Below are 461,373 nucleotides of genomic sequence, written 5' to 3'. Positions count from 1 at the left end.
AGGGCATATTGTAGACCAGCGGGAGAAAAGAAATCTGCTCGTCACCTGCATTGCCGGGTTTTCGGTAATCAGTTTGGGTCTTTTTCTTTTAAGTTGGCCAGGCTTGCAAGACACCTGGGATTCCAGGACCATACTATATTCCATTTACGCCTTGGTCTTTATGGGAGGATTGGTGCGCTCGTTTTTGGCCCCCACTATTTTTTCATTAATAGCATTGATCGTACCGAAGAAAATTTATCCCAATGCGGCCACCTGGAGCAGTTCCACATGGCAATTGGCTTCAGTTTTGGGTCCGGCCTTGGCCGGATTTTCCATTAGTTGGATAGGCGTACATTGGAGCATGTGTGTCATTTTTGGCTTCTCTTTGATGGCATTGCTGTTTCTGTTACAGATACCCAAAAAGCCCATCATGAATCCTAAACTTGGGGAACCGGTTATGAAGAGTTTAAGGGATGGGTTGCATTTTGTTTTTGGAAACAAGGCCATTTTTGGTGCTTTGACTTTGGATATGGTAGCGGTTCTCTTTGGAGGTGCCGTAGCGTTATTGCCCGTTTATGCCCAAGATATTTTACATGTAGGAGCGGAAGGATTTGGGATTTTGCGAGCGGCGCCAGCCGTTGGAGCATCGATAACCATGTTGGGCTCTACACGATTCCCATTACATAAAAATGCAGGTAAAAAACTGTTGATGGCGGTGTTTGCTTTTGGGATTTGCATTATAGTGTTTGGACTTTCGGAACTCTTCTGGTTGTCTGTGATTGCTTTGTTTCTAAGTGGTGCTGTGGACGGAGTTTCCATGATTATCAGGCAGACCATTTTACAACTGAAGACACCGGACAATATGAGGGGTCGGGTAGCCTCTGTAAACTCCATGTTTGTGGGCTCTTCCAATGAGTTGGGGGCGTTTGAGAGTGGAGTAACTGCAAAACTCATGGGAACAGTTACTGCTGTGGTTTTTGGCGGATGCATGACCTTGCTCACTGCAGGTGCAACGGCCATTGCGTCACCAACCTTTAGAAAATTAGACCTTCAAAAGGATATTGATGAGCACGAAAAGGATTAAATTTCGAGCTTTTCCAGACTTAAATTTTCACCATCAAAAACGGCATAGGTAAAATAATTGATCCAATCCCCTAAATTGGTGTAGCTGGATTTTTGGTTGAGTTTTATTTCCATCGGAAGGTGTCGGTGGCCGAAAATAAAATGGTCATAATGCTGTTGTTCCAGCTTTCGCTTTGCGTAAAGAATCAGCCACTCCTTGTCTTCACCCAAGAATTTAGCATCGGCCTCACCAGAAATAATCCGGTTGTTCACAGAAAGATGTTGTCCCAAGCGAACCCCCAAATCGGGGTGCAGCCACTTAAAGAACCATTGTGCCACAGGGTTGGTAAAGACTTTTTTCATGCGTTTAAAGCCCTTGTCGTGTGGGCCCAAACCATCACCATGACCAATAAAAAAAGAAGTATCGTTAATTAAAAACTGTTGCGGTTTGTGGTAGACTGGGATGTTGAGTTCTTCTTCAAAATAACCATTCATCCAAAGGTCATGGTTGCCCACAAAATAGGTGATTTGTATGCCCATGTCTGAAAGTTCGGCCAATTTGCCCAGCGTACGGGTAAAACCTTTGGGAACCACAGTTTTGTATTCGAACCAAAAATCGAAAAGGTCACCCATTAAAAAAATGGCATGGGCATCGTGCTTAATGCTGTCCAACCAGGCCACGAACTTCTTTTCTCGAGACAAACTGTCTTTTCTGGTGGGCGCACCAAGGTGGTTATCGCTAGCGAAATAGACTTTTTTGCTTTTTGGAAGGGTGATATTTTTCAAATTGGTCTAAGGAAAAAGTTTGTAGATATCATTTCGCTTTACAAAACGAGACAATAGCAAGGTATTGTTTTCGTAATAAAAACCTAGGCGATAAGGGCCTATTCTTATTCTGAAAGCGTTTGGATGTCCGGCCATTTTTTTGACAGATTTTAGCTCATCCAAAACGATGGCTTCTTTCATTTGGAGAATGATTTGCTTTAATTTCTGTTTTGTCTTTTTATCATTAATCTTTCTTAAATCTTTTTCAAAGGATTTATGATATTTGACTTTCATTCATCCAGAATTTTAAAGATCTCATCTTCGCTTGAAAAGTCTTCTTTGTCTGCTTGTTGCATTAAGAGGAGAAGTCCAAGATCCTCTTTTTCCTCCTCAGAAAGACTTTTAAAACGCTCCAGCTCTTTGTTCTTAACGTACTCAACAACAGCCTTTTCCATCAAGGCCTTAACGCTCAAATTTTCAAAGGCGGAAAGCATTTTTAATTTTACTACAAGTGACTTATCGACTTCGATAAGCTTTTTTACATGCTCCATAAGGCTTGACTTTTCAAAGATTACATCAGCAAATATATAAAATATATATTTTATATAATTTACTTTTTAAAACGTCGGTTGCTTCTTATCCGATTGATTACATAAACCACAATTACGAAAAGAGCCAATATGGGGAACAATAAATCAGTCATAATTTCTTTTATTTTTTAAACTTTTCCAGGGCGGCTTTGGTTTCTGGGGAAAGGGCCAACTTACCGGAAGATTCTGCTCGTTGGGCGAGCAATTCATCCCAATGGTCAGTGCCTTCCCAAAGCACACGTTTCATTTCGGCCAAGGCATTTGGGTTGTAGGAAGCCAATCGTTGCACATGGAATTCCAACTCTTTGTCCATTTTAGAAATGGAGTCAAATACTTTGGCAAACAATCCTTTTTCTTTGGCCCAATAGGCATTTTTCCATTCGGTTGGGGATAATGAGAGTTCGGCTAAAGCGGCTTTTCCCATTTTTCGTTCCACGGCCGGGGCAATGACAAAGGGACCAATACCGATTGAAATTTCTGATAATTTGATGGCAGCATCAACTGTGGCATATACGTAATCGCAAGCAGCGGCCAAGCCAACACCACCCCCAACGGCCTTGCCCTGAACACGCCCAACAATTGGTTTTTTGCATTTACGCATGGCATTGATGACATGGGCAAATCCACTGAAGAAAGCCTTTCCCTCTTCCAAGTTTGAAATGGCCACCAATTCATCAAAAGAAGCCCCGGCACAGAAAGCGCGATCTCCCTCAGATTTCAATACAATCAAGGAAACGGAATCGTTATCCGAAAGCTTGGCAAACTCATTGGCCAAACGGCCTAAAAGTTCGGACACAAAAGAATTACTGGCCGGATGACCGAATTCCACCGCAGCAACTCCGTTGTTGATTTTGGTATACAAACTTCCGTTGGCTCTATGTGTGGACATTAATTTCAGTTATCAGTTATCAGTTATCAGTTATCAGTTGTCAGTTGTCAGTTGTCAGTTGCCAGTGCTTGAACATGCTATTTTCCAGCACTAAATTAAGCGTTTTGTACCAAGGGCCTGAACTTTTGTCTAAATTTCCAAACCAGGGCAAATCCGCGAATCATCATCCAGACCACAAAGGCAATCCAAATGGCATAGAACCCCCAACCCAAAAACTTCCCTAGATATAAGACGGGGATAAAGCCCAAAAATGTCGCTGAAAGCAATACATTCCTCAAATATTTCATTTCACCCAGACCCTTAAAGAGTCCGTCAAAGATAAAGGCGATGGTGTTCATGGGAAGTCCTAGAATTACAATGTAGAAAATACTGTAAAATGTTTGGAGCACAATTGTCTCATTTGAAAAAAGTCGGCCAATGGGCCTATAGAAAATGAAACCTGAAAGCATCAAGATTAAACTTACGACCATTCCGTATTTGAATATCGTCTTGGCCAATTTCCACAGGCCGTTATAGTCTGAAGCACCCAAAAGTCTACCCCCCATACTATTCCCGGCTGCAGCATAGCCATCAATAAAAAAGGCGGCAAATAACCATAGGTTGACCGCAATGGTATGCGCTCCGATAAAACGATCCCCTAGTATGGTAGCTTCTCGAACCGCAAGCATTAAAGCGGCATTGAGGGCGGCAGTACGGACAAACAAATTCAGGCTCATCAAAATCAATCTTTTGATTTCTTTGTTGAGCGGGAAGACCAGTTTCATGCTGATTTCAGTTTTTTTCAGAAGTAGAATCAGTGCTAGAACGGCCATAGTGCCTTGTGCGATCAAGCTGGCCCATGCTGCACCTTCCAGATACATTGCAGGGATATAACCTTCCACACCGTAAACTAGAATAAAATCGAGCAGAATATTTAAGCCTGCTCCAATCATGGCAATCACCATGGGATAAAAGGTGTTCTGTAAGCCCCTGAAAATTCCAAAAATAGCAAAAGTGAACAGCGTCAACGGAAAGCCCCAAACCCGAATAGAATAATACGAAATACAATAGTCCAGTATTTTCCCTGAGGCTTCAAATAGTTTAAAGATATCTTCAACAATAAAAATAGTGGACACCAAAATGACGACACTCAACAGAATATTAAAGAAAATGGCCTGAGCGGGCAGGTTCTTTACTTCATCCAGTTTTCCAGCACCTAGATATTGGGAGATGATTGCTGAAATGGCACTTCGGGTCTGGCCCAAAACCCAAATGAGCATGGATAAAAAGGACCCTACTATACCGGCAGCAGCCAAAGACTCCAATCCATCAACCGGAATATTGCCCACAATGGCTGTATCGGTAATGGAGAGCAGGGGTTCCGCAATTCCCGAAATGGTAGCGGGAATAGCCAGTTGGTTAATGCTTCTAAAATTGACGTGTGTGCTCAAATCGGGGTCAAGTTACAGCACTAATTCATAACAATGAAAAGGATGCTCACTTTGTTTGGGAAAGAAAATATCGCCAAGCTTCTAATTGTTTAAGTAAGCAATTTTACAACTAAGTCCTTGCTTGGTATGACTTTAAAACATGATCAATTTTTTTATTGGTTTCTTGATTCACAAACATTCTGTCTTCCGACTCCTGAAACCATTCCAAAGTTCTTTTGATACCTGTTGCGAAAGGGATAGTTGCTTTAAACTCTGGCACAAAAGTTTTGATTTTGGTATTATCAAAAATGACGCTTTCGGTTTTATCTCCCAATAAATCGCCCGTAAAACCGGGCTCAAGACTACATATAAAATCGGAAGTAATATGCACTGCATTCAGCTCACAGCCTAAACTATCGGCCAAAATTTTATAAATGGAATTCCAAGTTAAAACTTCATCAGAAGTGATATGAAACGTATGCCCTATAGCTTGGGTAAGTCCCAACAAGCCAACTAATCCCACAGCAAAATCATCAGCATGTGTTGTAACCCAAACCGAAGTACCATCACCATGAATAATAATTTCCTGGCCTTTTAAAATTCGGTCTGCCGTGGTATATTCTTTCACCCCACCAATGGCAATAGGAATGATAGTATCGTAGGTAAATGAAGGTCTTACAATGGTAAATGGAAAATCCTGCTCGCGGTAGGCTTTCATCAACAATTCTTCACACTTAATTTTATTATTGGAGTATTCCCAAACATTGTTGCGAATGGGTGTAGACTCAGTAATGATGGGATAGCTCAAGGGTGTTTGGTAGCAAGAAGCCGAGCTAATAAAAATGTATTGCTTTGTTTTTCCCTTGAAAAGCTCAATATCCCTTTGCATTTCCTCCGGTGTGAACACAATCCAATTGACCACCGCGTCCCATGTATGTCTACTCAGTTCTGATAATGTTTCTGGCTTGTTGATGTCTCCAATAATAGTTTTTACCTTAGGAATTTCAACACCTGTTAAACCCCTGTTCAAATGGTATAAGTCTATCCCTTTTTCAATGGCTAAACGGCTACAAGGTGTGCTAATATTTCCTGTTCCTCCAATAAATAATACTTTCATAATGTTTTACTTTTATAACGAAACGCTTCAAACCCGAATAGAATACTATGAAATGCTTTTAAAATTTACCTGTGTGCTTAAATCGACAGTAAGTTACAGCACTAATTCATAACAATGAAAAGGATGCTCACTTTGTTTGGGAAAGAAGATGTCGCCCAATTTTTGATAACCTCGTTGCTCGTAAAAACGTTGATTTCTGTGGTTTTGAGAGAAGGTATCAAGACGAACCGATACAAATCCATGTTCCCGGGAATAGTTTTCAGCAAAATCCATTAACTTCTGGGCCAATCCTTTGCCTTGATGATCAGGATGAATGGAAAGGCGATGAATATAGGTACTGTTGCCATTGGGTGTCAACCATTCAATAGGCACATATTCCTCATCCATATAGGTTGAAATGACAATAGTTCCCAAAATAGCTCCGTTTTCTTCAATCACATAGAGTTCATTGCGCTCCACATCCCGTACAAAGGCGGTCTCAGACGGATAGTGTTCGTTCCACTGAAAAATACCATTTTCCTGCATTTTTGTGGCGCAGGCCTTGGTGATGTTTAGGATATCCTTTATTTCAGATATCTTTGCATGCCTGATCATGGTTTCATTTTAATTAAGTTGTAAATTTAGGGTTTAATCTCAATCACCAAATAATGAACAATATACTCGTACCTATTGGAACTTCACCAAATTCTTCAAGCACACTGCAATACGCCATCGACTTTGCATTTAATTTTGGTGCCAAAGTTTTTGTGATGGATGTGTTCTCGGTCACCACTGCCGTAGGGAGCTTGGCCAATGTTGAGGAGAAAGTGGCCAAAAGCAGCAAGGAACATTTGAAAGAGGTGATTGAACAAGTGGACACCAAAGGTGTTGAAATTAAAATGGCAACCTACAATGGCGATATTATTGATGGCCTTAAGGACATCAACAAAGAATTGGGGATAGATTTGATCATCATTGCCCCAAGAAGTAACGATATTCAGGAAGAACTTTATTTGGGGAACACTTCGGGCCGTATCATTAAACAGACCAATATTCCCACTTTGATTGTCCCAAAGGGAACCGAATTCAAACCCTTGAAAAAGATATTGACCGCGTTTGGTTCTGGAATCTTAAAGCGGAGCAGTATCCTGAATCCTTTGGTAAGTATAAAGAACAAATTTAGGGCTGAAGTGAGCTTGCTCTTGGTAAAAAGGCCGGGATATTCTGAAGATGATCTTAAAGTGAACACGGCCCTCATGGATTTGAGCAAACAATTGACCATCACGGAAAATGGCACCACCTATTTGGGTGTAATTGAACATTTCCAAAAAGAACACCCCGATATGTTGTGTGTTTTTAGAAGGAAACGGGGATTCTTCAAAAAGCTTTGGGAAAAAAATACGATACCAAAATCTGAGTTTTTTGTGCCCATTCCCGTTTTGGTGTTGAGCGTTAAAAAAGATTAAGGAAACAACGCAATTTTTGATACTTTCGGAAAAAAGTATTTCCTTTGCGCTCTCTTACGGGGGATTAGCTCAGTTGGCTAGAGCGCTTGCATGGCATGCAAGAGGCCACCGGTTCGAATCCGGTATTCTCCACAAAAAATGAAAGCACCTCAAATTGGGTGCTTTTTTATTTTGAGGTTATTTTAAGGGATTAGCTCAGTTGGCTAGAGCGTTCCGAAGACCTTCGGAAAGGCCACCTGCGAACAACGTTCTTCACTCAAGAGTCACAAGCATACCTCAAAAATGATGTATTTATGGAATATTTCGTCTACATCGTATACAGTGAATCTGCTGACCGATAGTATGTGGGTCATTGTCAGGATTTGGAAGACAGAATACGTCGGCACAATGGCGCCAGGTCCAAATACACAAAAATTGCAACAGATTGGAAGGTAAAGTATACTGAACATTTTACCACAAGGAGTGGCGCTATGGCCAGGGAAAGGGAAATTAAAAGAAAGAAAAGCAGGAAGTACATTGAATTTCTTATTTCAGAGGCTGAAGGCTAGAGTGTTCCGAAGGCTTTCGGAAAGGCCACCGGTTCGAATCCGGTATTCTCCACAAATTTTACCATCCTTTTAGGATGGATTTTTTGTTTTTGGCCATTTCCTTTTTGAACTTTAGGGATAAATTATATCAACATGAACTTAGAAGGAAAAGTAGCATACATTACAGGAGGAACCAAAGGCATAGGATATGGCATCGCTGAATGCCTATTAAAAGAAGGCATGAAGGTGGCCGTCAGCGGAAGAAGTCAAGAAGGGGTGGATTGGGCCGTAAAAAACCTAGGGGATGGCGAACGTGTTTTGGGTTTGGTCTCCGATGTTACCAGGCTGGCAGACGAAAAGCAGGCAGTGGATAAAATTCTAGCCACTTGGGGGCAATTGGATATGGTTATGGCCAATGCCGGAGTAGGCATTTTTGAACCCGTTGATGAAATGAGCGAGAAAACTTGGCGCCAAATGATCGACACAAATTTGAACGGAGTGTTCCATACCTTAAAAGCATCAGTGGAGGCATTGAAAGAGTCTGAAGGCTATTACATGACCTTGGCAAGTTTGGCCGGAACCAACTTTTTTGCCGGAGGGGCTGGGTATAATGCCACCAAATTTGGAGTGGTAGGCTTCACACAAGCAGCCATGCTAGACCTTAGAAAACACAATATAAAAACAACAACGATCATGCCCGGTTCGGTAGCGAGTCATTTTAACGATAATGAACCATCGGATAAAGACGCGTGGAAAATTCAGCCTGAGGATATTGGTAAATTGGTCGTTGACTTACTTACCATGCACCCACGGACATTGCCGAGCAAGATAGAGGTGCGTCCTACACGCCCTGATTTAAAATAATCAGACTGCTTTTTCGGTTAAGGGGAGCGAGGGGTTGCAGATTTCCAGGATGAGCTGCTTTAAGTAGCCCTCAAAAGTGGATAAAACCTCGGTATCAATAAGGGTGTTGTTTTTGTCCTGTGAAAAGGAAAACAACCCCTGTCCCAAATTTTTAAAGGAATAGATTCCGGCAAGAGCGGATTCCGCCCCGTGTTTTTTGTTATACAGGAGTGCGTAGCACAGCAACTGAAAAGCTTTGCTCTTATCATAGTTGGTGATGAGTTCCTCCCAGTCGGTAAGCTTTACGTTTTTCGGCTCTACCCTTCCTGTTTTGTAATCAATGATTCTTGTAATGCCGTTAAACTCATCAACACGGTCCAAGGTGCCTTTGAGTTTTACGGGAAAATCCAACTCAGGAACATGGAGTTGGACATCATATTTTTCTTCCAAGGCCAGTATTTTGATCGTATGCCGTTGGAGTTGCTTTATTTCGATGGCCATAAAGTTCTCCAAATACTTACAAATAACATTATGGACCAACAGGAACTTTCCTTTGGAAATATCAACACCGAACAAGTTTTTTTGAAAATGACCTTTTACAACAATAGGAATTTTGGGCTTTAGGGCCTCAATATTTCCTTTTGAAAGCATTGTTCCCAGAAGGGGAGTATACAACTCTTCCAAACTGTCATGTACTATGGTACCAAAAGTGTTGGCGGCTATGTTTTCCTCAACTTCATCGAGATCGTTGATTTTAAGGATATTTCGGGTGTAAAAGTCGATGGGATTCCTCACATAATTGGTCAAGGAAGTTGGTGAAAACCCACTTTTGGCAAAAGCAATGATGTCATCCAATAGCGATGCCCCTTTCTTTATTTCCAAAGGTTGGGAAGGTGTAATATTAGCTTGAGGAGCTGCAATGGTGTGTGTAATGAATGGGGCAATGTTATCATCTGCCAGCAATTGGGAGATGAGCCTGCTTTTTTCACCGCCTTCCAAAACATCGGGTTCCGTATTATAGATGATGTACACGTTTTTGGCCCGTTGTATCAGTCTGTAGAAATGATAGACGTATATGGCATCCTTTTCTTTATAGGTGGGCAGACCGTAATCCCGTTTTACATCAAAAGGGATAAAGGAATTGTTCATTTTGCCGGATGGTAGAATACCCTCGTTGACCGAGGTGAGGATGACCGTTTCAAAATCCAAGTTCCTACTTTCCAGCATTCCCATAATTTGGAGCCCGGTTAGCGGTTCCCCGATAAAATCCAGGGTTTCCATGGATGCCAGCTGTTTAAACAGGTTTTTGATGGATTTGAGTTCACTGATGAAATCTACATGGGCCAAATATTCCTTCAATTGGTTGAAGAGGGTGTAAAACCGATAGACCTGTTCCAGTTCCATGGTGTTTTTCTCTTGTTGATAGGTAATCTTCAACCGATCAATGAGCAGAAGGCAATTATCTATCCATTGCAACACTGAAATACGGTCTTTGGGAAAGATAATTTTCAGCACGTCATAAGCTTCGGCATATCTGTCCAGGACACCGCCGTTGATGTACAACCTGTTCTGTTCTTTGATTTCCTTGGCCATAATTGGGGCAAAATCGACCTTGCTGGACGTTGAAAGGGTCAAGCAATACGGATTTGAGATAAGCTCCAGAACATATTTGTAGAACCATCCTCTTTCGGAAGTATTTGCGTTAAGCTCTAAGAATGCGATAAAAAAGGAGTACAAAATGGTTTTGTTCAGGGGCAGTCCCATAGTTATGTTCACGGCATTGATGGATGGCGGTACTGCATGAAGCATGGGAGAGAGCAGGGACTCATCAGCAAGAACAACGGCTGTTTTGGAAAAATCAATAGCAGCACTGGAGTTTAACTCATGCAACAATTGCCCTACATATTTGGTTTGTGAAATGCTTTTGGGAACGCCGGTAATTGAAATTTTTTTGGGAGACAAAAAATTACTTTGTGGCGTTATCCCTCCTTTGTTTTTGTAGTAGGGCCAGTTGCGCTGGTAATTCCTGATGAAAAGTCCGGCATCGTGGATAGGGTCATTGAGAAAGTACGTATCAATATCCCAATAGATTTGTCCGTTACCTTGTTCAAGAAAATGCTGTACAATCTTTGATTCTGCCGAGGTCAAAGCATTGAACCCGACGAAAATAATGGGTGTAGTTTTATGGTTTTTGGAATATTCCTCTAAACGGGAAACCGCAACCTTGGCCATAAGCCCTTGATAACCTCTCTTCTGTTCTTTTAAAACGGTATTGAAACCATTATATATGGTCTCCAATTTATTCCAAAGCTGAAGGTAGTTTTGGACCAACTCTGTTTTTTCTTTTTTTACGGACCAATGGTCGATTTCCTTGATGGCAGAAAGGTAGTTGAGCAGGTCATGTGCTGGAATAAGGTAGCCATCCATTTCATTGAAGTCCTGCAAAAGCGTTTGTCCCCATTTCAAAAAAGAAGGAAAGTCATCGGGTTCTTCTATTTGGGTTTCTTTATAAACGTCATATAGGACCAGCAATAGGTCCAGATTGGAGGTTTGCTCCATTCCAGATATGTCTGCAATAAAGTCTTGAATGGAAATATTTTTTGGACTGAAAATGTTTTGGGGCAAGGAGGAGGCCAAATGTTTTTTCAGAAAAGTACCAGAACGTTTACTGGGAAGTACAAAAGTACATTCGGAGAAATCCGTGCCTTTTTTTTGGAGGTCGTTCAATACATGTTCTAGAAAGCTTTTATGCATGTACTAAAAATAAAAAAGGCCCCGCAACTGCGGGGCCTTTTTAAAAGAAAACTTTGTGTTTTCGATTATTTTATCAAGTTGATTTCAACTCGTCTGTTTTGAGCTCTACCAGCTCTTGTATTGTTAGTGGCGATAGGCTTGGCCTCACCATAACCAATAGCTGTCAATCTATCTGAAGCAATACCCTTGTCAATCAAGAAGGTTCTTACAGAGTTGGCTCTTTCTTCAGAAAGTTTTTGGTTCAATGACTCGCTACCTACGCTGTCAGTGTGACCTTCTACAGTAAACTTAGCGTTAGGATATTCGTTCAAGATTTGGATGATGTCAACCATTACAGAAGTAGATTCTGCTTTGATGGAAGACTTACCAGTATCGAACAAGATGGTTCTAGCGTAGTCGTTCAATTGTTTTTGAACTTCTTCAGTTACTTCTGGGCAACCGTTGTTAGCTACAGTTCCAGCTACATCAGGACACTGATCATCTTTGTCAAGAACACCGTCACCATCGCTATCTGGCCATGGGCAACCGTTATTCTCAGCAGGACCAGCTTCGTTAGGACAATCATCATCTTTATCCGCAACACCGTCACCATCAGCATCAGGACAACCAGCTAGAGCAGGAAGACCAGGAGTGCTAGGACAAGCATCATCTTTATCAGCAACACCGTCACCGTCAGAATCAGGACATCCGTTCATTTCTTTAGGACCAGCTTCGTTAGGACAGGCATCTTTGGAATCTTCGATACCATCTCCGTCAGAATCAGGACAACCATTGAAAGCTTCCAAACCAGCAACTTCTGGACAAGCATCGTCTTTGTCGTAGATACCGTCACCGTCGGTGTCAGTACCACCAAACTTAATGCTAAGACCAGCCAAGTGTTGGAAATGCTTAACCAAATAGTCTTCAAAAGCGTGCTTGTATTGAGTCTGCAAAGTAAGACCAATGTTTTCAGAAAACCAGATGTTGATACCAACACCTCCGTTTACCGTACCAGCACCAATTTCATCAACCCAAGTGTAACCACCACCAATCTCAGCAAATGGGTCAATTGTTGTGTTTTTTAGGAAGTTGTACTTAATAGTACCATCAACAGCATAGTGAGAAAGGTCATCTACAGAAGCTTCACCAATTTTCTCAATTCTGTTCAAGGAACCACGTGCACCAATGGAAAATCCGTCACCAATGTACTTGGAAACGCCTACATAGGAAACAGAAGGCAAGATGTTCCAGTGGTCTGACACATTAAAGTACTCATCGAAAAGCGTAGTACTTGAAAATGGATTATTCTCGTCATTGGTTGGATATGCATCAATTGCATTCACCCCAAAACTAATCTGCCATGGATTATTCTCGTCTTGCGCTTGTATGCTGTTGATCCCTACAAATACAAGGGCAACAACCAATAATTTGCTAAGATGTTTCATGCTCAAAATTTTAAGTTTAAGTGTTTATCAGCAGCAAATGTAAGTTGTTAAGACTTATTAACAAAATCAAACATTCTTTTTTTTTGACTCATTTGCCAGAAGAATTGTTGCATTTCAACGATTTTAGACGATTTTCAACGACTTTCCTACCTTAATAAAGGCATTTATTGCATGGTCCAAGTGTTCTTTTTCATGCGCTGCGGACAATTGAACACGAATCCGTGCTTTTCCTTTTGGAACCACAGGATAGAAGAATCCGATAACATAAATGCCCTCATCCAGCAGCATATCGGCCATTTTTTGGGAAAGTTTTGCATCGTATAGCATCACGGGAACGATGGCCGAATCGCCATCAATAATATCAAATCCAGCTTCTTTCATGCCTTTTTTAAAGTATTCCGTGTTGTTTTGGAGTTTATCCCGTAAGGATGTGTCCTTATCCAGCATGTCAAAAACCTTTATGGAAGCCCCAACAATGGCCGGTGCCAAGGAATTGGAGAAAAGATACGGCCGTGATCGCTGGCGCAATAGTTCAATGATTTCCTTTTTTCCGGTGGTATAGCCGCCCATGGCGCCACCAAGGGCCTTGCCCAAGGTTCCGGTAATGATGTCGATACGGTCCATGACCCCTTTTTCTTCCAAGGTTCCGCGACCGGTTTCCCCAATAAAACCTGCCGCATGGCATTCATCGATCATCACTAGGGCATCGTATTTATCTGCCAAATCACAAATTTTGTCCAAGGGAGCCAAAAGGCCATCCATGGAAAAGACGCCATCGGTCACAATAATTTTGAACCGGGCACCATCTTTTACGCTCTGTTTCAATTGTTCCTCCAAATCGGCCATATTACTATTCTCATAGCGATAGCGCTTTGCTTTGCAAAGACGGACCCCATCAATAATGGAGGCATGGTTCAGTGAATCGGAGATAATGGCATCCTCTGCGGTCAATAATGGCTCAAAAACCCCACCATTGGCATCAAAGGCAGCCGCATACAATATGGTATCCTCCGTGCCATAGAAATTGGCTATTTTTTGCTCCAATTCTTTATGGATGTCCTGCGTACCGCAGATGAACCGTACCGACGACATTCCAAAGCCATGGGTATCCATCACATCCTTCGCGGCCTGTATCACATCAGGATGAGAGGACAGCCCCAAATAATTATTCGCGCAAAAGTTGATGACCTCCTCTCCTGTGGAAATTTTTATGACCGCTCCCTGGGGGGAGGTTATAATGCGTTCTTTCTTAAAAAGGCCTGCTTCCTTTATTTCTTCCAGCTCTTGGGCCAAGTGTTCTTTGATTTTTCCGTACATAGTTTTTATTTAGACGAAAATGGGATTAATATTTTGGTCAATATAGACAATAATGACATTTTTAATGGTAAAATCCATCGCTTTTAGCACATCGGCATATTGGGTGATTTGCTCCTTGTGTGAAGGAGATGGTTTTCCGGTTTTGTAGTCAATGATAGTGGCTTCTTGACCTTTTATGGCAATCCTATCTGGGCGAAGCGATGCTCCTGTTACTGTTAAGATTTCCCGTTCATTAATGATTTGGTAATCTTCTGAAAAATAAGGAATTAAATTGGGATGGGTGACCACATCCATCAATTTTTGTTTGACTTCCTCCGTAGCATCTTTTTCAAAATGTCCGGCCAATTGAAGACTTTCAACAACGCGCGGAACGTCTTCGGCATAGGTGATCCTACTTAGCGCAAAATGAATCAGATTTCCGAGCGCAATGGCTTCTTTTCGTTCATCGTCCCACAGCCGTCCAGAGGTGGTGGCAATGGTAAAACCAGAATCGTTTTTGGGCCGGGTAATGTAATTTATGTAGCCATCCTCTGTGGAGGTTTGCTCCGAGCCATCTTTAACCTTAGGAAAGACACCAAAAGTATATACCTCTTTGTCATTTTTGGGAACATTCCGTTGTTGCAGATAGGCTTGAAATAAATCTGAATACGAAGCGGCACTTTCCATGGAGGCAACTTCTTTGCCCGTTTCGGTGATGACAAACAGCCCTTTAATGGGTCGGGTAAGGGCCACGTAGAGTACATTCATGGCATCCAAGACCGACTTCTCTTCTTCATCCAAATAGATTTGAGCTGTTTGATCATTGTATACCAGCATGTCTTTGTTGGTGTTGATGAGAAATTCCTCCAAGCCCAAATCCTTTTCAGTTTCGGTCGCAGGAACCCACGACTTCTTTCCCATTTTATTGAGTCGGGCATTCGCAAGCGGAAATATGACAAACGGGAACTCCAATCCTTTTGCTTTGTGGATGGTCATGATCTGTACAGCGTTTACATTATCCGGAGCAGCTATGGACAGGGAGGATTTTTTCTGCTCCCAATACTTCAAAAAAGAAAACACGCTGGGCCCTTCTCTTTTTTCAACCAGCAACACTTCGTCCATTAAAAAGGTAAGGTATGCTGCGGAATCGTTGGCGAGATCAAATTGTACAATGGCATTTTCCAATAGGGTAAAGACCGATTGCCCCTTCAGTTCTGCCATTTGAAACCCATATTCTTCGGACAGAAAAGATTCAATTTGATTTATGTTTTTGGAAATATAGCTATGCTTGTCCGTTTCATCTCGGGCCAAAAACAGTAAAATTTGGTAGGCCGCCTCACGGTCATTGGCATTTTCAAAAAGCCTCAGGAGCGCAATCAGAAATGTGATTTTGTCATTATTGTCCAGTAACAACGCATCCGAAGAAATTATGGGAACATTGTGCTGTGCCAAGAAATCGGCCAATAGCATTCCATTTTTATTGTCACGTACCAAAATGCAGATGTCTGAAAAAGGGTGTTTTTTGGAAGTGATTTCGGCAATGGTTTCCAAAACCTGTTGGCAATAGACCTCATTTTTATCCTCCACATTCTTGTCCAAAAAGGAGAGCTGGACAAACCCTCCGGGCTTGTTGTTGGTTTTTTGGTGCGAATCGTGCAAAAAGAGATTTCGGTAAGCTTCATTTTGAAGAACGGGGGCCGTGGTTGTAAAAAATGCATTGTTGAACTCCACAATCTGATCAAAGCTACGCCAGTTGGTGTCCAGCGAATGAACCACAGGTTCCACCACAAATGGATGGGATTTTCCATTGATGAGCTCTAAAAATTGTTCGGCCCTACCACCACGCCACCGATAAATGGCCTGTTTTACATCGCCCACCAAAAAGAGGGATCCCTTTTGGTGTCGTTCATCTTCACTTTCCAAAGCGTTGCCAATTAGGGGCACCAGATTTTCCCACTGCATTTGTGAGGTGTCCTGGAACTCATCAATAAAATAATGGCGGTATTTTTCGCCCATCCGTTCATAAATAAAAGGGACTGGCTGGTTCTTTATTTCTTTGGACAGAATGGCGTTCAACGCCGAGATGGGAACAATGTCGTTGTCCAGTTCAATGTTGTGGATTTCCTTGGCGATTTCATTCAATACCGTCAGTGGAACAATGTTGCCGTAAATGTTCTTCAGGTAGCTGCGCCTATATAGTTTTTGTTTGATGGATAAAAAGCCTTCCAAAACCAACTGCCCCAATAGTGTGGCATCTCTTTTATCACTGGCTTTTAGGATTTTTCCCTCTTCCAGATTTTGTCCCAGTTGGTTATTGTAGAGTGTTTTGGTGTTGAAATCCCCTCCTTCAATTTTTTTAAAGTGATTGGGAAGTGTCTGCCGTGGAAAATCGGCAACATCAAAACCTTGATTTTCTATTTCCTGCAGAACCGATTGAGCCAACTCCTTTGCATTATCCTCCAGAATATTGACTCGTGACGCTATTTTCTTCTGAATGTCCTTAAAATCTTGAATTGATTTGGAACGCAATTCATCAATATGAACGGCATGGTTTTCCTGAAACAGCAGTTTTCCAATCTCCAAGAGGTCATAGGCAATGTTCCAACTTTTATCATCATCAATTTTTTCTAAAGAGAAGTCAATGAGCACTTCCGTAAGCTCTTTCTCAGTTCCCGCCCGCTCCAAAAGTTGGCCCACAGCTTCTTCCAAAAGCAGGTCGGTGTCCAGTTCCACTTCAAAATTTTGCGAAAGACGTAGGTCCCGGGCAAAGGTTTTAATGAGTTTGTGGTTAAACTTGTCTATGGTGGAAACCTCAAAGAACGAGTAATTGTGCAGAATTCGTTTAAGGACCAATTTGGACTTTTGCCGCAATTGTTCTTCGGTCAAGGAAAGCTCTTGGCAAAGCTCTTGGAATAAGGGGTCTTGTTTTTTGGGGACAGCATCTTTTCCAAAGTTATACAGGTTGTCCAAAATCCGGGTCTTCATTTCGTCCACCGCTTTGTTGGTAAAGGTAATGGCCAAAATCTGCCTGAAAGAGATAGGGGAATCGTTGGAGAGCAACAATTTTAAGTACTCCTTGGCCAAGGCATAGGTCTTGCCCGAACCAGCCGATGCGCCATATATTTTAAAGTTTGAGTCTCCCAAGAAAACGTTTATTGCAAAATAAGAATTATCGATCTGAACTTAACATGGTTTTGGGTGCATTTGTTTGTTAAAACCCGTATTTTTACGTGAATCAAGTAATAACACAAAAACACAAAATTATGGCTTTTGAATTACCAAAATTACCGTATGCATACGATGCGCTGGAACCACATATAGATGCTAGGACCATGGAGATCCACCATACCAAACACCATAATGGCTATACCACTAAATTAAATGATGCCATTGCCGGGACTGATTTGGACGGGAAGGACATTGAGGATATTCTTTCCAATTTGGACATGTCCAACATGGCTGTTCGAAATAATGGAGGAGGGTTCTATAACCACTCACTTTTTTGGGAAGTAATGTCTCCAAACGGAGGAGGAGCACCCACTGGAATTTTGGCAGCTGCCATTGATTCAGCTTTTGGCTCTTTTGAAGGTTTCAAGGACAAATTCACAGCAGCGGCAGGATCTAGATTTGGTTCTGGTTGGGCTTGGTTGTGCGTACACAAAGGAGGGAAATTGGAAATTTGCTCCACGCCAAACCAAGATAACCCCATTATGCCAGGTGTAGGATGTGGAGGTCATCCTATTTTGGGCTTGGACGTATGGGAGCATGCCTACTATTTGAACTATCAAAATAGAAGACCCGATTATATTTCGGCGTTCTTTAATTTGATCAACTGGGCAAAAGTTGCTGAGAATTACGAAGCAGCTAAATAAGCGCTGCTATTCTAAAGATATGAAGGCCGGACACTTAGTGTTCGGCTTTTTTTATGGAGTGAATTTTTCTGAGTAGATCAGAATAGAAAAGGGCGAGGAAGCCCCCGCCCTTTTCGTCCCAAATCTTACCATAAACTTAACCTACTTATGCTATGGCGAGACTAAAATACTGGTATTGTGTAAAATAACAAAGGGTTTTAGATAAATTTTTGATTTTTCAATAAAAAAGAAAATGTGCAGTTCATCGATAAAATGGATAAAACCTTGGTAGTCAAACATAAAGAAGGCGGAGTATTCTCCGCCTTCTTTCCCCAAATCTTACCATGAACTTAACCTACTTATGCTATGGTCCTCCAAATGTACTGCAAGGCACCCTTAGCCCAACAAGCTTTTAGACGAAACTCCCTTTAATTGGTTGAACTGCCAAACTTACTGTTTGCATGGGCCGTAAATGAAGAAAAGGATTACGAAAAGAGATAAAAGAGGCAATAAACTGGGCCGAGTAGAAAATAAAAAAGGTGGAATAGCTTCCACCTTTTTTGCCCCAAATCTTACCATGAACTTAACCTACTTATGCTATGGCGATACTAAAGTAGGTTTGCTGTTTGCCCATCTTACAAAAACCCGTCAATCTACTCGTTTCATCGATAAAATGCACGCAATTGGGTTGTATGCAAATCCAGGATTAGTAAGCACGCTGGTTCTTGCCCTCAAAAAAGTTGATGAATGCCCTGTTTACAACTCTATTGCCACCTGGCGTGGGATAATTTCCTGTAAAGTACCAATCGCCCAAGTTTTTCGGACAAGCTTCATGTAAGCTCTCAATGCTTTGGTAAATGATGTCCACTTCGGCTTTTATGCCTTCGGGACTTAGAATTTCAGCAATCTTTTTGGAAATCTGTTGTGCTGTGAACGGCGCATAAAACTCTTTTACATAGTTGATCACGTCCTTGTCCTTCGTTTCTGTTTGGGTAAGGCATTTTTCGTAGATCTCCTTTATCTTATCTGTAGTGCCAGCTTCTTCATGTAATACCTTTGTTGCTTTAAAGGCCACAAAATCCTCAAGCTTGGCCATATCTATCCCATAACAGTCCGGATATCGGATTTGTGGAGCTGAAGAAACCACAATAATTTTCTTGGGAGATAATCGGTCTAAAATTTTAAGGATGCTCCTTTTAAGCGTGGTACCCCGTACAATACTGTCATCAATGATTACCAAATTGTCGTTCTGCTTCACAGAGCCATACGAAACATCGTAGACGTGGGTTACCAAATCATCCCGACTACTATCCTGTGTAATGAAAGTTCGCAGCTTTGCATCTTTAATGGCCACCTTTTCAATTCGGGGGCGTACATCCAAAATTTTGTGCAACTGTTCCCGGGTAATATTGGGACCCAGTTCAAAAATCTGCTCTTCTTTTTTGTTGTTGAGGTAATTCTGCGCCTCCTTTACCATCCCAAAAAAGGACGTTTCGGCCGTATTGGGAATATAGGAAAAGACCGTATTTTCTAAATCGTTGTCAATGGATTTCAAAATTTGAGGGAAAACCAATTTCCCCAACATTTTTCGCTCCTGATAGATTTCTTTATCGCTTCCGCGCGAAAAATAAATGCGCTCAAAGGAACAGGCTTTGCGTTCGGTGGGCTCCTGAATTTGTTTTACGGCGAAGCTTCCATCTTTTTTGATGATGACGGCATGCCCAGGATCCAATTCCTTTACATCCTCATATTTTACATTGAAAACCGTTTGGATGGCAGGTCGTTCTGAAGCTACCACAGCCACCTCATCATCCTGGTAATAATAGGCGGGTCGTATTCCTGCGGGGTCGCGAATAACAAAAGCATCCCCATGGCCCAACAGACCACCAATGGTATAGCCACCGTCCCAGTTTTTTGAGGCCTTTCTAAGTATTTTGCCTACGTTCAGTCGCTCTGCGATCAAGGGAGAGGCCGCCCTTTTATTGTACCCTTCTTTCTTTATCTGTTTATAGAGCTTGGCGACGGCATCATCCAAAAAGTGCCCAATTTTCTCCATCACGGTTACCGTATCGGCCAGTTCTTTGGGGTGCTGCCCGAGTTCCACCAAATTCCCGAAGAGCTCATCCACATTGGTCATGTTAAAGTTTCCGGCCACAATAAGGTTACGGTGCATCCAGTTGTTCTGTCTAAGGAACGGATGTACACTTTCTATGCTGTTTTTACCAAAGGTGCCGTAGCGCACGTGCCCCATCAGCAATTCGCCAATGTAGGGAATATGACGTTTTTGCATTGCCACATCATTCTCATATTCCGGGTTCTCTGCCAATACCGAATTGATTCGGGCATTGATCTGGTCAAAAATATCCTGGATGGGCTGTTGTTGTGCGGATCGTACCCGGCTCATGTAGCGTTCGCCAGGATGCATGTCCAATTTAATACTGGCAAAACCGGCTCCGTCCTGTCCCCGGTTGTGCTGTTTCTCCATCATTAGGTACATTTTGTTGACTCCGTAAAAAGCCGTACCATACTTTTCTTTGTAATACTCCAGAGGTTTAAGCAAACGGATCAGTGATATTCCGCATTCGTGCTTAATCGCATCACTCATAACAAACCAATAATAAAAAAGCCCCGAAATTTCAGGGCGCGCATTTATGTTAATTCAATATTGAACTGGGTCAAATCCCTAAACTGCATAAGGCGGGCTTCCGCCTCATGTTTTTGTAATTCCAGCATCCGTTCAGTGCCAAATCGTTCCACACAGAACGAAGCCAGATTGGATCCATGGATAATGGCATTTTTCATATTTTCAAAGGAAATATTTCCTGTTTCGGCCAAATAACCCGAAAAGCCACCCGCAAAGGTGTCTCCTGCGCCTGTGGGATCAAAAACATCTTCCAATGGAAGAGCGGGGGCAAAGAAAATGTTCTCCTTATGGAACAACAGGGCACCGTGCTCCCCTTTTTTGATGACCACGTACTTGGGCCCCATTTTCTGAATTTTGGCAGCTGCCTTTACCAAGGAATATTCCTCGGTCATTTGCCGTGCCTCCTCATCATTTATGGTAATGACATCTATTTTTTTGACGACGTCCATTAGCTCATTCCATGTATTGTCCATCCAAAAGTTCATGGTGTCCAAAACGATGAGCTTTGGTCGTTCTTCCATCTGATTAATTACACTCATCTGGGTGTTGGGGTGCAGGTTTCCCAACATGACCACATCGGCATTTTTAAAATCAGAGGGAACCACCGGAGTAAAATCACCTAGGGTGTTGAGCTCCGTTACCAAGGTATCCCGTGAATTCAGATCGTTATGATATTTTCCCTGCCAAAAGAAGGTTTTGCCACCTTTTACCACTTCAATACCGGAAATATCAATGTTTCGGTCTGTCAACAAATCCAGATATGCTTGCGGGAAATCATCCCCAACCACGGAGACTATGGCGGATTTAGTCTTGAACTGCGAAGCAGCGAGTCCTATAAAAGGTGCAGCACCTCCTAAAATTTTACCAGTCTTGCCAAACGGAGTTTCAATGGCATCAAAAGCCACACTTCCGACAATCAGCAATTTGCCCATTCAATGAATTTTGGTGCAAATATACGCTTTGATATTCCATATTGGAATCATTGGCAAAGGATTTAAGAAAAAGAAGGGAATACAAGTTCAAACTTCAAGAGCAAACCCAAGTGCAAGTTTAAAGGAGAATGTTTCTAATTCTCAAGTCTAACATCTCACATCTCTTATCTATTTCCTGCCAAAATCCGCGGGAATTTCACCCCAAGCCTTGGTCTCCCATTTTACAATGGGGGTGGTGTAGCGATTTTTTTTCAACCAATCCTCTGCCCGCTCAATCAGTTCAAAAAGCATTTCATTTTTGGGACCTTTTTTCAATTTTGTGCCACATTTTCCCTTCCGCACCCAGCCAATGGCAATTCGGGAGTCCGAATACAGAATTCGATTGCTGTTCTTTTGTTTGAGAAAAGCCAATCCATGAACCAAAGCCAAAAACTCGCCAACATTGCTGGTGCCTTGTTGAAAAGGACCCTGATGGAACAGCACTTTCTTGGTCTTGGTGTCCACACCGCGATATTCCATTGTTCCTGGGTTACCGCTCGAGGCCGCATCCACTGCAATGGAATTGTAATTGGGGTCTCCGATTTTAAGGAGTTCTTCTTGGGTCAGCTCCGATTTTCCTTTGGATTTCCCCTTGTATTCCAAATAATTGCTGTTGAAAGCTTTTTTGGCCTCATCAAAAGTGCCAAATGATTTGTATTGTGCTCCTTTGAATCCTTCTATTTGAGCCTTGCAGTCGTCCCAAGATTCAAAAATACCGGGATGCTTGCCTTTCCAGACCACATAAAACTTCTGCTTTTTCGCCATTATAAAAGGAGTTTCTCTATCACTTTTGGGAAATGCTCATATTCCAATTGGTGCACTTTTTCGGCAATCGTATCGGCATCATCCGAGGGTTCCACAGCAGTTTTAGCTTGAAAAATGATAGCGCCTTCATCGTAATGTTCATTTACATAATGTATGGTGATGCCGGTTTCGGTCTCTGCATTTTCTTTTACGGCTTGATGCACTTTGGCCCCGTACATGCCTTTTCCCCCGTATTTTGGAAGCAGGGCAGGATGGATATTGATGATTTGGTTGGGGAATGCCGCTATAATATTGAAAGGGATTTTCCATAAAAATCCGGCCAAAACAATAATATCAGGGTTGAGGCTCTTAAGCAGTTGCACAACCGTATTGGAACTGGTAAAAGCGGTTTTATTAAAGTAAAATGCGGGAATTTCCAAGCGGTCGCAGCGCTCCAACACCTTAGCTGTATTCTTGTTGGTGAGCACGGCAGACACCGCTACCTGTGGACTTTCCTTGAAATAGGTGATGATGTTTTCGGCGTTTGACCCGCTTCCCGATGCCAAGATGACAATTTGTTTCATCTGTTAGGAATTGATATGATTTTGGACTAACTTCAGGCGGCTAAAGTAAGATACTGAGCTTTAAGATGTTTAATTTGGGGTACATTTTATCGACAAATAGTGTATTTAATCCAAAGTTTTATATTTTTGCCAACAATTAAATTTTTAAAACCACTATAATTATGTCAGACATTGCATCAAGAGTAAAGGCTATCATCGTTGATAAACTAGGTGTAGATGAGAATGAAGTTGTAGCTGAAGCTAGCTTTACCAACGATTTAGGGGCGGATTCCTTGGACACTGTTGAGCTTATCATGGAGTTTGAGAAAGAATTTGACATCCAAATCCCTGATGATCAGGCAGAAAACATTGCAACTGTTGGCCAGGCCATTAGCTACATCGAAGAAGCGAAGTAATTATATGATATATTACTAAAGATTATAAATTATCCATGTGATGATCGGCACATGGATAATTTTTTTTATAATTTAGGTTCAAAAGGGTAAAAAATAGTTCAATGCAGTTAAAGCGCGTAGTAGTTACCGGAATGGGAGCATTGACCCCCATAGGTAACAATTTGGAAGCTTATTGGGAAGGACTACGGACCGGAAAGAGCGGTTCTGCGCCCATTACATACTTTGATACGGAGAAGTTCAAGACAAAATTTGCCTGTGAACTCAAAGGGTACAACCCAGAGGATTTCTTCGACAGAAAAGAGGCCAGAAAGCTGGATAGGTTCGCCCAATATGCACTTGTATCGTCAGATGAAGCCATTGCAGATTCGGGCATAGACCTGAACGTCGTGGACAAATTTCGAGTAGGTGTTGTATGGGGTGCCGGTATCGGTGGTCTGGAAACTTTTCAGAATGAGGTGATCGGGTTTGCTGAGGGAGATGGGACACCACGTTTCAACCCATTCTTCATACCAAAAATGATTGCGGACATCGCACCAGGGAACATTTCCATCAAACATGGGTTTATGGGCCCCAACTATACCACGGTATCCGCTTGTGCCTCCTCGGCCAATGCCATGATCGATGCACTCAATTACATACGATTGGGCCATTGTGATGTCATTGTTACCGGAGGAAGTGAGGCCGCCGTTACCATGGCAGGTATGGGCGGGTTCAATGCCATGCATGCCCTTTCCACACGAAACGATAGTCCAGAAACCGCTTCAAGACCATTCGATGCCACTCGAGATGGCTTTGTACTTGGAGAAGGTGGCGGTGCACTTATTTTGGAAGAATATGAGCATGCCAAGGCAAGGGGCGCAAAAATCTATGCCGAGGTTTTAGGTGGCGGATTGTCCAGTGACGCTTACCACATGACCGCTCCCCATCCAGAAGGGATTGGTGTGGTCAAGGTAATGGAAAACTGTTTGCAAAATGCCGGATTGAAACCAGAGGATGTGGATGCCATCAATACCCACGGAACTTCAACCCCGTTGGGTGATGTTGCGGAATTGAAAGCCATTTCCAAAGTCTTTGGTGACCATGCGCCCAACATCAACATCAATTCCACCAAGTCCATGACCGGACATTTGTTGGGAGCTGCAGGGGCCATTGAGGCCATTGCATCCATATTGGCCATGGAGCACAATATGGTGCCTCCTACCATAAACCACAGTGTGGTGGACGAGGAAATTGACCCCTCACTCAACCTGACCTTGAACAAGGCACAGGAAAGGGAGGTGAATGTGGCCATGAGCAACACCTTTGGGTTTGGCGGGCACAATGCCTGTATTTTGTTCAAAAAAATAGAGTAGTTTTGTAGACATGAAGCTCACCTCTAAAATATTCAATTCCCATCCGAAAACGGATGGGGATTTTTTTTTGGGGATCAAAAAAATTCTGGGCTTCAAGCCCAAGGACATTGAAATTTACAAGAAGGCCTTTCTGCATCGTTCCGTAAACAAAAAGGATTCCGAGGGAAACCCCATGAATTATGAACGACTGGAATTTTTGGGCGACTCCATGTTGGGAACCATTATCTCAAAGCATTTGTACAACGAGGTCCCTGAAGGGGATGAAGGCTACCTCACTAAAATGCGTTCCAAGGTGGTAAGTCGAAAACACCTGAACGAGTTGGGCAAAGACCTCAATCTTTTGCGTTTTGTGGAAAGTAGGATTCCCAAATCCCATTTTGGCGAGAACATTCACGGGAATGTCTTTGAAGCTTTGGTAGGTGCCATTTATCTGGATCGCGGGTATACCTATTGTGAAAAGTTCATCAATGAGCGGGTCATAGATCCCTACGTGGACATTGAACAGTTGGAAGGCAAGGTCATCAGCTACAAGAGCTTGGTCATAGAATGGTGTCAAAAACAGAAGAAACCGTTCAATTATCATGTGTACGAAGACACGGGTAATGACGAGCTAAAACACTTTGCGGTTAAACTTACCATTGGTGATCGAGTTATGGCCAAGGCCAGGGCAACTTCCAAGAAGAAAGCGGAGGAGAAGGCTTCCAAAAGAGCCTATTTTGCGCTGCAGAACAAAATTGAAAATCAGTAACTTTAAATAAAGGTAAACTCAAACGTTTTCGTTGAGTTTATAAGTGTATTGTCTTGTTTCAACTAGGCAGTCAATAGGATTAAGAGTATATTTACAGTTCGTGTTAAGGGCATGTTGACGACGCATAAGATATCGGCAGACTTTTATGATGACAGTTTTAAACTCATCGCCATACACAGTGATTTGGAGGATTATGCCATGACCTATGCCATAAATTCCAACTGTGGATTGTATTTGAAGAGGATGGCAAAAGACCTTCACCTTGATGAAAATCTATCATTTTCTGTGTTTGATTGGGATGATGAATTCAACGACATCTATTGGACATTGATTTCCAACAAATGTGCTGTTGAAGAAATTGTTCCGTCAGATGGTTTTTTTGGTGACGAAACATCCATGAGGACAAACTATCTGATAGGAGAGCGAAAAGAAGTCGACTATTTCTTAAAAGTTGATGCCGCTGAGGAATCAGCGTTTACAGAAAAGGTAAAATCCATCAACAAAATATCCAAGGTCATCACTGCATACCCCATTGACACAGAAACCTTAAAATCAAAAAGAAATTTAATCTTTTAAAAATGCCAACTAGAAAGAAGACTAAAATTGTAGCAACGTTGGGCCCTGCCACCAGTAAGAAGGAAGTTCTCAGAGAAATGATCTTGGCAGGAGTGGATGTTTTTCGAATAAACTTTTCACATGCCTCTTATGATGATGTTACAGAACGTATCAACATGATACGGGAGTTAAATGAAGAATTGGAGGTAAACACATCAATACTTGCAGATTTGCAGGGACCCAAACTTAGAGTAGGGGTCATGGGAGGTGAGGCCGTAGTGGCCCCCGGGGATGAAATCACCTTTGCCACCGGAGAACCTTTTGAAGGTACAGCACAAAGGGTATACATGAACTACAAAAACTTCCCCATAGATGTAAAACCGGGAGAGCGCATTTTGTTGGATGATGGAAAACTGATCTTTGAGGTGAAATCCACCAATGGAAAAGATGAGGTAACGGCAACCGTAATTCAGGGTGGTCCCTTAAAATCTAAAAAGGGAGTAAACCTTCCCAATACTGCGATCTCTTTGCCTGCGCTGACCAAAAAAGACATTAAGGATGCCATCTATGCCATTGAGCACAAGGTGGACTGGATTGCACTTTCCTTTGTGCGCCATAGTCAAGATTTGATGGACCTTCAGGATTTGATCAACAAGCACACCGACCACAAGATTCCTATTGTGGCCAAGATTGAAAAGCCCGAGGCAGTTGAGAATATCGACAAGATCGTTGCCTATTGTGATGGTCTTATGGTAGCCCGGGGCGATTTGGGTGTTGAGGTTCCCGCTCATGAGGTGCCTCTGATTCAGAAAAAATTGGTGCTCAGGGCCAAGAAAGCCAGGATTCCGGTAATCATCGCCACGCAGATGATGGAAACCATGATTACTAGCCTTACACCAACCCGTGCCGAGGTGAACGACGTGGCCAACTCGGTTATGGATGGTGCCGATGCCGTGATGTTATCAGGGGAGACTTCCGTTGGTAATTATCCCGTTCAGGTTATTGAGAAAATGACGAGCATTTTAACCAGTGTGGAAGGTTCCAGCTTGATCAAGGTTCCGCAAACACCGCCTCACATTAGAACCAAAAGATATATTACAAAATCGGTTTGTTACCATGCTGCTTTAATGGCCAATGAGATTCAGGCCAAGGCCATTTCCACATTGACCAATAGTGGGTATACGGCATTTCAGATTTCAGCATGGCGACCTAGCGCCCATATTTTGGTGTTTACGTCCAACAAAAGAATCTTGACCCAGTTAAACTTGCTTTGGGGAGTGAAGGCCTTTTATTATGATAAATTTGTGTCCACCGATCAGACTATAGAGGATGTGAACCAAATTGCCTGTAAAAAAGGATTCTTGGGGGTAGGCGACATGCTCATCAGTCTTGCGGCCATGCCCATAAAAGACAAAGGCATGGTGAACACCCTACGGGTGACCGAAATAGAATCCTGTAATTTTTAAGAAAAGGAACTAAGCAACTTCTTTTTCAAAGGCGATAAAGTTGACCAACTTTCCGTCTTTATTCCAAATAGGGGCTCCTTTGATTTTACATTCATAAGGAGCTCCATTTTTTTTGTAGTTCACCAACACCACCTCAAAAGGAGTTTTATTTCTGATGGCCTTTGAAATGACCTTTGTGGTTTCTTGGCAAGTATCCTTTCCTTGAAATATTTTGGGTTTTTTACCAATGATTTCCTCTGGTTTATAGCCATTCATAAAATACATGTTCTGTGTGGCATAAACAATATTTATATCAGCATCGGTCAGGACCACCGTATGGTTTTTGTCCATGATTTCGTGATGGAAAGGGAATGGCGTTTTCCATTTTCCTTCTTTGGAGAGTGCGCTTAAATTTTTGATGTCCCGCATGTTTCGGCAGATACTGTCGAAGAAAGATGTGTAAAAATCGAGGGAAGAAATAGGTGAATTTCCCAACTTCATCTTGCCGTAAAACTTTGTCAAGGCTTCTTCATAAAAAGGTGCTTTCATATTCAATACTATAAAATCGGCGAAATGTGTACAAGACATTAACACTCTTGTTTAAGATTTTGTCTGATAATGAAACGTTTGGGCACTGTAAGTATGAACAAAAAAGGCGGACTAAAAGTTGTGTAAAGGAACAATCAGCTTATGAAATACGAGTACAAAGACTCCAGATTAGGGGCCATTTTGGGCTTCACCGAAGACATTAAAAAAGACCAAGAACGATTTTCCATTACAGCAAAGACCATAAAATTTTTATGGAACCGGAATGATTGTCCATTGACCATACAGATAGATGGAATGGATTTGGAGTTGATGCCCCATCAAATTGTAACGGTCACCTATCTGCAACACGTTTCCTATTCCGAAACACAATTGCCCCTTTCAGCTATCCTTTTTAACCGGGAATTTTATTGTGTATTTGATCATGACAGTGAGGTTTCCTGTAACGGCATTCTGTTTTTTGGAACCCAAGACATTCCAATTATCACCATTCCAAAAGAGCAGTTGGGCAAGTTCAACCTGCTGCACGATATGTTCATCGAAGAGTTTTCAACCCCGGATAATATCCAGGGCGACATGCTACAGATGCTCCTTAAAAGATTGATCATTATGAGCACACGCTTGGCCAAGGAGCAGCTCATCGTTAAAACGCTTGGGAATGATCAAATAGATACCATTCGGAGGTTTAATTTTTTGGTGGACTTACATTACAAGACCAAACGAAAGGTGAGTGATTATGCCGAAATGTTATACAAGTCCCCCAAAACGCTTTCCAATCTATTTTCCATTTACAACCAAAAATCGCCGCAACAGATCATTTTGGAGCGAATAACCTTGGAGGCAAAACGACTCATCAACTACACGGACAAGCAAAATCAGGAAATAGCGTATGAATTGGGCTTTAATGACCCCGCGCATTTTAGCCGATTTTTCAAGAAAATGACCCAGATGACCCCATCGGAGTACCGCGAAAACCTAGTTGTCACAGCCTAAGGGAAAAATCGTCAAGTCAACGGGAAACCCTTCCTAACACCCACCTTCTTTTTGGACGCATCTTTGCCCTGTAATTTAAAACAGACAAAAGATGAAACCTTTGGAAAAATCCATTTTCAATCTCATTGAGATATTTAGAACACCACAAAAGGTCCAGGCAAAAAGGGTGAATGCCTCAGAACATTGTGAACAAAAATACCATCACGATTTCTACTGTGATGCGGAGAAACCCTTTGTACAGACGTATTAATCCATTTATAACAATTCATTTTAAAATTTAGAATCATGAGCACAATCAATGTTCTTAAAAGAGAAGAAGTAAGTTCGGCCAATCAGGCTATTTTTGACAATTTGGAAAAGGCTTTGGGCTTTGTTCCCAACCTATATGCTACCTATGCGCATTCAGAAAATGCACTGGGTAACTATTTAAACTTTGCCAATGCCAAAACCTCCTTGAAAGCTAAGGAAAAAGAAGTGGTAAATTTGGCCGTTAGTCAGGTCAACAACTGTTTGTATTGTTTGTCTGCGCACACCGCCATTGGCAAAATGAACGGTTTTACAGACGAGCAGATTTTGGAACTAAGGGCAGGAAAAGCCTCTTTTGACCAAAAATTGGATGCTTTGGCACGTTTGGCCAAAAACATTACCAAGAACAGGGGCGCAACAGATGCCCAAGTGTTGGATAACTTCTTTGCAGCCGGTTGGACAAAGGAAAATTTGATTGACACCATTGTTTTGGTGGGAGATAAAACCATCTCAAACTATATCAACAACACTACGGAAATTCCTGTTGATTTTCCAGTGGCGCAGCCGTTGGAAACTATGGAAGCCTAGAACACTGCGGTGACAAAAAAGGCTCTTTCTGTTTTGGAAGGGCTTTTTTTATATCGGTTCAGAATCTGCAAAAAGAGCTGGAGCGATGTTTTTGGCCATATAAATGGGCCAATCGTTTTTAAAAAGATGACTTTCTGTAATGGCACTTTCGTACAGCAAGTAGAGTCCACCGGAAATTTTCTCAGTTTCCGCCCTTGAAATATTGGGGATATTTTCTCCTACAACCTCACCTAAGTATAAAAGCAGGTCTTTTTTTTGTTTTTGGATAACCTCTAGAATTTTTTTCTGCTTTGGTGAAATCTCACCCAGGGTTTTTTGACCCCAACACCCTTGAAAATTTTCCTCACGGTACATGTCTTGGAGCAAATCAAATAGGGCCAACAGCTGGTTTTTGCCACGTTTTCGTCGTCCTACATAGCCTTTTAAGGATTCCATAAAGGCATCATGGCGTTGTTCAAGATAGGCAACACAAATATCCTCTTTGGATTTAAAATGGCTATAAAGTGTGGCCTTGGCGATGTCACACTTTTCAATAATTTCATTGATGCCCGTAGAATTGTACCCATGCGTATAGAAAAGATTGCCGGCTGTGGTTATGATATGTAGGTGCAATTCAGGACGTTGCATAGCATAAATATGTCATAAAACTTTGGGGCTGTACACACAAAGTAACAAGAAATTATCTTATGACAATGCATAACGCAATTCAAAAATCAAATTTTAGCTGAACGGATACTGATTCTTTCTTGGTTTCTTCCTCTTTTTTTTCCGTATTGAGGTTGGCCAAAGAGATACCCAACAAACGCACGGAGTTTTGCAATTCTGATTGATAAAGCAGTTCCTTGGCTGTCTCTAGGATGAGTTCTTTATTGGCAATATAGTAAGGAAGTGTCTTGCTTCGGGTTTGGAGGGTAAAATCGCTGTATTTAATTTTTAAGGTGATGGTCTTTCCAGCAATCTTGGATTTTTGAAGTCTCCGTTCCAATTCATTGGCAATGTTTTCCAGTTTTTCCAACATAAAGATCTCACTACTTAAATTCTCAAAAAAAGTACGTTCCGCCCCCACTGATTTTGGGGTGCGATGCGGCTTAACCGCACTGTTGTGGACACCTCGAACAACGTAGTAATAGTACTTGCCACTTTTCCCAAAGTGTTCGTCCAAAAACGCAATGGATTTTTGTTTTAGCTCCTTCCCGGTAAAAATACCCAAGCGGTACATTTTTTCTGCTGTTACCTTACCTACGCCATAGAACTTTCTAATATCCAAATCTTCCAAAAACTGAATCACCTCCTCTGGGTTTACCGTTTTTTGCCCGTTGGGTTTGTTGAAGTCGCTCGCCACTTTGGCAATGAATTTATTGATGGAAATCCCGGCCGAAGCGGTTAACCCGGTCTTTTCCAATATTTTTTGACGGATTTCTTTGGCAATCAAGGTAGCTGATGGATTCCCTTTTTTGTTTTCCGTTACATCCAAATAGGCCTCATCCAAAGAAAGGGGTTCTACCAAATCGGTATACTCAAAAAAGATACTACGTATTTGTAATGAGACTTCCTTGTAACGATCAAATCGGGGTTTTACAAAGATTAAATCCGGACAGTTTCTTTGGGCAATATAGCCTGCCATGGCACTTTTTACGCCAAATTTTCGGGCTTCGTAACTGGCCGCGGAGACCACACCTCGCTTAGAGCCTCCACCCACAGCAATGGGTTTTCCCTTCAGCTCCGGGTTATCGTGCTGTTCCACGGAGGCATAAAAAGCGTCCATGTCTACATGAATGATTTTTCTTAAGGGAAAATCCAAGTCCATACTCAAATTTAGGGTATATTTAGTTTGATGGAACACTTGGAAATAGAACGAAAGTTTTTGGTGGTCTCGGACGCCTACAAACAGGAAGCCATATCTCAGGTACGCATAGCACAAGGTTTTTTAAACACCGACCCGGAACGAACAGTTAGGGTCCGAATAAAGGGAAATCAAGGTTTTTTAACGGTGAAGGGCCCCAGCAATTCGTCAGGTACAACTCGTTTTGAGTGGGAAACTGAAATCAACGTAACCGAAGCTACCAATCTAATCGACCTTTGCGAAGATGTAATTTTGGAAAAGGTAAGGTTTGAAGTTCCTTTGGGAAACCACTTTTTTGAGGTGGATGAGTTTTTAGGGGAAAACAAAGGTTTGGTCATTGCTGAAGTTGAACTCAAGCATGAAGATGAGGTTTTTGAAAAGCCCAAATGGCTAGGAGATGAGGTAACAGGGCAGCCCAAGTATTACAATTCCCAACTGAGTAAAAACCCATTTTTGCAATGGTAGGGGAGCCCAAAAAATGGCAAAGAAGCATCAATTTACTCAGCGCGGTTTCGGCCTGTATCGCCATTTACTTGGATTTCACAGGACATAATCTCTATCAGCTTTTTAAGCCGTTGACCACTATCCTAATCGTATCCCTATTGTTTTTCGCTCCAAAACAGGGGCATCCAAAGTTCAAATTGATAATGATGGGAGCCTTTGGATTTTGTCTTTTGGGGGATATCCTTTTGCTGAACCCAGCGTATTTTGTTTTTGGATTGGTCGCATTTTTATTGGCGCACGTTCTCTTTATTTTGGGATTCTTACAACACAAAGGTTTTCGGTTCCATTGGGTTTCCTTTGTGCTACTTTTCGCGATTGGAGGAGCTATTTTCTTTTGGCTCAAACCGAGTTTGGGAGATTTTATGCTACCAGTTCTGGTTTATGTTCTGGTGATAACTTCCATGGCATGGCAAGGCATTGGAATGTATTTAAGAGACAAGGGAAAAGCGTATTCATGGATTGCGTTGGCCGTTATACTGTTCATGCTTTCTGATACGCTATTGGCCATAAACAAGTTTAAAGCACCTTTTGTATATGCTAGCGTGCTCATTTTGGGAACGTATTGGCTGAGTATCGGACTGCTTGCCAACGCGACCTTTAAAATTGTTTGGGATAGTAAAGTTAACTCTGGCAATCAAGCTTGAATCAATCTAATTTTTTATCCAAAGCTAGAATCGTGTTCAACAATACATTGGCGCCGTTAGCCATATCTTCTGCCGAGGTGAATTCTTTTGGTGAATGACTGATGCCGCCCTTGCTCGGGACAAAGATCATGCCCGTTGGGGCAATTCGGGCCATATCCTGGGCATCGTGCCCTGCTCCACTGGGCATATATTTATAGGTAAGCCCTATCTCCTTTACGGAATTTTCAATCTCCTTGTAGACCAGAGGGTCGGTCAGGGCGGGGTCTGCCGTGGTATCCAAAGGATGAAACTCAATGGAAACATTGGAAGCATCAGCTATTTCTTGGGCTTTGGCCTTGATAGCTTGGAATACCTTTTCAATCACTTCCGAGGAAAGATCACGGATTTCCAAACTGGTCACCACCTTGCCTGGGATTACATTAGGTGCTCCCGGTTCGGCCTTAATTCGGCCCACGGTTCCTACTTGGGCTCCTTCAAAACTATTGGTGACTTCGTTTACGGCAACAATAAACTTGGCAGCGGCCAAGAGTGCATCTTGTCTTGCGTTCATAGGGGTAGTCCCAGCATGGTTGGCGAAACCGGTAAAGACCACATCCCACCATTTTAGCCCTACAATACCTTCTACAACGCCAATGTTGAGATTTTCTTTTTCCAAAATACCGCCTTGCTCAATATGAAGCTCCACAAAGGCGGCCATACTTCCTTTTTTTCGGATGGCGTCCTTGATGTGTGTAGTATCTCCACCCAAGCGCATAATACCTTCACCCATGGAATATCCTGTGGAATTAATTACTTTAAAGGCGGCTTTGGTCAAGTTCCCGGACATAGCTCGGCTACCCATTACACCCCCTTCTTCATTGGGAAAAATGATGACCTCCAATGGATGTTTGGTCTTGATGTTATGGTCATTTAAGGTTGCGATAACTTCTAAGGCTGCCATGGAACCCACACAACCATCATAATTTCCACCATTGGGCACGCGGTCTATATGGGAGCCAAAAGAGATTGGTTTTTTGGAAGCATCGCTTCCTTTTCGTTTTCCGATAATGTTTCCAGCAGCATCGATTATAACTTCCATTCCATAGTCTTTCATGGTCTGAACCACCCAGTTTCGCGCTTCAATATCGGCATCACTAAAAGCCACCCGTTCTGTTTCGCCGTTTTCTTGTAGTCCGAATTCCGCTAGGTCAAAAATGCGTTTTTCCAGACGGTCTTGATCCACTTTAATTTCTTTTTTTTGGGCAGTAAGGGAAATTGACACCAATAAAACGAATAGCGGAATAATGCGAAAAAACATGATTGAAGGTTTAGCGTGTTCTTTTCTAAGATAATCATTTGAGGTGAAAACCACCCAAAACCCTATGCATTCTCCGCAGCGGGCCTATCCAATTTTGGACTGATGAACTTGAGGTGGGCCCACTTTGTGGTCAATCCGTTGAATAAGGGTGGAAGCAGCCCCAAGGCGAATAACAAACCAGCAATCAAAAAAATGGTATAGCCCGAAGCGAAAAAAGTGCCACTGTTGAGCACCCCTAGAATGAGCATGGTTGAAAGGGGAAAGGAAAGTGCCAATATGGCAATACCAAAATCATTATTGAACGTTTTTTTCTTGGGCTTGTTTTCCAGTTCCAAACCATCCACCGCAGCAATATGGGCATAGGGCCAAAAACTACAGGCGCTCAATCCAAAAGCCATGGTGAGCAGGATTTCATTTTGAGCTTGAATACCTGTTATCATTATAAAAGTTCCGGAAATTAGCAGGACCAGACCTGCTCTAGTACACAAAAGTGAGAAGATCTGAAAAAACTGTTTTCTTTTGATTTTAACGGCTAATCCAATAAACAGTAAAACCAATGGAGTCATGATGAGGCTTAATTTCTCCAAGGTTTCACTTAAAAAGAAGGGCAGTGAATCCATGGTAAATCCGAAAACCAATAAGAGCAGTGCCACACCAATAAAAATGTTGACGGGTTCGGAAATCATGGCCTTGAGCATAGGTCCCAATTGAGCAGAACCTTTTTTACTTTGGTTGGATTGCAGCGCATAATGCCAATTCATGGCAACGAGGTAAAGGAAGAAAAGTACGAAGACTTTATTTCCCAAATCGGCCATTGCAGCCTTGGCCAAATAGTCCTCCCCTAAAAACTCAAGCACAAAGGGAAAGCAAGACAATCCGGGAGCCAAAGAGGGAATTAAAAGCTTGGCGGTACGATATTCTGGAGTCTTTTTACTGATTCCCATGAGAGGCAAAACCATGGGCATGGCCAAAAACAAGAGTAGGTTGAGCCCAAGGGCGAGGAGGGGCAAAACCAGTAAATGTAATTCTACTTTTATGCCTAAAAGGGCAATAAAAATAGTGGCCGGCAAGGCAAGGTTAAGGATGATTTTTTTGATGCCAGAAATCTCTTCCTTGGACTTAAACTTTACTTTAAGTAGAACTCCAATGAAGATAAAAAATAGAAATACAATGGTTTTTTGTAGGCTGATATCTATTATACTATATCAATACCTTATTGATGGCGTCGGTGAACAATTTCATTTCGTCCATAGTGCCCATACTTACCCGACACCATGTTTTATCCATGAACTCAAAGGCTCGGACACCGACTTTTAATTGGGTCATTTTGTCCAAAAATGCATTACCATCCATTTCGATGGGGAAAATGAGAAAACTGGTATGGGAAGGAACATAGGAAAAGCCCATTTGATCTAGACTTTGGTAGACATATTCCCTGCATTCTGCATTCAAGGTACGGGATGAATCGATGAACTCGGTGTCATCCATTGCAGCCATTGCGGCATATACTGATGGATAGGAAATTCCCATACCGCCACGGGTTATATTTTCAAGTTTTGCCAAGGTGGATTCTTGTGCTACGATATAACCTACACGCAGGCCAGCCATACCATGAATTTTCGAAAAAGTTCTTGCAATAATAACATCCTTCCCCTCATTGATCAAGGAAACCATACTCTTTTTTGCACCTTCATCCAAGAACCAGAGATAGGCTTCATCCACAAAAACAGGAACTTTTTCTGAAACCCTGGAACAGAAATCCACAAGTTCTTCATGGTCTGTCATAGTTCCTGTAGGGTTATTGGGATTACAGATATAAACCAGTTTTGTATCTGAATCCACAGCGGCCTCCATGGCCTTAAGGTCATGTGACCAATCATCTTTCAGGGGGACGGGCTTCCAGGTAGCACCTACAGACTCAGCCACTCGAATCAGGGACATATAAGCAGGATCAGCGGAAACCACGTTTCCACCGTCCATGAACAAAACCATGGCCGTTTTTTCCAAAAGGTCAGAAGACCCTGGCCCCATCATAATATTTTTGCTTTCCACACCTTCAAAGTCGGCTATCTTGTCAACGAGCTGAAACAATTCCTTCCAGGCATATCTGTTTCCTCCAGGTGCCGCATTTTTAAATGCCTCCAAAGCCATGGGAGATGGCCCATAGGGATTTTCATTTGCATTCAATTTGGCAGCCAAATCAGGGAACATGGAATCGGGCTTTGGTAAAAACTCTTTAAAAAATGGGCTATACACCGCATTTCCATTATTATCCAATTGCAAAGGAGCCCGCGGTGTTTCCGCAAGACCAATGTATGGCAAGGCGATGGCCCCACCCGCTGTGAGCATACTTTTGCGTAACCAATCCCTTCTGTTGATGTTAGTTGTTCCCATGATAGATGATGTTTTTAGTAGTGTTCTTAAAATTATGAGATTACAGGGCAAAAAGCAATACTAAAAACATAAAAATCAACACCTTAAAATATAGAATCCAAAAAATAGAGGTTTCTATTTTCTGATATTGTAAGCGTTGGAACGGAAGGATTAAAGAAAAGTTATTTTTCCAAGGTGCAAATCTGAAGATATTCCACGGTCATAATTCCGCGTAAACTGTTCACTACAATATGATCCAACAACTCCTGAATGCTATATTCTTCAAAAAGATTGGTGTTGGCGTAGACGATGTCTTCCATCCGATACAAAAAAAGCTTGCACATTAGCGCTACATTGACTTTTGGCCGTACTTGACCCAATTTTTGGGCTTTCTCCAGAAGGGGAAACACAATACGCCAAACTATATCTGAACGAAAATTAGCATAAGCCTTGGAGGCTTTTGGATAATATTTATTGAGTCCGTAAAAAAATGATGGACTGATTACCTGCAAGTGGGTCAAGCCCAATCTATAGATAAATACAATGGTATTTAAGGGATTTTTTTCATTGGGATTTTCACCGATATAGTTATCAATGCTTTCGCGGACATTTTGTAAAAGGTATAAAAGACTTTCCGTAACCAATTCTTCCTTGCTGTCGAAGTGCTTGTAAATGGTCTTTTTTGAGATACCAATACTATGGGCCAATTCGTCCATGGAAAAGCGCTTGCTCCCAAATTTGGTAAAATTGGTTATGGCAAATGCCAGTAAGTCTTCTCTGCTATCCACATTGCCGTTTTTTATCTCCATCCACCGCCCAAAGCGCGATACAATTCGACCATCGCATTCAACTGCCCATACTGTGAATCCACATAACTCAATTCAGAATTCAGGGCATTTTGTCTAGCCGTAAGTACTTCCAAATAATTGGCAAGACCATTGTTCAGCAATTCCTCTGAATAGTCCTCTGCCGTGGAATAAGCTTCCAATTCTTTGGAACGGGCTTCCAATTTTTGAGTTTCAGCATTATAGGTGTACAAGGCGTCTGAAACTTCCCTTCCTGCTGTGAGCAAGGCTTTTTTGTACGACAAAAGTGCTTGTTCCTGTTGTGCCTTGGCCACTTCCATTTGGGTACGCAGTCTTCTTCCATTAAGAATTGGTTGGGTGAGTGAACCCACCAGTTGGGAAAAGAGGGAGCTTGCATCCAACCAATTGTCGAACTCCAAACTTTGAAACCCACCTGCAGCTGTAAGACGCAATGAAGGATATAGACTGCTTTGGGCTACATTGGTCAGTTCAAAGGCGTTGATCAATCCGTATTCAGCTTGCATCACATCTGGACGATTTGCCAAGAGTAGGTAGGGAACACCAGTTTGCAAATCACTTTTGATGGATTGATTTTCTAAACTTCCGCGTTGTACTTCATGTGGAGGTTCACTCAGCAAAATGCAAAATGCATTTTCCAACAATTTAATGTTGTTTTCCAAATCAATGAGGATAATTTCAGTGGTATGCACTTGGGCTTCGGTCTGTTTTACGGCCACTTCGGTCACCTGACCTGCATCTTTAAGGGCAATTGTGGTTTCCAAGCTGCTTTTTCTCGCTTCCAAGGCTTGCTCTGCAATTTCCCGTTGTTTGTCCAAGGCCATCAATTGATAATAAGTGTTTGCAATGGCAGCCACCAAATCCGTTTTTACCGCTTGATGGGCAGCCACACTTTGCAGGTAAGACGCCCCCGAAGCGCGCTTGTTGCTTCTAATCTTGCCCCAGACATCAGCCTCCCAAGAAAGGGCACCAGAGAGTTCGTATTGTTCCAAGGCACTGGTAAAAAAGCTACCAAATTGGCTGTTTCTTGAGTTTTTGGTACGGGTAAAACTTGCCGTTCCACTTAAGGTTGGGAAATACCCAGCCTTTCCCTGTTTTACATAAGCTTCGGCAGCTGTAACGCTCTGGAGGGCAATTCGGATGTCCAAGTTGTTTTCCAGTCCCTGCTCAATGTAGGATTTCAGCTGTTCGTCATTAAACAGGTCCCGCCACGAAACATTGGCCATGGAGACACTATCTTGGGGTAGATTGTCCGTACGGTATAAACTTTCTGTTTCCACTTCGGGCCGATCATAGTTTTTAGCCACAAAGCAGGACTGTAACAACAAAGGTGCTGAGAGCAACAAAATGAATTTATATATGGGTTGAATTTTCATGGGTAATCTACTTTGTTCGGTCAATGAATGATTAGGCATTACTTTCTTCAATGGTTACTTCCGGTTTTCCTGAAATGCGTTCTTGAAGGGCTTGAAAGACCACAAATAGCACGGGTATCACAAACACTCCAAAAATAGTTCCGATAAACATACCTCCAACGGCACTCAGCCCAATGGACTGGTTTCCAATGGCGCCGATTCCAGAGGACAGGGCCAATGGCATCAAACCAAAGATGAAGGCAAAAGAAGTCATCAAGATGGGTCGAAGCCTTGCCCGGGCACCATCCGCAGCAGCCTCAAATAATGATAATCCGGCTCTCCTTCTTTGCAAGGCAAACTCCACAATCAAAATGGCATTTTTGGCCAATAGTCCAATCAACATGATCAATGCAATCTGGAAATAGATGTTGTTCTGCAACCCTGCTAGATTTATAAAAAGAATGGCGCCTGCAAGTCCAATTGGTAATGAAAGCAGTACCGAAAGGGGCACAATGTAACTTTCATACTGCGCACTGAGCAAGAAGTACACAAAAACAAGGCTCAAAATAAAAATAAGCACGGTCTGTGAACTGGCATTGCTTTCCTCTCGGGTAAGTCCAGAATAGTCATAGCTATAGGAATTGGGCAATACTTGCGCAGCCACTTCCTCAATGGCATTTATGGCATCCCCGGTACTGTACCCAGGGTTGGGCACACCACTTATTTTTACTGAACTCAACAGGTTGAACCGTTCCACTACCTCGGGACCATAAATCTTTTTCAGATTTACGAATTGGCTTACAGCAACGGATTCATCATCCTCGTTTCGCACATAAATATGGTTCAAGGAATTTTCGTTGGCACGATCTTCTGGCTTAGCTTGGATCATGACACGGTATTGTTTTCCAAACTTGTTGAAATCCGTGGCATAAATTCCTCCATAATAGCCTTGGAGAGCATTGAACACATCGGTGGCAGAGAAACCGGCCATTTTTATTTTTTCTATATCGATTTCCAAATCGTATTGTGGAAATCCAGGATCAAATTGGGAAATGGCATATTGAATTTCGGGTCGTGCATTCAAAGCTCCCAAGAACTGATTTTTCACATCATTGATGGCCAACCAATCATCAGTCCCTTTGTTTTGCAATTGTACTTCAAACCCGGAATTGGTTCCGAAACCTTGAATACTGGGCGGCGTAAAGTAAATGATCTGAGCATCCTTAAATTGTCCTGAAGTGGCTCTTAGCCTTTGCATAGTGGCATTCACGGATAGCGAATCGGCTTCCCGTTCGCTCCAGTCCTTCAATTTCATAATGGAAAAGGCATAGGAGCCGGCACTTACCCGGTTCAGCAAACTGAACCCGGCCACACTCATTCGAGCTTCCACAATGTCCATGGATTCATAGATAGAATCTAACTGCATGATGGTTTCTTCGGTCTTTTCAATGGTGGTTCCGGGAGGCATGCTTACATTGACAAAAATGATACCCCGGTCCTCATCTGGAACAAACCCTGCAGGGGTGGTCCTAAAAAGAATAATGGCCAATACGCTAAACCCGATCAACATGGCCACCGTGACCCACTTTCGTTTCACCAAAGTTCCCACGGTATTGGTGTATTTGTTGGTGATGGCCATAAAGCCAACATTGAAGGCTCTGAAAAAGCGTTTCAACAATCCTGATTTATGGTTTTTATCGGGGTCGTGTGGTTTTAGAAATAACGCGGCCAAGGCAGGACTCAACGTTAAAGCATTTACTGCTGAAATTAGGATGGCCACGGCCAGTGTAATACCAAACTGTTGGTAAAATACCCCTGAAGACCCCTGAATAAAGGATACGGGAATAAACACGGCAGACATCACCAATGTTATGGAAATGATGGCCCCGGATATTTCGCTCATGGCCGTTTTTGTAGCCGTTTTAGCCGAATCACCACCTTGTTCCAACTTGGCATGGACAGCTTCCACCACAACAATGGCATCGTCCACCACAATACCAATGGCCAAGATCATGGCGAAAAGGGTCAACATATTGATGGAATAGCCAAACAGTTGCAGGAAGAAAAAGGTTCCGATAATGGCCACGGGTACGGCTATGGCCGGAATTAAAGTGGACCTAAAGTCCTGTAGAAATAGGAACACCACAATGAATACCAAAATAAACGCCTCAATCAGGGTTTGCACTACGTGATCAATGGAAGCATCCAAAAAATCCTTGGTGTTAAAGGGGATGACATAGTCCAGTCCTTTGGGAAAATCTGCTTTACTTTCCACCAAGATTTGTTCGACTTCATCAATGATTTCCTTCGCATTAGATCCCGCGGTCTGGTATACACCTACGGCTACACCGGGATTTCCCATCCCTGAGTTTTTTCGAACGTAACTGAAAGCACCCAATTCGATTTCTGCAACATCCTTTAGGCGAAGAAAACCTCCATTGTCTGTTGTTTTTAGAATGATGTTTTCATATTCCTCCACCTCGGAAAGTCGCCCCTTGTATTTCATCACATACTCAAAGATGCCTTCCGCATTTTCCCCGATCTTTCCGGTAGCCGCCTCACGGTTCTGCTCCCTTAAGGCAGCCTGTATATCGGCCGGTACCAAATTGTAGGCTGCCATTTTATCGGGAGAGATCCATATTCGCATGGAATAATCTTTGGCGCCAAAAACGTTCACGTTTCCAACACCTTTAATCCGCTGTAAACGGGGAACCAAATTGATTTTGGCATAGTTTTCTACAAAGGTGCCATCGTAATTCTCATTTTCGGAGAAGATGGAGAAGAAAAGGAGGGCACTGTTCTGTGCTTTTTGGGTGTTTACCCCAGTCTGGATTACTTCTTGGGGCAAAAGGCTATTGGCCCTGGCCACTCGGTTTTGTACGTTTACTGCAGCAATATCTGGGTCAACCCCAAGTTCAAAGAAGACACTGATGCTTGCCGCACCATCGTTACTTGCGGATGAGGTCATGTAGGTCATGCCTTCAACACCATTGATTTGTTCTTCCAAAGGAACCACCACACTTTTTAATACGGTTTCGGCGTTTGCCCCAGTATAGTTGGCGGTAACCTGAACGGTTGGTGGCGCAATCTCTGGGTATTGTTCTACGGGCAAAGTGGTAAGTCCCAAAATACCAAGAATCACAATGATAACTGATATCACAGTGGAAAGTACGGGACGATCTATAAATTTTTGGAACATATAGTTTTTCTAAAATGTTGGCAGTAATTTTTTATTGGACAGGGTTGATGGTCTGTCCATCCCTAAGTTTTGAAACTCCTTCAGAGACAATGGTGGTTCCTTGGTCAAAACCATCGGCCACGATAAACTCTGAATCCGTTTGGGCCACAATGTTCAAAGGCATTGTTGATACGGAATCTCCTTCTTTTAATACATAGACCATCTTGCTTCCTTGAAGGTCAACGGTGGCAAATTGGGGAATTACCCAAACGTCTTCGTAGGTCGATGGAATTTTTATTTTTCCCGTACTTCCCGAGGTCAACAGGGTATTTGGATTTTCAAAATCGGCCCTTAAAGTCACACTTCCGGTTGTACCATTGATGAGGTTGTTGATCATGGCAATTTTACCTTTCTGCGGATAGGTTTCTCCATTGATCATGACCAACTCCACCTCGGGGCTTACATCAGCAGTAACAGAGCCATTTTCCGAAACCATTTGTTTTTTCATTTCAAGAAGTTCTTTCTCGTTCATGGAAAAATAGGCACGTACTTGGCTGATATCGGAAACCATTGTTAAAGGTTTGGACATGGTGGCACTTACCAAAGCGCCTTCTTTGTAGGGAATCTCACCAATGTATCCATCTACCGGGCTCGCAATGTGGGAATATCCAATATTTGCCGTAATGCTTTGGTAATTGCTCTTGGCCTGTTGCAATTGAGCTTTGGCGGTCTCCAATTGCACATTGCTGATAATGCCTTTTTCTACCAAGGGGACCAGTTTGTCCACTTCAACTTGGGCCACGTTTACGGCAGACTTGGCCGCTTTGGCATCTTGGGTCAAGGTTTGGGTTTCCAACTTAAAAAGCAACTGACCTTTTTTGACCTTTTGACCTTCTTCTACATAAATGTGCTGCACAAAACCAGATACTTTGGGCCTTATTTCCACATTTTGCTTTCCTTCCAGGGTGGTGGGGTAGGTATTGTACACCGTGATGTCCTGTTTTTTAAGATTCAACACCTTTAAAGCGGGCGGAGGTGGTGTACTTGCTTGCTGCTGGGTCTTGTTTCCGCAAGAGAGCAATAGAAATGTGATTGTTATTGCTATAGTCGTTTTGATTGTTTTCATGTTGGTACTGAAGATGTTATAGTTGTAGGGTTTTATAAACGGTTTGGCAATCATGTTCTTGTAATCAAAGATGTTCTTGATATTTTTCTATCTGTTCTTTTAAAAGCACTTCATGTTTGGTGATGTAATCCAAGTATACGCTGGTTTTGGCCTTGCTATCTTCATATTTTTTAGGGCTGTTGTTTTTAAAATAATTCTGGACCAAGGCGAAGATTTCCTTTTCTTTTTCAATACGCTTTAGATTTTCCTCCAATTTGGAAAGAAAGAATGTCTTGCGTTCGGCAAGGGTAAAATAGCGCCTGCGGTCACCGGGTTTTGTGAAGTAGGTGACAATGCCCATGTTCAACAGCAGATTTAGTGATGTGGATATGGAACTTTTACTGGCACCTCTTTTTTCCAGACAGTCATCAAAAGTTAGCCCATCTTCATTGGTCAAGACCAAAATGGCATAAATCCGAGCTGCAAGTGGTGGCAGATTGTTCTCAACCTCAAGATGGACCCCCAAGGTTTCTATCAACTCATCTTTGGTTTTTTCCATAGTAAACCGAATTTGAAAGTGCAAAAGTAGTGTTGGTTCGGTATTTACAAAACTAAGCGAACTTAAACTTGTGTTAAAACTTAGTGCTAGTTTTTAAAAATGAAAAAATAGAAGGTCAAAAGGCCTAAAATGCGCTTTTGAATTGTTCCAAAAAGCGGACATCATTTTCGCTCAACAAGCGAATATCTGAAATTTGATTGAGGAGCAGGGCAATACGGTCTATTCCCATGCCAAAGGCAAAGCCAGAGTAGACATCGGGGTCAATTCCACAGTTCTTCAAGACATTGGGGTCTACCATTCCGCAGCCCATAATTTCCAACCAACCCGTTCCCTTGGTCATGCGGTAGTCGGTTTCGGTTTCCAGTCCCCAATACACATCAACCTCGGCGCTGGGTTCCGTAAACGGGAAATAGGACGGGCGCAATCTAATCTTTGATTTTCCGAACATTTCGGAAGTGAAATACTGCAGTGTCTGCTTCAAATCAGCGAAAGACACGTTCTTGTCCACATAAAGACCTTCCACCTGGTGGAAAAAACAGTGCGAGCGGGCAGAGATAGCTTCGTTCCGATAAACCCTTCCGGGAGAAATGGTACGGATGGGCGGTTTATGGCTTTCCATGTAGCGCACTTGTACCGATGAGGTATGTGTCCGAAGTAAAATATCCGGGTCTGTTTGAATAAAGAAAGTGTCCTGCATATCCCGTGCAGGATGGTATTCTGGAAGGTTCAGTGCCGTGAAATTATGCCAATCGTCTTCAATTTCGGGTCCTTCTGAAACATTGAACCCTATTCTTGAGAAAATATCGATGATTTGATTTTTAACAATGGATATGGGATGCCGAGCTCCCAAGGCAATGGGCTCACCGGGACGGGTAAGATCACCATATTTGCCTTTGGCCTCCACTTGGTTTTCAAGTGCGGTTTTTAGTGCATTTACTTTATCCGTTGCGGCATTTTTCAATTGATTGACTACCTGACCGAACTCTTTCTTTTCTTCATTGGGCACGTTTTTGAACTCAGCAAAAAAGCCGTTCAAAAGTCCCTTTTTTCCCAAATACTTGATTCGGAAAGCTTCAATTTCATCTTTTGAGGTTGAGGTGAATTTCTCCACTTCAGCCAAATGCTCCTTAATGGTATCAATCATGTTTGATGGCTGTATTGGCGGACAAATTTAGCAAATTGTCCTTGAATATGTAGGCAATAAGAAAATGTACTGCAACACCACCAAAAAAATGCCATAACCAATGGGTGCCCATGGGAAAGAAAGTCTGGGTAAGATCAATGCTTCTGAAGAAAATCGCAATTCCAAAAATTGCAAAGGAAAGGATGACCAAAACTAGATTTCCCCCCTGGGTTCTTACCAAATACCAAACCAAGGGAAGCAAAATGGTTATTGCTGTGATAATGTAGCCCAAAGAAATTCGCCACGAGCTGGGAATGGGAAGAATTCGTAACAAGAAAGATGCTCCCAAAAGCAGAACAATCAAAAGTGCACGCCCCCACCAAACTTGTACCAATTTAAAGGTAAAGTAGATGACCAATGCCGCACATAAAAGCATAATGGGCATCCAGTCCAGTTTAAGCCAGAATTCATGGCTACGAGTGGCATGGTAAATTGTGCCTCCAACATAGCTTATGGCAATTACAGGGAGCACCCATGCCAAGAAAAGGTGTTGTTTGGGATTTTTATAGATTTTGGTTCCCCAATACACCAAAAGGACCAAAAAAACAAGGTTACTGTAGGTATTGAAGGGCTCCACAGGCAACCTACCTTCAACCGTTTCCAAATAAATGGGTCCTGAATCGTTAGGAAATCTTAGGAAGGACATGTTAAGAATAGGTTTGTTTGGCTATGATTCGGGTTTATTATTGTCACCTATCCAGGCCATACAAGATTTGAAATTTTCAAAGATATGTTCATGGGGGATGAGATCGGGGATAATATCAATACGCTCCATCATATATTTGGGTTGGTCCAAAATATTGACCAAAAGCACAGTGATGTCTTTTCGCAAAAGATCTTGCAGTACATCTTCCATGGCATACAATCCAGATTGGTCCATATACTGCATTCTTCCCATTCGGATGACTACGGTTGAAGCGTTATGGGGAATTTGGGAGGCCAACTGCTGAAACTCATTGGTAGAGCCAAAAAACAAGGGGCCTTTAATATGTTTTATAAAAACTTCTTCCTTGATTTTGGCCGGAAGATTTTTTTCATCGGACCATGCTTCTTCGCGCAGGGGTTTAACATCGGATCTTTGTGCGGTAAGGTCCCCAATTTTTTTCATGAACATTAAGGAGGCGATCACCAAGCCAATTCCAACGGCATAAACAAGGTTCCATACTGAAGAAAGCACCATCACAACCAACATAATAATCACTTCTGAACTCAGCTTTAATGGTCCCAGTTTTATGTCTTTGGGAAGATGGGGAATCGCTTTTAATCCCCTATAATCCATTACCCCGATACCCACTGTCACCAAGATACCAGCCAAAACTGCAGCGGGAATTTGGGATGCCACCGGCCCAAGGGCCAATAAAATGATAAGGAGTAGGACACCAGCGATCATACCGGATAGTTTTGTTTTGCCTCCCGAATTAATGTTGACCACGGTTCTGATGGTGGCCCCCGCTCCGGGAAGGCCTCCAAAAACGGCAGCAATACTGTTTCCAATGCCTTGCCCCACCAATTCTTTATTGGGTTTGTGCTTGGTTTGGGTCATGTTATCGGCTACCACTGAGGTAAGCAAGGAGTCAATGGCTCCGAGCAAGGCCAAGGTAAGAGCCGTAAAAATATAGGGGGTAATTGAGCTAAGCTGAAAGCCAGTGAAGATTTCCAAATTGGGAATGGGCAATCCACTTGGAATCTGCTCAATAGGGCGATACTCCAATCCAAATCCAAAAGCGGCTCCAGAAACAACAATAAGGGCCACTAAAGTACTGGGAACAGCTGTGGTAATGCGTTTAAAACCATAAATGATAAGAATGGTGGCCAAAGCAAGTCCAAGTTCCAACCAGTTTATATTCATTAGGGCACGGGGCAGCACTCTAAATGTGCCAACAACCCCAGAAGCATCCTTGGCCGCCAAGGTACTGGCTTCCTTTTGCATGTCAGCTGAAGTAATATTTTTGGCTCTTCTAATGGTCTCCTCAAAATTCTCCAAAACCAGAATGCCTTCGCCAGCTTCTTCTTGGAGTATATTCTCTAAGATTCTTTCCTCTGCCTCGGGCATAAACTGGTCTACATATGTGTCATCTTCCTTGGGGTAATAGCCTACGGCGGGCAGTATTTGTGTGACTAAAATGATGACTCCAATGGCGGTCATGAATCCGGAGACCACGGGGTATGGAATGTACTTAATATATTTTCCCAAGCCGATGAGCCCGAGACCTATTTGCATAAGTCCAGCCAAAAGAAAAATTGTTAGGATAGCTGGTAGGGCTTGGTTGATGTCCCCATCATTTATGGCCACTATTCCCGCAATAACCACCATACTTACGGCAGTCATAGGTGCCGTGGGGCCAGAAATTTGAGTATTGGTGCCTCCAAAAAGGGCTGCAAAAAAACTTATGAAAATAGCGCCATATAAACCGGCACTGGGGCCAAGTCCGGAGCTTACCCCAAAAGCAAGTGCTAAAGGTAATGCCACGATTCCTGCGGTAATGCCTCCAAATAAATCTCCCTTTAAATGTTTAAACATTGGATTGGTTTCGGTTGTGTAGTTTGAAGATACTAATTTTACCATACAAAAGGGCCGATGATCTTAAGATCATCGGCCCTTTCAATGGATTGTTAAAAAAGAGGCTACAAAAATGTCACTTTACCATCCGAGATGTCGTACATGGCACCCACAATGGCAATTTCTCCATTGTCCTCCATCTCTTTTAGGACCTCACTTCTTTTCCGGATATCCGCTATGGCCATTTCAACGTTTTTAATGGCGACGGCATCCACAAAATCAAGGTTCTTGGATGTTCTCAAAGCTTCATCTGCTGGTTCTGGAACAGCTGCAACTGCAGGCTCAATCTTATTGATGAGTTTGGTAAGGTTGCCCAGGCGTGCATGGTCACAAGCGCCTTTTATGGCACCACAACTGGTATGGCCTAGAACAACAATTGCCTTGGTTCCGGCCAATTTACAGCCAAACTCCATACTGCCCAAAATATCCTCGTTTATAAAATTACCCGCAATCCTTACACTAAAAATGTCTCCAAGGCCTTGATCAAAAACCAATTCAGCGGAGACTCTGGAATCAATACAACTTAGAATGGTCGCAAATGGAAATTGGCCATCTTTAGTATCATTTACTTGCTCTAAAAGATTTCTGTTGGCCTTTAAATTCTGTTGAAAACGCTCATTGCCCTCCTTCAAAAACTGGAGCGCTTTTTGGGGCGTCATGGTGGCTTGTGTTTCTTTGGTGTGTGCTTTCATATCAATATTTTATGCCGATTTTTTCGGTCTTAGATTAAAAAATTCTATATAACTCGGGGGGTTTTCAACCTCCCCTCTCTCAGAAATAAGTTTTATATCAATATTCCTACTTTTGGCCTTGCTTGAAAAATCTTCCAAGATTTCTACAATATCATTGTCCAAATATCTGGTCTTTCGAACATCCAATTCAAGATAGGAGTTTTCTGGTATACGATCAAGCTCCTTCAAGATCGCTCCCTTGTTGAAGAAAGTTACTTCTTCGGCCAAGGTCATTTTTATTTTGTGTGCTCCATTGCTTTTATCTTCAATATGGAGAAAGTGGGAGTTTTGATAGCTTTTGATCAAGATGACCACAATACCAACACCCAATCCTAACCCAATTCCTATCAATAAATCAGTGAACACAATGCCCACTACAGTCACCACAAAAGGGACAAACTGTTTCCAACCAGCATCGTACATGGTCTTGAACAAACTTGGTTTGGCCAATTTAAAACCTACAATAAATAGAATCGCCGCCAAAACGGATAATGGTATCATATTAAGTAATGTTGGAATCAACATAACAGATGCCAACAAGAAAAAGCCATGGATAATGGCGGAAGCTTTGGTTTTACCTCCAGACTGTATGTTGGCTGAACTACGCACAATAACCTGGGTTACGGGCAAACCACCAACCAAACCGGAGAAGGTGTTCCCCACCCCTTGGGCCAATAACTCCCTATTGGTAGGGGTTACTCGTTTTTCGGGATCTAATTTATCAGTGGCCTCAACACACAATAGGGTTTCCAAACTGGCTACCAATGCAACGGTAAAGGCAGTGATCCAAACCTCTGGATTTGAAATGGCCGAGAAATTGGGAAAACTCAACAAGCCGGCAAAAGATTCAAGGCTATCGGGAACGGGAACACTTACCAAATGCTCTTTTGAAATAGCCCACGAAGGGTTGTCTTGGGTAATTACAAAATAAACAATTCCCAATACCACAGCTACTAAGGGACCTTGTATCAGCTGAAATATTTTTGCTTTTTTACTCAAGACCCTGTCCCATAAAATAAGGATGGCCAATGCTATCACAGCAATTATGGTGGCCCCAGGGCTAATAAAATTAATGGAATTAATAATTTCACTAAAGGTGTTTTCACCATCTACTTGAAAGAATGCAAAATCTCCTTCAGGATCGGAGTCATAGCCGAAAAAGTGGGGAATTTGTTTTAGAATGATGATAATCCCAATTCCGGTAAGCATTCCTTTGATCACCGAGGAGGGAAAGTAATAGGCAATTACCCCGGCTTTTAGCAATCCGAAGATAATTTGGATGATTCCACCCAAAACTACGGCCACCAGGAAATTTTGATAACCCCCCAGGGTGCCGATTGCTGTCAATACTATAGCGGCAAGTCCTGCGGCCGGTCCGCTTACCCCAATTTGGGAACCACTGAGTGAACCTACCACAATACCCCCTATAATACCGGCAATAAGTCCGGAAAATAGAGGAGCGCCACTGGCCAGGGCAATACCCAAACAAAGGGGAAGTGCCACAAAAAAGACCACAATACTGGCAGGCAAGTCGTTTTTAATATACTTGAACATAATAATTAGTTAGTTGTGCCTTCAAGTGTAAGATTGTTTGAAGACGGTTAGAAATTGATTCAAATGTTTGGGAAGTATTAAATCAATCTCCTGGGGGGAGGGTCAAGTATCTCAACGGTATATTCCAATACGGGGAATAAATATCCGGCCGTTGTATAATGTTTATCTTGAGCAAGAAAGTCCGAAGAAACGGCAAAGTAATTTTTGATGAAGAAATCCTTTTCATCAAATTTTTTCTCTGACTCTTCTTTTTTGCTGCTTTTTTCTTCTTCCGCGGACAAAACAAGGGTTTTACTAAATTCCTTGTCCAAAAATGGTATAAGGGGTGAGGCCAATAAGGAGAATATCAGCAACACAGAAACAAAAGGAAATGCAATTGTTCTTAACACACGGTACCGTTTTGCGTAAAAATAAGAGGGAAGACCATTACTTTTTGTTAAATAAGTTTTAAAAATCCTTTAACAACTTAATATTATCGGTCAACAACCATCCAGTTTGGCCGTCTGCTATCCTTATTTTACTCCAATCGTCCAAATGGTCCATAACGTTAACTTTGGTGCCTTCATGTAAGGTAAAAACATTTTCGCTATTGTAATTGGGTTCGGAGGAAACCTGAACTTCCTTACTAAAAACTATGGCAGGGTTATCGTTTTTAAACCCTTGGAATTGTAGGTAGGCCATTAATACACATACCACCGCCAAAGCCAGTGAAAAGATACTGGTTACAAAAGCTATTCGTTTTTGATTGGCATATCGGAGAAAAAAATATGCTAAATAGGCTAGTACGAACAAAAAGATGAGGGTAACTGCCAAATAGGCCCATTGGTCAAAAGAAAAAAGGTTCACTACCGTATTGTAGATTTGGGAGATTTCGGTTTTTGGCATTTCTTCAATGGCATCCAATCGCATATTCTGGGCATATCCTAAATTATTGATGATCTCACTGTCAGTGGGGTCCAACAACAACGCTTTTTCGTAATAGTAAATACTGGGGCCTATGGCATTCTGTTTGTAGTAGCAATTTCCAAGATTAAAATAAAGTTGTGCCGAATGTTCACCGTTTTCCAGGATTTGCTTGTAATTCTCTATGGCCTTGGAATATTCTCCTTTATTGTAATGCTCTGTGGCTTGGTCAAATAGGCTCTCGTTTTGGGAAAACCCCAAGGAAAATGAAAAGAGACCTAATACAACAATCAACTTTTTTAGATTCATAATTGCTTGTCCAAATTAGAGATTACTTCGCTGGCCTTGTCATAATCATTTTGCATTTGCACATCAGAAAATGGGCTGTAACGTGCCATTTCGCAACTTTTTAGCAAAGCAATAAAACCTTCCACATCTTTTGTGTCAATTTTTTTGTCCTGTAAAATGGATGTGATTTTCTCTTTACTGAACTCTGAGGTTTCAATTTTTAGTTTGGCCTTTAGATAATTGTGCAGACCCTTTTCCAACGCCACATAAAAGGCCTCTTTGTTGCCCAGTTCCTTTTTAGCGGTGGATAGGTATTTTTTGGCCAGTTTGTTGGCTTGTTTCACCTTGTTACCTTCCACATCACGGGCAATGGCTTCTCTTTTCTTAAAGGAAAAAATAGCGATTGGAATCAACAGTAAAGGAGCAAACAGGAGCAAATAAAAGGTGTTGGAACCAAAGAAATAATTTACACCAATGGGGCTAAGGTTAGGGCTCAGCTTTATAAAGTGGAATTGTTTTCCGGTGGGCACTACCAATTGCTGATTTGATGGCGTTCCCGTAATAGCGTTGGAAGAGGCACTGGTTGGCCCTTCCAATACCTCAATATTGATTTCCTCGGAGTTTAGGGTCACATATTTCCCGGTATTCGGATTGAAATAACTGAAGGGAATGCTGGGGATGGGATATTTCCCCCTGAATGAAGGCACAATCGTATAGTTGTTGCTCACCTTGCCCTCCATACCAGAGGTATACGTTTGAATATTTTCTTCGTATTCGGGTTCATATACCTCAAGGGAGCTGGGAAGTTCCGGTTCTGGAAGCTGGAAGAGCTTTAGGTTTCCTTTTCCCGAAACCTCAACCACAGCCTGAAGCGATTCCGAAGCATTCAATTGGGTCTTGCTGGCAGTAACAGAGAATTCAAAATCACCAACAGCACCGCCAAAATTGGCCGGTTTTCCACTCTCAGGCAGTTGTTTTACGTTGATGGTCCTTCTACCTGCAGATACCGTTTTACTGGTCTGTGTATAGATTCGACCTCCAAAAAAGTCCCGACGATTGGTGGGTACGTCCACAAAAATTTCCAGGGAAAGAGGCTCAATTTCCAACTGCCCCGCCTTTTGCGGATAAAGTACCATTCTTTTTAAGATGACATATCTGTAGGGCTTGCCTTCGTAAGTGCCATTTTGGGCCGTATGCTTGGTCACTGGAATCTCTTGGCTCCAAAAATTATTGTATTTGGGATTGTCCAACGGTCTGTAATTGGTAACACTGATGTTAGGACTCACATACAGCTTATAAATGACGGTGACTGCCTCATTGAGGTATGGATTTCCTTTGGAAACTTCCGCTACTAAATGAAGACTCTCATCCGCAACATCGTCCACCGTTTTTTGGTCACTGGGCTTGTCCACAGCGGCGGTCACCTCCACAGTTTTAGAAAGGGTTTTATAGGTTTCCCCACCAATTTCTATGGTAGCTTGATTTATGGTAAAATTACCCCTTGCCGTAGGCACCAAAATATAGGAATAGGTTTTGGAGAAGGTACGCTTTCCATTGATCCATGAGGAACTGATGGATTGTGAAGGTCCCATGACCACCTTAAATCCTTCAAAGGGAGGTGGGGTAAAATTGTCCCCGTCTTTGTTCATGGTAAATTCTACCCGGAGCCGCTCGTTAATGCCCAGTTTTTCCTTGCTGAGGTTCATCTCAAAGGAAACCTCATCATCTTGGGCATGGGAAGAGTGGGCCACAAAAAAAATCGCAGCTAAAAACAACGCTATTTTGCCCCTCAACCTGTGCATTACCAGTCTTTTTCGTTTCTAATTTTTTTGCCCTTTACTTTCATGGCCTCCATTTTTTCCTGCACCTTCTTCTCTTCGTTTTGCATGGCCTCTAGTAGATTCTGTATTTGCTGTTTGGAGAGCTGATTAGGTCGTGGTTTTTGCTCCTGTTCCTGTTCTTCAGGTTGATCTCCTTGATTGGGTTTCTTCTCCTGTTCTTTTTTCTCGTCTCCGTCTCCTTTTTGGTTTTCTTCAGGCTTATCCTCCCCATTCTCACCTTCATCACCCTTATCCTTGTTCTCGTCCTCGTTTTGTTTTCCCTCGTCCTGCTTGTCGTTGTCCCCTTCGTTGTTTTGGTCTTGGTTCTGGTCTTTGTCTTGATCTTGCTGATCCTGATTGTCCTTATTATCTTGGTTCTGGTCGTTCTTTTGCTCGTCTTGTTGCTTTTCCAGCATTTTCTTGGCCAGTGCTAGATTATACCGGGTCTCATCATCATTGGGGTTACTGCGCAAAGCCTCCTTATAGGCTTCCACAGCTTTTTCATATTCCTTGTTTTTCATGAAGACGTTGCCCATATTGTGGAAGGCCTTGTGCTTTGTAGGTTTTTCCTCTGCAGATTCACCTGCCTGTTTGTATCGCCCAAAAGCTTCTCCATAACTTTCCCGGTTGTAGTAAGCATTTCCCAGATTAAAAGGGGCGATCACATTTTCTTTGCTTTTTGATATAGCTCTTCTTAAAACGGCTTCTGCCGTTATAAAATCGTTAGCGGTAAGTTCTTCATTGGCCTCGTAAGTGAGATTTGTGGAAGTCCTTAATGCTTTTTCAGCCTCTTTGTCCACAATTTCGTCTTGTGCATAGGTAATTCCCACACAGCATAAAAGGCCGAACAGCAATCTTGTCTTATTCATCATCATGCTCATTAAAAAGATTCAGTTTTTTCAACCATTGTGTTTTTCGGTCCAAGAGGAAGATATCCAAAAATAAAAATAAAAAGCCTGCAGCGAGAAACCATTGAAATTGATCTTTGTACTCGGCAAACTGCTTGGCTTCAAATTCCGTTTTGTCCATTTGGTTCAATAAGTCTTTGATGTATTCCACTGCCTGTTCGGTATTGGAACCATCAATATACTCTCCATTTCCTCTATTGGCAACCTCTGATAAAATGGCTTCGTTCAATTTGGTGATGACCACCTCTCCTTGGTTGTCTTTCTTTAAACTTTCCACCACCCCATTTCTTTTGATGGGAATTGGGGCTCCCTTGGCTTTTCCAACGCCAATGGTGAAGACCCGGATTCCATTTTGTGTGGCATTGTCCACCGCATTCACCGTGTTATCTTCGGAATGATCTTCCCCATCCGAAACAATGAAAAGCACCCGATTGGTCTGCTCGGTATCATCATAATAGGTGCTGGCCAAGTCGATGGCAGCATCAATGGCGGTACCTTGCGAGGACAACATATCGGTGTTCATGCTCTGCAGGAACATTTTAGCCGCCCCATAATCCGTGGTGATGGGCAATTGGGGATACGCCTGCCCAGCGTAGGCAATGATCCCGATTCTATCACTTGCCAATTGGTTGATGATTTCAGAAACCAATCGTTTGGCTTTTTCCAACCGGTTTGGAGCAATGTCCTCGGCCAACATACTTTTTGAAACATCCACAGCGAAGACAATGTCGACCCCTTCGCGCTTAACGGTTTCCAGTTTCGTGCCTATTTTTGGGTTCACCAATCCCAAAATGAGAAATGAAAGTCCGGCCAAGAGGAAAATCAGCTTTAAGGCCGATTTAAAACTCGACTTGTTCGGGGCCAATCGCTTCAACAAATTGGTATCCGCAAACTGGCGCTGGGTCCTTTTTTTCCAGAGTTGAAGAAAAAAGAAGGCCAGGACCATTATCGGAATAATGCCCAAGAGGTAGAAGTATATTTTTTCGTCAAACTGAATCATTTCCTAAATAAAACTTTTGAATACGGAATTACGCAATCCCCATTCCAATAATAGCAAGATTCCCGCCAAAAAAATGAGGGGTCTAAATTTCTCTTCGTATTTGTAATATTTGAATTCCTCTATTTCTGTTTTTTCCAAACTGTTGATTTCCTCATAGATTTCCTTCAGTTTTTCATTGTCCGTGGCCCGAAAATATTTGCCGTCGGTCACCTGTGCGATTTCTTTGAGTAGCTCTTCATCAATTTCCACTTGGCGCATGCCATATCTATAGGTGCCATCCCGGTTGTAGGTCACTGGTGTAAGTGCATTTCCATTGGTTCCCAATCCAATGGTATAGGTTTTTATTCCAAATTCCACGGCAAGATCAGCGGCAGTTTTCGGCTCAATAAACCCAGAATTGTTAACGCCGTCTGTCAATAAAATGATGACTTTACTGATGGCCTTACTTTCCTTCAATCGGTTTACCGCGGTGGCCAATCCCATGCCAATGGCCGTTCCATCTTCCAGTTCACCGTAGGTGATTTGCTGCAGTGCACTGAGCACAATGGCCTTATCACTGGTGATAGGTGTTTTGGTATAGCTTTCTGCTGCATAGGCCACCAACCCAATTCGGTCATTGGGGCGCTCTTTGATAAAATTGGCAGCCACTTCCTTTAGGGCGGAAAGCCTGTTGGGTTTTAAATCGCGGGCCAACATACTGGAGGATACGTCGATGGCCATGACGATATCAATCCCTTTTGTGGTCTTGGTACGGGTTGAAATATCTTCGGTCTGAGGCCGAGCCATAGCCGTGATAATGGCAGCCAGCGCCAACAACCGTAGGATAAAAAGAGCGGGTTTTATTTGAGCGGCCCAGTTATTGACCGAAAAACCCTTTATGCTGGAAATCCGTAAGGATGCCATTTCATTCTTTCGTTTGAAAAAATACCATAGCAAAGCCAATGGAAGCAATAAGAGCAACCAGAAAAACTGTGGATTTGCAAATTCTATATTTTCAAACATCTATACCTGTGTTTTTACGTCTAAACTGTTCAATATTCGGTCTACAATTTGTTCTGCGTAGTCATCACCATCTTCCCAGGTGATGACCACTTGTTGCATAAACCCTTTTCCACCGAACGAAAGAATGTTGTACTTGGCCCTTTTGGATTCGCTGCTTCCAGGGACATCCAGAGTTCCGGTACCGTAGGTTTTTAATCCTTTTACACCAGATTGCGTCACAAACTCCTCTTGTTTGGTGATGATGTTTTTAAGCCCAAATTTTTCAAAATTGGACAAGATTAATCCAACAGCCGCATTAAAATCGGGGTCCTTTTCTTCTTTATAGGTCACCGAGCTTGTGGATACAGAAAAAATGCCCACATAACTTCCATAAGAAAAACTTTGTAGTTCTTTGATCAACTCTTCGGTTTCGGGAGGGAGCTTCACCTCTTGGCGGATAAGCACATCGGGCGTTTCCAATTCCACGGGAGGAAAACCATACGAACTGGAGACCCATTCACCTTCCAATAGTTCTTTTGTGGGATATCCAAATACGGAATCCCGCACCTGTTTGAACCCGAAGTAAGCCACGGAGATACCTCCGCCAATAATAACCAATCCAGCAAAAATGGCTGCGGCCCAATAGATACGTTTCCGTTGTTTTTTTCTGGCAAGTTCTTCCAAATATTCCTCGTTCAGCAACAATTCTTCTTCGGTGGGTTCTGGAAGGGCGTCATGGGTTTTTACCACAATTTCTTCCACCAATTTCCGATCCTGCTCGGCCACCGAAGTTGCTGGTTTTGACTTGGCAAATTTTACCAAATCCGCCGTCTCCAATATTTTTTTAAACTGAGCGAGGGTATCATCATCAATTTTGAGTTCCCCTGCATCCCGAAGCATTTCCAATTTGGTGATCAATTGACCGGTGGTACTTTCCATGGCAGAAACATGGACCTCATCTTCCAAGTACATCCGCACGATATCGGTAAGCTCGGAATAGTACTTTTTGTACTCGTCTTGGATCAGGTATCTGGAGTTTTCCAGTTTTTTGAGTTCCAACAACGCACGATCATAGGGAGGAAGAAGTGCTTCTTTTTCTTCTTCGGTGAGCGGTTTTTTTCTGAGGAAGAACCAATACACCAGTCCACCAACAATAATCAAGGCCAAAAGAATCCACAATAATGTTTTCCAAAGTTTGGCATAACTTTTTTCCACCTGCATCAAGGGCTTGATGTCGTACATCTTTTGTTTGGTGGTATCCACGGCTACATCGGCCACTTTTATGTTGAACGAATCCGTGAAAAAGGGCTGTTCGTTGATGGCAATCCGTTGCGGAGGGATGGTATAGGCGCCACTGTCGAATTGCGTAAGCGCGTAAATGCGCTGAAGCGTGACCTTATCATTGTTTTTTATCGTGTCCCCAATAATGGCCTCAACGGTTTCCAATGGAGAGAAGGTCTGTCCTTCTGGGAAATGGACCACATCGGTGGAATCGGCTTCAACGGTAATCTTGTATTGAATTTGCTCTCCAATTTTTATGGAAAGGGTGTCTAATTCCACATCAATGTTGGGATTGCGCTGTGAAAACCCGGAAAGTGGGAATAGCAAAAGGCATAGCAGCGTCATCAACACAAATTGTGTTGGGACATTTTGAATTTTCAACTTTGAATTTTCAACTTGCATTATCCTCTTCGTTTAAAATAGCCCAACAATTTTCGCACATAGCTTTCATCCACCCTGCAATTGATAACCCCACAGCCAGACTTGGTAAAGGAATCCATAAAATAATTCACTTTGTCCTTGTGGAATTGGCCATACGCATTCCGCACCTTTTTGGATTGGGTATTGACGAGCTGTAGTGTTCCGGTTTCGGCATCCTGCATTTGCACCATGCCCAAATTGGGAATTGATTCTTCACGCTCGTCATACACCCGAATGCCGGTAACATCGTGTTTGTTGCCCACAATGCGAAGCGTATTGTTGTATTTATCCGCAATAAAATCGGACAACATGAATACGATGGCCTTTTTCTTCATCACATTGGTAAGGAACTTTAAGGCTTCGGCAATGTTGGTGCGACTGCTTTTTGGGCTGAATTCCAAAAGCTCACGAATGATTCGTAAAACGTGACTTTTTCCTTTTTTAGGCGGGATAAAAAGTTCAACTTCATCCGAAAATAATATCACACCCACTTTATCATTGTTCTGTAAGGCCGAAAAAGCCAGCGTAGCTGAGATTTCGGTAATGATTTCCTTCTTGAACTGGTTGGCGGTCCCGAAGAGTTCCGAGCCACTCACATCAACCATGAGCATCATGGTGAGTTCGCGTTCTTCCTCAAAAACCTTTACAAAAGGCTCGTTGTAGCGGGCTGTAACGTTCCAATCGATGGCCCGAACATCGTCCCCAAATTGGTATTGCCGAACCTCGCTGAAGGTCATACCCCTTCCCTTAAAGGTAGAATGGTACTCCCCACCAAAAATATGGTCGGAAAGACGCCGGGTCTTAATCTCAATTTTTCGTACCTTCTTAAGTAGTTCTTTTGTATCCATTGGGTTCAAGGAATAAGCTTTCTGGTTGGTTAAAGTATGTTTTTACTTTACCGAGAAACATTGAACCGTTACGGTACCTCTACCTCGTTTACAATCTTGTTGATGATTTCTTCTGAAGTAATGTTTTCCGCCTCGGCCTCATAGGTTATTCCAATACGATGACGCAATACGTCATGGACCACCGCCCTTACATCTTCAGGGACTACATACCCCCTTCTTTTAATGAAAGCGTAGCATTTGGATGCATTGGCCAAGTTGATACTTCCCCTTGGAGAGGCACCAAAACTGATCAGGGGTTTAAGGTTTTCTAGATTGTATTTTTCTGGGTATCGGGTAGCGAATACCAAATCCAGAATGTATTTTTCTATTTTTTCATCCATGTAAACGTCCCGAACGGCCTCTTGGGCACTCAAAATCTGCTTTAAAGTCACCACGGGCTTCACAGGCTCGTGGGCACCCTTAAGGTTTTGTCTGATGATGAGCTGCTCCTCGTTGAGCTTGGGATAATCAATAACGGTCTTTAGCATAAAACGGTCCACCTGCGCTTCAGGAAGAGGGTAGGTACCTTCTTGTTCCACAGGGTTCTGGGTGGCCATCACCAAAAACGGCGGGGCCAATTTAAAAGTTTCATCCCCAATGGTCACTTGCTTTTCCTGCATTGCCTCCAGCAAAGCTGATTGCACTTTGGCGGGGGCCCTGTTGATTTCATCCGCCAAAACAAAATTGGCAAAAATGGGTCCCTTTTTAATGGAAAAGTCATTCTCCTTGATGTTGTAGATCAACGTACCAATAACATCTGCAGGCAAAAGATCGGGAGTAAACTGAATTCGGCTAAAACTCCCCTTTACCGCTTTGGCCAGTGTATTGATGGCCAGTGTTTTTGCGAGTCCGGGAACACCTTCCAAAAGAATATGGCCTTGGCCCAAAAGACCAATAAGCAATCGTTCAACCATGTGGGTCTGCCCTACAATGGCCTTGTTCATTTCAACCTTTAAAAGGTCGATAAAAGCACTTTCCTGGGCAATTTTCTCATTCACAGCACTAATATCAATAGTAGTGTTTTCTTCCATATGAAGCTTTGTTATTTGGTGTTTGTGTTGGTGTTTTAGCTAAGGGGTGCAAAATGAAAATTTATTTAAAATTCGCCTGTTAATTAATGGTTAAAAAAAATGGTAAACCCCTAGTTTTATGAAGGATTTAAGGGTTTATTTTTATACTTTCACCCTATATGCAACAGACAGATACGTATTCCAGAATTATAGCTGGAGCAATGACATGGGGAAGTTGGGGCAAAAAACTTTCCAAAAATGAAATGATCGATTTAATGCACCACTGCATTGATGTTGGATTGACCACCTTTGACCATGCTGATATTTACGGGAGCTATTCCACCGAAGCGGATTTTGGTAATGCCTTTGCTGAAAGTGGAATCAAACGTTCAGCTATTCAATTGATTTCCAAATGTGGCATCCAAATGACAAGGGGACGGGACAATCGGTTGAATCATTATCAATACAACAAGGAGTATATCATCTGGTCGGCGGAACAATCCTTGAAAAAACTCCACACGGATTATTTGGATTTACTGCTGATGCACAGACCGAGCCCATTAATGGAACCTTATGAAATGGCAGAAGCTGCCAATTCACTGCTGGAAAGTGGAAAGATCAAAGCCTTTGGTGTTTCCAATTTTACACCTTCCCAAATCACCATGTTGGAAACGGCAATTCCAGTTTCGGGGAACCAAGTGGAGTTTTCATTGACACATGATGACCCCATGTACGATGGCACTTTTGATGATTGTATCGCCAACAAAAGAATGGCGATGGCCTGGAGCCCACTGGGAAGCATGTTCCGGGAAAAAACCGAACAGACCAAGCGAATAAAAAAAACCATGAAACCTTTGATGGAAAAATATGATGCTGATGAAAGTCAGTTGCTCTTGGCTTGGATATTGAAACATCCGGCCAAGGTATTTCCTGTCATTGGGACCACAAATAAAGAACGGATAACCTTGGCCGCAAAGGCCATGGAATTGGATTTGGAACTTCAGGATTGGTTTGCGCTTTTGGTGGCAAGCCAAGGCCATGATGTCCCTTAAAAACGAATAATATGAAGGAGAAAATTGCACTTATTACAGGAGCCACCAGCGGAATTGGTAAGGCCACCGCTGAAATTTTTGCAAAGCAAGGGTTTAATCTGGTACTCTGTGGACGCCGGCAAGAGCGTTTGGATGAATTGAAAGAAACTTTGGGAAAAACGGTGAAAGTCCATTCCCTGAGTTTTGATGTACGGGACCGTAAGGCGGTTTTCGCGGCCATTCAGAGTCTGCCGGAAGCATTCACACCTATCAACATCTTAATCAACAATGCTGGAAACGCTCATGGCTTAGATCCCATTGACAAGGGAAGCTTGGACGATTGGGATGCAATGCTGGACATTAACGTGAAAGGATTACTGTATGTGACCAAGGCCATATTGCCCCAAATGGTGGAACGTAAGGCAGGGCATATCATCAACATTGGATCTATAGCCGGAAAGGAAGTGTATCCCAATGGAAATGTCTATTGTGCCAGCAAGTTTGCAGTGGATGCCCTAAACCAAGGAATGCGCATTGACCTAAACTCACACGGAATTAGAGTAGGGGCTATAAACCCGGGAATGGTGGAGACCGAATTTAGCGATGTGCGATTTAAGGGTGATACGGATAAAGCCAATAAAGTTTATGATGGATTGCAACCTTTAGTGGCTGAGGATATTGCAGATATCATTCTTTTTGTGGTTACCAGGCCTTATCATGTCAATATTGCTGATTTAATGGTCTTACCCACAGCCCAAGCAAGTTGTACTGTTGTCAATAAGAAATAGCTTTTGAGTTGTGAATTGAAAAAGGACAGAAAGAAAAAAAATGATTGAGGCTCTTTCAGCATTGAACTCGAATCCCGAATCCCGAAATCTTGTGTTATGATCAACAAACGCCTACTGGTAAAGAATCTTTTAGCACATAACGACGAGAACAGTTTTTACGACAAGAAGCGTTTTATATCCATAGGTGAAAAAGAGGGGAAGGCCAAATTTCTAAAGCACGTCTGTGCTTTGGCCAACAGCAACCCAAAGAATAATAGCTTTATTGTTATTGGAGTGGAAGATGCCGATAATGAAATTGTGGGGGTAGACTTTTTTGACGACAGTAAGATTCAGAATTTGGTTAATGCCTATTTGGATAACCCACCCATCATTTCTTATGAAAACATTCCATTCCCCCATTTACCCGAAGGGAAAGTTGTGGGTTTGGTCACCATCCGGTCAAACGGAAAGGTCTGTGCCCTTCGTAAAAATATCTGGAAATATTACGGAGGAGCTGTTTTCTTCAGGGAGGGAAGCATTAGCTTGCCCAAAGCCTTTGATATTGAGTTGAAAGATATCAACTCTCAAGCCGTGGCAACCATAGAGCAACATGCCCGAAACAATATTGAGCTTACTTTGGATGCCGTAATCAACTTTATGAACACAAGGCATCCCGATCTTACAAGTGATTATAAAGTCTTTAAAGAGCAGTTTGTGGTCTGTTGGGCGGGAAACAAGAAAAAAGTAAAGAACAAAACCTATTATTCAAGGGTTGATATAGAACTCATCAATGAGCAGGTAAAACTTTTCTACTCCGCTTTGGATGAAATCACCATTACTTACGATGATGATTCGTTCCAAACTTTGGAGTATGTGCAATTGGGATTAGGGTCTCAGCAAAAATATTACCCCCTGGAAGAATTGATGATCACATTTTCTGAAAACGGCAAGTATACCATCAACAGCAAATTGGTGTTTGAACCACCGCAATATGACAAAAAGACCTTGTACCACGTGTACAATACCAACAATGCCCTCCTCCAAAAACTGGAAAAACAAATCGCACTGACACCTTCCGAACAAGCTGACCTTACCCATCTGCCGGCCACCTATCTCATCTGCTATTTGAATGGATTTGAAGAGGCAAAAGAACAAATGGACCGCTCTAGATCTATCCTTAAGGCGTATGATGACAACGTGTATCAATCCTTAAAGGAATCGCAGCGTATTCTTAGAAAAGTGAGGTACAATTAGTCCCTTTTCAGCCAAAGCATCTGGTAGGGCAGTATTTCCAAGAGACCGCTGTTGATAATGATCTTTTGGCCAGAAACCAAATCCTTGGGGTCGCCTTGGGCAAAATACCCCAATTTTTTGATCCAACTGGTTTCAATGACCTGAGGATTTGAATCAAAATTGCAGACCACCAAAAGCCCTTTTTTATTGTGGCTCCTTTCAAAAACAAGGATGTGGTCATTTCCGGTATGGTAGAGCTGCACGTCATTGTGGTCCGCAAAAACGGGGTTTTCCTTTCGGATTTGAATCAATCTTTGTAAGGTATGGAAGATTTTGGATTGGGGTAAATTTTGACTGTCCAATAGAGCAATGACATCCCAATCTTGCTTGGGCCGGTTGAGCCATCTGCGGTCATCTTTTTTGGATTCGTCCTTAAGGAAGGAATAATCGTTCAAAGTGCCAATTTCGTCTCCGGCATATATCAATGGAATACCACCAAAGGCCAAAGTTATTCCATGTAGCATGATAATTTTTGCAATGGATTGCTCAATAACCACTTGGTCTTTTAGGGCCAGTCCTTTTTCCAATCCCAAAAGTGATGCGGCACTTCCAGCAATTCGTCCATCCCCGGTTTTTGGGTTATACATGAATACTTGTCCCGTGGCGGGTGACCACTCCAATCGTTGGCAGTAGTAGTCCAACAAAAATTTCCGGTGCATTTCTGGATTCCATCCCAGTTCGTGGATCAAGGCATTCTCATACCCGAGACCAATATCATCATGGCAACGGATATAATTGATCCAGGTACAATCTTTGGGCTTGGCAGGTACATGGGCCAAACTTTTGTAGAGGAGTTGTGTCTTTTTGGTGGCAATGGAATTCCACAAAAGTGCCATGAGAGAGGCATTGTACGCAATTTCACATTCATTGCCCTCTTTTTGTCCCTCTCCAAAATATTTAACAATGTCCGTGGGAGCCACAATAGCTTCAGCCAAAAGTATGGTCCCCGGAGCCACGACTTGCAGGCACATTCTAAAAAGGGCGATAAGATTATGTGCCTCCGGGAGATTTTGGGAAATAGTGCCCATTTTTTTCCAAAGGAAAGCCAATGCATCAAACCTAACCACATCCACGCCCATGTTGACCATTTTCACCAGATTGGCCAACATCTGCATAAAAACTTCGGGATTGGTGTAATTGAGGTCCCATTGATAGCTGTTGAAGATCGTCATGACCCATTTATCCATTTCCGGTATGTAGGTGAAGTTGCCCGGCGAGGTTTCGGGGAACACTTCTGGAAGCGATTTTTCGTACTCCTTCGGAATGGTATCATCCTCAAAAGTGTAGTAATATCCCTGATATTTCTTGTCCCCATTCATGGCTTTTTTGGCCCAGGAAAACTCGTTTGAGGTATGGTTCACCACAAAATCCAGCATTAAAAACAAGCCCTGTTTTCTAAACTCCGCTGTAAGTTCCAATAGGTCTTCTTTGGTGCCGTACTTTTTGTCGACCTCATGATAGCTGTTTACAGCATATCCTCCATCATTTTCTCCTTTCGGCCTAGTGGTAATTGGCATCATGTGCAAAAAGTTAACGCCAAGCTCTTTTAAGTAAGGAATTTTTTGCTGAAGGCCTCTTAGGTCTTTGTTGAAATGCTCCACATACAATTGCATTCCCATGAGCTTCTCGGACTGGTACCAATTGCCTGATTGCAATCGTTCAAGATCCTGTTTTTTTAATTCATCCGGTCGAGATACAAATAATTTTGGGAGTTGATTCAGCAACTTTTTAAAAGCTTCTTTGTATTGCTCCTCTGGATATAAAGAGAAGAACAATTGTTGTATGAGACTTAGGTTTGTGGCCAAGCGTAGATCAAAAAGCGCCTTGGGGTCTTTTGTTTTGAACTGTTTGGATACCAGCCGATGTAATTCTGTTTGGTTCATTTTAATTTTCCAACTGGTCTTTGGTGGGCAGGGATGGAATGGCTCCATAATTGGTGGTGGTAATGGCACCGGCCCTATTGGCCATGGCTACCATGTTTTCCAACAAAGCGTGATTCTCAAAAACGGGGTCAAAGTTGCCCAAATCGGAAATTTGGTACAACAGGCATCCAATAAAGGCATCCCCTGCGCCGGTGGTGTCCACCGGGTTGACCGAAATACTGGGAATTACTTTTTTGGAGTTATTTACGCTTAATAAAGTACCTTCTTTGCCCATGGTAACCGTAATGATTTTGGCCCCCATTTTATGAAAAAAATCGCATGCCTCATTAGTGTCGCTCTTTCCCGAAAGTAATTGTGCTTCTTCCAAACTGAACTTGCACAAATGGGATTTTTCAATAAATGGCATACATTTTTTAATGAACTGTTCTTCATTTTCTTTCCACAGGTCGCTTCTGTAGTTGGGGTCAAAACTGACGAACATGTCTTTGGTAAGGCCATCAAAAAGATACTTTCCATACGCTTTTTCCAAAGACCCTCCCAACAATGCAGTGGCAGCACCCAAATGTAGAATGTTATCCTTAAGATTTTTTCGTAAGGAGGGATCGTATACAAGCTCCTTGTCTGCACCCCTGCTGAACACAAAATCGCGTTCTCCGTCTTCAGCAAGTGAGACAAAGGCCAAAGTGGTAAAGGTCTTGGATTTTTGTGCCATGGAAATGTCAACCCCTTCGGTTTTGAGCACATTCAGCAAAAAGCGCCCAAAAGGGTCATCACCAACACAGCCCAAAAAAACACTTCTCCCACCTAGTTTGGATATGGCACAGGCCACATTGGCAGGGGCACCACCCGCTTTCTTGGTAAACTCGGTAGCTTTGGACAGGTCACTTCCTTGCTTTTCGGCAACAAAATCTATCAATAATTCACCAATGCAGAATACCTTTTTCATTTTCGCTATGCAATAACCTAATGTACATAGAAAATTCTTCGTTGACCAAAAAAGATGACAGCTTTTAGAAGAATCATGTTATTGGCGTTTGCAAAACTTTAGGTTTAATTTCGTATCAAAGGGTTGTTTTGTCCGTATTTTTGTAAAAAATTTTTCTATGCGAACATTGGTTGTGGGGGACATCCATTCTGGATTAAGGGCGTTGGAACAACTTATATCCGGAGCCAAAGTCACCCCAAAGGACCACCTTATTTTTTTGGGGGATTATGTAGATGCTTGGAGTACTGCCGTGGAAACCGTTGACTTTTTGATTGATTTAAAAAAAGAGCTTAATTGCACTTTTATTCGGGGGAACCATGATGAACTGTGCAGGGACTGGTTGTTGACCAAAAGAGAAAATCCGCAGTGGTTGGCCCATGGAGGCACGGCGACACGAGATTCTTATTTAAGGGACAACAGAGAGGATTGGAGTTCACATCTTGATTTTTATGCAAGCTTGAAAAATTACTATCTCGCCGATGACAACCGATTGTACCTTCATGCCGGGTACACCAATTTAAAGGGCATAGATTTTGAATATTTTGAGCAATCCTTTTATTGGGATAGGACCTTATGGGAGTTGGCCACGGCGATTGACTCAAATTTAAAGCCAAAAGACCCCAAATTTCCTAAAAGGCTGACCCACTACAAGGAGGTCTTCATCGGCCACACCCCTTTGTCCAAAAGCAAGGCGGTTCCTCCACAGAAAGAGGCCAATGTATGGAACGTGGATACGGGGGCTGCTTTTATGGGAGGACTTACCATGATGGATGTGGAGACCAAAGAGTTTTGGCAAAGTGATCCGGTCCATACCTTTTATCCCGGAGAGCGGGGTAGAAACTAAATATCCAACGCCAGATTTCAAAAACCTTGATTAACAACTAAAAAACACTATATGTCTATAAAGAATATCCGATTGGAAGTAATGCAAGCCATAGAACCAAAAGTAGAAGGGTTTATGGATTCGTTTTTGATTCCAACAGAAAAAATATGGCAACCCACCGATTTTTTGCCCGATTCCCAAAGCGATGATTTCTATGACCAAATAGAACAGATTAGGGGAGAGGCCAAGGAACTGGGTTATGATTTTTGGGTAACCCTTGTGGCCGATACCATTACCGAAGAAGCCTTACCCACTTACGAATCCTGGTTAATGGATGTGGAAGGAATTGATCAACACAGTGGCCGTGAGAATGGCTGGAGCAAGTGGGTGCGGGCATGGACCGCGGAAGAAAACCGTCATGGTGATGTACTGAACAAATATTTGTACTTATCAGGAAGGGTCAACATGCGCGAGGTGGAAATCACTACACAGCATTTAATTTCAGATGGGTTTGACATTGGAACCGACAGGGACCCCTATAAAAACTTTGTGTACACTACCTTTCAAGAATTGGCCACCAATATTTCACATAAGCGTGTGGGGATGATGGCAAAGAAAAAGAGCAATGGACTTTTGGGGAAGATGTGCAGTATTATTGCGGGAGATGAAATGCGCCACCATTTGGCATACCGAGAATTTGTGAAGACCATTTTGGAACACGATCCCAATGGAATGGTCATAGCCTTTGCCGAAATGATGAAGAAGAAAATTGTGATGCCCGCCCATTTCTTGAGAGAATCAGGTGAAAGTATGGGTGCTGCATTCGAGCAATTTTCCAATTGTGCACAGCGCTTGGGGGTTTATACGGCACAAGATTATATTGATATCCTCAAAAAATTGAACGAATATTGGGCCATAGGCCATTTAAGAGGACTTTCGGATCAAGCGGAAAAGGCCAGGGATTACCTGATGAAACTTCCGGACAGGTTACAGCGCATTTCCGAACGGATGCAATTTTCACAAGATCAGTATAAGTTTAAATGGGTTGAGGCCAACGGAATGCTGTAGCTAAAACTTGCCCGCCCTATGTTTTTCTTGCCATTCGTGCAGTTGTTGCCAATGACCTTCGTGGGCCATTTTGGCCTGCATGGGCCATGAGGCCGGGTCGTGTATCCTGTACCGTTTTCCCCCCGAATCGAGGACTTCTTGGCATTTGTTGGCCGATGTTTCCGAAAGGGCTTTCCAAGTTTTAATATCAAAATTGTGAAAGAGCTCCTGGATTTTGGGGCCAATGCCCTCTACGATTTTCAGGTCGTCTTTTTGAACCTTTTTTCCCAATGCTGCCTTGGCAGCTTTCGCATCAAATGAAGGGGTGGCTATGGGGGTTGCAGAAACGGACCGGGGTTTGGGTTTTTCAGCCGAAGCAACTCGTTTTTCACAAATCTCAAGATCAGCCCTGAGTTTTGCATTCTCAATTTCAAGTTTTTTGATCAGGGAAGAATCATCTGTTTCTTTGGATTTGTTTGCCTTGCCGAGAAAATACCCCACTACGCCAATTGTAATACAAACAATGGCTAAAACGACCCAAAAAAAAATGTCCATCATATCAGTATTCATTGGCTATCATTTGGAAGATACATTCAGTTGTATCCAAAAAAGCCAAAGCATTAAAATAAGGGCTTGGGAGATTTGGGAATTCAAACTTTAAAATATTAAAAAAATCTTAAAATTCCGAATTTAACTTTAAGAACTTAAGGTGGTTTCTTGAAAATTCCAAAAAATGAAACCAGAAAATCAACCAAAAAATACCAACCATACACTTTTTATGACCACTGATAAGATAGCTTCTAAAAACTCACAGAAATATTGTGAAATTTGCATCAAATATTAGGTAAGAAACCCTATTTCTCCCGACAAAGTTCCGGCATTGGAATAGGGTTTAATCAAATTAATTTTGAGTTAGTTAAGTTGGTTTTTTAAAGATCGCCCATCCAGTGTTCGTCCTAGATGGGCGACTTTATTTTAATATACCGCCATTTCTTGTTTAACAAAACGTTAACAATATGTTAATAAAGTGTTAAATAGAATTGATTTTCTGTACCTTATAGGAGAACAAACTAAAAATCCATAAGGATGAAAAGAACACTATTAACAACTATCGCATTAACACTTGCAATCTGTTCTTTTGGACAAGTAGCCTATTTGCAATATAGGGCAGTTCCAGGAGACAGGGAGGCTGAATTTGTTGAGAAAGAAACCAAGTATTGGGCTAAGGTGGCCCAAGCGGCTATTGATCAAGGTAAGATGGCCACTTGGTCGCTTTGGAGAAAAGTTGGCGTAACCGAGGAAGGTGCTCCAAACTATGTTTTTGTCAACACTTATGAAAGTTTCGAAAAAGCCAACCCAGGTGAGGTTTGGACCAGCGAAAATGTACAGACCATGGGTGTTTCGCCAGACATGGTAGAAACCAATTCGTTTGCCAAGATTACCTTTGACTATTGGCTTCAAATAGAGGACATGATACCTGGTGATTACAAGTACGCTATTGTAAACTATGCTATGCCAAAGAGCAGAGGTGGATTTATTGAGGAAAACAAAGAACTTTGGAAGCCCATGTTTGAAAAAAGCATTAAAGCAGGAAAAATGGGCATGAAATCTTGGGGACTTATGTCAGTTGTTTATCCTGGTGGAAGTCAGGCAAGATTCTCTGTTCTTACTTGGGACGGTTTCGACAAAATTTCTGATGTTATGAACTATCTAAGGTATAACCCAGATGGTATGGATCCTGATTTTCAAGAAGTAATCTCCCAATCTAAAATGGGAGAGATAATGCCAGAGGGAGGTTTTGAATACAGCATCGTCTATGAGTTGGTAAAAAGAATTGCTCCCGAAAATTAATGTAAACAAAAAGTTCAAAAAAAAGCCCGGGGAACCGGGCTTTTTATATTCCAAGTTAATTAAAGATCAAATTTTATTCCTTGTGCCAAAGGTAATTCGGTAGTGTAGTTAATGGTATTGGTCTGTCTTCGCATGTAGATTTTCCATGCGTCTGAACCACTTTCGCGACCTCCACCGGTTTCTTTTTCCCCGCCAAAGGCACCACCAATCTCCGCACCCGATGTTCCGATATTTACATTGGCAATACCACAATCCGAACCTTCTACCGAAAGAAAACGTTCAGCCTCACGTAGGTTGTTGGTCATTATGGCCGATGAAAGACCTTGTCTAACACCGTTTTGCATATCCAAAGCATTTTGTAGATCACCACTATATTTTAAGAGGTAAAGTACAGGGGCAAAGGTTTCATGTTGAACAATCTCATAATGATTTTCGGCTTCTGCAATGGCAGGTTTTACATAACAGCCACTTTCATAACCCTCACCTTCAAGCACACCGCCTTCAACCAAGATGTTTCCACCTTCAGCCTTAACTTTTTCCAGGGCACTCAAATAGTTTTTTACAGCGTCCTTATCAATCAGCGGCCCAACATGGTTGTTTTCATCCAAAGGATTTCCAATTCGTATTTGTTGATAGGCGTTGACAATGGCATTTTTTACTTTGTCGTATACATCTTCATGAACAATTAGTCTTCGGGTTGAGGTGCACCGTTGTCCACACGTACCCACCGCTCCAAAGACGGCCCCAATAACGGTGTTTTTAATATTGGCATCAGGGGTGACAATTATGGCGTTGTTTCCACCAAGCTCCAAAAGTGACTTTCCTAGGCGCTCGCCTACTGTTTTGGCCACAATTTTTCCCATTCGGGTAGATCCCGTAGCCGAAATCAACGGAATGCGCTCATCTTTGGTCATAAATTCACCTACGGTGTAATCTCCCGTAATCAAACAAGAAATTCCTTCTGGGACACCATTTTCAGTGAAAATCCTAGCTGCAATATTTTGACAAGCCACAGAGGTCATAGGGGTTTTTTCTGATCCTTTCCAAATGCAGGCATCACCGCAGACCCATGCCAGTGCAGTATTCCAAGACCAAACGGCTACTGGGAAGTTAAAGGCAGAAATGATACCCACAACACCAAGTGGGTGGTATTGTTCGTACATACGGTGGCCAGGACGTTCGCTGTGCATGGTGAGCCCGTGCAATTGACGGGATAAGCCCACGGCAAAGTCACAGATATCAATCATTTCTTGCACTTCGCCCAAACCTTCTTGGTAGCTTTTTCCCATTTCGTAAGATACCAATTTGCCCAGCGGTTCTTTTAAACGGCGGAGTTCGTCATTAAACTTTCGAACAATTTCACCGCGTTGTGGAGCCGGCATTGTTCTCCAGCTTTTAAAGCCCTTTTGTGCAGTGCTGATGACTTTTTCGTAATCTTCCCGGGTGGTAGCTTTTACTTTTCCAATAAGAGAGCCATCAACGGGTGAATAGGATTCGATGATTTCACCGTTGGAAAACCAGTCTTTTCCCGTGGATGTTCCATTATTTATTTCTGTGAGCCCAAGTTGTTTTAGGGCTTTATCCATTCCAAAATCAATAGCAGTTCCTAACATTTATAACTTTTTAAACGTGAATTGTTATATTTTTTCAAAATTACAAATAATCCTGATGGGATAATGTGTTTTAGAGGAAAAGGTGGAGGAGAAGCAATGCAATCCCGATCAAGGCAGGAAGCCCCTGTACCACAAAGATTTTTTTTGAGGCTGTAGCAGCACCATAAATGCCGGCAACGGCAACACATCCCAAAAAGAAAAGTGCTACATACATCTGCCATTTGGCATCTTGGATGAGCAATGACCATATCAATCCCGCGGACAAAAAGCCATTGTACAAGCCTTGGTTGGCGGCAAGGGTTTTTGTGGGTTCAAACAAATGCTCGGGAAATTGTCGAAACACTTTTTTGGCCTTTGTGGTCCATGCGAACATCTCCAACCAAAGAAAATAGAGGTGGAGCAAGGCCACAATGATTACTATTATTTTAGCTAGGAGAAGCATCATTCGTCTTTGGCCATAAAGCGTTCATCTACGGGCATCACTGTTCCACAATTGTCACAGGTACGTAATTCTTCAGAACCATAGAAGTGTTTAAAATGGCCCAGAAAATCCTTTTCAATATCATTCAAAGTGAAATACACTTCGTAAAGTTTATGGTTGCAATTGTCACAGAACCACAACAAGCCATCATCCACTTTCATGTCCGCTCGTTTTCGTTCCACCACTAGGCCAATGGAGCCTTCTTGGCGAGCCGGGGAGTGGGGAACTTTTGCCGGATGTAGGTACATATCACCAGGACCCAATTTCATGGTCCTTTTTTTGCCATCCTCTTGAATATGGACCTCAATATTCCCTTCCAATTGATAAAAAAGCTCTTCCGTTTCGTTGTAGTGATAGTCTTTTCGGGCATTGGGGCCGGCAACGATCATAACAATATAATCGTCGGCATCCTTGTATAAGTTTCTGTTGCCAACCGGGGGTTTTAGGGTATCCCGATTTTCCTCAATCCATTTGTTCAGGTTAAAAGGTGCCTGTATCGCCATAATCCAATCTTTTACGAAAGGTAAAAAAAACCTTTGTGGAAACATAGATTTTGCAAAAAGAATAGCCCCAGTTTGCTGGGGCTATTTCACGAATGTAAATAAATGTGTCTGGTGTGCTATTCCACTTTCAGGAATATCTGCGTGTAATAGGGTCTGCCATCTTTGTCCAATTGTACGCTGAGGGTGGTATGGGTAAAATCCCCTTCCATTGCCGCTCTGTGTGAGCTACTGTTGAGCCAGGCTTGCAATATTATTTCCGCTGAGGAATAATACCGGGCCACATTCTCCGAAACACTCACAGCATTGGTTTCTGCCGCTATTTGGGTTGCCCTGTCCTCAAAATTATCATGGCTTAATTTATTATGGGAAATCATGTATTGGTTATGCTCTTCGGCATATTTATAGGAAGACTGACTATCTTGTAGTACAATTTTTCCAATGGAAACCCTATGGTCGTTCACCAAATCCAAAAGCTCCTCCTCCATTGAAACAGGGTCAACGGTAACTTTTTCATTTCCCAACTGGGCTTCGGTATAGTCTTGTTCTTCTTCAATGGTTGTTGTACTGCACATACTAACAACCAACGCTAGGCCAACGGCCAATAATGTGCCAAATAATTTTTTCATCTTTCGGGGTACTTTCAGGGACCGGTTCTAACAATCCCAAGTGTTCTGATGGCTAATCTAGTGGAGGAGTCTACCTTGACCGCATAATGTCCATGGAAGGCAAATTCTTACGTTGAATTGCATGAGTAGGAGGTCAATACATACTTCTTAATACGGTGAGAATACGTTCATCGGAAAAAACGCACACTTTATATGACCTCCATATTTGAGGGCGGAGGATTTTGTTCTTCTTCCTCTTCGAGTGCCAGGGCAAAAACAAACGCCCCAATTTCCCTTAAGGGCTCGTAGAAGACAGACTCCTTTTTGGTCTCTTCGTTGATGAGGTTCAGAGGTGTGGCAAGTCGTTCAAAAAAAATGAGCATGGCACCTAAGATGATGGCCACCTTGAGTGCCCCAAAAATACCGCCTGCAATCTTGTTCAAAAGTCCGAGCATGGCAAAATCGGCAATTTTGGTCAAGAATTTCCCGGCAAAATTCACAAGCAGGATAATACCAAAAAAAGTGATAAGAAAAGCGGTAATTTTAATGTATTGGTCGCTCCAGTTTAATCGTTCCGAGAGATAATCTCCAGTGATATAAGAAAAATGTATGGCGCCGTAAATCCCGGCAATTAGGGCCGCCAAGGAGGCAATTTCCACAAAAAGCCCATTTTTTAGGCCTTTGTACAGTCCCCAGACCAATAGAATTCCCAAAACAATATCTAAAAAGCTCATAAACGGGTTTTAACAAATATAGAATATTGATTTGTACCTTTGGAATTCTTATCAAGAACATGGCTAGGGACGAAAAATTAAAGGAACGGTGGGAACTTTTGGTGGAAAAATTGTCCGCACAGTTTTCCGATGGTGACCCTTTGGAAATGGATGGTATCATTTATTTGGTTGGGGTCCAGGAACTGGGCAATTTTCACAGAAACTTCAAAAAGGATGAAAAAATCAATCTAATGCATATTGCCATTTGCAGGCTGTTGGAACCGTATGGCTATTACAATTTTGATTTTTTTGATGATGAAGGTTGGCCCCATTACAAGATAAAAGAGCAATTGCCTCCCTTAAAAGCGGGCGAGCAAACGGTTTTGATGAAGGAAGCCGTGGTAAATTATTTTCTGGAAAAGGAATACATTAATTAATATGGAGCTACAAAAACCGTATTATGCCGTCATTTTCACCAGTACGCGAACTGATGGCGACAATGGTTACGGCCAAATGGCCGCTGAAATGGAACAATTGGCAAGGCAACAACCGGGCTTTTTGGATTTTGAAAGCGCCAGGGACGGATTGGGGGTCACCATAAGCTACTGGGAGAACTTGGAGGCCATTGCCAACTGGAAAGCCAACATGGACCACAGAGAGGCACAAAAAAATGGCATTAAAAAATGGTATTCGTGGTATAAGGTCCGAATCTGCAAAGTGGAACGCGAATATGAATTCACCAAATAGAAAAGTATGGACGGGAACATTTCTTTTTCAAACCTAAACCGAAAAGAGACCCTTCAAAAGATTGCAAAGGAGAAATTTGACCTTGTGGTCATTGGGGGAGGAATCACCGGAGCAGGCATTGCTCTGGATGCCTCGTCGCGAGGTCTCAAGGTTTTGTTGTTGGAAAAGGGTGATTTTGCTTCGGGCACCAGTAGCAAATCCACCAAACTGATTCATGGTGGGCTCCGATACCTAAAACAGTTCGATTTTTGGTTGGTGAAGGAAGTGGGCTCCGAAAGAGCCATTGTGCACAAATTGGCACCCCATCTGGTCATTCCTGAAAAAATGTTGTTGCCCTTGATTGAAGGTGGTTCCTACGGAAAATGGCTTACCTCCATCGGACTAAAAGTGTACGATATTTTGGCCCAAGTTTCCGGGGATGATAAACGGCAGATGTTGGAGAAAAAGGAAGCTTTGAAATTGGAACCGCTGCTGCCCAAGAAAATATTGAACGGAGCGGGCTATTATGCCGAATACCGAACGGATGATGCCCGACTCACACTTGAAAACATCAAGACAAGCCTTCAGTTTGGAGCACAGGTCCTAAACTATGCCAAAGTCACCGATTTTGTGTATGGGAATGAACGAGTGGCAGGGGTGCGATTTAAGGATGAGGTGTTTGGTGATGAGTTCAACGTTTCTTCAAAATATGTGATCAATGCAGCGGGGTCATGGGTAGACGAGCTTCGATCTATCAATCATTCCAAAAGAGGTAAACGGCTGCACTTGACAAAAGGCGTCCATTTGGTCTTTCCAAAGGAAAAATTGCCCGTGCAACAATCAGTCTATTTTGATATTCCGGATGGTAGGATGATGTTTGCAATTCCCAGGGGTAAGATAACGTATATTGGTACCACGGACACCAACTTCAATTTGGATAAAGACCATGTGACCACTGATATAGCCGATGCCATTTATTTGATATCGGCCGTGAACCATATGTTCCCAGAAATTAATTTGGAATTGGACGACATTATTTCCTCTTGGGCAGGTTTACGTCCCTTGATTCACGAAGAAGGAAAATCGGCCTCAGAACTTTCCAGAAAGGATGAAATCTTTACTTCCGAAACCGGACTGGTAAGCATTGCTGGCGGAAAGTTGACAGGCTATCGAAAAATGGCGGAGCGAACCGTGAACCGAATAGCGCGAAGCATGGAAGAAGACCACGGTCTGGAATTGGAGCCCTGTACTACGGACAAGATACCCTTGTGCGGCAGTGACTTTAAAAAGTTCAAGCACGTAAAAAAATATATTGCCCAACTTTTTGATCGTATAAAGGATAGCGGTTTTATGGAATACGATGCTTGGTATTTGGTGACCACCTATGGCAAACAGACCGAGACTATTTTGGAACATTATTCAGCGATTACAGGTTCCGATGTGCATGAACGGATGATTAGGGCCGAGGCACAATTTGCCATGGCCTACGAGATGGCATTGCATCCGTTGGATTTCTTTATTAGACGCACAGGCCGACTTTATTTTGATATTGATAGCGTCAGGAAGTATAACAAACCCGTTTTTGAGGAGTTCCAAAAAGCGTACAACTATTCAGCGGAAGAAATGAAAGCCTTTTCCAAGGAATTGGATGCACAGCTGAAAGAACATTCCAATTTTTCTTTGGATAGGGGTTAATCCAATTTATCTATCAACTTTTCAAATACCTTTTTTGGATTTTTTTCTTTGTAGAGTATTTGGTACACTGCATTGATGATGGGAGTTTTGGATTTTTTCTCCAATTTGGCCATCAATAAATGGGCACTTTTGGTGGCATAATACCCTTCGGCCACCATGTTCATTTCCATCATGGCGCTTTTTACGGTATAGCCTTTGCCAATCATATTGCCAAACAAGCGGTTTCTACTAAAAGTGGAATAGCCGGTCACCAACAAATCGCCCAAATAGGCCGAAGCGTTGATGTTCCGTTTCATTTTATAGACCTTATCAATAAAACGCTTCATCTCACGTATGGCGTTGCTCATCAACACACTCTGGAAGTTGTCCCCATACCCAAGACCATGGGCAATACCGGCAGCAATGGCATAAATGTTTTTCAGCATGGCGGCATATTCGGTACCAATAATGTCATCCGAAATTTTGGTGCGGATGTAATCACTTTTCAAAGCTTGCGCCACCAATTTGGCATTGCTGGCATCGGCACAGGCAATAGTGAGATAGGATAGGCGCTCCAAAGCAACTTCCTCCGCATGACAGGGCCCGGTAATGACCCCAATATTTTTAAAGGGGATGTTGTAATGGTTATGAAAGTGTTCCCCAACAATAAGCCCAGTTTCGGGGACAATCCCTTTAATGGCCGAAAAAACAATCTTGTTCTCAAGGGAAGCGGTTAAGGTTTTGAGCTCGGCATCCAAAAAAGCGGACGGGATGGCAAAAATCAACACATCTGAAGCCTCCACAATTTCGTTGATGTCATGGCTCAAAATCAAATTTTCCACATCAAACTCCACTGAACTGATGTAGTTGGGATTGTGTCCTTCCTTTAAAATGTGCCGAATGGCAGATTCATTCCGCATGTACCATCCAACGGTATCCATGTTCTCCGACAACATTTTAACCAGAGCCGTTCCCCAGCTTCCTCCACCAAAAACACCAAACCTAAGTTTGTTTTCCATGCACATCATTTTGTCCGCAAAGCTAAAAAATATATCACTCCCTTTGTTAAATACTGATTATCAAAAAGTTATAAATTTTGGCACGGTGCTTGGATTATACAAGGTGAATATTAAAACCTCGATTATGAAAAATGGAAAACTACTTTTTGGAATTTTATTCATAGGCTTTTTGGCGAGTTCATGTTACACCGAGGTTATTGTGGATGACGATTATATAGAAGCGTCTCCCATAAATACCGCTTTGGTTTTGGAATCGTATGATCTTTGGTACATCGATATTAATGCTACCCAAGGAAATGGGGAAGTTCCCTTTTTGCAACGAGCCTTTACCATTTCTTTTGACCGAGGTGTGGTCTATGCCAACAATAACTTGGTAGGTATCGGAAAAACAGGCAACGGCACCGGTATTGATGTGGGGACCTATGGAACCTATAGTGGAACAGTGGAAGTGGACCATGATGTGGATGGACTTTGGCTGTTGGATGTATATACCGTAAACAACAATACCTTGGAGCTGTACGACCCAAACACTGATACTTCGTACTTGCTTAGAGGATACCAAAGAAGCACCTTTGATTATGATTTGGTCTTTTATGACAACATTCACTATTTCTTGCAGGAATATCAAGTTTGGGAGAAAACGTATGTGAGTGAAGAGGGGGCTATAAACGAGTTCGATGAGGAGAATTTCCTGCAGTTTTTTGATGCCAATGGAGGTACATTCAGATCTTCCATTGATCTTTCTGGAACCCCATTGGTAAATCTACAATGGGACTATGAAGGTGATTATGAAGTGTTTGATGTGGCCAATGACGCTACCCTGAAAACTTTAACACTCGATTATGACTACTTGGGCAATGATTATTTTGAAATATACGTTATAAATGACAGTACTATTGAGCTGTACCACGTGTCCAGCGGAACAGTTTACGAGTTCACTGGAATAGGGTTTCAGCAGTACTTGAAATCGGGTGATGGAACCGGCAAAAAGAGGGTGAAGACGAAGAATCCTGTCATGGATGTTGCCCGACAAAGAAAAATGTAAGGAAATAGTAGAGTCTGCGACTATACAAACAAGTTTTTTGGTTGGTTATTTAGTTAAGAACTGCCCCAAACGTTCCAGTTTGGGGCGGTTCTTTTTTAGTGTTTTCTCTTTTTGTAATCTGAAGGGTTCTCTCCACTTATTTTTTTGAAAGTCCGGTTAAAATAGGATAAACTCTCAAAACCACACTCGTAACAGGTTTCCCCAACATTTCTGCCCGTCAATAACAATCGTTTAGCCTGTGTAATGCGATACTGATTTAAAAAATGTGTAAAGGTACTTCCTGTACTTTTCTTGAAATACCTACAAAAAGCTTCCTTCCCCAAGTTGACCGATGCAGCAATGGCATCTAGTGCTATTTTTTTGGAATAATTCTTATCAATATAGGAATATACCTTTTGCAATCGTTCTTGTTGTTTGTTGGCTTTATCATTTATGATGGGGTTTTGGTGCAAAAGGGTAAATTCATCACTTTTTGCCAATAGTTTCAGCAGCTGTAAAATTTTAAGGAATTGCTCAAACCGATTCATAGCTTGCAATTGCTTCATGATGTTGCCCACAGCTTTTTTGGTGTCCCCATAAAAAGCGATTCCATGCTGCGATTTTTCCAACAGTCCATACACATCTTCCAGTTCCTCGATTTCGGTAAAAACCTTTTCCTTAAAAGAGGCACTTATGTGCAAAACCTCTTTATGGTATTCCGTTTTTATCCCATAATCAAAATTCAAATGAGGAATGTTGGAACCGATAAGAACCAAATCACTGCCCTGATAATTGGAGGTGTGCCGCCCTACATGCCGTTTCCCGTTGGCACCCTCAATATAGACCAATTCAAACTCGGGATGAAAATGCCAGAAAAAGAGATCGTTCAACTTGGGATTGTGCAATAAATGGAAAGAACTCTTGTCGCTGGGCTGTATGTTTTCAAGTTGAATTTTCATTCTATTGCCTAATTTATTTTAAAAATAACCAATAAAAATCAATATAATTCAAATATTGGTCAATGTTAGGGTAGAAACCACTTCGCAGTTCCCATAGTTTTGGAGTATCGATTGTGCAACTAAAAAAATAGAAATATGATGCAGCAAAAAGTAGAAATGGCCAATAAGGCCCATGAAACAATTCCCGGAAATCCTTCAACGGCCACCAGTAGCAAAACAAATCTTAATGATAGGTCCAATGGCAAACCACTTCGAATACTGTCTGAAGAGGACTGGGCGTTTTGGATGGAAAACGGGTACATCGTAATCAAAAATGCCGTTCCAAAAGAGCAGGCCAAGGCAACCGCCGATTTTTTATGGGAGTTTGATGAAAAAGACCCGAACAATCCAGAAACTTGGTACGCTCCTCCCCGTGCAGAAATGAAAATGAAAGAACTTACCGGAACTGGAATGGTAGAAGTGTATAACAATCAACATTTATGGAACAACAGACAAACACAAAAAGTATACGACGCATTTGTGGACATTTGGGGGACGGAAAAGCTTTGGGTGACCATAGATCGTGCCAACTTGAATATGCCCCAACGTCCGGGAGAGAACAAAAAAGGGTTCATCCATTGGGACTACGACCCGGAGACCAGACCTCAAAATGTGCAGGGGGTATTGGCCCTTGCCGATCAAACCGATGAGAATATGGGAGGCTTTCAATGCATACCTTGGTTGTACCGAAACTACGATTCATGGAAATTGACCCAACCCGAGGACCGAGACCATTTTCAGCCCGATGTAACAGGATTGGAAGACAAAATTGTGAAAGTGAAACTGGAAGCGGGTGACCTTCTTATTTTTAACAGTACCCAACCGCACGGCATCCGACCCAATAAATCTGGAAATAAAGTGCGAATTGCGCAGTACATTTCTATGATGCCCGCAGAGGAAGACAATGAGGAAATGCGAGAATGGCGCATCAATTCATGGAAAAATAAAATAGCTCCAGAAGGCTATGCCTTTCCCGGTGATCCCAGAAAATGGGAACAGACCAAATACGAAACCGCAAAATTAAGTCCACTTGGCGAAAAGCTATTGGGGCTGACTAACTGGTAGATTGTCAAATCCTTAAAAATTTCCAGTCCATTAGGGTCTTGCATTTAATAATGCTACTTTTGCCCGCTTCAAGAACGAAGCCATGAAAAAGTACCTCAACCTTTTTGATTTTTCACAAAAGGTAAACTATCGCACAGAAATTTTATCGGGCTTAACCGTAGCACTTGCCTTGGTTCCAGAGGCGATAGCCTTTGCGTTTATCGCTGGACTTTCACCCCTAACAGGATTATATGCCGCTTTTGTTATGGGGTTGGTGACTTCAATTTTGGGAGGTAGGCCCGGGATGATTTCTGGCGCCACCGGGGCAGTGGCCGTGGTCATTGTAAGTTTGGCACAGCAGTACGGGGTAGAATACGTTTTTGCCACAGTGATTTTGGCAGGACTTCTACAAATGGCCGCTGGATTGCTTCGTTTGGGAAAATTGATGCGTTTGGTACCCCATCCGGTAATATTTGGATTTGTCAATGGTTTGGCGGTGATCATCTTCATGTCGCAAATGAGTCAGTTCAAAACCGTGGATGGCGAATGGTTGAGCGGAAGTACCCTGTACATTTTCTTGGGATTGGTATTGTTGACCATGGTGGTGATTTGGGGACTTCCCAAATTAACAAAGGTGATTCCTGCCTCTTTGGCCGCCATTCTTTTGGTGTTCGGAATTGTGTTTTTCCTTGGATTGGATACGCGAACCATTGGGGATATTGCTTCCATTCAAGGAACTTTTCCTCCTTTTCATATTCCCGATCTTCCTTTTACTTGGGAAACGTTGCAGATAATTTTCCCATTTGCGGCAATTATGGCGGGTGTTGGTTTGATTGAAAGCTTATTGACCTTAAACATTGTGGATGAAATCACCGAGACTCGTGGTCGTGGAAACAAGGAAGCGGTTGCCCAGGGAACAGCGAATATTCTTTCTGGATTTTTCTCAGGGATGGGCGGTTGTGCCATGATCGGACAGAGTTTGATCAACACCTCCAATGGTGCTCGTGCCCGACTTTCAGGAATTTTTGCTGCGTTAATGCTTTTGGTGTTCATCATGTTCGGTTCCGGCCTGATTGAAAAGGTGCCCATGGCGGCACTTACAGGATTGATGATCATGGTGGCTTTGGGAACCTTCGAGTGGGCCAGCTTAAAAACCTTCCGTCGTATGCCAAAATCCGATGTTTTGGTGATGGTCTTGGTGACCTTGGTAACGGTTTTCCTTCACAATTTGGCCTTGGCCGTTTTGGTCGGTGTCATTATCTCGGCATTAGTGTTTGCGTGGGACAATGCAAAACGCATCCGGGCCAGAAAACAGATTGATGAGGATGGAGTTAAACATTACGAAATATACGGCCCGCTGTTTTTTGGAAGTACCACACTATTTGCAGAAAAATTTGATGTATTGAACGACCCGGATGAAGTAGTAATTGATTTTGCCGAGAGCCGATTGGTGGATATGTCGGCGATTGAAGCGGTGAACAAAATTACCGAACGCTACCGAAAAGTGGGCAAAAAAGTACACTTGAAGCATTTGAGCCGCGACTGTAGACGATTATTGGCGAATGCCGATGATATTATTGAGGTAAACGTTTTGGAAGATCCTACTTACAAGGTTGTAGTGGATAAGTAAATAAGTTTACTCCCTTGTCTTGCCCAACAGCACATTTACGTTGGGGTTTTGTGGGTTTCCACTGGTCCTGCGCATTAGAACAACCTGCCCGGTGTGATAAATAGCATCCGAAATCATACCATTGATCAAATTCCAAAACGGAAGCACCGTCTGTTGGTCGCCACGCTGAAAAATAATATTGAATTCTTTTAAATCATCGGAAGATTTTCCCAGCAAACTATCACTTGCCGTCTTCAAATTCCCCAAGGTCATTTGGCGGAGCTCTTCATACGAGAATGCGGTTAAATCCCTTCTTGTGTTGGGCGTACCCGTGGTGGCATTGACAATATTGATGGTTAAGCCATAAATATGTTGCAAGGTTTCCATGGTACTCCTTCCTTCTTTTGAAGGTTTATAATCCAAATCGTTTTGGGTCAACCCTTCCGATGCCCAATAATAACGATACCCCAATCCATCGATCATACGGGCTGCCATATTACCTGCGGTGTAGGTTTCGGGATAATCTGGAATTTGATGATAGGGCAATTCCATGTTCTGTGCTTGTAATTCCACAACTAAGGTAAATAAGAAAGTAAAACCGATAAGTTTTATGTAGAAAAGGTTTTTCATAATAGGGTTTTAGTCCACGATTGATTTTTTGGCAAGGGTAAGGCCAATTTCATTAACTTCCTTGAGTGCCGCAGAACCGTACCATTCTTTCAATTCCATCACCAAGCTTCCGGCTTGTATGGCAGGGTCGGTTTCCGTGAGCATTTTAGCTTCCTCAACGGAGGCCACATCAAAAATATAAATTCCTCGCAGGTCATCGTTGCCAAAAAATGGGCCAGCGAGCACCAATTTTCCTTCTTGCGCCATTTTGCCAATGTTCTGCATATGGGCAGCCTGCAATTCTGCTGCCTCTTCTTTGGAAAGGTCACGGTTTGGCCCTCTTTTTAGAAAAGCAAAGACGTACTTTTTCATGCCATAATCGTCCGCACCATATTTTTTGGCTTTTTCTGCATTGTATCCTATTTCTTTGGATGTAGTGTTTTCAGTTTCAGATTGTGCACGGGTCAAAAAACAACTGAGCAAAAAGAAAAGGAAAATAAGTCTTGGGTTCATATCGATTGTTTTAAGTGGCCTATCCATCAAAATTAACTATTTGAAAATCAAAACAGAACCGTTTTTTTGCCAAAAAACAGGGGTGAAAATGCAGTTTCCTCAATCAAAACATCCCTTATAAAAAACATTTAACGGATGCACCTCTACATTGAACAGTTTATTTTGAAGCGCTATATCCTCAAACAAGATTTTTTTGGCGGACTCCAAATCCATGGCCTCAAGGACGATCATGCCGGTATCGCTGTACCGAGCACCCATGACTATGGTATTTTCTTTTCTCAATTTGGACAAAAAAGCGGAATGTTCCTTAAAATAGGGTTGATCATTGGGTGTTTTGTCCATATCCCAAAGGGATCCTACCGTGTACAATGCCACAAAATGAGACTTTTCTTTTTCACTTTCCTGACCGTTCATAAAAAACGGCAAAAGGAGCAACAAAAAAACATATTTCATACTATCGGAAATTACAGTTCGGAGTCACAATCGGTTTTACGCAATGGCATCGAAGAACTAAAACTCAACGCACTTTTGTCCTTAAAAGCTGTTCCAGTTTCATCCAATTCGCCGTAGCCTTCAATCAGTTGGTCATCTTTTACCAAAAAAGCTACTTCGCGAGTGCTTTCCATCCCTTCGGAAGCAAATGTGTAACTGCCAATGAGCATACTGTCATGTAGCGTTCCGGCAAAGGTTCCGGTGCTGGCATCTTTTTCTTTTAGGGCATAATCCAGGTTTCCATGTACGGTGTTGGATATATCGGTTAGCTCCAAACTGATTTTGTTGCCATTCCCCTCATACATATAACAGCCTATTTCCAAAATTGGGGACTGGGTTTCCATTTTTTCCTCAGACATTTCTGTTGATGTATCCGATCTAGAACCATTGGATTCTTTTTCTTCTTTGGTTTTGCAGCTGGCAATCAACACAAATAAGAAGAAGGTAAACGCTATCTTTTTCATATCAATCTATTTTTTTAAAAACAAGCAGATTTTCCTGATTGCCATTGGAAAGGTACAGTCTGTTGTTTGAGATGGAATATGTTGTGCTGGCTTGAAGGTGCTGTAAAAACTCCGACTCTTTGTCCATACCGGGACAGGCCATTTTGGTTCCGGCCACCTGGGTGAATCGCAGTACATCCTTTTCGTAGAAAAGGCCTCCGGTCATTCGGTTGCACCCCGAAAAACCTGAAAAGCGATTGTTGTTGATATTGATTTCCATATTGGGCAAATCCTTGCCGCCGAATTCTTCTTTACTGACCATGGCACCGTTCATTTCTTCCAACACCCAGATATCGTGAAGCCTGTAATCGGTTATGTAAGATCCACAGCCTTCGTATACTACGGTTTCATCTCCACCGGTATTTTTATAAGAAACGGTTACCGTGTAAGGGGATACCTCACCAGACATGGCATTGGTACATTCTTTATGGGCTATGATAACATCCATTTGAGTGGCCTCAGTCTGGATTCGGAACATTTTTATGTTGGAGTCTTGTGCTTTAATGGCTTCCGAAGGAGGAGTGGTTATGGTGTCCTCCATGGTCTGAAGCTGCACCATGTTGTCATAGATTTTGAGTCCCCAAAAAGGTTCGGTTCCAGTGGCCTTAAAGTAACTGCCGTCAATTTTCATGGCAATTGGCTCCATTTCCCGCTTTTTCTCTTCTGTTTGAAGGGTATCTGGCGTAATTTCTTCTGTAGCTTCGGGCTCGGCTGTTTCTTCCTTCTTTTTTTCAATGCAACCGAAAAACAGCAATACGGCGCAACTTAACAGGAGTATATTTTTCATTGTTCCACTTTTTTAAAGCGCATCATGGGAACTTCGCCAGCCATAAGATTGAGTTCACCATCTTGAATGATGTACCCATCAATCTTTTGCATCATATTTAGGAATTGTCTTTCCCCTCCTCCACAAAACATCATGGTGGTAGGGCCGGGTTCTCCAAACGAGATGGAATTCTCATCCAATTCAAAGTCGGCGGAATAGCCATTGCAGCTATCAGTGCCAGTAACTTGGTGGGTTTCTTTGTTGAAAGTGATCTGTGGTTTTTTCTCAGGGAAAAGTCCATCGAAAGCAATGCGTGGACCAGACATGTATTCCAATTCCCAGGTGGTGTTGAAAACTGCTTCAGAGTTGTCCAGCTTTGGATTGCATGAACAAACCAAAATCAGGATGCTTACAAGAAGGATGATTGAAGGCTTCATTTGTGCAGAAAATTTTAGTTAATGGTACAGAAAAGTACTAAAAAATTACGATGTAATCCTCAATCAATCAGGTTAATAAATGGATAAGAAAGCCAATTATTCCAATCTTTTGCTCCAGACTTCATAAATGGGTTGGCCTTTGCTGCTCAATCCGGAATGATGCCAGTCGTTATCCACAAGCTCATAATTAAATTGCAAACTTGCCCCGACCCGTGTGTCATCTCGGGAAAAGAAATCGATATTTTCTGTGTATTTGCCATTTATGGTGGTGTAGGTTCCTCCGCCGGTACCCATAAATTGCTTTGTCTCGATGTTGTAAGCAATCCATTGAAAGCGGGTCCCGGATAAAATTTTCATGGTTTTTCGAGGTCCCGAGGTATCACGCATCACAATTTCACCATCACGCTTCCTGCCTGATATTAACCATGCTCCTGCCAAATCGCCTGGGGAGCCATCATCCAAACGGGACCAAACTTTATCATCTACATGTAGCTTGTCTCCAGTAAAGGTGTAAGGAAGACTATCTGAGGTGCCTACCAAATCAGGATCAATAGAGGTAAATTCCAGGGTATAGGTAAGTAATCCATTTTCAGCGGATAAGGCACCGCCCTTGGTGCCTATAAACTTACCGTTTTCTTTTTCAAAAATGGCCAGCGAAAAGTAACCGCCAGATACTATGGTCACATATTGGACAGAAACACCTTTGTTGTTGGTGACGGTTGACTGCCATGCTCCGTTAAGGTCTTGCCCCTTGGAAAAGGATATGGTAAGAACAAAAACGATCAGTGTTAGGACATTTTTTTTCATGATCAATACATTTTATTGGAGTGTGCAGCTGTTTTTGGTATTTGTTGAATGGCATCCCAGTGTTCACAGATTTTTCCATTGTCATCAAAGCGGAAAAAATCCATAGTTACGTATTCATCGTTTTCTGGCCAAGTTTGGTGTGTATGAAGGGCAACTAAATCGCCTTCGGCGATGCAACGTACAAAAGCAATGGATTTGTGGGGATATTCTCGTTGCATTTTCTCAAAATAAGAAATAAAACCTTCCTTTCCATCCGCGACATCTGGGTTGTGTTGGATATAGACATCCCCGACAAATTTTTCAACAGCTTCCCGGGGATTCCCTTCAAAGGCCATTTTATAGAAGGCTATTGCATTGTTTTTGTTTGCCGCTAAATCCATATTCGTAAAAATAAAAATGCTGTTGCTTTTAAGTAAAACAACAGCATTTCAAAGATGTATGTTTGGTAATTATAGTGTTCTTAAGTACTCGGCCACATCCCTTGCTTCCTCTTCGGTAAGGTTTTGGTTGAGCATGATCGCATTATTGTATTCTTTCAACAACGCCTTTGCAATGGGATCCTCTTTGAGCATACCATCGGGGTTCAAGATCATGTTCATGACCCATTCTGGACTTCTACGCTCATAGACTCCTTGCATTGCAGGACCAATCAAACGTTTGTCCACCATGTGGCAGGCAACGCAAATAGATTCGAACTTAGCCTTGCCTCGAGCGGCCATTTCTTCATCAATTTCAGCGGCGAAAGCCACATTTTCAATGGGGCCGACCCCTTTGTTGTCCAAATCCACAGGCACACCTTCGCTGGTTTGGGTCTTTGTCTCTTCAGTTTTTGTGCGGCTTACTTCAAAACCATCATCTTTCTTCTCTTCTTTTTTTCCGCCACAGCTGGCCACAAGGGCTCCCAATGCCACGAAAAGGAGTATTTTTTTCATCTTGATCAATTCTGTTGTAGTTTGTGTTAAATGCAGCTACTAATATAGGTAATTGAGGACTAATTTTATAGTAGTTTTTGTATTAGATGTTACGGTCTCCCTTTCGGAGAGATTCAACTTACAGATCATCAAAGAATTCCAAAGCTCTTTTCTCTGTATAGGTTATATTCTTCTTGCCCCAAAAACCAACATGTCCACCATATTTAGGGGTCTCCATATATAGATTTGGATTTTGTTCCACTTCGGCAAAAGGATAACATTCCGTACCCAAAAAAGAATCATCGAGTGCATTTACAATAAGGCTCGGCACTTTAATGTTCGGTAAAAATTGCAGGGAACTACATTGTTTGTAATAATCCAGGGCATCCTTGAAATTATGGGCCCTACTGGTGTATATATCGTCAAAATCCTTAAGGGTCTTGATTTTTTTGATGTCAGAATCTGTGATATACTCTGGAAACAAGACTTGTTTTTGTTTGAGCTTGCCAATCAAATTTCCCTTGAAACGGATGGCATACAATATGTTTTTAAAGGTTAGAAGTTGTTGGCACGAACTGTGCAAATTGCAGGGTACGGAAACAGCAACGGCTCCTTTTATTTCCTTCGGAAGAGCTTCTTCTTCACCTAGATATTTCAAGACTAGATTTCCGCCTAGACTAAAGCCCTTAATAAAGATCTCCGAATAGTCCTTTGTTTTTAAGATGTGGTCGATTACTTCCTTGAGGTCCTCCGTAACACCGGAATGGTACGAACGGTAGCGTTTATTGGTCTCGCCACTACACCCCCGATAATTTACAGCACAGGCATCGTAACCCTTTTGGTTGAAAAGTTTGGCACTTCCTGTGATGTAGGGTCGTTGCCCATCACCTTCCAAACCGTGGAGCAAAATGACCAATTTTTGAGTTGGGATAACGGATTCACTCCAATCCAAATCCAAAAAATCAGCATCTGACAACGTTAAACGTTCCCGCTTTTGGACAACCCCTTCGACCTTTCTAAATAGACCACAGTAAATGGTGGCCAAATGTGCATTTTTAAAAAATAGTGGTGGGGCGTAATGGGATGAAATAAGAGGCATTAATACAATATGTTATGCTGGGGTTGTACTTTTTCGGGCAGATTGGTTTCATCCAACATATCCCGAAGATCTATCTCTATAGTACGGCACAAAGCGGTCATGGGTACATCATTGATGCGCCCTTCGAAAGGGTCTTCACTATTGCTTCCAATTTTTTCCATGGTGGTAAAAATCCATGAAATCAAAACAGAAAAGAAAACCATTAGCCCAAGGTACCACCAGTTGTGCATTTCATTAAGGTTTTGAAGTTGAGTCTCAAACACATTGAGCAGCCCAAATGGGAGCAAAAGAATAAAAATCCACGTAAAAACAGTACTGAAATAAGCATATTGTCTCGGAAAGGGAGTGTTTTTTATCCGTTCGCACATACCTTGAAGATTATACATTTCCTCTAAATTATTGTGCAAGACCTGTTTGTCGAATTCTGTTATTTTTCCAGCTTTCAATAATTGCTTAAGCTGTAGACCTTGATTTTTAATGAGGTGGGTGGCCACATTTTTTCTGTTCTCCAGATTGGCTATTTCTTCTTGGGATAGCAGCAAATCCATTCCATCACAAGCAGGATTTCGTTCTCCATGTTTATCAAACAAACGCTCCACGGCGCGGTTTTCCTTTATGGAAAAACTGTTGGGCTGGCGCAGTTGAATTCGAAGTGCATTGATCCAAGCAATATGCCGGTAAATCAATGTAATTTGGGCATTACGGTCGTTCTCCACAAAACTTAGCACGTTATTGGCCCAAGTACGTGAGTAATTGACGATACCGCCCCATATTTTTCGACCTTCCCAAAAACGGTCATAGCTTTGACTGTTCTTGAAGCCAATATAGAAAGCCACGGCAATACCTATTACCGAAAGGGGCTGGAAAGGAATATCGATATGTGTCCAACCCAAAGTAGCATAGAGATAAAAAATGATGCCGGCATAAAGCACGAAAAAAATAAGATTTTTCCAGGCGTAGCGTAGAATAATGTGCCAGCTGATATTTCTTTTGATGTACATGGCAGTGTTTGTTGATTATACCTTGACAAAATACAAAAGAAAAGTTACCGCGATCAATCCTTTGGGAAGGTCTCCAAAAGTTTGGACTGCTCTTCAATGGCAGTCTTGAATTCAGTTTTAAGCTCAGCAACCAATTTTGAAACGGGCAGTACGTTATCAATGGAGGTCACCCCTTGCCCTGCAGACCAGATGGTTTTCCAAGCCTTGGCTTCGGTATCGAGTTCCTTTCCAAAATCGATTTTCCGATCTTTTTTCAAATCCTCTTCTGAAATTCCGGCAGCCTTTAAGCTGGCAGCCAAAAAGTTGGCATGTACTCCGGAAATAGCAGCGGTGTAGACCACATCGCTGGCACCGGCCTCAATGATCATTTTTCGATACTCGTCCGTGGCTTTGCTCTCTTCGGTATTTATAAAACGGGTGCCCATATAGGCCAAATCCGCACCCATTTGCATTGCCGATGCAATATCCCTTCCATTACTGATGCATCCCGAAAGAATTATCGTTTTGTCGAAAAACTTTTTCACTTCGGTCACCAAACTCATGGGATTGATGTTTCCCGCATGGCCACCTGCCCCAGCTGAAACCAGAATTAAACCATCCACTCCTGCTTCAGCGGCTTTTTCCGCATGGCGTTTTTTAATAATGTCATGAAAAACAACCCCGCCATACCTATGAATCGCATCCACCACCATGCTCACCGCTCCAAGCGAAGTGATCACCAAGGGAACCTTATGCTTTATACAGAGCTTTACATCGGCCTCCAGCCTTGGGTTTGTAGGGTGTACAATTAGATTTACCCCAAAAGGAGCGGCCTTTTTACCGGTTTCTCGCTCGAATTGCTGTAGTTCTGTCTTTATTTGGATGAGCCATTCCTCAAACCCCTCACTGGTACGTTGGTTAAGGGCGGGAAAAGTTCCAACAATACCATTTTTACAACATTCCACCACCAATTTTGGACCGGATATGAGGAACATGGGGGCGGCTATAACGGGTAATGATAGGTCTTTGATGAATTCGGCTTTTTGGTTCATGGACTTTGTGTTAAACTATGTCTAAAAATAGAATTAATAATAGGACTTCATTGGAATCAGTTTATAAAACTATGGTATTTTTGCCATCTATTATGCATGCATAACAAATAACCACTATGTTTTTTAAGGAATTTGAGATTCGATGGAGCGATTTGGATGCCAATCGCCATTTGGCCAACTCGGCCTATATCAACTTTATGAGCCATACCCGAATGGCATATTTGGGGCAATTGGGATTTAACCAAAAGAGTATGGCCGAACACAATATTGGTCCTGTAGTTTTTTATGAACACATGTATTATTTTAAGGAAGTGTTTGCTGGAAAGCCCGTGAAGGTTTCCTTGGGATTTAAGGGAATGAGCGAAGATGGGATGTTCTTTGAATTTGTGCACGATTTTTATGATAGCAAAGGCAAAAATTTTGCCCGTTGCCAAATGATGGGCGCTTGGATTGATTTAAAAGAACGAAAATTGATTGGGTTGCCCGAAGAATTCCTAGCAGCTTTTGGGCGCATGGAAAAGGCTGAGGATTTTAAGGTTTTGACCAAGGCAGATACCCGTAAGTTTGTGCAAATTCCGAAGGATCTCTAAGATTTTGTCCTATTTGGAATACCCAAACCAACTTGACGACCTTTTAATTAATTTTCCGGAAATAATTTCATCCAGCCAACGCTCGTACCAATCCAAAAAGTTGTTGCCTGGCGCAAACTTTGGTTTACTTTCAGCGGCCATTTCTAGATTTACAACTTTGCCTTTGTGCGGGCCATTGAGAAGAAGTCCATGAACATAGGTACACCCTTGTGACCCCAAAGGCAAGATTCCTCCGAAGATTTTGGCAAACTCTTCATAATAGACTTTGTCAGAAAGACCATCTTCATCCAAGATTTTGGTCAGATTTTTCCATTGTGCATCTGTCATATTGGGGTAAAGCCGACAGTCATTTTTAAGGAATATTTTTGGGTCTCCGTAGACCAATGCATCCAAGTGATCTCCAAGCGTGTAGATTCCGTAGTAGGGGCCTGCCCCGGAATTTTGGTATGATGTCCCCCCATTTCCAATATGGAGTACAAAAGCACGGTAGCACTCAGGGAGGGAAATTCTGTAAGTTGATTCAAAGGCTTTGATTTGGGAAATGGGAGCCGGAGGGTGTATTTGGTACTTGTGTGCACTTGCTCCAAAGACCAAGCAATCTTTATCAATCTGTTTAGCCCCCATCAGCTTTTTTTTGATTCTACCAATTTGATGGAAATTAGGAGTATTGGTCATAAGGTATCCTTGTTCTCTTTATTGCCCAGCTTTCCCCACATAGCTTTTTTACCGCCAATTACGTAAACGAAGCGAACTAATATGCATAATATAAAAACAGCAAATGCAACATCTACCATAGACATTGTGGGCTTGTTTAAACGCAGGAGAAAACCTAGCGAACCCTCAAGTTGAAAGGGTGTGTCAATTTGCTTTATACCCCAAGAAGCTGGAAGAAAATCATTTGCCAAATCTGGGAGCAAATGAAAACCAAGGTATAGTAATCCTAATTCCAACAGTGGATTTATTTCAAAAGCTTTCATCAGTTTTTTTTCAAACCAAAGAAGGGCAAGGAATAGGAGAAATCCAATGGCAATTCCACAAAGTAGCAATAGATTCATACTGTTGTTGTTCGGCACTATGGTGGCCAATTACAGATGCAATCTATGGTCCAAACACGAAAACTCTGTGGATGGATTGATAAATGCCCAAAACAAGTTGACGAATAACGGACTAAGGGAAAATTACTGGATCAAGTTTTTGGCTTGGGTCGTTTTCCGGCCAGGTATACCCCCAACAATACCAGTAATGTGGCCAAAATTTTGACCAAAGTTAAGTGATCCTTACCCGAAAATAAGGCGAAAAGAATACCAATAAGCGGCTGCACATAGATAAAAGCTCCCACTGTGGATGCCTTGAGTTCTCTAAGGGCGAACACATTGAACAGATAGGTCATAAAGGTTGTGCCGATAACCACAAAAGCCACGGAACCATACACCCAAAGGGGCATAGTTGCCCATTGTATTTCCAAAAACTCTGGCAAGGTTATGGGGAAATTTATAATAAAGGCAAGGCCAAACAACCATTTCATCAGATTGAAAGGATGGTACTTTTCCAACAGCTTTTTTACCAAGATTAGATAAGAGCCATAGCAGGTGGCATTAAGAATGAACAGAAAATTACCCAAGGGAATGTTGGGGGCATCTTGCCGTATTTCGGCGCCAAAAAGGATAAGCCCCAAAGCTCCAACAAATCCTAAGAAGATGCCGAGACCCTTATTTAAGGTAATGCGTTCGCTAAGAAATAAAGCGGATAGAATTACCACAATAATTGGGGTAATGGTCACCAAAACTGCACTGTTGATGGGCGTGGAAAGCTGAAGGCCTTTAAAGAAGGCCAACATATTTATGACCATACCCAGAAAAGAACAGGCCAGTATCCGTCCCCAATCCTTTTTCTCAATTTTCTCTTTGGGTCCAAAAAAGGAAATCAAGGTAAATAAGATGGTGGCCCCACCCACCCGCAACATAATAAATGCAAAAGGCCCCACATAATCAGGCATGGCGCCTTTGGCAATAGTATGGTTAAGACCATAGATAATAGTGGCCCCAATGGCGGCTAAAATGGCGAGTGTTCTTTTGCTCATGGGTGCAAGGCCTCTTTAGCGGCCTGGACCACTTTTTTGGAGTTACCGATAAAAATCTGTCCATCCACCAAGGCAACGGGTCGTTTTAAAAAGGTGTAATGATCAAGAATGAGATTCTTATAATCGTTTTCGGAAAGTTGTTTTTCGTGCAATCCTTTTTGACGGTACAGCATGGCCCTTTTGCTGAACAAAGGCTCGTACCCTCCGGCAAGGGAGGCCATTTCTTCCAATTGCCTGGTAGTTATGGATTCGGTCTTGATTTCTTGTAGTTGAACATCGTCCAGAGGTTCCAATTCTTTTAAAATGCGTTGGCAGGTAGAGCAGCTGCCCAAGTGGTAAATCTTTTTCATAATCACGTTCTAAGGCACAAAGGAAGTCAAAAATGAATCAATTCATGTTATGAAAGTGCAAATTCAACTGCCTTTTGGGCATGGATTTTTGTAGTGTCAAAGGTGTGGATTGAAGCTTCTTCTGCTGGAATGAGCAACGGAAGTTCCGTACAACCTAATATGGCTCCTTCAGCACCCTGCAACTCCATTCTTCTAATAATTTCCAAACAGATTGCTTTAGATTCTTTTGTAAAAATTCCTTTAACCAACTGATTGTAAATAATGGAGTGAAGATTTTCTCTGTCTTTTTCATCTGGAACGATGACCTCCAGACCAAAATCCTCAGTCAGAATTTTGGTGTAAAAATCATTTTCCATAGTGAACTTGGTCCCCAGAAGGGCCACTTTTCCCATTCTTTTTTCTTTGATTGCTTGTCCAGTGGCATGGGCAATGTGCAGAAAAGGAATGTGTAGGGCATCCGTAATGAAGTTGCTCACTAGGTGGATGGTATTGGTACATAGGAGAACGACATCAGAACCCGCAACTTCCAATTTTTTGGCCTGCAGGGCCATAAGGTTCCCAATCTGGTCCCAATCGTCCGAGAAGGAAAGACGTTCAATTTCATCAAAATCAACTGAGGTGAGAATAGTTTTTGCAGAGTGTGAGCCTCCCAATTGATCCCGCACCATTTCATTGAGGTGCTGATAATAAACTTTTGAGGACTCCCAACTCATACCACCGATCATTCCAATTGTTTTCATCTTTTGCCTGTTTGGATTTTACTTAATTTTTGACATTTCTTCAGCTCCCTCTATGGAAATCGAAGCTAAAAAATGAGACACTTTCTGGGCCATGACTCTAAGTGGATTTAGGGCTGTTTGTCTTTGAGGTGTGCAGATTGTACAGTTTTCCATAATATTTATATTTCGCTAAATATCAATATGTTCATCAAAAAAATTACAGTTCATTACGTATGGCCTCCATGTAGGCGGTAATGACTTTCTCATTTCTTTTATAATAGGTCCATTTGCCATGTCGGGTTGGGATGACCAATTTGGCATTTTGCATGGAATTTAAATAGGTTGAGATAGTGGATTGCGATAGGCCGGCCTTATCTTGAATGTAACCTACACAAACACCATCATTGAAATGATCAATATCCTGATGGGGCGGAAAATTTAATTCCGGGTTTTTTAACCATTTCAAAATATTAACCCTAGTTTTATTGGATAAAACCTTATTGATTTCTACAATATTCATATTACAAATATAATTTAAATATTTACATATCTAAAAAAATAGATATGTTTTAACATAATGATGGCTTTTTGCACCTAAAAATGGAAAAGATATTTGACATTCTCCTTAAAAACAGGAAAATACTGCACGATACTTTGCAGCATACCCCAAAAGAAGAGCTGTATAGAATTCCAGAAGGATTCAGCAATAATATTTGGTGGAACATTGCCCACGTGGTGGTTACCCCCCAGCTATTGGTGTACGGTTTAAGTGGGCTGGACTATACCATTGAGGAAGAATTGATCAATAAGTACCGAAAGGGAACCTTCCCTGATGGGGAACCTTCAGATCAAGAAGTGGAAAAGATTTCTGCCTATCTGTTCAGCACGGTTAAGCATATTCAGTTGGATTACCAACATGGCAGATTAAATGTCAAGAACTACAAAGAACTCACCACCTCGGTCAATGTAACCCTTATCAGTGCCAAAGATGCCATTGCTTTTAGCACTTACCATGAGGGAATCCATCTAGGTGCCATACGCGGCTTGCAGAAAGCGCTGGAAAAAAACCGTTAGGCATTCGCATTTATTTTAAGAGAGCCCTTCCCTTGATGAGGGAATTATAAGTCTGTTTTCCTCCATTTTGTATCTTTAGCGTTATAAATGGCAATTGCGCAGTACCCCAAAATTACAGATACGAAGTAATGTCTGGTCCAAATCTTAACCATAATGAGAAAAACCTACTTTACCTACTGGGTATACTGCGCCCTAGTGTTGGTTACCGTTCAGCAAATCCATTCCCAAAGAAGTAATTATTCCGTTGGAGTGGTGCCCACCTACAAGACTGATGGGTATGGTATGCAGTTCAATTTAAACCATTATCACAGCACAACAGATTATCTCCAAGCCTCTTTGGCAGCTACTTTTTCCAAAGAGCAACCCAATTCCGGTGTTGAATTTCCCTACCACGACTACCTATTCAATCTTGGGTATTTTACCACAATTTTGACTGCTCCAAAACGGGGATTCTTCATTTTTTTTGGTGGAGGGCCTTCGGTTGGGTACAAGTACATCAACAATGGTGAAACGGAATTTCCGTTTGATGCATCAACAGCTGAGAGCAGTTTTATCTTTGGAGGTTTTGCCTCTTTTGAAATGGATTTCTTTCTTTCGGATGCTTTTTCATTATTTGTCCCAACAAGTGGTTTTTACCATTTTAACAGTGACCTTAATGACACCATGCTACTGTTGGGAGTTGGTATTCGGTATTATTTGAAGTGAAGTTTTTTGTGGAATTATTCAAGACTTCACCTTGCGCTTTAAAAAAAGATTTACTTCGGAATAGGGCAGGGTCAAGATGATGGGCCCATCGGCATAAGAAGCCACCTCATATTGGTTGTAGATTAATTGTACCCCATCTTGGGTATAACCCACATTGTTGGGTAAATGAAACGAGTCACCCTCGAACATAAAACCTGTGGCGTTGATGTTGCTATCTTGGGGAATTTTCTCCTGAACCCTAAACTTGGTCTCCGCAAATTTTTCAAAACCTTCAGGATCATCAAAAAGCTGCCAGTTTTCCAGTTCAGTGCCTTTTGCCTTATCAAAATTGAGATAGCTCGTGGAGCCATATCCGTGTGCCCCTCCGGTAAAGGTATAGGAGTTCACCACAATGGTCACCATATTGGCATCCTCATAAATGATTTCGCCATTTATTTTGGCCTCCCAGCCTATTTCATCGGGGAATTTGGTCTTTAATTCTTTATAACTTTCGGTAAACGATGCCATGGCCTGATCCACATTCTCAATGTCTTCATTTTCACTGAAAGATAAAAGCGCGATCACCTCTTCCCGCAAACTGCGGTTAATGGCAGTGGCCACGCCCGACTCATCCAAGGCATGTGGAATGTTTATTGTAATTTCAGGACAATTCTTGCAGGACTCCCCCTGTAATTTCAGTGGTTCAAACGTAAGTTTGTGTTCGGTTTCGCAACCAATAGGAATCCAGAGGATTAAAAGTAGGCGGAAATACTTTTTCATAAGTGAGGTTTTTGGGTTTCCAAAAATAAGACTTCATTGAAAACTCCGAAAGATAGCAATACATTTGTAGGAAGATCATAAGAAAATGAGCAAAAAAAAGTTACGATTTAACAGCAAGACCATTCATGGGGGGCAACATCCAGACAAAGCTTATGGAGCCGTAATGCCACCCATTTACCAAACCTCAACCTATGCCCAGACCACCCCGGGCGGACATAAGGGATTTGAATACTCTAGAAGTGCCAACCCCACCCGGACCGCTTTGGAGAATGCTTTGGCCAGCATTGAAAATGGAACTTATGGATTGGCCTTTGCCAGTGGTTTATCGGCCATTGATGCCGTTATAAAATTGTTGCAACCTGGTGATGAGGTAGTTTCCACCAACGATTTGTACGGGGGGAGCTATCGGCTTTTCAAACAGATATTTGAAAAATTTGGCATAAAATTCCATTTTATAGGGATGCAAGATGTAGCTTCCATTGAAGCGAACATCAACATAAAAACCAAATTGATATGGGTAGAGACACCAACCAATCCAATGATGAACGTTATAGATATTGAGGCGGTTTCTGCTCTGGCCAAAAAACACAACTTATTGTTGGCCGTAGACAATACTTTTGCCACCCCCTATTTACAAAGACCATTGGATTTGGGAGCGGATATTGTGATGCACTCAGCCACCAAATATTTGGGCGGTCACAGTGATCTTGTGGTAGGAGCTTTGGTGGTGAAGGATAAGGAACTGGCGGACAAGCTCTATTTCATTCAAAATGCCAGTGGTGCGGTGTGTGGTCCCATGGACAGTTTTTTAACGCTTCGCGGCATAAAAACCCTCCACGTTCGTATGCAACGCCATTGTGAAAACGGGAAAGCCATAGCTCACTATTTAGCCAACCACCCCAAAATTGAAAAAGTGTACTGGCCCGGATTTGAGTCGCACCCCAATCATGACATTGCCAAAAGCCAAATGAGCGGTTTTGGTGGAATGATATCTTTTGTGCCCAAAGGGAGCAGCTATGAAGAAGCCATAAAAATTGTGGAAAAACTGGAGGTTTTCACTTTGGCTGAGTCGCTGGGAGGCGTGGAGAGTTTGGCGGGCCATCCGGCAAGCATGACCCATGCCAGTATTCCTAAAGAAGAACGAGAAAAAAGTGGCGTGGTGGATGCTTTGATTCGTTTAAGCGTAGGTATTGAGGACGCAGACGATTTAATTGCGGATTTGAAACAGGCCATAGGGTAGTGGATTGAAAAATTTTTAAAAAAAGCCACTTCAAATTATGTAAATAATATAATTTTGCCATCAAATTATAAATTCAATAAAACTGCCGCTTATTAAAGTTGCAGCAACAACAAAATAGCAATCCGTTATATGGAACAGAAAATTAAAGCATTTATGGATGAGGTCATTGCTAGAAACGGCCATGAACCAGAATTCATCCAAGCGGTTCAAGAGGTAGCAGAAACCGTAATTCCTTACATCGCACAAAACGACATTTATTACGGAAAAAATATCCTTTTGCGCATGGTGGAGCCGGAACGATTGATTTCGTTCCGAGTGGCATGGATTGATGATGATGGTGAAATCCATGTTAATCGTGGTTATCGCGTTCAAATGAACTCGGCCATTGGACCTTACAAAGGAGGACTTCGTTTTCATCCCACAGTGAACGCCAGTGTATTGAAATTCTTGGCCTTTGAACAAGTTTTTAAAAATAGCTTGACCACCCTGCCCATGGGTGGTGGTAAAGGAGGTTCCGATTTTGACCCAAAGGGTAAATCGGATGACGAAATCATGCGTTTTTGCCATGCTTTTATGACCGAACTGTGCAGGCATATTGGCCCAAACACCGATATTCCAGCCGGGGATATTGGCGTAGGCGCCCGTGAAATTGGTTTCCTCTTTGGGATGTACAAAAAAATACGCAACGAGTTCACTGGAGTGTTGACCGGGAAAGGACTTTCATGGGGCGGTTCCTTGATTCGCCCTGAAGCCACAGGATATGGAACCGTTTACTTTGCCGATAGCATGCTGAAGACCAAAAACGAAACCTGTAAAGACAAAAAAGTGGTCATTTCAGGTTCGGGTAACGTGGCGCAATATGCCGCAGAAAAGGTATTGCATTTGGGAGGGAAGGTATTGACGCTTTCCGATTCCGGAGGATTCATTTATGACAAAGACGGTATTGATGAAGGAAAACTCGCCTTTGTTATGGATTTGAAGAACAACAAGAGAGGCAGAATTTCGGAGTATGTGGATAAATATCCATCAGCCGAATTCCATAAGGGAGAAACCCCTTGGAAAGTGGCTTGTGATATTGCATTGCCCTGTGCCACCCAAAACGAATTGAATGGTGATGATGCCGCAACATTGATCAAAAACGGATGTATTGCCGTGGCCGAAGGAGCAAATATGCCTTCAACCCCGGAAGCCATTCATGCATTCCATGATGCCAAAATTTTATTCGCTCCTGGGAAAGCCTCAAATGCAGGAGGTGTGGCCACTTCAGGATTGGAAATGTCGCAAAACTCATTGCGTATCAGCTGGACCCGAAAAGAAGTTGATGAGCGGCTTAAAGGTATTATGGCCGATATTCACGATTCCTGTATTGAATATGGGAAAGAGGAGGACGGCTACTGCAACTATGTAAAAGGAGCCAATATTGCTGGCTTTGTAAAGGTGGCGGATGCCATGTTGGCCCAAGGTGTGATTTAATTCCTATAATCAACCAGAGTTTTTGGTTGGCAGTTACCGGAAGGAGTGCTTATTTTTACTCCTTTCTGTAACTGCCTTTTTTTTAACCCTATGCAAGTAACCACCAAGGCCATTGTACTTTCTTCCCTAAAATATGGCGATACCAGTCTTATTGTTAGGGCATTTACGGCTTCGGATGGACTCAAGACCTATTTGTTGAAAGGGGTTATGGGCTCCAAAAAAGGAAAACTGAAACCGGGCTATTTTCTCCCGTTGATGCAGTTGGAAATTGTGGCTAACCACAAAAACAAAGGTACTTTAGAAAGTATACGGGAGGTAAAGGTGTCCATGCCCTACAAGTCGCTCCATACCGATATTGTAAAAAACAGCATCGTTCTTTTTTTGGCCGAAATGTTGGGTAACAGTATTCATGAAGAGGAGCGGGATGAAGGCCTTTTCAATTATTTGGAATATGCATTGCTTTGGTTGGATGAGCATCCTGCAAACCCCAATTTTCACCTCCTTTTTTTGTTGGATCTCACCAAGTATTTGGGCTTCTATCCGGACACTTCTTTTAAAAACTCGCCTTTTTTTGATCTTCAAGAAGGAAGATTTTCTAAAACACAATCACTTAACCCATTGATTCAAAGTGAAATACTGGAAAATTTTAAACGTTTTTTGGGCACGAATTTTGAGGCATTACATGCAATACAACTAACTAAGTCTAACAGGCGGGAACTCTTAAAAATGGTTATTCTCTATTTCCGGTTGCACGTGCACGGATTTAGGGAACCAAAGTCCCTTGCCGTATTAAATGCCGTTTTTAACTAACATGTTTAAACCAGCCTTAACCCTAACTTTATTTTTAATACTGGTTTCCATTTCGCTTTATGCACAAGAAGTAACCGTTCTGGATGCCGATTCGGGAATACCCATTTCCAACTTGGCCATTTTTAATAGGGACAAATCCAAAACCACAATCACGGATTATAATGGAAAAACCGATTTGGGAATTTTCAATCCCAATGAGCGGATTACCTTTCAACATCTCAGTTATGAGATTTATGCCACCACAAAATCACAGATTGCCAAAAATGATCACCGAGTTTACCTTTATTTAAGGTCTGAAGAATTGGAAGAAGTGGTTCTGTCCGTTTCCAAATGGGAGCAACAAAAAAAGAATGTTCCCCAAAAAATAGAAACCATTGATGCGCGAAGTATTTCTTTTACCGCGCCACAAACCTCGGCAGACCTACTACAGAACAGCGGAAAGGTCTTTGTCCAAAAAAGTCAATTGGGAGGAGGGAGCCCCATGATCCGGGGTTTTGCCACCAATAGGTTATTGTTGTCCGTGGATGGCGTTCGGATGAACAATGCCATATTCCGCGGAGGAAACCTTCAAAATGTAATTTCAATTGATCCCTTTACGGTGAACAAGACCGAAGTTATCTTTGGACCCGGTTCTGTAATCTACGGCAGCGATGCCATCGGTGGGGTAATGAACTTCTACACGAAAAAACCCCATTTTTCATTTACGGATAGCTTGGCGTTTTCGGGCAAGGCAGATTATAGATTTGCTTCGGCCAACACCGAAAGCACCAGTCATGTGGAGTTTAATTTTGGTCGGCAAAAATGGGCATCCTACACCAGTTTTACCTACAATAATTTTGATGATTTGAAAATGGGTGAGCACGGTCCGGATTCCTATCTCAGAAACAATTATGTCATCCAACAAAATGGCATGGATGTGTTGGTTTCCAACGATGACCCGAAAAAACAGGTTTCAACCGGATACGATCAGGTAAATTTTCTTCAAAAATTTGCGTATCGACCCAATGATACATGGAACTATAACTTGGGGCTCTACTATTCTGAAACTTCGGATTACCCCAGATATGATAGATTGATTCGTCCAACTGGTAATGGGCAAGGACTTCGATCTGCTGAATGGTATTATGGCCCCCAAAAGTGGTTTATGGGGAATTTTCAGGTCACTAAAAAGGGGGAAAGCAAATTTTACGACCGCTTAAAACTTACTACGGCCTATCAATTTTTTGAGGAGAGTCGGTATGACCGTGGTTTTGGCGATGTGGAGCTGTTTTCCACAAAGGAAGAAGTGGATGCCCTTTCCATGAACTTGGATTTTGAGAACAAAAAATTGGGAGGACTGCATTTGTATTATGGTGCTGAGTATGTCTTCAACAAGGTAAATTCCAAAGGAAGCGTGCGAAACATTGAAACCGGTGCGGTGGAACGTACTGCATCCCGTTATCCTGATGGGGCCACTTGGCAGACTTTCGCTGGATATATCAATGGCGAATATCAAATAGAACCCAATTTCACCTTGCTTTCCGGAATTCGGTATAGCCAAGTTTGGGTGGATGCCGAATTTGAAAAGACCTTTTATCCCTTCCCTTTTGATGAGGCCGATATCGTAACCGGAGCCCTTACCGGAAGTTTGGGATTTAGTTGGTTTCCCAGGGAGGATTTGCAGATAACATTGAACGGATCCACTGGGTTTAGAGCACCCAATATTGATGACATTGGAAAAATATTCGACTCCGAACCGGGCTCTGTGGTGGTTCCCAATCCAGATTTGGAACCTGAGTATGCCTACAACGGGGAACTTGGAATCCGAAAAAATTTTGGTGACAGATTTGTTTTTAAAGGAGCCGCCTATTACACCTATTTGGTGGATGCTTTGGTACGAAGGGATTTCAACTTTAATGGGGAAACCGAGATTGAATACAACGGAGAGCTAAGCAATGTTCAGGCGATTCAAAATGCTGCCAAGGCCTATGTGTATGGTTTTGAATTTGGGATGGAAGCCTTTTTTGATGAGCATTGGTCATTTTCATCGAACCTTACCCTTACCGAAGGGATTGAAGAGGACGATGATGGCACCGATAGTCCGGCTCGCCATGCCGCGCCCACCTTTGGTGACGCCCATTTGGTTTGGCAGAATCAAAAATTGAAAGCAGATGTTTTTGTCAACTACAATGGAGAGGTCAGTAATGATGATTTGGCCCTTTCGGAGCAAGGCAAGGATTATATCTATGCCAGTGACGCCAATGGCAACCCTTATGCACCTTCTTGGTACACCTTAAATTTTAGGTCGCAATATCAAATCTCCAATGCCCTAAAGGCCACAGTTGGTTTGGAAAATATGACCAACCAACGCTATCGGATGTATTCTTCGGGCATTGTGGCTCCTGGAACCAATTTAATTTTAGGATTGGGCTACGTTTTTTAAAAACAAAAAGGGTCTCTATAAAGCAAGAAAAGTTTGAATTTGTCAGGTTGAGCGAAGTCGAAACCTGTTTATGGTATTTTTGGGTTCTCGACTGCGCTCGAACTGACAATTGGGAAGGTTTTGAGCGGCTTACTTTTGTGCTGTTTTTGTTACATTTTAAGGCTGTCAATGGCCTTTTTGGTGATTTCTTTTGCATCTTCACCCATTTCTTCGGCCTTATCCATGGCCTCTTCACCCGCCTTTTTAATGCTGTCTGCCGCCCGTTCACCCATTTCCATGGCTTCGTCACCTGCCTTTTTTACGGCATCAACGGCATCGCTTGTGGCATCTTTTAAATCCTCACCCGCTTCTTCAAGGGTTTCGCTGGCTTCTTCAGAAGCATCTTTGGCTTTGTCTGCAGCCTCTTTGCAGGAGGTTAAAACGGACATTGATAAAGTAAGGGCCATTACGGCTACTAAAACTTTTCTCATCTTATAAATGGTTTAGTGTTATTAAAATTCAAGGTAGTGAAATTAATGTAAATGCTAATGAGGAACATATCATATTTAGGTTAAGGCTATTAAGGAAATACTAATACCCAAAAGGGAGGGGTATTATTCCATCTAAATTTATAATTTTGCAAACTTGGAATTCGAGAAGAAGTAGCAATATATATGAAGTTTGCAGAATATAAGGGATTGGACTTGCCCAAGGTATCAGAAGAGGTTCTGAACTTTTGGAAAGACAAACAGATTTTTGAAAAGAGTGTTTCCACACGGGAGGGCAAGGAGAGCTACGTGTTCTATGAAGGCCCACCATCTGCAAACGGAATGCCGGGGATTCACCACGTAATGGCACGCACCATCAAGGATATCTTTCCGCGCTACAAGACCATGAAAGGATTTCAGGTAAAGAGAAAGGCCGGATGGGATACCCACGGTTTGCCCGTGGAAATTGGTGTGGAAAAAGAACTGGGCATCACCAAAGAGGATATCGGGAAAAAAATATCGGTTGAGGAATACAATGCGGCCTGCAAAAAAGCGGTAATGCGTTACACGGACGTTTGGAACGAAATGACCGAAAAAGTCGGGTACTGGGTAGATATGGATGATCCCTACATCACCTACAAGCCCAAGTATATGGAATCGGTTTGGTGGCTGCTGAAACAGATTTACAACAAAGGACTCATATACAAGGGGTACACCATTCAGCCTTATTCGCCAAAAGCGGGGACTGGATTGAGTTCCCACGAGCTGAACCAACCCGGAACCTATCAAGATGTTACGGATACCACGGTTACGGCCCAGTTCAAGGCCAAAACCGGTTCGCTTCCAGAATTTTTGAAGAAAGTTGATGGGGACATTTATTTTTTGGCTTGGACGACCACACCGTGGACGCTTCCATCGAACACGGCATTGACGGTAGGACCAAAGATTGAGTATGTGCTCGTAAAATCATACAACCAATACACGTTTGAACCGATCAATGTGGTAGTGGCCAAAAATTTGGTGAACTATAATTTCTCAGGAAAATTCACCAAGGTTGAAACGGTGGAAGAACTGAAATCATTCCAAGAAGGCGACAAAAAAATTCCATTTTTGGTAGGTGAAACTTTTTTGGGCAAGGACTTGGTTGGTATTCAGTATGAACAGTTGATTGATTATGTTCAGCCCTACCAAAATCCTGAAAATGCATTCCGCGTCATTGCTGGGGATTTTGTGACCACCGAAGACGGTACGGGAATTGTACATACTGCACCCACCTTTGGTGCGGACGATGCCTTGGTGGCAAAACAGGCCACCCCAGAAGTTCCGCCCATGTTGGTTTTGGACGAAAATGACAATCCTGTTCCATTGGTAGATCTTCAAGGGAAGTTTAGGCCAGAAATGAAGGAATTTGGCGGCAAGTATGTAAAGAACGAATATTATGATGAGGGTAAAGCCCCCGAAAAATCGGTCGATGTTGAACTAGCCATCAAGTTAAAAATTGAGAACAAGGCCTTTAAGGTCGAGAAATACGTGCACAGCTACCCGAACTGCTGGCGGACGGACAAACCCATCCTGTATTATCCTTTGAATTCTTGGTTCATTAAGGTCACCGATGTGAAAGATCGCATGTTCGAACTGAACCAAACCATCAACTGGAAACCAAAATCCACTGGTGAGGGTCGTTTTGGCAATTGGTTGGCCAATGCAAATGACTGGAACCTCTCCCGGTCAAGATACTGGGGAATTCCATTGCCTATTTGGCGTACCGAAGATGGCAAGGAAGAATTGATCATCGGTTCCGTGGAAGAATTGAAGTCTGAAATGGCAAAAGCTGTTGAGGCAGGTGTATTGGAGAAGGATGTTTTTGAAGATTTTGTGGTGGGCGATATGAGCGAGGAGAACTACGATAAAATTGATCTTCACAAAAATATAGTGGACGGCATCACTTTGGTATCGCCATCTGGTCAACCCATGAAGCGCGAGGCCGACCTTATCGATGTTTGGTTTGATAGTGGTTCCATGCCCTATGCCCAATGGCACTACCCTTTTGAAAACAAAGAGCTGATTGATGACGGAGTGGCATTTCCAGCCAACTTTATCGCCGAAGGGGTGGATCAGACCCGTGGATGGTTTTATACGCTGCACGCTATAGCCACCATGGTTTTTGATAGTATCGCCTACAAAAATGTGGTTTCCAACGGACTTGTTCTGGACAAGGAGGGCAAAAAAATGTCCAAACGTTTGGGCAATGCCGTTGATCCGTTCGAGGTTTTGCCAGAGCACGGACCCGATGCCACGCGCTGGTATATGATTTCTAATGCCAATCCTTGGGACAACCTTAAGTTTGATATTGAAGGCGTTGTTGAGGTGAAGCGAAAATTCTTCGGGACGCTCTACAACACCTACTCCTTTATGGCGCTTTATGCCAATATTGATGAGTTTGATTATTCCGAAACTGATATCGCGCTGAAGGATAGGCCCGAGATAGATCAGTGGATATTGTCCGAACTTCACACTTTGGTCAAAAACGTGGATGAAGCCTACGGCGATTACGAAGCTACCCGTGCGGCACGGATGATTTCCGATTACGTTCAGGAAAACTTGAGCAACTGGTACGTTCGCTTGAGCAGGAGACGTTTCTGGAAGGGGGATTACCAACAGGATAAGATTTCCGCATATCAAACGCTGTACACCTGCTTGTCTACTGTGGCCAAATTATCCGCACCAATAGCGCCCTTCTTCATGGATCAATTGTACCGGGATTTGGACGCAACGACCCAAAAAGAAGGTTTTGAAAGTGTACATTTGGCCGAGTTCCCTGTTTTTGATGCCAATATGGTAAACAAGGATTTGGAGCGCAAGATGCAATTGGCCCAGAAAATTTCTTCTTTAGTGCTTTCCATCCGTCAGAAGGAAAAAATAAAAGTGCGCCAACCGCTTCAAAAAATTATGATCCCAATTTTGGATGATGAACAGCGAAGGGATATTGAAGCTGTTTCCAATTTGGTGAAATCCGAGGTTAATGTAAAGGAAATTGAACTTTTGGACGATGCATCTGGAATCCTGGTAAAACAAATAAAACCTAACTTTAAGGTTTTGGGGCCAAGATTTGGTAAGGACATGAAGGCGATTGCAGCGGAGGTATCAAAATTGGGCCAAGAGGACATTCAAAAAATGGAAAGAGAAGGGGAATTAATGCTACAATTGGAAAATAAAACCGTTAATTTACAGTTAACCGATGTAGACATCAGTTCCCAAGACATTGAGGGTTGGTTGGTGGCCAGTTCAGGCGCTTTGACCGTTGCCTTGGATGTGACCATAGACGAGACCTTGAAGAAAGAAGGTATAGCAAGAGAACTGGTAAACCGAATCCAGAACCTGAGAAAGGAATCAGGATTTGAGGTAACGGATAAGATTGACATTAAAATATTGAAGGACGGCCTAGTGGAGAATGCGGTGTCCAGTAACGAGGATTACATTAAAACGGAAACCTTGACCGCCGAGCTGAACTTTGAAGAAAAACTAGAAGAAGGTATAGCAATTGCCTTTGATGACGTGAATACAAAATTGTTTATTCAAAAACATTAAGAAAATGGCAGAAGAACTAAAAGTTAGATATTCGGATAAAGACCTTGATGAGTTCAGGGCCTTGATCGAAGAGAAAATAGAAAAGGCAAAGAGCCATTTGGAACTTTTAAAGAGTGCCTATATGAACGATGGAAATAATGGTACAGATGATACTTCGCCCACGTTCAAGGCCTTTGAGGAAGGGTCCGAGACCATGAGCAAGGAAGCCAATACCCAATTGGCCATCCGACAGGAGAAATTTATCCGGGATCTTAAGAATGCACTTTTGCGCATTGAGAACAAGACATACGGTATTTGCCGTGTTACCGGAAAGCTCATTAACAAGGAACGATTGAAGCTTGTGCCGCATGCCACACTGAGCATTGAGGCGAAGAACATGCAGAAATGATAAAAACGCCTTTGGGCGTTTTTTGTTTATGAAAACCTTTTTCTTCGCTGTCTTTGGGCTTTTATTTCTTGTACAGGTACAGGGGCAAAAACTGGTAAAGAAAGCTTTTATCGGGCCCCGAACACAATCCATTCAGATTGACTCGCGGTACTGTTATCAGATTGATGTGCAAACCGCCAAGACCAAAGAGGTTCTGGTTGAGGCCAGTATTGAGGGAGAATATTCCGAGGATTTGCTGGTTTCCTTGGAAGAAAAAGGAACAACGGTACGCATCAGTGCGGGTTTCCAACCCAACTTCATCAACCCCAATGACAAGCTAAGTGCCCATAAAGTAGTTTCCATAGCACTACATATTACGGTGCCACAATACAAGAACGTGTCCATTTTTGGCACCAATAGCAATGTACAGGTAAAGGGCAGCTATCAGAATTTGAATGTAAAGCTCTCCGATGGACGGTGTGAGTTGGACAATGTATCAGAAACAGTTGAAGTCACTACCCAAAAGGGCGATATATGGTTGAATGCCAAAAACGGGAGTATTCTCGCCGAAAGCGCCTATGGACAAGTGGAAAACAACCAAATCCCAACCGGGCACAACCAATATATCTTAAAGACGGTAGAAGGCAACATCCATCTTAGGAAAACAAAATAATATACCTATTTTTGCAACCACTTTTTAACGGCATGAATCTAAAGAAATCCCTCATAATCATTGTATTGATACTCCTAGTGGACCAAATAAGCAAGGTCTACATCAAGACCCATTTTATTTTGGGGGAATCCCACGATGTTTTGGGGTGGTTCAAAATACTTTTTATTGAAAATGAGGGTGCTGCTTGGGGAACCAAACTAAGCGATTTACTGCCCATTTCAGAATCGATTGGAAAGCTTGTACTGACCATATTCCGGATTTTTGCCGTTTTTGGCATAGGTTATTGGTTGTGGGACATCGTTAAAAAGCAATCCCCCAGGACCCTTATCTTGGCGGTATCGCTCATTTTTGCAGGGGCTTTGGGAAATATTATTGATTCCGTTTTTTATGGGATTATTTTTGACCACAGCAACGGACAAGTGGCTACGCTCTTTTCCAATGAACCTTATGGAAGTCTGTTTCATGGAAAGGTAGTGGACATGCTCTATTTTCCGTTGATTGATACTACATGGCCCGATTGGGTTCCTTCAGTTGGCGGACAACGGTTCCGATTTTTTGAGCCCGTTTTTAACATTGCAGATACGGCCATCAGTACCGGAGTGGGCATATTGATTGTCTTCAACAAGAAGGCTTTTCCAAAAAAAGCGGAACAACCAAAGGAAGTGGTAGATCAAAATTTATAGGTCTTTTCTGGAGTAATGCAGTAATCCAGCCTTACGTCATTTTCATGGACATCGGTAATGTCATTTTCTTCGGGTTCAAATAAAGAAAGTCCAATTTTAAGGGTCTCTTTTCTGCATTTCCGTAAAAAAGTATCGTAAAAGCCTTTTCCATAACCCACGCGGTTTCCGTGAAGATCAAATGCCAAGAGCGGAATAAAGACAACATCAATTTTGTTTTCTGGGACCAGAATTCCGTCTACAGGCTCTGGAATGCCCCAATTGTTTTTTTTGATTACCGTACTATCGGTCAACAAATAATTTTCCAAAGCGTTTGCACCAAGCGTTTTTGGAATGACCACATGTTTGTCTTTTCCCTGGAGTAGGGTAATGAGGGGGAGTGTGTCCACTTCTTTGTTTTCCTCGATGCTCAAGAAGATATGGAAATAAAAAAAATCCCAAACAGGGATTTGAAGTACATGATTTGCTAAATCCATACTCAAATCTGAAATTTCGGAATGAGTAAGTCCCGCTCTCAGATTTTTGTATTTTTTTCTTAGTTCATGTTTCAACATCTAGGTGAAATGTTGAAGATTTTGGGGTAGTGTTTTGGGGAAATACAGTACTATTCTCCTCGGGTAGATACCGAAAAAAAGATTTTGAAGAAAAGCATCAAAATCAAATACATTCCCAAAACGATAACATAGTTTTCCATTGCATTGTATTTATAGCGTTAAAAATAGGTAAAACAATTTTAAAATTCACCACGAAATGCACTTTTTATCGATGAAATGCACAGTTTTTATTAATAGTTTAACAATTTAGACATGCCCAAAGTGCCAAATTGTGGATTTTACATAGGTTTTTTAAGGAAAAAACACAGTTTTCGTAAAACTCCTATAGAGAATTTTTTGAAAGTGAACCATTTTCATGAAAGCAAACCGCACTGTGGTTAAACCAAACCAAGAAAGCATCAAGTTTAACAGAAAACACTCCAATTAAAATATAACTTTGTTAAAAGTCCATTTAAGGAAAACTTCCTGAAGCATCTATGTCCAACCCATCCATCAATGTCCAAATCAGTGTACTGCCCAATGATCCGGGTGTGTACCAATTTTATGATGCCGATGGTAAAATTCTATATGTGGGCAAGGCCAAGAACCTTAAAAAGCGAGTGTCTTCGTATTTCAACAAAAAGCAGGAGTATGGAAAAACCCGGGTCTTGGTCAAAAAAATACACAGTATTAAGCACATTGTGGTTCCCACGGAGTCCGATGCCCTGCTGTTGGAGAACAACCTGATCAAAAAGCTGAAGCCCAGGTATAATGTAATGCTCAGGGACGATAAATCCTACCCTTGGATCTGCATTAAAAATGAGCGCTTTCCCCGAGTCTTTCCAACCCGGAAACTCATCAAGGATGGATCGGAATATTATGGCCCCTACACCAGCATGAAAACGGTAAGGACCCTATTGGATTTGGTAAAAAGCCTCTATCCATTGAGAACATGCAACTATGACCTGTCCGAAGAAAAAATTACAGCAGGAAAGTACAAGGTATGTCTAGAATACCACTTGGGCAACTGTTTGGGGCCCTGTGAAGGACTGCAAAGCGAGGGTGAATATCACGGACATATTGAAGACATTAGACAGATCATAAAAGGAAATTTAAAAAACTCCATACAGACCTTTAAACAACAAATGAAGGCTTTTGCGGAGCAAATGGAGTTTGAAAAGGCACAGCGTATCAAGGAAAAAATAGATGTGCTGGAAAACTATCAGGCCAAATCTACGGTGGTCAACCCCAAGATCAACAATGTGGATGTGTTCAGTATTGTATCCGACGAGACCCATGGTTACGTTAACTTTTTACAACTTTCACATGGTTCCATTGTTCGGTCACATACCCTGGAAATCAAGAAAAAACTGGATGAGACCGATGAGGAATTGTTGCAATTGGCCATTACGGAGATCCGGCAGCGGTTCAACTCGCAATCCAAAGAGATTTATCTGCCTTTTCCGGTTGCTGTGGAAGACAGTATAAAAGTAAGCTTCCCAAAATTGGGAGATAAGCGCAGGATTTTGGAACTTTCTGAACGCAATGCCCGTTTTTATCGCCAGGACCGACTTAAACAAATCAAAATAACGGATCCGGACAGGCATACCAAAAGAATTATGGCCCAGATGAAAGCGGACCTTAGGCTTTCCAAGGAGCCCACCCATATTGAATGTTTTGACAATTCCAACATTCAAGGAAGCAACCCTGTGGCCGCTTGTGTTGTCTTTAAGAATGGAAAGCCCTCCAAAAAGGACTATCGGCATTTCAATATAAAAACAGTGGAGGGCCCAGATGATTTTGCAAGTATGGAAGAAGTGGTCTTTAGGCGGTACAAAAGATTGCTCAATGAAGAGGAACCTCTGCCCCAGCTTATTGTTATTGATGGGGGAAAAGGGCAACTGTCATCTGCGCTAAAAAGTTTGGAAGCACTTGGGCTTCGGGGCAAGATAGCCATCATTGGCATTGCCAAACGGTTGGAAGAGATTTATTTTCCAGATGACCCGGTCCCGTTGTATTTGGACAAAAGGTCGGAAACCTTAAAAATAATACAGCAACTCAGAAATGAGGCGCACCGTTTTGGGATTACCCATCACAGGAACAAAAGAAGCAAAGGGGCCATTGGTTCGGAACTGGAGAGCATTGAGGGCATTGGCAAAAAGACGGCCGAACAATTGTTGAAGAACTTTAAATCGGTAAAAAGAATAAAAGAGGCCACCATTGAGAGTCTAGCCGAATCGGTAGGAATGGCAAAGGCAAAAAAAATCTATAAATCCTTTCACTGAAACTATGGGCATTAAACGTATTTTTTATGTTGTAACCTTTATTTTCTTTGGGGTTTTGGGCATGGCCCAGACGCCGAATGGCGAGGCACCCCCAAAGATAGGTCTGGTTCTCAGTGGTGGTGGTGCCAAGGGGCTTGCCCATATTGGAGCACTAAAAGTAATTGAAGAAGCAGGGGTAAAGGTAGACTATATTGGGGGTACCAGTATGGGCGCCATAGTGGGGGCCTTGTATGCTTCGGGCTATTCTGCGCATGAGCTTGATTCTATTTTTAAGGTCACCGATTTCACCGAGCTCATTCAAGATAATGTACCTAGGGGTGCCAAAACATTTTATGAAAAAGAAGATTCTGAACGATATGCCCTAACACTACCCTTTACAGATTTCAGTGTTTCCTTTCCGCAAGCGATTTCAGGGGGGCAAAACATCTATAACGAGCTGGTTCGATTGCTGTTCCATGTCAAGGACGTGCACGATTTTAAAAAATTGCCCATTCCTTTTTTGTGCGTGGCCACTAATGTGGAAACAGGAGAAGAGGTGTTGCTGGATCAGGGGTACTTGCCCGAAGCCATCATGGCAAGCGGAACATTTCCATCGCTTTTTGAACCCTCCGAAATTGACGGGGATATCTTGGTTGACGGAGGGGTGGTCAACAACTATCCCATAGATAAAATTAAGGATATGGGCGCCGATGTCATCATAGGGGTGGATGTACAGCATAATTTGTCCACACGGGAATCCCTTATGTCAGCTACGGAAATTTTACTGCAGATCAATAACTACAGGACCGTTAATGATATGAAAAGGAAATCCGAAGAAACAGATGTCTACATAAGGCCCGACATTGATGAATTTTCGGTAATTGATTTTGGAAGAAGCAAAGAAATTGTAAAAAGCGGGGAAGAGGCAGCGCGAGCCAAATTTCAAGAGCTACAAGTGTTGGCCCAAAGCCAAAATCATGAAGGGATGGACAAGAAGAATATTCAGGTAATGGACAGTCTTACCATTAATAGAATGATCATTAGGGGGAACGATCAATATACCCGCGGGTTTATCAAGGGAAAACTTAGGTTTAATCTGGCTGAAAAAATTTCATTCGAAGATCTAAAACAAGGAATCAATAACCTATCCGCAACAGGGAACTTTAAGGCTATCCGCTATGAGCTGGTTTCCAATGGACTTGGTACTGACCTGATTCTAAAGCTAAAGGAAAACCCAACCAAAATGTTCCTTAAACTGTCCGCCCATTACGATGACCTCTACAAAAGTGCAGCCCTGATAAATCTCACCAAGAAAAATTTTCTGATGAAGGATGATGTAGCTTCCTTTGATTTTATTCTGGGAGACCACCTGAGGTACAATATGCAGTATTATTTGGATAAGGGCTATTATTGGAGTCTTGGCATTAATTCCAAATTCACGGATTTTGACGAAGAAATTGATTTTGGTTTGATTCAGTCCAATTTTGATGTGGCCAATGACCCCAACATTCGGCAAATAAACTTGGATGTTACCGATTTGACCAATCAAATTTACCTACAGACCGTTTTGCAAGAGGAATTTGCCTTTACCATAGGGGCAGAGCATAAACTTTTGCGTTACAGTACACGAACCCTGAACCAGTTGGAGGGTGAGGTTACGGAGGAATCCCTCATAGATCCTCCCGAAAGAACATTTTTTGAAAACTCCAATTACTTCAGTGCCTTTGGAAAAATTACTTTGGATACATACGACGATAAATATTTCCCCACCAAAGGGTTGTTTTTTGAAAGTGATTTTCATTTGTATCTCTTCTCATCGGATTTCAATGAGAATTTTAAGGAATTTTCCATAGCAAAAGCAAGATTGGGAACCGTAATCCCTTTGTTTCACAACCTAAGTTTTAATTTAGAGGCGAATGGAGGGGTTAAATTGGGAACCTCTGGCGTAACCTCTTTTGATTTTGTGCTCGGTGGTTTTGGGAACGATTTTGTGAACAATTTTGTTCCATTTTTTGGCTACGATTTTCTGAGTCTTCCCGGAAACAGTTTTGTAAAGACATACGGAAGGTTGGATTACAGATTTGCCCCAAAGAACCACGTGCTCCTATCGGCAAATTTTGCCAATGTGGATGACGATCTTTTTAGGACAGGAGAATGGTTCACCGAACCCACTTTTTCCGGTTATGGAATAGGGTACGGTTTTGAATCGTTCATTGGCCCCATCCAAGTATATTATTCTTGGACTCCAGAGATTAAAAATGACAGTATTTTCTTTAGTATTGGTTACTGGTTCTAATTAAGGAAATGTTCACCTAACCCCTAGTTTTTCTTAAGAAATTGCCAAAAATTAGTAGTAAAACCATCAATATTGGACAACTATAGTTAAAGTCCGTTAAAAACTTATTTTCCTACAAAGGCTTAATGTATCTTTACACCACATAAGGGGTGGTTCCCTTATAACTTTAAGTATTGGTTTTTCATAATTTAAAGTTTGGTTGGTTATTTAGGAAAAGCCCAGTTTTAAGACTGGGCTTTTTTTTATATACTATTTTGGAATAACTTTTGTTTAAGTAAGTGTAAAGCGCATAGCCCCAAAAGCGATTTTATTAATTTTACTCAATAAAAAGGGTCATGAAAAAGACACTGATCGTACTTATCCTACTTATTGCTACATCTGTATTTGGGCAAAAGTCCCAACCAGCGTACAAATCGGGGGAATGGCTAAAATTCCGAATCCATTACGGGTTCCTTAATGCCAGTTATGCCACATTGCACTTAACCTCGGACACCTTGGATAGCATTCCCGTATATCATGTGGTGGGAGAAGGAAAAACCACGGGTTTTGCCAGTATCTTTTTTAAGGTTGATGACACCTATGAAAGCTATTTTGGCCGGAACAATGGAAAACCGTATCGGTTTATAAGAAGAATAGACGAAGGCGGTTATACCAAAGACATTGAGATCGATTTCAATTACAAAGAAGAAATGGCAGTTCTCAGGGATAATAAGAATGGCACCCAAAAAAGAATCCCGGTACACAATAAAATCCAGGACCTCATCTCGGCTTCCTATTTTATGAGGAACAACTACAACTTGGAAAAGTTTGAGGAAGGTCAATCCATTAATCTCGACATGTTGTTCGACGATGACGGGGTTTTTCAATTTAAATTGAAATATTTGGGAAAAGAAGTGCTCCGAACCAAGTTTGGAAAGGTGGAATGTCTTAAATTTAGACCTTTGGTTCAATCGGGCCGTGTTTTTAAGGAAAAAGAGAGCCTTACCCTTTGGGTTTCAAATGATTTGAATAAAATCCCTGTCAGAATCAAGGCAGATTTGGCCGTAGGATCCTTAAAAGCAGATTTGGAAGCCTACAACGGACTAAGAAACCAGTTTAAAATAATAATGGATTAGTATTAGTTTGGATGAAGAATGATGAGCGAATTGAGTCCCAAATCAATAAGCTAGAAGAAAAATACAAAAACTCTGGACAAGACCTAAGCTCTTATCTTGATGGATTGCTCTACCAGAGATACCTTACCTATTGGGACTACATACATTTGGATACACTGTTGAGCCTTCAAGTGCCGCGCACCCATTTCCCGGACGAGGAAATCTTCATCATGTACCATCAGATTACGGAACTTTATTTTAAGCTGATCATCCACGAACAAAAGCAGATTGTGGAGGATCGGTCCCAAGACCTTCGGTTCTTTATTGAAAAAGTAAACCGCATCAACAACTACTTTAAGGCCCTCATCTCTTCGTTCAGCATTATGATCAAGGGCATGGAGCGGGAACAGTTTCTTCGATATCGAATGGCGTTGCTGCCCGCCAGTGGATTTCAATCGGTACAATATAGAATGATAGAGATCTATGCCACCCCTTTGGAGAACTTGGTGCACCATACAGAACGTGACGGTTTTTCATCAAAAGACAACATAGAGGAACTTTTTGAGCATATCTATTGGAAGAAAGGCGCAACGGACAAGGCCACTGGAGAAAAAACCTTGACCTTAAAGCAATTTGAGATTCGGTATACCCCACGGCTCTTGCGTATTTCCAACCAAGTCAAGAACAGTACCATATACCATAAATATCTTCAGCTGCCCGAAGCATCCAGAAATAATAACGAGCTTGTAAAAGCGTTAAAAGAGTTGGACATGAATGCCAACGTAAATTGGCCGTTGATGCACATGGGCTCCGCTTACAGGTATCTGGCCAAGGAAAATCAGGAAATTGATGCCACGGGAGGCACCAATTGGAAACAGTTTTTACCACCCAGTTTTCAGAAAATAATATTTTTCCCAACTTTGTACTCAGAAAATGAGTTGGATACGTGGGGGAAACAGTGGGTAGATCATATTTTTAACCCGGCAAACAAGCAATACAAGGAAAAGGAACAAAAGTAGAATGCGAAAATTTATTGGGGCAATTTTGGCACTGGTGGTTCTGGTGTCGTGCAAAGAAGAAAAGGTTGTAGTAAATGATGAGTTGGTCAAGGTGGAAACCATAGAAAAACCACCCATCACCCATTTTGGGTTCAACCTAGATCACTTTAATGTGGTCCATGATACGGTTCGTCGGGGCGATAGCTTTGGGGAGCTTATGTTGAAAAACAAGGTGGACTATCCCAAAATTGCGACCATTTCTGAAAAATTCAGGGATACCTTTGATGTGCGAAAGATCAAAGTGGGCAAGCCCTATGTCATTCTTAAATCCAAGGACACTTCTGAAGTAGCCGAAATCTTTATCTATCAAAATGACAAGATCAATTACACTGTGGTTGATTTAAGGGATAGTGTAAAAGCTTACAAGAGCAAGAAAAAGGTAAAACTGGTCGAACGTGAGATAGGTGGTGTTATAGATCATAGTTTGTCCATGTCAATTGACACATTGGGAGTGGACTACAACCTAACCTTCGCACTTTCCGATATTTATGCCTGGACCATTGATTTTGGACGGTTGGACAAAGGCGACAAATTCAAAGTGGTTTTTGAAGAGCGTTATATCAATGATACCATTTATGCTGGGATTGGCGCCGTAAAGGCGGCCTATTTTGAGCACAAGGGAAAAACCATTTATGCTTTCCCATATATTTCAGATGCAACCAACAATATCTTAGAGTATTTTGATCAAGATGCAAATAATCTAAGAAGCACCTTTTTGCGGGCACCGGTTAAATTCCAATATCGATTATCGTCCCGGTACAATCTGAAAAGAAGGATTGCTTACTACGGGTATAAAGTAAGGCCCCATAAAGGAACTGATTTTGCTGCCCCGATTGGAACTCCCATTGTGGCCACTGCTGATGGAACAGTAACCGAATCGACCCGAAGAGGTGGAAATGGCAAATACGTAAAAATTAGGCACAACGATACGTACAGCACCCAATACCTTCACATGAAGGCCCAAAACGTAAAACGAGGCGACTTTGTACGCCAAGGTGATGTCATTGGTTGGATCGGAATGACAGGAAACACTGGCGGACCACACGTTTGCTATCGTTTTTGGAAGTATGGTAGACAGGTAGACCCTTTTAAAGAAGAACTTCCCGCTGCAGAACCCATCGCAGATTCGTTACGTACTGACTATTTATCGTACATTCAGCCGCTACGCGATCAATTGGATTGTATTGAATTGATAGAACCAACCCCAGAACTCGAAGAAACGCTCATAACCTATAACCCATAATGGCCCTACCCAGAATTAACCCCACTACAACCAACGCTTGGAAAAAACTTTCGGAACATTATAAAGAAAACAAGGACACTCACCTAAGACATTTATTCGCAGAAGATACTGAGAGAGGTAAAAAGTTCAATATCCTGTGGGATGACTTCTTGGTAGATTACTCCAAGAACCGAATTACGGAAGAAACCCTTTCCCTTTTGCTGGATTTGGCCGAGGAAGTAAAGCTTAAAGAGGCCATGGCCGGTTATTTTGGTGGAGACCTCATCAACCAAACCGAAGGAAGGGCCGTACTCCATACCGCACTTAGGGCAAATAAAGGAGACACCATTTTGGTTGACGGTGAAAATGTTGTAGAGGAAGTTTACGAAGTAAAAGAGAAGATAAAATCCTTTTCGGAAGCCGTAATTTCTGGTGAGAAAAAAGGATTCACCGGAAAAGCCTTCACCGATGTGGTCAATATTGGCATTGGGGGGTCCGATTTGGGTCCAGCGATGGTCACCGAAGCCTTAAAATTCTACAAGAACCACTTGAAAATGCACTTTGTGAGCAATGTGGATGGCGATCATGTGCATGAAGTGTTAAAGGAACTCGATCCAGAAACTACCTTGTTCATCATCGTTTCAAAATCCTTCACCACCCAAGAAACATTGAGCAATGCCCTCACCATTAAAAAATGGTTTTTGGAGCACGCTTCGCAAAACGATGTAGCCGAGCATTTTGTGGCCGTTTCCACCAATCTTGAAAAAATAGAGGAATTTGGAATTGCCGATGATAACGTGTTTCCCATGTGGGATTGGGTCGGGGGACGATTTTCACTTTGGAGTGCCGTTGGGCTTTCCATTGCCCTTTCGGTAGGTTATAAAAATTTTGATGAGCTGTTGTCTGGAGCCCATGCCATGGACAACCATTTTAAGGAAGCCCCATTTTCTGAAAATATACCCGTTGTTTTGGCCTTGTTGAGTATCTGGTACAATAATTTTTATGGTGCAGAGACCGAGGCCATTATTCCATATACCCAATATTTGCATCGCTTTTCGGCCTATTTGCAGCAAGGGATTATGGAAAGTAATGGGAAAAGCGTGGACCGTGCCGGCAATAGGGTGGGGCACGAAACCGGGACCATTATATGGGGAGAGCCCGGGACCAATTCGCAGCACGCTTTTTTTCAATTGATCCATCAAGGCACAAAACTGATTCCAACAGATTTTATCGGTTTTAAGGAATCATTACATGGCGATGTGGACCACCACAATAAGTTAATGGCCAATTTCTTCGCACAGACCGAAGCATTGATGAACGGAAAAACTGCTGATGAGGTCAAAAAAGAATTGAAGGCACAGGGCATATCGGAAGAAGAATTAAAATCCTTGCTTCCATTCAAAGTGTTTGAAGGCAACAAACCCACCAATACCATATTGATACAAAAACTCACTCCAAAAACCCTTGGGGCATTGATTGCCCTTTATGAGCACAAGATCTTCGTTCAAGGGGTTGTTTGGAACATTTTCAGTTATGATCAATGGGGTGTGGAATTGGGCAAACAATTGGCCAAGACCATTCTCTCAGACATAGAAAATTCAGAAATTGGCAAACATGACGCCTCCACATTGAATCTTTTGCAATTTTTTAAGCGTTGATCAAGTAGGTTTTTATTTGTTAAGAAAAACCATAAGCAATTGTTTGTCAACTATTTTTCTTTGTTAATTTTGTGTTAACTGTAACAAGCTCATTTAACTTTGGCTTAATCGCTGAAAGTCAAAAATGAAGCACATTTGCAGGGCAAATTAAACACTTAAACACTGAAAAATGAGAAAAATTTACTTGGCTGTTGTGGCAATTTTTGTGTCCGCAATGGCATTTTCACAAGGAACAATTACTGGTACTGTGGTGGACGCCGAGCTTGGCGGCCCGCTTCCTGGGGCCAGCGTGGTGGTTAGGGGTACTTCAATTGGTACTTCTACCGATTTTGATGGAAACTTTACTCTGGAAGTTGACCAAGCTTCCGGAACCCTAGTGGTTTCTTATATTGGATTTGTTAAGCAGAATGTTTCTTTTAGCTCTGCTGGGAACGTGGGAACCATTTCTTTGCAACCCGATGCAGAAGAATTGGAAGGCGTAGTGGTTGTAGGTACAGGGATTATTGACCTTGCTGCGGATAGACAAACACCAATCGCGGTTTCTTCGGTACCAATAAAAACTATCCAGGAAAAAATAGGAACACAAGATGTAACCATGACATTGGTGAACACTCCCTCTGTATACGTCTCTGGACAAGCAGGTGGATTCGGAGATACCAACATGAGGGTTCGTGGTTTTGATCAAGATAACACCGCTTTCCTTTTGAATGGTCAGCCTATCAACGGTATGGAAGATGGTTTGATGTACTGGTCAAACTGGTCTGGACTGAACGATATTGCTACTGGAGTTCAAATTCAAAGAGGACTTGGATCTTCTAAACTGGCCATTTCTTCTGTAGGGGGTACGGTTAACTTTGTAACCCAGGCAACCGAGATGAATGAAGGTGGTTTTGGATATGCCACTGTGGCCAATAACAATTATATAAAAACCTCTGCTGGTTACAATACTGGAATTTCTGATAAAGGATGGGGTTTAAGTGTAATGCTTTCACACTGGCAAGGTGATGGTTACAACGAAGGAATGTTTGGTGAAGGACAGACCTATTTTATCTCTGTAGGTTATAGGCCCAATGACAGCCATAACTTCAACTTTTTGATTACTGGGGCGCCTCAGTTCCACGATCAAAACTTTACCAAACCAATATCTGACTATTTGGAATATGGTTTACGTTACAACAACAACTGGGGAACTTACAATGGTCAATATTTGACTGAAAGAAGAAACTTTTACCACAAACCAGTGGCTAACTTAAACTGGGACTGGAATATTGATGATACGTCCACTCTATCAACCGTATTATATGCCTCTTGGGGTAACGGTGGTGGTACTGGGGATCGCGGAAACCGTATTAGAACAGATGAAGGACGTATTGATTATAACGCAATTTATGCATTCAATAATAGTGTTCCCAATGGTGCTGGAGGATATTTTGCCGCTGGTGGAGGGTATGTCACCAGAGCATCCATGAACCTGCATAACTGGTATGGGTTGATCTCAAACTTTGAAAAGCAATTGTCGGATAATTTGACTTGGAACGTAGGTTTCGATTTAAGAACGTATTACGGGAAGCACTTTAGGGTGGTTTCTAACTTTCATGGACTTAATTCGTGGCAAGAGAATATTCGGTTGATCGATCAAAACAATAACCATGAGCCTTATGGTACTTTTGGAACCTATAAGCAAGTAATTGCAACAGAATCGTTTAGGCCATCCGGATGGGCCGCAGCGTTCAACAGCTATCCAGAAGATCAAAAAATTGCCTATAGCAATGATGAGAGAATCTCTTACGGTGGATTGTTTACCCAATTGGAGTATGCTACTGATCAATTTTCTGCTTTCTTCCAAGGATCTATTTCAAATCAATACCACCAAAGGTTTGATCCCTATCAGTACGCAGACCAGTCTTTGATTAATGGGACCTCTTCCCAATGGACAGGAGAGCCTCTTCCTGCTGGAATAGAGCCTGGGGTGGATTCTGAAAAGGTGAATAATTTTGGTTACAATGCCAAAGGTGGTTTTAGCTACAGCCCTACAGATCAGCACAGTTTTTATTTTAACACAGGATACTATAACCGTCAACCATATCATGACAACATTTATTTGAACTTTACGAACCAAATAAATCCGTTAACAGAAAATGAAAAGATTTTTGGTTTGGAAGCGGGATATAAATATTCTAGTGCTGTGTTTTCAGGAAGTATAAATGCTTACCGTACCTCATGGAAGGATCGTGTAGAAACCACTTCTGATGTTGTTGACGACGTGGTAACCTATACTTCTAATTTTGGAACAGAGCAATTGCACACTGGTGTTGAGCTGGATGCTAAAATAAGACCGATGAGCGGACTTACTTTTAATGCATTTGCCTCAATCGGAGATTGGCAGTACAAAGGTGAAGTGGTTACCCAAGTTACTGATGAGGAACGTAATGTAATCAGTACCGAGACTGAAGATGTTGATGGTGGTAAAGTAGGTGGCGCCGCGCAACTTTCTGGTGGACTTGGATTTGCTTACAGAATTTCCAATATGTTCTCTATTGATTCTGATTTTAGATACTATGACAATCTTTATGCTGATGTAGGGGCCATTAAGGAAAATCTTGAATTGCCATCATTCGGTCTGTTGGATGCTGGGGTAACATTTAATCTTCCTTTAGGAATAGACAAGACCAAAAACTTAAAGATCAGAGCCAATATGAACAACGTATTGGACAAGGAGTACATTTCTACCTTGAGCACTGCGAACTTTGCTGAAGCTGGCGATGAGACTTATGATGGTCTTGCAGTATCTAACCGAGGATATTTTGGTTTGGGAAGAACTTGGAACGTTACTTTACGTTACGATTTCTAAGTATAACTGAAAGAATATGTAAAACCCTGCCCGTCGGCAGGGTTTTTTTATTTTCAAATTCGTTATTTTTAGAGTCAAAACTATACTCAAAATGGAAATTATCAAGAACCTACACTCGTATCTTGCCTATATTGTATTGGCTGTACTCATCATTGCGGTGGTCAATGCCCTATTGGGGTGGCTGGGTAAAAAGGATTTTACCCTTCACAAAGACCTTCGAATCAGTCTGTTTGCACTCATTTTAAGCCATATCCAGCTTTTGGTGGGGCTTATTCTGTACTTCGTTTCCGCGAACGGACTTAAAGCCATCCAAAGCTTGGGCATGGGTGGATTGAACGCTCCTGCACGCCTATTGGCCGTAGAACATCCTTTTATCAACATCATAGCTTTGGTGTCGATCACCATGGGGTGGTCTCGTCACAAGAAGTTTATGGAGAGTGATAAAAAGTTCAAGACCATTACTATTTTTTATGGTTTGGGGCTACTATTGATTCTGAGCCGTATTCCCTGGGGGCAGTGGTTCAGTTAATGCGCTAAGGTATCATTCCCGCGTTCACCTGCAATAGGCAGGAAGGCGGGAATCTCATTTTTTCTCTTTTATCAAAAACAAATAAACGGGAAAGTGGTCGCTGTACCCTGCCGTATAGCTTCCACCAGCATACGTCCTTAGCGGATACCCTTTATACTTTCCCTCTGTGGTTCGGATAAAGGAAGGAGAAAAGATGCCCGCTTTCCAATAGGATAAAGTCTCTTTCCCATCATTCACTAAATTGGCCGTTATAAAAAATTGGTCAAAAAGATTCCATTTATCGCGATACGCTAAAGAACCCAAGCCTTTTTTGTATAACTGTTCCATAGGGTTGAAAAGACTTAGACTGTCCAATTGATTTATTTTGCCTTTGGTCTTCAAGATGCTCTTCAAACTATCGTCACGCGGGTCGTCATTCAAATCGCCCATACAAATGATTTTGGCCTTCCAGTTCAAATTTTGGATGGAATCAATGATACGTTTGTTCAACAATGCGGCCCGTACCCGTTTGGGATTGCTTTTGGCGGCCCCACCTCTTCGAGAGGGCCAGTGGTTCACCAGAAAGTATACATCTTCACCATCCATAAGTCCACCCACTACCAATTGATCACGCGTATAGACACGCTCACCAAGGTCATCAAAAAGTAAAAGGCGATGACTCTTAAAGGAAGTGGGCAAATAAGAGGATTTTTTAAAAAGTAAGGCAACATCTATCCCCCGTGCATCCGGGGAATCAAAATGCACAATGCCATAATCTTTGTCCCTCAAATTCGGGTGAAGGATAAGATCTTCTACCACTTTTCGGTTCTCCACTTCACACAAGCCAATAACATCTGGTGAAGTTTTGGACGTATCCTCCCCTATTTTGGAAAGTACCTTAGAAATGTGGTCGATCTTTTGGAGATACCGTTCTTGCGTCCAATGATAGCTTCCTTCGGGAGTACGATCATCATCAAAAGTGAGAGAATCGTTCTCCGTATCAAACAGGTTTTCAACATTGTAGAACGCAATGGTTCTTAGGGTATATGTTTTGGACGTTTGTCCATAAAGTGAGGTCGATATTAATACAAGTAGGCATATTAATAATCGCATTTTATTTTGATTTTGCCACTAAAATAAGTAAGATTGCGAAATTATCGCGCAGCCTGTAAGGCAATTACAACCCCTTTTTTATTAATTAACCTACTCATAAGCTATGAGAACAGCTATGTTCTTGGCTGTATTTTGTTGGACTACTATGCAATATGGACAACAGAGTACTACCATTTCAGGGCGTGTGCACGAAAGGGGAACCAATACGCCTATTTACAAAGCCAGTATTACTATTAAAGGCTTTTCAGAAAAATTTTTCACCGATGAGAATGGGAATTTTGAGTTGTCAATTCAGGACTCTGGGGATGTTCTATTGACCATTTCCTCTCCAGATTTTATTTCAAAACGATTTTCAATATACCTGTCTGACGAGACCGTTGAATTAGGTGAAATTCTATTGGAAAGAGACATTGAACGGGAAAAGACAGACAACCTGATAACCCTTACTGATGGTGATCTTTTGGATGATGGGGAAACCATTTCGGGGACTTTGGGATTACTCCAGTCCACAAAAGATATATTCCTCAATAGGGCCGCTTTTGATTTTGGCCAAGCCTTTTTTAAGGTCCGAGGGTACGATTCCCGTAACGGTAACGTCTTGATCAATGGCATTCCCATGAACAAATTTTTTGATGGTCGACCTCAGTGGAACAATTGGGGCGGGCTCAATGATGTGGTCCGAAATCAGGAGTACACCTATGGGTTAACCGAGAACCGGTATGCCTTTGGAGGGATTCTGGGCACAACAAATATTGACACGAGTCCATCTGGGATGCGCCCGGGCATCCGCTTGTCCAGTTCTGCATCCAACCGAACGTACAGAGGTAGGTTGATGGCCACCTATAATTCTGGGTTGGGGAAAAATGGTTTGGCCTATACTTTTTCAGCTTCAAGGCGATGGGCCAAAGAAGGTTATGTAGAGGGCACTCTGTATGATGCATATTCCTTTTTCGGAGCATTGGAATATCAATTCAACCCGCAGAACAGCATTGTGTTCACATCCATTCTGGCACGTAATCGAAGGGGACGTTCCTCCGCACTTACGGAAGAGGCCTTTGCACTTTTGGGAAATCAGTATAACCCATATTGGGGCACTCAAGATGGACGAATTCGAAATTCTAGGGAGCGCGACATTTTTGAACCCCTATTTCTATTGAACTACAAACTGAAACTGGACAAATTGGATTGGAATTTGGGTGTTGCCTATCAATTTGGTTCCAATGCAAGAAGCCGATTAGGCTATTTTAATGCACCAAATCCAGACCCTACCTACTACCGATATTTGCCCAGTTACCACATCAATAGTTCCATTGGCGCGGATTTCATCAATGCAAATCTGGCCAAGGAGGCTCTTTTGGACAACCCCCAAATGGATTGGAATCAGCTCTATACCGCCAATACCAACCCCAATACCAATGGCAAAGCCGCCTATGTACTTTACAATGATGTGGCCAGGGATGATCTAATGACCTTTTCTACTAGTTTGGACTACAATTTTAATGACATGATCAATATGGGTCTGGGTGGGAATTTTAGAAAGATGTCTTCAGACAATTATGCTGAAATTCAAGACCTGCTGGGTGCCAGTTTTCATGAAGATATTGATGCGTTTTCCAATACCTTGAACGATAGCAATGGAAACTTGGAGAAAACCGAGGGAGACATCTTCAATTATCACTACACCTTGGATGCTTCCCAATTTGAGGTTTTTGGGCAGGCTTCTTTATCAGCCAAAAAGTGGAGTGGATTTGCTTCGGCCTCCATGACCAGCTTTGCTGTGCAACGCAATGGCTTGTTTGCCAATGAGCGTTTCCCGGAAAGTTCGTTTGGGTCGAGTGAAAAAGTGTCTTTTTCCAACATTGGATTAAAGGGCGGCCTAACCTACTTTTTATCAGGTAGGCATTGGTTTTCGGCAAACGGGGCTAAAATTGAGCGAGCACCCACACTTCAGAACACCTTTATCAACCCAAGGGAAAACAATGCAGTTGTGCCCGATATTCAAAAAGAGACCATTACTACTGTAGATTTGAATTACTTCATCAGACTGCCTGACCTAACCGGGCGTATAAGCGCTTTCTACACCCGTTTTCAAAACTTGACAGACATCAATTTCTTTTTTGTGGATTCAGGTCTGGGTTCGGACTTTGTTCAGGAGGTCATCACTGGTTTGGACCAGTTGCATAAGGGGATAGAATTTGGATTGGAGTACGAGGCATCATCCAGCGTAAAAATATCCGCGGTTGGAAACTTTGGTCGTTACGTATATGCCAGTGACCCCTTTGTTCAGATAAATTTTGATACCGCCGGAGCAGAAGAGGAACTCATTGACCCGGAAGGCACTATAGATTTGGGCATTGCCAAACTCAAGGAATTGAAATTGGCCCAAGGTCCCCAAACTGCATTGGCCTTGGGAGTGCAATACAGGGCACCAAAATATTGGTGGGTAGGAGCCACTGCAAATTACCTCACCAATAACTACATTAATATTTCTACCATTACCCGCACGCCAAGCTTTGTTTTGAATCCAGATACAGGGGAACGCTTCCCAAATGCCACCGATGAAAATATTGATGAGCTTTTAAGGCAAAAAGCCCTGGATAATATTTATCTGCTCAATCTTATAGGAGGGAAATCTTGGTTGTGGGGCAAAAAATATATCAGCGCTTTTGTGAGCGTCAATAATCTTTTTGATTCGGTTTTTAGGACTGGTGGCTATGAACAAAGCCGTAACGGCAATTTTGGACAATTGCAAAAAGACAATTTGAGTGGTACCCCGTCCTTCGCCCCAAAATATTGGTACAGCTACGGAAGAACCTATTTTTTGAATCTGGCAGTCAGTTTTTAAACAGTGAAATTATGAGAAAACAAATATGCATTTATACATCCCTTTTTAGTTCGATTTTAGTGGCATCTTGTGTGGGCAATGTGGATTTTGACATGCCCAAAACACAATGTGATGCAAACTTGGAATCCAACCTAAGTTTTTCTGAATTAGATGCAATGGTTGAGGATGAGGTAATACAAATTCATGATGATTTGGTGTTGGAGGGGTATGTAATTTCTTCGGACAAAGCAGGGAACTTTTTTAATGTACTATATCTACAAAATGCTCCGGAAAACCCTACTATGGGCATCCAAATTGAAATTGATTATAGAGAATCCCATTTGTTTTACCCTGTAGGCAGCAAAGTTTTGGTAAAGTTGAATGGTTTGTACCTTGGGAAAAGTAGCGATATCATAAAGTTGGGCGGTACATTTACTTCTTTTGGCACTATTTCCGTTGGTCGATTACCGGGCTTGAAAGTGCCAGAGCATATATTTTTGGCTTGTGATGAAAACCGTGGTTTGGAACCAATTCAAACCACTATTTCGGAAATAGAAAATATGCCTTGGAACACCTTGGTCAAATTAGATAGCTTGGAGTTTTTGGAAGATGAGTTGGGACAGCCTTTCGCGATAGCCGAAGAGGAAACAGAGCGGGTTTTGAAAGACTGTACCGAAAATGAAATAGTGATGTTGAACAGTGGGTATGCCGATTTCCAGCCAGAATTGCTTCCTGAAAATAATGGATCGGTGATCGGGGTTTTGATTAAGGATGGAAAAAATCGGCAATTGGTGATTCGGGGTTTGGAAGACCTTGATTTTTCCAATGATCGATGCCCCGAAATCATCACCGAGTTCACATCGACCCAAATTTTCATTTCAGAATTGGCAGATCCAGACAACAATTCAGGTGCCCGTTTTGTGGAACTATACAATTCAGCACCCGAGCCCCTTGATTTGAACTTGTGGACACTTCGACGGTATACCAACGATAATACCGAGGTGAGCTCTTCCATTGATTTATCAGGATTGATTATTGGGGCTGAAAGCACCTTGATCATATCGCCCAATGCCGAAGAATTTGAGTTGGTCTACGGATTTCCTCCAGATTTGGGCGTTTCCACCAACAGTCCAGCCGATTCCAACGGGGATGATAACTTAGAGCTGGTTGACCCCTTCGGAGAGGTAGTCGATGTATTTGGCGTAATTGGAGAAGATGGTTCTGGCACAAACCACGAATTTGAAGATGGTCGTGCTATTCGCAACGCGGCTGTTGTTGAGGGCAACCCGATTTACACCTTTTCCGAATGGATTATTTACAACGATACGGGTGATGCTGGAACCATAAAACAACCCCAAAATGCCCCCGAGGATTTTTCCCCAGGGGTTAGGGATTAAATTTTAAAAGGGCTTATATCCAAATTTTTGCCCACCAACAGAAGCATCGGCCATTAAGCCAGCCTTTGGAAGGGCAAAAACAGCTACGCCATCTTTGTATTTGGCCTCAAAGGCAATACCAGATTTAAGCGCAACGGCAGAAGTTTCGGCAGCAAATTGGAACTTTTCTTCCTTAAATCGCTGTAGGTCCACTGGGGTTTCAAAAAAAATGACCTCTATAATGGCCTGCCCACCAGCTTGTAAACCAATGTTCAATTTTTTAAGGTCGGCCATGCCTACGGCTTCCCCGCCTTCATAAACAACGCCATTTCCAGAAGCTCCTCCAATGATAAAACCACCTTTTCCCACGTTGGGGAAAATTACATAGCCTGCAGAATTTTCAAAGAAACGCTCTAAACCATAATGGTTCTCCACGAGGGTTTGTTTTGCCTTCTTGGCATCATTCATTATTCTTTTATCCTTCACATTTTGCGCCATTGCAGTAGAGGTAAAAACAACCAAAACTGCCAGCATTATTGATTTTGGAATTTTCATAGTGTTCCTGTTTTATAGTGTATATCAAAGTTAAAAAACAAACCCCTTCCAAAATGGAAAGGGTTTGCCAATTAATGTTAAGGAAATTGTATTCTTGTCTTATTCGGGAAAATCGGAATGGGCCATTACCTCTTCCATTTGTAATACATGACGTTCGGTATGTGCGGCGGTAAAAACAATTAATTGTACTCCATCAACAGCACCAAAAGGAAGGTCGTTGTTATACCTGTTCCTAAGGTCATCATCGGTGGTTTTTACATAGTCAATAAGTTCGCTTCTTTTATCCAAAAAAGCTTGCAATGTTTCCTCATGGGATCCAAACTTCCCACTGGGCTCAAAAGGTTCCGAAGTTTTTACTTTGTTGCTCCGATCTGAAATCATGGGCATAATTTGTTCATCTTTAAAAACTAAGGAGTCTTTCAGTGCTGGATTGGCGCCATCGGCAACGGTTTTATGGACCAAGCCCCCAAAGGTGTTTTCTATGATGGCCAGGTGCTCCACCACTTCGGCAATGGACCAAGTGTTAACATCAGGCTTAAAGTTCAGTTGGTCATCACTTAAACCGTCCAGAACACTCAACATGTGATCTCGTGTTTCGGTCAAGTGGTTGTTCACCATTTGGCGCTCTTCTTCGGTAAGCTTGGTTGTATCCGTACTAAAACTAAAAAGTACCAAGGTTACCACGGGTAGCATAAATTTTTTCATTTGTTGTGGGTTTTAAGTTGTTTGATAGTGTTTTCGGATTGAAAAAATAATCCAACATAAAGATAATGTAAAAAAACACCCTTTTAGGGGGTGAATGCGCCATTTTAAGGGTGCGGTTATGCAAAAGAAAATATCTATGCCTTTGTAAATCATAATAAATTAAATCTATAATTTTATAGTATTTTAATATCAATTATCTATGCTTTGGATGGGCAATTTTGTAATTTTATGAAGGCTTAAAATTTAATTAAAACAACATACAATCATGAGTAAAGAAATGGCAAACGGGGCAGATGCAAGTCAATGCCCATTTTTGAGTGAAGTGGCCGGTGGAGGTACACAAAATGAAGATTGGTGGCCCAATCGACTTAAGTTGGAACTTTTAAGCCAGCATTCTGAAAAATCGAACCCACTTGGTGAGGACTTCAATTATGCCGAAGAGTTCAAGAAGCTGGATTACGCAGTGCTTAAAAAAGACCTTTTGGATGTTATGACCGATTCACAAGACTGGTGGCCAGCTGACTTTGGCAGCTATGCCGGTTTGTTTATCCGTATGGCATGGCACAGTGCGGGAACCTATCGTGTTCAAGATGGTCGCGGTGGCGGTGGCCGTGGTCAACAACGTTTTGCGCCCCTTAACTCGTGGCCAGATAACGTGAGTTTAGACAAAGCCCGTCGCTTGTTATGGCCTATCAAACAAAAATACGGACAGAAAATATCTTGGGCAGACCTTATGATATTGGCTGGAAATGTAGCTTTGGAATCAACAGGGTTCCGCACTTTTGGTTTTGCAGGTGGTCGAGAGGACGTATGGGAGCCGGATCAAGATGTATATTGGGGAAGCGAAACCGAATGGTTGGCAACGAGTGATACACCAAACAGTCGTTATTCGCACAACAAAGAAAAACGCGATTTGGAAAATCCCTTGGCAGCCGTTCAAATGGGATTGATTTATGTAAACCCAGAAGGCCCAGATGGCAATCCCGACCCAGTGGCTGCTGCACATGACATTCGTGAAACTTTTGAGCGTATGGCGATGAACGATGAAGAAACCGTTGCATTGATTGCTGGTGGTCACACCATTGGTAAAACACACGGGAATGGAGATGGCGAAAAAGTAATGATGGATGCAGATCCAGAAGCAGCAGATTTGGCATCACAAGGCTTTGGATGGGAAAATAAAAATGGTACAGGAAAAGGTTCAGATGCCTTTACTTCTGGATTGGAGGTAATTTGGACATCAACACCAGTAAAATGGAGTAATGATTTCTTTAAGTTTTTGTTCGAATATGAGTGGGAATTGACCAAATCTCCAGCTGGTGCGCACCAATGGGTAGCTTCAAATGCGGAGGCCATTATCCCAGATCCTTTTGGCGGACCTAACAGAAAACCAACGATGTTGACTACGGATCTTTCGTTGCGTTTTGATCCTGCATACGAGAAAATTTCACGTAAGTTTTATAAAGACCCAGAGGCTTTTGCCGATGCTTACGCCCGCGCTTGGTTTAAGTTAACGCACCGTGATATGGGACCGCTTTCCCGTTACTTGGGACCTGAGGTGCCTAAAGAAGAATTTATCTGGCAAGATCCAATTCCTGCGGTAGATTATACTTTGGTAGGTGCTTCAGATGTAAAAGCATTAAAGGCAAAAGTATTGGATTCTGGTCTTTCAGTTTCTGATTTGGTGTATACCGCCTGGTCATCTGCAGCTACTTTCCGTGGTGGGGACAAGCGTGGTGGAGCAAACGGCGCTCGTATCAACTTGGAGCCCATGAAAAGTTGGGAAGTAAACAAAGGAACCGACAAAACTATCGCTGTTCTTGAAGGAATTAAAGATGAATTCAATAGCAATGCTAGTGGAGGTAAAAAAATCTCCTTGGCCGATATGATTGTTTTGGCGGGTAGTGCAGCGGTTGAAAAAGCAGCTAGCGATGCTGGTGTGCCAACTGAAGTACCCTTTACGCCTGGTCGTAACGATGCCACTCAAGAACAAACTGAGGTTGATTCAGTGGATTATTTGAACACTCCTTATGATGGATTTAGAAATTATGTGGTGGAAGGGGTAAAAGTACCTGCGGAGCATTTGTTGGTGGATAAAGCTCAATTATTGACGCTTACTACTCCTGAAATGACCGCTCTTGTAGGTGGTTTACGTGTACTTGGTGCCAATTTTGATGGTTCAAGACATGGGGTGTTTACAGATAACATCGGTGTATTGAGCAACGATTTCTTTGCCAACTTACTCGATATGTCTACCGAATGGAAAGCTGCCAATGAAGAAAAATCCCTATATGAAGGTGTTGATCGGAAAACAGGTGATTTTAAATGGAGCGGTACTCGAGTGGACTTGGTATTTGGTTCAAATTCCATTTTGAGGGCCTTGGCTGAAGTATATGCTTCTGAAGATGGTAAGCAAAAGTTTGTTGCGGACTTTGTTGCTGCATGGACGAAGGTCATGAACTTAGATCGCTTTGACCTGAATTAGAAAAAAGCATTTCTATAGTATATTAAGAAAAAGAAAATTAATTTGACAAGCTGCCGCATCCCCCCAAGGTTGTGGCAGTTTTTTTATAACTTCCACAAATAAGATGAGCAATACGGATAATTTATTCAACCACATTCGTAATGGTGATTCAGAGCAGGTTGAAATGCTTTTGGACACCGATCATAAATTATTGGAATCCAAAGACCAAAGAGGGTCTACACCCTTGTTGTTGGCTGCGTATTACGGTCATGAGAAATTGGTTGACCTTTTGTTGGAAAAAGGGGCAGATGTGGATGCCAAGGATGGTTCTGGCAATACAGCCTTGATGGGGGTTTGCTTTAAAGGATATACCAAGATAGCGGAACAGCTGATAAATGCCGGGGCCAATGTAAACCACATTAATGCCATGGGGGCCACCAGCCTTATTTATGCCGTCACCTTCAACCGGCAAGAAATTGCCCAATTATTAATGGAGCATGGTGCAGATGTTTCCATAAAGGATGCAAGAGGCAATTCTGCTTTGGATTATGCTCAAGAACAAGGGATGCACCCCTTGGTGGAACTATTTAAAAAAGCCAGATGAAATCAATACTCAAAATAGCACTTATTCAATCTCCGTTACACTGGGAAGATCCTTTGGGCAATAGGGAAATGTTCCAAGAAAAGATAGTAGCCATCCCTGATGAAGTGGATTTGATTGTTCTGCCGGAAATGTTTACCACGGGCTTTACCATGGAGCCCCAGAACATTGCACACCCTGAGGGAAATGCAACGATAGCCTGGATGCAAAAATTGGCCAAACAAAAACAAGCAGCCTTAACAGGAAGTATTGTTTATCATGAAGATAACAGATATTTCAATCGTCTGTTTTTTGTGTTGCCCAATGGGGATGTAAAAGCCTATGATAAAAAGCATACTTTTAGCTTGGCTGGAGAGGATTTGGTGTACGAAGCTGGTACCCAAAAGCTGTTTGTGGAGTATAAGGGATTTAAAATTTGCCCTATGATTTGCTATGACCTCAGATTTCCAGTTTGGTCCAGAAATGTGGATGACTACGATGCCTTGATTTATGTGGCCAATTGGCCAAAGCCCAGAATTTCTGCTTGGGATACCCTGCTCCAAGCCAGGGCCATTGAAAATATGGCCTATACCATTGGAGTCAACAGAATAGGATTGGACGGTTTGAACTATGAATATTCCGGACATTCAGCAGTGTACGATACTTTGGGTAAAAAATTAGCATACTCAGAAGAGGAAGAGATTTTGTATGCCACTTTGGAGAAGAAGCATATTGAAACTACTCGAAACAAGTTACGGTTTTTGGAGGACAGGGATCAGTTTACTCTGTTAGGATAAAACGCTGTTCCATTTCCCAATTGGCACGTACTTCAATTACATCGGGATAATAACTGATTTTTTCGGGCTGTATTTTTTTGAGGTAATTACCCGTATCCCATTTTCCGTTACCATTCTCGTCAAAAATTACTCGAACGATATAATTGCCCGGATCAAGATTGTTGAATTCAAAGCTTTTGGGTTCGTTCGCAATAATTTCCCTTTGTATCACAGCTTTCTCGTTCAAGAGTTGCAATATAAGAGGGTATTGGACTGCTCCACCAAGGTTAAAGCGTAAATTTCCATAATCCGCATAACTGCTGGTTGAGATATTGTAGTCCAACGTATCATTTTGAATCCCAAAAAAATCGGTAACAGCTCCAGGAAGGAAGGCAAACCGATACTTTTGATTGGGCTCAACATCAAAGTCAAAATAGATTTTGTTTTCCAATGAATCAATGGAATACTTATAGGAAGCCAGTACGGAATCGTTGACCACAAGTCCAATTCTGGTTGTATCCACTGAGGCTATCGGTGTATTGGCCAACACACTGAAAGTATCCTCAAAACCAAATCTACCCTGAAGACCATTGCTCAATGTGAGTGAGTCCAAAGGCAGTTTGCGGGTTTTAACCGTAAAGGTATCGATCATCTCCATTTTTGTATTGGTCACGGTAAAAATAATGGAGTCCAAATCTGTGGGAGTGATCCAGTAGTTCAAGGTATCTTTCTCCCGATCTTTTCGGATAACGGTTTTTACTGAATCTGGAAGCTCTGTTAAAGTTTCAATAGCAATGTCTTTGTAATCTCCTTGATATCCAAAAATTATACGGTTTTTGGCAACATAGCTGGGCACTGAAATACTATAATCTGGCAATTCCTTGAACAAATTAAGTAGATAAATGGAGTCCGTGGGCAATGTTATGGTGTCTTCAAGAAATCCAATCTTGTCGGACCTTTGATCAAATTTATTGTTTTTGTTCTCATCCTTTATGGCAAACAAGGCATACTTTCCGGCCTTAAGGTTCCTCAGCTCAAAAAGAGGCAGACTGTCTCCCGTATTGGCAATATAATTGGGAAGGTTTTTATAGACTGTGGAATCGGTATACGCTGTGTCCATTTCATAGAGCATCACACTCACAAACTCATCTGCTTTTCTGTTATAAGCATCCTTTACCGCTCCACTTAAGGTCAAAGAATCTATATAGTCGCCCGTTGAAAATACATAGGTTAAAAAACTATTTGGATTCCCTTCATTGTTGTCCACAAGACTTTGTCCAAAATTTAGGGTATAGGTGGTATTTTCCTTTAAGGTATCTTTCAGGGTAATCTCAATAAACTTTCTGGGGCCACCCTGCGGGGTTATTTCAGGTTGATTTTTTAAAGGAGGCGAGACGACCAATTGCTGTTGTACATCTTCCAATTTGATGAGTTCATCAAAATAGAGCCGAATTTTTTCAGCTTTAAAATTGGTTGAGAAATTTTCGGGCTCGGCACGTATGAGTTCCGGAGGAGTCAAGTCTTTCGGGCCACCTGAAGGAGAACCAGATCTTTTGGCACATTGCCAAAGGGCGAGGACCACAAAGGCGAAAAATAGTAAACCCAGTATTTTTTTGATGTACGCCATGCTCAAAACCAATGGGACAAAGAAACAACTAATTTGAAAACTTGACCTAAGGATTCACAAATTTTAACCCTAGGGCACAACGGCCATACTCAGTACGGAAACACGGACATTTTTAAGCTGCAAGAGCACTTTGGCACAGGACTCTATGGTAGCTCCGGTAGTAATGACATCATCCACCAAAAGCACATGTTCAAAGGACGTTTTGGCTTTGTAATTGAGTTGAAAGGCTTCTTTGGAGTTCTCCCAACGCAATTGCCGATCTTTTTTGGTCTGTGTCTTTGTGTTAAGGGTCTTTACAAGCAGATCGTCCCGATATTCCGCCCCAATGGAGGAGGCAATTTTTTGGGCAAATAAAGCTACTTGGTTATAGCCTCTTTTTTTCAGTTTTTTCCGATGCAAGGGAACGGGCACCACAACATCGACTTTTTTAAGACTCCCGTCTCTTTCCAAAAGACTTCCACACCAATCCCCAAAAAAGGCTCCAATTTGCTCTTGATTTTTGTATTTTAACCAGTGCAGCAAGTTTTTTACTATCCCATTTTTGGAGAAAAAAACAAACGAAGCTGCCTTTTTTATAGGAATTCTCCCATAAAATATACGGTCTACCGCGTTTTCTTCCAGAAAGTTATGATCGGTGAGTGGCATTTCATGTCGACAAACGGCACACAAAACGCGTTCTCCCCTGAATAATTGGGCATTACATCCAAAACATACCTGTGGCAATAGGATGTTGTTAATCTCGTTTATTATCTTAGCCAACCTTTTTGGTGTCAAATCGTATATGCGTTAGAGTAGTCTGTTAGTCCATGAACCCCCAAGATAACAATTTCAACTACAAAATTATCTTTGCTGCACTTGTTGCGGTCATAGTGGGTATTCTCATAGCTTTTTATTACAGCTATGCACAGTCTCAGAACCAAATGTCGTTTTTGGAAGATGAGAAATCCATTTTGGTAAAGGACCTTACTTTGATGAAAGCCGAAGTAGATCGTTTGTCCGGGCTCAATGAGGTCAACGAAATAGAATTGCAGACGTCCAGGTTCAGGGTGCAACAATTATTGGATTCTGTGGGGAGGCTTAACTTCAGTATCACTAAACTAAAGGAAACCCGAAAAGAGCTCCGCAAACTGGAAATCCGGTTTGATAGTTTAAAACTCAAAAACAATTTCCTTCGATATAACAACAGCCTTATGGCAAGTCGTTATGAAGAGACCCGCAAACAGCTCGAAGAACTCAGGGGCAAGGCCAGTTCCATGGAACAATCAGAGTCGCTGCTCAGGGAAACCAACAGGGAATTGACCAGGGAACTTCGCATAAAAAGCTACCTAAAACTACAGGACGCCGAAGGTAGTGGATTCCGATTGCGTGCTGGACGCCCCATCAAGACCAACAAAGCCTCGACCATTGAAAAACTTAGGGGCTGCGTCACTGTTTTAAGTGACCCCAATGAAAGAGGGGATGTAAAAGTGCTCTACCTCCAATTTTTGGATCCCAATATGGCCGTTATAGAGGATAATGCCAATACGGTTTCTGTAAGCGGCAACACCTACAGTAAAAAAGTGGAGATTGTGTACACCGGAAAGGAAATCAGTATTTGTGATGCCATTACGGTTCCCGAAGGTTCCTTGCCGGAAGGAATTTACACCCTTAATGTTTTTGAGGACGAAAGATTGTTGGCTTCCACAGAATTTCAGCTGAAATAACATACTTCTTTTTGGGTAAAATTCTATTTTTGCCCAATGGCAAATCAGGAAGACATTTTTAAGAAGGTTATCTCCCATGCAAAGGAATACGGGTACGTGTTTCAATCCAGTGAGATTTATGACGGACTCAGTGCGGTTTATGACTACGGACAGAACGGCGCAGAGCTAAAGAAAAACATTCGCGAATATTGGTGGAAAGCCATGGTGCAGCTCAATGAGAACATTGTGGGCATTGATGCTGCCATTTTCATGCACCCGACCACCTGGAAGGCCTCCGGCCACGTGGATGCCTTCAACGACCCGTTGATAGACAACAAGGATTCCAAAAAAAGATACCGAGCCGATGTCTTGATAGAGGATTATGTGGCCAAAATCGAAGCTAAAATAGAAAAAGAGGTTGCTAAGGCCGAAAAGCGTTTTGGGGATAATTTTGATAAGGAACAGTTCCTGTCTACCAACCAGCGTGTCATGGATTATCAAGCTAAGGCTGATGAAATCCTAAAACGTATGGGGAAATCCTTGGAAAAAGAGGATTTGGCAGATGTTAAGGCCTTAATAGAGGAATTGGAGATTGTTTGCCCTGTTTCAGGATCCAAAAACTGGACCGATGTAAAGCAGTTCAACCTGATGTTTGGCACCAAATTGGGTGCTTCAGCTGATAGCGCCATGGACCTCTACCTTCGCCCTGAAACCGCACAAGGGATATTTGTCAATTTTTTGAATGTTCAGAAAACGGGACGCATGAAGATTCCGTTTGGAATTGCCCAAACCGGAAAAGCCTTCCGTAATGAGATTGTGGCTCGCCAGTTCATCTTCCGTATGCGAGAATTTGAACAAATGGAAATGCAATTTTTCATCAAGCCCGGCACCCAAATGGAGTGGTACGAGGCTTGGAAAGAAAAACGAATGAAATGGCACCTATCTTTGGGAATGGGCGAAGACAATTATCGTTTCCACGACCACGAAAAATTGGCTCACTACGCGGATGCCGCGGCTGATATCGAATTTAAATTTCCATTTGGATTTAAGGAATTGGAAGGAATCCATTCCCGAACTGATTTTGATTTGGGCAACCATGAAAAATATTCGGGCAAAAAACTGCAATACTTCGACCCAGAGTTGAACGAAAGCTATGTTCCTTATGTGTTGGAAACTTCCATTGGTCTAGACCGTATGTTTTTGGCCGTCTTCTCCAATGCATTGCAAGAGGAAGAGTTGGATAATGGTACCACACGAACCGTATTAAAAATCCCAGCCGTTTTGGCCCCCAACAAAGTGGCTGTTTTGCCTTTGTTGAAACGAGACGGTCTTCCCGAAGTGGCCCAAAAGTTGGTTGATGAGTTGAAATGGGATTTCAATGTGGATTACGATGAGAAGGATGCCGTTGGGCGCCGTTACCGTCGTCAAGATGCGGCAGGAACGCCATTCTGTGTTACCGTGGACCACCAAACCTTGGAAGATGACACGGTTACCATTCGCCATAGGGATACCATGGACCAAAAACGCGTGAAATTATCCGAGGTAAAGGACATCATCTCAAAAGAAGTGGACATGCGCTACTGGTTGCAGAAGATTTAGATTTTTTGATTTAGAAAGTGTAAATAGTAATATACTTTTCCGACCTAATTTAACGTTGGGTACCTGTATTTAACTCGAATTTGGTACAATTGTAACTTTTTTTATCTACATTGTGAGGGCAGTTATTTACCTCTATATTAATCTTAATAGAACGGTCTAATATGTCTGAATATCTTTTTGAAGGCGATTATAGTAACAAATCGGGCAATGTTAAGGTGAAACTTTTTTTAGTTCATTTTATTGATGAGGATGGAGTTCATTTTATTTACTCTCCCCACCTTGATTTATCAGGTTATGGCAAAACAGAGGAAGATGCAAAAGAGTCTTTTAAAATAGTGTTTGAAGATTTTGTGGATTATACTTTAAAGAAAAAAACCATAGGAAAGGTTTTAAAAAATTTAGGTTGGAAATTAAAAGGAACTTTAAAAAGACCTAGAAACATTGTCGCGCCAAGCATCACTTCTGTTATTGGTAAAAACGACTATGTTTCTGAAATTTTCGACAAATATCCTGTTAATACTTATCATGAAGAGGTAGGCATCCCTACTTATGCTTAAAATCAATTGTTAGATGTCTACCAAGAAATTATCCAATATCCCACTAAAGGATTTTAGGAAATTTCTTAAATATGAAGGACTCAATATTATAAAAGACACAAAGGGCAGAGGAGGGCATGAAAAATGGTCAAAAAAAGGGATGGATAGACCAATTACAATTCAAACCCACATAGACCCTGTTCCAGAATTTATTGTCAAACAAGTACTGAGACATTTAAAAATGGACAGAAAAACATTTTTCAAATGGTTTGAGAATATGTAATTTCTAAACAACTTTTTCAAAACTATATCCAAGGAAGTGGACATGCGCTATTGGTTACAGAAAATCCAGTAGATTTTTTCATTCATTTTTTACAATTGCTTCCATGCATTCAATGAAAGTTCTATGGCTATCACCTAGTTGAAAATTGCTGGGAAGGTCAAACAAAAACTCCTTTTGGTCATTATATAATATATAAATGCTGTGATACACCACTTTTTGACCAAACTTGTTTATGGTCTTGGATTTTGGCTCGGAAGTTAGCTTTTTGAAATCTCGGAACTGTATCTTAATTGGTTTGGAAATAGGCGTTCTAAAAATGTTGTTCCTTTCCATATTAATGGTTTTCTCAACAGTATCTATTGTGATGCTTCTTGAGGCAACAAAATACTTAAAAACAATCCAGGCAATCCCGATTAGCAATAGCCCAGTCACCCAAAAGCGGGAATTTTTAAGATTGGAGAGAATCATCCCTAAAAATGGAATGATACATAGTAGCATAAACAAACCCGCGTAGAGGTAGGCATAACCATGCACTTTTTTTAGTGTAAAATGGGTATGGTCTCCTTTAATATCAAAGCGTAAGGTTGGGAAAATGGGGATATATCCTTCAAAAAGGTTCGCCAATTTTAGATAATGAATTTTGATATTTGCCATGAGCCAAACTTTCTTGGCCAGCAAAATATCCCTAAAGGAGAAAATGTTCGAAGTCAAATTTATAGATGGTAGTTATGGGTTGACCAATCCAAAAATCTGGTAGAGAGCTTAGAACAGGCCAGTGATTTCTCCATCATCATTAATGTCGATATTCTCTGAAGCAGGATGTGCAGGTAGTCCTGGCATCCGCATAATGTCACCGGTAATTGGAATTAAAAAACCGGCACCAACGGCAATTTCAATCTCCCGGACCGTAATGATAAAATCCTTGGGTCTTCCCAATAATGCAGGATTGTCCGATAAAGACTTTTGCGTCTTGGCAATACAGACCGGCAGCTGTTCCAAACCCATGTCAGCAATTTTCCGAAGATTGGACTTGGCCTTAGCCGTGTAATCCACGTATTCGGCACCATAGATTTCGGTAGCTATGGTGGCAATTTTATCTTTGACACTGGAATTCCAATTGTACAAAGGTTTAAAGTTGGAGGCGTTGGATTCCACCACATCAATCACTTTTTGGGCCAAATCCAAAGCACCTTCCCCTCCTTTTGCCCAAACATCAGCGATTGCTACGCGAATCCCTTTGGAGGCTGCTAAATCTTTGATGACTTGAATTTCCTCTTCCGTATCTGAGGTAAACTTGTTTATGGAAATTACCGGAACCACCTGAAACTTGGCAATGTTTTCCAAGTGTTTTTCCAGATTGGGCAACCCTTTTTTAAGGGCCTCCACATTAGGCTCGGTTAACGATTTTAAATCTACGCCCCCATGGTATTTTAAAGCCCGGATAGTAGTAGTGAGTACCACGGCCTTGGGTTTTAATCCAGCACTTTGGCACTTGATGTCGAAGAATTTTTCGGCGCCAAGGTCAAATCCAAATCCCGCTTCGGTAACCGTATATTCAGAATGGGACATACCCATCATAGTGGCGATGACCGTATTGGTACCTTGCGCAATATTCGCAAACGGACCTCCATGGATGATGGCCGGATTCCCCTCAATGGTCTGCACCAAATTGGGCTTTATGGCATCTTTCAGCAAAGCGGCTATGGCTCCTTCCGCCTTAAGGTCTTTGGCATAAACGGGTTTTTTGTCAAAAGTGTAGCCCACGAAAATGTTTCCCAAACGCTGCTTTAAATCGCTGAGGTTTTCGGCCAGGCAGAGAATGGCCATGATTTCAGATGCTGCCGTAATATCAAATCCCGTTTCCCGTGGGACACCCGAAGTGGTTCCTCCCAACCCCACAATCACATGCCGCAAGGAACGATCATTCATGTCCATCACCCGTTTCCAACCAATGGTGCGAGGGTCCAAAAGCAAAGAGTTGGTTTTGCTTTGGATGTTATTGTCTATAATGGCGGCCAAAAGGTTGTGCGCTTTTTCAATGGCCGCAAAATCCCCTGTAAAATGCAAGTTGATGTCCTCCATGGGCAGCACTTGGGAATAGCCACCTCCGGTAGCCCCTCCTTTTATCCCAAAAACGGGTCCCAGTGAAGGTTCACGAAGCACCACCGTGGTCTTTTTCTTCAACCGATTCAAACCTTCGGACAACCCAATGGACATGGTGGTCTTTCCTTCACCAGCGGGAGTTGGGGAAATGGCCGAAACCAAAATAAGATAGCTCTTTTTTGCCTTTTCCTTGTCAATGGCTTTTAAAGGGAGTTTGGCCTTGTACTTCCCGTACATTTCAATCGCATCGGCGGGAATGCCGAATTTTTCGGAAATAGCGGAAATGGGTTGAAGTTCAACCTCCTTCGCAATTTGCAAATCGGTCATAAGTGGTATGTTGAGTTAGTTCTGGAAACCCGAAACGGATTCGGTTTCCATCCTACAATATACCATAATCGCACAAGAATTTCCTAGTAAATGTTCAAATCCAGATAGTCGTTCTTGAATTTCCCTTCGGGGTCGTATTTTTTGGCCAAGGCCAAGAAATCGCCAAATTTCTCGTACCGCTCATGCAGCGTGTTTGGATTTACCGTGAACAATTTTCCCCAATGTGGTTTTACGTTGAACGGTGCCAAAGTGGCTTCAATTTTTGGAAGCAATGCCATGACTTCCTTTGGTTTTTGCTTCCAGGTAAAGTGAATGGCCACAGAGTCCTGATGATAACAGGGACTCATCCAAAATTCATCCGCAGCAATAGTTCTCACTTCAGTGATCATCAAATGCGGATTGATCTCATTCTTCATTTTTTCCAATGCCAAGACAGCTTCCACTGCATTTTCACGAGGGATAAAGAATTCGGACTGGAGTTCCTCACCCGCACTTGGGGTAAAGCCCATTTTAAAATGAGGCAAACGGTCATACCACGGTCCAGGAATGCCCATTTGTTCTGAACAAGCTTCCGCGGAAAGAGCGGCAATGGGATGTACATTTTCCGTGGCGGCGGTAGCCCCATGAAAATCATCACTAAAGGCTTCATGCTCTGCATCTACCCGACGTTTTATCCAAACCTCACTGATTTTGTCATCCATCCAATCCGTAAATAGGCTCACACTGTACCCAGCGGACATGATTTCATCAAAATTTTCGACCATGGCGCTTAAAGGCAAGTCCAAAAAAATGTTTTGGGTAACATCATAAGCTTCTTCAATTTCCAGGGTGATTTTGGTAACGATGCCAAAAGCACCCAAGCCCACCACAATACCGTAAAAGTCGGGATGGTTGCGGTTTATAGTCACCAGCTCACCACTCGGGGTGACCAGTTCCAAAGCCACTACCGGAGTGGCCAAATTGCCATTGGCGACCCCAGAGCCATGTGTTCCTGTGGAACAGGCGCCTGCCACCGTAATATGGGGCAAGGAGGCCAGATTATGAAGTGCATAACCCTTTTTATAAAGCTCTTCACTAAAATCCCCGTACCGAGCACCACTTTCCACAGTGATGGTCTTGTTTTCAGTATCCAGACTGACCACTCTGTTCAGGTTTTTGGTGGAAATCTGGTTTTTTGGACTATCCGCAATGTTGTTAAAACAGTGTCGAGAGCCCAAGGCCTTTTGCTGCCCGAATTCTTTTACCAGTTGTTGTACCTCTTCGGCGGAAGTAGGCTCATATAATTTTTCGGCTTGGTAGGTATAGTTTCCAGCCCAATTTGTTCGAGGAGGAGTAGCTTGTGCGGTCACGGTTTCTTTTTTCTTGTCCAAACAGGCGAGATTGGGCAGTAACATTCCGCCCGCCACAGCCATGGAGGATGATTTAATGAATTGCTTACGTTTCATAAAGGAAAGGTTTGTTCAGTTGTACAGGCCACCCCGCATGTGCTCTGAAGGGAACCTTTACTAAGATACGGAATTAGGGGCTAACATTTATCGCGAAGATTGTGAGCCGAATCCATTGGTGAGGTCATTCCACCCGAATGCCCTTGGTAGTGAAGGACAGTCCTTGTTGCCCGGATGTTGAGATCATCACCCCCTCAAAATAAGGTTCGTGTGTATTGGGTTTTATGGACCATTGGAACAAGAAATTGGCCCCTGTTCCACCAGATTGGTCTTTTTCATCGATCACAATTTCCACGGTTTCCATGGGTTGGATGTAGATGGGTTTGTTGAAATAGGTACGGATGGAATTGCCACGGGTATCAAAATATTCCGCTTTGTTAATGTAGATGGTATCCCTGAGGTTGGTGTTCCGCATGCTGATGGTCCCCGTAAGGTTATGGGTGCGGTGCTCCGTTTCGCTGTAGATTTGGGAATAGACGGAAAGGTAACTGATCCCCTGCACCAAGGAATCACTGGCCGAAAGCGTTACCGTGCGGTTGTTCCAGTTTACCGGATGCATGGAACTCACCTCTTTTTGCGCTTTTTCGGCGCAGGAAAGGATAAAGAGCGACAAAACGATCAAGACCAACTTTTGCATAGGGCAGGGTTAGGTCTGACTAAGATACGGAATAGCGCAATAAGTCTTTTTAGAAATAACCCGGTCTCTTGCAATCAATTACATAAACCATTGGCAATGTCTATCTGGGAAGGGTTGTAGAAATTGCCATCAACGGTGTAAACTCCTGTAAAGCCATTATTAATTAAGGTCTGTAGGTCGCAAAAGTCACTTAGATTTCCATTGTTCGTAATGACCAAATCACCACCAATTGTTTCGAGATTTTGCAAGCCATTCAATTCTACCAGAATATCATTTGAAGATATTTCCAAATTACCCCCCGTTGTTGTCAACCCAATCAACCCACTTAAATCAACTAAATTGGAATTTCCGATTGTAATATCTCCTTCAATATTGGAAATACTGCCGAAGGCCCCAATATTGCTCAGAGCAAAGTTTCCAAAGAGGTTGAATTCTCCTTGTACAGATACCAAGCTGTCAAAGCCGGTTATACTTGCAAGTACATCATTGTTATCAATTTGGACTCCTCCTAATGATTCAACTAAGGTAAACCCATTAACTTCAACCAAGGCGTCGTTGCCCCTCAGAAATAATCGGCCCCCAATATGGGTTAGGTTATCAAAACCTGTGATTTCCGTTAAAGCATAGCTTTGGAAAACATAAAAATCACCGCCGATAGTTTCTAAGTTGCTCAGTGCACTTATGTCTGACAGTTCAGAATTAAAATATAGATTAAGATCACCATTTACCACAGTGACAGAACCAAGTCCCTGTAAACTGGTTAGCGCAAAGTTTCTTGCGATGTCCAATATGCCATTGACCACTGTAATTTTTTCCAAACCTTGCAAGTTGAGCAAGGCATCATTTTGAATTATCTCAATGTTACCACCAATAGATGCCACGTTGGCAAGTCCTGTAATATTGGCCAACAGATTATTACCCGAAATAAACAATTTACCCCCAATACTGGTCAAGTTGCTAAGACCATTAAGATTAGCGAGGGAATTATTGAACTGCACGGAGAGGTCTCCACCAATTGATGTTAAACCGCTTAGGCCATCAATTTGGGTGAGGGGTGCATTGTTTGCAAAAATGGTCAAAAAGGAGGCCACGGTTTCTATGGTGCTCAATCCATCCAAATTGGTGATGTCTGTTTGCCCATTTACGAAATTGCCAATGGTAATACTTCCGTTAACCCCAATATAGCCTTCTTCTCCAAAATCATCAATCTGTTGTTGACTGGTGAATACAAGGTCACCTTCGTAGATGCCGCCAAGCACCTCTAGAGTGGTAAAAGTAAGTTGTTCTCCATACGCTGTTCCTTCGCTGTTGGTGGCATACGCCCTTACATAATATTCGGTATTGGCATCCAGTTCGGTCAAATTGCTGATAAAACTATCGTTCCCAGTTCCATCAGAAGTACTATTGTCATTTATGGTAGGGTCAGGATTAACGCTCCAGCAAATTCCTTTGGAAATGATTTCACTGCCGCCATTGGTTACAATACTTCCTCCGCTTACAGCTGTGGTCACACCTATTTCGGTGATGGATGTAGTTGACACCGTAGGAGTGGTCAGGGATACTTCTTCCAGCGTAGTAAAGCTAACCTGTTCTCCATACGCTGTTCCTTCACTGTTGGTGGCATATGCCCGTACATAATATTCGGTATTGGCATCCAGGCCCGTAAGATTGCTGGTAAAGCTATCGTCTCCTGTTCCTTCAGAAGTACTATTGTCATTTATGGTAGGATCAGGATTAACGCTCCAGCAAATTCCTTTGGAAATGATTTCGCTCCCGCCATTGGTTACAATACTTCCTCCGCTTACAGCTGTGGTCACATCTATTTCGGTGATAGACGTAGTGGAAACCGTAGGAGCGGACAGGGATTCTTCTTCCAAAGTCGTGAAACTGACTTGCTCCCCATATGCTGTTCCTTCACTATTGGTGGCATATGCCCTTACGTGATATTCGGTATTGGCATCCAGACCCGTAAGATTACTGGTAAAGCTTCCGGTTCCGGTTCCGTCGGAAGTTTTGGTGTCCGCAGTTGTTGGGTTGGCGCTGGTGCTCCAACAGATTCCTCGTGAAATGATATTGGCTCCTCCGTCATCGGTGACATTACCTCCACTTACTGCCGAAGTTTCTTCAATTGCGGTCACCGCTGTTGTGGAAACCGAAGGTGCTGAAAGTGTTTCTTCCGGGGGTGCGGGGTCATCAGAGCTAGAGCTACATGCATAAATAACAAGGCAAAGAAGTAGGACAGGGACAAATTTTTTCATTTAAGGTTGATTGAATTGAACAAATCAAAAAATAGGATTTTTCTGATAATAATCCTGATTTGACAAACCTATTAAAAAAATTAGGAAGCATATAAAAAGAGGTGGACCTCACAGCTAATTTTTAGACCGTTAATCGAAACCTTCACTGAAAAATTCCTCAAGGGTCATGTCAAAAGCTTGGGCAACTTTGAGAAGACTGGTGTATTGCATATCCGTTCCAGTTTCATAACGACCAAATTGTGCACGATGGATACCATGGTCATTGGCAAAACCTTCATAGCTTGAATATCCTTTTTGAAGTCGTAAGGATTTGATACGCTCAGCTAATTTCTTAATCTCCTTGGATTTGTCCATGAAGTAAAGAAATCAAGAGTGCTGTTAATAAGTAACTACTAATTAGTAGTTATTTGAAATTCTTTTTATATCTTTAGATATAAATGTCCCAAACATGAATGAAACCAAAATTGCACAGCTCCAAGAATGGATTACCGATACCTACGGCACCCCTGAAGAACTGGCCCATTACCTAGATTTGGCAATAGAAATGTTGTTTTACTTGGAAAAGGATGCCTTTGAGCAGATAGAAGTGCAGGATGTGGTTACGGCTTTGAGGGGAATAAAACGGGTTTTGGGGTGAAATTATGGAGTTGTCTCTAGAATTTATTTTCTCTCAATTGTAACCCATGATTTATCAAATCCAATTGCTCTAAGCACCTTTTCTTTATCCAGAGTTTCAGGCTGCTTAATTTTAAGAATCAATGTATGCTCTGGAACTTTTTCTATGATTGTAAATTGGGAACCATGAGGCTGCCAAACAAACCGCTTTTCTTTGGTTCCTTTTATAAAGCCTTCTAAATTTCCTCTTTGATTCCAGAAAAAATCAAAAAGCTCAGTATCATAGCGGATGGTTTCAAACTCAAATACGGCAACTTGGGAAAGGTTATCTGATTTAACCAAAACAACTGTGCGTAGGTGTTTGTATTTCTCACGAATCGCAGAAACACGTTCATTCCAAATCTCCAAAACTTGTTCTCCTATTAGATTTGGTTCGATGGTCGTGTCAATGGTCGCACCATAAGAATAAATAGGTGAATTTCTTCCAGAAATCAATCTGACTTGTTTTAAATCTCTAAAATCCTTCACCCCAGATTTAACTGTTTTTGCACCCCAAGCCGTATTACCCATTACAACATCATCAAGACCAACATTTGAGGGTTTCCATTCAGCAGCAATGCAATGGGCGAATATTTGCTCCCACTCATTTCCCTGTAAATCGGCACGGCCTTTACTAGCAAGTAGGTATACAATTTCTTGACCTAAAATGTATGGAAAGTCTTTATTAAATTCATTTAATGGATATGCAGCAATTGATTTATTGACTGTTCTCAGTTTTGGTGATTGCTTTTTTCCCATTTTAACTAGCGTTGAAGCGTAAATCATACTCCCTTAAAACAGCGGTTTGATCCATTCCAATAGCGATGTATGGCAATAACTTTAAGGCAACAGCTTTAATCATGTTTACAGGAACAGCATTACCAGCCTGTTTTCTTGCTTGGCCATCACTAACTACAATTCTATAAGTGTCAGGGAACCCTTGTAATCTAAACATTTCTCTTGGTGTGAGCCTTCTTTCTCCATTAACCAAAAGATAATTGTATGATGCTCCTGCTCTTAGAGCACACGAGTATGGGTAAGAGCAAATGTTGCCAGATTTATTTTCATGCCATATTGATGGATAGTAGGAGGATTTATGGCTATTCTTCCTCTTTTCTTGGATGTAATCGGATGCGTAATGTTTCTTATTTACATTTTTTTCTAATATTTCAGAAAGAGGTTTATAGGGTTTTTCAGGATTTGGAAAAGTGAACATTATTGGTTCTCTATGGCCTACAATCACAACTCTTTCTCTTTTTTGGGGTAATCCATAATCCAATGCATTTAATACACTGTAATTAACATGATACCCTAATTCTTTCAGCGATTTGAGGATAACTTTTAAAGTCTTTCCTTTGTCATGTCCTACTAGCTGTTTGACATTTTCTAATATGAATGCTTTTGGCTGTTTTGCCTTAAGAATTCTTGCTATATCAAAAAAAAGAGTTCCTCTTGTATCGGTAAGACCTTTCATTTGACCAATTATGCTAAAAGGCTGACAAGGAAATCCTGCAAATAAAATATCATGGTCAGGAATATCCTCCTCATTTATTTTAGTAATATCTCCATATGGCCTTTCACCAAAGTTTTCTTCATATGAATCTTGGGCAAATTTGTCTATGTCAGAAGAGAATACACATTTTGGGACAATGTCATTTTCAAAACAAGCCTCTTCGAATGCAACTCTAAAACCCCCAACGCCACAAAAGAGGTCAATAAATGTCAGTTTTTCTTGATACATAATTCAAAGATACATATCTAAACTAATGTTTTTTACTTCTATGTAATTTTACTACTCCCCAATCATCTTGATAAACTTGGCGGGTACTCCGCCCACAATGCTATTGGTAGGTACATCTTTAGTTACCACCGCTCCAGCGGCCACCACCGCATTTTCACCTACGGTGACTCCAGGCAAAATAGTGGCCCCAGCCCCAATCCACGCATTTCGTTTAATGACCACCCGGTGTAGGGACAAGGATTTTCGGTTGGCGGGCGCAATGGGATGGTTTTCCGAAATAAGGCTCACCTTCGGGCCAATAAGTACATCGTCCTCAACGGTAATACCACCAAGGTCCAAAAAGGTACAATCGTGGTTAATGAATACATTTTTACCTATGGTAATATGTTGCCCAAAATTGGTATGGAAAGGCACAAAGATGCGGGTACTGACATCAATTTTCTTACCGATGATTTCACTGAGCCGTTCTCGAATCTGCTCCACACTTGTGGAGGTGTTCAGTGTAGCTTTCAGCTCCATGGTCTTGGCCACCACTTTCCAAAGTTTGGGCATTTGGGGGTCGTCATGCGGAATGGTTCCCCCTTCAAGCATCCGTTCAAACAGGTCTCGGTTATCGTGGCTCATAAGTACAAGGGTCTAGGTTGTCCTTAAAGATAACTCATTTGCCTTATAATTGAGAATGACAATATCCCTAAAAAAGATAGCCCAAACGCACTCCCACAAAGTAATTTCTACCATTTCCGGGGTAAAAGAAGCGCGGTTGTGCACCGCCAAACCCTGTGGCATTAATCAAAACGGATTGTGCATAGTTGGTATCAAATACATTATTGATGCCCGCATGCACTCCAAGAGAAATATGGTTGGAGAGTTGCGTTTTGTAACCCAATCGGGCGTTGAACACATTAAAGGAATCGCTGCTTAACGTATTGGCATCGTTCAATGGAATTTGGTCAACAAATTGATGGGTAAGGTTCAGCTGCAAACCGTTGGAATGTTGCAGGTCTATCCCCGTGTTCAATCGGTGTTTGGGCACTCCGGTCAACGGATTACCGGAGTAGTCGTTGTCCTCATCCACAAAATCAACAAACACATGGTCGTTGAACGTGTAGCTAAAATAAGGCGCCAAGGAAAGTTGATTGGAGAGTCGAGCAATGTATTTCACATCCATTTCCACCCCTTGGTGACGGGTTTCCCCGGCGTTGGTGCCAATGTATTGGTCCTCACCCACGCGTTGGGCCACCAACAGGTTGTTGATGTCCATGCGGTATAGTGCCACATTGGCTGAAAATCGATTTTGCAATAAGGTCCATTGTGCCCCAATTTCGTAATTGGTGCCGGTTTCTTGGGCAATATCGGGGTTGATCACGCCTTCTGGGGTTAAGGTTTCCTCCAAACCGGGATTGGAAAACCCACGACTGATGTTGGCGTAGAGGTTACCATTTTTCAGGGCATATTGTAACCCAAAACTGGGCAGGAGGATGGCATCAAAATTTCGAGTGGCCGAAGTGTTTGCCGCACCTTGGTTGAACAAATCTTTAAAATTGTAATGCGTCTTGTTGAGGTTGAGCCCCACTTGTGCCGATAGGTCGGTGGTCAAGGCATACGTAAAAGTTGCAAAGGCATTGAACTGCCTACGGAATTCAGTGTTCTGACTCAAGCGGTCACCTTCAAGGCTGCCATTACCGTTGTTGTCCTCGTACAGGTTCTCAATGGTGCTCCAATGGTACTCGTCTTTATAGAGTTCGGCACCAAAGGTATATTCGGCCTTGTCAAAACTGCCCTCAAATTGACTTCGGAAACCAAAGCCGTTGGTAAACTCATCCAAAATATTGAACGGACGTGGCTCATAGTGGTCCGTGTAGGTATAAAAAATACTGCTGGTGTTCATGAACGCTTCTGAAAATTTATAGGTATGCGACAAACCCGTAAGCACATATTTGTTGGCTTCGTAACCTTGGGCTGCCAACCAGTTTCCGGCTGCACGGGTGGGGTCTTCCTCAAAATCGGTCTGGTTGATGGAACTGGCGATACCTGCGGTATAGTCGATATAGTTCATCAAGATGCCCACACTACTTTTTGTGCTTAGATTGACGTTGCTTGTCAATAAGAATCCATCTCGTTCAAAGCGACTGTTCTGCCGAAAGCCATCTGTTTCCAAATGGTTGTAGCTAAAGGTGAGGTTGAAGGTTTTTTCAGCATGGGTAAAGGAAAGGTTGTCCTTCAACATATTATAAGACCCCACATTTGTAGTATTGATGAGCTGGGTCTCATCTGTTTGTGCTGATTTGGTATCCAGAATAATGGCCCCACCCAAATTAGTGCCATATACGGTTCCTTTTGGACCTTTGATGACCTCAAGAGAGCCTAAATTTTCCAAATCAAAAGCCTCGATATCGGAGAAGTTGGTGCCGTTGGTCACAGGAATGCCATTAAAATACATTCGGAGTTTGTCCGTTCCGTACAACGTTCTTGCACCCACACCACGAATGGTGATTCGGTTGGTATTGATGGCACCGGAAAGAATATATACCCCTGAAATTTGGTTTACCGCCGAAGGAATATCCGTTGGATTGAAGCGTTCAAAGGTTTTGGTGCTGATGGTGGATGAAGCGGTAATACCAGTTGCCTTTTTAGGGGCGAGATCTTCGGTAAGGATAATCTCATCCAACTGGGTTATGGAATCTTTTTGAACGTTCTGTGCCAGAATTTGGGCAGTACAGAACAAAGTCAAACTGTAAAAAAGAAATTTCATTTTGTTTGTGAGGGAATTATGTGCTAACAAGTGCTATTATTTTTTTAGGTTGATGGTTTCGCCATTTTGGGCGCTCTTTCGGGCGGCATCCAAAATTTCCACGACTATCATATTGTTCTCCAAGGAAGAAAGGTCGTTAGGCGAAAGTGTTATTTTATCTCGGACGACAGCAGCAAGCAATGAAAAAGGGTCGTTATAGGGAGATGGTCTTTCCTCCAGAACCATTTTTTCTTCTTCATAGCCATCGTATCCTTCTGCCATTCGGATTCGTAAGGTGTTGCGATTATCAGCATAAATGGCCCCGGTAAGGCCATAGAGTTCCATGTCCTTTCTGCCAATAGGCCAGTTCCAGGAGGGTTCTAAAATGGCTTGGGACTCATCATAGGTGAGTATGATGGTAGCATCGTCGTCCACTTTGGGATTGTTCTCGGATTGAAACTGTTGGGTCACCGCTGTAACCGTGTTCGGCCTTGCCCCTTCTTTTAGCCAGGTCATAAGATTGGCCCCGTAACAACCAAAATCTGTAATGGCCCCACCGCCGTTGAGGACAGGGTCTTGAAGCCACTCCAAAAATTCTTGGTTAACACCTATTTTTACAGGTCCTCGGTGCCCATCTCGGACAATGACCTTACGTAGGTCTCCAATTTTGCCTTGGTCCAGTAACTCTTTGGCCCTGTGATTGGTGGGGTACCAAGTAGTTTCATAGTTGGTGAGGAGATGTATATTGTGTTTTTCGGCCAAGGCCTTCATTTGCTGTGCATGCTCCATATTAACAGCCAAGGGTTTTTCCACCATGACATGAATGCCTTTTGGGGCACAGGTCTGTACAACTTCCAGATGATCGTAAATGGTACCAAAGGCCGTTACCGCCTCAGGTTTTGTCTCGGATATCATTTCTTCCAATGAATCGTAGACCAAATCCATAGAAAACCCATGTTGGTCAGCATAGCGTTGTGCCAACTCCCGATTGGATTCAGCTATCCCAACAATTTCAATATCGCCAATGTCTTCACGCCCCAAAATCCAATGCACATGGGTATGGGTAAGTCCGGCCACACCAATTTTTAAGGGCTTTTCTTGGGATAGACCAACCGATAAGTTAATCGTGCAAAAAATGAGGGCAATGAAATTGCGAAGCATGTGTTTGTTTAATTGGACATAAAAATAACAACTAATCTACAAGTTCTTTTAGCAAAGTTGTTGTATTCATCACATGGGCAAATTCGCCCTTGAGATTGGCAAGGGCTGCACTGTGAATGATATCGGCACCCAGCCGTTTCCCATCCACGCCAATTTTATCAAAAGCGGCAGTGGCATCCGAAATTAGAGTTACGTTAAAACCTAAATTACTGGCCATCCGCACCGAAGTGGAGATACAGTGTTCAACAGTTAGTCCAACGATCACCAAATCGGAGATGTTTTGGGATTTTAAACTTATTTCCAAATCTGTTCCAATAAAGGCGCTATTTACATTTTTTTGGATGATGGGTTCACTTTCCAAAGGTCTTACCAATGGATGAAAGGCATTTCCTTCTTTGCTGGGATGGAGCGGTGATGTTGGATTGGTGGAGCAGTGCTGCACATGAAAGATGGGCCATTTTTTTGCCCGAAAAAAATTCAGGATTTTTTGGCAATTGGCCTCGGCATCCGGATTGCTGCGTTCCGTACCGTAAAACTCCATTTCTTGAAGCCCTTGTTGTATATCGATAAGGAGTAAAGCGGTCATTCGATTACAATTTGTACCTAAAAGTAGGGATTAAAACCTGAAACCAATCGATAATCCGCCGCGGTACATAAAGTCATCTTGAAAATCCTCTGGATTGATATTTCGGCCCAGACCCCCAAAAATCTCCACCGTGAACCGTTGATCTCGGGTCGACCATTTATTGCCCAATCCCAACCCCAAAGCCGTAGTACTGTAATCCCTATTTCGCTGCAGGTCATTTTCAATTTCATCCTCACCGGTGTAGTAGAGTCCAAAAGCTTCAGCAAAAAATCCGCTTCTGGGTTGATACCCAAAATAAGCCCTAAAATTGGGCCCGATGCCAAAATTCCCATTGTAATCGGTGGCATCATTATCAAAATAAACCGTTGCACCAATACTGGCGTCTTCACTAAAGTAGTATTCATAAGATCCTTCAACCGAGGAGGTGACCAAGAACAATCCAATGTTAAGCTTTATCTCATTGTTATTATAAAGAGGGGGATAGGCTTGGGCGGATAGTAAGAAGCCGGAAAACAGGAACCCAAGAAGAAAAAGTTTTTTCATGATGCATATTTTAATTCCAAGTAGAATAATCAATTAGCGTTCCAAAAACAAAGGTACAGCATGATTGGGAACCATATTAATTTTAACAGAAGGGCAGCAATGGCTATTTTTAGGCAAAATTTTAGCATGAAGATCGTCTCCTATAATGTAAATGGAATTCGGGCCGCCATGAACAAAGGCTTAGTGGAATGGTTGCAGGCCGTAAATCCCGATGTGGTATGTCTGCAGGAAACCAAGGCCATGAAAGAACAGGTGGATACTTCGGTTTTGGAGGAAGCCGGATACCCATACCATTATTGGTTCAGCGCCCAGAAAAAAGGATACAGTGGGGTGGCATTGCTCTGCAAGGAGCAACCAGATCATGTGGAATATGGCACAGGCATCGATTATATGGATTTTGAGGGTCGTAACCTTCGTGCAGATTATGGCGACCTGTCCATTATGAGCATGTATTTGCCCTCTGGCACCAATCTGGATCGTTTGGACCTAAAACTGACGTATATGGCCGATTTTCAAAACTATGCGGATGAACTTCGGAAAGAACGCCCCAACCTTGTGGTTTGTGGAGATTATAATATATGCCATGAAGCTATTGACATTCATGACCCGGTGCGGAATAAAAATGTATCTGGATTTTTGCCGGTGGAACGCGAATGGATAGGCAATTTTATAAAAAGCGGCTTTATTGACAGTTTCAGACATTTCAACAAAGAACCTCACAATTATACATGGTGGAGTTATCGGGCCAATGCCAGAAACAATAATAAGGGCTGGCGTTTGGATTACGGGATGGTGAATGAATCTTTGGCAGACCGTTTAAAACGTTCCGTGATTCTTTCGGAAGCCAAACACAGTGATCATTGCCCCATTTTGTTGGAGTTGGAAAAATAACAATTGCTTTAAAACCCAAAAAATAGGATTGACTACCTTAGTCGCTTTAAAAAATTTAGTTTGATGAAATACACTCGAATTCCACATACCGATATCAGAATAAGTAAAATCTGTTTGGGAACCATGACCTGGGGTCGCCAAAATACCCAAGATGAAGGTTTTGAGCAGATGGATTATGCTTTGGATCAAGGCATCAACTTTTTTGATACGGCAGAACTGTATCCTATTCCAGCCAAAAAGGAACTTTATGCAGTTACTGAAGAAATCATTGGAAATTGGTTCAAAAAGACAGGGAATCGAGATAAGGTTGTTTTGGCCACAAAAATGGCTGGTCCGGGCGGACCAGCCTCATTCATCAGGGATGAGGGATTTAACAAAAAAGAAATTGTTGAATCTGTGGAAAAGAGTTTAAAACGACTCCAAACCGATTATCTTGATTTGTACCAACTGCACTGGCCGGAGCGGAACACCAACTATTTTGGTCAACGTGGGTACAATGCCCATGCCGTGGATTCGTGGGACGACAATATTCATCAAGTATTGGAAACTTTTCGTGATTTGATTGCTTCAGGAAAGATTCGTCATTTGGGGCTTTCCAACGAAACACCTTGGGGCACCATGCGCTTTTTGGAGGAGAGCAAGGTGCACCAGACGCTTCCAAGAGTTAAGACCATTCAAAACCCCTATAGCTTATTGAACCGTTTATATGAGGTTGGGCTTTCTGAAATTTCGATGCGGGAGCAAATCGGTCTTTTGGCGTATTCACCACTGGGATTTGGGGTCTTGAGCGGAAAATATTTGGATGAAATACCACCCCGAAAAGGAAGGATCACCCTTTTCCCCAATTATAACCGATATAGCAGTGATACTGCGGTGGAAGCCACCAAAAAATATGTGGAATTGGCCCAAAAGCATGGGTTGAGCGTGGCCCAAATGGCTTTGGCCTTTGTGAATACCCGTCCGTTTGTGACGAGCAACATCATTGGGGCCACCACCATGGAACAGCTCAAAGAAAATATTGGTAGTATTGAGGTGAATCTTTCGGATGAAGTGTTGAAGGGTATTGAGGAAATCCACAATGCTATCCCTAATCCTGCGCCGTAATTTAACCGAAGAGTAGGCTGACCACATCTTCAATCTTGGAGACTTTCTGAATCTGGATTGCGGTATTTTTCAGCCCAATTTTGTTGCTCTTGGAAACATAAATGGTGGTGAAGCCCAATTTTTCAGCTTCCAAAATCCGTTGGTCCACCCGCTGTACGGGACGAATTTCTCCCGCGAGACCTACTTCGGCGGCAAAACAGACTCCTTTTTCAATGGGAATATCCGCATTGCTGGAGAGAATGGCGGCCATTACGGCCAAATCTATGGCGGGGTCATCCACGGAAATACCTCCGGTGATGTTCAAAAAGACATCTTTGGCGGCCAATTTAAAACCGGCCCGTTTTTCCAGTACAGCCAAGAGCATATTTAAACGCTTGGCGTTGAATCCCGTAGCGGAACGTTGCGGTGTTCCATAAACGGCAGTGCTGACCAAGGCTTGTATTTCAATCAGTAAGGGACGCATACCTTCCACAGTGGCGGCAATCGCGGTTCCGCTGAGGTCTTCCTCGTTTTTGGAAATGAGCACTTCCGAAGGGTTGTTCACTTCCCGCAATCCACTGCCCTGCATTTCGTAAATGCCCAATTCTGCGGTGGAACCAAAACGGTTTTTAAGCGAACGAAGGATGCGGTAGACATAGTTTCGGTCACCTTCAAATTGAAGCACGGTATCCACCATGTGCTCTAAGATTTTAGGTCCAGCAATGGTACCGTCTTTGGTGATGTGTCCGACCAAAATAACCGGTGTATGACTTTCCTTGGCAAATTTGATGAGTTCCGCAGCACATTCCCTGATCTGCGAAATACTCCCTGCTGCAGATTCAATATAATCCGTGTGCAGGGTTTGGATGGAATCGATGACCACTAAATCGGGTTCCAGTGAAGCAATTTGCTGAAAAATATTCTGGGTCTTGGTTTCGGTTAGGATGAAACAGTTCTCACTATTGGGTTGAATGCGGTCCGCCCGCATTTTAATCTGTCGTTGGCTTTCCTCTCCCGAAACATATAGGGTTTTAAAAGGCAATTTTAAGGCAATCTGAAGCAAAAGGGTACTTTTTCCGATGCCTGGTTCACCACCCAACAAGGTTAAGGAACCAGGGACAAGTCCACCGCCCAGCACCCGGTTGAATTCTTGGTCTTTCGTGTCCAGACGAAGTTCACTTTCATGGGTAATCTCTGAAACACGGAGTGGTTTGTTCGCCTTTTTGTCCGATACACTACTGGTCTTCCAGCTTCTTTTGTCCTCTTTTTGGACCACCTCCTCCACAACGGTGTTCCATTCCTTACAGGCGGAACATTGTCCGACCCATTTGGCATATTGGGTGCCACAGTTTTGGCAAAAAAAAGCGGTTTTGGTCTTGGCCATTCTAAATTAATGAGGGCCCTAAAGATATGGATTTAGATGGATGGATTCCTAGATATTTCGATTATTGGATTGAGCCATCCAATCATCTAAAAGGCCAACCTTCCAACAATCTAATATCCAAAATCTGCTTTGAGTGCATCAATTTTTTCCAGGGCCATATCCTTGGTCAAAAAGTCGATTTCTTCCATTTGGAATGCTTTTTCAAAGGTTTTGAACGCTTTTTTGGGCTCACCCAGTTCTTCATAGTATTCGCCTTCAAAATAAAAGCCCATCATGGTCTCGGGATATTGTTCTTTGCAGAGGTCCGCTAAGGGTTTTAGGGATTCAAAATCGTCCTTTTTTCTACAGGCCGCGTAAATGGCCATAATGTCATTGAGTTCCACGGGCTTTTCAAAACCAAAAAGTTTTTCAATCAGTGCATATCGATCCTCCAAATATTTAAAAGCTGGTTCGTCTGAAGTGATAATTTCTGTTTTATACTCTTTTGGGGTAATAGGCCTGAACATTTTAAAGACGTTGTCAAACGCCTTGCCAATACCATAGGCCACAATGGAAACGTGGTCGGCGTTTTCGTATTCATCAAAGAAATAATGAAGGGATTCCTTGGTAATGGAATTGATGTTGTGGTTCATCTGAAGGATAAGCTGCCTATCGTCCGAGGCCTCTTTTTCAACAATAACATTGTAAAAAATCTCTTGGTCCAAAGCGGATAGGCGTGCAGGCACTCTATTTTCCATTTCGGGAGCCAAAATAGGGGAAATACTCACATACGAATTGAACAAAGACCGGTCCTTGAACAAATAGTAATTGCCAAAATTGGCGGTAATATCATAACCGATGAACATTTTAAAAGGGGCAATGTTGTAGCTTGTTTCGAGATAAGGAATGATTTCTGTTCCCAAAAACTCGTAGAACATTTTTCCTTTATCGGATGGGAGCCCCGAATCTTCCTCATAAGCGCAATCTTCCCAACGGATATCATTTTTGCCTTGATCAACACCCACTACAATAGCTTGAGGCATGCGACCCAATCTGCTTTGAAATTTCACATTGGCCACTACAAGGTCAAATAGATATTCCGCATCCATAACAACGATCAAGGGATATTTTTTTTCTTCGGTCAAGTCTTCTGGGAAATAATAGGAAACATCCCTTCGCTCTTGGAGCTTAAAGGATTCAAAGATTTCCTTTTTTACCTGTGCGCCAAGATTAAGGCACACAAGGCCCATCAAAAAAAACAATAGGCAGTTTTTCATAGGTCAAGATTTTGATGGCTGGGGTTTACCGATTTCTATTCAATAACGGTAGGACAATGAAGGATATTGTACCGAAAACCACAACCATTAGGGTCTGTGCGATCCACATGATCCAGCCAAAAGCATCTCCAGAAACGGAGCTAATGCCATAAATGCCCAAAGCAGCACTAACGGCTATGGGATACAGCCCTATGCCGCCGTTTGTGGTGGACATGGCAAAGGCACCTCCCACAAAGGCAACCAACAATTCACTTAGGGAGAGCGACATGGTTTCGGCCACGGTGTGCTTTATGACCCAAAACATGCCAATATAGGCGGCCCAAATAAAGAAGGTATGAAAAATAAAAGGCCATTTTTTCTTCATTTTGAAGACACTCAATACCCCATCCAATAATCCATTTAAAAAGGATTTGAGCTTTTGGGCCAAAGCCGATTTTGATTTTCGGATAATCGCTGTGGAAATAAATAGTCCGGCAATCCCAACGAGCAGAATTCCAAAAGCACCAATAAGATTGACCCCTTTTTCTTCCAGGAAAGTTAAAATGATATCAGTTTGAAGCAAAAGGGTGATGATGATGACCAATAAAAGCATCAAGAGGTCGATGACCCTTTCGGTGACGATGGTTCCAAATCCTTTTTCAAAGGGAACTTTTTCGTAGGTGGTCAATGCCGTAGCCCTTAAAATTTCACCTGATCTAGGAATCCCCAGATTGGCAAAGTAGGAAATGAGTACAATGAAGATATTGTTGATGACCTTGGGTCGATATCCCATGGGTTCCAAAAGGTAGTTCCAACGGATGGCCCTTGAAATGTGACTCAAAACCCCAAGAATAACGGACATTGTGACCCAAAAAGGACTGGCATTTGAAATATAATGGATAATCTGTTTGCGTTCCTCCGGAGTGGTGGAGTTATAGGAGTACCACACCAAAAACAGCCCAACGGCTATGGGAACAAAAATCTTCAGGAATTTTTTCAGGGATTTGCCCAAAATCAGTTCAAAAGATTGGTGGCTTCGTTGGGGAAGACCAAAGCTGGATTGAATGACTTGGCCTCTTCAATGCTCATCCAGGCATAGGTGATTAGGATCAATACGTCGCCAACCGCCACTTTTCGGGCGGCGGCACCGTTAAGGGTAAGCTCTCCTGAGCCACGTGGGCCAGGAATGGCATAGGTTTCCAGCCGTTCGCCGTTGTTGTTGTTCACAATCTGCACTTTTTCGCCCCTAATAATATTGGCGGCATCCATGATGTCCTCATCAATGGTAATGCTACCGATATAATTAAGATCGGCCCCGGTTACCTTTACTCTGTGAACTTTCGATTTTACAACTTCTACTTGCATGGTGCAAATGTATCAATTCAATCTTAGATTATCTATTAGGCGAACACCATCGGCATAAACGGCAATGAACGCCCTATATTTTCTATTTTCTTGTTTTTTGAGCATTGGGGTGAGCGTATCCTCATCGGCAATCTGAAAATATTCCAACTCAAACAACGGATTATTTTTAAATTCCTCCTTTACCCAATCCATTATATTTCTCGCACTTTCCGTGCCAAATTTTGCCTTGGCAGATTGGAGGGTTTCATAAATGAAACTCGCTTCTTGTCTAGTCGTTTTGGAGAGCCTTTCATTACGCGAACTCATGGCCAATCCATGCGGCTCGCGCTCTATGGGGCACCCTGTAATTTCACATGGCAGTTTCTTGGACGCCGCCATTTTTCGGATGATTTGGAGCTGTTGGAAATCCTTTTCACCAAAATAGGCTTTGTCTGGAGAAACGGTTCTAAGGAACAGTTCCACTATGGTGCCCACACCATCAAAATGACCTTCCCTGAACTCACCTTCCATGACTTTGTCCAGACCATCAAACTCATAGTTTTGCGATTTTATGTTTTCTCCATAAATTTCATCTATGGAAGGGGCAAACACAATGATGTTTTCCGAAACGTCCTTCAAAAGTTTTAAATCCCTTTCAAAGGTTCTGGGATATTTTTCAAGATCATCCTTTTTGTCAAATTGGGTAGGGTTCACAAAAATACTGACCACAACCCTATCATTTTCCAAAAGTGCTTTTTTAACCAAGGAGATATGACCTTTATGAAGGGCGCCCATAGTGGGCACAAGCCCAATGGTACGGTTCTTGTTGCGCTCTTCTTCAAGGAAGGACATGAGTTCTTTTTTACGGTCAAATATGTGCATTACATGGTTTAAAAGCGTGCAAAAATACTATAAATACTGGTAATCAGCATAATTTTTGTACTTTTGCAGCTACGTTTTTCGGATAAACAAAAGAAAGTGTTTATGAATGGTAAAAAGATATTGTTTGTATCTTCTGAATTAGTTCCTTACCTCCCAGAGAATCCGGTTTCCTTAATGTCGTATGAAGCGCCCCGCATGGTCAATAGCAACGGCGGCCAAATCCGCATTTTTATGCCAAGATATGGAAACATCAATGAAAGGAGGCATCAATTGCACGAAGTTATTCGTTTATCGGGGATGAACTTGGTCATCAATGACATGGATATGCCATTGATCATTAAAGTGGCATCCATTCCCAAGGAACGTATTCAGGTGTATTTTATAGACAACGAAGAATACTTTAAAAGAAAGGCGACCTTTACGGATAGTGAAGGGAACCTGTTCCCGGATAACGACGAGCGCGCTATTTTCTTTGCCAAAGGCGTGGTGGAAACGGTTAAAAAATTGAATTGGTCCCCAGATATTATCCATGTTCATGGTTGGATGGCCTCTTTGCTGCCCTTATATCTTAGGGAGTATTATGCGGATGAACCGCTATTTGCCGATAGTAAGATTATCACCTCTATCTACAACAAAAGTTTTGAAGGAGAGCTGGATGCTGAAATGATCAATAAAATTGCCTTTGATGGTATTGATAAGGAACAGATTTCATCACTTTCCCACCCTGACTATAATAATTTGTTAAAGGTTGCGGCAGATTATTCCGATGCCATTATTTTAGCCGCAGAAGAGGTGTCGGAAGATTTAAAGGACCACATAGACAATCTTTCCAAACCTGTGTTGCCCTATGTTTCACTTCAAGAAGCCGAGGAAGCGTACACAAATTTCTATAAAACAGAGGTTTTAAAATAAATTGCATGAAATTTTCCAGGATGATAAAAGTTTCGGCCTTGGTTGGAACTTTATTTTTAATGACCGTTTCTTGTGAAGATGAACTGGACACCATAGGAGAAGGTGTTGTAGGTGGAGAACCCTTTACTACAGGTACGGTAGAATATGATGTTTTTGCCTTTAACAAGAGCATTGTTGCCGTGCAGACCAATCGGCTGCCTTTGTACCAATTGGGAACTTTTAACGACCCTGTTTATGGAAAACGGAAGGCAAGCATCATGACCCAGGTTACCCTCTCCAGTTCGGAACCGGTTTTTGGGGATTATTCCCAAGCTACAGAGAACAATGCCGATTCTGATGATAACGACGCTACTGTTCCAGAAGAAGAAACCGTAAAAGAAGTCTACCTATATATCCCGTTCCAAGTGCCTCCAACAGTTACAAGGGACAGCGATGGGGATGGCGTGGAGAATGAGTTGGACAGTGATCCATTTGATGCTACATCAGATACCGATGGTGATGGGGTTACCGATATTGAGGAAAGGAACATTGGCTCCAATCCCCTTGACGCGGATCAAGATGGCACTGGAGATAATTTTGTGCCCAACATTTACCCTCGAACGTATGATTTGGACAGTATTTATGGTGATAGAACAAAGTCTTTTGATATAAAAGTGTCAAGGTCAAACTACTTTCTTCGGGATTTGGACCCCAATACCAATTTTGAGGAACGGCAACGTTATTTCTCCAATCAGGATTTTTCCAGTTTTATTGGCGAAGAGCTTACCCTTGAAGGTCAAAAAACAGTGGTTATTGACAATCAGGAAATGTTGACTTTTGCCGAGGATGACCCTGATACTGATGTTGACGAATCAGAAACTGTTGTAGAATCGCGATTGGCCCCGGGCATACGTGTACCTTTGAACCCAGAATTTTTTCAGCAAAATATTTTGGACAAAGAAGGTGGATCAGAATTGCTGAGCCAGTTCAATTTTGCCGATTTTTTCAGGGGTATACATATTACCGCAGGGGATGCTGATTCGGAAGAATTAATGTTCCTATTGGACTTGACGGATGCCAATATTACCATAACCTATGAATACCAAGATTACAATTCCACAGATGAGGATGTGGAGACAGCTGAAAAGGATTTTGTCCTCAATTTATTGAGCGTAAATAGCAACACAAATAGCTTCATCGGAAATGCGGTCAATATATTTGAAGAAGAACCGCTTTCTCCGGATATTGCAAGTGAATTGGACAATGGTGAAAATGCCTCCCAGATTTATGTCAAGGGCGCAAAGACCCTTGCCGAAATACGTTTGTTTGAGGAAACCTTGAATGGTGGCGGGGACATTATAAATCAGATTAGGGCAAATAATTGGATCATTAATGAAGCCAATCTGGTCTTTCATGTAAATCAGAGTGCTCTGGGCGGAGGTGATGTTGTGGAACCGCCTAGACTTTATTTATACAATGCCGAAACAAACTTGCCTTTGTACAATATTGCAACAGAAAACAACCGTAATGAGGGTCCATTGGGAATCTACCTTAACTATGACGGGATCATTGATAAAGAAAATAATACTACAAAATATACCATTAGAATAACCGAACACCTTAATAACATTATTGTTAGGGACTCCACAAATGCCAGTTTGGCACTTACCTTGACATCGAACATCGATTTTATAGGGACACAAGAGGGGATGGATGGGAGTGATCAAGGAATTGATGCTCCCGTCATGTCATCCATAAGTCCTTTGGGCACTATTCTTTACGGCAGTAATGTTGACCCTGCCAATGAGGACAAGAAACTAAAACTTGAAATTCACTATACCGAAGCGAACTAATATCGCTTCTTATGGCTAATTTTACGTTGTTCATCGTTTTCAACGTGTCGTTTTGTTGGTTTTTAAGCAATAGATTATAATTTTAAGGAGCTTAACCCAACAACAACCGTTCAACAAAAATCTATCTTATGTGTGGAATAGTAGGGTATATTGGTCACAGAGACGCATATCCCATAATCATAAAAGGTCTTCAAAGACTGGAATATAGAGGATACGATAGTGCAGGGATTGTACTTTTTGATGGTGAAAACACCAGTTTATCCAAAACAAAAGGCAAGGTTGAGGACCTAAAGCACAAAGCCGAAACTTCAATATCCACAACCGGGAAATTGGGGCTTGGCCATACAAGATGGGCCACCCATGGGGTCCCCAACGATGTAAATTCACATCCCCATTATTCAAATTCCGGTGACTTGGTGATTATCCACAATGGAATCATCGAAAATTATGAGTCCATAAAAACGGCACTGATCAAGAGGGGCTATTCCTTTCAATCTGATACAGATACTGAAGTATTGGTCAACCTTATCGAAGAGGTAAAGAACAAAGAAGGCGTAAAATTGGGAAAAGCAGTTCAAATTGCGCTCAACCAGGTAGTGGGTGCCTATGCCATTGCCGTTTTTGATAAAAATAAGCCCGATGAGATTGTTGTGGCCAAACTGGGAAGCCCGTTGGCTATTGGAATAGGGGAAAACGAATACTTTATTGCCTCAGATGCTTCCCCGTTTATTGAATTTACCAATAATGCAGTCTATTTGGAGGATGAGGAAATGGCCATTGTGCGCATCGGAAAGGAAATCAAGTTGAGGAAAATCAAGGACGATGCCATCGCCTATCCCAATATCCATGAACTTCAATTGAATCTTGAGGAGATTGAAAAAGGAGGATACGAGCATTTCATGCTCAAAGAAATCTATGAACAACCCAGGGCCATATTGGATACCTATAGAGGACGTTTGCTCGCAGATAAAGGCCTTATAAAAATGGCGGGCATTGATCAAAATTTAGAAAAATTCCTCAACGCCAACAGAATTATTATTGTGGCTTGTGGAACATCATGGCACGCTGGATTGGTGGCCGAGTACATTTTTGAAGATTTGGCCCGGATTCCTGTAGAAGTTGAATACGCCTCGGAGTTTAGATATAGAAACCCGGTAATTACGGAAAATGACGTGTTGATTGCCATTTCGCAATCTGGGGAAACTGCAGATACCTTGGCGGCCATAAAATTGGCCAAGGAAAGAGGTGCCTTTGTTTTTGGGGTTTGCAATGTGGTCGGCTCATCAATAGCCAGGGAAACCCATGCGGGAGCTTATACCCATGCCGGTCCTGAGATCGGTGTGGCCTCAACAAAAGCATTTACCACACAGATTACGGTACTCACCCTAATTGCTCTAAAACTGGCACAAGAAAAAGGGACGTTGTCACAATCCAAGTACCATGAATATTTAGCGGAGTTGGAAGGTATTCCTGCAAAAGTGGAGAAGACCTTGGAGTCGAATGCAGCTGTGAAAAAAATTTCAGAAATATACCAAGGTTCCACCAACTGTCTCTATTTGGGCAGGGGATATAATTTCCCTGTGGCCTTGGAAGGTGCCTTAAAGTTGAAGGAAATCAGTTATATCCACGCGGAGGGTTATCCGGCAGCCGAGATGAAGCACGGGCCCATTGCCTTGATTGATGAACAGATGCCAGTAATTGTCATTGCGACCAAGAAAGGGCATTATGAGAAGGTTGTCAGCAATATTCAGGAAATTAAGTCCAGAAATGGACGGATCATTGCCATTGTTACTGAAGGTGACAAAACTGTAAAAGAGCTAGCGGATCACGTCATTGAGGTTCCAGAAACCTCGGAAGGGCTTTCGCCACTATTGACAACAATACCACTACAATTGTTATCATATCACATTGCCGTAATGCGGGGATGTAATGTGGATCAGCCCAGAAATTTGGCAAAATCGGTTACGGTGGAATAGAAAAAAGTGTTTATTATCCTTACCCCGCAATAACAATCATAAGGTTCACGGTATCAGTAGTTACCACAAAATTGTGGGAATCAAATTATAGTGAATACCAACAACAACTTTTTGACAAAATAAGAGGATTTAAGGAAAATATTCTTACTCCGATGGGGTATAGAAAGATTTCCAAAATCCTTAACGAGGAAGGTTTGAAATCACCCCGTGGGGGGTCTTTTACACCCCAAATTGTTTTCTCTATTTACAAAAAGGGATTGAAACGTGAGGAAAGGGTGAAAAGGGAGGATATAGTAGAATTAAAAGATGTATCCGTTGAATTGGTTGAGAACCCCACAAGGGAGTTTATAGAATCAATTTGGGATAAGATTTTGGTTCTTTGATTTTACCATCTTTCTCATTTCCTCACTTTTGAGTTGTTCGTATTCAATCACCCTTTTCTCCAGCAGGAAACCGATTACCGAAACAGAATCCACCAACCTTCGGTTTTTCCATTTCACACCCCTAATCTTTCCTTCTTTGAGGTATTTGAAAATTGTTCTTTTACTCACATTCAATTTTTCTGAACAATCATCTACCGATATCCATCGATAGAACTCCAGACCTTCAATCTGTTCTTCAAACGGATTCTCCATAATCAAATCCAATTTGTCTTTTTCAAACGTGAGATTTCATCCAATATATATCTCTGTTGAGGTACTGTAAGATTCATTGTATTTTTCCAATTTACTTCCCAATTCCCCTTTTTTATCTCACATACCCTCACCAAGAAATCCCCACTACCATCATAGACATTGATACCACGTTCCTCGTTTACAAAACCAAGTAGTTTCCGATTATCACTTTCACCTATCCATTGGAACGGTACAATTGAATTATACCTCTTGTTTATTGAATCGAGTTTGGAGTTGAGTTTTAAACTGTATGATGGGAGAAGTTCTTTCCAATCCTTGAACCTATTCAGTAACGAGGTAATTTCCCCATAACTCATATCGGTGTTCTCACGTAGGTATCTAATCATTCCATCCCTTGAACTATCTTCACACCAACCTCTTTCCAATATGTGATTCCACACAATCAGATCGGAGTGTTTGAGTATTCCTTTGATTCCTGTTTCTCTAAGGATTCCTATCAATCCTTCAATTTCATATTCATTTATTTTATCCATAATTCTTTTCTTATTGGTTCTTTGGAAGTGTTGTTGGTTCACACTTCATCTATAAGTATCATGGATTTTTATTTTTGAAAAAGTTCCCATAGGGAAAAAAATTGACCTCGATATAAAAACGGGTCCTTTAAGGTTTTTAATGAAGGGGGGTGGGGGTACTTTCACGAAAAGTTTTTAAGAAACATGAAGTTAAAAAAATGAGATTACTCCAAATCAAATTTGTCATAATTCAAAACTTGAAAATCATTTATTTCCTCTCTTTTATAAACTTTTGACAGTTTCATTTCTTTATCATATAAGAATAGATATTTGTTGGTTTGTCCAATAAGTATAATGTCTTTATCGGTAGTAATTACTTTTTTCTTGTGGGTAAAAATTGTTACGTTCTTATGATGGTAACGTAGTACCATTCTTGACTCGAATAAACCCGAAAGAATACTCAATATTGTTAAAGTTATTGTAGAAATTAAAATGAATAGGTAGTCTAATCGTGGATATTTTTTGAAGATTTTAAAATATTTGTATATGGATTCTTGACCAAGAATCAAAAAAAGAAACATGGTCAACACTAACCACAGAAGATATTTGATAACAAAAAAATCATGGTTTACCCAAAGAAATATAATAAACCCTAAAACTATAATCAACGATATTAGACCTAATATTGAAAACCAACTTGCGATATAAGATTTAATTCTTGTTTTCCAATTAGAAGACAATAATGTGTCCTCAATGTTGGAAGATTTATTTTTTTTCGGTAATAAGAACACAAAAAATATAATGACAATGTACGTAAGTAGATAGTTTAAAAAATCTGGTAGAAATTGGGTGAGTAATTCGGAAAGTTCTAGGTAATTCAAAATATTCAATCCAAAATACGAATAATAAACTTTTAACTTTAAGTAACCTATTATTATCAAAATTGTTCCAGAATATGGTAATAATAATTTTAAGTTATCTCGTTCCATGATTTATGAATTCTAAGAGTAAGTTAATATACTCAATCCGTCCCACTTTAATTCACGATGACTTTTAATTCACTTCCCTTTTAATCTTAATAAAAAAGGTAACATTAAAACCTGATTTTTACTTCCGGGTCAATCAGGAATGTTGTATATTTAATATTGAAATAAAAAGGGTAACACTTTTAATTAATTCTATCATGAGAGTCAAGTACAACAGAACCTCAACCATCCAACAAGAGGGAGAAAGATTTAAACTCGATAAAGAGAACTATGATTTAACCCTTTTCGATAAAGGTGTAAGTGGTAAAGTTCCATTTTCTAAACGGGAAAAAGGTAGGAAACTAACTGAATTGATAAATGAAAGTAAAGTTTCAGAGGTGGTTGTGGAAGATTTATCGAGATTGGGTAGAAATACTTTAGATACCCTTACAACTCTAAACTTCTTTGAAAAGAATGGGGTTAATGTTGTGGTAAGGGGAATGGGTAATCTTCAATCCCAAGTAAATGGTAAGAAAAATCCAATTTGGAACTTGATTACCTCTGTTATGAGTTCACTTTATGAACTTGAAAGGGATAACATTCGTGAAAGAACTGAAATGGGTAGAAAAGTATATGTAAATAAAGGAGGGAAGTTGGGTAGAAAAGTTGGTTCTGTTGAGAGTAGGAGTACATTTTTAGAGAAAAATTCTACTAAGAAAATCATCTCACTTCTTGAAAAGGGTAAATCGGTAAGAGATATTAGTTCTAGGTTGGGAGTATCACCAAAAACAGTTGTCAAGGTTCGTAAATATGTTGAGGTTTGAGAAATATATCAAAGAAACGGAAGAAGGAACTCCGTAAGGAATATGAAAGGATAAATGGGTTGAGGTATGTGAGAGGGTTGGAAAAAGAACCCTATGTAAGTTGGTTTGAATGGGTTGGATGTATGGTTAGGGATTTATGAATACGAAAATCAATTCTTGAAAATTCTTTCAGAGTATTTGGATTAAAAATTGAGAGTTTTACCTCTATTTTTTAGTTCATACTTCATAATTTGAAATTTTTGGACCATCTGAAATTTTTGGTTCAACCCCAGAATACTATCCTTCTGTTTTTCTTTGTAAGAAGTAAGGGAAATGTAATCGTCATTCTTCAAAATATTTTCACTAATGTATTCACGTCTATAACCTATAACAGAGGAACTTTCACCTTCATTTATTGATTTATTGTACCTCATGATTTCAAAGGGTGGTTCAAAATCCCCGTGGAACATATAAATCCCGTTAAATGTTAGTGACTGGACCTCGTAGACTATTTCATAATTCTTTAATAAATCATCAATTTTTTTATCCCTAAGAACTCTAAACCATTTGTCATTATTTACGTCAACAATAAAACCAAAAACATTTACAACATTCGAAAAAGGAGTAAAATGAAAAACATCTATTTCATCCATTAAACCAAAATTCTCTAATGATCTATTGTTCGGTTTTATCGGTTTTAAATTGAAAGAAAACGAAACTTTATCTAATTTTCCTTTTATGGGTGTGAGTTTAAATTCAAAACGATATCCATCAATTAAAATGGAGTCTATGTCTTTATAGTATGGATAGTATTGAATGGGTTCTATTTTAACATAATTCTCTAATTTTTCCTTCTCGTATTTTATGTTGTAATATTCTATTAAAGAATCTATTTTCTTATCAATTAAACCATACTCATTATTCCATTGTTCCTCAAATTTTTGAAGTTCCTCTCCCCAATATGTAGAATCATTAACCAATTCATGATAATCTATGAAGTCTTCATAGGTGAGTTCAGAAAAATCAACTCGTTCCTGTGTATTCAACTTCGGGGAATTTCTAATCTCCATTATTTCCTCATACATCATGGGAAACTCTTGGATTCTTTTAGAAATAGTTTTGATTTCCTCTATACTAAGATTATCAAAAATTGTTTTTTTTGAAGGATTGTTACATCCAAATAATACCACTAAAAGAACAAAAAGAAAAGATATTCGAGAGAAAGTCATGTGAGTAGATTCTTTAATAATTAAAACTATATATAATTTATATGATGAAAAGATATAATTTTTTCATTTTATAGTGACAATCGATGAACCATCTTCAACATATCTTGTAGGGTGGTCATGAATCGATTCCAAACAGAGTATATCAATCTTTCACTCCTTTTCATTTTTGTTCTTACATACTCCCTAAAAGGAAAAACCCCACTACCGATAGTGAGGGTCCTCTTGGGTATTTAACTGAATCCAATCATCCAATAATATTTTAATGAGTTCAATTGGTTTTCAAACACCTAACAAACCTTTGATTTTATTCATTTTCAATTTCATTATCTCCTTTTCGATATTACTAACCCTTGATTTTAATTCTTCAAACTCACTTGACTGTTTGAAACCATGGTTTTTGAACTCTTTAATTTTGGTTTCCTCCCATTTTTCCTTGAACTCTGACATCAAGTAACCAAATTCCTCATATATTGGATTCCACATCCCCAGGAGTTCGTAGTCTGACAGGTTGGGATCCAGTTCTTTCACCAATCCAGTGGAATTGATGAAATTTTCGGTAAGATTTAGTCCTTCAAACACCTCACCCAAATGAATCTCCGAATCCAACAGTAATTTCTCTCTATTCTTTTTTGAAAGTCTTTCATTACTTTGAATGTAGAAACCAAATCCCAAGAACTTTCGTTTTGATGGTTTACCTGTGTACCTCGGAGTCTTATACTTCATAGTACTTTCAACAACTTTGATTAGGATACCATTTTTAATTCTACCTTCTGTGAATAATAGTGGAGGTAAGGGGTCTTGTTGTAAATTTTTGATGTAAATCCAAAGGAACGATACCACTCTCTCAACCTATTCAGATATCCTCCGAACTCATTACACTTGAAATCAACTGGGAGTACTTTGATGTTAATCCCTGTTTTATCTGATACATCAAGTATTTCATTCATTAAATCTGAACCTAAACCATTTCCATTATCAAATACTTCAATCCATTGAAGTTCCACAGTATTAGAACTCACTGGGGTAAATTGGATTTTGAATTTTTCATTGGAATATCTACTAAGAAGACGTAAATCAGAACCATGAAAGGGTTTCTTGTTGTGGACAACGTGATAATTACACCACGTATAATCAATTTCGAAATCGTCTATGGAAATGTTAAGTGATTTAGAGAGTTCATCAATAAAAACCCTTAGAGTTTCTTCTTTTTCTTGACTTTTTGGATTCAACGAAATCACTTTTACACTTTTTAAAACATCATTTTTCTTCATGATTTTAAATTTTAGAGTTTAACTATTTAATTTTTGTTAGAGACTGACAACCAATGTTATAACCTTATCAATCAATTACATATACAAGATAGTCAACACTTTACTCTGTTAATATTTTTAAAAAAGTGTAGAGTTATTTTTTGATATTTTTTTACCTTGTCATTTAAAATCCATCAAACGATGAGTAGGAATTATCAATTGAAATATGTGGAGGATGAGGTATGGGAGAAAACCCCCGAGGATATCCAAGACAAAAAGAAGAGATTTGGAACACTTCAACATTGGATCAAAATAAGAAAGAAGAGAATTGAAAGGTTGAAAAGTAAATTAGGGGAACTGAAAGAAGAAAGAAGGGAATGGGAAAAGGAAAGAACCCAACTCTATAAAGAACTTCATTCATTTCAAACCAATTACATACCTTCCGTATCACCGACTCAACAATCAAGTAACAATTATCAATGGAGTTTGAATGTGGATTTGGGTAATATTAAAAGGAAAGTATACTTGGGGAGTGATGAAAATGTACGGTACAAGGTGGATGAGATTCTTCAGGTTGCAAAATATGGACCTCGTGTGAATGATTGGAAAGACAATCTATCTGATGAGTGTAGAGAAGATATTCGTAGAATTATTACAAACAATCTAATGAAGGAGATGGAGAAGGATAATGATATGGTTATAAAGAAATGGAGGGACAATAAGTTGAAATTTTGGGATTTCCTCAAATAATGAAATCACATTTGTTCCATTTTCAAGAACAGTCCTCATCGGAAATTTATTTCAACATGAACACCATAGTCCACATAGGTGATATATTAAAAAGGTAATACATTCTACCGAATAGTGTGTCATTTTCAAACTTTGACATAGTTTGAAATTTAAACCTCTCTTAATATATTTTCCATCTTCGATTCTTCCCATTCCATCAAATCACTCTTTCTGATGTACTTCTTGTTGGGAGATACCCTAATGAGGGGTAAATCATATTTCTTTACCCAATTCTCAATGGTCTTTCTACCCACACCGTACATTTTTTCAAGTTCTTGTTTTGTAATTCTTTTTTCCATTTCCTTTAAATAAACGAGTTCATATCCACCTCAACACCATATCCTTGACCGTCATAATCAAATGATGGGTTGAAATCCAATCCTTTGAATTTCTTCTTCAAATGGGTGATGATATTTTTGATGGTATCCATTTCATCCCATCCCTTATCCTCGATTCCCATGATATCCTTTATGGTGGATGGTATGAATGATAAAACATTATCTGAGGTAATAACGGAAATGAACTTTATACCATCCACGTTCACCTTTCCCTCATTGAGTTCCAAACTGGAAAGTTTCTTGTAAACATCTTCCTCTGAATCCTCTATATCAAATTCATCTTCATCATCATATCCCATTTCCCTGAGGATTTCATCCAAATCAAAGAGTTCATCTTCATCCTCTGAAGGGATTTCCACTTCTTTTTTTTCCCATTCATACAATGGGACACCACTAAGTTCCTTTAATCGGATTTTCATTTGTTGAGGTGTAATACCCTCAGTTGTCAGTTTTATTCCATCTATCATAATCAGTTCCTCTTTTTGTATAAATACTCTTGTTCTTAAATCAATGGTTTTTCAATCATTTCTTTTTTGTCCATGTACCTCATAAACTCAACTTCATCATGGATAGGGTGTACATCCACCTCACCAAACGTTCCCTTGCAAGTTTTAAGGGTGTCCAATCCCCAATCTTTTTCTTCCCATATTGTTCCACCTACGAATCGAGATAACCCGTTGTAGAGGTTCTCCTGATTGTTGTACTTGATTAGGAGGTGGGTGTGGTACTTACCACCTTTGTTGGTGTCACTTTCAATGACGTAGTAAGTGGTTATATCATCCTTCTTCTTTAGTTTTCTGTGCAGGGTTTTTACTTGTTTTTTCAATAGTTCCCTGTTTGGATTGGTGATTCTGTTGTTAGCAGTTTTATCAATCTTTCTGAACATTACTCCCATTGATTTCATAATTGTTATTTGAATTATTGGTAATGGAATACCATTTACCCATTACCGGTATTGATGTTCGTTAAACTTAGAAATCGATAGTACTCTTTCAACCATTCTCATGGTACTGTATTACAGTATTTACCTCTTTCTTACAATAAGTATTGGGGAGAAGGGGAAAACGTAAAGGTTTTCGGTAAAAAGTGGAAACTTTGATGGTTTTAAGAAAAACGAAGTAAAACCAGTTGACATTGGTAAGAAAAAGTATAAATTAGACAGATACTATATTTTGACGTGTTTATAAATCTTACTCAGATGAAGAAAAAAATTGGATTGTTATACCGTGTTTCCTCAAAACCACAAGAAGTAGATGGGAGTTCTTTGGATACTCAGAAAGAAATGGGTAGGAAAATGAGTAAAGTTTTGGGATACGATTATGTTGAATTCAATGAAGGTGTTCAAAGTTCCTATAATGTTGAAATCAATTTTCGTCCAAAACTGGTGGAATTATTGAATGAAATCCAAAAACCCAAGGGAATTAGGAAGGTGTGGGTTTTTAATACTGATAGGTTGGGGAGATACTCAAACAGTTGGTATTCCATTCTGAAGGTGTTTTTGGATTATGGGGTTGAGGTATATGTAGGTGAAAGTGATAAACCGTATGATTTGAAAAATCTAACTGACAAACTCACTATTGGGTTGTTATCCTTGATTTCTCAATACGATAATGAATTGAGAAGAATGAGAAGTGTCATGGGAAAAAGAAATTCTCTCAAAAGTGGGAACACCTATTTAGGTTCTACAATTCCTTTTGGATATTCCGTAAAGAATAAAAATCTGATTATAGATAATACAGAAGGGAAGTACGTCAAGAAGATATTCAAAATGTATGATGAAGGTCAATCCACGATGGATATCAAGATGTTTTTGGATAAACAGGTGGAAATACAACCAAGAAAATCCAAGTATGGATGGAATTTGGGAACAATTCAAAAGATGTTGAGAAATACCCTTTATATAGGGAAACAAGTATGGAGGTGGGAAGAAAATTTACCCAACGGAGAAAAGAAACTTATCGAAGAAATTGAAATTGAAACTCCAAAAATCATTGATAAAAAGGTATTTGATAGAGTTCAAAAAAGGATGGATTCCTCCACAAGGAACAATACACCCAAAGAAAGTCAGTCCTTGTTGAGAGGATTGTTGGAGTGTAGTGTATGTGGGTTAATGTTACCAGAAAGAAACCAACAGAATTCAATGTACTATGGTAGGTGTAAGGAATATAAATGGAAATACAATGGGGAGAAGTTTGATTACAACAACTGTGGACTTAAAAAGGGGTTGAGAACAGAGTTGACCGATACCTTGGTACTTGATAAAGTTTTGGAATCATTGACGGAATCCAAGAGAGTAAGGGAGGAATTCAAGAAGAAAAACTTAGAACCGAAATGGGAAAATGAGAATGAGAATAAAAAGAAACTGAACAAGATAAAAGGTTATATAAACAAAAAGGAGAAAGAAAAAGAGAGAATAGAAAGAGAGTTGGTACAAATTGATTTTGAAATTAGATTGGGAAAATTAACCAGTAGGTATGGGGAACAATTGAAAGATAAGTTCTCTGAAAGGTTGACGGTAATCGATGAAGAATTGCAAAAACTAAAGAAAGAAGAAAAACTTTATTCTGATACTAAAGGATGGGTCAATTGGATTGAGAAGATGTATGAGATTTTAGATGATGTACCCAATTTTGATAATTCCAAAAAGAGAACGTTCCTCAAAGATTATGTAGAATCCATTAAAGTGAACTACAATCCAAATATTCAATCACATGAATTGGATATTTCTTTTCTTAAACCAATTATTGGTGATACCATAATATATAAGGAAGGAAAAGACGAAAAAGGATTTAAACGGTACGATATTGAAGAAGGAGAGAATAATCTGGAAGTGATTATTCCAACCTCAACAAAGAGAAATAGAATAAGTAAGAAAGATAGAGAGAAGTTGAACAACCACATTTATGAATTAAAAATCAAAAATGGATTGTCTCATTCCGAGGTTTGTGAAGAACTCAACAATTTGGGTTTGAGAACCCCAACTAATAAAATCTGGGATAAACCAAAGTTTTCATCATATTACAACTATATCAAAAAGGAATTATTGGGAAAGGAATAAGGGGTAAGAATAACATACACAGAATAATAAACAGTTACCGTGGAGTAACTTTTCAGATTATTGAATTACTATAGAAAGGCACCCAATTGGGTGCTTTTTTTATGAAATAGACATATTTGCTCTATATTTTTTGTGAAAAAAGTATTATGCATGCATAATTTTTTTCATATTTGTGGAAATCAAATGAAAAAAAATGTATCTTCCACGACCATTGCTTAACAGATACTTAATTCTAATTTAATTCTAATTCAAAGCTGATGAGAAGACTTTTATTCATTTCCCTAATGATGTTTGGAGTTGTATCCTATGCTCAAACAACCGTACAGGGAAAGGTAGTTGATGATAACAATGAGCCCATACCAGGGGCCAATGTAGTTTTGGTGGGAAAAGCAGAAGGAACCACCACTGACTTTGATGGAAATTTCACCTTCAATACTTCGGAAGAACCCCCATTCCAACTTCGATTTACCAGTATTGGATTTTCAGATTTTGTGGCCAATGTCACTTCTAACAACCAAACACTTTCCATAACCCTATCGGAAGCCAACACCCTGTTGGACGAGATTGTGATCTCTGCTTCAAGAACCCCAGAGCGTATTTTTGAGTCTCCTGTTTCCGTAGAAAGATTTGGATTAAGGGAAATTAAGAACACTACGGCTGAGTCATTTTATGGCGGCCTACAGAATTTAAAAGGTGTTGACATCAACACCAACAGTTTAACCTTTCAATCCATTAACACTAGGGGTTTTGCCACTTTTGCCAATAACCGATTTTTACAGTTGGTGGATGGTATGGACAATACTGCACCCGGTCTTAACTTCGTATTGGGTAACCTTGTGGGTATGTCCGAATTGGATGTGCAAAGTGTGGAAATTCTACCAGGAGCATCTTCGGCCCTGTATGGTGCAGGTGCCTTTAACGGGATACTGTTTATGACCAGTAAGAACCCTTTTGATTTTCAAGGGATAAGCGCCTATGCCAAGGGAGGTGTTACCATACAAGATGCCGCAGGAAGCAATTTTTATAAGGATTTTGGCATACGTGCAGCTCACGCCTTTAGCGATAAAGTGGCTGTTAAGGCAAACTTATCGGTACTAAATGGTGAAGACTGGCATGCCAACCGTACTGTGGATTTAAACAATCCCGGTGCTGACCGTTCCAATCCAGCCTATGATGGATTAAATGTTTATGGGGATGAGGTTTCAACGACATTAAACTTCGATGCCGCTGCCGGATTGCCAACAGGTACCGTTGGGTCTGCTGTTATTTCAAGAACTGGATATGACGAAGCTGACTTGGCCAATTATAATGCTGAAAGTGTTAAAGCAGATTTTGCATTGCACTACAGACCCTTTGGCAATGACCTAGAGGTTATCTTTAACAGTAGGATCGGTAGAGGTACAACTATTTATCAAGGGGCCAACCGATATGCAGTTGCAGGTTTTACCATGCAGCAACACAAGTTGGAGATAAAAAACGATAATTTTTTCCTTAGAGGATATATCGTTTCAGAAAACTCTGGAGATGCTTATGATACACGCTTTGCGGCAATTAACATTAATAGATCTTGGAAGTCAGATACGCAATGGTTCACAGACTATGCAACGGCATATATCCCAACATACCTAGGAGGAATTCAACAGGGTGGGCTTACACCCGAACAAGCTTCTGAACAAGCGCATATTGTTGGTAGACAAGCTGCCGATACAGGAAGGTTGGTGCCTGGAACACCTGGATTCCAAAGCGCTTTCAACAAAGTAACCAATGATGGTAACCTCACCACTGGGGCTAAGTTTGTGGATAAAACAAAATTCCGGCATGTGAATGGAAACTACAATTTGGCCCATTTGATTGATAATTGGGCCGATATCCAGATAGGAGGTTCTTTTAGGGAGTATGAATTGAATTCCAACGGAACCATTTTCACCGATATTGATGGGCCAATTACCTATAATGAATATGGAGCTTATGCCCAGATTCAGAAGAAATTTTTGGATGACCGCTTAAAATTCACTGGTTCGGCTCGGTACGATAAAAACGAATTCTTTGATGGGTTTTTATCGCCAAGGGTCTCCGTGGCCTACACCTTAGGTGAAAAGCGAAATCATAACCTAAGAGTTTCGGTTCAACAAGGTTTTAGAAATCCAACTACACAGGATTTATTTATTGGGTTAAATGCTGGTCGTGCTATTCTAGTAGGTTCTGCCCCGGCAAACTTGGATAGGGATGTGCGAACATTCAATGTGAGTCAAGCCGCCCAAGACAATTTGGGTCAACCCGCTACGGTAGAAATTGTTGGCCGTGCTGCCTATGAAAACGCCTATTCCACCAGTTCGTTGCAAGCTGGGGCACCTGAAGCAGTGGAGACACCTTTGGTACAACCTGAAGAAATCACGGCGTATGAAGCAGGATATAGGGCTCAGGTTGGCAAGTTCACCATTGATTTAAGCGGGTACTATAATAAGTACAAGAATTTCTTGGCCAATACGACCACCGCAGTTCCATTTTATGGAGAGGCGGGAGACGGAGGGTTATCTTTGTTGGCGCTTCAAAATGGGGATTATCAGGTGTACCAAACCTATACCAATTCAAATGAGGATGTCAACTCCTATGGTGCAACGGTAGGAGTAGATACCAAATTGGGTAACTTTGACTTAGGGGTTAACTATACCTTCGCCGATTTGGATATTGATGAAGGAAGATTATCGGATTTTAGAACAAACTTCAACACACCAAAGCATAAGGTGAAAGCCCACTTTGGAAACACCGCCCTTTTCGAGAACTTTGGTTTCAATGTAAACTATAGATGGAGCGATAGCTATTTCTGGGAAGCTTCCTTTGCCGACGGACAAATTCCTGCGTTTACTGTATTGGACGCGCAGATCAACTATGCTGTTCCAAGCATAAAATCCATATTTAAGGTAGGGGGATCCAACATTTTGGGCGATGAATACTACACTGCAATCGGTACGGGGAACATCGGCTCCATTTATTATCTGTCTTGGACCATAAACCCCTAAATGGGAGTAAATTAAAAAAAGAATAGGCGTTGGATTTTCCAACGCCTTTTTTCTTTTAAAAAAAAGCTAAAATCGGTTTCTCAATAATGAGGGAAAAACATATCTTTGCAGCCGAAAAAATAGCGGTTATTTTCCGTGTATTCAATTAAAAATAAACACACTAATGTCTAAAGTAACAGGTAAGGTTGCCCAAATTATAGGCCCGGTCATTGATGTTGAGTTTGAATCAGGGGTAGAAATTCCTAGAATTTACGATTCCCTTGAGATCGCAAAAGCAGATGGTTCAAAATTGGTATTGGAAGTACAATCACATATTGGTGAGAATACGGTAAGAACCATTTCCATGGACTCCACCGACGGTTTAAGTAGAGGTGTAGAAGTGGTTGCTACAGGAAACCCAATTCAAATGCCAATCGGTGAGGATGTGTACGGACGTCTATTCAACGTAATCGGTGATGCTATCGATGGGATGGAAAACCTACCTAAAACTGGAGACAATGGACTTCCAATTCACAGGGAAGCACCAAAGTTTGAAGACCTTTCCACTTCAACAGAAGTACTTTTTACCGGCATTAAAGTAATCGACCTTATCGAACCTTACGCAAAAGGGGGTAAAATTGGATTGTTTGGTGGAGCAGGTGTAGGTAAAACTGTATTGATTCAGGAGTTGATCAACAACATTGCAAAAGGTCACGGTGGTCTCTCCGTATTCGCAGGTGTTGGTGAACGTACCCGTGAAGGAAACGATTTGCTTCGTGAGATGTTGGAGTCCGGTATTATAAAATATGGAGACGATTTCTTGCACTCCATGGAAGAAGGAGGATGGGATTTGTCCAAAGTAGATAAAAAAGCCTTGAAGGAATCCAAGGCAACCTTCGTGTTCGGTCAGATGAACGAACCTCCAGGAGCCCGAGCCCGTGTGGCATTGTCTGGATTGACCATTGCAGAATATTTCCGTGATGGATCAGGAGAGGGACAAGGAAAAGACGTTCTTTTCTTTGTGGATAATATTTTCCGTTTTACACAAGCAGGTTCCGAGGTATCGGCACTTTTAGGTCGTATGCCTTCCGCGGTGGGTTACCAACCTACCTTGGCCACTGAGATGGGTGCCATGCAGGAACGAATTACATCAACAAAGAGAGGTTCCATTACATCGGTACAGGCGGTTTACGTACCTGCGGATGACTTGACGGATCCTGCACCAGCGACAACATTTGCCCACTTGGATGCCACTACCGTACTTTCACGTAAAATTGCAGAGTTGGGTATCTATCCTGCGGTGGATCCATTGGATTCAACTTCTAGGATTTTGACCCCTGAAATTTTGGGTAAAGAACATTATGACTGTGCGCAACGCGTAAAAGAGTTGTTGCAACGTTATAAAGAGCTTCAGGATATTATTGCCATCTTGGGTATGGAGGAACTTTCTGAAGAAGATAAATTAGCGGTTGGTAGAGCAAGACGTGTACAACGTTTCTTGTCACAACCTTTCCACGTGGCCGAGCAGTTTACGGGAATACCCGGAGTTTTGGTAGACATTAAGGATACCATTAAAGGATTCAACATGATTATGGACGGTGAATTGGATCACCTCCCAGAATCTGCCTTCAACCTTAAGGGAACCATAGACGAAGCCATTGAGGCCGGAGAGAAAATGTTGGCGGAAGCGTAGAACAGAATTGAGAATCTGGTATTGAGTAGTTAGATTTAGCTCAATACTTATATCTCACTTCTCAATACTAAGAAATATGTATTTAGAAATAGTATCACCAGAAGCCACTTTGTTTGCCGGAGAAGTAACCTCAGTTACTGTACCTGGTGTTAACGGGGAGTTTCAAATGTTGGAAAATCATGCCCCCATAGTTTCATTACTGCAAGAGGGAAAAGTAAAGGTCAAGGGTAACATTACCATTGATGAGGCCTTTGAAAACAAATTTTCCAAAGGAAATGATGGGGAGACCATACTTCCCATTGCCAGTGGTACCGTGGAAATGAAGGACAATAAAATAATTGTCCTAGCCGATTAAAATAAATGAATTCATACGCAGAAAAGCCGCTCAATTGAGCGGCTTTTTTATTCCAAAATAATAAGGTGCCACTCTTTTTCTCCAGAAGGATAAATTTTTAAGGTTTTAAACCCCACAGCTGCATGTGCTGCAAGTGACCTTTTATTTTTTCCATCCACCTCAGTGATGATCTTATCAAATCCCTCTGGCAGTCTATTTTTCATGGTAAGATAGAGATTTCTGAAAACGCCCTTGCCCCTATGGCTTTTGGCCACACAAATTTGCCCCATGACCATATAATTGTTCGCATGTTGTATTACTTTGTTTATTTCGATGAACATGGGCCGTAACACATCAATGGAATCGGCAAAAACAGGATGCATGCACAACGCATACCCTATCACACCGCCATTTTCAACAGCAATAATGTGCCCGCATTTATCATTCATGGCCTTTAGAATTTCCATGGAATGCTCAACCGTTAAAAAACCCTCTTTTTCCCAATCTTCAGAAGATAGACTTTTGATGAGGTTCTCTTGTTGTAGCTCAAGAATCTGTTCCAATTCTTGCTCGCTGGAGGCTTGTTTGTAGTAAATCATTTATTCGCTTTTGAGCCAAGCCTTACGTTGCTCCAACATTTGGGCTGCTGGGGTTTGCTCTACATCTTCCATCAAATGCATGGAGTAATCTGGATTGAGGCCAAGGGTCAAGGTCGTGGTCATTGGTTTTTCGTAACGGGTAAAATCGATTTTTAAATTATCCCCAACCTCGAACTGTTTCAGATATTCGTCAAATTCCTGCTGCTTTGAAAAGGAAAGACCATTGATGGTTGTAATCACATCGCCCTTATCCAATCCGGCCACATAAGCCGGGCTTTCCATAGTGGGATTGCCCAAAATGGTTGCTGTACCACCTGTATTGATTTCAACATAAGGACCGAAATAAGGAATTTCGTTGCTCTGGGAAAGCACCACACCCACAGATTCAAACAGTGGCCCATAATCCGGCATTTCACTTTTGTAGATATAGGAATTGAAAAAAGTATCACCGAATTTTTCGCCTGCGTATTGGTTTAAGGTCTGGTGTAAGCCCTCAACCGCATATGGATGTTCTGTTTCCCCGAATTTCTCATAGGCCATTTTCATAAAATCATCCAAGTTGAGCCCATTTTGGCGTAAGGAAAGATCCAAGGCCAATCCCAAGACACTTCCGTAGGAGTAATACGATATAAATGTGTTTTCCCGATTCACGGGATCTACCGAAGTGGCGGCATCCACAAAGGGAGCCTGATAGCTCATTTCAATAGGGTTGAAAAACTGACGGGCCGGCGAATTCCAAACATAATTGAAGGTGCCTGCAAGTCCTTCCACATATTCCTTGGGCGAAATGAGACCAGCCCGGCATAGAATGAGGTTGGTATAGTAGCTTGTGAACCCCTCCGCAAACCAAAGTTCTCCACTCATATTGGCAGCTTCAAAATCAAAAGGTTCCAAAGATTTGGGCCGCATGCGCTCCACATTCCATGAATGGAAAAATTCATGGGAAACCGTACCAATGTTCCGCTCCATTCCACCATCTGCCAAACTTCGTGTGCTAGTCAGAATGGTGGAATTTCTGTGTTCCATCCCATCCCCTGAAGCATTCGGAATATAACAGGCCAAAAAGGTATAGGTGTCATAATCAAAATCGGGGAAATCCCCATACACCTCTTTTTCGGCCAACACCACTTTTTTTACTTTTTCAAAATAGATGTCAGCTTCTTCATCTGTACCATTGTGGTGCAACACCAATTGAATGGTTTTACCATCAACCTGAAAAGACCGTAGCGTATAATCACTGATTTCCGTAGGGCTGTCCATAAAATAATACAAGTTTGGAGCCGAATAGGTGGTTCCAGAAACCAATGGCAATTGGGTGGCCACCTTCCAGTTGAGATCTTCTCGAACATCAAAGGTCACTTCAATCTTACGCTGGCTCAGCTCAGGTGAAAACATAAAGGTTGCAGGAATGTTAAGGTGGGCATGGGTTTCATCAACCTGAGAATACGTTCCGCCTCCTCTATTGGCAAACAAAATATATTGAATCTCGATGGCACCATCATGTCCGGTTACCTGCCATTCATATGGATTTGGACGATGTATTTTTAAGGGATTCCCTTTACTGTCCATTGCTTTAAAACCGTATACATTTTTGGCAAACTCGTGTAGGGCATATCTTCCTGGAGAGGTTCTGCTCATCCGAAAAGAAACCGTATCCATTTTCAGATCTAGAAAAGTAGCCTCAATCATGGCTTCATGATGTACGGCATTGTCAAATGAGATCGTATAAGTATTCGTTTGCGCTGTTAAAAAGAAAGTTGAAAACAGTGCAAATACAGAGAGTGTAAATTTCATTTTAAGCAAGGTTTATCAACCACTAAGATACTGTTTAAAAACAGTAAGTGCTACATTTGTAATATGGAGAAATTACCCAAAAAGTTGTCACATAAGCTGTCTGAACGACTGGTGAACGACGCCATGCGAAGCTTATCTTCCGTAGATGGACTGGTAGATTTTTCCTCAAATGATTATTTGGGCTTTGCCCGAAATGAAAATCTGTCCGAAGAGACCTCCAATTTTCTCAAAATAAAACCTCAAAGAAACGGAGCTACAGGGTCCAGGTTACTCACGGGAAACCATCCTTTATATACAGAATTAGAAAATTTTTTGAAAAGTTACCACAAAGCCGAAGCAGCTTTGGTGTTCAATTCTGGGTATGATGCGAATGTTGGTTTTTTTTCTTCGGTACCACAACGCGGGGACATCATTTTTTATGATGAATTGGTCCATGCCAGTATTCGGGATGGCCTCCAAATGAGCCATGCCAAGAGCTATAAGTTCACGCATAACAATTTGGAAAGCTTAGAAGAAAAGCTGGTGTCACATCGAGCGCAGTCGAGAAGTGATTTGGAATTGTATGTAGTTACCGAATCCATTTTTTCCATGGATGGCGATTCACCCGATTTAGTGGCTTTGGCCAATTTTTGTATTGAGAATGGCTGTCATTTAATTGTGGACGAGGCCCATGCCACTGGAATTTATGGAAAAGGAAAGGATTTAACGTGCCAACTGGGATTGGAAGAGCAGGTTTTTGCTCGTATCATAACATTCGGAAAAGCTTTGGGATATCACGGAGCGGCCATTTTAGGGAGCGAAGCACTTAAAAACTACTTGGTCAATTTTGCCCGAAGCTTAATCTATACCACGGCATTACCGCCCCATTCCGTTGCGGCCCTATTGGTTTCGTACCATTACCTAAGGGATTTTGGCTTGGAACCATGTAAATTACTTCAGCAGAATATCGACTATTTTAAAACGAATGTGGAGCAGTTGGGGATGGTTGATGTATTTATTGAAAGCAATTCAGCCATTCAATGTGCTATTATTTCCGGTAATGCAAAGGTAAAGTCAATAGCTGCCCAATTACAGCACGAGGGTTTTGATGTAAGGCCCATTCTATCCCCAACCGTTAAAGAAGGAGAAGAGCGCTTGCGATTTTGTGTACACGCCTTCAATACAAAAGAGGAAATATCACGAGTTTTGTTGTTATTAAAAAATGTAATGGAATGAAAGAACCTAAATTCTATACCTTGGCTACTTTTGAGTTTCCCGCCGATGTACAGATCATCAAGGGAAAACTGGAATCTGAAGGAATTAGTGTTTTTCTTAGGGATGAAGCCACCATTAATACCGATCCGTTGATCAGTTCTGCCATTGGAGGAGTAAAACTTCAGGTCTATTCTTCAGACAAGGAAAGAGCCAAGGAAATCTACGATGAGGTAAGAAACTATGCCACCGACCACCAAGGCAAACCCATAGTGTGTCCCAATTGCAAGGCGACCAAGTCCGAAATCTATTATTCCAGGAACAATATTTTTCATAAGCTATTTCCATTTTTTGAGCCAACCAAGTACAAATGTATGCAGTGCAACTTCATATCTCGACCAGCTAAATGAAGCAACTATTTATTACGGGAATTTCAACGGAAGTAGGTAAAACGGTGGCGTCCGCCATTGTGGTGGAAGCTCTAGAAGCGGATTATTGGAAACCCATTCAGGCAGGCGATTTGGACAATTCGGACAGTCACAAAATAGAGTCCCTTATTTCCAACGATAAAACCATTATTCATCCTAACAGCTACGCTTTAAAAACGCCAATGAGCCCTCATGCCGCTGCGGATATTGATGGGATTACGATTGATATGGACAAGATTATACCTCCAAAAACCGAAAACCATTTGGTTATTGAAGGAGCGGGCGGGTTGTTGGTGCCCTTGAACGATACAGATACCATTTTTGACCTTATCCAACCCAATTACAAAGTAATTGTGGTGTCCCGTCATTATTTGGGAAGCATCAACCATACGCTTTTGACCTTGGAAAAATTGCAGGAAAAGAAAGTGAAAGTAGGTATAATTTTTAGTGGCTATGAGCACCCGACAACCGAGGACATTATTTTGAAAAAATCTGAAGTGACCTTTTTGGGTAGAATCAATGAAGAACCAAAATTTGACAAGGAAGTCATCAGAAAATACGCCAAGCAATTAAAACCCGCTTTGGAATCATTTTAACCGTTGGTAAATAAGACCGCGATCTACTTTTTCAACCAAAGTGTAATGTTCCGCCAGATATGAATCGATATAGGCATTGTATTCTACCAGCTTTTTGTCAAAGATTTTTTTTCCATCGCGTGCCACCAAAGTTTTGGGTTGAAGAACTTCCATGATATACCGCAACTCCTCCATTCCTGTTTTTCTTGGATTTTCCATATAGGGGAAGATTTCTTCCCGTACTACATTGCTGGGATGCGTGGCAGCTTTTGTGGGCGGACTCTCATTTAGCAACCAATATCCAATATGGTACTCCGTAAAAAAGATGTTTTCGGTTTCCAGGTTATGGGAGGCGATATATTTGGGCACATCAATGCCTTCCCCATTAAAAAAGGAACCCTTTTCCATTTTGTTGGAAATAATATTGGCGTATTCCAGATACGACTCCATGGGAATTAAAATGAGCAATAGAATGATGAATGGTCTCCACTTTTTCTTTAAAGTGGGAAGTTTGGCAACACCCATCCCAAGGGGAATCAAAATAAAGGGATAGAGCTGAATCAGATAATGGCCATTTACCTTTCCGGCCTGCATGAATGACAACAAAACACCGATTATAATGATGGTCAAGATTTGTAGCCTCCTATTTTTCCGATCTATTATTTTGGTTGCATATCCAACCGCGAGCAAGCCCACAATCACGATTAAAAAAGGCAATGTTTTTAAAGGAGAATGGAATTTTCCCTTGGAGTAAGCCATAGGAGCCTCAAAAATGGATTCCCACCAAAGAAGTGTCTTTCCATCCATATAGTACGGAAGAGCGGTTAGCACAACGGTCAGTAGTACGCCAAAACCCATATAAGTTAAGTTTTTAAAGGTGGATCCTATTAGCTTTTTGTGGAATCCCTCCCATAAAAAATAGAAGCCTAAACACAATACAGGATATGCCATGTTCAATTTGGTCATGAACGAAAGCCCAAAAAGAAGGCCAGAAGTAAAAAACCATTTGGCATCTGTTTTCCATAACAAAATAAAGAGTCCTGCCGTAAAAAAGAGAGTACAAATATGTTCGGACATTACGCCCTGCAAACTTCCAAAGAGGCTTAAGAAGAAAACACAAAATATCGCACACCAAAAGGCTATTTTTTTTGTGGCGATTTTTGTGGCGATTCCGTAGGTGAACAAAGCGGTCAATGCCACAACCAAGGTTCCGCACAATCGAATGGCAATGAAACTTTTTCCAAATAGTTTAATGACAACGGCAAAGAACAAAAAAGTAATGGGAGGTTTTAGGTCCCAAAGTTGGGTGTAGGGTAGATGACCATCCACCCAAGATTGCCCCATGATGATGAACGTGCTTTCATCTCGATCTATATAATCCCGGAAGAAAAATGGGAACCGAATAAAAAAAGCCACCAAAAACAAAATCAATAAAACCGTCTTCCAGTCAAAGTCTTCATATCTGGGCGAAGTAAGGGAACTGATTTTAGTAAACACGGTCCGGATTAAGTTTTTTGGCTATTAATTGTCATCTTTGCAATATAGATAAATTAAGGGGTTTGCGTAAGACAACAGCATTGGAAAAATTATCAGATAGGGACAAAAAACACCTTTGGCACCCATTGACCCAGCACAAGGTAAGTCCGGACATGCTAGGCATAGCTAAAGCTGAAGGAGCCTTACTTTTTGATGAGGATGGAAAGGATTATGTGGACGGCATTTCGTCATGGTACACCTGTATGTACGGACACTGCAATCCTTATATTCTAAAAAAAGTTTCGGAACAGATGCAGCGTTTGGACCAAGTTGTTTTCAGCGGATTCACGCATGAGCCGGCGGTGAGGTTGTCGGAGGAGCTCATCAAGGTCCTTCCCAAGAATCAGGAGAAACTTTTCTTTTCGGATAATGGTTCCACGGCCACTGAAGTTGGGATAAAAATGGCCTTACAATACCATCATAACCAAGGTGAAAAACGCAATGTGTTGTTGGCGTTTGAAGAAGGCTTTCACGGCGATACCTTCGGGGCGATGTCCGTCTCTGGTTTGTCGGTTTACAATGGTCCCTTTGAAGATTTTTTCATTGAAGTGGAACGTATACCCGTGCCCTCAGAAACCAATATCAACCAGATTCTTACTTTTTTGGAAAGGCGATTGGAGCAGAACAACATTGCCGGATTCATTTATGAACCTTTGGTTCAGGGAGCGGCAGCCATGAAAATGCACAATGCTGAGGGTCTCGATGCCATTCTTGCACTTTTGAAGGAACATGGTGTGCTTTTGATAGCCGATGAGGTGATGACCGGATTTGGCAAAACAGGGAAACATTTTGCATCGGAATATATGCAGACCAAGCCAGATATTATGTGCCTTTCCAAAGCGTTGACCGCTGGTCTGGTTCCCATGGGCCTTACCACTTGCACGGAAGAGGTCTACATGGCCTTTTACAGCGATGACATAGCCAAGGGTTTATTTCACGGGCATACGTATACGGCCAATCCATTGGCATGTGCAGCGGCTTTGGCGGCATTGGAGTTGCTCCAAACCGACGAAATTCAAACAGGAATACAAAATTGTATTGAATGGCACCAAGAGTTTGATCAGGAAATAAAAAACCACCCAAAAGTGGCCAACACGCGTCAGTTGGGGATCATTTATGCATTGGATTTAAATGTGCAAATGGAGCGTTATGGCAATTTGCGAAACAAACTCTTCAAGCACTTTATGGATCAAGGGGTATTCCTGAGACCGTTGGGTCATACCATTTATATTTTAGCGCCTTTCATCACAACCAAAGAGCAAATGCAACGGATTTATGGGGCCATTAAATCGGCCTTGGAATTGGTATAAGTTGAAAATATGTTGAAAGAACCCATTTCCATAACTGCATTGTCGTCCATTTCTTCGCTGGGAGATGGTTCTGAAGCAGTTTGGAATTCCTACTTGGATAAAAACCACCGTTTTTCAAAAATTGAAATTGGCAGACAATGGGTTTGGGCCGCTTCACTGGGAGGTGAGGTGAAGAAATCGATAGAAGAACTACGGCAATCCGATCATAAATACAAGGAATTGGACGACTCCGTTTTGTTTGCCATCTACACGGCCCGAAAAGTCATTGAAAAGTCAGGTTGGAAATCAGAATCCAATTTTGGGGTGAACATCGGGTCATCCCGGGGGGCCACTTCCCTTTTTGAGAAATACCACCAAGAATTTTTGGAACAGGGAAAATCATCCACCCTTACCTCACCTACCACTACCTTGGGCAATATTTCGTCTTGGGTGGCGCACGACTTAAAATCAAAAGGACCAGAAATATCACACTCCATTACCTGCTCAACCGCATTGCATGGATTGTTGAATGCTGTGGCATGGATTCAAAGCGGGTTGACCGATAAATTTTTGGTAGGCGGAAGCGAAGCGCCGTTGACCCCGTTTACCATTGCGCAAATGCAAGCTTTGAAGATTTATTCTAGGGAGGAGGACGCCCATCCCTGTAAAGCCATGGATTTGGAAAAGAATCAAAACACCATGGTATTGGGAGAAGCTGCGGCTTTGGCCTGTTTGGAAAAGGGTAAAAAATCCAATGCATTGGCCTTGGTAACCGGAATTGGTTATGCCACAGAACCTTTGGAACACAGTGTTTCCATCTCCACGGATGCCCAATGCTTTCAAGACTCCATGAAAATGGCTTTAAAAAGTGCTGGGATGAACCAGGTGGATGCCATCGTCATGCATGCCCCCGGAACTATCAAGGGGGATTTGACCGAATACAACGCCATCAAAAAAGTATTTGGCGATCACATGCCTTTTTTGACCACCAACAAATGGAAAATGGGGCACACTTTTGGTGCTTCCGGATTATTGAGTTTGGAACTGGGAGTTTTGATGCTGCAGCACCAGCAGTATGTTCCAACGCCCTTTTATAAAAATAATGATGGGCCAAAAAAGATTGAAACTGTTATGGTGAATGCCGTCGGTTTTGGCGGGAATGCCGTAAGTATTTTGCTGAAATCTCCGAAGTAATAAAAAATAGACGATTTCTTAAATAGCGGTTTTCTTGGTTTTAATACTAAAGAATGCCTTATTTTTGAATCTCATTCCAACTAATATGAGCAGTACAAAGCACAACTGGACCAAGGAAGAAATCCTGGAAATTTACAACAAGCCACTAATGGAATTGCTGTATGAAGCGGCTACCATTCACCGGGAACACCATGACCCGAACACGGTTCAGGTTTCCACACTGCTTTCCATTAAAACAGGAGGTTGCCCCGAAGATTGTGGGTATTGTCCGCAAGCTGCTCGCTATCATACCGATATTGAAGGCAACGATTTAATGACGGTTCAACAGGTGAAGGCACAGGCACTGCGTGCCAAGGCCTCTGGGAGTTCTAGGGTCTGTATGGGTGCTGCATGGCGAAATGTAAAGGACGGTCCCGAATTTGATCAGGTGTTGGATATGGTCCGTACCATCAACAAATTGGATATGGAAGTGTGCTGTACCTTGGGCATGGTTACCGAAAATCAGGCCAAGCGTTTGGCCGAAGCAGGGCTGTATGCCTATAACCATAACTTGGACACTTCGGAAGAATATTACAAAGAAGTTATTTCTACCCGTGGGTACGAAGACCGGTTACAGACTATTGAAAATGTTCGTAAAACCAATGTGACCGTGTGTAGTGGGGGTATTATTGGTATGGGAGAATCTGTTGAAGACCGTGCCGGAATGTTGGTGGCGCTTTCAACTTTAAACCCTCAACCTGAATCGGTGCCAATCAACGCGTTGGTTGCGGTTGATGGTACACCTATGGAAGACCAAAAACCTGTTGAAATTTGGGAAATGATCCGCATGGTGGCCACCACCCGAATTGTTATGCCAAAAACACAAGTTCGACTTTCTGCGGGAAGGACCGAAATGAGCCGTGAAGGTCAGGCGATGTGCTTTTTTGCAGGTGCCAACTCCATTTTTGCCGGAGATAAATTGTTGACGACTCCAAATCCTGATGTAAACGAGGATATGGCCATGTTTCAACAATTGGGCTTGAATCCACAAAAAGCCTTTGTAAAAGCGCCTCAGCCTAAAACAGTTGAAGCCGCTGAATCACAATTCCAACCTTTGGGCGAGAAGCCTAAATGGTCCAGACCAGGACATGTGATCGATCGCAATGAGGCAGCCAAACAAAAATCAGGATTGGTTTCCAAGGACTAGGTCTTCCTATTTTATATTAAGCTTTTTACTAATTTAGCAGTTTCAAACTCATTGAAATCTTGAAACTGAACCTTGACCAAATTCCCAGGGAGGAGACCCTTTCCAAAAAGGAGTTTATCCAAAAATATTTTAAACCTCAGAAGCCAGTTGTTATTGAACGCTTTATTGAGGATTGGCCCGCTTATTCCAAATGGAGTTTGGACTATATGAAGGATGTGGCGGGTGAAAAGGAAGTGCCACTCTATGATGATCGACCCGTAAAACATGATGAGGGATTCAATGAGCCCCATGCCAAAATGAAGATGCGGGAGTACATCGAACTGCTCAAAAGCAAGCCTACCAAATACCGGATTTTTCTTTGGAACGTCTTGAAGGAAGTGCCCCAACTCCAAAAAGATTTTTCGTACCCTGATTTTGGGCTCCCTTTGATGAAAGGTTTGCCCATGTTGTTTTTTGGCGGAAGCAATTCGCACACCTTTATGCACTATGATATTGACTTGGCCAATATTTTCCATTTTCATTTTGAAGGAAAAAAGCAATGTATCCTGTTTTCCCAATCGGAAACAAAGTTTCTGTATAAAATTCCACATTCCCTGATCACTCGGGAAGACATCGATTTTGATGCCCCGGATTTGGACAAATGGCCGGCCCTTAAACATGCCAAAGGGCACGTGGCGCAATTGGAACACGGTAATGTCCTTTATATACCCGAAGGGTATTGGCACCATATGAAATATGTTACACCAGGATTTTCCATGAGTCTTCGAGCCATAGCCCGAAAACCAAAAAATTTTGGTAAGGCCGTCTACAATATTTTCTTTATGCGCCATTTTGATAATTTGATGCGTAGGCTAAAAGGGCAAGAGTGGATTGATTGGAAAAATGAAGAAGCTGTTGTTCGTACCGAAAGACTTTTGGCTCAGAAATAGTCAGATCAATTCTTGCAGTTTTTCGTAGACCAAATGGCTTTCCCACCCTCTGTATAGAAGGTAATCTGCTAATTTTTTCTTTCTTTTTTGAATGTTTTGCTCCTTGATTTGACCCAATCTTTTTTGGGCGAGTTCAGTTAGGGCATCGTGGTAATCTTCGTCCCCTATTTCTGAGAGTGCACTTTTAATGTTGAAGGCTGAAATTTCTCGTTTTTTTAATTCCAGGACAATACGTTTCCTCCCCCATTTTTTGATTTTAAATTTTCCGCGGGCAAAACTTCTGGCGAAGCGCTCCTCGTTCAAATAATTTTCTTGGATCAAATGGCCCACAATTTGATCAATGGCTTCGGGAATCATGCGCATGCCTTTCAATTTTTCAATAACCTCATAATGGCAGCGCTCTTGGTAGGCACAGTAGTGCTCCATTTTTTTGGTGGCTTCAGATAAGGTATAGCTTTTGGTATACGCCATGCTCAAATGTACATAAAACAAAAAAGCGACCCCATTTCTGGAGTCGCTTCTTATTGTGGTCGTATTGTTTTACCGTCTTTATCCTTAAAACGGTATTCAAGATATTTGTAAGCATCCCTTGGTTGTACCTTGATCCATTTTTTATAGGTTTTGAACCATTTGGAACGGATTGAGGGAAATCCTTTGGTAAGGTAGGCCGCAATGAACGGATGTATATTTAATACAATTCCGTTGTTCTTGTGGTCCCCTTTTAGGATTCGCTCTAAATCGGATTGAATGTGATCTATCAAGACGATTGGAGCCTCCACTTCGGCTCCTGTGCCGTTGGGATTTTCCTCGCTGGTCTTAATGTTCATTTCAGGACGCACCCGCTGTCTTGTAATCTGTACAAGTCCAAATTTACTGGGTGGCAAAATCTTGTGTTTTGCCCTATCGTCCTTCATTTCGTTCCTTAGGTGATCAAACAGTTTTCTTCTGTGTTCACCTCGGGTCATATCTATAAAATCTATTACAATGATTCCGCCCATGTCTCGTAAACGCAATTGCCGTGCAATTTCTGTTGCGGCGAGCAGGTTTACCTCCAAGGCGGTATCTTCTTGGTTCTTGGCCTTGTTGGAACGATTGCCACTGTTCACATCAATGACGTGAAGTGCTTCGGTATGTTCAATAACAAGATATGCCCCACGGCTCATTGAAGCCGTACGTCCGAACGAGGTCTTAATTTGACGCTCAATCCCGAACTTTTCAAAAATCGGGGCCGAACCGGTGTATAATTTTACAATGGATTCTTTTTCGGGTGCTATTTCGTGCAAATAATCTTTGATTTGATTGTAGAGCGTTTCCTCATCAACATGAATTCCTGTAAAGGAATCGTTGAAAACATCCCTTAAAATGGAGGAAGCTCTATTGAGTTCCACCAATACTTTGGACGGATGCGGTGCTCTTTGTAATTTCTTGCACATTGCTATCCATTTGGATAACAAGTTCTGAAGATCTTTGTCTAGTTCTGCAACTTTTTTGCCTTCTGCTACGGTACGGATAATTACGCCAAATCCTTTGGGTTTTATGCTCTTTACAAGTCGTATGAGCCTGTCTTTTTCCTCTTTGCTCGCTATCTTTTGGGATACCGAGACCCTGTCAGAAAAAGGCACCATTACCAAGTATCGCCCAGCAATGGAAAGTTCTGAGCTGATTCTTGGACCCTTTGTGGAAATGGGTTCCTTTACAATTTGTACCAATAATGACTGATTGGCTTTGATAACATCGTTGATGCTGCCATTCTTGTCTATATCTTTTTCAAATGGAAAATCTTTAAGGGTAAAGTCTTTTAACCTCCCTGTTCTAACTTTTTTAATGAATTTAAGCATAGAGGACAGTTGCGGACCAAGGTCATGATAGTGCAGGAACGCATCTTTTTCATAACCTACGTTGACAAATGCCGCGTTTAGGCCTGTAACGGGTTTACGTATCTTGGCTAGGAAGATATCCCCTACGGAAAAGTTGTTGTTGTCCTCTTCTTTGTGTAATTCTATTAGTTTTCCATCTTTGAGTAAGGCAAAATCGACTGCTTCAGGACTAGATCTAACAATTAATTCTCTATTCACCTGAATCGATTTTGTATCTATCCCATATCAATTTTTGGGATAAATGATTAAACAATATATGGTATCGGTTATTTTTCGAACCGACTGAAATTCGTTTCTTGAATCTCTATGTCAAAGAACGTGTAAATACAAAATGAAAAAGTAGTTGGCTGCCAACTACTTTTTCTTGTGTCGGTTAGCTCTCCTGCGCTTTTTACGCTTGTGGGTAGCTACCTTATGTCTTTTTCTTTTTTTACCACTCGGCATAGGGCTCTCCTTTTGTGTTAGTTATATTATTTTACTTGTACGTTGCTCTTAACGCCCTCAACAAACACTTTTGCTGGTTTAAAGGCAGGAATATTGTGCGCGGGGATTTTGATGGTAGTGTTCTTTGAAATGTTCCTACCTGTTTTTTCGGCTCTTGTCTTAATGATAAAGCTTCCAAAACCTCTTAAATAAACGTTGTCTCCGTTTTCCAAGGAAGACTTAACCTCCTCCATAAAAGATTCCACTGTTGCTTGTACGTCTCCTTTTTCAATTCCTAGTTTTTCTGAGATTCTAGTTACGATATCTGCTTTCGTCATTTCTCTTGATTATTTTTCTTATTTTTTCGGCTTGCAAATATAAAAATTAAAATTAATCTTTCGTTTAAAGCCTTTAATTTTAAGTATATAAACTCATTCATTTTGGCAATAGTATTTTTCTAGATGTCTTTTTCTGAGAAAATTTTAGCGTGGTACCATAGTAATAAGCGTGAACTTCCTTGGCGTTCTACCCGTGATCCCTATAAGATTTGGCTGTCTGAAATCATTCTTCAACAGACAAGGGTTGTGCAGGGAATGCCCTACTATCACAGGTTCTTGGAAGCTTTTCCGTGTGTTCGTGATTTGGCAAATGCTCCCGAGGAACAGGTGTTGAAGCTATGGCAAGGACTGGGCTATTATTCCCGGGCAAGGAATCTTCACGCCACTGCAAAAATGGTTGTAGAAGATTTCGATGGAAATTTTCCAACTACCTATAATGGACTAAAATCTCTAAAAGGCGTTGGCGATTATACGGCAAGTGCCATTGCGTCCATTTGCTTTGATGTGCCGGAACCTGTGGTAGATGGCAACGTGTATCGCGTACTCTCAAGATATTTTGGGGTGGAACTTCCCATCAACAGTACAGAGGGCATCAAATATTTCAAGGAATTGGCCAGAGAGGTGATGGAAACCAAAAATGTACGGGACTATAATCAAGGAATCATGGAATTTGGTGCCATACAATGCGCACCCAAAAAGCCGTATTGTCTTTTGTGCCCATTGCAGGAAAGTTGTGTTGCACTAAAGGAAAACAAAGTTGATGTCCTTCCCGTAAAACTGAACAAGACGAAAATCAAAGAACGGCATTTTAATTATTTGGTATTTCTGGATGAGGATGAAAACACCTTGATGGAACAACGAAAAGGGCGGGGAATATGGCAAAACCTGTATCAATTTCCTTTATTGGAATCGGAAAAAGAGCTTCAGGCTAATGAAATGAAAAAAAAATTGACCATAAAAAACGACCTTCCTGAAACAAAATCATTTTCACTATATAATACAGAGCCCATCACGCACAAACTTTCCCATCAGCATTTGCATACCAAGTTTTGGATCCTGAAAACGGACGGTTTATTGGCCAATGGGATTTCATGGCAGAAAATAACGGCTTTTCCTGTTCCGGTTTTGATTGCAGATTTCATTGAAAAATTTAAAATTTAGTACTTTTGATTAATTAAAGAGATATGAGCGGAACATTGAACAAAGTAATGCTGATTGGGCATTTGGGAGACGAAGTGAAAATTCACTATTTTGAAGGAGGCAATTGCATTGCTCGATTTCCTTTGGCCACCAATGAAACCTATACCAATAGGCAGACCGGGGAAAAGGTTACCAATACGGATTGGCACAATATTGTTGTGAGGAACAAGGCCGCGGAAATTTGTGAAAAGTATCTGAGCAAAGGGGATAAGGTCTATGTGGAAGGAAGATTGAAAAATAGGCAATGGCAAGGTGAGGATGGCAATATGAGGTACACTACGGAGGTGCATGTGCAAGACTTTACCTTTTTAACCACCAAAAATGAAAGCCAGTCTACCGGGCAGGCAGGTATGGCCAATGCCCAGCAGTCATCAGGCCCCCCGCCCCAGGATAATCCGACTAAATCCGCTGTGCCAGAGGTGCCGGTTGACGATACTGAAGAGGATGACGATCTACCCTTTTAAATACAAGTTTAAAGCAATACAATTTGGATCCTGAGCCCCATTGTTTGGTGTTTTTCTTCGCAGCGGTTAATGGTATCTTCACCATAAAAATAGTTGTGCTTTTGCTTCTTTTAGGTGGATCTGCCCTAATCTCGGCCGCCGAAGTGGCCCTGTTTGGTCTCTCTCAGACCGATTTGAACGAAATGCAGGAAAAGGATACCTCTCGTGGAAAACTGATTGTTCATTTATTGGAGAAACCTAAGAAACTCCTTGCTACCATTCTTATTACCAATAACGCCATCAACATTGGAATTGTGCTGCTGTTCAGTTCCATTGGAAATACCATTTTTGCAAACATTGATGGGACATGGCGTTTTTTGTTGGAAGTGGTGGTTGCCACATTCCTTATTCTGATGTTTGGGGAAATTCTACCAAAAATCTATGCCAATAGAAACCGGGTGCAATTTTCCCATTTTATGGCCCTGCCCTTAAAAGGGTTGAACACCCTGTTTACGCCGTTGAGTGCTCCCATGCGCTCTGCCACTTTATTTCTGGAAGATAAATTGGGAAAACAGAAATCCAGTTTTAGTGTCAACCATTTGTCACAAGCCTTGGAATTGGCTTCAGAAGGGGACACCACAAGGGAGGAACAGCGAATATTGGAAGGGATCGTTACCTTCGGCAATACGGACACCAAGCAGGTCATGCGTCCCCGTATCGATATTTTTGCCCTTAATGAAAAGATGAAATTCCCGGAGGTGCTTCAGGAAATCAAAAAAAATGGATATTCCCGTATTCCCGTATTCTCGGAAAATATGGACAACGTGCTAGGTGTTCTGTACGTGAAGGACCTTTTGCCCTACATAGACCGGAAGGCCTTTAATTGGATGTCCTTGATCCGTGAACCTTATTTTGTTCCGGAGAATAAAAAACTGGATGATCTCTTGTTGGAATTTCAGGATAAAAAGAACCACTTGGCGGTGGTGGTGGATGAATACGGAGGAACATCGGGTATTGTGACTTTGGAGGACATCATTGAGGAAATTGTGGGCGATATCAGCGATGAATTTGATGATGAGGACCTTGTTTTCTCAAAATTGGACGATTATAACTATGTTTTTGATGGAAAAACTACACTAAAGGACTTCTACAGAGTGGTGAAGATTGAAAATGAGGAGGAATTTGAGTCGAAAAAGGGAGAATCTGAAACCATAGCCGGGTTTGTATTGGAGATTTTCGGAGGGTTTCCCAAACGCGGGGAAAAAGTGTTCTTCAACAACTATCAGTTCATTGTAGAGAATCTGGACAAAAAAAGATTGAAACGCATAAAAGTAACACTGCCCCATGAAGCATAACCCTTTTTTTTATTTGTTAGTGGCCATTTTTATGGTTGGCTGTAAGGATGACGTGCAGCCTAAACCTAAGGGCATGCTCCGTTTGGACTATCCAAGGGCCCGTTACGCTGAATCCGATATTGATTGCCCCTATTCCTTTGATCAAAATACACTCTCCAATATAAAAGAGAACACGGATTGTTCCTTGGTTTTGGATTATCCCATGATGAAGGGCTCCATCTACCTTACCTACAAACCCGTGAAAGGCAATTTGGACACTTTGTTGATTGATGCCCAAAAATTATCCTATGAGCATGTTCGTAAGGCAGATAATATCATAGACCAACCTTTTGTGAACCCAGAAGATAAAGTATATGGTATGTTTTATGAGGTCAGTGGAAATGCAGCCTCCCAATCCCAATTTTATGTGACCGATAGCACCAAACATTTTGTTACCGGATCGCTCTATTTTTATGCCAAGCCCAACTATGATTCCATTCTCCCTGCAGCTATGTATCTACAAAACGATATTCGCAGGATAATGGAAACCTTGCGATGGGATAATTAGTTGTTCAGCAACTAGGTGCCAGAATAAATATCTACAATTTGATTGTTTATGTCCTTGGAAATGTCCAATGTGCCAGCTTTTAGAAAAAAGTTTATGTTGCCCTCGGCATATTCAACACATAAAAGGGGTTTGTATGATGGATTCTCATCATAGAAAGTTTCATCTTGCCAAAAAAGAGGTTCCCCAAATACAAAACTAAAAGGTAACCCTGCTTGATCAAAACTATCTTGAATTTTTACCTTTTCCCCCAACTCTTTTTTCAGTTTTGTGGCGAGTTCTTCAAACGTATTTCCTAAGATTTCTTCAAATAATAACTTTCTCAATACAATAAACCCGTTATTCTCAAAATCCATTGTTTCTGACCATTCCATGAGCTCTTCTAGTTGATAAGGCAGGTTTTCAGGTTCGGAATATTGGCGTGCCTTCAATAGATCAACGGAGCCATTAAAGTAAGCATACCTAACATCTCCGGGATCTGCCATAAAAAAGTACAGAATGCCTTTTTCAGGTAGGATATCCAGAATATCATAAGGTTTAATTTCTGCACAATTAAGCTGAGCAACAAAAAATTCTTCAGGTAAAAGCTCAATATGATCTGGTAAATGGGGGAGTCCCCAAATTTTGGATTTACCCAAAGGAACCCTTCCCTCATCCTCTATGCTATTTGCAGAATAGTCAAGATAATAATGGAGGTCATATTTTAATTCATCCCAATTATCTTCCAGATTGTGCTCTTTCAGAAAAGAATGAACAATTTCCAAGGCTTTTTCGTGAAGATTCATACGTCCTATTTTAGGAATTATTTTGACCTAAAATAGAAGTCTAGCCGAGAAAAGAAGGACATGGGTTGGTAAATAGGTAGTTTGAGTTGACCAAAATTTGGAAAAATGTTATTTGTTGAGGAGTTTTTCGGCCCTTTCAATGCTACCGTTTATTTTTTCCTTGACCACTTTTACTTTTTCTTCCTCTTCATCCAGCCATTGTTGTTTTTCTTCGGTAAGCTCTTTGCCGTTTAATATCTCATCGGAATCAAATCGGTCTCCAAAGCCCTTCATCCAGTCCATCATAGCGGTATTGGCCTCTTGAAGGTCCTTCATGGCGACTTCGTACTTTTGGCCCATTTCGGTGGTGTCCACCTTAGCTTTGAGTTCTCCCACTAATTTTCCCAATTTTCCCATTTTTGGCATTACTTCATCATGAATGGCCATTACTTTTTCCATTTGTGTAGGGCTTTCAGGGGCTTTTTTTTCTTGTTTGCAGGAAAGGAATAAAACAATTGTTATTGCGCTTAGGTAGAAAAGTGTTCTCATCTTGATGTATTTAAACACAAAACTAGTTAAGAAGTATGAAATATTTGAAGTACGGTCATAAAAAAAGGCACCTCCAATGGTGCCTTTTTATTTGATTTTTTGTTAATCAAAATCTGAAGCACTTACTCCTTCATTCACCTTGAGTTCCATCACGGTAAATTCAAAGTTTTGCGGTCCCATACTTTGGGTCAACTTAAAAGGAAATTTGATTCCAGAGACCTCTTGGTAATCATCAAACCCCACAATATTCTGCATTTGCTGGCCTTGTATTTCTTCAACCGATACTTCTTGTACCTTTAAACCGGATTCGGTATCGTAAAAGGCTGTTTTTTTATCGGTAATCTTCAGTTTATAGGCCTTTTTGTCTCCGACAGGCTCAATACCTTCCAGAGAAACTTCGCCCGCTGTTAAGTAGTTCAACTCTGGAAAAGCGGCTGATTCTTCTTTGATTTTTGCAATTTCTTCAGGGGAAAGATCTTTGCGTTGCCCTTGCACTACCATATAGCCTGTATCTCCGTCCAAAACTTGTTTTTGCATGGAGTTGCCCTGTACTTTTATATCTTGCATAAATTGGTCTTGGGAGGTCTTTTTCAGTTCCAGCTCCAAGGTTGTGCCCTGCACTTCGGCCTCAGCCACCATGGCGTAGGATTCAACCGCTTCCAGTTTGGCCTTCCCTCCAATGGCCTCAATGTACTTTTCCAAAACAGCGTTGGCGCTCATGCCTTCCGGAATTGCTGCATTGTACTTTGGTTTTTCGGTTTTGTTCGCATATTTGTCAAAATAAAATACAGGAACTTCCTTGCCTTTAAAAGTGACTTTTTCAAGATTTTTCAGGACATCACTTCCTTTGCCTACGACCACGACCCTGGCATTTGAGGTAGTAAGGTGCTTTTGTGCCGCCTTTTGAACATCGGCAATAGAAACTGCTTCAAGTCGTTCCAAATAAGTTTTGTAAAAATCGCTTGGCAAATCCTCGGTTTCAATATTAAGGGCATATGCGGCAATGGTTGTTGGATTTTCCAAGGCCATGACAAAGTTTCCGGCATACTCCGCTTTTACATTGGAGAGTTCTTCCTCGGTTACAGGCTCGCTGATAATCTTGTCGATTTCCTTTAAAATTTCAACCACGGCACTATCGGTTACGACATTTCGTACTTGTGCTTCAGCATCAAAACGTATGGGGCTGTACTTGTTGTCCCTGATGGCAGAGAAGGCCCCATACGTATAGCCTTTACCCTCCCTAAGATTAAGGTACAACCTGCCTTGTGAACCGCCTCCTAAAATCCTGTTGGCAAGTAGGGCATGCAAGTAGTCATCATCTTTCATTTTAAGTTCTGTGATGTTCTCCACGGCCACTTCAGATTGTACCGCATTGGGTGCATCCACAAAATTGATTTGGGTATATTGTACATCCGTAGGTTTTGAATAACTGAACGATGGCGGCACAGCTTTGGACCATGGTGTAAAATTCGTGGTAACGAGTTCTTTGGTGTTTTCAAAATCAACATCGCCAATGATCACCAAATAGGCGTTGGCGGGCACAAAATAGTTTCTGTAGAATTGTTCTACATCGGCCAAGGATACCTTGTTTACGGTTTCTTCCGAAGTGATTTCTCCATACGGATGGTTTTTGCCGTAAGCCAAGGCCAGTTGTACCCGGGTTGCAATGGCGGAAACATCCTTTTCCTCGTTTTTGAGTCCGGCGAGGAGTTGCTCTTTTTCCTTTTCAAATTCTTCTTGGGTAAAATGGGGATTAAGGGCTGCGTCGGCCATGAGTTCCAATATTCTTGGAAAGTATTTGGACAGGCAATTGGCTGATGCGCTTTGACTGCCAATATTTATGGAAGCCCCCAAAAAATCCACTTCTTCATAAAAATCATCCTTGGGGATGGAGGTGGACCCTTTTCCCAGCATACCAGAGGTCAAATCGGAAACCCCGGCTTTATCGCCCTGCAAAATAGGGGGGTTATCTATGGTCAAATACATATTGACCCGTGGCAATTTATGGTTTTCCACCACCATTACCTTAAGCCCATTGTGCAATTCAAAACGCATAGGTTCTTTAAGGTTTATTTCCGGAGCGGGACCTTTTTTGGGCGGTGTGGTGCGGTCTATCTGTGCGTTTGTTACTGCCCAAAAAAGCGACAGTACGGAAAATAGGATATACTTTTTCATCTTAATTGGCATCATTTTGTTCAGGTAAATATTCCAGTTCCAAACGTTGGTTCACTTTTAGGTACTTTTTGGCTACCTCACGGATTTCTTCCCGGGTTATGGAACGATAAATATCAATCTCGGTATTGATGAGGTTGGTATCATCGCGGAGCAAATAATTTTCAGCGAGCGAGTTGGCAATTCCTTCTACACTGCTATTGGCATTCACATAACGGTTTTCGAACTTGTTCTGAAGTTTTTGATAGTCCTTTTCAGAAATAAGGTCGGTCTGGAGCTTTAATATTTCCGCATCAATTTCATCCTTGAGGTCTTGGATCGTATTTTCTCCAAGCGGAAGTCCACCCAAAATATAGGCACTGTAATCCTCACCATCCAAGGGGAAGGCAAAGACTTGTAGTGCCATTTTTTTATCATCCACCAGTTTTTTGTAAAGTTTGGAACTTTCACCATCACTTAAATAGGCAGAAATCATATTGATGATGTAAGCATCCCTTTCGGCTTGCCCTGGAGTTCTATATGCCAAGAATATGGCAGGAATCTGAATATTGGGGTCATGGTAGGTGGCAAATAAGGTTGAGGTAATAGGGTCTTCCTTTAATGTGGGTCTATCGATAGGTGCACCCTTTGGAATGGGGCCAAAATAATCGGAGATCATTTTCTTGGTCTTTTCGGTTTCAAAGTCACCAGCTACAACCAAAACTGCATTGTTGGGTACGTAATAGGTCTTGTTGAAGTTCTTAAAATCATCCAAAGTGGCACTGGCCAAATGCTCCAAAGAACCAACTACAGCCCATCGGTAAGGATGTTTAATGAAAAGGTTCTTGCAGATCTGTTCAAAATAAGCACCGTAGGGCGAATTGTCCACGCGAAGTCGTCGTTCTTCTTGAACGACTTCCTTTTGGGTATCCACACCGACTTGGCCAATGATGGGATGCATTAAACGCTCGGACTCCAACCAAAGGCCCGTTTCCAAACTGTTGGAGGGGAAAGTTTCATAATAATAGGTGCGGTCCAAATACGTATTGGCATTGCCCCTTCCACCATTGGAAGTAACGATCTTATCCCATTCGCCACGTTCAATGTTCTTGGTGCCTTCAAACAATAAATGTTCAAAAAAATGGGCAAATCCTGTCTTTTGTGGATCTTCGTCCTTGGATCCCACATGGTACATAACGGCAGTGGTGACCACAGGGGCCGTATTGTCCTGATGCAAAATTACATGCAGGCCATTTTCCAGATCATACTCTTCAAAGGTAACTTCCTGCGCCGCAATGAAGTTACCCATGGCAAGTATGAAAAGCACCAAAAGTAAATGTCTTTTCATGATATGTTATTTTAATGTTGGTGTACGATGTACTACTGAGGTTGGTATTGATTTGATGATTGATGTTACGCTAAATATAGGATAAAATTTACAAGCGGAATGAATAGGGCGCAAGTCTTTAAAAGAATCTATGGGATAATTCGTAAACATTCAGTAAATTAAACATCATATCAAAAATAAAATGAGATGAAAAATTTAACCCTGCCTATTCGCTTTGGAATAGTTACAAGTGCCGTTCTTATAGCGTATTTTTTAATCTTGTCCCTAATGGGAAAACACACCAATGTTTTCTATAGCCTGTTCAATGGGGTCATTACCGGTTTTGGTATTTATGAGACCATAAAATACACCAAGCTTAGACAAGGTAAGGGATTTAGCTACGGAAATGGATTTACGGCGGGAATCACCACTGGGTTTATAGCTACGCTATTGTTCACCATTTTCTTTGCTTTTTATAGCACGGAGCTGGACAGTACATATCTGGATGAACTCTCTAAGGTATGGTCCAAAGACTATAAAAACTTTCAAGGTATTGTTTTCTTTACAGTGGCCATTATGGGGTTTGCCACCACCTTGATTTTAACGCTTTCCTTTATGCAACTCTTTAAATCCACAAACAATCAAAAAAAATAATGCCCCAAAGAGGCATATAATACTTGTAGATTAAGGATTTAGCAGTATATTTGCACCCGCTAATTTGATAAAGCGACCATAAATTAATCTAAGTTAACGCATTATGTACGCAATTGTAGAGATGGCAGGGCAGCAATTTAAAGTTGCAAAAGACCAAAAAGTGTACGTTCACCGTTTGCAGACAGAAGAAGGTAAAAAAGTTACTTTTGACAAAGTGCTTCTTTTGGATGACAACGGAAACGTTACCATTGGCGCCCCGGTCATAGAAGGTGCGGCTGTTGAGGCCAAAGTTGTAAAACACCTTAAAGGAGATAAGGTAATTGTCTTCAAAAAGAAAAGACGTAAAGGATACCAAAAGAAAAACGGTCACAGACAATATTTGACTGAGATCGTTGTTGAAAGTATCCTAGCTAAAGGAGCCAAGAAAGCCGCTCCTGCAGCAAAAGCCAAAACTGAGGAAAAACCTGCTGCCGAGCCAAAAAAGGCAGAAGCTAAAAAAGCAGCAGCTCCTAAAAAAGAGGCTCCAAAAGCAAAGGCAACTGAAGACTTGAGCTCCAAAACTGTAGCAGAGTTGAAGGAAATGGCCAAGGCTAAGGATATTACCGGTTATTCTTCCATGAAGAAAGCTGAGTTGATTGAAGCGTTAAGTAAATAAGACACGAACTAAAATTTATATATCATGGCTCACAAGAAAGGTGTAGGTAGTTCAAAAAACGGTAGAGAATCAGAATCGAAACGCTTAGGTGTTAAGATTTTTGGTGGTCAGGCAGCAGTTGCTGGTAACATCATTGTAAGACAACGTGGTACCAAGCACAATCCTGGCGAAAATGTTTACGCTGGTAAAGACCATACTTTGCATGCCAAGGTGGATGGTTTAGTTAAGTTTGAAAAGAAAGCGGGTGGAAAATCCTATGTTTCCATCGAGCCTTTCCAAGCATAATTACAAAACTATATCATATTCAAGGCCTCGCAGTAGCGGGGCCTTTCTTTTTTCTGCCTAACCGATTGGTAAAGGTTTATTAACCTAACGGTGATATTTGGGCCAACGTAATTGTGTTTCTTGAATCCTCTTTTGCCAATTACGTTGAATGAGAGCATGTGTTAAATCTTTATCTCTCTTGTTTGCCATCTTGGTCCTTTTCCCTAGCAAGGGTTGGGGCCAACAAAAACCTATTGACTTTTCTGCTGTAGAAACTTCTGACCCTACCTATTTGGATCTTCAAAAAAAATTGGATCATTCCAAAAACAATCCTGAATTTCCAAAACAAATTGCTCAAAGCCACTTAAAGCTGGGTGAATATTACCGCTCTTTGGGATTGTATTCCGAAGCCATGGAACAATACAACAAAGCTTTGGAGCAAATCGGGATTGATTTCAATGATACCCTTTACACTACCCTGAACAACAATATCGGCAAAGTATACCTTTCCCAAAATAATTTTAAACTGGCCGAGCAACATTTCACCGAAACCATGAACACTGTGGTGAATTTGGATGATAGCAAAGGACAGGCAGAATCCATGGGGCTGCTTGGAGCTTGTTACGAAAAACAAGGCGAGTACGACAAGGCATTGGCCTACCAAAAAGAAAGCTTATTTCTGTTTGAACAGTTGAATGACAGGCATGGGGTGGCCATGACCAACGAGAACATCGGCAGTATTTATGAGGACTTGGAGGAGTTTGACTTAGCCCATGAATATTTTCGTAAAGCTTATCAGTATTTGCAAGGCAGTGGAACTGCGGAAGAGATCAACGTGCTCAATAATTTGGGAGATAGTTTCAGGAAAACTGGAAAGTATGAGTCCGCTCTTGATTATACGAACCAAGCCCTAAAGATTGCAAAAAAGTTGAATGATTTCCACCAGTTGGAAAGTGCTCATAAAGACTTGTCCAAAACTTATGCCCTCATAGGCGATTTTGAAAAGGCCCATGCCCAGTTGATGCAAGCCGAGGAATACAAAAGTGCCATGCTAAAGGCTCAGAACAATAATCAGCTCCATGTGCTTCAGGCCATCTATGAGACCAATAAAAAGGAGGCTGAAATTCAATTGTTGAAGGAACAGAACAAGGTAAGTGCAGCCAATCAGAACCTGTTATGGGTGGCTTTGTTCGCTTTGGCGGCTATTCTTACCATTTTATATAGCTATTTGGGTAGAAAACGGAAGGCGAAGCTAAAAATCCAAGAATACAAACAGCGGATGCTCAAGGCAGAACTTGATAAAAAAGCCATTGAGGAAAAGAATTTACAGAATGAGGTGCAACTTAAAACGGCTTCACTATCGCGATATAGCCTCCATCTTTCACAGAAAAATAAAATCTTGCTCGATTTAGCAAATACCCTTCGAAATATTGCTTCCCGAAGAAATATGGATACCTCGGAAAAAATCAAGGCCTTGGTAAAAGAGATTGACTTTAACCTTCAGCAAGAAGATGAATGGGACGAGTTCATGAATTTCTTTAAAGAAATACATCCGGAGTTCATCAAAAAATTATCCACTCTTTCAGACGCCAGTCTTTCACCCGCGGAACTTCGTTTGGGGATGTTGCTACGATTAAACCTCTCTTCCAAAGAGATTGCGTCAATCCTTCGGGTGACTCCAGATAGTGTTCGTGTGGCGCGGCACCGACTTCGCAAAAAACTCCCCATAGATCAAAAATCCGAGTTGGTAAATTTTATGATAGAACTTTGACCCATTTTCACTCCAATTTTTGGAAAAGGTTAGCCCCATGTAAAACTAACGTAATTGTTGCCCTCTTGTTTCTGCTGTATAACCGATTTGTTTCCTTTTTGTTTCCCTTTAGTTTAAATCATAATGGGCTGATATACATAGTTTTGGATTGCATTCTAACAAGAACCAAAATGAAACCAATGAACCTAAAGAAACTACTTTTTGTAACGCTTTTTTTGATGTTTGGACTGTTAAAAGCTCAAGCTCAGACAGGGAATATCCAAGGAACAATTACTGACGAGAACGGGATTTATGTTCCAGGTGCCAACGTATTCATTGAATCGCTTTCCAAAGGAGCCATTACCGATTTTGATGGTAGATTTACCTTGGTCAGTATTCCTGAAGGGAGCTATACTTTAAAAATAACCTACATGGGCTATGCCGATGTTGACCAAGAAGTCTCTGTAACGGGAGGTCGCACAGCCGCGGTGAGTATTGTATTGAACCCAAGCAATGTTGAACTGGATGAAGTTCAAGTGAGTGCCTACGGACTTAGTGGTCAAGCCAAGGCCTTGAATACCCAACGCACCAATTTGAATATCACTAATGTGGTTTCCACGGACCAGATCGGGAAATTCCCCGATGCCAATATCGGGGATGCCGTAAAACGTATTCCTGGCATCACCATGCAGGTGGATCAAGGTGAAGCAAGAAACATTATCGTTCGAGGTTTGTCTCCACAATTAAACTCCGTTACCTTGAACGGGAGCCGTATTCCTTCCGCAGAATCCGATAACCGGAACATTCAGATGGATTTGATTCCTTCCGATATGATTCAGACCATTGAGGTGAACAAGGCAGTAACGCCAGATATGGATGCCGATGCTTTGGGGGGATCTGTAAATTTGGTTACCCGTACCGCTCCGCAAGGATTTAGGATTTCCGCAACCGCAGGATCGGGAGTTAATTTTATTACTGATAAAAGAATATGGAACGGTTCCCTTTTGATAGGTGATCGAACCAATGACGGCAAATTCGGATACATGTTTTCCGCAACCATCAATGACAATGATTTTGGTTCGGATGATGTTGAAGCCGAATGGGCCGATGAATTTGAATACTACACAGGAGAGGATGATGACGAAGGGGAGCCTATCTTGGAAGAAGTGGATGTGGATCCATATACCAATGTTACCGAGCAGAGAACCTATTTGGTACAACGGGTAAGAAGAAGTTTTTCAGCCAATTTCGACTACCAAATCAATGCCAACAACAACATTTTCTTAAAAACGATGTACAATTGGAGAGATGACCGTGAGAACAGATTTCGATTGGAGTATGAGATTTTGGATGGAGAAGATATTGAAGTGGGAGATTTTTCAGTAAACAATGGAAAATTGACTCGCTTTCCTGCTGAGGTTAAAAGACAGAGTAAAGGTGGTATTGCAGGTGGCCGAAACAAAAACCGTCGTTTGGAAGATCAGCGCATGCAGAACTACACCTTGGGAGGCAACCACTTGTTTGGGTCTTTAAAAATGGATTGGATGGCAGCTTATGCCAAAGCTTCCGAAGAACGCTTGAATGAGCGTTATGCCGAATACGAGTCAGAGTACATTGTGAGAAATGATAACAGTAACCCTAGGTATCCTATAATGACTGCTGCAGATCCTGCCGATTTTGATGATTTGGGCAGTTTTGAGTTTGGAGAAATCACCAATGAGAACCAATACACGGAAGAAGAGGATATGAACTTCTTTGTGAATTTTGAACTGCCAGCGGATATTTTTGCTCGGGGTGATGGTTCTGTGAAATTTGGGGCAAGAGGTAGATTCAAGACGAAGGAAAGAAACAATGATTTCTTCGAATACGATTTGGAGGACGATTTTCCAACCTTGGGTGATGTTCCCATCAAAAATTACACAGACCCAGATTACTTGGCAGGACCCAAATACCAAGCGGGCAATTTTGCCAGTGAGGAGTGGTTGGGTTCGTTGAATTTGAACAGTTCCAATGGAGAGGCTTTACTTGACGAATTTTTACCGGGCAATTTTGAGGTAAAAGAAAATGTTCTAGGTGCCTACGCCATGATCAACCAAAAGCTTTCCAGTAATTTAAGTGTCTTGGCGGGTGTCCGTGTGGAGAACACCAAACTGGAATCTGATGGGAACAGGGTCATTTACATTGAAGAAGATGAGGACAACGGTATTGAGGAAGGTATTGAAGTAGAGCGCGTTTCAGATGAAAACTCCTATACCAATGTCATGCCGGGCCTTCACTTTAAATACGATGTGGACACCAACACCATCCTTCGATTTGCTTGGACCAACACCTTGGCCCGTCCCAATTATGTGGATTTAATTCCTAGGTCAGAGATTGTCAATGAAGATGCCGAGGTCATCGTGGGTAACCCAGAATTGGATCCAACCACTTCCATGAATTTCGATTTGAATGCAGAACATTATTTTCAGAGTGTGGGTATTGTTTCCGGTGGTCTTTTCTATAAAAGAATCAATGATTTTATATACACGTTCATTACAGAAGCCGAAAACGATTCTTTTGGAGCAGGGACCACAGGCTACGATGTTTTTCAACCATTGAATGGCGACTCCGCTTCCATTTTTGGAGCTGAGGTATCCTTCCAACGTCAACTGGACTTCTTGCCTGGCTTCGCTAGAAACTTCAGTATTTATTTAAACTATACCTACTTATCTTCCAGTGCCGATGGTATCCGCAATGAGGATGGTGACGAGCGTACCGATTTGGATCTCCCCAACACCGCGCCCAATATGTTCAACGGGTCTTTGGGCTATGCCGATAAAAGGTTCAGTGCTCGACTTTCAGCCAACTTTTCCGATTCCTATATCGATGAAATTGGGGGTAACGCTTTTGAAGATCGGTACTATGATACCCAGTTCTTCTTGGATTTCAATGCCAGCTATGCCATTACCAATAACTTGAGGATCTATACCGATGTGAACAACATCACCAATCAACCCCTACGGTATTTCCAAAGTGTAAAAGAAAGGACCCAACAAGCCGAATTTTACGATATCCGCTTTACATTCGGGTTGAAATACGATTTGTTCAGAAAATAATTCAGGTAGTATTTTATATACTAAGTCATGATGAGTGCCCGCCCACAATGGGTGGGTACTTGGAGTGACGACCTATATCCATAGAATTTCTATTATGAAAAAATTATATATTCCATTTGTTTTGGTACTGGGGATCATCTCGTGCAAGCAAGGCAATAAATTACCGGCCATCGCCCCGGATATCATTACGGAAAGAACACCGAACGATACCGATGACCCTGCCATTTGGATTAATCCCCAAGACTCATCAAAAAGTATTGTTTTTGGGACGGATAAGGAAACTAACGGAGGGGTCTATGCCTTTGATCTCGATGGAAAGATCATCAAAGAGAAATCAATCACCAACATTCAACGCCCCAATAATGTGGATTTGGAATATGGTTTTCAATTAAATGATTCCGTTGCTGTAGATGTGATTGCCTTCACGGAACGGGAGAAACAACAAATTCGGTTGTTCTCCGTCCCTGATATGAAACCCTTGGACGGTGGCGGCTTTCCCGTTTTTGAAGATGAAACCGATGTGGAACAGCGTTTGGCCATGGGCATCAGCCTGTACAAATCACCAAAAGATTCCTCGGTCTATGCCATTGTAGGTCGAAAAATTGGACCAAGCGGTTCCTATTTGTATCAATATAAATTGGAATCGGATAGCACGGGGGTGTCGACCAATTTGGTCCGGAAATTTGGAAGTTTTACCGGCGGAAAAGAAATTGAGGCCATTGCTGTGGACAATGAACTCGGTTTTGTATACTATTCCGATGAGGGCGAATGTGTAAAAAAATACCATGCCGAGCCTGAAATGGGAAATCAGGAATTGGCTTGTTTTGGAGGAGAATACTTTTTGGAGGACATCGAAGGAATTGCCATTGCCACATACCCCAATGGCGAAGGCTATATTATCGTTTCCGATCAACAACGGGGCCAGTTCAATATTTTTTCCAGAAAGGACAACAGCTTCATCAAGGCGGTAAACCTATCCACCATGGAAACCGATGGGTGTGACGTGGTCACAGTTCCGTTGAACGACACTTTTCCAAACGGACTTTTCGCTGCAATGAACGATGAAAAGAACTTCTACTTTTATGATTTGAACAAAGCTTTGGATTTAAACCGATGATTAAAACCGAAGTTTTCGTTTTCGGGCGGTAATTTCCCAAGTATCGACCTTTTTACCGTTTTCAATAACGGAAACTTCATCATGAAGATTAATAGTGGGACAAATATGGTACGGAACACCGTACAGGACATCCCCGACTTTGTATTTGTCCCAATCTTTTACCTTGATTACACCGTGCTCTTCGCTTTGTGAAAGCAACTCATAATTGTCCAGATTCAGGAATTTAACACGTTTGTCAATCGGATTTTCCCCGGCAACGGATTTATGCCCCAAATCCACGGTAATAATTTCTTCTGTAGGCTTGGAGATAATTCGTGTGACCAAAAGAGCGGCATATTTAAAGTGCTGTTCGGTTAATTTTTCACCGTAGCCCCAGTCCCAAAGCACACAGGTTCCAGGACTGGTTATTCTTTTTTCTTTTTGCAAATGCGAAGTGAAAGAAGGTGTCCCTCCGCAGATCAATTCGGCTAGGGGATAATCGTCTCGCAACGCTTCAAAATAGACTTCAACATCTTTCACCCCTTTTTCTATTTTTTGGTTTCGAACTTCAAAATCAGGATCCCTTAAGTGACCATCATAGGCATGAAGTCCTTTAAAAACCAAAGACTTACATATTTTTAAATAAGCCATAAGCTCATCCAGTCCCGGGCCAATTTCAATTCCGGAACGGTCCATTCCATTGTTTATGTCAATATAAACAGCAACGGAAAGCTCTTGCTCCAACGCTTTTTGGTTCAAAAGTTCTGCGCTATCCTCATTGTCCAAAATAGTGGAAAACTGGGTTTCGGGATAGTGTTGAATTAAATGTAAAAATCGGTCTATTTTAGGTCCTACCAACTGATGGGCAATTAATACAGATTTGGCACCAGCCTCGGCAGCAATTTCTGCTTCAGAAATGGTGGAAGCTTTAAAATTGGTAATTCCCGACTCCAATAAAACTTCCATTACCTCGGGCATTTTATTGGTTTTAATGTGCGGCATCAATCTTTTGGTTTGGCCATCCACCAAGGTGATCATCTCATTGATATTGTACTTGAGATGTTCGGGGTACAATGCTATGGAAGGCGAATCTACCGTTTCCACATTTTCAATTTCATACCAATCTTTGGACATTTTCCCTACTGTTTGTTTCAAACTTGATTTGAAAAACAATGTAATCATTTGTATGGAAACTAGTTTGAATTTTTCGCCAAAAAAGGGATGTGACCTAATTCATTAAATATTAAATGCTTTTCGTAGCTTTAAGAACATTAACTATAAATCTTAATATCATGAAAAAATTCACCACTTGCTTGTTGTTGTCCTCAGCAATTTTGTTCTCCAGTTGTTTGGGGTCTTTTAAAGCATTCAACAACCTTAAGGATTGGAACCAAGGTGCTACCGACAGCAAATTTTTGGACAACCTTATTTTTTGGGGATTGAACATCGTTCCTGTTTATGGATTGTTTTTTCTTGGCGACGTATTGATTTTCAACGTCATCGAATTTTGGTCTGGATCTAACCCCATTGCCATGAAACCGGGCGAATCCGAGACCCAAATGGTAGAACACGATGGGAACACCTTTAAAATGGTGGCCACACAAAACCGCATACAGGTTACTGTGGTTGAAGGACCTAAGAAGGGCAAGAAATTGGAATTATTTTATAAGCCTGATGAAAAATCTTGGAATGCCATCAGACCCAATGGAGAAATTATCAAACTATCTTCTTTTGAGGAAGGATTCTATATTGTGTACATGCCCAATGGTGAAAAAGTTAAAATAGACCCAATGAGCACGCGTGAAGAAGGGTTGGCCATTCTACAAGAAAACAAGACCTGTTATTATTCCGAAAGCCTTTTAGCGGATTAAAACCTAAAAGCTACTAAAAAACCCATGGTGTTAGCCATGGGTTTTTCTTTATAAAAAAAGAGTTGGTCTTCTAGTACCTGTAATAATCCGGCTTAAAGGGGCCTTTTACCTCCACACCAATGTATTCCGCTTGGTCTTCCTTAAGCTCGGTCAGTTCTGCACCCAAACGGGCCAAATGCAGTTGGGCTACTTTTTCATCCAAATGCTTGGGAAGCATGTACACTTCGTTTTCGTATTTGTCGCTGTGGTTCCAAAGCTCAATTTGCGCCAGCGTTTGGTTGGTGAACGAATTGCTCATCACAAAACTGGGGTGTCCCGTGGCACAGCCCAAATTTACCAGTCGGCCTTCGGCCAAGATCACCAAATCTTTGCCATCAATGGTATACTTGTCCACTTGTGGTTTTATTTCATCTTTGGTATTGCCGTAGTTTTTGTTCAACCAGGCCATATCGATTTCATTGTCAAAATGTCCAATATTGCAGACAATGGCCTTGTCTTTCAAAGCACGGAAATGCTCTTCACGGATAATATCCTTGTTCCCGGTAGCAGTAATCACCACATCGGCATTTGAGATAACGGTCTCCAATTTTTTTACTTCGTAACCATCCATACAGGCCTGAAGCGCACAGATAGGGTCAATTTCAGTGACAGTAACAATAGCTCCTGCCCCACGGAAAGAAGCGGCCGTTCCTTTTCCAACATCACCATATCCGGCAACCACAACTCGTTTTCCGGCCAACATGGTATCGGTAGCCCTTCGGATGGCATCCACGGCACTTTCACGACATCCATATTTATTATCGAACTTGGACTTGGTCACAGAGTCGTTCACGTTGATGGCGGGCATGGGCAATGTGCCCTTTTTCATTCGCTCGTACAAACGGTGAACTCCGGTTGTGGTCTCTTCAGAGAGCCCTCTGATTCCTGCTGCCAATTCTGGGTATTTGTCAAAAACCATGTTGGTAAGGTCTCCCCCATCATCCAAGATCATATTTAAAGGCTGTCTTTCCTCTCCAAAAAACAAGGTTTGTTCAATACACCAATCGAATTCTTCTTCGTTCATGCCCTTCCAAGCATACACAGGAATCCCAGCCGCGGCTATGGCGGCAGCAGCGTGGTCTTGGGTAGAGAAAATGTTGCAGGAACTCCAAGTCACTTCGGCACCTAGAGCCACCAAGGTCTCTATCAAGACGGCTGTTTGTATGGTCATGTGCAGGCAACCGGCAATTCGCGCTCCCTTTAAGGGCTGTTCCTTACCGTATTCTTCCCGCAATGCCATAAGTCCGGGCATTTCGGCCTCGGCAAGCTCAATCTCTTTTCTACCCCATTGTGCCAGGGAAATGTCCTTTACCTTATAAGGTACATACGGAATTGTCTTTGTGCTCATAACTTTATATAAATTTACTTTTGTAGCTTCGCTTTATAGTGCGACAAAGATACGAATTCGCTTAACTTTTGGTCATGCCTATTTACAAAACCATAACAGTTTCTCCAACAACATCTGTCTACATTTGGAAGGTCGAGGAGGCGGAACAGGATTTAGCAGATGGAATTGTGCTGACCCCGCATTGCCAAAACCGCATGGATGGCATGAAATCCGAAGCACACCGGAGGGCTTTTTTGAGTATCAGGCATTTAATGGCCCAAGCAGGCTACGTGGACCAAGATTTGTTTTATGACGATTTCGGGAAACCACACCTAAAGGATGGGAACCATATTTCCATCACCCATTCGCACAATTTTACGGGGATTATTGTGAGTGAATCCGATGAAGTGGGCATTGATATAGAGATGCAGCGGGGCAAAATTCTTCGGATTGCCCATAAATTCACCCCCATTGAAGAGTATAAAACCTTGGCCAATACCGATGCGCTCATCAGAAAGCTCACCATTGTTTGGGGAGCCAAGGAATCGCTCTACAAAATATATGCGCAGCAGGGATTGAGTTTTTTGAGGCATATAAATGTAATGGATTTTACCTTTGAGGATTCCCGAACTTTGGCCGAAATTTTATACAAGGGCAAGAAATCCCATTATGAGATTGAATTTTTGGAATTTGAAGGCTTCACCTGCGTATATGCCCTAAAAATGATGGGGGGATGACGATTCCTTTTTGTAGTTTTGCCCCTGAAAATTCTGCATAGCCCATGAAAATTTCTGTTGAACTTACCCTTACGCCACTTCAAGATAATTTTGAACCCCCGATCATTGATTTTATCAAAAAATTGCGCGCTTCTGGACTTACGGTCTTGGAAAATCCGTTAAGTACCCAAGTGTTTGGGGAGTACGAAAAGGTCATGGAATTGCTTCAAACCGAAATCAAGGAAGCTTTTGAGAATTTGGAACATGTGGTGTTGACCATGAAAATGGTAAAATCGGACCGAAGCGACTATGAACCCCATTTTTGATTTTTTTATTGGACCTTATGAAGATCGGGAGCTCTCCTTGATCATTTTAGAGGCCACCGCTTTTTTCTTTGGAATAGCCAGTGTGGTATATGCCAAGCGGGAGGATATTATGGTCTACCCTACCGGGCTGGTGGCTACGGCCATTACCACCTATATCTTTTTTGTGGATCGTTTGTTGGGGGATATGATGATGAACTTCTACTTTTCCATCATGAGTATATATGGATGGTGGAACTGGGCCCGAAGAAAACAGAACAGGGAATTTGTAGTAAAGATTTCAAGGACCAATACTAGGGAAAAATGGATTGGTTTTGGTCTTTTCCTACTCACCCTATTGATAACCTTTGGGGTGTATCAGGCCTTTGGTGCAGAAATAAAGGCTACCAACTATGTTGACATTCTTACTTCGGGAATCTTTTTTACCGGAATGTGGTACATGGCCAACAAGAAATTGGAAAACTGGACCCTTTGGATCATAGGGGATATAATAACGGTGCCTTTGTATGCGTATAGGGGATGGGGCATGTTTTCATTGCAATACCTTATCTTCACCGTACTGGCCATTCAGGGATATTTAGCATGGAAGAAAGACTTGGACAAGACCCTACAGACCTCATCAAAATAGTCCTTTTTGGGCCTGAATCCACTGGAAAGACCACTCTGGCCAGAGCATTGGCCCATCATTACAACACAGAATGGGTAGCTGAGTATGCGCGGGAATATCTTCAGGACAAATGGGATAGGGAACAAAAGACCTGTGAGCCCAAAGATTTAGTGCCCATTGCTCATGGACAAATGCGATTGGAAAACCAATTAGCCAAAAAAGCTGATAAAGTTCTTATTTGTGATACGGATCTTTTGGAGACCAAAGTATATTCAGAGGCATATTATCTGGGTTCTTGTGACCCCGTTTTGGAGAAGTATGCGTTAGAGAATTCGTATGACTTATATCTACTGACTTATATTGATACGCCTTGGGAAGCGGACGACCTTCGGGACAAACCTGATGAACGAGAACGAATGTTTGCGTATTTCCAGGAAACTTTAGAAAAATATAACAGGAATTTTATTATTTTAAAGGGAGATAAAGCATCTCGGCTTTCAACAGCAATAAAACACATTGATAAACTCCTTCATAACATGATCGATTTAAGTCCAAAAGACTTGCAACAATTGGAAAGCAAAGGCATTTCCAAAGAAAAAGTAGCCCGCCAAATAGAAACTTTTAAAGAGGGAATCCCTTTTGTGGATTTGGTAAAGGCCGCCGTTGTGTCCAATGGCATCCTCCGGTTTTCAGAAAAGGAACAAGAAGAACTCATCCAATATTTTGAAAATGCCCGCGGTAATCTTGATTTATTGAAATTTGTTCCTGCCTCTGGAGCAGCATCCCGAATGTTCAAGGCCATGTTCAATTTTGTGGACGCTTATGACCCTTCCAAAGAATCACTTTCGGCCTATATAGAACGAACGGGCGATACTGATGCCAAAAAGTTTACGGAGCAAATGCCCAAGTTCCCTTTTTATGATTTGATCATGGGACGAATTAAGGGTAAGGCAGCCAACAAAGATGAGGAAGCTTATCTTTTTGTAAAGGAAATGCTTATGGAAGATGGCTTGAACTACGGCTTCTATCCAAAAGGGTTATTGCCGTTTCATGAGTATGATTCCGGAAGCGCCACTCCTTTTGAGGAGCATTTAAAGGAAGCTGCCCTCTATGCAAAAACTGACGGGAAGGCCAATCTTCACTTTACCGTTTCGGAACAGCATGATGATATGTTCGCTGCCGAAGAAGCTAAGGTGGCTCCCAAAATTTCGAAGTCCACTAAAACCGAATTCGATATTTCCTATTCTAATCAGAAACCATCTACCGATACCATAGCCGTGGATATGGACAACAAACCCTTTAAAAATGGTGATGGGTCCATTTTATTTAGGCCTGGGGGTCACGGAGCTCTTATTGAAAACCTTAACGATCAAGAAGCCGATATCATTTTCATCAAAAACATTGACAATGTGGTCATCGACAAAAATTTGAAAGCCGTGGCCAATAGTAAAAAAATGTTGGCAGGGGTACTTAAAAAAGTTCAGGATAAGGCATTTGCCTATGCCAAGCAATTGGATGCGGGTGATGTTTCACCAGAAACTGCCGATCAAATCAAGGCATTTTTGGAAAAGGACCTCAATGTGCGTATGCCCAAAAATTATGACGAACTGTCCGTTGATGAGCAACTCTCAATTTTGAAGGACAGGATAAACAGACCCATACGGATTTGTGGAATGGTCAAAAATGAAGGAGAGCCCGGTGGCGGACCATTTTGGATTAAGGATGGCGAAGGAAATATTTCACTACAGATCATCGAGTCCGCACAGATAGACATGTCCAATGACGAGCAAGCAGCCATTTTAAAAAACTCAACCCACTTCAATCCCGTTGATTTGGTCTGCGGTGTTCGCAATCATAAAGGCGAAAAATACAACCTCTTGGATTTTGTGGATGAAAAACAAGGATTTATTACGGGAAAAACCCAAGAAGGAAAAGAATTAAAAGCTTTGGAACTTCCCGGACTTTGGAACGGAGCCATGGCCTTTTGGAATACCATTTTTGTGGAGGTCCCTCTGGTTACTTTTAACCCGGTGAAAACGGTCAATGACCTTTTGAAGCCTACGCACCAAGCCTAAAATACTTAAAAACAATTAGTTAAAATCCGCTCTTTAAAAAGGCGGATTTTTTTGTTCCCCATGTGACCTTTCCAAAAAATTAGTGTCAAAAGAAGTAACAGACCATCCTATTGCAACTTGCAATAGGACAAGCGATGGATAATCCTTGTGATTATTCAGATTAGGTTGGTTGATTTGGTTAGGAGGCCGTGCACCATGTACGGCTTTCTTTTACCAATAGGGCTTAAACGATAATGGCACCAAAGCACCATGATATATAAAGTAATTCTATTCCTTAATTTAATTGCAATGGCTATGGTAATCTACCTTTTGGCATCTTATGCGAAAAATAAATTCAACAAGAATAAGGATCAACAAAAAAACCAGGATGATGCTATGCAATAAACACTGACCATGCATTTTCCACTATGCCAATCTCGTTCATAGTCTTTTCCTTGGGATTATGATGTTGGCATTGAAAGGCTGCTTCGGCAGCCTTTCCTGTGTAAAAAATATACAGTTTAAAGATTTTCTATACAGTTTTACACAGTCTGTAAAAATCACTTTACTTCCTAATAGACATGTTTTTAGGAGGTTAAATTATTCTTAGCCTTATGGAAAATCTTGGCACTGGTTTTTCATGTAGATAGTCAAGTTTAACAATTAAAATCATATACCATGAAAAATCTAGTTTTAGCAACCGTACTATCTTTTGTTGGATTCACAGCCTTTGCCAATGTAGACACTCCAGAGTTGGATGAAGATAAAGCAACCGTAATCACCGTTGGAGATTTTGAGGAAATCAGTGTTTCTGACCTTCCTGAGGCCGTGACATCAGCCGTGGCACAAAATTACCCCACTGCCACAGTTGACAAAGCATACAAAAACGATCAAGACCAGTACAAATTGGAATTGTCCTTGGAGGATGGCACCAAAGGTACCGTATATGCTGATGCCGAAGGAAACTGGATTGAAATGTAATAGTTTTCGATACCGTGTTAGGTTAGTTAGTTTGGTTTAGAAAGGGCTGCTTTTGCAGCCCTTTCTTTTGTGATAATTTTATCAAATTATGGGAGTCTCAAAATGTGTTGGCATCGTATATTAGATACTGACACGATTATGCCCAAAATCTTAATCATTGAAGACGACACTTCCTTTTGTCAAATGCTGCAAAAGTTTTTGACCAGGCATAATTATGAGGTCTCCACAAGCTATTCCATAAAAGAGGCCGAGGAAAAATTGAACGATTCAGTCTTTGATGTCATCCTTTCCGATGTTAGGCTTCCCAAAGGAAATGGTGTCACACTATTATCCCAAATTAAGGCAGAATCTTCCAAAACTCAAGTGATTTTAATGACGGGCTATGCTGAAGTGAAAACGGCTGTCAACGCCATGAAAAAAGGTGCGTTTGATTATATTTCCAAGCCCTTCACCCCAGAGGAAATTTTATCGGTCATTGAAAACGCCCTTGAGACCAAACCAACGTCCAAACCAAAAGAGAAGAAGGAGATTCAAAAAGAGGAGCGACAAACCCATTTTTTGGTCGGGAAGAGTGAGAAATCAAAAAAATTACAACAATACATACAACTGGTGGCCCCCACCAATATGTCGGTTTTATTGACCGGGGAAAGCGGAACAGGTAAAGAAGTCACGGCCAAGGCCATTCATACGGCCAGTAAACGGGAGGGTCAAAAATTTGTTGCCGTGGATTGTGGTGCCATTCCCAAAGAAATTGCCACCAGTGAGTTTTTCGGTCATGTTAAAGGCAGTTTTACTGGGGCTATTGAGGACAAAATTGGGCATTTTGAAGCCGCAAATGGAGGAACCCTTTTTTTGGATGAGGTGGGAAATCTTTCGTATGAACATCAAATTCAACTGCTCCGTGCCATTCAGGAGCGCAAAATAAAGCGGGTAGGGAGCACCAAGGAAATCCATTTAGACCTTCGAATTATAGCAGCCACCAATGAAAATTTACTAAAAGCTTCAGAGAAAGGTGATTTTAGGGAGGATCTCTACCACCGGCTGAACGAGTTTTCAATTGAGGTACCTTCCTTAAAAGAGCGGGCAGAGGATATTATGCTATTTGCCAATTATTTTTTGGACAAATCCAATGTGGAGTTGGAGAAAGAAGTCATGGGATTTTCAGAGGAGGTAAAACAGCTGTTTCAAAAATATACATGGCCGGGGAATCTCCGGGAAATGAAAAACATGATAAAACGTGCGGTTTTGTTTACGGAAGGCGATACGGTTATGGTACAGTCAGTTCCTGATGTGGTGGTCAATGGAACCGGAGAATCATCAGCATCAAATTTTTCAAAATCGGAATATGAAAAAGAACGGATTCTGAATGCACTGAAACAAACCAACTTTAACAAGACCAAGGCGGCCAAACTGCTTGAAATGACCCGTAAGACCCTCTACAATAAAATCAGCCAATACGAGCTGGAAGTATAGCCAGATATTCCATTATGGCATTTTCTAGTTTGGAAATGACTTTTTTCAGTTGGCCTAAATCTGAGAAAACCGATTTACTTTGCGCATCCCCGTTCAATTGTTCCAATCGTTGTAGGATGGGAATGATTTCATGAATTTCCAACTGTCGGAACATCGGGAGCATTTTATGGGATATGGATCGTAGTTCATCCGCATCATTTTGCTCCACCGCCAAAGTTAGGAGCTCCATGTTTTTAAGGGTATTTTCCATAAAAACCTCTAGGACTTCCCTAACCGCGTGGTTGCTTTCCAAAAAAGCGGCAATGCCTTCAGTATTGAATAGGTTCGTATTTGGTTTTGGGATCGTTTCTTGTAAGGGGTTGGCATTAGTGTTGGAAACCATATATCCATAAATTTTGGAAAGTATGTCCAATAAGGATTCGCTGGAAAATGGCTTTTGGAGAACTCCCATAAAACCGGCTTCAATATAGGGGGTCTTGTCCTTGACTTTTTGGCCCGTCATGGCTATCACGGGCTGACCTTTATAATTGGGAACATTATTTTGTTTTAATTTTTCCAAAACCCCAAACCCGTCTATTTCGGGCATTTGAATATCGGTTAAGATGGCATCATACCCTTTTGGGGACATTTCTATAAGCTTGGAATAATGGGAGAAACTCTGAACTTCAATTTGATTGACATGGCAAATTTCTTCCAATAACCCCAACATGTTTTCATCATCGTCCAGAATGAGCAATGATAATCGATTTTGAAAGGACGGTTTTTTAGTGTCTTGTTTTTTGATGGTCTTGGATGAAAATTCAAGAGGGAGCGAAATGGTAAATGTACTCCCTACGTTCTTTTCACTTTCCAATGTCAAATTCCCATGTAAAAGCGCCGTCAATTTTTTGGAAATGGTAAGTCCCAGTCCATAACCGCCATATTTTTTCTCTGTAGTGTTGTTTTCAGCTTGTGTAAATTCTTTGAAAATGAATTCCTGTTTTTTCTTTTCAATTCCAATGCCGGTGTCTTCAACTTTTATTGTCACCCATGGACCTTGCTTGTTTTCCTCCACGGAAGCTAGGATTTTTATGAAGCCTTCATGAGTAAATTTAAAGGCATTGCCAATAATATTGGTAAGGATTTGACGGATTCGAAAGGGGTCACTGATGATGGGTCTTTCCAATTCCTCCGCAATTTCCAGTTGCAGCTCGACTTCTTTTTTTGAGTGGACTTCCTTAAAATGAAGCGCTGTCTCCTCAATTAGATTTGAAAGCACAAATGGGATCCTTTCCAGATGTATTTTGCCTGCTTCCAATTTTGAGAAATCCAATAGGTCGTTCACCAAATTCTCCACATAACCCGAAGCAGATTTGACATTTTTGAGATATTTCTGCTGTTTTTCATTAAGGCCGCTATGTTCCATTAAATCGGAATAACCGCTAATGGTGTTCAGGGGGGTTCGTAAATCATGGCTCACGGTGGTAATCAGCTGCTCCCGGCTTTTAAGAATGGACTCAGAATTTTTCTTTTCCTGTTCCAGTTGGTCCCGATACCGTTGTATTTTCCAAAAATCCTGGGAAATGAGAAACGTAAAAAGAATTACAATCAATAGTCCCAAAATAATAGCACCTCCGGCCAAACGGGTACTTCGCCTTAGAATTTGTTGTTGATTTAGGTTGTCTCGAAATGCCTTTTGTACAATATCCCGCTCAAATGTGGAAATAATACTTCGCATTTTCTGGGAGAGTTCCAAATCGGTTCTGTAAATCTGTAATTCTTTTTGAAACATGGAACGCTCAATAGCCGCATTTTCTACCTTAGCTTTGTTTAAAATGGATTTTGAGACCTGAAGAATGGAATCAATGTTTTTGGCATTGGTGGTGCCATTGTGGTCTGGTATATTTTTGTTGAGAATGGCGACATATTCTCGGATGAACTTTTGTTTTTCTGGAGAGAGCACGTCAAAATTGGGCACAAAGGTCTCGGGGGTAATCCGACCCATATCCACTTCCATTTTGTGAAACGCTTGGAGAATGGAATCGATGGAAGCTGAATTTTCATTCTCCACTTTTAGTTTACGAAGTTCCGCGCTGTTATATACTTTTTGCTGCAGCAATTTCTGAACGCTGTCCAACTTGGCAACTTGAGTGCCTGTTACATTATCAATCAAGGGTTTTAAGGAATCAATAAGGGCATCAATGGAGTCCACTTTTTGTGCATAAGCCTTAAGATCTCCTGGCTTCTTGGTTTGAAGTGCCAACTTGGATAAATTTTCTGCCTCATACAGATTGGTCAATAGAACGTTGGTCTTTACCAGTTTAAGGCTATCGTCTTCCTTGTTTTGCGAAGCAGCGTAATTCTTGAATTCAGAATAGATAAAACCAGCGGCCAAAAGGGCCAATACCCCTAATACCACATAGCTGCTTATAATCTTTAACGTAAACTTGCCTTTGGATTTATGGTCCATTGTCATCAGTTTATAAGATATATACGCTTTGAGGTATGCCACATAGTTGTTATCAAAAGTTAATTTCTAAGGTTTCTTATGAAAAAAGAGCGCCGCTCCTTACATTTGCCCTATCTCAAAGGGGTGCTTTTTTAAAAGGCTGAGATTATACCCAATGAACCTGGGCGGGTAATGCTGCCAAGGGATTGCGCTAAGCAGCGCATCTTGGAATTTCTATGTTTCCTTAGAAACAAAAATCAATTAGCAACAAGAATAATGACCCCTTTTATTCGTAAAATTTTTACGGATGAAACCGCTTTATTCAATTATTCAGTGCAAGACCGCGGCACTAAAATGCGGCACGGTGCGACCGACGCAAAAATGTAAACGTCGTCGCAAAACTTTACTCACAACATTGGCCCTGTCAGGGTTGTCACTTGGAGTTAGCGCTCAAGAACAAGAAACCGATTCTTTAGAAGGAAAAAAAGTGGTACTGGACGAAGTTCTGGTCCAAGCCATTAGGGTTACCAAAGAGTTTCCCATTACCTTTTCCAACTTGGATCAGGAGGAAATCACGCCTAGAAATCTGGGGCAAGATGTTCCCATTTTAATGAACTTTTTACCAGCCGTGGTCACCACCTCCGATGCAGGTGCCGGAGTGGGCTATACCAGTATTCGGGTTCGTGGTAGCGATGCCACCCGGGTCAATGTTACCATCAACGGGGTTCCTTACAATGATGCGGAATCGCAGGGAACTTTTTGGGTGAACATGCCCGATTTTGCCTCCTCCACCCAAAGTTTGCAATTGCAACGGGGTGTGGGAACTTCCACCAACGGAGCTGCCGCTTTTGGTGCGAGCTTAAATCTATTGACCGATGCCTTTTCTGAAGAAGCCTATGCCAGAATTTCATCTTCCGTTGGGAGTTTTAAAACCCTTAGGAACAACATAAAGTTCAGCACGGGAATCCTAAATGACCATTTTGAGATTTCTGGGCGATTGTCCAGAATCACTTCAGATGGATACATCGATAGGGCACGATCCGAATTGGATGCGTATTTCCTTCAGGGGGTGTATAAAGATGAAAATACCTTGGTGAAGGCCTTGCTTTTTGGCGGACATGAAATCACCTATCAAGCTTGGAACGGAGTAACGCCGGAAGAGTTGGAAGAAGAAGGCCGTACATACAATTCGGCGGGGATTTACTTTGATGAGAATGGAAACAGACAGTTCCATGATAATGAGGTCGACAATTACAAGCAAGATCATTTTCAATTGCATTGGAATGAAACCTTAAGTCCAGAATGGAGCACCAACTTAGCCTTGCATTATACACGAGGGCGAGGATTTTTTGAGCAGTACAAGGAAGATGAGGATTTTTCGGATTATGGCTTGGAGCCCATCGATATAGGAGGGGAAACCGTAAACACTACCGACTTGATCCGCAGAAGGTGGCTGGATAATGATTTCTACGGTACTGTTTTTTCGGCCACGTACAATAACGACAACCTAAAACTGATTCTTGGCGGAGGTTACAATGAATATAAAGGAGACCATTTTGGCGAAATTATTTGGGCCCGCTATGCCAGTGATAGTGAAATTGGAGATCGCTATTACGATGACAACTCCACAAAGACAGACCTTAATGTGTATGCCAAGGCCAACTATCAATTGAACAACAAATGGTCTGTTTTCGGTGATGTGCAATATCGTGGTGTAGGATATGAAGCCAATGGTGATGACACCGGATTGGTGGACGACAGCTTCAATTTTTTTAACCCAAAAGCAGGGGTTACGTTCGATTTGAACCAGAACAACAATTTCTACCTGTCCTATGCCAGGGCCAATAGGGAACCTAATCGTAACGACTATGAAAACGGCAACCCGAAACCCGAAAAATTAAATGATTTTGAGTTGGGCTGGCGTTACATTTCCCCAGATTTTCAGTTGAACACCAACGTGTACTACATGCGTTACAAGGACCAATTGGTGCTAACGGGAGAGCTCAACGATGTTGGTGCACCTTTACGTGCCAATGTAGGTGATAGTTACCGTTTGGGATTGGAAGTGGATGCCAATCTACGATTGGGGAACAAGTTTAGGCTTCGTCCCAACATTGCCCTGAGCGATAACCGGAACATCGATTTCTTTTTTCAGCGGGATGGTGAGCTTCAGGATTTGGGGAACACCCATATCGCCTATTCACCCCAAGTGGTTGCGGGCAACGTGCTTGCGTTTCAACCCAATGAAAACCTACAAGTGTCCCTATTGTCAAAATTTGTGGGAAAACAGTACATGGGCAACATCGATTCAGAAAATTCAACCTTGGACCGCTACACCCAAACAGACTTTAATGTACAATACGTGATTGAAACCGGCTCGTTTGTAAAAAGTATTGTCCTATCCGGTTTGGTGAACAATATTTTTGATGCCGATATTATTTCCAACGGCTATTTTTACACCTACGATGATGATTTTTCCAGTCCTGGAACCATCACCACCATTGAAGGTGCAGGCTATTACCCACAGGCGGGAATCAATTTCTTGATTGGTGCCACGGTTAATTTTTAAAGCTTGTGAAAAAGAAAAACTGTCAGCTCATTTAAAATTCTGAATGAATTTTGTGTTGAGAACTGTGTTGACCAGACTATTTTTAATGGGATTCTGTACATTTATAGGCTATGACAGAATCCCATTTTGTTTTTACTGAAGATAAACCCTTACGATGGGGTGTGATCGGCTGCGGAAGTGTGGCCGAAAAAAAAAGCGTACCCGCCTACCAAAAAACGCCAGGTTTTTTGGTGCATTCCGTCATGCGACGCGATGCCCAAAAGGTAGAAGACTATGCCAAAAGGCACCGTGTTGCACATTGGACCACAGATGCCAAAGCGGTCATTGATAACCCTGATGTTGATGCCATTTATATTGCCACGCCACCCGATACCCATAAATTGTATGCACTTCAGACGGCGGCGGCTGGAAAACCTTGTTGTATAGAAAAACCCATGGCGCCCAATTATCAGGATAGTTTGGCAATTTATGAGGCCTTTACATCCAAAGGCATTCCACTTTTTGTTGCCTATTACCGAAGGTCATTGCCCCGTTTTCTTCAAATTAAACAATGGCTGGACGAAAAACAGATAGGTGAAGTACGGCATATCCATTGGCAAAAAACCCAACCGCCCAACGAATTGGATTTGAGCGGGAAATACAATTGGCGAACGGATAAAACCGTGGCGCCTGGAGGCTATTTTGATGATTTGGCCAGTCACGGTCTCGACTTGTTCACCTTCTTATTAGGTGAGATCCAAAAAGTCCACGGCGTTGCCACCAACCAACAAGGCTTGTATTCCGCCTATGATGCAGTTTCTGGTTCTTGGATACACACTAACGACATTACCGGTGAAGGTGTTTGGAATTTTGGCACCCAAGATCGTGTAGATAAGGTTGAAATTTTAGGTTCTCAAGGAACCATAACCTTTGCCGTACTCGATGAGGCCCCGATTGAATTAAAAAATGCGGCTGGACATCAGGTTTTGGAGATACCACATCCAGAACACGTGCAACAATATCACGTGGAAAATATCAAAAACCACTTTCTGGGCAATGGTGAGCATCCTTCTTTGGGAAAATCAGCATTGCACACCAGTTGGATTATGGACCGAATTTTGGGAGTGATTTAAACCCTACCAAAGTTGGTGCACCTGCTTTTTGATGTATTTCTCGTAAATAGCTTTGACTCCTTTAGCCTGCTCTTCGGTTAGTGAAGGAATGGTTGTAGCTTCCAAATTGGAATGCAAATGTTCCGCTTTTGAGGCACCAGGAATAATGCAACTCACCTCGGGAAAATCCAAAATCCATCGTAAGGCAATTGGCGCCAAATTTTTATGATTTGGGAAAAGCCTTTTAAGCTCTTCCACAGCGTCCAAACCTAATTCAAATGGAATTCCGGAAAAGGTTTCACCTTTGTCAAAAGCGGCACCTTCACGGTTAAAAAAGCGGTGGTCGTCTTTTTCAAAAGTAGAGTCCGATGAAAATTTTCCGGTAAGCAAGCCACTCGCCAAAGGCACTCGGACAATGATGCCTACATCCTTTTTCTTGGCCTGTTCAAAAAACAACTCCGAAGGGCGTTGCCGAAACATATTGAAGATGATCTGTACGGTGGTCACATTCGGGTATTCCATTCCTTTTAGGGCTTCTTCGACCTTTTCAACGCTCACCCCCAAGTTTTTTATTTTTCCTTCGTCCTTCAAGCGGTCAAAAAGCTCAAAGATTTCAGGTCTGTAGTAGACTTCAGTGGGTGGGCAGTGCAATTGGATAAGGTCCAAACACTCCAAGCCTGAATTTTTAAGGCTATTCTCCACATAATTCCGCAAAGCTTTTACCGTATAGCCCTCATTAACATGGGGATTGATTTGCCGTCCACACTTGGTGGCCACATAAATTTCTTCGGACCTGGATTTCACCACTCTGCCTACGGCGGCCTCGCTGGCGCCGGCCTCATATACGTCGGCGGTGTCTATAAAATTAATGCCTGCATCAATGGCTTCGTTGATAATGCGTTCTGCAAGGGAATCATCAAAACCCGAACCCCATTTGCCTCCCACTTGCCATGTTCCCAAAGAGATTTCAGAGACGCTGAGTCCGGTTTTTCCAAGTTTTCTGTATTGCATGCTATTATTTTAGTTGGATATGGTTACTGTATTTCCGCTTTGTGTGGCCCGGTAAAAAAGAAGGTCGTAGTATCTTTTGCCATCATCGGGTCGGTCCAGTTGTTGGCCTGTAAAAAGGTTGTAGGTGTAGCCTTCGCAGTCGCAAACCACATTTTGCCCATCAATGGTCATGGTAGAGCAATTGTTGGGGGTGTGATTGGGACAACTGGCTTCCCATGCAACAAACTGGGAGCCGCTCAATCCTGCCCTCATAACAAAGGCTCCTCGTGTACCTACACCATTATTTCCGACATAAACTGGATTTCCAATGTTGTTCAACCCATTATAGAGTGGAAGGTTTAAGTTTAAATCAAACCTAAAACCCACTTCTTGGAGATAGGGATTTCTGTTGGTACTGTCTGAACTACAGGAAATTATAAGAACAAGTAGGACACTGGTCCAAAAGTGTTTCATAGTTTGGATTTCAATTCATCGCTCTACAAAGTTGAACAAAAATTACCTATATTTGCGTTAAATCCTCGCTAAAAACCATGCAGGTCATGGCAATCGTAGAGGATTTTTTGTATTTGTAGAGAACAAGATCATTGGGGAAATTTTTTGATTTTCTTCGATGTTCTTTTGCATAAAAATATGACGATATGAGCAAAGTATCTTATTATACTTCGGAGGGATTAAAAAAATTGAGGGAGGAGCTGAACCACCTTAAGGATGTGGAACGTCCCAAAGCCTCCCAGGCCATAGCAGAGGCACGGGACAAAGGCGATTTATCCGAGAATGCGGAATATGATGCGGCCAAGGAGGCCCAAGGTCTTTTGGAAATGAAGATTTCCAAGATGGAAGAAACCTTGTCCAATGCCAGATTGATTGATGAATCCCAATTGGACAATTCAAAAATATTGGTGCTGTCCACAGTGAAGCTAAAGAACCAAGCGAACGGTATGGAAATGAAATATACCTTGGTAGCAGAAAGTGAGGCTGACCTTAAAACGGGTAAAATTTCTGTAACCTCTCCCATTGGAAAAGGCTTATTGGGAAAATCCGTGGGGGATGTAGCTGAAATCAAAGTCCCCAACGGAACGTTAAAGTTGGAGATTTTAGAGATCACACGTAATTAAAAGCTTGTAGAATTCCTATATTTAATCCTGTCACCTGACAGGATTTTTTATTTTAAACCAAACCAAACCGACATGCCCAGTATTTTCACCAAGATTATCAACGGAGATATCCCGTGCTACAAAATAGCTGAGGACGACCATAATTTTGCTTTTTTGGATATTAACCCAAATGCCAAGGGCCATACGCTTTGTGTTCCCAGAAAAGAAGTGGACAAGATCTTGGATTTGGATGAGGACTCCTACATGAAACTAATGGCTTTTTCCAGAAAAGTGGGCAGGGCCATTGAGGCGGCAATTGATTGCAAACGTGTGGGAATGTCTGTGATTGGGTTGGAAGTACCCCATGTGCATGTACACCTTATTCCACTCCACAGTATGAAAAATGCAACCTTTCAGCACAAAGAAAACTTGGATGCCAGGGAATTTGAAGCAATAGCGAGTAAAATTAAAGAGCAACTTAAATAAGGCCTTCCAAATAAAAATAAACAGCCGCTCCAACAAGGCACAAAATCAATATGAGAAGGATAAAGAACAGGGTGGTAAACCGCACAGAAGGTCGGTCTGGCCGTACCAGTTTGTTATAATAGTCGAAGACGCGCTCAATGTCTGGGGTCCAGTTTACCGGATAAATAATGGAATGGCATTTTTTGCACTTTATCTCATGCGTCACCTCACCGGTGGTCCTGTGATAAAATGGATTTAAAGTGTGTTTTTGGTAAAAGGTAAGCTTCAATTCTTGGTTATAACATTCGGGGCAGTTATTGGTAATGTCAGCGTCCTTTATTACAATTCTTTTTTCCTTAGACATGGTTCACTGTTCATTTTACTCTTAGCGAAATTTGCATGATTGTTCCTTCTTTGCTGGACGAAAGTACTTTAATTTTTCCTTTATGGTACTCTTCCACAATTCTTTTTACCAACGAAAGACCCAATCCCCAGCCTCTTTTTTTGGAGGTTACCCCCGGGCTGAAAATGTTCTGAAAATCACTTTTTGGGATACCGTGCCCCGTATCCGAAACTAAGATATTAACATTTTGGCCTTTTTTATCAATTTGAATGGCAATATTTCCCTTCCCTTTCATGGCATCAATGCCATTTTTCACCAAATTTTCTATGCTCCAATTATACAAGGGTGGATTTAAAAGCACGTATAGTTCTTCAACATTGGAGCTAAAGGAAAAGTGTATCAACTTGGAGCTACGCTTCTTTAAATACTCATAAGCTTTTTTAGTCTCTTCCACAATATCATGCACCTCCAAATCGGGCGTGGAACCTATTTTGGAGAACCGTTCGGTTATGGTCTGCAGGCGATCAATATCCTTGGCAATCTCAACGGTGATATCAGGATTAATGTCCTCTGATTTCAACAACTCATTCCAGCCCAAAAGTGAAGTCAAGGGAGTACCAATTTGATGTGCCGTCTCTTTGGCCATACCTGCCCAAAGTTTGTTTTGTTCCGAAGCTTTGTTGGTCCTGAAGAAAAAGAAAATGACCGCTCCAAACAAAAAAATGATCAACAAGAGGGCTAGGGGATAATACTTTAATTTGTTCAATACTTCTGAATTTCCGTAGTAGAGCGTCTCCAAAAGTTCACCGTCTTGAATGATTTCAATGGGCTCATTTTCACTACGGAACTGTTTTATTTTTTTTTGGATATAGCTGCTATCGGCAATCTTGTCTTCAGGAATGTTATGGGTTTTGTAAGACCCCTCTTCATTTACCAAGATCATAGGGGTGGAGGTATTGTTGCCCATCACCTTCAGCGTCAGGTTTCCCAGTTCTTGATCCACGGAAGATTGAATGAGCTCCGATTGAGCCGTGGCCCAAATCTCCATTTTTAATCGTTCTTCCTCCTTGAACTTCTTAAAAAAGCTATTGGTGTTCCACAAAATCAAGCTAACAATAATAAAAGCCGAAATCAGCAAGGTAATATTGGAAGCTTTCCGTCTAGGGCTAAAGTTCATTTTTCTGGTAGAATTGTGATTAAAGATAGCGGAAAATGAAAAATATGTTGATACTTCGTGATAAACTTGGGTTTCCATTGGGCATCATTTTATGTACATTTGAAATTCATTGAAAATTAGCATACATGGAAGTTCAGGGAAGAATAAAAATGATAGATGAAACCAAAACGTATGGGAACAATGGTTTCCGCAAGCGAGAAGTGGTCGTTACCACGGAAGAACAATATCCACAGCATATTTTGGTGGAGTTTGTACAGGATAAATGCGATTTGCTGAACAACTACAGTGTGGGACAAATGGTGAAAATCAGCATCAACTTGAGAGGAAGGGAGTGGGTGAATCCGCAAGGAGAGACCAAATATTTCAATTCCATTCAAGGGTGGCGCATTGAAAGCCTCCAGCCTGAAGCCGGCTCTGACGATATGCCTCCGGTTCCACCAATGGAAGCCTTTGAACCTGCTGATGACCTCAATGAGGAAGATCACGACGACCTTCCATTCTAATCCATAGCATTGGACCTTACCAAGGTCATAGAACGTATTTTTAGGAGGTATTTACCCTCCCCATTTACCATTGCGGTATTGCTCACCGTTCTTACCATAATTTTGGCCTTGATTTTTACGGAAAATACTTCCGATGAAAATCATTTTGTTGCTATTCTTTCCCATTGGGAGGATGGTATTTGGAACAACGGACTTTTGGTATTTGCCTACCAAATGATGCTCATTTTGGTGTTGGGCCATGTGTTGGTACTGAGCAAACCCATGGAACGGTTGATTTTGAAAATCACCGGTTTGGTAAAAAACACCTCCAGTGCCACAGTATTGGTGGTAGTGCCCACACTGTTGGTTTCCTTCTTCAATTGGGGGCTTGGACTCATTTTTGGTGCGATTTTGGCCCGAAAAGTTGGCGAATATGCCCAAACCAACAACATTTCAATCAATTATCCACTAATCGGTGCCTGTGGCTACTCCGGGTTAATGGTCTGGCATGGCGGAATCAGTGGTTCTGCTCCCATAAAAGTTGCTGAGTCGGGGCATTTAAAAGGGTTGCTGGAAACTAATGCCAGTAATGAGGTGTTGGCTCGATTACCTGACAGCATTTCCACAGCACTTACCGTTTTCAGCTATTGGAATCTGATCCTTTTTGTATTGGTGGCCCTTTCCATTACCGTTTTGGCGTATTACCTGAGCAAAAGGACCAACACCACAGCCACTGATTTAAAAGGGTATCAGTTCAAAACTAGTGAACGGAAACAACTCGAGGGGGCAGAGCGATTGGATTATTCCACATGGGTCTCAACCGCATTTGGAATTTTAATTTTGCTTGCCTTTTTGATTCAGTACTTGCCAGCACTCAGAACTTTGAACATCACTCCGAATATGCTCAATTTTTTTATGTTGGGCTTGGCTATTATCCTGCATGGTAGTTTTAAAAGTTTTTTGACCGCAGTGGAGCAGGCCATTGGTGATACGGCTGGAATTTTGATTCAGTTTCCACTGTATTTTGGCATCATGGGCATCATGTCAGGTAGCGGAATGATTCAGAGCATTTCAGATTTTTTTGTGTCCATCAGTACAGCAACCACATTGCCGATCTTCACTTTTATGAGTGCTGGTCTTGTTAATATTTTTGTGCCCAGTGGGGGTGGCCAATGGGCCGTTCAAGGACCATTGGTTTTGCAATCTGCCCTACAGCTTGGGGTTCCACTGCCCAAAGCTGTCATGGCCCTGGCCTACGGAGATCAAGTAACGAATATGTTACAGCCCTTTTGGGCCTTACCTTTGTTGGGAATTACAAAGTTACAGGCGAGGGAGATTCTTCCTTACACCCTGATGTTTATGGTTGTGGGCAGTATCATATATATAGTTGGTCTGCTTATTTTTTAGCCCCAAAGCGTTTCGTATTTTAGTAAAAATTGCATTTTGGAAAATAACAGGAATAACTTCCCGCTACACTTTTTAGGGGATCGATTGGAGTTTCCTCCCGTTGAAACGGCTAATGGAGATGGATTGTTGGCCGTTGGGGGTGATTTGTCGCCTGAAAGACTGTTGTTGGCCTATAAAAGTGGCATTTTTCCTTGGTTTAATGATGACACCTTGATTTTGTGGTGGAGCCCAGACCCGCGAATGGTGCTTTTCCCGAAAAAGGTAAAAGTATCCAAAAGTATGCGTAAGGTCTTACGTGATAGTAAGTTCAAGCTGACCCAAAATACTTGTTTTGATGAAGTTATGGAACAGTGTGCTTTGGTGGCACGTAAAGGACAAGACGGTACGTGGATCACTTCAAAAATGAAAGCGGCCTATGCCGAACTTCACAAAAAAGGTTTTGCCCGTTCCTATGAAGTATGGGAAGATGAAAAATTAGTCGGAGGGTTGTATGGTGTGGATTTGGGGCATGTGTTTTGTGGTGAAAGTATGTTCAGTTTGCAGCCCAATGCTTCCAAATTTGCTTTTATAAAAATGGCGAAAGAATTGGACACAAAAGGATATCGACTTATTGATTGTCAGGTCCATACCGAGCATTTGGAAAGCTTGGGCGCGGAATTGATTCCCCGGAAAAAATTTATGGAATTGTTGTAGGTTTGAGGTCACAATAATTTGTGGACATCTACCAAATTTCCTTTGGCGTTAAACAACGCCCCATACGATTGTCGCTTCCCCTCTTTTTTTGCTGAAAAAATGATTTTATAGTTGATATGGGGCAACATCAAGTTTTGGAAAGCTTCATGTACCGTTCTTTCTGGGTCTCCTCCTGAGGGGTGCAGTTGCTGTATTTTTTTGATGCGCAACTTGGGATAATTTGAACTGAAATAGGCGGTAATGGCGTCCCAACTATCCTCAGGAACATCAAATTCCTTGATATCAAACGCTACGTCTTTCAAACTCCCATTTCCATCAAAATTTACATTATAATGCAGTCGACCTTTTTTGAACTTGGCATTAAAACCTTTCTTGCTATTGTCCTCCCTTTGGTAAAAGCGCACCCGCTTCGCATCTTCCAAATGATCTTCAATCAGGGCAAGTGCTTCTTCAGGAAACGCCACCTTTTTAATTTTATACTCTTTCCCATACTTGTTTTGGCCTAAAACCACTTGGAAAACAGACAAGAGGGAAATAAACAAAAGACTAGACCTCATCATACCTAAAACAATGAATTTCGTGATCATTTACCATGCCTGTGGCCTGCATGTGGGCATAGATGACCGTGCTGCCCACAAATTTGAACCCTCGTTTTTTTAGATCTTTGCTAATGGCATCCGATATTTCACTGGTGGCCGGAGCGTGCTTGTAGTTTTCCCAAGCATTTTTAACAGGGCTACCATCTACAAAATCCCAGATGTACTTGCTGAAACTTCCAAATTCCTCTTGGATTTCCATAAAAGCCTTGGCATTGGACACTGTGGCGTTTACTTTTAATTTGTTCCGAATGATACCTGGGTTTTGTAGCAGCTCTTCAATTTTATCCTGATTGTATTCTGCAATCTTCTTGTAATCGAAACGGTCAAACGCCTCCCTGAAGTTTTCCCGTTTTCGGAGAATAGTGATCCAACTGAGTCCCGCTTGAAACGTCTCCAGTATCAAAAACTCAAAAAGTGTATCATCATCCTTTACGGGAACACCCCATTCCAAATCGTGATAAGCTTCATAAAGCGGGTCGCCCACACACCAACCGCATCGATGTTTATCCATGGTAAAAATTTTAGCTAAAGTTAGCGGAACTTCTTAAGACCGTAAAGAACCAAGTTGAGAATCTTGTAAGGTTTTTTAGTGTAATACAACCAATGATAAAAGTCAGAAAATAGGCTGTTTTTGAAGAATAAATTTGCAGAAAGGATTTTTATGGACTTATTGGAAAAGCACGTACAGCATGATAAACCCACTTTGGTGCAGCAAGGCATCTCCATGGGAATGGATTACCAGAAATACAGGAATTTAGTGCACCATTTGGTTGAAATTGAACAAACCACTGGTCATATTCAAACCGAAGCGAACATCCATTATACCCAACTCAATGACCGCAGAATGAAACGTTGGGACAAAACCTTTGTGATTCCCGAAGAGATTCAACAGAAGGTTATCAACTTAAAATCAAGGTTGGCATTCTTGGTGATTACCGAAAGTTGGTGCGGGGATGCGGCGCATAGCTTGCCTATCATCAATAAGATTGCAGGACTCAACCCCAATATCGATTTTAAAATAGTTCTTAGAGATGAGGTCCCTGAGATTATGGATGCCTTTTTGACCAACAAAGCCCGTTCCATCCCCAAAGTGGTTCTGTGGGATAAGGAGAAAAAGACAATTTTGGGTGAATGGGGACCAAGACCGCGTGCGGCCACTAAAATGGTGGAGGCCTATAAACAGGAACATGGAAAACTTACCCCAGATTTTAAACAGGACCTTCAGGTTTGGTACAATAAGGATAAAGGAGAGGGTATTTTACAAGATATTTTGGATTTACTTCCCTTGGAATAGGTAGGTAATGGTGCCAATTTGTGTTGCTTTGGAATCGGGACTGAACCGTGCTTTAAGGGCGTAGGTAATGGCATTGTCCACCAAACAACCGTTGCTGGTTCCAGAGCTTTTATCGTTAAACGAAGCTTCCGTAACATACCCGTTGTCATCCACTTTTATATTGACGACCACTTTGCCCCCTTCAATACAGGTATAAATAGGAGGGGGAAGGTAATAGGCATTACGCTCCACTAGTGAAAACGAAATGGAGGTTCGTCTGTCCTTTAAATAATTGGTGAATTCTTCTTTTTGCGCTTCACGTTCGCCCAGTTTTTCTTTATTCTCGTCACGCTTTGCCTTAAGTTGCTTCAACTGCTCCTCAAAACCGGAATTGTCTGCATATTCACCAGTTTCGCTACTTAATGCTTTTTCTTCCAAGAGTTCCTCTAAAGTTTTCAGGGGTTCGGGATTTCCTATGGTAGGTTTGGCGGTCTCGTTAAAAGCCATATGGCTTTTAATGGGGTCGTTGTTGGCCAATTCTTCCAATCGCTCTTCCTCTTGTTCCAACAATTCCTCAATATCTTCATCGGCCAAGCTCATTTCAATAACATATTCTTCTTCCTTCATACCCCCCAAGTGAATGTTGAACAACAACAAGACCACGATGGACATGGAGAAGAATGTGATCAATAGTGATAACTGACTTCTGTTAAGATTAAGGTTCATGGTTTTACTATAACCGCTTTTTTTCAAAAATATTTTACCCCGTGATCTTATACAACCTACTGCTTCAGCACTTTTTGGACATAAAATCACAGATTTTCTTTGAAAACCTTGGGGCTTGTAGCATTATTTACGTTGAAATCCCCTATTTTGGTTCTTCTAAGGGCCGATAAATAAGCTCCAGAACCTACAGCTTTGCCAAAATCGTGCGCCAAAGAACGAATATAGGTGCCCTTGCTGCACACGACCCTAAAATCCACTTCCGGCAATGAAATTCGGGTAATTTCAAATTCCAATATCTCTATTTTTCTTGATTTTATTTGAACATCCTTGCCTTCCCGGGCAAATTCATATAACCGTTTTCCGTCTTTTTTTAAGGCCGAAAAGATGGGAGGAACCTGGTCAATTTCACCCAAAAATTGGTTCGTAGCTTTTTTAATGGATGCTTGCGTTAAATGTGCTGTGGGATAAGTTTGGTCTACTTCAGTTTCCATATCGTAAGAAGGGGTGGTTGCACCTAGTGTGAATGTGCCAATATATTCTTTGACTTGCCCCTGAAGCTCTGGAATTTTCTTGGTGAACTTGCCCGTACAGATAATCAAAAGACCCGTGGCCAAAGGGTCAAGTGTACCCGCATGGCCGATTTTTATCTTTTTAAGGTCAAATTTTTTCCGTATGGCCCACTTAAGGGCATTCACCGCTTGAAAGGAACTCCATTCCAACGGCTTGTCGATCAATAGAATTTGACCATTCAAAAAATCATCTTTGGTTTTCAAAAGCTTCGGGGTTTGCAACAAAAATACTGATCTATCCCCAAATGCTCCAAGCAAGGGCAATGAGCCCCACAATTAAACAATAAATAGCGAAATAGGTCAACTTACTTTGGCGCACCAGCTTGATCATCCAGGTACAGGCAGCAAGTCCGGCGATAAAGGCGGCAATAAACCCTGCTCCCATGGCCACGGCCTGGTCTCCATGGAAATTGATGTCACCGCTCATTAAATCTTTTGCAACCTTTCCCAAAATCAAAGGAACAACCATCAAGAAAGAGAATCGAGCTGATTTACCCTTGTCCACCCCTAAAAGAACAGCGGCGGATATAGTGGCGCCACTTCGGGAAATTCCGGGCAATATGGCCACAGCTTGAGCCATGCCGATGGCAAAAGCGCTTCGGAACGAAACCCCTTTATCCGTGGTTTTGGCCAAATCCGCCAAATACAACAAAAAAGCGGTGATGATGAGCATGATGCCCACAATGACAATGGCACCATCGAAAAATACTTCAATAAAATCATTCAAAAAGAGGCCTACTAAAGCAGCAGGAATCATGGAGATGATGATTTTTATGGAAAATTGGGTCTCTTCATTCCATTTGAATTGAAAAAGCCCTTTAAATATTTCTATGATGTCTTTTCGAAAAACGACAATGGTACTCAAGGCTGTGGCAAAGTGCAAGATTACGGTAAACAACAGGCTTTCCTCAGGGACAGCGTGCGCGCCCAAAATGGCTTTCCCCAACTCCAAATGTCCACTGGAGGATACAGGTAAAAACTCGGTCAATCCTTGGATAATACCAAGAATAATAGCATCAATGAGCTCCAAATCAGTCGTTCTTTTTGTTAGGGTTCAACAAAATGGCATATATCTGGATGCCCAGACCGATCAGCACCAAAGTGGGGGCCAAACGGATTCTTCTAAAGTTGTAGATGTCTGGATTGAAGACCTCGGGGTCATCACTGCCACCACCGCTCATCAAAATAAAGCCTAAAGCGATAAAAGCAATGCCGATGAAAAGGAACAGATAATTTTTCTTTTGGAAAATGAATACCTTGGTAGGTTTTTGGTCGTTCTTTTTTTTCTTGCTCATGCCGCAAATTTAATGAAAAGTTTCCCAGAAAATTTTCAAAACCAATTATATGGGAAGTATGCGCCTCAATTCTATCACCGGAGCGGTCTAATATCTATAATCTAATAGTATAGATCGTCTGTTCTTAAATTCAGAAAGCGTTGCGTAGCAAAATGCGTGCTGGCCCATGAAATGACCACACCAAGACCAAAAACACCAACAAACAAAAAGATAAGCACCATATAATCCTGAAGCAAATTCAGTTCCGGGAAATTTTTGTTGATGTAATATATAAGGATGCTCAATGAAATCAATGCCACGGCGGCCCCCACCATACCCAATTTAATATTTGTCCAAATAAAAGGGCGTCTAATAAAAGTCTTTGTGGCCCCCACCATCTGCATAGTCTTTATAATGAATCGCTTGGAATAAATGGACAGCCGGATAGAGCTGTTGATAAGCAGCACCGCAATTACGGTAAACACCGCGCTGGCCACCAAAATCCACAAACTGATTTTCCGGGCATTGTCGTTGAGCAGCGAAATCAAGGGTTTGTCATAGCTGACCTCATCCACATACGTTTTTGTGGAGATTTCCTCGGCAATCTCGGCAATTTGCTCAGGAGAGACAAAATCGGCCTTTAAATGCACATCAATAGAGTTCTTTAAAGGATTGTAGCCCAAAAATTCCACAAAATTCTCCCCAATGTCCTCGCTGTATTGCTCCGCAGCGTCTTCTTTGGAGATATAATCTGCCGACTTGGTATATTCTGCCAAGGTTAGGCTCTTCTGCAATTGATCGATCTCCACAGGTTTGGCATTGTCCTTCAAAAACACCGAAATGGTAATTTGCTCCTTAAAGTGATCGGCCAGTTTTTTGGTGTTCAACACCAAAAGACCAAGGGTTCCCAAAAGGAACAGCACCAAAGCGATGCTCAAAACCACGGAAAAATAAGAGGAAATCAGTTTTCTTCGCTGATATCTTTCAATATATTGGCTCATATAGTGGAATCAATACGTAAAAATAGAAAAGTAAATTGTATTTAGGGGATTAAACCTATTTTTGCAACTCGAAAATGAAAGCGAATAGCATGAATTACGATTTCCGTCAGATAGAAGACAAATGGCAGAAGTATTGGGCAAAAAACAAAACGTTTAAAGCGTCCAACGACTCCAACAAACCCAAATTTTATGCATTGTCCATGTTTCCTTATCCCTCTGGGGCTGGATTGCATGTGGGGCATCCACTGGGGTATATCGCTACGGACATCTATTCGCGCTACAAAAGACATAAAGGTTTCAATGTGCTGCATCCGATGGGGTATGATTCTTTTGGATTGCCTGCGGAACAGTATGCCATCCAAACTGGACAACATCCGGCCATAACGACGGAAAACAACATTAAAAGGTACCGGGAGCAGTTGGATGAACTTGGCTTTTCGTTCGATTGGGACCGTGAAGTGCGTACTTCCAACCCAGGATATTACAAATGGACACAGTGGATTTTCATCCAGCTGTTCAATTCGTGGTACAATAAAGTTTCCGATAAGGCTGAGGACATCTCAACCTTGGTTTCCCTATTCCAAAAAGAAGGAAATGCAAAAGTAGAAGCCGCATGCGATGAGGATACTCCTGTTTTTTCTGCTGAAGAATGGGTCAATTTTTCGGAAAAGGAAAAGCAAGAAATCCTCTTAAAATATAGATTGACCTATTTGGCCGATACCGAAGTCAACTGGTGCCCTGCTTTGGGAACCGTTTTGGCGAATGATGAGATTGTGAATGGCGTTTCCGAACGTGGGGGTCACCCCGTAATACGCAAAAAAATGACGCAATGGAGCATGCGAATTACGGCTTATGCCCAGCGTTTATTGGATGGATTGAACAGAATTGACTGGCCACAGCCGCTCAAGGATTCCCAAACCAACTGGATTGGACGTTCCGTAGGAGCATCGGTGACTTTTGATGTAAAAGGATTTGATGACACTATTGAAGTTTTCACCACCCGCCCAGACACCATTTTTGGGGTAAGTTTTATGACCTTGGCCCCGGAACACGATTTGGTGGCCAAAATCACAACTCAAGAACAAAAAGCGGAAGTGGACGCCTATGTGGAAGCTACTGCCAAACGTTCCGAGCGGGATCGGATGGCCGATGTGAAAACAGTTTCAGGAGTGTTTACCGGAGGATATGCGGAGCATCCCTTTACCAAAGAGCCCATTCCCATTTGGATTGGCGACTATGTGTTGGCCAGTTACGGAACCGGTGCGGTCATGGCGGTTCCTTGTGGTGACCAACGTGATCATGACTTTGCCATACACTACAAGATCCCTATTCCAAATATCTTTGAGGGGGTCGATGTTTCGAAAGAAGCATTTGCCGATAAGGAAACTACGGTAATTGCCAATTCCGATTTTCTCAACGGGCTTTCCTATAAGGATGCCATGAAGAAAATCATAGCCGAATTGGAAAAGATTGGGCATGGTGTAGGAAAAGTGAACTATCGCCTTCGGGATGCCGTATTTAGCCGTCAACGCTATTGGGGGGAGCCCTTTCCGGTGTATTATGTGGATGGGATGCCGCAGATGATTGACTTGGAACATTTGCCTTTGGAACTCCCCGAAGTGGAAAAATACCTCCCCACCGAAACAGGCGAGCCGCCTTTGGGCAATGCTACGCATTGGGCATGGGACACCGATAAAAATAAAGTCGTTTCCAACGATTTGATTGATCATAAGATCGTTTTTCCATTGGAGTTGAACACCATGCCCGGTTGGGCAGGGAGTTCCCAATACTTTAATAGGTATATGGACCCGCGTAATGACGAGGCTATTTTCTCCAAGGAAGCCATTGACTATTGGCAGGATGTGGACTTATATATAGGAGGTAGTGAGCATGCCACAGGCCACCTCTTGTATTCCCGTTTTTGGCAAAAGTTTATGTTTGATAGAGGCTATGTGCCCAAAGACGAGTATGCCCAAAAGTTGATTAACCAAGGGATGATTACCGGGGAAAGTGCATTTTTCAATATTATTGAAGGAAGATTAATAAAAGGAGAAGAAGATGTACCTGCCTATTGTCAAGTCATAATAAGTAAAGAAGTTTATGAGGGTTTGGATTTATATAACGGAACTATAGATAAGTTGCCGAAACCACTTTTTGATTTTTTAAATGAACGAATTGAGCTTCATCTAGATTTTAACAAATCTTATAGGGATTACAATAAATCATTTATAGCCTTTAAATCAACCAATATTCCCGTTGATGACATAAAAAATAATAAAGTAAGAATACTGCCATTCAAGGATGACCCTCGTCTAAAACATATTGGTAATGCACATTTTTTTGATGGAGAAAAAGTTATTCCCAACGAGGATATGACCAAAGATACTTTGGTTGATGTTTTTAGGGAAATTGAAAAAATGTCCAAATCCAAATACAATGTCGTCAACCCAGATGCCATTTGTGAGGAGTATGGCGCAGATTCCCTTCGGTTGTATGAAATGTTCCTCGGCCCGTTGGAGCAATCCAAGCCTTGGAACACGGCAGGAATTACCGGGGTACATTCCTTCTTAAAGAAATTATGGAAACTCTATTCCCCATATATGGACGGGTCGCTGAGCGGAGTCGAAGCGGAACCCACCCCAGAAAATCTAAAAACCCTCCACAAGACCATCAAAAAAGTGGAAGAGGATATTGAGAACTTCTCGTTCAATACGTCGGTTTCCACTTTTATGATCTGTGTCAATGAGTTGACCGCCCAAAAATGCACCAGCAAGGCCATTTTGGAACCACTGGCTATTTTGGTATCACCCTATGCACCACACATTGCTGAGGAACTTTGGGAACGTTTGGGTCATACCGAGTCCATCGCCGAAGCCCCATTCCCCAAGTTTGAAGAGAAATACTTGGTGGAGAGCAGCAAAGAGTATCCTATTTCCTTTAATGGAAAAATGCGCTTTAAATTGGAACTTCCGTTAGATATGGGTAAGGATGAAATTGAGGCAGCTGTCTTGGCTCACGAAAAAACCCAAGAACAACTGCAAGGGCGTGCCCCTAAAAAGGTTATTGTGGTTCCCGGCAAGATTGTGAATATCGTAGGGTAAATTTTGAATTTATAGGCTAAAGCCATTTTTCATTGACATTTGCTCATTAAACCCATTAAAATGCATGCCAAACAGCATGCATTTTTATTTTTAAAGTATTTAACCCCTAAAAAATATAGGGTATAACTAAATAAAATATTTTAAAATGACTATAACCCCTGATAAAATAGGGGTATAAATGTTAAAAAACATGTTTTTCAGCTTCACACCCCTACTTTTTGTCGATTTTGTTTCTCAGTTCAGTTTTTTTATAACACCTTTGAGAGTGTAATCATAAAACACAACAAAATGATTGTAGGGGTACCAAAAGAAATCAAGAACAATGAAAGCCGGGTTGGAATGACTCCAGCTGGGGTTTTTGAACTGGTAAAGAACAACCATAATGTCTATGTACAATCAGGTGCAGGTGAGGGCAGCGGTTTTTTCAATCATGATTATCAACGGGCCGGGGCCACAATTTTGGATACTATCGGTCAGGTGTATGCCATGAGTGATATGATCGTTAAGGTAAAAGAGCCCGTTGCACAGGAATATAATTTGATCCAAAAAGGTCAGATCGTGTTCACCTACTTTCATTTCGCTTCTAGCGAGGCATTGACCCAAGCTATGATCAAGAGCAAATCCATCTGTATTGCCTATGAAACGGTTGAGGATCCAGACGGAAGCCTCCCACTCCTAACCCCAATGTCTGAAGTAGCCGGACGAATGGCGATTCAACAAGGCGCCAAATATTTGGAAAAGCCCGTAAAAGGAAAAGGGGTGCTTTTGGGAGGTGTGCCCGGAGTGTCCCCGGGCCGTGTTTTGGTCTTGGGTGCTGGAACGGTGGGCATTCAGGCTGCAAAAATGGCAGCAGGCCTGGGAGCCCAAGTCACCATTTTGGATGTTAATATGAAACGGCTTCGGTATGTGAACGACATTATGCCGAGCCACGTAGTCACAGAATTTTCCAACGAGTTCAATATCAGAAAACATATAAAAAACCATGATCTAATAATAGGCGGCGTTCTTTTAAAAGGCGCAAAAGCACCAAACTTGATTACAAGGGACATGCTCAAGGACATGCATCCCGGTACGGTTATCGTTGATGTCGCCGTAGATCAGGGAGGGTGCGTGGAAACCACCAAACCCACAACCCATGAAGACCCCATTTATATCATAGATGATGTGGTCCATTATTGTGTAGCCAATATGCCAGGGGCAGTGCCTTATACTTCTACAGTTGCCTTGACGAATGTAACACTGCCCTATGTGCTAAAATTGGCCAATATGGGATGGCGGAGCGCATGTAATTTGGATAAATCACTGGCCAAAGGATTGAACATTGTGGAAGGTGAAGTAGTTTACAAAGAAATTATTGAAGCCTTTCATTGGGAGCCAGCATTGGCATAACATACATTTTGTCAGTAAAAAAGCCCTGCCAACATTTGGCGGGGTTTTTGCTTTAATGTGGTATATTTAATAGACCAAAAACAGAAAATGCTATGATGACATATTATATTTTGATTGGTGGAATTGCTCTGATCAGTTGGTTGGTGAGCAGCCAGTTGAAAAGCAAATTCAAGAAATATTCCAAAGTGCACCTTCGGAATGGGATGAGTGGGGCCGAAATTGCCCAAAAAATGTTGGATGACCATGGAATTAGGGATGTAAAGGTAATCTCCACGCCCGGTATGTTGACAGACCATTACAATCCAAAAAACAAAACCGTGAATTTAAGTGAGAGCGTATACAATCAGCGCAATGCAGCCGCAGCAGCCGTGGCCGCACATGAATGTGGTCACGCCGTGCAACATGCGCAGGCTTACGAATGGTTAACCATGCGTTCCAAGTTGGTGCCCGTTGTCAGTGTTACCTCGGGAATGTCCACTTGGATTGTCTTTGGAGGTATTATTTTGATGGCTGCTACGGGTGTAGCAGGAGGCATTGGGTTTTACATAGCCGTGGCCGGATTGATCATGATGGGATTGGCCACTGTGTTCAGTTTTATCACGCTTCCCGTGGAATATGATGCCAGTAGACGGGCTTTGGTGTGGTTAAAGCAAAAGAACATGGTAAGCCAAGAAGAGTATGCCGGTTCCGAGGATGCCTTAAAATGGGCGGCCAGAACCTATTTGGTAGCCGCATTGGGTGCCTTGGCTTCCTTGATTTATTGGGGCTTCCAAGTCTTTGGAGGAAGGGATTAGGAATCCATTTGCAGAATATATTTAAGCCTACTTGATTTGATTCAAGTGGGCTTTTTTTATTAAAGGATACTCTTTGTAATCCTATTTGCTATTATTTTTGTAGCTTTGCTATTAAAGACGTAGCAATATGACTGTTCCTAAACCTGGATTTCCCGTTCGCGGGTCAAAAAGTGGACAGCCCATTATGGCTTTGCTCGATCTGTTGGGCAGAAGTTGGGCGATGGGCATTGTTTGGCATTTGTATACTGGGCCGAATACGTTTCGGGGCATACAGGACTATTGTGAGTCCATTTCACCCACAACGTTGAACACTCGGTTGAAAGAACTACGGGACTGTAACCTCATTGAAAGGACATTGGAAGGCTATACGCTTACCGAATATGGCAAAGAACTGTACGAGCTTTTGGAGCCGATGGGGAGTTGGGCCCGACACCGATGGGCGCTCAGTTTTACCGAAAAAGACAACAAATCATAAGACTATGAGGTACATCAAAAAACCAACTGAGGGAGAATATCCAGCCTATTCCCATATTTATATGGACCTGTTGGAAGATGATGGTAAGGTTTTAGAACATTTACAGGAAAATTTCCTCAAAATCAAAGATTTTGTATACTCCCTTCCCAAGGAAAAGTTGGAGTATCGGTATGCAAAAAACAAATGGACCATTAAGGAAATACTGGTGCACCTAATTGATGACGAGCGCATCTTTGCTTACAGGGCACTGCGGTATGCTAGAAATGATGACACACCGGTCCATGGATTTGACCAAGATGTTTATGCGCAGTATTCAGACGCCAACGAACGGAGCTTGGACAGTATTTTTGATGAATATGAATCGGTAAGAAGGGCTACACTAACCCTTTTTACTTATTTACCGGAAGAAAGCTTTATAAGGGGTGGTAAAGGAGTGGATTTTGATGGCAGCATTATAAACCATAGAACGGTGCGGGGATTGGCGTATCACATTGCAGGTCATGAACTACGCCATTTCAATACAATTAAGGAAAAGTACGTAAACTAAAAGCGGGGCCAAAGGCCCCGCTTTTAATCGATATAATTTTTGGATTTACTTAATCCAATTGGCAACTTGGTTATCGATCATTTGCAGTCCTACACCTTCGGTGCCGGTAACAGCGATCATATCCAAAATATCACGAATAGTGTTTTCTTCTTCAACTTGTTCCAAAACAAACCAATCCAAGAATCGCTCTGTGGCGATATCGCCCAACTCACGGGCCTTTTTCACAATATTGTGAATGGACTTGGTCACTTTTACTTCGTGTTCCAAGGTGTTTTCAAACACATCCACAATGGATGAATAATCGTGGTTGATACCAGTTACCTCCGGGGAAACAGGATTACCACCCGTATCCACCAAAAATTCAAAGATCTTCATCATGTGCCCACGTTCTTCTTCAGTTTGCTTATAGAAAAATTTGGCACTGGTAAAAAAACCATTCTGCTCACACCAAGACGCCATGGCCAAATAGGTGGCAGAAGCATGGGCTTCCATTTTAATCTGTCCGTTGAGCAAATCCATGGATTCCACTTTAATGCTCATACTTTGTCTTGCTATATCTTTCATATCAATAGGTTTATATCGTAAAATCAACTTTAACAAAAATACGAAATTTAACTGCGATTCGGAAGTAACTCCTTTGTTTTAAGGCAGTTTAAGATTGAATAAAAATAAGGGGAGGAAAGTGGGGATTAAACACTTTCGGTTTCCTTTTCAACCGAAAGTCCCAAGGCTATAAAGCAGTGCTCCACAAAATGTTTCAAGTCCAAAATTTCGTAAGTGTTCAAGACAAAGAGGTGTTCTTTGTTGCAGAGCAATAAAACCTCAAATCCGTGCTTGTTCAAATCGCCGTCAAAATGGTTTTCAATAGGGATTGACATCACTTTGTACCGCAGTGCCAACAATTGGCAAAGCGACATACGGACCATTTTTTGGCCAAAATCCACATAGAAGCTACGCTCTTTTGCAGATTGGTATAAGGTGTAATATGAAGTTTGAACTATTACATTCATGGGACAAATGTAAAGTTTATTTAGATTGAATACAAATATCAGATCTGAATTTGTCGATCAATTTGCTGGTTCAGGGAAATAAAGGTTTCAGTGCGGGAAACCCCCTCAATCTGTTGTATTTTTTTGTTCAGCACTTGCATAAGATGCTCATTATCCCTGCACAACACTTTTATGAGTATGGACCAGTTTCCTGTGGTGTAATGACATTCCAAAACTTCGGGAATTTTTTCCAGTTCCTTTACAGCCCTTGGGTTGGCCATGGCCTTGTCCAAAAAAATTCCAATGTAAGCCATTGTGGTATAGCCCAATACACGTGGGTTGATGATAAACTTGGACCCCGCGAGCAAACCGGAACTTTCCAATTTGCGAAGCCGTTGATGGATGGCCGCCCCGGAAATACCTATGTTTCGGGCAATCTCCAAAATAGGTTTTCGGGCATCTTCCATCAAATACCTTAGAATCTTTTTGTCTATGCCATCAATTTTGACCGAACTGTTATGGTTTTTCACGGAAACTGTTTAGAATTGAAGCTAAATATAGAAAATCTTCATTTAGCTTGCTACAGAATCTGGATTGTAGCCTAAATAAGGTACCTCGAATTCGTTAAAAATAATGCCGTGTGTTTTTAGTTCGGTAAGTATAGGAGCGTAAACTTCTTTGTTAATTGGAATTTGCACCCCGGGCGTGGTTATTTTCCCATTCAAAATTTGAAGGGTTGCAATAGCAACAGGCAGCCCAACCGTTTTGGACATGGCGGTATAGGTTCTGTTTTCGCCAATGACCACCATATTGGCATCAATCTGTTTCTTTTCACCGTTCAGTTCATAGCCAAATTTATGGTACATGACGATCATGTCCTTTTCATCTTCCTTTAAGGTCCAGCTATCTTCCAAAATGTGCTGTAATATTTGTGCTGGAGAAGCATTTTTTAGGGGGATTTTTTTGGTAGGGTCAAAAATGTTCAGCTCCAATAGTTTTCCCCAGCGAATATCATCTTGATCAATTTTAAGATAGTGCCGCAATTTGAGTTCCACAGAATCGGTTGGGGAATAAGGCAAAAATAAATTTACAAACTCCCTGTAGGACATTCCTTCGGAATTTTCAATCGTGTAGCTATCATCCGTCATGCCCAAAATCACGAACATTTGCCATGCTTTGGAAAACCCAATCCTACGCATAGTACCCCTATAAAGGGTAAGGGCATTTTGTAGGCCATAGGCTTCTCGATAGTTCAGGGAATCCCGGTTGGCATAGACCTCAAAAGTGCCATAACCCTCAATCTCCAAAAATTCTGTCCGTCTGAACAATTTTTGGTAAGGAATGTATTTATAGGTGCCCTCCTGAATGAATTTGGCCACACCGCCTTGGCCGGCCAAAACAACATTTCTGGGGTTCCAGGTAAATTTATAGTTCCAAAGGTTGGAGTCGCTTTCGGGGGCAACCAACCCTCCCGTAAATGACTCAAAAAGTAACATTTTGCCACCCTTATCCCGAATACGGTCAATGACCTCCATGGCACTCATGTGGTCAATACCAGGGTCGAGGCCAATTTCGTTCATAAACACCAAGCCATTTTTTTTGACCTCGTCATCCAGTGCCTTCATTTCTTTGCTGACATAAGATGCGGTGACCAAATTTTTGTTGAAATGAATGCAATCTTCTGCAATTTTAATGTGCATGCTAGCTGGAAGCATGGATATGACAATGGAGGCTGAATCAATGGCTTTTCTACGGTCCGCATCGTTGAAAATATCAAGCTTCATCACACTGCAATTGGGATGTGATGAAAATTGCTCTGGGATATGCTCAGGTTGAAGATCTCCGATGACCAATTTTAGGTTTTCGGCGTCGGATTTTTTTAAAATGTAATCTAAAAGATATGAGGTTGATTTTCCAGCCCCAACGACCAAAATAGTGCGGACCATAGGTTTTGTGTAATTTTGAATAAAACGGATACTAAGGTATCAAATTGTTATATCTATAAAAAAACAAGCATTAAAAGTTATGAACAGAACAATAATTCTGACCGGGGTGGTATTTGGCTTATTGGCCATTGTTTTGGGTGCTTTTGGGGCACACGGATTGGAAAAATTGGTAAATGCTGATGCTGTCAGTACTTTTGAAACTGGGGTGCGTTACCAGATGTACCATGCACTGTTCCTGCTTTTTTTGGGAATTTGGGATGGCCTTAAAAATCGGAGCAAAAAAATGATTTTTGTGATGATAGTGATCGGTGTGATATTGTTTTCGTTCTCCATTTACCTGTTGGCCTTGAACAGTTTAACAGCTTTTGATTTTAGGATTATAGGTTTTTTAACGCCAATGGGAGGGGTTTTTTTAATTCTGGGATGGTTTCTTTTAGGATACTACATTTTGACCCAAAAAGGGTTCAATTAAGCTAGAAATAGAAGGCGGAAAGCGTATAATTTTCTAGTTTTGTGTTACAACTAAAACAAAAAAATGAAGGATTCTGACTCAATTACGAAAACGATTTCGTTAAAGCCCTACGGAATTACACATGACAATTTTCAGTATCAACTTTCGCCTGATGAACTTCATGACCTAACCTTGGAAAAAGGTATGGGAAAAGAAGCTTCCTCTGGAGCCTTGGCGGTGAACACAGGTGAGTTTACCGGAAGATCGCCCATGGATCGTTTCATTGTAAAGGATGCTGTCACCGAAGAAAAGATTTGGTGGGGAAATATCAACATCCCTTTTGAACCTGAAAAGTTTGACAAACTATACGATAAGGTCATCGACTACCTGAATTCAAAAGAGCTGTACGTTCGGGATTGCTATGCTTGTGCAGACCCAGCCTATAAATTGAACATAAGGGTGGTCAATGAGTATCCTTGGTCCAACATGTTTGCCTATAATATGTTTTTACGACCTACTGCTGAGGAGTTGGATGATTTTGAACCGGAATGGACCGTAATCAATGCTCCAGGGTTTATGGCCGATGCCGACGTTGATGGAACCCGTCAACACAATTTTGCCATCCTTAACTTCACCAGAAAGATTGCGTTGATTGGGGGTACAGGTTATACCGGAGAGATTAAAAAAGGAATTTTTTCAGCATTGAACTTTATTCTTCCCGTTTATAAAAATACGCTGCCCATGCATTGCTCGGCCAATTTGGGAGAAGAAGGTGATACTGCTATTTTCTTTGGACTTTCAGGTACCGGAAAAACCACACTTTCCACAGATCCCGATAGAAAATTGATTGGGGACGATGAGCACGGGTGGACCCCGGACAATACCGTTTTTAACTTTGAAGGGGGATGCTATGCCAAGGTCATAGACCTATCTGAAGAGAACGAACCTGAAATTTATGGAGCCATTAAAAAGGGAGCTATCTTGGAGAATGTGGTCTTGGATAAAGATGGTGTGGTCGATTTTTCCAACACCTCCATCACCCAAAACACCAGGGTAAGCTACCCTATTTATCATATTGAGAACATTCAGGAACCTTCCATCGGGAAAAATGTAAAGAATATCTTTTTTCTAACGGCGGACGCCTTTGGGGTGCTGCCCCCCATTTCCAAGCTTACCCCAGCACAGGCGGCCTATCATTTTATCTCTGGATATACGGCTAAAGTAGCTGGGACAGAAGCCGGTGTGGTTGAGCCACAACCTTCATTTTCGGCCTGTTTTGGCGCTCCTTTTATGCCGTTGCACCCTGCAAAATATGCTGAAATGCTGAGCCGAAAGATGAAAGAATCCGGTGTGGACGTTTGGCTGATCAATACGGGATGGACCGGTGGGCCTTACGGTGTGGGTACTCGTATGAAGTTAAAATACACCCGTGCTATGATCAGTGCTGCCCTTAGCGGAGAATTGGGTCTTTACAGCTATGACAAGTACCATATTCATTCCGTTTTTGGTGTGGCACAGCCCAGGGAATGTCCAGGAGTGCCAACCAGTGTGTTAAGCCCAAGGGCTACTTGGAACAATGATGAGGCCTATTATACAACGGCATTTAAATTGACCAATGCGTTTCGGGAGAATTTTAAGAAGTTCGAGGCCTACGCCAGTGAAGAAATCCGAAGGGGAGGGCCACAACGGTATGCCTTTTAAAACAAAACGCCCTCGTATGTCGAGGGCGTTGATTTTTTCCAATGAAATAAATAATTTACTTGTTCACACTGGTAATGTACTTCTGTAGGGCCATTGTCATGGATGGTGTTTCCGGTGTTGGCGCCTGAATGTCTATGCGAAGTCCGGCTTCCGTAGCTGCTTTTACGGTGCTGTTGCCAAAAACGGCAATTCTAGTGTTGTTCTGTTCAAAATCCGGGAAATTCTTCAATAGCGATTCAATTCCAGAAGGACTAAAGAAAACCAATATGTCATAATAAACGTTCCTAAGGTCCGATAGGTCACTGATGACCGTTTTGTAAAAAACACCGCGTTTCCAGTCCACGTTGATTTCATCCAAAGCTTGGGGCACGGTAGCCTTCAATGCATCGGATGAAGGTAAAAGGAATTTCTCGTCCTTGTACTTTTTGATCAAGGGAATCAACTCGTTAAAAGTCCTTTTTCCCACATAGATCTTACGTTTTCTGTACACTACATATTTTTGCAAGTAGTAGGCAACGGCCTCAGACTGGCAAAAGTACTTCATGGTGTCCGGAACCTTAAAGCGCATCTCCTCGGCAATTCTAAAAAAATGATCCACAGAATTCCTGCTGGTCAAGATAATCGCCGTAAAATTGTTCAAGTCGATTTTTTGCTGCCTTACACTTTTGGCCTCAACCCCCTCAACATGGATAAAAGGTCTAAAATCCACTTTAACCTTTTCTTTCTCAATCAATCTTGAATAGGGGGAGTTTTCGACTTTAGGTTCTGGTTGGGAAACCAAAATTGTTTTTACTTTCATAAGTTTTTAAACTTTTAGATAGCTTCCAATTATCACCAAGGGCGCAATTTCGAGTGCGCAAAGGTACAAAATAAAATACACAAAATACGGAAACATAGCTTTTTGATAGTTCTTCAACAGCTTTATCACACCTATGCCATTTACCAATAAAATTAAGATGATGGTGGCATAAATTATCATTTTTGAGTCCCTAAAAATGTAAACCAAGATCACGTTGCCAATAAAGAGAAGGATACTGCTATGGTTCAGATAAGATGTTTTGCTGAACACCAATTCCGATATCAGTCCTTGGGTATTAAAAACAAACCCTTTGATAAACTGCAAAATCAATTTTGCAATTTGGAAAAGAACCAAAAGAGCCAAAATCAAAAAAAACACATTTTGATGATTTTCGCTTGGCAACACATCAAAAGCTTTTAATGACAGAAAAATGAAAAAGGCGAGGTTTATGGCTTGGAAAACGGTGAGTAAGATGTGGAACCAATTGAACAGTTGCCCTTTTTTATTGTGCAAGAGCACATATTTATCATTAAAGGGCAATATTATAAAGTTCAAGAATTTAGTGTGATAAAAGTATTTCCCCAAGGCAAAGATTATGAGGCTTATAAACAGTACCAGAGTCATCCAGTCCAGCGAATAAGCAGCTTTTTCTATTGGGTTCATTCTGTTATCTTGATTGGTTTTCCATTGAGTCCGGGCCCTAAGCCATTTTCCGAAATTCCAATTCTAAAATACCCCGGATTTTCCATCTTTGGCAATGGTAGTTCAAAGGTATAAAAAACAGTATCCTTGGCCTTCAAAATACGGTTTTCTGGATAAATATTTTTAACCTTGAGGGATCTCATTTCCTTTACTTGTTTGTGTTCATTGGAATATGATATCATATATTTCAGGTTTTCCAATGGAATGTTGAACTCATACGGATTATATACCTTCAACGAATGTTCAATCCCCGTTTTCGGTTTCTCTACAATGCATTGCAGTTTTCGATACGATTGAAAATCGTCTATAAAATTTCCGTAAAAGACCGTACTGTCCAAGTGCATGTATTTAATGTCGCCACTTTTGGCAGCTACCGGAACATACAGTACTTTTTTGCCCCGCACACGTTCTTCGGAATCATCTATGGAATATTGATTTTTCCGATACCAAAGATTGTTCAAAGAGATTGCCGGAATACCGGAATAAAACTGATACATGGAAGCACGACGGTACGAGTTTTCAAAAACAATGGGAACTCCACCTGCTTTTTGGGTGAGATCAGCCACCCACTCCTTATTGCCATGGGTTTCGTAAACCATGGGGAATAAGGGTTTGTAAACTAACCAAATTCGCGCATATAATAGTAATACCAAGCTCACTAGACCAATACGGTATATCCATTTTCTGCTCTTGGCATTTTCCAAAATATAGTTAAAAGCAATTATGGCCAAGGGAATGGAAATGGCAATGGTCCATTGTGCTTGCACCCTTCGGTTAAAACTGGAGATAAAAAAGAAAATCAATATTCCGTAAACCAAATAAATTAAGGCTTTTGAAAATGTATCGGTTGTTTTAAATTTGAAGAAGGCACTATAAACCCAGTAAAACAAGAGGCCAATGATCACAATATTGTTCAAGAAAAAACCAAGGGTAAACTCATGAAATTTGTAAGCTTGGTTTGGGCGTTCGTACAAATGGAAGGTAATCGAAACAAAATCATTTTGGTACAGCCAAACAAAATGGGGGATATAGCAAACCAACGCCAAACCTACCGCAAGCCACGCTTTTTTGTTGGTAATGAGCTTTACATTGGATAGAAAAACAAAGAGAATCACCAAGACAGCGTGGTACTTGCTGTACATCAATGCGGCCATGGTCAGCCCCAAAAGAATGGTGGTCCCAACCGAAGGATCATTCAAAAACCGTTTGTACAGCCAAAGAAACAGTGCCGTGAAAAAGAGCAATGCCGTGTCGGGCAAGGTTAAAAAGCCATAGGCGTTCATCAAGGTAAAGGAGAACACCAATAGAAAAAAATGGACTACATAATCCTTTTTCTTGGGATTTTCCACCAGCAGCCATAGTATAATATAGGTGCCCGCAGAGAGCACACAGCTCATAAAACGCACTCCAAGTTCCCCATTAAACAAAAAACTACTGATTTTGATCAAAAAAGCCACCATGGAAGGATGGTCAAAATACCCCCAAGCCATATCTTGGGCATAGTACCAGTAGTAGGCTTCATCATAGATAAGTTCCGTAAAATAACTTTGAACAAGGTTCAGGGCAAAAATGAACGCTAGTAGAAAAAGAAAAAGTTTGGGAAACTTTTGGGTCATCAAATGGGTTTTAGTTGGCGCAAAGTTACAAATATTGCCCAAGTGCACTCGGGTGTTCCGGATAAGCTATTTAGGCTAAATAGAAAACCGTATTTTTGCCTTCTAATCCAGTACGAATGGCAGACGGCTTGGTCATTATCCCTACTTTCAATGAAATTGAGAACATTGAGGCCATAACCAAAACGGTTTTCGATCTTAAGAAAGACTTTCATGTTCTTGTGGTAGATGACAATTCTCCCGATGGTACGGCCGATGCTGTGCGGTCATTGCAAGAAGAATTTCCGGACAGGTTGTTCCTTGAAGTTCGGAAAGAAAAATCTGGTTTGGGGACCGCCTACATTCATGGGTTTAAATGGGCCTTGGAGAAGGGCTATGAGTACATTTTTGAAATGGACGCCGACTTTTCCCATCGCCCAGCGGATTTATCCCGATTACACCGGGCCTGTCTCAATGGTGCCGATGTGGCCATAGGTTCCCGATACAAAAAGGGCGTGAATGTGGTCAATTGGCCGCTATTTCGGATTTTGTTGTCTTATGGAGCATCTTTTTATGTGAAGATCATTACCGGAATGAAGGTGCACGACCCAACGGCTGGGTTTGTCTGTTACAAGCGAAAGGTCCTGGAGACCATAAAGCTGGACAATGTTCGGTTTATCGGATATGCCTTCCAGATAGAAATGAAATACAGGGCTTATCTTAAAAAATTCAAGATAGAGGAAGTATCCATCATTTTTACCGATAGGGTCAATGGAAAATCTAAAATGAACTCCGCGATCATTCGGGAAGCCATTTTTGGGGTCATTGCCATGAAGTTTAGAAGTATATTTTTCAAAAAGAGTTTTTAGAAATGTCAAGAACACTATTAAAAAATGCCAAAGTGGTCAACGAGAACAACATTGTTGAGACCGATGTGCTGTTGGATGGGGAATTTATTGCCCGAATAGATGCTGACATTTCCGATGCCAATGTCCAGATCATTGATTTAAAGGGAGACCTGCTACTTCCCGGAATCATTGATGACCAAGTACATTTTAGGGAACCTGGTCTTACCCATAAGGGAACCATTGCCACTGAAAGTAGGGCGGCCATAGCGGGTGGAATTACCACCTTTATGGAACAACCCAACACCGTTCCACAGACCACTACCATAGAAAAGTTGGAAGAGAAATTCGCCATAGCAGCAAGGGATGCCTCAGCCAATTATTCCTTTCTTTTTGGGGGCACCAACGACAATTTGGAAGAATTGAAACGTTTGGACAAAAATGCATGCTCTGGGGTGAAGTTGTTTCTGGGGTCGTCCACAGGAAATATGCTGGTGGATGATGAAGCTGTCTTGGAAAAGATTTTCAGCAATACCGAAATGGTGATTTCGGCCCATTGCGAGGACGAGGGCACCATCCGTGCCAATATGTTCAAATACCAAGAAATGTACGGGGATGATATTCCCATTGAACTTCATCCGATAATTCGGAGTGAACAGGCCTGTTATTTGTCCTCTTCCAAGGCCATTGCGCTGGCCAAAAGAACAGGGGCCAGATTACATGTGTTCCATGTGTCCACAGGAATTGAAACGGATTTGTTCACCAATGAAATTCCGTTGGAGGAAAAGAAAATTACCGCTGAGGTCTGTATTCACCATTTGTGGTTTTCGGATGAAGACTATGCCGAAAAAGGGACATTGATCAAATGGAATCCGGCGGTAAAAACCAAAACAGATCGTAAAAAGTTGTGGAAAGCGCTTTTGGACGACCGCATTGATGTGGTGGCCACCGATCATGCGCCACATACCTTGGAAGAAAAGAAAAATCCCTACACCACAGCGCCGTCTGGCGGACCATTGGTACAGCATGCGTTGTTGGCCATGCTTCAGAAGGAAAAAGAGGGTGTGATCACTTTGGAAAAGATGGTAGAGAAAATGTGCCACAATCCAGCAAAGTTGTTTGATATTGACCGAAGGGGCTATATCCGAGAGGGCTATTATGCAGACTTGGTCCAAGTGAACCGAAATTCCAAAGAAGAGGTTAAAAAAGCCAATATTTTCTATAAATGCGGATGGTCTCCTTTTGAAGGTGTTACTTTTGATTCCAAAGTAATGCGAACCTTTGTCAACGGACATTTGGCGTATGATAACGGTATTTTTTCGGAAAAGAAGAATGCAAAACGACTTACATTCAATCGTTGAACTATGAAAAAAACTGTTCTTTTCTTTTTTGGAATGTTGTTCCTTTCTTGTGGAGAAAAAGTGGTGGAAGAACCCGAAAACCTTATCCCAAAAGATAAAATGACCAATATTCTTTGTGACCTGGCCCTATTGAACTCCACCCAATCGGCATTCTCCAGTGCTTTTGATAAAACGGGAATCGACATTATGGAATTTCTTTATGAGAAGTATGATATAGACAGCACCCAGTTTGCCCAAAGTGATTTGTATTATGCCTCTATCCCCTTGGAATACCAATCCATCTATGAAGATGTGGATGCCAGGATTGAAAAAAGAAAAAATGCGATTGAGGCAACTACAAAAAGACGAAATGATAGTATTCGGGATGCGCAGTCCCATAGAAGGGATTCCATTAAAGCTTTGAGAAAAGAGAAGGATTCCGTCACTCCTTAAATTTGGCGCAGCAAAAGGCGATAGCTACATCCAAATCTTCGAATGTAAAATCAAGGGCCTTCCTCAATTTTTCACTGCTGTATATTTCTTGTTTGTAGAGTCCTTTGGCCATTGTTTTGGTCAATCTTCTTCTTTTACTACGTAGGTTGCTTCGCAACCAATCCAATCGCCAAAATAATTCCAGCATCCAGAACGGTACTTTTTTGGTTGGTGGTGCAACACCCAGTTTTGGTGCTATTTTTTGGAACAGTTCACCATACGAAAGGTTTTGATTGACCATTATAAATCGCTCTTGCACAATATTTGATTCCATTAGTTTCGTCATGGCGGTGACCACGTCAGTTATGGTCACAAAACCTGTCCCGCCTGGGATAAAGGATTTTTTGTCCTTTGCGGCATACGTAAAAAATGAACCACTTCCAGATTTCCAGAACCCGGGGCCAATGACTACTCCAGGATTAGCGATAACTACATTTAACCCCTCCTGCGAACCTCGCCAAACTTCCAGTTCCGCATCATGTTTTGTAATTCCGTATACCGAGGCATTGGAGTCGCTCCATTCATTTTCTTCGGTGACCACATCACCCTTAACACTTGGACCAATGGCCGCAATGGAACTCACATGGCATAATTTCTTTATACCCTGTTTTAAGCAGAGGTTCACCACATTAGCCGTTCCTTCCACATTGATTTTGGCCAAGGTCTTGTACATTTTTGGGTCAAAGGAAATGAGGGCAGCACAATGGTAAACGTAGTTTACATCCTTAAAGGAGGCTTCGAGCTCCCCAATGTTGGTGATATCGGCTTGAACCCAATCAATGCGTTCCATTAGGTTGGACGGGTTATCGCTGTAATACCCAAAAACCTTGGTCACTTTTTCAATGGAGACTATATCTCTATAGGTTGCCCGTACTGTTTCGCCATTTTTTACCAAATGGAACAGTAGGTGCGAACCAATCAATCCAGTGCCTCCAGTGACCAATATCATGCGATAAAAGTACCTATTTGTAACGGATTTATTCAGGGAAGTGCCAACTTCATTTTATATTTGCAGCTATTCTAAAAGACAACCATGACAAAGAATTTTGTTCAAGAACTGCAATGGAGGGGAATGGTGCATGATGTAATGCCCGGGGCGGAAGAACATCTTATGGAAGGGATGCGGGCCGCTTATGTGGGGATTGACCCAACGGCAGATTCGCTACATATTGGGCACTTGGTAAGTGTAATGATGTTGAAACACTTTCAATTGGCCGGACATAAGCCATTTGCTTTAGTGGGGGGTGCCACGGGAATGATCGGAGATCCCTCCGGAAAATCTGCCGAGCGCAATCTTTTGGATGAAAAGACCCTTCGTCATAACCAAGAGGCCATTAAAAGTCAGTTGAGCCGTTTTTTGGATTTTGAAAGTAGCGCAGATAATGCAGCGGTTTTGGTGAACAACTACGATTGGATGAAGAATTTTACCTTCTTGGAATTCATTCGGGATGTGGGGAAACACATCACCGTAAACTATATGATGGCCAAGGATTCTGTAAAAAAACGACTGTCTTCCGATGCAAAGGAAGGGATGTCCTTTACCGAATTCACCTATCAATTGGTACAGGGTTATGATTTTCTGTACCTCTATCAAAACCACGATTGTACCTTGCAAATGGGGGGTAGTGATCAATGGGGGAATATTACCACAGGCACCGAACTTATCCGTAGGATAGGCGGGGGAAAGGGCTTTGCATTGACCTGCCCATTGATCACCAAGGCCGATGGTACCAAATTCGGCAAGACCGAAGGCGGAAACGTATGGTTGGATGCGGAACGTACCTCGCCGTATAAATTTTACCAGTATTGGTTGAATACTTCGGATGAGGATGCCGAAAAATACATTAAGATTTTTACTTTTCTTGATAAAGAAGAAATTGAAAGTTTGGCGGTTGAACATAAAGAAGCTCCACATTTACGGACACTTCAGAAGAAATTGGCCGAAGAAATCACCACTATGGTACATTCCAAGGAAGACTTGGAAAATGCCATAAAAGCCAGTGAAATCCTTTTTGGTAAATCCACTTCCGCCGATTTAAAACAATTGAACGAAAAGACGTTTTTGGATGTGTTTGAGGGAGTGCCACAAGCCCAGATTTCTAAAAATGAGCTGACTCCAGGATTGGATATGATCGGTGCTTTGGCGGCCAAAACCAATTTTTTGGGATCCAATGGTGAGGCCCGTAGGGAATTAAAGCAGAATTCGATTTCGGTGAACAAGGAAAAAGTAAAAGAGGATTACCTGATCACCGAAGCTGATTTGATCAACAACAAGTTTGTGTTGCTGCAACGGGGCAAGAAGAACTATTTTGTTTTGGTTGTGGAATAGCACTAAATAGCCATCAAATTACAGCCTCTTATATCCGAGTTGTCAAATCGGCCTAAAACTTCAAATGAACCATTGGAATGGGTTTTCCCCAAATCTTGTGTGGCAATAAAGGAACAAGAATACACATTGGCCAGATCAATGATATTGATCCCACCGGTTCTGCCATGGGATTGTAGGGACAAAGGGTCTTCAGTATCACGGGTGATTATCTTCAGCCAAGGTGGAGTCCTAAAAATTCCATCTCCTTGGGAATAGGCTTGGGACAACAATTCGGTCATCCCATATTCCGAATGTATTTTGGGCACGTTGAACGCTTTTTTCAGAATACGGTGCAATTCTTTTCTGATGAGCTCTTTTCGTCGGCCTTTCATCCCCCCAGTTTCCATGATGATGGTGTTTTTTAGTGACATGGGTGCTTGTTCAGCCAAATCCAACAAGGCAAAAGAAACTCCGATCAATAGTGTTTTGGTTTGTTTTTTTTCCAAAGCAATGAGCTTTTGGTGCAATTCCTTCAAATTGTAGAGATAGAAACCACTATCTGGGTGGTTGGAACGGGAAACCAGTTCGTTCACCATATAGACCAAAGAGGAACCTTTGCGTTCCAAATAGGAGGGCAGTAGGGCCAGGATACAATAGTCCTTAATAGGACCATAAAACTTGGCAAAGCCCTTTAGAAAGCTTTGCTCATATATTTCGAGGTCGGGAACAAAATGTTTGCTTACTGATGCTTGGGTAGTACCACTGCTCTCAAAAATGGCTTGGGGCTGTTCTTGGGTGGAGGTTATCTGTTGTGTTTTAAAAAATTCAATGGGGAGGAATGGAATTTCCGTAGTGTTGGCCACATTTGATGGTGATTTTTTCAGGTACTCGCAATAGGCTTTGTAGACGGGATTGTTTTTGTATTGGAACTGGAACACTTGCAGGGCAACCCCTTCAAATTCCTTGAGATTTGAAATGGAAAAAATCCGTTGAATATCCATGCTGTCCATTGGGGTATAAAAGTACCCAAAAAAAAAGTCCTTCTGCAGAAGGACTTTCTAAAACATCATGGTTATTATTTGACGACCAGTTTTCGGGTCATGGTCTTTTTTTGTTCGGTGACCTGAAGCACATAAACTCCAGGGACCAATCTGGATATATCCAAAGTATTGGTTGAAATCCTATCGGTTAGGACCACTTCTCCAAACACATCGTAGACTTTGATTTCCTTATTGCCATTGGTTTCGGTGGTAATATAGATTTCCTCACCATAGGCAGGATTGGGGTACATTTTAAAACCCTTCAGCTCTTGCACGGGTTCAGTGTTTACACTGACCAACTCTTGACCGTAGGAAATAAGAGGTAAAGCCATAATAAGAACAAAGTAGATTTTCTTCATATACGCTGATTTGGGATCATGTGCAATGTAAAAGTAGCTAAACCTGTGGTCTAGGGCTATAAAATGTTGTGAAACAGAAAAATATGTAGGTAAAAGTGGAAAAAGTGTGGTTTAGGGCTGGGGAAGAAAGGTTTAATAGGGTAAACTACTTGACAATAAGCTTTCTAGTGGCCATTTTATTACCTTCCATGACCCTAAGAATGTAGACTCCTTTGCTGAGTCGGGAAAGGTTGAGTTCCTTGCCCAAAATTGTGGTTTGAAGGACTTGGGTGCCCAAAACATCAAAAATCAGGATTTGTTTGGGGGCATTTTCGGAGGTCTCGATGAACACCTTGCCCTGGGTCACGGGGTTTGGATAGAGCTTAAACCCGTCAATATCCGAACTTGAGGTACTTTCTTGCGAAAAACCAAGGGCACAGACAAAAAAGAAAATGACGAGGTAAAGGTGCTTCATAAAATATTGATTATAAACGCTATGCCACAAAGATATAAAAATATGAAAGTGATGGCGTGCCGTTTGACGAAAAGGCCTTTTAATTTGACGAATAACAAAAAAAGCCCCCAATAATTTGGAGGCTTTTAATTTATGTTGGTTAACTATTTCTTAATTGGTTGCCCAATCAAATAGAGTAATATCAACCGTAGCAGCACCCTCATAGGTTAAAAGAGGATCCGCATCAGCACCGTTTACCTGAGCGTTAGCAGGATCTCCGGCATTTGGGAAATCAACAGAAGTGTCGTATCCACTCAAGGAAAGCCCAGTGATAGTTGCACCGGATTGGTTCTTGAACTGAAGTGCGGTTCCACCCACAGTTGAAGCAGCGGTAAGGTTCTCTATAGTAGGGTTGTTGTTCTGTCCATCTCCCTCCACTACGGTAGAGAATGCTGCGGTGTGCACAACATAGGCATTGGTCAATGTACCGTTCCATCCCTCTGTCCAGTCGATGGCATCGTCCTCGTTGTTCTCCAAGTAGAAATTGGAAGCAGATACTGTACCACCAAAGAACTCGACACCGTCATCGGTACCGTTCAAGATGGCCACATTGCTGATGCTGGTCTCAGAACCAACAGCGTACAATGTAAGACCATTATACTGGGACTCAGAGTCAATCTGGGCACCAGCATAGTTGATGATCAAATAATCGATACTACCAGAATCATCGGCATCGTCGGTTCCACCGTAGATGATACCACCCACTTCAGCGGTAGCATCCACACCCTCTGTTGTTGTTGCGTTACCAGCGATTACCAATCCACCCCAATCACCTGGAGTTTCATTGGAAGAGGTCATTACAACAGGGTTACCGGCAGTACCTTGGATATCGATCATACCACCTTTTTGTACCACGATATAAGTGCTTGTCTCATCACCTTCCTCAACATCGGCAACTATTTTGGTGCCAGCAGGAATGGTCAAAGTAACCCCATCTTCAACACTAAGAGACTGTTGTAAGAAATAGGTAATGCTTGGATTCAAAGCTAAATCAGACATTACAGAACCAGTAAGTGTAGCAGATTGAGCCTCAGCATTTCCAGTTGCCCAAGTGAAATCATTTACATCAACTGTTGCAGGGCCTTCATAGGTTAATAGAGGATCTGCATCTGCACCGTTTACCTGAGCGTTAGCAGGATCTCCGGCATTTGGGAAATCCACAGAAGTGTCGTATCCGCTCAAGGAAAGGCCAGTAATAGTTGCACCGGATTGGTTCTTGAACTGAAGTGCAGTTCCGCCCACGGTAGAAATTGCGGTAAGGTTCGCTATGGTAGGGTTGTTGTTCGCCCCATCACCTTCAACAACTGTTGAGAAGGCAGCGGTATGGACCACATAGGCGTTGGTCAATGTACCGTTCCATCCCTCAGTCCAGTCGATAGCATCGTCCTCGTTGTTCTCCAAGTAGAAATTGGAAGCAGAGACTGTACCACCAAAGAACTCGACACCGTCGTCGGTACCGTTCAAGATGGCCACATTGCTGATGCTGGTCTCAGAACCAACAGCGTATAGGGTAAGACCGTTGTATTGTGATTCAGAATCTATCTGGGCACCGGCATAGTTAAGAATCAAGTACTCGATACTACCGGAATTGTCCATGTCATCGGTTCCACCATAGATGATACCACCCACTTCAGCGGTAGCATCAACACCCTCTGTTGTTGTTGCGTTACCAGCAATCACCAATCCACCCCAATCACCGGGCTCTTCGTTGACGGAGGTCATTACCACAGGATTACCGGCAGTACCTTGGATATCGATCATACCACCTTTTTGCACCACAATATAGGTATTGGTCTCATCACCTTCCTCAACATCGGCAACAATTCTAGTACCGGCGGGAATGGTCAATGTTGCACCAGATTCTACACTAAACGATCCTTGTAAGAAATAGTCAATGGCTGGATCCAATTCCAAGTCTGAAGCTATGCTACCGGTAAGGATGTTGCTTTCAACTGATAAAGCAGAACCTACCCAATCGAACATGGATACATCAACCGTTGCAGGACCTACATAAGAAAGTGATGGATTTGCATCTGCACCGTTTACTTGGGCATTTGCAGGATCTCCGGCATTTGGGAAATCAACAGAAGTGTCGTATCCGCTCAAGGAAAGCCCAGTGATAGTTGCACCGGATTGGTTCTTGAACTGAAGTGCGGTTCCACCCACAGTTGAAGCAGCGGTAAGGTTTACAATGGAAGGGTTATTATTGGCACCATCGCCTTCAACCACAGTTGAGAAGTCTGCAGTGTGCAATACATAGGCATTGGTCAATGTACCGTTCCATCCTTCAGTCCAGTCGATAGCATCGTCCTCGTTGTTCTCCAAGTAGAAGTTAGAAGCAGAGACTGTACCTCCAAAGAACTCGACACCATCATCGGTACCGTTCAAGATGGCCACATTGCTGATGCTGGTCTCAGAACCAACAGCGTATAGGGTAAGACCGTTGTATTGTGATTCAGAATCTATCTGGGCACCGGCATAGTTGATGATCAAATAATCGATACTACCAGAATCATCGGCATCGTCGGTTCCACCGTAGATGATACCACCTACCTCAGCCGTAGCATCCACACCTTCTGTGGTTGTTGCTTCACCAGCTATCACCAATCCACCCCAGTCACCGGGCTCTTCATTGGCAGAGGTAAGAACTACTGGATTACCTTCTTCACCTTGAATATCGATTTCAGCACCTTGCTGGATTACGATATAGGTGTTGGTCTCGTCACCAGTTTCCACTTCAGCAGTAATAGTAGTACCAGCAGGAATGGTCAATTTAGCACCCGCCTCAACGCTAAAGGTGTTTTTAAGGATATAGGTTTCTGCTGGATCCAAAGTCAAGTCTTCAGTTTGTGATCCAGTCAACTCAATGGCAGGAGTAGGACATGCGTTACAAGATGAACCACCACAATCCACGCCAGTTTCATCACCGTTTTGAATGTTATCATCACAGGTAGCTACTGGAGTGTCATCTGGAACATCTGGTCCGCCATCATCGCTGCTACAGCCAACCAGCACAAGGGCGGAAGCCATCATCGATAATAGTGAAAATTTAAAGATTTTCGTTTTCATAATTAAGGATTTAAAATTAATTTTTGATTATTAGTGTTTGACATAAGTAATTAAAAGCGGTAGGTAAGTCCCAAACGGAATAGTCTACCTATTTTATAGTTTCGAACCACTTCGGTCTCGATCTGTCTTTTGGGTGCATCAGGGCCTAGGCGTTCCTCACGGTCATCTGAGAAGGCCTCTAGCTCATTTCTGCTATCCAGAGTAAGAACATCAATGGTTTGTTTTATGTTTGGATTAAACAGGTTCTGGCCTGTAAGGGAAATTTCAAAATGCTCCCCTACTTCCTTGCTAACCCGTGAATTCAGGACAACAAAACCTTTCTCCAAAATGGCATCGTTATATCTAACATCCCAATCTTGCTGGCTGCGGGCAAAACCAAGAGCAAAAATTTTATCAGAAGCGTAACTGGCAGAAAGGTTGGCAATGAATTTATTGGGTCCTGAAGTTTCAAAATTCAAGCTTGAATTGGTAATCCAGTCGGAAGCGCCTTGTAATGGCGCTTTTCTATTGGTGCCATATCTAAACGTTTCAGCGATGGTCACACCATCATCCGCCAACGTTTCAAATAGTTCCTGTTCATGCCACATTCTGCTGGCATTCAAAACCAAACTTAGGGTAGGTCCAACTGGATTTCCGTCCTCGTCATTTGTTTTGGGTTGAATCAAATCTATTTTGGATTCAAACTCGATACCATATATAGTCGCTTCATCTCCAGTGTTCCTGAAGGTAAAAAGCGCACCATCTGACCCACGGTTACGAACCTTATTGATAGGATCTTCTATAGATTTATAGAAGAGGGATGTTGAAATTAACTGGCCCCTTGTTGGAAAGAATTCCCATTTTAAGTCAAAATTGTTTGAGAAGGAAGCTTCCAAGGCATTTTCACCGACAGTACCAAAAACTTGCTGTCCTGTTGGAGAGATATAACGAAAGGGAGCAATTTCCTTAAACTCTGGGAGTGTAATACTTCGGCTGGCAGCAAATCGTACGGCATGCTCATCATTAATGGAATATTTAATGTTTAAGCTAGGGTATACATTGGAATACTCCCTTGAAACATTTCCCACGTCACCGCCAGGAGCATTATTCACATCATAATCCACTACTATTTCATCTTTTTGAAATCGTAGTCCAGCATTGAAATTCCATTTTCCAAAGCCAGCGTTGAAAAGAGCAAAGCCAGCAGCTGAAGTGTATTCACCTGTGTACTCATCCTTGACCTCCCCATCCTCATTGGATTGAAAGGATAATATTTCCAAAATATTGTTTTGAAAATTAGAGGAAGTAAAAATTTGATCCAATTCGTCCAATGAGTCGGAACTGGGTCTATTATCATCTACGTTTGAAACCCCATAAAATGTAGATTCAAAGTCACGGGTTTTCCTTCTATAATTTACACCAAGGTCAATGTAGAAGTTTCTATTATCATCGTCTATAATTTTAAATCTATCTTTTATAAGACCATTGTATTCCTCGTCATCGATTAGCTGAGAAAGTTTTCTTGATTCAAAGCCACTATTTTCATATAGGATTACTTCTCCCGTTTCTGGGGTAAAGTTTACAACGTTTCTTATTCGGTTAGGCTCGTCCGCCGCCAATTTGTTGTAGCTTACTGCCCAGTCCAAAACATTGTTTTCACCAAGCTTGTGATTACCAATTAGTTGAGTAACAAACAGGCGGGTCTGTTTGGTATTCTGATCTCTTACGAAATCTGAAAAATTACCTAAGGTCTCCTCTTGTAGATTACCCAACCCGTTTCTACCAGCTTCCGCAACAATATCTTTGAGGGTGTTGACAAAAAGAGTTACTGACTTTACGATGTTCTTATTGTCTTGGTAGGTCAAATCCAACATTGCGTTATTGACATATTCTGTTTCCCATTGATTAAAATCGGTGACGGAATCGGTAACATTAACTTGGTCATAGACTTTGAAAACACCAGGAGAATAGTATCTATGTGATTTGGAGTTGGATGCGGTGGCAAAAATCTTGAATTTGTTATTAAAAAATGATTTACCACCGCTAATATTGAATCTTAAATCCATTGGGGAGTCTATAGTTCCAGCATCCCAAGATTGATCAGTAACTTGATCCAATATATCAATGTCGGTATCATAAAACCCCAAAGAGGTGTCTTCATAGTTAGCAGATACTTTAAAGCCATCTCCATCAGAGCCATCTCCTACAGCATTGGTATTAGCTCCAACAGCTACACCAACCTCCAACTCTCCGGTTCCCGTGAGTTCGCGTGAGGCAATGTTTATATTGCCTGAAGCTTGATCTGCTGATGTGGCAGCGGAGTATGTTTTACTGATACTCACATTCTGGATGACGCGGGTGGGAAAAAGCCCTAAATCAATGTTCTTTTTTTCAATATCATCAGAAGGAATTGGCAAACCATTGAAAGTTGTGGTCAGGTACCTGTCCCCCAGTCCTCGAACAAAAACATCTCCAGAAGCTTCACTTTCGGTGACACCAGAGATTTTTGTAGCCGCAGATTTTACATCAGAAATACCAAGGTTGCCAAGCTCAATGGCCCCAATACTTTCTTTGATTTCAATAGCTCTCTTTTGATCCAGTAATAAGGCAGTTTCAGAATCCTTTCGTGCTACTGTTACTACAACAACTTCTTCTAGCGCAAAACCAGATGAAGCGCTCATGGGCACGTTTACACTGGTTACCTTTCCGGCTTCTACAGCCACATTGGGTATTTCAACAGTTTCATAGCCCAAATAGCTAAATACAACGGTGTAGGTACCTGGTTCCAAACCAGAGATTTCATATAACCCGTCAAAGTCCGAAGTTGTTCCGGTTGTTGTTCCTTTTATAAGGACATTTGCAAAAGCTAAAGGCTCGTCATTTAGCTCTCTGTCAGTCAGTTTACCTACGATGCTTCCCGTGGTATCCTGTGCTACCGCTTGCATTGTTGTTGCAAGGGTCATAATCAGTAAAAAATATTTCATTATCAGGTAAGTATTTGGCGCAAAGAACGCCACGGCCTGTAAAAGCGATGTTAGCTGTGTGTTAAGTGTTTATTTGGGAACCGTTACAATAATGTTATGAGATTAAATGAATGTTAAGCATTTATCCCGTTATAGTATTATCTTTACATTTGGGCGTTTAACTTAGAAATACCATCCCATGAAAACCAAGGATATTAAGATTTTACTTGTTGATGATGAACCTGATATTCTGGAGATTGTAAGCTATAATCTATCTGCAGAAGGGTATGAGGTCTTTACCGCCAAAAATGGTGCAGAAGGTGTAGCCAAAGCCAAGAAAAAAAGTCCACATTTGATCATCCTTGATGTTATGATGCCCGAGATGGATGGTATTGAAGCCTGTGAACAGATTAGAAATACGCCTGGACTTGAAAACACAATCATTACCTTTTTAACCGCACGTGGAGAGGATTATTCGCAAGTGGCCGGGTTTGATGCCGGCGCCGATGACTATATCACCAAGCCCATTAAACCAAAAGTTTTGGTCAGTAAAGTGAAAGCTTTGTTGAGACGATTGAAGGAGGAAAAGAAGGAAGTTGAAGATATCGTTAAAGTGGGTAACATAGTCATCAATAGGGAAGAATACAAAATCATCAATGATGGAGAAGAAATTGTGCTCCCTAGAAAAGAATTTGAACTTCTATCCTTACTTACCTCAAAACCCAGCAAAGTGTTCAAAAGAGAGGTGATTCTGGACAAGGTTTGGGGGAATGAAGTAGTGGTCGGTGGCCGTACTATCGATGTTCATATCAGAAAACTACGTGAAAAAATAGGAGACCATCACTTTAAAACCGTTAAGGGCGTAGGCTATAAGTTTGTTCTGTAATGGCCATTAAACTAAGGAAATCCTACAAATTTGCCTTAAGGTCATCCCTTCTTCTCACGGTATTTTTAACCGGATTGTTTGCTGCATTTCTTTTGAACAAGGATCAAATGGATTGGCCTTATACCATCCTTTTTGCGCTGACATGTTTTGCCATTTGCTTTATCATTCTCCAGATTCGGGTGGAGCGCTTCATTTACCGACGTATCAAAAAAATATATGACGATGTCTCCCTATTGGAGTCTTCAACCTTTTCTTCCAAACCGGTAACAACGGATATGAAGACCCTTACCGAAGAGATTGAAAAATTTGCCGAGGGCAAGAAAATCGAAATCGATACCCTAAAAATTCGGGAGGAATACCGAAAAGACTTTCTAGGCAATGTGTCCCACGAACTCAAAACCCCACTTTTCACGGTTCAAGGCTATATTTTAACATTGTTGGATGGCGCCATGAAAGACAAAAAACTTAGGAAAAAGTATTTGGAGCGGGCCAGTAAAGGGGTAGAACGGTTGATCTACATCGTAAAAGACTTGGATTTGATTACCAAATTGGAAGTGGGTGGCCTAAAACTGGAGCGTGAGGATTTTGATATCATTGAGCTGATAAAAAACGTGTTCGACCTCTTGGAGATGAAGGCAGCCGAAAAAGATATCACCCTTACTTTTGATATGGAATACACGCAACCCATTTACGTGAATGCAGATCGTGAAAAAATACAGCAAGTAATCAGTAACCTACTTGTAAACTCCATTAAGTATGGACACGCCAACGGAACCACAGAAGTAAGCGTGGAAAATCTGATTAAAAATAAGGTGATTGTTCGGGTGACGGATAATGGGGAGGGCATCCCAAAACAGCACATTCCTCGACTCTTTGAGCGTTTTTATCGCGTGGATCAAAGTGGGAGTCGCAATGAAGGCGGTTCAGGTCTGGGACTGGCCATCGTTAAACATATTATTGAAGTGCATGGCGAAAAAATCTATGTGGAAAGTGAGGAAGATGTAGGCTCCGAGTTTTCATTTACTTTGGAAAAGGCGGTAAATAAATCGGCGAAGTCAATTTCCGAATCAAACTGAGCCAAACCTTCAAAATTATCCATACGGGATAGCTCGCCTAAAGTGAAATCATCCTGTCCACAGTAAGGGACCAAATTTTGTTTTTCCATCCGTTTGGCCAAATATTCCTGTTCATACTGTCCGGGAGTCGGAATAAAAAAGGCCTTTTTTTCCAACTTTGCCAAATCCATCACCGTGGTATAGCCGGAACGACACAATACTTTGGTACTTTGGTTCAATGCAGTTTGCAATTCACCGGATTGCATAAAATTGATGTGAAATAGGGATCCCTTTTCCGTTTTTATGTCCTTTTTTGTCTGTGAAGCCTCGATTTTACCCCCCACAAAAAGAATATTGCCCTCAAATTCCCGAAGTTCTTTCAAAAGTTTTTCTTCCAAAAAAGTGCGCTGTGGTTCGGGCCCAGAAAGCAAGACCATAAGATCATAGATTACAGGAACATCCATTTTTTCAAACCGACTCAAAGGCCCCAAATATTTGATGTTGAGTTTGGATTTCTTCAAGTGCCCTAATTTTCCCGTTAAATTGGGTTTGCCTTCAACATCGGGAACCCAACAGGCATTGAATTTTTTGATGATCTTTTGGTGCGCTTGTGAACTCATCCACGTAGTGTTCCCCGAAAGCACATTGAGCTGGTGGGTGATAAAAACACAAGGTACTTTCTTGGAATACACCCCCAGCCTATTGTCCGAAATGATTCCGTCCAATTGATGCTCTTTGACCAATTTTTTAACCGCTTTTTTCTCTTTGGCCATTGCTTTGAGCACCTTGGGTGAATCCCATATCATTTTGATCTTAAAGTTTTTCCCCTTCTCGGCATAGGTAATCTTGTATGAAGGCAACTCAAAAGAGGGTAACTCCGGAAATTCTTTTTGCAAAAGAGTCAAAGCAACCCCATCCGAAGCAATAAAAGGTTGGTGGCCGTGTTCCAAAAGGGCATTGATAATGGGAATACAGCGTGTGGCGTGTCCCAGCCCCCAGTTAAGTGGCGCTACCAGAATGCGTTTCGAATTTTGCATAACGACAAAAAAACAAAATCAAATTTGCTTGTAGATTTCCTTAGTTTTGCCAAAACATTAAATTTTTGCTCAAAAACGCAGACAGTGGGAAGCAAGAACAAGCTGAAACGGTTTAAAGAGAACGAAACCTTTGCCAATGTGGTACAGCCCACGCGGAAGGAAGTTTTGGAAGGATTCAAGTTAAAGAATAACTGGGCGTCTTTTTTTAAGAACAACAACCCCATTGTCTTGGAATTGGGGTGCGGCAAGGGCGAATATACGATTGGCTTGGCCCAAAGAAATCCTGACAAAAATTATATCGGGGTCGATATTAAAGGCGCACGTTTTTGGCGAGGAGCCAAATCGGCATTGGAGCAAAAGCTGGAAAATGTGGCATTCCTTCGGACCCAAATAGAATTGATAGATCATTTATTTGGAGAAAATGAGGTCGATGAAATCTGGATCACCTTTCCAGACCCGCAGATCAAGTACAAACGCACCAAACATAGGATGACAAACCCCATATTTTTGGAGCGATACAAAAAAATACTCAAGCCTAAGGGGATTGTGAACTTAAAGACTGATAGCGAGTTCATGCATGGCTATACACTGGGGCTTTTACAGGGGCTTGGGCATGAAATTTTGTATGCCAATCACGATGTATACAAGAATGAAGGAAGCCCTTCCGAAGTTTTGGAGATCCAGACTTTCTATGAAAATCAGTATCTTGAGGCTGGAAAACCAATCACCTTCATCCAGTTTAGGATCAACTAGCCAATGACCCACATTCTCATACTCTTCTTCGCCACATTTTCGGCGGCCTTTATGGCTACCGTGCCGCCAGGTCTGCTTAACATGAATGCGGCCAAAACAAGTGTGGAAAAAGGAAAGATGAACGGTATCATCTTCAGTTTGGGAGTGTCCTCCATGATTATGGTACAGGCGTATATTGCCGTTTTTATTTCAAAATTTCTGTATAAAAACCCCGAGGTAATTGACCTTTTGTTAAAAATTGCAATAGCGGTTTTCGCCTTTTTCGCCATTTATTTTTTTATTACCGCCAAGCGGAAAAAAGCCCAAAAACTAAAAGAGGTAAAAGTCAGCAAAAAGAACAGTTTTTATAAAGGGGTACTGTTGGCGGCGTTAAATTTATTGACCATTCCCTACTACAGTGGACTAAATGCCATGTGGAACGAGGCCGGTTGGATAAAATTTGAAGCCAAGGACATTACCACTTTTGTAGTGGCCGCAGGAGCAGGAACTTTTTCCGTTCTGTATCTGTATACATTTTATTTCGATAAATTGGAGACGAAAACCAATCGATTTTCAAAGAATTCCAACTACATTTTGAGTGCATTGATGCTTGTACTCTTGGTAATTACCCTTATCCGAATCTTTTACCGATAACATGGAAGAGCAAAATTTCTTTGATAAAGTTTATGAGGTAGCAAAACTGATCCCGTATGGCAGGGTTACCTCCTACGGAGCCATTGCCAAACATTTGGGTGCTGCCCGAAGTGCTCGAATGGTCGGCTGGGCCATGAATAATTCCTTGGCCAAGGATGTGCCGGCTCATCGCGTGGTAAACCGAGTTGGGATTCTTACCGGAAAGCATCATTTTAGTGGGACTAACCTTATGCAACAGCTACTCGAAAATGAGGGTATAAAAGTCAAAGACAACCAAATCGTAGATTTTCAAAAGCATTTTTGGGACCCTGCAAAAGAGCTTTAAAATCCTGGAGGGTGCATTTCATCAAATACGGTTTTCTCCTGAAAGGCTTTGGCCAATAACAAAATACTGGCTTCATCATACAATTTGCCTACAAAAGTCATGCTGGTGGGGTGATTTTCTTTGTCCAATCCGGTAGGGATGGCAATGACCGGATGCCCCGTTAAATTAGTGGCCAGCAATTGGTCGTTGCCAAACGTAGGGGAAATGAGCACATCGTAGTCCTTCATCAAATCCTGCATCTTTTGGATTAACACCTGCCGCTGGCGATTGGCCTGGAGGTATTCCACCGCTGGGATGAATCGGCTTTGCCTTAGGGAATTGGCTCGGGAACTAAAATCCTGTTCAACCATTAAGTCCACTTCTCCAGATCGTACCAATTCATCAAAAAAGGCTCCTGCTTCAGCCCTTAAAATAATATCAAACCCTCTGTACGGAATCTCCTCCGGCATTTCCACAGCGGTAGGATGTACGCCCATTTCTTCCAATGTTTTTAGAGCAGCGCGAAGATTATCGCCACTTTCCGTAGTGTCCTTTTCTATATCTTTTTTGAGGTAGGCAACCTTAAGATTGGCAATATCCTTTTCCCAATCCACACCAAAGGGTAAGTCCACGGTGGTCAGGTCATTTTTGTCTTTTCCTTGGATGACACTGAAGACAATGGCACAATCCTCGGCATTTCTTCCCATGGGTCCTACCTTGTCCATGGACCAGCTCAAACTCATAACACCATGTCGACTTACCCGTCCATAAGTAGGACGTAGTCCTGTTATTCCATTTCGGGTGCTGGGAGAAGTGATGGAGCCCAATGTCTCGGTTCCCAATGCAAAAGGCACCAATCCAGCTGAAGTGGCCGAACCCGACCCTGCTGATGATCCACTGGCTCCCTGCGTAGTATCCCAAGGATTTTTGGTCTTTCCCCCAAACCATACATCGCCCCGCGCCAATGCCCCTGAAACCAATTTAGCCACCAAAACAGCCCCTGCTTCTTCCAATTTTTGCACCACCGTTGCGGTTTCATTCAAAACTTGATTTTTATACGGTCCCGCACCCCAAGTGGTGGTATATCCGGGAACGGACATCAAATCCTTTGTGCCATAGGGGATGCCATGTAAAATACCGCGGTAGTGGCCGTTTTGTATCTCATCATCGGCATGTTTGGCCTGGGCCAACGCCAAACTATCCGTAATGCTGATGCTGCACTGCAACATGGGCTGATATTTTTTTAATCGATCCAAAAAGAATTGGGTTAACTCGGTAGCGGTGATTTTTTGATTTTTGATCAATGAGGCCAACTGCGGGATGGTATAGAATGCCAGTGCATCATAAGGTTCTGGGACTTCCACATTTTCTGGAATCTCCCAAGTTTGATTTTCCAACTGTTCGGGCATCTCAAACCCAAAGGGTACCGGGTCAAAGCGAACCGCTGGAAAAATATCGTTGGCCAACGGGTATTTTCGGAGGGAGTCGAACCCTTCGCGGTTTCTTTGTAAATACGGATACAGGGTATCCCTGCCCTGTTTTGCAAAATGGACACCAATCAGGCGCTCCGATTTTTTGACATCCCTTTTGGTGAATTCCTGTTTAGAAGCACAAGAAAACAGGATTATCAAGCTAAAAAAGCAAACAAATTGAGAGGTTTTGGGTTTGAACTGCATTTTGGTCAGTCATTGGTGGGTTGAAACACCTAAGCTACATTTTTTTCAAAAAAAAGTGGGGTGACGGCTCTTTTTTATGTTAATATAGCATCATTATTTTCAGATTGGGACAAGGGAAAGCACTCAAAAGCAGTTAAAAATCGAATGAATTTTCATAATATAGATGTAAGTTGTTCTACTATATTGAAATTCAATCAACCAACTTCTTAATCTAAGCGCAACACCGTATCTTTGTAATTTAGAATCAATACAAACGACTGCATATAAAATTAGGATTACATGAAGCTGAAAAAGGCAGATATTCTTAAGGCATTGGAAAAAATTTCTGCGCCGGGAGATGGACAGAACATTGTGGAAAGCGGAGCCATTACCAACATACAGGTATTTGGAGATCAAGTGGAAGTGGATGTTACCATAAAAAACCCAAGTCTTCAAGCCAAAAAGAAGACAGAGGTGGAAATCTTAAAGTGTATCCACAGGGAAGTCTATGAAAAAGCAAAGATCAAGGTCAACCTAAAGGTTGATGCTCCAGAAAAACCCAAGGTCAACCAGATTAAAGGAAACCCAATTCCCGGAATTCAAAATATCATCGCCGTAGCCTCCGGCAAAGGAGGCGTGGGTAAATCTACGGTTACCGCAAATTTGGCGGTCACCTTGGCCAAAATGGGATTTAAAGTCGGACTTTTGGACACGGATATCTACGGACCTTCCATGCCCATTATGTTTGATGTTGCTTCGGAAAAACCATTGTCCATCAACGTGGATGGCAAGGCCAAGATGAAGCCCATTGAAAACTATGGGGTGAAACTGTTGTCCATTGGATTTTTCACCCAGCCCAACCAAGCCGTAATTTGGCGTGGCCCCATGGCTGCTAAGGCACTCAATCAAATGATTTTTGATGCCCATTGGGGTGAATTGGACTTTTTATTGTTGGATTTGCCTCCGGGAACTGGGGATATTCATTTAAGTATCATGCAATCCCTACCTGTAACGGGAGCGGTGGTAGTGAGTACCCCCCAGGAAATAGCATTGGCCGATGCCCGAAAAGGGGTTGCCATGTTCCAGCAAGAAGCCATAAATGTACCAGTGCTCGGCATTGTGGAAAACATGGCCTATTTTACACCAAAAGAGCTGCCTAACAACAAATACCATATCTTTGGGGAAAATGGTGCCAAAAACTTGGCTGAAGACTTGGATGTGCCCTTTTTAGGAGAAATTCCATTGGTGCAGAGTATACGGGAAGCAGGCGATGTAGGTAGACCTGCTGCATTGCAGACCGCCACCCCAACAGAGGAGGCATTTGAGGAATTGACAAAAAATGTGGTCAGTGAGTTGGTAAAACGAAACACCGATTTGCCCCCCACTGAAGCAATAAAGATTACAACAATGGCTGGTTGTGCCGCCGTTAAAAAGAAATGAGCATGACATCAGAGGAAATAAAAACAAATGTTGAGAAGGCTTTGGAGGAAATACGACCTTTTCTTCAAAGCGATGGAGGAGACATCACATTGATTTCAATAGACAACGATAATTCGGTAAAAGTCAAATTGGAAGGCAACTGTATTGGATGCAGTGTCAACCAAATGACCCTAAAGAGCGGTGTGGAAATGACCATTAAAAAATACGCCCCGCAGATCGAGGAAGTCATTAATGTGAGCTAACTGATGAAAATCAGAAATCTTTCCGTGAGCATGCAGTAAGTTGCACACCCAAAACCTTTGTTACATGATCAAGACCGACATACTCATTATTGGAGCGGGACCTACGGGTCTCTTTGCTGTTTTTGAAGCAGGCCTGTTGCAACTTAAATGCCATTTAATAGACGCTTTGCCCCAGCCCGGAGGACAATGTGCCGAAATATATCCCAAAAAACCCATTTACGATATTCCCGGATATCCAGAAGTTTTGGCTGGTGAATTGGTGGACAAACTTATGGAACAGATCAAGCCGTTTCAACCCGGATTTACCTTGGGCGAACGAGCCGAGACCATCGAAAAATTGGAGGATGGGTCCTTTGTGGTCACCACCAATAAAGGCACAAAACATCAAGCACCTGTAATTGCCATTGCGGGAGGATTGGGAAGTTTTGAACCTAGGAAACCGTTGTTGGACAACCTTTCAGATTATGAGGATAATGGGGTTGCCTATATGATCAAAGAGCCGGAAATCTATCGCGGCAAAAAAGTATTGATCGCAGGAGGTGGAGATTCCGCTTTGGACTGGTCCATTTTCTTGGCCGATGTGGCCGATGAGGTCACCTTGGTGCACCGACGCAATGAGTTTCGGGGAGCTTTGGATTCGGTTGAGAAAGTGCAGCAGCTCAAAAATGAGGGTAAAATCAATTTGATCACCCCCGCCGAGGTGGTTGGGCTTCAAGGGGAAGGAAAGTTGGAAAAAGTCACAGTGCAGCATACAGACACTTCGAAAGAAACCGATGTAATGGTGGATAATTTTATTCCACTTTTTGGACTTTCCCCAAAATTGGGTCCCATTGCCGATTGGGGTTTGGAAATTGAAAAAAATGCCATTAAAGTGGACAATTCCTTGGACTATCAGACCAATATTCCCGGAATTTATGCCATTGGTGACGTCAATACCTATCCAGGAAAGTTAAAGTTGATTCTCTGCGGCTTCCATGAAGCCACTTTGATGTGCCAAAGTGCCTATCAGCGTATCCATCCTGATAAAAAATATGTGATGAAATATACCACGGTAGGTGGTGTCACAGGATTTGATGGCAGTAAGAAAGAGGCTCCCAAGGCCGTAGTCAAAGCAATAGATTAATAAGTGGTTAGTAATTAGTACACAGGAGTTGGGTATGGCGGTTCAGAGGTTCGAAGATTTGATTGTCTGGCAAAAAGCTCAAGAACTTGCTATTATTATTTATAATGATTTCCATGGATGTAAAGATTTTGGTTTCAGGGATCAAATAAGAAGAGCTTCTGTTTCAGTATCCAATAATATCGCCGAAGGCTTTGAAAGAAGTTCCAATGCTGACTTTTCCAAGTTTTTATTCTACGCTTTTGGTTCCAATAGTGAAGTAAGATCTATGATTTATCTTTCTGTTAAATTAAATTTGTTGGCAAAAGGAAGAGCAGACGAAATAATTCAGGTTACCAATGAAGTCTCGAAATTACTGTATGGATTGATAAAATCTATGAAGACTAATTCCTAACCCCTAATTCCTATACCCTACGAAATAGAATGAGTGATATCAAACTAAAGATTACTGACCGAGAAGGTGTTTCCCACGAAGTGGATGCCCCAACCGATATGAACATGAACCTGATGGAGGTGGTACGCTCCTACGAATTGGCTCCTGAGGGGACCATTGGAATCTGTGGAGGCATGGCCATGTGCGCCTCATGCCAGTGCTACATACAATCCGATCATCAACTTCCGGAAAAATCGGATGATGAAGAAGCCATGTTGGCCGAAGCTTTTTTTGTGAAGGACAATAGCCGATTGGGCTGCCAACTCCATATTACCGAAGATTTGGATGGGCTGGAAGTGGAACTGGCACCGGAAGAAGCTTAAATTCTTGCTTGGTAGGTAAATAAATTGAAATACCTTCCTTCGGAAGCTATCAGTGTTTCGTGTGTTCCCTGTTCCAGGATATGGCCGTTTTCAATCACCAATATTTGGTCAGCTTTGCGAATGGTGCTCAATCGGTGTGCTATTACAAAAGTTGTTCTTCCCTTGGTCAATTCGCCTAAACTTTTTTGAATAAGCGCTTCGGATTCGGTGTCCAAACTTGAAGTGGCCTCGTCCAAAATCAGGATTTTAGGGTTGGCCAAGATAGCTCTGGCAATGGCAATCCGTTGACGTTGACCTCCCGAAAGTTTTACGCCCCGCTCTCCGATAAGGGTGTCCAGACCTTTGTCAAATCGGTCCGTGAATTCATCAACATAGGCCGCTTTCACCGCCTCCAGTAATTTTTCTTCGCTGGCATTGGGTCTAGGGAAAAGTATATTTTCGCGAATCGTACCCTCAAACAAAAAATCATCTTGCAGCACCACACCCAAATGTTGTCTAAAACTGTTCAGGTTCACTTTGGATAAATCGTGTCCATCGATGGTGATGGTTCCTGAATCGGGGTTTAAAAAACTGGCAGCCAAACCCGCAATGGTGGATTTTCCCGATCCAGAACTTCCTACCAGGGCGATGACCTGCCCAGGGTCCACATCAAAACTGATGTTGTGCAATACTTCCTTATCCTCTTCATAGGAAAAGGAAACATCGGTAAAGGACATACGCCCAACTACCCTCTCCAATAAAATGGTACGGTTTTCCTCATCTGACTCCTCGTCCAAATTCATTAATTCTTCGGTGCGGTCCAAACCTGCCAAAGCTTCGGTCAATTGACTCCCTACACTGCTCATTTGCACAATAGGGGCAATCATGAGTCCCAACAATACCGTAAACTCCACAAACTCTCCAATAGTTAAGGTGTCCTGAATTATCTTATAACCTCCAAACCCCATGACACTGGTGGTTGCAACCCCTAGTAAAAAGGTGGAAGAACTTGTCATAAATGCGGTGGTGGTCAAACTCTTTTTTACATTTTCATACAAGCGTTCCACACCAACCTCAAAAACTTCCTCTTCCTGTTTTTCCGCATTAAAACCTTTGATGACACGTATGCCGCCCAAAGTTTCGGTCAACCTACCTTTTACTTCGGCATTAATTTTCCCTCTATTTCTGAAAATGGGTCGAATTATTTTAAAGGCTTTGAGTGCGATTATGGCAAATATCGTTAAGGGAATAAAGGTAAAAAGGGTCATAAAAACACTGATTTCCATGAGTAAGGTCAAGGAAACTACGGCCGTAATGATACCGCCAACCAATTGAACCAAACCTGTGCCAATTAAGTTTCGGACGCCCTCAACATCGGACATAATTCGGGATACCAAAGCGCCTGACTTTGCATTGTCAAAAAATCGAACGGGAAGGGCCAGCACTTTTTTCTGCACTTGTGCCCTAAGCTCAGAAATTAAATACTGGGCCTGTACACTTAAAATCTTGGTCAATAAAAAGGAGGTGACCGCCTGCACAAAAATGGCCAACATGACCCCTGCAACCAAATATTTAAGCATGTTGACATCTTTCTTTACAATAACGTCATCAATAAGGTATTTGGAAGCAATAGGTGCAACAAAACTGGCCGCTTTGCTGATAGCAATCAAAAAAAGACCAATAAAAACGAGCTTGCGTTTTGGCCAAATTATGGTTTTAAAAGCGGTTAAGATGCTTACTTTTTTTTCGGGCATAACAATTTTGAGAAAGAGGTTGCAAGTTACGGCTAATTAAAAAGATGCCGAAGGGGTCGGTTTTTAAGTTTGGAAAGATTACAAATGGTATATTTAACTGCTTGAATAACAAAAAGATTATGCTAAAAGCAGAATGGTTCAGTTTTCTATTTTTGGTTTTCGCTTTGTGTGCTGCACAGGAAGAATACCCAAAACTGACCGAGATTGTCACCGACAACGCCCAGATTTTTACCCAACCGCAGCTTGAAGGTTTACGGGCAAAGCTCACCCAATTTGAAACGGAGACCACCAACCAATTGGTCATTCTTACCATAAACGAATTGGGTTCTGAAACTATTGAGCAGTATGCCCACGGTGCGTTCAACCAAAATAAATTGGGACAAGACGAAAAGGATAATGGTATTTTGATTCTTTTCTCCAAACTTGACAGGGAAGTGCGAATTGAGGTGGGCTATGGATTGGAACCCTATATCACCGATGCGGTTGCTTCGCGCATCATCAGAAATACCATGATTCCCAAATTTAAGGAGGAGGATTATTTTGGAGGACTGGACTTGGCCACAGACCAAATCATTACATTTCTTAATGATCCAGAGGCCCTTGAGGAATTTAGACAAGAGATAGAAAGCGAAGGTGAATTTCCATGGTGGGCTATACTGCTCATGACACTTTTCCTATCCGTGTTCATAGCGGCTGGAGGTTTCGTTTTTTATAAGGGGTATTCCAATCTCGTGGAGATGTTCAGGGGAATATTTATTGGAAAACTCGGGCTTGTTCCAGGAATATTCATGTTTATCCCTACCATTATGATAGTTGCTTTTGGATTGGTTTTTATGCTTATGCCACTGTTTTTTCTTGTTCTGGTCTTTGGATTCGATTTTGACCCAGATAACATAAGCTTGAATACCACTTTGGTGTATCTTGTGCCTATTGGGTTCTTTGTGGTTGCCATAACCTTGGCAATCCTGAAGATTTTGATCAAGGGCAAGGAAGATTTCAAACTTTCATTAGTCAAGTCGGATAGTACCTATATGAGCAAGACCTTTTCTTCTGGAGGGAGTCATTCTTTTGGTTCCAGCTCCTCTTCTGGGGGAAGTTCCAGCAGTTTTTCAGGAGGTGGCGGAAGCTCTGGAGGCGGTGGTGCCAGCGGAAGTTGGTAATTGTTTTTCATTTGACGTATTTTCACGTTGCTAACGAAACAAAACCCCGAGATGAGAATTGCAATCCTGACCGTCCTATTCATATTTCTTTCCTGTTCCAAACAACCACAGACCCAAGTTGACAAATGGAAAGCACAAGCTGAGAATATTACCATTATTCGGGATGATTTTGGGGTGCCCCACATTTATGGCAAAACTGATGCCGATGCCGTATTCGGATTGTTGTACGCCCAATGTGAGGATGATTTTAATCGGGTGGAACAAAATTACATTTGGGCCACAGGCCGATTGGCCGAAGTTGAGGGTGAGGAAGCTATCTACAGTGACCTGCGTGCCAATCTGTTCATGACCGAAGAAGAGGCCATCGCCAAATATGAGAGCAGCCCCGAATGGCTGAAAAAGCTTTGTGATGCCTTTGCAGATGGCATCAACTATTATCTGCACACCCATCCCGAGGTAAAACCCAAACTACTCACCCATTTTGAACCTTGGATGCCCATGTATTTCAGTGAGGGATCCATTGGAGGGGACATCGAGCGCATTTCCACAGAAAAAATCAAAAGGTTTTATGAAAGTGGTATGGAACTTCCTGAAATGGAAGAACTAGAACTCCAAAAAGAAGCTGAAATGGCCGAACCCCAAGGCTCCAACGGGATTGCTATCTCGGGAAAACTGACGCAATCGGGGAATGCCATGCTCTTGATCAATCCACATACTTCATTTTATTTTCGGGGTGAGGTGCATGTGGTCAGTGAAGAAGGGTTGAATGCCTACGGCGCGGTAACTTGGGGTCAATTTTTTGTCTATCAGGGCTTCAATGAGAAAACGGGGTGGATGCACACTTCAACCTATACCGATGTGATGGATGAATTCAAGGAAACTTTGGTCAAGAATGATGGCCAACTTTTCTATCAATATGGTGAGGAATTACGTCCAGTGGATTCTTTGGAAGTCACTTTAAAGTACAAGGATGGAGACTTTTTAAAAGAAAAGACCTTTCCCGTTTATCGCACTCATCATGGACCCATCACCCATTTGGTGGATGGCCAGTGGACGGCTTCGGCCATGATGTGGGAACCGGTGAAGGCTTTGGAACAATCCTACATCCGAACCAAACAGGATGGATATGAAGGTTTCAGGGAGATGATGGACATCCGAACCAACTCCTCAAACAATACGGTTTATGCTGATGCTGAAGGTAATATTGCTTATTTCCACGGCAATTTTGTGCCAAAACGTGATACCATTTTTGATTACACCCAGCCTGTCGATGGACACAATCCCAAAACCGATTGGCAAGGATTACATACGGTCGACGAGAATATTTTGGTATTGAACCCAGAAAATGGGTGGATTCAGAACTGTAATTCTACCCCTTACACTTCGGCGTTGGAATACAGTCCAAAACGGGAAGATTATCCAAATTATATGTCGCGCGATCAAGAAAATTTTAGGGGTATACATGCCATTGAACTACTGACGGGACGTAGTGGCTATACCTTGGACAGTTTAATTGAATTGGCGCACGACCCGTATTTACCTGCTTTTGAGGCTTTGATTCCAGGCTTGGTGAAAGCTTATGATACAAATCCAATTCCAGCTTTAAAAGAACCGATTCAAGTATTGCGGGAATGGAATTTTACCACATCTAAAGCATCTGTGGCGATGACTTTGGCACATTATTATGGAACCCATTGCTACGCAAAAGCGGAAAGGACAGAGGGCATGTATCCGATGCAGTGGGTCAACTATTGGGGAAGTGATTGGCCCAATTCCAGAAAATTGGAAATGTTCGAAGAAGTTGTTCATCAATTGGAGAACGATTTTGGCACGTGGGAAATGCCTTGGGGCGAGGTCAATCGCTATCAACGTTTGAACGGGGATATTCGTCAACCTTTTGATGATGCCAAACCCAGTATCCCTATTGGTTTTGCCAGTGGTCGTTGGGGGGCTTTGGCCGCGTATGGTGCGCGATATGACAATGGTACCAAGAAAATCTACGGAACCCGTGGCAACAGCTTTGTAGCCGTGGTAGAGTTTGGAGATAAGGTAAAAGCAAAGACCATGTTAGCCGGTGGTCAGAGTGGCGACCCAGATTCTCCCCATTTTAATGATCAGGCGCAACGCTATGCGGACAAGCAATTCAAGGATGCCGCTTATTACAAGGAAGATGTGTTGAAAAGAGCTGAGCGGACGTACAAGCCGGGGGAATGATTACTCTTCTTCTTTAACAATGATGAGACTGGCTTTGGAGCCTGTGGAGAGATTCCAACGATTGTTATGGATTACTTGACCTTTTTCATCAGCTACCACAACTTGAGCCGTATTGGGACCGGATGATCCTTGGTTCAAAGCTTCAAACTCAATTCGGTTGAAGCCTTGGGTCAAATCAAGATTAACCCCTCTAAAGGAACCTGAAAGTAACAAATTGTATTCCACCACTTCGCCGTTGAGGTAGATTTTTATTCGGTCGCCATCCACATACTCATGGTCTCGGCACACAATACCCACAAATTTTGAGGTGGTTTTTAAATCACCCAAATATTGATCCCCAAAATGTTCATTGGAGCCTTTCTTCTCTTTTTCACCCACTTTAGGGTCAATTACCATATCGTGTCCCGCCTGGAGGAGCTCCCTGTCGGGTAGCATTTGAACACCGGGCTTTTCATTGTCGGAGGTTAAACTCTCATCAAGTACGGAAGGCATACGTAGGGAAGTTCCTTGGTTGCTGGCCTTGACATCCAAATTGTTGTTGTCGCCAATTTGTAGGGGACGGGTTGTAGGGATATCAGATTGTGCGTGAAGGGAAATAATTCCCACCGCAAAACCCATTAAAAACAATACAAGCTTTTTCATAGCAACTTGGTCGATAGATAATTATAAAGTTAGCAAATACCTTGCCATGAAGATGATAAAGTGGCGTTAAATCGTTAAGCTGTAACTATTTCTTTTTGCCTTGGTTTTAGTCCAAACAAAGGGTGTAAAAGCGGAATCCGAAGAATGATCAAATCATAGATGAGCCAACTAATGCCAAAAGTGCCCACGACCAAAATGATTGCTTTTGGGAAAAAACCCCAATCCAAATCCATTAGATAGTACCCAATGGTAATCGTTGTGGTTTGATGCAAAATGTAAAACGGGTAGACCGCACGGTTGGCATAGGCCAATGTCTTGCTAGGACGATTTAAATATTGGGCCGCGTAGGCAAATAGAACTAGAATCCAACTCCAAAGATTGGCTACTTTTAAAAATGCCTCTGTGAAATGTCTGGCATATCCATCCTCAAATTGCCAAGAAATGATGAGCCCCGTAAAGCATATCAATCCCATAATCAAGGCTTTTTTCTTTATTTTTTTAACACTTAGCCAAAAAGTATCGCCCAGCGAGATCAATACGAACCCGAAAAAGAAAAGCGTACTGTAGTTGATGATGGCAAACCAATCGTGGATGAGATCATGGGTAATGTCAAAAAAAGGTTCCACCAAAGCTTCCCAAAGATATAGTGGCAGAATAAACCAGTATAACCCCAACGGTTTGGCTACAAGGCGTTTTGTCCATTGCACAAACTTCCCCGGTCTTTTTCGAATTCGGATGAAAATAGGGGATAAAGCCCAAGAAAAAACGAGTAGGTAAGGCAAAAACCAAAGGTGGTGCCATGAGAAATTCCCCTCGGGATAAATACCATCTCGGGCCGCTGTTGTGAAAAATTCCCAGTATGAACCTGTGAACTGAGCATTGGCCACACGTTCAAAGTAAATCTGTGGAGGTACAATGAACAACATGCCAAAAATGAGGGGAATGCCCAAGCGTTTGAACCGCTCCCAATTAAACTGTCGAACCGTTCGCTTTCCAAATGCATAATAAGTACCCATCCCTGAAATAACAAAAAGAATGGGCAAACGCCATTGGTTTAAAAACAGCATGGGCCATTGCAACCAGTCATATATATTATTGTTTTTAATGTGCCACCCCCAGGGTACAAAGAACATACCCACATGGTAAAAAATAAGGAGTCCAAAAACGATGACCCGTAGCCAATCTAAATCGTAGCGTCTGATTTTTGCCTGCATACTAGATGAATTTTAACCAAAGTTGCGGTAACACGGCAAAATGATACAGTTTTTGGGCTCTCAAAACGTGCAGAATTACAATTTGGGAGAAATTAGGAAGCTTTTTGCTCCTTTTTTTGCTTCATAAAGCTGGAGGGAGAGCTTCCCACATGCTTTTTAAAAGCGGTATAAAATGCAGATTTGGACCGAAAACCCACAGAGTGACCGATAGCTTCAACGGTTAAGTGGGCGAATTCTTCATCCAACAACCGGGTTTTAGCAAGTAGGATTCTTTTACTGTTGATAAAGTCATTAAAGTTCATCCCGGTTTTAGAGTTGATCAATTTGGAAACGGTGTTGGCATTGGTATTGAGTTCCAGGGCCAGGTTTTTGAGGGACACATCTTGCTTGCAATAATAATCCGTATCGATCAAAAATTGTTCAACGGCTTCAAATTGAAGCGAGTTGGTGGAAAGGGTTTCGTACTTATCTGCAATCCAAGATTTTTCAAAAAAACGGGATTCGGAAAAAATAAAGAAGGAGGTGATAAAGATGATCACTGTTCCAAAAATCGCAATATAGTGATCACCACCATCATCATTATAGTTTAGGAAAATCATAAAGATAAACACAAGTAGAATCAAGAAAAATAGTACGGCACTTCTGGAGAAGGCATACTTGTCCACCTTAATGTTTTTTGCTGAAACTTCTTTTTTCCGCCAGGTTTGGGCCACCAACCTTGAGGATAAGACAAGGTAGAATGTAAAACTGAAAAGCAAAATCCACCGGAACTTATCTTTAATGATATGGTAGGAATAATTTATGGATTCAGGCACCTCCACAAAACCCAATTCGCGATGATAAGCCCCTAAATAAGCATTGAGCTTCACCTCCAGTGGACTCAAAGTATAATTAAGTTGTGACAATCCATACGCAACAGGCAGTATAAAATGATACCATTGTTTTTTTAGCGAAAAGGGCTCTCGTTTCAACAACGAATGCAAGAAAAAATATAATGTAGGCGCTATGAGCAGGACAAAAATTTCCGTGGAATCATTTAGGAACAGCACCTTTTTCATAAGTCCCGTATAACAAAGGTAAATGTCCGCAAACACCAAACATTGCACCAACAAAGCCCACCCAAACAGTCGAATTTCAGAGCCTTTTTTCGTTCTAAGAAAAATAACCAGGACCAGGAACAGCCCTTGAACAATACCAACTAACATGATGTGTGATGCCAGATTGTGCCGAATGGGAATTTGCTCCAATATGGTCTTAATGTCTTCCATGCTAAGAACTTAAATCGTATCTTGATACACCATCAAAAGTGGAAATTACCATTCTTTTTTTAATCAACTGTTGACCAAAAATGAAAAAAAGACAATTCTTGCGATATATGGGCAGCGCGGTCATGGCGGCTCCCTTTTTCCCGCTTTCAGCCAATGCAAAGGAATCCTTTGAAAACTTATCGTACCCAGATACGAATGAAGAGGCTTTTTGGGAGCGGATTAGAATGGATTACCGACTTAAGCCGGATTACATTAATTTGGAGAATGGGTATTACAATTTTGTGCCGACTCCCATTTTGAACAAATTCATGGAACATGTTCGGGAGGTGAATTATCAAGGTTCCTATTACATGAGAACCGAACAATGGGAGAACAAAAACAAAGCGGCGGTACGGGTAGCGCAATTGGTGAACTGCTCTGAAAAGGAATTGGTCATTACCCGAAACACTACCGAATCTTTGGATTTGATCATTGGGGGATATCCCTGGAAAAAAGGAGATGAAGCGGTTTTTGCCGTACAGGACTATGGGGCCATGCAGCTACATTTTGAACAAATGCAGAAACGATATGGCATAGTTTGTAAAAAAGTGTCCTTGCCCAATCATCCTAAATCCGATGAGGAAATTGTGGAATTGTACGAGTCCCAAATCACACCGAAGACCAAGTTGTTAATGGTTTGCCATATGGTCAATGTAACTGGACAGATTTTGCCCATCCGGAAGATTTGCGATATGGCCCATTCCCATGGTGTTGAGGTGATGGTGGATGGTGCCCATTGTGTGGGCCATATTAAAGTTGATTTGGCGGAGCTGAATTGCGATTATTATGGGTCAAGTCTCCATAAATGGGTGAGTACGCCGCTTGGAGTTGGAATGCTGTATGTAGCTGAAAAACATATTCCCAAAATTTGGCCCTTGTTGGCTGAACATGAAGATGACGAGACCAAAATCAGGCGTTTAAACCATACGGGAACCCATCCCGTGCATACGGACCTTACCATTTCCGATAGTTTGGATTATCTGGAACTGATTGGCATGGAGCGCAAGGAGGAACGGTTGCGGCAACTGCAGCGTTATTGGAGCGATCAATTGCGTTCTGTGGACAACGTAATGATCAATACACCCGTGGAGCCCTATAGAAGTTGTGGTATTGCCAATGTGGGTTTGAAGAACATGAAGCCCCACGACCTGGCAAAAACGCTTTTGAAGGAATTTGATATTTGGACGGTTGCCATAGATTTTGAAAATGTTCATGGATGCAGAATTACACCCAATGTGTATACCACTTTTAACGAACTGGACCGTTTTGTGGCAGCCATCAAAACCTTGGCCAAACGCACCTAAGATTCCATATAATCTGATAATTTTTCAGGCCCTTCAAGTAACACCCGAACAATTTGCAGCGTGCCATCTGCTTTGGTGGCAATGTGCCATTTGATCAATGCTATTTTGCCACCTTCAATTTCAATACCGGTTATGCTTCGGGGGTGTACACAGCTTCCATCATTGAAAAAGGGAATTTGGCCCGGTTCTGGAAATCGGGGTCTATGGGTATGCCCGGCAATGGTAATCAGCAGTTTGTTCCTTAAGATCCAACGTTTGATACGTTTTTCTATTCGGATGAGTTCCTTGTAATTTTTCGCCGGACTGGTAGGGTCGGCAATGCCCACTACTTGAAGCGGTTTCCACAACACCCGAACCAGAAAGCGGCCAATCCGCCAGCAGACATAGTTCCACCAATCGGCTTGGTGCCCATGGGTGCAGAAAAGCTCTTGCCCCGTTTTTGAATGTTTTAAAATTAGGGCTTCATGATAGGTAATACCCTCAAAAAGTTCCTTGTCCGAACCATCTATGGGCTCAAAATAGCTAGAAAGGTGTTTGTCCACGTAGCCCTTGTCCTTATACACCATATCGTGGTTGCCCCAAAGCATGTGCAACCTTTTTTCCAAATGAAACTGTCGCAACAATTGGTACACATTTTTGTGTGCTTCAAAAATTTCATCAAAACTTATGTTTTCCCAAAGCTCATCACCATCACCAAGTTCACAATATTGGAAACCTTGTCGGTAGTAATGGTTTAGGGCATGAAAATAAATGTTTCTGTTATTGGCAAAGTCATCGGCAAAACTGTTGTCCCCTCTGTGACAATCACTGAAGAAAATGAATTTGGAATCATCATCAAAAGGAATAATCTTGGCGTTCTTGTAGGCCCGATCTAACCTAAAAGTAGAGGACATGGCGTATTTTTCACTAAATATCTTTAAAAATGGCGATTAATCTATTAAGATTTCCATTATAAGACGGGCATTCTTTCTTTTTGTAACTTTACGTGCTAATCTACGACCTATATTGGTATGAAACAGAACTGTGATGCCGAAAGCCCAATGGTGCAGTTGGTAAGTTTCAACAAATTGTTGGAACACTACGACCAACAACTTAAGAGCAAGGACAAATTCTTTGCTGATTGGGCAAAGTATGTCTTGGATACACAGGCACCTTATCCTGAGCTTAGGGATGGGTTTACAGACCTTAGTTTATTGGAAAAGCACAAGGATGTCATCAGCATTATTTTAAAGGAAAGCTTTGCTCCCGCTTTGACCAATAATGAGATTAAAACTGCATCCACAGCTTTTGAAAGTGCGGTGTTCAATTCATCGGAACGCTTTCAGAAAATATTGAAGGAGGCCGGGGAGGACTTTGAACTGGAAATTCAGAACATACCCACAGAGCTCAGCTACATCATGAAATGTACTGTGATCTTGAACTTCCATTATGGGTTTAATTTAGATTTTAAGCGACCCATCTTTTACGATATTCCAGATGCCAATGGGGTAATGCGCCATTATCGCATTCTTTATAATGCGGATTTCATGGAAATCCTGCCAACGGAAAAATCCAAGAAGTTGACCCAGGAGGATGTAGATGAATTATTGGATAATTTTGAGAATTTAGAGCTTTGGAAAGAAAAAATACCGCCGAACAGTTTTATTGCCAAAGGCTTTGTTATTTCCAACATGTTCGATGTGACCACGGAACATTCCATTTCGGAGATAAAATCCACCCTAATTGGCAAAAAGAAGAGTGAGAGCGAAAACTATATGGAAAGTTTTCAGGATACCTTCCGTTCGCTCTTTAAACTCAAGAAGATCAATGTGGGCTTTGCGGGCTATGATTCCAATGCCAATAGCTTTTTCAAAATCTATGGAAGGGGTATGGAAAGTTACATCCTAAACGGAAAGGAAACAGAAGCCTGTGATGTAATGCTCTGTGACTATTCCCATGGAAAACTATTCCGGGAGAGCAAGTATTTTGCCATTTCCAATGTGGAAAAATATTATAAAAAGGAAGGGTCCCAACCGTATAAGAACCTTTACGAACAGGGGATACGGAGTGCCATATTGGCCCCTATTTCCAATAATGGGGAACTTTTGGGGGTCTTGGAGCTGGTTTCGGATACCGTTAACGAACTGAACAGCGTCAATGCCAATAAGCTGGATGATGTTATGCCGTACATTATATCATCCGTGTTGCGATCCATTGAGGAAGAAGAAAATTTAGTGGATGCCATTATCCAACATGAGTGTACCACAGTGCACCCATCGGTGTATTGGAAATTTCAGGAAGAGGCCAAACGGTTTATGGCCGATGAATTATCCGGAAATCAGCCCGTGTTCAAGGAAATTGTGTTCAAGGATGTATATCCGCTCTATGGCCAAATCGATATAAAGGATTCTTCCAAGGAACGAAACCTTTCCATCCAACGGGATTTAATGATTCAGCTCTCTGAAATCAACGATGTTCTACAAATTGCCGTTGAAAAATATGGACTGCTCATTTATGAGGAGTTGATGTTTCGGGTGAGCACCTATCTCAATGAGGTTAAAGAGACCCTGTATACCCATACAGAACAGGCCGTGTTCGATTTTGTGAAGGAAGAAATCAATCCTGTTTTCAAGCATTTGAAAAAAGAGGATAGTACCATTAAGGCACTTATTAAAGCATACGAGTCCAAAATAGATGAAACTACGGAATCCTACTATGACCACCGACGCAATTATGATGAAAGTGTGATGGAATCCAATATGCAATTGGCCGCACTTTTGGACAAGAAACAATTGGCTGCGCAAGAAATGTTCCCGCATTATTTTGAGCGCTATAAGACCGATGGTGTTGAGCACAATATGTACATTGGCAGTTCCATTGCCCGGGACAGGAAGTTCAATGAACTGTATTTGAGCAATTTGAGGTTGTGGCAGCTTCAGGTAATGTGCGACATGGAGAACAAGTATTACTCCCTTAAACCACACTTGCCTGTAAAGCTGGATGTGGCCTCGCTTATTTTGGTTTATAGCACCTCCTTGTCCATCCGTTTTCGAATGGATGAAAAACGTTTTGATGTGGATGGCACCTACAATGCGCGATATGAAGTGATTAAAAAGCGCATTGATAAATCCTATATTAAGGGCACCAACGAACGGTTGACCCAAAAGGGCAAGTTGGCCATTGTGTATTCCCAACGAAAGGATGAGCGGGAGTACATGCGTTACATTCGCTTCCTAAAAAATAAGGGGTACTTTACGGACAATATTGAAATTGTAGAGTTGGAAGGTCTGCAAGGGGTAACGGGCCTTAAGGCCATCCGTGCTGAGATTTTGTACAAAAAAGACAAAAAATCTGAAGAGACCTACACGTACGATGATTTAATGGAAGAGTTAAAAGCTTAGCCTAAAATATCAGTCTGTCAGGTCCAAAAAACCGGAAAGCAATACCAAATGAAAGAACGGAGATAATCATTCCTATCATAAAAATGTTATAGGTGAGCCTTAATATCCGGTACTTTTTGTTCAATACCAGCCCCAAATAGTATAGATCTTTGGTGAGGGAGGAATAAACGTAGTCCTTGTCCTTCACCAATTCCTTCAAGGCCCACTCATATTCATTTAGCTCCATTTGATGAAAATTGCCAAAGAATAAAAGGTTCACCCGTTTTTGTTCCACATCTTCCTTGGTGAACTTACCGGTGGTAACATTGGGTCTGGTGGCCAAAACGGATAATACCATGGAGATGACACTGAAAAGGATTAGGATCATCGTGGGATAAATCAGGTAGGTGTTGGTGGGGTTATCCAGTTTGGTGAGCAAATTGGCCAGTACCAAAGAAATGATAATGGCATTTACAGACAACAAAATGTTGGCTTTGGTATCGGCAATGTCACTCAGCTTCAAGTGGTTTTTCAGCGTCACTCTATAGAGGGTCTGTACACTTCTATCAGGGCTTTCCTCTTTGTATTTGGCCTTAAGAGCTTCCTTTTTGGCGATGTTCTTTTCCGTTTTTTTCTCTTTGAGCAACTGTTTCAAATTACGTTCTTTTCCTTTTTGCCAATTTTCATTGGCATAGTCGGTATAGAACCTATGTTCATTTCGGAACATTTGAATGTTTTTTTCCCTCCATTCTTTGCTCGAATAGTCCGCAATGCCCAGATCTTTCAGTTCTTTCTTTAAAAAGTCCGTGGTTTCCCAATAACTTTTCTTGGCAAAGTGGGACATATCTGCATCCCTAATGATTTCCTCCAATAAATTTTGTGGCTCGTGCCTTTTTTTTGTGGCCAAGATGAGATCACAGACTTCCTTGATATCCTGTGTTTTATAGCCATTATCCATAAGAAAGTCAGCAGCAACCTTACAACTAGCTTCTTCATGGTTCAGAGGGTCCTCAATATAACCCGTATCATGCAGCCAAGCGGTCAAAAGCAACTTTTCATTTTCCTCTTCCTTTAGGTCATAGAAATTGATCAATTCTTTAGTACTTTTAACTACACGCTGGGTATGTCGTAAATTGTGGTATAAAAACCTCGGGTCGAGCTTTTTATCAAAAAGTTCACAGACAAATTGTTCAGTTTTTTCAACAATATCCGACATAACTGCATGTTTGAATTATCCAAAGTACAAAATTTTGGATTCAACCTCATGTGCTTATGAAGAAACATTACCTGTTCATCCTCTTGTTGGCAATGGTATACGGTTGTGCAACCTATGAGGCAAAATATGCAGACACCTCTGGTACTCCCATCCCTTTTGATACCAAGGAAGTTGAGCATACCTTTTATCTCATCGGAGATGCGGGTTTATCGCCAGAGGGGGACCTAAATCCTACACTAAAAAAGTTTAAATCTGTTTTAGCCAAGGCCGATGAAAACAGTACCGCCCTTTTTTTGGGAGACAACATTTACCCTGCTGGTTTCCCCGATAAAGATGATGATCCCAAAGGACATGAACTTTCAAAGCACTACTTAGATGCCCAATTGAGTACAGTGGAATCCTTTAAAGGAAAAACGGTTTTTATTCCTGGCAACCATGATTGGTACAGCAATGGGCTGGAAGGATTGGAACGCGAAGAAAAATACATTCAAAAAGCACTGGACAGTAAGGATGTATTTCTTCCGGACAATGGTTGCCCTATTGAAGAAATTGAAATTGGCAATAACATTTTGGTGTTGGCCATAGATACGGAGTGGTACCTGACCGATTGGGACAAGCATCCCACCATGAACGACAAATGCGAGATCAAAGATCGGGGACGCTTTTTTGAAGAGCTGGAAAGCGAAATCAAAAAAAATCTGGACAAGACCATTATCATTGCTCTGCATCACCCTATGTTCACGTATGGCTCCCACGGAGGACAGTTTTCTTTTAAACAGCATATATATCCAAGCGGTGATGGCTTTCCACTTCCCATTTTGGGAACAGTGGCCAATATGTTGAGACGAACTTCGGGGGTTAGTATTGAGGATTTGTCCAACAAAAAGTACAACGAGCTTCGAAAGCGCATTCTGACCCTTTCACAATATTCAGATAAGGTGATTTTTGTCTCAGGGCATGAGCATACCCTTCAATATATTGTGGAATCCGGGAAACCACAGATCGTAAGTGGAGCCGGTGCCAAAACCGGTGCCACCCGACTTTTGAACGGAAGTAAATTTTCTACAGGGGAAATGGGTTTTGCAGTGCTAAAAGTGTACAAGGATGGGTCATCCAGTGTTAGTTTCCATGGAATTGAAGAAGATGGAAATAAAGCATTGTTTGCCACCGAGGTGCTGCCACCTGATAGATCAACACTAAAAACGCCGCTACCGGATGATTTTCCGCTCTATAAGGAGGCCTCTGTGTATACTGCGGAAGAAATCGATAAAAGTGGCTTCCATAAATGGTTATGGGGGGAACGCTACAGAAAATATTACGCCACAAAAGTAAAGGCGCCAACGGTCCGTTTGGATACCCTTTTCGGCGGACTTACCGTGGTGCGAAAAGGAGGAGGGAACCAATCAAACTCTTTACGATTGGCGGACAAGGAAGGAAGGGAATATGTAATGCGCGACCTTCGGAAAAGTGCTGAACGCTACCTGCAGGCCATTGCATTTCAAGATCAATATATTATTGGGCAGTTTGAAGATACCTACACAGAAGATTTACTTTTGGATCTCTACACCGGGGCCCATCCGTATGCACCGTTTACCATAGCCAAATTATCTGATGCTGTGGACATCTATCATACCAATCCTAAATTGTATTATGTTCCCAAACAATCCGTTTTAGGCGATTTCAATTCTGATTTTGGTGATGGTCTTTACATGATTGAGGAACACGTATCTGATGGGCATGATGAATTGGAAAGCTTCGGGAAAACCAAAAAAATTGAAAGCACCTATGACCTTATCAATAAACTAAGGGAAGATGAGGAATACAAAATTGACCAAAAGGAATATGTGAAGGCCCGTTTGTTCGATATGCTGCTGGGAGACTGGGACCGTCATGTAGATCAATGGCGATGGGCCGAGTTTAAAACGGAAGATGGCAACAAAATTTTTAAACCTATTCCAAGAGATAGGGATCAGGTGTTTTCTCGTTGGGGCGATGGCCTTATAATGGAATTTGGTTCAAAATCAGTTCCTGCTTTGCGCATTTTTGAAGGATTCCATGATGAAATCAGGAGTGTGAAAGGGTTTACCTCCTCACCACGGACCTTTGCATTGGATATGGCCCTGCTTTCTGAAACCGACATGCAAATGTGGGTTGATGAGGCCAAGTTCATTCAGCAGCATATTAATGAAGAGGTCATAGACGAAGCATTCATGGCCTTTCCCGAAGAAGTAAGGGATGAAACGGTTATTAATATCAAAAATACTTTATTGGCTAGAAAGGAGAATTTGGTAGAAACCGCAAGAGAGTACTTTGCCATTCTCAACAAGTACAGTGTGATCACCGGAACGGACAAGGATGATTATTTCAGCATCAATTCACTGCAGGATGGAAGTGTTGAGGTGATAGGCTACCGCATTAAAGGAGGGGAAAATGCCGATATTTTCTTTCAAAAAGTCTACCAGCCAAAGTTTACCAAGGAAATTTGGGTATATGGCTTGGACGACGACGATGTTTTTGATGTCACTGCAAAAAATTCCCGGATAAAAATCAGGATTGTGGGCGGGCAGAACAACGATGTGTACAAGATTGGAGAGCGCTCGGAAAAAGTGCACGTTTATGATTTTAAGCGCAAAAAGAACACCTATGATGAAGCCTTTGGAGGGAAAATCCACCGTTTGAACGATTACGAGACCAACACCTATGAGTTTATGAAAATCAAGGCAAGCAATAATCAATTATTGCCCAGCCTGGGGTTTAATCCGGATGATGGTTTTAGACTTGGATTTACCGACACGTATACGCTGAATGCTTTTCGGCAGAATCCTTTTACCCAGCAGCATACTTTCAACGCGGCATTTTATTTTGCCACAAATGGATTTAATTTGGGATACAGGGGAGAGTTTGCCAATGTGATAAATGAAGTAAACCTAGAGGTTCAAGCTCAGTTCACCAGCCCTAATTTTACCCTGAACTTCTTCGGGTTTGGTAATGAAACGGTCAATAATGATGATGACGAACCCCTTGGATTGGATTATAACAGGGTCAAGTTGCGAACATTTAGGGTTGCTCCCTCACTGGTTTGGCGTGGGTATTTGGAATCTAAAGTTCGGGTTGGTGTTTCTTATGAAGACATTGAGGTTGAAGCCACAGAAGATAGATTCATTAATGAATTTTATATTGGAAATGGGGAAGAACAACACCAGAGATTCTTGGGTGTAGATGCAGAATACTCCTATTCAAATACGGATAATGAAGCCTTTCCCACTTTGGGGATGAGCTTTTCTTTGCATGGTGGGTATAAGACCAATGTTCAAGAATCGGGTAGGTCTTTTGGGTATGTGGTGCCCAGTTTGTCCATAGATCATAGATTGTGCTCCAATGGCAAGTTGGTCCTTGCCACAAAAGTAAAAGGACACATAAATATTGGGGACGATTTTGAGTTTTATCAAGCTGCCAGTATAGGAGGGAATGATGGGTTGCGCGGTTTCCGGTTTCAGCGTTTTACGGGAAAGACCTCGTTTTATCATAGTACAGACCTCCGCTACAGTTTTAGGAGTCGGCAAACGGGATTGTTGCCCGTAACGCCTGGAATTTATGGAGGATTTGATTATGGCCGTGTTTGGCTACCCGGTGAGGACTCGGATAAATGGCACAATTCGTATGGTGGAGGGTTTTTTGTGAACGGGGCCGATATGCTTACCGCCAATTTTGGGTTGTTCAATAGTACCGATGGGCTTCGGTTTGCCTTTGGAATGGGCTTCGGGTTTTAGTTAATGGAAAAGGAATACAGACTGCCCCCTCCTGTTATTATATTTTTTTCGTCGGCGATCAAGAGTGTTTTTCCATCCAAAAACCCAATGGATTCTGTTTGGGTATTGCTATTAAAGTCAATGATTTGTATAGAGGCCGTTTCAAAATTGGGAAGTTCAAAGTCCCTTACCAAAAAAATCAGGCCATATCCCAACAAAGCAATGGTTTTGCCATCGGGTGAAATATCGGCTCCCGTGACCGAACAGCGATTTTGACTTTGGCATAATAGCATTGAGCCCAAGAATTCGGCCTCGTATTCGCCCTCAATATCAGGAACCCTGTAGATGAGGGTTTCTCCAGTATAAGGTCGTGTACGATTTTTGGTAAAAATGTAGAGATGTCCTTCTCTATGAAAAAAACCCTCGGTGTCAAAAAGCAAACTGTCTTTTTTGGGCGGAAATTCCTTTTGTTGGGGGTAATGGAACTCAATTTTTTCTGCATTGGGTTCTTTTTTCTCCAACTGGGAACTTGAAACACGATAAATGGTCAAGTTCTTTCTGTCGTTGTTATTATTTCCAAAATCGCCTATGTAGAGATTACCCTGTTTGTCCATGGCCAAGTCTTCCCAATCCTCATTTTTGGCATGGTCAATTTTAAGATCTTTGATGACATTGGCCTTCTTGTCGACTTTGTAAATTTTATCCTTGTTGCCACTATCCTGAATAACCCAAATGTCTCCCTGGCCAATCCCAATCCCCGATACTTCTTTGAGCTTTGATGGAAAACTCCCCAAATGTTTCAATTTCCCGTAATAGGTTTTTTGGGCACATCCTTGGGCAAAAACCAAAATCAAAATAAGGGCAAGTCGGCTCATTTGGACTCCTTTATGGGCAGATATATCTCAGCTCTCCATTTTATTTCGTTACCTTCACTTTTTGGGTCATTATAAAACACTTCTATTGGAGTTTTTTCAACGTCAATGTTATTCTTTTTGGCGTAGTCCAGTAAGGCATACCAAGCTCTGTCTGATGTAATATAATTGCCAAAATATTCCGCTTTCAAAGCTTTTTTCCTAAAAATTCTTTTATACTGAATATCTGTTCCAATGGGAAGTTTTTCCGAGCGTATTATGGGACGACCAAAATTGAAATGGATACTGTCAGTTTCTTGATCCCATTGCGTTATTTCAATCATTGGAAAACCATCAAACTCAACACCACTTTCCACAAGTGACCCAAAAAGATAACTGAAGTTTTTCATCATTTCATCGGCCTTTTGCAGTTGGGTGCACTTAATAGGGAGATAGGCAATGTACTTGGTTGGCATTTCCTCCTCCCCAATAATACGGACTTTAAATTTCTCTTTATGGTTTTTAAGGACTTCCATAAAATCCATCACAGTTTTCCTGCTGCGCTTTTCAAAATCTGTATCAAAAAATGGTACCTGTAACTTGTTCATAAGACTGTGATCCTCATCCTTGATATTCACTTTGACGCGGGATGTGGAGTCTGTAAGTGGCTCAATTGTCCACTTATAGCTATGTATGGAATCACCAAACTTTACTTTATGGATAAGGTGGTACAGGTCGTTTTCTTGATGAATTTTTTCCACGGGATCCAAATTTCTATCCCAAAGTTTAAGGCTTTGGTTGATTGCTCCAGGGAAGGTGTCTGCTTTAAAACGGACAGTATAGTCTGAAGGTTTTAAAAAAAGATACCATAAAATTACACCTACTACAAGCGTTAGGGCTGCTAAAATAATTTTTCTCATAAACAACAAGCAAAAATAGAAAATTACCCTCTAGTCATGTCAAGTTTATCTACGATGAATTTTCCAAGGTCGCGCCCTTGCTTTACACCCACCTCTATTGCAGCACGATAGTGGATGCCACCATACATTCTACTTATGGCTGCTTCATCGGCAGCTTGCTTGAATGATGTGAAGGAACGAACGGGCAAGCCATAAGGCACCTCGGTATCATCATCAAAAGAGAAGTTATCACCAAAAATATCCGTAAGGGCTGTGGATGCAGCACCGGAAACCACGCTGTGCCCACTCGTATATTCTGGAAAGGGAGGGGTTTGCAACACAGGTTCCCAACTATCATCAATGTACTCATTGATCAGGGTTTCCGGGCGAATAAGGTTACTTCTATATTTTTCATCCCAACAGCTAATAAATGCATCGGCAATGGCAATGGAGGTCTTGGTATAGGCATAAACGGTCTTGGCAAAATCGGCATTATCTTTTCTACTGGCTATTTTGGTAATTCCTATCCAATGGGCTCCCGGTGTGATTTTTTTTGTGGCGAACATTAAGTGTCCCCTAGTTACAGAAACATAGGGGTTACAGTCCCAGAATTGTGCTATGGCGATTTCCTCTGACTTATCACCTTTGCCTATCATGCTTTTTCTTACCTCATATACTTCCATCAACTCTTTGTAAAATGGTGAATCTTCTTCCATGGAGAAAGCAGGTGGAGGGATGGGTTTAAACTGTTCCGCCGAATCAATGGCAAACGGGCGTATTTTGCTCCAATGCGGTTCCAGACCGCTCATATAAGCAGGTGGAGTGGGCTGCCAACGTGAAGGATCTTCTGTGTTCACGGTAAACTTTGGCATGGTCCGTGTCTGTTTGTAATTGTCCTTGTCCATCCAAGCTCCAATAAAATCGGCCACTTCCAGGCCATAAGCTTTGGATGCATTGAAAACAGGCTCATTTTTATCGGCCCAGAGGGTATATAGGCTATCCCGAAAACTTTTGACTCGTTCTTCGGAGAAAATCAATCTTCTGCTCAAATCCATGTGGGCCACCAAGGCGGCCATTTCATAATTGATGTTATCTTCTTTGGGACTTGGAATGTTCTTTAGGTCGTGCACTTGTCCTGCCAGTGACTTATAACCGTCCTCTTTTTGGGCGATTATTTCATAAGCCGCAATGTTGGGATACGCAAAAATTCGGCTTGCAACAGGGGGAGAGAAGATATCATGAATCATGACCTCAACAACCTTGTCCACAGATTTATGATAGTCTTCGGGGGTTATGGTAATGGGTTCCTGCTTTTTTTGGCAGGAAACAAAAACCAACAGTAGTGCTACCAGTAAACTAATTCTTTCTTTCATGGCCTTTATTAATTATTGATTCTATATACTTGTGCTTTGTCGTTATTGAAAATGGCGAGTACGTACTTTTCGCCGTTTAGGGTCAATGTGTTTAAATGCCTCAAGGACTTTTTTGTAAAGTCCAGGCCCAGTTCATTGCCCAAAATTACCTCATTTTCACTTTTTAGGAGTGCCCCGGGAAAGGAATCAAGGCGGCCATGGTAGGGCTTGACCCCAAAAAAGTTGCCACCCATCAATACTTCTTGGGTCCCATCACCATCAAAATCTTCCACCAAAAATTCCATAATGGGCGAAACTTGGAGTTCACTTTTAAAAGGGACAAAAGTAAAATTGCCGTTATCATTTTTTAAATACCCAGACTCAAGCGTGTTTACCTCCAAAAGGGTCGATTTTTTCAAGATTTCTTTACCAAATAGCTCTTCCATGGTCTTACCGGCAAAAGATTTATAGGTGGTGAACTCCTTTCTCAAATAGACCAATTGCGAGGAAAGCCCATCCAAGGATTCCAATGGATAATATTCACCATTTTTTTCCAAGGCTGTTACGGTTTCGGTTTGACCGTTGGCATCAAAGTCATTGAAAAACAACTTCATGGGATACTTTTTAGAGGCCCTAAATTTTGAGTTCGTACCCCAATTACCCAAGAGGTAGTCTTTATCACCATCGCCATCAATATCAAATGAAGCTACGCTTTGCCATAGCCCCTTTACATCCAGGGATTTGGCTTCGGTAAAAGTACCGTTGTTGTATTCGAGAAATTTGGGTGACATCCATTCACCCACCAAAATCAAATCTTGGGCTCCATCCCCATTAAAATCTTCCCAAATGGCATCGGTCACCATTCCTTTGGAATAGGCTTCAAATCCTTTAAAAACAGAAAAATTCCCATTGTTGTTTTCCAAAATATAAGAAGTTGCAGGAGCTCCAAATTTGGCGGTAATGGTATGTCCTCCCACGAAAACATCCAAATCACCGTCCCCATCAAAATCATGGGGTTTGACCACTGAGGCATTTTGAAAAAACTTGGGCAATTCCATTGTTGAAAAGCTGGAATCTTTGCTGACATAATAGGTTTCCAATAATACATCGGACTCACCAAAAAAGTCACCGCCACCTGCTGTTACAAACAAATCATTTTTTTTATCGTTATTGAAGTCGGCAATGGTTGCCGAAATGTCTTCTTTGATGGAATCGGTGGCTATGGTTTCAAAACGTTGCTCCACAAAAGTTGAGTCTTGTTGTAGATAGATTTGTGAAGGAACGAATTTTGATCCTCCAACGAAAACATCTTCCTTTCCGTCGCCATTAAGGTCGCCCAGAGCGAGTGCCGGACCTCTATCCGAAACTTGGTACGGAATCAGTTTTTCGCGGTTAAAATCGGTGTAGTTGTCTTCTACATGGGTAAAATCTATGCCTAGACTATTGGGGACAGGCTCAAAGAGGCTTTGGGGTTTCTTGTGCAGTGATTTGTAGTCAAAAGGTTTTGTGTCTTTGGGTTGAATGGTCAAAGTTTGGTTTGTGACAACATCTTTTAGGGTTTGATAGGTTTTGTTTGGCCAAATGATTCTGATGGAATCCACTTTTTGAATGTTGCCGTACCCAAAATGGATTATGGGTTCTGACGATGCCTGAAATCCACGTGTGGGGAACAATTCTTTGAATTGAAGTTCTCCATTTTGATAGGAGTACACTTTTGTTCCGATACCAAACACGTTTTTTTGGGTAAACTGGAACTTTAATTTGAGATAATTTCCTTTTTTGGCGGCTTTGTTAATGTAAAGGGAAGCAGGTTGGTTGATGTTATTTGTTACCAGATCAAGGTCGCCGTCATTGTCAAAATCCCCCATAGCCGTAGCTCCTGAAATTAAAGTGTCTTTGGTAATCCAGTCCCCAGACCTGTCCTTGAACTTCAAATCCTTGCTTCCTTGGAATACGTAGTTGTGTACATTTCCTGACGGCATTAGATTCAATGCTTTTTGATCTACAAGTTTGGTGTTGTCTATTTTTTTCTGGATTTCGTCACTGGAAACAAATTTCACAAAATCAAGGTCGTTGGGCCGTTTTGGAATCCCATTTGAAATAAAGAGATCCTGTGTGCCGTCCAGGTCATAGTCCCCGAACAACGCACTCCAGCTCCAATCGGTTGCAGCAATACCGCTCATCAGGGCAGTTTCTATATAATTTCCATCGGGCTGGTTTACAAAAAGCATATTTCGGGTAAACTGGTAGTGGTACCCAAAACGATCAACCCGTAGCTTTTGTGTTTGAATGTTGTCATCGCCTTCAGAAGATTTTAAGGTTACCTCGTCCTCGGGCAACATGTCCAACGAAATAATATCGGGACGCCCGTCATTGTTAATATCGGTGACATCATTTCCCATGGAAAACCGGCTAGTGTGGCCAAAATATTTTTTGAGACTTTCCGTAAAAGTGCCATCACCGTTGTTTAAGTAATAGTAATCGTCCTCATGGAAATCGTTCCCCACATAAATATCCGGGTACCCATCCTGATTGAAGTCGGCTATGGCCAAACCAAGGCCGTACCCATTGATGCCGCCATAAATGCCGGCTTCTTCGCTCACATCCACAAACCGACCGTCATCATTGCGAAGCAATTTGTCTCCTGTTTCGTATCGGCGCTCAAACCGCAGGTCGAACCTGCCAAATGAATTTTGGGTGTGCACGGCATGGTTTAGAAGATACAAATCCAAGTCTCCATCAAGATCATAGTCAAAAAATGCGGCGTTGGAACTGTAGGAATCGAAATCGAGGCCGTATTCTGCTGCACTTTCCGCAAAGGTGTTGTCGCCGTTGTTTATGTAGAGTTCATTGAATCCGTTAAACCCATTGATGCCCACAACGGCACAGACATAAATGTCCAAAAGACCGTCTCCATTCACATCAGCCATGGTTGTTCCGGTGTTCCAGCTGCTATTTCCCTCAATTCCAGCTGAACTGGAAATATCTTCAAAACTTAGATTGCCTTTGTTGAGGTATAACTTGTTTTTCACCTGGTTTCCGGTGAAGAAAATATCTGGGAGCCCATCGTTGTTAATGTCCCCAATGGATACCCCTCCGCCGTTATAAAAATAGAGGTAGTCCAAAATGCTCAGATCTTCGGTTGTGGTCAACGTATTGGTAAACTCCACACCAGTCTTTTCTGGGGTAGGATTTTCAAAAAGACTACCTTCCTTCTTACAGCCCACAAAAAGGATTAAAATCAAAACGGCTATTTTGAGCTTATTCATCAATGGCAAAAATCTTTGGTTTATTGTTATTGATGGCCACTATAACGAATGTTTTTCCGTTTTTGTCCTTGAATTGCTCCATATACTTTACCTCGTCCTTTACCTTAAACCCACTCACGTTATACTCCTGCCATTCAAATCCAAGCTTGCCGTCGCCCAATAAAAGATTTCCATAGCTGGCGTCCAGTCTGGAGAATTGCGGTTTGTATTCAAAATTGTTCCCTGCCATGATCAGGTCCAGATTGCCGTCTTTGTTCACATCGGCACAGGTAATATCACAAACGCAGGATAGTTGCACCCGAGGATGAAGATTTTTAATGGTAAACTTACCACCACCTTCGTTAATGGCTATCACCGAAGCGGAAGTTTCCACTTTTTTTACGATGGAATTCTTAACCACTTGCTCTGGAAAAAGTTCGTGGATGGTCCTGTGGGCATAGTCCGACGCTTTCAGGTTTTGCTTTTTTAGGCCCGGCAACTGCTGGGTGAGCTCCCTTTTTTGGTGGATTGGGTAATCACCGCCATCTTGACCCATGGTTGCAATTTGTTCAATGGTACCATTGTTGTCGTAATCGTTGATCCATAATTTCATGGGGTGCTCCATGGAAGGTTTATAGTGCAGGTTTAATCCTTGATTCCCAAGAATCAAATCCATGTCCCCGTCATTGTCCAAATCTGCACTTTCCACAGTATTCCACCATCCGTAAAGGCTATCCAATGAAGAAGGCATTTTGGTGAGCCTTCTGCCCGTATTTTTGTAGATTTTTGGAGTGTCCCATTCCGCTGTAACAATGAGGTCTTTTTTGGAATCCCCATCAATGTCCACCCATTTGGAATCGGTTACCATTCCGGCATCCTTAAGGTCGTAGCCCAATCGCTCGGTAACATTGGCAAAGGTACCATCTCCCATATTTTCCAGGAAAAGATGGTCTGGTGATATGCCATAAACGCCCACCACGCTACGCGAACCTATAAATACATCCATATCACCATCATCGTCAAAATCAAAAGGGGATATGGTCGAAACATTTTTAAAGGTTGATGGCAGCTGACTTTCAGAACGGGTGAAATTCCCTTTGCCGTCATTTAAGTATAATCGAGGGACGTAACTGCGTTGTTCACTAACATTATTACCGCCCGAACCTACCATGAGGTCTAGGTCATTATCACCATCGGCATCAAAAAAGGCCGCGGCAACATCTTCTAGCATTTGGTCTTCCTCAAATGCCCTTGATGGTTTTTGGGTGATTTTTCCATTTCCGTTGTGCAGATAGATGGTTCCAGGCTGGTTCCGGGCTCCACCAATAAAGAAATCCTCATTTCCATCTCCATTGATATCGGCCACCGCCAAAGAAGGGCCTTCTTGCGAGAGTTTTTGATAGATAAGACCTTCGTAGTCAAAATCGTTGTAGTTGTCCTCTTGGTGAGCCATTATGGTTCCAGTTTCCAACTCTGTCAAGAAAGGTTTTTTGTTTTCTTTTTTGATGGGATCATAGATTTCGGTTGCATCGGCATAGTTTAAAGTGATGCGCTGGTTGGCTTCTACATTTGTGATTTTCTGGGTTTGTTGATCGGGCCAAACAATGCGTATTGAATCCAAGGTTTCTGATTTGCCCAGGCCGATGGTCATGCCATATTCCATGGAGGATTGAAACCCTCTGGAAGGGATAAGCTCTTGGTTAATGATGTGGCCATCAAAATAAAACTTGGCCAGGGTGCCCACACCAAATAGGTTGGTTTTGGACCCTTTGAACTTCAATTGAATATAGTTGTTGTCCAATTGGGTGTCAGTGTTATTTCTGTAAATAAAGGCAGGAGTGTTTACATTGTTGATGACCAAATCCAAGTCGCCATCATTGTCCAAATCCCCATAGGCGGCGCCATTGGAGCGGGACGGCAGTTCAAACCCCCATTCTTTATTGGCATTCTTAAATGAAAAGTCCCCATTATTTTTATAAGCGTAATTGGGTTGGGGTTTAACCGGCATTTTATTGATTATGGAGTCAATGGATTCCTTTTTACCTGTAAGGGCCATTTTTTGAACGATTTCGTTGGCGAAAAAATCGACAAAATCCAAGTCTGTAAGATCGTGATTGATACCATTGGTGATAAAGATGTCCTTGAAACCGTCATTGTCCATATCAAACATAAGTCCGGCCCAACTCCAGTCTGTGGCATCAACACCGCTATAATAGGCTATTTCCGAAAATGTTCCATTTCCATTGTTGAGTTGCAGTGTATTCTGAATGTATTGTTGGCCAAAATCCTTGCTCTGTTTTAGGTCAAAAATTGTATATCCCTCAAATTCCATCACAGATTTTACCCGATGTTCTTTTTCGGGCAACATGTCGGTGATGAAAATATCGTTATGCCCATCATTATTGATGTCTGCAATATCAATTCCCATAGCAGATAGGCTCAAATGCGAGGTCCACTTCATTATTTCTTCATTGAAGGTGCCATCTTTTTGGTTGATGTAGAGATAATCCCTTTCATAAAAATCATTGGATACATATATATCAGGAAAAAGGTCGCCGTTAAAATCCGTAATCAACACTCCTAGTCCGAAACCAATGAGACTGCCATATATACCTGCTTCTTCGCTTACTTCTACAAACTTGCCATTATCATTTCGTAACAGCATATCACCCACCCCTTTAAAGATATGTGGCACACCTTCCCAATCTTGGGCACGGACTGTACGTTGTTCAGCATAACCAAGACTACTTACAGGTATGTTGCTGTTGTTAAGAATATAAACATCCAAATCACCATCCTTGTCATAATCAAAGAAAGAGGCATGGGTGGTAAAGCCTGTTTTGGCCAAGTTGTATTCACTGGCCTTTTCGGTAAAAGTTAGATCTCCATTGTTAATGTAGAGGTCGTTATCGTGGTTGTTGCCCTCCATGTTTCCCGCGTTGCAGACATAGATGTCCAATAGTCCATCTTGGTTTATATCAACCATGGACACTCCGGTGGACCATGGTTTGTTGCCCAAGACCCCGGCACTTTCCGATATATCTTCAAATTGCATATTGCCTTTGTTTAGATAAAGCCTATTGGGTTCCATGTTGCCGGTGAAATAGATATCCAGCAAGCCATCATTATTTATATCTCCAAGAGCTACACCGCCGCCGTTGTAGAAGTTACGATACTTAAAGATGTTAAAATCTTTTTTGTTTTTTACTGTGTTGACAAAAGTTACCCCTGTTTTATCTGGGGGTAATAAGGTGAAGAGTGTCTCAACATCTGGTTTATCCACCCTTTCTGATTCCTTTTCCGTACAGGACAAAAAAAGAATTATAAAAGGACATATGATTAGATATGTAAGTTTCATGCTAAGTTGCGTTTTTTGATTAAAAAAGGGAGAATTTCTATTTATAAGGACGAATTCTTCTCAATCTAGTCCATCTTTTAATCTTTTCAATGAATTCAGAAATATCCAAGGGCAAATTTTAGGTCAAATCACTGGACTCATAAATTCTTTGATTTAAGTCAATGCTAAACATCTAAACTACCACGTTGGATACTTATCTCAAAATTATTTCCACCCATTAATATTTCATTAATCATTTCTTTGTCAAAATTTTCATAAAAGTATACTGACTTCAGGGGATTAGAAAAGAAGGAATAAATTTTGGGTAGCAAATGATTTAAAATCCAGTGCGTTGTATAATAATAGTTTAATTCAAAAGCCCGCCATTTGGCGGGCTTTTATATAAAAATAATCAATTGATCATTTTTTAGTATCCAGGATTCTGCTGAAGGTTTGGATTCGCCAGAACATCCGAAATCGGAATTGGGAAAATCAATCTAGTGTCATCACTAGCTTCCTTAAGATTCCAAGCGCGTGAATATTCACCAAATCGTATTAAATCCTGTCTTCTTACCATTTCCTGATAAAGTTCACGACCTCTTTCGGCGAGCATATCTGCTGCTGTAACAGATAACAATGGAGAAGCATCTCTAGTAGTTCTCAATTCGTTTATCATTGCTGTTGGATCTCCTCCCATACGCCACATGGCTTCGGCTTTCATCAAGAAGGCATCGGCATATCTGTAACGTACAATGTGTCGTCTTCTATCTCCACCTTCTTCATTAGGGTGGTATTTGAACATCCTAATTCCGGAGGTTTCTAAAACTGCATTGTCTGCAGGTGCCGAATATTCTGCTTTTTCGGCTTCTCTTGTAAATACTAAGGGAACTCCTCCCACATTTTCTCTGGCATCTAGGGGTGTTCCATCTTGCTCATATTGTTGATTGATCAAGAAACCAAGGCCAATCCCTAAATTTTCTGCGTTGGCCGTACTTGGGTCGTGTACAACTCCTCTTCGTTCTTCTTGTCCGTCCCCAGGGTAATTTGTATCCGCGGGTCCTTCGAAAAGATCATAGAATTCTGCAAGTGTTGTAAATCCATTCCAACCTCCTCCGTCATTGAATCCTGGGAAGTCTTGGTTGTAGTGAAGTGTGTGCCAAATCCTTGGGCCGGCATCAGCAGCTGACCACCAAATGGTTTCCACGTCGTTACTTGGTTTGAATATGTCAAAATATTTTCCAGGTTCAGCCAAGGTATAACCACTTGCGGTTATTGCATCCACAGCATCAACAACGACCTGCATATCCGAAGCTTGGGGTTCTGTTCCCAAGTAGACATGTTTGTTCAGGTGAAGCCTTGCCATTAAGAGGTGGGCGGCAGCTTTTGAAGGGGTTGCTTTGGCGCTGATCGGGTCTCCAACGGATACTTCCGGAAGGTCAGCAATGGCAATATTCAAATCAGCAACAATACTATCAATGGCAACTTGGCCTGTTAAAACCTCAGGAATTGCACTGTTTGGGAGATCCAAATCTCTATACGGAATCTGCCGCCACATATCCAATATCCAATGGTATGCCCAAGCACGGTAAAAATGTGCTTGTGCTTTTAAAGTAGTAAGGTCTCCTCCAGAAGTGTTGACACTTTTAGGGCTGATTACCCGACTGGCATTAAAACTTACGGCGTTCAATTGCTGCCATGGCTGAATGATGTCAAATAATTCAGCATTCCAGGTATGACGATGAATGGAAAGCCAACGACCATTGTCTCCCCAGTCACTACCTCTTGTAGGCACTACATATTCGTCCGTGGTAACTTCGTTCAAAGCAAATAAACTCTCCTGATTGGCAAGTGCTCCACCAGCGATACTGTTTGCTAGGTTGGTAACTTCACTTTGTACGTCTTGAACCCCTGCAAATCCGTCGGTTATAAGGGAATCTGTTTCTTCTATTTCCAAATCTGTACATGAGAACATTAAAGGAACTAGAAGCGATATACTTAAATAATTAGCGATTCTTTTCATAAAAACAATTTTTTAAAATGTAACATTTATACCTAAACTAAAAGTTCGAGGTCTAGGATAGGATAAATAATCTATAGATGCAGAAGGAACTCCTCCGATTGCCTGAGGTACGTCTGAAGTACTTACCTCAGGGTCTGGACCGCTGTAATCGGTAATCAACAATAAGTTTTGACCGGTTAGATTCAATCGCATGCTTTTTAGAGTTCCATCTCCACTTAAGGGCACATTATATCCGATAGAAGCAGTTTGGAGCCGCACAAAATCTCCTTTTTCCAAGAAAAAGGTGCTTGGATTTTGGCTTGATGGGCCAACGCCACTATCAATAACACTTTTTAAGTTGTTTCTACTTCCAACTTGAGGTAGCGCAAAAAGTGCATTGGCAGTATTGTTGTAGACATAATGTCCAAACTGACCTGAGAAGAATAGGGAAGCATCCCAGTTTTTATAACTAGCGCTTGTTGAGAAACCAGCTGTTACCGTAGGCAGACCTGATTTATCTTGTATGCTGGGATCGGTGTCTACGTTAAGATCAGCATCTACATTTCTTAAATTGTAAGTAAAAAGTGATCTTCCTTCTGTCAATATTTGCACAAATGCATTGGACAAACCTTGTCCGTAAACCTGGCCAGCTTGAATGTCTGGTCCGTCATAGTCGGTTAATTCGTTGTCGTTGTATGCAATATTGAAATTAGCGTTCCAGCTAACATCTTCCGATCTAATAATGTCATAATCCAAACCAAATTCAACTCCTTGGTTCACAATTACTCCATCTACATTTTGAAATGAAAATGGTTCATTGGAAGGCTGTACCGCTGGAAGGTTTAGAAGGATGTCTGAGGTTTCCTTTCGATAAAAATCTAAGTTACCCGTCAATCGATCGTTGGAAAAACCAAAATCAAGACCCACAGCGTATTGTGTTGTTTCTTCCCATTTCAAATCTGGGTTCTCAAACGCAAGCGCACGTGTAGCGGGAGCTGTAATTTGCGAGTTGGAGGAGATATCAAGTGTTGGAGCATTGAATCTTCCCCATCTGGTTCTGTTCAAATAGTTACCGTAACCAATACCTTCTTGATTACCTGTAATACCCCAGCTCAAACGAAGTTTAAGTGTGGAAAAGGCATCACCAACAAAGTCTTCTTCGTTTAACTTCCAGGCAAACGCCGCCGAGGGGAAATAACCGTATTTGTTGTTTCCACCAAATCTTGAGGAACCGTCTGCCCTAAAAGTGGCAGTGAACAAATACTTGTTGTATAAGGTATAGTTAACCCTTCCAAAGAAAGACTGCAATTCGTCCGTGGTATCAAAGGTATCCACTGTAAATGCAGTGACCGGTAGTAATGGTACCGGACCCGTTGTGATATTAGGACTCGGGAATAAATTTAAAATTCTGAATTGATTGCCAGCATCAGGCTCATCTTCGAATGTACCCACCCCGTAAGCCTGATAACCGGAGGCCAAATTTTTTGTAGCATTAAAAGCTTGGTTTGTAGCTGCGAGGATTTGATTCAAATTACCGCCTCCGTATCCTTGCCCCAGGATATTTTGTCCATTTCTGTTAAAATCTTGAAATGAATAACCTACTAACGCATCCAAGTTTGAGTTCTCAAACTCTTTTGTATAGTTAACGGTAACTTCCATTAACTTGTTTTCAGTATCCAAATTACTCACTGCGGCACGTCCATTATTTTGTGCGCCGTTTTGCAAACCAAGAATTTGAGGGCCAACTACCTGTCCCCTGGATGAGTCAGAAGCGTCGTATCCCAAATTCAGTTTGGCAGTAAATTCATCAGTAATATCATATTCCAATGAAAGGTTTCCTAAAAACCTGTTGGTATTAGTGATATCTTGATAATAGGCAAGCAGGTTAGCGGGATTTCTATCGGGCTCTGCGCTTGTGTCTGGGTTTGAAGACAAGGTAGGGTTACCGTAGTATGCAGAGGCTAGCAAGTCACCTGTACTCCCGGAAGTTCTACTTACAAAAGGTCTTTGGTCATTGATTCTAGAAATTGTGGCCTGTAGTCCAACCCTAAGTTTATCATCAAGGAATCTGTGGTTGGCGTTGATGCGACCGGTAATACGTTCTAAATTCGTATCCTCAATTACACCGAATTGCTTTGCATATCCAAAAGTCGCGCGAACGTTCCCTTTACCATAATTACGCGCATATGAAAGTGTATTGTCTGTTGACGCAGTAGTTCTGAACACAAAATCTTGCCAATCTGTCTTAGAACCCAAATTTGCACCACCTGCTTCAATAAACTCTTCGGCGGTCAACAAATCATAGGTTTCCCTAACTTCAGAAATATTCAAGCTGGTATTAAAACTCCATTGACCTTCTGAACCTGCCCCTTTACCGGACTTGGTGGTGATGATAACAACACCGTTCGCGCCACGTGAACCATAGATTGCTGTTGCAGAAGCATCTTTTAAGATACTCATACTTTCTATGTCGTTTGGGTTAAGAAAGTTAAGAGGGTTACGATTCCCACTTGTACCTGTACCCAAATCGGCACCACCAGCAGAGACTCCTTCATTGGTAACAGGAACACCGTCAATTACAAATAGCGGACTGTTGTTGGCCCTAACGGAACCTGTTCCCCTGATACGCAGAGCAATGCCTGCACCGGGCTCACCACTACTTTGCGTGATTTGAACACCTGCAGTTTTACCTTGTATCAACTGCTCTGGTGAAGAAATGACACCTTGGTTGAAATCTTCCGAGGTTACGGCTGCCACCGCACCCGTTGCGTCTTTAACCGTTGTTTGACCATAACCAATGATAACAACCTCATCCAATGCCTGGGCATCTTCCTCCATGGTTATGTTAATGGTAGATCGGCCGTTAACAGCGGTTTCTACAGTTTTGTATCCAATATAACTGAACACAAGAGTTGCCGATTCGCCGATACCGTCCAATGTGTAATTACCGTCAAAATCGGTTTGCGTACCATTGGTTGTTCCTTTAACCAATACGCTTGCTCCCGGCAATGGTCCGTTTGCATCCGAAACAGTACCAGATACTGTTTGAGCTTTCACCATACTGAAGCATAAAAAAGCTCCAAGCAGCAAAAGGCTTCTAAGTAGCGTAATCTTCATAAATAGTTAATTTTAAGTTTAGTTAATTTTAATTCAAGTGTTAAACATATATAAAAAAAAGGTTAATCAAAATTTAAGCATATTACAATATAAAGCGAAAACGGTTTCGTGTTGATAACTTTGTATCTGTAGAAGGTTGATAAAATTAATGTGCAAATAACACTTATATCATAATATAATAGCAAATAATTAAGAAATGCGCAATTTTACCACTAATATAGTATTTTTATTTTTTAGCACCTATTAACATTTTGATAAGAGTTTTTTTTGACCACATCGTGTTTTTGTTAAAATGCATATTTTGGTCAAGCCTGTTTTCTTTATTACGTAATTTCCCGAACCCAAATCTTAAGAATTAAATTAGTAACACCATAAAGTGAAAATCACATTAAAAGATATTGCAAGAGAACTTGAAGTATCCATCTCAACAGTTTCAAAGGCGTTGAAGAACAGTGAAGAAATCAGTAGGGATACCAAGGAAAAGGTACAGGCATTTGCCAAACTCTATAATTATAAGCCCAACAACATTGCCATTAGCCTCAAAAATAAGAGGACCAAGAACATCGGAGTGGTTATTCCGGATATTGTGCATCATTTTTTTACCACTGTTATCCGGGGCATCGAGAAATATGCAAATGCCAAGGGCTATAATGTAATTGTCTGTCTTTCAGAGGAATCTTTTGATAAAGAAGTGATAAACATGGAAATGTTGGCCAACGGAAGCATTGATGGGTTCATCATGTCCTTGTCCTCGGAGACCCAACAAAAAGGGGACTATAACCACCTTAAGGAAGTTACCGAACAGGGAATCCCAGTGGTGCTATTTGACAGAATCACCAACGAAATAGACTGTGATAAGGTTGTTATTGACGATGAGTTTGGTGCCTACATGGCCACCCAAAAACTTATTGAGCAAGGCAGAAAAAAAATAGCCTTGATCAGTACAGATGACTACCTCAGTGTGAGTAAAGCCCGTACCATAGGGTATAAAAAAGCATTGATTGACAGTGGTTTGGGTGTGAACGAATCCAGAATACTGAAACTTCCCACCATGGAAATGGATGAAAAAGGCATCAAGGATTTTTTCGAGGACCACCCAGATGTGGATGCCGTTTTATGTGTCAATGAGATTTTTGCAGTCTATAGTATGCGCTTGGCTCAAGAAAAGGGGCTTAAGATTCCCGAGGATATCTCATTTATTGGATTTACTGATGGTTTTCTGTCTAAATATGCCTACCCCAGTTTAACAGTAGTGGCCCAACATGGTGAAAAAATGGGAGAGATTTCCGCCCAAATGTTAATAGATAAGGTTGAAGGTGAAAAAGAGGAAGAGGAAACCTTCCAGACCAAAACTTTGGAGCCTACCTTGGTCATCAGGGATTCTATATTTCATTAAGTTTATTCTGTCCTTATCGTAAAGCTACCTACATTTGTTGCACAATTTTGGTAAGCAATGAATCAGGATTATATAAAAGCAAACCCTTGGTCAATTGTTGAGGAGGGGTTTAGTAAAGAGCAGGTAGAATCTTCCGAAAGCCTTTTCAGCTTGGGTAACGGGGCCATGGGACAACGTGCCAATTTTGAAGAACACTACTCAGGAGAAACTTTTCAAGGAAGCTATATTGCGGGCGTCTATTACCCGGACAAAACTCGCGTAGGGTGGTGGAAGAACGGGTACCCCGAATATTTTGCCAAAGTGCTCAATGCCCCCAATTGGATTGGGATTGATGTCATTATCAATGATGCTCCTTTGGATTTGAACACTTGCAAAAAAGTAGAGCATTTCCATCGCGAGCTTAATATGCAGGAAGGTTGGTACAAGCGCAGCTTTGTGGCCACAATGCCCAATGACATAGAGGTAGCTGTTGAGGTAGTTCGGTTCTTGAGTTTGGACCTGGATGAAACCGGAGCCATTCAATACAATCTTCAAGTACTGAATTCAGATGTGGAAGTAAGCATAATTCCGTATTTGGATGGAGGAATCAAAAACAAGGACACCAATTGGGACGATAAGTTCTGGAACATTACCAATATTACTTCGGAAGGAAAGAGAGCGTTTGTTCAATCCCATACCATGAAGACTAACTTTTCGGTCTGTACCTTTATGCAAAGTGAATTGTATGTTGATGGGACCAAATTTGAAGAAGAACCTACAGTAAAAAAGAATGATACCTCTGTTGGTCACTCCTATATAATTAAGCTTGGAAAAGATGAAACCCTTACGTTGATAAAATTTGGAGGTTACACCGTAGATAGAAACCATCCAAAAGATGAACTGCAACAAGCCGCCCATGCCGTTTTGGACGAAGCTTCTCAATTGGGGTTTGATGAACTCCTGCAAAAACAAAAAGAAGCTTGGGCGCAGATTTGGGAGATGAGCGACATTACCATTGAGGGCGATGTACAAGCGCAACAAGGTATCCGGTTCAATATTTTTCAGTTGAATCAGACCTATCTGGGCAAGGATTCCCGTTTGAATATCGGACCCAAGGGTTTCACAGGAGAAAAATACGGAGGAAGTACTTACTGGGACACCGAGGCCTATTGCTTACCTTTTTACATGGCCACAAAGAACCAAGAAGTAGCCTGGAACTTGCTTAAATATCGCTATAACCATCTGGAAAAAGCTATGGAAAATGCAGGAAAGTTAGGCTTTTCCAACGGGGCCGCACTCTATCCTATGGTGACCATGAATGGGGAGGAATGCCATAACGAATGGGAAATCACTTTTGAGGAAATCCACAGAAATGGTGCCATTGCCTTCGCCATTTTCAATTATTATCGATTCACCGGAGATTACAGCTATATCCCAAAAATGGGGTTGGAAGTGTTAATCGGGATAGCCCGGTTCTGGCACCAACGTGTCAATTTTTCTGAAGAGAAACAGAAATATGTAATGTTGGGGGTTACCGGACCCAATGAGTACGAAAACAACGTCAACAATAACTGGTACACCAACTACTTGGCAAAATGGTGCATTGAATATGCCTTGGAACAACTAAAAAATGTTAAGGAATCCTATCCCGATGACTACAAAAGAATCATAGATAAAGTAGAACTGACCGAAGCCGAAACTAACGATTGGGAAAAAGTTGCGGGCAATATCTACTTTCCCTATTCAGAAAAGCATAAAGTTTTTTTACAACAAGATGGTTTTTTGGACAAGAAAATGGTCAAAGTTCAGGATTTGGACAAGTCCGAACGGCCCATCAACCAGAAATGGAGCTGGGACCGCATTTTGCGCTCACCCTACATTAAACAGGCCGATGTGCTCCAAGGGTTCTATTTCTTCGAAGACCATTTCAGCCCAGAAGAATTGGAACGCCATTTTGATTTCTACGAACCCTTCACCGTTCATGAATCTTCATTGTCACCTTGCGTGCACAGTATCCAAGCGGCTAAATTGGGACGAATGGAACAGGCCTATACCTTTTATTTGCGCACCTCAAGACTAGATTTGGACGATTACAACAAAGAGGTAAAAGAAGGCCTTCACATCACCTCCATGGCCGGAACGTGGATGAGCATCGTGGAAGGTTTTGGGGGTATGCGCATTTTGAACGACCAACTCTGCTTTGCACCCAAGATTCCAGATCAATGGGATTCCTATTCCTTCAAGATCAATTTTAGGAACCAGATCATTACCATTCATGTTTCAGCAAAAGGAAGTTCTTTTGAAATCACTGGAAATGAATCATTGACCATTCAGGTTGACGGAAAATCGGTCAAATTGATTCCTGGAGAAACCACGCAGGCATGAAAACTTATCGCCTCATCACTTTTTTGATTGTGTTGGGTGCAGTATATTCATGTAAAGAGAACAGCAACCCAAAGCCCACCGAGCCACCTATGAAGAAAAAAGCGGTAGTCTATCAAGTTTTTACCCGACTTTTTGGAAATACCAATACCACCAACAAACCGTGGGGGACGATAGCGGAAAATGGTGTGGGGAAATTTGCGGATTTCACCGATAAGGCGCTGGAAGAAATCAAGGATTTGGGCATTACCCATATTTGGTACACTGGAGTGCCACATCATGCCTTGATTAACGATTATACCGACTATGGTATTTCCAATGATGACCCCGATGTGGTTAAAGGTAGAGCTGGGTCTCCCTATGCCGTAAAGGACTACTATAATGTAAACCCAGATTTGGCGATTGACCCCGCAAATAGGTTGGAGGAGTTCAGAGCACTTATTAAAAGAACACACAAAGCTGGAATGAAGGTCATCATCGATATTGTCCCCAATCATGTGGCCCGAAATTATCAAGGGACTACCAATCCCAAAGGGATTGAGGATTTTGGGGCGAGCGATGATACGAGTAAGGAATACGATGTCAACAACAATTTCTACTACATTCCCGGGGAAGCTTTCAAAGTTCCAGAGTGGGATAACGGGTATTTGCCCTTGGGAGGTGAAAAGAATGAGTTGGCTGATGACAAGTTTGAAGAAAATCCTGCCAAATGGACCGGTAACGGCTCGCGGTTGGCCCAACCCCATTTCAATGATTGGTATGAGACCGTGAAGGTCAACTATGGCATTCGGCTCGATGGGACCAAAGATTTTGACGAACTTCCAGAAGGTTTCGCATTGAAGGACCACAAAGCCCATTTTGAATTTTGGCAAGACAAAACCCTTCCCGATTCGTGGCACAAGTTTAGAGATATTGCCTTGTATTGGCTGGAATTTGGTGTGGATGGTTTCAGGTTTGATATGGCCGAAATGGTACCAGTGGAATTTTGGAGTTATCTAAATTCCAACATCAAAACGAAAAACCCCGATGCTTTTTTGTTGGCTGAGGTATATAATCCGGATTTATACCGGGCCTACATCCATTTAGGGAAAATGGACTACCTATATGACAAGGTCGACCTTTATGACAGTATCAAACATATTATGAAGGGCTATGGCTGGACGGACCATATTCCTGTGGTTCAGCAAAAAGTGGCGGATATTGAACACCACTTGCTCCATTTTTTGGAAAATCATGATGAGCAGCGGATTGCCAGTCCAGATTTTGTGGGGGATGCACAATTGGCCAAACCGGCGATGGTAGTTTCGGCCACAATAAGCACTTCGCCCACAATGATTTATTTCGGACAGGAAGTTGGGGAACCCGGTGCGGAGGATGCCGGTTTTGGCAAACCTACCCGTACTTCCATTTTCGATTATATTGGAGTGCCCCATCACCAGCGATGGATGAACAACAAAAAATTTGATGGGGGTCAACTTTCAGAAGAGGAAAAAGATTTACGCGATTTCTACCAACGCCTTTTGAATTTTACCATTGAGAGTGATGCTTTAATGGGGGACTATGAAGAAATCCATTATTACAATAAGGAGCACACCGAAGGATACGACCATCGCGTATTTTCCTTTGTACGATGGTCGTCCAACGAAAAACTTATCATTGTCTCCAATTTTGATGCACATAAAAACTATAGCTTCCAACTAAAAATTCCCGAGGAGGTCATCAGTAAGTGGCAATTGGAAAATAAAGTATATCAGCTCGGCGAAAAGCTGTACGGACAGGTCGACAAGACGCTTGCCGTCAGCAACGGGAGAGGGGAAATACAACTAGAGCTCCAACCCCTACAATCTTTTGTTTTTAGTTTGGAGCAATAAAAAAAACGGATTGCAAAGCAATCCGCCCAAGTTCAAGGTGGCTATTGATTTTATTCCTTTTTGGCTGTTTTTTGGTAGGCCAAGGCAATGGAAATACCCACAATCCCGTAAAAGATGACATCCAAAATGGCTTCTACCACGTGAGCTGTCAAGTCCATCATATTTGCTGTGGCATACCAAAGCAATCCCATGGATAAACCTACAAAAGCACCGATTAAGGCTCCAAATTCAAATCCTTGACCAAGAGAGTGATGCCCTCTGGCCCATTTGCTGTACAATGTGCTCAAAATAAAAGCCCCAATCAGATTGGAGACGGCAATAAGAGCCAAATCAGGGGTTTCCTTCATCGTGTTCACGATGGTGTGCTCTGTAAAAAAATCTACTGTGGCGAGACCCCAAATGAGGTATCCCAAAAAAAACATAACAATAGCGCCGACCAAGGTGGCCAGCAAGTTAGATTTTGAAAACATGTTGGTTATTTAATTGGTTGTTAATGTGATAAATATATTAAATAAAAATTATCAAATACATAAAATTATACTTATAATATTATCAATATTATTTTTTGAAGGTGATTTGCACATGCTTTTGGATTTCTAAAAAAGGATTCCCCGTTTCGGTTTCAAATTGTATTTTTAGCATTCTTAAACTAAAACAGGATGAAAAAAAGTTTGCTGTTGGCCTCCTTGGTCATTTTGCTTTTAAATAGTTGTGGTATGAAAGATTCAAAACCTTTGGTTATTGGCCACAGAGGGGCCATGGGCCACGAGACCGAGAACACATTGGCTTCCGTACAAAAAGCATTGGATTTGAGGGTGGATATGATTGAAATTGATGTATTTCGAATAGAAAGTGGAGAAATTGTGGTCTTTCACGACAGAACGGTGGATAGGTTGTCCAATGGTTCGGGTATGATTGAGGATTACAATGTGTTTACCATGAAACAGCTTACCTTGGAGGGTGGCCATAAGATCCCACTGCTCCAAGATGTTTTAAAACTTATCAATAATCAGATGGCCCTTAACATTGAATTGAAGGGATACAAAACGGCAGATAAAGTCAACCATATCATAAACTACTATATTGCTGATAGAGGTTGGTCTCCCGATAATATCATCATTTCAAGCTTTATTTGGGATGAATTAAGGGAAATGAGAAAGCTCAATCCAGAGGTTAAAATCGCAGTGCTTACTGAAGAAGATCCAGTACAGGCCATTGAAGTGGCCAAAGAGCTCAATGCCGTGGCCATAAATCCAAATTATCAAACCTTGACCCAAGAAAATACGGCCAAAATCCATGATGAAAACCTAAAAATCTACACATGGACCGTTAATGAACCCGAAGACATTCAGAGAATGAAGGATTTTGGTGTGGATGGCATCATCACGAATTACCCTGAGCGTGCACACTGATGTTTGATGTCATAATTGTGGGAGGTGGCGCCGCCGGATTCTATGCGGCAATCCATATTGTGGAACAGGCACCGCACCTCAACGTGGCTATTTTTGAACGGGGCAAGACCGTACTTTCCAAAGTAAAGGTCTCTGGCGGAGGTCGCTGCAATGTTACCCATGGTGAGTTTGATCCCAGGGAGCTGATCACCAATTACCCACGGGGCGAAAAGGAACTTTTAGGACCATTCCACTCCCACGCTCCTATGGATGTTATGGCATTTTTTGAGGAACGGGGCGTTTCGCTCAAAATTGAGGATGATGGCCGGGTCTTCCCACAAAGTGATTCTTCCCAAACCATTATCGATTGTTTTGAAGATGAAGCCAAACGACTTGGTATCAAAGTATTGAAGAACAGCTCCGTAAAACAGTTCAAAAAGCATGGTGATGGATGGCAGGTCACTACCATGAACAAGCACTACCAAGCCAAAAAATTACTGCTGGCCACGGGAAGCAATACCAAAATATGGAATCAGTTGAAAGATTTGGGCCATACCGTTGTTCCTCCGGTTCCTTCCCTGTTTACGTTCAATATAAGAGATGAAAGATTAAATGGAATCCAAGGTATCAGTGCCGATGTCTCGGTGGAAATCCCTCCAAAACGTATTTTTTCCACGGATAGGAGCGACTTGGGATTGAAAAGTGTCGTCAAGGAAGAACCGGTATTATGTTCCGAAGGACCAGTGTTGATCACCCACTGGGGATTGAGCGGTCCGGCCATTTTGAAACTTTCCGCGTGGGGAGCCAACATTCTCCATGATTACAATTATGTGTTTCGGGTGAATGTTAATTGGACCCCAGAATATACCACTGGATCTATGGAAGGTTTTCTAAAAAAAGTTAAGGAAGTAGAACCCAAAAAAACCGTAGCCCGTACCCAAGCGGTGCATCTTCCTAGACGTTTATGGACGAAATTGGTAGAGGCAGCTGGCATCCAAAAGGATGAAAAATGGGCCGATATCACCAAAGAAAAGCTTCAAAAGCTGGCCAAACAGCTTACCGCCTGTTCCTTTCGGGTAGAAGGGAAAAGTACCTTCAAAGAAGAATTTGTCACAGCGGGCGGGGTGGATTTAAAGGAAATCAATTTTAAGACCTTCGAGAGCAAATTGCATCCCAATCTTTATTTTGCCGGGGAGATTCTTAATGTAGATGCCATTACGGGTGGATTCAATTTTCAAAATGCTTGGACTGGGGGCTATTTAGCCGCTAATGCCATTGCTTCCCAAAAATAAATCAATTCAATAGCAGCGCAATTCCTGCTGCTATTGAAGCCCCTACAATGGGCCCCACTACGGGAATCCATGAATACGCCCAACCATGGGAGCCTTTATTTTTTATGGGCAGTAAAGCGTGCACAATTCTTGGCCCCAAATCCCTTGCGGGATTTATGGCATATCCTGTAAGACCGCCTAATGACAAGCCAATGCTCCACACAATCAAGGCCACTGGAAGAGCACCCAAGGACCCAAGTCCAATAATGGTATTATCCGAAGAAATTGTGGCATCAGTAAAATATAGCACGGCAAACATGAGCACAAAAGTTCCCAAGATTTCAGTAAGAAGGTTCAAAAATGTGTTTGGGATGGCAGGTGCAGTACAAAAAACGGCTCTTTTGATGTCACCATCTGAAGTGGCATTAAAATGATCCTTGTTGATCAGCCAAACCGAAAAAGCGGCCAACATAGCACCGATAAATTGAGCGATGATATACGGAACAATATCATTTACGGGAAATTCACCGGCAACCGCTAGGCCAATGGTCACGGCGGGATTAATGTGTGCCCCACTGTAAGGCCCAGCCACAACAACCCCGGTATAGACCGCAAAGGCCCAACCTGTGGTAATGACAATCCAACCTGAACCTGAACCGTAGGTTTTCTGTAACACAACATTGGCGTTTACACCGCACCCCAAGAGCATAAGTAAAAAGGTGCCAACAATCTCAGCAATAAAAGGAGTCATAAGGTTCTATGATAAAAGTTAATGGTTTGGTTTTTTTATTTGTTCGATCATTTGGGATTTTCTGTCCAATATTCCAAAGCTTTTATGGCCCTGTACCAACCTTGAATGCCTTTTTCAATGGTTTCCCGGTCAGATGAAGGATTAAAATGCACATCGGCTTGCCATATATCTTGGATTTCATCCGTACTCTTCCAATATCCCACAGCCAATCCGGCTAAATAAGCAGCACCCATAACGGTGGTCTCCACAATTTTTGGTCGTACCGTTATCGTATTCAATACATCGGCCTGAAATTGCATGAGCATATCATTCACCGTTGCGCCACCATCTACCCGAAGCTCCTTGATGGAGATTCCAGAATCGGCTTCCATGGCTTTTAAAATATCCATGGTTTGGTAAGCTATGGATTCCAAAGCGGCTCTCGCAATATGGGCATCGGTGCTACCCCGTGTCAACCCAAAAATGGTTCCTTGGGCCCGTTGGTTCCAATGCGGGGCACCCAATCCAGCAAATGCCGGAACAAAATAAACCCCTTCGGAACTATCCACCGAGCCAGCCAGTTTTTCCACATCAGAAGATTTTTTAATGATGCCGAGACTGTCGCGAAGCCATTGCACCACCGCTCCGGCAATAAAAATGCTTCCCTCAAGGGCGTATTGGGTTTTCCCGTTGATTTTCCAAGCCACTGTGGTCAAGAGTCTATTTTCGGAAACAATGGGCTTGTCGCCAATGTTCATCAGCATAAAACAACCTGTGCCGTAGGTGTTTTTTACCATCCCCTTTTTGGTGCACATCTGCCCGAACAGGGCTGCTTGTTGATCTCCGGCAATGCCGGCAATCGGAATTTTGGAGGCAAAGAAGTTGGGGCTGGTATGGCCGTAGACCTCGCTGGATTGCTTTACTATGGGTAGCATACTCTTGGGAATCGTCAATAGCTCCAAAAGATCATCGTCCCAATCCATGGTATTAATGTTGAACAACATGGAACGGCAGGCATTGGTAACGTCTGTAATATGAAGTTGGCCCTCCGTCATTTTCCAAATGAGCCAGGTGTCGATGGTGCCGAGAACCAAATCACCAGCCTCGGCTTTCTCTCTAGCACCTTCCACATGGTCCAAAATCCATTTGACTTTGGTTCCTGAAAAATAGGAATCAATGACCAGCCCAGTCTTTTCCCGAATCATTTGGGATTTTCCTTGACTTTTTAATTCATCACAATAATCCGCTGTGCGCTTATCCTGCCAAACGATAGCATTGTAAATGGGTTCTCCGGTATTTCGGTCCCAAACCACCACGGTTTCCCGTTGGTTGGTAATGCCAATGGCGGCCATCTGTTCTCCTTTTAAGCCTTTCTTACTAACGGCTTCAGCGGCCATTCCGGCTTGGGTGGCCCAAATTTCACTGGGGTCGTGCTCTACCCATCCCGGTTGGGGGAAGATTTGGGTGAATTCTTTTTGTGCAACAGAAATTATGGCCCCTTTTTGATCAAAGACCACAGCACGGGAACTTGTGGTGCCTTGATCCAGGGCAAGAATATATTGATTCATTTTAGTTAATTTAATGCGTTTGAATTTACTAAAATTAATCTGAGTAATTTCCTTGACACTAATGAAGAAGACTTTTATAGCACTTTTACGTGGCATCAATGTGAGTGGCCAAAAGAAAATTAAAATGGCCGAATTACGGGAAACCTTGACCCAAAGTGGACTGGAAAATGTGCAGACCTATATTCAGAGTGGCAATATTATTTTTGAAAGTGGGATTACGGAAGTAAGCACTCTTGAACATACGATTCATGAAGTTATAGCCAAAGATTTTGGGTTTAACGTGCCCACTTTGGTGGTTAGCGGAAATGACATAAAAAGGGTTTTGGAAGACAATCCATTTACGGAAAAAGAGGAGGAGAACAGATTGTATTATGTACTGCTCAAACAAGCTCCGGAGAAGGATTTGGTGGCGCAATTTGAAGAACTCCGCTTTGTCAACGAAGATTTTCATGTCACGGAAAAGTGTGTCTACCTAATGTGCAAAAAAAGATATGGAAATGCCAAGCTCAACAATAACCTCATTGAACGAAAATTAAAAGTGGAAGCCACCACCCGTAACCAAAAAACCATGCAGAAGTTATTGGATATGACAAAGAATGATTAAACTCCAAATCCCACAAAATAAAAAACAATATTTGGACTTGATTCTTGCTCTTGAACTTGAGCCTGACCCCTTGCTCTTGAACTTGATTCTTGCTCTTGAACTTAAATGCTTGCCCTTGAACTTTCCCTAAGGATTAAGCTCCCAAATTCTGTAGTTGAGCACCGCCGCAAAACCGACCCAAAGTAAATAGGGAATCATCAAAAAAGCTGCAGGTTTGCTTACCACGTTGAACCATTTTATGGTCAGTATGATCAACGTTAGTAACACCAAAATCACCAAAAGGGCCCCAAAAGGATTTTTCAACCCAAAAAAAACAATGCTCCACAAAGCATTTACGAGGAGTTGAAATACAAAATGGTACAGCGCAGTCTTCACCCAAACATGGTGGTAACCTTTGGACCAGACAATTCCGGCTGCTATTCCCATAAGAATGTACAACACGGTCCAAACCGGAGCAAAAAGAGCATTTGGAGGCGTAAAATCAGGTTTGTTTAGCGTAACATACCAATCATTTACAGAGCTTTGTGTGGCCATTCCAGCCAAGAACCCTATCAAAAGGCACACAGCAACACTTATGGCAATGTAAATGATTCTTTTTTTCATGGTTGGCGCAACTCCGTCTAAAATAAGAATTTATTTCAATCCAATTTCCAATACGTGTGTTGCAACCGTATATTTGCCCAAATAGCTTTCCCATGACGGAAAAAGATTTTTTGCCAGCACCATACCAGCATTTTTCCGATGGGGGAAAAGTGACATGGAAGGCCCCCAGCAATATTGCCTTGGTGAAGTATTGGGGCAAATTGGCCGATCAGATTCCAGCAAACCCCTCCATTAGCTTTACCTTGGATGCTTGTGCTACCACCACCACAGTTTCCTATCAAAAGAAAGAAAGTAATACGGATGGACTCTCTTTTGATTTGCTTTTTGAGGGAAAGCCCAAAGAAGATTTTAAACCTAAGATTGAAACTTTTTTCAATAGAATTGTGGGTTATGTTCCTTTTTTAAAGGAGTATGACTTTACCATTGAAACCTCCAATTCTTTTCCCCACAGCAGTGGAATTGCTTCATCGGCGAGCGGAATGGCAGCATTGTCGCTTTGCTTGATGGATATTGAAAAGCAGTTGACCCCAAATATGGATGACCAGTTTTTTAAAAAGAAGGCCTCTTTTTTGGCTCGATTGGGTTCTGGAAGTGCCTGCAGGAGCATTGAAGGCGATTTGATCCAATGGGGCGAGCATTCCAAAATTCCCAATAGCTCAAACTTCTATGGCATTAAGTATCCGTTTGAAGTGAACCCGGTCTTCAAAAATTATCACGATACCATTTTGTTGGTGCACAAAGGCCAGAAACAAGTGAGCAGCACCGTGGGGCATGATTTGATGCATGGACATCCCTATGCCGAAAACCGTTTTCAACAAGCTCATGAAAATCTGCACAAATTGAAATCCATTTTAGCGGAAGGTGATTTGGAAAATTTCATCAAAATAGTGGAAAGTGAGGCACTTACCCTCCATACCATGATGATGACCAGCATGCCCTATTTTATCTTGATGAAGCCCGATACCCTGGAAATCATCAACAAAATTTGGGAGTATAGAAAAGAGAGCAAGGTTCCTATTTGTTTTACGTTGGATGCTGGGGCCAATGTACATGTGCTCTATCCAGAATCGGTAAAAGAAAAGGCTATTCAATTTATTCAGAATGAATTGGTTGTGCACTGCGAGAAAGGGCATTATATTTGCGACAGAATTGGGATTGGAGCCAAAAAAATAATGGACAAGAAGTAACAGCATAGCTGTTTTTTTGCGTTATTTGTTCCGTATTTTACAAAAATTGATATTTTCAAAGAAGAAACAGTTTTGTTTATCGGAATGTTTTGAAAATTGAACAGAATTGTTTGTATCTTGGTCATAGTATATGAAAGGTCCACTATTTTATTCTAAGATTCTGCTTTTTGGCGAGTATGGTATCATCAAAGACTCCAAAGGCCTTTCAATTCCCTATAACTTTTTTAAGGGTGCCTTAAAGAAGGACAAGAACCCATCCGAGATGGCCAAAAAGTCCAATGAAAGCCTTAAGGGGTTTGCAAAATACCTGAAAAATATTGAAAAGCAGGAAAAGGGTTTGGTCTCTTTTGATATGGAAACCTTGGAAAAGGATATTGCCAACGGCATGTATTTTGACAGTTCCATTCCGCAAGGTTATGGTATTGGAAGTAGTGGGGCCCTTGTAGCTGCCATTTACGATAGGTATGCCAATGATAAAATTACCATTCTTGAAAATCTTACCCGGGACAAGCTCTTGACCTTGAAGAAGATTTTTGGAAAAATGGAATCCTTTTTCCACGGAAAATCCTCTGGATTGGATCCTTTGAACAGTTATCTCAGTTTGCCCATTCTCATCAATTCACAGGACAATATCGAATCCACCAGTATTCCATCCCAAAACACGAACGGCAAAGGAGCGGTGTTTTTGTTGGATAGTGGAGTCACAGGGGAGACGGCACCCATGGTTCAGATTTTTATGGAGAAGATGAAGCAGGAAGGTTTCAGGAACATGATTAAAAACCAGTTCGTGAAGCACACCGATGCCTGTGTGGAGGATTTCTTGAACGGCAATGTAAAATCCCTTTTCGGAAACCTAAAACAGCTTTCCCATGTGGTTTTGGATCATTTTAAACCTATGATTCCAGCCAAATTCCACCAGTTGTGGCAGCAGGGCATTGAAACCAATGATTATTACCTAAAACTTTGTGGTTCAGGCGGCGGCGGATATATTTTGGGCTTTACCGAAGATTTGGAGAAAGCCAAAAAAGCGCTCAAAGACTACAATTTGGAAGTCGTGTACAACTTCTAAAAGCAATCCCATGCTTAGTAGAAAAAACAAACTCTTGCTTTTTAAGCTATTGAGTCTATTCTCTGTGGTGCGCGGCTACAATATTTTGGTCATTACCCTTGCCCAATATTTGGCATCCATCTACATTTTATCCCCAAATATTCCACTTCGGCAAGTGGTTTTCGACCTCAATCTATTTTTGATCGTAACCGCTTCGGCCCTCGTGATAGCCAGTGGGTATATCATCAACAATTTTTATGATGCCGAAAAGGATTTGATCAACAAACCCACCAAAAGCATGTTGGACCGCTTGGTGAGTCAACGCTTTAAATTGACCACCTATTTTATTCTCAATTTTGTGGCCGTTTTGGCCGCTAGTTATATTTCGTTTCGGGCGGTTTTGTTTTTTTCGGCCTATATTTTTGGGATTTGGTTCTATTCGCACAAACTTAAACGGATACCCTTTATTGGGAACTTGGTGTCGGCCACTTTGGCCATAGCCCCCTTCTTTGTGGTGTTTGTGTACTACAGAAACTTTCAAACGGTGATTTTTGTGCACGCCCTCTTTTTGTTTTTGTTGATTTTGGCCCGGGAAATGATCAAGGATCTGGAAAACATGGCGGGCGATATGGCCCAAAACTACCGGACCATTCCCATAATTTATGGTCCAAAAGTGTCCAAGTTCATCATTGCGCTGCTGATTGTTCTCACCTTGATTCCCGCACTCTTGCTCATCAAAACTTTTGATGTGGGCTATATGTACCTCTATTTCATCGCTTGCATTGCCCTACTTATTTTGTTTTTGGTGCTCTTATGGAAATCCAGTGACAAAAGACACTATGTGCGGCTTCACAACATATTGAAATTCATTATAGTAGCAGGTGTTTTTAGTATTCTTTTGATTGATGTGGATTTGGTGTTGAATCGTATTTTATGAGTCGAAAACAAATTGTCCCCTTGAGGGGACTTTAGGGGTGTAAAAAGACTACATTTGCAAAAAATTGATGACTGATGGCGAAATCAGACAATAACCGTAACCGGAAACCTTTTCGAAACACCAAAGGGGGCGATCAACGAAAGCCCTATTCCAAAAATTTTAAACCCAAGGACAAGCAAAATGCCCCAGTAAAAAAATCGAATCCGGATGAGATTCGGTTGAACCGCTATATTGCCAATGCTGGTATTTGTTCCCGAAGGGAGGCTGATACGTACATCGCCGCAGGCAATGTAACCGTGAATGGGAAAGTTATTACCGAAATGGGCTTTAAGGTTAAGCGCTCTGATGATGTCCGTTTTGATGGCAAACGCCTTAACCCTGAAAAAAAGGAATATATCCTTTTGAACAAACCCAAGAACTTTATCACCACCACTAGCGATGAAAAAGGTAGGCGCACGGTCATGGAACTCATCTCAAGTGCCACCAAGGCCCGTTTGTTGCCCGTTGGCCGTTTGGATAGAAATACTACCGGTCTACTACTCTTTACCAATGATGGTGATTTGACAAAAAAGTTGACCCATCCCAAACACGGTGTTCGCAAGATTTACCACGTGCATTTGGACAAAAGTTTAAGTTTGGCCGATTTGCATAAAATTGAAGCAGGGTTGGAACTGGAAGACGGTTCCATTGACGTGGACAGCATCAGTTTTATCCAAGGGGCGCCCAAACGCGAAGTGGGTGTGGAAATTCACAGCGGCCGAAACCGAATTGTACGGCGCATTTTTGAACATTTGGGCTACGAGGTCACCAAGTTGGACCGGGTAATCTTTGCCGGACTCACCAAAAAGGACTTGCCTCGGGGCCATTGGCGCCACCTCACTGAGCAGGAAGTCATCAATTTAAGGATGATTAAATAAGACAGTACAACCATAGCCGATGGATGAATTTCCCAAAAACAAAATCCCCTGCACTTTGGCAAGGGGAATTCAATTTTTGGATGATGTTTTTTAATTAAAGCTGCTCATTTTCTTCTTTGTCGGGATTAGGTGCGTATTGTTCCAAAAACTTCCGTTGCATGGCTTCCATCCGTTTTTGGATTTTATCCAAATCCATAAAGTCCTTGCCTAGCGGGCTTTCAAAAAAATCATCTTCGAAAAAATGTTTAGTGAACAGCGAATCTTCTTCAAAAAAATTGGGAAATCCATTGTGATTAAAATGCGAAAAACTTCTGGAAAACCTCGATCTAAAGGATTCAAGTAAGCTATCCCGGTCCATTTGGGCCAAATCGTCCATATACTCTGAAGAGGACCAGGAATAAATAGAATCGTAACGAATAAGGTTTCCATTTTCATCAAATTCCCGGTTTACTTTCCAGCTGCCTTTGGGCTGTTCGGCAAGACTTTGATCTTCCTTTTTTTCCTCGCTCTCTTTTTCTTGGCCATTACAACCAAAACACACCAACGAAAGCAAGGAAAGTAGCACAAACTTTTTCATGGGATTACATTTTAAGATTAAACAAAAAATTAGGAGAGACCTATTTTGGCCTCTCCTGCATAACCCGTATTAAGAAATTTTGATACTACGGGCAGGTTTTTGGATGGCCTCTTCTTTTTTAGGCAAATGAATGCTTAAAATACCATCTCTATATTCTGCCTTGATCTTGTCCTCGTTCACAGTCTCTGGCAAGGAGAAGGAACGTTTAAATGAGGCATATCCAAATTCCCTTCGGATATGGTTGTCCTCATTGTCAAGATTGTTTTCATTGGTCTCGGCGGTAATGGAAAGTACTTGATTGTCCAAATCTACCGTAAAGTCCGATTTTTGTAACCCTGGTACCGCCATGTCAACATAATAGGAATCCTTGGTCTCCCTAATGTTCACCTTGGGTAGGGTTAGGCCCGTATTAAAATTTGATGTAAATACTGAAGGGAGCTCCCTGTTAAACAATTCATCGATCCAGGAAGACCACATGGGGAAGGTTAGGCCATTCGAATTTGATTTTGCCACACTTCCATTTTTTGTTGCAACTAAATTACTCATAACTGCTAAATTTTAAGTTAGACAATAATTCAAATGTTCGCAGTGATATGGGCAAAATAAATGCCAAACCGATTGTTTTGGGCCTAAAGAAACTTGACTTTAAAAATTTTTAAGAATACAACCAGTGTTATGTAAAAAAAATTAACACACTGGGTGTCAGTATGTCACAATCTGTCAATGTCAGTTTTTTGATTTTCCCATGTCTTCAAAAAGGGTCCATTGGTTGGGGTCGAGGATGACATTGTCTGGGTGTGTACTTGACCTCAGTTCAAAATTTTGGGACTGCTCATTTACTTGAATGGTTTCCATAACTGTTTTACCATCTTTTACCAAACCAATTTCCATCGGAAACTGGAACACATGATGCGATTGTAGTTGTTCCAAATGGAGTATTACTTTCCCTTTTTTGTATTCCCAGTTCCATTTTAGCTGGGGGTGTCCTTTGGTAAAGAGCCACTGCTGAAAAAAATCGTCCAGCTTTTCACCAGAAACATCTTCCATCACCTTCCGAAAATCATCGGTAAGGACATTGCTGTTCCGATAGGTGGTGTAGTATTTTCGAATTCCGTTCCAAAAGGTTTTGTCACCCAATTTATGGCGGAGCATGTTCAATACCCAACCCCCTTTTTGGTAGGTATTTGTACTAAGTACCCGCATGGGGTCGGATATGGTCAAATCAACAATGGGTGATGGGTTGGTTTTGTAATAGTCAATAATTTCTCTACGATCAATGGCCAATTCTTCTTTTCTACGTTCGTTTCCATACACATCTTCCAGATAAAGGATGCAGAAATAGGTAGCGAAACCCTCACTTAGCCAAACGTGGTTCCAACTCTTCTCGGTGGCGGAATTGCCAAACCATTGGTGGGCGATTTCATGCGCAATCAAAGGTTCTACGGTATTGTTTCCGGTGACTGAATTTTCAAAATAGGCGATGGTTCCGGCATTTTCAAGTCCACCCCACTGCGTCTTGGCCTGCATGTTGGCCAGTTTGGCATAGGAATACGGCTCCAGCACTTTTCCGGCCACGGTGTAATCGTGAAACCCCTCTAATCTGTTTTGTGGATAGACCCAAGCGGTAACGGAGATGTTTTGCACTTCATCTACCAAGCGACTTGCAAATTCGGTAACGCCGATGGTCATGACCTTGGTAGCCACGGGAGCAGGTTCTCGGTATATGGTGAGTTTGTAGCCGTTCTCCAAATTGCTTTCTTCAATTTTTTCACCGGTGGCCACTACATCGTAGTGGTCTGGAGCCGTAATTTGGAATTCCACAATCGCTTTATCATACGGATGATCTACCGAGGCAAGCCAATGCCGCGCCAAGTTGGGCCAGTTGTCCCCAAAAAAGGAGCGTTTTCCATATTTGGTGGTATCAATGACAAGACCTCTTTCAGGAATGCCGTGGTATTTTATGGTGAACTTTTGTGTTTTGGCCTCGGTTTTTGGAAGAATATTGATTCTGTTTTCAGAATAGGAATAGTCTGCTTGGAGACTATCCTCCAAAACCTCCGTGACTTCCATGCCAAATTCTCCTGACTTTCCAACCAAATCCAAAGCAAATGGAACAGCCTTTTCTTTAAAGGAGACGGTTACTTGGGTTTCGCCCTGTATTTTGTTGGAGGCATCAGTTAAGGAAAGGCCGAACACGTAGTGTTGTACATCTACGTTTTCGTTTTTTGGATAGGCATCTTGGGCATTTCCCAGAAGACAAACCATGGCGAAAGCCACAATAGAGGTTACAATTTTTTGCTGCATAAATGGACCACTAACAGTTTTCTGGCCCAATTTACCCAATTTATGGCAATGGCCTTGGAAATTTAATAGAACTAAAAAGAACAAAAAAGGGAGGTGTTTTATAATAGACTTTGTCAAATAAATTGATTCTAGTCTTCGTACAATCGCAATCTATTTTTTACGGTATTCAATTCTGTCTGCAGGGCATTTATTTTTTCCAGTAGATTTAAGACTGTATCTACCCCTTCCAAATTAACATTAAGGTCCCTGTGTATCCGGATAACTTTTTCCACAACACCGATTTTGTCCTCATGAATAAAATGCGAATCGTCAATAGTTTTGAGTTCTATTATGCCAAGTTCCTGAAGATGGTGAAATAACACCATTTCTACCTCATAGTGTGTGCACAACTTGTTGACCAGGATTAAATTTTCTTTGCTCATTTGTTCCGCAATTTTGCCAGTTCCTTAATTAATTCCTTCTCTTTATCCGTCAATTTAGTGGGAAGTACAATATTATAGGTGATAAATAAATCACCGAATTCACCTTCTTTTTTATATATCGGAAACCCTTTCCCTTTTAATTTTACTTTGGTGCCATTTTGAGTTTCTGGCTTGACCTTCAACTTCACTTTGCCATCAAAAGTATCTACAACAATTTCATCTCCAAGTAGAGCTTGGTACAAGTCGATATCCACTGTTTTGTACAGATTGTCCTTGTCACGTTTAAAATCGGTATTATTTAGAATGGAGAAAGTAATGAAAAGATCTCCATTTGGACCACCATTGATGCCTTGGCCACCATGTCCTTTGATTTTGATTGTTTGGCCGTTTTTGACTCCCGAGGGAATGGTAATTCGAATGTTGTTACCGTTCACCGTGAGAACACGTTTGTGTGTTTTGTAGACGTCCTTTAGGTTCAGGTTGAGCTCCGCATTATAGTCCTGCCCTTTAAACTTTATACTTCCGCCTCTGGCTCTTCCTCCTCCAAACATGGATTCAAAGAAGTCGGAATAATCGCCCTCTGAAAAATGTTCAGATGACCTTCCTGTGTAGGCTCGTTGCGAACGCTGTTGTTGCTGCGCTTTTTCAAATTCTTCAGCATGCATCCAATCTTTTCCATACTTGTCATACTTCTTACGATTTTCCTCATTGCTGAGCACCTCATTGGCTTCATTGATTTCTTTGAACTTTTTCTCAGCCTCTTTGTCGTTTGGATTTAAATCAGGATGAAATTTACGCGCCAGCTTTCGGTACGCTTTTCTAATTTCGTCTTGGGTTGCATTTTTTTGGATCCCAAGGATTTTATAGTAGTCTATAAACGCCATTCAAAGTATACTTTAATGATCGAATGAAGTTAGCGTTTTCCACAATTAAAATCCAGTGTGAATTTAGAGCGTAACCTTCTGGATTTTTACTTTCCCTAAAATATGAAGCGTGATTTAAGGGTTAAGTGCCTTTTCCATTTTCTGTTTGATTTCCTCCAAACACAAATTGCCCAAGCTCCCCTCATGGGTATGTTCAATGTCCCGTTTGGGTTTAAAATTGCCATTTTCAATGGCCTTGCCCATGGTTTTGTAGGCATCCCTAAAGGGCATTCCGCTTTTTACGAGCTCGTTCAAAGTGTCTACGCTAAAGAGGTAATCGTATTTGGGGTCTTCCAAAATGTTTGGGTTCACCTTGATTTCCTTTAAACTGAAAGTCATCAATTCCAGACAAGCCTGCATGTCCTGCAAAGCAGGAACAATAACTTCCTTCACCAATTGCAAATCTCGATGATATCCACTGGGCAGGTTGTTGGTAATCAACGTCAATTGGTTGGGAACCGTTTGAATTTTATTACACTTGGCCCGAATCAGTTCAAAGACATCCGGATTCTTTTTGTGGGGCATAATGCTGCTTCCCGTGGTCAGTTCATTGGGAAAAGAGATAAAATCAAAATTCTGGCTCATGTACAGGCAAATGTCCATGGCCATTTTGGATAGCGTAGCAGCAACGCTGGAAATCCCGAAAGCGGCAGCTTTTTCCACTTTCCCACGACCCATTTGGGCAGCAACCACGTTATATTTTAGGGTGTCAAAACCCATTTCGGCGGTGGTAAAGCTTCGGTCAATGGGGAAAGAGCTACCATAACCTGCAGCGCTCCCCAACGGGTTTTGGTCCGCCACTTTATGGGCCACCTGCACAAAGTACAGGTCATCTACCAAACTTTCGGCATAGGCCGAAAACCAAAGTCCAAATGAGGAAGGCATGGCAATCTGCAAATGCGTGTAACCAGGCAGCAATACGTTTTTGTGTTTTTCCGCTAAATCCAGCAACAAATCAAACAAAGACTTTACTTGTGAAGTGATTTCAGTCAATTCGTCCTTCAGGTACAACTGCATGGCCACCAATACCTGGTCGTTTCGGGAACGGGCTGAATGGATTTTTTTGCCGGTATCACCCAGCTTTTCGGTAAGGAGAAATTCAATTTTGGAGTGCATGTCCTCAAAATCGTCCTCAATGGTAAATTTTCCATTGTCAATATCCTTGCCGATTTGGCCCAAAGCCTTCACCAAGTCACCGGACTCCTCTTCAGTGATCAATCCTACTTTGCCCAACATTTTGGCGTGGGTGGTGGATGCAATGACATCATATTTTGCTAAGACCAAATCCAGTTCGCGGTCATTTCCAACGGTAAAATGGTCTATTTTTTTATCGGTACTAAAACCTTTGTCCCAGAGTTTCATAGTATGTAGTTGTCATTCCCGCACTTCGCTTTGCTCAGCATAAACTCCGGCGGGAATCTGTTTATCGAGTTCTCGACTCCGCTCGAACTCCTTTTAATTCTTTTTTAAAAAACCTTGTAATATTTTAATATAAAGGTCGATGCCTTCTTCAATTTCGTTTACATAAATAAATTCATTGGCCGAATGTGAACGGGTACTATCCCCAGGACCCAATTTCACGGATTGGCAACTCAGCGCAGCTTGATCGGATAAGGTAGGGGAACCATAGGTTTTTCGTCCCAAGGCCAAACCACTTTTTACCAGATCATGGTTGGGATTAATGCAGGATGAATTCAATCGCAAAGAACGTGGTGTCATTTTGCAAGGGGCTTCCTTTTGCAACATATCCGAAATCTCCTTATTGGAATAACAGTCGTTTACCCGAACATCCACCACCAAATCCACCTGGGCAGGAACCACATTGTGTTGTTTTCCCGCATTGATCTGGGTAACGGTCAATTTTACCTCACCCAAAGCATCGGAAACTTTATCGAACGTGTAATCTTTGAACCACCGCAAGACATCAATGGTGTTGTAAATGGAATTGTTATCGTTTGGGTGTGCAGCATGTGAAGGCGTTCCTTCCACAACAGCATCAAAGACCACAAGACCTTTTTCGGCAATGGCGAGGTCCATTAAAGTAGGTTCGCCCACAACAGCAAGGTTTATTTCAGGAAGGATGGGTAACAACGCCCGAATACTTTTTTCGCCCGCATCTTCTTCCTCACCTGTTGCGGCCATAATTATATTATGGCTCAATCCTTCCATCTCATAAAAATGAACAAAAGTGGCCAAAAGTGATACCAAGCAACCGCCAGCATCATTACTACCAAGTCCATAGAGTTTTCCATCTTCAATATGGGGATGAAAGGGGTCTTTGGTATAAGCGCTGTTAGGTTTTACGGTATCGTGATGGGAATTCAGCAACAATGTTGGCTTGGAAGCATCAAAATGTTTGTTAAAGGCATAAATATTATTGTATTGCCGTTCGGTCTTTATACCAAACCCCTCTAAAAAAGTGGCAATGGCATCTCCCGTTTTATCCTCTTCACCGGAAAAGGAAGGAATGGCAATCAATTCCTTTAATAGTTCAATAGCCTTTTCGGTCAATGTTTCTTGATTGGTTTTCATAGTGTTACTGTGGTAAAATTTGGGTTGCCTTTTTCCAGCATGTCAATATCTCCTATACATACCTTCTTAACTTGGTTTCTGAGGGCATAAAAACAATTGTGCATTTTGGGAAGCATCCCATTTGAAATAATGCCGTAGGCCAGAAGTTCTTCATACGTTTTGGAATTGATATGGGTAATGACTGAATTTTCATTGTCCACGTCCTCTAGCACACCTTTCTTTTCAAAACAATAATATAAAGTAGTGTCGAATTGATCGGACATGGCGATGGCCACTTCTGCTGCAATGGTATCGGCATTGGTATTGAGCAATTGTCCTTTTCCATCATGTGTCAATGCGCAAAGTATTGGGGTAAAACCTGCCTGCAATAGTTTGAAAATACCATAGGCATTCACTTTGTCCACATCGCCCACATAGCCGAAATCCACTTTTGTAACAGGTCTTTTGTGTGCCAGAATGGCGTTGGCATCTGCCCCGCTCATTCCAATGGCATTGGTTCCGAAAGCTTGCAATTGGGCCACAATCTGTTTACTTACCAATCCACCGTACACCATAATGGCGATTTCCAAACTTTTTTCATCGGTGATTCTTCGGCCATTGATCATTTTGGCCTCAATGCCCAGTTTCTTGCCAATCTGTGTTGCTTTTTTACCTCCCCCGTGTACCATGATTTTGTTTCCTGGCATTTTGGAAAAAAGCTCTAAAATCCGGGTGAACTCCTTATCATCTTCAATAAGGTTGCTCCCTACTTTTACGATGGATAGTGCTTGTTTCATAAGGCTTCCAATATTTTTTTCAGGACTATTTGTGCTGAAAAGGTTCTATTCTGTGCTTGGTTGATTACCAATGATTGATTTCCATCCAAAACCGCATCTTCCACAACAATGTTTCTCCGCACGGGAAGACAGTGCATAAATTTGGCCTGTCCCAATTTTTGTTGTGTCATGGTCCAGTTCAGATCTTGGTGCAGCACTTTTCCGTAATTGGTATAGCTGCTCCAGTTTTTCACATAGACAAAATCGGCTTCCTTCAGTGCTTTTTCTTGATCATACTCAATTTGGCAGCCTTGGGTGATGTTGGGGTTGAGTTCATACCCTTTGGGGTGGGTGATGATAAATTCCGCATCTTGCAACTTCATCATTTGCGTAAATGAATTGGCCACAGCATGGGGCAAAGCCTTTGGATGGGGCGCCCAGGATAAAACCACCTTGGGTCTTGGTTTTAGGCTATATTCCGCTAAAGTTATGGCATCTGCCAAAGCCTGCAAAGGATGACCCGTAGAACTTTCCATATTTACCACAGGAACGGAAGCATGTTTGGCAAAACCGGTTAGCACTTCCTCGGCTTCATCCTTTTCCCTATCCTTTAAATCGGGAAAAGCACGTATGGCAACAATATCGCAATATTGGGATACCACTTGGGCGGCTTCCTTGATGTGTTCAGAGGTGCCTTGGTCCATCACGGAACCATCTTGGTATTCCAAAACCCAACTTTCGCTGCCAAAATTCATGATCATGACTTCCATGCCCAAGTTCATGGCGGCTTTTTGCGTGCTCAAACGTGTTCGCAAACTATTGTTGAAGAACAACAGGCATACGGTCTTATGTTTCCCCAAATCTTCAAATTGATAGGGATTTTGTTTTAGGGTAATTGCTTCGTCCACCCAATCGGGCAGGGATTCAATATCGTTAACAGATAAAAAATGCTTCATTTCAATGCTTTTTTGAGTGCTTCAAAAAATAGGTCCACATGTTCCTTGGTGATGTTCAATGCGGGTAAAAACCGCAATAACTTCTTGTTTTTGGCACTACCTGTAAAAATATGTTGGTCATAGATCAGTTTTTTTCGGAGGTCGGCCACTTCAAAATCAAATTCTAGGCCTATCATCAACCCCCGACCCTTTACGTTCTTGATTTCTGGAATTTCTTGGGCCTTTTTCCTAAAATAGGTTCCCAATTCATCCGCATTTTTAGTGAGTCCCTCACTTTCCAACACTTCCAGAACAGCCAAACTCGCCGCGCAGGCCAAATGGTTTCCACCAAAAGTGGTCCCCAAAAGGCCGTATGAGGGTTTGAAAGATTCGTGGATCAGTATACCTCCAACTGGAAAACCATTACCCATTCCTTTTGCGATGGAAATAATATCAGGCTGAATCCCATGATGTTGAAAGGCAAAGAACTTACCACTTCTTCCATAGCCAGATTGGACTTCATCCGCAATCAAAACAACATGATGCGTCTTACATTTTTCTGCGATGAATTGATAAAACTCTGTGGTGGGTTCGTCCAATCCACCCACACCTTGAATCGCTTCCAAAATCACCGCACAATACTCATCCGAAGCAATTGCTTTTTCAAAGGCATCAAAATCATTCAATGGGAGAAAAGTAACCGCCTGTTGTTTGTTGATGGGTGCATTAATGCTTGGGTTGTCCGTAACGGCAACTGCAGCAGATGTCCTTCCATGAAAACTATTGGTAAACGCAATGACTTTGGATTTTCCCGTGTGGAACGATGCCATTTTCAGCGCATTTTCATTGGCTTCCGCCCCAGAATTGCACATAAACAGATCATACGCCTCACAATCGGATAGCTCTCCCAGTTTTTCGGCTAATTCCTCTTGAATGGGGTTTTGGATGGAATTGCTGTAAAATGCAATCTTGTCCAATTGGTCTTTGATTCGCTTTACATAATGCGGGTGAGTATGCCCAATTGAAATCACGGCATGACCTCCATAAAAATCCCAATATTTTTGTCCTGTATCATCCCAAACCTCAATGCCTTTTGCGGACACCGGGGTGACATCATACAATGGATATACGTCAAATAATTTCATGCTTTACCCCTTTTTAATTTGGCTGATTTTTTCAAAGGAACTCACAATACCTCTTATGAGCGAGGAGCTCAATCCTTGGTGTTCCATTTCGTTCAATCCTTCTATGGTACAGCCCTTGGGCGTGGTTACCCTATCAATTTCCTCTTCGGGATGGCTACCGGATTCAATCAAAAGACTGGCCGCTCCATTACAGGTATGCATAGCCAATTCCTGTGCTTCCTTGGCATCAAATCCCAATTGAATGGCCCCTTGGGTTGTAGCGCGAATCAATCGCATCCAGAAGGCGATTCCACTTGCACAGATAACGGTGGCCGCTTGCATTTGTACCTCTGGAATCTCCATGGTATGTCCCATCCGATTAAAAATGGCCTTGGCCAAATCGATTCGTTTTTTGCCGAGTTCATTGCTACAGATACAGGTCATGGATTTCCCCACCGAAATGGCGGTATTGGGCATACTTCGGATGATGTATTTATCGGAACCGATAATGCCTTCGATTCTGGGTATGCCAAAACCGGTGATGGTACTGATGATCACATGTTTTTCGGTGAGCAGGTCTTTGGTTTGCTCCAAAATGGAGGTAAAATGACCCGGTTGTACCGCAAAAATGAGAATATCGGAGTTTTTGACAGCTTCTTCATTATCCGAAGTGACCGTAACGTTCCCGTATTTTTCAAAATCCTGGATGGATTTGGTATTTCGTTTGGTGAGGTACATGGTGGTGGCGCCGTTGGTATGCAAAATCCCTTTGGCAATGGCCAATCCCAAGTTTCCCGCTCCTATGATTGCTATTTTCATGGTTGATTTTTTTAAAAAACTCCTGCTTTTAATAACAGACCTTCGGTTTCAGGGAAACCAAACATCAGGTTCATATTTTGTACGGCTTGCCCAGAAGCGCCCTTCAGTAAATTATCAATGGCTGAAGTCACCAATAGCAAGTCTTCATGTTTGTGCAAATGAATATGACATTGGTTGGTGTTCACTACTTGTTTTAGATGGATTTCCTCTTCAGAAACATGGGTAAACGCTGCATCGGTATAAAAATCGTTGTATAGCTTTTTGGCTTCTTCCAAAGTACCTTCAAAAGAGGTGTAGGCCGTTGCCAAAATTCCTCTGGTGAAATTCCCCCGTGTGGGCAAAAACAATAATTTTCCCACTTGATTTCCGTAGGAATCCAAACTTTCGCCTATTTCTCCCAAATGTTGGTGGGTAAAAGGTTTGTACCACGAAATGTTGTTGTTCCGCCAGCTAAAATGTGAGGTTGATGACAATCCAACACCAGCACCGGTACTTCCAGTGACAGCGTTAATGTGGACATCATTATTCAACAAATTGGCCTTAGCCAAGGGCAACAATGCCAGCTGAATGGCCGTAGCAAAACAACCGGGATTGGCAATGGCAATGGCTGATTGAATCTCTTCTTTGTAGAGTTCTGGCAATCCGTAAACAAAATCTTTTCCATCAAATTTGGCATCGGCCTTTAGCCTAAAATCATTGCTCAAATCAATGATTTTGGTCTCCTTGGAAAAGGTGTACTCCTTTAGAAACGAGGTGGAATTACCATGCCCCAAGCAAAGAAAGACAACATCCACGTTTGGGTTGATATCTCCTGAAAATGCCAAATCGGTCAATCCTAAGAGATCTTGATGAGCCGAGGTGATGGGTTTTCCTGCTCGTGTTGTGCTGTACACAAAATCGATTTCGGTTTCACGGTGGTTCAATAACAATCGAATGAGTTCCCCACCTGTATACCCAGAACCGCCTATGATTCCCGCTTTAATCATGTTTTTGGTTTACGTGGTTTGCAATTTTCCCTGAATTGGACAGAATTTTGATAAAACCTTTGGCGTCATCGGCGGTCCAACCTTTGTTCATTTCCCCGTAACTTCCGAAGGAAGCATTCATTAGATCATGGTCTGAAGCGATGCCGTTCAATTCAAATCTGTAAGGATGAAGGGTAACAAATACATCTCCTGAAACGTTCTTTTGGGTATCCGTCAAAAAGGCCTCAATGTTTCGCATTACTTCGTCCAAATAGTTGCCTTCGTGCAACAGCATTCCATAAAAGTTGGCCATTTGCTCTTTTTGATACTGCTGCCACTTGCTCAACGTATGCTTTTCCAAGAGATGGTGCGCTTTAATAATTATTAAAGGGGCAGCAGCCTCAAAACCAACCCGACCTTTGATTCCGATGATGGTATCACCTACATGGATGTCTCGTCCAATGGCGTATTTGGAAGCAATGGCCTCTAACTTTTCAATATTGGCAACAGGATTATCTTCCTCACCATCCAGGGCTACGAGCTCCCCTTTTTTAAACGTCAATTTTAATTCTTTGGGCAATTCTTTTTCCAATTGACTTGGGTACGCGGTTTCCGGTAAGGAAAGGTGCGATGTCAGGGTTTCCTCACCACCTACGGATGTGCCCCACAATCCTCTGTTAATGGAATATTTCGCCTTTTCCCAAGAATAATCAATACCATTTTGTTGTAAGTAATTGATTTCTTCCTCTCGGGCCAATTTTTTGTCCCTGATTGGGGTGATGATTTCAATTTCTGGTGCCAAGATTTGGAATATCATATCAAATCGCACTTGATCGTTTCCAGCTCCGGTACTGCCATGGGCGATATACTGGGCGCCAATTTTCTTGGCGTGGTTTACAATTTCAATAGCTTGTACAATCCGTTCTGCGCTTACTGAAAGGGGGTATGTGTTGTTTCTTAGCACATTTCCAAAAATGAGGTATTTCACTACTTTCTCATAAAAATTGGAAATGGCGTTGATAGAGGTGTAAGTAGTTGCACCCAAGGCCAGTGCCTTTTGTTCAATTTCCTCAATCTCAGCTTTGCTGAATCCACCGGTGTTTACGCTAACGGCATGTACTTCAAATCCTTCTTCTTGGGATAAATATTTGGCACAATAGGAGGTATCCAGTCCGCCACTATAGGCTAATACTAATTTTTTCATTTTGGTTCTTCAATTTTAAATTGCGGTTCACAACTGCCTTCCTGCGGCAGGTGGGCGATCAGGATAACAGCTTGAACAGACATTTTACTTTTCTTTCTTCTTAAGGAAAAGGGTTTCTTTTATATTTTTCAATCTTTGAAAAGCCTTTCCATTTAATTTTTTTGATGTGGTATTTTTTCCGCTCTTTTTTTCATTGGGGTCGTACAGCATTCCGGTGCACAGGCACATTTTTTGTTCGGTGCGTGTTAGAATGTCAAAATTCTTACAGGTTTGGCAGCCTTTCCAAAAATCAGGGTCATCGGTAAGTTCTGAAAATGTTACGGGCCTATAGCCCAGCTCGTAGTTCATTTTCATGACAGCAAGTCCCGTGGTGATCCCGAAAATTTTGGCATCCGGAAATTTCTTTCGTGACAGGTCAAAGACAGCCTTTTTTATTTTTTTGGCCAGTCCCTGGTTTCTATAATCGGGGTGTACAATAAGTCCTGAATTGGCCACAAAATCCTTGTTCCCCCAAACTTCAATATAACAGAAGCCAGCAAACTTATCACCATCCAAAGCAATGACGGCGTTTCCGTTCTGTAAACGTTTCATGATATATTCAGGGGTACGTTTGGCAATTCCGGTGCCACGCACCTTAGCGGATTCCGCTATGGTATTGCAGATAATTTGTGCGTATTTAAAATGTGATTCGTTAGCAATTACAATATCCATTGCAAGCGATTAAACAGATAAAATTAAAAAAGATGTTTTGTTGGTTTTGCGGAAATGGACTCACCTATTTCCATAGATAATAGTGCACCCTTACGGGCGACGACGTGGAGAAAATGGACGTACGGGAGCGGGAATGCTCAATGTTGTAAATATGTATTCTTGTCCTTTCATTGTGGGATAAAAGTACAAATTAATTCTAATTGGCCTAGAGATTGACTTGTTTTTTGAAGAAATATAACTTTTTTGAACCTCTACCTATCATTTCATAAATGAAAAAGCCAAAGACCAAAATATATTCAATGGCCAATAACCAAAGATTCTCCTTATAATCTGGGTTGGAATACGCCTGATAACTAAGCACAATGGCCAGAGACCAGACCAACGGAAACCGATATTTTGTAAAGAGGGACAGTCCCATGAGAAAAACAACATACCAGGGATGAACCGTACTGGAGAGAAAATAGTAACAGGACAATACCAGGACCATTGAGGTAATCACACTTTCAAGGCTGTTGTTTTTCCGGAGAAAAGCAATCAACACTGTAATGACCAATATTACTTTGGTGATGATTTTCCCGTAGGATTCAATTAGCTCCCAAGGCTTGGCTTCGTAGTGGATCACCGCAATTTTTTTTACGATGTTGTAAATACTCGCGTTGAACTCAAAGTTGGAGAACCATAATTTTAAGGTTTCTGAGTAATTGTCGATAAAGGCTGGAGAATATAATGGGAGGAGCAACACAAGGCAGCCAAATCCTACAAGACCGTAGAAGATTGCACTTTTTTTAAATCGGAAATATTTGAGAAATATGGGCAAAAAAATAAGGGGCACCAACTTTACCATGATGGAAAGGGAATAGACGGGTGCGGCAAGAACCCATTTCTTTTTTGAAATGAGGTACAATGCCCAAACCATGAAGAACAGCATAACACCTTCAAAATGAAGATTTCCTGTCAGTTCAATAATCACTAGAGGATTCAGGAAGTACCAAAAGACCATATGGGTGGACTGGTTAAGGTTTTGGAGCAATTTCCTGCCAAAATAGAGGACACCTATATCCGCCAGGATCAAGGTCAACCGCATGGCAATGATGGACCCCAGTATGCTACCACCGCCCAAAATAGCACCCAAAACGAACAATACTTGATTGATCGGGGGATAATTGCTGAAATGTTTGGCATGGAGTGCTCCCATTTTGGTGTGTAGCTCTTGGGCATTGGCAATTCCCAAATCGGACTGACCAATGAGGTCGTTGGGTGCATGAAGATAGGGGTTGAGGCCATTTTTTATGAGTTCTCCATCCCAAATAAATCGATAAAAATCTTGGGAAAGATTGGGTTCGGCAAATAAAAAAACAAGTCGAAATAGAATTCCCGCCACCAGAAGGAACTTAAAGTTCCATTTCTCAAACTGCATGAGTTTGACCAAAAAAAAGAACAGCCCCGCAAAAAGCGTGAGCAGTTTTATGAAGTCGGTACGGGCCAAATCGTACCCAAAACTAGCATAGAACAATATACTTCCGACAACAAAGAGTATCGGGTATTTGTGCAAGCGCCAGTAAGAGAGCATGTGTTTTAAGCCTTGGAGGTCAGCGATTTAAAGAAAACAAAGCCAAAACCTAGGAATAACATCAAATGGAAAGGAAACAATCCATAGTCATTCAATGGGATGGCACTGTACATTCCAAAAAGGAAGTAGATCATCAAGGCAAATTCCAAAATCATGTTGGGCGAAAGTTTCTTTGCCAAATATTTATTGCCCTTCCAAGTGTCCTTGATACTGTTGATGTTGAACTTGGGGGTTCGAACAAATTCGCTTCGTTTGCCCAAATGGCCCTCCAAAACAGCCACAGTGTTGTGCAAGGAAAATCCGAGTGCCACTGAAAAGAAGGTGAAGAAGAGTTTGATGTAGTCCACAAAGTTGTCAAAACTGCTTCCCTGAATACTTTTGTAGGTAAACCAATAGCAAATGAACAAGATAATGGTACTAATGATGAAGAAGCTGGTTACTTCAAATACCCAACCCAAATGGCCATAGGTGTTTTTAATGTAGAGCATGGGAATGCTCAACAAGGCCACAATGAACACACAAAGGAACATGGAACTGTTCAACAAGTGCATTACCCCATGGAATTTGGTCTTCAGGGGAATGTTCTTGGCTGTGATAACGCTCCAGACTGTCTTTCTGAAGTTTTCGGCGCCCCCCTTGTTCCATCGGAACTGTTGCGAACGTGCCGCACTGATGACCACAGGCAATTCGGCAGGGGTTTCAACATCCTCCAAATATTTGAACTTCCAGTTTTTTAATTGGGCACGATAGCTGAGATCCAAATCCTCGGTCAAGGTATCGCCTTCCCAGTTCCCGGCATCCAGGATACATTCTTTTCTCCAGATACCAGCGGTACCGTTGAAGTTGATGAAATGCCCTTTTGAGTTTCGGCCTACTTGCTCCAATGTAAAGTGGGCATCCAAGGCAAAGGCCTGTATACGGGTAAGTGTGGAATAATCTCGGTTAATGTGTCCCCAGCGGGTCTGTACCACACCAATTTCCTCATCTTTAAAATAGGGAACGGTTTTTTTAAGCCAATCGCTTTCCGGAAGGAAGTCGGCATCAAAAATGGCAATGAACTCCCCTTTGGCAATGGCAAGACCTTCTTTTAGAGCCCCAGCTTTGTACCCTTTTCGGTTCTCTCTCCGGATATGTTGAATGTCAAGTCCGTCCTTTTGGAGTTCTTCAATTCGTCTGGCGGTCTCTATGACGGAATCATCGGTGGAGTCGTCCAAAACCTGAATTTCCAACTTACTTTTTGGGTATTCAATTTTGGCGATGTTATCCAACAAACGCTCCATAACATACTCTTCGTTGTAGATGGGAAGCTGTATGGTGATAACCGGTATTTCCTTGGGATCTAAGAGGTTGAACTTGGGAGCTTCATCAATTCGCTTTTTATAACCCAAGTAATTGATCAACAGATTTAATTGGGCAAGACTGTAAAAGAAGATCAAAATTAAGGCTGTACTATAAATAGCGATGATGATAATAGCAATTGTGAGTCCCATATTATTTTAAACTGTATTTAAAAATCCAACCCATAATTTTTATGCCAGCAAATATAGTACCTTTTACCGTACCTGACACTTTTGAAACACCAATTCTTCGTTTATAACGCACTGGTATTTCGGTATATGACATGTTTTTTCTCAGAACTTTGAGCTGCATTTCCACTGTCCATCCATAAGTCTGGTCCTGCATCTCCAATTTTTTGAGCTTTTCATATTTTATGGCCCTAAAAGGTCCCAAATCCGTAAATCTTGCTCCAAACAGGACTTTCATTAAAAAAGTGGCCAATTTGTTGCCAAAAACCTGCTGTGGAGTCATGGAACCGGGTTCCCTGAGCGACTTTTTTCGCGCTCCAACCACAAAATCTATGTCACTTTCCAAAATGGGGGCGACTACCTTATCCAGTTCCTCTGGATAATCTGAGTAATCTCCGTCAATAAATACGATTATGTCTGGCTCTTTGGATTGTTGCTCTATATAATTAATTCCACACAGGCATGCGGACCCATACCCCCTGCGGGTTTCGGTGAGTACAGTGGCACCCTCTTTTTTGGCATTTTCCATGGTATTGTCAGTGGAACCATTGTCCACTACAATAATTTCGGAGACATGCTTTGGAATTTCGGAGACCACTTTTCCTATGGAGTCTCCTTCATTGATTGCAGGGATGATGACCTTAATATCCGCCATGGGCTGCCGTTGGAATTTATTTTGTGTTCAAGTTGCCAAAACTAAGGTATTCCATGCGTTTTTGCCCTTTAATCTTACAGTTTGATGGCAAAGAGCAATGGTTATTTTTGGTTTACCAATGTCATAAGGTCCACATCGTTGCCCAATAAAACTTGGTTGCTGTCAATTCTTCCTTCCAACGGACCATTCTCCAGTTTCAGCACCCCTCTTGGGCAAACCGCGGAGCAGATACCGCAACCAACACAGCTGGCACGGACAATATTTTCACCTTTTTGGGCATAGGCACGTACATCGATGCCCATCTCGCAATAGGTGGAACAGTTTCCGCAGGAAATACACTGACCGCCATTGGTGGTAATTCGAAATCTAGAGAACAAGCGCTGCTGAAAACCAAGGATGGCCGCCATAGGACAACCGAACCTGCACCAGACCCTGCTCCCAAAAATGGGATAAAAACCTGTTCCGATGACCCCAGAGAAAATGCTTCCGATCAAAAAGGAATAAGACTTTCGCAGCGTTTCGGATTTAAAGAGGAATACGTTTCCATCACCACTGAAAAAGTGCATGCCAAGGAGTGCCATAATAATTACAAAATAGCCGATTGCCCCGTATTGCGCATCTTTTTGAAGTTGTTCCCGTTTAAAAAGCATCACCCAGCCAAAAACAAGGGTCAGCAATACCGCAACCCCAATTAAAAATGAGCTTTTGGTCAGCCAGTACTTGCTGGTATCCGTTCCCAAATACGAGTACACCACTGCAGTGGTCATCAAGGTGACGAAAACCACAACGCTGTGCACCACCCAGCGTTCCACTTTCCAGGCGAATGTGGACTTATCGCTCAAGTGTCGGAAGGAATCCCCGGCAGTTTCGGCCAATCCGCCACAGCCACAGACCCAGGAACAATACCATCGTTTTCCATATTTATAGGTAAGGATCGGAGTGATCACAAAAATGGAGAGAATTCCAAAAATCAGCAGTGCAAACCCAATATCCCCGGAACTCAAAAATCCTTTAATGCGGTAGCTCTCAAAATTGTAGTAGTTAAGGGGCCAAACATTTTTAAGGTCGTAGTAGGGTAAACTACCACCGTTTAAAATTTTATCGCCGTTCAAACGGGCCATTAATTCAGGAATGATGAACGCGAAGGCGGTTTGAAATAACATGACGCTAATTGTACGTAATCGCTCATAACGGTTATGGCGATACTTCCAAAGAAACTTAATCCCAAAGGCCAAAATGGCCACTGTATACAGCGTTCCATATACAAACCATTGGCTCGCAGGATTTCCACTCAATGCTTTGCTCAAGGGGTCAAAAAGGGCAATTATACCTTTGTTGTCCCCATCACTAACCAATCCTAAATATTCTGGATAGAAATACAGGACAATGTAAAATCCCGTCAAGGCGATCCCAGCTATCCAAGCCCAAAACCCACGACTGGATATGGACTTAAACCATACTCCATCATTTTTTATACCAGGAAGCTTTTGGGAATAGGCGTTCCACGAAAACCAGAGTATGCCCGCAAAAACGGACGAAAGTGAGATAGAAAGCCATAATGTCTTATTGGGAAAGGAAACATTAAAAATGGCCAATAGCATGATGATTAATCCAGTTACTCCTAAGAAAGTGGCAAACTTTTGGTTTGTGCTCAAGCTTTTTGGTGGTTGCCCGGTGAGGGCCATGCTTCTGTCGTACGTGCTCATTGTTGTTGAATTAGGCAATTTGGAAGATTTGCTTTAAACTTTTCTTCTTGGATTTGACGGTTTTCCCAAAATCGGAATTGAATTGGTCCACGATGTCCTTTTCATAAGTCCGGTAGAATTCGGGATCGAAATTGGCATCGGCCATATGCTCCATTACGTACGCGATGGTTCTTTTCTCGGTGAGCCATCGGTCAAAAATTTCATGTCGTAGACGGATACCAAAGGTATTGATGCCTAAAAGTTCTTCCGAATCCTTATGGAAGGCAATGGTGATGCAAATTTTTTCTTTGGGGTGTCTCCAGTGAAAATGCATTTCCTCGGCTTTCTTTCTTTGTTCAGGAAACACCCAACCGTAGGTTTGGTATTCAATGTCCAAGAACTTGGCAGAATTGAACCAATGCCCCGGATTGTATGGGATTTTATTTCCACAAACGGTCTGTGCCAGGGTTTCGCCCATCATACGGCCTGTGTACCAAACGGCTTCAATAGGTCTTCTGTTTCCAATGGCCTCGTGCTGTTCTGCACAATCACCAATGGCATAAATGTCCTTGATGTTGGTTTCCAAAAATCGGTTTACCTTAACCCCGCGGCCCAGTTCAATTCCAGAATCTTTTAAGAAATCAATGTTTGGCGTAACGCCGGCCGTTAGTCCGACCAAATCACAGGGAATTTCTTCCCCGGTTTCCTCCACAATGATGGATTTTACCCTACCCCTCTCATCAGAAACAATTTCTTTTAGGGAGGAGCTTAACCTTAAATCGATATGGTGTTCCAAAATATGCTCATTGATCATTTGGGATTCGCCATTGGGCAGGATTCCGTTCCAAAAACTATCCTCACGCACCAAGAAGGTAACCGGGATGTCTCGGGTTCGTAACATTTCGGCCAGTTCAATGCCAATCAATCCGCCACCAACGATCACGGCCCGTTTGCAGACCTTTTTGTTGGGCGCATTTACTTCCAACATATTCAAATCTTGTTTGGAATAGAGCCCTTGAACCCCGTCCAAATCTTGACCGGGCCATCCAAATTTATTGGGTTTGGATCCCGTGGCTATGATCAGTTTATCGTAGAAGATGGACTCTGTACTGGCAAGAACCAGCTTTTTCTCATCCGGGATGACCTGGGTTACATGTCCTTTGACCAGTTCAATGCGGTTTTTCTTCCAAAAGCCTTTCTCATAGGGTTGGGTATGTTCAAATTTCATGTGTCCCATGTAAACATACATCAATGCTGTACGGGAAAAGAAATATTCGGTTTCCGAAGAAATGATGGTAATCTTTTTGTCCGAAAGTTTTCGGATGTGGCGAGCTGCCGTAACCCCGGCAATTCCATTTCCAATGATGACAATGTTCTCCATGCGGCCAAATCTATTGTTGCTAATGTGTCGAACTAAATCCAAGGAACTTAACCCGATCCGTTAATTTAGAAAGAATATAATTTAAGACAGATGCTATTTTTTGAAATGAGTTAAACTTTAATGAATTATTTTTAGGGATATGGATTTAAGGGTATGAGATTAGTTAGCTTTTTTTGGTGTTTAGTATTGGTTTCTTGTGGCAGTGAGCATCTTGATAAAATCAATGGTGTCAGTTTTGTTGGGTCTCGGGAAGAAGTGACCCAAGTACATGTAGACCCCGTATTGAAAATTCATGCGAACTATGCGGCGGTCATGCCTTTTGGTTTTATGAGGGAAGCCAATTCTCCTGAACTTGTCTTTAATACAGATCACCAATGGTATGGAGAAACTGCACGTGGTGCCAAGCAGTACATTGAAGTGTTGCACAAAAATGGCGTACAGGTAATGTTGAAGCCCCAAATTTGGATTCGGAGGGGTTCATTTACTGGAGATATGGTCATGTCATCCGAAGAAGATTGGAGGGCGTTTGAAAAATCGTATGCCGAATTTATTTTGACGTATGCAAAATTGGCCGAAGAAACCCAATGCAGTGTGTATTGCATCGGTACGGAATGGGATGAGTTTATTAAGCATAGACCTGAATTCTGGACTGAACTTATAGGGAAGGTAAGGCAAGTCTACCACGGAAAGGTAACCTATGCTGCCAATTGGGACGAATATGCCCGTACTCCATTTTGGGACCAGTTGGATTATATTGGCGTGAATGCCTATTTTCCGTTGTGCGAAAAGCAAACACCCACTGTGGAGACCTTAACGGAAGGATGGCAGCCGTGGAAAGCTAAATTGAAAAACCTTTCGGAAGAACTCAACAAGCCCATGTTGTTTACTGAATTTGGGTACAGAAGCATGGATTACACCGGCAAAAAACCATGGTTGATAGACCGTAACCAAGAAAAAGTCAATTTAAAGGCCCAAGCAGATGCCACCCAAGTCATTTTTGATGAGTTTTGGGGTGAAGATTGGTTTGCCGGTGGCTTTGTTTGGAAATGGTTCATACATCATGATCGGGCCGGGGGATATGCTGATAACAGGTTTACCCCTCAAAACAAACCGGCAGAATCCGTGATTCGGGAACACTATGCCCAAGTTAAGAAATCAAAACTTTAAGGTTATCAATACCAATTGTTAAAACTTTTTGACCCTGTCAGGTTTTGGTATGGGTGATTTTTGCCATATTTGTAATGCACCTCCCAATTATAAACTGAACCTGATGAAATTTATTCCATCCCTTTTGTTTTGGGTATGCGCCTGCTCATTTTTATTCGCTCAAGACACTCCCAATGTGGTCATTGCAGAACAGGGCGATGGTATTTTTTCCCTCCTTCGAAAACAGGGTCTAGACCCTGTGAAACACTATGAAGAGTTCATCAAGCTAAATGGAGAAAAAATTAAGGATGGAAGCTTTTTGCAGATTGGAGTGGCCTACCAAATTCCTAAAGCAACCGATTCTTTCAAGAAAACAGGAGTGCAAATACTTGGAGAAAACGGAACAGAAAAGCCCATTTTTGACAAAGAATTGGCTGGCATGTCCCTAAAAAGCGAGAAACTCAAAGACGCGGTCTATTACTTGATCGTGGAGAATGATGCCCATCAAGATAATGGATTTGTAATGGAAACCGTCCAAAACTTGGCATCAGAACTCATGGTGCACGGGGCAAAAGTTTATATTATGGGCAATGATAATCCTGAAATTGAAGAAGAAGGTGGAGCCGAGATGGCCCAAACTCAAAGACTGGACAAGTTTATTGATGCCATAAACAAACGCTATCTTCAAAACAGCGGGAAATACCAACGCGTTTTGATGATACGGGCCAATACCGTTACAGGAACGGGCAACATGAATGTGGCTGTTTATCATTACAATAAAAGTGAAGAAGGGCAGCGATTGGCGGAGAACATCCAAAATGTGTTCAAAAAGAACAGTGTGTCCAACCCCCAGGATAACAACAACATGATATTTAAGGATAAGAATAGCCTGTACTTGGCCAAAAATACCCTTCCGGCAGTAAGCTTGCTTACTTTGGAAAATGAATCTTCCAAGTCAACTGAAGAAAAATTTTCAGTTCGGCCCAACAAAAAACAGTTGGCCAATTTACTTACCAGTGGTATCATGAACGATTTTGCCGATTTAGACATTATTGAGGAATAAGCTTTTCAGGTAGAAACAAACTTTTTATAATAGCGATACAGTTCTTCGGGACCTGCTCCCAAATACTTTTTTAGATGGATAATGGCAAAATGGAATTGAAGTTTCAAAGTGCCGATTTCCTGATATTTCCGTGCCGAAGTAACAACATGGGCCGATAAGACCTTAAACTTTGTTTGTCTGTATAATCGATCTATAAATTCCGTATCCTCATAAATACGATACGCCTCGTTGAAACCATGGGCCGTTTTAAAAAGTTCCCGTTCCACAAACAAGGACTGGTCGCCCCCTCTGCAAAGGAGTAGATTAAACCTGGAAAACCAGGCAAAAAAGCGCAGAAAAAGGTTTTTCGTGTCAAATTGCATTCGAAAACAGCCCGCTAAAAAGCCATTGTTGACTGCTTTCAAAATAAATTGATCAAAATGGTTGGGAGGGAAGGTATCTGCGTGTAAAAAGTAAAGGATGTCACCTGTGGCATGTTCGGCACCAAGGTTCATTTGTTTGGCCCTGCCTTTTTGGGACAGAACCACTTTGGCCCCATGTTGCGTAGCAATTTTCGGCGTTTTGTCGGTACTTCCACCATCCACACAAATAATTTCTATGCTATTGGAAGGCATTGAGTTCTGATTGAGGTGGTTGAGCAACTCTCCTATACAAAGCTCCTCATTCAGCACTGGGACAATAATACTTATTGAATGATTTTTACTTGGCATCATTTAAGCTCCAATCATAATCTAAATATTCGACATCGGCATCATTGCCAATGGAATTTTTTAAATATTGATTGATATACCCCAAAAGTGATAAATCTTCTGTAAAATCACTTCTGTACCATTTAAATATTTTTGAAAGTTGGGCCTCACCATTTTCAAAGCGATTTTTTGTGGAATCGTTCACAAAATCACTGGTCACTTTGGTGAGTTGTTGCTCCATGTTTTCAGCAACAAAGGCCTCATTCAATAATTTGGGACAGGAATATGAAGCACAATTGATGGCAAAATGGATTCGTGGTTCGTTCATTTTGCGCAGTATTTTGTGTTCAATGTAATCCAAGGACAGGATGGTGTTTCCAACGTTTATCCATTTTTTGCCCCATCTGTTAGGAATGTCCTTGATGCTTGCAACGGGGTAGTGGTCCACAATCAGTTTAACGGTGGCCGCATTGTATAGGTTGATATAGTACGCCAATGAATCTTCCTTGGACCATGTTTGGGAAGGGGGGTGTTGTGCCAAATGGCTTAAATAATTGTCAAGTCGTGCCCCATTCTGCTTGAAATCTGTATAGTTCACATTCCCATTCTCATCCACATGGTTTTTCAAAAGCGTGTTCCAAATCGCATGGTCAGGTTTGGAAGTACTAATTTGATAGTGAACCTCCATTTTTTCCTTCTTGCCATTACAGGAAAGAAGAAATACGCCAAGTAGTAGATGCAGGATTACATTCATGCCTCTTTTTTAGAAATGGTTCCCGTATTAGCAGCAACCACCACCATTATAGTGCCAAGTGCTTTCACTAACGTGAATTTGGTCAGAAGCCTTTGCCAAAGCTGCTGCGGTTTTATCGCACACGGCCAAGGGTTGGTTTTGGAACAGGACATGGCCTTTGCCATCATCAAAGTATTCCTCGTCCCCATAATAGATGGCTGTTTTTCCCGTGAACATGCAAGGTCCATCTTCGGGCATTGGGTCTTTTATGGCTGCAATTTCAATGGATTCAATATAAACCAGTTCGTCGGTTGGGTAATGGTTGGGCGACAAAACCCTATATGACCTTCTGCCCCTTATTTCAATAGTCCCAAAACCGGCATCGGTCAGAACCTTTACATAATCTTTTAATGGAATACTTCCACTAAGGCATTGTGCCCTAAGTCGGTCATCGTTGCGAAGTGCTTCATTCATGGGCTGTTCGCAGATGGGATCGCTCATCACCAACCTGCCATGAGGCTTTAACACCCGATACATTTCAGAGACGGCTTTTTTCAAATCGTCCATTTTAAAAATATTGAAGAGGCAGTTTTGGGCAGCTACGTCAATACTTTCATTGGCAACGGGAAGGTTAAGGGCATCACCCTTTACCAAATTCACATATTCACTTTTGAACCAATCATTCTCTTCCTCGGCTACTTTGAAGTTTTTTCGGGAAGCTTCCAGCATTTCGTCAACGGAATCCACCCCGGTGACACCACCTTGTTGCCTAGAGAAATAAGAAAACTGCAACAACTCCATGCCACCACCCACACCTACATAGAGAATTTTTGGGTTGTTCACCAAATCCTGTGCTGAGACTGTGCTTCCGCAGCCGTAATTCATTTCCTGCATGATCTTGGGAATGGATAGCCCAGGGAATTGCCAAATGGGATTGGTGGTACAGCAGAGTCCCACATCTGGGGTCAGGGCAGCCTCTTTATAAAGGTCTTGGGTTGCATTTAAATAGCTCATAGTTGTTTAATTAGTTCTTTGAACAATTGTATCATTTTTGGCTCGGTCTTATTGGCAATTTCCAATATTTCTTCAATATTCACCGGGTCCAAGTTATCAGGGTCGCATTCATCGGTTAAAACGGACACGGCCACAATGGGTAGTCGTAAATGATTGGCAACAATTACTTCGGGGACGGTACTCATTCCAACTGCATCAGCACCAAGGGTTTTGAGCATGCGATATTCTGCCTTGGTCTCCAATTGTGGACCAACAACAGAGGCATAAACGCCTTTTTGAAGTGAAATGCCTTCTTTTTGCGCTATGGACTCTATTTTGTTGCGCATATCAAGGTCGTACGGTTCGCTCATGTCCACAAACCGATCTCCAAATTCAGACACATTTTTAAAGGCCAATGGAGAACCTCCTTGTAGATTGATATGGTCCTCAATAAGCATAATGTCCCCTTTTTTGAAGCTGAGGTTGATGGCGCCGGCGGCATTGGACACAAATAGCTTTTTTATACCCAATTGGTTCATTACCCTAATGGGATAGGTGATGTCCAAGAAGTCGTACCCTTCATATAAATGAAAACGACCTTGCATGACCACGGCTTTTTTGCCTGCGATGGTTCCATAGATCAATTTTCCGGTATGAAACTCCACTGTGGCCAATGGAAAATAGGGAATATGGTTATAGTGTGCCTCGATGGGGTCTTCAATATCATCCACCAATTGGCCTAACCCGGTGCCAAGGACGATGCCAATTTCGGGAGCATCAAACCCTCTCTTTTTTAAATGATCAACAGATTCGTCAAGTTGTGCTTGCGTCATTCTTTTATAGGTTTTAAAAACGGCTGAAAAGCCGCAATATCTTTTATGTCTTCGTAATAATCCACATCGTTCTTTACGGGGAGCATAAAAATACTTCCAGACTCCAAATCCTTCAAAGTGTCAGACAATACAGTATCAGAGCCCCAAGATTTGTTGTGGAAAACTTCCTTTTTGAGGGATTTCATACCCAATAGATAATACCCGCCATCTTCGGCCGGACCTACCACATAATCATGTTTCTCCAATTGTATAAAAGCCTCTTCCAAATTGGCTTGGGAGAGATGGTACATGTCACTGCCAATAATAATGATTTTTTCAAAACCGGAATTGAACCCTTCTTGAAAGGTATTCAACATCCGTTCCCCTAAATTGGCCCCCAATTGGAGCTTTTTTTGATAGCTATTCTGGTCCCAAATATCGTTTTCCCAGATAGATTCCGAATAGTACACCCATTTTTCCACATCAAGGTCTTTGGTGAAGGAAACGGTGTGGTCAAGTAAAAATTTATAAATGTTCAATGCCGCTTTGTCACCCACTTTGGCAGCTAATCGGGTCTTGCACTTACCCAGTTCGGGATTTCTCGTTAGAATCAAAAGTAGGCTATTGTTCAAACGGTTATTTTTTTTGAAGGAGGTACTTTCTTCAGTTGGTCAGGAATCATTTCCAATACTTACCCAAAGGTCTGTATTTTTTCTATTTCACCGTAAAGGAATACCAACAAATCAGCAAAAATTCTCTTTCTTAAATAGATTATTTTGAAATACCTGTTGCGGGCCTATGACATTTTTACCAGATAATTTGGTAAGTGGTTGCGAAGCTTGTCAAAGGAAATGGGTTTGGTAAGGTAGTCGTTCATGCCAACAATTTTGGCCTCATCAATGGCCTCTTTGGTCACGTCAGCGGAGAGGCCGATGATGGCTATTTCCCGGTTAATTTTTCTGATTTCCTCGGTAGCTTGGAACCCATCCATATTGGGCATGTGTATGTCCATAAAGACAAGATCATAGTCGTTTTGTGCCACAGCTTCCACGGCCTGTAATCCATTACATACCGATTCGGCCTGTATGCCCAATTTTTCCAGGCTCATTTTAAGTACAATCACATTCACCCGGTTGTCATCCACGATCAAAACTTTACAACCGCTAAGGTCTATTTGTTCAGCAGAGGGCAAACAGGAATCCTGTTTTACTTCTGCAATGGGGAACTCCAGGTTCAGGCAAAATTCGGTGCCAATATTTATCTCGCTGTCCACAGTGATTTTTCCGCCCAAAAGTTCCACCAATCTGCGGGTAATATAAAGCCCAAGACCACTACCTTCGTGCCTTTTTGCTTTGCCCGCATCTATTTGGGTAAACCTGTCAAAAATGGTTTTCAGTTTGTTTTTTGGAATCCCTATTCCTGAGTCCTTGACAACAATTTCAATGGCCAAGGTTTCTTTCCTCACTTCTTCACGATAGAAAACCTTTATTTCTCCATTTTCTGTGAACTTGAGGGAATTTCTAATAATATTGGTAATGATCTGGCCATATTTTCCAACATCACTTTTTACACTGTGTTCATTTTCATGGGACGAACCAAGTAAAATATGGAGTCCCTTCTCTTCGGCATTGGGTCTATAAATACTGATGACATTTTTTAATTCTTCCAACGGGGAAAAAATGTCTTCCCTAAAGCTGACCTTTCCAGATTCTATTTTATCAATTTCCAGAATATCGTTTACCAACAAGAGCAATTTTTTTGAGGAGATATCCATCAATGAAAGATATTCTTGCAAGGAACTATGTAGCTTGGAAAGCTTTAAAACTTCAATAAAACCGATAATGGCATTTAAAGGGGTCCGAATCTCGTGGCTCATGTTGGAGATGAACTCGGTTTTGGCCAAGGATGATTTTTCGGCTTTCAACCTCTCTTTTTTCAGGGATTTATTGAGGTCTTTGAGTTTGTTATTGGCATAGCTTAGGCGTATGTTCTTTTTTCGTGAGGACTGATAGAAATAAATGAGCAAGCTGGTAAGCAATGCCACCAAGGTGGCAAAAATCAGCAGAATATAGGTGTCCTGTTGTCTTGCCACCATAAAATCAGTATCTGAGGGTGTCAATTTAAATGTCCATTTCCGGTTATCCAATGGATCTATTACCAAAGATGTGGTGAAGATGTATTCATCCGCAATGTCTTCGGTGGAGGGATTGTTCTTGGAGTAAAAAATTGTACCATTCTCATCCTGCATTTCAATGGCATACAGGTCCAAGCTTGATGTGAGCTCATTAAAGGGGTTGGTGAAATCCATTCCTGCCGAGATAGACCCCTGGAACCTTCCTTTAAAGAAAACGGGTACATCTACCAAAAAAGCATTTCCACCTTGGTATAACTTTGTCCATGAGGAAATATTGGTGGAAGCATGCGCCATATGTCTCATCCATTCTGCACTCCTTGGGTGTGTGGACAAATCCAGGCCCATGGCAGCCTCGTTTCCTTTTAAAGGAGTCACTACCCTTATGACCATAAGGCTATCCACCCATTCCACAAATTTAAAGGAGGGATTTTGTTCCAAAATAAGGCGGGCATCCTGTTCCCAATATTGAAAATAGGACCCATCGGTCATTTCAATACGTTGCTTCAGGTTTTCAAGTGACTTAATATTGTATTTAACTGAAGAGAAGAATTCTTGGGCTCGAAGATTGCCCGTGTTATGAATTTCCTGAATGAATGATGACTTTTGTGTTTTTAAGGAATTGTTCCATAAAATGGACACCGTGGTCATAAAAATAACAAAGACCGCAAAGGGAAGTATCAACTCTCTTTTTGAAGACATTAACGACATACCAATACCAATTCTTGGAATAGAAATCAATTATTCATTCTACAATTCATTCAAAATCTAAACTCGCAAGAAGCATTGTAGGAAAAAACAACAACATTGCAAACACTTAACACATATTTTGCGAAAAAATTGTATTCAAATACTAATATTCGATGTTCATTCCAGGAGTTTTGGAATCTATTTGTCGTAGACCTTTTCTGCATTGGTTAAAAAACGTCCCCAATAATTGCTAAAGGCATGTACCTTTTCGGTTTCTTGCTGATTTTCATCATAAACGGGATATCCTTTGTTTTTCCATTCAAAAATGCCACCGTACAGGTTTTTGACATTGGCATACCCAGCATTTTTTAATTGTTCCCCAATATCCTCGGAGCGAACCCCAATGGAGCAGTAGACCACAATTGGTTTTTCCTTGTTGGGGAACTGTTGAACCACTTTATTGATATCAAACCCATCATATCCTACCCAAACAGCGTTTTCCAGATGACTTACCCCAAACTCTTCTTTTTCCCGTGCATCTAAAAGGAGGGGGGCTTCTATTTCATGAAGGTCTTCCACGGAAATATAGTCGACCGTATCATCATTGAGCTGTTGCAAAACTTTTGGGATGGACTGCTGTGCGCATGAAGTGATACCCAATGTCATGAGAAATAAAAGTAACTGAAATCGCATGGGATATGAATCTAAATCAAAGATAAATCAATAAAATTTGATTTCTTAAATTGACCAACTTATACGGATAAACAGCAAAAATATCATGAAAATAAGAGCCGCTCTTTTTATTTTGGGAATATGGTTGATGGGGTGCAAGGAACAAAACAGGGAAAAACCCGTCAAAGCATTGCAGGACAAGGGATATACAGAGGAGTATCGTCCCCAATTTCATTTTTCCCCTCCTGAAAAATGGATGAACGATCCCAATGGATTGGTCTACAACGAAGGAATCTACCATCTCTTTTACCAGTACTATCCCGGTGACATTGTTTGGGGTCCCATGCATTGGGGGCATGCCACAAGCAAAGATTTGGTGCATTGGGAGCATAAGCCCATTGCGCTCTATCCGGATGAACATGGACTGATTTTCTCTGGAAGTGCGGTTGTGGATAAGCATAACACCTCCGGCTTTGGTAAAAATGGGATAGCCCCCTTGGTGGCCATTTTCACCTATCATTCCATGGAGGGAGAAAAAGCCGGGCGGGATGATTTTCAAACACAGGGTATTGCCTATAGTTTGGACAATGGGGCAACTTGGACCAAGTATGAGGGCAATCCCGTGATCGGGAACAACGGCATTAGGGATTTTAGGGACCCTAAGGTATTTTGGCACGAGGAATCCCAAAAATGGATTTTGACCTTGGTGGCCGGAGACCATGCTCAATTTTATGCCTCCAAAAATTTGAAAGAGTGGGAACATTTGAGCGATTTTGGAAAAACGCAGGGGGCCCATGGAGGTGTTTGGGAGTGCCCGGACCTTTTTCCAATACAGGTAGCCGATACGGATGAAGAAAAATGGATATTGATCATCAGCATAAACCCTGGAGCTCCCAACGGAGGTAGTGGCACCCAATATTTTATTGGAGATTTTAATGGACAGAAATTCACATCGGACCAACAAAAGCCCAAATGGATTGATTATGGTACAGATAATTATGCAGGTGTTACCTACAATAATACACCCGAAGACAAACGAATTTTTATTGGGTGGATGAGCAACTGGGATTATGCGAACAAAACGCCGACTCAAAAATGGCGAAGTGCCATGACGGTGCCGCGCGAGCTTGCCCTTAAAAAAGTGGATGATGATTTCGTGCTGACCAGCTATCCGGTAGAACAATTGGATAAACTGGCATCTCAAATTTTGGCGGAAAATGTGCTGATTAGTTCCAGAACCTCGGATACGTTATTGGTTGATGGACTGAATCAATCCCAGATTGAGCTGAAAACAGCTTCAAAGGATTTTAGTTTGATTTTTAAAAATGATCTGAAGGAAACCTTAATGCTTGAGATGGATTCGCAAAGCAACACTTTTGTAGTAGACCGTATGAAATCTGGAAAGGTGGCTTTTGATTCTGAGTTTGGGGATAAAAAGCATCTTTCACCCATTAGTATGTTAAATGACTCCATTTATGAGGTGAAAATTTTATTGGATTGGTCTTCCATTGAGATTTTTATGGACGGGGGCGTATATGTCATGACGGAACAACTTTTTTCCACGGAACCCTATAATACCCTGATTATCCAAAATGGAAGTGAAGAATCGGAAATCCGTCTGGAATCCATAAAATACATGGAATCTGTTTGGTGAAAAACCTCTCCCAGATTTTTGGAGAATAAAAAAGGCACCCAGAAGGTGCCTTTAAGAGACTTATTTAACTGAAGGGTTTTGATTGATGATGGATGTGTTTATATAGCTTAATTGATATACAGGTAGAGGCTGTTGATAAGGGAGTAAACGGAGAGGGCAATTACAAAGTACCAAAAAAGGTAGCCCAACTTTGTTTCTACAGTGTTCATTTTGCTTAAGTGTTTATTTTTGGTTGAGATTATTTCTTCACACCGAAATTACTTAAAACACTGGGTCAACAATCCACAATTTTATTCGTTGCAGGAATTGGGATATAATTGGTAGGAATTGCTTCGTAAATGGAAAAACGATTTAGGGGAACTAAAGAAAAGGGTGTAGGGAGATAAGATGAAAAACAGACAAGAATAGTACTCTATCTGTTAATCAAACAATTGTGCAATTTGGGGCAAGAAAGGTATTGGAAAACGATTTTGGTCCTATTTAAAAATTTGAAAATACCGGTTCTATTAAACCAATGGTCTTCCTTTAAGACGCTTTTCTATCTTTTGCTTCTTTTTGGTAAGACTCTTCATGGTCTCCATTAATTTGGAATCTTTGGTCTTTTTATAAATTTCATTGATGGAAAGGATAAGCTTTTTGGCTTCTCTCGACGCTTCAACCCTATCGCTGGTGGACATATGGCTCAGTGACCTGTTCTCGAACTCTTCGGCTTTGGACAATAGATCTTGTGTCATTTTTGATTTAAAGTTAATCTGAATTGGCTAAATATAAGAGTTCAAATTATACTTTATGTCTATGGAACGATTCATTTTTCATATTTATGAAAACATTAAGAATGTGGGTGTTAAAAACTACGGCTGGGTACTATTTAATGAAAAAATGTTTCATCTAAAATTGGAAATCTTATCAGAGGTCAATTTTAAAAACTGAAAGTTTACATTCTTTTGTTGCAACCGAAGGACTTTTATGGTTTCTGTTCCGTCCAAGTTGTTTTTTAGGGTTGTTTTTATGAACGAGGGTATGTTGGTCTGGTTTCCCAAATATTTTACGTTCAATAGCCATTCGCCTTGTTCCAGGTCATTAATCTGGAAACTGTTGGAGGAATAGCCCTTAAAAATTTCATCGGAAATTAAACTTGGACTGGACTCTTTGGTATGCTTCCACGTAAAATAATGGCCGGTTGGCCCCACAAACTGCAGTTCAAATTGGGTGTTGGGATTGTTCCATTCAACCAAAATATCCATGTCATTGATTTCATCTTCAGTTGAAGAGGAAGGAAGGTCCAGATCAATTTCCGAACGATATCGATTGGCCAAGGCTATGGCCTCTTCCCGTATGATCTTGTCAATACCTTCTACCTCCAGTTCACCACTTAAGCCGAGCAAGTACTTTTTATACAGCGACCAACCTTCTTGTACTTCCCCCAGAGTAACATGGCTGTGGGCCAAGTCTCTTAAACTTTGGGCTTGTGAAGGATACAGACCATATATTTTGGCGTAGATGTTATGGGCTTCTTCAAACAAACCATCTTCATCAAGGTGAAAGGCCAGCAACCGCAAAGCACTGGCATCTTCGGAAAAAATTTCTTCTATGTTGGAAAGAATTTTTCCAGCTACCTCAGTACTGCCCCATTTTTGAAGAAAAAATGCATGAACATCAGCATAAAAATGGGGTAGATGTCCATATAATTTTCTTTGTTCCAAGTATGTCGCGTAAGCTTCATTCAACGATTTGGCTCCCGATAGCCATTGGATATATCTAGGGAGACTACCTTGGGTTTGCTCCAAAAGAACTGCATCGTTCTTGTAGATGTCATTAGACCGCAAAGAATCCCAGTTGGAACCCCCGTTTGCAGTTTCTTGCTCAAAAGATTGATTAATCGTTTTTACGATGATAATTCCACCCCATGCAATGCGGCCGTATCTTGCAGCAGCCCAACTGCCCGGCATAATGGTGACGCTCTTGACATTCAAAACATTAATGTGTAAAGGCGGGTTGTTCGGGGGATATACAAGACCGTCAACATCCCAAGCGGCATATGATTTTATAATTTCACCACCCCTCAATGCTACTCGGGCATTTTCTCCGTCCCCAAAAACACGAATCCCAGGAAATTTCCCTTTTAAGGCGTCCGAGATGTCCCTGTGGATGGAGCTGATTTTGTCATTCTGAATCTGTTTTATGGCAAAACCGGTTCGTTCAATATCAATGGTTCCAAAATTTGTTGCAATATCGGTCTTTCTGGGATCTGCACCCTTGATGGTTTGGACTTTACGATATTCTTCCAAGACCACTTCATCCAACACTTTTACCCCCATGGGCATGGCAATGCTAAGTCGGTCTGTGTTGGTGTTCACTATAGATTCTGTACTTTCTCTTCCGGGATAGATAAATTCCAGAATGTCACCGTTTTTTGCTGAAATGGAAAAGTTCCCATTAGCATTTGTCCTTACCGTCCTTTCCACTCCCTTAACCTTGACGGTTACATTGGGAAGCGGATCATCAAAATCGGTAACTGTCCCTTTTATTTCCCGTAGGGCGTTGACATTTGAAATTGAAGGGGTGTACTCCAAATTATCGACAATATGTTTTTTGGTGTAGTCCAACGCCAGCTCTTGATCATCAATTTTGTCCAGATTTATGTAATTGGCCTCTGAACCTTCGGCAATGGATTTCAACAATTCGTGATTGGCATCTGGCTTACTGTTGATGGTAAAAACAGTGACCCTCCAATTCTCATCAATGGCCTCGGGAAACCCTTTTCCATCGGTAAAAAGCAACGCGTATTTATCGGGTTGTAGAGCATTGAATACTTCCAGCTTTCCTGCACCATCATAAGGGATTTCAAGCAATCGCTTTTTAAGGGCTTGCCAATTGCCATTTTCTATGGTAAATCTTTCTGTGGAAAGCGTATGTCCAAACAATTTCAGTTCCACAGCAACATAGTTGAGGTACTCAAAATAGTGGTCCAAAAAGCCCAGTTCCTTTTCAAGATTTTTACCTTTCATGGAGTAGGAGGTGTCCCACAATAGGGTAATTTGTTCAGGTTTGTCGCGTGACTTGTTTTGGGAACCAACAAAATCATTGTATTGGCCATCTTCCAAAAGCGAAGTGTTTAAACTGAACCCAATGGTAGTGCCTTTGCGGATTCTTTTCCAGCTGTCTTGACTGATCAGTCTGGAAAATGATCGTGCGCCGTCATCAAAAGATGAAATAAGAATACCCACTTTTCCTCCGTAAATTTTAAGAAGCTCTAAACTGGCAATGAAATGGTCTTTTACCACAATGTTGTAAGGGGAAAGGTCTATGGTTACCCTTCCTCGTTTTCTTTTAATGATGTGGAGAATGTTATGGTTGGATATGTTCTTGCCGGGCAGCCCTCCTCTTCCTATTTCGTAAATGTTTACCCGCACCAATATACTGTCTGAAATGCTTGCAATTACGTTGAAAGACATGTCCTCCAATTTTAAAGGCCCATCTTTGATGCGGATTTTTGATGCGTGTTCCCCGCCCAGTGCAAGACTATCGTTCCAGAAGGCAAAGTTTTCCTTGTCGTTGCTCACATAACCTACCCTGTTTTTTTTCGCATTTTTTAGATGAAGCGTAACGCCCTCCAACTCAAAAAATGATTCCTTCATAAGAACATAGGGATTTTCCTGAAGGCGTTGGTGAAGCTCTTTGGAGTTAAATGTGAGGGTCTCGTATCCTATTCTTGAAAATTGGACCGTATTTATGGGGTTGATGTCGCCATCTTCCAGCTTAAGCATAAAGGTTCCATCGTCCGATGATACGGTACCCTTGGCCTGATCCACAATACCGATGTTTACATAGTCAACAGGTTCTTGCGTATCGGCATCCAATATCTTTCCCGAAAGAAAATTTTGGGCATGCAGAAACTGGAGGGAAGCAATAAAGATGGAAAGTAAGGCACCATATTTTTTCATGTACAATGAGTTTGTATATGGTGGTTGATTGTTTGCTGCTAACTCTAAATGTAGAAAAAATTTCTGACAAGATGTAAGCTAATGATTTAAGATGCACGGTTATTGAATCCAGTCAATTAAAAAATGAATTGAGTAAAGCCCGGAAGCCCCTTGGTTGTAGTTTTGTAATGTTAAGCTAAAAACATTGAATTGAAATGGCAATCATAGGAAACATTGTAAAAGGTTTTATAGAGGCAAGGGATTCACTGAGTTTGGATAGAAACCCTCTGGAAGAACAAAAAAAAGAGCTGCAGAACTTGCTCTCCCAGGCCAAGGACACTCAGTTTGGAAAACACTATGACTTTGAAGGGATTTTGTCCTCCAATGATGTGGCCAAGACCTTCGCCCAATCGGTTCCGTATTTCGTTTACAAAAAAATATCCAAAGAATGGTGGAACAAGACCATTGAAGGAGAACCTGACGTGGCCTGGCCGGGGCACCCAGATTTTTTTGCGCTCAGTTCGGGAACAACAGGGAAAAAATCCAAACGGATACCTGTAACTAAGGACATGTTGAAATCCATAAAAAAAGCTGGAATCAAACAAATCTATGCCCTTAGTAATTTTGACTTGCCCGCGGAATTTTTTGAAAAGGAAATTATGATGTTGGGCAGTTCCACCGATTTGGAAGAACACAATGGCCGCAAAGAGGGTGAAATCAGTGGAATTAGCGCGAGCCACATTCCTTTTTGGTTTAAAAAATATTATAAACCCGGGGATGAGATCGCCCAAATTGATGACTGGGACCATCGCGTCCTTCAAATTGCCAAGGAAGCCAAAAATTGGGATATCGGTGCCTTGAGCGGGATTCCTTCTTGGATGGAACTGATGCTCAAAAAAGTAATAGAATACCATAAATTGGAACATATCCATGAAATCTGGCCCAATTTACAGGTCTATACTTCAGGGGGTGTAGCTTTTGATCCTTACGAGAAGAGTTTTAATGCCCTGTTGGGTAAGCCTATTCAGATTATAGACACCTATTTGGCATCAGAGGGGTTTTTGGCCTTTCAGGACAGGGCGGACACTACCGCTATGCGATTGATCACTGACAATGGGATCTATTTTGAGTTTGTTCCGTTTAAACCGGAATACATCAATCAAGATGGTTCCCTCACCGATGATGCTCCTTCTCTCACCTTAGATCAAGTGGAGGAAGGCGAGGATTATGTACTGATCATATCGACCGTTGCGGGAGCTTGGCGCTATATTATTGGGGACACCATTGAATTTATCAATGTAAAACGAGCTGAAATTAAGATTACCGGTAGAACAAAATTCTTTTTGAACACTGTTGGATCTCAGCTTTCGGTGAACAAACTGAACGATGCTGTAAAACATTTGGAGGAGGAACTGGATGTTAAAATTCCTGAATACACGCTGTGTGCAAAACGTTTTGATGATGGCTTCTACCACACTTGGTATTTGGGGTCGGACAGTGTGGTGGATTCGGACAAAACGGCAAAAGTTTTGGATGATTACCTCAAAAGCGCCAATAAGAACTATAAAGTGGCCCGTAGCAAAGCTTTGGAAGGGATAAAAATACATTTTGTGCCCCAGAACATCTTTGCCGAATGGAGCGGAGCCAATAAAAAGAAGGGTGGACAGGTAAAAATGGAGCGCGTGATGGGTGAAGAAAAATTTGCTGAATGGGAAGATTTTGTATCGGAAAAGACAGGGTAGTATCTATTTTTTACTTGCTTTTTCTTTTTCTTTTACCATTTCCATGATTTCGTCTGGCGAGAGGTAATATTCTTTGATTCGTTCTTTGTAAAGTGGGTCAATTTTGGCATTGTCCAGGATAAATCGTTTGGTTTTTATGATGTAATCTGCCATGCCGCGTAAAACCGCAAAAGAATCGGCAGCTCTTTCCGCTTTTTTTACATATTCCTTTAAAAAGGCATACCTGAATCCGAATGCAACCAGATTGAGACTGCTCCGGTTTTGGTAATCCATCACATGACCAAGTTCGTGGCCTATCCATCCAATTAGCACATCTTTGGGAACGTTGGTGGTTCTGTATTCTTCGCCAGTAATTTTAAATTTTTCACTGATCAATATTTTATAGCTTCTGTTCTCTTTAGCCTTAAAGATGTCTTTAAAGGTGGGTTGGGCCTGCATCACAGATTTTTTAATGTTCTTTTTAAACTTGAACTCTATGGGAATGTGCTTGAGTTCGGGGAAGTGCTCCAAGGCCACTTCAACCTCGGGTTTTATGTTTTCTGGAATGACTTTTTTGGGTTCGGACAAAACAATATCAATAATTAATAAGAACAATAGAAGTACTGCAACTCGTTTGATTATCTTCTTCAAGATGAAAAGGGATAAAAAAAGGGCAAACGTACATCTGCCCTTTTATGTGATTTAGTGTTTATTAGAACTGGTATCGGAGACCTAGGGCAATATCCAAATCCAGGTCATCTGAATAACTATCGTTAAATCCAAGTTCGGGACGCATATCCAAAGAAATGAGTAGTGGTATCTCAAAGTCGTATTCAATACCTATATCTCCAGCAATAAGTGCAAATACACCATCATTGTCTCCAGCATCAAAAGAACCAAGACCTCCACCGGCACCAACATACCAATTAAAACCACCATCAATCGGCATCACCCATTGATACAGGCCAACCAATTTAAAGGCATCAACATTGTTTGAGTCTCTCCAACCGAGGTCAAATTCCAATCGGTTGTTCTCATGCAAATAGCGTTGGTAGGAAATTTCACCTCCAAAACCGTCATTGTCACCTAGACGTAAACCCAAAGCATTTTTGGAAATACGCTGTGCGCTTAGGCTAACTGTTGCTAGCACAAAAAGAATGCTTAAAATAGTTCTCATAATTAAATTATTTAAGCACAAAGTTAAGGGTATTGTCCTTTTGGGTTATCGCAAAAAAATTAATGTTTGCCGTAAAAAGATTGGCATAAACACTACAAAAGCGGCTTAAAAAACTTGGAAAGCCCTTCCATAAATTTCTTCCATCGAGGTCGGTTTTTAAATTCTTCCAAGGATAACTGCTCAGCCTTTTCGCAAAGGGCGTTGAACTCACTTTTCATTTCCTGGGCAATACCTAGATTATAGATCAGGATGTTGGCCTCATAATTCAACTCAAAGCTTCGGATATCGAAATTACCAGAGCCTATAGAGACCAGGTCATCATCAACAAGCAGTATTTTGGCATGGGAGAAATCGTCTCGTAGGTAAATTTTTATGCCAACGTTCAAAAGTTCCTCAAATTGGGAGAACATAGCAAACATGGCTGCCAGTGAATCCGATTTTTTAGGTACCAATAACCGGATTTCAATACCTTGGAGTGCAATTACCTTTAGCGCCTGAAAAAAAGCCTCTCCCGGCAAAAAATAGGGATTTGCAATACAAATGGACTTTTGGGCTTGGTTTGCCATTCCAATATATTGCTGCATAATGGTAGGATGGTTGGAATCTGGCCCTCCGGCCACCACTTGTGCATCCACCGTACCACATTTTAACTGTTCGGAAAGGTAATCCTCTATTCTGAACTCCTCCTTTTTACTGGCAAAAAAGTAATCCTTGAGAAAAACTTGGTGAAGATCGTTTACAATGGGGCCTTCCAGTTTTAAATGAGTATCCTTCCATTTGCCCAGTTCACCATGGTGTTTAATGTATTTGTCTGAAATGTTTACTCCGCCCGTAAAGGCCACCTTGTTATCGATTACCACAATCTTTCTATGGTTCCTAAAGTTGAGGTAAAACAATAAATTCTTGAGCCTTATGGGCATTATGGGGTGAATTTTCACTCCAATTTCCTGAAACCGCTTTTTGGGTCGGCCCCTGAGACTGTAACTCCCGAAGGAATCATAGATGATTCGGATTTCCACTCCTTCGGATATTTTCTTTTGAAAGAGCTCCAGCATTTTTTCAAAAAGGGTACCTCGTTCCAAAATGTAATACTGCACATGGATGAATTTTTGGGCTTCTTCCATGGCCTTGAACAAGGTGTTGAAGGTTTCACCACCATCTTGCAGCACCGTTATGGCATTCCCACCAGTGGCAAAGGTGTTGGAATTGGCATTGATGAGTTGGTTCAATCGCTTTTTGCGTATATCTGAATCAAAATTGACCTTGAATTTATCCGAAGTTGGGGCATTTCCGTAGGAAAACTGTTTGCGTTTATAAAATTCCCTGGTGTTGAAAAATTTAAACTTGCGCCGATTTACGCCAAAAAGATAGTAGAGCACAGCTCCAAGAATGGGCAGGACCACAATGGCAAAAACCCAACCTATAGATCGGGAGGGCCGCCTTCCATGATAAATTATTGAGCCAATGGACCAAAGCCCAAGAACAATATGAACAATAATCAGAAAGGTCTTCAATACGATAGTTTTGTTAAGGAAAAGGACTCTAAGCTACAGCACAAAATCTAAAATGGCACATTTTACACATAAAAAACTCTGGACATTTAACTGCCCAGAGTTCAGATTTGGTTCTTCACAAAAGGATGTTATTGGTCATCCGTGGCATCTTCAATTTCATCTTCAACATCGTCTGCGGCATCTTCAATTCCATCTCCAACATCATCAGCGGCGTCTTCTATATCATCGCCAACTTCCTCCATACCTTCTTTAACATCTTCTACGGCTTCCTCGGCCTTACTTTCCTTGGTTTCCCTGCAACTGTTCAAGCTTGCACTGGCGGCAAAAGCAAGTAGCAATAGTAGTATACTTATTGATCGTTTCATCTGTTTCTATTTTTAATTAATAATTCAGTAAAATTTATAGTCTTTTTCTTCCGGTTATTAGTGATATAATGAATAACACAATAAAAATGAAGAATAATATTTTGGCAATACTCGCCGCACCTGCGGCTATTCCACCAAAACCAAATATTCCAGCAATGATGGCCAAAATTATAAAGGTGACTGTCCAACGTAACATATCTATAGTTTTTGGTTGCTGCCTGACTAACTCTTAATCAGTACATTACAAAATTGGACCATTTTCGAGTAAAAGCTTGCTTCTATCGGGTTTTATGTTAACCCATTAGCATCTGAATGTGTATAAATGAGGGACTTACATTTCCGTATAGGTTATTTCTCGAAAAAATCCGGTGATAGAATGGAATCTTGGGGTATGGTGTCCTTGAAAAATTCATCGGCCATTAGATGGGCCTTTAGTTTGACTTCAGGGGGATTATTGATAATATCCTTAAGGTTGTCGATGTCAAACTCATCCACCAACCATAAGTCTGCCTGAGCTTTTGGAATTATAATGGGAGCCAGATTGCTAATGTCATGATAACTGGAAATTAAGGTATTGGTCTTTGTGGTAATCAAGGCACAACATTGAAATCCATCTTCCAAAACATTGTACACCCCCGCCAAATAAAAAGGTCTTCCGTTTTGAAGTGTAACATAATACGTATAGGTTTTTCCATTTTTAAGGAGATGGGTGTAAAAACCCGAGACAATGACCAGGCATCTTCGTTTTACAAAGGATTCCTTCATCCACTTCACTTTTTCCAAATCTTCAAGTTGCACATTCAAGGTGTTGGCATTGTTCTGAAAAATGTGCCAGTCTTCTTTAAAGTTTTGGGGCATTAAACCCCAAATGGCAAAAGAAATTTTACGCTTGTTCTGCATGGTGACAATGCAAACATTGGTTTCTCTAAAGCCATCAATAAGGGCACTGGGAGTATATAAATGTGGATATTTGAAATGTACGCCAAACTCCTCCTCAATCTGTTTCCGTTCTACCGCATTGGAAAGTTTGTAAATCATAATCTTCTAGTCTTCATATTCAACAACATAGCGAAAAAACCAAATTTTAACCGTAAAACTTAACTCATTAGCTATTATTCGTAATGGTAATGATATGTGAAAGTTTTGTGAAGGGACATCTTTTTGTCCATTTTTTTTCGTAAATAATTAAACAAGGCAGTCTTCTAGTGCGGCCTTTAAAAATTTACAACCTATGATAACAATACAAATAAACGCCAAGAATACAACTGAAACCATTGAACAAATCAAGAATGTTATTGGAGGGAAGGTTGTTGAAAAATGGGGGCAGCTAGTGCTTGCAGTGGACAATGAAAACGCCAAAGGAGAAATAAGGGTATTGAATTTTGACTGGGGGGCTTGCCTAATGGAATATGATATTACTTTTTTTGATGAGGTCACCCTAATTTCAGATTCTTCAAATTACAACCCTATAAGTTTTATATATTGTTTGGAGGGCTATTGCGGGCATAAGTTCGGACACCAGGAAATGACCGATCTCAAGATCATGAAACAATACCAATCCGTAATCATTTCAAGTAGAGCCAATGGATTCAACCATGGCTATCTTCCTGCTAATATACAACTGAAAATCAACGTAATACGAGTACAGAGAAATCAGTTCATGAGCAAGCGACTGAATAAGGGAGAGGTGTTGAACAAACAGCTGTATGAGGTGTTTTTGGATACCGACCATAAAAATGTATTCTCCTATTACGGGTCGTACAATTTAAAAATGGCGGACCTTGTGTCATCAATAAGGAATACGACTACTGAAGGAATGATCCGCATTCTACAAATAGAGGGATTGGTGTATCAAATTCTTTCCATGCACATTGTGCAACACAACAATGAAGTGCTCAACAAAGGGCCTGAAACATCCTTGCTGAAACGGGAACTGAACACCATTAGGAAATGTGCCAAGAAAATAGAAAAGAACATCGCCAAAGATTTCTCTCTTGATGAAATAGCTGCCGAAACTGGCCTTACACAGGCCAAATTGCAAGAAGGGTTTAAATTGCTCTACAACAAAACCGTGACGGAATATATTAGAAATGCCCGACTGGAAGTAGCAAGGGATTTGATAAACACCACCGAAATGAACATCTCAGAAGTGGTCTATTCCATTGGGTTTACCAGCAGAAGTTATTTTTCCAAAATATTCAAGGAAAAATATGGCATCAGCCCAAGTGAGTTTAAAAGCAGCAAAAAGGAGGTTGGGCTTACCGCTTGAACTCCATCCGATCTTAATCCAAAAAAATAAATTTCTTCGTTCATCAGCGAGCTTTAACACACCGTAATTGCATCTTTTGGTCTCTTTTTGGGAAAAATACCCTCTTAATAATAGAGAAGGCTCATTTTATAACCTAAAGTACCAACCATGCGCTTACGTTTTTCGGGAATTTTTTTGATGATTGCATCGTGTACCATCCTTATGGTCACTTCATGTACCGAGGATGTACAGCCGATGTTCGTCTTAAAACCTTCTTCCGAAACAGGAATCACCTTCAACAATTTTATTCAAGAAACAGACACCTTCAACATCCTCACCGAAGAACTTATCTATAATGGTGCTGGGGTCGCCGTAGGCGATTTCAATGCTGATGGCAAACAAGACGTTTTTTTCTCGGGTTCAAAGGTGGCCAACAAGCTATACCTGAACCAGGGGGACTTCAAGTTTAAGGATGTTTCCGCCGAGGCGGGAGTGGAAGCTGTGGATAAATGGAGCACCGGGGCCGTTATTGTGGACATCAACAATGATGGACTACTGGACCTCTATGTGTGCGCCTCCGTAAAACCCAATGAAAAAGAGCGGGAGAATATGCTCTTTGTCAACCAGGGGATAAATGCGGATGGCGTGCCAACTTTTAAGGAAATGGCCAAAGCCTATGGCATTGCCGACACAGGAAACTGTACTGCCGCAACCTTTTTTGATTATGATTTGGATGGCGATTTGGACCTCTACATCCTCAACAACGTTATTATTGATGAAATGGGAAATGCCATTCCCACCAATTATCGACCTAGGGTTTTGGATGGGAGCGCCTTGAGCAATGACCGATTCTATCGGAACAATGGCGATGGTTCTTTTTCCGATATTACTATGGAGGCGGGCATCACTATTGAAGGCTTTGGATTGGGTGTGGCCGTGAGCGATATCAACATGGACGGATGGCCCGATGTTTACATCAGCAATGATTACATGACCAACGATATTCTCTACATCAACCAAAAAGATGGCACTTTCCGCAATGATATTGAAAAACACGTAAAGCATCAGAGTAGGTTTTCCATGGGTTCGGATATATCAGACTTCAACAATGATGGGTTTCTCGACATTTTTACCTTGGATATGCTCGGGGACAGCAATCTCAGGATGAAGACCACCATCGGCGAGCACAATTACATTTATTATGTGCTCAACAAGCGTTGGGATTACGAGTACCAATACATACGCAACATGCTGCATTTGGGCAATGGCCCAGACGCGCCGTACAGTGAAATTGGCCTCATGGCCGGCATCTATAAGACCGATTGGAGTTGGTCACCTTTGGTGGTGGATATGGACAATGATGGAAATCGGGATTTATTGATCACCAACGGTTTCCCCCGGGACATTACCGATCGTGACTTTGGAGATTTCCGACTCAAAGTTGGACCGTTTACCAGTCCCTCACAGATTTTGGATTCCATCCCAGTGGTGAAGATTGCCAATTATGCCTACCGAAATAATGGCGATTTAACTTTTGAAGATGTCAGTGAAAAATGGGGCCTCAGTATTCCCTCATTTTCCAATGGCGCGGCCTATGCCGATTTGGATAACGATGGCGATTTGGATTATGTGGTGAACAACATCAACGAAGAAGCCTTTGTTTTTGAAAATACCTTAGAACCGCAACCAGACAAGCATTTTCTCAGGCTTCAATTGCAAGGGCCCAAAAACAATCCGTTGGGAATTGGCGCCAAAGTGGTGCTTCGGTTTCCCGACAATAGCATACAATACGCTGAAAATTATATCACTCGGGGGTACATGTCTTCGGTGGAACCAATCCTGCATTTTGGACTGGGCAGTCAAGATAAAGTGGCATCCGTTGAGGTGCTTTGGCCGGATGGAAAGCTGGAAAAACTGTCAAAAGTAAAGGTTGACGAAGTACAGACCATCGATTATAAAAACGCCAAAGTTTCGGAAGACGGACACCTTGCGTTTCCATTTTCGCCACCGAAAACAAAAACATTGCTCACCAAAAAAACGGATATAGACGGACTTGACTTTGCACATGAAGAACAAGATGTCATCGATTATAATTTGCAGCGGACGCTTCCCCATAAACTGACCCAGAATGGGCCCTGTTTGGCCATTGGGGATTTAGATGGCAATGGAACCGAGGATTTTGTGGTGGGAAGTTCCTCAGGCTACTCGCCCATGGCATTTTTTCAAAACCCCGATGGCACTTTTGAGCAACGAAAGCTTTTCAGCGAAGCGCAAGATTGGGCCTACGAAGAGGAGGGGATTGCCCTTTTTGACTTGGAAAATGATGGGGATTTGGACCTGTATATGGTTTCCGGGAGCAATGAGTTTATGCCCGTGGGCAACAAGCATACCGATAGGCTTTTTGTAAATGATGGCAACGGAAATTTCGGCTTGGCTTCAAATCTCATCCCCACTATTGATGCCAGTGGCTCCACAGTGGTGACCGCAGATTTTGACGGGGATGGCTATACCGACCTTTTTGTGGGCGGACGAAGTCCCATGGGATCCTATCCCTATCCCGATAAAAGCTTTTTATTGAAAAATGACCGAGGGAAATTGATGGATGTGACCCAACAACTGGCTCCTGATTTGTCCAAAGCGGGCATGGTGACCGATGCCATGTGGAACGATGTGGATATGGACGGGCGCTTGGATTTGATCGTGGTTGGTGAATATATGCCCGTTACCATTTTCAAGAACCATGAAAGTGGCTTTAAACCGCTTTTGGAAACCGGATTGGAAGACGAACTGGGTTGGTGGGAAAGTATTTCCGGGGCCGATTTTGATGGCGATGGCGATACCGATTTTATCGTGGGGAACATTGGCGCCAACAATTTTTACAAACCCAGCAAGGAAAATCCGGTCACCGTTTTGGGGAAAGATTTTGATGGGAATGGCAGCATGGACCCCATCGTTTTCGCTTATTTTAAGAACAATGATGGGGTGTTGGAGTCCTTTCCAGTGAATTTTTGGGGTGATATGTTCCAACAGAGTCCTATTTTTCGTGGGAAGTTCAACCTTTATAAAGAATATGGGCTCGCCACCCAAGCCGATATCTTTACCGAAGCCGAACGGGAAGGCGCACTAAAACTCATCGGGAATCAGGATAAGAGCAGCTATATTGAGAATTTGGGAAATGGAAAGTTTAAATTGGTGCCATTGCCCAATGAGGCCCAACTGGCGCCCATCAACGATATGCTCATTACCGATGTGGACCACGATAACCATCTGGATGTGCTATTGATCGGCAACGATTACGGAAACGAAACCTTTATTGGCCGTTTGGATGCCCTGAACGGGCTGCTGCTCAAAGGTGATGGCAAAGGGAGTTTTACCGCCATCCCCAGCCGTAAAAGTGGGTTTACCGCCAGTGGCGATGCCAAGGCCATGGGACAAGTGAAGACTACGAACGGCAAAACTCGGTACGTGGTGACCCAAAACCGGGATTCTTTATTGGTCTTTGGAGAGTAACAAAGAAACTGGAAAAATGTACCGGTTTTTTTAGGATACCCCAGGATATTACTTCGGCAAGAACAGGAATTTTAGATTGGTTTTTAAGTATTTGGAGCTTTTGATGATCCGTTGGATTTTTTGTACCTTATAGGTGTGCTTTCAATCGGTAAAATTCTCCGAATTCTTGCCCCAGGATTTCCTGATTGAATATCACTCCCACTTTAGTGGGGGTTTGAACATAAGAATTTCTTGAATCCGAAATGTCTTATTGAGTCGGTACCAGTATTAAAATAAAGAATTATGAATCCAGCGGTCTTATTTATAGTAATTGTTGGTCTAATAGCATTGGCCGGAATACGAATCATTTTTGAGTATAAAAGAGCCCTCAAATTCCGTTTTGGAAAATATATCAGTACACTCCAGCCCGGTTTTCGATGGATAATCCCCCTTGTTGAGACCATCCAGATAGTGGATATTCGGGTCATTACCATTAACGTTGTTTCCCAAGAGGTCATGACCGAGGACAATGTGCCCTGTAGCATTGATGGGGTCGTTTTTTTTAAGATTACAGACCCAGAGAAAGCTGTTTTGGAGGTTGAGGAGTATAGTTTTGCCATTACCCAGCTTTCGCAGGCCGCATTACGGGACGTTTGTGGTAAAGTTGAACTGGACACCATTTTGTCCAAAAGGGAAGAAATGGGCAAGAACATCAAAAACATTGTGGAGGTAGAGACCCAACATTGGGGCATTGAAATTATTGATGTAAAGATAAAGGACATCCAACTGCCCGAGAACATGAAACGGATGATGGCCAACCAGGCCGAGGCTGAAAGGTCCAGAAGGGCCCGAGTCATCTTGGCGGAGGCGGAGGAACAGGCCGCTGGCAAACTGCTCGAGGCAGGGGTGCAGATAGACAAATCACCGTCGGCCATAAAATTAAGGCTATACCAAACGCTATCGAACATTGCGGCCGAGAAGAACTCTACCATCCTCTTCCCTTTCCCAGAGGAAATGCTGCCAAGGAATCCAAAAAAGACCGATTCGGACTGATTTTACCAATTTTTGACCTTTTCCACGTCACCCTGAACTTGTTTCAGGGTCTTATGTTGTGGGGGTGGGATGCCGAAACGGGGTTCGGCATGACGTTGGTTGGCTTTGGTCATTTCGAGCGGATGCGAGAAATCTGAAGCTTGATGGGAGATTTCTCAATGGATGCACTGCATCTCATTTCGAAATGACATTTTACGTGTTCTTGTGCCTTGGTAGAACTTCATTGCATTTGCCCACAAAGCGGCGTGCAAGGGTGTTCCAATTTAAGGATGCCTTGGTACACATGGGTCACTTCCACCCGTAGGGTGGGGTCTGGGGCATCTATCCGAAAAGAGAGCTGCAATTTTTCTTCATCTAAATAAAGTCTGCCTTGGTCCAAGGGGCGGGGCAGGGCCAGCATTTCCACATCATGGAATTTTAGGGCTTTGGGTATCTGGAATTGAAAGGAAAAACTAAAGACCAGATTATCCAGCAAAGTTAGCTCCGCAAGCCCCTTTTGTGGCATTTTTTGGAGGATGATACGGCTCTGCAGCTGGTGCACTTGGTGCAGCAATTGCCCGTTTTGGTGGTTGCGGATGTTAAGGGAGGCAAAGGTGATCTGCAGTTGGGTTTGGGAACTTTGGTGGAGGAAGTTGGTAATTGTTTGAGGGGGACTTGGATTTGACTTCCTCCAGTTGTTAGATAAAAATTCTAAATATTCCATGACCAAAAGTTGACATATATGTTTACTGTATCAACGAATATAGAAACTAATATTGACATAGATGTCAATAAACAACAAAATATTAGTCGCCTACCAAAAAAAATTGGGCCAACGCATTAAAGAGATTAGAGAGGATAAGGAATTATCTCAACTGGATGTGGCTTCTGTTTGTGATTATGATAAAACCACCATATCAAGAATCGAGAATGGAAGAACCAATATTACTTTGAAAACATTGCTGAATTTGGCTCGGGCAATGGAAGTAGATATTTCTCAGCTTTTTGAGTTTCGGGATTGATTTTGAATCATAAATCCGCTGATAATCAGAGTATTTATTGCTATTTTTTAGTTGTATATAGATGTAGTAATATCCATAGAAATAAGAAAATTAATGAGTTCAATTCAAAAATGGGGGAAAAAGGTAAATTGGGAAGAGCGAGTTAAAGCTGTTTGCAAACCTTGTTGGGAATTGAAGTATTGCCCATACGGACCATTAGTTGAGGATTTCCCGTTGAAAACTGAAAATGATGAAAAAAGCTGTCGAATATTTGGACATGATTGTCCTGTTTTCTATGTAGCTGAACCTTTAACGGAGACAAAAGAGTTAAGGAAAATCACTAGACACATCCCAAGGGTTACCCAATTTAGGGTTATGAAAAGGGAAAATCAAATTTGTCAAGTTTGCAAGAAATCAGTAATTGATGAAGATATTGAATTTGATCATATAATTCCTTGGTCAAAAGGGGGGTCATCTGATGAGTCAAACATTAGACTTCTTTGCTCTGAGTGTAATAGACAAAGAGGTAATAATTTTGAAGGTGATTATTTAATAACAAGCGTTGTTGATCACTTATCAGAACCGTTCAAAGTCAGTATTATAGACTTTATCAAAGAAATAAGCAGTTTTGGACACGAATTTTTTGAAAATGAAGGCTTCTATCCAACGGAAGATGACTTCGCAGAATGCTTGAATGATGGAGAGAAAACAATCGCCGAGGTAAAAGGAGCTGAATATTTTAAAGATTTAATAGATTTTTTTACAACAGATAGACCTTCCGAAATATCAGAATCTGACTTTGATACTTTAAAATATCGATGGGGATTTATAGATGGGAAAGTTCATAGGATTAAACATTCTGCGAAAAAATATAATTCTGACCCAAAACATATTGTTCAACTAGAAAACGATTTGACAAAAAAAATGGGATTAAGAATTAAACAAGATAAAAAGACGTTTAATGGATGGCTTAAAAAGTAACTAACCCCTCTCCCGAAAGATTATATCTTGTGGTTTTGTACCACCAAAATTATAGTTGAGACTGTTAGCAGTAACTTGAATAATGAAAAAAGTAGTATTACTATCCGTTGTGATTTTAATTTTAGGATGTGCATCTCATAAGAAAACTAATAAACTGGCTTCCGAAATTAATTGTGATAGAAGCTTTTATTTTGCGTATGATGAACGAAGCGATTTTGAAGACTTCCAATACGAAGGGCTTCCAACTTATGGAGACTCAAAATTCCCAGATTTCAAACGATCATTCATAAAATCAATTGACGAATTGGACGAAGACACTGAAATGTCGCTACAATTTGTGGAATCGAATATGTTACCCTCGATTTCTTCAACCTTTGTGCGAGTGAGAATTGAGGATATACGTATTATAGCAGGCATTTCAAGTGGAGTACTTGAAGTAGATTTATTGTATCAAATGGAAGGTGAAAAAATATATTTAACAGGAAAAAGCAAAATGCATTTGGCTTTTACAAAAAAAGGAAGTCTTTATAAGGCTTTAAAAAATGGACATTACCTTTTTATTTCATCAATATGCTCTCGCTAAAATTAAGTCAGAACAAAAAAGAACCACACAAAAAACCCAGCAAATTTGCCGGGTTTTTTGTGTGGTACCTCCAGAATATTGCTTCGGCAAAAAACAACCCTCTCATTGGTTTTATTCTTATTTTAGGGTGTGGGGATGTGTTTTACTTTTCTATAAACAAGTTACCTGCAAGCTGAACCCAGTTAAAACTTGAAATAGCCTTTAGATCATAACCTATGTTTACCCTTGAAAAAATTCACGAAGCATTTGCTAAAGTCAAAAGTGGTGCCGACTTTCCCAAATTTGTCCAAGACCTAAAGGGAATTGGGGTAACCCACTACGACAATTTCGTTTCGGATGGCCGGACAACCTATTATGGAAAAAATGATTTTGCGCTTTACGGAGCGCCAAAATATCCTGAAATGCAGGTGCATGATAGTAGCTCTTCGGGCCGTTTAAAACACGCTATCTCAATTCATCAACAAGGACAAACGGATTATCCAACATTTTGCAAACAAGCAGCAGAGGCGGGAGTTGAAAAATGGACCACCCATATGATTGAAATGACAGTGACCTATCTCGATAAAAAGGGACATATATTGGCTGTTGAACCAATCCCGAAACTTTAACGAATGAATAAATGCCAGCAGCTACCAATGGAAATAAGTAATGTTTGCCTTTCGGCAGACAGTTTCTCTTCGCAACCGGTGGTAATATCTTGAGGTGTTAAAAGAGAAAGTTTCTAAACAAAAAACCCGGCAAAGTTGCCGGGTTTTTTGTGGTACCTCTAGAGTACTCATATCATTAAATTGTAGTATAACAATTTTGTTATATAACATTTTTGTTATAATTTTGTTTGGTGAAATCAAGTCAATTGATTAAGATAGTGGAAAGTGATGGTTGGGAATTGGTCAGGACCAAAGGAAGCCACCATCATTTTAAACACCCAAGGAAAAAAGGGCTAGTGACCATACCGCATCCCAAAAAGGATGTTCCCATGGGCACAGTAAAATCTATCTTAAAACAAGCCGGGATCGAATAAGAAATCCCAGAGTTGATTTCTAAGGCATCAAAAAACAGGAGGAATGGGATCAGTAAAAGTGTTTGTAGAAAAAGCAGACGATGGAACGTATTGGGGCACCACCCAAAATCTTCCAGGCGTTGTATCTGCCTATGGCGATACTCTAGAAGAATTGAAAAAGAACATTAAAGTTGCGGTTGATGATTATATTGAAACTGCCGTGGAGTTGGAAGAGGATTGGGTCGATGAGGTTTTGCCGATCCAAGGATATGAGTTTAAAATGAACATTGAATCTTTCTTTTACCTTGTTCCGCAGGTCAAAATCACCGCAATTGCAAGGAGGGCAAAGATAAACCCTTCTTTAATGCGTCAATATGCCACGGGTAGGGCCACCGTATCCGAGGAGCGTCTAAAATTAATTCAGGGAACCATTCATGATTTGGGAAAGGAGCTCCAGTCAGTTACTTTTTAATTCCCCCGCTCCCGCAAGATTGCATCTTTTGGTTTAGCAGATAAAAAGTCCTTAAACAAAAAACCCGGCAAATTTACCGGGTTTTTTGTGGTACCTCCAGGAATCGAACCAGGGACACACGGATTTTCAGTCCGTTGCTCTACCAACTGAGCTAAGGTACCATGCCTGTTAAGCGGGTGCAAATATAATTTCAAAATTAGGATATACAAACAAAAACCTCAAAAAAGGCATTCCTTTTTTTGCAATTCTCGATCTTTGCAGCATGAATCTGGTCATAGACATTGGCAACACCTTAATTAAATATGCCGTTTTTGAAAATGGCAACATCGTTTATGACCAAAGTTCAGAGTCGGGCCTGTTTCTCTCCAAGGTCAAGGGACTCTTTGAGCAGTACCCTAAAATTAACCATGCCCTTATTTCTTCCGTAGGCAAATTGGACCGAAAGGAACGTGATATTGTGGCCCTGTTCTGTAAGGTGCATGTGCTTACCCACGATTCCAAAGTCCCATTTAAGAACAGCTACGCCACGCCCCAGACCTTGGGCATGGACCGTGTGGCCTTGGCCACGGCTGCATTTTATCACAACCCGCGCGGAAACACCTTGGTCATTGATGCCGGCACTTGCATTACCTATGATATGGTCAATAATTTTGGGGAATACATTGGCGGGGCCATTTCACCCGGCATACGAATGCGATATAAGGCCATGCACAACCAGACTGCGGCGCTCCCGCTACTGGAACCGGAGGAAATATGGGACTTTATTGGAAATTCAACCGCAGCCAGCATGCACAGTGGGGTGATCAATGGGGTTACGCAAGAAGTGGATGGGGTAATCGAGCAGTATCGCAATCGTTTTCAACATTTAACAGTTATTTTAACAGGCGGCGACGCCCAATTTTTTGCGAAAAGGCTAAAAAACACCATATTTGCGAATTCTAAATTTCTCCTGGAGGGGCTCAATTGCTTGCTGGAATACAACAAACGTTAGATGGTTAAGAAATTTTTGATTGCTTTTGTTTGCGTGGCCGCACAAGGCCTTTTTGCGCAAAACGGTACCATATCGCCATATTCATATTTTGGGATAGGAGATCTTAGAAATTCCGGAACGGTGGATAACCAAATGATGGGCGGGATGGCTATGTATGCCGATAGTATCCACATTAACCTGCAAAACCCCGCTGCGTACTCCAAGTTAAGGTTGACCACCTATACCGCGGGGATCGGCCATACAGAATATAGATTGAAGGATTGGACCGAGGAGCAACGTATTTCCAACACCAATTTGGATTATTTGTCCATTGGTTTTCCTATAGCCAACAAAGTTGGGGTGGGCTTTGGCCTGATGCCGCTCTCATCTGTGGGGTATAGCCTTAGGGATGAGACCACAACCGGTTCTGGAGCCAACGTGACCAATGTTTTTACTGGAGAAGGCGGCTTAAACCGAATTTATTTGTCCCTTGGTTTTGAACCCATCAAAAACCTTAGTTTGGGAGCAACCGTAAATTACAACTTTGGCACATTGGAGTACCAACGGATTCAAAGTGTGGAGAATGTGCAATTTGGAACCTTGGACAATCGGGAGTCCCGTGTAAATGGATACGACTTTAATTACGCTTTAAATTATACCCCTACCATAAAGGATAAGTACACCCTGTTCACCTCGGTTCGGGTAAACACCCAAGCCAATCTCGTGTCCAAAAATTCACAGCGATTGGGGTCTTTCTCATTGGTCACCGGGGATGATATTGAGGTCATAGATGTAAATCTGGATGCTACCAATCGTAGAAATACGGAATTGAAGATGCCCACACGAACCACGGTGGGGTTGGGATTTGGTGAAGATAAAAAGTGGTTTTTGGGAGCTGAGTACAGTTTTCAGCAGTTCAGTGATTTTGATAATAGCTTTTTGGCATTGGATAATGTTACCTATAATGATGCCACCACCTATGCCTTTGGAGGATATTGGGTGCCGGACCACCGTTCGCTGTCAAGCTACTTTAATAGAATCACCTACAGGGCTGGTTTGCGGTATGATGTAAGTGGTTTGGAGGTGAACAACAAGGAAATAAATAATTTTGGCATAACTTTTGGATTAGGATTACCCATAGGAGGCATATCCTATGAGTCCGCCTTTTCAAACTTGAACCTTGGATTTGAGCTGGGAAGAAGGGGAACCAGCGATGCCGCCTTGATTGAAGAAAGTTATTTAAAAATCAATGTAGGATTATCATTAAATGCAAGGTGGTTTCAAAAAAGAAAAATAAATTGATGGGGCCATTTTTTAAAAAAATCATAATTAACCGACCATAAGGATCCGTATAAGAGGATTTTTTAATGAAAATTTGTACTTTAACCACTTTAATACTAGTAAGATGAAAAAGAAACACTACTTAACGATGATAGCGGTCTCTATGACGATGGGATTAAGTATGGCTCAAGCTCAGAACCCAGAGTGTATGACCAATCTTTCCATTTACGCAGAGCACGCTAAAGTAAAAAATTACGATGCTGCCTACGAACCTTGGAAAATGGTCTACGAAAGTTGTCCAGACATCAACAAGGCCAATTTTTCCTATGGGGAAAGAATCTTATCACACAAAATAGAAAATTCCTCCGGTGCTGATAAAGATGGGTATATCCAAGAATTATTGTCATTGTATGACAATAGCATAAAGTATTTCCCCAAGAATTATGCTGTTGCCAATGTAATGATTGATAAGGCCCTATTGCTGTATGACAATAAGATGGCCTCTGATGAAGAAATTTTTAAAATGTTGGATGAAGCCTTCAAAAAGGACAGGGAGAATTTTACAAATCCTAAAGCATTATACCTGTACTTCTCCAGTTTGGTTGATTTGCACGATGCAGGTAAAAAAGATCTTCAAGATGTATTTGACACCTATGATGATGTAACTGAAAAGGTTGAGGCAGAGAATCAAAAATTGACTGATGTCATCTCTAAATTGCTTCCAAAAGATTCAGCAAATACAATTACATCCAAAGAAAAAAGAATGCTAAGGGTTGCTAGTACCAACTCCGAATCGTACGGTAAAGTAGGTGCAAGTATCGATTCCAAATTGGGAGCCTTGGCAGATTGTGATAACCTTATTCCTCTATATGAAAAAAGTTATGAGGAGAAAAAAGGAGACGTTGCATGGGTAAAAAGAGCTGTGGGTAGAATGTTCTCAAAAGAATGTACCGATGACCCCATGTTCCGAAAATTGTTCGAAGCCCAATTGGCTTTGGAACCTTCTGCAAGTGCTTACCTATACGGTGGTGCCCTAAAACAAAAATCCGGTGACACCAACGGAGCTATTGCCGATTTTAACAAAGCAGTGGAACTGGAAACAAATTCCTATAAAAAATCTGATATCCTATACAAAATTGCCACAACCGTTCGTAGAACCAGCAAATCCCAAGCTAGAAGCTACGCACTTAAGGCCATTGATGCCAATCCTGCAAACGGAAAAGCATATTTGTTGATCGCCAATCTTTATGCAAGCAGTGCCAACGATTGTGGTAGTACCCCATTTGAAAAGAGGGCCATTTATTGGAAAGCCGAGGATATGGCCAGAAAAGCCGGTCGTGTAGATCCATCTTTGGGAGGCCATGCCAGCCAAACAGCGGCTAGCTATGCAGAAAGAGCCCCTAGCAAAGAAATGATTTTTAATTCTGGAATGGCCGGAAAAACAATATCGTTCAGCTGTTGGGTAGGTGGTAGCGTTAAGGTGCCGAATCTATAAGGTGAAACAAACATCCGAAAATATTTTTAAGTGTTTTGCCACGGTGTTTACCGTGGCAATCCTTTTTATGTCCTGTGGAGATCAGTATGAAAGGGTGGGCGAAGAAGCCGTTAAACCTATTTTTCCCCAAGGTGTGGCCCAAAATTTTACCCTTACCTATACCGAGAGCAAAGAGGAATTAAGTTCGCAGGACTCATCACAATCAAGGGTCATTGCGGTGCTCAAAAGTCCCATATCCGAAGATTTTGACAACCAAAGCTTTAAATTCCGTACCTTTCCAGAAGGACTCACGGTTGATTTCTTCGATGAGAAAAATCAAAAAAGTGTGATTTCTGCAGACTACGGTATTGTATACTCCCAGACCAATTTGATTGATTTGCGGGGCAATGTGGTGATAGAGACCCATGATGGGAAAAAGTTGGAGACACCCCAACTGTTTTTCGATAGAAAAAACAACTGGATTTTTACGGAAGAGACCTTTACCTATACCAATCCAGAGGATGGAACCGTAATGGACGGCGAAGGAATGGATTTCAACAAGGATTTCAGTTTTTTTAAGGCCCACAAAACCTATGGCCTTATGACCATAAAAGAAGAAGAATAATATGATCAAGTTTTTACGATATACAGAATACCTATACTTGGCCGTTGCAGCCATTTCCATTTACAAGATCATTACCCTTTGGAGCATAGAACCCAAGGAAACCTACATCTTTATTTTCTTTGCGGTGGTTTCAATTGCTATGTTCATCTTTAGAAGAAGGTACCGCAAACGTTTCGAACAACACAAAAAGGATAATCAGCAATAGCGTTGAACACCTCTATAGTCATCATAATCCTATCGTTACTGTTTTCAGCGTTCTTCTCGGGAATGGAAATCGCTTTTATTTCCGCCAACAGGATCCACATAGAGATTGAAAAGAAACAGGAAGGGCTTTTGGCCAAATTGCTCACGTGGCTTACTGATAAACCTTCAAAGTTTATCGCTACTATGCTCATTGGCAACAATATAGCCTTGGTCATATACGGTCTGTTCATGGGAGATGTGCTCATGGAATGGTTTCAAAGCCTGCTCCCCATGCAGTACGAGTTTTTAAATGTTTTGCTTACGGATTTCAGCCTGTTGTCCCAAACCATAATTTCCACACTGATCATTTTGCTCACGGCAGAATTTTTGCCCAAAGTGCTCTTTCAGATCTATTCCAATACCCTATTGAAGTTTTTTGCCGTTCCCGCCTATTTCTTTTACATACTGTTCTCCTTTATCTCTTGGTTTGTGATCAAGGTTTCTGATTTTATACTAAAAATCTTTTTTAAGATCGATGGCGATGAGGTACAATTGTCCTTCACTAAACTGGAACTTGGCGATTACATTACGGAACAGATGGAAACCGTTGAAGAAGAGGATGTGGTCGATTCAGAAATACAGATTTTCCAGAATGCCCTACAATTCTCTACCGTAAAGGCGCGAGAGGTCATGGTGCCGCGAACGGAAATTACGGCCGTGGAGTTGGATGAGACCCCAAAGAACCTCACCAAATTATTCACCGAAACGGGCTACTCCAAAATACTGGTGTTCAAGGATAGCATTGATGAAATCATTGGCTATGTGCATTCCTACGAACTCTTCAAAAAACCAAAGACCATAAAAAGTATCCTACTTCCCGTGGAATTTGTTCCAGAGACCATGCTCATCCAAGATATTTTGAATGTGCTCACCAAAAAACGCAAAAGTGTGGCCGTGGTTTTGGATGAATATGGGGGCACCTCCGGACTCCTGACCGTAGAGGACATTATTGAGGAGCTTTTTGGTGAAATTGAGGATGAGCACGATAGCACCGATCTCCATGAAGAACAGCTCAGTGAAAATGTGTATAAGTTTTCTGCACGCTTGGAGGTGGATTATATCAACGAAACCTATAAACTGGAACTGCCCGAAGGCGAAGAGTATGAAACCTTGGGAGGGTTGATCATGAACGAGACCGGGGAAATTCCCGAACAAGATTCAGAAGTGAGGATTGAAAATTTTACCTTCCATATTTTGGAAGTGTCCAATACCAAAATTGATTTGGTGACGGTACGTGTTCACGCTGAGGATTAACAATTTCCAGCATTTTTTACCCTTTCCTATTTGAAAAGAAAGTGGTATTTTCGCCCACTGAAATTAAAGTAAACAAGCAGTAAAATGGCAATATTAGAGAATATTAGAAAACGGACAACCATATTGATTCTGATCATAGGTCTGGCGTTGTTCGCATTTGTAATATCAGGGGTCTTTACCAGCAATAATTTTGCAGGTGGCAAAATGGGCTCCGAAGTGGCAGAGATTAATGGGGAGAGTATTTCCATTGACGAGTTTAGAAGAGAGGTGGAAACTGCATCCAGAAGATATGGCCCCAATTTCTCCTCTACCCAATTGGTGAACACCGTTTATGATCAAGAAGTGAGAAAAGCCATCCTTAACCAACAGTTTGAGGACTTGGGGATTGATGTGGAGAGCGATCAGATCATCGAGTTTGTAAAAACATCCGGCTATGCACAGATTCCAGACTTTTTGGATGAAAACGGAATCTTCAACGAAGAAGTCTTTAAAAGTGCCATTGCCGATTGGAGGGCCAACGACCCGCTAAGGTATGATGCTTGGTTGCAAGATGAAAAGGCCATCATTCAAGCCGCAAAGGAGCGTATGTACTTTAATTTGATCAAAGGTGGAGTAGGTGCTACCTTGGCCGAAGGGGAGTTTGATTATCAATTGGCCAACGAGAAAGTGGACATCCAATACGTTCGGGTGCCCTATAGTTCCATTCCAGATAGCACCATTCAAGTGTCCAAAGACGAGATTCAGTCCTACATCAGCAAACATCAAGATCAATTTCAACAAGAGAAGGCAAGGGACATTCGCTTTGTATATTTTGAAGAAAAAGCGTCTGCCGAAGACGAAGCGGCTGTGAAAGACGCCATCACTGCCTTGTTAAGCGATACGGTTGAATATTCTGAAGAAAGAGATGCTACCGATACCATTCCTGGTTTTAAGAATACCACTGATATGGCCGCATTCTTGGATCGTAATTCAGATACCAAATTCGATACCATTTACAAAGCCAAGAACGATTTGCCAGCTGTTGCCTCAGATACTCTAATGAGCTTGGGCGTTGGTGAAGTCTATGGCCCGTACAAGGATGGTGATTTTTACCGCGTTTCCAAAATCATGGATAAGAAAGAAGATGGAACGGTAAAAGCAAGCCACATTTTGATTACTTGGGAGGGAGCCGAGCGAGCCAATCCAAGTATTACAAGAACCAAGGAAGAAGCTGAGGCAAGAGCCAAGGAGCTTTTGGCCGAGGCCAAACAAGAAGATGCCATCTTTACAACCTTGGCCCGTGAAAATTCTGATGGACCCTCTGCACCACGTGGTGGGGATCTGGGTTATTTCCAAGAAGGTGTTATGGCCGATGAATTCAATGATTTTTGCTTTAACAACCCTGTAGGAACCATTGATTTGGTGGAGACCCAATTTGGATACCATGTCATTAAAATAGATGACAAACAAGATGTGGTTCAAGTAGCCACACTTTCCCGTGAAATTGAACCTTCCGAAGAGACCATCAACACGCTTTTTACGGATGCCACCAAATTTGAAATGGCCACTTTGGATGATGAGCCTGAGAATTTTGGAGATATAGCCAGAGAGAGCAACTACACCGTAAGACCTGTAAACAAAATTAGGGAAATGGAAGAGAACCTTCCTGGTTTGGGGTCGCAGCGTAGTATTGTACAATGGGCCTTTAATGATGAAACCAGTGTAGGCGATATAAGACGGTTCAACGTGAACAACGGATATGCCATCGTACAATTGACCAAGAAGTACAAGAAAGGTCTCATGACCCCAGAGGATGCTTCGGCAACGGCATTGCCAGAAATAAGAAAAGAACGTAAGGCAGAGCAGATCATAGCAGCAAATCAAGGAAAAGACATGAATACCATTGCTTCCGATAACAATGTTAGTTTGAACAGTGCCACGGCACTGACCATTAAAGCTCCAACAATCCCAGGAGCAGGAAGGGAACCCCTTGTGGTTGGAACAGCGTTTAGCCTTGACCAAGATCAAACTTCCGGCCTGATCAAGGGCGTAACCGGAGTCTTTATGGTAAAAGTGACCAATAAACAAGATGCCCCAAGTATGGAAAACTTCAGTACCTATGCCAACAACCTGCGTAGTAGTGCGGCCAACCGTGTAAACGGGGCGGTGTACAATGCACTTAAAGAAAAGTCTGAAATTGAAGATAAACGCGCAACCTTTTATTAGGAAATAACATAACTATTTAAAAAAGGGCCGTTCTTAAGAACGGCCCTTTTTTGTGGTTAAGTTTATGGTGTAATTTTATAATCTATCGGGTTCATCCCACTTCATTTTATAGCGAATGGAAGTGATTTTCCCATCAGGATCTATGGTTACTTCAAAACCCTGTTTGGTACGGAAATAGGCATCACGCAGAAAATACCAGCTGCCATTTTTGTGAAAAAATTCCCTTTTGTCCACCTTCCAGGCGGCCACAGGGTAAATAATATCTAACAAGTCCTCAAAAAGAGGGGCCGTTTGTGGATCTAGAACAAAGTCATCTTTTATGACATTCAAAAAATCATCAAGGGATGTATTGCTGTTGATTTGCTCAAAATGCATAATTTCTTCCCCTGTGTCCAAAACAATGAATTTGTCTTCGCGGGTTCTATCGTTTTGGTAAGTGTTCTTTGTATATCGATTGATGAAGTAAACCTTGTGTTTTAAAATACACCCAATGGCCTCGGACTGGACCTCCTTAAATGTGACTAGGGAGCTTTCTTCCAAAAACGTTTTTAACCGAGCATCAGTCTGTTCATTGATTTGCGAATAGGCTGGGAAATAAAAGAGCAGGGAGCAGAGTAAGGCAGCCAATATGTTATACATGGAAGACATATCTCCAAAGCTATAAGAAGAGGATAAGAAATTGGAACCTCAATTGACGAAACCCGTGTTTGGGTTTATGGAAAAAAGGGAGTTATGTTTTTTTGGATGCTTAGAGTACCATTTTTGAGAATGGGATTACCGTATTGTACCCCTTGTTGTTAAAATAATACAAACTATCTTCATTTCCCGCGGCCAAAACAAAGTCACCACCCCAGGCACCCAGACTTTTGATGGCACCTGAGTAATCCAAAAAAAGTTCCGATTTTACCGTAGGAATTTGGAGAACGTTGGACATGATAACTTCATGTTGTTCCATAAGCGATTGAAACTCCTGTAATGTTGCGGCATTGACCATTTTTTCGGTGAGGGAAGATATGTCACGGATAAGGTCCTTCTTGTCGAATTCTTGCTTTCGATAAGCAGCGATGGCCTCTTTGCTATTCTGTTTTTGATTGAGGTGCACAAAATAAAGCGATTCCTTAAAAGGAGGGTCAAAAACAACCTCAGTGACTTTTGGGGAATCATCTTGCAATTGATAGGTAATTGGGGAATTATGTTGCGCACAAGCAATGTCGTATCCGCTGCCGCCAAAGGCATTCCAAAGCAACTGGTAGGCATCCACTTGGGCCCAATTGGCCATGTTGTTTATTAAGGTTGATGAAGTACCCAGTCCCCATGAGCGCGGAAAACCCAAATGTGTTTCAATGGCAACCCCACTGCTTTTGGAAAGAAAATCAGGATTTTGCAGTCGCGCTTCTGAAAACAGTTGAACCAAGGTTTGGCCTACGTTCTCGTCCGAAGCAGTTTTTATTTCCAAGCTTTCCAAGTCAAATTCGGCTTGAAACCACATTTCCCTTTTCTCATCAAAACTTGTCCATTGTATGGTTCCTGAATCTAAATCGGAAACTTTTAATGATTGACCATGTTTAGTGGGAATGGCAAGACCGAGAGCCCCATCCAAGATGGCATACTCCCCAGAGAGCAGCAGTTTTCCGTTGCTGTAAAACTTCTTTGGCATTATTGGGATTGAATCTTTTCCAAGGCTTCCTTTACCGAAGCATTTGTCACCACATGATATTTAAAATGCTCCACAAGTTGTTGCTTTTCGGTTTCTGTGGCCCCCAGTTGGTTGAGCATGTTCAGCAAGTGCATTTTCATGTGCCCTTTTTGGATTCCTGTCGTGACCAAAGACCGAACGGCGGCAAAATTCTGGGCCAGTCCAGCCACAGCAACTAGTTCCATAAGTTCTTTTGCAGATGGATTCTGAAGAATCTCCAAAGCAAGCTTTACCAAAGGATGCAAGGTGGTCAATCCGCCAACGGTTCCCAAGGCTAAAGGCACTTCAATCCAAAACTTGAAGGTGTCTCCTTCAACGGCGGCATGGGTCAAACTTGTATAGCGACCATCCTTGGCGGCATAGGCATGTACGCCGGCCTCCACGGCCCTAAAATCGTTCCCAGTGGCCAAGACCACCGCGTCAATGCCGTTCATAATGCCTTTGTTGTGGGTTACGGCACGGTAAGGCTCTAATTTGGCAATGGTTACGGCCTGCACAAACTTGGAGGCAAATTCCTCAGCGGCTACAGGATCCTTATCAAGTTGGGAGACTTGGCAACTTACCTCGGCCCTAACCAAACAATTGGGGACATAATTGGACAGAATGCTCATCACCACTTCCAAGTTCTTATCCTCTTCAGAAAAGGCCTCATACTTTTGGGCTTCGTCTTTTAACGTCTTGGCGAACTGTTCCAAACACGAATTGATAAAATTGGCACCCATGGCATCCAAGGTCTCAAAGGTGCAATGGAGTTGGTAGTAACCTTCCATTTGGTCGTTGAGATCCCTCAATTGAATTTCTTTGATACCGCCGCCTCGTTTTTCCATATTTCCAGTGATATCAGAGACGCTTTTTCTGAGTTCGGGTTTAAGTTCCTCAAAAAAGGTATGAAGCGTTTGGATATTGCCCCTATACATAAAATGTACCTGTCCCACCTTTTCGGTCCCCAAGATTTTAGTTTTGAACCCACCCCGACCCAACCAAAATTTGGCTGCTTTGCTTGCAGCCGCCACAACCGAACTCTCTTCAATGGCCATGGGTATGGCATAGAGTGTATCATTGATCAAAAAGTTTGGGGCAACGGCAAAAGGGAGATAATAATTGGAAATGGTGTTTTCTATGAACTCATCATGCAGTTTCTGCACCTTCGGGTCAGTGTTCCAGTATTGTTCCAAGATGCGTTTGGCAGCCTCGGGGTCTTTGGTATAGTGCTGGGCAATCCAATCTATCTTTTCGGCTTTGGAGCGTTTCGAGAATCCTTCAACAGGAGTGTTCATAGTGCTGGGTTAAAGGCATCAAATATAAATATAATAGAACTTTGGTTTATACTATGTATGCCATTGAGCGGATAAACCATGTTTGGAACTGCAATTATTGTTGTAAATGCAACACCAAAATTTATTTTTTGGATAAATATTAGTAAACTTGGGAGTTTTTAATCAATTCTTACGTATGAGAAAACAGTTCCTCCTGTTCGTTTCTGTTTTAGGGTTTCTTACCATTTCAACCGCACAGAAGAAAAAAATCACCCTCGAGGAAATTTGGGGCGGTGAATTCCAGACAGAACGAATGGATGTACTTCGGTCCATGAAAAATGGAAATCAATACACAATTCTTAATTTTTCCCGTTCCCCTGAGACCAGCAGTTTGGATAAATATAATTATGAAACTTTGGAAAAGGTAGAAACCATTGTTTCATCTACGGGCAATGTGCCTTATTTTACGTCTTATTCATTCAGTGAGGATGAATCCAAAGTATTGTTGGCCACAGAAGTGGAACCCATATTCAGACGCTCCCGATTGGGCATATACTACGTATATGACACTGCTTCAAAAAGCCTGACCCAAATTTCCGAGATCAAGATTCAGGAGCCTATGCTATCACCGGATGGCACAAAAGTGGCGTATGTGCTGGACAACAATCTTTATATGTTTGATGTGGCCTCCAGATCCACCAAAAAAATGACCGTGGATGGCAAAAAAGGAACCATCATCAATGGCGTAACCGATTGGGTGTATGAAGAGGAATTTGCCTTTGTCCGTGCTTTTGAATGGAACAGTGATGGAACCAAAATAGCCTTCCTTCGATTTGATGAGACTGATGTTCCCTTGTATACCATGGACGTGTACGGGACCAATCTTTACCCATACGCCTATGAGTTTAAATACCCCAAGGCAGGCGAGGCCAATTCCAAGGTTACATTACATCTGTTAGATGTATCCTCGGGCGCCATAACTCCGGTTGATTTGGGAGAACCTTACTACATTCCAAGAATCAAATGGATGAACAGTCCAGATCATTTGAGTGTCCAGACCTTGAATCGCCACCAAAATGATTTAAAGTTGTTGGATGTAAATGCTGCCAATAATACGGTATCTGTTCTGTTGGAAGAAACAGATAAAGCCTACGTGGATATCGATGACGACCTTACCTTTTTGGCCGATGACAGTTTTATTTGGACCAGTGAAAAGGATGGGTTCAACCATTTATATCTATATGCAAAGGATGGAAAGCTGAAAAACCAGATTACCGAAGGGCCTTGGGAGGTTACGAGGTATTATGGCTATGATGCTTCGCATGACCGGATTTACTACCAATCCGTGGAGAATGGGTCCATCAATCGGGATGTGTATAGCATTTCAACAAAAGGAAAAAAGAAAAAGCGACTTTCTACGAAAGAGGGTACCAATACTGCTGATTTTAGTGCCGATTACACCTATTACATCAATACGTTTTCAAGTGCAGGAACTCCATTTGAGTTTACCTTGCATAAAGCTTCGGATGGTAAATTGGTAAAAGCCATTAAGGACAATTCTGCTTTAATGCACAAATTACAAGAGTACGAACTTGTCCCGAAAGAATTTTCCACCATCAACATTAATGGGTATGACCTGAACATGTGGATGATCAAACCTGCCAATTTCGACCCTAATAAAAAATATCCACTGCTTATGTTCCAGTACAGCGGCCCGGGCTCGCAACAAGTCGCAAACACTTGGTTGGGCAGCAACGACTATTGGCATCAACTTTTGGCTTCCGAAGGGTACATTGTGGCCTGTGTGGATGGAAGAGGTACCGGTTTAAAAGGACGTGATTTTAAAAAACTCACCCAAAAGGAATTGGGCAAGTACGAAGTGGAAGACCAGATTGCAGCTGCCAAAAAATTAAGTGAACTCTCTTATATCGATGAAAACCGTACCGGTATTTGGGGCTGGAGCTATGGTGGATTTATGTCCACTAACTGTATTTTAAAAGGCAATAATGTTTTTGAAATGGCCATTGCTGTGGCACCGGTCACTTCATGGCGATTTTATGATACCATTTATACCGAACGATACATGCAGACCCCACAGGAAAATCCCAGTGGATATGATGATAACTCTCCTTTTAACTATCCAGAACTGTTGAAGGGCAAGTATTTGTTGGTACATGGATCGGGGGATGACAATGTACATGTGCAGAACACCATGCGTATGATAGAAGCCTTGGTGCAGGCCAACAAACAATTTGATTGGGCCATCTATCCCGATAAGAATCATGGAATTTATGGCGGCAACACACGACTGCACTTGTTCACCAAAATGACCAATTTCGTTAAAGAGAATTTATAACCAAACAGAAGATATATGTCGGAAATTATGAAACCAGCCAATGAAAAGACCCTTTTTGGACATCCCGTAGGGCTTTTTTATCTCTTTTTTGCTGAACTGTGGGAGCGTTTCAGTTTTTATGGAATGCGCGCCCTGCTCACATTATATATGGTCAATGTCATTTTCGAGGCATTGTCCACGCGGGATTATGCGGCAGCGGCAGTTTACGCCTCCTACGGGTCCTTGGTGTACGCCTCTACCGTTATTGGTGGTAAAATTTCGGATTCCATTCTGGGAATGCGGGCATCCATTTTTTTAGGAGGTGTTTTAATGGCTTTGGGGCATTTTGTGCTGGCGATAGAAAACGATGTGGCCTTCTTTTTGGCCCTGGCCTTTATTATTGTGGGAAATGGTTTCTTTAAACCGAACATCTCAACTTTTGTTGGAACGTTGTATGAAGATGGTGATGCCAAAAAAGATTCTGGTTTCACCATTTTTTATATGGGGATAAATATTGGAGGGGCTATTGCACCTTTACTGTGTGGATGGTTGGGAGCCACTTACGGCTGGCATTATGGTTTTGGTTTGGCCGGAATTGGAATGTTGACAGGATTGCTGTTTTTCTGGAGCGGAATCAAAAAGAATGTATTTGGGGAAGGCGGAAAACCGCCAAGTATGGAAGTCTATGAAAGAAGAGTTTTTGGGATTCCCCAAAAGCATTTTATTCCGGCTGTAGCATTTCTATCGGCACCTTTAATTGCTTTTTTGCTCTATTCCTATAAATCTTTGGGTGGGGAAGGTTCTTTTTTTGAAGATCAGAATATTGTAAATGTATTGTTCAAATTGATTGGAATAGCCATTTTGGTCTATATGGCCACTATAATGGTAAAGGCTACGGCAGATGAACGTAAAAAACTCTTTATGGCCTTATTGATTACATTTTTCATGACCATTTTCTGGGGGTTTCATGAACTTCACGGCAGCGTAATTACGCTTTTCGCTGCTCGAAATGTAAACCTTTCCATTATCAATGCCAGTCAGACCAATGCCTTAAATTCAATTTTCATTGTATTGCTGTCCATTCCAATTTCCGTGATGTGGACCTATTTGGCAAAGAAAAAACTCAATCCAAGAACACCTTATAAATTTGGAATGGGTCTTGTGCTTGCGGGATTGGCATTTTATGTGGTTTCCTTGAGTGGAGGCAGTGCCGATGAAAACGGAATGGTTCCTTTTTCATACTTGTTGGCGTTGTATTTCTTGATTTCCGTTGGGGAATTGTTCATGTCGCCCGTAGGACTTTCCAAAATAACGGACCTCTCACCAAAACGAATCGTGGCCTTTATGATGGGGGTATGGTTCCTGTCATCCTCCTATGCATTTCAGATTGTAGGATTTATTTCCAAGCAATTGGCTATAGAAAGTACGGACAAAAACGTGGGAGGCTTGGAAACACTTTCTGTTTATCTGGATGGTTTTGCACTTATTGCCAAATATTCCTTGGTGGCCGGTGTTGTCGTCTTGATTTTTGCTCCTTTGATGAAGCGCCTCATGGGCAACGTTCATTAAGGTTTTTCTAAATCAAAAACATAGTATCCCTTTTCGCCGGTGTAGTGGAAAGGGATTTCTTTTTGGGCACAAGTTTCTTTCCAACGCTCTGCGTAACTCCTATAATTGCTTCCATCCGCCAACACCATTTTGGGTTGAATGGAATCCAACAACCTTTCCAAATTAATTTTTGGCGATTGGGTGAGCAGCAGAAAATCTAAATCTTTACTCATAGGATATAGCACCATGCTGTCCATGACATACAATCTTTTTTGATTGAGCAAATAACTGTTCTGAATTAGGTTTTTGGATAGGTGTTGGATGCGTTCCGAAACAGCATAATCCTTTATAGTATTACCAAGATTTGTGGTGTCTTGTGCGAATACCTGCAATACATTTCCAGTTTGATGCAACAAAATGGTGTTTCGCGTTCTGTGGACCAAGATGAGACTTTCTTTTTGTTGGAGTTGAAACTGGTTCCAAATGGCCCAACCTTGTAGTGTAATGATTCCAGCGAATAATACCAAGGCAATTTTTCGTTTGGGTCGGGATAGAAACAACACTAAAGAAATAATCGCGAAGTACCCCAAAATCAACTGAACGGAATCAAAAGGAATGTCCTTGATGATAAACCCTTCTTGCTTCGCTACCCAGTTTACCACTGCATTCATTATTCCAATGATCCAATCATAAGCCGTGACCAGAAATGCGGGTAGTTGGTTTGCCAATGATAGAACAATAATCAAAATACCCATGCCCAAAATCAACCCCAAAAAAGGAATGATCACTAGGTTGGAGATAAAAAACAAGGCGGGAAACTGATGGAAATAGAACAGACTGATGGGCAAAACACCTAACTGCGCTGCGATGCTCACGGAAAGTAATTGCCAAGTTTTCCGAACAACCACATTTTCAGGAAACCAAAACTTCTGCAATTTCGGGTAGATCCAAACAATGGTAAATACTGCGGCATAACTCATTTGAAACCCAACCTGAAACAAAAACAAGGGCTTTATCAGCAGAATAAATAGTATGGACAATGCAATAATGTTGAAGGAATTGGTAGGTCGATTCAAGTGCATGGCATAGGCTAAAAACGAGAACATGGTCACCGCCCGAACAATGGATGGGGACAGTCCGGCCACAAAAGCATACGTCCAAAGCAATAATACCACCAACACCAGTTTTGCGGTTTTTCCCTTCGGGAAACGCTCTAAGGGTAATAGCAAAAATTGCAAAAGCAAGAGCAAAATGCCCACATGGAGCCCAGATACAGCCAAAATATGGACTGCACCCGCATTTTTATAATCATTATAGGTGCTTTCCGAAATGTCATCCCGCTGGCCCAACAGCAGTGCTTGAATCACACTGAGTTCATCTGGGCCAAAGGGTTCTTTTTTCAATTTTGAAATGATATGTTCCCGGGCATTTGATGCCAATCCCAAAAGCGTTGTTGAGGGATTATCGGCAATTAGAATAGTGTTATATGTTGCTCTAACCTGATAATGGATGGCCTGCTTCCGTAGATAATCTTTATAGTCAAACTGATGCGGATTCAGTGGTGGACGGATAGCTTCAGCGGAGGAAAGCACAAAAAATTCATCATCCACCTTCAACTTTGTGTGAGTTGAATGAACAGGAAGATTCAACAGTACCTTTCCAACTACCTCTTGATCATCCAAAGAAATGACTTGGGCAACATAACGTTGGGAATAGGGGTTTGGTTTTAATACTTCCCGCACCTTTAGGTGCCACAAGCTTTCTTTTTCAAAATCATGCTGGGAATAATGATTTTCCAAGCTTGTACCCATGCCCATGGCAACCACAAATATGCCTAGTGAGACAGCGGTAAAGGCTGTTGCGATTTCAAAATAAGGCAGCCCTTCTCGAGACTGCTTTTTGCGCAGCCAATAAAGTACAGGGAAAAATAGGAGCATCGCCAGCAACGGGAAAAGTGGAGCGACCTCAAGATAGAAACCTAAAATTATGCCCACAATCAAGCACAAGCATAGCTTGACGGACACAAAACTGAACAAACGCACTACAAAATACGCATGGCCTTCACAAAGGCATAGTTCCAATATCCTTCCCGTAGCGAGGATACCAAAACACCCCTGGAGGTTGTGGCGTGTATAAATTTAATGTCATCACCTTCCACTTCCACGACCAAGCCCACATGGTTGACACGTTTTCCGCTTTTGCCGGTCTTAAAATAAAGGAGATCCCCTTTTTGTACTTCATCCACCTGGATTCGCTGACCTTCTTGGGCCATTTGGTGAGAGACCCTGGGAAAAAGAATGTCGTTTTCCCTTAGGGAAACATAGACCAATCCTGAACAATCCATGCCTTTTTTGGTGGTGCCCCCATATTTGTAACGTGTTCCAGAATAGCCCATAGCGGTGGAAATAATGGCCTCTGCCTTGGCATTCAGCTTTTCTTCTTTTCTGGATTTTTTTGGGGATGTGTCTTCGGTTGACCCCTCTACCGTAACGGTTCGGGTCTTGCTGTAGGTTCGTTTTCTCTTGCCCGGACCGCAGGCAACCACGGCAAGAAAAAGCAGTAAGAAAATGGTTTTACGTAACATCCAAGAAATAGTATTACTTTCTTGGACGCTAAATCTAAGCATTTTCAACGATAAATTGGGCCGCCAATTGACTGGCGCCTTTTCCACCCAATTTTTTCTTTAGGATTTTGTAGTCTTCCAAAATGCGTTCGCGCTCCTTGCCAGCAACAATTTTAAAAAGTTCTTTTTTAAGTTTTTTTGAAGTTAATTCATTTTGAATCAGTTCTTTGACAACTTCTTTTCCCATGATGAGATTTACAAGGGAAATAAAATCCAGGGTGATGATTCGCTTGGCGATTTGGTAGGAAATCCAATTGCCCTTATAGCATACCACTTGAGGGATTTCAAAAAGAGCTGTCTCCAAAGTAGCCGTTCCACTGGTGACCAAAGCGGCGTGGGAATGTTTTAAAAGTGAATAGGTTTTGTTGGAAACGTAACCGACTTTATCCCCTTTTAAAAAAGGGAAATAGAATTCATCGGGAAGGCTGGGAGCCCCGGCAATGACAAATTGGTATGCCGGAAAATCGCCTTTAATGGAGAGCATAACGTCCAACATTTTTTGGACTTCCTGTCTACGACTTCCAGGAAGCAATGCGATAATGGGTTTTTCCGCGTCCAAATCGTTTTCCTTTCTAAAAGTAGCTTCATCAACAATGGGGGTGTTTTCAATGGCATCGATTAACGGATGACCCACAAATTGAACGGGAAAACCATGTTTTTTTTCGTAAAATTCCTTTTCAAAGGGAAGGATGACATACATGGCATCAATGTCCCGTTTAATTTTTTTGATTCTACCTTCCCGTGAGGCCCAAATCTGGGGAGAAATGTAATAGTTGGTCTTGAACCCATTTTTCTTGGCCCATTTGGCAATCCGCAAATTGAAACCAGAAAAATCGATAAAAATCACCGCATCTGGATTAAACTTTTTAATGTCCTGCTTGCAAAAGGAAATGTTTTTAAAAATGGTGGGAATGTTTGCAATCACCTCCAAGAATCCCATGAATGCCATATCCTTGTAGTGTTTGGCCAATTGCCCACCAGCTTGCTGCATAAGGTCGCCACCCCAGCAACGTATTATTGCCGAAGGATCCTCTTTTTTGAGGCCCTTGATGAGGTTGGAACCGTGTAAGTCCCCAGAAGCTTCGCCAGCGATGATGTAGTATTTCATATGGAAATCTCAAGTTCAAGTTTCAAGTTCAAGTTCAAGTTCAAGTTCAATTTGGAGTACCTTGTTGTACCTGCATTTTGAATTTGAACTTGTACTTATTTACGCAAACACTTTATAAAACAAAATGACCAACGCGGTCACCAAAGTGGCAATCATGACCCCTCTGGCCCTGTGGTCTCTTTTTATCCGAAGAAAACCAAAAAAGGCCACCAAGTTTAAAATAGCCCCCAAAGCCAATAAACTGCCCATGTGTCCCTGATCCATAGCAGCTTTAAAAGTTTCCACAATGCCCAAATCGGAAAACAACAACATATAGATGAGTGTACCAAAGACGTTTGCAATGATTCCTACGGCAAAACCGATTAAAATTTCTTTTTTAGTGTTCATTTAAGTTCCAGTTGTTTATTTGTGGGATGGCATGGTGTGCTGTAAGGTCAAATTGTGTTGGCACCACCGAGATATAGCCCTGTGCCAAGGCCCACTCATCGGTGTCCTGGCCCTTGTCCAACAGTTCAAATTCCCCGGTCAACCAATAGTAGTCCTTGCCCGAAGGGCTGGTTCGTTCGTCAAATTTTTCTTTCCAATTGCCGCGGGCCTGTCTGCAAATTTTTATGCCTTTTGGTGCATCATCACTTTTGGGAATATTCACATTGAGTACGGTCCCTTTGGGAATTCCATTAACCAAGGCTTCAGCAACTATTTTTTTGATGCACTCCAACGAAGGTTCAAAATTGGCATCCCAGGAATAATCGCAAAGCGAAAAACCAATGGCGGGAATGCCCTCGATACCTGCCTCAATGGCAGCACTCATGGTGCCCGAATAAATTACATTTATGGATGAATTGGAGCCATGGTTGATTCCGCTCACACAAATATCCGGGGTGCGGTCCAATAACACTCTTAGGGCCAATTTTACACAATCGGCAGGGGTTCCGCTACAGCTATACTCGCTTGGAGCTCCTTCATTATGGTCCACCACCACCTTTTTGGAAAACAAGGTACTGTCCACGGTAATGGCATGTCCCATCCCTGATTGGGGACTGTCTGGGGCCACGACCACCACGTCGCCCAATTGCTTCATGGTCCGTATAAGTGCGCGTAATCCAGGGGCGGTAATTCCATCATCATTGGTGACCAGTATGAGTGGTTTTTTCATTTTGGATAATTAATGGCATAAAAATACGTTTTTCATAAGGATATGAAGTCCCGACTGTTTAACAAAAAATTAAATGACAATGCCCTAAGTGGCATGGTTTTTTCAGTATCTTAGGGAATTCATACAAGTAGAAATGACGGATAAAGCGATGGAAAAATCAAATTCCATCACCCCGAAAAAAATAGATTTATGAAGAAGAATTTTATTTTGGCACTTCTGGTAATTCTTGTTGCAGTGGCCTCCTGCAGTTTCACAAACAAGTCTTTTGACAATGATGACAAGGATAAACTGCTACTGGATTTGATTACCTACGTGCTGGAAAGAGGACACTACGAGCCTAAAAATCTGGATGATACTTTCAGTTCCAGCGTTTTTGATGATTTTATCGATATTCTAGATCCCACCAAGCGTTATTTTTTGGAAAGCGATGTTAGGGAATTTGAAAAATATCGGTTCATGATCGATGATGAGATCAAGAATACGGACATCACATTTTTCAATGTTGTGTACCAACGATTAATGGTCCGTATGAACGATGCCAAGGAAATTTACAAAGAGGTACTTTCCGAACCCTTCGACTTTACCTTGGATGAAACCATTGACATTGATTACAGTGAGCAGGAATTTGCGGCCAACAAAAAGCAACTTCGCGAGCGTTGGAGAAAGCAATTAAAGTACAATGCCCTGGCCATCTTTGGGAACAAGGTGGAAAACAGGATTTCTGAAATGATTCAAAATGGGGATGGAGAGGTGTCCACAGATGTTATTGCTTTTAATGAATTTCCAAGTTCCATCGATAAAGCAGTTACGGAGCAAGAAGCCCGTGAGAATGTGAAGGAAAACTTGGATGAATATTTCGATTTCATTGATGACTTGGAGCGCAAGGATTGGTTTGTACAGTACATCAATACCATTGTGGACGAGTTTGATCCCCACACATTTTATTTTGCACCAGAAGAAAAGGAGCGATTTGACATTGGTATGTCCGGTAAGTTTGAAGGCATTGGGGCCCGATTGCAAAAAAGACCGGAAGGTGCCAAAATCGTTGAGATAATTTCCGGTGGTCCTGTTTGGCGAGATCAAAGTTTGGAAGTTGGTGATGAAATTTTAAAAGTAGGACAAGAAGGTGAAGAGCCTATTGATATTGTTGGGATGCGCCTTGATGACGCCATTAAACTCATCAAGGGCCCAAAAGGTACTGTAGTGGACCTCACTGTTAGAAAAGTTGACGGAACCATAGAAAAGGTGTCAATCACCCGTGATGTGGTGGAATTGGAAGAATCCTATGCAAAATCCGCAACCATAAAAAGTGATGATCACGAATATGGAATTATAAATCTTCCTAAATTCTATGTGGATTTTGAGGATTACACCGAACGAAATGCTGCCACCGATGTGGCCAAAGAAGTGGAACGTCTTAAAAATGATGGAGTCGAAGGCATTATCCTTGATCTTCGAGATAATGGAGGAGGTTCTTTAAAGACCGTTGTTGAAATGGCCGGATTGTTCATCAAGGATGGCCCCATAGTTCAGGTTCGTTCTTCTGGACAACGAAAAGAAGTGCATGAAGATAAGGATGAACGCATTCAATGGGATGGACCATTGGTAATTTTGGTGAATGAGCTTTCAGCCTCCGCTTCTGAAATTTTGGCAGCGGCCATGCAAGATTATAAAAGAGCCGTAGTCATTGGAAGCAAGCAAACTTTTGGTAAAGGAACCGTTCAAAATGTAATTCCATTGGACAATATTGTCCGAAGCAATGAACATGGCGATTTGGGAGCCATTAAGTTGACTACACAAAAATTCTACAGAATCAATGGTGGTTCCACACAGTTGGAAGGTGTTAAAAGTGATATCGTTGTTCCAGATAGATATAGCTATATCGATTTGGGTGAGCGTGACCAGGAAAATCCATTGGGTTGGGACAAAATTACGCCAGCTGATTACAAAGTTTGGGATGGCTATATAGATCTTGAGGCAACTGTGGAAAACAGTAAAAAACGTATGGCCAACAATCCACAGATCAAATTGATTGAGGAAAATGCCAGATGGATAAAGGAACAGCAGGACGAAACCGTTGTTTCACTCAACTACGACAAATTTGTAACCAAAGAGGATGAGGCCAAAAAACGGTCAGATAAGTTCAAGAGTCTAAGGGATTACGATTCCAAGTTGACGTTCGGTTCTCTCCGCTATGAGACCGAATTGTTCACCCAAGATTCTGTGCTACGTGAAAAAAGGGACAGATGGCACAAAGATTTGGCCAAAGACGTTTATGTGGAAGAGGCCGTGAATGTGCTCAAAGATTTGCAGTTGAACAACATCAAGAGTACAGAAGGAAAATTGGCCAGCGCCAACAAGGATTAAAAATTAGAATCCATAGTAATAGAAAAATCCGCCCTTTTAAAGGGCGGATTTTTTGTTTTAGGTACTTATTCTGTTGTTAATTCTATAATGTAATCCATAGCAACATTCCAATTATCTGGAAGTTGAATCAAAGTGCCATAAGAAGTGGTTTCATACACCAAAGGTTTTTTGGTAGTAAAGTCCACTACGCCCTCTATATCTTTTGAAATTTTTGGCAATAAAAAGGAATTGGATTGCCAATTGAGGATATGAACAAAAACGGTATTGTCTTTTTGGGTAGTTACCCCCCAAGATTGAACCGGAACAGGCCCTCCTCGGGTACCATAGATACTTTCCCCATTTTTGGTTGTCCATTCCCCAATAACTTTCAAAGTGTCCACAAACTCTGGTTGAATCTTACCATTGGGCATTGGCCCCACATTCAGCAGGAAATTGCTGTTGTAGCCTGCAGCTTTGACCAAATAGTGGATTAGTTCTTTTGAGGACTTATAGTCCTTGTCCTGTAATGAAAACCCCCAGCGATGCGCCATGGTTTCGGCGGTTTCCAACGGTAACTTCCCGATTTTAGCATCTTTACTGAACCCACCCTTGTTCTCACCGGGAAGATCTTTTTCAAACATTTGAAAATCCTCGCCTTCCATGGGAGCCTGATGGTGGTTGCTGCCAATAAGGGCCTGTGGTTGAAGGCCATGAATAAGGCCATAGGTCTTCTTGAGTTGCCAATCAGCTTCCTTTTTATCCCACCAACCATCGAACCAAATTCCGGCCACATCACCATAATTGGTCAACAATTCGGTAAGTTGTCCATTCATAAAATTGAGGTAATCTTCCCAGTTCCCCCCATTTGGCCTACCTGTTTTATTTCCGGTTTCCCCTCGTGGATAGTAATCGGGATGGTTCCAATCCAATTGCGAATAATAAAAGAAAAGCTTCAATCCGTGTTTTCTACAGGCCTCGGCCATTTGTTTCATGATGTCTTTTTGGTACACCGTTCGGTCCATGATGTCCCAATCTGTCAATTTACTGTCGAACATCGCAAACCCGTCATGGTGTTTAGAGGTGATGGTGATGTACTTCATCCCTGAAGATTTGGCCAAGAGCACCCAGGCCTCGGCATCAAATTCTGTCGGATTAAAAAATGGAGCTACCTTTTCATAGGTTTTTTTGTCGATGGATTGTGTTTCCATGACCCATTCGTGCACACCCAATACAGAGTAAATGCCCCAATGGATGAACATGCCAAATTTTGCATCTTGGAACCATTCCCTGTTCTGAAGATTCTCTTTGGTGGGAACATAACTTTGAGCCTGAACTTTGCTGGTGAGGGAAGCCACTAAAAGTAGCGCAACATAAATGCTTTTCTTTACCATGAAAATTAAATTGTTTTTGGTTGGTGGACTTCCAATATAGTCATAACCAAGGAATGATTGTGTTTTTGGGAAAGACATATTTTGATGAACTTTACTTTTTGTTGACGGAATTTTTGGGATAAAATGAAAAATAGAACGATATATACTTTACTTTTTTTGGCTTGTATAGTAGGTTTTTGGCTGTTCGAGAGTTTTTATACCCCTGCCACCTATTCCAACCCAGAAAGTTTGGATAATGAAATTGTTTCCGAGGTGTTTCTGCCCACCTCCACCACGGGCGACATTGTATGGCATGAGCATTATATGCTATCCTATAATGAACCATTCGAGCAGGCTGAATGGGTATTGTATGAACTCAAAAAAAGCCATCTTACCTATGATGATAGAAAGCGACCCTATTTTATTGAGGACCCCAAGGTGAAAACCAAATCGGCCGATTGGCGAAATTATAGAGGTTCCGGCTATGACCGGGGACATTTATGCCCGGCAGGGGATCGTCGTTTTTCGGAGTATGCCTACAACGAAACATTTTACACCAGCAACATAAGTCCACAGGATAGGGATTTCAATGCTGGTTTGTGGAACCGTCTCGAACAGCAAGTGCGTTACTGGTGCAAAGCCTACGGAGATTTGGTGGTGATTACGGGCGGAATCTTGGAGGATGATCTGGAAGAGATTGGAGATGAAGATGTGGATGTCCCCCGGACATTTTATAAAATTATTCTGAGGAAGGATTCTAAAATGGCCCTCGCTTTTTTAATGCCCAACAAAGAAAGTCAACAGCCATTAAACGACTTTTTGGTACCCATAGATACCGTTGAGAAACAAACGGGCATCAATTTTTTTGAAAAACAGACCAAAACTTGGCAGGATGAGGTTGAAAGTGGGGTGAACGCTTCGGGCTGGAAGTTTTAAATGCCGTCCTTTAATCGGTTGGAGTCCAATTTTAGGAAGATAAAGAGCAGCATGGTAAAAAAGATAAGCCCGGAACCCCCATAGCTAAAAAAGGGCAGGGGCACCCCAATGGTGGGCAAGAGACCTATCACCATACCAATATTGATGAAGTAATGGAACACCAAAATGGAAATGACGCCATAACCGTACATTCGACTAAAATCACTTTTTTGCCGCTCTGCAATATGGATCAAGCGTAAAAAGAAAACGGAAAATAGCAGGATAACGGTCACCGTTCCCAAAAACCCCCATTCCTCCCCCACTGAACTGAAGATATAATCTGTGTGTTGTTCAGGAACAAAGTCTCCTTTGGTACGGGTACCTTCCAAAAAGCCCTTTCCAAAAAAACCGCCGGATTCAATGGCTTTTTCAGATTGATAGGTATTGTAGCCAATGGTCTTTCTGATTTCTTCCAGTTTATTTTCATCCTTTTCCAAACGCAACCAAAGTGCAATTCTATCGCGATGGCGTTGCTCAAAGACGTTTTCATAAACAAAATCCACGGACAAGGAGAACAAAATGGAAAGCACAATTACCCCAGTTACGGGAAGTACGGGAATTTTAACGGATGCTTTTTTAAAGGTGTAGATCAATATGGTCAATATGATCAGGCCAATTGCAACCCATACGGTGCCGAACATTAAAGTAGTGGCAAAAAGTATGACCATGAATATCAATATTCCCAAATAATACAGTGGAAAGCCTTCCCTGAACAGCACAAAAAAGAAGGAAAAATAGATTAAAGCACTTCCGGGGTCTGGCTGTGGGAGGATGAGCAAAGCGGGAAGCAGAACAATGGCAAGGGCAAATAATTGGTGTTTACCAGTTCTTATATCGGTTTGTATGTCACTTAAAAACTTGGCCAGAGCTAGTGCGGTGGCTACCTTGGCAAGCTCGGAGGGCTGTAGGTTGAAAAATCCCAGATTATACCACGAAGTGGCTCCTGCAATGGTTTTTCCAAATACAAAAAGGCCCAGCAATAAAAGAATGGATATAATATAAAAGATGGAGGCAAAGCGCTCAAAGAAATTGGATTCTACAAACAGCACCAAAATAATGCCCAAAGCGGCCAGCCCAATAAAAAAAAGCTGCTTTCCATAAAGGGTGGAGAAATCAAAAATGGAAAGATTTGGGTCAACCAAGGATGTGGAATAGATATTGATCCATCCTATAAAAACCAGAAGGGCATAGAGAAAAATAGTGATCCAATCTATCCTTCCAAAAAGCCCTCTACCAGACATATTCATTTATCTTGAAAGGTTCACCGCTATAAGGTTTGGCATACTCATGCTCCAATGTTTTCTCCAACATACGCTTCTCCAAATCTTTTCGTGTGATTTCACCCTTAATGTATTTTTCAATTAAAAGAGAAGCAATATGTCCCGCATACCGAGACCCGTAATAGCCATTTTCAATATATACGGCCAATGCGATTTGTGGGTTTTCCACAGGAGCAAAGGCAACAAAGACCGAATGGTCGGTAAGTTGCATTCGTTCACCATCAACCCGAATAAAATTTTCTACGGTACCGGTCTTCCCTGCAATTTCAATATCTGGAATCTGAACCCATCTGGCCGTACCATATTTGTACACATTGGCCATTCCTTTGATTACTGGTTCAAAATGCTTACGATCAATGGTGGTATAATGGGGTTCCGTATACTTGGGGTCTATAGATCCCGAACTCCCCATACTTTTTATGATATGGGGGGTATAGAAATAGCCTCGGTTGGCTATGGCGGCGGTCATATTTGCCAATTGTAGTGGGGTGGCGGCAATTTCCCCTTGTCCAATAGCATTGGATATGATGGTTGAAGCGGCCCATCTTCCATCTCCATACCATTTGTCGTAAAAGTTTTTATCCGGAATTCTTCCAGGTCTTCCCGTAGGCAAATCGGTGCCCAAATAATTGCCCAAACCAAAACTTTTCATGTGTTTTTCCCAAACATCCATGGCTTCATCCGTAGTGGAATATTTGTCAAATAACCTTCTAAACGTCCCGGCAAAATAGGCATTGCAGGATTGATAGATACCCGAATTCATATCCCGTACTCCGCCCCCGCAATGGCACCCCCTTAGGGTATTGCCCACGTAGAAACCGTGGTAACATCTAAATTTGGTGCTGGGCTCAATCACACCTTCCTGAAGGGCCGCCAATGCATTCAAGGTTTTAAAAGGTGACCCAGGCGAGGGTTCCGCCAAAATAGAACGGTCCCATGTGGGTTTGGAAATCGTATCGTAATGAAGTTTGCTGTAATTCTTGGAACGTTCCCTGCCCACCAATAGAGCTGGATCGTAGGTAGGGCCAGAAATCATGGCCAGAATTTCTCCGGATTTTGGCTCAATGGCCACGATGCCCCCTCTTTTTCCGTGCATCAATTTTTCACCGTATTCTTGGAGTTTTTTGTCCAGAGTGATATGTATTTCCGTACCCTGTTCCGGCAAGGTATCCAACTTACCGTCCTTATATGGACCTATATCGCGATTGAAACGGTCTTTTTGGATGTGTTTTACCCCTTTTCGTCCTCGCAAAACTTCTTCATACTGTTTTTCAATGCCGGTTCGTCCTTTTAATTCCCCGGCTACATAGTAGGGATTGTTCTGCAGATCCCATTCATTCACCTCACTAATGTACCCCAGCACATTGGCTGCACTGTTGGTGGTGTAGTAGCGCAAAGACCTTTTTTGAATATAGAACCCAACAAAGTGGCGCATTTTTTCCTGCAGTGTGGCATAATCCTCTTTGGAAAGTTGGGGCACTAAAACGGATGGGAGCCTAGGAGAATATACCCTGGCTTTTTCCATTTTGGAGATAAAAGTGTTCTTGTCGATTCCCAAAAGGGCACAAAATTCCAAGGTGTCCAATGGCTGTACCTCCCGTGGAATGACCATGACGTCATAAGCGGGCTGATTTCCCACCATTAGCTCACCGTTTCTGTCGTAGATATAGCCACGCTCGGGGTAATCATATATTTTCTTGATGGCGGGGTCTTCCAAAATCTGGTCGGGAGAAAAACGAAACAACTGCAGATAGGACAATCTACCAATAAAGGTAAATCCTATGATAACAATTATGGAAGATAACAGCAGCTTTTTCATATAAGACCAATTTGTAACCCCAGAGCCCTACAGTACTTCAACGAAACAATAGCTTAATTATTCGCTTTGTGGGCTAAAAAGTGAACTAAAGAGTATACAAAGTACCAAAGTTACAACACCTGTGGTAAAAACCTTTTTCAAAATTAAAAGGAAGTGGGAAATACTTAAAATTTCCAAGGAAAAGAATACCATTTGATGTATAAAAATGAGCAACCCCAAAAAGGTGATACGCTGCACTTTTGTAGTATTCTTAAAACTGAAATTTTGAAACTCATAGTTCACACCAAAACAAAAACGCATGATAACCGGTCTTGCGTAGGCAATGGTCAAAGATGCCATGGAGTGGAGTGCCAAGGTGTCTGAAAACACATCAATACAGAACCCCAACAAAAAAGAAATAACCATAAACAAGGCCCTATTGCCTTTTATGGGGTACCAATAGAAAAAAATCACATAGACCATCGGATTAATGTATCCCATAAAGTGGAGGTTGTTAAAGATCAACACCTGGGTGAGGACCAGTAACATAAACCGTATGGTATTTAGGAATACTGTGTTATTCATTTGTGGTGGTTGACTCCAATGCTTTTATTTCTTCCCGATTTTTGTTTTCTATAAGGTATACGTTCTTTATGTTGACCATGTCGTTGAACAGTTCAACATCAATATTGTAAAAACTTTTGGATGCGTTGAGGTCATATCTTTTAATGATCCCGATGGGGACATTCTCTGGAAAGATACTTGACATTCCCCCAGTAACAATGGTATCCCCGACTACCAAGGGCACCAATCTTGGTATGTCTACCAACTGCACCACCGTGTAATCTTTTGCATCCCAAACCAGCGATCCAAAATAATTGGAATGCTTGATTTTGGCGTTGATGTTGGATTTGGTGTTGAGTACGCTTTGTACCGTGGCAAAATTGTTGGAAACATTTTCAACGATTCCCAAGATGCCTTTTGTGGTGATGACGCCCATATCTTGGCCAACTCCTTGGTTTTTTCCCTTATCGATTGTAACGTAGTTACGAGGAGAAGTAAAACTGTTTTTTATGAGTCGTGCACTTAAAACCTCATAGTCCACAAGGGATGAGTCCAAAGGTTCAATCACGGAATTTTCAGCATTGAAAAGCATTCTGCGCAATCGCTCATTTTCATTGACCAACCTATTGTTTTCTTCCCTAAGGTTAAAATAAGAGGATATGTCCGAAGCGGTACCGTACACATTTCCGGTCAACCATTTGGAGGAATTGAAGAATTTGGATTGATGATAGGAATGGGAACGAACAGTGATCACCAACGAAATAAGCGCAAGAAAGCTGTAAAGGAACGCATTTCTGTACCGTAGGATAAAGTTGATGATCCGTTGCATGCAATCGTATCGTTATGAAAGTTTGAACGCATCAAGCGACGTGGAACAACCTGGCTCCAACTTTACTTGATTAAGATGCTCTTGTAGCGTTCCAGATTTTTAAGCGCAATCCCTGTTCCGCGCACCACTGCTCGTAGAGGATCTTCTGCAATATAAACCGGTAAATCAGTCTTTTGCGACAGTCTTCTGTCCAATCCTCTTAGCATGGAACCACCTCCGGCCAAATAAATTCCGGTGTTGTAAATATCAGCGGCCAATTCTGGAGGGGTTTGTGATAAGGTTTCCATTACTGCATCCTCGACCCTTAAAATACTTTTATCAAGAGCTTTGGCAATTTCACGGTAAGAGACCTGAACTTGTTTTGGTTTTCCTGTTAAAAGATCGCGCCCTTGAATCGATTTATCATCTGGAGGGGATTTTAAATCCTCGGTAGCGGAACCAATCTCAATTTTAATCGCTTCAGCGGTACTTTCACCCACATACAAGTTATGCTGGGTACGCATATAATAAATAATGTCGTTGGTGAACACGTCACCCGCAATTTTCACCGATTTGTCACAAACAATACCGCCCAAGGCAATTACCGCAATCTCGGTGGTACCCCCACCAATGTCCACGATCATGTTTCCTTTGGGCTGCATAATGTCGAGTCCAATACCAATAGCAGCAGCCATGGGCTCATGGATCAGATAAACTTCTTTGCCGTTTACACGTTCGGCGGATTCACGAACCGCACGCATCTCCACTTCCGTAATTCCCGAAGGGATACAGATAACCATTCGAAGTGCAGGTGGAAACCATTTTTTCTTTAGTGCTGGAATGTTCTTGATGAACATGTTGATCATCTTTTCCGAAGCATCAAAGTCCGCGATTACCCCATCCTTTAACGGTCGTATGGTCTTGATGTTTTCATGGGTCTTTCCCTGCATCATATTGGCTTCGCGGCCCACCGCGATAATTTTTCCTGACACGCGGTCCCTGGCCACAATGGAGGGACTGTCAACCACCACTTTGTCCAGATGGATGATCAGGGTATTTGCAGTACCAAGGTCTATAGCGATTTCCTCGGTCATGAAATCAAAAAATCCCATAAATAGCGTTTATTTTCGGATTAACGGTAAAAATTATCGGCTAATGTACTAAAATTAATGTTTAAAATGCCGTGTTCCTGTCATCACCATGGCCAATCCATTTTCGTTGCAATAATCAATGCTCAATTGGTCTTTGATGGAGCCTCCGGGTTGTATCACACTTTTAATCCCGGCCTTATCTGCAATCTCAACACAATCAGGGAATGGAAAAAAGGCATCACTGGCCATTACGGCACCTTCTAAATCAAAATTGAAGGACTGCGCTTTATGGATGGCTTGGTTCAAGGCATCAACTCGTGAGGTTTGCCCTGTGCCACTGGCGCACAATTGCTTGTTTTTGGCCAGAACAATGGTGTTGCTCTTGGTGTGCTTGCACAATTTGGAAGCGAAAATCAAATCTTCGATCTCGGTTGCAGTGGGCTGTTTTTCCGTGACCGGGGTCAAGTCTTCTTTGGAGTCGGTTTTGGAATCTTTATCCTGAACCAAAACGCCGTTCAAGCATGTTCTGACCAAGGTTTCTGGTAATTCAATTTCATTTTGAATCAGGATGATTCGGTTCTTTTTGCCTTTTAGGATTTCCAAGGCCTCCTTGGAATAACTTGGGGCGATGACCACTTCGCAGAACAGATTATGGATTTCTTCAGCGGTTGGCGCATCGATTTCTTTGTTTGAAATCAAAATTCCGCCAAAAGCGGAAACTGGGTCACCGGCCAAAGCGTCAACGTAAGCTTGCTTAATGGTACTTCGCGTCGCCAATCCACAGGCATTGTTGTGTTTTAGGATGGCAAAGGTGGGGTCGTCATTTTTGAATTCTTGCATCAAATTAACCGCAGCATCCACATCCAGCAAGTTGTTATAGGATAGCTCTTTACCGTGCAATTTGGTGAACATGGCCTCAAAGTCCCCAAAGAAATAGCCTTTTTGATGTGGATTCTCTCCATAACGGAGTATTTGACCTTGAGTTTCGCTGATTTTCAAAACAGTCTCTTCCTTTTCTTTGTTGAAGTAGTTGAAAATGGCTGTATCGTAATGCGATGAAACGTTAAAGGCCTTAGTGGCAAAACGCTTGCGGTCTTCCAAAGTTGTGGTTCCATTTCCTTCGGTAATCACATTCAAAAAGTCGGCATAATCTTCCATGGAGGAAACACAAAGCACATCCTTGAAGTTTTTGGCAGCCGCTCGGATCAGCGAAATTCCGCCAATGTCAATTTTTTCAATAATATCTTGTTCCGATGCCCCACTGGCAACGGTTTTTTCAAACGGATACAAGTCAACAATAACAATATCCAACTGCGGAATATCAAATTCTTCCATTTGGGCCACATCACTTTCGTTGTCCTGACGGTTCAAAATGCCTCCAAATACTTTGGGGTGCAACGTCTTAACGCGACCTCCCAAAATGGAAGGGTAACTGGTAACGTCTTCTACAGGCACTACATTGATGCCCAAATCGCGGATAAATTTTTCGGTTCCTCCTGTGGAATAGAGGGTTACACCGAGTTTGTCCAATTTTTTTACGATGGGTTCCAAACCATCTTTATGAAATACGGAAATTAATGCAGCTGAGGCTTTTTTGGCAGTCTTCATTGGTGTCTTAAAAATCAATTTCTTAAGCTCACAAAAGTACTTGATCTAGCCTTAAAAATCAGAACGGTTTATCAACAAAATGGCAATAGTTTTACAGAATTTTGGCTACTTCTTCGTTGATGAACTCCAAAAAGCGTTCATCCTCGGCTGTAAATGGGTCGGGAGTGTTGGAATCAATGTCGATTTGCCCCACATTTTCTCCATTCACAAATAAGGGAACAACAATTTCAGCCTTTACTGTTATGCTGCAGGCAATGTAGTTGTCCTGAGCGCTAACATCGGGCACCACAAAGTTTTGGTTGCTCACCGCCACCTGTCCACAAATACCTTTTCCAAAAGGAATAATGGTATGGTCGGTGGGAGCTCCCGCGTAGGGCCCTAATTTTAATTCTTCCTTGTCACCATTTTTAAAGTAAAACCCAACCCAGTCGTAATGATCAACATTGCTGCGTAAAAGTTTGCAGATTTCGCCCAATCGGGTAGCAACTGATTTGGCTTCGTCTTTTACGATTTCAAGCACCTTGGGTTCCAATGATTTTAGCATGAAATATTTTTTTTGCAAATGTATTGAATACTGGATTTGTACGACAAAGGAACCGGTACTTACAGCAAGATTGGGCTTAATCTTCTGTTAAACAAAGCAATAAATTGATATATTTTGTAGTTTTGTAGTCAAATGAAGCAGATTCTACATCAAATACTATCCGCAACGATGGCCCTTTTGGTCTTGGCCTCCACGGTTTCGTGGACGGTGGACAAACATATTTGTATGGGTCGGGTAATGGATATTTCCCTCTTTGCCCATGCCGATGATTGCGGTATGGACATGGATAAGGATATGGAAAAATCATGTTGTGATGATGAATCGTTCACTGTACAAGGTCAGGACGACTTAAAAATCTCTTTTGAGAAGTTTGATTTGGACCAGCAAGTCTTTTTGGTAAGCTTTGTCCAAACCTATTTTCAACTTTTCGAAATTGATTCTGAAGAACCTCACTCTTTCAACGAGTATAACCCACCTCCATTAATACGGGATGTGCAGGTTCTAGACCAGACTTTCCTTATTTGATTTAACATAGATTGAATGTACCTGACCAATTTGGTTGGGCTGTTGCGTTTACGCACGTTTTGTGTCGATCTAATGTTTAAATCAAACTCTCATGCTAAACAAAAGCATCAAATTTTTAATAGATAACAAGTTAGTGGCCATCCTGCTCCTGCTATTTTTTGTAGCATGGGGTATCGTGAGCACTCCGTTCAATTGGGATACAGGCGGCATTTTACCGAGTAACCCTGTTGCTGTGGATGCCATTCCCGATATTGGGGAAAATCAACAGATTGTTTTCACGAAATGGCCAGGCCGATCTCCGCAGGATATCGAGGATCAAATCACCTACCCATTGACCACCTCTTTGCTGGGCATTCCGGGGGTAAAGACCATTCGAAGTTCCTCCATGTTCGGGTTTTCCAGCATCTATATCATTTTTGAGGAAGATGTGGAATTCTACTGGAGCCGAAGTCGAATCTTGGAAAAACTCAATTCGCTTCCCAACAACCTATTGCCCGATGGCGTAAATCCTGCTCTGGGCCCGGATGCCACAGCTTTGGGACAGATTTTTTGGTATACACTGGAAGGTCGTGATGCAGATGGAAATGTCACAGGTGGATGGGACTTACAGGAACTACGAAGTGTGCAGGATTACTACGTAAAATATGCCCTATCCTCGGCATCGGGGGTGTCCGAAGTGGCCTCTATCGGTGGATTTGTACAAGAATACCAGGTAGATGTGGATCCCGAGCTGATGAAACAGTATAATGTGGGCTTAGATCAGGTCGTAAAAGCGGTTAAGCAAAGTAACCGGGATATTGGTGCACAGACCCTGGAAATCAACAAAGCCGAATATTTGGTCAGGGGATTGGGCTATATCAAATCCTTGGAGGACATTAAAAATGCCGTAGTAGCATCAACCGATTACACCGCCATCAGAATTAAGGATGTGGCCCACGTGTCCTTGGGTCCTGCTGTCCGCCGTGGAATTTTGGACAAAGAAGGAGCCGAAGTGGTCGGTGGGGTCGTCGTGGCCCGATATGGCGCCAATCCATTGGAGGTCATCAACAATGTAAAGGAGCAAATAACCGAGCTGAGCGCTGGGCTTCCATCGAAACAATTGAAAGATGGAACCACTTCGCAATTGACCATAGTTCCCTTTTATGACAGAACAGAACTCATCCAGGAAACCTTGGGAACCCTTAACGAAGCGTTGACCCTCGAAATTCTCATCACCATTTTGGTGATTGTGGTCATGGTGTTCAATCTTAGAGCCTCCATTCTTATTTCGGGGCTGTTGCCAGTTGCCGTGCTCATGGTGTTCATCTCCATGAAACTATTTGGTGTAGACGCCAACATCGTGGCACTTTCCGGTATCGCCATTGCCATTGGGACCATGGTGGATGTTGGAGTGATTCTCTCCGAAAACATCATCCGTCACATGGATGAAAATGAACAAAATTTGTCCATTAATGAGGTAGTGTATAATGCCACCGCTGAGGTTTCGGGTGCGATTTTAACTGCCGTGTTGACCACCATCATCAGCTTTATCCCAGTTTTTACGATGGTAGGTGCTGAAGGAAAATTGTTCCGACCACTTGCTTTTACAAAAACCATGGCACTTACGGCATCCATTATTGTGGCACTGTTCCTCATTCCACCATTTGCGGCCATCATATTTAAAAAGAAAAATCGAACGCCCATTTTCGCCTATGTTTGGAATGGTATTTTGATTGCCCTAGGATTGGTGGCCATTGGTTTTGGCTATTGGTTGGGCTTGGCCTTGATTGCCTTTGGTGTTTCCGGAATCTTAAAAGTACGTCAAACGCTGGACGGAAAACAGGTCAGTATGCTCAATGTGGGTATCTGTGTAGGCACTATTGCCTTCTTGTTGGCGACCTACTGGAGGCCTCTTGGTTTTGATCGTAGCATTGCCATCAACCTGATTTTTGTAGGATTGATTTGTAGTGTTTTATTGGGAGGGTTTTATCTGTTCAGACAATACTACAGCCGTATTTTGATGTGGGCCATGGAACATAAATTGCTGTTCCTTTCCGTTCCCACGGTGATTGTGGTCTTCGGATTCATGATCATGCGGAACACGGGGCAGGAATTTATGCCATCGCTCAATGAAGGTTCATTTCTGTTGATGCCCACTTCCTTGCCGCATGCTGGGGTTGAGGAGAACAAAAGGGTGGTGCAGCAGTTGGACATGGCCGTTGCCACCATCCCCGAGATACAAACTGTGGTGGGTAAGGCCGGAAGAACGGAATCTGCTTTGGACCCTGCTCCGCTTTCCATGTATGAGAACATCATTCAATATCGGTCCGAGTACCAAAAAAATGAAACCAGAAGTCCACAACGGTTCAAGATCAATTCGGATGGCTATTTTGAGTTGAGCAATGGAAAAGTATTGGCCAACCCAAATTTGGAAGTAACCAATGAACAAAATTATAAGAATAGCCATGTCAGCGAACCTTTGCGCATTGATAGAAATCTTTTGATTCCGGATAGTGATGGGGAATATTTCCGAAACTGGCGTCCCGAAATTGAAAGTCCGGATGATATTTGGAATGAAATTGTGAAGGTCTCCAAATTGCCCGGAGTCACTTCGGCTCCTAAACTACAGCCCATTGAAACCCGTTTGGTGATGCTTCAAACCGGGATGCGGGCACCGATGGGGATTAAAGTGAAAGGTCAGGATTTAAAGGAAATTGAAAACTTTGGACTTCAATTGGAGCCTATTTTAAAAGAAGCGGCCGGGGTCAAGGATGAAGCGGTTTTTGCAGACCGAATTGTTGGGAAACCCTATCTCCTTATCGATATAGACCGGGAAAAATTGGTCCGTTACGGATTGGTCATTGAGGATGTGCAGCAAGTATTGGAAGTGGCCATTGGTGGGATGACACTGACTCAAACCGTTGAAGGAAGGGAGCGGTATGGTATCAGGGTACGCTATCCCAGAGAGCTTCGGGAAAACCCCTCCGATTTGGAGAATATTTATGTTCCCGTGCAAAAAGGAAGTCCCATTCCCTTAAGTGAATTGGTGAGCATTCGCTACGAACAAGGTCCCCAGGCCATTAAAAGTGAGGATACGTTTTTGGTGGGCTATGTACTTTTTGATAAGCTTGATGGCTATGCCGAAGTGGACGTGGTGGAAAATGCCCAAGCCAAGATTCAGGAAAAAATAGACAGCGGGGAATTGGTGGTGCCCAAGGGTATCAGCTACCGATTCACTGGCACCTATGAGAACCAGTTGCGGGCCAAGAAGACCTTATCCGTGGTGGTTCCACTGGCGTTATTGATCATTTTCTTGATTTTGTATTTCCAATTTAGGTCAGTTGCCACTTCCTTTATGGTGTTTTCTGGAATATTGGTGGCTTTTGCTGGTGGCTTTTTAATGATTTGGTTCTACGGTCAGGACTGGTTTCTCAATTTTAGTTTTATGGGCGAAAACCTTCGGGACCTTTTCCAAATGCATACCATTAATTTGAGTGTGGCCGTTTGGGTCGGATTTATCGCCCTTTTCGGTATTGCCACGGATGATGGTGTGGTGATGGCCACCTATCTCACCCAAACTTTTGACAAGAACAAACCAGACAACCTGAAACAAATTCGTGCTTCGGTGTTGGAAGCAGGTGAAAAACGAATTCGACCTTGTTTAATGACAACGGCGACCACCATTTTGGCATTGTTACCCGTGTTAACCAGCACAGGAAGAGGAAGTGACATTATGATTCCGATGGCCATTCCAAGTTTTGGAGGCATGCTCATCGCTTTGATTACGCTTTTTGTTGTCCCGGTGCTATACAGTTGGAAAGCGGAATTAAGAGTGAAAAACGAGAAGTGAACAATTAAAGTTATGACTAAAAGTGTTTTAAGAGAAAAGAGCTATGGTTTTGCAATAAAAATTGTAAACCTATCACAGCTTTTATTTACTGAAAAAAAAGAGTTTGTGTTAAGCAAGCAACTTTTAAGAAGTGGGTCTGCCATTGGCGCATTAATTCGAGAAGCCGAATTTGCTCAAAGCAAAAAGGATTTCATCAATAAAATGAGTATTGCTCTCAAAGAAGCAAACGAAACCTTGTACTGGTTAGACTTATTAAAAGACACACATTTTTTAGAAATTGACAGCCACCAAAAATTGCATTTCACTTGTAAAGAATTAGTAGCTATGTTGGCAAGTTCAGTAAAGACTTCAAAATCTAACCTCTAATGGAAAAACAAAATAACATAAAAATTATTTTTCACTTTTCATCTTTCACTTTCAATTTAAGGAGAGCAAGTATTCTGATCTTTTCACTTTTCACTTTTCACTTTTTAAGTGCCCAATCGTTGGAGTTTTATCTGCAAGAAGCTGAGCAGAACAGTCCCATGATTCAAGCTTTGGAGCTGCGGTACAATATTGCAAAAGAAAAGGTGAGTGAAATGAATACCTTGCCCAACACCACCGTTGCTGCGGGATATTTTGTGAGTGAACCAGAGACCAGAACGGGAGCGCAACGGGCACGGTTTTCGGTTTCGCAGATGTTGCCATGGTTTGGCACTATCACGGCCCGGGAAAACTATGCCAGTTCCATGGCGGAGACGGAGTATACCGAAATTGTCATCGCCAAACGAAAATTGGCATTGTCATTGGCACAATCCTACTACAATTTATACGGGATTCAGGCGAAACAAAAAGTACTTCAGGAAAATATTGAACTGCTCAAAACCTATGAAACCCTGGCATTAACTTCGGTTGAGGTGGGAAAAGCTTCGGCGGTGGATATTTTGAAACTTCAAATTCGCCAAAATGAATTGCAACAACAAAAAGAAGTATTGGAACAATCCTACCTGGCGGAGCAGGCGGTTTTCAATAATTTGTTGAATCGTGAGGAAAGTATCGCCGTGGAGGTTGTGGAGGAAATGGAAATTCCGGAGGATGACTCTATCCTCAACAAGGACGATTTAAGTTTAAATCCGGAGTTGCTCAAATACGACCAATTGTACGAATCGGTTACGCAATCGGAATTACTGAATCAAAAGGAGAACGCCCCTAGCTTTGGGATTGGGTTGGACTACATCCCTGTTTCGGAACGGGAGGATATGGTGTTCAGTGATAATGGAAAGGATATTGTGATGCCCATGGTCACGTTTTCCATTCCCGTTTTCAACAACAGGTTTAAATCAGTCACGAAGCAGAATGAGCTTCGTCAAAAGGAGATTGAACTGCAAAAAGCAGAGCGATTAAACGTATTGGAGAATGCCTATGCCTATGCCATTTCGCAGCGGAATCAAGCACGTATTGCCCATCAAACTCAAGCAAAGAACCTAGATCAGGCAAAGGATGCTGAAGAAATCCTGATCAAGAACTATGAGACTGGAACCATCGACTTCAACGATGTGTTGGATATTCAAGAATTACAATTAAAGTTTCAAACGAATCAAATACAATCTGTGCAGCTGTATTATTTACAATCTGCCATCATCAATTATTTAATCAACAAGTAAATTTAATTTTATCAAAATGAGAACAAACATCAGAACAATTATCGGAATTGCATTTGCATCTGCGTTGGTACTTACCGTATCGTGCAAAGGAAAAACGGAGGAAGCAAAGGAAACATCCACGGAAGCCACCATGGAGCACGAAGGCCATGATATGGATAACATGAACCATGAAGATCATGATATGGATGGTATGGAGACTGCTAAAATGGAAGGTAAGGAATATACCTCTAAATATGTTTGTCCAATGCATTGTGAGGGCAGTGGAAGTGATGAAGAGGGGAAATGCCCTGTTTGCGGTATGACCTATGTGTTGAATGAGGAGCACATGGCAGATGGGCACACCCATAATTAAGTAGAATCGTCACAATCAAATTGTACCACTATGCGTATTAAAGTCAAAAATATGGTATGCGAAAGATGCAAAGGTGTCCTGAAAAACGAATTTCGGGATATGGGCATTGAAGTGGTGCAAATTGACTTGGGCGAAGTTGAATTTAAAGATTCGGCCATGGGCCAAATAGAGCATATTCGGGAGATTTTGACCAAAAATGGTTTTGAATTGATTGAGGATGTCAATCAGACGTATATCGTCGATATCAAGAAACACTTGATCAATGCGTTAGAAAATCGTTCCGATCAAAATCTCTCAGAATACTTGGCCCAAAAACTGAACAGAGACTATTCGGCACTTAGTAAAATGTTCAGTGCCAAAGAGGGGTTGACCATTGAAAAGTATTTTATCCTCCTCAAAATGGAGAAGGTAAAGGAAGAGATACAAATGGGAACCAAAACCTTCTCCGAAATAGCCTACGATTTAAACTACAAGAGCAGTAGCCATTTGGCCAAACAATTTAAATCAGTAACTGGAATGTCGATGACTGACTATAAAAAGGTACAGGAGTGGAACAGGAGGCCGTTGGACCAAATTGTATAAAAGAAACCCAGAATTATAAAAAGCTTCCGACTGGTATTCAGCTAGTTTTGAATAAAAAACAAAAAAGATGAAACATACCTATCACATACACGGAATGAGCTGTAATGGCTGTAGAAATCATGTAGAGCAAACCCTTTCAAAAGTTGATGGGGTTACCGGGGTTGAAGTCAGTTTGGAGAAGGCCGAGGCTGCAATCGAGATGAAGGAACATATTCCCATTGAAACCTTCGAGGAAGCTTTGGAAAAAGATGGGGGCGGATACAGCATTCATACGCACGGTCACCACCATCATCCCCCCAAGAAAGAGGAAAAAAAAACGGTTTCGAACGGGAATGGCACCTTTTATTGCCCCATGCGATGCGAAGGGGACAAAACCTACGAAGAACCAGGAGACTGCCCGGTTTGTGGTATGGATTTGGTAGAGGAACAGAACACAGATACAAGTTCCAAACAACAATGGACCTGCCCCATGCACCCCGAAGTGGTGGAAGATGGTCCCGGTTCTTGCCCCATTTGCGGAATGGATTTGGTGCCGATGAAGCCGGAAGCCAGTGCTGAGGAAAAGACCTATAAAAAACTGCTCAAGAAGTTTTGGATAGCGGTGGGGTTTACGCTCCCTATTTTCCTGATTGCCATGAGTGAGATGATACCCGATAACCCATTGTACCAACTAATGGCGCCCAGATACTGGAACTGGGTGCAGTTTGGGTTATCACTTCCTGTGGTCTTTTACGCCACATGGATGTTTTTTGAACGGGCCTACCGAAGTATAAAAACATGGAACCTGAATATGTTCACCTTAATTGGAATCGGTGCCGGTGTGGCATTTGTGTTCAGTATACTTGGACTGTTGTTTCCTGGGTTTTTTCCAGACCAATTCAAGACCGAATCTGGGGCGGTTCATGTATATTTTGAAGCAGCAACTGTTATCCTTACGCTGGTGCTTTTAGGACAATTGTTGGAAGCCAGAGCGCATAGCAAAACCAATAATGCTGTAAAGGAATTGTTGAAATTGGCCCCTAACAAAGCCGTCAAAGTTGTGGATGGCGAGGAGGTTGAAGTCAGTATCGATGACATTGAAAAAGGTGATATCCTTCGGGTAAAACCGGGAGAAAAAATTCCTGTGGATGGCATTATCACTGAAGGGGAAACCTCTGTGGACGAATCCATGGTAACTGGTGAACCCATTCCCGTTGAAAAAGGAGTGGATGACAAGGTCAGCAGTGGCACCATTAATGGAAATCAATCTTTTTTGATGAAAGCTGAAAAAGTGGGTAGCGATACGCTTTTATCACAAATCATCGATATGGTGAACCAAGCCAGCCGAAGCCGGGCACCCATTCAGAATTTGGCGGATAAGGTATCGGCTTATTTTGTGCCTGCAGTGGTCATTATTTCCGTGATCACATTTGCAGTTTGGGCCATTTGGGGGCCACAGCCCGCCTATGTCTACGCATTGATCAATGCCATTGCGGTCTTGATCATTGCCTGTCCGTGTGCACTGGGTCTCGCGACCCCAATGTCCGTGATGGTCGGGGTGGGTAAGGGTGCCCAAAATGGGGTGCTTATTAAAAATGCAGAAGCCTTGGAAAAAATGGCTGATGTGGACACCTTGATTATCGACAAAACAGGAACCATAACCGAAGGCAAACCCACGTTTGATCATTTGGAGGTATTTTCAGATGATTATTCGGAAAAAGATTTGTTGCAATATATGGTCTCGGTTAATGCCAATAGTGAACACCCTTTAGCGCAGGCTACGGTAAATTATGGTAAGGAACAAGACATCAAGATTCTAAAAACAGAGTCCTTCAATGCGGTTACGGGTATGGGGGTTGAAGGTAAAATCAAGGATGCCGAAGTTCATTTGGGTAACCTTAAATTGATGGAAAAGGCCCAAGCGGAAATATCTGACGAGATGCAAGTCAAGGTCAAAAAAGCACAGGACAAAGGCATGACCGTTTCGTACATTGCCATTGACGGAAAATGCCATGGCTTTGTGGCCATCGGCGATAAATTAAAAGAAACCAGTGCCAAAGCTATAAAGGCTATTCAAGAGAAGGGAATTTCTGTGATCATGCTCACCGGGGATAATGCCAACACGGCCAAGGCGGTTGCCAGTGAATTGCATTTGAATGATTTTAAGGCAGAAACCCTGCCAGAGGATAAAATGAAAGAAGTGGAGCGTTTGCAAGGCCAAGGAAAAGTGGTTGCCATGGCCGGGGATGGCATCAACGATGCTCCAGCACTGGCCAAGAGCGACTTGGGCATTGCTATGGGTACGGGTACCGATGTGGCCATAGAAAGTGCCATGATCACTTTGGTAAAAGGCGACCTGCACGGCATTGTAAAAGCACGGAACCTTAGTGAGGCCGTGATGAAAAACATAAAACAAAACCTATTTTTTGCATTGATCTACAACACCATCGGTGTGCCGGTTGCGGCAGGGGTGCTCTATCCCTTCTTTGGGATTTTGCTCTCACCCATGATTGCAGCCCTCGCCATGAGCTTTAGCTCGGTATCGGTGATAGCCAATGCATTGCGACTACGAACTAAATCAATCGACTAAAACTAAAATGGTAAAACGAACAACAGCGGTTAAGATTAGAAAGGCCCACCGATATTTGGGGCTGTTTTTGGGAATTCAATTCATCATGTGGACGGCCAGCGGCCTTTACTTCAGTTGGACTGATATTGATGAAATCCATGGGGATCACTTCAGGAATATGGATTATGAACCTGCAGCTTTTGATGGTCTCATTGGACTTTCGCAAATCAATCTACCTGCTAAAATAAGTTCGTTGCACCTAAAGGACATAGGAGGGGAACCTTACTATTGGATCAATAATGAATTTTTGGTCAATGCTAGGGATGGAAGTCTAAAAAAGGGTATTTCGGAACAAGAAGCCTTGGCGGTTGCCCAAAAACAGATGTCACCTGAGCTAAAGGTAAAGGCTGTTGAGGTGATTCAAGAAACCGATAAGCACCACGAGTACCGGGAACGAAAATTACCGGCTTATGTGATTTCGTATGAGTCCCCTGAAGACATCAAGGTCTATGTATCGGTGGAGGATGGTTCTTTTCAGACTGTTCGGCACCGGAATTGGCGTTGGTTCGATTTTCTGTGGATGACCCATACAATGGATTATGAAAGTAGGGACGATTTTAATACAACCGTCCTTCGAGCCTTTTCCCTTATGGGATTGATTACTGTACTGAGCGGATTTTTGCTCTGGTTTACCTCATCGCCAACGATGCGAAAGGTTGTAAAAAGAAAAAAATAACACATGAAAAAAGAAAATATCATTTATATCGGGATTGCGGTTGTAGTGGGACTACTGGCCGGATACCTCATTTTTGGAGGTAGCTCCGAAACAACAAATGAAGAGCAGGTACATGACCATAGTGCGGAGATGGCTTCCGGCGAAATGTGGACATGTTCCATGCATCCGCAGATCATGCAGCCAGAACCGGGATCTTGCCCTATTTGCGGCATGGATTTAATTCCTGCCGATTCAGCAGGTGAAGGGCTATCGCATTCGCAAATTAGCATGACGGCAAATGCCATGACCTTGGCAGGTGTGGAGACCGTGACCGTTGGAGCTGGAAACACCAGTGAGGGGAATGTAAAACTTTCGGGAAAGGTTGCTGTTAACCAAGAATCCGATGCCGTACAATCCGCTTACTTTAATGGCAGAATAGAACGCTTGAACATTAATTATGAGGGTGAAGAAGTAAAAAGAGGGCAGCAACTGGCCACTATCTATTCTCCGGAACTGGTATCGGCACAACAAGAATTGATTACCGCACTGAAACTAAAATCCACCCAACCCGCTTTGTATACCGCGGTACGGAACAAATTAAAATTATGGAAGCTGTCCGATGCACAAATCAATCAAATTGAGACTTCGGGGAAGGTGGTTGAAAATTTTCCGGTGTATGCCAATGTTTCGGGGGTTGTTTCTTCCATTATGGTGGAGGAAGGCGATTATGTGAAAACCGGTTCACCTCTGGTGAAAGTGGCCAATTTAAATTCGGTATGGGCCATTTTTGATGCCTATGAAAACCAGTTGGAGCTCTTCAAAAAAGGGCAAACGCTAGAAGTGTCAACCAGGTCATATCCCAATGAAACATTTCAGGCGACCATTTCCTTTGTGGATCCCTTGCTGAACAATTCCAGTAGAACCTTGGAAGTTCGAGCAGAATTGGACAACAAAAAAGGCCTATTGAAACCGGGAATGTTTGTGGTTGGGGAAATAAAAACGTCAGAAAACATGATGGCAGACGTGGTCACCGTTCCTGAAAGTGCAGTGCTATGGACGGGGGAACGTTCGGTGGTTTATGTACAACCAAACCCCGGTGAATCCGTTTTTGAAATGCGGGAAGTAGCCTTGGGAAATTTGAGCAATGGCAGCTACCCCGTGGTCTCCGGTCTTGAAGTTGGGGAAGAGGTTGTGGCCAAAGGTACCTTTACCGTGGATGCCGCAGCCCAATTGCAAGGTAAAAAATCCATGATGAACAAGAGTGGTGGTGCGACCATGACCGGGCATGAAGGCCATGGGATGAGGATGGACTTTTCAAATGACTTTGAAACTGCATTCAATGAAGTGTTGGACTCCTACTTAAAGCTGAAAAATGCCTTGGTAGATTCGGATACCGACAAGGCAAAAAAATGGGCGAGCGAGACAGCACAAACAATACAAAATCTAAAATCCATGGAAATGGATGATATGGGGACGACCCATGTAAAAAAAATTGAAGAATACCTTTCCAATATCGCTGAAGAAAGCTCCATTGAGTCCCAACGAAAGGATTTTGTGCTGTTGTCGGAAAACATGATTCTAATTGGAAACCAATTGAAGGGCTTGGACCAAAAACTGTATGTACAGCATTGTCCTATGGCGGATAATAATAAAGGAGCCAATTGGATAAGTGCCGAAAAGGAAATTAGAAACCCCTATTATGGAGAGGCCATGCTAACCTGTGGCAGTGTGGTCCATACGTGGTAATTTAATCCTTGGTGGCGGCATCAAACATTGATTTTAGGAGACTGTTTTTTTCCTTGGTATCATTGCCCAATTGCCAAAACATGATCCCGCCCAATTTCTTTTTTAGGGCATATTCGGTTTTCATTCGTACCGAAACGGTATCGTCATAACTGATGAAAATACTGTCTTTGGCGTTGTAGAGGTAGGGTGCTTTGGCAATGGAGTCCCAATAGCGTTTAAAATTGGGGTTTTGTTCAAAATCACTTCGGATATTGTAATAGGCGGCCCATCCAATATACGGACCGGCGTTGGTCTGGTAAAGCCCATTGTTATGGGGAGGAACGCCCTTCCAGGCGCGTCCATAAAAAGCGGAACCAATTACCATTTGTTCAGGTTTTACCCCTTGTTCCAGACAGTATTCCACTATTTTTTCGGCAGATCTTGGGCCGTAATCCCGGTCATCACCACGTTCTTTTTTCCAATTATTGATGAATTCTGCTGCTGGAGTACCTTCAAGGTCTTTTTCTTTGATATAGCCCAGAGGTGTATGGTGTCCGGTATAAGGAGAGTTTGAACCGACTTGATCGTAGGTCATAATGTTCATGTAGTCCACATAATCCATTACCTTATTCAGTTCGATGTTGTCGTAGTAGGGTTTCCAACCTGCTGAAGCAAAGGTCAAGGTCTGTTTGCGTTCCAGTGTATCCAAGGATTCCCGTAATTCTTTCATCAAAAGGGTGAAATTTTGTTTGTCTTCAGGTCGTGCACCAGTATCCGCAGCGGGAATGGCTGGGTATTCCCAATCAATGTCAATTCCATCCAAATCGTATTTTTTATTGAATTCAATCACACTTTCCACAAATTTTTTCCTGTTTTCCGTAGTCTGGGACATATCGGAAAACCCATCAGCACCCCATCCGCCACAGGCAATCATTATTTTGAGATTTGGATGATTTTTTCGCTGTTCTACCAATTGTTCCAATTTTTTGCCATCTTCTTCATTTCTGAATTGCATTTTTCCATCAATCACATGGGTAAAGGAAAAAATGATATGGGTGAGTTGATGCAAAGGAAGTTCCTCAGGTTTATACTCCTTCTCTGGAACGTAATAGGCCATTACGGCCACTGAGGGGTCATCGGAATCGGGTTGATTTTTAAAAACGGTAAATGCCGTAATCAATCCGAAAAGAAGTAGAAGTGTAATGGAACGCAGCTGTTTCATTTTGTGTGATTTTGATTCTTAGAAAGTAATCCAAAAGAGATGGAATGCCGAAAGTTTTAGACCAAGAGCAGCCTGAACAATACCGACGGCATTTTTTGAGTAAAAAAGCATGTGGTTTTTTAGTTAATATTTAGCCAAATAAAATCTATGGATTCAAATCTGAAATACATTTACTTCAGTTTTAAATTTATTTGACTCATGAAACAAGCGAAGTCAACTGGAAAGTCATCTCCTGCTAAGGCCGTTAAGCCAAATGCAAAGAAGACTACCCAAGCTACTGGTAAGAAGAAGTAACTTGGTTTTTGGGTTCTCCGGAATCCTACAACGAGATAAAAAGAAAACGCCCCGATGCAAATCGGGGCGTTCCTATTTTTAATCCGAATATAATGGATATTACATCATGCCAGGCATTCCACCGCCACCCATTGGAGGTCCGGCCGGAGCATCTTCTTTGATGTCGGTCAATGCACATTCTGTGGTCAAGATCATACCTGCTACCGAAGCGGCATTTTCCAAAGCAATTCGGGTTACTTTCTTGGGATCGATGATACCCGCTTGAAGCATGTCAACATACTTGTCTGACTTGGCATCATATCCATAATCCTTTTTACCTTCAAGTACCTTTGAAATTACTACAGAACCTTCACCACCTGCGTTTTCAACAATGGTACGCAAAGGAGACTCAATGGCCTTGGCCACGATTTGTACACCTGTGGTTTCATCCAAGGAATCGGTTGCCAATTTCTCAAGAACTTTTTTGGCTCTTACCAAGGCGACACCACCACCGGCAACAATGCCTTCTTCAACAGCGGCACGTGTAGCGTGTAGGGCATCATCAACTCGGTCTTTTTTCTCCTTCATTTCAACTTCTGAAGCTGCTCCTACGTACAAAACGGCCACCCCGCCGGCCAATTTTGCCAAGCGCTCTTGCAATTTTTCCTTGTCGTAGTCAGAAGTGGTAGTTTCAATCTGGGATTTGATTTGATTCACTCTTGCTTTGATATCGGAAGGCTTACCAGAACCATTTACGATGGTTGTATTGTCCTTATCGATGGTCACTGTTTCAGCTGTACCCAACATGTCCAAAGAAGCGTTTTCCAAAGAGAACCCTCTTTCTTCAGAAATAACGGTGCCCCCGGTCAGGATAGCGATGTCTTCCAACATGGCTTTTCTTCTGTCCCCGAATCCAGGTGCTTTTACCGCGGCAATTTTAAGGCCACCTCTCAATTTGTTCACGACCAAAGTAGCCAAGGCTTGACCCTCAACATCTTCAGCAATGATCAAAAGAGGTCTTCCAGATTGTGCAACGGGCTCAAGAATAGGAAGGATTTCCTGTAGGTTGGAAATTTTCTTGTCGAAAAGAAGGATGTACGGGTTCTCCAAATCGGCAACCATTTTGTCTGTATCGGTCACGAAGTAAGGAGAAAGGTATCCCCTGTCAAACTGCATACCTTCAACCACGTCAACATAGGTATCGGTACCTTTGGCTTCCTCAACGGTGATTACACCCTCTTTTCCAACTTTATCAAATGCTTTTGCGATAAGGTCGCCAATAGTTTCGTCATTATTTGAAGAAATTGAGGCAACTTGTTTGATTTTGTCTGAGTCATTGCCCACTTTTTTGGCTTGCTTTTCAAGATCTGCAACCAAGGCCTCAACTGCTTTGTCGATACCTCTTTTCAAATCCATGGGGTTGGCGCCAGCGGCAACGTTTTTAAGACCTTCCTTAACAATGGCCTGTGCCAAAACGGTTGCAGTAGTGGTACCATCACCAGCTTGGTCATTGGTTCTGGAAGCAACTTCCTTTACCATTTGAGCCCCCATGTCTTCAAGGGGATCTTCCAATTCTATTTCTTTTGCTACGGACACACCATCTTTGGTAACCTGTGGTGCTCCAAATGATTTGCTGATGATCACGTTTCTACCCTTGGGTCCCAAGGTTACTTTAACAGCTTCGGCCAATTTGTCGACGCCCTTTTTAAGGCCGTCACGTGCATCTATGTCAAACTTAATATCTTTTGCCATTTTTAAATTTTTTAGTTGAAAAAATTAATTTCCAAAACTCAATTCCCAAATTCCATGTTGGAAGCATTAAAGGGGATTGCTTTGGATTTTGATTATTGGTTTTTTTGGAATTTTCCGTTATACTATTGCCAAAATATCGCTTTCGCGCATCATCAAATAGTCGGTCCCGTCCAATTTTAGTTCGGTGCCGGCATATTTTCCATAAAGAACAGTATCACCAACTTTAACGGTCACTTTTTCATCTTTGGTTCCGGGTCCAACGGCTACAACGTTGCCTTTTTGAGGTTTTTCCTTTGCGTTGTCCGGGATGATGATACCGGAGGCAGTTTTGGTCTCGGCCTGTAGTGGCTCAATAAGAACCCTGTCTGCCAATGGTTTGATATTAACTTTAGCCATATTTATAATTTTTAGGTATTTGTTTTAAAAATTCTCGAAACAAGTGGCAGAAATTGTGCCAATGCCCAAAAACTGACATTCTGGAAAACAAAAATGCCAGCTTGTCATTCAAGCTGGCATTTTTGTTTGCTTTGTCATTATTAATTGATGGTGTCCGTTGGATCGGAACTGTCAGCAGGTGGAAGTTGCTCGGGAACTTCCTCGGGCACTGTTTCCGGAACTGTGGCTTCCGTATCATCGCCCTGTAACAATTTTGAATCTGCTTGACTGTAACTTCCCTTGAGGGAAACGTTGGACAAAAGAATCAATACAATTAATAGGGTGGCCAGGGTCCAGGTACTTTTGTCCAAAAAGTCGCCGGTCTTTTTTACACCTCCCACAACTTGGTTTCCACCGCCTCCGAAAGACGAGGACAATCCACCTCCTTTAGGGTTTTGGACCATAATGACCAAGACCAACAAAAGGCACACGATAATGATCAATATCAAAAAAATTGTAAACGTGCTCATTTTTTATCTTATTCTTTTTCTTTCTGCAGCTTCTTCACCGCCCGAATTTGGTCTGCAAAGAAACCACTTTTTTCTGGATATTTCAAACTCAATATTTTAAAGGCTTGGATGGCCTTTTTGTACTTTTTTTGTTCTAGGTAAACCTTGGCCAACGTTTCGGTCATCAGCTCGTTTTTATCGAACTTCGTTGATGCCTTTATGTCCACATTTGCTTTTGTGTTTTCGGCCGGCACAATCTTTGGATTCTTTTCGAGAAACTTGTCCAAAAGGTCAAATTTTTTCTTCTTTTCCAGTTCCTCCATTACATCCTCCTCGGGTTCTTGCTCTGAAGTTTTGGAGGTCAGTTGCAACCATTCCGTAAAGGAGTGTTTTTCCTTTTTGGTAAAGGGAATGGGCTTGCCCAATTTTAAATCGGTTTCAGGAGTGGTTTCTTCCTTGGCCTTGATAGGTGCAGGTTCTTCTTTTTTATTTTCTTTTTCCGCATTGGGTTTTTCAGGAGTTTTGGATTTGAACAATGTAGGGTTCAATATCTGCTCCGCATCCTGAATGTTTTGGGGAAGTGCCACTTCTTCGGCCTCAACCAACATGGCCTTTATTGTTTCACTGGGTTCAATTTCTTCGGAAATGGCATCTTGCTCTTCCAGTTTTGACCGTCGCCCGGCAATGGTGTCGGCAATATTGTTTTGAACGAATTCCTGTGATGTGATGTAATCAAAAAGTACATCCCTGTCCGCAGTATGGGCGGCTGTAACTTTTAAGGCGTTGTTGTATTTATAGCTATCGAGATTTTTCAGCCCCTTTAAATGCAATGCGCGTGCTGCTTGAAAATAGGGATACTCCTCAATCATATCTTCCAGTTCCCGCGTTTGTTTTGGGGATAGGATGGTGTTCGAGTTTTGAAGAATCTGTATAAAATCCGATACGTTCATAAAATCTACCAATTTCCCAAGGAGGCATTAAAAATATCTTGGGTGAGCCGTTCAAAAATCTCTTCGTGCGCCACCGCCTGAATCGATGTTAATGAAGCCGCCGCATCAAAATCATAGAAAAAGGAAAAACGACGTTCAAAATCCGCATCTTCCTTGGTGTTGTTAAAAAACCGAACATTGACGCTCATGGTAAGTCGGTTTTGTGCAGTCCGCTGATCCGCCGTTGCTGTCATGGGCACCACTTTGTATTCCACAATTTCCCCTTCGTACAACAAATCTCCGTTGCTTCCCGTGAGGGATAGACTGGTAAGATTATTGATCATATCCTGCAAAGCCAAGGTAAAGTCACGGTCCAAACCAGGAACAATAACCGATCTTGGAGTCTGATCCGCATAATTCTGGAAGAAATTTACCTGAAACGTCGTGGCGGTTCCAATATCGGCTCCAGAAAAATTATAGGCACCGCAACCGTACAAACTCAGGACCAATGTAAGCAGTCCAACCTTAAAACCATTTTTTCTTTTCATTTTCATTTCGTGCACTAAAGTTGGCAATTTACAAATCGTATTGTTTTATTTTTCGATACAAAGTCCGTTCGGAAATCCCCAATTCGGCAGCTGCGGCTTTTCGTTTTCCACGATTGCGCTCCAGCGATTTTTTTATGAGTTCTATTTCCTTTTCTTGTAAAGATAGGGTTTCTTCTTCTTCAATTTCCTCGGCAAAATGATAGCGGTCTTCTTGTGGCTGGGGAATGCTCACTGGCTTTTCCACCACAGGTTCGGGTAAATGGAGAACTTCGGCCATACTGCTTTCTTCAGCTTCTATGTCCTCTTCTTCCTTATTTCCGTAAATTTTTCGGATCAAGGTTTCATTTTCTTCCTGCACCTTTTCAGAATTGTCGTGCTTTAATAGTTCCAAGGTGAGTTTTTTCAAATCGTTGAGGTCACCTTTCATGTCGAACAACACCTTATACAAAATCTCCCTTTCGTTGCTAAAGTCCCCTTCCTTTTTGGTCTGCCCGACCACCGCGGGTAGATTGGAAGTACTTGCATTGGGCAAATAGCTGTTCAAGGTGGTGGCCGAGATGATTCTGTTTTCCTCTAGCACCGAAATTTGCTCGGCAATGTTCCGGAGTTGTCTAATGTTTCCAGGCCAACGATATTTTGTAAGTAAATGGACGGCATCATCTTCCAAGCGGATGGTGGGCATTTTATATTTCTGGCCAAAATCCGAAGCGAATTTTCGGAACAGCAAATGAATATCGTCCTGCCGCTCGCGAAGTGGTGGGATATTGATTTCCACTGTGCTCAATCGGTAGTACAAATCTTCCCTGAATTTTTCATTTTTAATGGCCTCGAACATATTGATGTTGGTAGCGGCCACAATGCGTACATCGGTTTTCTGCACTTGGGAAGAGCCTACTTTAAGAAATTCGCCATTTTCCAAAACTCTGAGCAATCGCACTTGGGTCGTTAATGGAAGTTCCCCTACTTCATCCAAGAATATGGTTCCGCCGTCGGCTACCTCAAAATACCCACTACGGGTCTGTGTGGCTCCAGTAAAAGCTCCTTTTTCGTGACCAAACAGTTCACTGTCTATGGTTCCCTCGGGGATAGCGCCGCAGTTTACGGCAATATATTTGGCGTGTTTGCGGTGCGATAGGGAATGGATGATTTTAGGAATTGCTTCTTTACCAACCCCACTTTCCCCGGTCACCAACACCGAAATGTCCGTAGGGGCCACCTGCATGGCCTTTTCTATGGCACGGTTGAGCTTTACGTCGTTACCAATTAGCTCGAACCGCTGTTTTATTGATTGAATACTTTCCATTTATGTTATTCCTGCGGAGGCAGGAATCTTTATGTTTTAATTTGGATTCCGCATGAATGCTGACCATAGTCGTAGCACGGTGCGGAATGACAAACGATTATTAATTATTTTTTGAATGCCCCACTGCTTCGCCAATCAAAGTGGCGGAGGTGCATTCATTGATTTTTACATTGACAAAATCACCCACTTTATAGTGTTCTTTTGGGAAGACCACTACAGTGTTTTGCGAATTACGACCCATCCAATGGGCATCGGATTTTTTGGAAGTGCCCTCGATCAGGACTTCTTCGGTTTTGCCCAAATGTTGTTGGGTGCGATAATGGCTATGCTTTTGCTGTATTTCGATGATTTCCTGCAAACGTCTTTTTTTGGTCGCCTCGGGAATGTCATCTTCCAATTTTCGTTCGGCGAGCGTTCCGGGACGTTCCGAATAGGCGAACATGAAACCGAAGTCGTACTTCACATATTCCATCAAACTCAAGGTGTCTTGATGGTCCTCTTCGGTTTCGGTGGGGAAGCCCGAAATCATATCCTGACTTATGGCACAATCGGGAATGATTTTTCGGATGTTGTCAATGAGCTCAAAATATTCCTCACGGGTATGCAGGCGGTTCATCGCCTTTAAAATTCGATTACTTCCACTTTGCACGGGCAAATGGATGTAGTTGCAGATATTTTCATATTTGGCCATGGACTCGATGACATCCAAGGTCATGTCCTGTGGATTGGATGTGGAAAACCGGATACGCATTTTGGGCTGCGCCTCGGCCACCAGTTCCAAAAGTTTGGCAAAATTCACCGAAGTGGCCTTCTGTATATCAGAAGCCTTTTCAAAATCCTTTTTCAATCCACCGCCGTACCAGAGGTAACTATCCACATTTTGCCCCAAAAGGGTCACTTCTTTAAAGCCTCGTTCCCAAAGATCGTTCACTTCCTGTAAAATGGACTGGGGGTCACGGCTACGCTCCCGTCCCCGGGTAAAGGGCACCACACAGAAGGTACACATATTATCACAACCACGAGTAATGGACACAAAAGCCGTTACGCCATTGGAATTCAAACGCACTGGAGCAACATCACCATAAGTTTCGTCCTTGGAAAGGATAACGTTCACGGCATTGCGACCTTCATCAATTTCTTGGATAAGGTTGGGCAGGTCTTTATAAGCATCGGGCCCCACGACCATGTCCACTATTTTTTCCTCTTCCAGGAATTTGCTTTTCAACCGTTCTGCCATACAACCCAACACGCCCACCTTCATTCCAGGGTTGGTTTTTTTGACCGCATTGAATTTTTCCAAGCGCTTGCGAACGGTCTGCTCCGCCTTTTCACGGATGGAACAGGTGTTCACCAGAACCAAGTCGGCCTCATCCAAGATTTGGGTGGTGTTGAATCCTTCCTTGGCCAAAATGGAGGCGACGATTTCACTATCGGAAAAATTCATCTGGCACCCATAACTTTCAATATAGAGCTTACGGGTGTTCTTGTCGTTATTCTCCAGAGCCAAAGTGCTTCCTTGCTGGCTTTCGTCTATTATTTTTTCTACGCTTTCGTCCTTTATCATATTCGTGCAATGGGCTGCAAAGATAGTGCTTATTCCATTTTAGTGACAATTTGGCAGTAAATTTATTGATAATTGAAAGGCTTAGTCTTTATGGGCGGGAATGCTGATTTGAAATCAACTTAGCGGTAAAAATCACGTTATTGAAGTCACCATCGCCTCCAAGTTCTTCTAGAAATTCATGAAAATCTGTTACGGAATATTGGACAAAACCTGTCTTTCGCCTTACCCAAAAATAAGTCCATTGAGCTGAGACAATGTCACAAAATTGTTGCTGAGACATCCCTGATCGTTCTATTCCATAGGGCCAGATTTCTGAAACAACTGGAATACCGTAGGAAAGGATTTTTTGAGCACCTTGAAAAACATAACCCTCGTGTCCTTGAACATCAACCCATACTAAAGAAATGTTGTTAGGGTCAATATCCTTGAGAAGATTATCCAGTGTGTCGCTTTTAACATCTACTACTTTTCTTTTGGATTCCTTGAACAGTTCCCTTGTAGATGTTGGTTTCTGAATTCGGTGATCCCCCAAATTGGATTTGCTTATTTCCAATTGCAGAATAGATGCATTATCCGATACTGCATAATTCAAGGTCTTGAAAGCATGCTCAAGATTATTTTGTTTAATATTATGGGTAAGCACAGAAAAATTGTTGATATCGGGTTCAATGGCAATAGCATTAGACACCTCCCCATTTGTCAATGCACCTATAGAGATTACGCCATTGTTTGCTCCAACATCTACTATTGTGCCTTCCCCTTTATTGAAATATTTAGCATCCTGTAAAAACTTCATAACATCGTTGACAAAGCCAAACTCATAACCTTTATTTATGTAAAGAGATTTTGATATTGGATCTTTTGAACCGGGAGGTAAGGTGAAAACACCTTGATGGGTAGAAATGGTTATCGATTTTCTAAAGAACGTAAGACTTCTCCAAATCGTTTTTTTGTACCTCCTTGTAATTTTTCTAAAAATGTTCAACCTCAAAAATTTTAGTGGAGGCTGAACATTGTCAAAAATACTTAAATTTTAAGTAAACAGAAATATTTGTTTTGTAGGAAGGATAAAACATCTCCCCAAGTGCATTCAGAAAATAAAAATGATGTAAGTTGCTAAATAGGAGTAATTTGAAGCAGTGATATTTTTTCAATTTTATAATCTTCAGTGGTCTTCTGACGCAACTTAGTTTAAAATCATCTATCTAAAAGGAAAGATTTATCCAAAAAACAAACGCACATGAAAAAGAAAATTCTATTCCTGTTTTCCCTGACCACACTTTTTTTTATCTCCTGCGACAACAATGATGAGCCTGATGGTGAATATGCCGATTACATCGTTGCACGCCCGCTGATAATTGACAAGGCGGAATTTGCCACTAGTGTGGATATTATCGCTCCACGACCTATTCACGAATCTGGAAAGGTCTATACCTACCAAGACTACATTTTCATCAATGACATGTATCAAGGTATTCATGTAATTGACAATAGCAATCCTGAGCAACCTGTTAAGATAGCCTTTATCACTATTCCTGGAAACGTGGATATTTCAGTGAAGGACGATTATCTCTACGCAGATAGTCTTATGGATTTGGTGGTAATTGATATTTCTGACATTAACAATATTTCCTTGGTCAATCGACTGGAAAATGTGCTCTACGGAAATATTTTCTTTCCGTTTGAAGCCGATTTAGTGGAAAATGGAGATGTTAATTATGATACGGAGATGATCATCGGTTGGGAGACCAGTACAGAGCGCAGACTTAAATCTGAAGTTGAGCAACAAAATGGCGGTGTTATTTTTATGGAAGACTTTGCGCTTGCCAATGATGCTTCAGGTGGTACCGGGCAAGGGGGTTCTTTGGCCCGTTTTAAGATTGTAGAGGATTATCTCTACGCTGTGGACAGCCATAATATTAATGTGTTCAATATTTCCGATTTGGAAAACCCACAGAATTTGGACGATGTTTATGCTGGATTCGACATTGAGACCATTTTTTACAACGGTACCTATTTGTTTTTGGGCAGTATGCGTGGGATGTACATTTATGACATAACAGACCCAGCAGTGCCCTCCTTGATTTCGGAATTTCAGCACGGCACAGCCTGCGATCCCGTTGTGGTGGATGGCGACTACGCGTATGTAACTCTAAGAGGGGGCAACTGGTGCGGTGCCACCGAAAGCGGGTTGTTCATTGTGGATATTTCAGACATTGAAAATCCAGAATTGGCGGTCCAATATCCCATGGATGGTCCCTACGGTTTGGGAATCAAGGACGAGAAGCTGTTTGTTTGCGATGGTGATTCTGGGCTCAAGGTCTATGATAAAACCGATATCAATGACTTGATCGAGTTAAATCATTTTGAAAATATTGTTACGTTTGATGTGATTCCTCTGGAAAATCATCTGATCATGGTAGGGGATGGCGTGCTGTATCAATATGAGTATTTGGACAACGACATTAAGCTCATCAGCCAGATAGGGCTGGACTAAAAGCACTGTATCAATAATAAATATCCCGTTTTTTGCGGGATATTTTTTTGATTGCGATTTGGCAAAAAATCCAAAATCGAATTTTTGATATACTTTTGTTACCACAAAACCCAGTGCATGCCAAAGAATTTAGTTATTGTTGAGTCCCCCGCAAAGGCAAAGACCATAGAACGTTTTCTCGGAAAAGAATACCAAGTTGAATCTAGTTTCGGACATATCGTAGACCTTCCGTCCAAAGAACTTGGGGTTGATGTAGAAAACGACTTTAAGCCAAAATATACGGTAGACAAGGAGAAAAAAGCCTTGGTTAAAAAACTTAAGGACCTCGCCGAAAAAGCAGACACCATCTGGTTGGCCAGTGATGAGGACCGGGAGGGAGAGGCCATTTCTTGGCACTTGGCCGAAGAGCTGAAGTTGGACAAGAGTAAGGTAAAACGAATTGTTTTCAACTCCATTACCAAGTCAGCGATCCAAAAGGCCATAGAAAATCCGAGGGAAATCAATTATAATTTGGTGAATGCGCAACAGGCCCGAAGGGTCTTGGACCGATTGGTGGGCTATGAACTTTCACCGGTATTGTGGAAAAAAATAAAACCTGGGCTTTCGGCAGGCCGGGTACAGTCGGTAGCGGTGCGATTGATCGTGGAGCGCGAACGTGAGATTGATGCCTTTACACCAGAAGCGTCATTCCGAATCAAAGCTGAGTTTAAAACTGCGGACGGGAACGTGTTTTCAGCACGACTCAACAAAACCTTTTCAGACAAGGAAGCAGCAGAGGCTTTCTTGAAACAAAATATGGGGGCTGATTTTTCGGTGGCCAACTTGGACAAAAAACCGGCCAAAAAATCGCCCGCACCACCTTTTACCACATCCACTTTACAGCAAGAGGCGTCCCGTAAGCTGTATTTTTCGGTGAGCAGAACCATGCAAGTGGCCCAGCGATTGTACGAAGCCGGTCTCATTACCTATATGCGAACGGATAGCGTAAACCTATCCAATGAGGCATTGGGCGCGGCGAAAGATGCCATTATTGAGAATTATGGGGATTCGTACAGCCAAGTGCGGAATTACACGGGTAAATCCAAAGGGGCCCAAGAGGCGCACGAGGCCATTCGCCCCACAGATATGAAATTACAATCCCCCTCGTTGGAGCGGGACCAATCAAAATTATATGAACTGATTTGGAAACGAACCCTGGCCTCGCAAATGAGCGATGCCCAGTTGGAACGTACCAATGTCAAGATTCAGGCCAACAAGCACCAAGAGGAATTTACCGCCAACGGAGAGGTGGTAAAGTTTGATGGTTTCCTGAAAGTGTATTTGGAAGGAACTGACGAAGAGGACAGTGCCGAGGAACAAGAAGGAATGCTTCCGGCCATGCAGGTAGGTGAGGCGTTGCAAAATGTTTTCATTTCTGCAACGGAACGATTTACAAGACCACCGTATCGCTATACGGAAGCCTCCTTGGTGAAAAAATTGGAAGAGTTGGGCATTGGAAGACCATCAACCTATGCTCCCACCATTTCCACTATTCAAAATCGAGGATATGTGGAGAAAGGAAGTGTGGAAGGTACGGAACGCAATTATCTTCAATTGGTTTTGGAGGAAGGAAAACTTTCGGAGAAGAAATTATCCGAAATGGTCGGTTCAGATAAGGGCAAGTTGGTGCCCACCGATATAGGAATGATCGTGAACGATTTTTTGGTGAGCCACTTTACCAAAATCCTCGATTATAATTTTACCGCCCAGGTAGAAGAAGATTTTGATGAAATTGCTGCCGGGGATGAGGATTGGCAACATATGATGAAATCCTTTTACAAGGAATTCCACCCCAACGTATTGGAGGTTGAGGAAAACGCCGAACGTGCCAGTGGAGAGCGTGTTTTGGGTGTTGATCCAAAATCGGGTCGACAAGTAGCCGCCAGATTGGGCCGATTTGGTCCCATGGTTCAGATTGGAACCGTGGATGAAGAAGAAAAACCTTTGTTCGCAAGCCTGTTGCCCGATCAGTCCATCAATACCATCACCTTTGAAGAGGCCATGGAGCTTTTTCAACTCCCCAGAAAATTGGGCGAATATAAAGGAGAAGAGATTGAGGCGAACGTGGGGCGATATGGCCCCTATGTTCGATTTGGAAAAAAATTCATTTCACTGGGTCAGGGCGAAAGTGCTTTTGATGTAGATTTGGATAGGGCCATTGAATTGATCAAGGAAAAGGAAAAAGCGGATGCACCCATTGCCAGTTACGAGGGCAAAGAGGTTACCAAAGGTAAAGGACGGTTTGGGCCTTTCATTAAATGGGATGGAATGTTCATCAACGTGAACAAAAAATACGATTTTGACAACCTTTCCCAGTCCGACATTGAGGAACTTATTGAAGATAAAAAGAAAAAAGAGGCCGAAAAGGTAGTGCAGGAATGGCCCGAGGAGAAAATCCGTATAGAAAAAGCTCGTTGGGGAAGGCACAATATCATAAAAGGTAGGGTAAAGGTGGAACTGTCCAAAGATGTGGATGCCTCCAAAGTCTCGCTGGAAGAAGCCAAGGCCCTTTTGGAAAAGAAAACCCCTAAGAAAAAAGCCAAGTCAAAAGCTAAGAAATAATATGGCATTCGATTTTTTGGTTCCTGTGAAGGACAAAGTGTTGGCACATTCCGAGTTGCTGCCACAACAGTCATTGGGCAAGAACATTCATGTGCACACCGAAAAGGACGGACTTCCCGTCTTTGCCCATGCCGATGTTGCCATTTTTGGGGTGCTGGAATCCAGAAACGCATTTGAGAAAAAGACTGAACTATTGGATGTGGATGAAATCCGTATCCAACTCTATCGCCTTATGATGGGTAACTGGAACTCCACCATCATCGATATAGGCGATGTGGAAGAGGGTGATACGGTCGAGGACACCTACTTTGTGGTCAAAGAGATTGTGGCAGGCCTTCTGGAAGAAAATATCATACCTATTATAATAGGATGTACCCAGGATATAACCTTTCCCACCTATCGGGCTTTTGACAAGATCAAGGAAATGGTGAACTTGGTCTCCATTGACAGCCGGTTTGATTTTGGTGAGGACGACGAATTGATTTCCTCACACTCTTACATGAGTAGAATCATTACCGATAAGCCCAATAATCTTTTCAACTTTTCCAATATTGGCTACCAAAGCTATTTTAATGCCCAAGAAGAAATAGACCTTATGGAGCGCCTTTTCTTTGATGCCTACCGGTTGGGAGAAATAGCTGCGGATATAGAGTTGACCGAACCGGTCTTGCGGAGCAGCGATATTGTGAGCCTGGACCTTCGTGCCATTCGTGCCAGCGAAATGGGACTGTCCAAAAACTTTTCGCCCAACGGTTTTACCGGGAGGGAAATCTGCACCATTGCCCGATATGCCGGTATCAGTGACCGGGTATCGTTATTTGGCATCTACGAGGGGGAGAACTCCCATCAGGCCTTTCAAATGATTGCACAGATCATCTGGTACTTTATAGAGGGGTTGAGCTTTAGGGTCAAGGAAACCCCAACTTCACAAAGTGAGGATTTTACCAAATTCACCGTGCCCACGGATACTGAGGAGCTGGTCTTCTATAAAAGCCATGTTACCGAACGCTGGTGGGTGGAAGTCCCATCAATTTTACCTGAACATACTAAAACAAATTCGGTTGCGTTATTACCTTGCACCGAGGGGGACTATTTGGATGCTTGCAACCAAAACATTCCAGAAAGGTGGTTCAAGGCCTACAGAAAGGGCTTTAACTAAATAAATTAATTTTTGGCATTAATTGATTTTACACAATAATTCATTCAAAAAGTAGTTTTGAGAGTAATGAATTTGTGTAGAGCAGTTTATAATCTTGAATCGAATAATTTAACCTAAAGTATGAGAAAGCTATTCTTATCATCTATAGCACTTGTTTTTTTGCTTAGCAGTTGTGGCTCAAAATCAAGGTCAAAAGGTGAGTTGGTTGGGGCCCCTGGAAAAAAATGGCATCCGGAGAAACCGTATGGAATGGAACTTATTCCTCGTGGCGCCTTCGTAATGGGAAAAGCCGAAGAGGATCAAGCAAAAGTTTTGAACGCACCCACAAGAACGGTTACCGTACGTTCTTTTTATATGGATGACACGGAAATCACAAATAGTGAGTACCGTCAGTTTGTAGAGTGGGTGAAAGATTCCATTGTAAGGACCAAATTGGCCATTTTGGCCGACGAACTGGGCATAAGCTCAGAAGACGAAGGTATTGGTGAGTATGCTTTTAAAGATACAGATACCACCGAACTTTCCGTGTACGACAAGTATATGCTCGACAATTATGCCGGACTTGGAGAGACCGGATATGAAGGAAGAGCATTGAACAAGGATGTAGACTTGGTATGGGACACTTCGGAGTATCCGGACGAGTACTATGCTGAGGTTATGGATTCCATTTATCTTCCTGAAGAGGAAAGTTATAATGGGTTGAGGTCCATTGACGTGACCCAGTTAAAATACAAATACAACTGGATGGACATTGAGGCTGCGGCCCGTGCCAGAACCGGTAGTAGAAAAGACTTTATTAAACAAGAGGAATTGGAGATTTATCCAGATACCACTGTGTGGATCAGGGATTTTGAATATTCCTACAACGAACCCATGCACAATGATTATTTTTGGCACGATGCATACAGTGATTACCCTGTTGTAGGGGTCAACTGGATGCAGGCCAAAGCATTTTGCAATTGGAGGACCAAGTTTAAGAACGACGACCAAAAAAGCCGAGGTAAGCAATTCGTGAACCAATTTAGATTGCCTACCGAAGCTGAATGGGAGTATGCCGCTAGAGGTGGTATTGAAGGAGGATCGTACCCTTGGGGTGGTCCGTATGTGATCAGTGATACCGGTTGCTTTATGGCCAACTTTAAGCCACAAAGAGGTGATTACGCCGCAGATGCTGCCTTATACACTGTAGAGGCAAAATCTTTTGAGCCAAACGATTACAACCTGTACAACATGGCCGGTAACGTTTCTGAATGGACCAACTCAAGCTTTGATCCAGGTGCTTACGAATATTTGTCCACCATGAACCCAAACATTGGTTCCCAAGACAATAAACGTAAGGTGATCCGAGGTGGTTCTTGGAAAGATGTTGCCTACTTCCTTCAGGTAAGTACCCGGGATTATGAATACCAAGATTCCGCAAGAAGCTATATCGGATTCAGAACGGTACAGGATTATATGGGAGAGGAAGATTCCACCAACGGAGCTAGAAGCGGATTATAGAAATTAAAAAGAGAGAGAACATTATATAAATAAACCAGTAACCAAATACTTATTTATATAACTTAATTAAAACTAGAATTATGGCACAGTCAAAATCAACAAAAAAGCTGTTTAATATGGCCTACGGGCTTGGAGCATCGGTAGTAATTATTGGTGCATTGTTCAAGATCCTTCACTGGGAGTTTGGACCACTTACAGGTGGACTTCTTCTTGCAGTTGGACTTATTACTGAAGCATTGATCTTCGCTATCAGTGCATTTGAACCAGTAGACGACGAATACGATTGGTCTTTGGTATACCCAGAATTGTCTGGTGGCCAAGCAGATTCCAAAAGAAAGCAGGATGCTAAAGATGCTAAAGAAGCTGAAGGTATCCTTTCCAGAAAATTGGATGAGCTTCTTAAGGAAGCCAATATTGATTCTGAGCTTTTCTCAAGCTTGGGTGAAAGTATCAAGAGTTTTGAAGGTGCCGCTAAAAATATCGCTCCAACTACGGATGCGATCCAGCACACCAAGAAATACTCTGAGGAATTGTCCCATGCCGCTGCTCAGATGGAATCTTTGAACAGCTTGTACAAAGTTCAGTTGGAAAGCGCTAGCCGTCAAGCCTCCATTAACGAGGAAGTGGTACAAAATGCAGGTGCATTGAAAGACCAAATGGAATCTTTGGCAACCAACCTTTCTTCGTTGAACGGAGTTTACGGTGGTATGCTTACCGCCATGGGTGGAAGAAACTAATTAGGATATCAAATTAAGCGATATCAACAAAAACCCAAATCAAATTAATTTATAATTCTAATTAGATAAACATGGCATCAGGAAAACAAACGCCACGTCAGAAGATGATCAACCTTATGTATTTGATCTTCATCGCGATGTTGGCCCTTAATATGAGCAAGGAAGTACTTGCCGCTTTCGGACTTATGAACGAAAAGCTGGAAACTTCCAACAGTAACATGGATGAAAACAACTCTAGTTTTTTTGCAAGCTTGGAAACCAAAGCTTCTGAAAACGAAGAGGAGTATGGCGAACTGTACAAAGACGCTCAAGAGATCAAACAACTTTCAGATAACTACTATAGCTATCTGGAAGGGTTGAAAAAGGAAATGACCGCAGATTTGGAAGACCCAAAAGACTATGTGGTTATGGACAAGTCTGATTACTTGGACCAAAAATTCTTCCAGGGCGACAATTTGGGCCCAGAAGGAAAAAAGTTCATGGATCAAATCAATACCTACCGTGAAGGTGTGATCAACGCATTGCCGGAAGGCGAGTTTGAAGCATTGAAATCAGCGGTTAAAACACGTTTTGCAACAGGTGATGAAGATGGTAAGGTTGAAAAGAGAGACGGTACACGTCAAGATTGGATCAACTATCACTACGAAGGGTTCCCATTGGTAGCCTCTTTGACCAAGATGACCCAGTTGCAGGCCGATATTAAAACCACTGAACAAGAGGTATTGAAAACCCTTTTGGAAGGTGAGTTGACGGAAGCTGTATCCTTGACCAATTTCGCTAGTGCATTGTCCGCTCCAAAAACGGCTTACTATGCAGGTGAGAAGTACGATGGTAAGATCATTGTTAGCAAAACTGACAAGACTTCCACGCCTGTAAAAGCTGAATTGACTTTGGACGGAAGACCATTGACAGAAGGTAAAGATTACGAATTGGAAGCTGGTGGTATCAAGATGTTGATCAGTGCCGGTACCCCAGGGGATCACACCATCAAAGGAACCATGACCTATATGCAGGATGGCGTTGAAGTGCCAGTGGAGATAGATAATACCTTCGCTACTATTTCTATGCCTAATGCCGCTGTTATCTCTGCAGATAAAATGAACGTAGTTTACCGTGGTGTGGCCAACCCAATGACCATCTCCATTCCTGGTATTCCAGATAATAAGGTTAGTGCCAACGCTCCTGGTCTGACCAGAAGAAGTGGAAGCAATTATGTGATGAACCCAGGTACAGGTAGATCAGTTACTATTACCGCTTCAGGTACATTGCCAGATGGTAAAGGTATCTCCACCAAGTCTGAGTTCCGTATCAAGGATATTCCAAGACCAGCTGGTACTGTGCGTGGTGAGTCTGGTAGCATTCAAATGCCAAGAAGAAACTTGGAGATTTCTACCATCGGAGCCATGTTGGAAGACTTTGATTTTGATTTGAACCTAGCAGTTGGTCAGTTCAAGTTCAAGGTGCCAGGTCAGCCTACGGTTGTTGTTAATGGTAACAAATTGGACAACAGAGCCAAGTCTGCCTTGAGTAGGGCTGGTAGAGGTGACGCTGTTCAAATTTTTGACATACAAGCGTACATCACCAACAACAAGACCTACAAATTGAAAAAGGTATCTCCTGTTGTTGTTGAGATTACAAACTAATAAAGTATATAAGTGATCATGAATTGGAAAAATGCATTAGTAATCGGATTGTTGGGTGTATTGCCCGTATCAATGATGGGACAGGCAAACATTTTAAACGCCAAGTTACCAGAGGAGATCGGTAAAAAGACCCAAGCTCAAATAGAGCAAGATGCCGATGAGCCATTGGAATATGGTTACGTGGATGATAGGGATATCCTATGGTCCAAGACCATATGGGAAATCATCGATCTTGACGAGAGAGTTAACTTTCCGCTATATTATCCAACCGATACCATAGGTATTGGAAAGGATAGAAGGTCACTATACCATGTTTTGATGAAAAACATCCGAAACGGTAAATTGACCGAGGTCTACACCGACTCTTACTTTACGGAAAAGAGAAAGTTGGAAGACCTTTCGGCAACCTTGAGCAAAGTGGATACCACAGACCTAGGGTACGAACAATACAATGCGGGCGAACAAATTTCTCCAGAGTTCATCAACAAAAGAGATCTTACCGCAGCAGATATTGAAGAGTACCGAATTAAAGGAATCTGGTATTTCGACAAGCGACAAGGAGAGCTTAAGTATCGTTTGTTGGGAATTGCACCTGTTGCACCGGACGTTAACTTCATCGATGATGAGTCCGTTGATCCAGGACAGAACAAAGTTGAATTGTTCTGGGTGTGGTACCCTGCAGCAAGACAAATTCTGCACGAAGCCAAAGTTTACAATCAGCAGAATTCGGCAAGACCCATTTCCTTTGATATGTTGTTGAACGCACGCCGTTTTAACGCGGTCATCTACAAAGAGGAAAACGTTCACGAAGACCGTGAAATAGACGATTATATTTTTGACAATGCATTGTTCCAACTCTTGGAAGCTCAACGAATCAAAGAGCAGATAAGAGACAGGGAGCAAGATATGTGGGCGTATTAATGACGCTCAACTTTGAAAGCCCTTTGGCGTATCAAAGTTGTAAGCGGAATTAATCCCGATGGATATCGGGACACCCCAAACAAATATTTCCAATTCAATACAGCTAACGCCGCACTTTTGTGCGGCGTTTTTTGTTTCAAGAAAAACCAACTAGCCCACAAAAACCCGATCAAGATGGCTAATTTTGCCCTATGTTGGATTACATTGTAGTAGGTCTCGGTTTGGCGGGAATCTCTTTTTGTGAAGTTTTGGAAAAAGAAGGTAAATCCTTTAAAGTGAATACGGATAATTCCCAGCAAGCTTCGCAGGTGGCCGGAGGACTGTACAACCCAGTGATTCTAAAACGCTTTACCCTAGCTTGGAAGGCCAAGGAGCAAATGGAACTGGCCCAACCCTTCTATGCTGATTTGGAGCAAAAATTGGGGAAGAAATTGGACTACAAAGTTCCAGTACTTCGACGATTTGCTTCCGTAGAAGAACAAAATGCGTGGTTTGAAGCTTCCGATAAGCTCGGGTTAAACCATTTCTTGTCCACAACACTCATTCAAAATAAAAACCCCAGTATTGATGGCTCTTTTGGTTTTGGTGAAGTAAAATATACGGGAAGGATAGACACGGCCACTTTGGTGGAATCCTATTCGGATTATTTGCAGAAAAAAGGACTTTTGGAGCGAGAATCTTTTGATTTCTCTTGCTTTGAGCATCAGGAGGGACATATTTCGTATAAATCAATACAAGCCAAGCAAATTGTTTTTTCATGCGGTTATGGGCTTAAAAACAACCCTTATTTCAATTATTTGCCGCTAAATGGTACCAAAGGAGAGCTTTTAACCATTAAGGCACCGGATTATAAAGAAGAAAATGTGATAAAATCATCAGTTTTCACGATTCCATTGGGCAGTGACCTTTATCGAATTGGTGCTACCTACAAATGGAAGGACAAGACCAACGAACCTACCGAAGCGGCCAAAAAGGAACTTTTGGACAAACTAAAGACCTTTTTAAAGTGTGATTTTGAGATCGTGGACCATGTGGCAGGTATTCGTCCCACAGTGGTGGACCGGAGACCTTTGGTTGGTCAGCATCCAGAGTACAAAAACCTGTATGTGTTGAATGGATTTGGGTCTAGAGGAGTGCTTATCGCTCCTTATGCCTCCGCCCAGTTATTCAATTATCTTGAACGCCAAATTCCACTTGATCCGGTAATCAATATCCAAAGATTTACAAAGAAATATTACAAAAATTAACCTTCAACTGCAGGGTGATGTTTTTTTGCGGCAGTTGGATCATATTTGATGAAAAAATTGATCCAAATATTTCGTGAAAACCGGATAATCACAGGCATAAAAACAACCAAAGTGCCCACAATGGCAATAAAAGTAACTGGAAGTGACGCTCCCAAGAACAAAAAGGCAATTACAAAAGCAGCCACGGCAAAGGCAATCCCAACGCCATAGCTTACATACATGGAGCCATAGAAAAACGAAGGCTCAATCTTATATTTTGTGCCACAGTGCGAACAACGTTCGTGCATTTTAAACAGTTGCGAAAGCGCATAAGGATTGGTGTTTTCATACATACTCTCCTCATGGCATTTGGGACAACTTCCTGTTAAAATACTGTACAGTTTGGTTCCTTTTTTTAACATTTGCAGCGATTTTGATGCAAAAATACGGATTCACCGAATTTTGCTGTGTAATTCAAGTCACATTTAAATGCTAAATATTCATAATCTTTCAGTAGCCTTTGGAGGCGAATATCTTTTTGAGGAAATCGCGTTTCGATTAAACGGGGGGGACCGGGTAGGTCTTATCGGAAAAAATGGAGCCGGGAAATCCACGCTGCTTAAATTACTGGCCAAGGAAATGGCTCCAGATGAAGGGACCATCGCTACTGAAAAAGATGTAAAAATTGGATTTTTAAAGCAGGACATTGATTTTGAACAGGGTAGGACGGTTTTGGAAGAATCCTACCAAGCTTTTTCTGAAATCCAATCCTTGGAGGCCCAATTGGAGAAAATCAACACTGCTTTGGCGGAACGCACCGATTATGAAAGTGATTCGTACCATCAACTGATGGTGGATTTGAACGATGTGACCCATCACTACGAGATTTTAGGCGGCTACAATTATCAGGGAGATACGGAAAAAGTATTGTTGGGACTCGGGTTTAAACGCGAGGATTTTAACAAATTAACCGATACGTTTTCCGGCGGATGGCGTATGCGGATTGAATTGGCCAAATTGTTGCTTCAAAACAACGATGTATTGCTGTTGGATGAGCCCACCAACCACTTGGATATTGAATCCATCATTTGGTTGGAACAGTTTCTGAAAAGCTATCCTGGAGCAGTGGTGATCGTTTCCCACGATAAAATGTTCCTGGATAATGTCACCAACCGCACCATTGAAATTTCCTTGGGCCGAATTTATGATTACCCAAAACCGTATACCAAATTTTTGGAATTGCGGAAGGAAATGAAGGAGCAACAACTCAGTGCTCAAAAAAACCAAGAAAAACAGATTGCACAGACCGAAAGGCTCATTGAAAAATTCAGGGCGAAGTCCAGCAAGGCCAGTATGGCGCAATCACTCATTAAAAAGTTGGACAAAATGGAGCGGATTGAAGTGGATGAAGAGGACAACAGCGTCATGAACGTTCGCTTTCCAGTCTCTGTTAATCCAGGTAAAGTAGTGGTAGAGTTGGAAAACCTTTCCAAGAGCTACGGCAAAAATGAAGTCCTCCGAGATATTGATTTACTGGTTGAACGAGGTAGCAAAACCGCTTTTGTCGGTCAGAATGGGCAAGGAAAAACTACTTTGGCCAAGATTATTGTGGGTGAATTGGACCATACCGGTGATATGAAAATCGGACACAATGTACAATTGGGCTATTTTGCACAAAACCAAGCGGAGTATCTGGACGGAAGTAAAACTATTTTGGACACCATGACAGATGCCGCCAATGAGGGCAACCGAAGTAAGGTCAGGGACATTTTAGGTTCTTTTCTCTTCCGGGGAGATGAGGTGGATAAGTACGTAAAAGTCTTGTCTGGTGGGGAGCGAAACCGGTTGGCTTTGGCCAAAATGTTGTTACAGCCCTTTAATGTGCTAATCATGGATGAGCCTACCAACCACTTGGACATCAAATCCAAGAATGTACTAAAACAGGCCCTCCAAAATTTTGAAGGCACCTTGATCTTGGTCTCTCACGATCGGGATTTCCTACAAGGGCTTACGGACAGGGTGTATGAGTTTAAAGAGGGCAATATCAAGGAGTATTTGGGGGATATCGATTTTTATCTGGAACAACGCAAGGCAGAGGATTTCAGAAAGATTGAGAAAGGAGAAAAGAAGGTGGAAGAAAAAGTTCAGGTAGAGGAGAAAGAAAGCGATTACCATACCCAGAAAAAGCAAAAATCATTAAAAAATAGGCTGAGCGGAGTAGAAAAGAAGATTTCGCAGTTGGAAAAAGAGATTGGAGATATAGACCATGAGTTACTCATGGATTATGACAAAACCATAGCCAAACCCAATTTTTTTGACAATTACCAAAGAAAAAAGAAGAATTTGGAGATCCTGATGGAAGATTGGGAGAAGCTTTCCCACGAATTGGAATCGTTAAATTGACCCTAAACCGGAAATTTAGACCACATTTTTACTCTTGTTCACAACAATTTACGGACTTTTCGCCGATTATATTTGTAATCTTTTACGTATTCTTCTTACTTTGTAGGTAAATTCTTTATCATCAAATAAGTATTCAATGATTCGATTGGCCATTTTTTTCATATTCTTGATGTCCCCCTTTAGTCAAGTCTCAGCCAATGCGGAAATTTCCCAAAAGGAAAAGAATGCTCTTATTGATTTGTACAACAGTACCAATGGGAGTAAATGGAAAACTACATGGGATTTGGAAGCACCAGTAGATAGCTGGAAAGGCGTTGAGGTTAAAGATGGACATGTTGTGGGGCTTAAATTGTTCATGAACAATTTAGAAGGTGTGCTTCCCGAAAGTATCGGAAAGCTAAAATACCTTACTAACCTGAACTTGGCGTTCAATAGTATTACTGGGGTATTGCCCAAAGACATTGTTAAGCTGGAGAACCTAAAAGTGCTCCAATTGGAGATGAACCGAATCAAAGGCTCCATTCCTGATGGAATTGGACAACTTGAAGAGCTGCAGGTCTTTTCCATGTTCAATAACTTTTTGAGCGGTCCCATACCAGAATCCTTGGGTGAACTTAAAAATTTGCGGGAACTCAATCTGTCCAGTAACAACTTAAAGGGCATTATTCCAAAGAGTATCGGAAATCTCACAAAATTGGAAACCCTGGGTCTCTTTGAAAATAGTTTGGAGGGAAGCATCCCACAAGAAATTGGGAATTTGGGCAAGCTTAAGGAATTGGTATTGGCCAACAACCAATTGGGAGGAGAGATTCCTGCCGAATTTGGACAATTGGCAAGCTTGCAGATACTACAGATCCAGAATAATAGATTCGATTCATATACGGGGCTCAAATCCATGAATGCCAATCAATTTTTGGTGTTCGATTCAGACGATAAGTCCCTAGAGCCAAGATTCAATGAAATTCACTTTGAACGTACACGCATGGCGGATACAAAATTCGAAGATGAAAACGAAAACGAGTAGTTAGTTAATACTTTAGTTTGTTTGGTTTGGGGATACAGGCGTGTATCCCCTTTTTTTTTTGGGTAACAATTATGAAATATTTAACCATTCAAGAAGGCTCTAGGGAATAGTTTTGTACCACTAATTCAAAATCTACGCATGCGCAAGCTGATCATCTCTGCCGTAGTGGGCGGCATAATCATATTTGGGTCCTTGTATTTTGCCGGGCTTATTGCCAATAGCAAGGATACGGGGCGGCCAGAATCACAAAGAGTGGTAAAAACCGTTTTTGTGGATACCGTACAAAATACTACCGTTCCCATTATGGTGCCCGCCAATGGTAATTTAAGAGCCAAGAAAAGGGTAGAACTTTACTCAGAAGTACAAGGCGTTTTCAGGCAAGGCAGTAAATTGTTCAGAACGGGCCAAGAATACAGCGCAGGACAAACCTTGATTCGCATTGATGCCAATGAATACTATGCCAGTGTACAATCGGCCAAAAGTAGTCTGTACAACTTGCTTACCTCCATTATGCCCGACCTTCGGTTGGACTATCCGGAGATTTATCCCAAATGGCAAGAATATCTGAACAGTTTTGACCTGGCCAAGACCACTCCCGAACTACCCGAAATGTCTACCGAAAAAGAAAAGTTCTTCATTACGGGGAGAGGGGTCATTTCCAATTATTACAACGTAAAGAACATGGAACAGCGATTGGTAAAATACACCATAACGGCTCCGTTCCATGGCGTTTTAACCGAAGCGTTGGTCACCGAGGGTACACTGATCCGTTCGGGCCAAAAATTAGGGGAATTCATCAATACCGAGGCATATGAACTGGAAGTTTCAGTGGGAAAGACCTATGGCGACTTTTTGCGTGTAGGAAAAAAAGTGGAGCTTTTCAATTTGAACAAAACCCAAACCTATACAGGAGAAGTAATCCGGGTGAATGGCCGTGTTGACCAAAATTCCCAGACCATAACCGTTTTTATTGAGGTACGCGGAGACAACCTTAAAGAAGGTCAATATCTAGAAGCCAATCTTGAAGCAAAGGAAGAAACCGATGCCATTGAGATAAATCGTTCCCTATTGCTGGATAACAATCAAATTTTTGTGGTTCGGGATTCCATTTTGGATATCATAGACGTTAACCCAGTTTATTTTACCGACAAAAGAGTAGTGCTTAAGAATGTTCCCAATGGCGAAGTTATTGTGGCAAAACCAATATCTGGCGCCTATGCCGGAATGTTGGTAAAGGTGTTTGACGAGAAGGAATCCAAAAGCGCACAATTGTGAAAAAGGTAATCTCTTATTTTATTAAATACCATGTGGCCGTCAACGTTATCGTTGTAGCATTTTTGGTTTTTGGTATTGTGGGTGCCCTGACCCTAAAATCTTCCTTTTTCCCGCTGTCGGAATCCAGAAATATTATGATCAACATTACCTATCCCGGAGCATCACCCCAGGAAATCGAGGAAGGTATCACTTTAAAGATCGAGGATAACCTAAAAGGATTGCAAGGTGTGGAGCGGGTCACCTCCACTTCTAGGGAAAACAGTGGTTCCATCAATGTTGAGATTGAAAAAGGAAGGGATATTGATTTTATGCTCTTGGAGGTCAAAAATGCCGTGGATCGGGTCCCAACTTTCCCTACGGGAATGGAACCATTGATTGTTTCCAAGCAAGAACCGGTACGCCCAACCATTAGTTTTGCGATAAATGGGAACGGTGTTCCTTTGGCCACCTTAAAACAGATTGGTCGCCAGATTGAAAATGATCTTAGGGCCATTGATGGTATTTCCCAGATTCAACCCTCGGGTTATCCCGACGAGGAAATTGAAATCGCTGTTGACGAAAATAGTCTGTTGGCCTATAACCTGTCCTTTACCGAAGTGGCTCAAGCCGTGGCCAATGCCAATATTTTGGTGACAGGAGGTAATATTAAAACGGTTACGGAAGAATATCTGATTCGGGCAAAGAACCGATCCTATTACGGAGACGAACTTTCAAACATTGTGGTGCGGGCAGACGCTGCTGGTCGTACAGTCCGGTTAAAGGATGTGGCCATAATTCGGGATCGTTTCTCAGAAACCCCAAATGCGTCCTATTTCAATGAAAATCTGGCGGTGAATATTACCGTTACCAGTACCAATACCGAGGATTTGATCGGCTCTGCCGAGAAAATCAAGGAATACATGAAGGATTTCAATGAGAAACACGCCAACGTGCAATTGGAAATCATTGATGACCGTTCCAAAATATTGACACAACGTACCCAATTGCTCACGGAAAATGCCATTGTGGGAATGATTTTGGTACTGATTTTCCTCTCGCTATTTTTAAATACACGTCTGGCGTTTTGGGTTGCATTCGGATTGCCCATTGCTTTTTTGGGAATGTTCGTATTTGCACCCTTGTTCAACGTTACCATAAACGTACTGTCCCTTTTTGGGATGATCATCGTCATTGGTATTTTGGTGGATGATGGAATTGTGATAGCCGAGAATATCTATCAGCATTATGAAAAAGGAAAACCCCCCGTTCGTGCTGCTATAGATGGAACCATGGAGGTGATACCTCCCATTATTTCAGCGATCATTACCACAGTTTTGGCTTTTTCGGTTATCCTGTTTTTGGATGGCCGTATTGGTGAATTTTTTGGTGAGGTTTCTGTAATTGTGATTTTAACCTTGGTGGTTTCATTGATAGAGGCGTTGATCATTCTCCCAGCCCACTTGGCACACTCCAAGGCACTTCATCCACAGAAAGAGGGTCCAAAAAGTGGAATAGCCAAAGTTTTTGCGAAGTTGCGGGTAATCAATAAAATGGGGGACAGATTCATGGCTTGGATGCGTGATAAATTGTACAGTCCAGCACTAAAATTTGCGTTGGAGTACAAATTTTTAACGTTCGCTCTCTTTTTTATGGCATTGGTGTTGACATTGGGCTCCATTGGTGGTGGAGTCATTAGAACATCATTTTTCCCAAGGATCGCCAGTGATCAAATTTCAATTGAATTGCTAATGCCAAATGGCACCAACGAAAAAGTTACCGATTCCATTATTAGTCTTATTCAGGAGAAAGCCCATATCGTTAACCAAGAACTTACGGATAAGTATTTACAAGAGACCGATAAAGAGCTTTTTGAAAACATGATCAAAAATTTGGGACCCGGATCATCGGCAGCCACATTGGAAATCAATTTGTTGCCTGGTGAGGAACGCCCGGATGCAATAAGGGCAGATATGGTGACCACACGACTTAGGGAATTGGTGGGGCCTGTGGTAGGTGTGGAAAGCTTGATTTATGGTTCAGGGGGTAATTTTGGCGGATCTCCCGTATCGGTGTCGTTGCTGGGTAATAATATAACCGAGCTAAAGGCAGCAAAGCAGGAATTAAAAAATGCCATGCTCAACAATGGGAACTTAAAAGACGTTACGGACAATGACCCGGCAGGAATCAAGGAAATACGTTTGCAGTTAAAGGAAAATGCCTACTTGTTGGGATTGGACCTTCGTTCTGTGATGAACCAGGTGCGGGCAGGATTTTTTGGCGCACAAGCACAGCGTTTTCAACGTGGTCAGGATGAGATCAGGGTTTGGGTGCGTTATGATCGTGAAAACCGTTCCTCCATTACAGATTTGGATGAAATGCGGATTTTGGCCCCCACTGGGGAGCGAATTCCATTAAAGGAAATCGCCACCTATTCCATTGAACGGGGCGATGTGGCCATAAACCACTTGGATGGCCAACGTGAAATTCAGGTGTCCGCTGATTTGACCGACCCGGAGACCACCAGCGGAACAGATGCCATGGGCTGGATACGGAGTGAGGTAATGCCCGATATTTTATCAAAATATCCTACCATTACCCCATCTTATGAAGGTCAGAATAGGGAAGCGAACAAATTCATAAACTCCCTGAGATTTGTGGGATTGACCGTGCTGTTCCTTATTTTCATCACCATTGCTTTTACCTTTAGAAGTTTTAGTCAGCCATTGCTGCTCCTACTTTTGGTGCCATTTAGTTTAACGGCAGTGGCCTGGGGACATTGGATACACGGATTCCCCATCAATATTCTTTCCATGCTGGGTATTATAGCCCTCATAGGGATTATGGTAAATGACGGTCTGGTTTTAATAGGGAAATTCAATATCAATTTACGTAATGGGCTAAAGTTTGATGAAGCACTCTACGAAGCCGGAAAATCCCGATTTAGAGCGATATTTTTAACATCCATTACAACCATAGCGGGCTTGGCGCCCCTCTTACTGGAGAAAAGTAGACAGGCGCAATTCTTAAAGCCCATGGCCATTTCCATTGCTTATGGAATAGGATTTGCCACTATACTTACCCTTTTAATGCTGCCGCTCTTTCTTTCTTTTGGGAACAATGTTAAAGTGTGGGCCAAAAGATTATGGACCGGAGAAAAAGTATCCCATGAAGAAGTGGAACGCGCCATCAGGGAACAGCACGAAGAACAACAGATGCTCGAGGAAAGTGGAAACAGCCTTAATGGGCACATAAGCCATGAAGAATCTGAGGAAGAAACTTCAAAAGTTTTAGAAGAGACGACATAATGAGAAGCATTTTTTATACGCTACCCCTTTTTTTATTGTTTTTTGGTTATTCGGCAACAGCCCAAGAGGAAACCCTTTCAAAGGAGGAAGCCATACAATTGGTATTGGAGAACAATTTGGGCATTCAAGTGGCGAGAAATACCAAAAGAATTGATGAAAACAATGCCAGTATCCTTAATTCTGGGTATTTGCCCACAGTTACAGCGAACGGAGCAGGAACCATAGATCGCCAGAATACAGAGGGTGTATTGGCCAATGGCGAGACACGTACTGCGGATGGGGCTGAAACCCGCAGGTATAATGCTTCCCTAAACGTAAATTACACCTTGTTTGATGGACTAGGGCGCCTTTACAACTATAAAAGCTTTAAGGAGCGGTCCCAACAATCGGAATTGGAAGTAAAACAGACTATTGAGACCACCATTTTGCAGCTTTTTTCTGTGTATTATGAAGTGGCTCGCCTAACCGAGAACACAGCCAACTTGGAGGAGGCGCTTGAAATTTCAAAAGATAGGCTTACAAGGGCACGTTATCAATTTGAATATGGACAAAATACAGGTTTGGATGTGCTCAATGCCGAGGTGGACATCAATACGGACAGCATCAATCTACTCAACTCCCGGCAACAATTGCGCAATACCATGCGGGATTTGAACCTTATTCTCAATAGGGAACTTTCCACCCGATTTGAAATTGATACCACGGTGAATTTTATACCGGGCCTACAGATGGAGAGTATGCACAACGAGGCCAAAATGAACAATGTTCGGTTGCAAATAGTGGAAAAAGACATCAGCATAAGCAATTACAATATAAAAGTGGCCCGAAGCAACTTTTTGCCGACCATTGGTCTTACCGGTACTTATGGCTGGAACGAGTCCACCAACAATAGCCCGCTTGCATTTTCCCTTCAAAATACCTCCACAGGGGTTACGGGAGCCATTAATCTCAGCTGGAACTTATTTGATGGAGGTAGAGCGATTACAGGTGCAAAAAATGCCAAAATAACCTATGAGAACCAAGAACTGATCAAAAAGCAGATAGAGTTGGAGGTGGAGCGGGATATACGCAATGCATGGGACAGCTACACCAATGCCCTTTACATATTGGAAGTTCAGGAAAAAAACCTACAGACCAACCAAAATAACTTTAACCGAACCGATGAACGGTATCAATTGGGGCAGGTTACTTCAATTGAATTCAGACAGGCACAATTGAACCTGTTGAATGCTGAATTGGCCAAAAGTCAGGCCAAGTACAATGCCAAGCTTGCCGAACTGCAGATGTTGCAGATCAGCGGGCAGCTCCTCAATATAGATTTTTAAGGGATAACCACTTATGTACGAGCATTTTTTTCAATGCCCTTATTGCTGGGAAGAAATATCCTTTCTTTTGGATAGTTCCGTATCGGACCAAACCTATGTGGAAGATTGTGAGGTCTGTTGTAATCCCATTGAAATTCGGGCCCATTTTAAAAATCAAGAATTAATGGCTTTTGAAGCTCGGGAATTGGGTCAATAAGATTGTCTGCCAAGATTGTCAACTCTACAAGTACATCAGTACTATTTTTATGGCAATGGCATCAATGTAATTCTAGGCAGATTTAGAGTATCTGTCTCTCCATTTTTCTATGGTAAATTTCCTGTAATGGGTTGGGGTGACACCCTTAAGTTCCTTGAACTTTCGATTAAAATTGGCAATGTTCAAAAAGCCGCACTGTTCAGAGACTTCCGAGATGGGCAGGTCATTGTCTTTAAATAGCAAACGGCATGCATGCTCAATCCTGATTTCAATCAAAAATTGGAAAAAAGTCTTATTGGTACGCTTTTTAAAGTAGCGACAAAAAGCATTTTTACTCATATTGGCCTTTTCAGCCACCATTTCCAAAGAAAAGGGTTCATGGAAATTGCTCAGGGCATAATCTATGACATTGTTCATGCGATTGCCCTCATCTTCCGTATATTTTTTCCGATAGACAAATGTGGACAAGGGCTGTTTGTCCGAAGAAATCATAATATCCAGTATATTCAACAGCGTGGCTATGCGCTGGATGCGACTTTGGTTTTTTAAGTTTTCAAAAAGTAAACTGAGTCGTTCATTTTCAGATAATATTTTCATTCCATATCCGGATTCTTCAAAAAAGTTTTGAAGCCGGGTCATATCAGAAAGCGTAAAAAATTCTTTTCCAAATGATTCCTTGGTAAAGAATAAGGTGTACATGACAGATTTTGATGACGCTTTTGAGTCGCTTCTGAAAACGTGGGGGACATTTTCGCCTATCACAAGTATGTCGTTGGCTTTAAAATCACTTATGGTGTCACCTACTACAATAGACCCCTCACCAGAGACAATATAGCTTATTTGTATCTCTTCATGTTGATGCAGTTTGTCGTAGAAAAGTAGGCCAGAATCTTCTTGGTAGACCAAAGCCTCTTGCTCTGGTTTGGGGATTTTAAAAGGTAGAATTTTCATGTTTGGAATACTTTTACCATTTCTTTGTAAAAAAGTACTAACATTTTTCAATTCATGCAATTTTGAGGATAATATAGTATCAGTATTGGGTAATAAACTAATGGCTAAGCTGCAATTAGTCCATTTTTTTGGAAAAATCACTCAAATACCCCTCAAACGGATATTATTTTAAGTCTGGGTAATTGTACCCTTTTCTAAAACAATTGTCACTTTTTGTTGGATATGGAAAAGGAAAAAGATGGGGCTTTGGACAAACACCCAGAGTTGTGACAAAATGCTTAATTTCACAGGTGTAGTTAAAAATCAAAATCAGAATACAATGAAAAGCTTATTTGTAAGGAATTTGCATGTTTTGTTGGTGCCGTTGACTGCACTGACCATCTTTTCTGCATGTAAAAATTCGAATGAACCAGCGTGGTTCAAAGAGAACCAAGAATTGATTGCAAAACATCAATTGGAGGTAAAAAATTTATCCAATTTACCTGAAAACGGTATCGAACCTAACCTTAGGGTAGGTGAGGCCGTAAATCTTGGGGATTTGGACCTTACCGAAATTCAACCTGGTGTCAATGGAAAAGTATTTTGGTCTAAGGGAACCATGACAAGTGTCCTAAATCTTGAACCAAATGCGGTGGTGGAAGAGGAAGAATTGCCTGCAGATCGTTTTCTTTTTGTATTGGAAGGTTCCATTGAACAATTGATCAATGGAGGGTTTGTACCAATGCTTTCCAGAGAAAGGGAAGAACCCGATGGAACCCATAGCGGTACTCCAAGAACTGATTTTGTGTATTTGGAAAAAGGCAGTTCCAATGCCATCAAAGCGGGTCCAGATGGTGCCAAAATCATGGAAATTTATAGTCCCTATCGTTTGGATTATCTGGAAAAAGCTGGTGTGGAAAATTTGCCTTCAGCCTTGGAAGATCTGAATGAAATATATCCGCCAAACATTGAGCCCGGCAAAGTGTATGATTTTTATGATATCCAGTTCACCAAAATTGGGGAAGGGGCACATGCCCGGATTATTTCTGGGAGAAACATACAGCTCAGCTTTGTTTCCATGGATCCACTAACCAATTCTCCGGCGCATATTCATCCGCAAGAGCAGATTACTTATGTATTGCGTGGCAATTTATCAGAAAAAGCCATGGACACGCCCGTTGCCATGGATGCCATGGATGCTCTTCTTGTACCGGGCAATATGGTGCACAGTGCTTCGGTTGGCGATGTTGGTTCTGATGTTTTGGATATTTTCTGGCCCGCTCGAAACGATTATTTGGAAAAGAACAAGGATGCTTTAGAGGCGTATCATAAAATCATTCCAAAGGATGCTGAACCCGAATTATTGGTGGATGGCTCCAAGACCGAACCCCGCTTAACCTTTAGCGAAGGGCCAAAATGGTTAAATGGGAAGATCTATTTTTCCAATATGTACTTTGACCAAAATTGGAATGGAGACCCAGCCCAAAGCTCCATTGTTGAATTGGACCCAGATGGTTCATACCGCAATATTACCGAAGGTAAAATGCAAGCAAATGGTTTATACCCCTACAAAAATGGGAATCTAATTGTTTGTGACATGCTTGGACATCGTGTAGTAGAAATGACCACCGAAGGCAAAGTTGTGCGTGTTATAGCCGATTCGTATAACGGAAAACCCATCGATGGACCCAATGACATCATCACGGATGCCAAAGGAGGGATTTACTTTACCGATCCACAATTTACCATGGAGGCAGAAAAGTTTCAACCAGGGAGGGCTGTGTATTACATCACTCCAAAAGGTGAGGTAAAGCGATTGGTGGAGCCCAACGAATTTGCCATGCCCAATGGCATCCTTTTATCTCCAGATGGAAAGACCTTATACATTAACAATTGCTACGATGATGAATCGTGGTATCCCGTGAACAGTGAAAAGGAGAATTTCATCTGGGCGTATGATGTAAATGAAGATGGAACCATTGCCAATGGCCGCAAATTCGCCAAATTGTTCCTTACCGGACAAGTGTTGGACCGCAAAGGAAAATCGTCAAGTGCGGATGGTATGGCCATTGACACCATGGGCAATATTTATGTAGCCACATATTATGGTGTACAAATCTTTAATGCCGAAGGAAATTATGTGGGGATGATCAACTTGCCAAGTTTTCCTGTCAGTCTTTGCTTTGGGGGAGAGGATATGAAGACTCTCTACATGGTGAGTTATGACAAAGTGTATAAGATACGCACCAATATGAAAGGCTTCGTAAATTATTTATAATTGACCTTAAAAATTGGGTGTACCCTATACCTTAATTTGGTAGGTTTTATTGGTCATCATCGCCCATAACAAAATAGCCACGCCATTTGAATTCTTTGGCCAAGGAAGTTGCAGCCGGCCACGCAATTTGATGCTGGTCGCTTGCTACCCATTTACGTCGTTTTTGCTCTGTTTCAAAAGAAATGAGGATTTGGTAATTGTAGGTAGTGGGTTCTGCTTCGATTTCCTTGGCTTGGTCTGGAGAGTACAGGCGCAATAATTTTGAGCTTAAGTACCCATCCTGAACAATCATGGCGGGCACATAGATGGAATAGTACATTTCCTCAAAGGCTTGGGCATTTTTCTTTTCAACCACAAAATCCATTTCCAAAACCATGGCCTTTGGCTCTTTTAATGGCTTTTTAATATCCCATTTTTTGGATGCGGAAATTCCAATGATCAACAATTCCACAGTGTCATTACCAGTGTTGTTCAGTGTAATATGCTCTCCAACCCTTCCGAAGAAAGCATCGTCCTTTCCAAATGTTCCGGATTTGCCATCCGCAGTTATTGTTCCTGAGCCGTTGATGACATAATAAACGGCCTCCATACCTTCAAGCTGATGAGAGTCTGTCTTGGTTCCAGCGGGAATGGTCAAATGGTCTACAGCGTTCCAGTTGGTAGAAAAGACATCAGACCCAAATACCCGTCTGTAGGATACACCTTTACCCGAGTAAGGCGTTCTCTCGGATTTTAGCAGCTCCTTATCCAATTTACCTGAAACAAAAACAGGTATTGGGTCCAGGGTTGCTCCTACCCGGTCATCTCCTAGATCAAAAGCACCTCCCCGCCCTTTAACTGTGCTTACCGCAAAATTGAGCCACTGTACCGGTTGGTCTGTTGCATTGTAAATGGCATGCGAATCGCCCATTTTACAAGGAACGAGAGCAGGAGCCTTAATGGTTGAGGTTCTGCCGTTAATGGTGAATTCCGCTTCTCCGGAAAGAAGCACATACATTTCTTCAATATCATGATGAAAATGATGGCCAATTCCAGACTTGCCGGCAATGGTCCCCGTGTGCAGATACAGAAAATTGGTGGAAAGGTCATTTCGGCCTATAAGCTGAGTGAACCCCATACTTCCTGCACCGGCATGTACCGATGTCAAATCTCTGTAAGTTGATGGGTCGTTGTGGATGATACGGTTCTGTATCGATTGGGCAGATAGACTGCCTGTTACTATAATCAAAATGATGGCAAAAAGTGCTCTCATGCTATTGAAATTTTTTGGTTTAAAATTCAAAACTGTATTGATCGATGATTACTGTTTTTGGTTACATCCCTGAACTATTTTTCAGGTAAAGCATAAACTACATACCCCCTTGGTAAAGCGCCAGGCTTTTTGGACTGGTCGTAAGTGCCTCTAAAAAAATTGGAATTGGCGTTCACCACCAAGTATTGCTTCCCATTTAGAGTGTACATACTGGGTTGCGCATTGGATTCGTGACTCATTGTGGTTTCCCAAAGCGTTTCTCCAGTATCTTGATCAAAAGCATACAATTTTGCACCTTTTGCTGTGGCAAAAACCAAACCAGTGGAGGTAATTACCATTCCCTTTCGTTGGATTCCTTGTGGTGCCCCTTTGCTTGGGTCGCCTTTGGCATACAATGAATCTATTCCTACGGGCTTTTTCCACTTTATTGTTCCCTCGTTTAGGTCATAGGCTAATACAGAAGACCAAGGTGGGTCAATAAGTGCAGGCCAATCCAATCCATATTCTGTGGTATATTGTGCATCAGGATGCTCCGCGCCTTCCGGGTATTCCCGCATGGGAGCGCCTCTTTTTGCATCAGGTTTTATGGGAGCTCCACCAGAAGCTACCACTGGTCCTTCCGGGATGCTTTCCTCAGCAGCCACCCTTCTGAAGGGGTTGCTTACAGGGTTCCCACCCAAAAATTTGAACAAGGCCTTTAGAGATTCTTCATCCACATGAACCAGCCCGGGCATTTGCCCACGACCATTTAGTACAACCTCCTTAAAATTGTCATAGCCCATGTGGTGCCCAATATTCAGCAGTGAAGGTCCGGCACCACCTTCCATATTTTGTCCATGGCAGGCAATACATGTGGAACTATATAGATTTTGTACCCTGTCCACATCATTTTGGGAAAGGTCCTCTTTTGGAGGCTCCACCTTGTTCAACCGATAGGTTGAAGCATATTCCTGGGTCATGATGTACATGATTCCTTTGGATGGGTTACCAGCAGTGTTGCCAAAATTAGCCCCGCCAAGTGCCCCTGGCATGGCTATGATCTCATATTGGTCAGATGGGGGGAGGTATAGCTGGGATTTTGAAGAATCCAATCGTTTTACCCAGGCCTGTTTAATGCTATCAGGAAAATGGGGATTAAGATTTTCCAGATTAACTTCATGTCTGGTAAAACTGGGAAGTGAGGGTATGGGCTGTGTTGGCCATGCTTCTTCACCGGGCATGTTACTGGGAGGAAACGATTTTTCCTCAATAGGGAAAATAGGTTCCCCGGTCACACGATCAAAAACAAAGACAAAACCCTGTTTGGTGGCAATGGAAACTGCATCGATGGATTTCCCTTCGCGTTGCACCGTAACCAACTGTGGAGCACTAGCCAGATCATAATCCCAAAGATCGTGGTGCAAGGTTTGATAATGCCAGAGGCGTTCCCCGGTTCGAGCATCTACCGCGACCAATGAGTTGGCAAAAAGATTACTGCCCAAACGGTCTGCCCCATAATAATCGTATGTGGGTGATCCAAGGGGTAAATAGGCAATGCCCCGTTCCACATCTACCGATATTTCACTCCAAGCATTGGTGCCCCCAGCGTATTTATAGGCATCTTTGGGCCAGGTGTCATACCCAAACTCTCCCGGCTGTGGAATGGTATGGAAAGTCCATTCCAAATCCCCGGTTACCACATTATAAGCTCTTATATGCCCGGGTGGGGAGAAATACGTTTCGCCAGTTGAGGAACCTAGAATGAGCAAATCCTGATAGAGTACGCCGGGCATCATGGACTGAATCCGAACGATGGTTGATGGGTCTCGGCCCAGCCCTTTCCGAAGATCTACATACCCATCTTCTCCAAAATCCATTATGGATTTTCCTGTGGTGGCATCAATAGCTTGAAGGGAATTGTTCAAGGTGAAGATCAGGCGTTTATCTTTTTTATCGGGACTTTCCCAATAATTGATACCTCTTCGGGTGATGCCCTTGAGATTGGCATGAATCCAGATTTCCTCACCTGTTTTGGCATTTAAAGCGATTAGGGAACTGCTTTTTCCAAGGACGTACATGGTGGAATCAACAATGATAGGACTGAAGAAATTGAATTCATCCCCCGTGGGGTAGACCCATGCAACTTCCAACTCATCAACATTTTCTTTGGTGATTTCGGAGGCATTAAAATATCTGGACTGGTCGGGAGAACCGCCATAATGTGTCCAAGTGGTATGTGGATTTTCTGGTTTTTCGGAACTGCATCCGATTAAAAAAAGAATTGTGAAAAGTAAAAATAAAGGGTAATAAGCCCCAGAGTAACGTGCATACATTGTTTGTAAGAATTATTAATTCTTATGACATTGGCCCTTTCTATCGTTGCTCTGGAATAAAATACTTAAGGGCGTCCAAGTATTTTACGGGGCGAAAAATACAATTTATTTGGGAAATCTTAGTCAAACTTGATACAGATGGTGTTTTTTTAATGACACTGCTTTCAAAATGAAGAAGATAAAGAAACCATAACGTTAAAACATCAAAAAATGGATAGCTTGCAGCTATTTATAGGTTGACTTAATAAGAAGTCAAAAACCGAAGATATAGAACCAAAGGAAAACTATAGAAATGAAAAGAAGTATACTAATCGCATTTGTTTTGGGCATTGTACTCAATGTCAATGGTCAGAACTTGGAAGTTATTTCCTATAATATTAGATATGATAACCCCAATGACAAACCGAACCATTGGGACAATCGGAAGGAATTTCTAATAGCGCAATTAAATTTTTATGCACCCGATGTCTTTGGGACGCAAGAAGGACTTGTCCATCAATTAAAAGCCATTGATGATGGATTGGATAAGTACACCTATTTTGGTGTGGGCCGCGATCATGGTGACGATAGGGGCGAGTTTACCGCTATTTTTTATAATAAAGACAAACTCAAAGTATTGGATGAAAGTACTTTTTGGCTTTCTGAAACACCAAAAGTTCCATCCAAAGGATGGGATGCAGCTTTACCACGAATCTGTACCTACGGACTTTTTGAAAACAAGGAAGATGGGAGTAAATTCATGGTTTTCAATACCCATTTTGATCATGTTGGGGTAAAGGCCAGGGAAGAAAGTTCCAAACTGATTCTCGAAAAAATAAAGGAATTCAATCCATCTAACCTACCTGTTATTTTAACGGGCGACTTCAATTTGGAGAGTGAAAGCCCAGGGGTACAGGTGATTTTAACTGAAATGGAAGATGCCCATATTGCAGCTGGGGAAAATGCTTTTGGTCCTATTGGAACCTTTAATGGTTTTGATTTTGCCAAACCTGTGGAGCGAAGAATAGATTACATTTTTGTTTCTCCGGATAGCATTGAGGTCATTAAAAGTGCCATTTTGAGCGATTCCAAAGACCTGAGATACCCTTCGGATCACTTACCGGTTTTTGCCCAGTTGAGATTTAAAAACCAATAGGTCTGACCTATTGGTTCTGTCAAGATCTAACATAACCCTCTGAAAATAAAAGGCTTTCTTCAACGTTCAAGGATATGGGAACTAAGGTGACATGTTTTTTGGCATGTTTGTTGGTTTATACTTATTCCCAAATTCTTACTGTAGCCTTACCCCTTTTAGGACATCGCTAAATTCATAAAATTATCATTAATGTTGTCTGTTTCGGGGAAGAATTCTTCCCCGAAACGTTTCTTGTATTCCCTGGGCGGCATATCCCCGATGGATGAATGGGGATGCCTTGTATTGTAATCCTCCATCCATTTTTGGGTCAGTGCCCTTACTTGGTGGAGGTCGTTGAACCAATAGGCATCGAGCACATCCTCCCTGTAAAACCTGTTCAGGCGTTCCATATATCCGTTCTGCATGGGCTTGCCGGGCTGGATGAACTGCAGCTCGACACGTTTGGCCTTGCACCATTGTGATAGGGCCTTGGATATGAACTCCGGACCGTTGTCGCAGCGTATGGTCTTTGGCAGGCCTATTTCCTCCTCCAGTTGTGATAAGGTCTCCACTACCCTTATCGCCGGATAGTTCAGCCCCACGTCCATGGCCAGTGCCTCCCGGTTGCAGTCGTCCATCACATTGAACACCCTTATCTTCCTTCCATCGGACAGCACATCGGCCATAAAGTCCATGCTCCAGACCTCGTTGAGCTCCATCGGGGCCCCCAGTGGGTTCTTTGTCCTTGCAGGAAGCCTCTTCTTGTGCTTCCTCCTGAGTTTTAGGTTCATGGACCTGTAGACCCTCAACACCCGTTTCCTGTTCCAGTTGCGGCCTTCGCGACGCAAACGCTTGTAATACACCTCGAATCCCCTTGTCGGCAGCTCTTCGGCCAGCCTGGAAAGGGCATCGACGACCTCGGTGTCGTCCCTCCTGCTATGGTAGTACCACATCGACCGGGCAAGGTCCAGTACCCCACAGGAACGCGATACACATACAGAATAGGCCTCCTGGAGATATTTGGCGCGCTGCTTCTTGTCGGAAGGCCCTAGAACTTTTTTGACAGTACGTCCTTGAGCATACGGATGTCAAGACTGGCATCGGCGTACATCTGCTTGAGTTTGCGGTTCTCCTCCTCGAGTTCCTTCAAGCGCTTCATATGCGCAACTTCCATGCCCCCGTACTTCTTCCTCCAATAATAAAAAGTGCTGGTGTCAATCCCCATCTCACGGGATATGTCACCCACCTTGCGGCCCTGTTCGTTCTCTTTCAGTGCCTTGATGATCTGGCTCTCGGTAAACTTGCTTTTTTTCATGTGACAGTTAAAATTTAAAGTTAGAAAATCTGAATTTTAAACTGTCCTATTTTTAGGGAAGGCTACATTTTTAGGGAAGGCTACACCCACTTTTCCTTTCTTCACTTCTCTCCTTTGGACAGGATTTGTCATGTGATGATTTTAAAGAAGGAGAGTTTATTTCAAGCATGACCGAACCTGTGAAAATAGAATGGAAAATTGTCAGAGAGGGAATTTCCCAAATAGAAATCCCTGGGGAATTGCCAGATGAATTAAAAGGAACTGACTTCCCAATGGATCCACGATATGGAATTATAGAATGGATAGATGATTTGTAAGCTTCCCTTAGATAGAACTGCTTTCTTTTCCAATTTCACCAAGGTTATTGTCTTTAATTTATTGCACCATAATTCATAATGCACCAAAAAACATCAAATTTTTTGTACCAAAATAAAAAAGTTTGGATTCTGTACCTATTCTGTACCCATGGTAAAAAATGAAGGCCCCCGATTTCTCGGAGGCCTTGCCTGTTCTAGTAGCGGGGACTGGACTCGAACCAGCGACCTTCGGGTTATGAGCCCGACGAGCTACCTACTGCTCTACCCCGCGGTTTATATTTTAATGTTGCCTACGGTTGCAACTGTACTTCAATTTTTCAAAGCGAGGAGCCCGGCGAGCGGACCCTGTGCTGAGCGTTGCCGAAGCATACTGCTCTACCCCGCGATGTGGACGGCAAATATACAACGCTTTTCGGGTCATTTCCAAACTAAATTCAATATTCCTAAAATCATTGCGGCCAATCCAACCTAAAATCCATAAATTCGACTTTTTGACTTTATGGAAGCCATCAATAAATTCATATCCTCCATGCTGCCCTACACGGAGTGGCCCATGTTCATCTTGCTCATTGGGGGCGGACTTTTTCTTGCATTTTACTCTAAGTTTATTCCTTTTCGGTATTTCGGCCATGCCATTGCCGTGGTTTCTGGTAAATATGACGACAAAAATGCCAAGGGAGACGTAAGTTCTTTTCAAGCCCTTTCCGCAGCAGTTGCCGCAACAGTCGGATTGGGAAATATTTCTGGCGTAGCGATTGCCATTCATGACGGTGGGCCCGGTGTGGTATTTTGGATTTGGATGACGGCGCTTCTAGGGATGGGCATCAAGTTTTATTCGGGAAGTCTGGCCATTATGTTTCGTGCAACCGACTCAGATGGAAAACTGCAAGGAGGGCCAATGTTCTATATCACCCAAGGCATGGGAAAATGGGCCAAGCCCATGGCCATATTTTTTAGTATTTGTGGTCTTTTCGGATTTTTAGGCGTCTTCACCGCCAACCAATTTACAGAAGCCTTTATGGGTGTTGTGGAACCGCATGAAACACTTTTGGTGACCAGTGAATTCAACTGGAAATTGGGCATTGGTTTCTTTTTGGCCATTGTTACCTCCATTGTAATTTTTGGTGGACTCTCAAAAATAGCCAAGGTGGCATCGGCAATAGTGCCATTTATGGTCGGAGTTTATTTGCTGGCAGTATTGTTTGTGATGATAAACAATGCCTCCGAAGTGCTTCCGGCCTTAAAAATGATTTTGGTCGAGGCTTGGAATTTTGATACCGTAGTTACTGGCGGATTTTGGGGTCTTGTGATCATTGGGGTGCGAAGGGCCATGTTCTCCAACGAAGCTGGTCTGGGTAGTGCACCCATGTACCATGGTCAATCCCGGAATGATGAACCAACCAAGGAAGGATTGGTGGCCATGTTGGGGCCTTTTATCGACACCATAATGGTATGCACTTTTACCGCTGTGGTCATTATTTTGAGCGGTGCTTATCTTGAAGACGGTAGCGGTATTACCATGACCATGTCCGCTTTTGAGAAAACCCTCTTTGGCTTTGGCGATACCCTTTTAATGGTTATTGTTACGGCTTTTGCCCTGTCCACCCTGTTTACCTATTCGTATTATGGGGTAAAGAGTCTTTCCTTCTTGACCACACCAAAAATTGGCAAATGGTACAATGTTTTCTTCGTAATCATGATTATTTTTGCAGCGGTAGCTTCACTACAGTTGGTGAAGAATCTTATTGACCTTTCATATGCCCTTATGGTGATTCCCAATATGATAGCAGTATTATATTTATCACCAAAAGTAAACGAAGCTTCAAAAAAATATCTTCAAAAAATAAAAAAAGGTGGCACATAAAGCAGGTTTTGTAAATATTATTGGAAATCCCAACGTGGGTAAATCCACCTTGATGAACGCCTTTGTGGGTGAAAAACTTTCCATTATCACATCCAAGGCACAGACCACCCGTCACCGAATTTTGGGAATTGTCAACGGGGATGATTTTCAGGTGATTCTTTCTGATACACCAGGCATTATAAAACCGGCCTATGAGCTTCAGACGTCCATGATGGATTTTGTAAAATCCGCTTTTGAGGATGCCGATGTGTTGCTTTATATGGTTGAAATTGGTGAGAAGGCATTGAAGGACGAAGCTTTTTTTAAAAAAATTCAGAACAGCAAAATTCCTGTTTTACTCCTATTGAATAAGATTGATACTTCGGACCAAGAAACCTTGGAAGCACAAATGCAACACTGGCAAAGCTTGTTGCCCAAGGCAGAAATCCATCCCATTTCAGCATTGGAAAATTTCAATGTAAAGGAAGTTTTTGAACGAATTTTGGAATTGCTTCCAGAGGCTCCTCCGTACTATCCCAAGGATCAACTCACCGATAAACCCGAACGCTTTTTTGTCAATGAGACCATCCGCGAGAAAATATTACTGCACTATAAAAAGGAAATCCCATATTCCGTTGAGGTGGAGACCGAAGAATTTTTGGAAGATGACGACATCATCCGAATCCGGTCCGTGATCATGGTGGAACGTGATACCCAAAAAGGCATCATCATCGGGCATAAAGGGAGTGCGTTAAAAAGAGTAGGGGTTGAATCCAGAAAAGACTTGGAAAAATTCTTTGACAAACAGGTCCACATCGAATTGTATGTGAAGGTCAATAAAAACTGGCGGAGCAATTCGCAACAACTTCGGAGATTTGGGTACAACGGTTAAATGTTACCCCCGTTGAAATCCTGAAATTTTTTGTCGGATAAACGTTTTTAACTGTTCCATTTGAGGTTTCCCCTTGGCCCTTCCCATACGACCAAAGGCGTAAAGAGCGAACCAAATCACGGTTAAAAAGAACATGCCCACCAACCAGAAGGTCACATCTTTGCCCAAAGAATGGTTGGAATAGGCAAAAATGCCCAAAATAACAAAAAGGGTGCCCACCCCAAAATGCAAGAACATAAAAAAGGTCCAAAGCGTTGGGTTGGGACCAAAAACTCCATGGATTTTGGTAATACCTTCTTCAAACGAGGTAAGTTCTAAATGCAGTTGAGGTGACCAAAAGGTAATTTCAGAGTTTCTGAACTTAATATAAATGTGTTCATCCAACCGTTTGACCACAAAAGATTCTTCCTCCGTTTGGTCAAAAATTGTTTTTAAATGGTCAATATCGGTTTTTAGGGCAACCTGAAATCGGGGCCGCAATACAATTTCGTTGGTGAAATCGCTCATAACATATTGAAATAGATGAAAAAAGGTATCATTTTTTCTTCATAATAAATGGTACTTTTGCCAAAAAATAAGGCAGATGGGAGCTATTGTGGCCATTGTGGGGAGACCCAATGTAGGAAAGTCTACGTTTTTTAATCGATTGATTCAGCGCCGAGAGGCCATCGTGGACGCCGTGAGCGGTGTTACCCGTGATCGTCACTATGGAAAAAGCGACTGGAACGGCAAGGAATTTTCTTTGATTGATACCGGTGGCTATGTCTTGGGGAGCGATGACGTTTTTGAAAAAGAAATCGATAAGCAGGTAGAATTGGCCATTGATGAGGCGGATGCCATCATTTTTATGGTAGATGTGGAATCTGGGGTCACCGGAATGGACGAGGACGTGGCCAAGCTGCTCAGAAAGGTGGACAAGCCCGTTTTTTTGGCCGTGAACAAAGTGGATAACGCCCAGCGAATGGCAGATGCCGTTGAATTTTATGCTTTGGGGCTGGGCGAATACTTCACATTATCCAGTATCAATGGAAGCGGAACTGGGGAACTGCTGGATGCCTTGGTCAAAGTGCTTCCAGAAAAAACCGAAGAAGAGAGTGAACTCCCACGCTTTGCTGTAGTGGGTCGACCCAACGCTGGAAAATCGTCCTTTATCAATGCCTTGATTGGGAAGGACCGATACATTGTCACCGATATTGCTGGAACCACCCGTGACAGTATCGATACCAAATACAATCAATTTGGATTTGAATTCAATTTGGTGGATACGGCAGGAATCCGACGGAAATCCAAGGTCAAGGAAGATTTGGAATTTTACTCCGTAATGCGTTCCGTGCGTGCCATTGAGCATTGCGATGTCTGTATTTTGATGTTAGATGCGACCCGTGGTTTTGATGGACAGGTGGAAAATATTTTTTGGTTGGCCCAGCGCAACAATAAAGGTATTGTGATTCTGGTGAACAAATGGGATTTGGTGGAAAAGGAAACCAATTCGGTAAAAGAGTATACGACCAAGATAAAAGAAGCCATTTCGCCTTTTGAGGATGTCCCCATTCTTTTTATTTCGGTATTGAACAAGCAACGTATTTTCAAGGCGATAGAAACTGCTGTGGAGGTCTATAAAAACCGTTCAAAGAAAATCGTGACCCGAAAATTGAACGATGTCATGTTGCCCATTATTGAGCATACCCCACCTCCGGCGTATAAGGGAAAATATGTGAAAATCAAGTTTTGCACCCAACTGCCAACGCCTTATCCGCAGTTTGCCTTTTTCTGCAATTTGCCCCAATACGTCCGTGACCCGTACAAGCGTTTCTTGGAAAACAAACTCCGGGAGCATTTTGATTTTACTGGAGTGCCCATCACTATTTTTATGCGGAAGAAGTAACATTAATTTGATTGCAAAAAGTCAAATACAAAAGCAATGAAAAATAAGCTTCCCGGACTATTTCTTCTGGTTTTATTGGTTGGATGCAATAACAAAAAAATATCTCATCAAGAAACCGTAACTAGATATTATGATGCTTTTGATTCATCCAATTACAATGAAATAAAAGCTCTAATAAATGATAGTATTACGATGCTCTCTGGAGATTATGCTACATCCTATAACCACGAAAGTTTCTATGAATTTTTTAAATGGGATTCAATATTTAAACCAACTTATGAGGTACTTGAATTAGAAGAAAAGAACAATGATATTATTGTGACTGTTGCCCAAGATAATATTCGTAATGAGTATTTGAAGAACAACCCTTTGGTCTATAAGGTCAAAGTATCCTTTGATTCAGGAAAAATCTCAAAGACGGAGGATTTGGATTACATTGATGTTGATTGGGAGGCTTGGAGCCAAGAAAGAGACTCCTTGGTTAGTTGGATAAGGGATAATTATCCTGATCTGGACGGCTTTGTAGATGATATGACAATGGATGGCTCAATAAATTATATAAAAGCCATTGAAAAATACACCACATATAAAAGCTCTTTAGAAAGAGTTAAATTAAACGATTAATCCCCCGAAGCCTGTCTTACCTCCATCTGTTGCTGCATACGGTTTCCTTCACTATCCACCACCGTCAAAGTATATTCCCCGGGTTGAATGTCCAACAAGAGTTCATGGAAATTTTCGGTTTTGCCGACATAAGTTTCATCCAAATACCAATACACCACGACGTCTGATTGTTGATGGGCCAATTTTAAAATGACATCTGAGGTGGTGGTGCCCAAATCCTTGGGAAGGAGCACGGCTTGATTTTTTTTCGGATAGAGAAACTCCATACGCTGGTTTTCCAAGGAGGAACATCCTTGCAAATAGGGTGGTAATGGTTTGTAATTGGGATTGGAAGTAGCATAATAGTATTCCAAAACGGGAGGTAGCATAAACCAGTTTTTGGCCACCATATTTTCCAACGGATAGCAATCAGAATTCACCCTGAATTTTTCCGAAGCATCCAAAAACATTTGGTGATGATAGGGGCAAGGCCCGCCTCGGGTGCCGTGGGTGGGGACAAGCTCTTTTTTCGTTTCATCACAATATACGGAAGCTCGATAGCCGCTTTCAGTACAAACCTCCACTTCCACCAAATCATCAAAAGGTTCTTGGAACCATCCGCTGTGGGGCAGCGCATCCAACACATCAAAAAGCAGGGGAGCGGCGGCGGTAATTCCCGTTAGTCCTGGTCTTCCTTCACCATCCGCATTTCCAGCCCAGACGCCAATGGCGTATTTTGGGGTGACCCCTACGGCCCAAGCATCCTTAAACCCAAAACTGGTCCCTGTTTTCCAAGCAATGGGCTGGGAGGAATCAAAAAAGTGCCAATTCTCATCCCCTTCAGGGCGGTTGACCTCGTACATGGCTTGAAACGTGCTGTAAATGGCCCCAGCTCCCAAAACAGTGGGGTTAAACTGTTGCTCGCCAAAATCAATAGTTTGGTTAGCGAGATAGGCGGGTGTGACAAACTCATTTGGGTAATAGGTGCTGGAATTTTCCGCAAAATGGTTCAAGGTCGAAGCAAGCGAAGCATAGGTCTGCGTCATTTCCCAAAGGGAACTTTCCGCTCCTCCAAGAATGAGGGAGAGACCATAGTAGGAAGAAGGTTTGTTCAAAGATTCCAAATTCATTTTGTGCAGCTTGTTGTAGAATTTTTGGAGGCCGTATTCCCGTAGTAATCGTACCGCAGGAACATTCAACGAACGGGAGAGCGCTCTGCTCACAGGTACGGCACCCACATGTTTTTTGTCAAAATTTTGTGGATTGTACCCATTGATGACGGTGGGGACGTCTTCCACCAAACTATGAGGTAATACTTGGCCTTCATCCAACAAGGAGGCAAACAAAAAAGGCTTCAGCGTGCTCCCTGTACTTCGATTTTTGGTGATGATATCCACATAATTGCCATGTGCTTTCCCCGAAGGGGAATTTCCCACATAACCCAACACTTTTCGAGATTCCACATCCAAGACCAAAATGGCCAAGTTGTGGATTTCATTGCTTTTCAACTGTTGATAATGGCGTTCCGCCAACAGATTGAGTTGTTGCTGCAACGGTCTTTGAATAGAAGTGGTGATACGCTCACCCGGATGTTCAATTCGAATACGTTCCGTAAGGTGCGGGGCAACATCGGGCAGTGGGAAGGGCTTTTGGGGAAGCGGTTCGGCCACCGCCAATTCATACGCAGTTTGGTCCAGGGTACCCTTATCCCATAATTTTTTTAGTAGCCGATTTCGTTTTTCCAAGAATTCTTGTTCGTTACGTCCGGGGAAAATCAATGCAGGGGCATTGGGCAAAACGGCCAATGCGGCGGATTGCCCCCAACTTAGTTCGTGGGCGGGAATCCCAAAATAGCGCCAAGCAGCGGTTTCCAGCCCCACTACATTACCACCGTAGGGCGTATGGGACGCATACAGATTCAGAATTTCTTCTTTGGAATGACGTAATTCGAGACGAGTGGCCATAAAAATCTCGATACACTTTTCCCAATAGGTGCGACTTTGATTTTTTCGGCTAAGACGAATAACCTGTTGGGTGATGGTGCTCCCACCTCTTCGAGTCTCTTTGGTAAGATTATGCCCAATGGCCTTGATGATGGAGACAGGGTTGAAGCCGGGATGTTGATAAAAATATTCATCCTCAAACAACAAAATGCATTGCTCAAATCGGTGTGGGATTGAATCCAGTTGTGGAAATCGCCATTGCCCATCATTGGCAATCCGTGCTCCAATCAAGCTACCGTCGGACGCATTCACTACGGTCGACTTAGGGTCTTCAAACAGATTTTTGGGCAGACAGAACAACCACAAAACCAAAACAAGGGTTAACACGCCCAACTTGATTTTGTGCTTGGCGACTATCTTTTTTACTGGCGACCAAAAATCTTTCATTCACACCCTATCACATCACTGTACTACTTTAATCCAATTTCCTTTGTTCCGCGCTTGATAGTTGTTGTCATACATGGCTTCAACCTGTGCTCCGGGCAAATAGTAATCGCCCAAGAAGGAGGCATTCAACTTAATGGTGAAGGTCTTGGATTTTCTCGCACCAAGGTCAAAATACAGATGGGTACGGTCATCCCGAGTATCTACATAATCGGCCTTGGACGCATTGGGATTATCGCCATCTGTATACGAAGTATCCACAATCTCCCATCCACTGGGAACAATATGGGTCAAAGCCAAGTTATCCACATAATCATTGGAACTGTT

The 461,373-nt window shown here is 42.0% G+C and carries 415 protein-coding genes, 3 tRNA genes and 1 riboswitch (2 of these 419 cut by a window edge); of the genes, 190 read left to right on the top strand and 228 right to left on the bottom strand.

The window, feature by feature from the left end; translation table 11 throughout:
- A protein-coding gene (locus tag FG28_RS05775; RefSeq protein ID WP_036380694.1) for an MFS transporter crosses the window boundary here: on the top strand, positions 1 to 1,063 show its 3' portion. 194 nt of this gene lie to the left of the window's left edge; only the last 1,063 of its 1,257 coding nucleotides appear in the window; the start codon falls outside the window, past its left edge; its stop codon occupies positions 1,061 to 1,063.
- Here FG28_RS05775 and FG28_RS05770 read toward each other — a convergent pair.
- The 7 genes from FG28_RS05770 to FG28_RS05740 form a co-directional block, all read right to left on the bottom strand.
- The gene (locus FG28_RS05770) at positions 1,060 to 1,827 is read right to left on the bottom strand and encodes a UDP-2,3-diacylglucosamine diphosphatase (protein WP_036380692.1); all 768 of its coding nucleotides are present in this window, start codon (positions 1,825 to 1,827) and stop codon (positions 1,060 to 1,062) included. The two genes, FG28_RS05775 and FG28_RS05770, sit on opposite strands and share 4 nt — an antisense overlap.
- 6 nt (positions 1,828 to 1,833) lie before the next feature.
- Positions 1,834 to 2,100 carry a type II toxin-antitoxin system RelE/ParE family toxin gene (locus FG28_RS05765; RefSeq protein WP_036380690.1) on the bottom strand — a complete coding sequence of 89 codons (267 nt, stop codon included), beginning with the start codon at positions 2,098 to 2,100 and terminating at the stop codon, positions 1,834 to 1,836.
- A complete protein-coding gene (locus tag FG28_RS05760; RefSeq protein WP_036380688.1) occupies positions 2,097 to 2,357 on the bottom strand; it encodes a hypothetical protein in 261 nt (86 codons plus the stop codon). Before FG28_RS05760 ends, FG28_RS05765 begins: the two co-directional genes overlap by 4 nt.
- Before the next feature lie 160 nt (positions 2,358 to 2,517).
- A complete protein-coding gene (locus tag FG28_RS05755) occupies positions 2,518 to 3,285 on the bottom strand; it encodes an enoyl-CoA hydratase/isomerase family protein (RefSeq protein WP_036380685.1) in 768 nt (255 codons plus the stop codon).
- Between the two features lie 95 nt (positions 3,286 to 3,380).
- Positions 3,381 to 4,715: an MATE family efflux transporter gene (locus FG28_RS05750; RefSeq protein ID WP_036380683.1), complete on the bottom strand. Its 1,335-nt coding sequence runs from the start codon at positions 4,713 to 4,715 to the stop codon at positions 3,381 to 3,383.
- A gap of 109 nt (positions 4,716 to 4,824) precedes the next feature.
- Positions 4,825 to 5,811 (bottom strand): NAD-dependent epimerase/dehydratase family protein, encoded by a 987-nt coding sequence (locus tag FG28_RS05745; protein ID WP_036380681.1) that lies wholly within the window; start codon positions 5,809 to 5,811, stop codon positions 4,825 to 4,827.
- A 93-nt stretch (positions 5,812 to 5,904) separates the two neighbouring features.
- Entirely contained in the window at positions 5,905 to 6,405 is a 501-nt protein-coding gene (locus tag FG28_RS05740) for a GNAT family N-acetyltransferase (RefSeq protein ID WP_036380679.1), read from the bottom strand.
- A 53-nt stretch (positions 6,406 to 6,458) separates the two neighbouring features.
- Here FG28_RS05740 and FG28_RS05735 point away from each other — a divergent pair, with 53 nt between their 5' ends.
- The 4 genes from FG28_RS05735 to FG28_RS05720 all read left to right on the top strand — a co-directional run bounded on the left by FG28_RS05735 (position 6,459) and on the right by FG28_RS05720 (position 8,647).
- Positions 6,459 to 7,256 carry a universal stress protein gene (locus FG28_RS05735; RefSeq protein ID WP_036380678.1) on the top strand — a complete coding sequence of 266 codons (798 nt, stop codon included), beginning with the start codon at positions 6,459 to 6,461 and terminating at the stop codon, positions 7,254 to 7,256.
- Between the two features lie 58 nt (positions 7,257 to 7,314).
- A tRNA-Ala gene (locus tag FG28_RS05730) sits at positions 7,315 to 7,388 on the top strand.
- 212 nt (positions 7,389 to 7,600) lie between these two features.
- On the top strand, positions 7,601 to 7,804 hold the full coding sequence (locus FG28_RS21115) for a GIY-YIG nuclease family protein (protein WP_394297327.1): 204 nt from the start codon (positions 7,601 to 7,603) through the stop codon (positions 7,802 to 7,804).
- 132 nt (positions 7,805 to 7,936) lie between these two features.
- A complete protein-coding gene (locus tag FG28_RS05720) occupies positions 7,937 to 8,647 on the top strand; it encodes an SDR family oxidoreductase (RefSeq protein WP_036380676.1) in 711 nt (236 codons plus the stop codon).
- Here the strand turns inward: FG28_RS05720 and FG28_RS05715 are convergent, their stop codons facing one another.
- From FG28_RS05715 to FG28_RS05700, 4 genes are all read right to left on the bottom strand, one after another.
- Positions 8,648 to 11,380 carry a PD-(D/E)XK nuclease family protein gene (locus FG28_RS05715; protein ID WP_036380674.1) on the bottom strand — a complete coding sequence of 911 codons (2,733 nt, stop codon included), beginning with the start codon at positions 11,378 to 11,380 and terminating at the stop codon, positions 8,648 to 8,650.
- A 65-nt stretch (positions 11,381 to 11,445) separates the two neighbouring features.
- On the bottom strand, positions 11,446 to 12,804 hold the full coding sequence (locus FG28_RS05710) for an OmpA family protein (RefSeq protein WP_036380672.1): 1,359 nt from the start codon (positions 12,802 to 12,804) through the stop codon (positions 11,446 to 11,448).
- 123 nt (positions 12,805 to 12,927) lie between these two features.
- Positions 12,928 to 14,121, bottom strand: a complete 1,194-nt coding sequence (gene kbl / locus FG28_RS05705) for a glycine C-acetyltransferase (RefSeq protein ID WP_036380670.1) — start codon at positions 14,119 to 14,121, stop codon at positions 12,928 to 12,930.
- A gap of 9 nt (positions 14,122 to 14,130) precedes the next feature.
- Positions 14,131 to 17,244 (bottom strand): exodeoxyribonuclease V subunit beta, encoded by a 3,114-nt coding sequence (locus FG28_RS05700; protein WP_036380669.1) that lies wholly within the window; start codon positions 17,242 to 17,244, stop codon positions 14,131 to 14,133.
- A gap of 119 nt (positions 17,245 to 17,363) precedes the next feature.
- Between FG28_RS05700 and FG28_RS05695 the strand changes: the two genes are divergently transcribed.
- A complete protein-coding gene (locus tag FG28_RS05695; protein ID WP_036386203.1) occupies positions 17,364 to 17,972 on the top strand; it encodes a superoxide dismutase in 609 nt (202 codons plus the stop codon).
- A 685-nt stretch (positions 17,973 to 18,657) separates the two neighbouring features.
- Here FG28_RS05695 and FG28_RS05690 read toward each other — a convergent pair.
- The 4 genes from FG28_RS05690 to purN all read right to left on the bottom strand — a co-directional run bounded on the left by FG28_RS05690 (position 18,658) and on the right by purN (position 22,894).
- The gene (locus tag FG28_RS05690; protein ID WP_036380667.1) at positions 18,658 to 20,556 is read right to left on the bottom strand and encodes an amidophosphoribosyltransferase; all 1,899 of its coding nucleotides are present in this window, start codon (positions 20,554 to 20,556) and stop codon (positions 18,658 to 18,660) included.
- A 44-nt stretch (positions 20,557 to 20,600) separates the two neighbouring features.
- A complete protein-coding gene (locus FG28_RS05685; RefSeq protein ID WP_036380666.1) occupies positions 20,601 to 21,527 on the bottom strand; it encodes a PfkB family carbohydrate kinase in 927 nt (308 codons plus the stop codon).
- 168 nt (positions 21,528 to 21,695) lie between these two features.
- Positions 21,696 to 22,331: a viroplasmin family protein gene (locus tag FG28_RS05680; RefSeq protein WP_036380665.1), complete on the bottom strand. Its 636-nt coding sequence runs from the start codon at positions 22,329 to 22,331 to the stop codon at positions 21,696 to 21,698.
- Positions 22,331 to 22,894 (bottom strand): phosphoribosylglycinamide formyltransferase, encoded by a 564-nt coding sequence (purN, locus tag FG28_RS05675; protein WP_036380664.1) that lies wholly within the window; start codon positions 22,892 to 22,894, stop codon positions 22,331 to 22,333. The genes FG28_RS05680 and purN overlap by 1 nt, the downstream gene beginning before the upstream one ends.
- A 161-nt stretch (positions 22,895 to 23,055) precedes the next feature.
- Between purN and FG28_RS05670 the strand changes: the two genes are divergently transcribed.
- From FG28_RS05670 to pyk, 5 genes are all read left to right on the top strand, one after another.
- Positions 23,056 to 23,289, top strand: a complete 234-nt coding sequence (locus FG28_RS05670; RefSeq protein WP_009778413.1) for an acyl carrier protein — start codon at positions 23,056 to 23,058, stop codon at positions 23,287 to 23,289.
- A gap of 101 nt (positions 23,290 to 23,390) precedes the next feature.
- On the top strand, positions 23,391 to 24,641 hold the full coding sequence (gene fabF / locus FG28_RS05665; RefSeq protein WP_036380656.1) for a beta-ketoacyl-ACP synthase II: 1,251 nt from the start codon (positions 23,391 to 23,393) through the stop codon (positions 24,639 to 24,641).
- 10 nt (positions 24,642 to 24,651) lie between these two features.
- Positions 24,652 to 25,389 (top strand): ribonuclease III, encoded by a 738-nt coding sequence (gene rnc / locus FG28_RS05660; RefSeq protein WP_036380654.1) that lies wholly within the window; start codon positions 24,652 to 24,654, stop codon positions 25,387 to 25,389.
- Positions 25,390 to 25,500: 111 nt separating this feature from the next.
- Positions 25,501 to 25,965: an IPExxxVDY family protein gene (locus FG28_RS05655; RefSeq protein WP_036380652.1), complete on the top strand. Its 465-nt coding sequence runs from the start codon at positions 25,501 to 25,503 to the stop codon at positions 25,963 to 25,965.
- Between the two features lie 2 nt (positions 25,966 to 25,967).
- Positions 25,968 to 27,410: a pyruvate kinase gene (gene pyk / locus FG28_RS05650; RefSeq protein ID WP_036380651.1), complete on the top strand. Its 1,443-nt coding sequence runs from the start codon at positions 25,968 to 25,970 to the stop codon at positions 27,408 to 27,410.
- 9 nt (positions 27,411 to 27,419) lie between these two features.
- On the opposite strand, the gene FG28_RS05645 is transcribed toward pyk, so the two are convergent.
- Entirely contained in the window at positions 27,420 to 27,977 is a 558-nt protein-coding gene (locus FG28_RS05645; RefSeq protein WP_081894231.1) for a PAS domain-containing protein, read from the bottom strand.
- A 102-nt stretch (positions 27,978 to 28,079) separates the two neighbouring features.
- Here FG28_RS05645 and FG28_RS05640 point away from each other — a divergent pair, with 102 nt between their 5' ends.
- The 3 genes from FG28_RS05640 to FG28_RS05635 all read left to right on the top strand — a co-directional run bounded on the left by FG28_RS05640 (position 28,080) and on the right by FG28_RS05635 (position 29,762).
- Positions 28,080 to 28,928, top strand: a complete 849-nt coding sequence (locus FG28_RS05640; RefSeq protein ID WP_036380648.1) for a helix-turn-helix domain-containing protein — start codon at positions 28,080 to 28,082, stop codon at positions 28,926 to 28,928.
- 91 nt (positions 28,929 to 29,019) lie between these two features.
- The gene (locus tag FG28_RS20575; RefSeq protein ID WP_156102214.1) at positions 29,020 to 29,178 is read left to right on the top strand and encodes a hypothetical protein; all 159 of its coding nucleotides are present in this window, start codon (positions 29,020 to 29,022) and stop codon (positions 29,176 to 29,178) included.
- A 35-nt stretch (positions 29,179 to 29,213) separates the two neighbouring features.
- A complete protein-coding gene (locus tag FG28_RS05635) occupies positions 29,214 to 29,762 on the top strand; it encodes a carboxymuconolactone decarboxylase family protein (RefSeq protein WP_036380646.1) in 549 nt (182 codons plus the stop codon).
- Between the two features lie 48 nt (positions 29,763 to 29,810).
- On the opposite strand, the gene FG28_RS05630 is transcribed toward FG28_RS05635, so the two are convergent.
- Entirely contained in the window at positions 29,811 to 30,389 is a 579-nt protein-coding gene (locus tag FG28_RS05630; RefSeq protein ID WP_036380644.1) for a TetR/AcrR family transcriptional regulator, read from the bottom strand.
- A gap of 79 nt (positions 30,390 to 30,468) precedes the next feature.
- Positions 30,469 to 31,569, bottom strand: a complete 1,101-nt coding sequence (gene dinB, locus FG28_RS05625; RefSeq protein ID WP_036380642.1) for a DNA polymerase IV — start codon at positions 31,567 to 31,569, stop codon at positions 30,469 to 30,471.
- 27 nt (positions 31,570 to 31,596) lie between these two features.
- On the opposite strand from dinB, the gene FG28_RS05620 reads away from it, so the two are divergent.
- Complete coding sequence (locus tag FG28_RS05620; RefSeq protein ID WP_036380640.1) at positions 31,597 to 32,070, top strand: CYTH domain-containing protein; 474 nt, start codon at positions 31,597 to 31,599, stop codon at positions 32,068 to 32,070.
- On the top strand, positions 32,064 to 32,753 hold the full coding sequence (locus tag FG28_RS05615; protein ID WP_036380639.1) for a lysoplasmalogenase: 690 nt from the start codon (positions 32,064 to 32,066) through the stop codon (positions 32,751 to 32,753). Before FG28_RS05620 ends, FG28_RS05615 begins: the two co-directional genes overlap by 7 nt.
- 1 nt (position 32,754) lies before the next feature.
- Here FG28_RS05615 and FG28_RS05610 read toward each other — a convergent pair whose 3' ends face one another.
- The 22 genes from FG28_RS05610 to FG28_RS05505 all read right to left on the bottom strand — a co-directional run bounded on the left by FG28_RS05610 (position 32,755) and on the right by FG28_RS05505 (position 58,991).
- Positions 32,755 to 34,050 (bottom strand): Zn-dependent hydrolase, encoded by a 1,296-nt coding sequence (locus FG28_RS05610; RefSeq protein WP_036380637.1) that lies wholly within the window; start codon positions 34,048 to 34,050, stop codon positions 32,755 to 32,757.
- Positions 34,051 to 34,112: 62 nt separating this feature from the next.
- A complete protein-coding gene (locus FG28_RS05605; protein WP_156102213.1) occupies positions 34,113 to 35,120 on the bottom strand; it encodes a permease in 1,008 nt (335 codons plus the stop codon).
- A gap of 130 nt (positions 35,121 to 35,250) precedes the next feature.
- Positions 35,251 to 36,444: a histidinol-phosphate transaminase gene (locus FG28_RS05600; RefSeq protein ID WP_036380633.1), complete on the bottom strand. Its 1,194-nt coding sequence runs from the start codon at positions 36,442 to 36,444 to the stop codon at positions 35,251 to 35,253.
- Between the two features lie 161 nt (positions 36,445 to 36,605).
- Positions 36,606 to 37,211 carry a TetR/AcrR family transcriptional regulator gene (locus FG28_RS05595; protein WP_036386202.1) on the bottom strand — a complete coding sequence of 202 codons (606 nt, stop codon included), beginning with the start codon at positions 37,209 to 37,211 and terminating at the stop codon, positions 36,606 to 36,608.
- Between the two features lie 11 nt (positions 37,212 to 37,222).
- Positions 37,223 to 38,623 (bottom strand): efflux transporter outer membrane subunit, encoded by a 1,401-nt coding sequence (locus FG28_RS05590; RefSeq protein WP_036380631.1) that lies wholly within the window; start codon positions 38,621 to 38,623, stop codon positions 37,223 to 37,225.
- A 31-nt stretch (positions 38,624 to 38,654) separates the two neighbouring features.
- Entirely contained in the window at positions 38,655 to 41,801 is a 3,147-nt protein-coding gene (locus FG28_RS05585; RefSeq protein WP_036380629.1) for an efflux RND transporter permease subunit, read from the bottom strand.
- Between the two features lie 31 nt (positions 41,802 to 41,832).
- On the bottom strand, positions 41,833 to 42,906 hold the full coding sequence (locus FG28_RS05580) for an efflux RND transporter periplasmic adaptor subunit (protein WP_036386201.1): 1,074 nt from the start codon (positions 42,904 to 42,906) through the stop codon (positions 41,833 to 41,835).
- A 64-nt stretch (positions 42,907 to 42,970) separates the two neighbouring features.
- The gene (locus FG28_RS05575) at positions 42,971 to 43,444 is read right to left on the bottom strand and encodes a GbsR/MarR family transcriptional regulator (RefSeq protein WP_036380627.1); all 474 of its coding nucleotides are present in this window, start codon (positions 43,442 to 43,444) and stop codon (positions 42,971 to 42,973) included.
- 124 nt (positions 43,445 to 43,568) lie between these two features.
- Entirely contained in the window at positions 43,569 to 44,588 is a 1,020-nt protein-coding gene (gene pheS, locus FG28_RS05570) for a phenylalanine--tRNA ligase subunit alpha (protein ID WP_036380625.1), read from the bottom strand.
- Positions 44,581 to 45,273, bottom strand: coding sequence for a membrane protein (locus FG28_RS05565; protein WP_036380623.1), 693 nt, complete (start codon positions 45,271 to 45,273; stop codon positions 44,581 to 44,583). Before FG28_RS05565 ends, pheS begins: the two co-directional genes overlap by 8 nt.
- Before the next feature lie 21 nt (positions 45,274 to 45,294).
- Positions 45,295 to 47,148 carry a SulP family inorganic anion transporter gene (locus tag FG28_RS05560; protein ID WP_036386200.1) on the bottom strand — a complete coding sequence of 618 codons (1,854 nt, stop codon included), beginning with the start codon at positions 47,146 to 47,148 and terminating at the stop codon, positions 45,295 to 45,297.
- A 104-nt stretch (positions 47,149 to 47,252) separates the two neighbouring features.
- Entirely contained in the window at positions 47,253 to 47,879 is a 627-nt protein-coding gene (locus FG28_RS05555; RefSeq protein WP_036380621.1) for a carbonic anhydrase family protein, read from the bottom strand.
- A gap of 9 nt (positions 47,880 to 47,888) precedes the next feature.
- Positions 47,889 to 49,472 carry a SulP family inorganic anion transporter gene (locus FG28_RS05550; protein WP_036380619.1) on the bottom strand — a complete coding sequence of 528 codons (1,584 nt, stop codon included), beginning with the start codon at positions 49,470 to 49,472 and terminating at the stop codon, positions 47,889 to 47,891.
- Between the two features lie 77 nt (positions 49,473 to 49,549).
- The gene (locus FG28_RS05545) at positions 49,550 to 49,861 is read right to left on the bottom strand and encodes a hypothetical protein (RefSeq protein WP_156102212.1); all 312 of its coding nucleotides are present in this window, start codon (positions 49,859 to 49,861) and stop codon (positions 49,550 to 49,552) included.
- Positions 49,862 to 49,919: 58 nt separating this feature from the next.
- The gene (locus FG28_RS05540; RefSeq protein WP_036380615.1) at positions 49,920 to 50,684 is read right to left on the bottom strand and encodes a tetratricopeptide repeat protein; all 765 of its coding nucleotides are present in this window, start codon (positions 50,682 to 50,684) and stop codon (positions 49,920 to 49,922) included.
- Positions 50,681 to 52,465, bottom strand: a complete 1,785-nt coding sequence (locus FG28_RS05535) for a BatD family protein (protein ID WP_036380613.1) — start codon at positions 52,463 to 52,465, stop codon at positions 50,681 to 50,683. The genes FG28_RS05540 and FG28_RS05535 overlap by 4 nt, the downstream gene beginning before the upstream one ends.
- Positions 52,465 to 53,352, bottom strand: a complete 888-nt coding sequence (locus tag FG28_RS05530) for a tetratricopeptide repeat protein (RefSeq protein WP_036380611.1) — start codon at positions 53,350 to 53,352, stop codon at positions 52,465 to 52,467. Before FG28_RS05530 ends, FG28_RS05535 begins: the two co-directional genes overlap by 1 nt.
- Entirely contained in the window at positions 53,345 to 54,391 is a 1,047-nt protein-coding gene (locus tag FG28_RS05525; protein WP_036380609.1) for a VWA domain-containing protein, read from the bottom strand. Before FG28_RS05525 ends, FG28_RS05530 begins: the two co-directional genes overlap by 8 nt.
- 3 nt (positions 54,392 to 54,394) lie before the next feature.
- The gene (locus tag FG28_RS05520; protein WP_036380608.1) at positions 54,395 to 55,393 is read right to left on the bottom strand and encodes a VWA domain-containing protein; all 999 of its coding nucleotides are present in this window, start codon (positions 55,391 to 55,393) and stop codon (positions 54,395 to 54,397) included.
- Positions 55,394 to 56,998 carry a BatD family protein gene (locus tag FG28_RS05515; protein ID WP_231562600.1) on the bottom strand — a complete coding sequence of 535 codons (1,605 nt, stop codon included), beginning with the start codon at positions 56,996 to 56,998 and terminating at the stop codon, positions 55,394 to 55,396. It lies immediately after the preceding gene.
- Positions 56,999 to 57,054: 56 nt separating this feature from the next.
- On the bottom strand, positions 57,055 to 57,921 hold the full coding sequence (locus FG28_RS05510; protein WP_036380604.1) for a DUF58 domain-containing protein: 867 nt from the start codon (positions 57,919 to 57,921) through the stop codon (positions 57,055 to 57,057).
- Positions 57,922 to 57,989: 68 nt separating this feature from the next.
- Positions 57,990 to 58,991 (bottom strand): MoxR family ATPase, encoded by a 1,002-nt coding sequence (locus tag FG28_RS05505; RefSeq protein WP_036380602.1) that lies wholly within the window; start codon positions 58,989 to 58,991, stop codon positions 57,990 to 57,992.
- Between the two features lie 158 nt (positions 58,992 to 59,149).
- Here FG28_RS05505 and FG28_RS05500 point away from each other — a divergent pair, with 158 nt between their 5' ends.
- From FG28_RS05500 to FG28_RS05490, 3 genes are all read left to right on the top strand, one after another.
- Positions 59,150 to 60,022, top strand: coding sequence for an aldo/keto reductase family oxidoreductase (locus FG28_RS05500; RefSeq protein WP_036380600.1), 873 nt, complete (start codon positions 59,150 to 59,152; stop codon positions 60,020 to 60,022).
- Between the two features lie 11 nt (positions 60,023 to 60,033).
- The gene (locus FG28_RS05495) at positions 60,034 to 60,789 is read left to right on the top strand and encodes an SDR family NAD(P)-dependent oxidoreductase (RefSeq protein WP_036380599.1); all 756 of its coding nucleotides are present in this window, start codon (positions 60,034 to 60,036) and stop codon (positions 60,787 to 60,789) included.
- Between the two features lie 96 nt (positions 60,790 to 60,885).
- On the top strand, positions 60,886 to 62,022 hold the full coding sequence (locus tag FG28_RS05490; RefSeq protein WP_036380597.1) for an ATP-binding protein: 1,137 nt from the start codon (positions 60,886 to 60,888) through the stop codon (positions 62,020 to 62,022).
- On the opposite strand, the gene FG28_RS05485 is transcribed toward FG28_RS05490, so the two are convergent.
- Both FG28_RS05485 and FG28_RS05480 read right to left on the bottom strand, forming a co-directional pair.
- The gene (locus FG28_RS05485; protein ID WP_036380595.1) at positions 62,019 to 63,944 is read right to left on the bottom strand and encodes an alpha-amylase family glycosyl hydrolase; all 1,926 of its coding nucleotides are present in this window, start codon (positions 63,942 to 63,944) and stop codon (positions 62,019 to 62,021) included. The genes FG28_RS05490 and FG28_RS05485 overlap by 4 nt on opposite strands.
- 1 nt (position 63,945) lies before the next feature.
- On the bottom strand, positions 63,946 to 64,890 hold the full coding sequence (locus FG28_RS05480; RefSeq protein WP_036380593.1) for a carbohydrate kinase: 945 nt from the start codon (positions 64,888 to 64,890) through the stop codon (positions 63,946 to 63,948).
- Between the two features lie 157 nt (positions 64,891 to 65,047).
- Between FG28_RS05480 and FG28_RS05475 the strand changes: the two genes are divergently transcribed.
- Together FG28_RS05475 and FG28_RS05470 are read left to right on the top strand one after the other, a co-directional pair.
- Positions 65,048 to 65,773: a metallophosphoesterase family protein gene (locus tag FG28_RS05475; protein WP_036380592.1), complete on the top strand. Its 726-nt coding sequence runs from the start codon at positions 65,048 to 65,050 to the stop codon at positions 65,771 to 65,773.
- Between the two features lie 51 nt (positions 65,774 to 65,824).
- Positions 65,825 to 66,820: an acyl-ACP desaturase gene (locus FG28_RS05470; RefSeq protein WP_036380591.1), complete on the top strand. Its 996-nt coding sequence runs from the start codon at positions 65,825 to 65,827 to the stop codon at positions 66,818 to 66,820.
- Here FG28_RS05470 and FG28_RS05465 read toward each other — a convergent pair whose 3' ends face one another.
- Positions 66,821 to 67,369, bottom strand: a complete 549-nt coding sequence (locus FG28_RS05465) for a hypothetical protein (RefSeq protein WP_036380589.1) — start codon at positions 67,367 to 67,369, stop codon at positions 66,821 to 66,823.
- 516 nt (positions 67,370 to 67,885) lie between these two features.
- Between FG28_RS05465 and FG28_RS05460 the strand changes: the two genes are divergently transcribed.
- Positions 67,886 to 68,650 carry a hypothetical protein gene (locus tag FG28_RS05460; RefSeq protein ID WP_156102211.1) on the top strand — a complete coding sequence of 255 codons (765 nt, stop codon included), beginning with the start codon at positions 67,886 to 67,888 and terminating at the stop codon, positions 68,648 to 68,650.
- A gap of 59 nt (positions 68,651 to 68,709) precedes the next feature.
- Here FG28_RS05460 and FG28_RS05455 read toward each other — a convergent pair whose 3' ends face one another.
- The 5 genes from FG28_RS05455 to FG28_RS05435 form a co-directional block, all read right to left on the bottom strand.
- Positions 68,710 to 70,263 carry an aldehyde dehydrogenase family protein gene (locus FG28_RS05455; protein WP_036380586.1) on the bottom strand — a complete coding sequence of 518 codons (1,554 nt, stop codon included), beginning with the start codon at positions 70,261 to 70,263 and terminating at the stop codon, positions 68,710 to 68,712.
- A gap of 70 nt (positions 70,264 to 70,333) precedes the next feature.
- Positions 70,334 to 70,705: a DUF1304 domain-containing protein gene (locus FG28_RS05450; RefSeq protein WP_036380584.1), complete on the bottom strand. Its 372-nt coding sequence runs from the start codon at positions 70,703 to 70,705 to the stop codon at positions 70,334 to 70,336.
- Positions 70,705 to 71,247 (bottom strand): 3-hydroxyanthranilate 3,4-dioxygenase, encoded by a 543-nt coding sequence (locus FG28_RS05445; protein WP_036386199.1) that lies wholly within the window; start codon positions 71,245 to 71,247, stop codon positions 70,705 to 70,707. The genes FG28_RS05450 and FG28_RS05445 overlap by 1 nt, the downstream gene beginning before the upstream one ends.
- A gap of 116 nt (positions 71,248 to 71,363) precedes the next feature.
- Entirely contained in the window at positions 71,364 to 71,873 is a 510-nt protein-coding gene (locus tag FG28_RS05440; protein ID WP_156102210.1) for a CAP domain-containing protein, read from the bottom strand.
- A gap of 188 nt (positions 71,874 to 72,061) precedes the next feature.
- Positions 72,062 to 72,586 carry a CvpA family protein gene (locus tag FG28_RS05435; RefSeq protein ID WP_036380583.1) on the bottom strand — a complete coding sequence of 175 codons (525 nt, stop codon included), beginning with the start codon at positions 72,584 to 72,586 and terminating at the stop codon, positions 72,062 to 72,064.
- A 59-nt stretch (positions 72,587 to 72,645) separates the two neighbouring features.
- Here FG28_RS05435 and FG28_RS05430 point away from each other — a divergent pair, with 59 nt between their 5' ends.
- From FG28_RS05430 to FG28_RS05420, 3 genes are read left to right on the top strand one after another with little or no spacing between them, the layout of a single operon-like run.
- On the top strand, positions 72,646 to 73,002 hold the full coding sequence (locus FG28_RS05430; protein ID WP_036380582.1) for a hypothetical protein: 357 nt from the start codon (positions 72,646 to 72,648) through the stop codon (positions 73,000 to 73,002).
- 1 nt (position 73,003) lies between these two features.
- Positions 73,004 to 73,312, top strand: a complete 309-nt coding sequence (locus tag FG28_RS05425) for an antibiotic biosynthesis monooxygenase (protein ID WP_036380581.1) — start codon at positions 73,004 to 73,006, stop codon at positions 73,310 to 73,312.
- Positions 73,313 to 73,318: 6 nt separating this feature from the next.
- The gene (locus tag FG28_RS05420) at positions 73,319 to 74,986 is read left to right on the top strand and encodes a glycerol-3-phosphate dehydrogenase/oxidase (protein ID WP_036380580.1); all 1,668 of its coding nucleotides are present in this window, start codon (positions 73,319 to 73,321) and stop codon (positions 74,984 to 74,986) included.
- Here FG28_RS05420 and FG28_RS05415 read toward each other — a convergent pair.
- The gene (locus tag FG28_RS05415; RefSeq protein ID WP_036380579.1) at positions 74,983 to 75,984 is read right to left on the bottom strand and encodes an NAD(P)H-dependent glycerol-3-phosphate dehydrogenase; all 1,002 of its coding nucleotides are present in this window, start codon (positions 75,982 to 75,984) and stop codon (positions 74,983 to 74,985) included. The genes FG28_RS05420 and FG28_RS05415 overlap by 4 nt on opposite strands.
- 124 nt (positions 75,985 to 76,108) lie before the next feature.
- Here FG28_RS05415 and FG28_RS05410 point away from each other — a divergent pair, with 124 nt between their 5' ends.
- Positions 76,109 to 77,029 carry a hypothetical protein gene (locus tag FG28_RS05410; RefSeq protein WP_036386197.1) on the top strand — a complete coding sequence of 307 codons (921 nt, stop codon included), beginning with the start codon at positions 76,109 to 76,111 and terminating at the stop codon, positions 77,027 to 77,029.
- Positions 77,030 to 77,124: 95 nt separating this feature from the next.
- On the opposite strand, the gene FG28_RS05405 is transcribed toward FG28_RS05410, so the two are convergent.
- Positions 77,125 to 77,967 carry an AraC family transcriptional regulator gene (locus FG28_RS05405; RefSeq protein WP_036380578.1) on the bottom strand — a complete coding sequence of 281 codons (843 nt, stop codon included), beginning with the start codon at positions 77,965 to 77,967 and terminating at the stop codon, positions 77,125 to 77,127.
- Between the two features lie 138 nt (positions 77,968 to 78,105).
- Between FG28_RS05405 and FG28_RS05400 the strand changes: the two genes are divergently transcribed.
- A complete protein-coding gene (locus tag FG28_RS05400; protein WP_036386196.1) occupies positions 78,106 to 79,071 on the top strand; it encodes a phytanoyl-CoA dioxygenase family protein in 966 nt (321 codons plus the stop codon).
- Positions 79,072 to 79,153: 82 nt separating this feature from the next.
- Positions 79,154 to 80,680, top strand: a complete 1,527-nt coding sequence (locus FG28_RS05395) for a SulP family inorganic anion transporter (protein WP_036380576.1) — start codon at positions 79,154 to 79,156, stop codon at positions 80,678 to 80,680.
- Positions 80,681 to 80,686: 6 nt separating this feature from the next.
- Here FG28_RS05395 and FG28_RS05390 read toward each other — a convergent pair whose 3' ends face one another.
- The 12 genes from FG28_RS05390 to FG28_RS05335 form a co-directional block, all read right to left on the bottom strand.
- On the bottom strand, positions 80,687 to 81,289 hold the full coding sequence (locus FG28_RS05390; RefSeq protein ID WP_156102209.1) for a DinB family protein: 603 nt from the start codon (positions 81,287 to 81,289) through the stop codon (positions 80,687 to 80,689).
- Between the two features lie 9 nt (positions 81,290 to 81,298).
- The gene (locus FG28_RS05385) at positions 81,299 to 81,781 is read right to left on the bottom strand and encodes a YciI family protein (protein WP_036380574.1); all 483 of its coding nucleotides are present in this window, start codon (positions 81,779 to 81,781) and stop codon (positions 81,299 to 81,301) included.
- Positions 81,782 to 81,880: 99 nt separating this feature from the next.
- Positions 81,881 to 82,234: a YciI family protein gene (locus FG28_RS05380; RefSeq protein WP_036380572.1), complete on the bottom strand. Its 354-nt coding sequence runs from the start codon at positions 82,232 to 82,234 to the stop codon at positions 81,881 to 81,883.
- Positions 82,235 to 82,245: 11 nt separating this feature from the next.
- The gene (locus FG28_RS05375) at positions 82,246 to 82,737 is read right to left on the bottom strand and encodes a hypothetical protein (protein WP_051947189.1); all 492 of its coding nucleotides are present in this window, start codon (positions 82,735 to 82,737) and stop codon (positions 82,246 to 82,248) included.
- 1 nt (position 82,738) lies between these two features.
- Positions 82,739 to 83,563, bottom strand: a complete 825-nt coding sequence (locus FG28_RS05370; protein ID WP_051947188.1) for an META domain-containing protein — start codon at positions 83,561 to 83,563, stop codon at positions 82,739 to 82,741.
- Complete coding sequence (locus tag FG28_RS05365; protein WP_036380570.1) at positions 83,560 to 83,979, bottom strand: META domain-containing protein; 420 nt, start codon at positions 83,977 to 83,979, stop codon at positions 83,560 to 83,562. The genes FG28_RS05370 and FG28_RS05365 overlap by 4 nt, the downstream gene beginning before the upstream one ends.
- 96 nt (positions 83,980 to 84,075) lie before the next feature.
- Positions 84,076 to 84,786: a hypothetical protein gene (locus FG28_RS05360; protein ID WP_036380568.1), complete on the bottom strand. Its 711-nt coding sequence runs from the start codon at positions 84,784 to 84,786 to the stop codon at positions 84,076 to 84,078.
- Between the two features lie 2 nt (positions 84,787 to 84,788).
- Complete coding sequence (locus FG28_RS05355; protein ID WP_036380566.1) at positions 84,789 to 85,166, bottom strand: ester cyclase; 378 nt, start codon at positions 85,164 to 85,166, stop codon at positions 84,789 to 84,791.
- A 69-nt stretch (positions 85,167 to 85,235) separates the two neighbouring features.
- Complete coding sequence (locus FG28_RS05350; RefSeq protein ID WP_036380564.1) at positions 85,236 to 85,718, bottom strand: cytochrome c; 483 nt, start codon at positions 85,716 to 85,718, stop codon at positions 85,236 to 85,238.
- A gap of 118 nt (positions 85,719 to 85,836) precedes the next feature.
- Positions 85,837 to 86,796: a YheT family hydrolase gene (locus FG28_RS05345; protein WP_036380563.1), complete on the bottom strand. Its 960-nt coding sequence runs from the start codon at positions 86,794 to 86,796 to the stop codon at positions 85,837 to 85,839.
- Positions 86,796 to 87,797, bottom strand: a complete 1,002-nt coding sequence (locus FG28_RS05340; RefSeq protein ID WP_036380561.1) for a bestrophin family protein — start codon at positions 87,795 to 87,797, stop codon at positions 86,796 to 86,798. Before FG28_RS05340 ends, FG28_RS05345 begins: the two co-directional genes overlap by 1 nt.
- 53 nt (positions 87,798 to 87,850) lie before the next feature.
- Positions 87,851 to 88,828 carry a nitronate monooxygenase family protein gene (locus FG28_RS05335; RefSeq protein ID WP_036380559.1) on the bottom strand — a complete coding sequence of 326 codons (978 nt, stop codon included), beginning with the start codon at positions 88,826 to 88,828 and terminating at the stop codon, positions 87,851 to 87,853.
- 116 nt (positions 88,829 to 88,944) lie between these two features.
- On the opposite strand from FG28_RS05335, the gene FG28_RS05330 reads away from it, so the two are divergent.
- Complete coding sequence (locus FG28_RS05330; RefSeq protein ID WP_036380557.1) at positions 88,945 to 89,418, top strand: thioesterase family protein; 474 nt, start codon at positions 88,945 to 88,947, stop codon at positions 89,416 to 89,418.
- A gap of 9 nt (positions 89,419 to 89,427) precedes the next feature.
- Here FG28_RS05330 and FG28_RS05325 read toward each other — a convergent pair whose 3' ends face one another.
- From FG28_RS05325 to FG28_RS05300, 6 genes are all read right to left on the bottom strand, one after another.
- Positions 89,428 to 90,042 carry an SMI1/KNR4 family protein gene (locus tag FG28_RS05325; protein WP_051947187.1) on the bottom strand — a complete coding sequence of 205 codons (615 nt, stop codon included), beginning with the start codon at positions 90,040 to 90,042 and terminating at the stop codon, positions 89,428 to 89,430.
- Positions 90,043 to 90,089: 47 nt separating this feature from the next.
- Entirely contained in the window at positions 90,090 to 90,473 is a 384-nt protein-coding gene (locus tag FG28_RS05320) for a hypothetical protein (protein WP_036380555.1), read from the bottom strand.
- A gap of 131 nt (positions 90,474 to 90,604) precedes the next feature.
- Complete coding sequence (locus FG28_RS05315) at positions 90,605 to 91,498, bottom strand: DMT family transporter (RefSeq protein ID WP_036380553.1); 894 nt, start codon at positions 91,496 to 91,498, stop codon at positions 90,605 to 90,607.
- Positions 91,495 to 91,848 (bottom strand): arsenate reductase family protein, encoded by a 354-nt coding sequence (locus FG28_RS05310; protein WP_036380551.1) that lies wholly within the window; start codon positions 91,846 to 91,848, stop codon positions 91,495 to 91,497. The genes FG28_RS05315 and FG28_RS05310 overlap by 4 nt, the downstream gene beginning before the upstream one ends.
- A gap of 47 nt (positions 91,849 to 91,895) precedes the next feature.
- Entirely contained in the window at positions 91,896 to 92,588 is a 693-nt protein-coding gene (locus FG28_RS05305; RefSeq protein ID WP_036380549.1) for an aspartate/glutamate racemase family protein, read from the bottom strand.
- Positions 92,589 to 92,784: 196 nt separating this feature from the next.
- Positions 92,785 to 93,033: an ArsR/SmtB family transcription factor gene (locus FG28_RS05300; RefSeq protein ID WP_394297325.1), complete on the bottom strand. Its 249-nt coding sequence runs from the start codon at positions 93,031 to 93,033 to the stop codon at positions 92,785 to 92,787.
- Between the two features lie 134 nt (positions 93,034 to 93,167).
- Between FG28_RS05300 and FG28_RS05295 the strand changes: the two genes are divergently transcribed.
- Positions 93,168 to 93,641, top strand: coding sequence for a DinB family protein (locus tag FG28_RS05295; RefSeq protein WP_036380546.1), 474 nt, complete (start codon positions 93,168 to 93,170; stop codon positions 93,639 to 93,641).
- Between the two features lie 153 nt (positions 93,642 to 93,794).
- Entirely contained in the window at positions 93,795 to 94,346 is a 552-nt protein-coding gene (locus tag FG28_RS05290) for a conjugal transfer protein TraO (protein WP_036380544.1), read from the top strand.
- An 18-nt stretch (positions 94,347 to 94,364) separates the two neighbouring features.
- Here FG28_RS05290 and FG28_RS05285 read toward each other — a convergent pair whose 3' ends face one another.
- Positions 94,365 to 95,105, bottom strand: a complete 741-nt coding sequence (locus FG28_RS05285) for a DUF3298 and DUF4163 domain-containing protein (protein ID WP_036380541.1) — start codon at positions 95,103 to 95,105, stop codon at positions 94,365 to 94,367.
- 85 nt (positions 95,106 to 95,190) lie between these two features.
- Here FG28_RS05285 and FG28_RS05280 point away from each other — a divergent pair, with 85 nt between their 5' ends.
- From FG28_RS05280 to FG28_RS05265, 4 genes are all read left to right on the top strand, one after another.
- Positions 95,191 to 96,345, top strand: coding sequence for a cystathionine gamma-synthase (locus FG28_RS05280; RefSeq protein WP_036380539.1), 1,155 nt, complete (start codon positions 95,191 to 95,193; stop codon positions 96,343 to 96,345).
- Positions 96,346 to 96,474: 129 nt separating this feature from the next.
- Complete coding sequence (gdhA, locus tag FG28_RS05275; RefSeq protein ID WP_036380537.1) at positions 96,475 to 97,818, top strand: NADP-specific glutamate dehydrogenase; 1,344 nt, start codon at positions 96,475 to 96,477, stop codon at positions 97,816 to 97,818.
- Positions 97,819 to 97,908: 90 nt separating this feature from the next.
- Positions 97,909 to 98,628 (top strand): DNA repair protein RecO, encoded by a 720-nt coding sequence (gene recO / locus FG28_RS05270; protein ID WP_036380535.1) that lies wholly within the window; start codon positions 97,909 to 97,911, stop codon positions 98,626 to 98,628.
- A 1-nt stretch (position 98,629) separates the two neighbouring features.
- Entirely contained in the window at positions 98,630 to 101,050 is a 2,421-nt protein-coding gene (locus tag FG28_RS05265) for a TonB-dependent receptor (protein ID WP_036380533.1), read from the top strand.
- A 149-nt stretch (positions 101,051 to 101,199) separates the two neighbouring features.
- On the opposite strand, the gene FG28_RS05260 is transcribed toward FG28_RS05265, so the two are convergent.
- Entirely contained in the window at positions 101,200 to 101,520 is a 321-nt protein-coding gene (locus FG28_RS05260) for a hypothetical protein (RefSeq protein ID WP_036380531.1), read from the bottom strand.
- Between the two features lie 183 nt (positions 101,521 to 101,703).
- Between FG28_RS05260 and ileS the strand changes: the two genes are divergently transcribed.
- The 4 genes from ileS to FG28_RS05240 are packed head-to-tail and all read left to right on the top strand — an operon-like array spanning position 101,704 to position 106,828.
- Positions 101,704 to 105,105, top strand: a complete 3,402-nt coding sequence (gene ileS / locus FG28_RS05255) for an isoleucine--tRNA ligase (protein ID WP_036380529.1) — start codon at positions 101,704 to 101,706, stop codon at positions 105,103 to 105,105.
- Between the two features lie 4 nt (positions 105,106 to 105,109).
- Complete coding sequence (locus FG28_RS05250) at positions 105,110 to 105,493, top strand: TraR/DksA C4-type zinc finger protein (RefSeq protein WP_036380527.1); 384 nt, start codon at positions 105,110 to 105,112, stop codon at positions 105,491 to 105,493.
- A 28-nt stretch (positions 105,494 to 105,521) separates the two neighbouring features.
- Positions 105,522 to 106,145 carry a hypothetical protein gene (locus FG28_RS05245; RefSeq protein WP_036380525.1) on the top strand — a complete coding sequence of 208 codons (624 nt, stop codon included), beginning with the start codon at positions 105,522 to 105,524 and terminating at the stop codon, positions 106,143 to 106,145.
- A 32-nt stretch (positions 106,146 to 106,177) separates the two neighbouring features.
- Positions 106,178 to 106,828 carry a lipoprotein signal peptidase gene (locus FG28_RS05240; protein WP_036380523.1) on the top strand — a complete coding sequence of 217 codons (651 nt, stop codon included), beginning with the start codon at positions 106,178 to 106,180 and terminating at the stop codon, positions 106,826 to 106,828.
- On the opposite strand, the gene FG28_RS05235 is transcribed toward FG28_RS05240, so the two are convergent.
- Positions 106,816 to 107,379 (bottom strand): 5-formyltetrahydrofolate cyclo-ligase, encoded by a 564-nt coding sequence (locus FG28_RS05235; RefSeq protein ID WP_036380521.1) that lies wholly within the window; start codon positions 107,377 to 107,379, stop codon positions 106,816 to 106,818. The genes FG28_RS05240 and FG28_RS05235 overlap by 13 nt on opposite strands.
- A 476-nt stretch (positions 107,380 to 107,855) precedes the next feature.
- Between FG28_RS05235 and uvrC the strand changes: the two genes are divergently transcribed.
- From uvrC to FG28_RS05195, 8 genes are all read left to right on the top strand, one after another.
- Positions 107,856 to 109,643 (top strand): excinuclease ABC subunit UvrC, encoded by a 1,788-nt coding sequence (uvrC, locus tag FG28_RS05230; RefSeq protein ID WP_036380519.1) that lies wholly within the window; start codon positions 107,856 to 107,858, stop codon positions 109,641 to 109,643.
- 4 nt (positions 109,644 to 109,647) lie between these two features.
- The gene (locus FG28_RS05225) at positions 109,648 to 111,918 is read left to right on the top strand and encodes a patatin-like phospholipase family protein (protein ID WP_156102208.1); all 2,271 of its coding nucleotides are present in this window, start codon (positions 109,648 to 109,650) and stop codon (positions 111,916 to 111,918) included.
- Positions 111,919 to 112,253: 335 nt separating this feature from the next.
- A complete protein-coding gene (locus FG28_RS05220; RefSeq protein ID WP_036380518.1) occupies positions 112,254 to 113,033 on the top strand; it encodes a DUF3108 domain-containing protein in 780 nt (259 codons plus the stop codon).
- A gap of 11 nt (positions 113,034 to 113,044) precedes the next feature.
- Positions 113,045 to 114,031, top strand: a complete 987-nt coding sequence (locus FG28_RS05215) for a tryptophan 2,3-dioxygenase family protein (RefSeq protein WP_036380516.1) — start codon at positions 113,045 to 113,047, stop codon at positions 114,029 to 114,031.
- Position 114,032: 1 nt separating this feature from the next.
- Positions 114,033 to 115,313 (top strand): peptidoglycan DD-metalloendopeptidase family protein, encoded by a 1,281-nt coding sequence (locus FG28_RS05210; RefSeq protein WP_036380514.1) that lies wholly within the window; start codon positions 114,033 to 114,035, stop codon positions 115,311 to 115,313.
- Entirely contained in the window at positions 115,313 to 116,950 is a 1,638-nt protein-coding gene (pgi, locus tag FG28_RS05205) for a glucose-6-phosphate isomerase (protein WP_036380513.1), read from the top strand. The genes FG28_RS05210 and pgi overlap by 1 nt, the downstream gene beginning before the upstream one ends.
- Positions 116,951 to 117,119: 169 nt before the next feature.
- Positions 117,120 to 119,801, top strand: a complete 2,682-nt coding sequence (locus FG28_RS05200; RefSeq protein ID WP_036380511.1) for a TonB-dependent receptor domain-containing protein — start codon at positions 117,120 to 117,122, stop codon at positions 119,799 to 119,801.
- Positions 119,802 to 119,892: 91 nt separating this feature from the next.
- Entirely contained in the window at positions 119,893 to 120,330 is a 438-nt protein-coding gene (locus tag FG28_RS05195; protein WP_036380509.1) for a hypothetical protein, read from the top strand.
- A 54-nt stretch (positions 120,331 to 120,384) separates the two neighbouring features.
- On the opposite strand, the gene FG28_RS05190 is transcribed toward FG28_RS05195, so the two are convergent.
- Positions 120,385 to 121,422 (bottom strand): endonuclease, encoded by a 1,038-nt coding sequence (locus tag FG28_RS05190; protein WP_036380507.1) that lies wholly within the window; start codon positions 121,420 to 121,422, stop codon positions 120,385 to 120,387.
- A 103-nt stretch (positions 121,423 to 121,525) separates the two neighbouring features.
- Between FG28_RS05190 and FG28_RS05185 the strand changes: the two genes are divergently transcribed.
- Together FG28_RS05185 and FG28_RS05180 are read left to right on the top strand one after the other, a co-directional pair.
- Complete coding sequence (locus FG28_RS05185) at positions 121,526 to 124,267, top strand: carboxypeptidase-like regulatory domain-containing protein (RefSeq protein WP_036380505.1); 2,742 nt, start codon at positions 121,526 to 121,528, stop codon at positions 124,265 to 124,267.
- Between the two features lie 11 nt (positions 124,268 to 124,278).
- Complete coding sequence (locus tag FG28_RS05180; protein WP_036380503.1) at positions 124,279 to 125,643, top strand: DUF5689 domain-containing protein; 1,365 nt, start codon at positions 124,279 to 124,281, stop codon at positions 125,641 to 125,643.
- Between the two features lie 3 nt (positions 125,644 to 125,646).
- On the opposite strand, the gene FG28_RS05175 is transcribed toward FG28_RS05180, so the two are convergent.
- Both FG28_RS05175 and FG28_RS05170 read right to left on the bottom strand, forming a co-directional pair.
- Positions 125,647 to 126,177, bottom strand: coding sequence for a lipid-binding SYLF domain-containing protein (locus tag FG28_RS05175; RefSeq protein ID WP_036380501.1), 531 nt, complete (start codon positions 126,175 to 126,177; stop codon positions 125,647 to 125,649).
- 99 nt (positions 126,178 to 126,276) lie between these two features.
- The gene (locus tag FG28_RS05170; protein WP_036380499.1) at positions 126,277 to 126,882 is read right to left on the bottom strand and encodes a DinB family protein; all 606 of its coding nucleotides are present in this window, start codon (positions 126,880 to 126,882) and stop codon (positions 126,277 to 126,279) included.
- Positions 126,883 to 127,147: 265 nt separating this feature from the next.
- Between FG28_RS05170 and katG the strand changes: the two genes are divergently transcribed.
- From katG to FG28_RS05155, 3 genes are all read left to right on the top strand, one after another.
- Positions 127,148 to 129,367, top strand: a complete 2,220-nt coding sequence (gene katG / locus FG28_RS05165; RefSeq protein ID WP_394297324.1) for a catalase/peroxidase HPI — start codon at positions 127,148 to 127,150, stop codon at positions 129,365 to 129,367.
- A 103-nt stretch (positions 129,368 to 129,470) separates the two neighbouring features.
- Positions 129,471 to 129,950: an ankyrin repeat domain-containing protein gene (locus FG28_RS05160; protein WP_036380497.1), complete on the top strand. Its 480-nt coding sequence runs from the start codon at positions 129,471 to 129,473 to the stop codon at positions 129,948 to 129,950.
- The gene (locus tag FG28_RS05155; protein ID WP_036380495.1) at positions 129,947 to 130,723 is read left to right on the top strand and encodes an amidohydrolase; all 777 of its coding nucleotides are present in this window, start codon (positions 129,947 to 129,949) and stop codon (positions 130,721 to 130,723) included. The genes FG28_RS05160 and FG28_RS05155 overlap by 4 nt, the downstream gene beginning before the upstream one ends.
- On the opposite strand, the gene FG28_RS05150 is transcribed toward FG28_RS05155, so the two are convergent.
- Positions 130,707 to 132,329 (bottom strand): Ig-like domain-containing protein, encoded by a 1,623-nt coding sequence (locus tag FG28_RS05150; protein ID WP_036380493.1) that lies wholly within the window; start codon positions 132,327 to 132,329, stop codon positions 130,707 to 130,709. The genes FG28_RS05155 and FG28_RS05150 overlap by 17 nt on opposite strands.
- A gap of 69 nt (positions 132,330 to 132,398) precedes the next feature.
- The gene (locus FG28_RS05145; RefSeq protein WP_231562599.1) at positions 132,399 to 133,088 is read right to left on the bottom strand and encodes a ComF family protein; all 690 of its coding nucleotides are present in this window, start codon (positions 133,086 to 133,088) and stop codon (positions 132,399 to 132,401) included.
- Positions 133,089 to 133,135: 47 nt separating this feature from the next.
- On the opposite strand from FG28_RS05145, the gene FG28_RS05140 reads away from it, so the two are divergent.
- The 3 genes from FG28_RS05140 (at position 133,136) to FG28_RS05130 (ending at position 136,167) form a co-directional block, all read left to right on the top strand.
- Positions 133,136 to 134,032 carry a hypothetical protein gene (locus FG28_RS05140; protein ID WP_036380491.1) on the top strand — a complete coding sequence of 299 codons (897 nt, stop codon included), beginning with the start codon at positions 133,136 to 133,138 and terminating at the stop codon, positions 134,030 to 134,032.
- A gap of 36 nt (positions 134,033 to 134,068) precedes the next feature.
- Positions 134,069 to 135,610, top strand: a complete 1,542-nt coding sequence (locus tag FG28_RS05135; RefSeq protein WP_036380489.1) for a glycine--tRNA ligase — start codon at positions 134,069 to 134,071, stop codon at positions 135,608 to 135,610.
- Between the two features lie 161 nt (positions 135,611 to 135,771).
- Positions 135,772 to 136,167: a hypothetical protein gene (locus FG28_RS05130; protein WP_036380487.1), complete on the top strand. Its 396-nt coding sequence runs from the start codon at positions 135,772 to 135,774 to the stop codon at positions 136,165 to 136,167.
- 340 nt (positions 136,168 to 136,507) lie between these two features.
- Here FG28_RS05130 and FG28_RS05120 read toward each other — a convergent pair whose 3' ends face one another.
- From FG28_RS05120 to FG28_RS05095, 6 genes are all read right to left on the bottom strand, one after another.
- Positions 136,508 to 137,083 carry a hypothetical protein gene (locus FG28_RS05120; protein WP_036380484.1) on the bottom strand — a complete coding sequence of 192 codons (576 nt, stop codon included), beginning with the start codon at positions 137,081 to 137,083 and terminating at the stop codon, positions 136,508 to 136,510.
- A 108-nt stretch (positions 137,084 to 137,191) separates the two neighbouring features.
- Positions 137,192 to 138,859 carry a formate--tetrahydrofolate ligase gene (locus FG28_RS05115; protein ID WP_036380482.1) on the bottom strand — a complete coding sequence of 556 codons (1,668 nt, stop codon included), beginning with the start codon at positions 138,857 to 138,859 and terminating at the stop codon, positions 137,192 to 137,194.
- A gap of 83 nt (positions 138,860 to 138,942) precedes the next feature.
- Positions 138,943 to 140,304 (bottom strand): D-arabinono-1,4-lactone oxidase, encoded by a 1,362-nt coding sequence (locus FG28_RS05110; protein WP_036380480.1) that lies wholly within the window; start codon positions 140,302 to 140,304, stop codon positions 138,943 to 138,945.
- A 124-nt stretch (positions 140,305 to 140,428) separates the two neighbouring features.
- Complete coding sequence (locus tag FG28_RS05105) at positions 140,429 to 140,941, bottom strand: DUF3124 domain-containing protein (RefSeq protein ID WP_036380478.1); 513 nt, start codon at positions 140,939 to 140,941, stop codon at positions 140,429 to 140,431.
- Positions 140,942 to 141,015: 74 nt separating this feature from the next.
- Entirely contained in the window at positions 141,016 to 143,199 is a 2,184-nt protein-coding gene (locus tag FG28_RS05100; protein WP_036380476.1) for a leucine-rich repeat protein, read from the bottom strand.
- Between the two features lie 129 nt (positions 143,200 to 143,328).
- A complete protein-coding gene (locus FG28_RS05095; RefSeq protein ID WP_036380474.1) occupies positions 143,329 to 143,553 on the bottom strand; it encodes a helix-turn-helix domain-containing protein in 225 nt (74 codons plus the stop codon).
- 94 nt (positions 143,554 to 143,647) lie between these two features.
- On the opposite strand from FG28_RS05095, the gene FG28_RS05090 reads away from it, so the two are divergent.
- Positions 143,648 to 143,836, top strand: coding sequence for a hypothetical protein (locus FG28_RS05090; RefSeq protein WP_036380472.1), 189 nt, complete (start codon positions 143,648 to 143,650; stop codon positions 143,834 to 143,836).
- A gap of 23 nt (positions 143,837 to 143,859) precedes the next feature.
- Here FG28_RS05090 and FG28_RS05085 read toward each other — a convergent pair whose 3' ends face one another.
- From FG28_RS05085 to FG28_RS05055, 7 genes are all read right to left on the bottom strand, one after another.
- Positions 143,860 to 144,612: a hypothetical protein gene (locus FG28_RS05085; RefSeq protein ID WP_036380470.1), complete on the bottom strand. Its 753-nt coding sequence runs from the start codon at positions 144,610 to 144,612 to the stop codon at positions 143,860 to 143,862.
- Between the two features lies 1 nt (position 144,613).
- Positions 144,614 to 145,594 (bottom strand): DNA cytosine methyltransferase, encoded by a 981-nt coding sequence (locus FG28_RS05080; RefSeq protein WP_036380468.1) that lies wholly within the window; start codon positions 145,592 to 145,594, stop codon positions 144,614 to 144,616.
- A gap of 51 nt (positions 145,595 to 145,645) precedes the next feature.
- The gene (locus tag FG28_RS05075; RefSeq protein ID WP_036380466.1) at positions 145,646 to 146,218 is read right to left on the bottom strand and encodes a DapH/DapD/GlmU-related protein; all 573 of its coding nucleotides are present in this window, start codon (positions 146,216 to 146,218) and stop codon (positions 145,646 to 145,648) included.
- A 67-nt stretch (positions 146,219 to 146,285) separates the two neighbouring features.
- The gene (locus tag FG28_RS05070) at positions 146,286 to 148,346 is read right to left on the bottom strand and encodes a TonB-dependent receptor (protein WP_036380464.1); all 2,061 of its coding nucleotides are present in this window, start codon (positions 148,344 to 148,346) and stop codon (positions 146,286 to 146,288) included.
- A gap of 36 nt (positions 148,347 to 148,382) precedes the next feature.
- The gene (locus FG28_RS05065) at positions 148,383 to 149,486 is read right to left on the bottom strand and encodes a Gfo/Idh/MocA family protein (protein WP_036380462.1); all 1,104 of its coding nucleotides are present in this window, start codon (positions 149,484 to 149,486) and stop codon (positions 148,383 to 148,385) included.
- Positions 149,487 to 149,517: 31 nt separating this feature from the next.
- A complete protein-coding gene (locus FG28_RS05060; protein ID WP_036380460.1) occupies positions 149,518 to 150,072 on the bottom strand; it encodes a cysteine hydrolase family protein in 555 nt (184 codons plus the stop codon).
- A 30-nt stretch (positions 150,073 to 150,102) separates the two neighbouring features.
- Complete coding sequence (locus tag FG28_RS05055; protein WP_036380458.1) at positions 150,103 to 150,615, bottom strand: hypothetical protein; 513 nt, start codon at positions 150,613 to 150,615, stop codon at positions 150,103 to 150,105.
- 126 nt (positions 150,616 to 150,741) lie between these two features.
- Between FG28_RS05055 and FG28_RS05050 the strand changes: the two genes are divergently transcribed.
- Positions 150,742 to 151,506 carry an exodeoxyribonuclease III gene (locus FG28_RS05050; RefSeq protein ID WP_036386180.1) on the top strand — a complete coding sequence of 255 codons (765 nt, stop codon included), beginning with the start codon at positions 150,742 to 150,744 and terminating at the stop codon, positions 151,504 to 151,506.
- A gap of 63 nt (positions 151,507 to 151,569) precedes the next feature.
- Positions 151,570 to 152,610: an aldo/keto reductase gene (locus FG28_RS05045; RefSeq protein WP_036380456.1), complete on the top strand. Its 1,041-nt coding sequence runs from the start codon at positions 151,570 to 151,572 to the stop codon at positions 152,608 to 152,610.
- A 1-nt stretch (position 152,611) separates the two neighbouring features.
- Here FG28_RS05045 and radA read toward each other — a convergent pair whose 3' ends face one another.
- The 5 genes from radA to panC all read right to left on the bottom strand — a co-directional run bounded on the left by radA (position 152,612) and on the right by panC (position 157,434).
- Positions 152,612 to 153,973: a DNA repair protein RadA gene (gene radA / locus FG28_RS05040; protein ID WP_036380454.1), complete on the bottom strand. Its 1,362-nt coding sequence runs from the start codon at positions 153,971 to 153,973 to the stop codon at positions 152,612 to 152,614.
- A 110-nt stretch (positions 153,974 to 154,083) separates the two neighbouring features.
- Complete coding sequence (locus FG28_RS05035) at positions 154,084 to 155,229, bottom strand: alpha/beta hydrolase (protein WP_036380453.1); 1,146 nt, start codon at positions 155,227 to 155,229, stop codon at positions 154,084 to 154,086.
- A 25-nt stretch (positions 155,230 to 155,254) separates the two neighbouring features.
- The gene (locus tag FG28_RS05030; RefSeq protein WP_036380452.1) at positions 155,255 to 156,220 is read right to left on the bottom strand and encodes a lysylphosphatidylglycerol synthase transmembrane domain-containing protein; all 966 of its coding nucleotides are present in this window, start codon (positions 156,218 to 156,220) and stop codon (positions 155,255 to 155,257) included.
- 2 nt (positions 156,221 to 156,222) lie between these two features.
- Complete coding sequence (panD, locus tag FG28_RS05025; protein ID WP_036380451.1) at positions 156,223 to 156,573, bottom strand: aspartate 1-decarboxylase; 351 nt, start codon at positions 156,571 to 156,573, stop codon at positions 156,223 to 156,225.
- 12 nt (positions 156,574 to 156,585) lie between these two features.
- Entirely contained in the window at positions 156,586 to 157,434 is an 849-nt protein-coding gene (gene panC, locus FG28_RS05020) for a pantoate--beta-alanine ligase (RefSeq protein WP_036380448.1), read from the bottom strand.
- 102 nt (positions 157,435 to 157,536) lie between these two features.
- Here panC and FG28_RS05015 point away from each other — a divergent pair, with 102 nt between their 5' ends.
- The 3 genes from FG28_RS05015 (at position 157,537) to glmS (ending at position 162,154) form a co-directional block, all read left to right on the top strand.
- Positions 157,537 to 158,346: a glycogen/starch synthase gene (locus FG28_RS05015; protein ID WP_036386178.1), complete on the top strand. Its 810-nt coding sequence runs from the start codon at positions 157,537 to 157,539 to the stop codon at positions 158,344 to 158,346.
- A 5-nt stretch (positions 158,347 to 158,351) separates the two neighbouring features.
- Positions 158,352 to 160,178, top strand: a complete 1,827-nt coding sequence (locus tag FG28_RS05010) for a DUF4270 domain-containing protein (protein ID WP_036380447.1) — start codon at positions 158,352 to 158,354, stop codon at positions 160,176 to 160,178.
- A gap of 128 nt (positions 160,179 to 160,306) precedes the next feature.
- Positions 160,307 to 162,154, top strand: a complete 1,848-nt coding sequence (gene glmS / locus FG28_RS05005; protein ID WP_036380445.1) for a glutamine--fructose-6-phosphate transaminase (isomerizing) — start codon at positions 160,307 to 160,309, stop codon at positions 162,152 to 162,154.
- A gap of 353 nt (positions 162,155 to 162,507) precedes the next feature.
- Here the strand turns inward: glmS and FG28_RS04995 are convergent, their stop codons facing one another.
- Positions 162,508 to 162,789 (bottom strand): helix-turn-helix domain-containing protein, encoded by a 282-nt coding sequence (locus FG28_RS04995; RefSeq protein ID WP_036380441.1) that lies wholly within the window; start codon positions 162,787 to 162,789, stop codon positions 162,508 to 162,510.
- 2 nt (positions 162,790 to 162,791) lie between these two features.
- On the bottom strand, positions 162,792 to 163,322 hold the full coding sequence (locus tag FG28_RS04990) for a hypothetical protein (RefSeq protein ID WP_156102207.1): 531 nt from the start codon (positions 163,320 to 163,322) through the stop codon (positions 162,792 to 162,794).
- Positions 163,323 to 164,484: 1,162 nt separating this feature from the next.
- Between FG28_RS04990 and FG28_RS04980 the strand changes: the two genes are divergently transcribed.
- On the top strand, positions 164,485 to 165,090 hold the full coding sequence (locus tag FG28_RS04980; RefSeq protein ID WP_036380435.1) for a recombinase family protein: 606 nt from the start codon (positions 164,485 to 164,487) through the stop codon (positions 165,088 to 165,090).
- A 182-nt stretch (positions 165,091 to 165,272) separates the two neighbouring features.
- Here the strand turns inward: FG28_RS04980 and FG28_RS04975 are convergent, their stop codons facing one another.
- From FG28_RS04975 to FG28_RS04965, 3 genes are all read right to left on the bottom strand, one after another.
- On the bottom strand, positions 165,273 to 166,157 hold the full coding sequence (locus FG28_RS04975; protein WP_156102206.1) for a hypothetical protein: 885 nt from the start codon (positions 166,155 to 166,157) through the stop codon (positions 165,273 to 165,275).
- A gap of 420 nt (positions 166,158 to 166,577) precedes the next feature.
- Positions 166,578 to 167,021 carry a hypothetical protein gene (locus tag FG28_RS04970; protein WP_036380431.1) on the bottom strand — a complete coding sequence of 148 codons (444 nt, stop codon included), beginning with the start codon at positions 167,019 to 167,021 and terminating at the stop codon, positions 166,578 to 166,580.
- A gap of 20 nt (positions 167,022 to 167,041) precedes the next feature.
- Entirely contained in the window at positions 167,042 to 167,569 is a 528-nt protein-coding gene (locus FG28_RS04965; protein WP_036380430.1) for a hypothetical protein, read from the bottom strand.
- 207 nt (positions 167,570 to 167,776) lie between these two features.
- Between FG28_RS04965 and FG28_RS04960 the strand changes: the two genes are divergently transcribed.
- Positions 167,777 to 168,298, top strand: coding sequence for a hypothetical protein (locus FG28_RS04960; RefSeq protein ID WP_156102205.1), 522 nt, complete (start codon positions 167,777 to 167,779; stop codon positions 168,296 to 168,298).
- Positions 168,299 to 168,447: 149 nt separating this feature from the next.
- Here the strand turns inward: FG28_RS04960 and FG28_RS04955 are convergent, their stop codons facing one another.
- From FG28_RS04955 to FG28_RS04945, 3 genes are read right to left on the bottom strand one after another with little or no spacing between them, the layout of a single operon-like run.
- The gene (locus tag FG28_RS04955; RefSeq protein ID WP_036380428.1) at positions 168,448 to 168,636 is read right to left on the bottom strand and encodes an AlpA family transcriptional regulator; all 189 of its coding nucleotides are present in this window, start codon (positions 168,634 to 168,636) and stop codon (positions 168,448 to 168,450) included.
- Between the two features lie 5 nt (positions 168,637 to 168,641).
- Positions 168,642 to 169,142: a hypothetical protein gene (locus tag FG28_RS04950; RefSeq protein ID WP_036380426.1), complete on the bottom strand. Its 501-nt coding sequence runs from the start codon at positions 169,140 to 169,142 to the stop codon at positions 168,642 to 168,644.
- Between the two features lie 35 nt (positions 169,143 to 169,177).
- Positions 169,178 to 169,579 carry a hypothetical protein gene (locus FG28_RS04945; protein ID WP_036380424.1) on the bottom strand — a complete coding sequence of 134 codons (402 nt, stop codon included), beginning with the start codon at positions 169,577 to 169,579 and terminating at the stop codon, positions 169,178 to 169,180.
- Between the two features lie 294 nt (positions 169,580 to 169,873).
- On the opposite strand from FG28_RS04945, the gene FG28_RS04940 reads away from it, so the two are divergent.
- The 4 genes from FG28_RS04940 to FG28_RS04925 all read left to right on the top strand — a co-directional run bounded on the left by FG28_RS04940 (position 169,874) and on the right by FG28_RS04925 (position 176,780).
- Positions 169,874 to 171,733, top strand: a complete 1,860-nt coding sequence (locus tag FG28_RS04940) for a recombinase family protein (RefSeq protein ID WP_036380422.1) — start codon at positions 169,874 to 169,876, stop codon at positions 171,731 to 171,733.
- 257 nt (positions 171,734 to 171,990) lie between these two features.
- Positions 171,991 to 174,753: a TonB-dependent receptor domain-containing protein gene (locus FG28_RS04935; protein WP_036380420.1), complete on the top strand. Its 2,763-nt coding sequence runs from the start codon at positions 171,991 to 171,993 to the stop codon at positions 174,751 to 174,753.
- 163 nt (positions 174,754 to 174,916) lie between these two features.
- A complete protein-coding gene (atpD, locus tag FG28_RS04930; protein ID WP_036380418.1) occupies positions 174,917 to 176,425 on the top strand; it encodes a F0F1 ATP synthase subunit beta in 1,509 nt (502 codons plus the stop codon).
- A gap of 76 nt (positions 176,426 to 176,501) precedes the next feature.
- Positions 176,502 to 176,780: a F0F1 ATP synthase subunit epsilon gene (locus FG28_RS04925; protein ID WP_036380416.1), complete on the top strand. Its 279-nt coding sequence runs from the start codon at positions 176,502 to 176,504 to the stop codon at positions 176,778 to 176,780.
- A 47-nt stretch (positions 176,781 to 176,827) separates the two neighbouring features.
- On the opposite strand, the gene FG28_RS04920 is transcribed toward FG28_RS04925, so the two are convergent.
- Together FG28_RS04920 and FG28_RS04915 are read right to left on the bottom strand one after the other, a co-directional pair.
- Positions 176,828 to 177,358, bottom strand: a complete 531-nt coding sequence (locus tag FG28_RS04920) for a GNAT family N-acetyltransferase (RefSeq protein WP_036380414.1) — start codon at positions 177,356 to 177,358, stop codon at positions 176,828 to 176,830.
- Entirely contained in the window at positions 177,359 to 179,152 is a 1,794-nt protein-coding gene (locus FG28_RS04915) for a M61 family metallopeptidase (RefSeq protein ID WP_036380412.1), read from the bottom strand.
- Between the two features lie 63 nt (positions 179,153 to 179,215).
- Here FG28_RS04915 and FG28_RS04910 point away from each other — a divergent pair, with 63 nt between their 5' ends.
- Genes FG28_RS04910 through bioD form a run of 3 tightly spaced genes read left to right on the top strand, consistent with a single transcriptional unit; the run spans position 179,216 to position 181,367 of the window.
- The gene (locus FG28_RS04910; protein WP_036380410.1) at positions 179,216 to 180,367 is read left to right on the top strand and encodes a pyridoxal phosphate-dependent aminotransferase family protein; all 1,152 of its coding nucleotides are present in this window, start codon (positions 179,216 to 179,218) and stop codon (positions 180,365 to 180,367) included.
- The gene (locus FG28_RS04905) at positions 180,364 to 180,753 is read left to right on the top strand and encodes a DUF2007 domain-containing protein (RefSeq protein WP_036380408.1); all 390 of its coding nucleotides are present in this window, start codon (positions 180,364 to 180,366) and stop codon (positions 180,751 to 180,753) included. Before FG28_RS04910 ends, FG28_RS04905 begins: the two co-directional genes overlap by 4 nt.
- Positions 180,750 to 181,367 carry a dethiobiotin synthase gene (gene bioD / locus FG28_RS04900; protein ID WP_036380406.1) on the top strand — a complete coding sequence of 206 codons (618 nt, stop codon included), beginning with the start codon at positions 180,750 to 180,752 and terminating at the stop codon, positions 181,365 to 181,367. The genes FG28_RS04905 and bioD overlap by 4 nt, the downstream gene beginning before the upstream one ends.
- Here the strand turns inward: bioD and FG28_RS04895 are convergent.
- Entirely contained in the window at positions 181,359 to 182,843 is a 1,485-nt protein-coding gene (locus tag FG28_RS04895; RefSeq protein ID WP_051947184.1) for a glycosyltransferase family 39 protein, read from the bottom strand. The genes bioD and FG28_RS04895 overlap by 9 nt on opposite strands.
- Before the next feature lie 62 nt (positions 182,844 to 182,905).
- On the opposite strand from FG28_RS04895, the gene bioA reads away from it, so the two are divergent.
- The 4 genes from bioA (at position 182,906) to FG28_RS04875 (ending at position 187,480) form a co-directional block, all read left to right on the top strand.
- A complete protein-coding gene (gene bioA, locus FG28_RS04890; RefSeq protein WP_231562598.1) occupies positions 182,906 to 184,192 on the top strand; it encodes an adenosylmethionine--8-amino-7-oxononanoate transaminase in 1,287 nt (428 codons plus the stop codon).
- 12 nt (positions 184,193 to 184,204) lie between these two features.
- Positions 184,205 to 185,365 carry a beta-ketoacyl synthase N-terminal-like domain-containing protein gene (locus FG28_RS04885; protein ID WP_156102344.1) on the top strand — a complete coding sequence of 387 codons (1,161 nt, stop codon included), beginning with the start codon at positions 184,205 to 184,207 and terminating at the stop codon, positions 185,363 to 185,365.
- Positions 185,366 to 185,450: 85 nt separating this feature from the next.
- The gene (bioB, locus tag FG28_RS04880) at positions 185,451 to 186,551 is read left to right on the top strand and encodes a biotin synthase BioB (RefSeq protein ID WP_036380402.1); all 1,101 of its coding nucleotides are present in this window, start codon (positions 185,451 to 185,453) and stop codon (positions 186,549 to 186,551) included.
- A gap of 59 nt (positions 186,552 to 186,610) precedes the next feature.
- The gene (locus FG28_RS04875; protein ID WP_036380400.1) at positions 186,611 to 187,480 is read left to right on the top strand and encodes a cupin-like domain-containing protein; all 870 of its coding nucleotides are present in this window, start codon (positions 186,611 to 186,613) and stop codon (positions 187,478 to 187,480) included.
- Here the strand turns inward: FG28_RS04875 and FG28_RS04870 are convergent, their stop codons facing one another.
- The 3 genes from FG28_RS04870 to FG28_RS04860 form a co-directional block, all read right to left on the bottom strand.
- Positions 187,481 to 187,951 (bottom strand): regulatory protein RecX, encoded by a 471-nt coding sequence (locus tag FG28_RS04870; RefSeq protein ID WP_036380398.1) that lies wholly within the window; start codon positions 187,949 to 187,951, stop codon positions 187,481 to 187,483. It abuts the gene before it with no gap.
- A gap of 50 nt (positions 187,952 to 188,001) precedes the next feature.
- A complete protein-coding gene (locus FG28_RS04865; protein WP_036380396.1) occupies positions 188,002 to 189,555 on the bottom strand; it encodes a ribonuclease E/G in 1,554 nt (517 codons plus the stop codon).
- Positions 189,556 to 189,827: 272 nt separating this feature from the next.
- Positions 189,828 to 190,118 (bottom strand): HU family DNA-binding protein, encoded by a 291-nt coding sequence (locus FG28_RS04860; protein WP_036380395.1) that lies wholly within the window; start codon positions 190,116 to 190,118, stop codon positions 189,828 to 189,830.
- A 123-nt stretch (positions 190,119 to 190,241) separates the two neighbouring features.
- Here FG28_RS04860 and mutY point away from each other — a divergent pair, with 123 nt between their 5' ends.
- From mutY to gldD, 4 genes are read left to right on the top strand one after another with little or no spacing between them, the layout of a single operon-like run.
- Positions 190,242 to 191,279 (top strand): A/G-specific adenine glycosylase, encoded by a 1,038-nt coding sequence (gene mutY / locus FG28_RS04855; RefSeq protein ID WP_036380393.1) that lies wholly within the window; start codon positions 190,242 to 190,244, stop codon positions 191,277 to 191,279.
- A 23-nt stretch (positions 191,280 to 191,302) separates the two neighbouring features.
- The gene (locus FG28_RS04850; protein WP_036380391.1) at positions 191,303 to 191,782 is read left to right on the top strand and encodes a single-stranded DNA-binding protein; all 480 of its coding nucleotides are present in this window, start codon (positions 191,303 to 191,305) and stop codon (positions 191,780 to 191,782) included.
- Between the two features lie 23 nt (positions 191,783 to 191,805).
- Positions 191,806 to 193,116 (top strand): gliding motility-associated protein GldE, encoded by a 1,311-nt coding sequence (locus tag FG28_RS04845; protein ID WP_036380389.1) that lies wholly within the window; start codon positions 191,806 to 191,808, stop codon positions 193,114 to 193,116.
- A complete protein-coding gene (gene gldD, locus FG28_RS04840) occupies positions 193,106 to 193,663 on the top strand; it encodes a gliding motility lipoprotein GldD (RefSeq protein ID WP_036380383.1) in 558 nt (185 codons plus the stop codon). Before FG28_RS04845 ends, gldD begins: the two co-directional genes overlap by 11 nt.
- An 11-nt stretch (positions 193,664 to 193,674) precedes the next feature.
- On the opposite strand, the gene FG28_RS04835 is transcribed toward gldD, so the two are convergent.
- The 4 genes from FG28_RS04835 to FG28_RS04820 form a co-directional block, all read right to left on the bottom strand.
- Complete coding sequence (locus FG28_RS04835) at positions 193,675 to 194,445, bottom strand: DUF1963 domain-containing protein (protein WP_036380377.1); 771 nt, start codon at positions 194,443 to 194,445, stop codon at positions 193,675 to 193,677.
- A gap of 108 nt (positions 194,446 to 194,553) precedes the next feature.
- Positions 194,554 to 194,973 (bottom strand): hypothetical protein, encoded by a 420-nt coding sequence (locus FG28_RS04830; RefSeq protein WP_036380376.1) that lies wholly within the window; start codon positions 194,971 to 194,973, stop codon positions 194,554 to 194,556.
- Between the two features lie 102 nt (positions 194,974 to 195,075).
- Positions 195,076 to 197,148, bottom strand: coding sequence for a pitrilysin family protein (locus tag FG28_RS04825; protein WP_036380375.1), 2,073 nt, complete (start codon positions 197,146 to 197,148; stop codon positions 195,076 to 195,078).
- A 1-nt stretch (position 197,149) separates the two neighbouring features.
- Positions 197,150 to 198,472 (bottom strand): pitrilysin family protein, encoded by a 1,323-nt coding sequence (locus FG28_RS04820; RefSeq protein ID WP_036380374.1) that lies wholly within the window; start codon positions 198,470 to 198,472, stop codon positions 197,150 to 197,152.
- A 186-nt stretch (positions 198,473 to 198,658) separates the two neighbouring features.
- Here FG28_RS04820 and FG28_RS04815 point away from each other — a divergent pair, with 186 nt between their 5' ends.
- The 6 genes from FG28_RS04815 (at position 198,659) to FG28_RS04790 (ending at position 205,986) form a co-directional block, all read left to right on the top strand.
- Positions 198,659 to 199,105 (top strand): DUF4199 domain-containing protein, encoded by a 447-nt coding sequence (locus FG28_RS04815; protein ID WP_036380373.1) that lies wholly within the window; start codon positions 198,659 to 198,661, stop codon positions 199,103 to 199,105.
- A gap of 103 nt (positions 199,106 to 199,208) precedes the next feature.
- Positions 199,209 to 199,760 carry a 50S ribosomal protein L21 gene (gene rplU / locus FG28_RS04810; protein WP_036380372.1) on the top strand — a complete coding sequence of 184 codons (552 nt, stop codon included), beginning with the start codon at positions 199,209 to 199,211 and terminating at the stop codon, positions 199,758 to 199,760.
- 24 nt (positions 199,761 to 199,784) lie between these two features.
- The gene (rpmA, locus tag FG28_RS04805) at positions 199,785 to 200,045 is read left to right on the top strand and encodes a 50S ribosomal protein L27 (protein ID WP_036380371.1); all 261 of its coding nucleotides are present in this window, start codon (positions 199,785 to 199,787) and stop codon (positions 200,043 to 200,045) included.
- A gap of 148 nt (positions 200,046 to 200,193) precedes the next feature.
- Entirely contained in the window at positions 200,194 to 201,795 is a 1,602-nt protein-coding gene (locus FG28_RS04800; RefSeq protein ID WP_036380370.1) for a tetratricopeptide repeat protein, read from the top strand.
- 170 nt (positions 201,796 to 201,965) lie between these two features.
- Complete coding sequence (locus tag FG28_RS04795) at positions 201,966 to 204,869, top strand: TonB-dependent receptor (RefSeq protein WP_081894488.1); 2,904 nt, start codon at positions 201,966 to 201,968, stop codon at positions 204,867 to 204,869.
- Between the two features lie 94 nt (positions 204,870 to 204,963).
- Positions 204,964 to 205,986: a phytase gene (locus FG28_RS04790; protein WP_036380369.1), complete on the top strand. Its 1,023-nt coding sequence runs from the start codon at positions 204,964 to 204,966 to the stop codon at positions 205,984 to 205,986.
- On the opposite strand, the gene FG28_RS04785 is transcribed toward FG28_RS04790, so the two are convergent.
- Positions 205,987 to 207,099: a D-TA family PLP-dependent enzyme gene (locus FG28_RS04785; RefSeq protein WP_036386170.1), complete on the bottom strand. Its 1,113-nt coding sequence runs from the start codon at positions 207,097 to 207,099 to the stop codon at positions 205,987 to 205,989.
- A gap of 158 nt (positions 207,100 to 207,257) precedes the next feature.
- Between FG28_RS04785 and FG28_RS04780 the strand changes: the two genes are divergently transcribed.
- Positions 207,258 to 207,836: a DUF3332 domain-containing protein gene (locus FG28_RS04780; protein WP_036380368.1), complete on the top strand. Its 579-nt coding sequence runs from the start codon at positions 207,258 to 207,260 to the stop codon at positions 207,834 to 207,836.
- 70 nt (positions 207,837 to 207,906) lie between these two features.
- Here FG28_RS04780 and ahcY read toward each other — a convergent pair whose 3' ends face one another.
- A complete protein-coding gene (ahcY, locus tag FG28_RS04775; RefSeq protein ID WP_036380367.1) occupies positions 207,907 to 209,223 on the bottom strand; it encodes an adenosylhomocysteinase in 1,317 nt (438 codons plus the stop codon).
- 74 nt (positions 209,224 to 209,297) lie between these two features.
- Between ahcY and FG28_RS04770 the strand changes: the two genes are divergently transcribed.
- The 6 genes from FG28_RS04770 (at position 209,298) to FG28_RS04745 (ending at position 215,356) form a co-directional block, all read left to right on the top strand.
- Positions 209,298 to 209,939 (top strand): 4'-phosphopantetheinyl transferase superfamily protein, encoded by a 642-nt coding sequence (locus FG28_RS04770; RefSeq protein WP_036380366.1) that lies wholly within the window; start codon positions 209,298 to 209,300, stop codon positions 209,937 to 209,939.
- A gap of 44 nt (positions 209,940 to 209,983) precedes the next feature.
- Entirely contained in the window at positions 209,984 to 210,244 is a 261-nt protein-coding gene (locus tag FG28_RS04765) for a YkoF family thiamine/hydroxymethylpyrimidine-binding protein (RefSeq protein WP_036380365.1), read from the top strand.
- Positions 210,228 to 210,869 carry a nicotinamide riboside transporter PnuC gene (gene pnuC / locus FG28_RS04760; RefSeq protein WP_081894223.1) on the top strand — a complete coding sequence of 214 codons (642 nt, stop codon included), beginning with the start codon at positions 210,228 to 210,230 and terminating at the stop codon, positions 210,867 to 210,869. Before FG28_RS04765 ends, pnuC begins: the two co-directional genes overlap by 17 nt.
- Positions 210,824 to 212,923, top strand: a complete 2,100-nt coding sequence (locus tag FG28_RS04755; RefSeq protein ID WP_036380364.1) for a DUF4301 family protein — start codon at positions 210,824 to 210,826, stop codon at positions 212,921 to 212,923. Before pnuC ends, FG28_RS04755 begins: the two co-directional genes overlap by 46 nt.
- 657 nt (positions 212,924 to 213,580) lie before the next feature.
- Positions 213,581 to 213,883 (top strand): hypothetical protein, encoded by a 303-nt coding sequence (locus tag FG28_RS04750; RefSeq protein ID WP_036380363.1) that lies wholly within the window; start codon positions 213,581 to 213,583, stop codon positions 213,881 to 213,883.
- Between the two features lie 138 nt (positions 213,884 to 214,021).
- Entirely contained in the window at positions 214,022 to 215,356 is a 1,335-nt protein-coding gene (locus FG28_RS04745) for a sigma-54 dependent transcriptional regulator (protein WP_036380362.1), read from the top strand.
- Here the strand turns inward: FG28_RS04745 and FG28_RS04740 are convergent.
- Entirely contained in the window at positions 215,331 to 217,805 is a 2,475-nt protein-coding gene (locus FG28_RS04740; RefSeq protein WP_051947183.1) for a hybrid sensor histidine kinase/response regulator, read from the bottom strand. The two genes, FG28_RS04745 and FG28_RS04740, sit on opposite strands and share 26 nt — an antisense overlap.
- 109 nt (positions 217,806 to 217,914) lie before the next feature.
- Positions 217,915 to 218,007, top strand: a riboswitch (TPP riboswitch).
- 84 nt (positions 218,008 to 218,091) lie between these two features.
- Between FG28_RS04740 and FG28_RS04735 the strand changes: the two genes are divergently transcribed.
- Positions 218,092 to 220,353, top strand: a complete 2,262-nt coding sequence (locus FG28_RS04735; RefSeq protein WP_081894219.1) for a TonB-dependent receptor — start codon at positions 218,092 to 218,094, stop codon at positions 220,351 to 220,353.
- A gap of 110 nt (positions 220,354 to 220,463) precedes the next feature.
- A complete protein-coding gene (locus FG28_RS04730) occupies positions 220,464 to 221,465 on the top strand; it encodes a Gfo/Idh/MocA family protein (RefSeq protein ID WP_036380361.1) in 1,002 nt (333 codons plus the stop codon).
- Positions 221,466 to 221,468: 3 nt separating this feature from the next.
- On the opposite strand, the gene FG28_RS04725 is transcribed toward FG28_RS04730, so the two are convergent.
- Both FG28_RS04725 and FG28_RS04720 read right to left on the bottom strand, forming a co-directional pair.
- Complete coding sequence (locus FG28_RS04725) at positions 221,469 to 222,455, bottom strand: aldo/keto reductase (protein ID WP_036380360.1); 987 nt, start codon at positions 222,453 to 222,455, stop codon at positions 221,469 to 221,471.
- 9 nt (positions 222,456 to 222,464) lie between these two features.
- Positions 222,465 to 222,908 (bottom strand): hypothetical protein, encoded by a 444-nt coding sequence (locus FG28_RS04720; RefSeq protein WP_036380359.1) that lies wholly within the window; start codon positions 222,906 to 222,908, stop codon positions 222,465 to 222,467.
- Between the two features lie 185 nt (positions 222,909 to 223,093).
- Between FG28_RS04720 and greA the strand changes: the two genes are divergently transcribed.
- Both greA and FG28_RS04710 read left to right on the top strand, forming a co-directional pair.
- Positions 223,094 to 223,570, top strand: coding sequence for a transcription elongation factor GreA (gene greA / locus FG28_RS04715; protein ID WP_036380358.1), 477 nt, complete (start codon positions 223,094 to 223,096; stop codon positions 223,568 to 223,570).
- 72 nt (positions 223,571 to 223,642) lie between these two features.
- Positions 223,643 to 224,035 (top strand): HIT family protein, encoded by a 393-nt coding sequence (locus FG28_RS04710; protein ID WP_036380357.1) that lies wholly within the window; start codon positions 223,643 to 223,645, stop codon positions 224,033 to 224,035.
- Here FG28_RS04710 and FG28_RS04705 read toward each other — a convergent pair.
- Together FG28_RS04705 and FG28_RS04700 are read right to left on the bottom strand one after the other, a co-directional pair.
- Positions 224,028 to 224,378 (bottom strand): hypothetical protein, encoded by a 351-nt coding sequence (locus FG28_RS04705; RefSeq protein ID WP_036380356.1) that lies wholly within the window; start codon positions 224,376 to 224,378, stop codon positions 224,028 to 224,030. The two genes, FG28_RS04710 and FG28_RS04705, sit on opposite strands and share 8 nt — an antisense overlap.
- Positions 224,379 to 224,388: 10 nt before the next feature.
- Positions 224,389 to 225,534, bottom strand: a complete 1,146-nt coding sequence (locus FG28_RS04700) for a PAS domain-containing sensor histidine kinase (protein ID WP_036386162.1) — start codon at positions 225,532 to 225,534, stop codon at positions 224,389 to 224,391.
- 125 nt (positions 225,535 to 225,659) lie between these two features.
- On the opposite strand from FG28_RS04700, the gene FG28_RS04695 reads away from it, so the two are divergent.
- Genes FG28_RS04695 through aat form a run of 3 tightly spaced genes read left to right on the top strand, consistent with a single transcriptional unit; the run spans position 225,660 to position 228,116 of the window.
- Positions 225,660 to 226,037: a DUF3127 domain-containing protein gene (locus FG28_RS04695; RefSeq protein ID WP_036380355.1), complete on the top strand. Its 378-nt coding sequence runs from the start codon at positions 225,660 to 225,662 to the stop codon at positions 226,035 to 226,037.
- Between the two features lie 9 nt (positions 226,038 to 226,046).
- Positions 226,047 to 227,423, top strand: coding sequence for a short-chain fatty acid transporter (locus tag FG28_RS04690; RefSeq protein ID WP_051947182.1), 1,377 nt, complete (start codon positions 226,047 to 226,049; stop codon positions 227,421 to 227,423).
- 36 nt (positions 227,424 to 227,459) lie between these two features.
- Positions 227,460 to 228,116 (top strand): leucyl/phenylalanyl-tRNA--protein transferase, encoded by a 657-nt coding sequence (aat, locus tag FG28_RS04685; protein WP_036380354.1) that lies wholly within the window; start codon positions 227,460 to 227,462, stop codon positions 228,114 to 228,116.
- 8 nt (positions 228,117 to 228,124) lie between these two features.
- Here aat and FG28_RS04680 read toward each other — a convergent pair whose 3' ends face one another.
- Together FG28_RS04680 and FG28_RS04675 are read right to left on the bottom strand one after the other, a co-directional pair.
- Positions 228,125 to 228,580 carry a hypothetical protein gene (locus FG28_RS04680; RefSeq protein WP_156102203.1) on the bottom strand — a complete coding sequence of 152 codons (456 nt, stop codon included), beginning with the start codon at positions 228,578 to 228,580 and terminating at the stop codon, positions 228,125 to 228,127.
- Positions 228,581 to 228,662: 82 nt separating this feature from the next.
- Positions 228,663 to 229,226: a DNA-3-methyladenine glycosylase I gene (locus FG28_RS04675; protein WP_036380353.1), complete on the bottom strand. Its 564-nt coding sequence runs from the start codon at positions 229,224 to 229,226 to the stop codon at positions 228,663 to 228,665.
- Positions 229,227 to 229,376: 150 nt separating this feature from the next.
- Here FG28_RS04675 and FG28_RS04670 point away from each other — a divergent pair, with 150 nt between their 5' ends.
- Complete coding sequence (locus tag FG28_RS04670) at positions 229,377 to 230,009, top strand: thioredoxin family protein (RefSeq protein WP_051947180.1); 633 nt, start codon at positions 229,377 to 229,379, stop codon at positions 230,007 to 230,009.
- On the opposite strand, the gene FG28_RS04665 is transcribed toward FG28_RS04670, so the two are convergent.
- The 5 genes from FG28_RS04665 to FG28_RS04645 form a co-directional block, all read right to left on the bottom strand.
- Entirely contained in the window at positions 229,992 to 230,714 is a 723-nt protein-coding gene (locus tag FG28_RS04665; protein WP_036380352.1) for an energy transducer TonB, read from the bottom strand. The genes FG28_RS04670 and FG28_RS04665 overlap by 18 nt on opposite strands.
- Before the next feature lie 86 nt (positions 230,715 to 230,800).
- Positions 230,801 to 231,487, bottom strand: coding sequence for a tRNA pseudouridine(55) synthase TruB (gene truB / locus FG28_RS04660; RefSeq protein WP_036386154.1), 687 nt, complete (start codon positions 231,485 to 231,487; stop codon positions 230,801 to 230,803).
- Positions 231,488 to 231,518: 31 nt separating this feature from the next.
- Complete coding sequence (locus FG28_RS04655; protein WP_036380351.1) at positions 231,519 to 232,313, bottom strand: undecaprenyl-diphosphate phosphatase; 795 nt, start codon at positions 232,311 to 232,313, stop codon at positions 231,519 to 231,521.
- Between the two features lies 1 nt (position 232,314).
- The gene (locus FG28_RS04650) at positions 232,315 to 232,578 is read right to left on the bottom strand and encodes a DUF3098 domain-containing protein (RefSeq protein ID WP_036380350.1); all 264 of its coding nucleotides are present in this window, start codon (positions 232,576 to 232,578) and stop codon (positions 232,315 to 232,317) included.
- Positions 232,579 to 232,679: 101 nt separating this feature from the next.
- Positions 232,680 to 233,558, bottom strand: coding sequence for an ABC transporter permease (locus tag FG28_RS04645; protein ID WP_036380349.1), 879 nt, complete (start codon positions 233,556 to 233,558; stop codon positions 232,680 to 232,682).
- Positions 233,559 to 233,647: 89 nt separating this feature from the next.
- On the opposite strand from FG28_RS04645, the gene FG28_RS04640 reads away from it, so the two are divergent.
- From FG28_RS04640 to FG28_RS04620, 5 genes are all read left to right on the top strand, one after another.
- On the top strand, positions 233,648 to 236,659 hold the full coding sequence (locus tag FG28_RS04640) for a leucine--tRNA ligase (RefSeq protein ID WP_036380348.1): 3,012 nt from the start codon (positions 233,648 to 233,650) through the stop codon (positions 236,657 to 236,659).
- A 288-nt stretch (positions 236,660 to 236,947) separates the two neighbouring features.
- Complete coding sequence (gene ald / locus FG28_RS04635) at positions 236,948 to 238,048, top strand: alanine dehydrogenase (protein WP_036380347.1); 1,101 nt, start codon at positions 236,948 to 236,950, stop codon at positions 238,046 to 238,048.
- Between the two features lie 92 nt (positions 238,049 to 238,140).
- Complete coding sequence (locus FG28_RS04630; RefSeq protein ID WP_036380346.1) at positions 238,141 to 238,842, top strand: zinc metallopeptidase; 702 nt, start codon at positions 238,141 to 238,143, stop codon at positions 238,840 to 238,842.
- A gap of 127 nt (positions 238,843 to 238,969) precedes the next feature.
- Positions 238,970 to 239,317 (top strand): helix-turn-helix domain-containing protein, encoded by a 348-nt coding sequence (locus tag FG28_RS04625; RefSeq protein ID WP_036380345.1) that lies wholly within the window; start codon positions 238,970 to 238,972, stop codon positions 239,315 to 239,317.
- Between the two features lie 4 nt (positions 239,318 to 239,321).
- Complete coding sequence (locus FG28_RS04620; RefSeq protein ID WP_036380344.1) at positions 239,322 to 239,864, top strand: DinB family protein; 543 nt, start codon at positions 239,322 to 239,324, stop codon at positions 239,862 to 239,864.
- Between the two features lie 45 nt (positions 239,865 to 239,909).
- Here the strand turns inward: FG28_RS04620 and FG28_RS04615 are convergent, their stop codons facing one another.
- The 4 genes from FG28_RS04615 to FG28_RS04600 form a co-directional block, all read right to left on the bottom strand.
- Entirely contained in the window at positions 239,910 to 240,428 is a 519-nt protein-coding gene (locus FG28_RS04615) for a ferritin (RefSeq protein WP_036380343.1), read from the bottom strand.
- A gap of 125 nt (positions 240,429 to 240,553) precedes the next feature.
- The gene (locus tag FG28_RS04610; protein ID WP_036380342.1) at positions 240,554 to 240,874 is read right to left on the bottom strand and encodes a hypothetical protein; all 321 of its coding nucleotides are present in this window, start codon (positions 240,872 to 240,874) and stop codon (positions 240,554 to 240,556) included.
- A 38-nt stretch (positions 240,875 to 240,912) separates the two neighbouring features.
- Positions 240,913 to 241,383 carry an Lrp/AsnC ligand binding domain-containing protein gene (locus tag FG28_RS04605; RefSeq protein ID WP_036380341.1) on the bottom strand — a complete coding sequence of 157 codons (471 nt, stop codon included), beginning with the start codon at positions 241,381 to 241,383 and terminating at the stop codon, positions 240,913 to 240,915.
- A 42-nt stretch (positions 241,384 to 241,425) separates the two neighbouring features.
- A complete protein-coding gene (locus FG28_RS04600) occupies positions 241,426 to 242,799 on the bottom strand; it encodes a saccharopine dehydrogenase family protein (protein WP_036380340.1) in 1,374 nt (457 codons plus the stop codon).
- A 79-nt stretch (positions 242,800 to 242,878) separates the two neighbouring features.
- Here FG28_RS04600 and FG28_RS04595 point away from each other — a divergent pair, with 79 nt between their 5' ends.
- Together FG28_RS04595 and pckA are read left to right on the top strand one after the other, a co-directional pair.
- Positions 242,879 to 243,271: a DUF423 domain-containing protein gene (locus FG28_RS04595; protein WP_036380339.1), complete on the top strand. Its 393-nt coding sequence runs from the start codon at positions 242,879 to 242,881 to the stop codon at positions 243,269 to 243,271.
- Positions 243,272 to 243,334: 63 nt separating this feature from the next.
- Entirely contained in the window at positions 243,335 to 244,951 is a 1,617-nt protein-coding gene (pckA, locus tag FG28_RS04590) for a phosphoenolpyruvate carboxykinase (ATP) (RefSeq protein WP_036380338.1), read from the top strand.
- Positions 244,952 to 245,006: 55 nt separating this feature from the next.
- Here pckA and FG28_RS04585 read toward each other — a convergent pair whose 3' ends face one another.
- From FG28_RS04585 to FG28_RS04575, 3 genes are read right to left on the bottom strand one after another with little or no spacing between them, the layout of a single operon-like run.
- Entirely contained in the window at positions 245,007 to 245,750 is a 744-nt protein-coding gene (locus FG28_RS04585; RefSeq protein ID WP_036380337.1) for a uroporphyrinogen-III synthase, read from the bottom strand.
- 6 nt (positions 245,751 to 245,756) lie between these two features.
- On the bottom strand, positions 245,757 to 246,413 hold the full coding sequence (locus FG28_RS04580; RefSeq protein WP_036380336.1) for a DUF4271 domain-containing protein: 657 nt from the start codon (positions 246,411 to 246,413) through the stop codon (positions 245,757 to 245,759).
- Positions 246,410 to 248,068 carry a glycosyltransferase family 39 protein gene (locus FG28_RS04575; RefSeq protein WP_036380335.1) on the bottom strand — a complete coding sequence of 553 codons (1,659 nt, stop codon included), beginning with the start codon at positions 248,066 to 248,068 and terminating at the stop codon, positions 246,410 to 246,412. Before FG28_RS04575 ends, FG28_RS04580 begins: the two co-directional genes overlap by 4 nt.
- A gap of 116 nt (positions 248,069 to 248,184) precedes the next feature.
- On the opposite strand from FG28_RS04575, the gene FG28_RS04570 reads away from it, so the two are divergent.
- Genes FG28_RS04570 through FG28_RS04560 form a run of 3 tightly spaced genes read left to right on the top strand, consistent with a single transcriptional unit; the run spans position 248,185 to position 250,682 of the window.
- Positions 248,185 to 248,913: a polyprenol monophosphomannose synthase gene (locus tag FG28_RS04570; RefSeq protein WP_036380334.1), complete on the top strand. Its 729-nt coding sequence runs from the start codon at positions 248,185 to 248,187 to the stop codon at positions 248,911 to 248,913.
- Between the two features lie 2 nt (positions 248,914 to 248,915).
- On the top strand, positions 248,916 to 250,250 hold the full coding sequence (locus FG28_RS04565) for a dihydroorotase (RefSeq protein WP_036380333.1): 1,335 nt from the start codon (positions 248,916 to 248,918) through the stop codon (positions 250,248 to 250,250).
- Between the two features lie 3 nt (positions 250,251 to 250,253).
- Positions 250,254 to 250,682, top strand: coding sequence for a DUF4296 domain-containing protein (locus FG28_RS04560; protein WP_036380332.1), 429 nt, complete (start codon positions 250,254 to 250,256; stop codon positions 250,680 to 250,682).
- Here FG28_RS04560 and FG28_RS04555 read toward each other — a convergent pair.
- On the bottom strand, positions 250,672 to 251,670 hold the full coding sequence (locus FG28_RS04555) for an NAD-dependent epimerase/dehydratase family protein (protein WP_036380331.1): 999 nt from the start codon (positions 251,668 to 251,670) through the stop codon (positions 250,672 to 250,674). The two genes, FG28_RS04560 and FG28_RS04555, sit on opposite strands and share 11 nt — an antisense overlap.
- Before the next feature lie 84 nt (positions 251,671 to 251,754).
- Between FG28_RS04555 and tyrS the strand changes: the two genes are divergently transcribed.
- On the top strand, positions 251,755 to 253,050 hold the full coding sequence (gene tyrS, locus FG28_RS04550; protein ID WP_036380330.1) for a tyrosine--tRNA ligase: 1,296 nt from the start codon (positions 251,755 to 251,757) through the stop codon (positions 253,048 to 253,050).
- Positions 253,051 to 253,052: 2 nt separating this feature from the next.
- Here the strand turns inward: tyrS and FG28_RS04545 are convergent, their stop codons facing one another.
- The 5 genes from FG28_RS04545 to FG28_RS04525 all read right to left on the bottom strand — a co-directional run bounded on the left by FG28_RS04545 (position 253,053) and on the right by FG28_RS04525 (position 260,953).
- The gene (locus FG28_RS04545; RefSeq protein ID WP_197062551.1) at positions 253,053 to 254,030 is read right to left on the bottom strand and encodes an acyl transferase; all 978 of its coding nucleotides are present in this window, start codon (positions 254,028 to 254,030) and stop codon (positions 253,053 to 253,055) included.
- Between the two features lie 74 nt (positions 254,031 to 254,104).
- Positions 254,105 to 254,428 carry a T9SS type A sorting domain-containing protein gene (locus FG28_RS04540; protein ID WP_036380329.1) on the bottom strand — a complete coding sequence of 108 codons (324 nt, stop codon included), beginning with the start codon at positions 254,426 to 254,428 and terminating at the stop codon, positions 254,105 to 254,107.
- A gap of 145 nt (positions 254,429 to 254,573) precedes the next feature.
- Entirely contained in the window at positions 254,574 to 254,882 is a 309-nt protein-coding gene (locus FG28_RS04535) for a T9SS type A sorting domain-containing protein (protein WP_036380328.1), read from the bottom strand.
- Between the two features lie 150 nt (positions 254,883 to 255,032).
- Complete coding sequence (locus FG28_RS20760; RefSeq protein ID WP_197062550.1) at positions 255,033 to 257,990, bottom strand: hypothetical protein; 2,958 nt, start codon at positions 257,988 to 257,990, stop codon at positions 255,033 to 255,035.
- Positions 257,991 to 258,040: 50 nt separating this feature from the next.
- Positions 258,041 to 260,953 carry a TonB-dependent receptor gene (locus FG28_RS04525; RefSeq protein ID WP_036380327.1) on the bottom strand — a complete coding sequence of 971 codons (2,913 nt, stop codon included), beginning with the start codon at positions 260,951 to 260,953 and terminating at the stop codon, positions 258,041 to 258,043.
- Between the two features lie 178 nt (positions 260,954 to 261,131).
- Between FG28_RS04525 and FG28_RS04520 the strand changes: the two genes are divergently transcribed.
- Positions 261,132 to 261,818 (top strand): response regulator transcription factor, encoded by a 687-nt coding sequence (locus FG28_RS04520; protein WP_036380326.1) that lies wholly within the window; start codon positions 261,132 to 261,134, stop codon positions 261,816 to 261,818.
- Positions 261,818 to 262,894 (top strand): cell wall metabolism sensor histidine kinase WalK, encoded by a 1,077-nt coding sequence (locus FG28_RS04515; RefSeq protein ID WP_036380325.1) that lies wholly within the window; start codon positions 261,818 to 261,820, stop codon positions 262,892 to 262,894. Before FG28_RS04520 ends, FG28_RS04515 begins: the two co-directional genes overlap by 1 nt.
- On the opposite strand, the gene FG28_RS04510 is transcribed toward FG28_RS04515, so the two are convergent.
- Positions 262,798 to 263,910, bottom strand: coding sequence for a glycosyltransferase (locus tag FG28_RS04510; RefSeq protein WP_036380324.1), 1,113 nt, complete (start codon positions 263,908 to 263,910; stop codon positions 262,798 to 262,800). The two genes, FG28_RS04515 and FG28_RS04510, sit on opposite strands and share 97 nt — an antisense overlap.
- Positions 263,911 to 263,994: 84 nt before the next feature.
- Here FG28_RS04510 and trmB point away from each other — a divergent pair, with 84 nt between their 5' ends.
- Genes trmB through FG28_RS04495 form a run of 3 tightly spaced genes read left to right on the top strand, consistent with a single transcriptional unit; the run spans position 263,995 to position 265,621 of the window.
- On the top strand, positions 263,995 to 264,663 hold the full coding sequence (gene trmB / locus FG28_RS04505; RefSeq protein ID WP_036386146.1) for a tRNA (guanosine(46)-N7)-methyltransferase TrmB: 669 nt from the start codon (positions 263,995 to 263,997) through the stop codon (positions 264,661 to 264,663).
- 3 nt (positions 264,664 to 264,666) lie between these two features.
- On the top strand, positions 264,667 to 265,296 hold the full coding sequence (locus FG28_RS04500; RefSeq protein WP_036380323.1) for a LysE family transporter: 630 nt from the start codon (positions 264,667 to 264,669) through the stop codon (positions 265,294 to 265,296).
- A gap of 1 nt (position 265,297) precedes the next feature.
- Entirely contained in the window at positions 265,298 to 265,621 is a 324-nt protein-coding gene (locus tag FG28_RS04495) for an MGMT family protein (RefSeq protein WP_036380322.1), read from the top strand.
- Here the strand turns inward: FG28_RS04495 and FG28_RS04490 are convergent.
- Entirely contained in the window at positions 265,618 to 267,276 is a 1,659-nt protein-coding gene (locus FG28_RS04490; RefSeq protein ID WP_036380321.1) for an amidase, read from the bottom strand. The two genes, FG28_RS04495 and FG28_RS04490, sit on opposite strands and share 4 nt — an antisense overlap.
- Positions 267,277 to 267,555: 279 nt before the next feature.
- Here FG28_RS04490 and FG28_RS04485 point away from each other — a divergent pair, with 279 nt between their 5' ends.
- The 5 genes from FG28_RS04485 (at position 267,556) to FG28_RS04465 (ending at position 270,813) form a co-directional block, all read left to right on the top strand.
- Entirely contained in the window at positions 267,556 to 268,695 is a 1,140-nt protein-coding gene (locus tag FG28_RS04485; RefSeq protein WP_036380320.1) for an Mrp/NBP35 family ATP-binding protein, read from the top strand.
- 2 nt (positions 268,696 to 268,697) lie between these two features.
- The gene (locus FG28_RS04480) at positions 268,698 to 268,937 is read left to right on the top strand and encodes a NifU family protein (protein ID WP_036380319.1); all 240 of its coding nucleotides are present in this window, start codon (positions 268,698 to 268,700) and stop codon (positions 268,935 to 268,937) included.
- Between the two features lie 64 nt (positions 268,938 to 269,001).
- Positions 269,002 to 270,060, top strand: coding sequence for an NAD(P)/FAD-dependent oxidoreductase (locus tag FG28_RS04475; RefSeq protein ID WP_036380318.1), 1,059 nt, complete (start codon positions 269,002 to 269,004; stop codon positions 270,058 to 270,060).
- Between the two features lie 34 nt (positions 270,061 to 270,094).
- On the top strand, positions 270,095 to 270,451 hold the full coding sequence (locus tag FG28_RS04470) for a four helix bundle protein (protein ID WP_036380317.1): 357 nt from the start codon (positions 270,095 to 270,097) through the stop codon (positions 270,449 to 270,451).
- A 29-nt stretch (positions 270,452 to 270,480) separates the two neighbouring features.
- On the top strand, positions 270,481 to 270,813 hold the full coding sequence (locus FG28_RS04465; protein WP_036380316.1) for a 2Fe-2S iron-sulfur cluster-binding protein: 333 nt from the start codon (positions 270,481 to 270,483) through the stop codon (positions 270,811 to 270,813).
- Here FG28_RS04465 and FG28_RS04460 read toward each other — a convergent pair.
- Positions 270,810 to 272,546, bottom strand: a complete 1,737-nt coding sequence (locus tag FG28_RS04460; protein WP_036380315.1) for an ABC transporter ATP-binding protein — start codon at positions 272,544 to 272,546, stop codon at positions 270,810 to 270,812. The genes FG28_RS04465 and FG28_RS04460 overlap by 4 nt on opposite strands.
- 119 nt (positions 272,547 to 272,665) lie before the next feature.
- Between FG28_RS04460 and FG28_RS04455 the strand changes: the two genes are divergently transcribed.
- Both FG28_RS04455 and FG28_RS04450 read left to right on the top strand, forming a co-directional pair.
- Positions 272,666 to 273,706 carry a YgcG family protein gene (locus FG28_RS04455; RefSeq protein ID WP_036386145.1) on the top strand — a complete coding sequence of 347 codons (1,041 nt, stop codon included), beginning with the start codon at positions 272,666 to 272,668 and terminating at the stop codon, positions 273,704 to 273,706.
- 51 nt (positions 273,707 to 273,757) lie between these two features.
- On the top strand, positions 273,758 to 275,920 hold the full coding sequence (locus tag FG28_RS04450; RefSeq protein ID WP_036380314.1) for an acylase: 2,163 nt from the start codon (positions 273,758 to 273,760) through the stop codon (positions 275,918 to 275,920).
- Here the strand turns inward: FG28_RS04450 and FG28_RS04445 are convergent, their stop codons facing one another.
- The 3 genes from FG28_RS04445 to FG28_RS04435 form a co-directional block, all read right to left on the bottom strand.
- Positions 275,921 to 276,562, bottom strand: coding sequence for a hypothetical protein (locus tag FG28_RS04445; RefSeq protein WP_036380313.1), 642 nt, complete (start codon positions 276,560 to 276,562; stop codon positions 275,921 to 275,923). It lies immediately after the preceding gene.
- Between the two features lie 74 nt (positions 276,563 to 276,636).
- A complete protein-coding gene (locus tag FG28_RS04440) occupies positions 276,637 to 277,776 on the bottom strand; it encodes an acyltransferase family protein (protein WP_197062549.1) in 1,140 nt (379 codons plus the stop codon).
- 92 nt (positions 277,777 to 277,868) lie between these two features.
- Positions 277,869 to 279,044, bottom strand: a complete 1,176-nt coding sequence (locus FG28_RS04435; protein ID WP_036380312.1) for an AraC family transcriptional regulator — start codon at positions 279,042 to 279,044, stop codon at positions 277,869 to 277,871.
- A gap of 80 nt (positions 279,045 to 279,124) precedes the next feature.
- Between FG28_RS04435 and FG28_RS04430 the strand changes: the two genes are divergently transcribed.
- The gene (locus FG28_RS04430; protein WP_036380311.1) at positions 279,125 to 280,387 is read left to right on the top strand and encodes an aminotransferase class V-fold PLP-dependent enzyme; all 1,263 of its coding nucleotides are present in this window, start codon (positions 279,125 to 279,127) and stop codon (positions 280,385 to 280,387) included.
- Here the strand turns inward: FG28_RS04430 and FG28_RS04425 are convergent.
- A complete protein-coding gene (locus tag FG28_RS04425; protein WP_036380310.1) occupies positions 280,384 to 281,280 on the bottom strand; it encodes a metallophosphoesterase family protein in 897 nt (298 codons plus the stop codon). The two genes, FG28_RS04430 and FG28_RS04425, sit on opposite strands and share 4 nt — an antisense overlap.
- A gap of 117 nt (positions 281,281 to 281,397) precedes the next feature.
- Between FG28_RS04425 and FG28_RS04420 the strand changes: the two genes are divergently transcribed.
- Positions 281,398 to 283,767, top strand: coding sequence for a GAF domain-containing protein (locus tag FG28_RS04420; RefSeq protein WP_036380309.1), 2,370 nt, complete (start codon positions 281,398 to 281,400; stop codon positions 283,765 to 283,767).
- Between the two features lies 1 nt (position 283,768).
- On the opposite strand, the gene FG28_RS04415 is transcribed toward FG28_RS04420, so the two are convergent.
- Positions 283,769 to 284,962, bottom strand: a complete 1,194-nt coding sequence (locus FG28_RS04415; RefSeq protein WP_036380308.1) for a Pycsar system effector family protein — start codon at positions 284,960 to 284,962, stop codon at positions 283,769 to 283,771.
- Positions 284,963 to 285,018: 56 nt separating this feature from the next.
- On the opposite strand from FG28_RS04415, the gene FG28_RS04410 reads away from it, so the two are divergent.
- Complete coding sequence (locus tag FG28_RS04410; protein WP_036380307.1) at positions 285,019 to 288,732, top strand: metallophosphoesterase; 3,714 nt, start codon at positions 285,019 to 285,021, stop codon at positions 288,730 to 288,732.
- Here FG28_RS04410 and FG28_RS04405 read toward each other — a convergent pair.
- The 7 genes from FG28_RS04405 to FG28_RS04375 form a co-directional block, all read right to left on the bottom strand.
- Positions 288,729 to 289,586, bottom strand: coding sequence for a hypothetical protein (locus FG28_RS04405; protein WP_036380306.1), 858 nt, complete (start codon positions 289,584 to 289,586; stop codon positions 288,729 to 288,731). The two genes, FG28_RS04410 and FG28_RS04405, sit on opposite strands and share 4 nt — an antisense overlap.
- Positions 289,583 to 290,482 (bottom strand): transcriptional regulator, encoded by a 900-nt coding sequence (locus FG28_RS04400; protein WP_036380305.1) that lies wholly within the window; start codon positions 290,480 to 290,482, stop codon positions 289,583 to 289,585. Before FG28_RS04400 ends, FG28_RS04405 begins: the two co-directional genes overlap by 4 nt.
- 23 nt (positions 290,483 to 290,505) lie before the next feature.
- The gene (locus tag FG28_RS04395; RefSeq protein ID WP_036380304.1) at positions 290,506 to 291,834 is read right to left on the bottom strand and encodes a vanadium-dependent haloperoxidase; all 1,329 of its coding nucleotides are present in this window, start codon (positions 291,832 to 291,834) and stop codon (positions 290,506 to 290,508) included.
- Between the two features lie 8 nt (positions 291,835 to 291,842).
- Positions 291,843 to 295,082 (bottom strand): VCBS repeat-containing protein, encoded by a 3,240-nt coding sequence (locus FG28_RS04390; protein WP_036380303.1) that lies wholly within the window; start codon positions 295,080 to 295,082, stop codon positions 291,843 to 291,845.
- Positions 295,075 to 298,419 (bottom strand): VCBS repeat-containing protein, encoded by a 3,345-nt coding sequence (locus FG28_RS04385; RefSeq protein ID WP_036380302.1) that lies wholly within the window; start codon positions 298,417 to 298,419, stop codon positions 295,075 to 295,077. The genes FG28_RS04390 and FG28_RS04385 overlap by 8 nt, the downstream gene beginning before the upstream one ends.
- A 406-nt stretch (positions 298,420 to 298,825) precedes the next feature.
- Entirely contained in the window at positions 298,826 to 300,418 is a 1,593-nt protein-coding gene (locus FG28_RS04380) for a RagB/SusD family nutrient uptake outer membrane protein (protein ID WP_036380301.1), read from the bottom strand.
- Positions 300,419 to 300,430: 12 nt separating this feature from the next.
- Complete coding sequence (locus FG28_RS04375) at positions 300,431 to 303,514, bottom strand: SusC/RagA family TonB-linked outer membrane protein (protein WP_036380300.1); 3,084 nt, start codon at positions 303,512 to 303,514, stop codon at positions 300,431 to 300,433.
- A gap of 376 nt (positions 303,515 to 303,890) precedes the next feature.
- Between FG28_RS04375 and FG28_RS04370 the strand changes: the two genes are divergently transcribed.
- From FG28_RS04370 to FG28_RS04360, 3 genes are read left to right on the top strand one after another with little or no spacing between them, the layout of a single operon-like run.
- On the top strand, positions 303,891 to 304,910 hold the full coding sequence (locus FG28_RS04370) for a LacI family DNA-binding transcriptional regulator (protein WP_036380299.1): 1,020 nt from the start codon (positions 303,891 to 303,893) through the stop codon (positions 304,908 to 304,910).
- 57 nt (positions 304,911 to 304,967) lie between these two features.
- Entirely contained in the window at positions 304,968 to 307,274 is a 2,307-nt protein-coding gene (locus FG28_RS04365; RefSeq protein WP_036380298.1) for a glycoside hydrolase family 65 protein, read from the top strand.
- Complete coding sequence (locus FG28_RS04360; protein WP_036380297.1) at positions 307,271 to 309,142, top strand: alpha-amylase family protein; 1,872 nt, start codon at positions 307,271 to 307,273, stop codon at positions 309,140 to 309,142. The genes FG28_RS04365 and FG28_RS04360 overlap by 4 nt, the downstream gene beginning before the upstream one ends.
- A 50-nt stretch (positions 309,143 to 309,192) precedes the next feature.
- Here FG28_RS04360 and FG28_RS04355 read toward each other — a convergent pair whose 3' ends face one another.
- A complete protein-coding gene (locus FG28_RS04355; protein ID WP_036380295.1) occupies positions 309,193 to 309,612 on the bottom strand; it encodes a hypothetical protein in 420 nt (139 codons plus the stop codon).
- Between the two features lie 246 nt (positions 309,613 to 309,858).
- Between FG28_RS04355 and FG28_RS04350 the strand changes: the two genes are divergently transcribed.
- Positions 309,859 to 310,554, top strand: coding sequence for a glycerophosphodiester phosphodiesterase family protein (locus FG28_RS04350; RefSeq protein ID WP_081894486.1), 696 nt, complete (start codon positions 309,859 to 309,861; stop codon positions 310,552 to 310,554).
- Positions 310,554 to 311,825 carry an NAD(P)/FAD-dependent oxidoreductase gene (locus FG28_RS04345; protein ID WP_036380293.1) on the top strand — a complete coding sequence of 424 codons (1,272 nt, stop codon included), beginning with the start codon at positions 310,554 to 310,556 and terminating at the stop codon, positions 311,823 to 311,825. Before FG28_RS04350 ends, FG28_RS04345 begins: the two co-directional genes overlap by 1 nt.
- A 1-nt stretch (position 311,826) precedes the next feature.
- On the opposite strand, the gene FG28_RS04340 is transcribed toward FG28_RS04345, so the two are convergent.
- Positions 311,827 to 312,555, bottom strand: coding sequence for an MIP/aquaporin family protein (locus FG28_RS04340; protein WP_036380291.1), 729 nt, complete (start codon positions 312,553 to 312,555; stop codon positions 311,827 to 311,829).
- 47 nt (positions 312,556 to 312,602) lie between these two features.
- The gene (gene glpK / locus FG28_RS04335) at positions 312,603 to 314,102 is read right to left on the bottom strand and encodes a glycerol kinase GlpK (RefSeq protein ID WP_036380289.1); all 1,500 of its coding nucleotides are present in this window, start codon (positions 314,100 to 314,102) and stop codon (positions 312,603 to 312,605) included.
- Between the two features lie 61 nt (positions 314,103 to 314,163).
- On the opposite strand from glpK, the gene FG28_RS04330 reads away from it, so the two are divergent.
- Positions 314,164 to 314,706: a DUF1697 domain-containing protein gene (locus FG28_RS04330; protein ID WP_036380288.1), complete on the top strand. Its 543-nt coding sequence runs from the start codon at positions 314,164 to 314,166 to the stop codon at positions 314,704 to 314,706.
- A 126-nt stretch (positions 314,707 to 314,832) separates the two neighbouring features.
- On the opposite strand, the gene FG28_RS04325 is transcribed toward FG28_RS04330, so the two are convergent.
- The gene (locus tag FG28_RS04325; RefSeq protein ID WP_036380287.1) at positions 314,833 to 315,309 is read right to left on the bottom strand and encodes a TspO/MBR family protein; all 477 of its coding nucleotides are present in this window, start codon (positions 315,307 to 315,309) and stop codon (positions 314,833 to 314,835) included.
- A 92-nt stretch (positions 315,310 to 315,401) separates the two neighbouring features.
- Between FG28_RS04325 and FG28_RS04320 the strand changes: the two genes are divergently transcribed.
- The 4 genes from FG28_RS04320 (at position 315,402) to FG28_RS04305 (ending at position 319,398) form a co-directional block, all read left to right on the top strand.
- A complete protein-coding gene (locus tag FG28_RS04320) occupies positions 315,402 to 316,496 on the top strand; it encodes a diphosphomevalonate/mevalonate 3,5-bisphosphate decarboxylase family protein (protein WP_036380286.1) in 1,095 nt (364 codons plus the stop codon).
- A 130-nt stretch (positions 316,497 to 316,626) separates the two neighbouring features.
- Positions 316,627 to 317,565 carry a mevalonate kinase gene (locus FG28_RS04315; protein WP_036380285.1) on the top strand — a complete coding sequence of 313 codons (939 nt, stop codon included), beginning with the start codon at positions 316,627 to 316,629 and terminating at the stop codon, positions 317,563 to 317,565.
- 10 nt (positions 317,566 to 317,575) lie between these two features.
- Positions 317,576 to 318,481, top strand: a complete 906-nt coding sequence (locus FG28_RS04310; protein WP_036380284.1) for a geranylgeranylglycerol-phosphate geranylgeranyltransferase — start codon at positions 317,576 to 317,578, stop codon at positions 318,479 to 318,481.
- Positions 318,482 to 318,555: 74 nt separating this feature from the next.
- Positions 318,556 to 319,398, top strand: coding sequence for a pseudouridine synthase (locus tag FG28_RS04305; protein WP_036380282.1), 843 nt, complete (start codon positions 318,556 to 318,558; stop codon positions 319,396 to 319,398).
- 94 nt (positions 319,399 to 319,492) lie between these two features.
- Here FG28_RS04305 and FG28_RS04300 read toward each other — a convergent pair whose 3' ends face one another.
- The 19 genes from FG28_RS04300 to FG28_RS04210 form a co-directional block, all read right to left on the bottom strand.
- Positions 319,493 to 319,975 (bottom strand): hypothetical protein, encoded by a 483-nt coding sequence (locus tag FG28_RS04300; RefSeq protein WP_036380281.1) that lies wholly within the window; start codon positions 319,973 to 319,975, stop codon positions 319,493 to 319,495.
- Positions 319,976 to 320,044: 69 nt separating this feature from the next.
- Positions 320,045 to 320,521: an Hsp20/alpha crystallin family protein gene (locus FG28_RS04295; RefSeq protein ID WP_036380280.1), complete on the bottom strand. Its 477-nt coding sequence runs from the start codon at positions 320,519 to 320,521 to the stop codon at positions 320,045 to 320,047.
- Positions 320,522 to 320,701: 180 nt separating this feature from the next.
- Entirely contained in the window at positions 320,702 to 322,309 is a 1,608-nt protein-coding gene (locus tag FG28_RS04290) for a M1 family metallopeptidase (protein ID WP_231562596.1), read from the bottom strand.
- A gap of 98 nt (positions 322,310 to 322,407) precedes the next feature.
- Positions 322,408 to 322,701 carry a chaperone modulator CbpM gene (locus tag FG28_RS04285; RefSeq protein ID WP_036380279.1) on the bottom strand — a complete coding sequence of 98 codons (294 nt, stop codon included), beginning with the start codon at positions 322,699 to 322,701 and terminating at the stop codon, positions 322,408 to 322,410.
- Positions 322,698 to 323,585: a DnaJ C-terminal domain-containing protein gene (locus FG28_RS04280; protein ID WP_036380277.1), complete on the bottom strand. Its 888-nt coding sequence runs from the start codon at positions 323,583 to 323,585 to the stop codon at positions 322,698 to 322,700. Before FG28_RS04280 ends, FG28_RS04285 begins: the two co-directional genes overlap by 4 nt.
- Before the next feature lie 114 nt (positions 323,586 to 323,699).
- Positions 323,700 to 324,986 (bottom strand): argininosuccinate lyase, encoded by a 1,287-nt coding sequence (gene argH, locus FG28_RS04275; RefSeq protein WP_036380276.1) that lies wholly within the window; start codon positions 324,984 to 324,986, stop codon positions 323,700 to 323,702.
- 93 nt (positions 324,987 to 325,079) lie between these two features.
- Positions 325,080 to 326,156 carry a M20 family metallo-hydrolase gene (locus tag FG28_RS04270; protein ID WP_036380275.1) on the bottom strand — a complete coding sequence of 359 codons (1,077 nt, stop codon included), beginning with the start codon at positions 326,154 to 326,156 and terminating at the stop codon, positions 325,080 to 325,082.
- Complete coding sequence (gene argB, locus FG28_RS04265) at positions 326,153 to 326,932, bottom strand: acetylglutamate kinase (protein ID WP_036380274.1); 780 nt, start codon at positions 326,930 to 326,932, stop codon at positions 326,153 to 326,155. The genes FG28_RS04270 and argB overlap by 4 nt, the downstream gene beginning before the upstream one ends.
- On the bottom strand, positions 326,929 to 327,867 hold the full coding sequence (locus FG28_RS04260) for an acetylornithine carbamoyltransferase (protein ID WP_036380273.1): 939 nt from the start codon (positions 327,865 to 327,867) through the stop codon (positions 326,929 to 326,931). The genes argB and FG28_RS04260 overlap by 4 nt, the downstream gene beginning before the upstream one ends.
- Positions 327,864 to 328,991: an aspartate aminotransferase family protein gene (locus tag FG28_RS04255; protein ID WP_036380272.1), complete on the bottom strand. Its 1,128-nt coding sequence runs from the start codon at positions 328,989 to 328,991 to the stop codon at positions 327,864 to 327,866. The genes FG28_RS04260 and FG28_RS04255 overlap by 4 nt, the downstream gene beginning before the upstream one ends.
- 3 nt (positions 328,992 to 328,994) lie before the next feature.
- On the bottom strand, positions 328,995 to 329,789 hold the full coding sequence (gene proC, locus FG28_RS04250; RefSeq protein WP_036380270.1) for a pyrroline-5-carboxylate reductase: 795 nt from the start codon (positions 329,787 to 329,789) through the stop codon (positions 328,995 to 328,997).
- Between the two features lie 11 nt (positions 329,790 to 329,800).
- Complete coding sequence (argC, locus tag FG28_RS04245; RefSeq protein ID WP_036380269.1) at positions 329,801 to 330,775, bottom strand: N-acetyl-gamma-glutamyl-phosphate reductase; 975 nt, start codon at positions 330,773 to 330,775, stop codon at positions 329,801 to 329,803.
- A complete protein-coding gene (locus FG28_RS04240; protein ID WP_036380267.1) occupies positions 330,768 to 331,958 on the bottom strand; it encodes an argininosuccinate synthase in 1,191 nt (396 codons plus the stop codon). The genes argC and FG28_RS04240 overlap by 8 nt, the downstream gene beginning before the upstream one ends.
- 84 nt (positions 331,959 to 332,042) lie before the next feature.
- On the bottom strand, positions 332,043 to 332,669 hold the full coding sequence (locus tag FG28_RS04235; protein WP_036380265.1) for a GNAT family N-acetyltransferase: 627 nt from the start codon (positions 332,667 to 332,669) through the stop codon (positions 332,043 to 332,045).
- Positions 332,670 to 332,874: 205 nt separating this feature from the next.
- A complete protein-coding gene (gene mptB / locus FG28_RS04230; RefSeq protein ID WP_036380264.1) occupies positions 332,875 to 334,239 on the bottom strand; it encodes a polyprenol phosphomannose-dependent alpha 1,6 mannosyltransferase MptB in 1,365 nt (454 codons plus the stop codon).
- Between the two features lie 5 nt (positions 334,240 to 334,244).
- On the bottom strand, positions 334,245 to 335,729 hold the full coding sequence (locus tag FG28_RS04225) for a cellulose synthase family protein (RefSeq protein WP_036380263.1): 1,485 nt from the start codon (positions 335,727 to 335,729) through the stop codon (positions 334,245 to 334,247).
- A 1-nt stretch (position 335,730) separates the two neighbouring features.
- On the bottom strand, positions 335,731 to 336,420 hold the full coding sequence (locus FG28_RS04220) for a glycosyltransferase family 2 protein (protein WP_036380261.1): 690 nt from the start codon (positions 336,418 to 336,420) through the stop codon (positions 335,731 to 335,733).
- Positions 336,421 to 336,521: 101 nt separating this feature from the next.
- On the bottom strand, positions 336,522 to 338,126 hold the full coding sequence (locus FG28_RS04215) for a 4Fe-4S dicluster domain-containing protein (protein ID WP_036380260.1): 1,605 nt from the start codon (positions 338,124 to 338,126) through the stop codon (positions 336,522 to 336,524).
- A gap of 10 nt (positions 338,127 to 338,136) precedes the next feature.
- Positions 338,137 to 339,486 carry an NAD(P)/FAD-dependent oxidoreductase gene (locus tag FG28_RS04210; protein ID WP_036380259.1) on the bottom strand — a complete coding sequence of 450 codons (1,350 nt, stop codon included), beginning with the start codon at positions 339,484 to 339,486 and terminating at the stop codon, positions 338,137 to 338,139.
- 153 nt (positions 339,487 to 339,639) lie between these two features.
- Between FG28_RS04210 and FG28_RS04205 the strand changes: the two genes are divergently transcribed.
- Both FG28_RS04205 and FG28_RS04200 read left to right on the top strand, forming a co-directional pair.
- Positions 339,640 to 340,653 (top strand): glycoside hydrolase family 113, encoded by a 1,014-nt coding sequence (locus tag FG28_RS04205; RefSeq protein ID WP_036380257.1) that lies wholly within the window; start codon positions 339,640 to 339,642, stop codon positions 340,651 to 340,653.
- A gap of 103 nt (positions 340,654 to 340,756) precedes the next feature.
- Positions 340,757 to 341,695 (top strand): N-acetylmuramoyl-L-alanine amidase, encoded by a 939-nt coding sequence (locus FG28_RS04200; protein WP_197062548.1) that lies wholly within the window; start codon positions 340,757 to 340,759, stop codon positions 341,693 to 341,695.
- A gap of 5 nt (positions 341,696 to 341,700) precedes the next feature.
- On the opposite strand, the gene FG28_RS04195 is transcribed toward FG28_RS04200, so the two are convergent.
- From FG28_RS04195 to FG28_RS04165, 7 genes are all read right to left on the bottom strand, one after another.
- The gene (locus FG28_RS04195; RefSeq protein WP_036380255.1) at positions 341,701 to 342,405 is read right to left on the bottom strand and encodes a TIGR04283 family arsenosugar biosynthesis glycosyltransferase; all 705 of its coding nucleotides are present in this window, start codon (positions 342,403 to 342,405) and stop codon (positions 341,701 to 341,703) included.
- Complete coding sequence (locus FG28_RS04190; protein WP_036380254.1) at positions 342,395 to 343,138, bottom strand: DUF547 domain-containing protein; 744 nt, start codon at positions 343,136 to 343,138, stop codon at positions 342,395 to 342,397. The genes FG28_RS04195 and FG28_RS04190 overlap by 11 nt, the downstream gene beginning before the upstream one ends.
- Positions 343,139 to 343,165: 27 nt before the next feature.
- Positions 343,166 to 344,131: an arsenosugar biosynthesis arsenite methyltransferase ArsM gene (gene arsM, locus FG28_RS04185; RefSeq protein ID WP_036380253.1), complete on the bottom strand. Its 966-nt coding sequence runs from the start codon at positions 344,129 to 344,131 to the stop codon at positions 343,166 to 343,168.
- A complete protein-coding gene (locus FG28_RS04180; RefSeq protein WP_036380251.1) occupies positions 344,128 to 344,943 on the bottom strand; it encodes a purine-nucleoside phosphorylase in 816 nt (271 codons plus the stop codon). Before FG28_RS04180 ends, arsM begins: the two co-directional genes overlap by 4 nt.
- Entirely contained in the window at positions 344,940 to 345,554 is a 615-nt protein-coding gene (locus tag FG28_RS04175; RefSeq protein WP_036380248.1) for a TIGR04282 family arsenosugar biosynthesis glycosyltransferase, read from the bottom strand. The genes FG28_RS04180 and FG28_RS04175 overlap by 4 nt, the downstream gene beginning before the upstream one ends.
- A gap of 164 nt (positions 345,555 to 345,718) precedes the next feature.
- Positions 345,719 to 347,764, bottom strand: coding sequence for a response regulator (locus FG28_RS19995; protein WP_156102201.1), 2,046 nt, complete (start codon positions 347,762 to 347,764; stop codon positions 345,719 to 345,721).
- Positions 347,765 to 347,941: 177 nt separating this feature from the next.
- A complete protein-coding gene (locus tag FG28_RS04165) occupies positions 347,942 to 348,436 on the bottom strand; it encodes a rhodanese-like domain-containing protein (protein WP_036380247.1) in 495 nt (164 codons plus the stop codon).
- A gap of 85 nt (positions 348,437 to 348,521) precedes the next feature.
- Between FG28_RS04165 and FG28_RS21080 the strand changes: the two genes are divergently transcribed.
- Complete coding sequence (locus FG28_RS21080; protein ID WP_316930847.1) at positions 348,522 to 350,069, top strand: glycoside hydrolase family 32 protein; 1,548 nt, start codon at positions 348,522 to 348,524, stop codon at positions 350,067 to 350,069.
- 506 nt (positions 350,070 to 350,575) lie between these two features.
- On the opposite strand, the gene FG28_RS04155 is transcribed toward FG28_RS21080, so the two are convergent.
- Together FG28_RS04155 and FG28_RS04150 are read right to left on the bottom strand one after the other, a co-directional pair.
- Complete coding sequence (locus FG28_RS04155; RefSeq protein WP_036380243.1) at positions 350,576 to 350,803, bottom strand: hypothetical protein; 228 nt, start codon at positions 350,801 to 350,803, stop codon at positions 350,576 to 350,578.
- 150 nt (positions 350,804 to 350,953) lie between these two features.
- Positions 350,954 to 354,013, bottom strand: a complete 3,060-nt coding sequence (locus tag FG28_RS04150) for a carboxypeptidase-like regulatory domain-containing protein (protein WP_036380242.1) — start codon at positions 354,011 to 354,013, stop codon at positions 350,954 to 350,956.
- Positions 354,014 to 354,207: 194 nt separating this feature from the next.
- Here FG28_RS04150 and FG28_RS04145 point away from each other — a divergent pair, with 194 nt between their 5' ends.
- Positions 354,208 to 355,734, top strand: coding sequence for a GH3 auxin-responsive promoter family protein (locus FG28_RS04145; protein WP_036380241.1), 1,527 nt, complete (start codon positions 354,208 to 354,210; stop codon positions 355,732 to 355,734).
- 3 nt (positions 355,735 to 355,737) lie between these two features.
- Here the strand turns inward: FG28_RS04145 and FG28_RS04140 are convergent, their stop codons facing one another.
- From FG28_RS04140 to FG28_RS04120, 6 genes are all read right to left on the bottom strand, one after another.
- A complete protein-coding gene (locus FG28_RS04140; RefSeq protein WP_036380239.1) occupies positions 355,738 to 356,364 on the bottom strand; it encodes a hypothetical protein in 627 nt (208 codons plus the stop codon).
- 61 nt (positions 356,365 to 356,425) lie between these two features.
- Positions 356,426 to 356,890: a hypothetical protein gene (locus tag FG28_RS04135; RefSeq protein ID WP_036380237.1), complete on the bottom strand. Its 465-nt coding sequence runs from the start codon at positions 356,888 to 356,890 to the stop codon at positions 356,426 to 356,428.
- A 92-nt stretch (positions 356,891 to 356,982) separates the two neighbouring features.
- Positions 356,983 to 358,404, bottom strand: a complete 1,422-nt coding sequence (cls, locus tag FG28_RS04130) for a cardiolipin synthase (protein ID WP_036380236.1) — start codon at positions 358,402 to 358,404, stop codon at positions 356,983 to 356,985.
- Between the two features lie 128 nt (positions 358,405 to 358,532).
- Complete coding sequence (locus FG28_RS04125; protein WP_036380233.1) at positions 358,533 to 358,769, bottom strand: hypothetical protein; 237 nt, start codon at positions 358,767 to 358,769, stop codon at positions 358,533 to 358,535.
- 34 nt (positions 358,770 to 358,803) lie between these two features.
- On the bottom strand, positions 358,804 to 358,965 hold the full coding sequence (locus tag FG28_RS20435; RefSeq protein ID WP_067034370.1) for a DUF1328 family protein: 162 nt from the start codon (positions 358,963 to 358,965) through the stop codon (positions 358,804 to 358,806).
- Positions 358,966 to 359,117: 152 nt separating this feature from the next.
- Positions 359,118 to 359,807 (bottom strand): SOS response-associated peptidase, encoded by a 690-nt coding sequence (locus FG28_RS04120; RefSeq protein WP_036380232.1) that lies wholly within the window; start codon positions 359,805 to 359,807, stop codon positions 359,118 to 359,120.
- Between the two features lie 193 nt (positions 359,808 to 360,000).
- Here FG28_RS04120 and FG28_RS04115 point away from each other — a divergent pair, with 193 nt between their 5' ends.
- The 3 genes from FG28_RS04115 (at position 360,001) to FG28_RS04105 (ending at position 365,559) form a co-directional block, all read left to right on the top strand.
- Positions 360,001 to 361,038: an AraC family transcriptional regulator gene (locus FG28_RS04115; protein ID WP_036380231.1), complete on the top strand. Its 1,038-nt coding sequence runs from the start codon at positions 360,001 to 360,003 to the stop codon at positions 361,036 to 361,038.
- 147 nt (positions 361,039 to 361,185) lie between these two features.
- Positions 361,186 to 364,527 (top strand): VCBS repeat-containing protein, encoded by a 3,342-nt coding sequence (locus FG28_RS04110; RefSeq protein ID WP_051947176.1) that lies wholly within the window; start codon positions 361,186 to 361,188, stop codon positions 364,525 to 364,527.
- 282 nt (positions 364,528 to 364,809) lie between these two features.
- Entirely contained in the window at positions 364,810 to 365,559 is a 750-nt protein-coding gene (locus tag FG28_RS04105) for a slipin family protein (protein WP_036380228.1), read from the top strand.
- A gap of 220 nt (positions 365,560 to 365,779) precedes the next feature.
- Here FG28_RS04105 and FG28_RS04100 read toward each other — a convergent pair whose 3' ends face one another.
- Entirely contained in the window at positions 365,780 to 366,262 is a 483-nt protein-coding gene (locus FG28_RS04100; protein ID WP_036380227.1) for a hypothetical protein, read from the bottom strand.
- Positions 366,263 to 366,323: 61 nt separating this feature from the next.
- Between FG28_RS04100 and FG28_RS04095 the strand changes: the two genes are divergently transcribed.
- From FG28_RS04095 to FG28_RS04065, 6 genes are all read left to right on the top strand, one after another.
- Entirely contained in the window at positions 366,324 to 366,560 is a 237-nt protein-coding gene (locus FG28_RS04095; RefSeq protein ID WP_051947175.1) for a helix-turn-helix domain-containing protein, read from the top strand.
- Positions 366,561 to 366,653: 93 nt separating this feature from the next.
- The gene (locus tag FG28_RS19990; protein WP_156102200.1) at positions 366,654 to 367,520 is read left to right on the top strand and encodes an HNH endonuclease; all 867 of its coding nucleotides are present in this window, start codon (positions 366,654 to 366,656) and stop codon (positions 367,518 to 367,520) included.
- 82 nt (positions 367,521 to 367,602) lie between these two features.
- On the top strand, positions 367,603 to 368,103 hold the full coding sequence (locus FG28_RS04085; protein WP_036380225.1) for a hypothetical protein: 501 nt from the start codon (positions 367,603 to 367,605) through the stop codon (positions 368,101 to 368,103).
- 215 nt (positions 368,104 to 368,318) lie between these two features.
- Positions 368,319 to 368,711, top strand: a complete 393-nt coding sequence (locus FG28_RS04075) for a DUF1398 domain-containing protein (RefSeq protein ID WP_036380221.1) — start codon at positions 368,319 to 368,321, stop codon at positions 368,709 to 368,711.
- Between the two features lie 245 nt (positions 368,712 to 368,956).
- Positions 368,957 to 369,124: a type II toxin-antitoxin system HicA family toxin gene (locus FG28_RS04070; protein WP_231562595.1), complete on the top strand. Its 168-nt coding sequence runs from the start codon at positions 368,957 to 368,959 to the stop codon at positions 369,122 to 369,124.
- A 43-nt stretch (positions 369,125 to 369,167) separates the two neighbouring features.
- Positions 369,168 to 369,575, top strand: coding sequence for a type II toxin-antitoxin system HicB family antitoxin (locus FG28_RS04065; RefSeq protein WP_036380218.1), 408 nt, complete (start codon positions 369,168 to 369,170; stop codon positions 369,573 to 369,575).
- Positions 369,576 to 369,663: 88 nt separating this feature from the next.
- On the opposite strand, the gene FG28_RS04060 is transcribed toward FG28_RS04065, so the two are convergent.
- A tRNA-Phe gene (locus FG28_RS04060) sits at positions 369,664 to 369,736 on the bottom strand.
- Between the two features lie 101 nt (positions 369,737 to 369,837).
- On the opposite strand from FG28_RS04060, the gene FG28_RS04055 reads away from it, so the two are divergent.
- The 7 genes from FG28_RS04055 (at position 369,838) to FG28_RS04025 (ending at position 377,627) form a co-directional block, all read left to right on the top strand.
- Positions 369,838 to 370,566, top strand: coding sequence for a type III pantothenate kinase (locus tag FG28_RS04055; protein ID WP_036380216.1), 729 nt, complete (start codon positions 369,838 to 369,840; stop codon positions 370,564 to 370,566).
- Positions 370,567 to 371,847 (top strand): membrane protein, encoded by a 1,281-nt coding sequence (locus FG28_RS04050; protein ID WP_036380214.1) that lies wholly within the window; start codon positions 370,567 to 370,569, stop codon positions 371,845 to 371,847.
- Between the two features lie 103 nt (positions 371,848 to 371,950).
- Positions 371,951 to 373,321, top strand: coding sequence for a M48 family metallopeptidase (locus tag FG28_RS04045; protein ID WP_036380212.1), 1,371 nt, complete (start codon positions 371,951 to 371,953; stop codon positions 373,319 to 373,321).
- Position 373,322: 1 nt separating this feature from the next.
- A complete protein-coding gene (gene lptC / locus FG28_RS04040) occupies positions 373,323 to 373,925 on the top strand; it encodes an LPS export ABC transporter periplasmic protein LptC (protein WP_051947173.1) in 603 nt (200 codons plus the stop codon).
- 1 nt (position 373,926) lies between these two features.
- On the top strand, positions 373,927 to 374,130 hold the full coding sequence (locus FG28_RS04035; RefSeq protein ID WP_036380209.1) for a hypothetical protein: 204 nt from the start codon (positions 373,927 to 373,929) through the stop codon (positions 374,128 to 374,130).
- Positions 374,131 to 374,132: 2 nt separating this feature from the next.
- Positions 374,133 to 375,422 carry a hemolysin family protein gene (locus tag FG28_RS04030; protein ID WP_036380207.1) on the top strand — a complete coding sequence of 430 codons (1,290 nt, stop codon included), beginning with the start codon at positions 374,133 to 374,135 and terminating at the stop codon, positions 375,420 to 375,422.
- Positions 375,423 to 375,506: 84 nt separating this feature from the next.
- Positions 375,507 to 377,627 (top strand): peptidylprolyl isomerase, encoded by a 2,121-nt coding sequence (locus tag FG28_RS04025; protein ID WP_036380206.1) that lies wholly within the window; start codon positions 375,507 to 375,509, stop codon positions 377,625 to 377,627.
- A 75-nt stretch (positions 377,628 to 377,702) separates the two neighbouring features.
- On the opposite strand, the gene FG28_RS04020 is transcribed toward FG28_RS04025, so the two are convergent.
- From FG28_RS04020 to FG28_RS04010, 3 genes are all read right to left on the bottom strand, one after another.
- Positions 377,703 to 378,266 carry a hypothetical protein gene (locus FG28_RS04020; RefSeq protein ID WP_156102199.1) on the bottom strand — a complete coding sequence of 188 codons (564 nt, stop codon included), beginning with the start codon at positions 378,264 to 378,266 and terminating at the stop codon, positions 377,703 to 377,705.
- Positions 378,267 to 378,375: 109 nt separating this feature from the next.
- Positions 378,376 to 379,284 carry a GYDIA family GHMP kinase gene (locus tag FG28_RS04015; RefSeq protein WP_036380202.1) on the bottom strand — a complete coding sequence of 303 codons (909 nt, stop codon included), beginning with the start codon at positions 379,282 to 379,284 and terminating at the stop codon, positions 378,376 to 378,378.
- Positions 379,284 to 380,600 carry a hydroxymethylglutaryl-CoA reductase, degradative gene (locus FG28_RS04010; protein WP_036380200.1) on the bottom strand — a complete coding sequence of 439 codons (1,317 nt, stop codon included), beginning with the start codon at positions 380,598 to 380,600 and terminating at the stop codon, positions 379,284 to 379,286. The genes FG28_RS04015 and FG28_RS04010 overlap by 1 nt, the downstream gene beginning before the upstream one ends.
- Before the next feature lie 175 nt (positions 380,601 to 380,775).
- Here FG28_RS04010 and FG28_RS04005 point away from each other — a divergent pair, with 175 nt between their 5' ends.
- Both FG28_RS04005 and FG28_RS04000 read left to right on the top strand, forming a co-directional pair.
- Positions 380,776 to 382,935: a S9 family peptidase gene (locus tag FG28_RS04005; protein WP_036380198.1), complete on the top strand. Its 2,160-nt coding sequence runs from the start codon at positions 380,776 to 380,778 to the stop codon at positions 382,933 to 382,935.
- A 15-nt stretch (positions 382,936 to 382,950) separates the two neighbouring features.
- Positions 382,951 to 384,483, top strand: a complete 1,533-nt coding sequence (locus FG28_RS04000) for a peptide MFS transporter (RefSeq protein ID WP_036380196.1) — start codon at positions 382,951 to 382,953, stop codon at positions 384,481 to 384,483.
- Here the strand turns inward: FG28_RS04000 and FG28_RS03995 are convergent.
- The 5 genes from FG28_RS03995 to surE all read right to left on the bottom strand — a co-directional run bounded on the left by FG28_RS03995 (position 384,480) and on the right by surE (position 389,349).
- Complete coding sequence (locus FG28_RS03995; RefSeq protein WP_231562594.1) at positions 384,480 to 386,456, bottom strand: ComEC/Rec2 family competence protein; 1,977 nt, start codon at positions 386,454 to 386,456, stop codon at positions 384,480 to 384,482. The two genes, FG28_RS04000 and FG28_RS03995, sit on opposite strands and share 4 nt — an antisense overlap.
- A 47-nt stretch (positions 386,457 to 386,503) precedes the next feature.
- Entirely contained in the window at positions 386,504 to 387,046 is a 543-nt protein-coding gene (locus FG28_RS03990) for a C40 family peptidase (RefSeq protein ID WP_036380191.1), read from the bottom strand.
- 34 nt (positions 387,047 to 387,080) lie between these two features.
- On the bottom strand, positions 387,081 to 388,193 hold the full coding sequence (gene lpxB, locus FG28_RS03985) for a lipid-A-disaccharide synthase (RefSeq protein WP_036380189.1): 1,113 nt from the start codon (positions 388,191 to 388,193) through the stop codon (positions 387,081 to 387,083).
- Positions 388,194 to 388,292: 99 nt separating this feature from the next.
- Complete coding sequence (locus FG28_RS03980; RefSeq protein WP_036380187.1) at positions 388,293 to 388,580, bottom strand: hypothetical protein; 288 nt, start codon at positions 388,578 to 388,580, stop codon at positions 388,293 to 388,295.
- Entirely contained in the window at positions 388,570 to 389,349 is a 780-nt protein-coding gene (surE, locus tag FG28_RS03975; protein ID WP_036380184.1) for a 5'/3'-nucleotidase SurE, read from the bottom strand. The genes FG28_RS03980 and surE overlap by 11 nt, the downstream gene beginning before the upstream one ends.
- A gap of 189 nt (positions 389,350 to 389,538) precedes the next feature.
- Between surE and FG28_RS03970 the strand changes: the two genes are divergently transcribed.
- A complete protein-coding gene (locus tag FG28_RS03970) occupies positions 389,539 to 391,716 on the top strand; it encodes a carboxy terminal-processing peptidase (RefSeq protein ID WP_036380182.1) in 2,178 nt (725 codons plus the stop codon).
- A 65-nt stretch (positions 391,717 to 391,781) separates the two neighbouring features.
- Here the strand turns inward: FG28_RS03970 and FG28_RS03965 are convergent, their stop codons facing one another.
- Positions 391,782 to 393,086 (bottom strand): alpha-L-fucosidase, encoded by a 1,305-nt coding sequence (locus FG28_RS03965; RefSeq protein ID WP_036380181.1) that lies wholly within the window; start codon positions 393,084 to 393,086, stop codon positions 391,782 to 391,784.
- A 123-nt stretch (positions 393,087 to 393,209) separates the two neighbouring features.
- Here FG28_RS03965 and FG28_RS03960 point away from each other — a divergent pair, with 123 nt between their 5' ends.
- Positions 393,210 to 394,001: a DNA/RNA non-specific endonuclease gene (locus FG28_RS03960; RefSeq protein ID WP_036380178.1), complete on the top strand. Its 792-nt coding sequence runs from the start codon at positions 393,210 to 393,212 to the stop codon at positions 393,999 to 394,001.
- Here FG28_RS03960 and rodA read toward each other — a convergent pair.
- From rodA to FG28_RS03925, 7 genes are all read right to left on the bottom strand, one after another.
- Positions 393,998 to 395,281, bottom strand: coding sequence for a rod shape-determining protein RodA (gene rodA / locus FG28_RS03955; RefSeq protein ID WP_036380176.1), 1,284 nt, complete (start codon positions 395,279 to 395,281; stop codon positions 393,998 to 394,000). The genes FG28_RS03960 and rodA overlap by 4 nt on opposite strands.
- The gene (locus FG28_RS03950) at positions 395,271 to 397,139 is read right to left on the bottom strand and encodes a penicillin-binding protein 2 (RefSeq protein ID WP_036380174.1); all 1,869 of its coding nucleotides are present in this window, start codon (positions 397,137 to 397,139) and stop codon (positions 395,271 to 395,273) included. Before FG28_RS03950 ends, rodA begins: the two co-directional genes overlap by 11 nt.
- A gap of 57 nt (positions 397,140 to 397,196) precedes the next feature.
- Complete coding sequence (locus FG28_RS03945; RefSeq protein ID WP_036380171.1) at positions 397,197 to 397,703, bottom strand: hypothetical protein; 507 nt, start codon at positions 397,701 to 397,703, stop codon at positions 397,197 to 397,199.
- Positions 397,696 to 398,511 carry a rod shape-determining protein MreC gene (gene mreC, locus FG28_RS03940; protein WP_036380168.1) on the bottom strand — a complete coding sequence of 272 codons (816 nt, stop codon included), beginning with the start codon at positions 398,509 to 398,511 and terminating at the stop codon, positions 397,696 to 397,698. The genes FG28_RS03945 and mreC overlap by 8 nt, the downstream gene beginning before the upstream one ends.
- A gap of 62 nt (positions 398,512 to 398,573) precedes the next feature.
- On the bottom strand, positions 398,574 to 399,602 hold the full coding sequence (locus tag FG28_RS03935; protein ID WP_036380166.1) for a rod shape-determining protein: 1,029 nt from the start codon (positions 399,600 to 399,602) through the stop codon (positions 398,574 to 398,576).
- 54 nt (positions 399,603 to 399,656) lie between these two features.
- Positions 399,657 to 401,189, bottom strand: coding sequence for a bifunctional phosphoribosylaminoimidazolecarboxamide formyltransferase/IMP cyclohydrolase (gene purH / locus FG28_RS03930; protein WP_036380164.1), 1,533 nt, complete (start codon positions 401,187 to 401,189; stop codon positions 399,657 to 399,659).
- Positions 401,190 to 401,280: 91 nt separating this feature from the next.
- Positions 401,281 to 401,733 carry a GAF domain-containing protein gene (locus FG28_RS03925; protein ID WP_036380162.1) on the bottom strand — a complete coding sequence of 151 codons (453 nt, stop codon included), beginning with the start codon at positions 401,731 to 401,733 and terminating at the stop codon, positions 401,281 to 401,283.
- 132 nt (positions 401,734 to 401,865) lie between these two features.
- On the opposite strand from FG28_RS03925, the gene FG28_RS03920 reads away from it, so the two are divergent.
- From FG28_RS03920 to FG28_RS03880, 9 genes are all read left to right on the top strand, one after another.
- Positions 401,866 to 402,258 carry a hypothetical protein gene (locus tag FG28_RS03920; RefSeq protein WP_036380161.1) on the top strand — a complete coding sequence of 131 codons (393 nt, stop codon included), beginning with the start codon at positions 401,866 to 401,868 and terminating at the stop codon, positions 402,256 to 402,258.
- Between the two features lie 91 nt (positions 402,259 to 402,349).
- Complete coding sequence (locus tag FG28_RS03915) at positions 402,350 to 406,087, top strand: efflux RND transporter permease subunit (protein ID WP_036380160.1); 3,738 nt, start codon at positions 402,350 to 402,352, stop codon at positions 406,085 to 406,087.
- 12 nt (positions 406,088 to 406,099) lie between these two features.
- Complete coding sequence (locus FG28_RS03910; RefSeq protein ID WP_036380159.1) at positions 406,100 to 406,453, top strand: four helix bundle protein; 354 nt, start codon at positions 406,100 to 406,102, stop codon at positions 406,451 to 406,453.
- Entirely contained in the window at positions 406,453 to 407,730 is a 1,278-nt protein-coding gene (locus tag FG28_RS03905; protein ID WP_051947172.1) for a TolC family protein, read from the top strand. The genes FG28_RS03910 and FG28_RS03905 overlap by 1 nt, the downstream gene beginning before the upstream one ends.
- Positions 407,731 to 407,746: 16 nt before the next feature.
- Positions 407,747 to 408,082, top strand: a complete 336-nt coding sequence (locus FG28_RS20570; RefSeq protein WP_036380157.1) for a heavy metal-binding domain-containing protein — start codon at positions 407,747 to 407,749, stop codon at positions 408,080 to 408,082.
- 30 nt (positions 408,083 to 408,112) lie between these two features.
- Positions 408,113 to 408,664 (top strand): AraC family transcriptional regulator, encoded by a 552-nt coding sequence (locus tag FG28_RS03895; protein WP_036380155.1) that lies wholly within the window; start codon positions 408,113 to 408,115, stop codon positions 408,662 to 408,664.
- 67 nt (positions 408,665 to 408,731) lie between these two features.
- Complete coding sequence (locus FG28_RS03890) at positions 408,732 to 411,233, top strand: heavy metal translocating P-type ATPase (protein ID WP_036380153.1); 2,502 nt, start codon at positions 408,732 to 408,734, stop codon at positions 411,231 to 411,233.
- 7 nt (positions 411,234 to 411,240) lie between these two features.
- Positions 411,241 to 411,948: a PepSY domain-containing protein gene (locus tag FG28_RS03885; protein WP_036380151.1), complete on the top strand. Its 708-nt coding sequence runs from the start codon at positions 411,241 to 411,243 to the stop codon at positions 411,946 to 411,948.
- Positions 411,949 to 411,951: 3 nt separating this feature from the next.
- Positions 411,952 to 413,673 carry an efflux RND transporter periplasmic adaptor subunit gene (locus FG28_RS03880; protein ID WP_036380149.1) on the top strand — a complete coding sequence of 574 codons (1,722 nt, stop codon included), beginning with the start codon at positions 411,952 to 411,954 and terminating at the stop codon, positions 413,671 to 413,673.
- A gap of 1 nt (position 413,674) precedes the next feature.
- On the opposite strand, the gene FG28_RS03875 is transcribed toward FG28_RS03880, so the two are convergent.
- From FG28_RS03875 to FG28_RS03835, 9 genes are all read right to left on the bottom strand, one after another.
- The gene (locus FG28_RS03875; RefSeq protein WP_036380146.1) at positions 413,675 to 414,874 is read right to left on the bottom strand and encodes a glycoside hydrolase family 18 protein; all 1,200 of its coding nucleotides are present in this window, start codon (positions 414,872 to 414,874) and stop codon (positions 413,675 to 413,677) included.
- Between the two features lie 393 nt (positions 414,875 to 415,267).
- A complete protein-coding gene (groL, locus tag FG28_RS03870; protein WP_036380144.1) occupies positions 415,268 to 416,899 on the bottom strand; it encodes a chaperonin GroEL in 1,632 nt (543 codons plus the stop codon).
- Positions 416,900 to 417,016: 117 nt separating this feature from the next.
- Positions 417,017 to 417,295: a co-chaperone GroES gene (groES, locus tag FG28_RS03865; RefSeq protein ID WP_036380142.1), complete on the bottom strand. Its 279-nt coding sequence runs from the start codon at positions 417,293 to 417,295 to the stop codon at positions 417,017 to 417,019.
- A 140-nt stretch (positions 417,296 to 417,435) separates the two neighbouring features.
- Complete coding sequence (secG, locus tag FG28_RS03860; protein WP_036380139.1) at positions 417,436 to 417,804, bottom strand: preprotein translocase subunit SecG; 369 nt, start codon at positions 417,802 to 417,804, stop codon at positions 417,436 to 417,438.
- Between the two features lie 8 nt (positions 417,805 to 417,812).
- The gene (locus FG28_RS03855) at positions 417,813 to 418,733 is read right to left on the bottom strand and encodes a hypothetical protein (protein ID WP_036380137.1); all 921 of its coding nucleotides are present in this window, start codon (positions 418,731 to 418,733) and stop codon (positions 417,813 to 417,815) included.
- A gap of 5 nt (positions 418,734 to 418,738) precedes the next feature.
- Positions 418,739 to 419,266, bottom strand: a complete 528-nt coding sequence (locus FG28_RS03850; RefSeq protein ID WP_036380135.1) for an LptE family protein — start codon at positions 419,264 to 419,266, stop codon at positions 418,739 to 418,741.
- Between the two features lie 22 nt (positions 419,267 to 419,288).
- Positions 419,289 to 420,563, bottom strand: a complete 1,275-nt coding sequence (locus tag FG28_RS03845; protein ID WP_036380133.1) for a sigma-54-dependent Fis family transcriptional regulator — start codon at positions 420,561 to 420,563, stop codon at positions 419,289 to 419,291.
- A gap of 100 nt (positions 420,564 to 420,663) precedes the next feature.
- Positions 420,664 to 422,127, bottom strand: coding sequence for a tRNA (N6-isopentenyl adenosine(37)-C2)-methylthiotransferase MiaB (gene miaB / locus FG28_RS03840; RefSeq protein WP_036380131.1), 1,464 nt, complete (start codon positions 422,125 to 422,127; stop codon positions 420,664 to 420,666).
- An 88-nt stretch (positions 422,128 to 422,215) separates the two neighbouring features.
- Positions 422,216 to 422,923: an FkbM family methyltransferase gene (locus FG28_RS03835; RefSeq protein WP_156102198.1), complete on the bottom strand. Its 708-nt coding sequence runs from the start codon at positions 422,921 to 422,923 to the stop codon at positions 422,216 to 422,218.
- A gap of 444 nt (positions 422,924 to 423,367) precedes the next feature.
- Between FG28_RS03835 and FG28_RS03830 the strand changes: the two genes are divergently transcribed.
- From FG28_RS03830 to FG28_RS03795, 8 genes are all read left to right on the top strand, one after another.
- Positions 423,368 to 424,624, top strand: coding sequence for an LVIVD repeat-containing protein (locus FG28_RS03830; RefSeq protein ID WP_036380128.1), 1,257 nt, complete (start codon positions 423,368 to 423,370; stop codon positions 424,622 to 424,624).
- Positions 424,625 to 424,741: 117 nt separating this feature from the next.
- On the top strand, positions 424,742 to 427,225 hold the full coding sequence (gene topA, locus FG28_RS03825; protein ID WP_036386129.1) for a type I DNA topoisomerase: 2,484 nt from the start codon (positions 424,742 to 424,744) through the stop codon (positions 427,223 to 427,225).
- Between the two features lies 1 nt (position 427,226).
- Complete coding sequence (locus FG28_RS03820; RefSeq protein WP_036380127.1) at positions 427,227 to 428,384, top strand: formimidoylglutamase; 1,158 nt, start codon at positions 427,227 to 427,229, stop codon at positions 428,382 to 428,384.
- A gap of 120 nt (positions 428,385 to 428,504) precedes the next feature.
- Entirely contained in the window at positions 428,505 to 429,884 is a 1,380-nt protein-coding gene (gene gldK / locus FG28_RS03815; protein WP_036380124.1) for a gliding motility lipoprotein GldK, read from the top strand.
- An 80-nt stretch (positions 429,885 to 429,964) separates the two neighbouring features.
- On the top strand, positions 429,965 to 430,621 hold the full coding sequence (gene gldL, locus FG28_RS03810; RefSeq protein WP_036380122.1) for a gliding motility protein GldL: 657 nt from the start codon (positions 429,965 to 429,967) through the stop codon (positions 430,619 to 430,621).
- Positions 430,622 to 430,692: 71 nt separating this feature from the next.
- A complete protein-coding gene (gene gldM / locus FG28_RS03805) occupies positions 430,693 to 432,264 on the top strand; it encodes a gliding motility protein GldM (protein WP_036380121.1) in 1,572 nt (523 codons plus the stop codon).
- An 18-nt stretch (positions 432,265 to 432,282) separates the two neighbouring features.
- Positions 432,283 to 433,185 carry a gliding motility protein GldN gene (gene gldN / locus FG28_RS03800; protein WP_036380120.1) on the top strand — a complete coding sequence of 301 codons (903 nt, stop codon included), beginning with the start codon at positions 432,283 to 432,285 and terminating at the stop codon, positions 433,183 to 433,185.
- A gap of 191 nt (positions 433,186 to 433,376) precedes the next feature.
- Positions 433,377 to 434,432, top strand: coding sequence for an FAD-binding oxidoreductase (locus FG28_RS03795; RefSeq protein WP_036380118.1), 1,056 nt, complete (start codon positions 433,377 to 433,379; stop codon positions 434,430 to 434,432).
- On the opposite strand, the gene FG28_RS03790 is transcribed toward FG28_RS03795, so the two are convergent.
- Positions 434,429 to 434,833, bottom strand: a complete 405-nt coding sequence (locus FG28_RS03790; RefSeq protein WP_036380116.1) for a DUF983 domain-containing protein — start codon at positions 434,831 to 434,833, stop codon at positions 434,429 to 434,431. The two genes, FG28_RS03795 and FG28_RS03790, sit on opposite strands and share 4 nt — an antisense overlap.
- A 67-nt stretch (positions 434,834 to 434,900) precedes the next feature.
- Here FG28_RS03790 and abc-f point away from each other — a divergent pair, with 67 nt between their 5' ends.
- From abc-f to FG28_RS03760, 6 genes are all read left to right on the top strand, one after another.
- Positions 434,901 to 436,814, top strand: coding sequence for a ribosomal protection-like ABC-F family protein (gene abc-f, locus FG28_RS03785; protein WP_036380114.1), 1,914 nt, complete (start codon positions 434,901 to 434,903; stop codon positions 436,812 to 436,814).
- A 136-nt stretch (positions 436,815 to 436,950) separates the two neighbouring features.
- Entirely contained in the window at positions 436,951 to 437,838 is an 888-nt protein-coding gene (locus FG28_RS03780) for a hypothetical protein (protein WP_036380112.1), read from the top strand.
- A 138-nt stretch (positions 437,839 to 437,976) separates the two neighbouring features.
- Positions 437,977 to 439,113, top strand: a complete 1,137-nt coding sequence (locus tag FG28_RS03775) for an efflux RND transporter periplasmic adaptor subunit (RefSeq protein ID WP_036380111.1) — start codon at positions 437,977 to 437,979, stop codon at positions 439,111 to 439,113.
- Positions 439,110 to 442,397, top strand: coding sequence for an efflux RND transporter permease subunit (locus FG28_RS03770; protein WP_036380109.1), 3,288 nt, complete (start codon positions 439,110 to 439,112; stop codon positions 442,395 to 442,397). The genes FG28_RS03775 and FG28_RS03770 overlap by 4 nt, the downstream gene beginning before the upstream one ends.
- Positions 442,397 to 443,722 (top strand): TolC family protein, encoded by a 1,326-nt coding sequence (locus FG28_RS03765; RefSeq protein WP_036380107.1) that lies wholly within the window; start codon positions 442,397 to 442,399, stop codon positions 443,720 to 443,722. The genes FG28_RS03770 and FG28_RS03765 overlap by 1 nt, the downstream gene beginning before the upstream one ends.
- Positions 443,723 to 443,735: 13 nt before the next feature.
- Positions 443,736 to 443,918 (top strand): CPXCG motif-containing cysteine-rich protein, encoded by a 183-nt coding sequence (locus FG28_RS03760; RefSeq protein WP_036380105.1) that lies wholly within the window; start codon positions 443,736 to 443,738, stop codon positions 443,916 to 443,918.
- 72 nt (positions 443,919 to 443,990) lie between these two features.
- Here the strand turns inward: FG28_RS03760 and FG28_RS03755 are convergent, their stop codons facing one another.
- Positions 443,991 to 444,869 (bottom strand): AraC family transcriptional regulator, encoded by an 879-nt coding sequence (locus FG28_RS03755; protein WP_051947564.1) that lies wholly within the window; start codon positions 444,867 to 444,869, stop codon positions 443,991 to 443,993.
- A gap of 319 nt (positions 444,870 to 445,188) precedes the next feature.
- On the opposite strand from FG28_RS03755, the gene FG28_RS03750 reads away from it, so the two are divergent.
- On the top strand, positions 445,189 to 447,126 hold the full coding sequence (locus tag FG28_RS03750; RefSeq protein WP_051947563.1) for an SMP-30/gluconolactonase/LRE family protein: 1,938 nt from the start codon (positions 445,189 to 445,191) through the stop codon (positions 447,124 to 447,126).
- Between the two features lie 46 nt (positions 447,127 to 447,172).
- On the opposite strand, the gene FG28_RS03745 is transcribed toward FG28_RS03750, so the two are convergent.
- Positions 447,173 to 448,378 carry a cupin domain-containing protein gene (locus FG28_RS03745; RefSeq protein ID WP_036380104.1) on the bottom strand — a complete coding sequence of 402 codons (1,206 nt, stop codon included), beginning with the start codon at positions 448,376 to 448,378 and terminating at the stop codon, positions 447,173 to 447,175.
- 74 nt (positions 448,379 to 448,452) lie between these two features.
- Positions 448,453 to 450,690 carry a PQQ-binding-like beta-propeller repeat protein gene (locus FG28_RS03740; RefSeq protein WP_051947171.1) on the bottom strand — a complete coding sequence of 746 codons (2,238 nt, stop codon included), beginning with the start codon at positions 450,688 to 450,690 and terminating at the stop codon, positions 448,453 to 448,455.
- A gap of 292 nt (positions 450,691 to 450,982) precedes the next feature.
- Here FG28_RS03740 and FG28_RS03735 point away from each other — a divergent pair, with 292 nt between their 5' ends.
- Entirely contained in the window at positions 450,983 to 451,825 is an 843-nt protein-coding gene (locus FG28_RS03735; protein WP_036380102.1) for an endonuclease/exonuclease/phosphatase family protein, read from the top strand.
- 155 nt (positions 451,826 to 451,980) lie between these two features.
- Here the strand turns inward: FG28_RS03735 and FG28_RS03730 are convergent.
- Positions 451,981 to 453,119 (bottom strand): IS3 family transposase gene (locus FG28_RS03730; RefSeq protein WP_231562584.1). Its coding sequence is split into 2 segments (ribosomal slippage): positions 451,981 to 452,858 and positions 452,858 to 453,119, totalling 1,140 coding nucleotides; the frame shifts between segments, so codons are not numbered across the junction.
- Positions 453,120 to 453,244: 125 nt separating this feature from the next.
- On the opposite strand from FG28_RS03730, the gene FG28_RS03720 reads away from it, so the two are divergent.
- Positions 453,245 to 453,436, top strand: coding sequence for a hypothetical protein (locus FG28_RS03720; RefSeq protein WP_036380100.1), 192 nt, complete (start codon positions 453,245 to 453,247; stop codon positions 453,434 to 453,436).
- 198 nt (positions 453,437 to 453,634) lie between these two features.
- Here FG28_RS03720 and FG28_RS03715 read toward each other — a convergent pair.
- A tRNA-Met gene (locus FG28_RS03715) sits at positions 453,635 to 453,707 on the bottom strand.
- Between FG28_RS03715 and FG28_RS20565 the strand changes: the two genes are divergently transcribed.
- The 3 genes from FG28_RS20565 to era are packed head-to-tail and all read left to right on the top strand — an operon-like array spanning position 453,672 to position 456,171.
- Positions 453,672 to 453,908, top strand: a complete 237-nt coding sequence (locus tag FG28_RS20565) for a hypothetical protein (RefSeq protein ID WP_156102196.1) — start codon at positions 453,672 to 453,674, stop codon at positions 453,906 to 453,908. The two genes, FG28_RS03715 and FG28_RS20565, sit on opposite strands and share 36 nt — an antisense overlap.
- 27 nt (positions 453,909 to 453,935) lie before the next feature.
- A complete protein-coding gene (locus tag FG28_RS03710; RefSeq protein WP_036380098.1) occupies positions 453,936 to 455,300 on the top strand; it encodes a sodium:alanine symporter family protein in 1,365 nt (454 codons plus the stop codon).
- Entirely contained in the window at positions 455,290 to 456,171 is an 882-nt protein-coding gene (gene era, locus FG28_RS03705; protein ID WP_036380095.1) for a GTPase Era, read from the top strand. The genes FG28_RS03710 and era overlap by 11 nt, the downstream gene beginning before the upstream one ends.
- 3 nt (positions 456,172 to 456,174) lie before the next feature.
- Here era and FG28_RS03700 read toward each other — a convergent pair whose 3' ends face one another.
- Positions 456,175 to 456,678 (bottom strand): hypothetical protein, encoded by a 504-nt coding sequence (locus FG28_RS03700; protein ID WP_036380093.1) that lies wholly within the window; start codon positions 456,676 to 456,678, stop codon positions 456,175 to 456,177.
- Positions 456,679 to 456,754: 76 nt separating this feature from the next.
- Between FG28_RS03700 and der the strand changes: the two genes are divergently transcribed.
- Together der and FG28_RS03690 are read left to right on the top strand one after the other, a co-directional pair.
- A complete protein-coding gene (der, locus tag FG28_RS03695) occupies positions 456,755 to 458,056 on the top strand; it encodes a ribosome biogenesis GTPase Der (RefSeq protein WP_036380092.1) in 1,302 nt (433 codons plus the stop codon).
- Positions 458,057 to 458,092: 36 nt separating this feature from the next.
- A complete protein-coding gene (locus tag FG28_RS03690; RefSeq protein WP_051947170.1) occupies positions 458,093 to 458,680 on the top strand; it encodes a hypothetical protein in 588 nt (195 codons plus the stop codon).
- On the opposite strand, the gene pbpC is transcribed toward FG28_RS03690, so the two are convergent.
- Both pbpC and FG28_RS03680 read right to left on the bottom strand, forming a co-directional pair.
- Complete coding sequence (pbpC, locus tag FG28_RS03685) at positions 458,677 to 461,049, bottom strand: penicillin-binding protein 1C (RefSeq protein WP_036380090.1); 2,373 nt, start codon at positions 461,047 to 461,049, stop codon at positions 458,677 to 458,679. The two genes, FG28_RS03690 and pbpC, sit on opposite strands and share 4 nt — an antisense overlap.
- A 15-nt stretch (positions 461,050 to 461,064) precedes the next feature.
- Positions 461,065 to 461,373 carry the final stretch of an alpha-2-macroglobulin gene (locus tag FG28_RS03680; protein WP_036380088.1) on the bottom strand. The gene runs 5,250 nt beyond the window's last position, so 309 of the gene's 5,559 nt are visible here — the last part of the coding sequence; its start codon lies off the right edge, out of view; it ends in the stop codon at positions 461,065 to 461,067.

Origin of the sequence: Muricauda sp. MAR_2010_75 (assembly GCF_000745185.1) — a bacterium.
GTDB lineage: Bacteria > Bacteroidota > Bacteroidia > Flavobacteriales > Flavobacteriaceae > Flagellimonas.
The sequence above is the reverse complement of the archived record's forward strand: the minus strand, read 5'-3'. Positions and strand labels throughout refer to the sequence as shown.

What these genes read in the sequence shown, in the direction of transcription:
- FG28_RS05765 (WP_036380690.1), bottom strand. Translation starts at nt 2,100, where the DNA reads ATGAAAGTCAAATATCATAAATCCTTTGAAAAAGATTTAAGAAAGATT.
- FG28_RS05760 (WP_036380688.1), bottom strand. Translation starts at nt 2,357, where the DNA reads ATGGAGCATGTAAAAAAGCTTATCGAAGTCGATAAGTCACTTGTAGTA.
- FG28_RS05755 (WP_036380685.1), bottom strand. Translation starts at nt 3,285, where the DNA reads ATGTCCACACATAGAGCCAACGGAAGTTTGTATACCAAAATCAACAAC.
- FG28_RS05745 (WP_036380681.1), bottom strand. Translation starts at nt 5,811, where the DNA reads ATGAAAGTATTATTTATTGGAGGAACAGGAAATATTAGCACACCTTGT.
- FG28_RS05740 (WP_036380679.1), bottom strand. Translation starts at nt 6,405, where the DNA reads ATGATCAGGCATGCAAAGATATCTGAAATAAAGGATATCCTAAACATC.
- FG28_RS05735 (WP_036380678.1), top strand. Translation starts at nt 6,459, where the DNA reads ATGAACAATATACTCGTACCTATTGGAACTTCACCAAATTCTTCAAGC.
- FG28_RS05720 (WP_036380676.1), top strand. Translation starts at nt 7,937, where the DNA reads ATGAACTTAGAAGGAAAAGTAGCATACATTACAGGAGGAACCAAAGGC.
- FG28_RS05715 (WP_036380674.1), bottom strand. Translation starts at nt 11,380, where the DNA reads ATGCATAAAAGCTTTCTAGAACATGTATTGAACGACCTCCAAAAAAAA.
- FG28_RS05710 (WP_036380672.1), bottom strand. Translation starts at nt 12,804, where the DNA reads ATGAAACATCTTAGCAAATTATTGGTTGTTGCCCTTGTATTTGTAGGG.
- kbl (WP_036380670.1), bottom strand. Translation starts at nt 14,121, where the DNA reads ATGTACGGAAAAATCAAAGAACACTTGGCCCAAGAGCTGGAAGAAATA.
- FG28_RS05695 (WP_036386203.1), top strand. Translation starts at nt 17,364, where the DNA reads ATGGCTTTTGAATTACCAAAATTACCGTATGCATACGATGCGCTGGAA.
- FG28_RS05690 (WP_036380667.1), bottom strand. Translation starts at nt 20,556, where the DNA reads ATGAGTGATGCGATTAAGCACGAATGCGGAATATCACTGATCCGTTTG.
- FG28_RS05685 (WP_036380666.1), bottom strand. Translation starts at nt 21,527, where the DNA reads ATGGGCAAATTGCTGATTGTCGGAAGTGTGGCTTTTGATGCCATTGAA.
- FG28_RS05680 (WP_036380665.1), bottom strand. Translation starts at nt 22,331, where the DNA reads ATGGCGAAAAAGCAGAAGTTTTATGTGGTCTGGAAAGGCAAGCATCCC.
- purN (WP_036380664.1), bottom strand. Translation starts at nt 22,894, where the DNA reads ATGAAACAAATTGTCATCTTGGCATCGGGAAGCGGGTCAAACGCCGAA.
- FG28_RS05670 (WP_009778413.1), top strand. Translation starts at nt 23,056, where the DNA reads ATGTCAGACATTGCATCAAGAGTAAAGGCTATCATCGTTGATAAACTA.
- fabF (WP_036380656.1), top strand. Translation starts at nt 23,391, where the DNA reads ATGCAGTTAAAGCGCGTAGTAGTTACCGGAATGGGAGCATTGACCCCC.
- rnc (WP_036380654.1), top strand. Translation starts at nt 24,652, where the DNA reads ATGAAGCTCACCTCTAAAATATTCAATTCCCATCCGAAAACGGATGGG.
- FG28_RS05655 (WP_036380652.1), top strand. Translation starts at nt 25,501, where the DNA reads ATGTTGACGACGCATAAGATATCGGCAGACTTTTATGATGACAGTTTT.
- pyk (WP_036380651.1), top strand. Translation starts at nt 25,968, where the DNA reads ATGCCAACTAGAAAGAAGACTAAAATTGTAGCAACGTTGGGCCCTGCC.
- FG28_RS05645 (WP_081894231.1), bottom strand. Translation starts at nt 27,977, where the DNA reads ATGTCTTGTACACATTTCGCCGATTTTATAGTATTGAATATGAAAGCA.
- FG28_RS05640 (WP_036380648.1), top strand. Translation starts at nt 28,080, where the DNA reads ATGAAATACGAGTACAAAGACTCCAGATTAGGGGCCATTTTGGGCTTC.
- FG28_RS20575 (WP_156102214.1), top strand. Translation starts at nt 29,020, where the DNA reads ATGAAACCTTTGGAAAAATCCATTTTCAATCTCATTGAGATATTTAGA.
- FG28_RS05635 (WP_036380646.1), top strand. Translation starts at nt 29,214, where the DNA reads ATGAGCACAATCAATGTTCTTAAAAGAGAAGAAGTAAGTTCGGCCAAT.
- FG28_RS05630 (WP_036380644.1), bottom strand. Translation starts at nt 30,389, where the DNA reads ATGCAACGTCCTGAATTGCACCTACATATCATAACCACAGCCGGCAAT.
- dinB (WP_036380642.1), bottom strand. Translation starts at nt 31,569, where the DNA reads ATGGACTTGGATTTTCCCTTAAGAAAAATCATTCATGTAGACATGGAC.
- FG28_RS05620 (WP_036380640.1), top strand. Translation starts at nt 31,597, where the DNA reads ATGGAACACTTGGAAATAGAACGAAAGTTTTTGGTGGTCTCGGACGCC.
- FG28_RS05615 (WP_036380639.1), top strand. Translation starts at nt 32,064, where the DNA reads ATGGTAGGGGAGCCCAAAAAATGGCAAAGAAGCATCAATTTACTCAGC.
- FG28_RS05610 (WP_036380637.1), bottom strand. Translation starts at nt 34,050, where the DNA reads ATGTTTTTTCGCATTATTCCGCTATTCGTTTTATTGGTGTCAATTTCC.
- FG28_RS05600 (WP_036380633.1), bottom strand. Translation starts at nt 36,444, where the DNA reads ATGGGAACAACTAACATCAACAGAAGGGATTGGTTACGCAAAAGTATG.
- FG28_RS05590 (WP_036380631.1), bottom strand. Translation starts at nt 38,623, where the DNA reads ATGAAAATTCAACCCATATATAAATTCATTTTGTTGCTCTCAGCACCT.
- FG28_RS05585 (WP_036380629.1), bottom strand. Translation starts at nt 41,801, where the DNA reads ATGTTCCAAAAATTTATAGATCGTCCCGTACTTTCCACTGTGATATCA.
- FG28_RS05580 (WP_036386201.1), bottom strand. Translation starts at nt 42,906, where the DNA reads ATGAAAACAATCAAAACGACTATAGCAATAACAATCACATTTCTATTG.
- FG28_RS05575 (WP_036380627.1), bottom strand. Translation starts at nt 43,444, where the DNA reads ATGGAAAAAACCAAAGATGAGTTGATAGAAACCTTGGGGGTCCATCTT.
- pheS (WP_036380625.1), bottom strand. Translation starts at nt 44,588, where the DNA reads ATGATTGATACCATTAAGGAGCATTTGGCTGAAGTGGAGAAATTCACC.
- FG28_RS05565 (WP_036380623.1), bottom strand. Translation starts at nt 45,273, where the DNA reads ATGTCCTTCCTAAGATTTCCTAACGATTCAGGACCCATTTATTTGGAA.
- FG28_RS05560 (WP_036386200.1), bottom strand. Translation starts at nt 47,148, where the DNA reads ATGTTTAAACATTTAAAGGGAGATTTATTTGGAGGCATTACCGCAGGA.
- FG28_RS05555 (WP_036380621.1), bottom strand. Translation starts at nt 47,879, where the DNA reads ATGAAAGCACACACCAAAGAAACACAAGCCACCATGACGCCCCAAAAA.
- FG28_RS05550 (WP_036380619.1), bottom strand. Translation starts at nt 49,472, where the DNA reads ATGTTCAAGTATATTAAAAACGACTTGCCTGCCAGTATTGTGGTCTTT.
- FG28_RS05540 (WP_036380615.1), bottom strand. Translation starts at nt 50,684, where the DNA reads ATGAATCTAAAAAAGTTGATTGTTGTATTAGGTCTCTTTTCATTTTCC.
- FG28_RS05535 (WP_036380613.1), bottom strand. Translation starts at nt 52,465, where the DNA reads ATGCACAGGTTGAGGGGCAAAATAGCGTTGTTTTTAGCTGCGATTTTT.
- FG28_RS05530 (WP_036380611.1), bottom strand. Translation starts at nt 53,352, where the DNA reads ATGAATAAGACAAGATTGCTGTTCGGCCTTTTATGCTGTGTGGGAATT.
- FG28_RS05525 (WP_036380609.1), bottom strand. Translation starts at nt 54,391, where the DNA reads ATGATTCAGTTTGACGAAAAAATATACTTCTACCTCTTGGGCATTATT.
- FG28_RS05520 (WP_036380608.1), bottom strand. Translation starts at nt 55,393, where the DNA reads ATGTTTGAAAATATAGAATTTGCAAATCCACAGTTTTTCTGGTTGCTC.
- FG28_RS05515 (WP_231562600.1), bottom strand. Translation starts at nt 56,998, where the DNA reads ATGACGCTGCTATGCCTTTTGCTATTCCCACTTTCCGGGTTTTCACAG.
- FG28_RS05510 (WP_036380604.1), bottom strand. Translation starts at nt 57,921, where the DNA reads ATGGATACAAAAGAACTACTTAAGAAGGTACGAAAAATTGAGATTAAG.
- FG28_RS05505 (WP_036380602.1), bottom strand. Translation starts at nt 58,991, where the DNA reads ATGGAAGAAAACACTACTATTGATATTAGTGCTGTGAATGAGAAAATT.
- FG28_RS05500 (WP_036380600.1), top strand. Translation starts at nt 59,150, where the DNA reads ATGCAACAGACAGATACGTATTCCAGAATTATAGCTGGAGCAATGACA.
- FG28_RS05495 (WP_036380599.1), top strand. Translation starts at nt 60,034, where the DNA reads ATGAAGGAGAAAATTGCACTTATTACAGGAGCCACCAGCGGAATTGGT.
- FG28_RS05490 (WP_036380597.1), top strand. Translation starts at nt 60,886, where the DNA reads ATGATCAACAAACGCCTACTGGTAAAGAATCTTTTAGCACATAACGAC.
- FG28_RS05485 (WP_036380595.1), bottom strand. Translation starts at nt 63,944, where the DNA reads ATGAACCAAACAGAATTACATCGGCTGGTATCCAAACAGTTCAAAACA.
- FG28_RS05480 (WP_036380593.1), bottom strand. Translation starts at nt 64,890, where the DNA reads ATGAAAAAGGTATTCTGCATTGGTGAATTATTGATAGATTTTGTTGCC.
- FG28_RS05475 (WP_036380592.1), top strand. Translation starts at nt 65,048, where the DNA reads ATGCGAACATTGGTTGTGGGGGACATCCATTCTGGATTAAGGGCGTTG.
- FG28_RS05470 (WP_036380591.1), top strand. Translation starts at nt 65,825, where the DNA reads ATGTCTATAAAGAATATCCGATTGGAAGTAATGCAAGCCATAGAACCA.
- FG28_RS05465 (WP_036380589.1), bottom strand. Translation starts at nt 67,369, where the DNA reads ATGAATACTGATATGATGGACATTTTTTTTTGGGTCGTTTTAGCCATT.
- FG28_RS05460 (WP_156102211.1), top strand. Translation starts at nt 67,886, where the DNA reads ATGAAAAGAACACTATTAACAACTATCGCATTAACACTTGCAATCTGT.
- FG28_RS05455 (WP_036380586.1), bottom strand. Translation starts at nt 70,263, where the DNA reads ATGTTAGGAACTGCTATTGATTTTGGAATGGATAAAGCCCTAAAACAA.
- FG28_RS05450 (WP_036380584.1), bottom strand. Translation starts at nt 70,705, where the DNA reads ATGCTTCTCCTAGCTAAAATAATAGTAATCATTGTGGCCTTGCTCCAC.
- FG28_RS05445 (WP_036386199.1), bottom strand. Translation starts at nt 71,247, where the DNA reads ATGGCGATACAGGCACCTTTTAACCTGAACAAATGGATTGAGGAAAAT.
- FG28_RS05440 (WP_156102210.1), bottom strand. Translation starts at nt 71,873, where the DNA reads ATGAAAAAATTATTTGGCACATTATTGGCCGTTGGCCTAGCGTTGGTT.
- FG28_RS05435 (WP_036380583.1), bottom strand. Translation starts at nt 72,586, where the DNA reads ATGAGCTTTTTAGATATTGTTTTGGGAATTCTATTGGTCTGGGGACTG.
- FG28_RS05430 (WP_036380582.1), top strand. Translation starts at nt 72,646, where the DNA reads ATGGCTAGGGACGAAAAATTAAAGGAACGGTGGGAACTTTTGGTGGAA.
- FG28_RS05425 (WP_036380581.1), top strand. Translation starts at nt 73,004, where the DNA reads ATGGAGCTACAAAAACCGTATTATGCCGTCATTTTCACCAGTACGCGA.
- FG28_RS05420 (WP_036380580.1), top strand. Translation starts at nt 73,319, where the DNA reads ATGGACGGGAACATTTCTTTTTCAAACCTAAACCGAAAAGAGACCCTT.
- FG28_RS05415 (WP_036380579.1), bottom strand. Translation starts at nt 75,984, where the DNA reads ATGGAAAACAAACTTAGGTTTGGTGTTTTTGGTGGAGGAAGCTGGGGA.
- FG28_RS05410 (WP_036386197.1), top strand. Translation starts at nt 76,109, where the DNA reads ATGAAAAATGGAAAACTACTTTTTGGAATTTTATTCATAGGCTTTTTG.
- FG28_RS05405 (WP_036380578.1), bottom strand. Translation starts at nt 77,967, where the DNA reads ATGAAAATTCAACTTGAAAACATACAGCCCAGCGACAAGAGTTCTTTC.
- FG28_RS05400 (WP_036386196.1), top strand. Translation starts at nt 78,106, where the DNA reads ATGCAGCAAAAAGTAGAAATGGCCAATAAGGCCCATGAAACAATTCCC.
- FG28_RS05395 (WP_036380576.1), top strand. Translation starts at nt 79,154, where the DNA reads ATGAAAAAGTACCTCAACCTTTTTGATTTTTCACAAAAGGTAAACTAT.
- FG28_RS05390 (WP_156102209.1), bottom strand. Translation starts at nt 81,289, where the DNA reads ATGAAAAACCTTTTCTACATAAAACTTATCGGTTTTACTTTCTTATTT.
- FG28_RS05385 (WP_036380574.1), bottom strand. Translation starts at nt 81,781, where the DNA reads ATGAACCCAAGACTTATTTTCCTTTTCTTTTTGCTCAGTTGTTTTTTG.
- FG28_RS05380 (WP_036380572.1), bottom strand. Translation starts at nt 82,234, where the DNA reads ATGAAATATGTTTTTTTGTTGCTCCTTTTGCCGTTTTTTATGAACGGT.
- FG28_RS05375 (WP_051947189.1), bottom strand. Translation starts at nt 82,737, where the DNA reads ATGAAAAAGATAGCGTTTACCTTCTTCTTATTTGTGTTGATTGCCAGC.
- FG28_RS05370 (WP_051947188.1), bottom strand. Translation starts at nt 83,563, where the DNA reads ATGAAAAATATACTCCTGTTAAGTTGCGCCGTATTGCTGTTTTTCGGT.
- FG28_RS05365 (WP_036380570.1), bottom strand. Translation starts at nt 83,979, where the DNA reads ATGAAGCCTTCAATCATCCTTCTTGTAAGCATCCTGATTTTGGTTTGT.
- FG28_RS05360 (WP_036380568.1), bottom strand. Translation starts at nt 84,786, where the DNA reads ATGAAAAAAAATGTCCTAACACTGATCGTTTTTGTTCTTACCATATCC.
- FG28_RS05355 (WP_036380566.1), bottom strand. Translation starts at nt 85,166, where the DNA reads ATGGATTTAGCGGCAAACAAAAACAATGCAATAGCCTTCTATAAAATG.
- FG28_RS05350 (WP_036380564.1), bottom strand. Translation starts at nt 85,718, where the DNA reads ATGAAAAAAATACTCCTTTTCGTGGCATTGGGAGCCCTTGTGGCCAGC.
- FG28_RS05345 (WP_036380563.1), bottom strand. Translation starts at nt 86,796, where the DNA reads ATGCCTCTTATTTCATCCCATTACGCCCCACCACTATTTTTTAAAAAT.
- FG28_RS05340 (WP_036380561.1), bottom strand. Translation starts at nt 87,797, where the DNA reads ATGTACATCAAAAGAAATATCAGCTGGCACATTATTCTACGCTACGCC.
- FG28_RS05335 (WP_036380559.1), bottom strand. Translation starts at nt 88,828, where the DNA reads ATGAACCAAAAAGCCGAATTCATCAAAGACCTATCATTACCCGTTATA.
- FG28_RS05330 (WP_036380557.1), top strand. Translation starts at nt 88,945, where the DNA reads ATGTTTTTTAAGGAATTTGAGATTCGATGGAGCGATTTGGATGCCAAT.
- FG28_RS05325 (WP_051947187.1), bottom strand. Translation starts at nt 90,042, where the DNA reads ATGGGGGCTAAACAGATTGATAAAGATTGCTTGGTCTTTGGAGCAAGT.
- FG28_RS05320 (WP_036380555.1), bottom strand. Translation starts at nt 90,473, where the DNA reads ATGAATCTATTGCTACTTTGTGGAATTGCCATTGGATTTCTCCTATTC.
- FG28_RS05315 (WP_036380553.1), bottom strand. Translation starts at nt 91,498, where the DNA reads ATGAGCAAAAGAACACTCGCCATTTTAGCCGCCATTGGGGCCACTATT.
- FG28_RS05310 (WP_036380551.1), bottom strand. Translation starts at nt 91,848, where the DNA reads ATGAAAAAGATTTACCACTTGGGCAGCTGCTCTACCTGCCAACGCATT.
- FG28_RS05305 (WP_036380549.1), bottom strand. Translation starts at nt 92,588, where the DNA reads ATGAAAACAATTGGAATGATCGGTGGTATGAGTTGGGAGTCCTCAAAA.
- FG28_RS05295 (WP_036380546.1), top strand. Translation starts at nt 93,168, where the DNA reads ATGGAAAAGATATTTGACATTCTCCTTAAAAACAGGAAAATACTGCAC.
- FG28_RS05290 (WP_036380544.1), top strand. Translation starts at nt 93,795, where the DNA reads ATGAGAAAAACCTACTTTACCTACTGGGTATACTGCGCCCTAGTGTTG.
- FG28_RS05285 (WP_036380541.1), bottom strand. Translation starts at nt 95,105, where the DNA reads ATGAAAAAGTATTTCCGCCTACTTTTAATCCTCTGGATTCCTATTGGT.
- FG28_RS05280 (WP_036380539.1), top strand. Translation starts at nt 95,191, where the DNA reads ATGAGCAAAAAAAAGTTACGATTTAACAGCAAGACCATTCATGGGGGG.
- gdhA (WP_036380537.1), top strand. Translation starts at nt 96,475, where the DNA reads ATGGAACAGAAAATTAAAGCATTTATGGATGAGGTCATTGCTAGAAAC.
- recO (WP_036380535.1), top strand. Translation starts at nt 97,909, where the DNA reads ATGCAAGTAACCACCAAGGCCATTGTACTTTCTTCCCTAAAATATGGC.
- FG28_RS05265 (WP_036380533.1), top strand. Translation starts at nt 98,630, where the DNA reads ATGTTTAAACCAGCCTTAACCCTAACTTTATTTTTAATACTGGTTTCC.
- FG28_RS05260 (WP_036380531.1), bottom strand. Translation starts at nt 101,520, where the DNA reads ATGAGAAAAGTTTTAGTAGCCGTAATGGCCCTTACTTTATCAATGTCC.
- ileS (WP_036380529.1), top strand. Translation starts at nt 101,704, where the DNA reads ATGAAGTTTGCAGAATATAAGGGATTGGACTTGCCCAAGGTATCAGAA.
- FG28_RS05250 (WP_036380527.1), top strand. Translation starts at nt 105,110, where the DNA reads ATGGCAGAAGAACTAAAAGTTAGATATTCGGATAAAGACCTTGATGAG.
- FG28_RS05245 (WP_036380525.1), top strand. Translation starts at nt 105,522, where the DNA reads ATGAAAACCTTTTTCTTCGCTGTCTTTGGGCTTTTATTTCTTGTACAG.
- FG28_RS05240 (WP_036380523.1), top strand. Translation starts at nt 106,178, where the DNA reads ATGAATCTAAAGAAATCCCTCATAATCATTGTATTGATACTCCTAGTG.
- FG28_RS05235 (WP_036380521.1), bottom strand. Translation starts at nt 107,379, where the DNA reads ATGTTGAAACATGAACTAAGAAAAAAATACAAAAATCTGAGAGCGGGA.
- uvrC (WP_036380519.1), top strand. Translation starts at nt 107,856, where the DNA reads ATGTCCAACCCATCCATCAATGTCCAAATCAGTGTACTGCCCAATGAT.
- FG28_RS05225 (WP_156102208.1), top strand. Translation starts at nt 109,648, where the DNA reads ATGGGCATTAAACGTATTTTTTATGTTGTAACCTTTATTTTCTTTGGG.
- FG28_RS05220 (WP_036380518.1), top strand. Translation starts at nt 112,254, where the DNA reads ATGAAAAAGACACTGATCGTACTTATCCTACTTATTGCTACATCTGTA.
- FG28_RS05215 (WP_036380516.1), top strand. Translation starts at nt 113,045, where the DNA reads ATGAAGAATGATGAGCGAATTGAGTCCCAAATCAATAAGCTAGAAGAA.
- FG28_RS05210 (WP_036380514.1), top strand. Translation starts at nt 114,033, where the DNA reads ATGCGAAAATTTATTGGGGCAATTTTGGCACTGGTGGTTCTGGTGTCG.
- pgi (WP_036380513.1), top strand. Translation starts at nt 115,313, where the DNA reads ATGGCCCTACCCAGAATTAACCCCACTACAACCAACGCTTGGAAAAAA.
- FG28_RS05200 (WP_036380511.1), top strand. Translation starts at nt 117,120, where the DNA reads ATGAGAAAAATTTACTTGGCTGTTGTGGCAATTTTTGTGTCCGCAATG.
- FG28_RS05195 (WP_036380509.1), top strand. Translation starts at nt 119,893, where the DNA reads ATGGAAATTATCAAGAACCTACACTCGTATCTTGCCTATATTGTATTG.
- FG28_RS05190 (WP_036380507.1), bottom strand. Translation starts at nt 121,422, where the DNA reads ATGCGATTATTAATATGCCTACTTGTATTAATATCGACCTCACTTTAT.
- FG28_RS05185 (WP_036380505.1), top strand. Translation starts at nt 121,526, where the DNA reads ATGAGAACAGCTATGTTCTTGGCTGTATTTTGTTGGACTACTATGCAA.
- FG28_RS05180 (WP_036380503.1), top strand. Translation starts at nt 124,279, where the DNA reads ATGAGAAAACAAATATGCATTTATACATCCCTTTTTAGTTCGATTTTA.
- FG28_RS05175 (WP_036380501.1), bottom strand. Translation starts at nt 126,177, where the DNA reads ATGAAAATTCCAAAATCAATAATGCTGGCAGTTTTGGTTGTTTTTACC.
- FG28_RS05170 (WP_036380499.1), bottom strand. Translation starts at nt 126,882, where the DNA reads ATGAAAAAATTTATGCTACCCGTGGTAACCTTGGTACTTTTTAGTTTT.
- katG (WP_394297324.1), top strand. Translation starts at nt 127,148, where the DNA reads ATGAGTAAAGAAATGGCAAACGGGGCAGATGCAAGTCAATGCCCATTT.
- FG28_RS05160 (WP_036380497.1), top strand. Translation starts at nt 129,471, where the DNA reads ATGAGCAATACGGATAATTTATTCAACCACATTCGTAATGGTGATTCA.
- FG28_RS05155 (WP_036380495.1), top strand. Translation starts at nt 129,947, where the DNA reads ATGAAATCAATACTCAAAATAGCACTTATTCAATCTCCGTTACACTGG.
- FG28_RS05150 (WP_036380493.1), bottom strand. Translation starts at nt 132,329, where the DNA reads ATGGCGTACATCAAAAAAATACTGGGTTTACTATTTTTCGCCTTTGTG.
- FG28_RS05140 (WP_036380491.1), top strand. Translation starts at nt 133,136, where the DNA reads ATGAACCCCCAAGATAACAATTTCAACTACAAAATTATCTTTGCTGCA.
- FG28_RS05135 (WP_036380489.1), top strand. Translation starts at nt 134,069, where the DNA reads ATGGCAAATCAGGAAGACATTTTTAAGAAGGTTATCTCCCATGCAAAG.
- FG28_RS05130 (WP_036380487.1), top strand. Translation starts at nt 135,772, where the DNA reads ATGTCTGAATATCTTTTTGAAGGCGATTATAGTAACAAATCGGGCAAT.
- FG28_RS05120 (WP_036380484.1), bottom strand. Translation starts at nt 137,083, where the DNA reads ATGGCAAATATCAAAATTCATTATCTAAAATTGGCGAACCTTTTTGAA.
- FG28_RS05115 (WP_036380482.1), bottom strand. Translation starts at nt 138,859, where the DNA reads ATGACCGATTTGCAAATTGCGAAGGAGGTTGAACTTCAACCCATTTCC.
- FG28_RS05110 (WP_036380480.1), bottom strand. Translation starts at nt 140,304, where the DNA reads ATGAAACGTAAGCAATTCATTAAATCATCCTCCATGGCTGTGGCGGGC.
- FG28_RS05105 (WP_036380478.1), bottom strand. Translation starts at nt 140,941, where the DNA reads ATGCAAAAGTTGGTCTTGATCGTTTTGTCGCTCTTTATCCTTTCCTGC.
- FG28_RS05100 (WP_036380476.1), bottom strand. Translation starts at nt 143,199, where the DNA reads ATGAAAAAATTTGTCCCTGTCCTACTTCTTTGCCTTGTTATTTATGCA.
- FG28_RS05095 (WP_036380474.1), bottom strand. Translation starts at nt 143,553, where the DNA reads ATGGACAAATCCAAGGAGATTAAGAAATTAGCTGAGCGTATCAAATCC.
- FG28_RS05090 (WP_036380472.1), top strand. Translation starts at nt 143,648, where the DNA reads ATGAATGAAACCAAAATTGCACAGCTCCAAGAATGGATTACCGATACC.
- FG28_RS05085 (WP_036380470.1), bottom strand. Translation starts at nt 144,612, where the DNA reads ATGGGAAAAAAGCAATCACCAAAACTGAGAACAGTCAATAAATCAATT.
- FG28_RS05080 (WP_036380468.1), bottom strand. Translation starts at nt 145,594, where the DNA reads ATGTATCAAGAAAAACTGACATTTATTGACCTCTTTTGTGGCGTTGGG.
- FG28_RS05075 (WP_036380466.1), bottom strand. Translation starts at nt 146,218, where the DNA reads ATGAGCCACGATAACCGAGACCTGTTTGAACGGATGCTTGAAGGGGGA.
- FG28_RS05070 (WP_036380464.1), bottom strand. Translation starts at nt 148,346, where the DNA reads ATGAAATTTCTTTTTTACAGTTTGACTTTGTTCTGTACTGCCCAAATT.
- FG28_RS05065 (WP_036380462.1), bottom strand. Translation starts at nt 149,486, where the DNA reads ATGCTTCGCAATTTCATTGCCCTCATTTTTTGCACGATTAACTTATCG.
- FG28_RS05060 (WP_036380460.1), bottom strand. Translation starts at nt 150,072, where the DNA reads ATGACCGCTTTACTCCTTATCGATATACAACAAGGGCTTCAAGAAATG.
- FG28_RS05055 (WP_036380458.1), bottom strand. Translation starts at nt 150,615, where the DNA reads ATGAAAAAACTTTTTCTTCTTGGGTTCCTGTTTTCCGGCTTCTTACTA.
- FG28_RS05050 (WP_036386180.1), top strand. Translation starts at nt 150,742, where the DNA reads ATGAAGATCGTCTCCTATAATGTAAATGGAATTCGGGCCGCCATGAAC.
- FG28_RS05045 (WP_036380456.1), top strand. Translation starts at nt 151,570, where the DNA reads ATGAAATACACTCGAATTCCACATACCGATATCAGAATAAGTAAAATC.
- radA (WP_036380454.1), bottom strand. Translation starts at nt 153,973, where the DNA reads ATGGCCAAGACCAAAACCGCTTTTTTTTGCCAAAACTGTGGCACCCAA.
- FG28_RS05035 (WP_036380453.1), bottom strand. Translation starts at nt 155,229, where the DNA reads ATGAAAAACTGCCTATTGTTTTTTTTGATGGGCCTTGTGTGCCTTAAT.
- panD (WP_036380451.1), bottom strand. Translation starts at nt 156,573, where the DNA reads ATGCAAGTAGAAGTTGTAAAATCGAAAGTTCACAGAGTAAAGGTAACC.
- panC (WP_036380448.1), bottom strand. Translation starts at nt 157,434, where the DNA reads ATGCACATATTTGACCGTAAAAAAGAACTCATGTCCTTCCTTGAAGAA.
- FG28_RS05015 (WP_036386178.1), top strand. Translation starts at nt 157,537, where the DNA reads ATGAATGGTAAAAAGATATTGTTTGTATCTTCTGAATTAGTTCCTTAC.
- FG28_RS05010 (WP_036380447.1), top strand. Translation starts at nt 158,352, where the DNA reads ATGAAATTTTCCAGGATGATAAAAGTTTCGGCCTTGGTTGGAACTTTA.
- glmS (WP_036380445.1), top strand. Translation starts at nt 160,307, where the DNA reads ATGTGTGGAATAGTAGGGTATATTGGTCACAGAGACGCATATCCCATA.
- FG28_RS04995 (WP_036380441.1), bottom strand. Translation starts at nt 162,789, where the DNA reads ATGGAGAATCCGTTTGAAGAACAGATTGAAGGTCTGGAGTTCTATCGA.
- FG28_RS04990 (WP_156102207.1), bottom strand. Translation starts at nt 163,322, where the DNA reads ATGGATAAAATAAATGAATATGAAATTGAAGGATTGATAGGAATCCTT.
- FG28_RS04980 (WP_036380435.1), top strand. Translation starts at nt 164,485, where the DNA reads ATGAGAGTCAAGTACAACAGAACCTCAACCATCCAACAAGAGGGAGAA.
- FG28_RS04975 (WP_156102206.1), bottom strand. Translation starts at nt 166,157, where the DNA reads ATGATGTATGAGGAAATAATGGAGATTAGAAATTCCCCGAAGTTGAAT.
- FG28_RS04970 (WP_036380431.1), bottom strand. Translation starts at nt 167,021, where the DNA reads ATGAAGTATAAGACTCCGAGGTACACAGGTAAACCATCAAAACGAAAG.
- FG28_RS04965 (WP_036380430.1), bottom strand. Translation starts at nt 167,569, where the DNA reads ATGAAGAAAAATGATGTTTTAAAAAGTGTAAAAGTGATTTCGTTGAAT.
- FG28_RS04955 (WP_036380428.1), bottom strand. Translation starts at nt 168,636, where the DNA reads ATGGAAAAAAGAATTACAAAACAAGAACTTGAAAAAATGTACGGTGTG.
- FG28_RS04950 (WP_036380426.1), bottom strand. Translation starts at nt 169,142, where the DNA reads ATGATAGATGGAATAAAACTGACAACTGAGGGTATTACACCTCAACAA.
- FG28_RS04945 (WP_036380424.1), bottom strand. Translation starts at nt 169,579, where the DNA reads ATGAAATCAATGGGAGTAATGTTCAGAAAGATTGATAAAACTGCTAAC.
- FG28_RS04940 (WP_036380422.1), top strand. Translation starts at nt 169,874, where the DNA reads ATGAAGAAAAAAATTGGATTGTTATACCGTGTTTCCTCAAAACCACAA.
- FG28_RS04935 (WP_036380420.1), top strand. Translation starts at nt 171,991, where the DNA reads ATGAGAAGACTTTTATTCATTTCCCTAATGATGTTTGGAGTTGTATCC.
- atpD (WP_036380418.1), top strand. Translation starts at nt 174,917, where the DNA reads ATGTCTAAAGTAACAGGTAAGGTTGCCCAAATTATAGGCCCGGTCATT.
- FG28_RS04925 (WP_036380416.1), top strand. Translation starts at nt 176,502, where the DNA reads ATGTATTTAGAAATAGTATCACCAGAAGCCACTTTGTTTGCCGGAGAA.
- FG28_RS04920 (WP_036380414.1), bottom strand. Translation starts at nt 177,358, where the DNA reads ATGATTTACTACAAACAAGCCTCCAGCGAGCAAGAATTGGAACAGATT.
- FG28_RS04915 (WP_036380412.1), bottom strand. Translation starts at nt 179,152, where the DNA reads ATGAAATTTACACTCTCTGTATTTGCACTGTTTTCAACTTTCTTTTTA.
- FG28_RS04910 (WP_036380410.1), top strand. Translation starts at nt 179,216, where the DNA reads ATGGAGAAATTACCCAAAAAGTTGTCACATAAGCTGTCTGAACGACTG.
- FG28_RS04905 (WP_036380408.1), top strand. Translation starts at nt 180,364, where the DNA reads ATGAAAGAACCTAAATTCTATACCTTGGCTACTTTTGAGTTTCCCGCC.
- bioD (WP_036380406.1), top strand. Translation starts at nt 180,750, where the DNA reads ATGAAGCAACTATTTATTACGGGAATTTCAACGGAAGTAGGTAAAACG.
- bioB (WP_036380402.1), top strand. Translation starts at nt 185,451, where the DNA reads ATGAGCAGTACAAAGCACAACTGGACCAAGGAAGAAATCCTGGAAATT.
- FG28_RS04870 (WP_036380398.1), bottom strand. Translation starts at nt 187,951, where the DNA reads ATGGCGTATACCAAAAGCTATACCTTATCTGAAGCCACCAAAAAAATG.
- FG28_RS04860 (WP_036380395.1), bottom strand. Translation starts at nt 190,118, where the DNA reads ATGACGAAAGCAGATATCGTAACTAGAATCTCAGAAAAACTAGGAATT.
- mutY (WP_036380393.1), top strand. Translation starts at nt 190,242, where the DNA reads ATGTCTTTTTCTGAGAAAATTTTAGCGTGGTACCATAGTAATAAGCGT.
- FG28_RS04850 (WP_036380391.1), top strand. Translation starts at nt 191,303, where the DNA reads ATGAGCGGAACATTGAACAAAGTAATGCTGATTGGGCATTTGGGAGAC.
- gldD (WP_036380383.1), top strand. Translation starts at nt 193,106, where the DNA reads ATGAAGCATAACCCTTTTTTTTATTTGTTAGTGGCCATTTTTATGGTT.
- FG28_RS04835 (WP_036380377.1), bottom strand. Translation starts at nt 194,445, where the DNA reads ATGAATCTTCACGAAAAAGCCTTGGAAATTGTTCATTCTTTTCTGAAA.
- FG28_RS04830 (WP_036380376.1), bottom strand. Translation starts at nt 194,973, where the DNA reads ATGAGAACACTTTTCTACCTAAGCGCAATAACAATTGTTTTATTCCTT.
- FG28_RS04825 (WP_036380375.1), bottom strand. Translation starts at nt 197,148, where the DNA reads ATGAAAAAGTATATCCTATTTTCCGTACTGTCGCTTTTTTGGGCAGTA.
- FG28_RS04820 (WP_036380374.1), bottom strand. Translation starts at nt 198,472, where the DNA reads ATGAAAAGACATTTACTTTTGGTGCTTTTCATACTTGCCATGGGTAAC.
- FG28_RS04815 (WP_036380373.1), top strand. Translation starts at nt 198,659, where the DNA reads ATGAAAAATTTAACCCTGCCTATTCGCTTTGGAATAGTTACAAGTGCC.
- rplU (WP_036380372.1), top strand. Translation starts at nt 199,209, where the DNA reads ATGTACGCAATTGTAGAGATGGCAGGGCAGCAATTTAAAGTTGCAAAA.
- rpmA (WP_036380371.1), top strand. Translation starts at nt 199,785, where the DNA reads ATGGCTCACAAGAAAGGTGTAGGTAGTTCAAAAAACGGTAGAGAATCA.
- FG28_RS04800 (WP_036380370.1), top strand. Translation starts at nt 200,194, where the DNA reads ATGAGAGCATGTGTTAAATCTTTATCTCTCTTGTTTGCCATCTTGGTC.
- FG28_RS04795 (WP_081894488.1), top strand. Translation starts at nt 201,966, where the DNA reads ATGAAACCAATGAACCTAAAGAAACTACTTTTTGTAACGCTTTTTTTG.
- FG28_RS04790 (WP_036380369.1), top strand. Translation starts at nt 204,964, where the DNA reads ATGAAAAAATTATATATTCCATTTGTTTTGGTACTGGGGATCATCTCG.
- FG28_RS04785 (WP_036386170.1), bottom strand. Translation starts at nt 207,099, where the DNA reads ATGTCCAAAGATTGGTATGAAATTGAAAATGTGGAAACGGTAGATTCG.
- FG28_RS04780 (WP_036380368.1), top strand. Translation starts at nt 207,258, where the DNA reads ATGAAAAAATTCACCACTTGCTTGTTGTTGTCCTCAGCAATTTTGTTC.
- ahcY (WP_036380367.1), bottom strand. Translation starts at nt 209,223, where the DNA reads ATGAGCACAAAGACAATTCCGTATGTACCTTATAAGGTAAAGGACATT.
- FG28_RS04770 (WP_036380366.1), top strand. Translation starts at nt 209,298, where the DNA reads ATGCCTATTTACAAAACCATAACAGTTTCTCCAACAACATCTGTCTAC.
- FG28_RS04765 (WP_036380365.1), top strand. Translation starts at nt 209,984, where the DNA reads ATGAAAATTTCTGTTGAACTTACCCTTACGCCACTTCAAGATAATTTT.
- pnuC (WP_081894223.1), top strand. Translation starts at nt 210,228, where the DNA reads ATGAACCCCATTTTTGATTTTTTTATTGGACCTTATGAAGATCGGGAG.
- FG28_RS04755 (WP_036380364.1), top strand. Translation starts at nt 210,824, where the DNA reads ATGGAAGAAAGACTTGGACAAGACCCTACAGACCTCATCAAAATAGTC.
- FG28_RS04750 (WP_036380363.1), top strand. Translation starts at nt 213,581, where the DNA reads ATGAAAAATCTAGTTTTAGCAACCGTACTATCTTTTGTTGGATTCACA.
- FG28_RS04745 (WP_036380362.1), top strand. Translation starts at nt 214,022, where the DNA reads ATGCCCAAAATCTTAATCATTGAAGACGACACTTCCTTTTGTCAAATG.
- FG28_RS04740 (WP_051947183.1), bottom strand. Translation starts at nt 217,805, where the DNA reads ATGGACCATAAATCCAAAGGCAAGTTTACGTTAAAGATTATAAGCAGC.
- FG28_RS04735 (WP_081894219.1), top strand. Translation starts at nt 218,092, where the DNA reads ATGAAACCGCTTTATTCAATTATTCAGTGCAAGACCGCGGCACTAAAA.
- FG28_RS04730 (WP_036380361.1), top strand. Translation starts at nt 220,464, where the DNA reads ATGACAGAATCCCATTTTGTTTTTACTGAAGATAAACCCTTACGATGG.
- FG28_RS04725 (WP_036380360.1), bottom strand. Translation starts at nt 222,455, where the DNA reads ATGCAATACAGAAAACTTGGAAAAACCGGACTCAGCGTCTCTGAAATC.
- FG28_RS04720 (WP_036380359.1), bottom strand. Translation starts at nt 222,908, where the DNA reads ATGAAACACTTTTGGACCAGTGTCCTACTTGTTCTTATAATTTCCTGT.
- greA (WP_036380358.1), top strand. Translation starts at nt 223,094, where the DNA reads ATGAGCAAAGTATCTTATTATACTTCGGAGGGATTAAAAAAATTGAGG.
- FG28_RS04710 (WP_036380357.1), top strand. Translation starts at nt 223,643, where the DNA reads ATGCCCAGTATTTTCACCAAGATTATCAACGGAGATATCCCGTGCTAC.
- FG28_RS04705 (WP_036380356.1), bottom strand. Translation starts at nt 224,378, where the DNA reads ATGTCTAAGGAAAAAAGAATTGTAATAAAGGACGCTGACATTACCAAT.
- FG28_RS04700 (WP_036386162.1), bottom strand. Translation starts at nt 225,534, where the DNA reads ATGAACTTTAGCCCTAGACGGAAAGCTTCCAATATTACCTTGCTGATT.
- FG28_RS04695 (WP_036380355.1), top strand. Translation starts at nt 225,660, where the DNA reads ATGGAAGTTCAGGGAAGAATAAAAATGATAGATGAAACCAAAACGTAT.
- FG28_RS04675 (WP_036380353.1), bottom strand. Translation starts at nt 229,226, where the DNA reads ATGGATAAACATCGATGCGGTTGGTGTGTGGGCGACCCGCTTTATGAA.
- FG28_RS04670 (WP_051947180.1), top strand. Translation starts at nt 229,377, where the DNA reads ATGGACTTATTGGAAAAGCACGTACAGCATGATAAACCCACTTTGGTG.
- FG28_RS04665 (WP_036380352.1), bottom strand. Translation starts at nt 230,714, where the DNA reads ATGAACCTTAATCTTAACAGAAGTCAGTTATCACTATTGATCACATTC.
- FG28_RS04650 (WP_036380350.1), bottom strand. Translation starts at nt 232,578, where the DNA reads ATGAGCAAGAAAAAAAAGAACGACCAAAAACCTACCAAGGTATTCATT.
- FG28_RS04645 (WP_036380349.1), bottom strand. Translation starts at nt 233,558, where the DNA reads ATGAGCCAATATATTGAAAGATATCAGCGAAGAAAACTGATTTCCTCT.
- FG28_RS04640 (WP_036380348.1), top strand. Translation starts at nt 233,648, where the DNA reads ATGAATTACGATTTCCGTCAGATAGAAGACAAATGGCAGAAGTATTGG.
- ald (WP_036380347.1), top strand. Translation starts at nt 236,948, where the DNA reads ATGATTGTAGGGGTACCAAAAGAAATCAAGAACAATGAAAGCCGGGTT.
- FG28_RS04630 (WP_036380346.1), top strand. Translation starts at nt 238,141, where the DNA reads ATGATGACATATTATATTTTGATTGGTGGAATTGCTCTGATCAGTTGG.
- FG28_RS04625 (WP_036380345.1), top strand. Translation starts at nt 238,970, where the DNA reads ATGACTGTTCCTAAACCTGGATTTCCCGTTCGCGGGTCAAAAAGTGGA.
- FG28_RS04620 (WP_036380344.1), top strand. Translation starts at nt 239,322, where the DNA reads ATGAGGTACATCAAAAAACCAACTGAGGGAGAATATCCAGCCTATTCC.
- FG28_RS04615 (WP_036380343.1), bottom strand. Translation starts at nt 240,428, where the DNA reads ATGAAAGATATAGCAAGACAAAGTATGAGCATTAAAGTGGAATCCATG.
- FG28_RS04610 (WP_036380342.1), bottom strand. Translation starts at nt 240,874, where the DNA reads ATGAATGTAATAGTTCAAACTTCATATTACACCTTATACCAATCTGCA.
- FG28_RS04600 (WP_036380340.1), bottom strand. Translation starts at nt 242,799, where the DNA reads ATGGTCCGCACTATTTTGGTCGTTGGGGCTGGAAAATCAACCTCATAT.
- FG28_RS04595 (WP_036380339.1), top strand. Translation starts at nt 242,879, where the DNA reads ATGAACAGAACAATAATTCTGACCGGGGTGGTATTTGGCTTATTGGCC.
- pckA (WP_036380338.1), top strand. Translation starts at nt 243,335, where the DNA reads ATGAAGGATTCTGACTCAATTACGAAAACGATTTCGTTAAAGCCCTAC.
- FG28_RS04585 (WP_036380337.1), bottom strand. Translation starts at nt 245,750, where the DNA reads ATGAAAGTAAAAACAATTTTGGTTTCCCAACCAGAACCTAAAGTCGAA.
- FG28_RS04580 (WP_036380336.1), bottom strand. Translation starts at nt 246,413, where the DNA reads ATGAACCCAATAGAAAAAGCTGCTTATTCGCTGGACTGGATGACTCTG.
- FG28_RS04575 (WP_036380335.1), bottom strand. Translation starts at nt 248,068, where the DNA reads ATGACCCAAAAGTTTCCCAAACTTTTTCTTTTTCTACTAGCGTTCATT.
- FG28_RS04570 (WP_036380334.1), top strand. Translation starts at nt 248,185, where the DNA reads ATGGCAGACGGCTTGGTCATTATCCCTACTTTCAATGAAATTGAGAAC.
- FG28_RS04565 (WP_036380333.1), top strand. Translation starts at nt 248,916, where the DNA reads ATGTCAAGAACACTATTAAAAAATGCCAAAGTGGTCAACGAGAACAAC.
- FG28_RS04560 (WP_036380332.1), top strand. Translation starts at nt 250,254, where the DNA reads ATGAAAAAAACTGTTCTTTTCTTTTTTGGAATGTTGTTCCTTTCTTGT.
- FG28_RS04555 (WP_036380331.1), bottom strand. Translation starts at nt 251,670, where the DNA reads ATGATATTGGTCACTGGAGGCACTGGATTGATTGGTTCGCACCTACTG.
- tyrS (WP_036380330.1), top strand. Translation starts at nt 251,755, where the DNA reads ATGACAAAGAATTTTGTTCAAGAACTGCAATGGAGGGGAATGGTGCAT.
- FG28_RS04545 (WP_197062551.1), bottom strand. Translation starts at nt 254,030, where the DNA reads ATGGATATTCAACGGATTTTTTCCATTTCAAATCTCAAGGAATTTGAA.
- FG28_RS04540 (WP_036380329.1), bottom strand. Translation starts at nt 254,428, where the DNA reads ATGAAGAAAATCTACTTTGTTCTTATTATGGCTTTACCTCTTATTTCC.
- FG28_RS04535 (WP_036380328.1), bottom strand. Translation starts at nt 254,882, where the DNA reads ATGAAGCACCTTTACCTCGTCATTTTCTTTTTTGTCTGTGCCCTTGGT.
- FG28_RS20760 (WP_197062550.1), bottom strand. Translation starts at nt 257,990, where the DNA reads ATGAAAACGAAAATCTTTAAATTTTCACTATTATCGATGATGGCTTCC.
- FG28_RS04525 (WP_036380327.1), bottom strand. Translation starts at nt 260,953, where the DNA reads ATGAAATATTTTTTACTGATTATGACCCTTGCAACAACAATGCAAGCG.
- FG28_RS04520 (WP_036380326.1), top strand. Translation starts at nt 261,132, where the DNA reads ATGAAAACCAAGGATATTAAGATTTTACTTGTTGATGATGAACCTGAT.
- FG28_RS04515 (WP_036380325.1), top strand. Translation starts at nt 261,818, where the DNA reads ATGGCCATTAAACTAAGGAAATCCTACAAATTTGCCTTAAGGTCATCC.
- FG28_RS04510 (WP_036380324.1), bottom strand. Translation starts at nt 263,910, where the DNA reads ATGCAAAATTCGAAACGCATTCTGGTAGCGCCACTTAACTGGGGGCTG.
- FG28_RS04500 (WP_036380323.1), top strand. Translation starts at nt 264,667, where the DNA reads ATGACCCACATTCTCATACTCTTCTTCGCCACATTTTCGGCGGCCTTT.
- FG28_RS04495 (WP_036380322.1), top strand. Translation starts at nt 265,298, where the DNA reads ATGGAAGAGCAAAATTTCTTTGATAAAGTTTATGAGGTAGCAAAACTG.
- FG28_RS04490 (WP_036380321.1), bottom strand. Translation starts at nt 267,276, where the DNA reads ATGCAGTTCAAACCCAAAACCTCTCAATTTGTTTGCTTTTTTAGCTTG.
- FG28_RS04485 (WP_036380320.1), top strand. Translation starts at nt 267,556, where the DNA reads ATGAAGCTGAAAAAGGCAGATATTCTTAAGGCATTGGAAAAAATTTCT.
- FG28_RS04480 (WP_036380319.1), top strand. Translation starts at nt 268,698, where the DNA reads ATGACATCAGAGGAAATAAAAACAAATGTTGAGAAGGCTTTGGAGGAA.
- FG28_RS04475 (WP_036380318.1), top strand. Translation starts at nt 269,002, where the DNA reads ATGATCAAGACCGACATACTCATTATTGGAGCGGGACCTACGGGTCTC.
- FG28_RS04470 (WP_036380317.1), top strand. Translation starts at nt 270,095, where the DNA reads ATGGCGGTTCAGAGGTTCGAAGATTTGATTGTCTGGCAAAAAGCTCAA.
- FG28_RS04465 (WP_036380316.1), top strand. Translation starts at nt 270,481, where the DNA reads ATGAGTGATATCAAACTAAAGATTACTGACCGAGAAGGTGTTTCCCAC.
- FG28_RS04460 (WP_036380315.1), bottom strand. Translation starts at nt 272,546, where the DNA reads ATGCCCGAAAAAAAAGTAAGCATCTTAACCGCTTTTAAAACCATAATT.
- FG28_RS04455 (WP_036386145.1), top strand. Translation starts at nt 272,666, where the DNA reads ATGCTAAAAGCAGAATGGTTCAGTTTTCTATTTTTGGTTTTCGCTTTG.
- FG28_RS04450 (WP_036380314.1), top strand. Translation starts at nt 273,758, where the DNA reads ATGAGAATTGCAATCCTGACCGTCCTATTCATATTTCTTTCCTGTTCC.
- FG28_RS04445 (WP_036380313.1), bottom strand. Translation starts at nt 276,562, where the DNA reads ATGAAAAAGCTTGTATTGTTTTTAATGGGTTTTGCGGTGGGAATTATT.
- FG28_RS04440 (WP_197062549.1), bottom strand. Translation starts at nt 277,776, where the DNA reads ATGCAGGCAAAAATCAGACGCTACGATTTAGATTGGCTACGGGTCATC.
- FG28_RS04435 (WP_036380312.1), bottom strand. Translation starts at nt 279,044, where the DNA reads ATGGAAGACATTAAGACCATATTGGAGCAAATTCCCATTCGGCACAAT.
- FG28_RS04430 (WP_036380311.1), top strand. Translation starts at nt 279,125, where the DNA reads ATGAAAAAAAGACAATTCTTGCGATATATGGGCAGCGCGGTCATGGCG.
- FG28_RS04425 (WP_036380310.1), bottom strand. Translation starts at nt 281,280, where the DNA reads ATGTCCTCTACTTTTAGGTTAGATCGGGCCTACAAGAACGCCAAGATT.
- FG28_RS04420 (WP_036380309.1), top strand. Translation starts at nt 281,398, where the DNA reads ATGAAACAGAACTGTGATGCCGAAAGCCCAATGGTGCAGTTGGTAAGT.
- FG28_RS04415 (WP_036380308.1), bottom strand. Translation starts at nt 284,962, where the DNA reads ATGTCGGATATTGTTGAAAAAACTGAACAATTTGTCTGTGAACTTTTT.
- FG28_RS04410 (WP_036380307.1), top strand. Translation starts at nt 285,019, where the DNA reads ATGAAGAAACATTACCTGTTCATCCTCTTGTTGGCAATGGTATACGGT.
- FG28_RS04405 (WP_036380306.1), bottom strand. Translation starts at nt 289,586, where the DNA reads ATGAGCCGACTTGCCCTTATTTTGATTTTGGTTTTTGCCCAAGGATGT.
- FG28_RS04400 (WP_036380305.1), bottom strand. Translation starts at nt 290,482, where the DNA reads ATGAGAAAAATTATTTTAGCAGCCCTAACGCTTGTAGTAGGTGTAATT.
- FG28_RS04395 (WP_036380304.1), bottom strand. Translation starts at nt 291,834, where the DNA reads ATGAAAGAAAGAATTAGTTTACTGGTAGCACTACTGTTGGTTTTTGTT.
- FG28_RS04390 (WP_036380303.1), bottom strand. Translation starts at nt 295,082, where the DNA reads ATGAATAAGCTCAAAATAGCCGTTTTGATTTTAATCCTTTTTGTGGGC.
- FG28_RS04385 (WP_036380302.1), bottom strand. Translation starts at nt 298,419, where the DNA reads ATGAAACTTACATATCTAATCATATGTCCTTTTATAATTCTTTTTTTG.
- FG28_RS04380 (WP_036380301.1), bottom strand. Translation starts at nt 300,418, where the DNA reads ATGAAAAGAATCGCTAATTATTTAAGTATATCGCTTCTAGTTCCTTTA.
- FG28_RS04375 (WP_036380300.1), bottom strand. Translation starts at nt 303,514, where the DNA reads ATGAAGATTACGCTACTTAGAAGCCTTTTGCTGCTTGGAGCTTTTTTA.
- FG28_RS04365 (WP_036380298.1), top strand. Translation starts at nt 304,968, where the DNA reads ATGAATCAGGATTATATAAAAGCAAACCCTTGGTCAATTGTTGAGGAG.
- FG28_RS04360 (WP_036380297.1), top strand. Translation starts at nt 307,271, where the DNA reads ATGAAAACTTATCGCCTCATCACTTTTTTGATTGTGTTGGGTGCAGTA.
- FG28_RS04355 (WP_036380295.1), bottom strand. Translation starts at nt 309,612, where the DNA reads ATGTTTTCAAAATCTAACTTGCTGGCCACCTTGGTCGGCGCTATTGTT.
- FG28_RS04350 (WP_081894486.1), top strand. Translation starts at nt 309,859, where the DNA reads ATGAAAGATTCAAAACCTTTGGTTATTGGCCACAGAGGGGCCATGGGC.
- FG28_RS04345 (WP_036380293.1), top strand. Translation starts at nt 310,554, where the DNA reads ATGTTTGATGTCATAATTGTGGGAGGTGGCGCCGCCGGATTCTATGCG.
- FG28_RS04340 (WP_036380291.1), bottom strand. Translation starts at nt 312,555, where the DNA reads ATGACTCCTTTTATTGCTGAGATTGTTGGCACCTTTTTACTTATGCTC.
- glpK (WP_036380289.1), bottom strand. Translation starts at nt 314,102, where the DNA reads ATGAATCAATATATTCTTGCCCTGGATCAAGGCACCACAAGTTCCCGT.
- FG28_RS04330 (WP_036380288.1), top strand. Translation starts at nt 314,164, where the DNA reads ATGAAGAAGACTTTTATAGCACTTTTACGTGGCATCAATGTGAGTGGC.
- FG28_RS04325 (WP_036380287.1), bottom strand. Translation starts at nt 315,309, where the DNA reads ATGAAAAAAAGAATCATTTACATTGCCATAAGTGTTGCTGTGTGCCTT.
- FG28_RS04320 (WP_036380286.1), top strand. Translation starts at nt 315,402, where the DNA reads ATGACGGAAAAAGATTTTTTGCCAGCACCATACCAGCATTTTTCCGAT.
- FG28_RS04315 (WP_036380285.1), top strand. Translation starts at nt 316,627, where the DNA reads ATGAAAGGTCCACTATTTTATTCTAAGATTCTGCTTTTTGGCGAGTAT.
- FG28_RS04310 (WP_036380284.1), top strand. Translation starts at nt 317,576, where the DNA reads ATGCTTAGTAGAAAAAACAAACTCTTGCTTTTTAAGCTATTGAGTCTA.
- FG28_RS04305 (WP_036380282.1), top strand. Translation starts at nt 318,556, where the DNA reads ATGGCGAAATCAGACAATAACCGTAACCGGAAACCTTTTCGAAACACC.
- FG28_RS04300 (WP_036380281.1), bottom strand. Translation starts at nt 319,975, where the DNA reads ATGAAAAAGTTTGTGCTACTTTCCTTGCTTTCGTTGGTGTGTTTTGGT.
- FG28_RS04295 (WP_036380280.1), bottom strand. Translation starts at nt 320,521, where the DNA reads ATGAGTAATTTAGTTGCAACAAAAAATGGAAGTGTGGCAAAATCAAAT.
- FG28_RS04285 (WP_036380279.1), bottom strand. Translation starts at nt 322,701, where the DNA reads ATGAGCAAAGAAAATTTAATCCTGGTCAACAAGTTGTGCACACACTAT.
- FG28_RS04280 (WP_036380277.1), bottom strand. Translation starts at nt 323,585, where the DNA reads ATGGCGTTTATAGACTACTATAAAATCCTTGGGATCCAAAAAAATGCA.
- argH (WP_036380276.1), bottom strand. Translation starts at nt 324,986, where the DNA reads ATGAAACTCTGGGACAAAGGTTTTAGTACCGATAAAAAAATAGACCAT.
- FG28_RS04270 (WP_036380275.1), bottom strand. Translation starts at nt 326,156, where the DNA reads ATGAAAACCAATCAAGAAACATTGACCGAAAAGGCTATTGAACTATTA.
- argB (WP_036380274.1), bottom strand. Translation starts at nt 326,932, where the DNA reads ATGAAACAAGCACTATCCATCGTAAAAGTAGGGAGCAACCTTATTGAA.
- FG28_RS04260 (WP_036380273.1), bottom strand. Translation starts at nt 327,867, where the DNA reads ATGAAGCATTTTTTATCTGTTAACGATATTGAATCCCTGCCCGATTGG.
- FG28_RS04255 (WP_036380272.1), bottom strand. Translation starts at nt 328,991, where the DNA reads ATGAAATTATTTGACGTATATCCATTGTATGATGTCACCCCGGTGTCC.
- proC (WP_036380270.1), bottom strand. Translation starts at nt 329,789, where the DNA reads ATGAAAATAGCAATCATAGGAGCGGGAAACTTGGGATTGGCCATTGCC.
- argC (WP_036380269.1), bottom strand. Translation starts at nt 330,775, where the DNA reads ATGATTAAAGCGGGAATCATAGGCGGTTCTGGGTATACAGGTGGGGAA.
- FG28_RS04240 (WP_036380267.1), bottom strand. Translation starts at nt 331,958, where the DNA reads ATGAAAAAATTAGTATTAGCCTATAGTGGCGGACTGGATACCTCCTAT.
- FG28_RS04235 (WP_036380265.1), bottom strand. Translation starts at nt 332,669, where the DNA reads ATGGATATTGTAATTGCTAACGAATCACATTTTAAATACGCACAAATT.
- mptB (WP_036380264.1), bottom strand. Translation starts at nt 334,239, where the DNA reads ATGCTCTCTTACTGGCGCTTGCACAAATACCCGATACTCTTTGTTGTC.
- FG28_RS04225 (WP_036380263.1), bottom strand. Translation starts at nt 335,729, where the DNA reads ATGGGACTCACAATTGCTATTATCATCATCGCTATTTATAGTACAGCC.
- FG28_RS04220 (WP_036380261.1), bottom strand. Translation starts at nt 336,420, where the DNA reads ATGGCGGATATTAAGGTCATCATCCCTGCAATCAATGAAGGAGACTCC.
- FG28_RS04215 (WP_036380260.1), bottom strand. Translation starts at nt 338,126, where the DNA reads ATGAGCACGTACGACAGAAGCATGGCCCTCACCGGGCAACCACCAAAA.
- FG28_RS04210 (WP_036380259.1), bottom strand. Translation starts at nt 339,486, where the DNA reads ATGGAGAACATTGTCATCATTGGAAATGGAATTGCCGGGGTTACGGCA.
- FG28_RS04205 (WP_036380257.1), top strand. Translation starts at nt 339,640, where the DNA reads ATGAGATTAGTTAGCTTTTTTTGGTGTTTAGTATTGGTTTCTTGTGGC.
- FG28_RS04200 (WP_197062548.1), top strand. Translation starts at nt 340,757, where the DNA reads ATGAAATTTATTCCATCCCTTTTGTTTTGGGTATGCGCCTGCTCATTT.
- FG28_RS04195 (WP_036380255.1), bottom strand. Translation starts at nt 342,405, where the DNA reads ATGCCAAGTAAAAATCATTCAATAAGTATTATTGTCCCAGTGCTGAAT.
- FG28_RS04190 (WP_036380254.1), bottom strand. Translation starts at nt 343,138, where the DNA reads ATGAATGTAATCCTGCATCTACTACTTGGCGTATTTCTTCTTTCCTGT.
- arsM (WP_036380253.1), bottom strand. Translation starts at nt 344,131, where the DNA reads ATGAGCTATTTAAATGCAACCCAAGACCTTTATAAAGAGGCTGCCCTG.
- FG28_RS04180 (WP_036380251.1), bottom strand. Translation starts at nt 344,943, where the DNA reads ATGACGCAAGCACAACTTGACGAATCTGTTGATCATTTAAAAAAGAGA.
- FG28_RS19995 (WP_156102201.1), bottom strand. Translation starts at nt 347,764, where the DNA reads ATGTCGTTAATGTCTTCAAAAAGAGAGTTGATACTTCCCTTTGCGGTC.
- FG28_RS04165 (WP_036380247.1), bottom strand. Translation starts at nt 348,436, where the DNA reads ATGCGATTTCAGTTACTTTTATTTCTCATGACATTGGGTATCACTTCA.
- FG28_RS21080 (WP_316930847.1), top strand. Translation starts at nt 348,522, where the DNA reads ATGAAAATAAGAGCCGCTCTTTTTATTTTGGGAATATGGTTGATGGGG.
- FG28_RS04155 (WP_036380243.1), bottom strand. Translation starts at nt 350,803, where the DNA reads ATGACACAAGATCTATTGTCCAAAGCCGAAGAGTTCGAGAACAGGTCA.
- FG28_RS04150 (WP_036380242.1), bottom strand. Translation starts at nt 354,013, where the DNA reads ATGAAAAAATATGGTGCCTTACTTTCCATCTTTATTGCTTCCCTCCAG.
- FG28_RS04145 (WP_036380241.1), top strand. Translation starts at nt 354,208, where the DNA reads ATGGCAATCATAGGAAACATTGTAAAAGGTTTTATAGAGGCAAGGGAT.
- FG28_RS04135 (WP_036380237.1), bottom strand. Translation starts at nt 356,890, where the DNA reads ATGAGAACTATTTTAAGCATTCTTTTTGTGCTAGCAACAGTTAGCCTA.
- FG28_RS04125 (WP_036380233.1), bottom strand. Translation starts at nt 358,769, where the DNA reads ATGAAACGATCAATAAGTATACTACTATTGCTACTTGCTTTTGCCGCC.
- FG28_RS20435 (WP_067034370.1), bottom strand. Translation starts at nt 358,965, where the DNA reads ATGTTACGTTGGACAGTCACCTTTATAATTTTGGCCATCATTGCTGGA.
- FG28_RS04120 (WP_036380232.1), bottom strand. Translation starts at nt 359,807, where the DNA reads ATGATTTACAAACTTTCCAATGCGGTAGAACGGAAACAGATTGAGGAG.
- FG28_RS04115 (WP_036380231.1), top strand. Translation starts at nt 360,001, where the DNA reads ATGATAACAATACAAATAAACGCCAAGAATACAACTGAAACCATTGAA.
- FG28_RS04110 (WP_051947176.1), top strand. Translation starts at nt 361,186, where the DNA reads ATGCGCTTACGTTTTTCGGGAATTTTTTTGATGATTGCATCGTGTACC.
- FG28_RS04105 (WP_036380228.1), top strand. Translation starts at nt 364,810, where the DNA reads ATGAATCCAGCGGTCTTATTTATAGTAATTGTTGGTCTAATAGCATTG.
- FG28_RS04100 (WP_036380227.1), bottom strand. Translation starts at nt 366,262, where the DNA reads ATGGAATATTTAGAATTTTTATCTAACAACTGGAGGAAGTCAAATCCA.
- FG28_RS04095 (WP_051947175.1), top strand. Translation starts at nt 366,324, where the DNA reads ATGTCAATAAACAACAAAATATTAGTCGCCTACCAAAAAAAATTGGGC.
- FG28_RS19990 (WP_156102200.1), top strand. Translation starts at nt 366,654, where the DNA reads ATGAGTTCAATTCAAAAATGGGGGAAAAAGGTAAATTGGGAAGAGCGA.
- FG28_RS04085 (WP_036380225.1), top strand. Translation starts at nt 367,603, where the DNA reads ATGAAAAAAGTAGTATTACTATCCGTTGTGATTTTAATTTTAGGATGT.
- FG28_RS04075 (WP_036380221.1), top strand. Translation starts at nt 368,319, where the DNA reads ATGTTTACCCTTGAAAAAATTCACGAAGCATTTGCTAAAGTCAAAAGT.
- FG28_RS04065 (WP_036380218.1), top strand. Translation starts at nt 369,168, where the DNA reads ATGGGATCAGTAAAAGTGTTTGTAGAAAAAGCAGACGATGGAACGTAT.
- FG28_RS04055 (WP_036380216.1), top strand. Translation starts at nt 369,838, where the DNA reads ATGAATCTGGTCATAGACATTGGCAACACCTTAATTAAATATGCCGTT.
- FG28_RS04050 (WP_036380214.1), top strand. Translation starts at nt 370,567, where the DNA reads ATGGTTAAGAAATTTTTGATTGCTTTTGTTTGCGTGGCCGCACAAGGC.
- FG28_RS04045 (WP_036380212.1), top strand. Translation starts at nt 371,951, where the DNA reads ATGAAAAAGAAACACTACTTAACGATGATAGCGGTCTCTATGACGATG.
- FG28_RS04035 (WP_036380209.1), top strand. Translation starts at nt 373,927, where the DNA reads ATGATCAAGTTTTTACGATATACAGAATACCTATACTTGGCCGTTGCA.
- FG28_RS04025 (WP_036380206.1), top strand. Translation starts at nt 375,507, where the DNA reads ATGGCAATATTAGAGAATATTAGAAAACGGACAACCATATTGATTCTG.
- FG28_RS04020 (WP_156102199.1), bottom strand. Translation starts at nt 378,266, where the DNA reads ATGTATAACATATTGGCTGCCTTACTCTGCTCCCTGCTCTTTTATTTC.
- FG28_RS04015 (WP_036380202.1), bottom strand. Translation starts at nt 379,284, where the DNA reads ATGCCAAAGAAGTTTTACAGCAACGGAAAACTGCTGCTCTCTGGGGAG.
- FG28_RS04010 (WP_036380200.1), bottom strand. Translation starts at nt 380,600, where the DNA reads ATGAACACTCCTGTTGAAGGATTCTCGAAACGCTCCAAAGCCGAAAAG.
- FG28_RS04005 (WP_036380198.1), top strand. Translation starts at nt 380,776, where the DNA reads ATGAGAAAACAGTTCCTCCTGTTCGTTTCTGTTTTAGGGTTTCTTACC.
- FG28_RS04000 (WP_036380196.1), top strand. Translation starts at nt 382,951, where the DNA reads ATGTCGGAAATTATGAAACCAGCCAATGAAAAGACCCTTTTTGGACAT.
- FG28_RS03990 (WP_036380191.1), bottom strand. Translation starts at nt 387,046, where the DNA reads ATGTTACGTAAAACCATTTTCTTACTGCTTTTTCTTGCCGTGGTTGCC.
- lpxB (WP_036380189.1), bottom strand. Translation starts at nt 388,193, where the DNA reads ATGAAATACTACATCATCGCTGGCGAAGCTTCTGGGGACTTACACGGT.
- FG28_RS03980 (WP_036380187.1), bottom strand. Translation starts at nt 388,580, where the DNA reads ATGAACACTAAAAAAGAAATTTTAATCGGTTTTGCCGTAGGAATCATT.
- surE (WP_036380184.1), bottom strand. Translation starts at nt 389,349, where the DNA reads ATGAAAAAACCACTCATACTGGTCACCAATGATGATGGAATTACCGCC.
- FG28_RS03970 (WP_036380182.1), top strand. Translation starts at nt 389,539, where the DNA reads ATGAAGAAGAATTTTATTTTGGCACTTCTGGTAATTCTTGTTGCAGTG.
- FG28_RS03965 (WP_036380181.1), bottom strand. Translation starts at nt 393,086, where the DNA reads ATGGTAAAGAAAAGCATTTATGTTGCGCTACTTTTAGTGGCTTCCCTC.
- FG28_RS03960 (WP_036380178.1), top strand. Translation starts at nt 393,210, where the DNA reads ATGAAAAATAGAACGATATATACTTTACTTTTTTTGGCTTGTATAGTA.
- rodA (WP_036380176.1), bottom strand. Translation starts at nt 395,281, where the DNA reads ATGTCTGGTAGAGGGCTTTTTGGAAGGATAGATTGGATCACTATTTTT.
- FG28_RS03950 (WP_036380174.1), bottom strand. Translation starts at nt 397,139, where the DNA reads ATGAAAAAGCTGCTGTTATCTTCCATAATTGTTATCATAGGATTTACC.
- FG28_RS03945 (WP_036380171.1), bottom strand. Translation starts at nt 397,703, where the DNA reads ATGAATAACACAGTATTCCTAAATACCATACGGTTTATGTTACTGGTC.
- mreC (WP_036380168.1), bottom strand. Translation starts at nt 398,511, where the DNA reads ATGCAACGGATCATCAACTTTATCCTACGGTACAGAAATGCGTTCCTT.
- FG28_RS03935 (WP_036380166.1), bottom strand. Translation starts at nt 399,602, where the DNA reads ATGGGATTTTTTGATTTCATGACCGAGGAAATCGCTATAGACCTTGGT.
- purH (WP_036380164.1), bottom strand. Translation starts at nt 401,189, where the DNA reads ATGAAGACTGCCAAAAAAGCCTCAGCTGCATTAATTTCCGTATTTCAT.
- FG28_RS03925 (WP_036380162.1), bottom strand. Translation starts at nt 401,733, where the DNA reads ATGCTAAAATCATTGGAACCCAAGGTGCTTGAAATCGTAAAAGACGAA.
- FG28_RS03920 (WP_036380161.1), top strand. Translation starts at nt 401,866, where the DNA reads ATGAAGCAGATTCTACATCAAATACTATCCGCAACGATGGCCCTTTTG.
- FG28_RS03915 (WP_036380160.1), top strand. Translation starts at nt 402,350, where the DNA reads ATGCTAAACAAAAGCATCAAATTTTTAATAGATAACAAGTTAGTGGCC.
- FG28_RS03910 (WP_036380159.1), top strand. Translation starts at nt 406,100, where the DNA reads ATGACTAAAAGTGTTTTAAGAGAAAAGAGCTATGGTTTTGCAATAAAA.
- FG28_RS03905 (WP_051947172.1), top strand. Translation starts at nt 406,453, where the DNA reads ATGGAAAAACAAAATAACATAAAAATTATTTTTCACTTTTCATCTTTC.
- FG28_RS20570 (WP_036380157.1), top strand. Translation starts at nt 407,747, where the DNA reads ATGAGAACAAACATCAGAACAATTATCGGAATTGCATTTGCATCTGCG.
- FG28_RS03895 (WP_036380155.1), top strand. Translation starts at nt 408,113, where the DNA reads ATGCGTATTAAAGTCAAAAATATGGTATGCGAAAGATGCAAAGGTGTC.
- FG28_RS03890 (WP_036380153.1), top strand. Translation starts at nt 408,732, where the DNA reads ATGAAACATACCTATCACATACACGGAATGAGCTGTAATGGCTGTAGA.
- FG28_RS03885 (WP_036380151.1), top strand. Translation starts at nt 411,241, where the DNA reads ATGGTAAAACGAACAACAGCGGTTAAGATTAGAAAGGCCCACCGATAT.
- FG28_RS03880 (WP_036380149.1), top strand. Translation starts at nt 411,952, where the DNA reads ATGAAAAAAGAAAATATCATTTATATCGGGATTGCGGTTGTAGTGGGA.
- FG28_RS03875 (WP_036380146.1), bottom strand. Translation starts at nt 414,874, where the DNA reads ATGAAACAGCTGCGTTCCATTACACTTCTACTTCTTTTCGGATTGATT.
- groL (WP_036380144.1), bottom strand. Translation starts at nt 416,899, where the DNA reads ATGGCAAAAGATATTAAGTTTGACATAGATGCACGTGACGGCCTTAAA.
- groES (WP_036380142.1), bottom strand. Translation starts at nt 417,295, where the DNA reads ATGGCTAAAGTTAATATCAAACCATTGGCAGACAGGGTTCTTATTGAG.
- secG (WP_036380139.1), bottom strand. Translation starts at nt 417,804, where the DNA reads ATGAGCACGTTTACAATTTTTTTGATATTGATCATTATCGTGTGCCTT.
- FG28_RS03855 (WP_036380137.1), bottom strand. Translation starts at nt 418,733, where the DNA reads ATGAACGTATCGGATTTTATACAGATTCTTCAAAACTCGAACACCATC.
- FG28_RS03850 (WP_036380135.1), bottom strand. Translation starts at nt 419,266, where the DNA reads ATGAAAATGAAAAGAAAAAATGGTTTTAAGGTTGGACTGCTTACATTG.
- FG28_RS03845 (WP_036380133.1), bottom strand. Translation starts at nt 420,563, where the DNA reads ATGGAAAGTATTCAATCAATAAAACAGCGGTTCGAGCTAATTGGTAAC.
- miaB (WP_036380131.1), bottom strand. Translation starts at nt 422,127, where the DNA reads ATGATAAAGGACGAAAGCGTAGAAAAAATAATAGACGAAAGCCAGCAA.
- FG28_RS03835 (WP_156102198.1), bottom strand. Translation starts at nt 422,923, where the DNA reads ATGAAGTTTTTACAGGATGCTAAATATTTCAATAAAGGGGAAGGCACA.
- FG28_RS03830 (WP_036380128.1), top strand. Translation starts at nt 423,368, where the DNA reads ATGAAAAAGAAAATTCTATTCCTGTTTTCCCTGACCACACTTTTTTTT.
- topA (WP_036386129.1), top strand. Translation starts at nt 424,742, where the DNA reads ATGCCAAAGAATTTAGTTATTGTTGAGTCCCCCGCAAAGGCAAAGACC.
- FG28_RS03820 (WP_036380127.1), top strand. Translation starts at nt 427,227, where the DNA reads ATGGCATTCGATTTTTTGGTTCCTGTGAAGGACAAAGTGTTGGCACAT.
- gldK (WP_036380124.1), top strand. Translation starts at nt 428,505, where the DNA reads ATGAGAAAGCTATTCTTATCATCTATAGCACTTGTTTTTTTGCTTAGC.
- gldL (WP_036380122.1), top strand. Translation starts at nt 429,965, where the DNA reads ATGGCACAGTCAAAATCAACAAAAAAGCTGTTTAATATGGCCTACGGG.
- gldM (WP_036380121.1), top strand. Translation starts at nt 430,693, where the DNA reads ATGGCATCAGGAAAACAAACGCCACGTCAGAAGATGATCAACCTTATG.
- gldN (WP_036380120.1), top strand. Translation starts at nt 432,283, where the DNA reads ATGAATTGGAAAAATGCATTAGTAATCGGATTGTTGGGTGTATTGCCC.
- FG28_RS03795 (WP_036380118.1), top strand. Translation starts at nt 433,377, where the DNA reads ATGTTGGATTACATTGTAGTAGGTCTCGGTTTGGCGGGAATCTCTTTT.
- FG28_RS03790 (WP_036380116.1), bottom strand. Translation starts at nt 434,833, where the DNA reads ATGTTAAAAAAAGGAACCAAACTGTACAGTATTTTAACAGGAAGTTGT.
- abc-f (WP_036380114.1), top strand. Translation starts at nt 434,901, where the DNA reads ATGCTAAATATTCATAATCTTTCAGTAGCCTTTGGAGGCGAATATCTT.
- FG28_RS03780 (WP_036380112.1), top strand. Translation starts at nt 436,951, where the DNA reads ATGATTCGATTGGCCATTTTTTTCATATTCTTGATGTCCCCCTTTAGT.
- FG28_RS03775 (WP_036380111.1), top strand. Translation starts at nt 437,977, where the DNA reads ATGCGCAAGCTGATCATCTCTGCCGTAGTGGGCGGCATAATCATATTT.
- FG28_RS03765 (WP_036380107.1), top strand. Translation starts at nt 442,397, where the DNA reads ATGAGAAGCATTTTTTATACGCTACCCCTTTTTTTATTGTTTTTTGGT.
- FG28_RS03760 (WP_036380105.1), top strand. Translation starts at nt 443,736, where the DNA reads ATGTACGAGCATTTTTTTCAATGCCCTTATTGCTGGGAAGAAATATCC.
- FG28_RS03755 (WP_051947564.1), bottom strand. Translation starts at nt 444,869, where the DNA reads ATGAAAATTCTACCTTTTAAAATCCCCAAACCAGAGCAAGAGGCTTTG.
- FG28_RS03750 (WP_051947563.1), top strand. Translation starts at nt 445,189, where the DNA reads ATGAAAAGCTTATTTGTAAGGAATTTGCATGTTTTGTTGGTGCCGTTG.
- FG28_RS03745 (WP_036380104.1), bottom strand. Translation starts at nt 448,378, where the DNA reads ATGAGAGCACTTTTTGCCATCATTTTGATTATAGTAACAGGCAGTCTA.
- FG28_RS03740 (WP_051947171.1), bottom strand. Translation starts at nt 450,690, where the DNA reads ATGTATGCACGTTACTCTGGGGCTTATTACCCTTTATTTTTACTTTTC.
- FG28_RS03735 (WP_036380102.1), top strand. Translation starts at nt 450,983, where the DNA reads ATGAAAAGAAGTATACTAATCGCATTTGTTTTGGGCATTGTACTCAAT.
- FG28_RS20565 (WP_156102196.1), top strand. Translation starts at nt 453,672, where the DNA reads ATGAGCCCGACGAGCTACCTACTGCTCTACCCCGCGGTTTATATTTTA.
- FG28_RS03710 (WP_036380098.1), top strand. Translation starts at nt 453,936, where the DNA reads ATGGAAGCCATCAATAAATTCATATCCTCCATGCTGCCCTACACGGAG.
- FG28_RS03700 (WP_036380093.1), bottom strand. Translation starts at nt 456,678, where the DNA reads ATGAGCGATTTCACCAACGAAATTGTATTGCGGCCCCGATTTCAGGTT.
- der (WP_036380092.1), top strand. Translation starts at nt 456,755, where the DNA reads ATGGGAGCTATTGTGGCCATTGTGGGGAGACCCAATGTAGGAAAGTCT.
- FG28_RS03690 (WP_051947170.1), top strand. Translation starts at nt 458,093, where the DNA reads ATGAAAAATAAGCTTCCCGGACTATTTCTTCTGGTTTTATTGGTTGGA.
- pbpC (WP_036380090.1), bottom strand. Translation starts at nt 461,049, where the DNA reads ATGAAAGATTTTTGGTCGCCAGTAAAAAAGATAGTCGCCAAGCACAAA.